Source organism: Paenibacillus bovis (genome assembly GCF_001421015.2).
Lineage (GTDB): Bacteria > Bacillota > Bacilli > Paenibacillales > Paenibacillaceae > Saccharibacillus > Saccharibacillus bovis.
This window is the reverse complement of the sequence record NZ_CP013023.1, coordinates 3,433,676-3,895,048: the sequence shown is the minus strand read 5'-3', so window position 1 is coordinate 3,895,048 and position 461,373 is coordinate 3,433,676. Positions and strand designations below refer to the sequence as shown.

The following is a 461,373-nucleotide window of genomic DNA, read 5'->3' as shown; positions in this document are numbered from 1 at the left end:
CGATGGCAGTGGATTTTATATTTTCTACCGTGGATCAGAACAAAATAGTCTTGTATATCTGAATGTCTATCAGGATGGCCGGGTGGATTGGATCCATGATGGACAAGAATATGTCTCGGATATGGATAAAGTACAGGAGTTGTTCGAAGACGGAACCTTTTTTACCGATTGTAAGCATTCGGTCCGAATCCAGATTGGCGGATTGGCCGAAGTTACACTGACAGGCAGCGCATCTGCTTCTGCCGCAGATAAGTATGCAGAACTACAGGAGATGCATATCCGCCTTCGGGGAGGCAAAACGGCGATGGAACACTGCAGGGCCTGTTATCACGCCTATCTGGAAGAACCATCGGAATATCACCGCGAACAGCTGCGGGAAGCTTATGAGAAAATACCTGAGCATAAACGCATGTTTCTGGGAGATATGGATAGCAGGGATAGCGACTATGTGCGTATTATTTATGATCCTGAGGATAAGCGGGAAGTGTAAAAAACCAGGACTAGACTGTAATGAACAAAAAAAGCAAAGAGAAGGCTGTCGCAAGACAGTCTTTTTGTCATGATTCGAAATAGGAAATGAACCAAATACTATGCTGGTGCATCTATATGTATACAGGAAAGGAATTATGATAAATAAACAAACAGATAACAGGGAGGGACAATCCGTGTGGAGTGGAATGAGGAAGTGATTCGGGCACAGCAGGGAGACCAGCAGGCTTTTACAAAGTTAATCCACAGGCTGGATATGAACCTGTACAGGCTCGCGCGCTCTATACTTAGAAATGATGAAGATTGTGCAGATGCTATACAGGAAACGATAGTAAAAGCGTATTTGTCGCTTGCGCAATTAAGACAGCCAAAAGCATTCAAGTCCTGGATATACCGCATTCTGATTAATGAATGTTATGCGACGTTGCGCAGACAGGAGCGGGTAGTCAGTACAGGAGAAGAAATCAGTATTGCCGATGTACATAATTATTATGAACGAGTCGATCTGCTGGAAGTAGTAGATCAATTAGATCAAGAGCTGCGTGCTGCAGTGATTTTATATTACTTTGAGGATATAGCAGTTCGCGATATTGCAAAACTGCTGGCTATCTCTCCCGGCACTGTAAAATCCCGTTTATATCGTGCCCGTGCAATACTGGCAGCCAAGCTTGAACTGGAAACGGATGGGGGGATTCGCTATGAATAATCATCTGGATCAGCAATTAAGAGAAAAAGCACAGCAGATTCACATGGAGCTACCTGAAGTGATCCGGCAGCGTATAGATCAGACGCTATCTAATTTGCCCGATCAATCGGATAGAAAAAATGATAATCGTCCTGCAAAATTCCCACATAAAAAGAAGTATAGCATATTAAAATGGGCGGTTAGTGCTGTCGTTATTATTAGTCTGATTGCTGGAGTTGCATGGTATAAGGTTCCCGCTTTTGCAGATATTATACGTTCTGTATTTACAGATAAAAGTGGACCGGACTATGGACTTCTGAATGCCAGAGAGCTTGGACTTGTTCAGCATCCTGATATTAAAGTTCAAAGTAACGGTTATACCATAAAAGTTGGCGAAGCTATTGCTGATCCGACTCGTGTAATTATGGCGCTTGAGGTCTATGGACCTGACGGCAAAATGGATCGAGATCTATTTTTCAATCATGATGCTATTTTAGTCAAAGATGAGACAGGAAAAGTAGTAGGTACAATGTATGATGTTGGCGTCACTACTGATTTTTACTATATGATTGTCTCATTCGCAGAACCCCTGCAGACCCAAAATATCACTATAGAATCGAATATTACCAGTATGAGACAATCAGGTGAACAGAATAAAATATATGGGAATTGGAAATTTAAATTTGCTATCGATCTCACGAAAGCAAATCAACAGACCCAAATTGTCCCATTAAAAGGCACCTATACTTCTCCAGATGGAATGACCATAAGCCTGAAACGGATAACACGGATGGTGCGGGGGTCAGGCTGGAAATCGATAGCCAATTATCAGCCAAAGCATTACGCCGCTCTCCAGGGGAATCATGGAAAAAGCAAGAACTGAGATTCCATGTGGAAGATGCAGCAGGCAACCCAATTATAGGAGCAGACTCTGCCTCTTATAATCCTAATATGTTAGCTTCTCAGCACATAGCAGATAAGAAAAGAGGAGAAATGCACTGGAGCTATACATTTAGCCAATTACCAGTTGATAAGCCATATTATCTGGTGATTGACGGATATCTGGTCAAAGAACGTGATGGACACCAGGTGACGTTTGATCCGGCTCATGCCGATTATCCAATCCATTTCGATTCTATGGGAGACTATCTGGAACTGGGAGCATATAGGATCAATCATGAAGGTGATGATCCTGCCAGACCGCTAGAAGGTACTTTCCCTGTTACGGGTACAGTCCGAAACGGGTTGGGCGATGATGAATATATCGCAGTAGATGAGCAAGGTAGAAGATATAAAGTAAATGGAAGGGGAGCATATACTCTTATGCCAGATAGCCATAGCGCAGGTATTGTATTATCTGAGGTAGCTTACGAAGATGACAGTGATATGGGTTACGAACTCAGAGTTCAGGAATTGGATAGAGTTCCTGAACAGCTGACTTTTATTCGTGCAAAAACAATGCGCTGGTATGGAAATACAGATGCGAAAATAAAAATACAAGAATTGAAAAGTAAAGGCGAAAATCGTCTGGAAAAGAAATAATCGGATTCACTGCACCAATTTTTTCCTTTGCATTTTGATAGAAATGCAGTATGATAAACTCAATTAAATGAAGTTACGAGGAAGCACCTCGCTTGCAGATACTTTGGTATCTACAGCGGGGTGCTTTTTTTGTTTTCGTGAAGGAGCGTTTATTGTGAAATCTTTTAGTAAATATACAGATCAGGAATCAAAACAAATTCTATGCCATGAATTACATCGTCTGGTATTCAATCGCAAATTGCTCCAGACCTCTTTGAGTATTTTGATTTTATCGTCGGTATTTGGCCCTCTTCCCAATGCTCATGCGGCCAATGTCACAGCAGATATTACATCGGTCAAAGCCGGAACCAATTCGGTATCATTGGACTTTTCGATTATTATGCCGGACAGCGAGGTCTTGTATAAGACCAATTTTGAATCGAACCCGTTCTCAACATACTACGGTGGGAGCCGCAGTGATGGTAATCAGTCGTATGTCTCTACGGATAAAGGTACTTCTTTACAAATCATGAATACCATCACAGACCGTAAAGGGAATGCCTTTAACTATCCACAGGTATCCAGTGATTCCAGTCTGGCCCGGACATCGATAGCAAGCTTGCAGCAGGGAGCACGACTACAAGCGCAATATGATATGCGCTCACTGTCAGGCTCGGTTAATCAGACTGCGGTTGGATTTGGAGATATTCGTGGTAAAAAAGGAATTCAATTAACAGACCATAGTGGCAAGGTTGTTCGCTTCAGAAATACGACATCGATTGTTCCCGGGAATTCGTCCAATACGCCTCGAACTATTCCTGTATATGTGGACGGAGGCTCTCCCAATTGGCCTGATGGAGAATTTCTTACCATACTCAGTTCGGCCAAGAGCGATTGGCACTGGGCAGTTGCTTATTATAAATATCAGGCTGCTACGCAGTCATTGGTTCTGGATTCTTCCAATTCTTCTTTCTGGTATACATCTATTGGGGCATCTGGCATGACCAGTGATGGAAGCTATGTTTTTCAGCCAGGCGATCCAGTTGTAACTTTCCCGTATGGGGATTTTGGTACCGGTATGCTGGATATTGGCTATCATCCCGAATGGACAACATATAGCCGGACTCTGGATGTCCCTACAGATACGACGCAATATGATCTGGGCAAGTACGGTGCTACTCTTAATTTTTCCTCCAATACCAACGGTCTTATGCAAGTAGATGAATTCAAAATTGGCTACGCCCAAAAAGCCATTATTTACCGCAATGGTCAGCAGATCTATGTCGGTTACGATTCAAATTATACCGATAATACTGCTGTAGATATAGATAAACCAAATAAGGTAGAGAATCTGGGCTACACCTTCTCTCCTACGCATAAAAATGTGATATTGACATGGGCAGCACCAGCAGATAATGGATCAGATTATACATACAGTATTCAGGGCCAACTAAGAGATGGATCGCTGGGTCCGGTTCAAGATCCTACCCACGCTGTAGTTACCTCCGGTATAGCAGGCTATATTGTAATTCAGGATAATAACGCAAATACAGTTATCTCTTCCGGATCTGTAACAACATCTGCGACTCAGTTGACGATATCTCCTGATGCTGCGAATCCATATATTCATGTGGCGGCAGTTGATCGGAACGGGAATATTAGCCCAACGCAAACGGTTACTCTAAGCAATAACAGCAAGCCGGACCTAAGTCTGTCGCTTGCATCCAGTGAATGGAGCCGATATGGAAATACGATTCACGTAGCTGCATCAGATCCGGATACATGGATTACCAGCATATTGCTTCCCAATGGAAATAGCGTAGCATCGGGAGTTACTTCATATGAGGTCACAGAGAATGGCGATTATACCTTTACTGCATATGATGTAATGGGCAATCAGTCTTCGAAAACAATCACTGTTGCCAATATCGATAAAGAAGGTCCGGTTATTTCATTTACACCGGATGGCACAGATTGGCAGGCGAATCTGGTAGATGTGCATATTCTGGCTACAGATCAATCATTAAAATCAGTGCGTTATATTGTAAGTCAGCAGAGTACTCGCCCGGATATCCATGCGGAGTGGACGGAGAGCAGCGGTAATTTTTCTGCTGTACTGCCTGCGGAAAAACAGGGCATTTGGTACGTTCATGTGCTGGCTATGGATTCAGCCGGCAATGAGTCCTATGGACGTTCAAAAGAAATCAAAATCAAAGCATTGCCGGAAAAAATTGCAGCTGATGATGTTCATTTGAGTTCTTCGTCAGCAGGTAGCATTCAAGGTTTACTGCCATCCCGAACAGAAGAGACTTACGAGGTGATCAACCAGCAAACAGGCAGAATATTAACTGTACCTACCGGCAGCACTTCGTTTATCGATACTGATTTGACGCCGGGTACCGAATATACCTACATCATCACACCGATTAATGTATCGGGTAGAGGGGAGTCTATAAGCTGCAATTATCGTACAGTTCCTGCTGCTACAAAAGTGAATAATGTCTGTCCACGATCTGAGACTGCTGTCCGTGTAGAGTTGGAATCTGTCCAATCTGCTACGTACTACCTGTATGAACTTGTGGATAAGAATGGAACCATAGTCTCAAAAGGAACTATGAATACGAGTCGTACATTCGAGCAGCTTACTCCCAACAATAACTATACATTGAGTATTAAGGCAGTAAACGAATCCGGATCAAGTCTGGAGAGTCGTTATACATTTTTGACATTGCCTTCACTTGGCCATCTCAATGTAGTTGCGGTTGGAACTGATTTTGCCCAGCTCTCGTGGGATAGCGTGACAGGAGACGTTTATTACGATGTAAAACGCGATGATCAGCATATAGTCACCGTTACCAAAGAAACATATACAACAGTTACTGATACCACATACAATGCCTACAATGTGACTTATTCCGATTCAAGCGTTCTTTTCACTGATCATAATCTTGCTTCGTGTACTCCATACCATTACTCTATTGCAGTAACGAATACGTCGGGGCAGAGTGATTTTAAAAATATATCGTTATGGACATTACCAGCAGCAACAGAATTAACCTCAAAAAGTATAACTGCCGAGGCAGCAGCCTATGCATGGAGAAATGTACGAGGTGCCAAAGGGTACGATATCTATCTGGATGGTATCAAAGTAGCCACGACAGAGCACACAAGCTATGAATTTGCCGGACTAAATCCGGGCAGTGTACATGTGATCTCGATCGTACCTTTTAACGATTCTGGTACAGGAGAAGCTGCCAATGCTCATTTCGTCACCCTGCCTGAGCCGGTCAAGCAGGATTTGCGCGTAGAGGATATTGCTTATACGTCGGCTAAAATAAAGTTTGCACCTGTTCAGGGAGCCAGCACTTATGTTGCGACTATTCATGGACAAGAATATACGAGTTCAACTTCAACTATTGAGTTAAGCGATCTAAGCCCCGGTGAGATGTATTCAGTAAATGTGTATGCTGTCAACGAAAGCGGCAAATCTGCTGTGAACACTCTTCAATTTCAGACGGTACCACTCGCGCCGGAGTCGGGCAAAGTATCTTCGAATACAAACAATGATCTGCATTTAACTTTTTCACCTTCCACGGGTGCTTTGTATTATCGTATCTATAACACTCATGGAGAATGGATAAAAACAACCAGTGATTTGACTGTAAGCTTGCCCAGTCCTGGTGCGGGTGTGCTATCTTCTTTTGGAATCGCTGCTGTAGGTAACAATGGCGAGAGTCCGGAGCGGTTGTGGATAAAATATCAGGGAGCTCCTGTTCCGGCTGTTACAGATGTACTGAGCCTTCTGGAACTGCAACATAACGCGGCGACAATCGGGTGGAAGCCTTTCAGGGGAGCTGTGTCCTACAACATATATAATGGTGATCAACAAATTGGAACTGTCGAAGACAATCAGATGCGTATAGATCATCTATCCAGTAGTACAAAGTATAATGAGTTTGGAATTCGAGCAGTAAATTCAAGCGGCATAATGGGGGAATTGTACAAGCTCTCATTCGAGACACACCCATTTTCAGGATTCCAATTGGAAGTAGACGATATCACTGCATCTTCAGCCATTATCAAATCGCTCCATGGAAGTGATTCGGATACATTTGTATTCGCTGATGGGCACAATGTGATCAAGCGATCATTATCGCAAACAATCGAGTTGAACAATCTGTCGGATGCACATCGATACACTATACAGGTATGGACCGAGAATACAACGGGTGTCCAATCGGATATACAAAGTATTACGTTTAAAACCAAAGAAAAAGAGGTAGGCAATGTTCTTCCTGTTATATTGAATCCATTTATAAGCACAGAAAAACAGGATTTGAATACATCTACGGATGATCATCAATCATTGCCAGCGTCCCCATCTGCTAATGTTCATCCTTCTAATCGCTTTGTTGATGTGGAATCACGGTATTCGGAAAATGCGATCAATTATCTGGCTGATCGTGGCATTGTAAATGGAGATGAATCCGGTAAGTTTAATCCCAAAGCTGGAATTACAAGAGCAGAGTTTGTAAGTATGCTGCTTCGTTCCAATAATGAGCAGCTTGAAGATTCAGCTTCTACTCAGCCATTGTCCGGTAGGTTCAGCGATATCGATGGGAAATGGTACACATCCAATGTAGTGAAAGCAGCTGAAATGAATTATATCCAGGGATATCCCGACGGAACATTCAAGCCCGACCGAATTATCACAAGAGCAGAAGCAGCCAGCATTTTGCAAAGCTTTATCCAGGCAGAAAAAGGAGCTGCATACTCGTTCAGTGACGAAAAACTGATTCCTGAATGGGCGAAGACAGCGATTAACAAGCTGGGAGGAGAACTATTTATCGGCTATGAAAACGGACAGTTCAAGCCGCAACGAAAAATCACAAAAGAGGAAACAGCGGTTGTGATTTATAGACTACTGAATAAATGAATAAATGAATAAAAGGTATTGCACATTAGATGCAATACCTTTTACCTTTATACTTACATATATTGGAGAACAGCATATCAATCAATGATGCAGCTCCTCACGGAATCCTTCTCCGTGCACATCATTAACTTCATTAATGACTACGAAGGCGCGGGGATCGACTGATTTGACAATATTGTGTACGCGCCGGATCTCCTGACGAGAGACGACGCAGTAGGCGACTTCTTTGGCCTGTTTGGAATAAGCGCCAATCGCCGGGATGATCGTGACTCCGCGATCCATTTCTTTCATAATAATCTCGGCAATCTCGGATGCGTGATCACTGATAATCGTGAATGCTTTGCCGGAATAAGCACCTTCCTGGATAAAATCAATAATTTTGGTGGCAATAAATACAGTGACTAGCGTGTATAATACCAGTTCTTTGGAAATGAAAAACAGGGAGCCGCCGATAATCAGAATATCCAGCGCCAGCATAATCTGACCAATACTCCAGCCAAATGCCCGGTTCAGAATGGTCGCAATAATATCGGAGCCGCCAGTCGTCCCGCCAAACCGGAATACAATCCCGAGTCCTATTCCCAGCGTTACCCCTGCATACAGAACCGCCAGAATATAATCATGCTGCGTCTGAAAAGGAATAATCCAGCCCATATCAATCATGCGCTCGAACAGCCACAGGAAAAAGGTCAGCGCAGCAATTCCTACACCGGTATAAATCATCTGTCTGCGACCCAGCATTTTAAGACCAATCAGGAACAGGGGAATATTGATAATCAGAGTAGATAGCGAGGGAGAAATACCAAACGCATAATTCAGCAGAATGGTAATCCCTGTTACGCCACCTTCCATTAATTTATTGGGAATAATAAAATACAGCAGGCCGAATGCGTACACGCCTGCTCCAAACAGAATCGGCAGAATCACCCGGAATTGTCGCCAGAATTTAGGTAACATGTTATCAATACCTCCAATGGAATAGTAGAATGCAAGGACAATGTTTACAGTAAAAAGGATTTGTTTTCAAAATCGCTTTAGGATAACATGGTAATGACATATTCAATGGGAGTCATATCGCTGGATTGTACATAAAAATGATATGAAATCTCCGTTACAGTCCGGCCCATCCTTAACTATATGGGGGAGTCATGGATTCGGCAATAGGCAGTATGAGCAGCTCGATAGAGCCTATACATACCTATACATGGATTGTAATTTTTATACTATATATCTGGAATTTACGGAGGGATTGGAATGACAGAAAAATCACTTGCGGAAATGCAAAGAGAAGTAGATGCCTACATTTCCCAGTTTAAAGAAGGATATTTTTCACCGCTTGCCATGCTGGCGAGAATGTCGGAGGAAGTCGGTGAACTGGCGCGTGAAGTCAATCATTCCTATGGGGAGAAGCCCAAAAAGAACGACGAAGCCGATAATTCGATTGAGTTGGAGCTAGGAGATATCCTGTTTATTACGATCTGTTTTGCCAATTCGCTCGGGATTGATCTGGCAGAAGCGCATGACAAAGTTATGCATAAATTTAATACTCGTGACAAAGATCGCTGGACACGTATTGAAGCGCAATCCGGTGAGAACGATCAATAAATAGTGCCCAAGAAGATTGTACTGGCTCATTTGATGGATACACACTTATAATAACTATCTATATAATGATAATGAATAGAAGCGGTAAAGGAGATTAATCATGGACAAACCGATTCGTGTAATTGTAGCTGGCGCCGGTGGGCGTATGGGCAAAGAAGTCGTTAAGCTGGTACTGGGTGATGAGGAACTGGAGCTGGCAGCAGCTGTCGGTCGTTCGGATGCAGGCCGTGATGCCGGTGAAATGGTGGGAATGGGAACCGTCGGTGTATTGGTTACTGCCGAACTGCAGGAAGCACTGGCTGCTGGTCAAGCAGATGTACTGGTGGATTTTACACACCCTGAATTTGCATATGAGCATGCCAATCTGGCTATTGCAGCAGGGGTACGTCCGGTAATGGGCACCACCGGTTATACACCAGAGCAGATTGAAGAACTGAATACGAAATGCGAACAGGCTGGTATCGGTGGTTTGATCGCTCCGAACTTTTCGATCGGTGCTATTTTGCTGATGCGCTTCTCTGCTCTCGCTGCCAAGCATTTCCCGCATCTGGAAATTATCGAATACCATGGAGACCAGAAGCTGGATGCGCCTTCGGGTACAGCAGTAAAAACAGCAGAGATGATCTCCGAAGTGCGTGAATCCATGAAGCAGGGCAATCCGAAAGAGAAAGAAACGATTTCCGGATCGCGCGGTGGAGAATATGATGGATTCCGTATTCACAGCGTTCGTCTGCCAGGCGTATTTGCCCAGCAGGAAGTTATATTCGGCAGCTTTGGTCAATCTCTAAAAATTCGTCATGATTCCTATGAACGTGCAGGATACATGCCAGGTGTGAAGATCGGGGTACAAAAAGTAATGGAATACACCGGCATGGTATATGGATTTGAGCAGTTTGTCGACTAATCGGAATGTAAATTATGGATGATTTCCGGCTCTATCATAGAGACGGATAACCAGACCGCGCAAAAATATACCTAAATAAATAGATAAATGACAGGAGAGATGTCTGTGTTTCACATTGCTTTTATCGCGCATGATCGTAAAAAGGATGAAATGGTTAACTTTGTAACGGCTTATGAACATGTATTTCATGGACATCAACTGTATTCTACTGGTACAACCGGACTCCGGATTATGGAGCAAACCGAGCTGAATATTCACCGCTTTATGTCTGGTCCGCTGGGCGGTGATCAGCAGATCGGTGCGCTGGTAGCCCAGAACAAGCTGGATCTGATTATTTTCCTGCGTGATCCATTAATGGCACAGCCCCATGAGCCGGATATTACGGCACTGCTGCGAATTTGCGATGTGCAGGGCATTCCGGTGGCGACCAATATTGCAACTGCAGAGATTCTGGTCAAGGCACTGGATCGTGGAGATTTTGCATGGCGTGAACTGCCGGATAAATACAAGCCGGTGGAGGGTGTAGAATGAGTGAGCAGTTAGACATTCTGATCTTTGGAGCGCATGCGGATGATGCGGAGATTGGAATGGCAGGAACGATTATCAAGCATACTGCAGCGGGGCTGCGCGTGGGCATCTGTGAATTGACCGAAGCGGAGATGTCTTCTAATGGTACCGTGGAGCTGCGCAAACAGGAGGCTGCAGCAGCCGCTGAGGTGATGGGATTGTCGTACCGCAGCAATCTGCAGCTGCCGGACCGCGGACTGGAACGTTCGCAGGAGCAGCTGGATGCTATTACCGCAGAGATTCGCCGCTGCGCACCGAAAATTGTATTTGCCCCTTATTGGGAAGATCGTCATCCGGATCATATGATATGCAGCAGACTGGTAGAAGAAGCCGTTTTCAATGCCAAGCTGCGCCGCTATATGACCGAACTGCCGCCGGTTCAGGTACAGCAGACCTATTATTATTTTATCAATGATCCGGGGCCGGCTAATCTGATGGTCGATATTAGCGAACATTATGAACGCAAAATAGAAACCTTATCCTGTTATGCCTCTCAGTTCGGAGGTCTTGGCAGCGACAGCGATACCGTGGCTACCCCACTTAATCAAGGCTATGTAGAACGTGTACGCTACCGTGACTCGTTGGCTGGACAGCGCAGCATGACTCTTTATGCAGAAGGGTTTGTTACCAAAACGCCTTATGTAGTGGATCGGCTTTTGTAGTTTTGTGTTTTGCATCCGCATCGTACAGCCATTTGCCGGTTTAGGATAATGGTGCAATAGCAGTATTTTGAACCGACAGATGCATAATATTTTTCTTCAAACGATGTCAACTAATGAAGGATTAAAGGAAGGGAGACAGCCCTTATGGACAAGATGCTGAAAATTGGCATCACTTGTTATCCGTCACTTGGCGGATCCGGCGTCGTGGCGACCGAACTTGGCAAGCTGCTTGCCGAAAAAGGGCATGAAGTGCATTTTATTTCGCATAGTGTCCCTTTTCGTCTGGGAACTTTTCATAAAAATATTTTTTATCACGAAGTTGAGGTTAACGACTATTATGTATTCAAATATCCACCTTACGATCTGACACTGGCTAACAAAATGGCTCAGGTGGCCAAGATGCAGCAGCTGGATGTACTGCATGTACATTATGCGGTGCCGCATGCAGTATGTGCATTTCTGGCGAAGCAGATGATCGGTGACCATCTGAAGGTAGTCACAACACTGCATGGAACGGATATTACTGTACTGGCCCAGGATGAATCGCTCAAAGATCTGATTCGTCTGGCAATCAATGAAAGTGATGCAGTGACAGCGGTCTCCAAAGATCTGATCCGCGAGACGCATGAACTGCTCGATATAACGCGTGATATAGATCTGACCTACAACTTTGTCGACAAACGGGTCTATTATCCACGTGAAACCGCTCAGTTGTGTGAAGATTTTGGATTTGGCGATGATCGGATCATTATGCATATCTCCAATTTCCGTCCGGTAAAACGGGTAGGAGATGTAGTGGATACTTTTGCCCGTATCAATGCAGAGATTCCTTCACGCCTGCTGTTTGTGGGCGAAGGACCCGATCTTCCCAAAATCCAGTGGCAGATTCAGGAACTGGGACTAACCGATCGTGTACATTTCCTGGGCAAACAGGATGATATTCCGCAAGTAATCTCGCTCGCGGATATCCTCATGCTGCCTTCCGAAAAGGAAAGCTTTGGTCTGGTAGCACTCGAAGCCATGGCTTGTGGTGTGCCGACGATTGGCTCACAGGCAGGTGGAATTCCGGAACTGGTTATCCACGGAGAGACCGGTTATCTGGCACAGATTGGTGATACGGAAGCAATGGCAGGTTATGCGCTGCAGCTGCTGCGCGATCCGGTGCTGATGCAGCGGGTACGTGAACAGTGTATCCAGCGTGCGCAGACCGAATTCAGCAATGAAGCCATGCTGAATAAATATGAACAAATTTATTACCGGGTGCTGGGACGAGAAATGCCCAAGCCTTCTCCGGTACAGGGTTGAGAGGGATCGACAATGGATTGGAAATGGATAGATCCACAAATGGCGGAGCAGGGTATATCTCTGCTCCGCCGTCTGATTGAACAAGGATATGAAGGTTACTTTGTCGGCGGCTGTGTCCGGGATGAATTGATGGAACGGCCGGTCAACGATATGGATATTGCAACCAATGCTACACCGGAACAGGTCATGACGATATTCGAACATACGATTCCGACCGGGATTGCGCATGGAACGATTACCGTTATTATGAATGGAGAACAATTTGAGGTAACTACATACCGTACCGAGAGTGATTATACCGACCATCGGCATCCCGAGCAGGTACAGTTTGTCAGTGATCTGTATGAGGATCTGCGTCGCCGCGATTTTACAATGAATGCGATTGCCCGCGGTATCGATGGCAGTTATGTAGATCCATTTCATGGCAGGGAAGATCTGGAGCAGGGAATTATTCGCTGCGTAGGTGATCCTGAAGAACGCTTTGAAGAAGATGCCCTGCGGATGCTGCGTGGCATACGATTCTCGTCCGTATTTAATTTTACGATTGAACCGGCTACATGGCAGGCGCTGGTGCATCGGCGTTCACTAATCCGCTATATTGCCGCCGAACGTATTCGCGTCGAAATGGAAAAAATGATCGCTGGCCCGTATCCGTTCAAAGGTATTCAGCTGCTGCAGGAGAGTGAGCTGGTTTCCGATATGAAAATAAGTGTGCCTTGCCCACCGGAACAGCCAGAACTGCTGAATCGATTGGCGGATATCCCGGCAGTACCCGTTTCACTTCGCTGGACGCTGATTACTATGGCATTGGGCCTGGATAGTGAACAGATGAAACCTTATATGAAAGAATGGACGTTTTCGAATGCCTTTATGGATCAGGTATCCCGTCTTCTGCGAATGCATGAGCGTCTGCTGGCTGCCGCTGATCATAATGCTAATCGTGAAGTATATATATCTGCCGTTATCGATTATGGCCGCGAGACAGCCGGACAATGGCAGCAGCTGTATCCGGTTCTGACAGACAATGTACAGCAGCAGCTTGCGTCATTTGCAGCGCATGGGCAGCAATGGCTGGATGAAATGAATATATTCGGTATGGGTGATGTACAGATCAATGGACAGGATCTGCTCGCCGCGCTGCAGGCCAAGGGTGGCCCGTGGCTCGGGAAGCTGATGAACGAGATTCTGCTGGCGACAGCTGCAGGACAATTGGATAATACACGCGAAGCTATACTGGAATATGCCCATCAGCAGTATGAAAAGAGGGATAACTGATGCGTGATGAACAACTGCTGGCGCTCCTGACCGAGCGCCCGGGCGAATATATCTCGGGAGAAGAAATCAGCCGCCGGATGGCTGTCAGCCGTACAGCGATCTGGAAAGGAATCAACCGGCTCAAGGAGCAGGGCTACGAATTTGAATCGGTCACACGCAAAGGATACCGGCTAACCCGTTATCCCGACCGATTTGATGAGGTGTCTCTGCGTATGCGAATGAATGAAGTAACCTCCTGGGGACAGCCGCTGCATCTGTTCCCGTCGGTCGGTTCGACCCAGGACATTGCCCGTGCTCTGGCAGAAGAGGGAGCACCCGAAGGTACACTGGTTATCGCCGAGGAACAGACCAGCGGTCGCGGTCGTCAGGGACGACGCTGGCATTCACCTCCGGGGCGCGGTATATGGATGAGTCTGATTATGCGCCCTGTACAGCCGCTGCAGTATACACCGCAGCTCACTCTACTGGCTGCCGTTGCAGTCTGCCGGGCGCTGCGAAGTGTGAGCAATCTTGATATCGGGATCAAGTGGCCCAATGATCTATTGATCGACGGACGCAAAGTATGCGGTATTCTGGTTGAGTCTGCTGCCGAAGATGGTTATGTACGCCATGCGATTGCCGGGATTGGTATTGATGTGAATTTGGCAGCGGAGGATTTGCCGGAGGAATTGCAGACGATCGCTACCTCGCTGCGCATGGAGAGCGGCGGGGAGCCGCTTGACCGTACGCTGGTGGCAGCAGCGGTCGTGCAGGAGCTGGAGGCGATGTATCAGCTATACAGCGAACAGGGATTTGCAGCGATCGCTGCTTTATGGGAAGCACTGGCGTTTTCTATCGGCCAGCATTTGACGGTTCATACTCCGCAGGGAGTTATACATGGAACAGCAACAGGCTTGGGGAACAACGGAGAGCTGCTGCTCCAGCAGGAGGATGGTCGTATTTTGCCGGTCTATTCCGGTGAAATTCATTTATAAAAAGTGGGAAAAAATAGCCGATGCTGCTATATTTCTCCGGTAGGTAAGTAATAAAATGTAATTAACTTTAAATAGTGAAATTGTGGAACGACTCTGGTATACTAGCAGGGAAGACGGTATCGGCATGTCCGAACCGTACTTTATGATGTTAACTTGGTGTAAGCTGGCAGGCGAGCACCGTCAGGTCGTATATGGATGCAGCAGGTGTTTTCGGTTCGGATAGAGTATCTGATCGGCAGCCTGTATACCGCTTCCTTATGCAAAGGATCTATTCCTGTCTGATTCTATTCTGCCCTAACCAAACATGTATCCTGCGGGATACCCATACGAAGCGAGGTGTTGGCTAACTTCAATTCTGCTCTGAGCCGTAAACTGGACCGAGACAGAAGAGATGATCGCAAAGTGACTCTTTTTTGGACTCCGGACCTTTTTAGTGAACCACTAAAAGGTTTTTTATTTTGTCCAAATACTATATTGATTAGAAGGAGCTTGATGTCACATGGCAGCCAAAACGCCGCTGAATATTGTCAAAATGAAAAAAATGAAAAAAGAAGGCGATCCGATTACGATGGTGACCGCCTATGATTACCCGACAGCCCAGCTGGCTGAAGAAGCAGGTGTAGAAATGCTGCTGATCGGGGATTCACTGGGTAATGTGGTGCTGGGATACGATTCTACCATCCCGGTGACGGTGGATGATATTGTCTACCACTCCCGTGCAGTAGCACGTGGAGCACAGTCTACTTTTATCGTGGCGGATCTGCCGTTCATGACATATCACGGAAGTATAGATGAGACACTGCGCAGCGTGAAGCGCATTATGCAGGAAGGGCATGCCCACGCGGTGAAGCTGGAAGGCGGAGCAGAAATTGCCGATACCGTAGCAGCTATCACACGTGCCGGTGTACCGGTACTCGCGCATATCGGTCTGACACCGCAGTCGGTTCACCAGATCGGCGGATACCGTGTACAGGGTAAGGACGAGCAGGACGCCCAGCGTCTGCTGAATGATGCCAAGGCTCTCGAAGCTGCCGGTGCATTTGGCGTAGTACTGGAACTGGTGACCGAAGATACGGCAGCCATGATCACCGGTCAGCTGTCCATACCGACGATCGGTATCGGAGCAGGACGCGGATGCGATGGTCAGGTACTGGTATTCCACGATGTGGTCAAATACACATCCGCTTATCGTGAAAAGCGTTTTGTTAAAACGTATGCCGATATCGGAGCTACGATTCGTACAGCTCTGGAAGAGTATGTGAACGAGGTCAAAACACGTGCGTTTCCGGCAGAGCAGCATGCTTTTAATCCGGATCAGGAAGCACTCGACTCCTTATATGGAGCCAAACGGAAAGGAGAGGAACAAGCGTGAAGGTACTACACAGCATCGCAGAGATTCGTCAGGAAGTGAAAAGCCTTCGCAAACAGCGTTCTCTCGACAATCACGAAGCCACAGTGGGTCTGGTACCTACAATGGGATTTCTGCATGAAGGTCATGCCAGTCTGATGCGCAAAGCCCGCGAAATAAGCGATATCGTGGTAATCAGTATTTTCGTCAATCCGATCCAGTTTGGACCCAATGAAGATTTTGAACGTTATCCGCGTGATGAACAGCGCGATCTGGCACTTGCGGAAAAGGAAGGTGTGGATATCGTATTCCTGCCAACGGTAGACGTTATGTATCCTTCGCCGACCAAGACGCATGTCAGTGTAGCCGAGCTGACAGATACCCTTTGCGGCGCATCCCGTCCGGGTCATTTTGATGGTGTATCGACGGTAGTCACCAAGCTGTTCAATATCGTCAAACCGGATCATGCCTTTTTTGGAGCCAAGGATGCCCAGCAGGTAGCCGTTATTCGCCAAATGGTGGATGATCTGAATATGGATATCGAGATTGTTCCTTGCCCGATTATTCGTGAAGAAGATGGACTGGCACTTAGTTCACGCAATGTCTATCTTTCCGAAGAAGAGCGTACCCAGGCCCTCGTATTGTCTCGCTCCCTGCGCCTTGCTCGTGAAGAAATAAGCAGCAATCCACAGATGACAGCCGGTCAGGTACGTGCACTGCTGCGCCGGGAAATCGGTACTTCTTCTATTGCTGTGATCGACTATGCAGAGATTCTCTCATTTCCGCAGCTCGAAGTGCTTGCTGAAGATACCGTCCTGCAACAATTGAATGGAGAAGTCATTATGGCGCTGGCTGTCAAATTCGGCCCTACCCGTCTAATCGATAATGTAATTATGGAAACGAAAGGTGTGTCCCTTCATGTATAGAACAATGATGAAATCCAAAATCCACCGTGCCACGGTAACAGAGGCCAATCTGAATTATGTAGGCAGCATTACAATCGACGAAGATCTGATGGAAGCAGCAGACCTTCTTGAAAATGAAAAAGTACAGATCGTTAATAATAATAACGGCGCACGTCTGGAAACGTACGTGATTACTGGTCCGCGTGGTAGTGGTGTGGTCTGCCTGAACGGCGCAGCTGCCCGTCTGGTACAACCTGGCGATACAGTTATTATTATCTCCTATGCGATGATGAGCCACGAAGAACTTCAGGAGCATCGTCCAACTGTAGTATTCGTGGATGGTCAGAACAAGCCGGTAATGGAAGCTCATAAAGAGGTTCATGCTACCATTATGTAATTAAACTATACCAATGGAGCTATGAGCCGGATTTGCAGTCCGTTTAATCGATAATAGGCGTAGGCTAATTTGACGAAATCATGTATAATAAAAGAAACATAACGCCTAAGCAAGGTGATACTGCGTGCCTGTCAAACACGTCATGTATCACCTTTTTTTATGTATCTGCAGAATCAACAGGCGATTGGGGAGCGATTGCTGTGCAGCCGCAAAAGAGGGTATACAGAATGCAGCAGTTTCCGTCACCTCGCCACGTTTTCAAAACCGCCTCGTTCTGGTATGCTGATAGGTGAACATTTTGACATCAGGTGTGACGACTGCAAGGAAAGGATTTAGACATCCATGAAATTTGCCGTACTGGATTTTGAGACAACAGGAACCCAGTCCTCGGATGATATCATTCAGGTGGGTCTTGCTGTTATAGATCATGATTTAACGATTACCCAGGTATACAGCTCCATGGTCAAACCCGGAGGCAAGATTCCTCCGTTTATTACCGGACTAACCGGTATTCGCAACGAAGATGTAGCAGACGCTCCTGAACTGGATGACGTCATGCTGGAGATGATTCCACTGCTGGAAGACGCAGTGTTGGTCGGACATAATGTAGCTTTTGATCTGGGCTTTTTGCAGCGTGCACTGGACCGTACCGGTTATTTGCCGTTTACCGGCAGAGTGCTGGATACGATGGATTTTCTGCGTGTATTTTTCCCGAATCTGCCGAGTTATCAGCTCAGTATGGTCAGCAGCTCGCTTGGTTTTGAGCATGATCGTCCCCATCAGGCAGACAGTGATGCACTGGCGACAGCCTATGTCTTTCTAAAATGTCTGGAAGAATTGGATGGTCTGCCGCTGATCACCGTTCAGCGTCTGGCTGAGCTGTTCGATAATCAGGACAGTGATCTGGGCTGGTATTTTGATGGTGTGCGTATGCAGCGCGAAGCACAGCCGGCACAGGATCTTGATGAACATCGCTTTTATCGTCAGCTTGCGCTGAAAGTAGGCGACTGGATGGATATTCCTTCTGCCGAAGAAGCCAGAGAAGGCATGCCGCTGGCAGATGTATCCTTTGACGAGTTTCTGGAACAGGTTAAAGATAATCTGCGCAAACTGCTGCCGGATTATGAAGAGCGCGAGCCGCAGAATCAGATGTTTGATGAAGTGGTACGCGCCCTTACCGATGAGAAGCATTTACTGATTGAGGCAGGCACCGGCACAGGCAAATCGCTCGGTTATTTGCTGCCTTCCATTTATCATAGCGTCAAAAACAGCGAGAGAGTGATGGTCAGTACGCATACAATTAATTTGCAGGAACAGCTGCGCGAACGGGATGTTCCGCTGCTGACACAGGTGATTCCGTTTGCTTTTCGTGCTGCCGTGTTCAAAGGACGCCAGCATTATTTGTGTCTGCGCAAATTTGAGCATAAAATAAATACAAAGGAATTTCAGAGTCCCAAGGAAGATGTGCTGATCGCAGCCCAGATGATTGTCTGGCTGACAGCTACCGAGACCGGGGATGATGAAGAGCTCAATATGGGTAACCGTGGCGGCGATTTCTGGGAAACGGTCGCGAGTGATACCGATTCCTGTCTGGGACGCGCCTGTCCATGGTTCCGGCAGTGCTTTTATCACCGGGCCAAGCATGAAGCTGGTGCAGCCGATGTGGTCATTACCAATCATTCCAAGCTGTTTACGGATATCAAGGCAGGCCATCAGCTGCTGCCGGCCTACGAACATTTGGTTATCGACGAAGCCCATCATCTGGAAGATGTGGCTGGCAAGCATCTGGGTATGCACATGAAATATTTCACATTGGTTCATCCGATGCTGCGTCTGTTCAAGGACAGCAAGACCGGCCAGCTGGCGATTCTGCGTCAGCAGCTGGGATCGTCCGGCAGTGAACGCGGCATGGAGTGGGCGATAGCGATCGATAATCTATATCCGGAATTAACAGATGTCAAGGAAGACTGGGACAAGCTGAGTGAGCTGTTGTTCGCTCTGCTACCACAGCGCAGTGATGCCGCTCCAGGCGAGGCTGCGCAGTTCACATTGCGTCTGCTGCCGCAGAAAAAGCCTGACGAGTGGGCCGAGATTGCCGAATTGGAGAATCGGATTCATATTGGTCTGAGCCAGATCATCCGCAAAGGTGAACAGGTGATGAACAAAATCAAGGAATCGGATGAAGTGCTGGACAGTGATGGACTCGTGACAGATGTGTCGGGACTGTTCAAGGATCTGACCGGTGTCCGGGATGATCTGCGTCATTTCATCAAGCTGGACAGTGAAGATACGGTCTACTGGTATGAGGCCAACGGCAATTATCGCAGCAAGTCGCTCCAGATGTATGCGGTGCCGGTAGATGTCAGCCAGCAGCTCAAGGAGCATTTCTTTGACAAAAAGAAAAGTATCGTGCTGACCTCTGCCACGCTGTCGATCGACAAGAACTTCCAGTACATGATTGAACAGCTGGGACTCAAGGAAGCCGAGCAGCAAGGCAAGCTGAATACGTCGATGCTGGAATCGCCGTTTAATTACAGGGAACAGTCGCTTGTACTGATTCCAAGAGATTTCCCGAGTGTAAAGGGAAGTGTCGGTGACGAGCATTTTGTCAGTATGCTGGCTCGTTCACTTGCTGATGCTGCCGAAGCGACGCGTGGACGCATGTTGGTCTTATTTACTTCCTACCGGATGCTCAAGCAGGTGTATGAGCCTCTGAAGGAGAAATTATCACAGAGTGATATTGCCGTATTCGGACAGGGTGTAGATGGAGGCAGCCGGACCAAGCTGACCCGACGCTTCCAGGATCATCCGGCCTGTGTACTGCTGGGTACGAGCAGCTTCTGGGAAGGCGTGGATATTCCCGGAGAAGCACTGACCTGTCTGGCGATTGTGCGATTGCCGTTCCAGCCGCCGAATCATCCGCTGGTCGAAGCCAAAAGTGAACGGCTCAAAAAAGAAAAGAAAAACCCGTTTATGAAATTATCTGTACCACAGGCAGTTATCCGGTTCAAACAGGGCTTTGGCAGACTGGTCCGGACAGCGAATGACCGCGGTATTGTGCTTATCTATGATACCCGGGTCATTGAATCGTATTATGGCAAGCACTTCTTGTATTCGCTGCCCGGTCCCAAAATGGAACATATGCCTACGCAGCAAATGGTTCCCCGTATTGCGGAATGGCTGAGCCATCGTGAGAACGAAAAGGATGCTGCAAATCAAGAGGGGGAGCAAGCATGAAATCCGATAAAATATCAGAAGCGGTCGTGCGAAGATTACCTGTCTATTTAAGATACCTGAACGAGCTGCATACCCGTGAGGTACCCACTGTATCTTCGCAGGAACTGGGACAAAAACTGGACCTCAATCCGGCCCAGATTCGTAAGGACCTTGCCTATTTCGGTGATTTTGGCCGTAAAGGAATTGGCTACGATGTATCGTATCTGATTGAGAAAATACGTCATATCCTGAAGCTGGATCAGCAGATCAATGTTGCTCTGATCGGAGCAGGTAATCTGGGACATGCGCTTTCAAATTATAATGCCTATCTGCAGGAAACGATGAAGATTGTAGCCGTGTTTGATTCGTATACACCGAAAGTAGGCACCCAGATTAATACATTGACTGTGCAACCGATTGATGAACTGTCCGAGACTGTGCAGTCCAAGCATATCCGGGTTGGTATTATTACCGTACCCAATACCGAAGCACAGCGTGTTGCTGATCAGCTGATCGAAGCAGGTATCGAGGCGATTCTGAACTTTGCGCCGATTATCCTGAAAACACCACCGCATGTGCGTGTGCATACGGCAGATTTCACTACCGATCTGCTGAGTCTGGCCTACTACCTTGAAGATGGAAAGGAATTAGAGACGAATGAACAACTCACCGAGTAAATGGATGATCAAAAACGGGATCTTTGCAGCTTCCCATGGAGGAAAATCGGTACTGTACGGACATATGGTCATCGAGAACGATGTGATTACTTATCTGGGCGAAGAAGAGCCTGCTGACCAGGAAGGCATGACCATCGTGGATGGCAGACATCAGTTCTTTATCCCGGGTCTGGTTAACAGTCATGGTCATGCGGCGATGTCCCTGCTGCGCGGCTATGGAGATGATCTGGCTCTGCAGGTATGGCTGCAGGAGAAAATGTGGCCAATGGAAGCCAAATTTACAAGTGACGATGTCTACACCGGTACAGCATTGTCTGTTCTGGAAATGCTCAAAGGCGGTACAACGACATTCCTCGATATGTATGACCGTTCTGAACGTGTGGCCGAAGTGGTAGAGCAGTCGGGTATGCGTGCGGTACTGATGCGCGGCGTTATTGGTCTGTGCTCTGAAGAAGAACAGAACGAGAAGCTGAACCAAGCTGTACAATTCGTACGTGACTGGCATGGCAAGGCAAATGGCCGCATCACAACCATGATGTCTCCACATGCGCCGTATACTTGCCCGCCGGCATTTATCGAGAAATTCGTACAGGCTGCTCATGATCTGGATGTGCCTCTGCATACGCATATGTCCGAGACAGTGGCAGAGGTAGAACAGAACGTACGCGACTATGGTCTGCGTCCGGTAGATCATCTGGAGAAACTGGGTGTATTCACTCGTCCTACTTTGCTGGCTCATGCCGTTCATCTGACCGATGAAGAAATTCAGAAACTGGCTGCCCATAAAGCAACCATTTCCCATAATCCGGGCAGCAACCTGAAGCTGGCGAGTGGTGTAGCACGTGTACCTGATCTGCTGCGTGCAGGCGTGGTGGTATCTCTGGGTACAGACGGTCCAGCCAGTAACAACAATCTGGATATGTTTGAAGAAATGCGCCTTGCAGCATTGATCCACAAAGGAGTATCTGGTGATCCAACCGCTGTTCCTGCCCTGGAAGCTCTGCGCATGGGTACCGAATATGGTGCCAAATCCGTATTCCTGGATAATACAGGCGTATTTGCAGTAGGAATGAAAGCCGATATTACATCCCTGAATATTGATCAGCCGCATTTCCTGCCGTTTACGGACTTTATTTCTCATACGGTATATTCAGCCAGTGCCAAAGATGTACTGCATGTCTGGGTAGATGGCAAGCAGCTGATCAAGGATGGCGTATCGCTGACGCTGGATGAAGAAAAAATCCGCCGTGAAGCACAGCTTGCTTTTGAAGGTTTGCTCACACGCTAACCGCAAGTTGAACAGAAAGGATGGCGTGTCTTGCGAAATTTGGGAAGTGGCAAGTGGATAGCGATTATTATTACAGTAGTAGGTCTGATTGTACTTTGTGTGAACCAGTTCTATGTGCATGTTATGGCCAAGCCATGGAGCCATGAACAGGAAGCGCTCGAGATTGCCCAGAAGCAGGCTAACCTGACTTCGCTTACCCGTACCTACCAGTCGGTCTGGAACGACAAATCGATCTACTGGGTAGTGCAGGGACAGAACAATCAGCAGCAGGAAGTAATGGTCTGGGTCAAATTTAATAAAGACGGCACTCCAGTACAGGGAGCCAATGGTGTACATGTGGAGAAAACGGCTGGAACTATAAATGTACAGCAGGCCGAGCAATTGGTTCAGACCGATCTGCCAGGTGCCGAGGTTGTTCGTGCTGTACCAGGTTCATATAATGGCAAATATGCCTGGCAGGTGTTTTCCAAATCAGGAGATCATTATTACTATGTATTCTATAATTTCCGTGACGGCACCAAGCTGGGCGGACCGATGGAGCTGCCGAACACGTTGTCCGGTAATTAAGCCAGCAATAGGTGTGCCAGATAATAAATGATGAATGATTTATCAAGAAATGAAATATAAAAAGAGGCTGCATAGAGAGTAATCTCATGTGCAGCCTCTTTTATTTAACACGTTCGATAGCTTTTTGTTCGTGGGAGATACTGCTGATTTATACTGTTTCAGAGCGATATTGATCCCAGTCAGCTCTCGGATTACACTGTACAGCGTATCTATTGTACTGTCACCGGTAGCATTTCCGGTATGAACCGAGCTGCCTTTACGCAGCTGTACCTTAGCAGTAGGGTGCAGATTTCCTGTTATGACCCAAAAAGACTCCAGAGCATAGAGTTTATTTGATTTATTCCGATTGGAATATTCACTGCGCAAAAACAGCAGATCATGATTGTAGATTTCCTTAAAGCACAAGGAAGCCGATAGGATCATATTAATAGCATTAGTAGTAAAGGCGGTACAAAACGCATACATTATAAACAGCAGAAATAAAAGCAGTATTTGAACAGTACGATCTTGTCGGAATTTGCCAAAGTTGCAGCGACCTGTGTAAAAGCGATATGATAATAATAACCATTTGTACAAAGATAAAAGAACTTTGCTGACTCAACAGGTATGAGAGAAAAAGCGGGATAGGTTTTTGCAGCAAGTAGGATCATTTATTATTCCGATCCATCTATTATCTCATTTTAATCCATCTACTATCTGAAATAAGTATGAAAGATCAACAATTGCTTTATAGCCTATTTGATAAAATAAAAAAATCCGAAAGGGTTCGTCTGCTGGGGAGCAAACGTATCAATTTCGGATTTTGCCTTATCATTAATATGTAAAATAAAGTTCATAGAGTTGCCTTAAAATGGAGCAATTGGTTATGATATACTACAATTATCTACAATTTGTGTAAAATATTTTTAGAAAGCACAAAAAAACCTGTCGTTTTTGGGTTACCGAAAGGCCATTGTCTGCCGAAATAAAGTTATACAAAAAATAACTGCATCTTGTATATACACAGAGGAGGACATGTATGAAACTTCGGGCGCTGCCTGTTATGATTACCGTGGTCGTTTCAATTGCCGTACTGTTTGGGGGCTGGTTTACGTATCGACAACTTACCCTTCACAATCCGCTTATGAAAATTGTCCAATCTTATCCGGGTGTCAACTCCGCCCAGGTTACTATTAACCAGAAAGAGGTAGCTTTGAAACTCGATTTGAAACCAGAAGCAGATTTGGGAGCTCTTGTTCAACAAATCCACAAACAAAGCACTGATATTCTGGGTACACGTACTCTCAAATTAGAAGTGATTGACCATTCCGACGACAAGCTTAACAAGATATGGGAAAATGCAATGTTCCCTGTATCCCAGGCAATGGCCAATCGTGAATATACCGAAATCCCCAAGACTCTTGAAGAAATCGCCAAACTGAACACTGGTGTTCAGGCCAAAGCAGAGATGGATGATCGTAATGTCTATGTATCCCTAAGCAATGGTAAAGCCAGCAAGTTTCTGATTCTGCCGCGTACTGCTCAAGTTACAGGAGGGAATGCCTAATGCCTAAATGGACCAAAGAAATCGTTATCGGATTTGTACCTGTTCTGCTTATTTTCCTGCTATACGTAGGCTATAATATACTGCCTTTGCTGCTGCTTGCAGCTGTTGTCGGCGGCATCCTGTTCTTTATGCAAATGCGCGGTGGACTGGCTGTCGGTGCGAGTCAAGAACGCAATCGCAAAAAAAATGGTCCGGTCAAACTGACTTTTGAACAAATTGGTGGTCAGGACAATGCCAAGCGCGAACTGCGCGAAGCACTGGATTTCCTCGTGCGTCATGATGAAATCAATAAATTTGGTATTCGTCCACTGAAAGGGATCCTGCTGACAGGCCCTCCGGGAACCGGTAAAACGCTGATGGCCAAAGCGGCTGCACATTATACCAATTCCGTATTTGTTAGTGCTTCCGGTAGTGAATTTGTGGAAATGTATGTTGGTGTCGGTGCCGGTCGTATCCGTGACCTGTTCAAGGATGCACGTACCCGTGCTGCCAAAGAAAACAAACAAAGTGCGATTATCTTTATTGATGAAATTGATGTAATCGGTGGTAAGCGTGAAGGTGGACAACAGCGTGAGTATGATCAGACGCTGAACCAATTGCTTACCGAGATGGATGGTATCTATAGCAATGAAGCACCACGTATTCTGATTATCGCCGCAACCAACCGTAAAGAAATGCTGGACAGCGCTCTGCTGCGTCCAGGCCGTTTTGACCGTCATATTCAAGTGGATCTGCCGGACAAAAAAGGTCGCAAGCATATCCTGGAACTGCATGCTGCCAACAAACCGATGGCTGCAGAAGCCAATCTGGATAAACTGGCTGAAGAGGCTTATGGCTTCTCCGGTGCACAATTGGAAAGCGTCATGAACGAAGCAGCTATCTATGCTATGCGTCAGGATGAAGAAGTGATCAGCCAGCGTCATATGTCGATGGCGATCGATAAAGTAATGATGGGCGAGAAAACAGACCGCGAATCCAGCGCCGAAGAAAAACAGCGCGTCGCTATTCACGAACTCGGTCATGCGATTATGGCAGAGGTTGTCCGTCCGAATAGTGTGGGCCAGGTTGCTCTAAGTCCGCGCGGCCAGGCACTCGGTTATGTTCGTCATAATCCACAGCAAGAACAATATCTGTATACCAAGCCATTCCTGGAAGAGCAAATCATGATCGCTCTTGCCGGTGCAGCCGCTGAAGAAATGTATTATGAAGGCCGCAGTACAGGCTCCAGAGGTGACTTTGACCAAGCGCTGAATATCGTACAGAACATGGTAGAAGCCGGTCTCACCAAACTCGGTATCGTAACGATCAATATGGTTCCCAAAGAATTGCTGATGAAAGAAAGCAATGCGATTCTGGAAGATCTGGGTGAGCGTACCCGCAAGCTGCTGGAAGAACGCCGCCACATTTTTGACAGCTCCCTTGACATTTTATTACAGGAAGAAATCCTCTCGGGCGAGCAATTCCGTGAACAATTCAAGAAAAGTTCAAATGTACCAGCTTAATTCACTAAGCTGGTACTTTTTTTTTACTTTTTGCCTGTGCTACGGTATTATTAGATGTTGGAGATTATATAGAAGCCCGGCATTTTTCATCATTACATTTCTTATGCTTGGCATAATTAAAATAGACCAAAACAATCGTTTGTCTTGTTCTGTTTTGCTTTAAATAGAGCTTGAGAAGAATATGAAAGTGTGAAGGGCCAGATGGTGTCCGGCTAGATGGTTTAGCTTATACCATACTGAATATTGGAAGGGTGGAATAGAAAGCATGAATTTTAAAAAAGTCGGCGTTATCGGCGGCGGTACAATGGGTCAGGGCATTGCAGAAATGCTGGCCAAAAAAGGTATCGAGGTGCTGTTGGTTGAGAAGACTCCAGAGAAACTGGATAATGCGTGGAGCATGATCGAGACCAGTCTGGACAAGCAAATGGAAAAATGGGCACTGACCCAGGCAGAGAAAAAGCTAATTCTCGGCAAAATCCAGAAAGTGACTCATTTTGCGGAACTCGGTTCCTGTGATCTGGTTATCGAGACAATCAGCGAAGATCCAGAAGCGAAAAAAGAAGTGTTCGCGCAATTGGATCAGGTTTGCTCCAGCAGCGTTATTCTGGCGAGCAACACGTCTACGCTCAGTTTGACCGAGCTGGCTAGCTCGACCAAATATCCGGAGCGTGTAATCGGACTTCACTTTATCTATCCGGTATCCAAAATCGACCTGGTTGAAATTATCCGTGGCCTGCGTACTTCCGACAAGACTTTTGATCAAACCAAAAACTTTGTGGAAGAGACTGTGGAAAAAAGAGGAATCATGGTTTACGAATCTCCTGGTTTCGTAACAAGCCGTATTATCTGTCTGCTGATCAACGAAGCACTGCATGTGCTTGAAGAAGGCGTAGCTTCTGCTGAAGATATCGACGATGCTATGCGTGTCGGCTACCAGTTCCAATACGGACCACTGGAAATGGCAGACCGCTTTGGTCTGGATTCTGTCAATGCTGCTCTGGAGCGCATGTTCCGTGAGTATGGCGAGCTGAAATACCGTCCAGCGATCATTTTGAAAAAAATGGTGCGTGCAGGTAGTCTCGGCGTGAAAACAGGCGAAGGATTCTTCAAGTATGACAAGGATGGTGACCGGATATGAAAGTACTCGTAATCAACTCAGGTAGTTCTTCACTCAAATACCAGCTGTATGATATGACCGATGAATCCGTTCTGGCCAAAGGTCTGGTAGAGCGGATCGGGATGGACTCTTCCATTCTGACTCACAAGCCGACAGGCAAAGACGAAGTCACCGAAGTTAGCGAAATTCTGGAGCATAACACAGCGATCCGTAAAGTTATCGACAAGCTGACTGACAAAACGCATGGCGTTCTGGAAAGTGTAAGTGAAATCAATGCTGTCGGACACCGCGTTGTACACGGCGGTGAATTTTTCAAAGAGTCTGCTGTTGTTGACCAGCAGGCCAAAAAAGATATTCGTGCACTGATCGATCTGGCACCACTGCATAATCCGGCTGCAATCATGGGTATTGAAGCTTCCGAAATCAATATGCCGGGCGTACCGCAGGTTGTTGTATTTGATACAGCCTTCCACCAGACAATGCCTGAAAAAGCATATCTGTACGCAATTCCGCGGGTACTTTACAACAAATACAAAGTACGTCGCTATGGATTCCATGGCACGTCCCACTATTATGTAAGCCGTGCAGCAGCCGATTTCCTGGGCAAGCCGCTGGAAGATCTCAAAGTAATCACTGCCCATATCGGTAACGGCGGTAGTCTGACTGCTGTACAGGGTGGTATCTCCGTAGATACTTCCATGGGTATGACGCCTCTTGAAGGTCTGATGATGGGTACACGCAGTGGTGATCTTGATCCGGCGATCGTACCTTATGTCATGAACAAGGAAGAGCTGACAGTCAGCGAAGTGAATCTGATGCTGAACAAGCACAGTGGTCTGCAGGCGATTTCCGGAATCAGCAGTGATATGCGCGAAATCACTGATGGTCTGGAAAAAGGCGATCCTCATTCCACACTGGCATTCGAAATGTACGAATATCGTCTGCGTAAATACATCGGTTCTTATGCAGCAGCAATGAACGGTGTTGATGTACTCGTATTTACAGCCGGTGTAGGCGAGAACTCTGCAATCGTGCGTAAAGCCGTTTGTGAGAACCTGAGCTATCTGGGTGTAGAGATCGATGAGGAACTGAACAAAGTACGTTCCGGCGATCCACGCCGCATTTCCACACCAAATTCCAAAGTAGAAGTGCTGGTTGTACCTACCAATGAAGAGCTGGTTATCGCTCGCGATACCTACCAACTCATCAACAAGTAAAAACAACAGCATGGTATAGACAAGGGGAGAATGAAAGAATGTCCACTAAAACCGTTATTAAAAGAGTCAATGAGCATATTGGCGAAACCGTAACGATTGGAGCATGGATTAACAACAAACGTTCCAGCGGTAAAATCCAGTTTTTGCAGCTGCGTGATGGTACAGGCTACATCCAGGGCGTTGTTGTCAAAAGCGAAGTACCGGAAAGTGTCTGGAATGATGCGAAAAGCATGACCCAGGAGAGCTCCCTGTACGTAACAGGTATTATCCGTGAAGAGCCGCGCAGTAAATCCGGCTACGAAATGACGGTTACCGATATTGAAGTTATTCATATCACTTCCGAATATCCGATCACTCCAAAAGAACACGGTGTTGATTTCCTGATGGATCATCGCCACCTGTGGCTGCGTTCGAATCGTCAGCGTGCAGTGATGGTTATCCGCGCCGAGATTATTCGTGCGGTTCAGGAATTTTTCAACACGAATGGATTTACCAAAGTGGATCCGCCAATTCTGACGCCTTCCGCGGCCGAAGATACAACCGAGCTGTTCCATATTAAATATTTTGACGAGGATGCTTACCTGACACAAAGTGGTCAGCTGTATATGGAAGCTGCTGCAATGGCACTGGGTAAAGTTTATTCGTTCGGTCCGACATTCCGCGCCGAAAAATCCAAAACCCGTCGTCACCTGATCGAGTTCTGGATGATCGAGCCGGAAATGGCATTTACTACGCACGAGGAAAGTCTGGAAGTACAGGAGCAGTTTGTATCCCATGTGGTTCAGTCCGTACTGAAAAACTGTCGCGCCGAGCTGGAGACGCTGGAACGCGATGTAACCAAGCTGGAACATATCGTTGGTCCATTCCCGCGCATCACTTATGATGAAGCGATTGAGTTCCTCAAAGGCAAAGGATTCGATATCCCTTGGGGGGACGACTTTGGCGCACCGCACGAGACTGCGATTGCCGAAGCCTATGACAAACCAGTATTTATTACCCATTATCCAAAAGACATCAAAGCATTCTACATGAAGCCTGATCCAGAGCGTCCGGAAGTTGTTCTGTGTGCAGATATGATCGCTCCAGAAGGTTATGGAGAGATTATTGGCGGATCACAGCGTATCGACGATCCGGAATTGATGGAGCAGCGCTTCCAGGAGCACAATCTGGGCGAAGCTTATCAATGGTACATGGACCTTCGTACGTACGGAACCGTGCCTCACTCCGGATTCGGACTGGGTCTGGAGCGTACAGTAGCATGGATCTGTGGTCTGGATCATGTACGCGAAACTATTGCTTTCCCTCGTATGCTGTATCGTCTGTATCCATAATTTCTGTACGGACACATGACTCAGGGTGGACGTATAGAAAGGATGATTAAAACAATGGGCGGAGAACAATGGAAAGCATGGGCAAAAGGCGCTGCGTACACAATGGGCATGCAGACAGCCAATATTCCTTATGCACTGCTAAAGTATTATCAGGCGCTGGATCTGGATGATGCTGAAGCGATGCTGCTATTGCAGCTGCTGTCTTTCCGTCAGGTAGAGCATAATGAATTTCCGACGCTGGAAGAGCTGGAATGGAGAACGGGTGCAGCACCTGGCATAATCGCTGCCCGTATCCAGAAGCTGATGAAAGCCGGATTTATCGGGATCGAAGACGAACAGGACCCGATGACAGGCATTCGTTATGAACGTTATGATCTTAGCGGCCTGTATGAGAAGCTGGGCACGATTCTGGCGTCCGAGCAGCAGGAACGTATTACGGCGATCAATCAGCCGCCTGCAGCAGCTGTGAACCAGGCAAGCAAAGAAGAAGAGCGGGAGCGTAACCTTTTTATTATTTTTGAAAAGGAATTTGCCCGTCCTTTGTCGCCGATGGAGTGCGAAACGATCTCCGGCTGGCTGGATCAGGACCGGTACCCGGAAGAATTGATCCTGATGGCGCTCAAAGAGTCTGTATTCGCTGGTAAGCTCCATTTCCGATATATAGATCGTATTTTACTGGAATGGAACCGAAACCGTGTACGTACGGCTGAAGACGCCAGAGCATACACGCAAAAGTTCCGTCAGCGGTAAATGATCAATAATGGTAATGACAGCTTCTGGGCAATGTATTTCAGACAGGATGGCTGTCAGATAGTGCCAGAATAATTAGTATGCCAAAGGCTGCTTCCGCTATGTATTTGTGGAAGCAGCCTTTTTGGTATGTCTTTGTACAGATGGCAAGATAGATTCGTGTTTATCAGATACCTGGCGATTAATGCTGGAGCAAGCAAATTATAAATAGGAAATGAAATAATACGAATATAATAACAACATGAGCATGCGATAAATTACGATATGAAAACAGAAAATCCTTATTAAAATCAAAATAAAAAAGAAAATTGAAAAAAAATTTTAAGGGTATTTCCTGTTTTGGTAATTACATTAATTTACTTTTTAGGTTATTTAATATAATTTCTTTTGTGTGAATTTATATACTTATTTATGAATAAATATTTGTTAAATCGTATTTAACCTATATTGTCTAATTCTCGTTGTAAGATTATAAAGATGAAAATAATTCTATAAAGATTTTAAAATCAAAGTGCATATGTAAGTATATATCACATCATAAGTATGGAATTTAATTAATATGTTTCGTAAAAATTCAGAATACTATTGAAAATAGAGCAGGAATTTTCAATAGTAAACCTATATACAGCAAGCTATTTAGAATATGTATATAATTATACAATCTTTTGGATTGGCTAAATCTTTAAACTTATTGATTCAATTAGTAAGCAAATGTTCATAAAACAAGTATAAAAATTGTCAAAATAGCTAACATGTCCGAAAATATAAAACAAATTGTGAACAACGAGTGAAGTAGTCGGAATTATAAAATAAAAATGAAACAATATGCAGGAAAAAAATCACCTTGTAAAATCTATGTAAAATGTAAGCGTTCTAATAATTAGGTAAGTATATAGTCAATATTGAATTTAATTTTACAAAATCATATCCGTACTGATTTCATTAGGCTTGCAATTTATTTGAAATAGGAGTAAAGTAACTTGTGCCCGTAAGAAACAAGTACCGGTTGTTTGAAAAACGTATGTAATAGTTTATATTTATTCATTGGTCTACTTCATCACACCAGTAGTACAAAGCAAAATAAGCATCAGGATTGGTAACAGGAGTTTACTTAAATAACGATGTACAAAAACATAATTAGAGGAGAGTTAAAACCATGAACGCAAAAATTCAAAAAGTATTATTGTCCACAGTAGTAGCAGCAAGTGTTGGAGCTGTTGCAGTAGTAGCACCAGTAGGTGGAACTCACGCTTTTGCAGCTGAGAAATCCAGCCACGATAAAAGACAAGATAGAGAAGAAGCACGTGCTGATAACGCTGCATTCGTAGCAGCACAAACTGCACAATTCAATGCACTGTTTGGTACTAAAGAAGATACAACTACAAAAGAAGAAGCAGCTGCCCCAACTGAGACAACTGCTCCAACTAAAACAGAAGCTAAACAAGATATCGTTGTTGTTGTTCCACAAGGTGCCAGCCTGACTGAAATCGCTGCTCAATACGGTATCACTGTAGACCAACTGGTTGCTGCCAACAACCTGCTGCCTGCTGGTTACCAACTGACTGTTCCACAAAAATAAGAATTATCCACTGATCGGCCAAGAGCAGAGGGATGAATAGAGCATAGATGGAGCTCATTTGCTGCCACAAATGGGTTCCTGCTCTAGATCTTATTTTATGTAACATGCAATTCCAGATATGCAGAATCAATCGATACTGTATGTCTGTTTTTATAATTTAATTCAGTATACGGGTATTTGTTACAAAGGGCAATAATAAAATTAGTTTTTTATACAATAAAAGCTGACATTCCAGTGAATGTCAGCTTTTTTGTACGCTTTCATAGGAGTAAAACCGAACGAAAACCTATATAGATACTTTTAAGTTCGGTTTTATACAGATAGATTTTTAAAAGTGATCTGCTTACGATTTGCGCAGCAGCAGATCGCGATAAATATATTCAAAAATAAACTCAAAAGCTTCCAGATGACGTTTGGCTTCGAATGCGTTTTTCCCCCAGGCATAAATACCATGACCACGCAGCAGGATGCCCGGAATAGCAGGGTTCAGTACGCCGGATACCAGCTCGGCGATACGGGGAATCTCCGCATAGTTGGGCAGTACAGGAATAGTAATCGCCGCGTTTTCTTCCCAGATATTAAAAGCTTTGATTAGTTCCAGCCCTTGAATAGGCACAGCGCCTTTTTCACCAAAATATTCACTGACCAGATTGTTGAACACGGTGTGTACATGGAATACAGCACCGCAGCCTGTCTCCCGATAAATTTCGCAATGAATCAGTGTCTCTGCGCTTGGTTTCAGACCGGTAGCCTCGCATGGATGCCCTTCCTGATCGACAAACAGAAAATCCGAAGGGGTACTGACTGATTTGTCCTTGCCGCTGGCAGTAATAGCAAAATGGAAATTATCCGGGGTATAATCGCCTACACGCAGGGATAGATTGCCGCTTGTACCAGGGAACCAGTGACGTGCCGCAAACTGTTCCTTGATGCCGCCTAATTCTTGCAATACAGCCTGTTTTTGCTCAAGAGGTATAGTTACAAAGCTCATGAATGAATCGCTCCTATTCGTTGACGGAAGTCGTTAATAATATCATGGAAAGTTTGGAAAGCAACATGCGGTACATCCAGCTCTCTACATTTATCTGTTAATACAGATCGGGAGTAGACCAGATCGGCTATACGTGCACCTTCAAAATCAGTCAGACTGTCGCCGATCAGGATACGTTCATACTGCTCTGGTGGAAACTCGCGCATAACGGTCGTTTTACACATGCCGCAATCATTCTGGCAGTGTTCATCACAGGGGTGCGGCCACAATATTTCGATATGTTCACCGGAGAAATCGGCACTATTGCAGAAGATATGGTTTTCCGGGATCCCGAATGGTTCCAGCAGCGGTTTGAGAAAGAAATCAATACCGCCGCTCGTCACATAGTACGGGATCTGATGCTCTCGCACCAGATTCAGAAATTCCGGAAATCCTTCGCGGATACCCGCATGTGTCATCACAAACTCGATAATCTCGTTTTTGCTGGAGGATGGCATCAGCGCGAACATTGCACCTACTCCATCGCGGATCGATCGTTTCTGGGCAACCACTTCCTGCATGATCTCTTCATAACCGGCAGGAGAAAAGTGCTTCATAATAGCAACGATATTATCGGTGTTGGTAATCGTACCATCGAAATCACAGAAAATAACCGGCTGTCTGGATGTCATCGTTCTCCACCCCAGATCTCAATCGCCTGGGCGAGCTCCTGATGTCCCTGGACAGCATAATCCGCCAGCGATACACCGGACAGTGCAGCATCGATTGCCTGCTGAAAAGCTCTTCCGCCTGCGCTCGCGCCACCTGGATGCCCGTGAATACCTCCGCCTGCATTAATAATGACATCTGTACCAAAGTCCTTGAGAATCAAAGGAACAAGTCCTGGATGAATGCCTGCAGATGGCACCGGGAAGCTCTGCTTGTACGGGAGACTTCCAGTGATGAGCTGTTCGCGAATTGCCATGTTTTCCTCACGCGGCATTGTTACCGAGCCGTACGGAGAAGGGAATAAGACCAGATCCGCACCTGCCAGCCGCATCAGCTGACCAAGCAGTACGGAAGCCGAGATACCGTAATAAGGTGAAGGGTAGTAGGCGCCTGCAAGCGCTGGATGTGCCATGATCGGAATCGAAATATCCGGATCTGCACTCAGCTCGGACAATACATCATAGCCATAGGACAATACATTGAGCAGCAGTGCACTTGCGCCAGCATCGATTGCTTTTTTGGCCTGTTCCTTCAATTGGAAAGTATGACCGGTCAGGTTAGCGGCATACAGCACTTTTTTGCCTGTTTCTGCCTGGGCAGCTTCTGCAGCTTTACGGCAGGCAGCTACACGTTTCTCGATCGGTGTCAGTTCATTCTCAAACAGAATCTCGTCATCCTTGATCAGATCTACGCCCCCCAGTGCCTGTGCACTGAATTGACGGGTCAACTCGTCGAGATCATGACCGATAACCGATTTGAAAATGCTCATCAGCAGTGGACGCTCAGTTACACCGAGCAGCTGGCGAACACCGTGGATACCGAATTTTGGTCCTTTGAAATGGCTCAGGAAGGATTCGGAGAACTCCAGATGAGTCAATTTGATGCGTCCATCCATAGAGATTTTGCCAAATACGGTCACCAGCAGTGCGGGAATATCACTGCTGAAATTCGCATCCGGATAAGCAATACGTACATCGGCATAACGCTCACCACCAGCAGGTTCATGCACTTCTACCGAAATGACTTCGCCCAAATGCTTTTTCATAGACTCCTGCTTGGCAGCAGGAAGCTCTGTCCAGCTGCCTACAGTCATACCGACCGCGATCGATTGGGCTTTTTTGTGGAAATCTGCTTTGTCGTCATGAATGCGGTAAGAAGCGATACAGTAACTCATGAATTTTCCTCCTTTAATACGGCTCCCATTTCGCGGGAGCGCTCTGTACAGCGTTCGATCGCGCGGATAATGGTATCTTTCATATGTTCCTCTTCAAATACCTTTACAGCGGCTGCGGTAGCTCCATTGGGAGAAGTTACTTTGGCACGCAGATCAGCAGGATCTTCACCGGTCTGCTGTACCATATGAGCGGCACCGATAGCTGTCTGTATCGTCAGTTCGCGTGCCTGCTCCATGCTCAGTCCGCCCTGAATACCCGCTTCGATCATCGCTTCCATCATATAGTATATATAAGCCGGGCCACTTCCGGAAATACCGGTCAGCGTTTCCATCTGGTTTTCCTCGATTTCGGTCACGGTGCCCACAGCTTCAAACAGATAGCGTACCAATCTTCTCTGATCGGCAGATACTTCATCCGAGAAGACAATTCCTGTTGCACCAAGACCGATCGTGCTGGATGTATTCGGCATAGTACGGGCAACAGGCTGACGCTGTCCGAGCAGATGCTGAATACTTTCTACAGATAGACCTGCGATAACAGATACGAGCAGCTGATTCGGGCTGAGCAGAGGACCCAGGTGGCGCAATGCCTGTGCAGCATCTGCTGGTTTCATCGCCAAGACGATTACTTTGGAAGTACGAAGTACATTTTCGCGCTCCGATTCATGAGCGATAACGGATACGCCATAGCGCTGAATCAGATAATTGAGACGTTCCTGGTTGCCGCGGTTCAGCATAGTAACCTGACCGGGTACAACAACCGAGCGATGCACCAATCCTCGCAAAATGGCTTCCGCCATCGAACCTGCTCCATAAAAACATATTGGCTCCTCGATAAGTGTGTGCTGCTGTGTAGAGTGACTCATCATACATTCATCCTTTCTATTAAAACCTTCATGGAAGGTTGGCTTGCATAGAGTAAACAAGTACATCGTAATTTCATAAATGGCAGGATTCATCGCTTACGGCTTCTTAGTAAGAAGCTGCTCACTGCTTGAATGCAGGAGCAGCCGATAGACTGCTTACTGGCGAATCTGGCCGTTGCCATAGATGCGGTATTTGGTGGAAGTGAGTGCAGGCAGTCCCATTGGACCGCGTGCATGCAGTTTTTGTGTACTGATGCCGATCTCTGCACCGAATCCGAACTCGAATCCATCGGTGAAGCGAGTAGAGGCATTATGATATACAGCGGCTGCATCGACTTCCTGCATGAACCGGGCGGCATTTTCTTCATCACGTGTAACGATACACTCGGAATGTTTGGTACCATAAGTTGCAATATGCTGGAGCGCTTCATCCAGATTATTTACGAATTTAATATTCAAAATGTAGTCGTTGTACTCGGTAGCATAATCCTGCTCGGTGGCGCTCTCTGCCCATGGCAGCAACTCACGGGTATGTGAGCAGCCGCGAATCTCTACCTGATGCTGACGCAGTGCATCTGCCAGCTGCAAAAAAGCCGCCTGATCATAGCCGGTATGAACGAGCAGTGTCTCCATCGAATTGCACACCGAAGGGCGCTGTACTTTGGCATTGAGTACAATATCGCGGGCCATATCGCTATCTGCAGAAGCATCAATCCATGTATGACAGATGCCGGCACCTGTCTCAATTACAGGTACTGTAGAGTTCTGTACGACATTCTGGATCAGGGAACTGCCGCCCCGTGGAATAATTACATCAATAAGGCCGTTTAACTTCATTAGTTCATTGACCGAAGCACGATCCGCATCTTCGATCAGCTGGAGCGCTTCTTTGGGCATCGCCGAATGTTCCAGCGCTTCATGCAACACTTCAACAATCCGTCGGTTGGAAGACAAGGCTGCCGAACCGCCTCGCAGCACGACTGCATTGCCTGTTTTGAGTGATAATCCTGCAGCATCTACGGTCACATTGGGACGAGCTTCGTAGATAATACCGATCACACCGAGCGGTACGCGAATTTTCTCGATAATCAAGCCGTTGGGCCGCTCGATTGTCTCCAACAGCGTACCTACAGGATCATCCAGATCAGCAATTTGGCGCAATGCTGAGGCGATAGCTTCGATACGCATATAATCCAGACGCAGCCGATCCAGCATGGACTCGGAAGTTCCTTCGCGGCGCCCCCGTTCAATATCTTCATCATTCGCTGTAATAATAGAATCGGCCTGATGAACAAGTGCTTCGGCCATTAGCATCAACGCTTCATTTTTGGCAGATGTGCTCAGATTGGCCAGCTTGCCTGCTGCTTGATGGGCCAGTGTAGCTTTGTTAACTACTTCACTCATGGGAATACCTCCTGGATATAGTTTTTAATTCACTTTATGATTGATATCAAATTGTAAAATTTCTGGGTTGGTACAGTATTTGTTAATTATGCAATTTGTACTGTGTACCTATAGTGTAATCCATTCATCCCGGTGAATAGCTTCCAGATGCTGGATATCCTCAATGCCCAGCTTGGCAGCAATATCGGTACTAGGCAGACCGGCGATCTGCTGCAGCTGATCATGATCGTAATTGACAATGCCACGCCCCAGTATTTCTTTTTGCAGATTCTGTACTTCGACGACATCGCCAATATGAAATTGTCCTTCTACCTGACGTATACCTACTGGCAGCAGACTGCGACCTTGATGCAGCAATGCTTTTTCTGCGCCCTGGTCGACAATCAATGTACCGAGCGGGATGGAGAGGAAGCCGAGCCACTGCTTTTTCATCGGCAGGGAAGAGGTGTGGGTTGTAAAATAAGTCCCTTTCCCGGTTCCGTGGGCGGCATTCAGCAGATCGCCGATCTCGCGTACCTGACCGACAAATACCGGTACACCGCCACGGGTGGCGATTTTGGCAGCATCCACCTTGGAACGCATACCGCCTGTGCCTACTGCCGAACCGGCTCCACCGGCCATCGCATAGATTTCGTCTGTAATCTCTTCAATCTGTTCATAACGTACAGCAGACGGATCTTTGCGCGGATCGGCTGTATATAGACCATCCATATCGGTCAAAATGAGCAGATTGGATGCTTTGGCCAGATTGGCCACCAATGCGGATAATGTATCATTATCGCCAAACTTGAGTTCGTCCACGGAGACGGTATCATTCTCGTTAATAATCGGAATGACACCTTGTTTGAGCAGTTCCTCGATGGTCATACTGGCATTGGCCGCCCGCTTGCGATGGTTAAAATCACTTCGTGTCAGAAGGATCTGGGCGCTGACGATACCATGTTTGCCAAAAGCCTCCTGGTAATCACGCATCAGCAGGGCCTGACCGACCGAAGCAGCTGCCTGCTTTTCGTGCAGCAGCCGCGGACGCATGCTATATCCGATTTCCCGGAAGCCTGCTGCTACCGCTCCCGACGTTACCAGCAGTACCGAATATCCAGCCTGCTGAAGAGCAGCAATTTCCGCTGCAAAAAATTGGACGGCTTCATGATTTAGTCCACCCTGAGGACCTGTCAGCGAGCTGCTGCCGATTTTGACGACAATACGCTGTTGTACCATTAACTATTCACTCCTTTGATTCATACAAAAAAAGACTTTCATCCCCTGTATCGATTGATACAAAAGGACGAAAGTCTGTACTTCCGCGGTACCACCTTTGTTGACAGAAAAAGCTTCTGTCCGGCTCCATTCCCTTATAACGGAGGAAGACCGTTCAGCGTTTGGGCGCTGAAAGCTCGGGGGCAGGTTCGGCAAAGGCAGGCGGTGAATCCTTTCAGCCGGTGGGATTCACTCTCTATGCACGCCGCGGGGTTGCTTACTATTCCCGTCATTGCAATTATTTCATGCTATTATCAGGACAGCTGCTTAATCACAGGAATATAACCCCCTGCAAAAGAAGCTCTGTCCGACATCCACAATGTGATCATTGCTGGTATTGCACATTAGAATAGCACGTTACGTTACTTTTGCCAAGCACCGCATTGCTTGCTTCCAGCAAAAAGTTTGGTTAGCATGCTATATAAAAATCTGCGATCTATTCCTGATCCTATCGTCTGTTGAACACGTAGATCTATTCTCTGTCTCAGAACAGGTTCAGTTTACCGATGCGACGAACGGCTTCACGCAGACGTTCTTCCGATGTGAGCAGGCCAATACGCACGTAGCCTTCTCCATTCGTACCAAAACCGATGCCCGGGGCTACAGCGACATGCGCCTTTTCCAGCAGCAAAGTAGCAAATTCTCTGGAATTCATGCCGTCCGGTACAGGAAGCCAGCAGAAGAAAGAGCCTTTGGGAGCTTCTGCTTTCCAGCCGATCTGCTCCAGTTCTTCAAAGAAAGCATTCCGCCGGGACTCATACATGTGTACCAGATCTTTGACACATTGCTGATCATCGGTAAGTGCGCGTGCCGCTGCTGCCTGAATACCACCAAACAGACTGACATAGACATGATCCTGCATCAGATTGATCAGGCGGATAATTTCCTTGTTGCCCAGAGCAAACGCGACACGCCAGCCAGCCATATTGTAGGTTTTGGATAGAGTGTAGAATTCGACGCCCACTTCCTTGGCACCCGGCACCTGCAGAAAGCTGACCGGTTGTTCACCGTCAAATCCTATTGCACCATAGGCAAAGTCGCTGGCCACCACAATTTGATTTTCTTTTGCAAACTGTACGGTTTGTTCATAAAAAGAATATGGAGCCGTTGCGGAGGTTGGGTTATTCGGATAATTGAGAAACATGAGCTTGGCACGCTCCAGCACCTTGGGAGCAATCGCACTATAGTCCGGTAGATAGGCATGATCCTCGGTCAGCGGCATAAAAGCCATCTCTGCACCGGATAATGCTACGCCTGACCAGTAATCGGGATAACCCGGATCAGGTACGAGGCAGATATCGCCGGATTCCAGCATGATCTGGCTGATTTCGATCAGTCCTGTTTTGCCTCCGAATAATATAGCTACCTCCGTCTCCGGGTCCAGATCTACATTGTAATCTTCCTTGTAGCGCTGGGCCGCAGCTTCCTTGAGAAAAGCATAGCCGGAAAATGGAGAGTATTTGTGATACTGCGGGTTGCCTGCCGCTTCGCGCAGCTCCTCGACGATATGCGGAGGAGTCGGCTGGTCGGGATTCCCCTGTCCAAGATTGATAACATCATGTCCGGCAGCGACCTGCCGATTGACATCCTGAACGAGTTTGGCAAAAAACTGCTCGGGCAGCTGATTCATCACACCGGCAGGCTGGATAGCAAAAGCAGAGCCTGTTCCGTTGTTGTTATTTTGCATCGTATTCATCACTCCGGTAGGTTCATTTTGGGTAAAATCTACATAGTCTTCCTAATCTATCACGATTTATCCGATGCGTATAGATGTATTTTGTGCAAACCACAGGCAGGGCATTGATTTTACCGGAATACTAAGGATATGATGGAGGCAAGCTGGATAGCGCCGCAGTGTGCTACCGGAATTGAATAGTAAGGAGAGAATAATAATGACCACGCGCGCTTTACATATTAGTCTAATCCAGATGGATATTGAACTGGGCAATCCGGAAGTGAATCTGCAGCGAGCCGAAGAATGGATTACCCGGGCGATGGAAGCCCAGCCAAGACCGGATGTGATTGTCCTGCCCGAAATGTGGAATACAGGCTATGCGCTGGATCGGCTGGACGGACTGGCAGAGCCGGAAAATGGGCCGTATACATTCTGGATGAGCGAGACTGCCCGGCATTACAAGATTACTCTGGTAGGAGGATCAATCTCCGAGCAGCGGCAGTCGGGATTTTATAATACGCTGTATGTGTTTGGCCCGGATGGGGAACGGACAGCCCGCTATGACAAGATTCATTTATTCAAATTAATGAATGAGGAAAAGTTTATGCAACCAGGTGAAGAAACGGCACTGTTCCCTCTCGGCGATATTACCGCAGCCGCTTCGATCTGTTATGATATCCGGTTTCCCGAACTGGCGCGTACACTGGCACTGGCTGGAGCCAAAGTCTGGTTCGTACCGGCAGAGTGGCCGCATCCCCGTCTGAATCACTGGCGTACCTTGTTGACAGCCCGCGCAATCGAGAATCAGATGTATGTGATTGCCTGTAATCGGGTGGGACGGGACGAGAAAAGTCACTTCTTTGGTCATTCGATGGTTATTGATCCGTGGGGCGAAATTGTGGCAGAAAGTAATGATGAAGAAGGTATACTGACAGCAACGATAGATCTGGATTTATCCGAAGAGGTACGTGGACGAATTCCCGTATTTACCGATCGCCGTCCGGAGCTGTATCGGCACGAAGAGAAATAATAAATCCTCTATAATAAGATAGCTTATATAATGGAATAAGGCAGTCTAACCGTCCGCACTAAAGAAACCGTTCATTCGCTATATATAGCCTTGGGATGAACGTTTCTTTAGTGGGAATATAGATAACGCTTACATATTACTTTTGTTGATATAAAATGGAGGCCGATAGAATGAGTACAACATTTTTGCTGATCAGGCATGCACTGAAAGAGAAAACAAGGGGCGATGTAGGAATCACAGATGAAGGGAAAAGTCAGGCGCAGCTTACGGCTGCCTATTTACAGCAGTATTCAGTTACTGCCGTGATTGCCAGTCCACTGCGCAGAGTAGAGGAAACAGCTGCCTATATTGCTACTGCAGTTCAGAGTCCTTTGCAAAAGGAGCCTCGTCTAAGAGAGCGTGCCAATTGGGGAGATATGCCGGGTCAGACTTTTGAGCAGTTTGTGGAAATGTGGGAGCGCTGCACAGCGGATCGGAATTATATACCACCCGTAGGAGATTCTGCCGGACAAGCAGGCGAGAGGTTGGGTATGGTATTATCCGAATTGGCAGAACAATATCCAGTAGACAGCACGATCGTTATTGTAACGCATGGCGGACTGATTACGGATTGGCTGGTTGGTGCCATACCACAGCAGCAGCTAACACAGTGGCATCCGGAATTTATTGCAGTCCAGAGTACGCTGATTCCGGAATGTTCGATTACCGAATTAGTATATGACAAAGGAAAGTACAAGCTCATCTCTTTTGCATCCATTTCTCATTTAAATAAAGAAAGAATAGAACAGAAAGGAAAATAAAACAGATAATTTAACTTACTAAAAGTTAGTTAGTTGTACTTTCAAAACTGTTTTGCTTTACCCCCTTTCATTCTTGGACAAACTGGATATAATAAAGATATAGAAATTATCTATAAATTAAGATATTTAAAACAAGATTATTTCTTCACCAATAACACATCCATGAAATACTAAAAATATCCAACAATCCAATTAATAATGAAAAAGGAGCTGGCTATAATGACACTTCGTACAGCAGGAATTCACCACATTACTTCTTTTGTTACGGATCCACAGCGCAATGTAGATTTTTATGCAGGCATTCTTGGACTTCGCATGGTAAAACAGACGATCAACTTTGATGCTCCCGAGGTATATCACTTGTATTTTGGTAATGAAGGCGGCAGCCCGGGAACTATCGTTACCTTTTTCCCGCAGCCGGGTTCTCGTAAAGGGGTTATCGGTGCCGGCCAACTCGGCATTACTGTATTTGCCGTACCGCCGGGTGCTCTGCCTTTCTGGGAAGAGCGTCTGAACCGTCTGAATATTCATGTGGAAAAAGCAGAACGCTTTGGTGAGCAATTGCTTCGCTTTACCGACTATGACGGACTGCGTATTGAACTGGCAGAACGTGAAGAAGGAGCTGCCAGTACCTGGGAATGGGATGGAATTACTTCTGCACAGGCCATCAAAGGTTTTGGCGGTGGTGTATTATTCAGCGGACGTCCCGAACGCACACTGCATACTATCGAGCATGTACTTGGCTTGACCCGAATCGGTGAAGAAGACGGTTACGTACGCTTCAAAGCTGTCGGTGATATCGGTAATATTATCGATGTGAATTCCCGGGATCTGCCGCGTGGAATCGGTGGAGCAGGAACCGTTCACCATATTGCCTGGCGGGCAGCGGATTTTGCAGAGCATGAGCAGTGGCGCGAACAAGTATCTGCAGCAGGATTCCAGCCTACGCCAGTGATTGATCGTCAATACTTTAATGCCGTGTATTTCCGTGAAGATGGCGGCATATTGTTTGAGATTGCGACAGATCCTCCGGGATTTGCCAATGACGAGACGGCTGAACAGATGGGTAGTAAACTGATGCTGCCGGAGTGGTATGAGCCGCAGCGTGAATTGATCCAAAATAATTTGCTTCCTATTCAGGTACGCAAAGTGGAGGGCAAATAAGATGACACTGACTATGAAGCATATATTCAAACAGGGAACAAATCCCGATCTGCCTGTCCTGCTCCTGCTGCACGGCACGGGCGGTAACGAACATGATCTGCTGCCGCTTGCAGGGATGCTGGCACCGGAAGCTTCGGTGCTTGGTGTCAGAGGCAATGTATCGGAGAATGGTATGCCACGCTTTTTCCGCCGGCTGGCCGAAGGCGTATTTGACGAACCGGATCTGATTGCACGTACGCATGAACTGAATGCCTTTCTGGATGCAGCTGCAGAGGAATATGGATTTGACCGTCGTAAAATAATTGCAGTCGGTTATTCCAATGGAGCCAATATTGCAGCCAGTCTGCTGTTCCATGATGCGCAGTCTTTGCAAGGAGCGATTTTGCATCATGCCATGGTACCACTGCGCAGTATTCAGCTTCCAGATTTGAACGGTATTCCTGTATTTATGGGTTCTGGTACGAATGATCCTATTATTCCGCGTGCAGAGAGTGAAGAGCTGGGACGAATGCTGACAGATGCAGGAGCCGATGTGCAGATGCACTGGGAAAATAGTGGTCACCAACTGACGACCACCGAGGTACAGGCTGCTGCAGCATGGTACGCAGCCAAAGTTCGCTAAACGAATGTAATAAAGCAGCCTATATTGATTATGGAATCTGCACAAAAAACGGGACCGCGTTAACATAACGCGTTGTCCCGTTTTTTTGTAGTGAAAATAAAGATAGAAGATTAAAGGTTATTTCCGATCTTCCGGCATCGCACAGGAATCGTCTGTACACATGTCCCCATCAGCCGAATTGCCGAGCATTTGCAGTGGATGGTCTTCTGTCCAGATATCATTCAGCGCTTTGGTGAACATTTCGGTTGGCTGGGCACCGGATACAGCATATTTATCATTGATAACAAAGAAAGGTACACCAGTGATTCCGAGCTGGCTGCCGAGATGTTCCTGACGTCGTACCAGATCTCCATACTGCTCGCTTTCCAGCATAGCTGTAGTTTGCTGACGGTCAAGCCCAACGCTTTCGGCGATATCGATCAGCGTAGCATGGTCGCCAATATGACGGGATTCCGTAAAGTAGGCCCGGAACAGAGCTTCATTCATTTCTTCGGCTTTGCCTTGATCAGCTGCGTATTGCATCAGACGATGTGCATCAAAGCTGTTGGTCAGGATCATGCTGTCAAATTGGAAATCCAGTCCTTCCTGAGCCGCCTGTGCACCTATATTCACATTCATCTGACGTGCCTGTTCGATAGTTGTGCCGTATTTTTGAGCAAGACTTTCATAAATATTCAGTGGAATATCACGTTCTGCCGACGGATCAAGCTCAAAGCTTTTGTAATTGACGGTTACTTCGTCGGCATGTGGAAATTGCGCCAAAGCATTTTGCAGTCTTGTTTTGCCGATATAGCAGAAAGGACACTGATAGTCGGACCAGATATCGATTTTCATTGATAAAACCTCCAGATCATTAGTTGCTGCTTTGCCTGTGTATGTGTTCATGGCTATAAAGTGCGCGCATGCTTCTGACAGACGGTCAGTCACCAAGTATATAATTTTATCCTACAATAATTACTTTTAATAATCAACTAACAAATATACATATTTGAAAATCTACTAAATATCCGATTCTGTTATGAATCAATATTTATATTTTGAGAATATCATTATAGAAAATAAATACCTCTGTCATTGCAGGGTGAGCTTTACTATCTGGGACTTCCTTTGCTTATACCAATTAGATTCGTTCCTGGGTGACTACATTTGCCATCGTTTCCTTGAATGTCTCGATAAAAGCTTCTGCTGCTTTGGATAAATAACGTCCTTTGCGTCGGGCGATAACAAGTGTACGACTGGGGATAGGCTCTGCTAGAGGGAGATAGACCGGCAGAAATTCACCGCGGCGTGCCCGGGCAATATAATGCGGTACAAAAGTAACGCCCATACCTGTAGCAACCAGAGACTGGATCGTCTCGATATTGTTACTTTCAAATACAACCTGGGGTTCAAATCCGGCTTCTCCGCATACATCGAACACAATTTTGCGGAAGCCCTGTCCTTTTTTCAATACGATAAATGACTCGTCTTTTAGCTCGGACAGCTTGACCGGAGTATGATCACCTGCCAGAAAGCGCTGAGCAAGAGGATGCGTAGGCGGAACAGCCAGATCGATCAATTCCTCTGCTACCGGTTCGTAGGTAAGCGAGGATTCGGTCAGCGGCAGAGCGAGCAGACTGAGATCCGTCTGGCCGCTGGCGGTCAGCTTTTCCAGATTGAGTGAAGTGTCTTCCAGCAGAACGACATCGATCTGTGGATAGGCTGCACGAAAAGCAGGCAGTACATGCGGCAGCAGATGAGAGCCTGTAATTTGCATACTGCCTACGATGACACGTCCACTCTGCAGCTGGGAAATATCAGCCATCTCTTTGCGCAGTTGTTCGACAGAATCGATAATTTTTTGGGCATGCTCTACAAAGCTGGACCCGGCATGGGTAAGTTCTACTGTGCTGGTATTACGCTGGAACAGCAGCACACCCAATTCTTTTTCCAGCTTGGACAACTGCTGGCTAAGAGAAGGTTGTGCAATATGAAGCTTCTCGGCTGCTCTTGAAAAGTTGCGTTCCGCTGCAATTTGCAGTGCATATTGTAATTGTCTGAGTTCCATAAGATGTCCCCTTTATTCCTTGTTGTCTTATAAGATAAACCTATAACTTCTATAGATATAATATCTTAGACCTATCGTACACACAATGTTATATTGTAATCATTATAAAAAAGCCTGTTGAAACGATACAGGCCGCCGATAAAGTAACTAACAGTAATTTCCACATATTTCAAATTACTACGAGTAAAAGGACAGGCATTCAGCAGTAAAAAGCAGCAGTGCATTTTCAGGTCCGATCTGTACGGGAGACAGCCTAGCGCTATCCCACCGGAAATGCGGCAGCTTGGGATTACAATCCATGATGGGGTGAGAATAATGAGCAAAAAGACATTGTATGAGAAAATCTGGGATAACCACGTAATTCATCAGGAAGAAGGCAAGCCGAGCGTACTGTATATCGATCTGCATCTTGTTCACGAAGTAACTTCTCCGCAGGCATTTGAAGGTTTGCGCCTGAGCAATCGTCAGGTTCGCCGTCCGGAGCTTACGTTTGCCACGATGGATCATAATGTACCAACGTTTGATCGCTACAATATTACCGACCCGATCTCCAAGCAGCAAATAGATACGCTGACTCAGAACTGCCGTGACTTCGGCGTGAAGCTATTCGATCTCGATACGATCGACCAGGGCGTTGTTCACGTTATGGGACCTGAACTCGGCCTGACCCACCCTGGTAAAACGATTGTCTGTGGAGACAGCCATACATCGACTCATGGTGCATTTGGCGCTCTGGCATTCGGTATCGGTACGAGTGAAGTAGAGCACGTACTAGCTACCCAGTGCCTGCAGCAGTCCACTTCCAAAACTATGGAAATCCGCTTTGTAGGTTCACGCAAACCAGGTGTAACGGCCAAGGATATGATCCTCGGTGTAATTGCCAAATACGGAACCGACTTTGCGACAGGTTATGTTATCGAATATACAGGTGAAGCGATTCGCGACCTCTCGATGGAAGAGCGCATGACCGTATGTAATATGTCTATTGAAGGCGGAGCGCGTGCAGGATTGATTGCACCGGATGAGACGACTTTCTCTTATCTGCGTGGACGTCAGTATGTACCGCAGGGTGCAGCTTTTGACGAAGCGGTTGCCCGCTGGAAGGAACTGACTACTGATGAAGGTGCTGTTTATGACACGATACTGGAATTCGATGTAGATGCGTTGATTCCGCAGGTAACCTGGGGCACCAGTCCGGGAATGGGAACGGATATTACATCGGCTGTACCTAATCCGGCTGACTTCACCACTGAAAATGAACGCAGAGCGGCTGAAAAAGCGCTTGAATATATGGATCTCGTACCAGGTACGCCAATGTCCGAGATTCCGGTCGATTATGTATTTATCGGCTCCTGTACGAATGGACGGATCGAGGATCTGCGTGCTGCGGCCGAAGTCGCTCGCGGCTACACCGTATCCGACCGTCTGACAGCTATTGTCGTTCCAGGCTCCGGCCGCGTCAAAATCCAGGCGGAAAAAGAAGGACTCGATGTGATCTTCAAGGAAGCCGGTTTTGAATGGCGCGAAGCAGGATGCAGTATGTGTCTCGCGATGAATCCCGATGTACTGAAGCCGGGACAGCGCTGCGCATCCACATCCAACCGTAACTTTGAAGGACGTCAGGGCCGGGGCGGACGTACGCATCTGGTATCTCCGGCTATGGCGGCAGCTGCAGCGATTACAGGTCACTTTACCGATGTTCGTGACTGGGAATTCAAGTCCGAGCCGGTATTGAATTAATTCGTTGATAAGCATGCCGTGAAGATCGTATACCCAATCGTGCACCCGGCATCGCTTTGGCGATAATAATGGAGAGAATCGCAGACCTATGTACGGTATTTAGAGAGGAGTCTATATCAATGGAACCATTCAAACAGTTAAACGGTATTGTCGCACCGGTAGACCGGGTCAATGTAGATACAGATGCTATCATTCCCAAGCAATTTCTGAAACGGATCGAACGGACAGGTTTCGGCCAGTTCCTGTTCTATGAATGGCGCTGGGATGAAGAAGGGAATGTGAATGAGAATTTTGATATGAATCAGCCGCGTTACCAGGGAGCTTCTGTTCTGGTATCCCGAGCCAACTTTGGCTGTGGATCTTCCCGTGAGCATGCGCCATGGGCGATTATGGATTACGGATTCCGCTGTGTCATTGCCCCTTCTTTTGCAGATATCTTCTATAATAACTGTTTCAAAAACGGTATTCTGCCCATCAAGCTCTCTGAAGAGCAAGTACAGGATCTGTTTGAACGTACAGCTGCCCATGAAGGGTACCGTCTTAATGTAGACCTGGAAAACAAACAGCTTACCGATGAGTATGGACTGCATATTGATTTTGATCTGGATGAGCATCGCCGGCAGTTTCTGCTGCAGGGACTGGATGATATCGGTCTGACTCTTCAGCATGAATCCGAGATCACAGCCTATGAGCAATCCAGAGGTGCACACCTGTTTGCCTGAATGTTCAGTAGAGCAGCCGTGCACGGATAATTTATAATACTGTTTTACAAATCGTTATTATAAAAATGCATAACTCTGTCGATATTAGCTACGACAGAGTTATGCATTTTTTTTGGTGAATGATAATCCGGCGCAGACGGTGCAGGCTCTGCGATCTCGATCATTCCTTTTCAAAATGGACAGGAAATAATCGGGAAAAGCATGCGAAAATGAAAATTCACTCGCAACTTTTGGGAAGCACAAGCGTCTAATATGTCGTCTGGTAATAACATTTGCCGGTACAGCCGTGCTGGGTAGTTCGGTAATTAAAACGGGAATGGTAGGGGTGAAGAATGAAGAAATTAGGTTTTTTAGTCTTTTTGTTGGTGTTTATGTGGTCCTTTCCCCATATCGGCGAAGCTGCCACAGACACGAAAGTTGTACTGAACGGTCAACAACTCAGCATTCCGGAAGAAGTGCAGAATATCAAGGGTTCGGTGATGGTGCCGATTCGGGTGATTTCCCAGAATCTTGGCTATCAGGTGAAATGGGATCAATCTGCGGGTCAGGTCAATATTGATGGCGAAGGCAAGTCCATTCAACTGTATATTGGCAAGAATGCAGCTTCTGTAGACAACAAAACGTACAGCTTGAACACCGCACCGGTGATTCAAAATGGTACAACGATGGTACCGATCCGACTGGTAAGTGAACAGATGGGTATCGGAGTACACTGGAACAACAGCGACAAAATTGTCACATTGACATCGACGGGCACGAGCACCGGCGGAGGAACGACTTCGGACGCGGACAAGGCAACTTCCGAAAACGGTCTTGCACTGGTGAACGGCATCAGCTTCAGTGAAAGTCGCCTGCTGGTGACGCTGGATAAGAGCGTGACGCCAAAAGTATCCAAAATGGATTCACCAAACCGTATCGTAGTCGATCTGCCAAATGCTGATTTTGGCGGCGGATTCGAACAGGGAGCCAATGCGGAAGCAGGACAGATTGCTACGCTGGCTGTTCCAAATAACGAGAATGTATCACAGGTTCGTTATTCCCAATACAGTACAGACCCATCAAGCGTACGTATTGTTATCGATCTGAAAAAAGATCGGAACTACGAAGTATTTAACGAAGGTCAGGGTCTGCTGATTGTAGATCTGACAGCAAACAATGGTACAAACAAACAGCCGGATTCGACAACTGGCGCAACACAGCCAGGTTCCTCGGTAGGTCATTCCGGTAAAAAAGTTGTTGTTATTGATGCCGGTCATGGTTATCAGGATCCAGGTGCTATCGGCTCCCAGACAACCGAGAAAAAGCTCAACCTCGGACTGGCACTGAAAGTGGAAGCACTGCTCAAGGATGATCCGAATATCGATGTTATCCTGACACGCTCGGATGATACGTTCCTCGAACTCAAAGAACGTGTCAAAGTGGCCGAGAAGCTGAATGCCGATGTATTTGTCTCCATTCATGCAAACAGCAGCGGTTCATCAGCTGCCTCGGGTACAGAAACGTACTACCAGCGCAGCAGTAGCAAAAAGCTGGCACAGACGATCCACAAGTATTTTGTAGCCGCTACAGGCTTCAAGGACCGCGGTGTACAATACGGTAACTTCCATGTTATTCGTGAAACGACGATGCCTGCTGTACTGCTCGAAGTTGGTTTTATCAGCAACAAAGTGGAAGAATCCAAAATGATGGATTCCGCCAAACAGGATCAGATCGCTGCATCTGTCGTCAAAGGGATCAAAGAATATCTTGGCGTATCCTGATAGATAATGATCCAAAGTCATTCGTTTTAATCAGGCCAGCCGCTCCCATCCGCAGGGAGGGCTGGTCTTTTTTATTCCATTTTCTGTAATATAGTCGGCGGTTTAGCAATTGTCATCCGTGACAATAAAATTACTGAAATTTCATGTAAAGTATACGTGCAATTACAGTCAGAACATGTTAAGATACGAATTGTATTGTCATTGAAGATGGAGCAACAGAGTCCGACACGTAATCCAGCAATCCCATCATCAGGTACCGTGAGACGATACCGTCTGCATCACGATTCATATCGTGAACAGGCGGTTTTTTGCAGGAGGAATGAAAATGAATGCCGCTACCGTAAGACATATTCTGGACACGCTTGCCGGCATGTTTCCCGATGCCCACTGCGAGCTTAATCATAGCAACGCCTTTGAACTGACGATTGCCGTTCTGCTCTCCGCACAGTGTACAGACGCAACAGTCAACAAGGTAACGGTTGATTTATTTCAGAAATACCGTACACCGCAAGATTATCTGAACGTGCCGCTGGAAGAGCTGGAGCAGGATATACGGCGGATCGGGTTGTATCGCAGCAAAGCCAAGCATATCCAGAATTTATGCCGGATTCTGATCGAACAGTATGGCGGCGATGTACCGGGAGAGCACGATCTGCTCGTGCAGCTGCCGGGTGTGGGCCGCAAGACAGCCAACGTCGTAGTGTCCAATGCTTTCGGAGTGCCTGCTTTTGCCGTGGATACCCATGTGGAACGAGTATCCAAACGACTGGGTCTCGCCAATTGGAAAGACAATGTACTGGAAGTCGAGCGTAAATTGATGAAGCGTGTTCCACGTGAAGAGTGGACATTATCGCATCATCGATTTATCTTTTTCGGAAGGTACCATTGCAAGGCGCAAAATCCCGCCTGTCAGATCTGTCCATTGCTCGATATTTGCCGTGAAGGCAAAAAAAGAATGAAAACGTCTCTCGTAATCAAGGACAAGTCCGCCAAACCGCGTACGTCCAGAGCGAAGGGCAACCAATCTAATACTACAACATAAAAAGAGGTCGAACGTTATGAAATGCATTTCCGTCTACACTGATAACTTTGAACAATTCTCCGATATCTTCGAACAGATCGTCGCTGAGGAATTGGTTGAAAACGAAGAAAAAGTAGTTGAAGGAATTACTGTCAACTATTCTGGTGATGTACCGGAACATTACCTTGAGCGCATGGCACAAAAGCGCGATGTCGTGGTTATGAAAGATAAAGGCAGAGGGATCACCATTCTGCAGCATGGCAAATTGTTTGAAGTTCTGGTTCCGGTTGCGGAAGCAGAAGCAAGCGTAGTTTAAGACAAGATCCATACATGATGTTTATAGAGAAAGGCTGCTTGGCCATATTTTTTCTGTGAACAGCTCCAAAGCTTTTTATACTGCAGGGCCTGTACAGGTACCGATGTATAAAAAGCTTTTTTGCTATACTGCGATAGATTGCCTTTAAAATGAATCACTGGTTTCCGATACATCCTATACAGTGCTACAATACAGATAAGGATAAATTTTAAATTAATAATCCGGGAGGAGTACTGTGATCTCTACCGGATCATAAAAGAACACACCGATTGAACCATCATCAGAAAGTGACGGAGGACATACTGATGCAAGCGATTACAACGCAGAGAGAAGATTCATTTGAAACTATTCTGGAGCAGCTCGCCCAGGAACTGAACCGACAGGGAAATGATACAGCTGCACAAAAAGCACATGATCTGCAGCTAAAATACCGTTCACAAGAGCTGGTATTGGCTTTTTGCGGTCATTTCTCGGCTGGCAAATCCAGTCTGATGAACTGGCTGTGCGGCAAACAGGTACTGCCGACCAGTCCTGTACCGACCACTGCCAATATTGCCGCAATCCGCTGCGGAGAACCGCGCGCACTTGTTCATGTACATGCCGGCGACGATCTGGAGATTGGACTGGACGAACTGGATGAGTACTGCAAAAACGGTGGCGATTATGAATCTGTACAATTATGGGACCGGATTCCACTGCTGGGAGAGCATGGCGTACTGCTGGATACGCCGGGTGTGGATTCAACAGATGCCGCTCATGAAGCAGCTACCTATTCGGCGCTGCATCGAGCGGATGTAGTCTTTTATGTTATGGATTATAATCATGTGCAGTCCGAGACGAATCTTTCATTTGCACGCACACTGTATGAACGTGGCAAGCCACTGTATCTGATAGTGAACCAGATTGACAAGCATGAAGATCAGGAGTTGTCTTTTGCAGAATATCGCAAAGGAGTCGAGCAGGCATTTGCCAGAAGAGGAATTGAACCGGCAGGCGTATTATATGTGTCCCGCCAGGTACCCGATCATCCCTATGGCCGTCTGGAGCGCCTGCGGGAGATCATTGGCCAGCTGCTCGAAGATCATCTGCCACTGATGCGTTACAGCCTGTCACAGGCAGCCTGGGAACTGGCAGAGGAGCACAGCAAGTGGCTGAATGAACAAATGTCCAGCGATCATGAAGATCACGAGAATGAAAATACAAAAGATGATGGTTCCGATATAACTGCAGCATTTTCCATGGAAGAAGAGAACATGGACGATCTATCTGTAGAAGAAATCCCGGAAGATCTGCCAGCATTGAGCGGGAGAATCTCGCAATTACAGCAGCGCCAGGATGATCTGGTCAGCAATATAAAGAAACTTCGCGAAACATGGAGTTGGGAGATTGGCCGTCTCGTGGAGCAGGCGAATCTGACACCTGCTGCACTGCGTGATCTGGCCCAGCTCTATCTGGAAGGAGAACGTCCCGGCTTCAAAAAAGGTCTGTTCGCTTCCAGAGAAAAAACAATGCAGGAGCGTGAGCAGCGCAGACAGACTTTTTTGCAGGCGTATCAGGAGCAGGTAGCTGCCAATCTCGATGTGCATGTACGGGGACTGCTGCGCGGCTGGAGCCGGGAGTATGAGCTCTGGAACGAGGAACAGGAAACTGCGCTGACTGCATCGCTGCCGGAGATCACTGTAGCCGATATTGAAGCAGGCACAGGCAAGGATATGGCTATATCAGGAGAGTATGTGCTCAACTATACACGCGCATTGCGTGAGCAGACAGCTGCGCGTTATCGCCGTGCAGCCCTGGAAGCAGCAGATCGTCTATTGGAACAGCTCCAGCCGGACGTTGAACGCCAGATAGCTGCTGTGCAGTCTGAACAACAGCAGCTGCAATCGCGCTATGATGATCTTCTGCGCCAGCAGGAAGCAGAGCAGCAGCTTCAGCAGCAGGATCAGGCTGTGCGCAGTCTGCTGCCCAAGCGGGAGACTGAAGTACCTGATTGGCTGCCGCGTATCGAAGCCGGTAGCCAGATCGTGCAAAATGCAGCGGCGAATGCACATTCTTCGCTTCAGCCGAATGATCCCAATCCATTGAATCCTGGATCTGTACCAACCGCAGAGACATCCGTATCCAATCTGCAGTCAGCGGCTGGATCGTTTTTGGAATCAACTGAAAACGATACGTATTTGGCTGGTGTCAGCACAGGTGGCCTGGATAAGGATACAGCCCTATCATCGGCAGTGTCGGTACAGACAGGCTCTTCGGCACGTCAGCAGCGTCTGCTGGATACCGCTGAACGTCTGCGCAGAACAGCCGGCAAGATCAGTGAACTGCCGGGGATGTCTTCCCAGGCGGAGGAGCTGCGTCGTCGTGCAGGCATTATGGAAGATGGCAAATTTACACTGGCGCTGTTTGGAGCATTCAGTGCGGGCAAATCTTCTTTTGCCAATGCACTGTTGGGCGGATCGGTGCTGCCAGTGTCTCCGCATCCGATGACAGCAGCTATTACGCAGATCATGGGAGCGGACAGCAACCACGCTCATGGAACAGCCGTTGTCTTCTTGAAAGACGCGGAAGAAATGCAGGAGGATATCAGCGGAGCGCTGCGTCTGCTTGGATTGCCGGATCGCTCGCTGGAGCAAGATTGGCGTAAAGCGGTTGCTGGATTGTCGCCAGCACGTATTCATCCATCGGCAAGAGCGCATTACAACTTTATTATGGCTGCAGCAGCAGGCTGGGAACAGATGGCCGATAAGCTCGGGCAGCAAGTCGAAGTCGATATGGATGCTTTCCGCGGATATGTGTCGGAAGAGCAGCAGTCCTGTTTTGTTCGCCGAATTGATCTGTACTACGATTGTGAATTGACCCGTCAGGGGATGGTCCTGGTGGACACGCCGGGCGCCGATTCGGTCAATGCACGTCATACCGGGGTTACATTTGAATATATGAAATCTGCGGATGCACTCGTATTTGTAACGTATTACAACCATGCGTTTACAGCAGGCGATCGTCAACTGCTGGAACAGCTTGGACGGGTAAAAGGCAGTCTGGCACTGGACAATATGTTCTTTATCGTCAATGCCTCCGATCTGGCTTCGTCCGAAGAAGAGAAAAATGACGTTGTAGGACGAATCGTTCGTGAGCTGAATAGTGCGGGCATTCGTGAACCCAATATCCATGCGCTGTCGAGCCGTCGTGCACTGCATGGACAGGATGAGGGCTTCAGACAGTTCCAGCAAAGCTTTAACACCTTTGCGGACGAGACACTGGCAGGGCTGGCTGTACATGCTGCACTGGAAGAAGTCGGCCGTATCCGCGATATGATCCTGTCCTGGGAAGAAGCAGCCAGACAGGGGGAAGCCTATCGCCAGCAGCGCAGACAGCAGCTGATGACAGAGCAGCAGAGCGCCCGCGAAGCGGTCAGCAGGATTGCCCGTACAGAGCCGGATCGCAGAGTGCAGGAAGAAAGTGGAGAGCTGCTATTCCATGTGCGTCAGCGTGTACGTCTCAAAACACTGGAATGGATACCGGAAATCTTCAACCCGGCACAGCTAAACCAGGAATCTGCCGATCTGAAAGCCGACTTTGCCGCCTGCGGACGGGAATTGCAGCGTAGAGTCGGTATTGAGCTGGAGCAGGAAGTGCTGGCTACTACCCTGCGAATGGAGAAGGCTGCACGCCAGCTGATCAGCGAACGAATGAGAACCTATGGACGCGAGGCGGAAAACAGTACGACAGGACTGCGTCTGTCTGCCTATGATCCCTCTGCTTGGGAGACACCGCAGCTGCCATCACTCGCATTGTCTCAGGCGATAGACTGGAAATCTTTATGGTCCATGTTCCGGAATCCTCGTTATTTCTTTGAACAGGGAGGTCGTGAAAATCTGCGAACCGAGGTGACTGCACGCATCGACAATATGATCGGCCATCTGCTGGAAGAGCAGCGTGAACGGCTCGCGGCTTATTATATTGACGGTTTGAATATACGTTTCCGGGAGACGGTAGAGGAAATGCATCGCCAGATCGCAGAATGGGCAGAAGCTACAGAAGCTTCGCTCAGCATGTCCGATGGTCCTGACCGCTGGCATCACCTTGCTGCCGAACTGGATATATTGGCAGCCGAATCAGAAGTATCCCAGCTTCATTAATAACAATATAATTGTGCACTAAACTTATAGAAGGCTATTCCTTTCCGGGAGTAGTCTTCTATTTTTACATACTTAATACTTCCTTATTATTATGTTAGAATGCAGAAATTAGATGTTTCAAATTTAAAGTTATAACGCTTTTACTTTATAAAAGGAGACAATAGTTTACAAAAATCGGGACTGAGGAATAAACCGCTGGTATTGCGAGCATTTTGCATGATTTCATTATAATCAGTCCATTATATGTCGATTATGGCATTAATTTGACAACATCGCCTGTAAACGGTCTCTTATCCTCTTTGCGGGCAATTGGCGACGGTGGTAAGCTTCATTATGCTAATTAACCTGACAGGTGAATAAAGGAGGAACAACATGGACGTTCTCAGGCAACTGCAAGGCTTTTACCGCGAAAAAAAGAGCTATCTCTATCTCTCTATCTTTTGTCTTGCAACCGCTACCGCTCTCGGATTGGTCTATCCGAATCTGCTGAGGTACCTGATTGATGATATTATCAAGCTCAGGCGGTATGACCAGGTTCCCATGCTGGTAATCGGACTGTTCGTTGTTACCATTCTCAAAGCATGTATGCAGTTCCTGCACGGATTTTTCGGAGGGCGTCTCGGCAATTTCCTCGCCTACCGTCTTCGCAATGCCTGCTATGAAAAGCTTCAGTTTTTGTCCTTCCGTTATTATGATACTGCCAAAACAGGAGATCTGATGTCCCGTCTGACCGGAGACCTGGAGGCGATCCGTAACTTTATCGGATTTGGCTTTGCCCAGCTGCTCAATGTATTCCTTATGGTCATCTTCGGTTCCATAGTCATGTTCTCGCTGAACTGGCAGCTCACTCTGGTTACCCTGATTTCTATCCCTTTTCTGGTATATGTCGCTTTGCGTTTTGAATCACGCATTCATCCGGCTTTTCAGGAAATGCGTCTTGCGCTAAGTTCCCTGACTACTGCTGTACAGGAAAATATCACCGGTGTGCGTACAATCAAGTCATTCGCCCGCGAAGCACACGAAGTGGACAAGTTTTCGCTGCGCAATGAGCGTTACCGCACCAACCAGATTTTTGCTTCCTCCCTGTGGAGCCGCTATTTCCCGGTTATGGAACTGCTGGCTTCGGTATGTATCGTAATTTTGCTCGGATTTGGCGGTACACTGGTTATTCAGGGTTCTATGACACTTGGAGAACTGGTCGCTTTTTTCACCCTGATCTGGTACATAATCGGCCCGATGTGGGGACTCGGTTTTCATATTAACAACTACACCCAGTCCAAAGCATCTACCGAACGGATTCTGGAAATTCTGAATCAGCCGGTAGATATCAAGGATGAACATACCGCCAAGCCGATGCACGAAATCAAAGGACATGTCATGTTTGATCATGTGACTTTTGCTTACGGCAATAAATTGGCAGCTGTAGTAGATATCAATCTGAATGCGCCTCCGGGCTCGGTGATCGGGCTGCTGGGTGGAACAGGCTCCGGTAAATCCACGATTATTCAGCTGTTAATGCGTGCGTACAATGTCAACGAAGGACGGATTACACTGGATGGCACCGATATCCGGGATATTCGGATCGAGGATCTGCGTGCACAGATCGCCTCTGTATTCCAGGAGACATTTCTGTTCTCTTCCACGATCAAGAACAATATCGCTTATGGTATGGAAGAAGTGACCATGGAAGAGATTATCCGCGCAGCAACCCTGGCCAAAGCCCATGAGTTTATTATGGAGCTGCCCAAAGGATACGATACTATCGTAGGTGAACGTGGTCTCGGATTATCGGGTGGACAAAAGCAGCGTCTGGCGATTGCCCGCGCACTACTCAAAAACCCGAAAATACTGATCCTGGACGATGCGACGAGTGCGGTGGATATGGAGACCGAGCATGAGATACAATCTGGCTTCCAGGAAGTGATGCGAGGACGGACAACCTTTATTATTGCTCACCGGATTTCCTCCTTGCGTCATGCGGACGAGATTCTGGTACTTGAGGAAGGACGAGTGATTCAGCGCGGCAAGCACGAGCAGCTGATTCAGACTGCCGGTCCGTATCAGGATATCTATCAGGTACAATATGCCGATCATATCTCGCGTCAGCAGGAGATAGACGATCCGGATCAGCCGGAAGAATGGAACAGAGAGATGCCGCAGCCCGGCAGTGGAGAGCAGGTGAGATACCATGAGTAACCCGTCCATGAATAATATATCGGTGGATGACAAGCAAAAGGTGGCGGATACTTCCGCATCCGTACGGGTCGAAGAGCGGTTTATTTACCAGGATGACGAGCTGATCGACAAAGCGTTTAACTGGGGACAGTTCAGTCGCCTGTTCAGCTACATGAAGCCGTATGCGAGACAGCTGCTGCCCTTTATCCTGCTCATGATGGTACTGGGCACGGTGACCAAACTGGCGGTTCCACTTATTACCGGGATGGCGATCGACCGTGCTATTCAGCCAGCCAACGGTATACCCAGTCTGAAGCTGCTGTATGGGTTGACTGCGCTGGCACTTGTGCTGTACCTGATTCAGTGGGCAGCGAATGCGTACCGGATCAAGTACACCAATATTATCGGGCAAAGAGTCATTTATGATCTTCGCTCTGACCTGTTTAGCCATATCCAGCGTCTGTCCTTTTCTTTTTTTGACAAAAGACCAGCGGGTTCGGTACTCGTACGCGTCACGAATGATGTCAATTCCTTGCAGGATCTGTTTACCAATGGAGCGGTTAACGTCATGATTGACTGTGTACAGCTTCTGGGAATCGTTATTATTTTGCTGTTCATCAACTGGAAGCTGGGGTTGGCGGTTATGCTGACGGTGCCGATCATGTTCTTCGTTTCTACCAAGCTTCGTAAAGTGATCCGCCGTTCCTGGCAGGAAGTACGGATGAAAAATTCACGGATTAATTCCCATTTGAATGAATCTATTCAGGGAATCCGTGTCACCCAGGCCTATACTCAGGAAAAACAAAACATGAAGTATTTTGATAACATGAATCTGTCGAGCAAGCAGTCGTGGGATAAGGCATCTGCGATGAACCAGATGTTTGGACCGTTGATCGAAGTAACCGGTGGACTCGGCTCTGTTATCTTGTTCGGATTCGGTACGATGCTGATTGCGAGCGGGGAGATCGAGATCGGGATTCTGGTTGCGTTTGCCAACTACGTCAGCAACTTTTGGGACCCGATTAACCGGCTCGGCAATATGTATAATCAGCTGCTGGTCGCGATGGCATCCTCGGAGCGAATTTTTGAATTTATGGATGAAGAGCCGTCGGTAGCGGACAAGCCGGATGCACGGCCGATGCCTCGTATTCGCGGCGATATTGTATTCAAGGATGTTGTATTTGAATATGAACCCGGTCGTCCGGCGCTCAAGGGAATCAATCTGAATGTCCAGGCAGGACAATCGATCGCTCTGGTCGGTCATACTGGCTCGGGTAAATCCACCATCATCAATCTGATCAGCCGGTTCTATGATATCAAAAGCGGTCAAATCACGATCGATGGACAGGATCTGCGTGATGTGACGCTGGAAAGTCTGCGCAGTCAGATCAGTATCGTATTGCAGGATACCTTTATTTTCTCGGGAACCATTCGTGACAATATCCGGTTTGGCCGTCTGGATGCCACCGACGAAGAGGTAGAAGCTGCTGCCAAAGCCGTTCATGCCCATGTATTTATCGAGAAGCTGGCCAAAGGATATGATACCGAAGTCGAAGAGCGCGGCAATGTGCTGTCGATGGGGCAGCGTCAGCTGCTGTCTTTTGCCAGGGCGCTGCTGGCAGATCCGCGTATTCTGATACTGGATGAAGCAACCGCCAGTATCGATACGGAGACCGAGCTGCGGATTCAGGAAGCGCTCAAAGTACTGCTGCAAGGAAGAACATCCTTTATCGTTGCCCATCGGTTATCGACGATTCGTCATGCGGATCATATCGTCGTGCTTGATCATGGAGAGATCAAGGAAGAGGGAACGCATGAACAGTTGATTCAGCGCAAAGGAGTATACAACGGACTGATTGAAGCCCAATTCCGCTTTTTGTAAATTGATTGCCTAATCAACCTGATCGAAAAGCGATCGACAGATCGGCTGTATCTAAACATGTTCCTTTTGCAAATCATATTCAATATACAGCAAGTGAAATACCGGATTTTTAGACATATATAAAATAACAGACATAATCGAAATGTCGATATCAACATCCTTTTATTTCCATTCTCACCCTTTATCCGCTGAAGCAAAATCAGCGGATAAAGGGTGTTTTATTTAAAAAAAGACTTCCTGTAAAAAGCAGGGAACAAGCAAACATACAAATTGTGACAAAATTCGTGAATGAAAGCGATATCATTTTATAAATTTCGAGATTTGTTCAAAAATTTAAGTAAAGTGGGTTGCAATCTAACTTGGAAGGTAAGAAAATAAGAGTGTCAACACATTGTAAAGTTCATCATCAACATCGTCGGGAATTTTACAATGTGTTAATCACTTAACAGCCAAGAAAATAGACAAAGAGCACAATCTGTACCAACGGAGAGTTTTGCAGTTCGAGTCGTATGCAAGCTTGACGCAGTGTAAAAAAGTGGATAAGGGAGTGCTGTTTATTATGTGGGGGGCCCCAATGTCTCGCCAGGCGAAGAAAATTCTGATGCTTGGCAGTGGAGAACTTGGTAAAGAAGTAGTTATCGAAGCTCAGCGTCTCGGCGTGGAATGTATCGCTGTAGACCGCTATCCGGATGCACCTGCTATGCAGGTTGCTCACCGTTCTCATGTGATTGATATGCTGAACGGGCAACAGCTCAGAGAAGTGATTGCTCTGGAGCAGCCGGATCTGATCGTACCCGAAATTGAAGCGATTGCGACGGATGTGCTGGTAGAGCTGGAGCAGGAAGGCTATCATGTCGTTCCTACTGCTACAGCTGCGAGATTAACGATGGATCGTGAGGGGATACGCCGTCTGGCAGCCGAGACACTGGGCTTGCCAACAGCAGCGTACCGGTTCGCGGATAATCTCGAGCAGCTCAAAGCAGCCGTCGCCGAACTTGGAACACCCTGCGTAGTAAAACCTCTGATGAGCTCGTCCGGTAAAGGACAAAGCGTATGCCGTACTCCGCAGGATGCGGAGGAATGCTGGAACACGGCGCTTGAAGGAGCCAGAGGCAAGTCAGTACGGGTCATCGTCGAAGCCTTTGTCCATTTTGAAAGTGAAATTACACTGCTAACGGTGCGTTCAGCCTCAGGTACCCTGTATTGTCCGCCAATCGGACATATTCAGCGGGATGGAGATTATGTCGAGTCGTGGCAGCCGCATTACATGACTGCGGAACAGCTGGCAGAAGCACAGCATATCGCCGGCACTATTACCGGACATCTGGGAGGATACGGATTGTTCGGAGTAGAGCTGTTTCTTACGGCGGATGGTGTAGTCTTCAGCGAAGTATCGCCAAGGCCGCATGATACGGGTATGGTTACGATGGTAACCCAGGACTTGTCCGAATTTGCCCTGCATGTGCGGGCCATTCTCGGTTTTGAGATTCCTGGCGTCCATCTGCTTACCCCTGGCGCATCGGCAACACTCAAGGCAACACAGACTTCAAAAGATTTTGTTGTTGGCGGACTGGAAGAAGCATTGAAGCTGCCGCGTACGCAAGTACGGGTATTCGGCAAACCGGAGACCAAACCGGGACGCCGGATGGCAGTGGCACTCAGTGCGGACGAAAGTGTGGAAATCGCGCGGAAGCGTGCCGTTGAAGCGGCCGCTCTGCTAAAAGAGGAGTATGTACATGTCGACTAGTGTATTAATGCCTGTTGCGGAAGTCCGTAAATTCGAAAGTAAAGATGTTCAAGCTTTGACTGGCCTGATGCGTGAACTTTGTTATCCAATGACAGAGAGTGTACTGCGTGACCGGATGGCTGCCCTGGAAGGCAAGCCGCAATTTATGACCCTTGTCGCTGAGCGTGAAGGACAGGTAGTGGGTATGATTGCACTGTATCGCAAAACATCTTACGATACCGGTCATCAGACTTCCCAGATCACCGGCCTGGTGATTTCGGAAGCTTACCGCAACAAGGGGATTGGCCGTGAGTTGATTACGACAGCTGAGCGCCAGGCGCGTGAAGCCGGAGATCATTCCGTATTTGTCACCGGAATGAACCGTGACGAGCGTTTGTCTTCCTGCTCATTCTACCAGCATATGGGTTATGAGAAGATCGGCTGTAATTTTATCAAGCAAATGTAATCACAAACGGATACACAAGAACGGCTTCCCTGCATAAGGGAAGTCGTTTTTTATAAATCAATGTATTGTATGATATACGGGATATACTATAGCCGGATTACATAAAACACAGCAAAGGAACAGAAGTATGAACGATAAATACACGATTTATGACTGGAACGAACAAAATATCGGTTATTTTCAAGAACTGCGGCTAGAAAATGATGAGAGCTGCAGACAGCACTTATCGATCTATGGATTTCTTAAAAACCCGGACTATACTGCTGACCAATCACTGGATCATATCTACGTTGGCATTCTGGATACCCGTGGAGCGATGATTGGTCATTATGATTTCCCGTTGAAAAGAGTAATAAAACCTATAGAATCACTTCCTTTTTCACATGATGGTGACTGGGAAGTACTGGTTCATACGTATGAACAGGTAGCACGAACCCGGCGTATTTTTGAAATGTGGGATTTGCTTCGTGATCCGCTGCAGCTGAGAAGCGGTTTGTGGATTGATTTTACTCTGGAAGAACGCAAGATCTGGCAGAAAGTTGCCCAAAGCTATGCGCTGCAGACCAATTCCTGGAGAAATCAGGGACAGGAGGGGGTCACTATTCATCTGGACGGACGTCTGATTACAGATCAGTATGCTTTTTTCTTGATGCTGGGTGAACAACTAAATGGACCTGCAGGATACTATGGCAGCAGCCTGGATGCAATAGACGATTGTCTGTGCGGCGATTTTGGACCGGTACCGCCTTTTACAGTGATCTGGTCGGATTATCAATATATGGAGAATAATGAACTGCTGCAAAGAAAAAACGAGAATGGCTATACTATGCTGGAAGTCATTCAGACCAGTATTTCTATTTTGGAAGAAAGTGGAGTTACAATTATCAAAGAATAGAGAATAGAGAATAGAGAATAGAGAATAGAGAATAGAGAATAGAGAATAGAGAATAGAGAATAAAAGGTAAAAGTAAAAGTGAAAATGCTGTTGCTGTTTTAGTCGCAGATATAAAAGTACAATAAAGATAGGAGTTATTAGAGAAGCTGAACTACAAATCTGGAGATTGCTTCAGCTCATATAGCTGCATCCTGAGCTTTTGAAAGGACATCGGTATAGCGCCGATGTCTTTTTTGCATGCACATAATTTTCTATATAACTGCACACATTTCATGCAAAGTTGCCGATATATAGGAGTAAATGGTAAAATCTTAGGCGGATTTGAACACACTCATTTCACAGGAGGATTTGTACTTATTATGAAATTTACACAACTAAAACGTATCGCCGCATCGGCAGCAGCTGCAGGGCTTATCGCAGCCAGCCTGATCGCCCCAGCGAGTGCGCAGGCAGCAGCATCCAACCATTCACATTATACACACAAAGCTTATGTCAAATTATCTTCGGATCGTACGCTGACCGGGCAGAACACAGCAACCGCTACAGCTGATACGTACGCATTTGCCGCTCAGGTAGTGGACCTGGTCAATCAGGAGCGCAGCAAAGCCGGACTAAAAGCGCTGGCCGTAGATACCAACCTGCAGACCATGGGACAGGACAAAGCAATGGATATGTACAAAAACAATTATTTCAGTCACACTTCACCTACTTATGGTTCGCCGTTTGATATGATGAAAACGTACAAAATCAGCTTCCGCGCAGCTGGCGAGAATATTGCCAAAGGCCAGACTTCACCGGCACAGGTTATGAATTCGTGGATGAACAGCGCAGGACACAAAGCCAATATACTGAGCAAAAATTATACACATATCGGTGTAGGCTATGTGAATGGCATCTGGGTTCAGGAATTTATCGGTAAATAATTATAAATGTGTGTATATGCAGACGAATAGTTCCATAGAAATGGGAACGGGAAAGACCCCTGCAGGATGCCTCGCTTGTCGAGCATGCTGCAAGGGTCTTTTTTTGAATGCAGCAGATCTGGGCAACGGTGATCCTGCAGGATAATAAGCGGTTGATGCAATCGCTGCTTGTACATTCTATTGACAATCTACAGAGCACTCCCTACTATAAAGTTACATTTCAGCCGATGCATCACATCGCAAGATGGGGGAATTACAGTCATGGAGACGATCAAATATTGCAGTAAAAATGACAAGCTGGGTACCAAAAAAGTCTATCAGGATATCGGAGTACATTTTCCCGAGATCGAGCAGCAGCGCAAAGGCTGCCTGAGCGAGTGTAAAACCTGCCGCCGTCAGCCTTTTGCCAAAATCGGTAAAAAGCAGCTGGTCTGCAGCGATTCTCCGGAGCAGCTGTATAAGCAGCTAACAGCTATGATCAATCAATCTGCTGCTGATTCTGCAACCCAAAAGAAGCAAAAACCGGAAAAATCGATCGATTCTGCCAAGCTTCATTATGGATTCAATCCGCGCAGCAAAAATGAACTAACTATATCGCTGGATACTGTATCTGCTGCCAAACTATCCAAAAAACTAAGTGCACTACAGCGAGCGGGTGAGCCCCGTAAAATGAAAGCGATCCGGTTCAAAAAATCAGCTTCTCTCGAAGCCAGGGTTGTTCTGGCTATAGCCAAGGATGACAGTAACCAGCTGGAAGTGAAAAAGAATACACTCATTCTGCATCTGACAGCCCATACTTTACAGGAGCTGCAAGTGCTGCTCGCAACCTATATCGAAGAAGGCAAGCTGCCTGTAGTCGACCCATTCATATTCATGCGAACAAAATCCGATCAAAAAGTGCAGATGCATCTAACCCAATCGGAATCTATCCAACACGCGGTGACCGGTTAATCCTGTCCTGATCAGCGGCGTGCCAAACGATCCCTCAAAGATAACCAAAAAGCCACAGTGTCCAGAAAGCAGACGCTGTGGCTTTTGATTTGCGAGAAAAGGTTCCCGTTCTATATTGCATACCGGTAACCTGTAAATGGGACATGTGGGGATCGAACCCGCGACCTGCCGATTAAGAGTCGGATGCTCTACCAGCTGAGCTAATGTCCCGTAATAAAATGTTGTGCTTGGATACATACCAAGTAGCAAATTAATATGCATAACAACTATTACTTTGAATAGTATACACCTGTGCAATACGTTTGTCCAATGCATCGCTTTTTGTATATAACGAATGCGCAATGATTCCGCAGAAATAAAGATCAAGAATAGCAGGTTGTCGTATGAAGTTCACATCTTCTGCTGGGTCGCCTGCTTCATCTACAGACAGATGGGGAAATAATAAAGAAGTACATTCAAGCAGGAACAATTCTATCGGCGGAATCCATTACATACAGAGAGGTGGAAGCTTTATGAAAAAGACATGGTGGAAAGAAAGTGTCGTGTATCAGATCTATCCGCGCAGCTTTATGGACAGTAACGGGGATGGAATAGGTGATATTCCGGGTATTATCAGCAAGCTGGATTATCTTCAGTTGTTGGGAGTGCATGTGATCTGGCTCTGTCCGGTGTATGAGTCTCCCAATGATGATAACGGTTACGATATTAGCAATTACCAGAATATCATGGATGAATTCGGTACACTGGATGATTGGGAGCAGCTGCTGGATGGTCTGCATCAGCGTGGAATGAAGCTGATTATGGATCTGGTGGTCAATCATAGCTCTGATGAACATGCCTGGTTTATGGAATCACGCCAATCCAAAGATAATCCGTATCGTGACTATTATATATGGAGACCGGGCAAGGATGGACGTGAGCCCAACGACTGGAGCTCTTTTTTCAGCGGATCGGCGTGGCAGTATGATGAGACGACAGAAGAATACTATCTGCATCTATTTTCCAAAAAGCAGCCTGATCTGAACTGGGAAAACCCGACGGTACGGGAAGAAGTATACAAAATGATGACCTGGTGGCTGGATAAAGGGATCGATGGATTCCGAATGGATGTAATCAATCTGATCTCCAAAGACCCCAAGCTGCCCGATGCGCGAGAAGAAACGCCGGAACTTGGTACCGCAGAGCCGGATCAGAAGTTTCCGTATCACTTTGGCGGCAAATATTTTGTCAATGGTCCGCGTGTGCATGAATACCTGCAGGAGATGAACGAAAAGGTACTGTCCAAATACGATATTATGACGGTCGGCGAAGCGATCAATGTAACGCCGGAAGATGGTGCGTTGTATGTAGGCGAAGATCGCAATGAGCTGAATATGGTATTTCATTTTGAACTGATGCGGGTAGATGCCGGCAAGGGCGGTAAATGGGATATTCGTCCATGGAAGCTTTCCGAGATCAAAGCGATTATCAGCAAATGGCAGACGCTGCTGCATAATAAAGGCTGGAACAGCAATTATATGAACAATCATGATCAGGCGCGAATGGTATCACGGTTTGGTAATGATACCCGTTATCGCAAAGAATCTGCCAAAATGCTGGGAACGCTGCTGCATACTTTGCAGGGAACCCCTTATATTTATCAGGGTGAAGAGATTGGGATGACCAATATCCGTATGCCATCTATCGATGATTATCAGGATATTGAAACGTTAAACATGTACCAGGAGTATACAGCTGCCGGTATAGATCCTGATAAAGTGATGGAGTCCATCTATATCAAGAGCCGGGATAATGCGCGTACACCGATGCAGTGGGATGATTCGGAACATGCCGGATTTACAACAGGTCAGCCATGGATAACGGTTAATCCGAATCATGACAAAATCAATGTAGCCGAAGCATTAAAAGATCAGGAATCCATTTTCTATTATTATCAAAAGTTGATCGCTCTGCGTGGAGAGCATGATATTATCGTCTACGGAGATTACCATCTATTGCTGCCGGAAGATGAGCAGATCTACGCTTATGTACGCACATATGAAGGAAAGCAGCTGCTGGTTGTACTGAACTTCTGCGATCAGCCTGTCCATTTCCAACTGGAAAACAGTGTGCAATACGAGCAGTACCAGCTGTTGATCAGCAATTATACGGTAGATGAGCAGCAGGATATTCGCGAGATGGATCTGCAGCCCTACGAAGCCAGAGTATACAAGCTAAATCAATGATGTACCGGCAGTATTCAAGTTTGACTAGCATGCCAGGCCGCTGATTGGATTGAAGATCGCTATGTCAGATACCAAGTTGAACATTTATTTTTCTATGCCACAATTCCAGCAAATACCTGTAAATACCATATCGGGAAAGGGACGCTCCAATCGCCCAGCCAATCCAGCATCTTCTGCAGTTGGCTTCGGTCAGGTAGCGTCCTTTTCCATCTTGCTTTTATAATAAAGTCATTTCCAAATGATCGACATGCAATAGATAGCTGCTGATCATTTGGAAGTTGTATACATAGTGTATATAATAAAAAGTACTATTCATTTATTCACTATAATCTGATACTTGGAGGTCACAGGATGAAACCATCTTCATCATCAGCACGAATATGGAGAATTACCAGCATTGCTTCTATCATAGCAACGTTACTGCTGATCGGCGGTTTTGTATATGCGGTAAATGATGTTGTCAATCCGGTAGGCAGCTCCTACACGGCAGGCAATACTGCTAGCCCTGCAGAAAATGGATCGCAGCCAGCCGTTGATCCGGCGACAGAAGGAATACGCGTAGCCGCTCTCGGCGACTCACTCGCCAAAGGTACAGGTGACGATGATGGCAGCGGATTTGTGCGTCGTACCGTCAATTTGCTGCAGCAGCAAGGAGTCGATGCCAAGCTGGTTGCCAATCTGGGTATTAACGGACAGAAAACAGGACAGGTTATCAAATCACTGGAGGAATCCGGTGTCCAGCATACACTTCGTCAGGCGAATGTCATTATGCTGTCGATAGGAGCGAATGATCTGTTCAATGGGGGGGAAGCACTAGGTAATCTGGATGAAAAGGCACCTACTGCCAACCAGCTGCTGACCAATCAGCCGCAGGCTGCCGCACGCTTGCAAAAGATTCTGGATCGATTGGCAGAAATCAATCCGGATGCACAGATTATTTATCTGGGTTTGTATAATCCGTTTGGAGATCTCAAGGAGCTTCGTGTACCAGGTAATCAGGCAGTAAGTGCCTGGAACACGAAAGCTGCAAGTATCACCAATACCAATGAACATATGATGGTTATTCCTACATTTGACCTATTCCAGAATAATCTGGATCAGTATCTGTCTGCAGATCATTTTCATCCTAATGGTGACGGTTATGAGCAGATTGCCGCGCGTATCGTTCAAAGTATCCGTTGATCGTTTTATCATCTAATCATAAGTGCTGCGATGCAGAAGCCATTTGCCGGGACTCTGCTGTGATGCAGTATTTTCTCAATGTTATACGAGTACAGGCTATAGGAGGGAAGATCAACTGATGAATATATCCAATTCGGACATAAATGCTTCGTCTGCCCGTGAAGAGCAGACCGATTCAGAGATTGTACTATCCGCTATAAAAGTAAAGAAAAAGATCGGCAAGCGCTGGATTATCAAAGATGTGACTTTTAATGTACGGGCAGGCGAAATTTTTGGATTTCTCGGTCCCAATGGAGCAGGCAAAACGACCACGATCCGCATGCTGGTCAATCTGATCCGTCCGACCGAAGGGCAAATTACAATCTGCGGATACGATGTAACCCGTCAACCGGAAAAGGCACTGGCCTATGTAGGCTCAATTGTCGAGAATCCGGAGATGTATCCCTATCTGACCGGCTGGGAAAACCTGCAGCATTTTGCCCGCATGCAGCCTGGGGTAGACGAACAGCGTATTCAGGAAGTGACCGAAATCGTACGTCTCGATGAGCGGATTCACGATAAAGTAAGCAAATACTCACTGGGAATGCGTCAGCGTCTCGGAATAGCCCAGGCGCTGCTCGGCAGACCGAGACTGCTTATTCTGGATGAGCCTACCAATGGACTCGATCCCAAAGGAATCCGCGATATGCGCTTGTTTATCCGGGAGCTGGCTGCCCAGGGGATGGCTGTATTTGTATCCAGTCATTTACTCAGCGAGATTCAGCTACTGTGTGACCGTGTTGCTATTGTAGGCAATGGCAAGGTAATAGCAGTAGGCAGTGTAAACGAACTGGTAGAAGACAGGGAACATCTCGTTATCTGGGAACTGGAACCGGCTGAACAGGGAGCACGCATTCTCGAAGAATTGCCGGATGTTACGGTGCTGGATCTGGAATCTGCGCATCTGGACAACGATACAGCGGCATCGCTGAAGCTGAACAGTATGATTACCCGTACACCGGAAGAACATATATCGACGACTATACAGGCTCTGGTCAGCGCCAATATACAGATTCATAATGTACGCAAATTAAATCCTACCCTGGAGCAGCTGTTCCTCGGCATTACGGAGGGTGAGACGATTGAATAGCATCTGGCCGCTTGTACAGAATGAGACAATCAAAATTATCAAGAAAAAGCGGTTTTATGTCATCCTGCTCGTGCTGCTTGTACTGGTACCGATGTTTACTTATGCGCAGATGCGCCAGGCGCAGGAAAATCGCACCAAGTTTGGCGATGACTGGCGCACCGAGCTGCAGCAGGCGATTACCGATAACCAGAACTCGCTCGGCAGTGACCGGGTGCCGGAAGAATGGAAAAAATACCGCCGCATCTTTATCCAGCAGATGCAGTACTACTTACAAAATGATGTAAATCCGAATGAACCGGGCGGCGTTACCTTTACCCGCGAATTCCTAGACAACTCTAGCAGTCTGTTTATACCGCTGCTGATTATGACGATCGCTTCGGATCTGGTATCCGGGGAGCGAACCGGTGGTACCATCAAGATGCTGCTTACCAGACCGGTACGACGATGGAAAATCCTGCTCAGCAAGCTGATTACGCTGACCATGTTTGTCTCGCTGATCGTCGTATCCACCTTTATTATCTGCTATGTGATATCGGGACTTGCATTTGGCTACTCCGGCTTTACTATTCCTGTATTTACCGGCTTCCAGCCAAGCGAGGCAGGAGTGGATATGGCGACAGTACATGCAGTGGATCAATGGCAATTTATCCTGATGCAGATGGGATTGATCTGGTTTGTCGGTTTGACTGTCGGACTGCTTGCTTTTATGGTGTCTGTACTGGTACGCAGTACGGCAGCCAGTATTGTTATTATGATGGCGGCACTGATTGCCGGGACGATTCTGACCAACATGGCTTCTTCCTGGAGCAGCGCCAAGTATTTGTTTATGGTTAATCTGGGTCTGACCAATTACCTGTCAGGCAGTCCTGCGCCGATAGATGGCATGACCCTGCCGTTCTCATTGGCTGTGCTCGGTATTTGGGCAGCTGTTTCGCTGGTTGTATCATTTGCCGTATTTACAAAAAGGGATGTAATGAATTAGGATAGCTGTTGAACCTGTCTTTTTTGTTGAATGTCTTCATGTGTCCCTTTCCTGTATCATGCAAACGCTAGGGCTGATTAAGGGATAATCGGCGGCGTACTATTTTATAATCGATCCAATAAACAAGCCTGTCTCGATACGATGCCCACGCATCTGCGAGCAGGCTTGTGTCATATAGTGGTAATATCTATAGTGCTATTTTATAAAAGAAAGAGAGAAGATCATAATAATGACACACCTACAGGAAGAATGGGAGCATCTGATGTTGGCAAGGTTAGAAGACCGCTTCCCCGTGTTTGATCATGTATATGAACTGGATGATGATCTGGTCTATGTACGATATGGAGGATTCGGCTCCTTTGTACAGGCTGTTATTCATTTGGCAACACACGGATCAGAAATAGAGGACAGTCTCCATATACAGATAATCAAAAGTGCCTATACGGACAGAAGACGACTTGAGCAGGAGCTTCGGCGCATTTTTCAATTCGTGGAGGAGCTGTTTCAAGATTCCGATGAACGGACAAGAGATATACTGAACTGCTGTATTTTTGAAGCACTGATGGGTAGCAAGACAGCAGAAAAGGTGCTGTTCCAATATGTATCAGCTGAAATTGCTGCCTACTATAAAAGTATACACTGGTGATTATCATCCGTTTTATTTACAACATTTTCTTTACGAAAAGCATAGTTTGATTTAGAATAAATAAAGAAATGGAAACATGTGTTTGCATTATAAGCGAACAGCGTGTTTATAAATTACATTTAATGTAAAATGTAATCGGTGATAGACTTACGTAATAGGGTATAGTGATGGAGAGCGGCGGATTGACGGGAGTGGTATAATGATCCTTTCTGATACCGAAAACGATTGTTCGGCTGGCTATGGCGTAATGTTGGACAAACCATTATACTACTAAAGCGTAGGTTGAGCAGCACGAAGCATGATTGCAATAAATAAAGGGGGGCCATGAATGGTCGAACAGATCGATTCACTTACAAATTCATCCCGGGATGGCGTTAATCCGCCAGCTACAGGGTATGATGCTGACGACATTCAGGTGCTCGAAGGGCTTGTTGCCGTACGGAAGCGTCCGGGGATGTATATCGGTAGTACAAGTTCGTCTGGACTGCATCATCTTGTCTGGGAGATTGTGGACAATGCAGTCGACGAGCATCTTGCAAAGCATTGCGACAAAATTGAGATTAGCCTAAACAAAGACGGTTCCGTAACCGTATACGATAACGGCCGGGGAATTCCGACGGGAATGCACAAAAGCGGCATTCCAACGCCTCAGGTCGTATTTACCATTTTGCATGCCGGCGGTAAATTCGGCGGCGGGGGATACAAAAAATCCGGCGGTCTGCACGGTGTAGGTGCGTCGGTTACCAATGCACTGTCCGAATGGCTGGAAGTGGAAATCTACCGTGATGGCGCTATTCACCGCCAGCGGTTTGAATACTGGGTAGACAAAAAAGGCAAAGAGCATGTCGGAGAACCGGCAACCGGCCTTGAAGTGATCGGTAAAACCAAAATTACCGGCACCAAAGTGACCTTCAAGCCGGATATCCGGGTATTCCAAAACGGTATTGCCCTAAACTATGATACGCTGTCCGAGCGTCTGCAGGAGATCGCTTTCCTGAACTCGGGTCTGGAGATTCTACTGAGCGATGAGCGTAATGACAAAGCCGATCGTTTTTATTACGAAGGCGGCGCCAGCCAGTTTGTGGAATATCTGAACGAAGGCAAGGATGTACTGCATGATGTGATTCACTTCAATGCAGAACGTGATGATATCGAGGTAGAGATTGCGCTGCAGTATAATGCAGGTTATACCGAGACGATCGCATCCTTTGTCAATTCGATTCCTACACGCGGAGGCGGTACGCACGAGACCGGATTCAAGACAGCATACACGCGTGTGCTGAATGATTACGCCCGCAAAAACGCCATGCTCAAAGAAAAGGAAAAGAATCTGGAAGGCGGCGATCTGCGCGAAGGCATGATGGCTGTAATCAGCGTCAAGATGGCCGAAGTGGAATTTGTCGGTCAGACCAAGGATCAGCTCGGCAGTTCTTCTGCACGTGGAGCCGTGGATGCAGTCGTAGCAGAAAGCATGCAGCGTTTTCTTGAAGAGAACCCGCAGGTCAGCCAGAAACTGATCAAAAAGGCCATACAAGCTTCTAGAGCACGCGAAGCTGCACGCAAGGCACGTGATGATATGCGTACCGGCCGCAAACGCAGCGAGAGTTCTAACCTGAACGGCAAGCTGAGTCCGGCACAGTCCAAGGACTTTTCACGTAACGAGCTGTTTATCGTCGAAGGTGATTCTGCCGGTGGTTCAGCCAAGCAGGGACGGGACTCCAAGATTCAGGCGATTTTGCCGCTCAAGGGTAAACCGATGAATCCGGAGAAATCCAAGCTGGCAGACGTTATGAAGAATGAGGAATACCGGGCGATTACATCGGCGATTGGCGCCGGTATCGGCCCCGAATTTGCGATCGAAGACAGCAATTATTCCAAAATCATTATCATGACCGATGCCGATACGGACGGAGCGCATATTCAGGTGCTGCTGCTGACGTTCTTTTACCGGTACATGAAGCCGCTGATTGATCAGGGACGTATCTATATCGCTCAGCCGCCATTGTTCAAGATTACTCAGCGTTCCGGCAAAAAGACCAATGAACGTTATGCTTGGACCGATGAGCAATTGGAAAAATCGCTCAAGGAATTTGGACGCAATGTAGAGCTGCAGCGTTACAAAGGTCTGGGTGAGATGAATCCGGAGCAGCTGTGGGAAACGACCATGAATCCGGAGAGCCGTACACTGCTGCAGGTACAGATCGAAGATGCAGCGAAGGCAGAGCGCCGTGTATCGACGCTCATGGGTGACAAGGTAGATCCACGCAAACGCTGGATCGTCGAAAATGTCGATTTTACAGAATACGAAGAGTGATTAGTCAATAATCAGATTAAATTACATTAAAAAGTTATGCACAGAAGTACAGCAATAATAATTAATATTTATATATAAGATGCCAGAAAGGTGATTTATATGGAAAATATAATTGTCAAAAATTTTTTGCATCAATTTAAAGAAAAATTTGAACTTGAAGAAGAAAATGAAGACAATTTATTTGAACAATTTATAAATTATTGTGTTTTAAATAATCATGTCATTGATTCAGAAAGAAATTTTCAAGAAATGGAAACTGGGACTTCCAAAGGAATTGATGGAATAGCTATCCTTGTTAATAATAAACTTATATTAAATGAAGAAGACATCGAAGAAATTATTTTAAATAAAAATAAATTTTCAGTAGATTTTATATTTGTTCAGGCCAAAACTTCTTCGAGCTTTAATGATTCTAAAGTTAATTATTTTATAAATATAGTTGAAGAATTTATCACTGAGGAAAAATGTTCAATAAAAGAATTGGAAAAATTTTGGGAAATAAAGAATATTATTTATAAAAATTCAAAATTATTTAAAAAAGAAAATCCGAATTGTCTAATGTACTATGCAACCTCATCTACAACTACCGAATTAAGTAAAGATATACACGAGAGTATCAATCGAGGAAAAAAACGGTTAAATAATACCGGATATTTATCAGATGTAATCGAATTTTACCCTCTAGGAGTAAAGGAAATACAAAAGTTATATCGTAAGATAGATGCTGATTTAGAAGCTTCCTTTTTATTTCCTAAAAATGTAACTTTTTCTTATAAAGGCGAAAAAGTTACGTCTGCATACTTTGGATTAGTGGATATTCAACAATATATGAACTTACTTTATGATAGATCTACTGCGGGAATCAAAAATGTATTTGAAGACAATATTAGAGATTATTTAGGTGTGGATAATAATGATGTTAACAATAGTATGAAAGAAAGACTTTTGAATGAAGAATCTCAATTATTTGGTCTCTTAAACAATGGAGTTACTGTAGTAGCAGATGATATTAAACCAGTAGGAGAAACATTTAATCTTGTTAATTACCAAATTGTAAATGGCTGCCAAACTAGTAATGTTATTTTTGATAACTATAAAGAAATTGAGGAAAAGAACATCTCTATTCCTATTAGAATTATTGCTACAACAGATGAAGATACTAAAAACGAAATTGTTACTGCTACAAATAGTCAAACGGGCTTAAAACCTGAACAATTGGATTCCTTAAGTAGCTTTCATAAAATGCTTGAAGAATTCTACAATTCTAAAAACGATTTGGTAGAAAAATTGCCCAATATTAAAAGAGACATAAATATATATTATGAAAGAAGATCAAATCAATACAGGAATTCTCAATATCAACAATCTAAGATTATTAATATTCCTAAGCAAATAAAAGCTGTCACCTCCATGTTTATGGATAATCCTCATGGAGTTTCAGGACATTATGGTACAGTAGCAAGAAAAGTAAAAGGAAATATTTTCAAAAAAGAAGATTTTCCAGAACCATACTATGTTAGTGCATTAATGCTATACCGTGTGGAAACCTTCTTTAGAAAACAAAAAGACTACAAAAAGTTTTCTAGAGCAAAATGGCATATCTTGATGGCTGCTAAATATATGTTAGAAATAGATGAAAAATTAACTCATACTCATCATTCATTTAATTCAAGGGATATGAAAAAATTAGCACTTGAAGTTGAAAAGAGAATTAATACTGAAAATGAGTCTAATTCAGTTATTCTAGCGGCAATTGAACAGATAAATAATATGATCGTAATACAACAATTGGATTTAAATGATCGAAAATTATTTGAGAGAAAAGAGACTACAGATAAATTAAGACAGTATTTAATAGCAAGTAGTGGACAATAAATTTTAAATATATTTAGAGCACCTTCATTTTAGAATTTTACTATTAGGAATGAAAACTACCTATATACAATAAGGGTTTTCATTCCTTTTTGCACGAATGGCTATTTCTATTTGATTCAGGTTTGATAAAATAATCCGGCTGCGGCTGGAAGGTAAGGTGAACGGATGGCTACAAATGAACAGTACATGCCGGCGTTTCTTGAAGAAGTCGTCGGAGACCGATTTGGTCGTTATTCCAAATATATTATCCAGGATCGCGCGATTCCCGATGTACGGGATGGACTAAAACCGGTACAGCGCCGTATTCTCTATGCAATGTACGAATCCGGCAATACACCGGAAAAAGGCTATCGCAAATCCGCTAAAACCGTCGGTGATGTGATGGGTAACTATCACCCGCACGGTGATTCTTCTATCTATGATGGCATGGTACGTATGGCACAGCCATGGAAAATGGGACATACGCTGGTTGATGGTCATGGTAACTGGGGTTCTCCCGATGATGATCCAGCAGCAGCAATGCGTTATACTGAAGCACGTTTATCTTCTATTGCCATGGAGATTCTGCGTGATATAGACCGTAATACAGTACAGTTCAAAGATAATTTCGATAATACGACCAAGGAACCAACCGTTCTGCCGGCTCGTTATCCGAATCTGCTGGTTAATGGAGTCAGTGGTATTTCTTCCGGTTTTGCGACCGAGATTCCACCGCACAGCCTGCGTGAAGTAATCGAAGCTTGTATCGCTCTGATGGAGAATCCATCGATGGAGCTGGACGAACTGATGAATTATGTCAAAGGTCCGGATTTCCCGACCGGTGGCATTATTATGGGCGGCAGCGGTATTCGTGATGCCTACGAAACGGGTAAAGGACGTATCTATGTACGCTCCAAAACAGAAATCGAGACCATGCGCGGCGGCAAGCAGCAGATTGTTATTACCGAGATTCCATACCAGGTGGTCAAGGTACGTCTGGTAACAGCTATGGAAAATATCCGCCTGGAGAAAAAAGTAGAAGGTATCGCCGAAGTACGCGACGAGAGCGGACGGGATGGTCTGCGTATTGTAGTGGAACTGAAAAAAGATGCCGATGCCGAAGGCATACTGGCGTATCTGCTCAAAAAAACAGATCTGCAGGTAGCTTATAACTTTAATATGGTAGCTATCGTCAACAAGGCCCCGCAGCAGCTCGGTCTAAAAAGTATCTTGCAGGCGTATATCGCTCACCAGCGTGAAGTGGTAACCCGCCGTACACGCTATGATCTGGATAAACTGGAAGATCGTGCGCATGTACTGGAAGGTCTCGCCAAAGCACTGAATATTCTGGATGAAGTGATCTCAGCGATCAAAGCATCCAAAAACCGTCAGGATGCCCATCAGAATCTACAGTGGATGTTCGGGTTGACCGAGCGTCAGGCCGATGCGATTCTCAGCTTGCAATTGTATCGTCTAACCAATCTGGAAATTAATCAGGTCGAAAAAGAACTGAGTGATATCCAGAAAAAAATCAAAAATCTCCAATCGATTCTGGACAGCGACAAAAAGCTGATCGGTGTCATCAAAAAAGAATTGATGGAAAGCTATGATAAATACGGAATCGAGCGTCGCTCCGAAATCCGTTATGAAGTAGAAGAACTGAAAGTCAATCTGGAAGTTATGGTAAATTCGGAAGACGTGCTGGTTACGCTGTCCAATGGCGGTTACATCAAGCGTACGAGCATGATGTCATTCAACCGATCGGGAGCAGAGCGCAGCGGTTCGGGAGCGAGAGAAGATGACTTTATTCGTCAGGTGATCGATGTCAATACGCTGGACAGTTTGCTGATCTTCACGCAGCGCGGTCAGTATTTCTTGCTGCCGGTGCATCAGATTCCGGATTTCAAATGGAAAGAGACTGGTACAGCCATTGTCAATGTAATTTCGATGACCAGGGAAGATCGGATAGTTGATATTATTCCGGTACGCAATCTGGAAGAAGAGACAGGTAGTCTCGTATTTGTCACCAAGCGCGGACAGGTCAAACGTACCGAAGTGAAAGATTATGCAACCAAGCGCTCCGGCGCTGTAGCTGCCTGCAAGCTGGGTGAAGGCGACGAAGTAATATCGGTCAGCCGTGGCGATCAGGCACGTGATCTGATGCTGATTACACGTAACGGGATGAGTATCCGCTTCCGTGCGGAGGAAGTCAGTCCAATGGGCAGAGTATCTACCGGAGTACGTGGTATTCAACTGATGGACAATGATGAGGTAGCTATTTCACTGTGGGTAGATGGGGAAGAAGATGGGCAGCTGATGGTCATGACGGATCTAGGTTATGCCAAACGTACATCTATGCTGCAGTACCAGACACAGAGCCGCGGAGGCAAGGGAGTATCAACCTTTGAACTCAAAGAAGGCAAACGTGTGAAGCCGAATGGCAATCGGATTATTGCCGCCTTTGTCTGCAAAGATAATCGATCCTTTATAGCGATCGTACCGCCAAATCGTACAATTCCATTTAACAGCAAGCTTGCTTTGCAGACTGATGAACGCCGACATATCGGCAAATCGATTGTAACACTCGACAAAAATGATACGATTATTACTGTATTGGAAGACTTATCATCATCTGCTGCCAGTAAGTAATCGATCAAAATGACAGTAACCCATAACGAGCAATAAGCACTAAACGAGCAATAAGCACTAAATACTAAACATTAGATACTAAATACTAAATACTAAATACAAATAACCAAAAAAGCTTTTCCCTGTATTCTTTGACTACCCCGAGAATACATGTGGAAAAGCTTTTTTTAGATTGTTCTATAAACTTGTTTATTTTATAAACTCATTTATTATGTGAAATTTATCTCGATTCACCAGGCGGATTACTCACCAAGCTGAACTCGAATCTGTTCATATACCGCTTCATTCCATTGGGTCCATGGACGTGTACGCGGAGGCAGCGAGACAAATGTCATCATTTCTTTGGAGACCGGATGCGGTATACCTGTGCATACCGACCAGAGTGCCAGTTGCTCGCCTTTGCTGTTTACCTCGGCACCATATTTCTGATCACCATACAGCGGATGACCGCTATGGGCCATCTGTACACGAATCTGATGCGAACGTCCGGTATGCAGATGAATCAGTACAAGCGAGAGCTCTCCTGTACTGGCGATAACTTCATAATCCAGTACAGCCTCTTTGCCACCGGCTGTTCCCGGTTTCACGACCGCAACTGTATTGGTGCGTGAATCCTTGAGCAGCGTGTCTTTTAAAGTACCCTGTGTACGCGCAGGTACACCGCGTACAACAGCAGCATACTGCTTGATCATACTGCGGCTGCGTACCGTCTCGGACAAGCGGGAAGCGGCTTTGGACGTTTTGGCAAACACCATTGCGCCACCAACTGGACGATCCAGCCGATGAACCAGACCCAGAAATACATTGCCTGGTTTATTATGCCGCTGCTTGAGATCCGCTTTGAGCAGGGTCAGCATATCAGGGTCACCAGTGTTGTCTTCCTGAGAAGGTATATTCACCGGTTTGACTACAGCCAGTACATGATTATCCTCGAATAAAACTGGAATAGATGTGTTCGATGTGCTCATACCTGATCAGCTTTCCCAGCGGCCCAGAATACCGCATGGAAGAGTCATCCCCGAATTGGTAATCGGCAGACCGATCTCTCCGGAAGAAATGGTACCGCCGTAACGCTGCTTCATCGTCATGCTCAGGATATTGGACAATACGGTTGGAGCCAGACCTGTAGTATACGAGTTGATTAGCAGGAACAACGGTTGATCGGACATAATGCTCATGCAGGATTCGAGGAATGGATACAGGCTCTGTTCCAGCTTCCACATTTCTCCACCCGGTCCGCGTCCGTAGGAAGGAGGGTCCATAATAATAGCGTCATATTTGTTGCCGCGGCGTTGTTCACGCTGTACAAACTTGAATACGTCATCAGTAATAAAGCGTACAGGACGATCGCCGATACCGGATAATTGATGATTTTCTTTGGCCCACTGGACCATGCCTTTGGCTGCATCGACATGTACTACTTCCGCGCCTGCCGAAGAAGCGGCTACGGTTGCTCCGCCTGTATAGGCAAATAGGTTAAGCACAGAGATTGGACGTCCGGCATTGCGGATTTTGTCCATCATCCAGCTCCAGTTGGCTGCCTGCTCCGGGAACAGACCGGTATGCTTGAAGTTGGTTGGTTTGATATGGAATTTCAACTGCTGGTAACCAAGATCCCATTTTTCCGGAATTTTGCGTTTCCATTCCCATTCGCCACCACCGGAGGAACTGCGGTGATAATGACCGTGTACCTGATTCCAGCGTGGATCATCGGATTTTTTGGGCCAGATGATCTGTGGATCGGGACGACGCAGCAGAATTTCTCCCCAACGCTCCAGACGCTCTCCATCACCGGTATCGATTAATTCATAATCTTTCCATTGATCTGCAATATACATGTATAACCATCCTTATGATTTATTTCTTTCAGAGCCCGGGTAAGCTGTACAAAAAGCTGTTTATTCTGTAAACAGGAAACATCGTTTCTCGACAGCTGTGAATATTGGCTGCAGAAACACGAAAATAGACAATAATAACCCGCTCGTCAAATAGGTTTACCGCATTTTATTGTACAACAATAGCAGGATAGGCGCTACAGATGTTTCAGTTTGGACAGCCGGATAAGCAGATAAATACGAAGCAGAAAGAGACCGGTCCATGATGGAGATACCTGCATATTTTGCTCAGAACAGCGATATAATAAATATAAACAGGATTTATTATCCTTTAATGGATAATTCTGTTGGCAAGAAAAGAAGGAGGGATGGAGAGAAACAGAGAGACATCGAAGATCAATGCATAGATCTTAGCATCATTTACAGAGCGATCATCCATTCATAATCAAGAGTATCGGTTCGGATGCTTTCGCTGTTTGTGGACATGCTTATATTCTGTTTCCCTGAAAATGATACGAGGGAGGAGCGTTACAATGAAATCAGCCAACGTTGGATCGGCACTGCATTGCAAAACAAAACAAAATCAGCGTTCACAGAAGAAATACGCAGACATTCCTGTCATACCGCATGCAGCGATAGACGAACAGACCATTCCGCTTGGTTTGTCTGCTTCTTCGCACAGTTTCCCTAATAAACAGGCAGATTTTCATTATTGTACATCTCCAGTGCAATATCCTAGCACATTATTGACTGAGCAATGGATCACCGAGCAGCTGCTAACCGAAGAACGACGTCGCATTGCAAGGGATATTCATAATGTTGTCAGTCATACACTGACTATTTCCGTGATCCAGCTGGACATAGCCCAAAAGCTGCTGGATATCAATCCAACTGTGACACGCGAAAAGCTCGAATCTTCTCAGGAACTGATCCGGCACGGAATCGAGGAGATTCGGCGATTTATTCATCATATGGCCAGTCAGACTCCCTCGATGAATCTAACCTCCGAAATTGCCCTCATTATTAATAATATTTATAAACACACTTCTATTGAGATTGATTGTGCCGTCGGATCTCTCCCGGAGCTTGCTTATTCCCAGCAGAAATTGATCTGTCAGGCGCTGCAGGAAGGAATTACGAACGGAATCCGGCATGGACGCAGCGGCTGTTTCCGGTTTTGGCTGCATCAGCAGAACGAGCAGATCGTATTCAAACTTGCCAATAAAGGCAGCTGCCCATCTAAGGTTCATTTTGGGTTTGGATTAAGTACATTACAGCAGCGGGTCGAAGATGGAGGGGGGACGCTTAATTTGTGTTCGAACACTCCCGACTGGACCCAACTGTTTATTCAGATGCCGATATGTAATGCAGCGGGAGAAGCTTATGAATGAGCTGAAATTGCTGGTGGCGGATGATCAGACGCTGATGAGGGAAGGGCTAAAGACCATACTGGAATTGGAAGAAGACATCATCGTCGTGAATACAGCTGCGAACGGCCAGGAAGCCTGGGAAATGGTACACCGGAACGAGCCTGATATTGTGCTGCTGGATATTCAGATGCCGGTTATGGATGGAATATGCTGCGCCCGTAAAATCAAACAGCATCATCCCGATGTGATTGTGCTGCTGCTCTCCACCTTTATGGATGAGCAATATATTATGGAAGGTATGAGAAGCGGAGCCAATGGTTATCTACTCAAGGATATGGACAGCCGTCTATTGATTCAGACGATTCGCAGTGTGACAGCCGGACAGTTTACGATGCCGGCAGCTGTCGCTATTCAGCTGGCAGAAATGATAAATCGGCAATTAATAGAGACTGACCGAACCGCTTTCGGTCAGTTCGCTGATTTTACAAGGCGGGAACAGGAGATTATCACGCTTATGAGAAAGGGGCTTACCAATAAGCAGATTGCCCAGCAGCTGTATATTCATAGTGGAACTGTGCGTAACTACATCAGTATTATTTATGCCAAAATGGGCGTGAATGATCGCATGAGTGCACTCATGTATCTGCAGGCCAAATAACTTCAGACTTCCTGACGCCACTTGACCGGTCTCTATAGACCGGTTTTGCACAGCGTTTGATGACATGACAGTCATGGAATTATATTACATAACGAATGACAGCAATCACTATAAGAATGACTCTACCATCCTGTATAAAAGAGATACAGCCAATCCCGGGCACCCTGGCTGCTGGTATTTATAAAATCATGCATAAAAAAGGCCACCTAGTAAAAAGGCGGCCCCATCATAAGCAGCAGTGTGTAATACGGTAATTACTCGGTTGGACTAAGAGTCCAGGAATTGTCTGCATTCAGTGTTGCCGTCATGGAATACACATTAGCCGGGAAATCAATCTGCTGTGTGTGTGTAATCCCTTCTATATTCATGACCTGACCCTGAGTGTAGTTGCCGAAAGTGATCCAGTATTCCGGATGGGGAGTGAAAATTTCTTCATAATTGGGCTGGGTGGGAATAATAAAGGTTCCCGCTCCGGACATGCCTACTCCTGCCGCACCGAGAGAGGAAGGGACGGTTTCATCAAAAGCCATCGTCAGTTGACCGGCTACCCCTTTTACAGGAGCCTGAAAAAAGAAGCCATATTGATCACGGGAAAGAGTAATGCTGTTGCTGCTTTGCAGGGAAGGAACATCAATCGTCTGAGAAGCATCAAAGATAACGCCGGGCTTCAACGTACCTGTCTCCGACCAGACAAAGCAATAATCAACCGACCAGTCGAAGCGGACTTTGGTGTTGCTGTGAGCACCTTCGGTCAACCAGGCAAGTGATTGAATCGAAGAGGAGCTGCTTTGCTTTGGCAGCGTCTGATACAAACAGGCATGTCCCGCGTTGGATGAATTATTGATAAAAACCACTTCATATTGCTGTCCCATAGATATTCCTCCCGGATATGTTTTTTTGGAATAGCGGCCGCTATCACTGTTCAGAAGCGATTTGTCGCTCCTATATAGAATGGAATCGACAGACCTTGATTTACAAACGATTTCCAAAAATAAATTGGTTGAATATGGAAATTTCGCTTCGTATAATTGGAGCTAATCTATACTGCAAGTAAATGGCAGCAAAGGAGGTGATATCAAATGAATCCTGTGTTGTGTACTTATGAGGAATGTCTGGTCGAGCTCAAACGAAGTGCATGGCGTCTGCAGAGCAAGACAAGAGCACATATCAAGCGAGAGTGCGAGTGGGCAGAGGATTACAACGAAGTCGATAGTGCGTGCAGTCAATTGCAGCAGTTATGCGAAGATGAGTTTATTCAGTATGCACTCAGCCATATTTCCTCATCAAAAGCCAGGCTAATTATTCAAAAGCTGTATGTGCAAGATCTGTCGGAGAAACAGGTGGCAGAGCAACTCAATCTGACCCAGCAGGCGGTGAACAGGTGGAAAAACAAAGCGCTGCAGGAACTAAGGAGCAAAAAGAATTTGCTGAAATATGCGCAGCTATAGTACAGGCAGAGGAAGGAAGCCAGGAGCGGTTGATCGCCTATTTTCAGCAGGATATGCAAAAACTCAGCCGGTATATTCGGCTGCCCGAAGAGGAGATCATGCAGGCCTTGCAGACTGATTTGCTGGAATATGTAATTCGTAAAATAAAAAGCACAGAGTCCCAATCCTAAGATTGAGTATCTGTACTCTTTGAGACAGACTTAACAAGCGGCAACTTGTTAGGTACACTCCTCTTTGGTAGAGAGGAGATCTATCCGGTACCTGTTCATATTATTCTTGATAGGGCGGCGAACTCCTGTTTAATTTTACAAAAAACAAAGGAGCTGAATAACATGAGTGTCGAACAAACAGTAAAAGGACTGGATACCACACAATCCTGCATCCATGAAGTGGATAATTTTCACAAGCAAGGATATGCTTTTGTAGGCAGATATTATAATGTTAATCGTCCCGAGAAAAATCTGACATTGGAAGAAGCTGAGGTACTAAGCAGGGGAGGAATAAAAATAGTCGCGGTATGGGAAAATGGATATCCGACTACATCCGGTTATTTTACGGAATTATCAGGCCGTGAGGATGCTAAAAGTGCTTATGACTATGCCAGAAATGTAATTCATCAGCCAGTGGGATCAGCGATTTATTTCACTATCGATTATGATGCATCTGTAGCGGATCTCAGCCACGGTATTCATCAATATATGCAAACTCTGGTAAGTACATTCAAGGCACGAGGCGATGCGTACAAGATAGGTATCTACGGTTCGGGCCTTACATGTGAGTATGCGATTCAGCATATCCCCGGTATTCATTACACCTGGCTGGCAGAATCATCAGGTTGGACGCATTCCCGGACATTTACAGGCTGGAATATTAGACAGACGGGCAGCGGCAGCTTTCATGGTCTTTCGATCGATCTGGATGAAGCTGTCGGCAGCTACGGATCTTTTAGTATTCCTTTGTAAATAATGGCTCCTCGATTCCATTATAAGTAGACAGCATAATCAGCAAAATGTCTCCGTACAGGCTGTCAATCATAATGAGTTGAGGAGGAAAAGAAGATGCATGAGAAAAACCCGGAAACCATTCCCGATCAAAATTGTACACTCTGTACCATTGCCGGCCTTCACATCCCAGCGCTTACTCCCTATCAGGTTTTCGAGCAAACCGGTTATATGGATGGTCCCCCACATGATAGCGAAGCGATCTCCGCCATGCTGGTGACGATGAAAATGTCGGATGGCAGCTATGAGCGGTTTGCAACTCTGGAAGAAGCTGAACGAGCGATGCTGCAGTTTGGTGATAATCAGAAATTTTGTGTGGGTTATGCAAGTGATCAGGACGTTGGACATATGGTCGCTGCCCAGAAAGCGATGGGTGGGATGTACTATTATGATTTTCAGAATAGTACACATGCACAGCTGCCGACCAGCACGGGGTATAAATTTTATGTGTGGCCTATATACTCCTAACAACGGTTTATTACAACAATATTATGGAAAGGTGGTCTATGCGGATGCCCTATACGTTGATATATGCCGATGAAAATCAATTTGATGCAGACTTTGAATCTCTTCAGAAAGCAGAACAGGATAAATGTGATCGCTGGCGCAAACAGGTAGTTGAATATGGAGCGATCCAGGCAGCCAGATTAGAGCATATTGAAATCAAAAAAATACGAGGTGCCGCTGAAAATCAATGGGAACTCGTGATTGGCAGAAAAGAGAGAGTGCAGATGTTCCTTGAGGGAGAGAACGTAACTATCTTGGGAATCGGACATTTGTAAATCATTCACTCATTGAGATTCATATCCATCCAATTGAGAAACGCCGGAGCATATTTCGGCGTTTCTTGTTATATATACATGGCTTAACTATATAATCCGCAGCACGATAAATGGCCAAAAAACCGCGTAGTAAAAGGAATTATGGAGTCGATCAGATAGGAAAATCAAAAAAATAAAAAACAAATTTAAATAAAAAGTTGACAATGATAATCATTATCAATTATGATGTTGTCAGAGAAAAGAAGTGAGAGAAACAACGCACAACAGGAGGATATATATGCCAAAAATATTAATCGTTTTTGCCAGTATGACAGGCAATACCGAAGAGATGGCAGACCTTATTGCAGAGGGCATTACATCCGCAGGTGGAGTTGCGGAACTGAAGCAGTCCATGGATGTGGATGCAGACATTCTGCTTGAATATGATGCTGTAATGCTTGGTGCTTATACATGGGGAGATGGCGAGCTGCCGGATGAATTCCTCGATTTCTATGAAGATATGGACAATCTGGATCTGAATGGTAAAAAAGCAGCTGTATTTGGCAGTGGAGATACTGCCTACGATCAATATGCAGCGGCAGTAGATCTGCTGACCGACAAGCTCAGAGAACGCGGAGCCGAGATTGTGCAGGAGAGCCTGAAGATCGAACTTAATCCTTCTGCTGAAGACAAAGAAACATGCCGCAGCTTCGGCAAACAATTTGCCAGCACGGCGGTTAGCCTTGTATAAGTGAAGTGTACGGAAGATGGTGAACACATAATGACTGACCCTGCGACATTGACCGACGATAATGCCGTAATTCGGGACTATCAGCTGGAAGATTGGCTGAGAAGAACCTATACCACTGAGATTCGCACAGAACGAACACCGCGCCATCGGCAGCAAAAGCCAAACTGGAAACAGCAGGCACAATATGCTGTAGGACATGCGATCAATCGCTACTACAGTCTGCAGCCGGAACTGCGCGAAATCGCCCATATGGGAGAACTGCTGGATTACCGCTGGCCCAGGCGCCCTCAATACTTTGAGAGCGAGCAGCATTACTGGGATCTAAAGGATCTGCTCACACAGCGTCTTACCGAAATGCTGCCGCTCAATCATTCGGCTGCTCACCCGGTAATACTGTACGAGCAGCATCAGGTTATGGTGCCGGAATTAGGTACAGAGCTGTCCCTGATTTTGCAGGCGGCCTGGCAGGTTCCCTGGACAACAGCGCAACCGGATGCAGAACCATCCGGACACAAGAGCCTGATTGTCCAGAAGTTCTTTCTTGAGCATGAGCCTCAGCTGGCAGAAGCGTTTATTCATCTGTCTTCCGTGTTTTGCCAAGCGGCTTTCGGTGTTATGCCGGAGCGGATAGAATTGTTCAACCTTATGGAAGGCACAGTCAGACAGCATGTACCTCATGCCGATCAGTATCGTGCTTCCATCGATTATCTTCATTTGCTCCGCCATGCCGTACCGGGCGGAAATCGTTCTTGCACCAGCTGCGGGACGAACGCTGGTATGGCATACCTTGCTCCACATTGGAGCCTGATGTAGGTGAAAAAGGAGACGTATCAAAATCCCCCATCATTTTGATGCTGTTATCTTTTCACATAAATGCACTACAGGAACATACGGCTTCCCTGTTACAGGGGAAACAGGACGGTTGAGCCTTCTGTCCCAGTCATGTACGGAATGTTCAGCCGTTCTGAGAAAAAGCGTTGATCCTGTTATGGACCGGACCTCCATAACAGCGATCAACGCTTTTTCGTATATCCAGATAAGACATAACCTAATAAACAACAGTCTATCCATAAGGAATACAGTCATTCTATATCTTTATCGGAATTTGTGATGAGTAGAGAATGGAGTCTTGTGCACAGGGAAGGATCAGACGGAAAACAAAAAAGACAGCGGCAGTTATCCGCTGTCTATATCTGGTTATACCTGCGCTGCAGATCGCATAGGGATTCCCTGATATTCATAATAATCCTGAATATCCTGATGCACAAATCCGCAGGATTCGTACAAATGAAGCGCCCGGTTATTATCTGCGACTACATTAAGCCATACTTCCTGTCCGAGTCTTTTTTCTTCAGCAGCGATCTGGCGCAGCGCACTGCGTCCGAGGCCATGCCCGCGAAGAGCAGGATCAATCGCAAATCCGTATATCCAGCTCTGTTTATCCTCGCGACTGACTTCGATTTTGCCGGCTGCCAACCCCTGGTGTTCAATGACATGCATAATTTTGGATAGGGGACCATGAGGGTTCGATAGGGCAGTCATCGTGGAGGATTCCGGAATATCGAATGCATCGGCATCAAGACGTGCCCATAGGGGAGCATCTTCCTCTCGGAATAGCCGCAGGGAAGCAATCTCATGCACAACAGGATCAAGCAGCGACCCATGTTCGTCCAGTTTCATCGTATATTCTACGCTTTTGAGCGATGTGCGGATGGTATGAATCCAGTTCTGTCCGGAAGCAGAAGCACGGGGGACATTCAGCAGTACGTGATGGGCTCCGGAAAAGACACCACTGTCTGCAGCCTGCTGCCAGAGCTTCGTGAATAGGCCCTGACGACGATAATCAGGATGTGTCATACCGCATACTTCAATATTGGGACCAAATTGGTAAACAGCCAAATAAGCTACCAGCCGGTCCTGATCATAATGGAAAAAGTCTTCCGTGCTGCCTGGAGTACGATTTTTGAGCATGTCCCAATTAAGCTTCAGCATGATCTGTTCATATTTCTCGCATACTACCTGAAGCTCGGAAATATCTGATAATTGACGAAGTTTTAGCATGATTTGGATGTCCCCTCTTTTGAGCCAGACAGATTACCGGAGGTTGGATCATGTATTCAATTCCCAATTCCTTATAAAAATGAACACCGATCATCTGTCTTTCACTGGATATGTATACGTAGGTATACCCTGTTAATTAGCCGCTGTACAAACGGATAGTAATTCAATTATATAAAGAAAGGACTAGGTAAAGCTACATTTCTTTCCAATTTATTCATCAAACTATACTATTCATCTTCTTAACTACTGCACCTTCCAAAGCTCATACCTATCCATAAATAGCAAAAAATCCGCAGCCTGATCAATCAGTACCACGGATTTTTCCGGTTAATAAAAGCAGGATAAAAGAAATCAAAATTGTAATGATGGTCAGGCTCCAGGCGAGCTCCATATGACCGGCATCCACCGCGAAATAAATAGCTGTCGGCAGCGTCTGTGTCTTGCCCGGAATATTGCCCGCAACCATTAATGTAGCTCCAAACTCCCCGAGTGCCCTTGCAAAGCCGAGTACAAATCCCGTCACAAGTGAACGCCAGGAGAGAGGCAGTACCATATACCAGAGCACCTGCAATTCACTCGCCCCCTGGGAGCGGGAAGATTCCAGTACATCCCGATCAACCAGCGCGAATCCGGTCTTGAGCGTCTGATACACAAGAGGAAAAGCGACCACAGCCGAGGCGATAACAGCTCCGGTAACGCTGAAAACAATAGGCTGCCGGGTAATCCACTCGGCAGCCTGTCCAATCCAGCTACGTCTGCCGAGTATCGTCAGCAGCAGCAGACCAACGACAGAGGGAGGCAGTACAAGCGGCAGCATAAACACTGTCTCCACCAGGATTTTCCCGCGAAAGGTATAACGATTCATCCAGGTTGCCACCCACACCGCTGCTGCAAAAGAAACAATACCCGAGATGCAGGCGATCCGCAGCGACAGCATAACCGGAAAACCTATCGCCTCCCAGGACCAGATATCACTCATGAGCCGCTGACTACTCTGCTGAAACCATATTTCTCAAATACAGCCTGGGCTTCATCTGTCTGCAGATAGGCGTAGAACTGGGCAGCTTCCTCACGATGAGTGGTACCGGCCAGCACGCCTGCCGGATATACAATAGGATCGTGGCTGTTGGGATCGGCTGTAAAAGCGATCTTCACACCATCGGATTCCAGAGCATCCGTTTTGTAGACAAAGCCTGCATCTGCATTGCCGGTCTCTACATACGAGAGTACCTGCTTCACATCCTTGGTCTGTACGATACGGGATTGCAGCGTGTCCCACAGTTTGGCTGCCTGCAGGGACTGCTGGGCATACATGCCGGCAGGTACCGATTCAGGTGTACCGATCGCCAGGCGTTTGACCGTAGACTTTTGCAAATCCTGTATAGAAGCTGGAATATCCGTACTATCTTTAGGTACAACCAGCACCAGCTCGTTGGTCAACAGATTGGTCTGATGATCGGGATCGATCAGTTTCTGTTTGACAAGAGCCTGCATCTGCTTGCTGCCTGCTGACAGGAACAGGTCTGCCGGTGCTCCCTGTTCAATTTGCTTTTGCAGTGTACCGGAAGCGGCAAAGTTAAAAGTCAATTTGACATTGGGGAATTTCTGTTCGTACCTGTTTTGAATCTCCTGCAGACTGTCTGTGAGGCTGGCTGCTGCCGAGACTGTCAATTCGGTTGTACCACTGGAAGCCCAGCCGCCCTGCTGTTTGCTGCTGTTTGAGTCTGCCGGGCTGCCGGAAGAGCAGGCAGTCAGGGCGGCAACAAGCAGAATCATCAGGATAGGCAGATGATATTTCATCATGCGCGGCTTATCAGCCTTATTCTTATGTAGGAATGACATTACAGTTCCTCCTTGGGGAAAATAGATAGTTATGATCCATATTTTATCTTATCGTAATACAATCAATATAAACTAAACTGTACTAAATATCACTACTTATATCTAAATATAACGAATGATATCGAAAAATCGAAGAATATATCGTTTTTCCGAATTGCAATCTGCAGTCTCCGCAGGTAAGATGAACGTATCTTGTAAGCGATACAGGGAGGAACCACCTATGGATGAACAGGTGTCATATACCACGGAAGAGATTGCCAGACTGTTAAAAGTATCCAAATTAACGGTCTATGATCTGATCAAAAAAGGAGATTTGCCTGCCTACCGGGTTGGCAAGCAGATGCGTGTAGATCATTATGATCTGGAGACCTACAAACAACGTGCCAAAAATGGCATGATACGAGAAAATAATAACGCAATCAATATCCGGGATCTTCAAAGCGGCGTGCAGCCGGGACCTGCTTCATCGGATCGGGCTTTGCAGCCTGGCAAAAGTGGGGTAATGCCAGCTGCCAATCCACTTCATACGGACCCTTCCGCAGTATCTCCGGAATTTGTCCATGCCGCTTATGCACGTCCCGAAGAGATTCTTCGCAATACCGGTACCATGCAACCGGTAACCCAGGAAGCTGTGCCTCCACCGATCAATAATCAGACGATTGTTATTACAGGGCAGGATACAAGCCTGGATCTACTGGCGCGTTACATGGAAAAAGATAACCGCTACCGTCCGCTCCGATCTTTTGCCGGAAGTATGGACAGTCTGGTCTCGATGTATATGGGCAATTCGGATATTGTCAGTACGCACTTGTTTGATGGAGACAGTGGAGAATACAATCTGCCCTATATACGCAAAATATTGGTGTCCTGTCCGTTTACCCTGATCAATCTGGCTTCTCGGCAGGCCGGAATCTATGTACAGCGGGGCAACCCTCGCCGTATTCAGGGCTGGAGTGATCTGAGCCAGCCGGGATTGACTGTCGTGAATCGGGAAAAGGGAGCAGGGGCGCGCGTGCTGCTGGATGAGCAGCTGCGGCTGCACAAGATTCGTCCGTCTACAGTAAGAGGGTACAATAATGAAGAGACTTCCCATATTGCCGTAGCTGCGCGAATTGCTGCAGGGCAGGCGGATGCAGGCGTAGGCAGTGAACGGGCAGCCACTATGGTAGGCGTAGAATTTATTCCACTCGTAACAGAGCGCTACGATCTCGTCGTACTCAACAAGCCGGATAATGCAGAATGGATCGCGCTGCTTAAGCGTATTTTGCAATCTGTGGAGTTCAAGCAGGAGCTGCAGGCGATAGGCGGGTATGATTTGTCTCGTACTGGAGAGATTTTGTATGAGAGCGTATTTTAAGCAAGCTAAAAATAGTAGGCTAACCTTCATTTGTGTTGACAATGATAATCTTTATCATTTAAAATGAATCTATTCTGTTCAGTGTTCATGGATTTGTTGATAAGCAGTGAGCCGGGATTAGATTCGTTTTAGCCAAATGAGGAGGTATACAATATGTTCGTTATTCTTCGTACGATGACTGTTACGGAAGGCAACTCCGACAAAATCGTTGAACGTTTTAGCAAGCCGGGATCGCTCGTCGAGCAGCAGCCAGGTTTTATAAATATTGAAATTATGGTAAAACAGACTCGCCGTGGAGAAGAAGAAGTAGTTATTCTGTTCCGTTGGGAATCCGAGGAAGCCTGGAAAAACTGGGAGAAAAGCGATGCCCATATTCAGGGACACCGTCAAAATGCCGGTCAACCCAAACCAGAATACGTACTGAATGTTACTCATGCACGGTATGATGTAAAAGCAGTCAAAGGCGCGGCAGAGCCTACTGTCTAATCGGATAATACCAAACAATGCAGCATGCAAAAAGCACCTTTCCCGGTTTTTCGGAAAAGGTGCTTTTTGTATTATCTCCTGTTATTGTTCAGAGGGCTGGACTTAGGCGCGTGAATCAAACGGTTCGATTGTGGTCATATTTTGGTCGATCATAGATAATTCATACGCTTTTTGGGCACTGGACAACCTCTGCGAAGAAGCCGTTGACGCTTCTGCAGTAAATGCCGGCACTTTGAATCCGATCGGTTCGGGACGGTTTATCTGCTGTACGTAACCAGGTTTGACTGGCTGAACTGCCGGTACTTTTTCCAGAAATTGATCAAAGTTGATTGCTTTATCCTGAGTCTGCGTGATCTGCTGTTCGGAGCGCTCCGTCTGTTTCTGTTCGCGACGAACCAGAATCTGACGGGTATAGGCTGCCACTTCGGCTGTAATACGTCGTACAGCCTCAATAGGGTTAACTCTCATTTCATCTCTCCTTATCCGGGAATTGCTTGATGTCTCTATCCGATCTGCTAACTGGCTGTCTTGCACTATTTATATCGGCAAAAGCGTCAGGTTATATTACTCTTTAGTCATAACCGAGCCTACTAAAAATTGGAAAGTATAATTGGGTTTGAAATCTGATTCTGATGCTTGTCTTTACTCACAGGCAGGCCTAATAACATTTCCTTCTTCTATTATCTCTCTTCTAACGGCTATATTTCAAGCTTTATCCACAAATCGTTGACATTTAAATTCGTTGTTTGATATATTAACTTTATGTTAATAACAATTTGTTAAATAGTTATATAGATAAGAAAGTTAATTCTGAATGTGTGATTATTTTTAATATAAATGGAGGTATACGGATGAGTGATCGTTATTCACTGGATCATCAGGGGCTTACCGAACAGCAGTTTCTCGACCAATACGATGCAGGTATATATGAACGCCCTTCGGTTACTGCGGATATGCTGATTTTTACGATTACAGATCAGGAACAGGATAACTACCGCAAGCTCCCGGATAAGTCGCTTCAACTGCTGCTTATCCAGCGCGGTGAACATCCTTTTATGGGACAGTGGGCATTACCCGGAGGATTTGTTGGCATGAAAGAGAGCCTGGACGAGGCGGCAGCGCGTGAACTGCGAAGCGAAACAGGGCTGAACGAGATTTATATGGAACAATTGTATACGTGGGGAGAGGTGGAACGGGACCCTCGTACACGGGTGATCAGCACTTCGTATATGGCATTGGTCGATTCCTCGACACAGCAGGTACGTGCTGGAGAAGATGCCCAGGATGCACGTTGGTTCGAGCTGAATTATCGGATTATGCAGGAGACCAAGACGCATCTGCCGGATGGCTGCCGTCTGGAAAAGGAAGTGCATATTCATCTCCGTCATCAGGATATCGAGCTGTCCGGAGTAGTGAAGGTAACCCGTACATATTGTGGCACTATTACCGGTGTGGAATGGGAAGTGCTGCAAAGTGAAGGGATTGGTTTTGACCATGCCAAAATGATTGCTTATGGAGTAGAACGGCTGCGCAGTAAAATAGAATATACGGATATCGTATTTAATCTGATGCCGCCGCTATTTACCCTGTCAGCATTACAACAGGTATACGAGACCATTCTGGATCGTGAGCTACTGGCACCGGCTTTCCGGCGCAAAATCGCTCCGCGTGTAATGGCTACCAATGAATATACCCGTGACGCAGGACATCGACCTTCCCAGCTGTATCGTTTCCGCCCGGAATGGGAAGACGCATAAGATCGTTCAAGGGTGAGCGACAGAACAGGAATATTTACAGAACATATATAGAAGATAGAAGACAGATGAATGTAGGAAAGAGGGATAAGAATGAGCAAACCAAAGGAGAAATTTACGTTTTTTTACCGGAGTGAGTCACCATTCTCGCAGTGGTATCCGGCTGTTTTTGTAGTGGGAGAGTATACATTTGATAGTGCCGAGCAGTATATGATGTACGGTAAAGCAATGCTGTTTGGGGATAAGGAAATAGCAGACAAAATTCGGTCTGCCAAACATCCAAGGCAGCAAAAGCAGCTGGGCCGTCAGGTACAGCATTTTGATAAAAAGGTATGGGATGAGCATGCCAGACAGATCGTATACGAAGGCAACCATGCCAAATTCACACAAAATAAAGAACTGCTGGAGGCTCTACTGGCGACTAAGGGAACCACATTAGTAGAAGCTAGCCCTACCGATCGCATCTGGGGAATTGGACTGGCTGAAGAAGACCCCCGTGTCCATAATCGCAGCACCTGGCGAGGCACCAACTGGCTGGGAGAAGTGCTTACCGAGCTAAGGGAACAATTGCTGTCTGATCACCAAAAATAACAATAGCTCCAGGCACAAAGCTTTAACATAATAGTTGTAAAAGTAAAAGTAAAAGTAAAAGTAAAAGTAAAAGTAAGGAATGATAAGGATGACCAAACATATAAATTCCGCTACACAGGGAGTTAAAAACACCCAGGGAGCCAGAGAGATTCGTTCCAGATGGGCGCAGGAAACCCTGGATATTCTGGACAACGGGCAATATATTAATGCAATGGGAGAAACAATAACGATCCATAATCAGATAAAGTATACTATCGATCATTCACGACTGTATCGTCCATCTGAGCTGCCCGATATTCAGCATGCAGTCGAAGCACGTATTCGCGAACAGGCAGATACACTGGATACAGCAGCTATTTATCAGGAGATCCGCAACCGGATCGAATGTACGAATGAATCCACACTCGCAGCCGCGCAGCGTCTGGCGGTTAATGAAGAGAAGCAGCATGTACTGGCGCTTAACTTTGCTTCTGCTCGCAATCCGGGTGGTGGATTCCTCGGAGGCAGTCAGGCGCAGGAAGAGAGTCTGGCACGTTCTTCTTCCTTGTACCCGGCTATCGTACAAATGGAAGAGATGTACAAGCATAACCGTCAGGAAAAGAGCTGTCTCTATTCCGATTACATGATCTATTCGCCCGATGTAACCATATTCCGCGAAGATCAGGGACAGCTGCGTGATCAGCCTTACCAAGTATCGATGATAACTGCCCCGGCGGTGAACGCTGGTGTAGTACGTGAACGTGAGCCAGAGCGGGAGCATGAGATTGAGCTGGTAATGAAGCAGCGTATTCGCTATATTCTGGCGACAGCGAATGAACAGGGAGAAGAAAACCTGATTCTCGGAGCCTATGGCTGCGGTGTATTCCGTAACCGTCCAGAAGAGGTCGCCCGCTGGTTCCATGATATTCTGTTCAAAGAAGGATATGGTCTGCTATTTTACAAAATCGTATTTGCTATCCTGGATCGATCCAAAACAGGTGGAGTGATGACTGCTTTTCAGACTGTATTTGAATAAAAAAGGTTTATGACAGGATAAGATAAGCTGGATAAGTATCAGAACTATCTACAACGGCAGTGCGATAGGTAGTAGAAAAACAATTAAAGGGTAAGCAACTATAATGATTTTTGATAAATAAAATAATATATTAAAAAGCCTTATAGCTGTAGAACAAAGCCTGAATATTCAGGATCTATAGCTACGAGGCTTTTTGTTGTAATCTTATTATGCGATTACAATACATGAAAAATTCATAATAGAGAATTGATTGTTTAGAGTGTTTTAGTACTTTTTAATTTGTCACTTCATTAGTAAGTACTTATTAAATTTTAATTTTGAAAAAAAGGTAAAATAAAACATAAATATATGATATGATACAATTCGTAAGATAACTAAATAAGTAATCTTTCTGTGCAATTATGATCTGACTATTCAAACACAAAGGGGATATTACGATGAAAATGATGAACAAAGTATGCACCGGATTATTGACTGCAGCCTTGCTCGCAGGTACAGGTATTGCAGTATCTACTACAGTAGAAGCCAAGCCTTCGCAGCAGGCATCTGCTTATACTGCGGTCAAAGGAAAAACCGTATACTACAAAAACTGTACAGCCGTGCGCAAAGCCGGTAAAGCTCCACTTTACAAAGGTGATCCAGGATACCGTATCCGTCTGGATCGTGATAAGGACGGAATTGCCTGCGAATAGCATGCAATTACCGAGCAAAAGATATTCGCAGTACAATCATAGATAAACATAGAACATAATGATGGATAAGATAATAAATAGACCGCAAAGCGCTGCAGAATATGCATAGAGGCTTTGCGGTCTATTTGTTGGGCGGATATATTGATCGGAGATTCGGAGATTCAGAGATTCAGAGATTTTGCATTATTTTATCGATACATGCAGATAGTCTTCACACGAGCCAACAGCTTGCGATACCCTGATTATCAACCTGTCCTTGCGCAGTGTATCTCCTGTTGAACAGGACGATGCTATTCAATACTTTTTGGACAGGGCTTCCATGGTAAAAGAAGGTTTGGCTGTATAGGCAGCTGTCTGAATAGATAGAGTATCAGCGGACAGTGGCATCTGTAATATAAAGGTCGTACCCGCAGAAGAACTGTGCTTTAACAGAAGCTCTCCCTGCTGGGCGTGTGCCAGAAGCTGACTGTAAGTAAGACCCAGACCGAGACCCCGGACTGCCCGCTTTTTGTGTTCACCACGATAAAAGCGCTCGAAAACATAATCCTGTTCTTCCGGAGCAACGCCGGTTCCATTATCGGTCACTTCGATCTGGATCTGCTGCTGCTTGGTATACATCCGGATATGCAGCTCCAGCCTCTGTTCTGGAGCAGCTGCCTGCAGACTGTTATTTAGCAGATTAACCATAATCTGTTGAATACGCAGTGCATCACCTATAGTATACAGAGAAGTCGCAGGCAGATCGGTCGTAACATGAACGCGAGTAGTATCATGCAACAGATTCCACTGGTAGACGACTTCAGATATCAGCACAGGAAGATCGATATGATCCTGGCGAACCTCCACACTGCCCGAAGCAAATGCATTATAATCCAGCAGATCGGCGACCATACGTTCCATCCGGTCGGATTCCTTGAGTGCGATATCGAGAAATTCCTGGGCTTCTTCCTGTACGACCACTTCATCCCGTACAGCCATAACCAGTCCCTTGATCGAAGTAACCGGTGTCTTCAGCTCATGGGTTACACCGGCGAGCGAGAGAGCACGCCACTCCTCCAGATGCTTGAGTCGTTTGGCCATGTCTTCAAAGGAAGAAACCAGCTGCTGAATCTCCCTTTCGGGTGTATGAATATTAAGCTGTACATCATAATTGCCCTGACGGATCTGCTGCGCGGCATCGGCTACGCTGCCGAGCGGACGAGCCAGTTTGCGAGACAGCAGGTAAAGGGTCAGCCAGCCAGACAGTATCAGAAGAGCCAGCAGCAGAATAGATACCATCATTTCCTGGGGGCTGTACGTAAGTGCTCTTTTGGATTGCAAAATAATAACTTTGCCAAGCTGTTCATTGTTACTGTCGATCGGCGTCGTAATGGCTACATAACGATCATCCCGGGGCTGACTCAGATCATCGGTCAGTTTATCGTGCATTTGCTGCTCGGTCATAGCGGGACGAGAGAATTTCAGATCGCCTTTTTGATCGGTAATCATGAGGCAGATATATTCATCGATATTGAAGAAAAAGAGCCTGTTTTTGACAATATAATCAAGCTTGGGCGGGATCGTGAGCTGACCTTCCGGAGACGTCACACGATCAGCGACTTCCTGACCGAGCAATCCGGCTGTCTGGAGCCGGCTCTCCATGGTCGCATCGCGCATCCAGTAGATTGCTGCTGCGGCAATAATAGTGAACCCAATACATAGAATAATGAAGTATCGTATCGTCCAGTAAGACAGGAGCGATGTGGAACGCGTGCGTTTTACTCGTTTACCCAAAATTGATACCCCATTCCTCGTAATGTACGGATCTCTCCGGTATCTGCAGACCAGTGGGAGAGGGATTGGCGAAGCCGTTTGATCGATAGATCAACCGCCCGGTCACTGCCTTCATAATCCATGCCCCATACCTGTTCAATTAGATGATCCCGGGTAAAGGTGCGATTGGGATATTCGGAAAGGAACAGCAGCAGCGACAGATCGCGCGGACTGAGCGGCACTTCTGCACCATTGAGATAGACCTGCTTGGCTGCCAAATCAATCACCAGATTGCCAAAATGACGCTTGCTCGCACCATCGGTCAAATAAGGGCGACGGCGCAGCACCGCGTTCACCCGTGCCACTACTTCTTCCGGTGTAAAAGGCTTGGTCATATAATCATCGGCGCCACTGTCCAGTCCGTTCAGCCGGTCTTCCATCCGGTCTCGCGCAGTCAGCATAATTACCGGACAAGCGCCCTGCGCGCGGATAAGCTGCAGCAGCTCCCAGCCATCCATGCCCGGAAGCATAATATCAAGCACGACGAGAGAAGGAGAGCAGGACTGGAATTTTTCCATGGCCGTATGACCGTCTGCGGCATGTTCCACTTCAAAGCCTGCTTTTTTTAAATAAGCGGACAATACACGGGCAATCGCCGGTTCGTCCTCGATAATCAGAATCAGACTCATAGGGGTGAAACTCCTTGTTGAGCAGTATCATGTCTGTACAGAATACTTACTTTTTTATATCTATTGTATATGAGCAGGAAATTGAGCTGCAAGCTTTATCATTGCAGCTTTTTTCATTTTTACCTGGAAACCATTGTATAATGCTCTCCATCTTAAATATCATATCCAAATGCAATCGAAAATAAAAAGAATCACCGACATATTCCCGACACATTCACCAACTATACTTACGTCATGATCTAACCAAAGGAGAGAATAATAATGACGAAAAAAACAAGAAACTGGATAATTGCTTCTGCAGTTGTAGTGGTACTGCTGGCTGTTGGTGGTTATACATTTATGCAGAGTTATATGGGGAACAAAGTAGAAATCCAGCAGGTTATCCCGACAGAAGCTGCAGCCGCCGAAGGCCAGACAGCTACCAGTGGAACAAGTGTAACCGGCAAAGAGCTGAATGGAGACTGGGCGATCAGCACTGGCTCCAAAGTATACTTCTCCGTAACGACTTCACAGGAAACAGTGAACTTTGTAGATGAAAAAGTAACAGGAAACTGGAAAGTAAACGTAGACGATCCTGCGCAGATGTCGGCTGAAGGACAAATCGATATGAGTGCTATTGATTCCGGAACCGCGCAGCGTGACGAGCATGTCAAAGAAGCAGACTTTTTTGATGTAAGTAAATTCCCGAATGCTACATTCAAAGCGACTTCTTTTGAGGGACTGCCAGCCGAGTGGGCATCAGGCGCTACCAATGAGTTCAAAATGAAAGGTACGCTTACCGTCAAAGGTGTAGAAAAAGAAGTAACATTTGATGCCAAAGGAGTCTATCAGGATGGCAAGATTCTGTTATCCGGGACTACAGTGGTTACTTTCCAGGACTTTGGCATGAGCAATCCACACTCGGTCGTTATGAGTACCGAGAATGATATCAATGTACAGCTGGAACTGGTCCTGAATAAAGGCTGATCCAGATCAAACAGTAGGGCTCTAGTATAAACTAGGGTACATGCAGCAGAAACAGCAAAAAGCCTATAGAACGACTGGTTCTATAGGCTTTTTGCTATGTATTTACATAAGATTTGTCAAACAATCATGCAACTTAATTAGCAAGACTGAGTCGGAATGTGCAAATAAGGGTAATTTGCCATTGACCAATAGGAGCACCGGTTTTACCGAGCACTATCTATTCAAAAACAAACATTTAACTCTACATTATACTTTGGTTAGGAGAGGAGATTCAATGAGTAAAATAATTTTCGTATCCAATCGTCTACCAGTAACAGTGAAAAAAAATGAGTCCGATCTTCAATATAGTAAAAGTATCGGTGGCCTGGCTACCGGACTAAAAAGTTATCATGAGCAGGGGGATAGCCTGTGGGCCGGTTGGCCTGGTATTTCCAGCAATGATCTGAATGAACAGGACGAGAAAGAGATTGATCAGGAGCTGCGTGAAGAGTACAATTGCCTGCCGATCTTCCTGTCCGAAGAAGAAATCGAACAGTATTACCATGGATTCTGTAATGAAACCATCTGGCCGCTGTTCCATTATTTCACCAATGCGACCGAGTACAATACCGATACGTGGGAAGCTTACAAAAAGGTCAACCAGAAATTCTTTGACTCCATTGATCCGGTGATCGAACCCAATGACACGATCTGGATTCACGATTATCAGCTGATGCTGCTGCCGCAGATGATTCGTGAGAAATATCCGGATACCAAAATCGGATTTTTCCTGCATATTCCGTTTCCTTCATTCGAAATTTATCGTTTACTTATCTGGCGTGAAGAGATCCTTAGAGGACTCATGGGCGCCAATCTGATCGGATTCCATACTTATGATTATGTACGTCATTTCCTGAGCAGTGTACGCCGTTTGCTAGGCAAAGAACATAACCTCTACAAAGTGAATTATGAAACATACAGTGTGCAGGTAGAAGCATTCCCGATGGGCATTGACTATGAATACTTCTCCAAATCTTCGGGACAGGATGGTCTGTCCAATGAAGCACTGGAATTTATCGAAAGCACCAAATCCGTACAAAATATTATCTCGGTCGACCGTCTGGATTATACGAAAGGACTGCCTGAGCGTATTAAGGCATTCAAGCAGTTCCTGATCAAATATCCGGAATATCATGAAAAGGTTCGCTTAAACCTGATCGTGGCTCCTTCCCGTGTAGGTGTGGAAGCTTACGATAATCTCAAGCGTGAGATTGAAGAGCTGGTCAGCGCGGTGAATGGACAGTTCGGTACACTGAGCTGGATGCCGGTCTGGTTCTTCTTCCGTACTTTTACACAGGACGATCTGATTGCGTTCTATCGTAACAGCGATGTGCTGCTGGTTACTCCGCTGCGCGATGGAATGAACCTGGTAGCCAAAGAGTATATTGCTGCTCGCAATGACTATAAAGGCATGCTCGTGATGAGTGAGACTGCCGGTGCAGCGAGTGAGCTGGGTGAGGCGGTTATCGTCAATGCCAATGATTACGGTGCGATTGCTGCCGGTATCAAAACGGCTCTGGATATGCCGGATCATGAGAAAATCGAGCGCAACAAAATGCTGCATCGCCGGATTTCCCGTTACAATGTGAAATTCTGGGCAGACGAGTTCCTCGAAGCACTCAAAAATACAACAGATTCCCAGGTGGAAACCAAGGATGTAATCGACATCAAATCCGAACCTTCCAATGTGGAAAAAGCATATGTAGATTCCAACAAACGCGTGCTGTTCCTGGACTATGATGGTACGCTGGTAGGATTCAAGCCAACACCGGATCAGGCCAAGCCGGACGAGGAACTGCGTCAGATCCTGAGTGATCTGTGTGCCGACAAGCGTAACACTGTTGTTATTATTACCGGCCGCGACCGCGATGTAATTGAGAAATGGCTGGGCGATCTGGATCTGCATATTATTGCTTCCCATGGTCTATGGCTGCGTGAGCCAGGCGGCGAGTGGAGAATGACCATGAGTGTGGATAATGATTGGAAAGAATCGATCCGTCATGTACTGGAAATGTATACTGACCGCACACCAGGTTCCCTGATCGAGGAAAAAGAATACTCTCTCGCTTGGCACTACAGACAGTGTGAGCCGGAAATCGGTGCGCTGAAACGCAATGAATTGCGTGAAGCACTGCTCTCGATCACACAGTCGATGAGTCTTGGTATTCTGGAAGGCAACAAAGTACTGGAGATCAAGGATACCCGCATGAACAAAGGTCATGGCGCCCATCAGATGATGCAGGGCAAAGATTATGACTTTATCTTCGGTGTAGGCGATGACCATACCGATGAGGATCTGTTTGATGCGTTGCCGGAAGATGCATTCTCTATCAAGGTGGGAGCAGGTAGTACACACGCCAACTACCGACTGCAATCTTTCCGTAATATTCGTCAGCTGCTCAAACGTTTTGTAGATATGAGTAACAAATAATAGAAAAGACTTTACTGTGCAAACCAAGGTATCGTCTATTCAAGGTATCTTCTATTATAGAAATGATCCAAGGCACCCGATAAGTAATACGGGTGCCTTTTACTGTATAAAAAAGGAATTTTGTTATCCTTCTGGGATGGATAATGAGACGGCTATAGACATGGATTAGCAAATTGTCGTGAATATTGGAATTTTATCCTGTCCCTGCGGAGAAGACACGATTATACTTAGACAAGTGAAGATACATATTTACAAAAGTGGAGGGTACATCATGGATACATTAGAACAGATCCAGCAATATATGAGTCAGACAGGGATGCAGCAGCTGCTGACCGGATTATACGGACAGGGCGAACTGGAGATGCAGCAGTCCCGTTATGAGCAGCTGATCGGGAATTTCCTGAATCATTACGGCGCGGATATGAGCGGATTGCAGCTGTTTAGCGCATCGGGCCGCGTAGAGATTGGTGGTAATCATACCGATCATAACCATGGCAAAGTGCTTGCAGGCAGTATTCATCTGGATACCATTGCGGCAGCGGTGCCTACATCTGAACCCATTATTGTTCTCGTCTCCGAAGGATATGAGGGAGAGTTCAAAATAAATCTAAAGGAATCTTCAGCAGCCGATTCTGAGAGCGCTACCACCAAGCTGCTGAGAGGAATTGTATCCGGTTTCCTGGAAAAAGGACTGGAAGTTGGCGGATTCCGTGCCTATGTAACGACCAATGTACTGGCAGCTTCGGGACTGAGCTCCTCGGCTTCTTTTGAAATGCTGATCTGTACGATTCTGAATCATTTCTATAATCAGGGTACGCTAAGTGCTGCCGATATCTCCAAAATCGGCCAATATGCCGAGAATCAATACTGGAACAAACCATCCGGTCTTCTGGATCAGATGGCCTGTGCCTATGGCGGTATGGTCGCGATGGACTTCGCTGATCCTTCCCAGCCTCAGGTAGAGCAGCTGCAGTATGATTTCCAGGCAGCAGGCTATTCCATGATAGTAGTAAATACCGGTGGTAATCATGCCGATCTGACAGAGGATTATGCGAGTGTACCGAATGAAATGTTCGCTGTGGCTCGTGCGCTGGGTGCCGAGTTCTGCCGGGATATTACGCTGGATCAGATCTATGCAGATCTGCCTCGCCTGCGCCGGGAGACAGGGGATCGTGCAATCCTGAGAGCAATGCATTTTCTGGAAGAGAATCGCCGTGTAGATCATCAGGTTGAAGCGCTGCGCCAGAATGATATGCCGGCATTCCTTAGCCTGCTGACCGCTTCCGGTAATTCTTCCTGGAAATGGCTGCAAAACTGCTACCGCGATTCGGATCATCACGATCAGAGTATGGCGATTGCGCTGGCTATTACAGAAATCTATTTGCAGGATATCGGCGGTGGTGCCTGTCGTCTGCATGGCGGCGGCTTTGCCGGTGTTATTCTGGCTGTAGTTCCGAATGAACATGCAGCAGGTTATAGAGCATTGATCGAGAAGACGCTGGGTACATCCATTTACGATATCCGTATTCGTGAAAAAGGGGCTTTCTGTCTGAACGCTCTGCTGTAAGCTGTTCGTATAGAATTTGGAGTGCGATATAGAGGCGAGATAGCTATTATTCGGTGATAATGCCTGTTTATTTTTGATACAACCATTTTTATCTGAACAATCAAACAAGACCCTGATCGGGGATCACTTTCTTGGAGACTTTCCATGCAGGCATACATGGAAGCTCCACAGAAATGATCCTGGAATCAGGGTCTTGTTTATTTTTTGTTATTCATAGTGTATTCAGGACTGCTGAAAAGCCTGCTCCAGTTTCTGCTCATACAGTGCCAGATTCTCTGCATCATAGCAGACGAACCGGATACGCTGCATATGTCCTTTACCACTGAGCTGCACATATTCCTTTATAGCCTGAATCGCTACATCGGCAGCCTGGGATTTGGGATAGCCATAGATGCCTGTACTGATATTGGGAAAAGAAATGCTGGTCGCTCCATGGTCATTAGCCAGTGCCAGAGAATTCAGGTAGCAGTTATGCAGCAAATTATCTTCCCCATTGCTGCCACCATTCCATACCGGACCTACCGTATGCACTACATAACGAGCCGGCAGTCTGCCTGCGGTTGTAATGACAGCTTCACCGGTTGCGCATCCGCCCTGACGAGCGCGAATCTTTTGACACTCCTCCAGAATCTCCGGTCCGCCAGCACGATGAATCGCTCCATCGACACCGCCACCGCCCAGCAGGCTGGAATTGGCGGCATTGACGATAACATCTGTAGTCTCTCTGGTAATATCACCCTGCACGGCTTCGATCACTGTATTCTTAAATTGTATTTCCATAATGAGTATCCTCCTTCAGCGGAGTGTCTGAACAGATCGGATAAATGCTGATCATGCTGTATATTCATTGATCTGATCATGCGCTGCAGTCATCATGTAATGAAATATCCATTCTGACCAATTGCCACGGGGTGATCAGCGCATAGGCGCAAAATCTTTGATTTTCAGCATGATCTGATCGATCTGTTCCAGCACTTCGGTATTCAAAGATATATTTACCGCTTCCACATTCTCCTGAATCTGGTGCGGCTTGGTTGCCCCGATAATGGCGGAGCTAACACCCGGTTGACGCAGTACCCAGGCAAGAGCTAGCTGGGACAAAGTGATATCCATACTGCCAGCCAATTCATTCAGCTCTGCCACAACGCCGAGTACATCCTCACGCAGATAGCTGTTAATCACCTGATTCACAGAATCGTCGGCAGCGCGCGTACCTGCCGCCGGAGCCTGTCCCGGTTTGTATTTACCGGTCAGTACACCCTGTGCGAGAGGAGAGAAGACGACCTGACCCAGCCCATGCTGCATGGATACCGGCAGTACTTCATCTTCGATATACCGCTCAAACAGATTATAGATTGGCTGATTGGAAGCGAGTGGACGCAGACGAAGGCGATCGCTGATCGCAGCAGCACCGGCAATCTGGGCGGCACTCCATTCACTGACACCGGCATATAGAATCTTGCCCTGTGCGGTCAGATCATCCAGCGCGCGCAGCGTTTCTTCGACCGGTGTCTCCTGATCAAACCGGTGACAGAAATAAATATCAATATAGTCGGTACCCAGACGCTTCAGACTGGCGTCGCATTGTTCGATAATATGCTTACGTGACAAACCGCGATCATTGGGGCCCTCGCCCATTGGGAAAAAGACCTTGGTGCTCAGTACATAACTGGAACGTTCATAAGCAGACAGGGCGGCACCGATGGCTTTTTCACCCTCGCCACGGTTGTAAGCGTTTGCTGTATCGAAAAAGTTAATACCATATTCAAAAGCTGTACGAATACACTGATCAGCGGCTTGCTGCTCGGCGGCAGTACCGTAGGTAAGCCAGCTGCCAAGCGCAATTTCACTTACTTTGAGGCCGGTATGGCCAAGATTACGGTATTTCATGGGGAACACTCCTTATGTAAGACAGAATAGAGGCAATCATATTGCCGTCTTATCCATCATTGAACAAAAATCAAGATTCGTCAATCTGCTGGATTACTCATCTTGCGCCAAAGAAGGAAAATAAGTACCCGCCTGCAGCTCATTCACAAAATGCTGCAGCCATTCATAATACTGCTGTGCATGCTGCAATTTGTGCAGATCACGCAGGCAACTCTCCCGCTCCTCGGCTGTGGTATGCCGGGACAGAATAATCTCGGACAACTGGGGAATAACTTCATTCATCGAAGCTGTCATAACATCAATCTCGCGCTGCAGTCGTGTACCGAAGAAGTTCTGGAACGTACGGAAATAATTGGTTTCTGCCTGATATTGATCTTTGCGATCGCGCTTTTCGTCGAGCTTGTTGATCATACGCGATTCCATCAGGGAGCGAACAGCATAGCTCATATTGCTTTTGCTCATATTCATATCATTTTTCATTTCTTCAAGAGTCATGGGGCGATCTTCAAAATACATCACACCATATAACTGACCGAATGAATGATTTACGCCGTACAGATCCATCGTCTGTGCAATCGCTTCGATCATTTCGGTACGCAATTCCTGCTGGCGGGAACGTTGGTCTTCATTAGGAATCTCATTTATTTCCTTTTCCATCCTGTCACCTCATGATATGTGATTTATTTCCAGCTAAAGCTATAAATTTTACACGAATCACCAATGTTTTTACATGGAGATAACTCATATCTTCCCGTTTGAATGTACAATATTTTTTGTACAGAACACATAATAACATGAAAATGCATGAATGAAGCACACAATTAAATAAAAATTGAACGTAGGAGTGGATGCTTTGAAAACGAAAATATTCCGGGAAGGTGAGGCACTGCTATTCACCATGCCGGCGGTCATTCCGCTGCTGGTATTCTGGCTGGGACCTCTTGGATACATATTTTATCTGAGCTTTACGGATTGGGACTTTATGAGTCCGGACAAGCTGTTTGTCGGCTGGGACAATTATCGTTATCTGCTGGGCAATCCCGAGTTCTATCAGGCGCTGAAAGTAACAGGTTTGTTCGGACTGGGAAGTGTAATTCCAATTATGGTGGGCGGACTGCTGCTGGCGCTGCTGATGAACAGCAAGCTGCGGACTTCGGGTATATACCGGGCTTTTATTTTCTCGCCCTGGGTAACGCCGACAGTAGCCGTATCCATTGTCTGGTCGTGGATTTTCCAGCCGGATGTGGGTTATGCGAACCATGTACTAAGCTGGTTCGGTGTGGCAGGGATCGGCTGGCTGCAGGATTCAAACTGGGCGCTGATCGCGGTACTGATCGTGACCTTGTGGAAATCGGTAGGTTGGGCAATGATCTTCTATCTGGTGGCGCTGCGCAATCTGCCCTCGGATCTGTTGGAAGCTGCTTCAATAGACGGAGCCAACGCATGGAGTAAGTTTCGCCATATTACCCTGCCACTGATCTCACCGACTACTTTTTTCCTGGCTGTTATCCTGACGATCCAGTCCTTGCAGGCGTATGATCAGATCAATGTCATGACACAGGGCGGTCCGGCAGGCTCAACACGTACGCTGCTGTATCTGTATTATCAATCCGCCTTTGAGGCATTCAATGTAGGGGAGGCTTCGTCAGTGGCAGTCGTTATTATTCTAATTTGTGTCTTGTTATCAGGGTGCTCCTTCCTGATCGGACGAAAGATGGTGCATTACCAGTGAATATGACAGGAGCAGACAAGGAGACAGCGTCGTACCCATCGTCCAATTCCCGGCCAGGCCAATCACAATCAGGCAGCAAGGGAGCAGCAGAGAGGAGAAACGGGACTATCACCCGTTATTCATGGAAAGCAGGAACTATGCTGCGCTATGTAATGCTAACGATAATCAGCCTGATGATGGCTTTTCCATTCTATTGGATGGTAATGAGCGGATTCAAGACCAATGATGAGATTTTCCGTTTCCCACCGACTTTCTGGCCGGAGACTTTTCTGTGGAGCAATTATGTGGATGCATGGCATGCCGCTCCATTTGCCCGCTATATTCTGAACAGTATCGGTGTAGGGGCAGCGATTTCCTTGCTGCAGATTATCAACTCCAGCATGATGGCGTATGCCTTGACCCATATGCGTTTTCGGCTCAAAGGGTTATTCACCGGCGTAGTGCTGCTGGGTTATATGATCCCGAGTACCGCTGTCTATCTGCCCAGCTACCTCGTACTGAGCAAGCTGCAGCTGCTGGATAGTTATACGGGGCTGATTCTTTCCAACTGTGTCAGTGTGTTCTCGATTTTCCTGATTCGACAGGCATTTATGCAGATTTCGCATGAATTGGTAGAAGCCGGACAACTGGATGGAGCTTCCCATTTCCGGATTTTGTGGACGATCATCACGCCTCTGGCACGTTCGACGTTTGCAGTGATGGTACTGATTACCTTTATCGAGCAGTACAACAACTATTTCTGGCCTATGCTCATTACCAAGAGCCCCGATCTGCAGCTGGTATCGGCGGGGCTGCGCAGCTTTTTTGTGGAAGGGGGAGCCTACGGTCTGAAATGGCCGCAGATTATGGCTGCCAGTGCGTTCACGATTGCACCGCTGCTGATTCTGTTTTTATTTACCCAGAAAACGATTATGCAAAGTGTAAATATGTCGGCAGGTGTGAACAAAAACTAGCCAAATGTTGCAAAAGATATAGCAGCATAATGTACGGATGACTACTGTACACATACGTATCCTAACGTAATAGGCTGGTTTGCCGGAGTACTTGAACCGATTACATTTTAAAATGAGAAGAGGCTGCTATTGATGAAAACATTTCGTTTATTTGGAAAAGAGATCGGTAAACAACGTATTCACAATATTATAAAGAATGAAGAAATGAATAATATGACAGGGATGAATACGGCTAAAGTAAATACTTTTTCAACAATAAATGCCGCTGGAAAAGGAAATCCTGTTATGGATTACAACAATGATTCCTCTCATACGGATCTGGGCTTCCATACGCTGGTCGAGCATCGTCGTACACCCAAGCGCCGTTCACTGTTGAAATGGAAATCAGCTATGTCGCTTATGGTAATCGCCAGCTTCCTGATGATTACAGCCTGCGGTTCACCGGGAAACAGCGCTACCAGTGCAGCAGGCACTACTACAGCGTCCCAGGGTCCGGTAGAAATCGAGTTCTGGTATGGACTGGGTGGCAAGCTCGGCGACAATATGAAGAAAACGATCGATGCATTTAACGCTTCCCAAAAAGAAGTGGTTGTCAAAGGCATCGTACAGGCAGATTATGACGAGACCGGGCAAAAGTTGCAGGCAGCTATCGCTTCCGGCCAGGTGCCGGCTGCTGTACTGAGCTCTAATGTAGATTGGGCGAAAAAAGGCTACTATGCACCGATGGATTCCTTTATTGCCGCTGATCCCGATTTCAAAAAAGAAGATTTTGTACAGACATTCCTCACTCAGGGACAGGTAGATGGCAAGCAGTATTTCCTGCCGATGTACGGTACCACCCAAGTAATGTATTACCGCAAGGATACGCTCAAAGCCAATGGAATTGACCCGGCGAGCCTCACAACCTGGGAAGCACTGGCGGCAGCTGCTGCCAAAATGACCAAAAAGGAAAATGGAAAAACAACATTTTATGGCTGGGAGCCGATGTGGGGCAGTGACAATATGATTGATGCTGTACTGGGGAAAGGCGGCAGTATTCTGAGCCCGGATGGCAAAACAGTCACGATCGATTCTCCGGAGTGGGTTGAGACATGGGAGATGTTCCGCAAATGGATTCATGAAGATCAGATTATGGGCATTCATTCTGGCGGACAAGGCTGGGAATACTGGTATAAAACGATAGATGATGTAATGAAAAATAAAGCAGCTGGATACACGGGTTCCAGCGGCGATCAGGGCGATCTGGACTTCAAGATTGTAGGTGCAATGGAACAGCCGGGCTGGGAAGGAAAAGGCGAAGGCAAACCGGTCGCCAATGCCATCATGGCAGGTATTCCGGCCAAAGCCAATCCCGAACAACAGCAAGCTGCATTCAAATGGCTGACTTACTTTTCCCAAGCATCCAACACGGCACAATGGTCGATGAATACCGGTTATATCGCGGTGCGTCAATCCGCACTGGAAGATCCGGGGTTCAAAGCATTCAGCAAGAAAAATCCACAGATCGAAGTACCGCTCAAGCAGGCTGCCCATGCCTCTGCACCATTCCAGGACCCGACAGGCGGTAAAATTACCGATGCGCTCAAAGTGGCAGCGGATCAAGTACAGATCAACAATGTGCCAGCTGCACAGGCACTGCAGGAAGCCAAGGTCAAAGCCCAGCAGGAGCTGGATCGTGCCAACAGCCGCTAAGATTGCACAAATAAACATTTCTGCTCCCGGCAGATGATCGAACAGGCGGACTGATCGGCAGATGTTATATTCATGCAGCAAAGGAATGCAATGATCCTTTTGGCAGTCTGATATTTGCCAGAGAAGAATGACTCTACAGTTCTCAATCAATGAACAAAACAGTGTGCAGCTGCATCGCGCTGTGCATTGTTTTTATGTAAACGCAGGAAAGGAACATGCACAGATGACAGAAATCATGGCAAACCAATCGAAACTGCTCGATCAGATAAATAAGCAATTATGGAACCGGCAATCTATCCAGGCAGTACTGCTGGACAAAGATGGGACACTGCTTGATTTTAACCGGATGTGGGGATTCTGGACGGATGAAGTGATGCAGCATATCAACCTGCATTTGGCAGCACATAACTATATGCTGGAGCCCGGAGATATTCCTGCGATCTGGGGAACGGTCCATAACGAACAGGGCAAGATGATTGACTATGACGCACAGGGACCACTGGCGATGGGAACGATGGATGAAGTGTATGCTGTACTGATCTGGCATGTATACCGTACCGGCTTATCCTGGGCGGTATCCAAATCGATCGTGCATGACTGTATCCGGCAAGCGGATCTGTCTATGGAGCGCTCCAGACCTGCTTATCCGCTGCCCGGAGTGCGCGGATTTCTGGATCGCTGCAGACAGCAGGGAATACGTCTGGCTGTTGTCACTGCAGACCAGACAGATAACGCCCGCAGGCATCTGGAATGGATGGGCATGACAGATGATTTCGATATTATCATTGGCAATGACAGGGTGCGCCAGGGCAAGCCTTTTCCCGATATGGTCTTGCTGGCTTGTGAAGAGCTGGGTATAGCGCCCGGACAGACAGTCGTTATCGGGGATACCAACGGAGATATGCAGATGGGCAGAGCGGCAGGCTGTCTGCTCACGATTGGTATCGGTGCAGGCGTAGATGCATCGTCTGCGGATGCTGTTATTACTTCCTTTGCCCAGCTGCAGGATGGAACAGGAGAATGACAGGTAGCACAGGCTGGCTGCTGCTCCTGCTGGCGATTGTACTGGAGCTGACCGGTACGATTATGATGAGAATGTCGGATGGATTCAGCCGGTTACTGCCCTCGGTGCTGATGTTTGTCTGTTATGGAGCCAGCTTCACCATGCTGAATTATGCGGTGCGGTATATGCCGATCAGTATCGCTTATGCGATCTGGTCAGGTGTCGGTATTACACTAATTAGTATTGCCGGGTATTACCTGTTCGGGGAACGGCTCCGAACAGCATCGATCTGCTGGATGGTACTGATTATCGTCGGAATTATCGGATTGAAATGGAGCGATGTACAATGAACGAATATAAATGGACTCCTGCCACTCAGCCAGAGCAAATCGAGCATCCTAACCGGAAAAGGCCGCTGGCAAGCTTCCAGGTGATAACGGATACCCATGTGACCGCTGATCCGCAGCATATTCATAATCTTCACTGGGAAAAGGCGCTGGCGGATATAGCCTCATACGGTCAGCCCAGTCTCGGCGTGATGCATGTCGGGGACGTGACCGATCATGGTCTGGAAGCGGAATACCAGGAAATGCACCGGATATGGAAAAAGTATCGTGATCAACTCCCACCTTTCTTTTTTACTATGGGCAATCATGATGTGGGTGATTTTATCTGGGAAGAAGCTCCGCAGGAGCTCACGGGACTGACTGGACAGCAGCTACTGGAATTGTGGGAGCAGTATCAGTCACAGATGACAGCCGAATCCGATCCGGCAAATAAGGATAATGCTGCTACCCAGGAGCTATGGCAGCGGCGAATAGGCAACTTTAATGAAGCAACAGGCACATCCGGTTCCTATCACGATCACTGGCTTGGCGGGTATCATTTTATTTTTATCGGTACCGAGCAGTCGCTATCCAAAGACTGTCATCTATCCACTGTACAGCTGGAATGGCTTGATAGCACACTGGCAACCTCTGGTGACCGGACACGTCCCATATTCCTGTTCCTGCATCAGCCACTTATGAATACGGTATCCGGCTCGCTGGAAGAGCAGGGCTGGTATGGAGTTCATCAGGATGAAGCGCTGCGTCATATTCTGTCTGGCTACCCTCAGGTCATCCTGTTTACCGGACATACGCACTGGCAGCTGGGATCACCGCATACGATGTATGACGGGCAGGGACAGATGGCTACGATGTTCAATGCTTCTTCGGTCAGTTATCTGTGGACGGATGAAGATGAGTATCTGGAAGGCAGTGAATGCTACTATGTAGATATCTACGAGCATGGTGTGCATATACGGGGACGGAATCTGATCAATGGAACCTGGATAGAACAAGCCGACTATACAGTTACCTATCCGTCCGGTGTCGCAGTAACCGAATAAGACAGAAATCTATCGATCTCTTCCTGTCGGAAGCAGGATTGCCGACTGCTATCAGAGCTTCTGATCCCTTGGGTCAGGATTAGGCTCATGGCAGCAAATATGGTATTCTTACTTCTGGTTCTGCTTTTAAGGCAGTCATTCTGTTTATAGTATAGAGAAAATAGAATTGGAGAGATGATCGGATGAAACTGGTTCCGCCTCAGTCATTTACCTATCGCGGAGGAGCGAAGGCTGCCCTGCTGCTGCATGGATATACCGGCAATACGCTGCATGTCCGCAAACTGGGACGTTTCCTGAATGATAGAGGGTATACCTGTCATGGACCGCTGTACAAAGGACATGGGAGTACCCCGGAAGAACTGCTGCACACCAAGCCCTCGGAATGGTGGAAAAGTGCTGTGGAAGGCTATGAATATCTGGAGCAGGAAGGGTACGAAGAGGTTGCTGTAGTCGGTGTCTCGCTCGGCGGTGTATTTTCGCTGCGTCTGGGTACCTTGTTTCCCGCCAAAGCGATTGTCTCCATGTGCGCACCTGTACGCGAGAAAGGCAATGAAGATATTCTCAGACGGGTACTGGAATACGCCCGCTGGTTCAAGTCGATTGAAGGCAAAGAAGAGATGCAGATCGAGCGTGAGCTGGAACAGCTGGCGGAAGAGCCGCTGCACAGTCTGGATCAGCTGCGCGAGCTGATTGCTTCGACTGCCCGTCAGGTCAAGCGGATCTCTGCACCGACACTGATTATGCAGGGAGAGCTGGATGAAGAGCTTTATCTGGAAAGTGCACAGATCATCTATGACGAGCTGACCGTACCGGTGAAGGAACTGAAATGGTATGATCAGTCCGGTCATATTTTGACGATGGACAAGCAGCATGACCTGGTATTTGAAGATGTATACCGATTCCTGGAGAGTGTGTATCAGGATTAGATTATCAATATAGAAGTAAAAAGAACAAAACACCGTCATGATACAGGTAAGAGACGGTGTTTTGTTCTTTTTTGTACATGCTTCATTAAGATCAAGAACAGAGAACAGGCCAAAGTAGTAACAGAATACTATAGAGGGAGCAAAAGCATAAATAGAAATAAGGATAAAGAATTGAAAGTAGAAGTAAAAACAGAAACAGAAACAGAAATAGAAACAGAAACAGAAACAGAAACAGAAACAGAAACAGAGATAAAATGTCCCGGCTATGCAGTGTAGCTATCTATCGCATCTATTCAGCAATATACGAAGTTGCCCTGTATTCTGGAAATGGTGCACAGCCTAATGTTTGCCAATCCAACCTTGTTACCATACAATCAATCTCATAGCTATTGGTTTCCGGAAGCGTCATGCTGGAAATGAGTACAAAGCATAAGGATAAAAGAATTAAGCAAACTACAATTCACACAGCAGATCATGAAGATCTGCCCGACTTGTATGGTTTTGACTACTTCATAATAAAAGGAGAGACAACAGCATGGATGAAATGACACAAATGATGAAGGAACTCACCGAAACAGATGGAGTATCCGGTTTTGAACGTAGCGTTCGGGATAAGATGGCAGGTTATCTGGAACCGTTATCCGATGAACTCCTCAAGGATCGCCTGGGCAGTATAGCTGGTAAAAAAACAGGCCGCGAAGGCGGACCCAAAGTGCTGATCGCCGGTCATCTGGATGAAATCGGATTTCTGGTTACCAGCATTACCTCCAAAGGATTTTTGAAATTCCAGCAGCTGGGTGGATGGTGGCCGCATTCGGTTATGTCCCAGCGTGTCAAAGTCAAAACGCGCAAAGGTGATTATATCGGGATTGTCGGCTCCAAACCGCCGCATATTCTGGAAGCGTCCGAACGTGAGAAAGTCGTTCCGCTTAAAAACATGTATATCGATATCGGAGCAAAAGATGCCGAGGATGCCAAAGCCATGGGTGTACGTCCGGGCGACTGGGTCGTACCGGTATCCGAATTTACCACGATGCGCGACGATGAGCTATGGGTCGGCAAAGCGATTGATAACCGTGCCGGTTGCGCACTCGCTGTTGAAGTGATGAAGCGTCTGCAGGAACAGGAGCATCCGAATGTATTGTATGCCGGAGCAACGGTACAGGAGGAAGTCGGTCTGCGCGGTGCAATCACCCTTGCCAATCTGGTAGAGCCGGATATTGCTTTTGCGCTGGATGTCGGTGTAGCCAGCGATATGCCGGGCCTGGAATCCCAGCCGACACAGACCAGCGTGGGAGATGGTCCGCTGATTCTGCTGTTCGATGCCAGCATGATTCCGCATAATGGCCTGCGTGATCTGGTGATGGATACAGCAGAAGAGCTTCATATTCCGCTTCAGGTAGATTCTATTCCTGGCGGCGGAACCGATGGCGGCAAGTTCCACCTCAGCGGCAAAGGCTGTCCTACCCTGTCGGTCGGTTTCCCGACACGCTATATCCATACTCATAACGCGATTATGGCGAAAAAGGATTTTGATCAGGCAGCTACCTTGCTTACCGCAGTGATTCAGAAGCTGGATTGGGACCTGGTGAACGAGCTGTTTGGCTGATTAATAAGCTGACTCTGCAGGCAAGTAGGCAGGAACCGGCAAGTTTGATTTGGAAGCATTGTATAAAATTAAAAGAAGAACATTCCACTTTGCACCATATGGAATGTTCTTCTTTTTTTGTGCGGATGATCCGTACACATTACAGATTCAGCACAATCCAGACATTCCAAGTGTAAAACAACCTTATTGTATTTATTATTCTATTCTGTTACCTACAGCTGCTGCATAAATTGCTGCATCCGTTCCAATGCCTGTTCCAGCTTGGGAACGGAAGTGGCATAGGAGCAGCGGATAAATCCTTCGCCACCCTGACCAAAAGCGGTACCCGGTACAGCCAGCACGTTCATTTCCTTGAGCAGCCGCTCGGCGAATAGATCGGATGTCAGCCCGGTATGCGCGATAGAAGGGAAGGCATAAAATGCACCCTGAGGTTCATGACAAGGCAGCCCAATCTGGCGCAGGCCAGTTACAAACATTCGGCGGCGTTCATTGTACGATTCCATCATCCGGTCTTTGGCTTCGAGACCGTGCGGTTTTAGCGATTCAAGAGCGGCGATCTGACCCAGAATAGGCGCGCACATCACCGTATACTGGTGAATTTTGAGCATAGGTTCAATTAGCTCCTCGGGACCGCATACATAGCCGATACGCCATCCGGTCATCGCAAATGCTTTGGAGAATCCGCTGATCAGCAGGGTACGATCTTTCATACCCGGCATCGATGCAAAGCTGACATGCTTGGCGCCATAGGTCAGTTCAGCGTAGATTTCGTCGGAAATAACGACTAGATCATGCTTTTCCACCAGCTGTGCGATCGGCAGCCAATCGTCATAGCTCATAATGCCGCCGGTCGGATTGCTCGGATAGCTGAGAATCAGCAGCTTGGAGCGCAGCGTAATCTTGGACTCTAGTTCGGCTGCAGTCAATTTGAATCCGTTCTGCGCAGAGGTCTCAATCTCTACTGTGGTGCCGCTGCATAGTCCGGTAATCGGAGAATACGATACATAACAGGGGGAAGGAACCAGAATCTCGTCTCCCGGATTAATCAGTACCCGCAGTGCCAGATCCAGCGCTTCGCTGCTGCCGATCGTCACCATCATCTCGTGTACAGGATCATAATCCAGCTGGTAGCTGGTGTGCAGATAGCCAGCGATACTTTCGCGAAGTTCAAGCAGTCCGGCGTTGGGCGTATACTCGGTACGGCCTTCTTCCAGCGCGCGGATACAAGCTTCTCGTACTGCCCGTGGTGTTGTGAAGTCCGGTTCTCCGATCCCTAGAGAAATGATATTATCCTGTCCGGAAGCATAGTCAAAAAATTTGCGTATCCCCGATGGGGGCATTTCCTGTACCAGCGAAGTAATCAGGTTGCTTTTGGTCATTGAACTCATTGTAGTTCCTCCTCGGTGAGGCGTATCCGTCAGGGAACGCCTTTTTTTATTGTTATCCTGGGTTGGATCATATCAAGTCATGGATGATTGAGTTGGGATTATCATGTACAGCCTGTATTTTCTTAATTCCGGAAAACAAAAAAAGCCCGCCCCTGAAAAGGGACGAGCTCTGCCCGTGTTACCACCCTGGTTCCGCTTTATGACAAAGCGGCACTCTGCAACGTATCTATCAATACGTGTTCCCGTTAACGCTGGAAATGCGGCAGCACCTACTGTAATGTTCAGCCTGCTTCTCGGGGATGGCTTCGGCTATATCCTGAACGTTGGCTTGCACCTTATCCAACTCTCTGTAGATCAGAATCATAACGTACTCTTTCCCGTCACGGAATGTATATATGCATCTATAAAACCAAAAGGTTTATGTTCAATCATGTATATTCAGAAACACCGGAGATTGCTCCGGGAGGTCTGTTTATTTCGACCGGTCAAAATCGTAGGCTCATTATAATCCGGTTTTTGGCGGATTGCAATAGGCTAATTTTGGCGAAGTATAACCGGCAGAGGATAAAACGACCGGAAAATATGGTTACACAGCATGTTTGATATTTGTTCAAGTATTTCTTTATTTTGTTCAATGATACTCAAAAACGCGTGTTGGTATTTCTGTATATTATTCAATATATTCTGTGGATTCTTCAATTTGTAAGCGCTATCTTTAACCTATGATGAAGAAGTATTCAGTTCTATTGTTACCCGGTTGTTGCGGCATGGCAAAGTAGTATAACTGCTCCCATAACATAACCAACATCACAGAGTAGCTATTCCGTTACACGATGCCAAAACAAGGACGTACTTAATATCCTTATACGAAAAGGAGAGGAAGGAATGAACAAAAAAGCGAGGTCGGCATTCAGCATTATGGGCACGTCCATTTTATTGCTTTCGCTTATTCTGCCTTCAGTAAGTGCACCATCCCAAGCAAAGGCGGCGGAGCCAACGGCAGCGACTGCAGTGACACGTACGATCAGTATTGATCCGGACAAGGTTACGCATTCGGATTTTCTGGGAGTTGGAGTCAATATCATTCCGACAAACACAATGGATCTGGGGGCCCGATACGGATACAACGATGCTTACTGGGCTATGGATGTGAATCGGATTCAGAAGATTCAGCCCAAGGTAGCCAGAGTATGGTTCCAGATCGACTGGATGGAGCCGGAAAAAGGGCAGTATACATTTGACAGTCCGAAAATGAAAGAATTCTACAGATACATGGATGCTTTGCAAAGCGCCGGTACAGAAGTGGAATTGAACTTTGGCTGGAAAGTCGGAAAGACGGTTCAGGACTGGTTTAACTTTCCTAACCTGAAAGATCCATATGTAAGCGCCCCAACCGACCTCAACGCTTATGCAGCTTCTGCCTCGGCTGCGCTAAATGAATTGATTAACAAACGTGGTTACGACAATGTAAAATACATGACCTTTTATAACGAATCTAACGGCAGTTGGGACTTTGAAGGTCCGGCAGATCAGAAAGCCTATTTTGCCGAAATGAGCCGCAAAGTAAGTGATCGTCTCAAAGCAGACGGTTTGCGAGACCGTATCGAAATCTGGGGCCCGGAAGAATCCGGTGCGCTAGACTGGATCAGCTACATGAAGCAGAATGCCGATAGCGTTTTTGATGCATATACTTTTCACGTATATGGCACCAGCTATGATGGCCTGAAAAGTGTAGTCGATCAGCGAACAAGTATAGCCGGGAGCAAGCCGGTTGTTATGACCGAATTTGGCTGGTCTGCCGACGATGCCAGTGGCTGGGATGCCGGTTTTGCCAACTCCATTATACGCGCAGCGAATGATGGCCTGAAAGGTGCACTGATGTGGCAAATGAACGGAGCTTGGACATCCGATCCCGATGGAGACACGAACGGCACCTACACAATGTGGAGTTCGCTGCCACTCGACCGGATGCCGCGCAAAACTTATTATTCCGCCGGTTTCCTGAACCGCTATATTCCGGAACACAGTGATGTACTTGCTGTAGACACCGGCGGTGCAAGCGATGTACGTGCTGCTGCCTTCAAAGGGCAGGATGGCAATTATACAGTGTTGGTAGAATCCAAAGGCGGCGAAGCCAGAAATCTGAATATTGATTTTGGCGACAATACAATCAACAAAACCTTTTACAAAATGACGTATCGTGACAATGTAAATATTGACGCAAATGCGATACTTCCGCAGGTTGAAAAAGCATTTGCAGCTACACGTTCTTTTACAGATAACGATAGTGATACAGCCTATCATTTCTCTATCTACACTACAGCCAAGCCTCAGACCCAGGTGGAAGTAACGCCGGTAGAGAAGACCGTCACAGGTGCTGGTACGCTGCAGCTGCAGGCTCGTGTAATTGATGCAACCTACAACGGTCAGGCAGCTGTCACCGAAGATACGTATGCGACAGAAAACACGGCCAATACAGATGCTTCCACTACACGGTCGACAGACACAGATGCATCAGAAGCAGCAGCTTTGGGTGAAGTCACAACCCTTGCAGATCAAGCGGACAGTGCAGCGTCACAAGCTTCTGATCGAACGGATTCCGGCGATAGCAGCGTACAAGTAGCAGGTCAATCTGCCGCAATTGCAGATTCTACAGATGTACAAGCCGCTTCATCCGAAAATACCGTTAATGCAGATACCTATGCAGCAGACGACACGCAGCAGTCGCTGGCAGCCGCAGGTGGAGTAACCTGGACGGTACTGGGAACAAATAATGGAACGATCGATGCGAATGGTCTGTACACAGCACCGGATCTGGCTTCCGAGCGAATGATAGCGATCAAGGCCAGCAGCAGTCAGGCGACAGGTGCTTATGGAATAGCACTTATAAAAGTAATTCCTCGCTCTGTTCCAAATCGTGTGGATGCGCCGACATTCAGCCTGAAACCAGGAACTTATGATTCGGCAGAAGCTGTATTTATCGAGACCAAGACACCGGGTGCACAAATCTACTATACGATGGATGGCAGTACACCAACTGCATCATCCAGTTTGTATAAATACGGTGCAATTCTGCCAAATGGCGGCAACCGGATGCTCAAGGCGATAGCGATCAAGCCGGGACTTGATAACTCCGGTATTACCGCTGCCCTGTATAAAACAAAAGATGTAGCTATGGGACCGGATGGTTACGAGTTCTGTATGTACGAAGGCAAAGTGTGCGACTTCAAAGGTAAAGCAATGGTGGCTTATGGAGCCGATGGTATCTTCAAATATAAAACATTTACAGATGGTATAGAGTGTACGGATGAGTCTTTTGGCGGTGATCCTGCGCCAGGCTCTGCCAAACGCTGCTTCTTCACCAATACGATTCCGGATGAGACACCGGTCGTGACTATTTTTAATGCAGGCTTTGAAAAGCCGGGCACAGAAACGACACGTACCGGACCCTTTACAAATGGGTGGACATTCGATTCCCGTTCAGGAGTATCTGCCAACGGCAGCCAGCTGGTGAGCAAAGATATCAAAGCACCGCAGGGACTGCAGGTCGGTTATCTGAAAACAGATGGCGGCGTGAACGGAACGATCAGTCAACAGATGAATTTTCCGGCAGGTACGTACGAATTGAGCTTTGATCTGGCGACACGTTCCGGTTATGGCATACAGACGTTCGATGTGTACATGGATAACCAGAAAATCAGCTCGCACACAGCCGATTCAGTTAATTTTCAGAAAGTGACGACCCGTCCATTCACGGTTACCAGCGGCAAGCATACTGTCAAATTTATTGCGACTTCGGCAGATCCTGCACTGCCCAAGCTGGATCGTACCGCATTTTTGGACAGTCTCTTTATCCGCCCGGCCAATAGTCTGCCCGCTCAATTGAAAAATGGTGGCTTTGAGACTCCGGTCATTGCAGCCGACAGCAAAGCCAAAACCAAGCCTGGACCCTTCACCAGTGACTGGGTATTTGACAGCCGCTCCGGTGTGCAGGGCAACAACAGCGTACTGGGCAGTGTGACTATACCGGAAGGGGCACAAAGTGCCTATCTGAAAACCGATAATGGCGTCAACGGAACGATTACACAAAAGCTGAAATTCCCGCAAGGTTCCTATACACTCAGCTTCAAGGCAGCCCAGCGCACCAATCTGCGGGGAACCCAGAAGTTCAATGTGATGCTGGATAATCAGGTACTCGGCAGTTATACACCGGCTTCTGGCGCATACGAAGCCTTTACAATCAGTCCGTTCACCGTGACAGCAGGCGAGCATACGATCCAATTTGTAGCAACGTCTACAACCGGCGATAATACGGCATTTATTGATGACGTGAAGCTGGCTCCTGTTCAATAAATATTCTGAAAATAAGGCAAAACAGAGCCGACGCATCTATGGATCGGCTCTGTTTTGCTGAAAGGAGGATACTAGCCTATTTACACGCTCTGTACAGAAATAAAAGCAAAAAATGATAATGTCTATACCCTGATGTACCCAAATACTTACATGTAGAAGGAGAGGATCTGATGAATACCAGACAGCTGCTCAGCAAGGATAGACTGGATCGGCAAAGCTTTGAAGCACGATATACACCGTGGGATCAGCCGGTACAGCAGCTGGAGACACATACTGCGGATATACGGCAAAGTACCAATCATTGGCAAAAAGTAACCGGTTCACTAAATACTGCGCCGCACATGCTGCTGGATGGTGTATGGGAAATGATAGAAGGCGGAGCAGATGAGCTGCGTTTACAGGAGAACTGGGGAGAGACTATTCCTGTTCATGTACCCGGTAGTATTCATCAGGCGCTGGTAGATGCGGGTATTATGGATGATCCGGCTTTTGGCGAGAATGCAGATATTGCCAAAGAGTACAGTCACAAGACCTGGTGGTATCGCTGCACATTCATACTGGACCCCGCCCGGAACTGGCAGCAACCCAAGCTGAATTTTGCCGGAGTATCGCCAGCCTGTGAGGTGTGGCTGAACGGTCATTCGCTTGGTTATCATAATGGTGCATTTGGCGGGCCTGCCTACGATATAAGCTCTCTGGTTCAGGAGCAAAATACATTGATTGTCAAAGTCCATCCGGCACCGCTTGGCAATGAATGGAATGTCTGGCATTCCACTGTCGTCTTCAATTGCAATTATGGCTGGCACTATGTAAATTTGCCGGCAGTTGGCATCTGGCAAAGTGTCCGGATTGAAGGTGAACCGACAGTGTCCATTGGTGATCCCTATATTGCGGCCCTGAATGAAGAAAATGCAGCGGCAGGCAGACTCAATCTGTCGCTGACCCTGACCAGTTCATCAGCAGACGGATCGGGTACGCTGCATGGTGTGATCGAACCGGATAATTTTGCAGGTGAAGGGGTAGTATTCAGTCGGGAGATTTCGGCAGATGAAGTGGCTGCTGGCGAAGGACATCTGCATTTTCAGCTGCAGATGCCGAATCACCGGCTGTGGTGGCCTATAGATATGGGAGAGCAGTCTCTCTACCGGCTGAAGCTGGTATATATTCCAGGGCCTACCGAACAGGCAGAAGCGTTACAGACGGGTACCGATCCGGTCAAGACTACCGCAGCACTGGCGGATATAAGGGAGCTGACATTTGGCATTCGTGATATCCGCATGGACCCACTGCCTCAGGGACAGCAGCCCGAGATGTATAACTGGACATTTACAGTAAACGGACAGCCGTTTTTTGCCAAGGGAACCGGTTGGTGCACGATGGATGCGTTAATGGATTTTCGCCGGGAAAAGTATGAGCACTTCCTTTCTCTGACGGCGGAGCAGCATGTGAACTTTATGCGTGCATGGGGAGGCGGAATTCCGGAGACAGATGACTTCTATGATCTGTGTGATCGTCTGGGTATTCTCATTATGCAGGAATGGCCGACCTGCTGGGGCAGTCATGCCAACCAGCCCTATGATGCGCTGGAGGAGACAGTGATTGTGAATACACTGCGTCTGCGTAATCATCCGTCGCTGATCATGTGGGGCGGAGGCAATGAGACGAGCAGTGAGCTGGAGCATGAATCTATGCAGATGATGGGACGCTGCAGTGTGGAACTGGATAGTACACGTCCGTTTCACCGTACCGATCCGCTCGGTGGCAGTACACATGATCATATTGTCTGGAATGGCTGGACTCCCGCTTATAGCTTTGACTATTATGCAGGACTGGATGATATTATGCTAAGCGAATTTGGTCTGGCATCATCGCCTAATATGGAGTCGGTGAAGCGATATTTGCCGGAAGCAGAACGCACAGTATGGCCACCGGAACCGGGCAAAAGCTTTTATCACCATTTGCCGGCATTTGATACCCGGGATGAGATGCGGATTCTGTCGGAGTTCGCGGATTCGTTTGTGCCATGCGATTCGCTGGAGAACTTTGTAATCGGTACCCAGATGGCCCAGGTCGTATCGCTGCGACATAAGATGGAGCGTTCACGCTGCCACTGGCCCGAGCAAATTGGTGTCGTGACATACAAGCTGAATGATGTATATCCAGGTGTATCCTGGGCAACCATTGACTGGTATGGTGCACCCAAGATGTCGCATTATTTTACAGCAGATGCGTATGCACCACTGATGCTTTCCGTTGTGTTCGACAAGCTGAACAGTCCGGATCAGCAGCAGTCGCTGCCGGTGTATCTACTGGACGACCAAGAGCAGCTGACCGGAGAATGGACAGCAGGCGTACGAATGTATGATGCGAATCTGGAAGTGATGCTGTCGGAGTCCTGGCAGGACAGTGATGCTCATGGGCAGGTGCGCAGACTGGGACAAATCGATGTTCCGGCGTATCCACTGGAACAGGCACCGCTGCTGGTAGTCGCAGAGATTGTGCAGGCAGGCCATGTGCTGAATCGTACCTTTTACTGGATAAATTTCGATGCCCGGCAGGGTGTATTGATGCATCTGCCCAAGACAGAGCTGGAGCTGCATATTCAGACGGATCGGAAAAAGAATCAGATGGAGCAGGCGGAAGCGGGATTACAAGACATGAAGCAGCAAATAGAAGCAGAACCGCATAAATTGAAGCATCAGGTGCAGCAGATTGGATCTGAACCAATCGTCATTCCCAATGAACAAAGTGATCGAATCGGAAGTCAGAATCGCTATCCGTATCAGGTGACAATTACCAATCCGGGCAATTATCCGGCTGTCGCGGTAGAGCTGTATCAGGCTGTAGATTATCATTCAGTCTTACAGCAAGACGAGTATCGTAATCAATCTTCATTTATGGCGGAGGATAATTTTATCTGGCTGGACAGCGGTGAGAGTCGTACATTACAGGTCAGCAGTATCCGGGATATAGCTATACGGGCATGGAACAGCCGTTAACCATCAATCGATCAGGCTATTTGCCAAATGATTCGTACAGGAAAGGCGGGGATATTCATGAATCAATCCAGACAACAATCGATGAGCAGCACTTTCGGCCATAATCAAGATACCGATCCGGGGCGGCTGCATCAGCCTATTCAGCAGCCGTTATCCAATGTATACTCCGCTGCAGATGATCAGAGTATAGACAGATCGCGGCAGGAACAGCCTGCGGAACGATCCGCGGAATCGATTTTTAGCCAGCTGGTTGATCCGCCAGCCGTGTACAGGGCTATTCCATTCTGGTCCTGGAATGGCCGACTTGATCCGCAGGAGATTCGCCGACAGGTGCGTGAGATGAAACAGGCAGGCCTAGGCGGATTCATCATGCATGCCCGTGCTGGACTGGAGACACCTTATCTGGGTGAGGAATGGATGGACTGTATTGCTGCCGGTATTGAGGAAGGGCAGCAGCTGGGGATGCAGGTCTGGTGCTATGACGAGAATGGTTGGCCAAGCGGATTTGCTGATGGAGTAGTGCCCCGACTGGGACTGGATTACCAGCAGAAGTGGCTTCGAATAGAAAAAATCGACCGTAACCTGGTACATCCTATCGATCCGGACAAAGCTATATACCAAACAGACGATCCGGAAAGTAGCGGCTCTGAACGGCTCGGACTTAGAGAACAGCAGGCAGCAGAGGACGACTGTCATACGATTGCTTTTTACAGGTATCAGAATGGACGTTATGTACAGGTACCGCATGACCAGCAGGATATAGCCGAACTGCGTTTGTATTATGAAGTGAATCCGTATTATATCGATACGCTGGATGCCAAGGTCGTAGAAGCATTTATCGAATCCACCTATGAGCAATATGCCGACCGGTTTGCAGCACATTTTGGCCAGTCGGTATACGGTATATTTACCGATGAACCACAGTATGGTCGTAATCAGATACCATGGTCTTTTACGCTGGAAGAGCAGTTCCGTCAGACATATGACGCTGAGCTGCTCGATATACTGCCGCTGCTGTTTCTGGAAAAGGAAGATTATCCAGCGGCACGATACCATTTCTGGGAGCTGGTTACCCGATTATTCTCGGAGTCGTTTATGAAGCAGATTGGCGACTGGTGCGAAAAACACCAGCTGCGGCTGACCGGACATGTAGTAAGTGAAGATCATCTGACTGCGCAGACCGGAGCGGTAGGTGATGCCATGGCCTCCTATGCGTATATGCAGACACCAGGAATCGATTGGCTGGGCAGATTCACCAGCAATCCGCTTACGCCAAAACAGGCCGGCTCGGTCGCCCGGCAGCTGGGACAAAAGTTCGTTCTGTCCGAGACATTTGGCTGTAGCGGCTGGAATGTATCTTTTGCCGATCTGAAATGGATTGCCGAATGGCAGTATGTGCATGGTATTAATCTGATGTGTCAGCATCTGGAAGGATACAGTCTGCGCGGTATCCGCAAGCGTGATTATCCGCCGTCCCTTTATTATCAGCAGCCCTGGTGGGAGCAGTACAGCCGATTCAATGATTATTTTGGACGGTTATCGATGTTATTGGCAGAGAGCCGGCAGCATGCGGATCTGTTACTGCTGCATCCGATTCGTTCTTCGTGGATTGCCTACAACAATCGTACGTATGACTGGGGGGAGCAGATTCATCAGGATTTTGTGCAGATCAGTGAATGGCTGGGCGCTATGCAGTACAGTCATGATTATGGATCAGAGAGTATTATTGCGAATCATGGACAAGTGCGGGGAGACCGGTTCGTGATTGGTCAGGCGGCTTATTCGGTCGTTATCCTGCCACCCATGCTGACAATAGCAGCGCATACGCTGGAACTGCTGCTGGAATTGCTTCGCCAGGGAGGTCGGATCATTGCTCTGGGTACACTGCCGACCCTGGTAAATGGACATCATGATAAACGATTGGCCGAACTGGAAGCCGGTATCTCCTGTCTGGACTTGAACCGTGAATCTCTGGCAGCATATCTGGATCATAACCTCCAGCCAGGCATCACTATTCGTCATCTTGATCGTGTATCGCATAGTCAGCCTGCTCATCTGCAGTTGGCTCCGGAATCGGTCGCAGCAGATGATATACCGATTCGGAGCCAGGTAAGTGCACTGGGACAATACACGCTGTATTATCTGGTCAATACAGACCGGATATGCAGCTATAATACCGAGATGATCCTGTCCGGATCTGGAAAATGGGAGCAGATCAATCTGGAAAATGGACAAATGATACCGCTCACCGATTATTCTGAATATGACAATGTCCAAGCAGACAGAGAGAGCAAGTTCCGCGGTGTCAAAGGAACACTCATCCAGCTTTCTTTTGCCCCGGCACAGTCCTATATGCTGCGGCTATGTACAGAGTACAGGGAGAATGCAGATGAGCTTCCAGCAGTCACTCGAACCACCGGAACCAATAGGACAACCGCTCATTCAATTATCCGTACAACCGATCAATGGCAACTGAGCCAGAGCGATCTGAACAGCCTGACACTGGATTATTGCCGACTGCGTCTAGAGGACGGCGAATGGTCGGAGAAGCAGCCGATCATTTTTCTGCAGGAGCAGCTGGTACGTCTCGGTTATCCGGTAGAGATTGAGCTGGAATTTATAGTGGAGGCGCAGCCGGGAGATTACCTGAACCGGGAGATGTATCTGATTGTCGAGCAGCCCGAACAGTACAGAATTACCATCAACGATCACATATTGGATCAGCAAGAACGAGGCTGGTGGCGGGATATTGCTTTTCGAAAACTGGATATTGCCGGGTATCTGGGCGCAGGATCGAACCGGATTGTACTGTCACGTCATTTTGCCAACTCTGCCGAGACTTATGCAGCCATAGCCCGGGCCCAGATATTTGAATCCGAGGGCAACAAGCTGTTTTATGACACGGAGATTGAGAGTATCTATCTGCTGGGCGATTTCCATGTGCATAGTGATACGGGATATGTACATGCAGGCAATGGTGAGATCTATACGGATGGGCATTTCCGGCTGCAGAAGCCGGTATCCGTGGTGCAGACAGGGGATTTGACGACGCAGGGGCTGAATTTTTATGCAGGTAATGTTCAGCTATCCCAGCAGGTGGTCATACCGAAGCTGGACGTCGGGCAGTGTGCCTGGTTCCGCTTGGAACGACCGGATGCGGTACTGTCGCGGCTGTGGCTGAATGGACAGGAAGTGCATACCTTTATGTGGGCGCCCTATAAAATAGAGGTTACTGATTATCTCCATGCTGGCGACAATGAATTGACGATTGAACTGCTGTCCAGCTGCCGCAATCTGCTCGGCCCCCATCATCATATTCGCGGCGAGCTGACCATGGTAGGACCCGACAGTTTTACAGATACACCGGGCTGGACCGATGGCGATCATGCGGAGCCGCATATTTATACCGACCGGTACTGCTTGACTTCGTTTGGATTAAACGGTCATGCGGAGATCGTTATATACACGGAGCGCCGATAGGCTGGATCAGGAATTTTGTACCCTACATGATAGTCAGTATCAGTCACAAATCATAAACCATCATGACAACATAAAAATGCTGAAAATAATCTGCATACCGCTATCGTGCCCCAAAATATCCTAATCCCGAAAGGATGATTCCCTATGACCGCCTATCCGTCTTTGCCACGTCTGCAGATTAGCGCCAATCAGCGATTTCTGATTACCGAGGAAGGGAAGCCTTTTTTCTGGCTGGCGGATACGGCTTGGGAACTGCTGCACCGGCTGGATCGGGCAGACACCGAATATTATCTGCGCACCCGTGCCGCTCAAGGATTCAATGTTATTCAGACTGTTGCACTGGCCGAGCTGAGTGGTCTGCACACGCCCAATGCTTATGGACGGCTGCCTTTGCAAAAAGATGCTGCTGGTCTGCCTGATCCATTGCAGCCGGATCTGGATGGAGAGTACTCCTACTGGCAGCATGTCGATGAAATGATCCGGACCGCTGCGTCACTGGGCATGTACACTGCCCTGCTGCCGACGTGGGGAGACAAATTTCATCAAATGTGGGGCAATGGACCGGAGATTTTTACGCCGGATAATGCTTTTATGTATGGCAAATGGCTGGGTGAACGTTATCGGGACGTTCCCTCGTTGATCTGGGTGCTGGGCGGAGATCGTCCGCTGCAGACACGCCGTCACTTCGAGATTATCCAGCAGATGGCGCTTGGTATCAGGGAAGGGGATGAGGGTGGACATCTAATGACCTTTCACCCCAAAGGCGGAGTCTCCTCATCGCTATATGTGCATGAAGAGACATGGCTGGACTTTAATATGGTTCAATCCAGTCATGGTGCCGGAATACGCAATAATTATCGTCTGATCCAGACCGATTATCAGCTTCATCCGGTCAAGCCGACACTGGATGCCGAGCCGTGTTACGAAGATATTCCGATTGATTTCAATCCCGATAATGGATACTTTGACGAAGTCGATGTGCGGCAGGCTGCTTATTATGCGGTATGTAGCGGCGCAGCAGGTCATACGTATGGTCATCATTCGGTCTGGGCAATGGCAGACGGGGTATACAGCTCGGTCGATATGGAGCAGTCGGGAGCTTTTTTTATTATGCCCTGGAAAGAAGCGCTGCATCGCCCGGGAGCAGGCCAGATGCAGCATCTTCGTCAGCTGATGACAGGTGTGGACAGTCTGACTGCGCAACCTGCCGGACATCTGCTGGAAGAGCCTTTGTCGGGAGCGAATACGCCAGCAGCCATTCAAGGCAAAAATTACATATTCATCTACTCCCCCAGGGTCTGTATGTTAAAGTAAGATTGGGAGCGCTTCCCGGCGCCGAGTTGACTGCCCGCTGGTATTGTCCACGTACCGGAAAATATCAGGATGTGCAGCAGATCGATAATACCGGTACCCGATTATTCAACGCCCCTTCCAGTGGCAGGGGCAGGGACTGGGTATTGTGCCTATACTCTGGAATCAAGGAGTGACCTATAGATGTATACAGTGATGATTGTAGAGGATGAGATGCTGGTACGGATCGGACTCAAAAATTCGGTCGACTGGAATAAATTCAATATGAAAGTGATTGCCGACCTGCCGGATGGACAGAGTGCATGGGACAGCTACAAGCAGGAGAAGCCTGACCTGATTATCACTGATATACGCATGCCCCGAATGGATGGTATGGAGCTGATTTCCCGGATCAGGGAAGAGGACAAGCAGACCCGGATTGTAGTACTGTCCTGTCTGGAAGAATTCGATCTGGCACGCCGGGCCATGTCGCTCGGTGTATCCGGTTATATTCTCAAACTGACGATGACCGAAGAAGAAATCGAGACGGTACTATCGGGTATTCAGCATGAATGGAATGAACAGCAGACAGCAACAAGTGAACGTACCGGCGGATCGCTGCTGCCCGCCAATCTGGAGCTGATCAAGGAGAAATTTCTCAAGGATTTTCTGCTGTACGGCATTTATTCCGCCGAGGAGTGGGAACGGTTTGTCGTACAAAGCGAGATGCGGCTGTCGCCGGTGAGAATCGTTGCCTGTACGATTGAAGTTGATAATTACTCACGACTCAAGCAGAAATTCAAGGATGAGCACGGACATCTGATCAAAATGACACTGCTTAATATTCTGAATGAGATTACATCGTCTGTAAAACGGGGCGAAGGTTTTTATGTGGATGAGACGCATTATTTGCTGCTGCTGAGCTTTGAGGATATATTGTCCGAGCAGGCGATTCGCCAGCAGATTGCCCATATTCTTCAGCGGCTGCAGGAAGTGATTCGTACGTATTTCAGCAGCTCGGTATCGGTTGGCATCAGCCAAATTGGTAGCGCATACAAAAGTCTGCCGGTATTATATCATGAGTCGTGCCAGGTGCTGAGCCACAAATTCTGGACCGGTACCGGACTCCATCATGTTCGCGGCGAGCAGATTAATCTGCTTGCTATCGAGAGCCAGCTGGAGCGTATCCGTCAGTATGCTCCTGTGAGAGAGCTGCTGTCTCCTTTGCGGCAGGAGCGGTACGAAGATTATATTCGTATTTTGCGCAGCCATCTGCAGGATGATCGAAAATCGATCCAGCATCTGCTGTTCCAGTTTATCCAGTGGGTCAGTACCAGTCTGTATGATCATCACCAGAATGAGAAGACGCTGCTGTTCAACATTACCGGTCAGTTGGAGCAGTGTGATACTCTGCCCGAGATGCTGGATCAGGTGACGGAATATCTGTCCGAAGTAGTGGAGTATTCCCGGAATCTGCTGTATATGAGTAATGAAATCGCTAGAGCACTTCAGTATATTAAGCAAAATTACGCGCAGAATATCAGTCTTCAGCAAGTCGCCGATCATGTGAATCTGAGCTTTGGTTATCTGAGTAATCTGTTCAAAAAGGAACTGCAGATTACGTTTATCGATTATTTGAACCGGTACCGAATCGAACGAGCCAAAGAGCTGCTGATCGGTACCAATCTCAAATCGTATGATATCGCTGTACAGGTAGGATTCTCTCCGGAGTATACGTATTTCAGCAAAGTATTCAAAAAGGTCACCGGACTGAATCCCAATGAATATCGCAGACAGTGGCTCAGCAGTGCAGGCGCAGGTGGTGGAACAGGAGCGAGTCAGAGCCTATGAGAGGATGGCGTCGTTCCGGCAAGACCGGCAAAATTCAGCATCTGGGTACCCAGCTGATCGTCTTTTTTATGGCGGTCAGCATTATTGTGTTTTCTCTGGCGACGTACCTGCTCTATACATTCATGCTTGGATTGATCAAAGAACAAAACGAGAAGCTGCTGTATCAGCAGTTCCAGCAGATTGATCATAATATTCACAATCTGATCAGTGATGTGGACCGGTTATCCAAGCTGTTCCTGCTCGATAACAATGTGCAGAGCTATATCCAGAGCAACGATACCCGTTCCCAGCTGGAGAATATTGATTTGAAAAAAGATATTTATGGACGTATCGCCAACTTTATTAGCAATTACAGCTATATTCACTCTATCTATATCATTTCGGATGCGAATGGCGCACTGGGTGGAGATGCCACGCGGACGCTCGTACATTCCGACCGTGCCTGGACAGACAGCTTTTTCCAGTCGGAGGGTTATGAACGGGCCAAGCAGTCTTTTCCCAATCTGACGGTAGAGGGCGGCATGACGGAGTCTTATTATAATCCGTATATTAACGGCGAACAGGATGGCAGGCTGATCAGCCTGATCCGGGGCGTACGTGCACTGTATGATTCACAGACCAGTGCAACGCTGATCTTCAATATGGATGAGCAGTATCTAGCGTCGACCTATTCGGCTTCGCTGGATATGGCGGAAGGCAATATGTATATCGTCAATGCAGACGGACAGATTATATCGGGCAGCAGCCCGGACAGTGTGGGTCAGCAGAGTCCTTATCTGCCTCCGGCTCATGAGACAGCTGCATTCGGTAGCTATGATGCGGTCAAGAATGGTGACCCGATTCAGATTGTCTATTACAAGCTGCAGGACAGCGATTGGTATATGATGCGCGAAGTGCCACTTGGTCTGTTTTCCCAGCAGATCTTCTCGGTACAGCGGATTATGCTGCTGGTATTCGGTCTCAGTATCCTGGTGATTTTCGGCGTATCGTATTTCTCGCTGCGCCGCATGATCCGTCCACTGCATCTGCTGGCCCACAAGATGCGCGATGTGAGCAAAGGCGATCTGGGAGTCACGTTTACCGATATTCCCAACAATGAGTTCGGCACCGTCATGCGCAGGTTCAACGAAATGTCGCTCAGTATCGTCGAGCTGCTGCGTCATAACAATGAGATTCAGGAGAACAAGCGCAAGCTGGAGATCGAAGCGCTGCAGTATCAGATTAATCCGCATTTCCTATATAACACACTCAATATGATCCGCTGGATGGCCTCCATGGTCAAAGCAGACAATATCGTCAACAGTGTGGTTGCTTTGGGCAATATACTGCGTCCGGTTTTTGCCAGCAAGGACAGCATGTGTACCCTGCGCGATGAACTGAATTATCTGGAAAATTATATCAAGATCATTAATTTCCGCTTCAATAGCACGATCCAATTCGAATTCGATGTGGAGCCGGATATGCTCAATTACCGGATTCCCCGCTTTATTTTGCAGCCGGTTATCGAGAATTCGATCAAGTTCGGCAGGGAAGAAGGGGAGGGGATCGAGATCAGTATCGAGGTGCATGAAGATGGACAGGATCTCTGGATTTCGGTAATCGATTCGGGCACAGGCTTTGATCCACAGAGGCGCGAGCAGCTCAATGCCCGGCTGGCTGCCGGTGAGAGCTATGAACCGACCCATCAGAGTCATCCTGATCGTCCGGAAGCGGATACCGGTACAGGAGTGGGACTGTATAATGTGAACAAGCGGATTCAGCTTTATTTTGGTCAGGATTACGGTCTACACGTGCCGCAGGTACCTATGGGCGCGGAAGTCACTATTCGACTACCGAAAATGGTAGAATCTCCTCAGCAGGACAGATTGGACGACTATCGTCCTGCCGAATAATTGACGATTAACAGCAATTGCTCGGCCATATAATCCGGTGAAGCTTCAAATTCATGCTGCGCCCAGTTCATAATCAATCCCCAGATTGCGTACGCCTGATAGCTGGCGAACAGTTCGGGATGGATCGAACTGGGCTGCTTATTGTCTGCATAAGGAGAAGAACTGACCTGATTCATTCCCTGGAGACAGAGACGCTGCAGCTGACTGCATATACGCTGCTGGAAGCCCGACATGGAATGCGAATGAATAATGAGCCGGTAAAAGCTGCGATGTGCAGCTACATGGTCAAAAATAGTAATAGCTGAAGATACCAGTTCACTCACATCCAGATAATTATTGCCTCCATAAGGTTCCATATAAGAATCAGTCAGATCCTGAAGTACCCCTTCGATCAATTCATCCAGCAGATCTTCCTTGTACATATAGTGTTTGTAAAAGGTACCACGGTTCACGTCTGCTGCGTTGACAATATCGGTGATCGTTATAGCACGAAAATCTTGCTGTTCCAGTAATTGCAGCAGGGCCTGGTGAAAAGCCTGCTTGGTTTTACGAATACGACGATCCATAAGGGATGCTCCTTTCAACAAATGCAAAGTTCGGTACAGCCTGAGGAGAACGAAAATATGGATTCATAATACACAACCAAAGAAAAGCTGCATAAAATAGTAAACAGATCGGCGCTGCTTTGTTGATTAACCAACAGGGAAGCGCCGTTTTACTGATTGAGGCGATACAGATGTGTTTGTATCATATTCATAAGGATGTTGGTTAGTCAACAATTGTTCATTTATAGGATTGGATTAACGAATGAGGAGGAAACATAATGAGACTGGAAAATAAAGTAGCTGTTATTACAGGTGCCGCTTCGGGAATGGGGAAAGCTTCCGCCATTCTGTTCGCCAAAGAAGGTGCCAAAGTGGTCGTATCCGATCTTCGTCAGGATACCGCCCAGCTAACCGTGGACGAGATTGAAGCAGCCGGAGGTACAGCGATTGCGCTTGCGGTAGATGTTACCCGGGAAGAAGATATCCAGCATATGATCGATACCGCAATCAGCACATATGGCACGGTTGATATCCTGGTGAATAATGCAGGCATTATGGATAATTTTGTACCTGCAGAAGATCTGACCGACGAATTGTGGTCGCGCATCTTCGATATCAATACGACCAGCGTTATGCGTTCCACCCGCAAAGTACTGCCTGTTTTCAAGGCAAAAAGCAGTGGCGTAATTATCAATATCGCTTCCAACGGCGGATTGAATGGTTCCCGCGCAGGCGCAGCTTACACTGCTTCCAAGCATGCAGTTGTCGGATTCACACGCAATGTGGGCTTCCAGTATGCGACGCTTGGTATCCGCTGCAATGCGATTGCTCCAGGAGCCGTGAAGACAAATATCAATACAAGTATCACTGCACCGAATCCATTCGGCCAGCAGCAGGCTATGCTGGGCATGGGGCTCAATCCCAAAATAGGTGAACCGGAAGAAGTTGCTGCCGCTGCATTATTCCTTGCTTCGGATGAAGCAAGCTTTATTAACGGTACGGTACTCGTAGCGGATGGTGGATGGAGCGCCTACTGATCATCCGTCTGTTCTGATCCGTATAGAAAAGGTATCCGAACGTACGCTGCATTACCTGAAGAGCACAAAGAAGCACCTTCACCCCTACCATACAGGCTGGAGTTACTCTTCCATTTCGGACGTGTTAAGATGAACGCATAAGCGACGTTTTATAATATGCTTTATCTCGCTATCTGGTGGTTGTATAGTAATCGAATTGGAAAAGGGAGGTTCTCTTATGCTGCTCTGGAACGGCAAGCTTGTTAATGAAGAAGATGTACGGGTATCCTATCATGATCGGGGTTATTACTTTGGTGATGGGATCTATGAAGTATTTCGCATTTACCAGGGACATCTGTTTGAAAAGGAAGCGCATCTGGATCGTCTGTATAACAGTCTCGCCGAGATCAAAATCCGGATTCCGTGGAGTCGTGAAGAACTGTCTGACCAGCTGGATCAGCTCCGGGATACGTTTGGTGAACAGGACGGGATGTTATATCTGCAATTCACCCGCGGCGAAGCCAAAAGAGCCCATGCTTTTCCCGCGAGCAGTACAGCAGTGATGCTGGGTTATTGTGAGCCGCTCGCTCGTCCGGTCGATGCGATTGAGAACGGTATAGCCACGATTACCTGTGAAGATGTCCGCTGGCTGCGCTGTAATATCAAATCGCTGAACCTGCTGCCGAATACACTGGCCAAGCAGGAAGCTGCCGAAGCCGGAGCGACCGAAGCTATTCTGATTCGTACGGACAATACCGTAACCGAGGGAAGCTCGTCCAATCTGCTGATCGTCAAGAACGGTACGATCTATACACATCCGGATGGTCCACTAATCCTGAGTGGGATTACCAAAAAAGTCATCGAACGTATCGCGTCCGAACTGCAGATTCCCTATGTACAGCGCAGCTTCACCCGCGAGGAATTAATGGCTGCCGATGAAGCGATGATTACCAGCACCACGATGGAAGCGGCGCCAGTCATCACGATTGATGGCCAGCCGGTAGGCACAGGTACGCCGGGTCCGGTTACCCGTCGTCTGCAGGAAGCCTATCTGCAGCAGGTACATGCCTTGTTAGCCGGTGCCAGCCCAGCTTCATAAGATGAAGCAACGGATGATGAATAGGGAGACCTGATATCATGTCTGATATGTTGATTATTGCTGTACAGTACGGCGAATAATCAAACCATACAACGAATCCTAATATTTATAGTGAAAACGGTCAGCGATATTGCTGATCGTTTTTTGTCGTTATTTCATATTCGAATGGTTTACCCTGTGTTGGTGCTTATTTTCTGATATGTTCTTGTACATTCTGCTTGGGCGTATTTCTTTTGTTCAACTTTATCTGTAGATACTTCAACTTGGTAGTCGCAGGAAGAGACAATCTGTAGATTATTCAGCTTTTTTTACAGATTGTTCATTTAGCGTGACTTCATTGCATATTAAGATAAGGACATGATAACGAATGATCAACCAGGCCAGTGACTGGAAGAACAGAGGAGGTTCCGCTGTGGAGATTACGTATAAAAAAGGAGAAGTCGCACACACGAAAAAGCGGAAGATTCATGCAGACGGGATCAAGCTGCTGTTAATGACCTTGCCATTCATTATTTTTGTAATCGCTTTCAGTTATGTGCCGCTATTTGGCTGGGTGTATGCCTTTTTTGACTACCGGCCGGGGATTCCGCTGAGCCAGACCGCTTTTGTCGGGATCGAACATTTCCGTGAGATGCTGCATGACCGGGATATGCTGCGGGTTATGATCAATACGCTTGCACTCAGCCTGCTGTCGATTCTGGCAGCTCCGCTGCCGCTAATCCTGGCGATCATGATCTCGGAAGTAAGAAACGGATTTTTTAAACGCCTAATTCAGACGACTACCACATTGCCCAACTATATTAGCTGGATTATCGTATTCTCGCTGGCATTTAGCATGTTCAGCTCAGAGGGGGCAATCAATACAATTATTGCCCGGCTGGGGCTGAGTGATACACCGCTCAATGTACTGGGCAATCCCGATCATGTATGGCTCGTCCAGACCCTGCTGCTGATCTGGAAAACGATTGGCTGGAATGCGATCATCTATCTGGCAGCGATTGTCGGCATTGACGGCGAACAGTACGATGCAGCCAAGATCGATGGAGCCGGACGATTCCACAGTATTGTGCATATTACGATACCCAATATTATGCCTACCTTTATCGTGCTGCTACTGCTGGCAGTGAGCAACCTGCTGTCCGCCGGATTCGAGCAATATCTAGTGTTCAACAATATTATGGTTGCGGACAAAATCGAAGTGCTGGATCTGTATGTATATCGCCTGGGACTTGTAACCAATGACTATCCATACTCCACAGCAGTCGGTATGTTCAAGTCGGTAATCAGTATTATCCTGCTGTTCATGATTAACAGCCTGTCCAAAAGAGTCAGAGGCGAAAGTATTATCTAACAGCAATTGTAATAGGCTGAAAGTTATGAGCGCCTAATCATAAAAATAAGTCATAGTGAATCCGTCAATGTATACGAATCTGGCTCGCTCTGTTCATCTCATTATTGCCATACTTGTATTTGGTACCATCGGTAACCGGGAGTATGGAATTACAGCCGGAAGGAAGGAATATGTATGGAAAAGACAGCCGGAGTGCGTACCCGCAAGCCGATCAACTGGTCGGATATGGCCTTTAGCGTGGTCAATTATACGCTACTGACCATTTTGCTGATCATCACGATTTATCCGTTTTATTATATTTTTATCTATTCGATCAGTGATTCATTTCAGGCACAGAGTGGTGTGTTTCTGTGGCCTGCCGGGTTCTCGCTGGAGAGTTACCGGGCGACCCTGCAGCTGAATGGATTGCAGGAGGCAGCTATCGTTTCCGTTCTGCGGACCATTATCGGTACGCTGCTCACCGTACTTTGCTGTTCCTTTTTTGCCTATTTGATTACCAAGCGGGAGATGCCCATGCGTAAGCTGATCTACCGCTTTGTACTTATTACGATGTACTTTAACGCCGGCTTTATCCCCTGGTATCTGACGATGAAAGCTTATGGTCTACAAAATAATTTCCTGTTATATGTACTGCCGACAGCACTCAGCGGATTCAATATTATTCTGATCAAGACATTTATCGAGCAACTGCCGCCAGCGCTGGAAGAATCTGCGAAGATTGACGGAGCAGGATACTTTACAATCTTCACCCGGGTAATCTTCCCGTTGTCGACGCCGATTATCGCGACAATCGCTGTATTTGCTGCCCTGGGGCAATGGAATACCTGGTTCGATAATTTCTTTCTGGTGGAAAATCCGAATCTGCAGACGCTTCAGCTGGTGCTGTACAATTTCCTCAATCAGTCCAACAGTATCTCCAGTATGAGTGCAGCGGAAATGACCAATTCGGCAGAAGTGCGAACGATGACGCCGCAGTCGATCCAGATGACGATTACCATGCTGGTTACTCTGCCGATCGTAGTCGTTTATCCGATGTTGCAGCGCTTTTTTGTCAAAGGTATTATGATGGGCGCAGTCAAAGGATAAGACTGGCGCACCTCTTTTAAGACAGGTAAGATAACTATATCAGGGGGTTGGAATATGAGAAGAACAGGTAAAGGCAGAGCAGCGGCAGCATTATTACTTTCTTTTATGGTAACGCTTACAGCTTGTTCGGGTGCAGCAGATAATACGGCCGGTAATGCCAGCCAGGCCGGTACAGCAGACCAAAATGGAATTGTAACGCTGCGTGTACTCGTCAACGAGACCGGCACGAACTGGAATACGTATCCGGATAGCGATATTGCCAAAGAAATCGAGAAAAAAGTCGGCGTGAAAATCGAATACGTCGAAGCCGATGCCAACAAAATGAATGTGCTGCTCGCTGGCGGTGATCTGCCGGATATTGTACGTGCCGATCCTACCCAGTATGGCAAGCAACTGATTGATGGCAAACTGATCATCCCGATGGATGATATGCTGGACAAGTACGGCAAAGATATTGAGAAGACGATTCCTACAGTAGTCGATTACAGCAGGGATAACTGGAGTGAAGGGCAGAAAAAGCTGTATTTCCTGCCACCGCAAATCCAGGCTGATCCAAGTCCCATTTATCCCAATCTGACAATCGGACCTACTATGCGTTGGGATTATTACAAGGAAGCAGGTACCCCGCCTATCAACAGTACCGATGACCTGCTGAATGTACTTCAGCAAATCTCTGCCAAGCATCCGACTACCGAAGAAGGCAAAAAAATCTACGGCGTATCCATGTGGCAGGATTGGGGATTGTGGCCTTATATTATTCCATTTACATGGATTACCCAGCAGAGTGCAATCGGCAGCTCCGATCTGTTCGCCAAGCCGCTCGGTGAGCACCGTCTGATCAATGTACTGACCGACGAGAACTCCAATTATTGGGTCGCGATGGACTTTTATAACAAGGCTTACCGGATGGGCTTGCTGGACCCGGATGCCCTGACGATGAAAAATAACGACTATATGGCCAAAGCAACAGCCGGACAATTCATTCTCGGACCGGCTACCTGGGCGATGGGCGATTACAATGCCAAGTATGCCAAAGACGGCAAAGGGTTCATGGTACTGCCGGTAGGCAAGCAGGCCTGGAGCGGTGGCGTTCGTCCGGTAGGCTGGGCCGACAAGAGCTATGCCATTTCCAAAAGCTCCAAATATCCGGAAAAAGCAATGGAATTCCTGAACTATATCCATTCCTATGAAGGTGCCCGGACCCTGTACAGCGGAATCGAAGGCAAGAACTGGAATATGGAAAATGGCAAGCCCCAGCTGACCAAAGAGACGATCGATATGAAAGTCAATGGCGGTGATGCATGGGAACGTACAGGTATCGCGCTTGATCAGAATCTGATCGGTCTCGGTGGCAGTGTGATTGATCCGAAGACCAAAACGCCGGTCAATCTGTTCTCTACCGAAGAAGCGATGGCAGCAAGTTCAACCACCCTGGAAAAAGACTTCAGCAAGCATTATGGAGCATCCTATCCAGGAGAAGTGGTATCCAAAATGGTGCAGGAAGGCAAGCTGCAGGATGAGAATACACCACTGCAAAATATGACCGCCGAAGACATTGTAAAAGAGAATACCGTGGTGCTGCCTGTATTAAACGACGATCTGCTCAAACTGGAGACGCAGCTCAAAGAACTGGCTGCACGTACCGCAGCAACGATGATCCTGTCCAAAACGGACGAAGATTTTTCTGCCAATAAGCAGGACGCTATTGCAGCATTCAAGGCAGCAGGAGCGGATCAACTGACCCAGTTCTTGACGACAGAATACAGCAAAGCGCTCCAGACCGCCGGTGTAAAACAGTGATGAGCCAGCATAACCCAGTTCGCTATTTTTGATCTCGACTTTTATTAAACGGTACCAAACAGGGTGCAAATAAAACAAATTAATCAAAAACCGTATCCCTAAAACACTAAAAGACCGGTATCCTGTAAAGGTACCGGTCTTTTGAATTGCGCTGGCTCGTTATTAGCGGCTGAATGGTGATTGAATGTGTGGAAAGAACGATTATACAGATCATAAGCACCCAGCATAACGATCATATGCACACTTAAGCACTACTGGTTATAAATTCTGTAAATAATCCGAAATCTATATTAGCGGCGGCTCGATCCTCTGGATGTGAACAGTGTTTTGTGACTGGTGCGAGTACCAGAAGTACGTGCTGCAGGAACCGTAGCGGCAGGTACAGGAAACGCTTCTTTGAAAGAACCGGTACAACTACTGCAGATTCGTCCTTGACGGATGGGCTGACGGCAGCATTCGCAAGGGAAGGTAAGTTTCGGATATGTGAAGGAGAATTTGCCTTCCTTGATAAACTGATACAGCTCCGTGATTTCCACGTCAGCGGCCTGACTCAGTTCTTCGGTAGTACTGTTCGGATATCTCCAGAGATGATCCATACAGCGTTTTATTGTCGAATCCAGTTCGTTACTGCATCCGTTACACATTTTGCGAAAATTCTTCTGATATACTGTGCCACAACGAGGGCAATAATCTACCATCAAAGTCATACGGATCACCTCTTTCTTTTTCGTCATTATAGTTAAGTGAATTGGATAATTAGTATCTAAATAGGTCTATGTGTTCATGGGTCTATAATACTATTTAAATAGGGATATAGCAATACAAATTATGTATAAAGACTCATACATTTTAGTTCCATAGACTTATATAACTATATTTACCAATTTAACATGACAATGGAATATATACATTGGAGCATTCTTGTGACTGTTTCAAAAATCAGCAAGCAAATATGCTTCCATCTCATTGTTAATATACACAATTATGCAAAAACGAATCAGGTATTAATTTCCAGATACTATTTCATAAATACAAACGCCAAACAGACGTACAGCGACAATAAGCCGTGTACGTCTGTTTGGGATCTGATCATTTAGTTGTGCTTATACCAATCCACAATCGGATTTCATCTGCAAACAAGAGAGAGTATCAGCCGTATACACAGGGCAGCTACGGAGTTCCCGGCTGTTAGCCAACAGCGGTGCAGATTTCGATAAAGTGCCCATCAGGATCTGTTATATAAGCTACAGTCTGCCCCCATGGCTTGGTCACCGGTTCGCGAACGATTGGAACCTGCTGCCCGCGCAATTCTTCAATTACGGCGGCTACGTCTTCTACGACAAATCCCACTTCAAATGAACTGGCGGCAGGCACATCAGCCGTCAATCCCAGACCAAGCAGTTCATTGACAGATTCACGTGTATTGATCGACAGCGTGGTTGCTCCCGTATCAAATTCCACATACGTTCCAGCTTCCATTTTGACAGGCAGACCGAGAATATCCCTGTAAAAACGCATAGATTGTTCAAAATCATTAACATACAAAATCACGTATTTCATAGCCAGTTTCATTGTACTGTCTCCTCTACAATTGTAGTTGATTGCAGGTAGTATCTATAGCCTGTAATCGTATAACACCAGCTATACGGCAGGAATAGAAAGCGAATAATCCTTGCCGTTTTCATGGGTGAAATTCTTGTCTTTCTTATGTAGGCAGCTAGTACATTCAGTATACTACCCTTTGCGCTTATCCGGCTTCCTTTTTCAACCAAGTTCTTCTATAGATAAAAAGAACGTCAAATATAATTATTATTTTGTTATTATCATATTGATATTAACAAAGGATCATGTTATTCTGTGTTCAACAACATATTAACAAATTGTTAATAACATTCGAAAGGGAGTATGTTTATGTTCGGTTTACGTTTTGCGAAGTTCCAGCCCAGTGACTATGTGATGAAAGTAAAGAACGGCAAGATTGTCAGAGAAGGCGTAGGATTGTCCTTTTATTATTATGAACCGACGACTTCAGTCGTTGTTGCTCCGGTATCTTCGATTGATGTACCGTTTATGTTCGAAGAGATTACGCATGATTATCAGATGGTCACTGTACAGGGCCAGCTAACGTACCGGATTACGGATTACCGGCAGACAACCCGAATTCTGAACTATACGTACAATCTTAAAAAGAACAAATATATCTCTGATGATCCGGGCAAACTGTCCCAGCGGGTAATCCATATTGTCAAAGTCCGCATGAAAAAGCGTATCGAGCAGATGCCGCTGAGGGAAGCGATCCAATCGAGTGAATATCTGGTTCAGAATATTACCAAAGAGATGCAGGCCAGTGAGGAGCTGCAAAAGCTGGGGATTGAGATAATGGGGTTGTCTGTACTCGCTATTTTGCCCAACAAAGAAACGATGCGTGCGCTGGAAGCCCGGACGAGAGAACAGATTCTGCGCGATGCTGATGATGCCCTGTATGAACGGCGCAATGCCTCGATTGAGCAGGAACGGCGGGTACGGGAGAACGAGCTAAGTACCGAGATTGCTGTAGAAACCAAAAAACGGCAGATCCGCGAGACCCAGCTGGAAGCCGAACGCTCGGTAAAAAGCAAGCAGAATGAAATGGAGCAGGAGCAGCTGCAGTTCAATACCGGTCTGGAAGAGCAGAAGCAGATGCTAATCGAGCTGAGCATTGCCAATGATAAAGCCCAGGCGGATGCGCGTGCCTATGAATTGTCGGCAGTAATGAAGTCGCTGGAAGATGTACAGCCCGGCGTGCTCCAGGCAATGGCCAATATGGGCATGAAGCCGGATCAGCTGATTGCAGTTGCTTTTCAGGGTCTGGCGGAGAATGCGAGCCGGATCGGTCAGCTCAATATTACACCGGATCTGCTGCAGGGCTTGCTGGGTGATTCCAGTAATAGCTCTGTGCATACCGGAACAGAACGGGGAGGACGGATCCGATGAATCAGCGGATGACCGAAAACAAAATCATTCTCGTGCAGCGTCGTACGCGGCTGCAGGAACTGATTGTTCGCTACAATACGATTCAGCAGGCGCAATTCTATATTGAGCGAATGGGAGCGGATTTTGATGATTATGTACAGGAGGATCAAAAGTATCATCAGGCACTGGAAGCGGCAATAGCAGAGCTGCAGCCGCTTGGACGGGTGCAGCGGCTGGACCGCGAGCATGTACCCAGCTTTATTTTCGGTCCGGAGGATGTGGTGGTAGTACTTGGGCAGGATGGACTGGTTGCCAATACGATGAAGTATGTGACCGACCAGCCGCTGATTGGAGTCAACCCGGACCCGCAGCGCTGGGATGGTGTACTGCTTCCTTTTACCGCCCGGGATCTGGGCAAAATTGTACCGGAAGTATTCCGGCGTCAGCGTCAGGTCAAGGAAGTGCGGCTGGCGAGAGCCGAGCTGAATGACGGACAGTCACTGACCGGCGTCAATGATCTGTTTATCGGGCGGCGCACCCATGTCTCGGCGCGATACGAGATTGCGGTTGGAGAACGACACGAGCAGCAGTCATCCAGCGGGATTATCGTCTCAACCGGAATGGGCTCTACCGGCTGGTTCAAAAGTGTAATGGCTGGCGCAGCAGGCATTATGAAATATGCCGGCCAGCAGGAGGTACAACTGAACAGTCAAGAGTCTTCCGCTTTCTCCTGGGATGCTCCTTATCTGTATTACAGCGTGCGTGAACCTTTTCCAAGCCGGACGACAGCCGCCGAACTGGTTTTTGGCCGGATCGATGGGGAGAAGCCGCTAAAAATTATATCGCAGATGCCCGAGAATGGAGTTATTTTCAGTGATGGAGTAGAGAGTGATTATCTAGAGTTCAATTCCGGGATTGAAGCAACCATAAGTGTCGCACAGCAAAAAGCGCATCTTGTTATCTGATGCGCTTTTTGCTGTATTTGTGCATGGTAGAGCGTGCAGGGACTGCGGTAGTCTATCTTATTTGATCCGGATAATCTGCGTATCTTCATACGTGGAAGTCCCGAGCGGCTTGACTACCACTTCGAGAGAGTCCGGTTCATCGAGTAGATTACTGTAATATACATGTTCGAATGTATAGGGGTCATGACTGACGATGCGGCTACCGAGGGGCTGCAGGGTAATAGATTGACCGTTCTTTTCGGAGATTACGCCTCTTGGACTAAGCCAGATCTCATCGCGTTTGGCATGTTCTGCTGGTGTATCTTTGTCAGCAGTAAAGCGTACACGCATCTCCAGCGGAGACAACTCGACACGGGATAAAAGTACCGTATGATTATTCCAGTGAATCACCTGATTGGGATAAATAATCTCGGTCTCCTGGGTGCGGAATTGTGGAGCTAGCGAGAAGTGGACAAGCAGTGTAGGTGAATAGCGGATACGTCCTGGCTCCGATGTCGAATCCGGCGTAATGGACATGATCCGGAACTGGGCAGCAATCTCGCGCGGGAAATTCTGACGGTGATCCAGGCGCATCGTTGCGGTACCGTAGTACTGCTGCCGATTCTCGTTACCAGTGGTGCCATTCATGCGTACACGGGAACTGCTGATCGGCTCGCCGGTGGCAATATTGAGCAGTTTGACACTGCTTACACGAGGAATCTGGCGACTGTCATTCATTTCCGCGGTATACAGCAGAATCAGACGATTCTCATCAGCGGTGACGGCATTGACAGTCAGTTTGTAGCCTTCCTGCTCGGCGGTTTTGTTGATCATCTGGATATAATTATGCTCCATCGCAGAAACCAGACTTTGATTATGCACATCCTCCGACTGATAGATACGGAAAGGCTCCAGCTCGCCCCAGCTCGCTGCATTGGTCTGCAGATCGGGTACCGGTCTCAGCCAGGTCGTCGTCAGCAGAATCAGCATTACAATAGTAGTGGCTATAATGACCACGAGAAGCCGGGCATCCCACCAAGTGCGTTGTACCGGCTGGTCTGCCGAATCGCTCTGCTGTGCAGGCTGGGATTCCGGGAGAGTGGATACCGGAGAGTGAACAGAAGGCTGTGTTATAGGCAGACGATCAGTCTCCACCGGCAGTATTCGTTTGTCATGATCGGTCATGCTGACACTCCTCCTGTTCGTCGGTAGTTGTCTGCTGTAGAGGATAAAGCAGAGCCGTTTGTTGTAGATTTCATTCTAATTTTACCTCGTTCTGCATCCATAGTTCCAGCTATTTCTGGTAATGTTATGCCAAATTCATGTCGTTCATTATGTAAAAGCGCCCTAACTGCTGCAGGTACACAGAAGATAGGACGCAAAAGAATGATAAAAGGTTACATTATACTTTAAATTCGTTGATTTGAGATTGGAGCTGCTCCGCTGTGTTGGCGAGTGAAGCAGAAGAAGTAGTGATCTCTTCCATCGAAGCCAGCTGCTCTTCGGTAGCTGCCGATACGTTCATCGTACCGGAAGCTGTCTCTTCGGTAATCAGTGTAATTTCTTTGGAGAAGCGTACGATCTCTTCGGTGCTGGCCGACATTTGCTCGGCGCCTGCAGATACTTCCTCGATATCACCGGCTACCTGATTGACAGCAGAGAGAATATCCTGGAAGGCATTGCCGGCGAGTGATACGGATTGAATACCTTTGCGTACTTCCTGGCTGTTTACATCGACAGCCTGAATAGCGCGGTAGGTTTCTCTCTGGATTGTACTTACCAGTTCGGTAATCTGACGTGCGGATTCAGCAGATTGCTCAGCCAGTTTGCGCACTTCATCAGCTACGACAGCGAATCCGCGACCCGCATCACCGGCACGTGCCGCTTCAATAGCAGCATTCAGGGCAAGCAGGTTGGTCTGGGAAGAAATACCGGTGATTACATCCGTAATATTACCAATGGTCTGCGAGCGTTCACCCAGTTCCTGCACGACATGCGCCAGGGAAGTCATGGAATTCTGGATCGAATCCATCTGGGCTACAGCATCACGAATAGCTGCGTCGCCATCTGCCGATTTGGAAGCTGCTTCGGCTGCAGATGTGGACACGGTCTGCGCACGGATAGCGATTTGTTCTACACCGATAGACATTTCCTGCATCGCCTGAGCGGATTTGGCGGTCAGATCGACCTGACGTGTTGTACCCTCGGCCACTTCCTGTGTGGTCTCGGCAATCTGGCGGGATGCCTGGGTATTCTGTTCACTGCTGGCAGTCAACTGTTCGGATGAAGCAGCGATCATCTCGGAAGTCGAAGCCACCGATTCGATCAGATTGCGCAGGTTCTGTGACATTTTATTAAAGGAATCAGCCAGCAAGCCAATCTCATCACGATTACGTATATCTATAGGTTCGCCGGACAGGTCACCACTGGCAATATGCTCGGCAGCCTGTTGCAGGGACTTGACCGGACGGGAAATCAGACGCGCGATAAAGATTGCAATCGCAAGTGCCAGTATTACCGATACAATAGTCAGAATAAAGATATTGCGGGAAGTCGATGTGGACAAATCTACAGCATCATTAGTCAGCAGTGCCGATTGCTGATTCTCCAGTGCAATCAGTTGACTAATTGCGTCATTGGCTGCATACCAGATTGGATAAGCTTGCTTGTGCAGATCCAGAGAAGCCTGGGTCTGGTTGGCATTACCGGCTTCAATCAATTGCGGCAGCATGGCAATGTATTTATCATAATTAGAAGTAAATTGCATAAACATCTGTTTTTCCTGATCGGTCTGGATCAATTTTTCATACTCGGTACGTTCTTTGGCGATTTTGTCGAGCAGAGCTGTATAGGACTCATTAAGGCTTTTCAGCTGGGAAGGGTCTGTTTCGAACAGGATATTCAGCACCAGACGTTCCACGTCGGATACATCACCATTCATGGTGCCGAGCAGGGTTACACTTGGCATCGATTTGGTATTTATCTGTTTGAGCTGGGTACCCAGTTTATTAATTCCCATTGTAGAGATTAATCCCGTAAGGGCAAGAAGTAAAACAACTACGATAAAACCGGTTAAAAGCTTTGTTTGAATATTAAACCTCATAAATTCACGCTCCAGCTGCAAAATATAATGTTGAGTACGTTAGTCATGTATATATATCGTCCTGTTCCCCTAAAAATTTATATATAAATTGGAATTCAGTAAGCTATTAAAAAAATAACCAAAAGTATTCAGAAAAAGGTATATAGCAGTTCAGTTAGAAAAGTATAAAGTATACATAAATATAATTTATTTATATAAATATATCCTTTATATTGAACTTCAATATAGTAAGCGTTATCATCAGTAAGAACAGGTAGTATAAATTTATCCGATGAAATGGAGTGTATACATATGCAGCATCATCAATGGGCACCTTATCCACCTCTGGGCTGGAATAGCTGGGATTGCTACGGAGCCGCTGTTCGCGAAGAAGAAGTTCGCGGTAATGCGGAATATATGGCAGAGCATCTGCAGTCTTTTGGCTGGGAATATGTCGTCGTTGATATCCAGTGGTATGAGCCGGGAGCTGTATCTTCTGCATACCGCTCCTTTGTTCCTCTGGAAATGGATACTTATTCGCGATTGATTCCAGCGGTGAATCGTTTCCCTTCTGCGGCTGATGGCCAAGGCTTCAAGCCGCTTGCTGATTATGTACACAGTCTAGGATTGCGATTCGGTATCCATATTATGCGGGGTATTCCTAGACAAGCAGTACATAAGGATACGCCGATCAAAGGGACATCGGTGACCGCTCGCCAGATCGCTCATCCCAATTCGATCTGTCCATGGAACACAGATATGTACGGGGTGGATGCTTCTCGGGAAGGTGCTCAGGAATATTATGATTCGCTGTTTGAACTATATGCGGAATGGGGCGTAGATTTTGTCAAAGTAGACGATATTGCGGCTTCCCGCTTGTATGATACGCATTTGCCGGAAATGGAACTGATTCGCCGGGCGATTGATCGCTGCGGACGTCCGATGGTACTCAGTCTGTCTCCAGGACCTGCGCCACTGGAGTATCACGAAGAATTTGCAGCCCATGCCAATATGTGGCGGGTAACCGATGATTTCTGGGATATCTGGCCGCTGCTATATGCCATGTTCGAGCGCTGCGAGAAATGGGCGCCCCATGTCGCAGAAGGGCAATGGCCGGACTGTGATATGCTGCCGCTCGGTCATATCGGGATTCGCTCGGTGGATGGAGGCGGAAGTGACCGCTGGACGCGGTTTACCCGCGATGAGCAGCTGACGATGATGACGCTGTGGTCCATTTTCCGTTCTCCGCTGATGTTCGGTGGGGAGCTGCGGGATAATGATGCCTGGACGCTATCACTGCTGACCAATGATGAAGTGCTGCAGGCTAATCGCAGCAGTCGTAATGCTCGCCAAATTTTCAGGGATGAGCAGGACCGGATTGTGTGGATGGCCGAGCAGGAGGGTAGTGAGGATCGGTATGTAGCGCTGTTCAATGCAGGCGAAGAAGAGACATTGGTGCGCGTGACACTGGCAGAAATGAATATCCAGGGAGCGGTGCAGCTGCGCAATCTGTGGGAACGATCGGATGCAGGCGTGGTGCAGGGAGATATTGAAGTGAAGCTTGCTCCGCATGCAGCGGCCTTTTACCGGTTGAGCCGGGTGTAAGCAAGTCAGGAAAGAATGGATAGGGATTAGAGTCTGACTGTAAAATATGCTATGATTCATGGATATGTGCAGCATAGAGACAGGAGGATGACGATGGCTTATCAGATTAGACTGGAGACCGATGATGATTTTCAGGATGCGATGGAGCGGCAGTCGGTTCTGCGTATTTTTCGCGGGGATGATTTAATAGAATCCTCGGTGAAAATTGTGCGTTTTGATGAGAACCGGATTGTAGTTCAAGCGGATATTAGCGATATGAAGTACTATGCCAGACAGGAATGCGAGTTTTTTGAGCAGCGTCAGCGGCGATAGCAGGAACGAACGAATATTGATGGCTGCGTCGTGGATGATATGATACTAGCAGGTATAGCAAAAAGGCGGTAGCCCTAAAAGGTAACCGCCTTTTTGCTATGGGCAGGGTGATTGAGACATTACCCGAACTGTATTATGGGGCTCAGTTATATTATAAGCTTCAGTTATTTATCAGATAGGATAGTACAGTATTTGTTCCAGAAAAAAATATCAGCATTTCGCCCGATTAAGCCTGAAGCCTTCAGATTAGGTGTTATAAATGAGGATCTTCAAAGTTAAATCCAAATATTTAGCAGTTTGTTTCTAGATCTTAATGAAGCTTCAACGTATGCTTTTGTCCATCTGCTAATGCGATTTGCAAAGTATCGGGTTGTGATAGTAGGTCACTTCCAAATTCATATTCTACTTCGAAACTGCCATCATCTGCTGTGCCTCCTGAATTTCCGCCAGAGCGATTGTTTAGAGGCGTGAGTTTTCCACCTTTTTGAGCTAATAAATAAAGGTTGGGGAAAACCGGGTAAGGGTCGGATTGAGCAGCTGTGGGATCAAGCACTATTTTGATCTTAATAGATAATGGTGATAGTTCTACTTTGGTTACTTTTAAAGTACCTTTACTCCATTTATAAACTAAATCCTTCGGATAATATATTTTAGGTTCTTGAAGACTGAATTGTGGAGCCAAATCAAAAGGGATTTTGAATATAGGCAAGATGTTTATATCACTCTTTTTTAGTTCCGATTTAGGATGATTCAAAAAGTCTACTTTTGTGGTTCGAAGCTGAAAACGTCCAATCATTTTGTAAGGAAAAGCTTGTCCTTCTTCTAGTTGAATCATACCCATTCCTTTATAGAGTCTGGGGTTTTCGGGAAAAGCGCCTCCCCACATGCCGCTGCCTTCACTAATTACATGACGATCATCTGGGCTGATAAACCGGGAGATACTGGGAGCCATAACAGTTAAATTTTCCTGACTCTCAATAGTGAAGAAATAGATGATTTTTTGGCGATCGGCGGTCAATGCATGCAGCGTAAACGTAAGCCCATTTTGTGTAACCGATGTGTTCGTTCGCTGAATATAATTATTTTTAATAGCTGAATTGAGTGAATCGTAAATATTCATATGGATTGATAACTTACGGAAAGGTTCCAGATCTCCCCAGTTATCATTCGCCTGCTGTTCTGCTTCCGATAGAGCTGCTGTTCTAAATAATGGATTCCACTGATTGATTCCTGCCAGAATAGCAATGACCGTTACAGTTGCTACTGCACTTACCCATACACGCGACCAGCGGCTCTTTGAGGTTCTGCCAAATGTATTGGTGCGTCTGGCAGGCTGCTGCATGCCTGCACGAATGGCCCGGATTTGCTCGAAGTCACCTGCAGGAGGCTGTTCGGTGCGCATTTGCTCTGCATCCTGCTTTAACATCTGTTCCACATCATGCTTCATCATACCAATCCTCCTGTTTATCCATATGCTTACGCAGCTGCTTGAGTGCCTGGTGCTGCCAGGTTTTGATTGTGCCTTCCGGTTTGTCCAGGATGCGGGCGATCTCGGGAACCGTCATGTCATTGTAGTAGCGGAGCAGCAGGATATGACGGTATTTAGGTTTGATTTTCTCCAGCACCGACAGCATCTGCAGGCGCCGATGATCCAGCTGCACAGATGGTTCTGGCATCTGCTGAGGCATGGGTGAGATTCGTTTGCGCCTGCGCTGTTCGTCAATACATATGTAGATCAGAATACGAATGATCCAGGGTTTAAAGGCTGCTGGATTTTTGAGTGTTTTACGCTTTTTCCATGCCCGGAAAGTCGCTTCCTGAATCGCTTCCAGCGCATCTTCATTATTGCGCAGATAGCTATAGGCAATCTGGTAGAGCTGGTTTCGGTGAGACAGCACCGTCTGGTAAAATCGTTCTTCTTCGCAGGCATAATCTGCATCTGCCGACAAAGTATGCAGTTCGGTGTCTGCTTTGGATACCGTCACGATGGTTCCTCCTTTTGGATATCTATATAGTATAGACGAAGCAGATAGGTCATAACGTTTTGATAAATGACATTTATTACATGGGCAAATGCAGAAATAGGATTATAATGAATATAGTTCCTAAGGACTAGATCGCATATTGAAGGAGAAGAATGTATTGAAAAGATGGACAGCATGTATCATTATACTGGCTCTGCTGCTAAGTGGATGCGGAGCACATACGTTTAACCGCCAGTCGGTTCCTAGTTTCAAAGGAGACCCATCGCGTGATTACGCCAAAGTGATCCGCGAAGCGGACACGATTGTATTAAAGACAGATCAGGATGGAAGATTTATTTACAGGGTATACGTACGTGATGAGCCTGTCGCACGAATAGATATGGTTCTATTGAAAAGGTCGGGAGACCGGTTTACCCTGTCAGATGCGAATGGAAAGAAATTGCTGGTAGAAAAGCATCTTCGACGTGGTACGCTGGGTCTTGCCCGTCTGGGTACAATGAAAGATGGCAGCGGGGCAACGGTCGGTTATATGAAAGAGAAGCTGAGAGGACCGTTGATCAAGTCAGGATATTCATTCCAGCTGCTGAATCGCAACAAGCAACAGATTGGCAGTACATCCCTAATTCGCATGCCCTTTAACACGAATATCGAATTCACGAATACTCGGCACGAGCAGGAATACAGTATTACCAAACAGTCGGGAATGAATAGTACATATACGATCAAGAAATTAAGCAAGCACCCGGCGATCCATCCATTACAGGTTATTATGATGATTTGTGTGCAGGAAAAGATTTATGTACAGGACAAAGATGAAAATTGGAAAAAGAAAAATCAGCGTGAGGAATACAAGCGAAAAAAAGAGGAGCGGCGACAGGCAAAAGTGAACAAGCAAGAAAGAAAAGTAGAGAAGAAAAAGAAAAAACGCAGCAGTTCCCATTACTAAAAGGCTCACCTAAATCATCAGCCGTATAGTAGTCTTACTATCTCGACTATGCTATGTTATTCTGGCAACCGCATATTCGAACAGCGGAGTTTGTTCATCATGTACAAAAGTCTATGAAAAGAGAAAAGGCTTCCATCCGATTAGGGTGGAAGCTTTTTATATATCAGACCGATAATTCTACCTCATTACTAACCATCTATTCTCATCTGCAGCTCGCAAGAAAATAAAGTGTTCGATAATGAGTGTAATAGTCACAACTCAACTATAGCAAATCATCCATTTATAACGCTGCCAAATCAACCATTCATTGATCAACAGTTATTATTCGTATTGCTTGCTGTCCAATCAGGCTGTTGTATGTGCAGCAGCTGACAGTGTGTTGCGCTGGATCGCACTCCAATTGTTTTTGATCCATGCCAGAGCAAGTGTACCTTCGCCGGCATGAATACCTGCCACCGGGATAAAGGAAGCAATCTCAATCTGCAGACGTGGTGCCAGATGCGCAATTTCTTCTTTGAGCTTAAAAGCACCCTCCAGATTGTTGGCGTGCATAATGCATACATCACGGATATGCTCTACATCTTTTTTCAGGATATCGAGCAGTCGCAGCTTCGCTTTTTTCATCGTACGGATTTTGTCTTCCACAATGACTTTACCTTCTTCAAAGCGCAGCAGCAGATGGATGGACAGCAGCTGACTGATCATCAGCTGGGTGCCGGATACACGACCACTACGATGCAGCTGACTCAGACTGGCCGGAATCATGTAAAAGGACATTTCCTGAATCATACCGTCAATCTGTTCCTTGATCTCGCCTGCTGCCATGCCCTGTTGCTGCATCTCAATGCCCTGCATAACCATCTCGCGCAGCGGGAATGCACCGACTTTGGAATCGATACCGATGACACGTACTTCGGCCATCTCGGCAGCCTGCAGGGAGGAGTTGTAGGTTCCACTTAGTTCGGATGAGCAGTGAATAGCAATAATATCATCGTATTGATCCTTGAGCTGTTCATATAATTCTATAAATTCGCCGATTGGCGGCTGAGAGCTGCCTACACGGTCATGGATGCGCATTTTCTCGTAAAATTGTTCAGCGGTAATATCGATATTCTCACGATATACTTCATCACCTGCAATCAGGCAAAGCGGAACGATATAAATATGGTTCTCGCTTGCAAATACAGGATCGATCATGGCGGTGCTGTCGGTTACCCAGGCGATTGTTCTCATAATAAATCACTACTTTCTCATAGAAGATTCAACAACTCCCTGAAAACCAGCTCAGCTAGCCGCTATTTTCCAAAGATTGTGAGCATATGCTTTGCAATAATTAAATGTGCAATATTGCAAAAAATACATATGTAGTGCAAAACTTTGTGATATAGTTATTATAACCATATGTAATGATGATTACAAACTTGATGCAAGTAGATTAGAATGATATCAGCTTACTGCAAGGCAGTATATCCGTTATAATAGAAAGAAAAACGTAGCGCTATAACAAAAGACACGTTATACGCTTCATTCGTGGCAGTCAGGTGAACAAGGTCATATACATAACGAACCTATATTCTGAATGACTTACGAGGAGGAGAATCCGATGGACCAACCGACGATGCACTACCCGCTTCTGGATGAGCTAAAGGAATGGGGCGAAGCCAAGATCAATTATCGGTTTCCCCGCTGGGAGCAGCTGCCCCAGATCGAACTATATATGGATCAGATGGTCGCGCTGTTGGAAGGGCAATTTCGCCAGTTCCCTGGAGATACAGGCAGCAAGCTGATTACCCCGTCGATGATTAATAATTATGTCAAACAAAAAGTTATCCCGCCCACTGTGAAAAAGCGTTATTCACGCACGCATATCGCTTATCTGATCATGATCTGCAATCTCAAACCGGTTCTGCCGATTGCCACCGTACAGGCGATGATCGAAGGGCAGCTGGAGATTCGTACGCTGGGTGAAATCTATAATCATTTCTGCGAGGAACAGGAGGATGCGTCCAGCTATACGATGGAGCTAGCTCGTCAGGAAGGACGCGCACTGCGCGATAACGCCGGTTCCCAGCAGGAGATGCTGTCCAGCTTCTCACTGAAAATGGCGACACTCGCCAATGCAGGCAAGATTCTGGCGGAGAAGATTACCGGGCTGGAGATGAGCGAACAGGCCGAGCACGAAGCAAAAGAAACAATAAATAATGAAGCTGTTGTTCATACAGCAGATATACACCCAGGACATCCATAAACAGGATGTCTTTTTATTTAATTAATCCAGGACTGCAACATCGGCTATATTACAATCGTTTACTAAATATGGAAAATAACCAGAAGTAAAGGAGAGTGATAGGGATGATGAATATGAATAACCGCTTTGTTCCCAAAGAGGAAGTGCTGATTATAGATGGCGAAGATATTATTTTACGGGAGTTCGCGGATGAAGATCTGGATGCTTTGCATATGCTTACCTGGCAGCCCGAGATTTACAGATATCTGCCTGGCTGGAACGTATCCAGAGAGGTACGTGCAGACTGGCTGGTGAACTACGAGATTCCGGAGAATCGGCAGTTTTTGAATGCCGTATTGAGAGGGGAAGATACTCAGGATCTGTATCTACGCCTGGCGATCTTTTCCAAAAAAACAGGAGAATTGATCGGCTGGTGCTGCACAGGAATCAAAAGTGAACTGCCGTCACCGAATCGCGAGATCGTATATGCCATTTCCAAAGATTACAGGGGAAAAGGATATGCGACACAGGCGGTACAGGGAATGATTATGTATCTGTTTGCCAATACCAATCTTCCGCTGCTGAATGCAGTTGCTCTTACCGAGAATACTGCCTCCTGTCAGGTTATCCGGAAATCGGGCTTTACCCTGCAGGACACGATACACATAGAAGGCGAAGAATACCACCATTATGTGCTGGATCGTCAATCCTGGGCAGAGCATATTCTGTAGTAGCCTAAAAAGAATTTGGTTTTACAGATTCTGTACCTTCTATAAAAGGTTAATAATGGAAAGTTAATATAATTCACATTATTAACTAAAACACTATAGGAGGTATGAATTGAATATGAACAAAAAATGGATTGCTGCCAGTATGGCATCACTGGGTCTGGGACTGACAACTGTAACAGGTACGATATCCGCGGCAGACATTGTCAATTATCAGGCGTCTGTGAACTACAGTTCCACCCAGGGTGTCAATCAGTGGCAATATGAGAAAGCATCGGGAACCATATACAGTAAGCTTACATATCAGACAGGAAGTAACCGTTGGGATAACGCAGGTACCTATCCATGGGTATCGGCGAACGCGCAGCATCCCGGGAATGATGCCGATGCTGTCCGTACCTGGATCGCACCAGCCAATGGAACGATCACAATCACCGGAGCTATAGAAAAAGGAAGCGCCGATGGAGATGGTATTCTCGCGAGTATCCGCAAGGACAATACAACTCTCTGGAGCCAAAAAGTGCAGTCTACTGCTGGCGTATCACCGACGGGTGTAAGCCAAATCCCTGTCCAAAAAGGAACAGGTATTCACTTTGTAATTAACAAAGTCGGCTCAATCAGCTTTGACCATACGCTCTGGAATCCAACAATAGCGTTTACCGAGGCAGCAGATGTACCGGATGATCAGAGCCTGTCGATTGTAGAATTTGGCGCTATAGCAAATGATGGCAAAGACGACTACGCTGCTGTGAATGCGGCTATCGCAGCTGCACGCGCGCAGGGGAAAAACGTATATGTGCCTGCTGGCACGTTCCAGCTGAGTGATATCGTGACAGTGAACGGTGTTACGCTAAAGGGTGCAAGCAAGGAAAATTCCATCCTGCTGTCTACCAATCCCGAGCGCGGTTCGATTGATCTCACAGGCACCAGTCCAGCGATCCGCAACCTGAAGCATGAGTATAAAAGCGTAGTGGAGCGTGGAAACGGTGCTAATGAGAAAAATAGCATCACCGTCAAGAATGCAACCGATTTTACAGTCGACAATATAATAGTGAATAAAGCCAGTACCGCCGGTATTTATGTGAGCGGATCTGCCGGAGGAACAATTACCAATAACACCGTACAAAATACGAATGCCGATGGTATCCATACGACAGGCGGCAGCCATAACATAACTGTGCAAAGTAATACGGTTCAAAATGTAGGCGATGATACGATTGCTGTAGTCAGCTACGGCGATGATCGGGATGCGACAGGCAATCTGGAAGCTACGTATGACGTTCGTATTTTGAATAATCAGGTTAGTGATGGTAAGGCACGGGGCATTTCTGTAGTTGGTGGTCATGATGTGCGGATTGAAGAGAATAATATTCAGCGTACACAGATGGCAGGAATCTATATTGCGACAGAAGCAGGTAAAGATAAGCAGTATATAACCCAGCCAGTAGATCGCGTTACGATTACTAATAATACACTGGATAGTGCAGCATTGAAGCCGGATGGTGGTCATGCGGATATGCTCGTGTATGGAGGGTATTCTGCTGATCCGAACAGTATAGTAATCGACAATATAACCTTCACTGGAAACACTAGCCGCAATTCTACCAAATTCCCGGCCGGTGTATGGGGTAGTGCCAAAATCGGCAAAGTTTCCTTTAGCAATACGACTATTGTCAATGCGCCATATGAAGAGAAGTACAAATTTGAAAATGGAACTGTCACATGGGAAGGCAAACAGGTGTATCCAAGATAACCAATTGTCGATAGGGATAGCTGTTAAAAAGAAAGATTCACAATAGCGGTCGTATGAGGGTTATGTATCTTCGATTGATTTGTGATAAGAAGCTATGAATGCCCTATCTAAAATACAACGTTATTATCAAAATTACTGTGTGCAGTTAAAACAAAAACACGCTAAAGCCAATGGCAGCAGCGTGTTTTTGTTTGTTAATAGTTGCTCTCTTTATAAAATTCTATCGACATCACGGCCAGGTACATACCCATTCCCATGGTCGATCATCATCCCCCCATCCACATACGGGCTGCGGATCAGGCTTGAAGTCTACCGAAAGGGCATAAGGGACAGTTGGATCGTATTTGGAAGGATTCGGTGCATAGACGCGTGTGTGGTAATTGTCGAGTGGCAATCGGAACGTCCTGGTCGTATTTTGATACACGGTTTCGATTACATTTTCTTTCATATCCAAAACTTCCAGTTTGTATACACTCTTCTTGGATGGATTATTAAGATTAATCGTAAAGGTTCCCTCTACATCAAAACTAAGCGAATCCCAGTCCTCGTCAAACGGATTGTCAATCGTATGCATCATGGGATTGGAATGGTCTGCGAGATAGGCTTCTGTAGTAGGGCCGTCATCCCAATATTTCTCGTAACTATCATATGTGTCCGTTAAGATCACTTTAAAATTGAATGGCAGGGTAAAACTGCCGTTCGACTTATTCGTGGTAATGAAAAAGTAATAAGTGCCGGGATTTACAACATGACTGACCTGCTGGTAAGGACCCTTGGTCCGGTAAGATACTGCGACTGCATCCACATCCGCTGGGCCGGAACGTTCATAATAGATATACAAGTTGTAATTCAGACTTGGTGGAGTCAGCAGTAATCCCGTGATTTTCTGGGGTTTGTCTACCTTCACTTTGTACCACACACCACCTGGCCAGAAAAAGCAGCCTGGCATATCCGGAGGCAGGTAGCCTTCTACCGGTGTGTTCGGTTTCACCTCAATCGCCAACTCTGAAGATATATTGGTAGGCATATGAGGAGGCGCCGTTCCCTTTTTGATGTTAGGATTAGCCAGGGACGGGTCAGCCGAATACGTATCTACGGATACGGTATCATCGCCGGGTGGATCTCCCGGGTTGGAATATGGCAGACAATCGGATACATCGCCCTGTGTTGTTACGCCATTCGTCTGGGCGGTACGCTGTAGTGCTGGTGCCGGAGAAGAACCCGCGGCATCAGCAGCCAGACTGCTCATAGGCATGCAGGCGGTCAGCAGCAGAGCTGTTATTGTTTTGAGCATTAACGGTCTGAATTTCATGGGGTGAGCTCCTTTGTAATTTGGGATAAAGACAGATGTGCTTATGATTCATAGCAGGTGTGATAGGATGCGTCATCTTTCTTTATTTAGGCCACGTGCATACCCAAACATCGCCTATTTCCCAGTCACAGACTGGTTTTGGAGGCGTCTTGAAATCCAGGCTTAGCGTGTAATACACATCCGGATCGTAAGAGCCCTTGGCAGAATAGACACGGGTGTAATATCCATTCATCGGAATATCGAATGTTTTGGGAGCATTCTGGTAGACAGTTCCGATCAGCCGGGAGCTTTGATCATACAATTCCGCTTTGTATACGCCTTTGGAGTTGGACGGATTATCTAGCGACAGCGTTAATTTACCATTTTCAGGAATATTCAATGCTTTCCAGTCTTCATCAAAAGGGTTATCGATCGTATGGCGGGTCGGGCCCCAGTCATACACTTCCGTGACAAAGGAATCGTCGGAATACTGCTCATAGTTATCGATTTTCGGACTGAGTATCAGTCTCAGATTAAATGGCACTGTAAGACTGCCGGATGTTCCGCCTTCGGTGATTTCCAGATAATAGGTTCCCGGTCCGCCCACATAGTTGAGCTGCTGGTAAGGGCCACTGCTGCGGAATCCGGCAGTGGATTCCATGAACATATGGTAATTAATTCCTGGCGGCATCAGCATCATGAACGTCATTTTTTGTCTTTCTGTCAAAGTAACTTTGTAATACAGAGCGCCGCCGCTGTAATTCCCCTGGCCATCAGATTGGCTCGGAGGCAGGTAAGATTCGATCGGAGTATCAGGCTTAATCTCAATCGCGGTTTCTCTGGTTGTATTGGTAGGTGGCGTCACCACAGCAGGCGGCAGAGTAGGCGTACTGCTTGCCAGATAGGTATTGGCAGTTGCTGTTGGTTGTTCAGATACAGGTACCGCCGCATTATTTGGCTGAAGCGAATTGGTAATCGAATCGGCAGGGATTGTAACGATCGTGCCCGTATCTGATCGATCCAGACCTGCGGCAGATGTGAGCGATCCCAGTGTCCCTGGAGCCCAGCTGACTACCAGCAGCGTAACCATGATTTTGGATAGAAATGGATTTGATTTCATTGAATAATCCCCTTTAGGAGTTGGAATACAGATCAGAACCTATTTGCTTTTAACGTTTTGGTTTTTACCATCTTTGTTTGTAGCAGCTTGGTTTCTATAGAGGCAGTTATTCGTTTCCTCTATTCAATCAAGGCCCTGTACATACCCATTTCCATGGTTCTTCCTCATCCCAGTCACAGACAGGCTGCGGATCATATTTGGTATCCATGGTCAATGTATAAGGCACATCCGGATCATACTTGGATGGAGCATAGACACGAACAAAGTACGAGGTAACTGGCAGCCGCAAGGTTTTGGTCTCATTTTGCTTTACGGTGGCAATCACATTGTCTGCCCAATCCCAGATTTCGACTTTATATACACCTTTGGCAGAAGGGTTATCCAGGCGAACCGTAGTGGTCCCCGGGTAGTCAATACCGAACATTTTCCAATCTTCATCATACAGATTGTCTATCGTCTGCACCGAAGTTCCCCGGTAATAGGCATCTGTCGCCGAACTGTCATCGGAATACCGTTCATAATCATCGAACTTGTCAGACAGCATGACTCTCAAATTGAACGGCTGAGTGAGACTACCGCGGGTATGTCCCTCAGAGACGCGCAGATAGTAGGTTCCTGGCTGGGCTACATAACTGAGCTGGTCATAAGGACCCTTATGTCGAAAAGAAGCCGTGCCTTCCAGATACATACTGTAATCCAGACCCGGCGGAACGAGCATCAGGGCAGTGATTTTTTGCGTCTTGGTGACGGTGATTTTGTAATAGAGTGCATCCTGGAACCAGACGCAGTCCTGATCATCCGGAGGGAGATAGCCTTCAATCGGTACACCCGGCGTCAGCTCGATAGCTGTTTCGTAGGAGGTGTTAACAGGCAGGGGAGCCTGGGTGGAACGAGAGAGAGGAAGAGAGGGAGCCGTATTCGGTGTTATATATGTATCTGCAGTAGTCGTTGCATTGTCTGAATTGGAGGTCAGATAAGGAAAACACATGCCACCTCCTCCGGTTGATCGTGTACCTGGCTGCGATGAGCTGTCTTCAGCGGGCTGAGGTGTACCGGCAGCATTCACAGAAGAACTGAGCTCCGGGGATACCCAGCTGAATAGCAAGAGCATGATCATCGTCCTCAAAAAAACATACGTTAACTTCATTGCATCGTCTCCTTTGTATTGAATTGCGAATAGGTGATTTCGAGTTGATTATAACTGATTTATGAACGTTTTCAACTTATATTTTACTTTAGTGTATAAATTATCCAATTATTAAAAAAGTGTGTGATTATAGTTTGCAAATACGCTTTAAAAGGCATTTTTAACGAGAATTTACCAGTTCATTTACAGTTTCTTTATACATGCTTATTTAATAAAAGATAGTTGCCTGCGAATCCTACAGAATGGGAGAAGAAGAGTAGTAGGAAGCGAAAAAGATAGGGAGATAATAGGCATCACATTTATGTAATTATTCCTATGCTAATTCCAAATACGTATATAAAAAAGCTGCCTACATCCTGCTCTGTGAGAGAGATGTAGGCAGCTTTTGTTGTATGAAAGAGTGTTTTAATACACAAATTAACAAAAAAGGTATTTCCAATATAGTTCAAAAGATGTATGATTAAAGCGGCTAACCTGCTTAATAGTGTCTATTTACACCAATCAATATACCTACAAATTTAAAATAAATCCCCGTCACCATTCCAGAAGCACTGGAATCCCTACTTACGGAATCGGCGACAGCAAGGAGCATACACCTATGGCATACATGATTCCGGAAACAATCCGAGGCAGCGCAACTGCTGGTGAACGTACCCTATTTAACACCTTCAAAAAACACCTGCCTGACGACTATGTCGTCTATTACGAACCTCATATCAATGGCAGACGACCCGACTATGTTATTATCGGTCCCGATCTTGGCCTGCTCGTACTGGAGGTCAAAGATTATACCGAGAATACCCTGTACCAGCTCACACCCGAAGAATGGCAGCTACATACACAAAAAGGAACCGGCACTCTGGAGACTATCATCAACCCGATCTCGCAGGCCCGTAATTATTCATTTCATATCCAGAAAAAACTCAAAAAAGACCGTAGTCTGCTCCAGCAGACAGGGATCTATTCCAATAATCTCAAGTTCCGTTATGGACATGGAGTCGTCTTCACCCGTATGAAAGAGACCCATATCATCCGTAATGAAATTCATCGCTGCATTGATATGCATCTTCTTCTGACCCGGGAAGAAATCGACGCGGAAGACGAACATTTTGACCGGGATCGTCTACTGGAAAGACTCAACGGTATGTTCCCGGTTGCTTTCCACCGTAATCAGATGCTCAGCGAAGAAGACATGAAAGCGATCCGCTATCATCTATTCCCCGAGGTACGGATAAGCGCAGATATACGAGATCGATCCTATTACCAGGACGATCTGCTGCTGTCGCTAAATAATATTCAAGCAATGGATCTGCATCAGGAATCACTCGCCCGGCAGATCGGTGACCGTCATCGACTCATTCGCGGTGTCGCTGGCAGCGGTAAGACACTTATTCTCGCGAGTCGCGCTCGTACATTGCTGCATGAACATCCGGATTGGCGCATTCTCGTCCTCTGCTACGGCAGTCCGCTATCCTGTAATATCCGCAGTATGATCATGCACAAGCTGAATGAACCGGAAGATCTGTTCGAATGGTCGGAGATGGAATCAGAATCATCCGGCGATACAAGAGATGACCGATGGCCCGAGCAAATGGAGATTACGACATTCCATGACTGGCTGTACAGACGCTTTCCTATTAAATTCTCCAAGGGTGAACTGGGAAATGAACGCCAGATTAACAATCTACTGGAGCAGATAAGCGCAGGAACGCTAACCGCGCCGCAGTATGACGCCATCCTCGTGGATGAAGGTCAGGATCTGGAGCCACAGTGGCTGGAGCTAATCAGCAAAGCGCTCAATCCCGAGACCCAGTCGCTGCTAATCGTCGAAGATAAAGCGCAAAAGATCTTCCGCCGCAAAGTCAGTTTGTCCCGCAACACCGGACTCGACTTCCGCGGACGCTCCAAAGTATTGAGCATCAACTACCGCAATACCGCGCAAATCGTGAATTACGCCTGGGATTTTTACCGCTCGCACTCCAAGCTGCGCGACAAGTTCCAGACGACAATCACCACCAGCGAACCCGCCGAGATCATACCGCCGCAGGGCACCAAGCGGAGAGGACCGGAACCGCTGTCCCGTCACTGTGCCTCCATTCAGGAAGAGATGCAGTGGGTAGTGGAGCAGATGCAACACTTGCATGAAACAAAGAAAGTCAACTACACCGACATGGCGATCCTGTACCGGGTCAAAGGCAGCTACAACAATAACTACATCATCGACGCGATCCGTCAGGGACTGGACCAGAGCCAGATTCCCTACAACTGGTTCACCGAGAACAAGCGAACCAAGGACAGCTTTGACCGCTATGAGGAGACGGTGAAGATCTCCACGATCGACAGTGCCAAAGGCATGGATTTCCGGACGGTGTTTATTGTGAATGTGGATGGTATGCCGAGAGAGAAGGCGAAGGAAGAAGAGTGGGATGAGGAAGTGTCGCGGTTCTATATCGGGATGACGAGAGCGATGGAGTATTTGTATTTGAGCTATAGCAGGGTGGAAGGATTTGCGAAGTGGGTGGAAGAGAAAGCTGATAGGGCAGCAGATCAAGGCGAGAATGCACAGTAAAGTATAAATACAACCAGAATAGAGATAAAGGGGAAGTACGAATGGCACGGAGAAAAAGCAAAAAGAAACAGCAGCAGGAGACAGTTAATGCAATAGGTAGCCTCGTTATATTGGGCGGACTCGGAATGCTGTATTACACCAAAAGCCTCATGATTGCCGCTATGGTAATCGTGATCGGGATCATCGCGGTAGCGCTGGTTAGTCGCCTGATCAATGAAGCGAGACTCAATCGACTGCGCCGCTCGGGCATTGCCGAGATCGACAAGATGGACGGCATCCAATTTGAAAAGTATCTGGAGCAGCTGTTCCGGCTGCAAGGATACAAAGCAAATGCTACACAGGCGCAAGGTGATTATGGCGCGGATCTGGTCATCAGCCGAAATGGCGAGAAGATCGTGGTGCAGGCCAAGCGGTATAGCAAGAATGTAGGGTTGAAGGCAGTGCAGGAAGCTTATGGAGCGGTAGCACATTATAAGGCTTCGGCGGCTTGGGTAGTGACGAACAGCGGGTATACGCAGCAAGCAGTTAATCTGGCACGGTCGAATAATGTGCGGCTGATTGGGCGAGATGAATTAGTTGAGATGATTTTAAGAGTGAAAAAGAAAGTGCAGGCTTAATTTAAATAACATTTAGGAGATAGAAAAATGAAAATAAAAAAGATTAAAGTTCAGAACTTTAGACTTTTAAAATCATTAGAATTAGATTTAGAAAATGATTTATCGCTAATAATAGGTAAAAATAATTGCGGTAAAACTTCATTATTATCTATACTGGAAAAATTTGTAGGAAGTAAAGCAGATCGAAATAGTTTTACATTTGATGACTTTAATATTGAGTTTCAACAAGAATTAAAAGATAAGATAGAAAATGAAATAGAACCTTACTCTAATGCAGAAATATCTTTGTATATTTATATAGAATATGAGGAGAATGATAACTTATCTAATCTGAGCAGCCTTATGCTTGATTTAGATCCAGACAATAAAATAATTGTTTTAAAATTTGAGTATGTTTTATTAGAAGAATATTATAAAAAATTAAAGGAAGACTATCAAAAATTTGATACAAAACATAGTTTGCAATTAAATATAGATAAAGATAATGATACAAATTTGGAATCACATAAAAAAACATTTTTTGATTTTTTAAGAAGTAATCATAAAAAGTACTTCGTTATACAAAAGAAGTCCTTAGAATATAGTTTTGATTTAAAGAAGGAAAAAGAGGAAGAATATATAGACCTGATCCAAAATGAAATAAAGTTAGATAAAATTCTTAATTTTCAATTAATAAGTGCAAAACGTAATGTCTCTAATTTAGATTCTAATAAAACTCTCTCTTTCCTATCTTCTAAATATTACGAATCAAAAGAAAGTAAAGAAAATGAAACTGATGAAGTTAGAAAGTTTAAAGAAGAACTGAGTAAGACGGATGTCCAATTAAATAAAGTTTACACTACATTATTCGATAACATAATACAAAAAGTAGGCAAATTTGGAGGAACCAAAGAAGGTGACTCCATAATAAAAATTATATCAACTTTGCAGCATAAAGAACTACTAAAAGATAATACAACGGTAATGTATAACTATAATGATCTTAATTTATTGCCTGAGAACTACAATGGTTTAGGATACCTAAACCTTATTAGTATGATTTTCGAGTTAGAGTTGTTATTGAGCAATTTTAAAAGGCAGAACAAAGAAAACCAATTACCAGCAGATATTAACTTATTATTTATCGAAGAGCCTGAAGCCCATACACATCCACAGATGCAATATATATTTATTAAAAATATCAAGAAAGTATTAAGTGAAAGTAGTACTGGGGAAGATGATGGAATTGATTTTAACCTTCAAACTATAATAACTACGCATTCCTGTCATATTACTGCAGAAAGTAATTTTGATGATATAAAGTATTTTATGAAAAATGATCATGGAGTTACAGCTAAAAATTTAAAGGATTTAGAAAAAGAATATAAGAATGATAGTAAAGAAGAACACTTTAAATTTTTAAAACAATATCTTACATTACATCGCTCAGAACTTTTCTTCGTTGATAAAGTTATTTTTGTAGAAGGAGATACAGAACGAATATTACTCCCTGAAATGATGCGTAAAATTGATTGCGAATCTATACAGAATCCTATGTTGTCTCAAAATATTTCTATAGTAGAAGTTGGAGCATATTCACATATTTTTGAAAAATTTATTAATTTTATTGGTGTTAAATCTTTAATTATAACTGATATTGATTCTGCAAAAAAAGGAAACAGAGAAAAGTGTAGAGTTGAAGAGGGGGAGATTACTACTAACTCATCTTTAGAGTATTTCTTTGGTAAATCTATTAATGAAGATTTTACAAAGTTTAAATCTTTTAATACATCTGAGCGAACTCTTAAAAGATGTCCTCAAACAAATGAGTGGTTATCAAATCAGATAGGACATGTCCTAATTGTTTTTCAAACAGAAGAACAAAACGCTGATAAGAAATATTATCATGCAAGAAGTTTCGAAGATTCTTTTTTTCATATAAACAAAAAATTTATAACCGATAATCTTGAATCATTTAAAAGCTTGAAAAATAAACGTAAATTTAAGGATACTAATGTTGACTCTTACGATTTAGCTGAATCATGTATTGATAAAAAACCTTCATTTGCTATGGAAATTTTATTAGTTGCAGCAGCAGAAAATACGACATGGGAAATTCCACACTATATAAAAGAGGGACTATTATGGTTGAAAGAAAATTAGATCCTGAGGTTGCACGGGTTATTTCTTTGGTAGATCAATGTAAAAATTTTTTGTTGAGTGGTGGGGCTGGCAGTGGCAAAACATACTCTTTAGTACAAGTTATAAAAGAAATAATAAATAAAAATCCAAACAAGAAAATCGCTTGTATGACTTATACCAATGCTGCAGTAAAAGAAATTCAAGAAAGAGTTAATCATGATAATTTATATGTATCCACAATACATGAATTTTTATGGGGAAATATAAAATCATTTCAAAAAAATATGAAAACCAGTATTGTGGACCTTTTGTTAGATGAAAATTCTAATTTTGTAGATCCTGAAGGAGTTATCAATAAAGATTATTTTAATTCTTTAGGAATATCAATTCAGTATGGTGAAATTTCAAGAATAAGGCAAGGGAAGATATCGCATGATGAAGTGATTGAGTTATCTGCTTATATGTTTGAAAAGCATACTTTATTGTGTGATATTGTGAAAGACAAATTTCCTTTTATACTAATAGACGAGTATCAAGATACTCATCCATTAGTAATTAACATTTTTTTGGAATCATTAAAAAAAAGCAATAAAAGAAGCACAATAGGTTTTTTTGGAGATTCTATGCAGTCCATTTATGATGCAGGTATAGGAGATTTGAATAAATACTTGGAAAATCAAGAAGTTATTGAAGTGAAAAAAGAACAGAATCGCAGAAATCCAGAATTAGTGATTGAATTAGCTAATAAATTAAGAACGGATGATCTAATACAGAAACCATCAGAAGATGATAAAGCACCTAATATGCAAAACGGAGAAATAAAAAAAGGGAAAATCACATTTTTGTACTCTTTAACAGAATCGGATTCCTATGATTTAAAGCAAATAAAAAATACAGAATATTTCTCTGGATGGAATTTTAATAATTCAATGCAGACAAAAGAGTTATATTTAACTCACAATTTAATAGCATACAAAGCAGGATTTACAACTTTGATGGATATTTACGGAAAAGATCCAATAATTAACTTTAAGAACGAACTTAATAACAAGATTAAAAAAGAAGAGAATCCTATTAATGAGAATCTAACTTTTGAGGAAGTAATTTCTTTATTTCCAATAAAGTTAAAAAGCAAACCCAATAAAGATAAATTGAAAATAGATGTTTTGATTGAAGATTATAAAAATAAAGAAAGCTATGAGGAGTTAAAGAATCAGCCATTTTCAAAAGTGAAAAAAATATATTTAGACCCTGCTTGCCTTATTGATGATAAGAAACAAGATAAAGATGATACTAGTAAAGGAAGCTCTAAAAGAGATAATCTAATTAAGCATCTTTTTAAGATCCAAAATCTGATCCAGTTATATAACAATAATTCTTTAAATGAATTTATAAGAAAGACACAGTTTTCTATACGTAATGTATCAGATAAAAAAAGGCTGAAAGATATTATTTCTAAAATAGAGTCAATGTCTGAATGTACTATAGAAGAAGTAATTAATTATGCTGATGAAAATAACTTATATAAGAAAGATGATGCATTTCAGTATTTTGTGAATGATAATTCTTATATATTTAATAAAGTAAAAGCGGTGAAATTTAAAGAGTTTCAAAACTTGTTTTCTTATTTAGAAGGTTATACTCCTTTTTCAACTCAACATAAAATTAAAGGGGCAGAATTTGATAATGTTTTTGTAGTACTAGACAATGGAAAATGGAATAATTTTAATTTTGAATCTTTATTTACTAATGAATGCCGAACACCTAGTGTACTCTTAAGAACACAGAAAATCTTCTATGTTTGTTGTACTAGAGCTAAGGAAAACTTAGTGATTTATTATCACAAACCTAATGTTAAAGTAGTAGAAAAAGCAAAAGCTTGGTTCGGAGAAGAAAATGTTAAATTGATAGATGATTTATAATTTAATAGAGAAAAAGTGATTATTAAAAACTAAATTGAATCAAAAATTTATATTAATTTAGAGATAAACTGTTTCCTTAAAGGAATATTATGCAAGGATTTGTTACTTCATGTTCCCACCGTACCAATTTTATACGATACTCCTCTCATAGCACTTAAGAGAGGAGTATTTTACATATGTGGATCATCAGTCAAAACGGAAAGGCTGTGTCAAAATCATCATCCCAACCACCGAAACTGTCTTGGCTGCCTATGCTGGAGACGACACGGTTGAATCCACCATCTTTCGAGCAGAGCAACGGGCGATAGAGGAGCTGCTGCGGTTTCGCTAATACCCGGTTCTGATCGCTATAGAGCCTTTTCACATCCAACCAGATCATTGAGGATGTACCAGTAGCTATGTAAAGGCAAAAAATAAATCTCAACATAAATACAAAAATGCCGGAACCCATACAGGGCTGCCGGCATTTTATTTATAAACTTTCATTTGCTATCGATATTCACTAACAGCAGCTTAATCTTTTCGATCGCTTCGAAATTATCCGGCTCCCGGCCTATCTGCTCCAGGTCAGCTATGAACTGCTGCAGCTGGCCATCCGTCATACTTCGATTCTCCGCGGTATAGTTGGCAAAGAAACTCTCCAGCAGTCCGGTCAGTGCATTGATCTGAGGCTGATTAATATAATAAGAGGTTAATCTGGAAAAGGCATTAGCTTTGGAAGCATGATTTTGCAGCATATACAGATTTTCTGTAATAGAATCTGCATGTGATCGCTCCAGCTGATGCTGTAGATAGCCAATTTGAGAAGTGAATTCCCGGTCTATTTTCTCCTGTAGATCGCTGCTTTGTTGTTGATAGTGATAAGCGATGCCTGATGCAACAAGTGTCAGAGCCATTAGTAAGATGATGTATATTAATTTGTTTTTTAATAAATAAATGGTGAGCACCACCTCGTTGTAATTCTACGGAATAGAGCCAATCCTCCGAAAAACGTAGTCATTTGAAAATAGCAGTAGCAAATAGAAATGTCAAAAAATATCTATAAAGAGGAAGAATGAAGATCAAGAGCCTTATTTCCATTTACCGCATTTATTTTACAAATTATGGATTATGTGATACGGTAGAAAGGATTTAATAATGAGAGGAGACATGTAGAATGAAAAAGAAAATAATTGCATCTGTTATGTCCCTGGCTTTATTACTACCAGCCACTTCCGGATTTGCTGCCGCTGATTGGTATTGGACCAACAGTGTTACTCGTTTGGTAGCCTCCAATCAGGCGTGTGGAACAATTGTACATGATGATGGTAAAGGTTACATCGGTACACTTACTTCATATCAATACTCTACCTACGGCAATGAAAGACAATGCTGGTATCAAGGCCGTATGGAATACCGTTATTAATTCATCTTCCTTATTAAATAAAACGATTCAAGAACAGAGTCTCTGGCGAAATTACAGCCAGAGGCTTTTTTATCGATACCATCAATTGGTAGGTTCTGCATTATAGGATAAAGCAGTATTTATTTCCCTATTATCGTATTCAGCAAACGAATAAAGTTTGTTATATTCCTCTTGTAAGCGCTCTATCTGTTTAAAAGATTAATCGTATAGCTTTCCATCGTTATGCAGATGTTCGGTTCGTTATACCTACATTATTCCAAGGAGCGATGTAAATGAGCAATCTTAGACCGTTTACGATTGGTATTCTCACCGCTATGCTGGCGTTCACACCTACTCTTTCCGCCATGGCAGAATCCGGCAGTACTTCATCCACACCAACCATCACCGAGAGCAGCAAGTCCAGGCAACCCACCGTCAACCTCGCAGATCACAATGCTACCCGTTCTACACGTTCACTATTCGCTTATCTGAATCAGCTGCAAGGCAAGGAAATCATCTTCGGTCACCAGCATGCGACGACCGAAGGCATCGCTATTACTGCCCATGACGGCAGCCAGTCGGAGGTGCAGAATTCGGTCGGTGATCTGCCGGGGATGTTTGGCTGGGATACGCTCAGTCTGGAGGGTAAAGAGAAGCCGGGCGTATACGGCGGTACGGCAGAGCAGAGTCGGGATGAGCTGGTACGGGTGATGAAGTCGGCTTACGAGCAGGGCGGCGTGCTGGCACTGAGTTCGCATATGCCGAACTTTGTGACTGGCGGCGACTTTTACGATACCAAGGGCAATGTGATCAGTCATATCCTGCCGGGTGGGGACAAACACGCAGAATACAATGCTTTTCTGGATAAAATCGCGGACTTTGCCCTGCATCTAAAAGATGATCGTGGCGAAGAGATTCCGGTTATCTTCCGTCCGTTCCATGAGCAGAATGGCGGCTGGTTCTGGTGGGGTGCGCCGTACCGGACGAACGAACAGTATATCGAGATCTATCGCTATACCGTCGAATACCTGCGCGATGTCAAAGGGGTACATAACTTCCTGTATGCCTTCTCGCCGAATGTTCCTTTTAACGATAGCCGGGAGACGTATCTGGCAACCTATCCGGGCGATGATTATGTAGATATTCTTGGCCTGGATGCTTACTATGATGGCAATACCTCTGTCTGGTATGACAATGTGGTAAAAGATGCACGACTGGTCGTCCAGCTGGCAGAGGAGAAAGGCAAAGTGCCGGCACTGACAGAGTTCGGCTATTCCAATGTGAAGCCGACAGGTACCAAAGACTTGCAGTTCTATACCCGGCTGCTGTCTGCACTCAAAAATGACCCCGAAGCGAGCAAGCTGACCTATATGCTGACCTGGGCGAACTTTGGTACCGATTCGATCTTCGTACCGTATCGCAATGCGCCGAATGGACTCAGTGACCATGAGCTGCTGCCGGATTTTACCGACTTTTACGCAGATCCGTATACAGCGTTTGACCGAGAAGTGCAGGCTGCACAGCCTTACGATCTACGGGTGAAAACAGAGCAGGAGCAGCCGTTCCTACATATTGTCTCTCCAACCAATAACGAGACAGTACGGCTAAGTGAGCCGTCGACACTTCGTGTGCGAATTCTGGATGCCAAAATAGACCGGGTGACTTACCAGACGCGTACCGATGCGACCGAGCATAAGCTTACCCGTGACCGTCAGGGAATGTATTACACTGCCAGCTGGCAGCCGGATGCTACACTTGCGGAAGATGGTACTCCACTGATCGTCAAAGCTTATCTCAAAAATGGACAGGTGCTCACGCAAACGATTCAGGTCTATGTAAGCGATAGTGACGGCAGCGTCGATCCACTGGTTGTGGATACCTTTGAGACATACAAAGGAAGCAATGAACTGCTGGATAATGCCTATACCCTGGCAGGCGATCCCAATACCATCTCGCTGGATACCGGGAACAAGCAGGATGGACGCTATGGTCTGAAATATGACTATACCCTGGCTGCTCAGGGCTATACCGGCGAATCGCTGAATATGCAGGGTGCCGATTGGTCCGGAACGGATGCGCTGCAGTTCTGGCTGAAGCCGGATGGAAGTGGCAACAAGCTGGTGATTCAGATCAATGCAGGAGGAACTTCTTTCGAAGCGTATCCGTCACTGCGTAGTACAGAATCAGGCGTGGTGAAGATCCCATTTAGCGAGTTCGAGCCTGCCCCATGGGATACAGCGAACGCCGGCAAGACGATGGATGCAGAGGCGCTACGGGATATCCGTATGTTCTCGATCTATGTCAATAAAGCGGAAGCTGTCGATGTGCCTGCGGGGACGCTTTATTTTGACGATATTCGTGCGTATACCAAGGAGCAGCAGTGAAGTAATCTGCAGTGACGATGAAGATTGGCTGTATGGTAGTCGCCATTCAAGTGTGACAGGATGCGCGGAATTTGACTTCCTTTTGCGGGGGCTTTTATAATATGAGGCATCCGCAAAGGGAACAGATGCTGAATAGTGGGTAATATACTTGCGTGAGACCAGCAGACTGTCACAAATCAACGGAGGTGCGAACATGAGCCAACCTATCGAACTATTCGCAGATTATGAGCAAATTATAGATTGTTATACGATTGTCGGAGAATGGGAGATCTGGCTGCAGCACGCCAAGCTGGGCAAGAGCCGGGTAGTGATCCGTGTGAAGCAGGACCGAAATGAGCAGTATTTCCATGAAGTCAGTCATTTCTACCAGCCTGGCAAGCAGTCGGCACCGGATGTACTGGAGCAGCAGGGACAGCATACGCCGGAAGCTGCTATCCGTCACGCCATGAATCAGCTGCTGACCCATTACCGCGCAGACGATGCCGAAGCGGAATGGATTGTGAATGAGAATTACTGAAACAGCCAAGCAGATAAAGTAACGATAGAGCAAACAAGATATCGTTCTGCAGCTCAATTAAAACGAAAATGCCGGGAGAAGGAATACCTTCTGCCCGGCATTTTCCTTTGAAATTGTCAATCGAGTTGCTTGATAGGTCGTTGGTTTAGCTTGGTAATATTACTGTATAGAGATGGGGTTGTTCGGCTTACTATAGTAGGTAGCCAACCGTTATGTCGTACAGTATGATTAGCTGCTACAAACGGCCAGCGTTGACAGCCCGATTCGCATATATGGTCGACAGCCAGCATCAGCAAAGGGGTCGGGCTAGGCGGCGAACAGTCAGCGTCAACGGCTCGGTCCGGATACGCGCCGAATCGTCAGCAGGTCGGCATCAACCTCGACTGTGATATCATAGAAATGGTCGCTGAAGCCATCCATCCAGTTCTCGGGACCCTCTTCGGAGTAGAACCAGAAGATCAGCGAGTGACCATGTTCGAGATGACATTGCTCCGCACAATCAATCGAACAGAGCGATAGATCCATAGATAATGGATGAGACCACGGAAGAGACCATTTCGAAGTTGTCGGTGCCAGTTCAGCAGCCTTCTTCTGCGCAGCTTCTACAGCCAGAATGAGATACAGCGCATAATCTTTCCCGGCAAGCTGCTCTGCAATCTCGTCCTGCAGATCTGTTCCTATAGCAGATAAGAGAGCGGGCATATGCTCGCGATCAATATGGAAGATACTGTTCGGGAATTTCAGATTGGATGGGGCCTGATAGTCAGATGCAGACATAGCGTTCACCTCCATGTGAGTGGGTTGTTTTTTTGATACAATACACATGAAGCTAATCTCAGCAGGAAAAGAGGATGTAATGTATGAAAGACAAAGTTAAAGGGTTAGTCATAGGTATAGCGATAGGCTCCCTGCTCACAGGCGCTACAGTGGTAGCGGCTCAGGATGTACACGTACAGGCGATCAAGGAGAAAATCAGTATGTTTGTTGACGGCAGTTCCAAAGGCAGTACGCAAGCACTGATCTATCAGGGAACCACCTATGTACCGGCACGAAGTATGAGCGAATCATTGGGCAAATCGATTGGTATGTACGACCAGAATCTATACATAGGCAAGCAGCCTGTTGTAAAAGTCACCGAACAGCAGGCTATTCAGCTGGTACGCAAAAAATACAAAATTGCTGAATCCTCTCATCTCTATGTAGAAGTCGATTCCGAAACGTCCACCAAATATACGGTACATGTATACGAAGTCGTCCAGGATGATGCAGAGACCAGCCATACGGCAACTTACGGCTGGTACGATGTGGACAAGTTCACCGGTAAAATCACATCCATGTTCTAAATAAGAAGAAATCGTTGCTTAATGAGGCTACTTTGTATCATATGGCATACCGATTTTATTGTTATTCGTGATACCGGAGAATATGGAATAGGCGCGGGTGCATACAGTTATTCCAGTCTATGCACACTGTGCAAATCCTGCATCAGCCGAATCATATCCCGGCACTGGATACCATTCTCGTAGATCGGTTCTTCATAATGACGGACGAAAAAATCCGGATCAACGCCGACAATTCGAAATCCGCATTTTTGATACAGAGCGAGCTGGGATACACCGGAATTGCCAGTGCCCAGCTCTATCGTATGGTAGTGTTGCTCTCGTGCCGTTTGGATCGCATGTTGAACCAGCTGCTTGCCGATCCCTTGCTTTTGATGAGATTCAGCAACCGCTACATTAACTAGCTCAACCGTCTTTGGACGCGTTGGGAGTAGTACATACACGCCAATGATGGTCTGATCCTGACGGGCAATATAGCACTGTCCGCGAGATAGATAGTCTTGAATAATAGCAGGTGAAGGATCGGCAGACAGCAGCAGTTCCATAGGCGGAAATTGTTCGGAGGATAGAATTTCAATAGATATCATATTATGCACCTCGTTTGCTATGTAAATGATAGGTCTTTTTAAGCTAAGACGCGATGAGTATTGTAATAAATATACTGCGTAAGTCATTAAACCGGCAAGACATACCTACTTAACGATTCAATAGACGAGGAGCCGATCGTATGGGATGTGATATCACACTTTTTTGTGAAGGGTATCTGTGGGGGAAGTGGATTAATATCGACTCTTACTATAGGAGCGATGGTTGGGCAGAATATATGGTTACAGAAGATCAGGGTTTTATTCGTAAAAGTCTGCTTTATGGCGTTCGTGATTATGGGCTTTTCTTTCTGTTAGCAGGAGTTCGAGGAGATGGGGACAACGAGAGCTATCTGCCTATTGATTTTACCGGGGGATTCCGGATGATATGGATCAGTTGATAAAAAGAAGATATGAAGATGACTACGATATCGATTTTAATAATGACTTCAATAAAGGAAGCGGAGATTTTCATCATGCCTCCCACTATACCCTTAAAGAATTAAAAGATAGTGGATATGGTGATATTATGCCGCTGCAAGGGTGGGTTCACCCTGAAGATTATGTCAGACATGAAGAATGGATGGCAGATGGAAAGAGATATGCGTTGCCTTTTATTGATGTAAGACGTGGCAAGCCGGACAATGAAGAACTGATCCTCAAAGAATGGAATGGCTATCTTAATTTGACTTTTACCAATCTGATAGAAGAACTGGAACAGATGAAAAAAGAACACTTGATTCGCAGCGATGAGGAAATAAGAATCATTTTCTGGTTTGATAATTAAATAACCAGGTAGCTTCCAATGTGAATGAAGCGGTACAGGTGCAATCCCAGATGCGCTCATCATTTGGCGGAGACTTTGTTCCAAAATCCTAATGATAACAAGTCTATTCATAGTAAATGAGAAAAACTGAAAACAGAAAAAAGCCGCTGTAGTGTATAGCGGCTTTTTCTTGTTTTTCGATAAGATTGCAACTACAATCCATTTTGAATATGAATACAAACACAAACACGTACTGTTCCGTTACCCTTTCACAGCCCCAGCCGTGACCCCGCCAATAATCCATTTCTGTGCAAACAGATAAAAGATCATAATCGGAATCATCGATAGAATAATCGCGGCAAACGCCATGTTCACCTGCGAAGTATATTCCCCGAAGAACTGGAACTGTACCAGCGGCAGTGTGGAGGCTTCTTTCTTTTGCACCAGAATCATGGATACAACAAAGTCATTCCATGCACCAAGCGCACTCAGCACCAGAATCGTCGAGTTAATCGGCTTGAGTAGCGGGAAGATAATGCTGTAGAACGTCCGATATCGTGACGCTCCGTCAAGCACAGCCGATTCCTCCAGCTCTTTGGGCACCGTTTTGATAAATCCTACATACAGAAATGCAAAATATCCAATCTGCACCCCGGTTAGCGCGATAATCAGTCCCGGAATCGTATTGAGCAGACTCAGCTCGCTCCATGTTTTGTACAGAGGGAACATCAGCACCTGGAACGGCAGCATGATACTGGACATGAACAGATAGTAGAAGAAATTATAAAATCTTGTATTATTCCGGGCAATGACATACGCCGCCATCGAGCAGACTGCAATTGTCAGCGCGACCGTACCGACGGTTGTCAGTACACTGTTACGCAGCGCGAGGAAGAAGTTCGAAGCTTCGATCGCTTCTGCATAGTTGGACCAGGCGATATGAGTCGGAAAGGCTAGTGGACTCTGCGCTGTCTCGACTGGTGTCTTGATCGAGTAGACCACAGCAATGTAAAAGGGAAACAGAAACAGAATCGCGATCAGATACAGCAGAGCGACACGCAGAATCTGCGACCATTTGCGGCGCGGACGAGGCTCTTGTACCTGTACGGTAGCAGCAGCTGGATGGGTTGTATTCAATATTCCACTTCCCTTCTGCGGAAATAGCTGGTGATAATTACGGTTACGATCAGAATAAATACAAACAGCACAAGGGCTGACATCTGTCCGTAGCCGGCTTTGAAATAAGGGAATTCATAGTTATAGACATACATGGCAAGCGTCTGGGACGATGTACCGGCCCCCCTTTGGTCGCGACCATCGGATAATCGAACTGCCGCAATCCAGTACCGATCCAGAGCGGAATACAATAGGTAAAAGCCGGCAGCAGCAGTGGTACCGTGATTTTGGTGAACTGCTTGTAGCTGGTCGCGCCATCGATGCGAGCCGATTCGTACATGTCTTTGGGAATCGTCTGCAATCCGGCATAGTAGATCACCATGGCAAGACCGATTTCTTTCCAGACACAGATAATAGCGATCCCGATCATGACAGTAGTCGGGTTACCGAGTAGTCCGCCATCGGTCTGGAATAGAATCGGGAAGATATCGCTGTAGATGTAGCGCCAGATAATCGCTGCCAGCACAAGGCTGATAACCATCGGCATAAAGATAAAGCTTTTGAGTAGGTTCACGCCGGGGAACTTGGTGTTCAGCGCTACCGCGAGCAGTAGGCCAAATACATTGATACAGATTGTGGTGATAACGGTGAACAGCAATGTATTCTTGATCGGATCGAGCAATTCGGTATCAGTGAATAGCAGCTGCAGATTGCGTAGCCCGACGTAGTCATACGTTGGCGCGATGCCATCCCAGTTGGTAAAAGCAATATTCAGGCCGCGTATAAACGGAAAGACCACGACGAGCACGAAGAACAGCAGGGCAGGGATAATAAAAGTAAACTTGACCCATTCATCCCGGATTCGATGCGTCATAACGCTCACCTCCATGGTTCATCAGGATTAAAATTCATTGCATCGTCTGACTTGTATGTAGTATCAGGCGGATACCGACAGAGAGCGGTACTCGCCTGACACCGTCGATTGAGAAGTTAATTCATTCTGTTGATTTTAACAAAGTCATCATCCAGTTTTTGCAGCAGTTGATCGACGCTGCGGGTAGCCGGATCGGAGACGAGGAAGAACGTCATATCCTGTCCGAAAGTAGTATCATACTGTCCATACCAGAGCGGCTTGACCTGGTTATTGACCACTTTACCTGATTTGAAAATTTCCTGGAATTCGCTTGCAATCGGGTCTTGTTCCTTGGGTTTGATATCGTCAGAGATTGTGCTGATTGTCTGTACGCCATCTGCCCAGATCTGTGCGCCTTCATCAGACGCCATAAATTCAAAGAACTGCTTGGCAGCATCCAGATGTTCGGAGTTGGCCCCGATCATCCAGGTGTCATCGGTAGAGTACGTCATTACATTCTCATTCGGGTTGTCAGTCGCGGGATACATGAAGACACCGAAGTTGCCTTCCGGATTATAGCTGCGGATCGTACCGATCGCAAAGCTGCCCATAATATCCATCGCTGCTTTGCCTTGCGCAAAATACTGCAGTGAACGGTCATAATCGATATCCTTGGCATCCTTGTTGGCATGGCTGCTCAGTTCGTTGAGGCGCTGCAGGAAATCGCGATAGCCCGGGATATCGGAGAATTTCTTGTCACCCGCCATAATTTGTCCAGGGTAATCCGGGTTATCCTTGAGCAGGTTGCCGAACATATCCGGGAACATAAAGCTCATATAGGAAGCGCCATCTTTCCAGGAAGCGGCAAAAGGGGTGATACCTTTGGCTTCCAGCTTTTTAGTAACATCGACCAGCTCGGAGTAGGTTTTGGGAACTTCCACGCCAGCTTTTTTGAACAGATCCTTATTGTAAATCACAGCATTGGTCATCAGGTCGATCGGCAGCCCGTAGACTTTGCCATCATAAGAGACATTGGGGAGGTAATCAGATTTGACCCGTTTCATAAAAGGTTCGTTGGTCAGATCGAGAAAGGCACCGGATTTGGTAATATCGACCATACCCTGTGGACGGCCAAAAATAATATCCGGCTGATCATCGGCAGCGACTTTCATTTTGATATTGTCGTTATACTTGTCGACAGGCATAACCTGAATATCGAAGTTGATATTCGGATGAAGTTCAGTGAACTTGTCGGTCAATTTTTTGAAGGTATCTACCTTGGGCTTCTCGACCATATAGTGTGTGACTGTGAGCGTTACTTTGCCATCTGAGTCACCGCTTGAGCCCGAAGAGGCTCCGGAATTGCCGCATCCCGCAAGACCAATCGAGCATACGAGCAGCAGGGAAAGAAAGAATCCGGTTTTTTTCATTATTCAACCTCCATAATGTATTATTGTAAGCGCTTTATTTGTGTATTATAAAATGCACTATGACTAATTTATATAATCAATTGGTTATAAATTTATAAAAAATATATTTTTATATTAACAATGAATTTAATATTGAAAGCGTTAACATTTTGTAAGATAATGTCAGCACGAATAGGAACGTGCATTAGAGAAGAAATTCATACATCAATAGAGAAATTTTATTAAAATACGTATAAACGTAAGTATGTATAAACAGATATGATTTCTATTTTGAGAAAAATGAGGTGGTCGGTAATGAAAAAGATTCCTCTCTACAAACAAATCAAGCAGCATATTCAGCAAAAAATCATATCTGGTGAGCTGCGATATCGTGACCGTGTACCTTCCGAGCAGGAGATGATGGAAGAATACCAGGTGAGCAAAATTACTGTCAAAAATGCGATGATCGAACTGGCAGAAGAAGGTTGGGTCAAGCGGATTCAGGGCAAAGGTACCTTTGTATCGCTGGAGCCGGGAGCGCGTCCTTTGACAGCGATCCAGACGGGGGCCGCTTATTACCCATACAGTCAGCATACCGTTCCGACTCCGGTTATCGGACTGATTATTCCTACGATGAAAACACGGGTGATCCAGAAGCTGATCGATTATACAGAGTATTATGCCAATCAGGCAGGCTATCAGCTAATCCTTCATATAACACGTGAATGCGCTACTAATGAGACAGAAGCGATTCGACAGCTGACCGATCGTCATGTGCAGGGGATTATTGTTTTTCCGACCGAAGATGAGAAATACAGTGAATCGCTGCTGCGACTATCGCTGGATAAATTCCCTTTTATCTTTATGGATCGATATTTGCGCAATATAGAGACCTACCGGGTTACCTCGGATAATTTTGCTGGTTCTTACCAAACTGTCTCCTATTTGCTGGAAAAAGGTCACCGGCATATTGCGCTGATTTCACCAGATAATACGAATACAGCGATTCAGGATCGTACGCTGGGACTGGAACATGCCTATATGGATCAGCATATCTCTATTGATAAAAACCTGCTGTGTCATGTTCCGCTGGATATTCTCAGAACAGCTGGAGCGCAGGAGTACGTCACTGATTTTCTACAGCGTTATCCGTATATTACAGCGGTATTTGCGCTAACAGCAGAAGCGGCGGATCTGACACTGGCTTCTTTGCATAGACTGGGCAGGGTAGAGCAGACCGAGATTATTTCCTTTGACGATCCCGGATTGCCAGGAGTGAGCTGTATTATGCAGGATGAGCAGACGATGGCGATGTGGGCCGTCAAACTGCTGCAATCCCAGATGGAAGGAGAATACAGTCCGCAAGAATATGTAGTTCCTGTGCGGCTGAATTTTCTAGAAAATAGGCTCTAAAAAATGAAGAAGCATAATATATTAATTAAATAAAGTGAAATAATTACAGTAAAGTAAGATTCAATAAGCAGTTATACAGGTGAATGATTGCTAACAGATCGGAATATCCAGATAGATGACAGGAAGAGAGGAGTGAGAAAAATGAGCTGGGCTGAAGTGATCTCCCAGAGATACCGACTGCACAAAGAATTCAAAGAAGAGATTGAGGAGGTATTAAAGGAATGTCTGCAAGAACTGGAGGACCTGAGTGTGCCTACCAGTCTTAGTCTTACCAGTCATTATCCACTGGAGTGGATGGTATGTATTGGTCTCAAAAAATTCATTCTCAAAGGCGATGATATTTACCGGGCCAAAGAGATGTATGATGGCAATGGCTTGATTCACAGTCACGATCGCAACACACAGGAAGTGCTGCAGGAGATACTGCTGGAGGAATTCTCCAAAAATTTTTAGATAATGAATATACAATAACCAGGCAGCTGTTTTGTTCGGTCGGCGTATAACTTCATACAGACTACATATAGCATCCATGAGGATGCTATTTTTTTGTCGTACCGTCCGGTTTGCTGGCGACAACCAGGGATTTATCGATTGCGGCTAGGCAGGAAGACACAGCCTGATTTATGCAGAAAGTCACGAAATTAAATAAAGCTGAAATAACCGTTTATCGGTTAAGGCCAAGGGTAATAATACACTGTGATATATTACATTATATGGAATATGTAATATCGCAAATAACTTCAAGGAGTGAGCAAAATGGCAAATGACAATGATAACAAAATGAGCAGAGAAGAAGCAGGACGTCTGGGTGGCGAAGCAACTTCGAATAATCATGACAAGGAATTTTATCAGGAAATTGGCCAAAAGGGTGGAGAATCCACTGCTGAATCTCACGACAAAGAGTTCTATCAGGAAATCGGTGAAGAAGGCGGCAAAGCCCGCAGTGATTCCGATGGTATGAGCCGCGAAGAAGCAGGACGCAAAGGCGGCCAGACACGCTCCAATAACAATAATACGAATAATAACGACTGATTACTTTTGTAGTTCAGATTACTCGAATATTTTAGAAAAAGGGAATAATACAGATGGATGTAAACGAACCGCCTACATAGACGGTTCGTTTTTTTTGTGTATAAACGCAGGATTTGTAAATATGAATACAGGCTTAGTATACATAAACGCAGAAGGCAGAGTATATCCATCTCTGCAAGTATATACGCTTCTTTAGAAAATACGTTCGTCCCCATAAGTCCGAATTACTGGGTTTGTACATTTAAGGTTTATGAAAGGTTGGCATTAATACCTTGTAAGGTTGCCTGTCTATAATCATCCTTGTGAGCACGAACAAGGAGGAATAGACATGACTACTATGCTAAAAGCAGTAAATATCCAAAAAACCTACGGCAGCCGGGGAAACTTGTATCCGGCGCTGAATGGCATTGATCTGGAGATTCAAAAAGGAGAATTTATCGGTGTAATGGGGCCTTCCGGAGCGGGCAAATCCACACTTCTTCATGTGTTATCTACGATTGACAGTCCCTCAGCCGGCGAGATTCAGATTGCCGGTCAGCAGATTCTAACCATGAATGACAGCCAGCTATCCGATTTCCGCCGTGAATCGCTCGGGTTTATTTTTCAGGATTATAATCTGCTGGATACGCTGACGGTGCAGGAGAATATTGCACTTCCGCTGGCATTGTCCCGTGTGCCGGCACGGGAGATCGAGCAGCGTGTGCAGCAGATGGCCAACACTTTTGGCATCAACGATTTGCTTGATAAATATCCGTACCAGATCTCTGGTGGGCAAAAGCAGCGGGCGGCAGCTTCCCGAGCAATGGTAAGCCAGCCGGAACTGATTTTTGCGGATGAGCCGACAGGAGCACTCGATTCCAAATCGGCTGCCAATCTGCTGGACAATCTGGCTCTCCTGAATGAACAAGAGCAAGCCACGATTATGATGGTAACCCATGATGCTTTTGCGGCAAGCTTTTGCAAACGGGTGCTGTTTATTGTAGATGGACGAATAGCTATGGAGCTGCATCGGATGGAGAGCCAGCGGCAGCTGTTTTTGCAGCGTATTCTGGATGTGCTTGCTTCCTTCGGAGGTGACCCGGCATGACGCTGCTACGGCTGGCGAGTCGCAATCTGCTGAATAATTTCCGCAGTTACTTTTTATATTTTGCTTCGATGGTTTTCAGTGTGCTGATTTATTTTACATTTGTTTCACTAAAATATGACTCCGCAATCCAGCAGCAGACTAGCGGATCGCTCAAGATTGATTCCGCATTTAACGGAGCATCGATTGTGCTTATTATTTTTGTAGCTATTTTTATCTGGTATTCGAACAGCTTTTTTACACGCAAGCGCAAAAAGGAAGTGGGTTTGTATTCGCTGCTCGGCGTGCGCAAAAAGCAGATTGGCTGGATGCTGTTTTATGAGAACTTTATGATGGGTGTGCTTGCACTGGCTGCAGGGATTATCCTGGGCGCTTTTTTATCGAAGTTCTTTGTCATGTTGCTTATGAAAGTGATGGGTTATGAAGCAATAGGGCATTTTGTTCTGTCCGCGCCCGCTGTAGTCAATACCGGTATCGTATTTCTGGTCCTGATCCTGCTTACTTCGCTGCATGGTTACCGGCTTATTTACCGATTCCGATTGATCGAACTGTTCCAGGCGGATCAGCTGGGAGAACTGGCACCGCGTGCTTCCCTGCTGCGAGCGTTATTGTCTCTGATCATGATCGGCACCGGATATGCACTAACGCTTCAGAATTATATGGAATCAGTCGTCTGGCGGCAGCTGGGCTTTCTGATGACACCTCTGTTGATCCTGATTCTGGTGATCTCCGGCACGTATCTGCTATTCAACACTCTTACGGTTTATCTGCTTCGTCTGATCCGCAGCCGCAAAAATTATTTCTGGCGCGGTATTCATCTGGTCAGCATCGCGCAGCTGCTCTACCGAATCAGGGGTAATGCAGTGATCCTGACGGTCATCACCGTGCTCAGTGCTACTACGCTGACCGCAGGAGGAACAGCGTACAGTCTTTATTATCAAAATGACAAAAATATCTCGCTTGCTGATCCCAACAGTCTGATGTATCTCTCGCAAGGCAGTGCTGCAGATACGACTATCGGGCGATTGATCGATAAAAGTCAGGGAATACATGTGCGATATCACGATACACTCTCTGCGCTTCAGCTGACTGTGGATATAAGCTCTCTTCCCAGCCTGACTACAGGTGCCAAGCAGGTATTTACAGTTATTCCTATGAGCAGTTATAACCGGCTGGCCGACTGGCAGGGGGACAAGGATCAGCTTGACCTTCAGAGTAAACAGGCAGTGGTGCTGGATGCAGGCTACTCGGAGCAATTTTCACCCCATTATCAAGGAGCTTCCCTTCGCCTGCATGCCGGCAAAATCAAACAGGACATTCAGGTGACCCGGTTGTATTCCTATAATGTACTGAATTCCGGAACATCAGGAACAACTATTGTACTGCCGGATACCGTGTTTACTGCGCTGGCTACCCAGACCGCTCCTGTACAGATGCAGATTTACGGTCTGGATGGAGATCGTCAGGCGGCTCGACAGCTTGCTGATACGCTGAAGCAGCATTTGCCTGAATCGTCCCGCCTGTCCAGTGAGGCAGCAGATTATTCGGCAGGCATGCAGGCATTTGGACTGCTGATCTTTATGAGTGGATTTTTGGGATTGGTATTTCTGGCGGCTACTGGCAGTATTCTTTATTTCAAGCAGCTGACCGAGGCCCATGCCGAAGTGGATCGTTATGCGGTACTGCTCAAGATCGGGGTCAAGCGTTCAGAGATTTGCAAGTCGGTCTATCAGCAGCTATCTTTTATTTTCGGACTGCCTTTGCTGGCAGGTATGGCACACTGCGCAGTTGCCCTGACCGGTCTGTTCCAGCTGTTGTCTGCCAACGTAGCGATTCCGGTAACGATCTGTATGGTGGTGTACAGTACGCTGTATCTCGTCTATTACCTGTTCACCGGGCATCAGTATTACCGGATTGTGACGCAATCTGCAGCTCATTAAATATATCAAGGGAGACTACAAATAATGAAAAAATGGATGATATCCGTAATAGTCGTGGTTATTATGCTTATAGCCGGTGTTGTTATTCTTCAAAATGTTAATTTTAATCGTCTGGGCACAGATCACTATTATGTACAGACGCAGGGACAAGGCAAAAAGCTGGAAGATCGAACCAGCAGCGGCGAGATTTATACCAGCTATGAATATACGCTGCCTGCATCCGATGCGAATGGAACTGGAATGACAATTACTTTCACCGCCGCCAAGCAGCTGCGACAGGGAGCCTGGCTGATGTTATATATCAAAGATGGCGAAGTGACTTCTTATGAGGAGGTTCAGCCGGCTGATGTGCCGGCTGCTGCACAGAGCAAGCTGGCGGCCGGTCAGGAGGGAGCGAAGTGATTCCTTCTATTCCGCAAAAGGAACGTATCGTAGCACTCGATATTATTCGTGGTATTGCCCTGTTTGGTATTTTGCTGGTGAATATTAAGGGTTATATTCTGTACACGGAAGAGATTCCGCCTTTCCATGGTATCAATCACTGGCTGGAAATAGGGTTTGATGTGCTGATTGAGAAAAAGTTTTTCTCTATATTTTCTTTTTTGTTTGGTGTCGGTTTTTATATTTTTGCTTCGCGGGCAGAGCAGCGGGGAGACCGTCCATTGTGGCGGTTTGCACGTCGCCTGATCGCGATGCTATTAATTGGTATTGTCCATGTGTTCTTTTTCTTTGGAAGTATTTTGCCAATCTATGCAGTAGCGGGCTGGATCTTGCTGCCTTTTTACCGTGCCCGTGTAGTGACACTGGTGCGCTGGCTGATCGGTCTGGTAATTGTATATGAGGCTGGGGCGCTGGCCGGATTGTTACTGCAGATGAACAGGTTTCCCGACCATCTGGTAGTATTTTTCCAGTACTTGAATAGTCTGAGTAGTGATCTTCTGCTGATCATTATTATGTTTATGGCCGGTTTTGCAGCAGCCAAATCAGGCATTATCCAGCATATGGATCGCTATCGCAGCAGTCTGCGCCGGCTCAGTCTTGGCGCGCTGGTGCTGTTTCTCCCGCTGGCAGTTGGCAGCCTGTATGCTGCTGTCGTATATGGATATGAGCTGGAACAGATGATGCTGTGCCTGGAAAGTATCCCGGGAACTGTCTTTTATCTGGCATCGCTATTTCTGGTCATGCAATCGGTACGGATGCAGCGTTTTTTTCGACCGGTAGCTCGTGTAGGGCAGATGGCACTGACGAATTATTTTACCCAGAATCTGCTCGGGAATGCTATGATTGCCCTGATGGGGATGACTGTAATTTCGCCGCTGGATTCGATTGTGATGGCGCTGGTCATCTATAGTATACAGATCGTATGGACGCTGGTATGGTTCCGCTACTTTACGATGGGACCGATGGAGAAGCTATGGCGGTGGATGACCTATGGTCGTCAGTCGCCGGTCAACAATAAGGTCTGATCTTATACAGATATATGAATGCTCAGGAGGGATGTCATGTCTGCAGCTGGCAAAAAAGTATTGGTTATTGACGACGAGGAAGATATTCGCAAATTACTCAAAACGGTTCTCGACAAGGAAGGCATCCCGCATGTGATTACGGCTGGAAGTGTAGCGGAAGGCATGCAGCAGTTCCGCGAGCAGCAGCCGGATCTGGTGCTGCTGGATATTATGCTGCCGGATGGAGAAGGCTATGAAGTCTGCCGCCAGATTCGCAGCATCTCGCGGGTACCGATTCTGTTCCTGTCCGCCCGTAATGAAGAAGTGGACAAGCTGCTCGGTCTGATGATCGGCGGTGATGATTATATTACCAAGCCATTCAGTCCGAGAGAGGTGGCTTACCGGGTCAAAGCACAGCTGCGTCGCTCTGAATATTTGCAGCCGGACGCCGAACAGGATTTTATTCTGGAGGCAGGTCCTTTTGTATTCAATGAGCAAAAAGCCGAACTCGCCAAAAACGGTCGCATTATCGAACTCAAACCCAAGGAACTGGGATTGATGAAGTATTTCATGCAAAATATCAACCGGGTAATCAGCAAGGAGCGACTGTATGATGTGGTCTGGGGAGAAGACTTTATCGGAATGGACAATACAGTCATGGTGCATATTCGCCGATTACGGGAAAAGATTGAAGATCAGCCTTCCCAGCCAGAATATCTGATTACCATCAAGGGACTCGGCTACAAGCTGATGATCGGAGATCGATAAATTATGAAATGGAAGCTGACCGGTCGCTATCTGCTGTCTGTGGTACTGGTCGTCATCGTCGTAGTAGGCATTAATCTGGTTCTGCTGATCGGCGGGCTGATTACGCGCAGTGCTGTACAATTTCCCCAGCTAATGTCCAGTTCAACAGCAGCAGAAGAGTTCACTCGTTCGTTTGGCAGACAGATTGAGAATAAGGCTGGCACACTGGGTATCACGGCAGAAGGCAAGCATCAGCTGGAGCAGCAGAATGCCTGGGTGCAGATTCTGGATGAGCAGGGTCGGCAAATCTATGCTTACCGGACTCCCGACAATTTGCCACATGCGTATACGCCAGCCGAGATTATCCAGATGTACAAGTACAAGGAAATCGATATGGAGACGACCCTGTTTATGGGCAGCCGCAGCGAGGGTACCCATCAGTACAGCTATTTTGTAGGGATTCGTGATCGTAATCTGAGCCGATATGTATTTTTTCTGGATGTAAGTGCTTTTCTGTCTATCGCTCATATTGGTACGTATATTATCTTGCTGGATATACTGATTGCGCTGCTGATTGGATACTTTTTCAGTAAGCAGCTAACCCGGCCGCTCTATGCATTGATCGATAAAATCAAGCGGCTGGCAAGTAATAATTATTATGTGGATGATACCCCAAAAGGAATCTATACCAGTGTATTCGCCAATCTGAACGATCTATCCAATCGGCTGCAAGCCAACGAAGCAGAACGCACCAAGCTGGACCGTATGCGGGAGGAATGGATCGCCAATGTATCCCACGATATCAAGACGCCGCTCGCGTCTATTCAGGGATTTGCCGAGATGCTCCGGGATGCCGATTATCAATTCACTCTGGATGAGATCCGTGAATATGCCGGGATTATCGAGAACAAATCGGTCTATATCAAAGAAGTGATCGAAGATCTCAATCTCACGACCCGCCTGCGCAACAAGGCATTGACACTGAATAAACAGGAAGTGAATCTGGTCGGTCTGCTGCGCAATATATTGATCGATATTATGAATGATCCGCAGTATGCTGCGCGTGATCTGGAGCTGGAGGCTGGAGAAGAACCGATCATGAAGCAGGTGGATGAGCTGCTGCTGCGCCGGGCGATCAGCAATCTGGTGTATAATTCTATCTTGCATAATGAAGCGGATGTACAGATTAGAGTAACCGCTTATCAGGCAGAGCAGACTCATATCATTATCGAAGACAATGGCAAAGGCATCAGTCCCGAAGAACTGGATCAGATCTTCAACCGATACTACCGCGGAACCAACAGCGGCGAAGCACACAAAGGCTCCGGGCTGGGCATGGCTATTGCCAAAGATATTATTCGGGAGCATAACGGCAGCATCTCGATTCAGAGTACGCCGGGGCAAGGAACACGGATCGAGATTGTTTTGTAAAAGATTCCTTGCCGGGCTGATCCGAAAAACGCCTGCTGTCCGTCAACGCATTATTCGATCAAATAGAGATAAATAGAAAATGGCTGCACCAGCTTCCTGCCGTAACATCAGAGGAAGCTAGTGCATCCTTTTTTTGTCATTTCACAACATACTAAAGTAACTATTTAAAGTAAAATTGCAATCATTCTGTATCCATGCTATATTTTGACCAGAAAACCAAAATAGTTTTTTGGTCAAAATGGATAGAAAAATAGAGCAGTAGAGTGAAGATAACGACGCAGAGAGTCATACCGTCTGACCACTGCTGACTGTCTGGCTGGAACAGGATTGGAGGGAATCATGCAAAAGATGGATGAGATGGATCATACAATCAAGTTATCGTTTATGCTGGATCATTTACCTGAGGGAGGATATGCACATATGACAGAACATCGTTCGGATGAGAGATATATCAAAATTATCAATACAGCACGAGAAGTATTCTCGCTGCTGGGTTATAAGGCAACTACAGTGGATCGTATAGCCAAAAGCGCAGGTATTAGCAAGGGAGCTATTTATCTGTTTTTTGAGACCAAGGAAGACATTCTGATTGCGGTTATGGACAATTATATCCATGAGATGATCGGCAGCGCCGAAGAAGCGATGAATGGAGAAGGAACACCGGAAGAACGGTTGTACCGGGCGATCTACGCTTGTATCATTTACCGCAAAAATCTGTGTATTGTCGACAAGCTGATCATGGAACAAGGACAGTTCGGGACGCCCGTATCCCAGAATGCTCTCAACAAATTCAACCATGCTACGATCCTGTCTGTGCAGCAGCTGCTGGACAAAGCCGTTACGCAGCAGCTGATCCGGGAGCAGAATACGCAAGTGACTGCTTTTGCACTGGCTCATTTGTATGAAGCGCTCACCTCCGAATGGGAGCTGCATCATGAACCACTGGAAGATGAGGTTATTTTTGAAATGCTGCGCAAAGTGCTGATGTAATAAAAATAAATAACGCTGGATGAGAAATCGTTATTGTACAGTGAAGGAGCCTATATACATGAGTAAAACATATCGTTCCATATGGATCAGCGGCGTGGTGCTGAGTATGATGCTGACAGGATGCTCGACCGCACCTGCTGCTGTTCCCCCGGCTAACACCGTATCATTGATCCAGGTGAAAGAAACACCGCTGACAGCTATTTATGATTTGTCGGGTACGCTGCAAGCCCGGACTTCCTCGCCGGTATCTTTTGAAATGGGGGGAACCGTGGATGCGCTCGGTGTTGATATCGGGGATACAGTCAGCAAGGGTACAGTACTGGCCCGACTTAATACCGACGATCTGGATCTCAAGGTAGCCGAGGCGCAGCAGGCTGTGCAGCAGGCAGCCGCCGGTCGTAATAGCGCCACCGCATCGCTCAGCAATGCAAAAGCTGTGCGCACCGCTGCCGAAGCCAGCGTGGCGGCAGCCCAGGCTCAGGTGGAAGGTGCACAGAGCAAGCAGCAGGGTGTCCTCGATGGAGCACGCAGTCAGGAGAAAGCACAGGCCCGTAATGCCGTGAGCAAAGCACAAGTTGCCTATAATCAAGCGGAATCCGCAGCCAAGCGGGCAGAAGCCTTGTATCAAAATGGGCTATTGTCCCAACAGGAAAACGAACAAGCCCAGACTGCGCTGTCCAATGCAGAGGCCGCGCTGAATGATGCCAAAGAGCAGCTGTCGCTCACTCTGGAAGGAGCCAGCACCTCCGATCGTGCCAGCGCAGCTGCTGCGGTCAAGCAGGCACAGGTTGATATAGAATCTGCACGTGCCAGCGTATCGCAGGCAGAAGCAGGTATCCAGCAGGCGCAAGCCGGTGTCGAACAAGCGCAGGCCAGCTATGATCAAGCCCGTGTTGCTCTTGATCAGGCCCGGCTCGCCCGGTCCAAATCTATACTGAAATCTCCTCTGAGCGGCGTTGTTCTGGACAAGACGCTTAGCGCAGGACAGGTTGCGGGTGCAGGAACAAGTGCATTTACAATCGGTGAGATCGATCACCTCAAAGTACTGCTGCCTGTACCGGATAACGAAATCAGCCGGTGGAAAAAAGGCCAGCAGGTAAGTATTACACTCTATGACGAACAGCGTACCGGTACTATTGCGACCATTTATCCCAAAACAAACGACAACACCGGATCGATCAGTGTAGAGGTACAGATTGCCAATCCCAAGCGGGACTGGAAACCGGGCCAGGTTGTAAAGGCTTCTCGCCAGACCGGAGCGCAAAAAGGGATTATGGTACCGATTGCTGCTGTAATCAGCACCGATAATGCACCGTATGTATTCAGAAATATCAAAGGCAAGGCAGTACGAACCCCGGTCAAAACAGGCAGTCTCTACAACAATCAGCTGGTGATCACGAGCGGCCTGAAACCCGGTGATCAGATCGTGACATCGGGCGCGGATCGTCTGTTTGACGGAGATGCGATTCAGGGACAGAGCCAGTCGTCCACACAGGAGGCTGGACAGCAATGATCAACTATATCGTCAAAAAGCGCAAAATCACACTGCTGTTCTTTGGTATGCTGATCCTGGTAGGTGCCGTAAGCGGATTCGGACTGCCCAAGCAGCTGATGCCTGATATTATCGTCAAGCAGGCTACGGTTACTACAACGTATGCAGGAGCCACACCGGAGCTGATGGAGACGACAGTGACCCGGGTACTGGAATCGAAGATCAAGGAAGTATCCAATCTGAAAACGGTAAGCTCGATCTCCGGAGCGGGTGTATCCGTTATTACGCTGGAGACACAGCCGACAGCAGATGCACCGTCTGTATGGAATGAGCTTCGCAAAAAGGTGGAAGATGCCGAATCCGATCTGCCGGATGCTGCCGACAAGCCGGTTATCAATGATAATCTGACCAAGTCATTCGTGCAGTCCTTTGCTATTTACAACAAGGATTATAACAGCCTGCTTGGACTGCAGGATCTAATGACCGACTGGAAAGACCAGCTGCGCTCGGTGGAAGGTGTTACGGATGTGACTGTCAATGGACTGCCGGAGCAGCAGGTACGTATCGAAGCGGATATGTCCAGACTTCAACAGTATGGTATCCCCTGGGAAGCTGTGATGAAAGCTGTCCAATCCGAGAATAACCGCGTACCCACGGGAACGCTGGACTACAAAGATCGCAGCTATCAGCTGAAAGTGCCGCTGAATTACCAGGTAGACAGTCTAAAGGATATCGTTGTGTTCCGGTCGTCCCAGGGAACACCTGTCTATCTCAAAGATGTAGCCACCGTCAAAATGACTACCGAAAAAGCCGAATATCTGAGCTATTATAACGGTCAACCGTCTATATCGATTCTGATTAACAGCGAAGTGGGCTCTGATGTACCGCAGGTCTATGAGCGCGTGAATGCCAAAATGGCAGAGCTGGAACCTACATTGCCTGCCACGATGAAGATCACTTCGTTATTTGCCCAAAAAGACGAGACAGATCGCATATTTAATAATTTGCTGCACGAGACCATGATTGCGATTGCTGTAGTTGTCATTGTATGTATGCTCGGTCTGAACTGGTTGACTTCATCCTTTGTCGCGCTGGCGATTCCGATATCGGTCGCGATTGCGATGATTCTGCTGCCGGTGATGGGGATCACGCTCAATCAGATTACAGTGGTAGGATTGATTATTGTACTGGGGATTCTGGTGGATGATGCGGTGGTCGTCAATGACAATATCGAGAGGCGGCTGTCCGTGCTGCGGGAGAATCCGCATGATGCCGCTATTCGAGGAACCAAAGAAGTAGCTATTTCGATTCTGACAGCGACTTTGTCCACGATCGCTGCCTTTGCACCGCTGATGTTCCTGAGTGGGGATGTGGGTGCATTTATCAAACCGATTCCGGTCGTTATCTCACTGGCGATGCTTGCTTCCATGGCAATGTCGCTGACCATTATTCCGATTTTCCGTGAATGGTATGAACGCCGTAATCTAATAAAAGGCAAAAAAAGTCGCAGCGACAAGCCGGTCGGACTGCTGGGCAAGCAGATTCAGATGGCTTCGGATGCCTATGCCCATCATTTGATGCCGCGTGTACTGAAGCGTCCGACCCTTATCGCACTGCTCGGATTGATTATCAGTACAGCCATTTATGGATTGGCGGTTCTGACGCCTGTGCAGCTGTTCCCGCGTTCAAGCAATGCGGAGCTGACGATGGATATTACCATGCCTACCGGTTCGTCTATTGAAGATACCAACAAGACCGTACAGCAGATCGCCGCCTGGGTCAAACAGCAGCCGGGTGTACAGAATATGTCCTATGCTGCTGGAGGAACAGCGGCGCCGCTATTTTATAACATTACGAATATTGCCAGTTTCTCGACCAACCATGCACAGATTCTGCTCAAAGGCGACAATAACCAGCTCGACAGCACGCAGGCAGTTACTGATTGGCCGCTGCTGCTCAAGCAGAAATTCCCTCAGGTCAGCACTGCCGTCAAGCAGACCGAACTGGGGATTCCGGTAGGCAAACCAGTCTCGATCCGGGTAACCGGTACTGATCTGGAAGAACTGCGCAAGCTGACCGAGCAGGTCAAAAATGCAGTCGCAGCAGCCAGTGGTACCAGCAATATTACAGATACGATGGGTATCCAGAATTACACGCTTGATTTTGAAGTCAACAAGCCTGCGCTGGATCGTTACAATGTGAGCTACGAGAATCTGACCCGTACACTGCTAATGATGGGCACGGGTGTCAGTGTAGGTGATTTTGATAATGGCAAGGATCTGGTCGATATCAAAATCTTTATGAAAGATGCCTCTACGGTCGATCCGTCCATTCTGTTCCAGCAGGTCAATGTGACCAATGCCGATAATGTGCAGGTGCCACTGTCGCAGCTGGTTGAGATTCGTCCGGCCTTTTCCATCAAGCAGATTAATCACTATAATCTGTCACGTGTCAATACGATTGAAGCCGATGTAACCGGTCGTACCGCTACAGAAGTGATGTCCGATGTAACTGCCGGACTGAACAAAATCCAGTTTCCGCAGGGATATTCCTGGCAAGTGGGCGGAGAGACATCCAAACAGTCGGATATCTTTATTGATCTCGCCAAGCTGTTCGCTGTCGTGGTTGTACTGATCCTGATCCTGATTACGATGCAGTTCTATTCACTGTGGATTCCGCTGATCGTGATGACGACTGTCTATCTGGCTGCGGCCGGCGGTGTGCTGGGACTATTTATCAGCCAGACGCCTATTGGGTTTATGTCGATTATGGGGATTATCTCGCTCGCCGGTATCGTAGTACGTAACGGTATCGTCCTGATCGAATTTATCGAGGATGCCCGGCATGAAGGGCTGGAGATGAAGGAAGCGATTATCCAGGCAGCTTCAGCCCGTTTTCGTCCGATTCTGCTTACTTCGCTCGCAGCGATTGTAGCGCTGCTGCCGATGGCGACGGTAGGGGAAGAGCTGTTCCGTCCGCTGGCAATCGCGATTGTATTTGGACTTGTGTTCTCGACGATCCTGACATTGTTCGTCGTGCCATCCCTGTATATGGTGCTCGCCAGACGCGATGACAAACGCAAAGCCCGTCGTGCACAGGAAGAAGCGTTGTATCAGAGCAGACTGGCAGGAGACGTCAGAGAGAAATAATCCAATTCTATTTATAAAAATCGGAAATGATTAAGCTGTTCCGATATAGTCAAATCATCATTAAGTATGGCTGTATAGCCAATAATTCAGCCAATATGTACCGGGCAACTATACAAAAAGCAATCGTTTGATCATCGGAATGACGGAATAACTGTCATTTCGCCGGATCAAGTGATTGCTTTTTTGCATGTTATTTATTTTTGGCAGTGTCAGCTGGAGATACCCACGATATGTGAGACCACCTTTTTATCTTCCGTATAAACGGAGATATGACGGCTGTCTGGACTCCAGCGGGTAGACTGGTTATACTCCTGAATCTCGCCGGTGAGCGGAATAGTCTTGCCTGTTCGCTGATCGAAAATATACAGCCCTTTGAGACCCTGCTGGCTCTCCTGATAGATGGTAAAAGCTAGCAGTTCGCCATCGGGTGACCAGGCTGGGCGTCCCAGCAATGTTCCTTCGCCAATCGTTCCTTTGACATTGCCCTTATCATCGATCACGAGAAGGCGAAACGGCTCCGAAGTATTCCATTTTACTTCCTGGATCACAATCGATTTCCCATCGGGAGCAACAGAAAAATCAGCAACATTCGAAGCGACCAGAGTAGACTTCAGATCCTGAGTCGTAAAGCTGTTTAGCGTAGTATATCCCTGACCATCGCTCGCCAGATAATAGATACGTTCGCCAACTTTCTCGACATGATGGATGGCTTCGGTCGGATGAGGTTCGTGAAATTGCAGCCGTGTAGACTTGCCCTGCAGATCAATCAGCCGAATTCCGGTTCCTGGCAATCCGGAGATCAGCTGCTCATTATCTGCCCACTTCACCTCATTTACCATATCCATATCGCCGAGTTTGACAATTTGGCCGGTAGCTCGTTCCAGAATATAACCATGAATAACATATTTGTCGTTCTCGCGTCCTTCTGTAAAATAGACATGCTTGCCGTCCGGAGAGGCTTCCGCCAGATATTGCGGAGCTTTGCGGTTCGGCGTTAAAGGCGTACTTTTTCCGGTAGAGAGATGATAGACGAGCAGCCGATCTTCTTTATTAATTAGCAGTTCATCAGGACTGAGCCAGGTACGGGCATATACATTATCCAATGCATCGACAGAAGTGAGCATGACGGTCGGCTGTTGTCCGGTAGACGAAGAGTCATCAGATACCACAGTCAGCTGCTGCCCCTTGCTGCCGTTAACTGCTGCATCATTGCCGCACCCGCCGAGCAGCAGTATCAATGCCAGCAGGCTACAGCCGATTGTCGATCTCCGAACGAACGGTGAGTGTGAAGCCATGGTATATTTGGCAAAGGATTGTCTGAAATTTCGCATAGGCATATCTCCTTTAGGATCGAACTGGAATTGCTATACGATACGAATGACTCTACGTACGACAGCATTACACCCATCATAGGGCTTAAAAGTTGCTAGAATATATCGGAATGTATCCAACTTGTAAATAAATCAAGCCACAAACTTTCGTACAGCAACATACAAATGGTTTACTTCATGCTATCATTAGATCATGCATGACGCTTACATATAGCCAGCTGCCTGCAAGGCACTCTGGCTTGAGATGAACGCTGCACTGGAGGTGAATATATCCATGACGATTGAAGAGAGAAAGCAATTGCGAATGAAGCTGCTCCAGGATCTGTATGATTACCATTTCGGCCCGGATGAAAAATCCTATAACCTGCCTGGACCGAAAAAGAACAGTGGTCCTCTTACCGACAAAGAGACCCGGCTTGCCTACGATTATCTCAGCAAAAAAGGGCTGATCGAAATCAAGGATGTTGTCGGCTTTATCCACTTTTCGATTACACCCTACGGGATTGATGTTATTGAAGAGGCTGCCGGATAATAATAACTATTTGATGCAATCCCCAAGTCGCTTCCGCTTTTGCCGGAACGGCTTTTTTCATATGCGCGTCAGTTCGAGTATTATCCGGTTGCCCTCGGGACCGGATGATGCAATATAGAGACGGCCGCCCATGCGCTGTGCCAGACGCCGGGCAAGCGGCAGACCGAGTCCCGTCCCGCTGCCTGTCCGGGAGCGATCACTGCTAAGGGTAGTATAAGGCTCAAATACCGTTTCCCACTTTTCCGGTGGAATCAGCGGTCCGGAATTGCTGATAGCCAGCACATAATGCGTATGAGTAGAAGCAGCAGAAGTATCGAAGGCTGTATCATCCACCGGGGCAATATGGATCCAGCCCTGCTCCGGCAAATTGTACTTAACCGCATTATCCAGCAGATTCAGCAAAATGTGCATCAAATGTCCATGATCGGCTTGAACCTCGGCATTGACCGGTTCAGCAGTGAGTGTGATTCCGGCTGCAGCAGCTTTGCCGCGTGTACGTTCGATCGCTTCCTGCAGTACAGTATCCAGCTGCAGCTGCTCGATATTCATTTCAAAATCATACTTTTCCAGCAAAGAGAGACGGATAGAATCTTCGATCAGACTGATAAGCCGCCGAATCTCCGATGAGATACTGGTACTTGCTTCATGAACCAGCTGGGGATCATCTCCATACATTTCCAGTAGATCGGCATACGCCTGGATTGAGGTTGCCGGTGTTTTCAGTTCATGACTGATATTGCCGATAAATGCTTTTTGCAGCTGCTCCAATTCACTGAGACGACTAACCGCCTGCTCCAGCTGCCGCTTCTCGCTCTGCAGCTCTTCGATACTGCGGCGAATCATGCCGCCCATATGCACGATGCCATCACCGAGCTGTCCCAATTCATCCCGGCGGCGGAGCAAATAGTGCTGCTCGTCTGGATAATGACCGCTGGCGATAGAGCGCGACTCGACCATCAGTGTCTGAATATCCGATGTCTGGCGGCGAATATAGATCCATCCGATAACAAAGCTCAGCACCAGAACGACTGCACCGGTCCAGATGCACAGCAGAAGGGTGCTACGATAGAACGTCTGCTGTTCAAGAATCGATAGATGCAGCTGCACAGCACCAAGCAGTCCATCCGGGCCGTGCATAGGAGCCAGATAAAGAATCGAAGAGCCCTGTGTAATATATGCTGTTTTGTCCTGCAGGGCATAGTGCAGCGCTGAGGTTACATCGGTTCGGCGGGCCAGCGGCAGCGAGTCGCCAACCAGCTGTCCGCGTGCATCATAGAGGATGACGCGCATATTGCTGGACAAGCCCAGATCGACTGCCAGTTCGGAGCCTCGAAGCTTCATAAATTCCTCAGGGGTCAGACGCTTTCCAGTCAGATACTCCTGATGAATCCGCATCTCCATATTCTGACTCTGATACTGCAGCTGGTACTCGGTCTGCTTTTGCTGGTTGGCACGAATACCGGAGAGAACAAGTGTACTGAGGATCACGATCGTAAATACAAGCAGTGCCCCGAGAAAAAGCGGGAATTTCCAGCGAAGACTAAGTCCCTGGCGAAGATTTGCTCGTCTACCGGGCGAAACTGACGGATGCCTATTTCGGAGTTGGTTATCCTGACGATCCGTAAGGGAATCGGGCAGGGGAGCAGAGTGAGAATGTTTGGTCATTAGACCGATTCCGCCTTGTAGCCGATTCCATAGACCGTCTGCAATATTCCCTGATCTTCACCGAGCTTTTTGCGCAGCCGCTGAATATGAATATCGACGGTTCGGGTCTCACCGGGAAAGTCGATTCCCCATACCAGCTCCAGCAGTTCCTCGCGGGTGTAGACGCGGCTTGGGTGCGTAACCAGCAGCGCCAGCAGATCGAATTCCTTGGGAGTGAGTTCGAGCGGCTGCTGTCCGGCTGTTGCCCGGCGGCTGGACAGCTGTACTTCTACCGCGCCTAGCCGCTGGGGCTCAGGCAGCGAATCAGGTGTACGTTCACGATCTACGCGACGAGCGAGTGCCTTGATCCGCGCGATCAGCTCGCGGATATCAAATGGCTTGGATACAAAATCGTCTGCTCCCAGCTCCAGGCCGATCACTTTATCCACGATATCCGATTTGGCAGTCAGCATCAGAATGCCCAATCCTTTACGATTATCCAGCTGTCGGCACACTTCATATCCATCCATACCGGGCATCATAATATCTAGCACCAGCACATCCGGGCGAAACGTAGCGACGCGAGCCAGCGCATCCCGTCCATCCTCGGCAGTTTCTACTGTAAAGTGTTCTCTTCGCAGTGCATAAGCAATCGAATTGCGAATGCTGACTTCATCATCCGCGACTAGTATTTTTTTGGACATATTCATCTTCCTTTGATCTGAATTTTAAAAAGTTAGGTAGTTTTTTTGTAAGATCGTATATATTATTTTTATGCCATAGCATCTATTGTCCATAGCATCTATCATCGATAGTCAATGATCGACTGCATATAATATATCCATATATCTCCTGATATGCCAAGAAGCCCTGCTGCAGAGCAGAGCTTCTGTATCATCGTATTCTCCGTCCAAGTACGATAACGGAGCGGGAATACGATCTGCTTATAGAGACGATCGCAGAGGTGTAGCCGCCTGGTGATCGTCGAGACGGAATGGTTAATCGGTAATATTATCGGTATAATAGGCGATGATATCCTTGCGCCGAATAATGCCGAGGAAGATACCCATACTGTCGACAACCGGTACAAAGTTCTGATCGGCAGCCAGTGTCAGCATATCCTCCATATTGGCAGTAATCTCTACGCTTTCATTATGTACACGCCGCTGCAGCTGACTGATCGGAATATCACGCATCGCTTCAAAATCGAGGTTGAACGAGTTTTTCAGTTTCCAGAGCAGATCGCCTTCGGACAGGGTGCCCACGTATTTACCCTCTTCATCGATGATCGGAATCGCTGTATAATGATGCCGTTCCAGATCTTCCATGGCCTCCATCATGGATATAGAGGAAGTTATATAGGCTACCTGCTCTTTGGGCAGCAGAAAGTAGGATATTTGCATGGGATGACACTCCTTTACATTGAATGTAATCAATAATAGTCTTATTAAACCACATTTTGGGGTTCGTGTGTAAAGGTTTACAGCTTTGTATCCACCATGTCATAGCCCATTCTATACATAATAGGCTGATTGCAGTTGGAAAATGAAATATATTTTTTACATATAAAAAGTCAGCCGCAAATCAAATCGTCAGTAGGCAACAAAGCATAGTAATGCAGAAAGAGCTGTATTCCATTCCCTATATCAATGATCCTGCTTAGCAAAAGGAGAATTCTTATGTCCTCAATGTATACCGAATCCCAGCTTATCGAACAAATTATAGCTCTGCTGCAGCAGACGGATATTTATCAGGACGATCATCATCGTATGGTAGCCAGTGCATTCAGCCATACATGGCGCGGTGATCTGGAGCCGCATATTAAGGTAGAGCCGGAGACGTACCGTATTCAGCTGTATGAGCGCGGCATACTCTCTGTAGATCGTCCAACTACTCATGCGGAAGATGTGATCTATTACGTACTGGAAGAGATCATATTTGCTACTGTTCATATCGGACTGCTGCGCAAATATGAGGTGAATAACCGGGATCGGCATCTGCAGTATACGGATGCCGTAATGGCAGAAATCAATCAGGGCGTGAATCAGGCTTTTCATCAGATTGGTGGAATCTATGAAGAGTGGCATCTGGCTGGCAGACGCAGTCAGCTGCATAATTTGTAAATAAGAATAAGGAGTACCCCGATGATTATTATGATTAATGGTGCTTTTGGAACAGGCAAGACGACAGTAGCTGCACAGCTGCATTCCCTGCTGCCGGGCAGTATGATTTATGATCCGGAACAGGTCGGTTATATGCTGCGTGAGATGATTCCGTCTTCGATGCAGCTGCCTTATGAGCAGACAGGTGATTTTCAGGATATGGACCTGTGGAAATTGCTTGTTGTACAAGTCGCAGCTCATTTGCAGCAGCAGTATCGCAGGCATCTAATCGTACCTATGACGATCTGCAATCGGGAGAAGTTCGAATTTATCCATCATGGTTTTATACAGCTCGATCCGGATACGTATCACTTTTGCCTGCTGGCTTCCCGAGCAGTTATTCATCAGCGGCTGCGCAAGCGGGGGGAGGTAGAGGGCAACTGGTGTTTCCAGCAGACAGACCGCTGCCTGAAAGCGTATCATGCAGGAGGTTTTGACGAATATATCCAGACCGATCAATTGAATATCATGGATATCGTACAGTACATAATGTCCAGAATAACAACCAGAAATACATAAAAAAGGCGACTGAGCACAGCCGCCTTTTTATATTTTTATTATCCTATATGATTATTACATCTAGAGTGACTACTTATTCACTTAGAGTGGCTAAGTATTTCCTTACTCACTTACAGTGACTACATATCGCTTTATTCACTTGCTCGCTATTTGGATCTCCAATCGTATGTGCCAATCAGAGACTTCAGCATATCTGTTAGAAATCACGCAGTTCATCAAAAATGGCTTCCAGCTGTTCGCGGTTCATTGCATGCGAATGATTCTGCTCAGTCAGACGCTGCTCTGCCTGATCCAGCAGCTGGTGCAATATCATATGGATTTCTTCGCGTTCAATCGTATCGATCCATCTTTTGCGTTGCTCCATTTTGTTAAAGGCTTCCGTATACATGGTTACCAGTGCAGTGAGCTGTTCCACGATAACCGATTGTTCAGCCTGTAGATCCAGTGTGCGGATCGAAGACAGCATTTTTTTGTAGAGCTGTGCTGCCTTGTTGACATTGGTTGCAGTAATATTCTCCCGGCCGTCCCAGTCACGAAAAGGATTATCCAAATTTTCTTCCAACCACTGCGGTTTGCGGGGCTGGGTAACTGACAGATCGAGTCCAAGTGGAATACGGGATTTGTATGCTTTTTTGATACTTTTCGCGGCATCGGCAGGTAGACTGCTGAGCCATAGCCAGGATAGCTGCGGCAGGTCATCCGGCAAAGGGAACTCTTCGCCGGTAAAGCCGAACAGATCATGTGTACTGAATCCTTGCAGCTTGTTCAGTCTGGTGAGTGCATTGATTCGGCCAAGATTGCCTGGCTTGCCCCAGAGACGTAATAGCTGCAAATGCGGAAACTGCTGGGTCAGTTGGTGTATATCCAGCTCCCGAATCTGATACACATAGAGACTATCCAGTTGCTGCAATCCATGGAAGCTGAACAGCAGCTCCGGATTACTGACTGATAGAGTCATTCTTGCTCCCTGGACCGGTGCCTGAATAGTCCAAGAAGCTGTAGCAGATCCAGACAGATGCAGCTGAGTTATTTGCTCGCCGGTGATCAGCTGCTTTATCCCATTAACGCGGATACTCAGCTCCCTGATATGAGTTTCCGAGAAATCCATCATAGCAGGACATTCACCGGACAGGGATAATTTGATCAGAAATGGATTACTGCGCAAATAGGAGATCAGATTCTCATCATAGCGGTCGGTATAAATTTCAGTTAGACAGGGCAGTTTGTGCAGTTCCGACCAGTCTGTTATTTTTGACAGCATGACTTCATCCAAGCGATGTGTCCGGCGGGGGATAGACATATCGCCAATCTGCACTTCACTGTAATCATCGGCAGCTTTTTTGAAATTGTGGCGCAGTACAGGATCAATCTGTTCCCATTGATGCTGTCGGTAGACACTATCTCCATTGCTCCACCCACCGCCATAACTGTTGGTCTTCCGGGTAGTGAGCGGCGGAATATTACCTACATACATATAACCTTTTGGCACCTGGGCTTTTACATAGCTGTGATCCAGCTTGTCATTCCAAAAATAATAATTACAGATCAGAGGCTGCATACGATACAGCTGATCGGTATCAGGAAGTTCGTTACCGGTCCAGTCCAGCGTCAATACCGCCGCGAGCAGACCGCCGCCTCCGGATTCGTCCTCCTGGTAATCAGTCACCTGACAAGCAGTATACTGCTTCATTTGCTCCGAATAGACACAATAAATATCTCCGATTTGTGGGATCATGACGATTTCCTTTCTTTTCAAGCTTACTGACACATTGCCTTACAGTATAGTATGTACCGCATTGCGATTCAATACGCCTGAGAAGCTGAGAATAGCTGTAGAGCCAGCAGATCACGTCCAGGCTTGAGTTATTACGAAGGGAAGAGCGTGATATATGACAGCACGAGCATAGGATTGTGCTGTCATATATCGCGCTCTTCAATAAAAAAGGCTGTGTCAGCAACTGAACAAATCAGCGTCTGACACAGCCTTTTTTTATCGCTTCGAAACTTTGGACATTGTTATTAAATATCGCGGTGAATAACCTGATTCTGTTCAGCCGCTTCAAATAATGTCTCGATCAGCACCAGTACACGGTGGACTTCGGTATTCGGTACTGCCGGTTTGGCTGTACCTTCGAGTACTGCAACGAAATTGCTGTAGAATTCTTCGGGAATCGTCTCCGCACGCTCAATCGGACCACGAATCGTGGATTCTTCCGAAGGCGGAGCCATCGTTTTGGTCAGGCCGCGTCCTGCCTGAATCGGCTTGGGTTCTACTTTCTCGACATCCGGGTTGCTGCGTACCACTTCACCGCTCAGATCCCAGTCGCGGATAACCGCGGTACCTTCAGAACCTTTTACATACCAGCGTGGCAGCTTGATATAGTTGGTCGTACCGACTTCAACGAGCGCGGTCAGTCCATCTTTGAAACGGATAAAGGCAGTGAATCCGTCGTCGACTTCGGTATCGAGAATAGTGCTCAGATGGGCAGAGACGCTGTCGATCTGACTGTCAGTGAGCAGCAGCAGCTGATCCAGCAGATGCACGCCCCAGTCCAGCAGCATACCGCCGCCATAGGCTTTGAGCTGGCGCCAGTCACCAGGAATACCGTTTGCGCCCTGTACACGGGATTCCACATGGAATACGTCGCCAACCGTATGTTTTTGGATCAATTCACGTACAATGAGGAAGTCCTCGTCCCAGCGGCGATTCTGGTGAACCATAAAGACGCGGCCGGTTTCTTCGGCTACTTTCATAATATCCAGCAGGTCGGCGCTGTAGATGGTAACCGGTTTTTCGCAAATCACATGCTTGCCGGCACGAAGAGCTTCGATCGCCAGATCTTTGTGTACATCATTCGGTGTAGCGATCAATACAATGTCAACGTTCTCATCAGATAGTACAGCCTGCATGCTGTCATAGGTCTCGTACCCTTTACCTTTGGCCAGTTCCAGACGATAGTCGGCAGTATCAAACACCCCGAAGACATTCAGACGATCTGTTTTCTCTATCAGTTGTCCATGGTAGCTGCCCATGCCGCCATATCCGACAATGACAAGATTATAAGCCGATTTGGTTTCCATAGTATATTGGACTTCCTCTCTGTATTTGATTAGATTCATTGTACTATTTTTCCAAATATTTCAAAAGAATGATTCTACAATTTGTAGATTGGCAGGTCTACAGGCTAATTGTGCGGGCAATCAGCTGCTGCAAGTCAGCGATACGAACAGGCATGGATGCTGTCGAGTGGCTCAGCATATCCAGCAGAGCGATCAATTCCTGCAATCTGGACAGTAGACGCCACTGTTCATCCAGCTGTCCACCAGCCTGACGATAAGCCTCGATAAAGTGCTGCTCGTACAGTGACTGTTCCTCTTCATAACGCAGCATATTGCCGATATCCACATACCGGCTGCCCGAAAAAGCAAACTCCCAGTCCAGTACAGCCGCTACCTGAATTCCATTCGAATCCTGTCTCATTAGTACATTAAGACCATTAAAATCCGAATGTACCAGTATAGGCGTCTCCACGGTATCGGAGAGTAGAAGAGCATGCAGCAAGCAGAAATCCCATAGCGCTTTCTGCTCCGCCTTGTCCAGCCATTGAACGGCTTGCTCGGTCTTCAGACTATCTGTAATAAAGGAAAGAAATCCGTCCGCACCCATTTCCAGAGTATGGGCAATATGCAGATCAGGTGCCAGAAATCCATGGCTCGCAAACTCGTATTGGTGGATGCGAGCCAGCACGGTACCTACCGCTGTCGCAGCATCAGCAATTATCTGATTGTCGGAAGATTGCAGCAGATCCCGTAGCAGAACACCTTCTTTCCATTCCAGAATAGCCCATGGTTGCGGGAAAATGCTGCCGCTTGTATCCAGATGAAGATAACGGGCTACCGGAATATTAGCGTCTATTCTCTCGGTAATTGCTCGTTCCATCAGGGCGACATCAGCATGACCGGCTGAGATACGCAGCAGATATGGAATGTCTGCATGTTCCAGCCTTATTTTGTAAGTTCCGCTGCTAAGCCCGGTACCCGTGCGTTCCGCCAGGAGCAGTTTTTGCTCGGGAAAAGCAGAAGCTATCATTTTTTCCAGCTGTGGCTTTGCAATTTCCCTCGCGCCGGAGGCATGTTCCCAGTTTGTTTTCATTGGATTCGCTCCTTTATTCAAACAATCGCACACCAGGCTCGATCTTCATTACATGTACCATCATGGCATGCAGTTGTCCGCGATGATGATACAGGTGGGCCTGCGTATCCAGCAGCCACTCAAACCGGGTATGAACACCTCCCCAGAACGCCGTAGTTCGCTGCATCAGCTGTTCGTCACTTAATGCAGCAATACCCCGGCGCAGAAAGTCATAATTATCAAGTAAAGCTTGTTCCAGCGAAGCCTTTTGCATAGACGGCTCGGCTTGCTCATAAAATAAATCTATTTCTTCTTCTTTACACCCGGCACCAATCAGGAAATCCGCTTTGCAAAGTACAGCAATATGCGCAATCAGCTCACCGATCGACATTTTGTCGGGCGTTGGCCGGAGCTCCAAATCCTGTTCATCCAGAACACGAATCAGCTCTACCATGGATTGAATAGCCATATCCATTTGCTCGAAAACGCTTTTGCAGTATGTATTCATCAATCAGACCTCATCTCGGTGGAAGTGGTATGTCTATAGCTTAATCGTTTTCCCTGCAAAGAGGAATGAACGATCTTGCTATTTATGAACAATCTGGCTAAGGATCGGACAGATCTTTTACTAATTGAAATTATAGTAATCATTTGCTTTATTTTGCTTTATAATGGTTAATATTGGTACCTTAGGATTTTAATTGATGTTGAAACAGTTATCATGCAGCAGTACAAGCAACTAACCAATAGATGCTGGAGGGTTCCTATGGAAAAGTTGAATCAGCAGGTCACGGATGAACTGGTCGTACGCACTTTGCAGGATAATCTGGCCATTATACGGTTTGATACGCATCACCGGATCGCTTACGTCAATTCGATTTTTGCCAAAGTTGTTGGTTATACCGTAGATGAAATGATAGGAATGTATCATAAAAATCTCTGCTTTCCCGAATTTTATAACAGCCCGGAGTATGCGCAGTTCTGGGATAATCTGCTCTCCGGCAAAACGTTTCATGACAAAATACAAAGACGCAACAGTCAGGGCAATGCTGTCTGGCTGGATGCTACCTATATGCCGGTCTGGGATCAGGGAAGACGCAATGTCATTGGCGTTACCAAAGTGGCAACCGATATTACTGCCCGGCATGTAGAGCTGTCCTCGGTAGTAGAAGGATTGCAAAAAACAGCGCAGGTGCTGAATATACGCTCTGCTGCAGGTATTGAGCACAGTGAGGGGCTGCTGCACAGCATGAATCGCATCGTCGAATCATCAGGCGTAAATACAGCGACTCTGAGTAATCTGCAGGAGCAGGCATACGAGATTCAGGATGTAGTGCAGACGATCCGCAAGATCGCTTCGCAGACTCACATGCTGGCGCTCAATGCAGCAATCGAAGCGACTCATGCCGGGGAGTTTGGCAGAGGCTTCAATGTGGTAGCACGGGAAGTGCGCAAACTGTCTTCCATGGTGGAAGATTCTATTATCCAGGTTAAGCAAAGCGTCGATTCCATGAGTGTGGAAGTACAGAAAATAGTTAATGGTACCAGCGATGTCCAGCAGAGTGTAGAATATGGACAACAGCAGGTACAGACCGCTATGGATGCTTTTAATGCGATTGCCACGTCGGCGCATGTGCTGGATGAACAGGCACAAAAAGTAGCGAACCGGATATAGCGAGAGATCGGGCATCTGATCTTATCAGACTCTATTGAATTATAGATCATTTGGATGATCAGTAATCATACAACAATATAGTGGTTTATCCGTATAAATTCAGCCGCAATTCCTTTGATCCTGATACTGTATCCGGTCAAAAAGGATTGCGGCGCTTGTGATTTCTCCAGCACTACAGCCAGTATCCGAAAATCTGCTGCAATTTGTCTGAATTGACTCGCAGTTCACCATGCCAGCCGGCCCAGGGCATCTGCATATCCGAGCGTCCTCTGGTATTATGCAGCTGCAGTTCTCCATTCAGAATAGTCTCCTGATTCGTCCAGTGTTCTGGAGATAGTTCTACGATGACATTGGGCAGAACACCTACGGTAGAGAGTGACTGCAAAATACCACGCCGTATCCCTTTTGTTCCCTTGATCAGTTTGAGCGAAGTGAGCCGCTTTTCCAATTGTCCAGGTGTTTCTTCCGGATCTGCTTCTTCCAGTAGTTGCAAAAGTCTGCGGAATACTTCAATATCTTCTGCAGAAGGATGTACAGGCTGTTGATCCTGAATCACAGTCAGTTCATTTAGATCAGTCCATGCGCCAACCGGATCACTGCCATAGGTATTGCCCAGATAAAGAACATAGCGTAAATAGGACAGATTTTTCCAGCCTCCACTATAGGTATGGAATCCACATACTTTGCAGCATACAAATCGTTCTGCTTGTTCATAGGGATGGGCATATGCATGAATCATGCGATGATAGCTTTCCAGGGAGGAAATGCCACGCGGGAAGCTCCCGCCTACCCCGGCGAGAAATGCAGCAGCGACGGACTCCCAGGACAGACCCGGATGAGATTGTAATTTAATGAGTTGTTCATGAATACTCTCATGGGTAAAGCTATCCAGCTCATTGGCTTCCCATTGGTGCTGCTCCAGCAGTTCCTGCTCGGCCGGGAGAAGTGTATCGGTCTGGTAAATACTGACCTTGCGATCGGCATCATACGTATAATTGGAATAGTTGTACAGTTTTTTGAGTGCTTTTAACAATTTGGCATCCATGAGTTACTCCTTTATGTAATAAAATGAGAATCGTGTATCATCTGGTTTTCTGAATATTGTACCATCCCAACCGATACTTTTATCAAAATAAAAAGAGCGAAGGAGATCAATCATGCGAGCAGTAATATGTACCCGCTACGGATCGGCCGATTTTCTGCAATTAGCGAATCTGGAAACTCCGGTTCCCGGTAAAAAGGATCTGATTATCCGGATTCATGCCACGACGGTATCGGCAGGAGATATACGAGTACGCAAGTTTCAAAGTCCTCCTCTGCTCTGGATTCCGATGCGATTGGTACTGGGGCTGCAAAGACCGAGAAATCCGGTACTTGGCGTAGAATTCGCTGGTGAAGTTGTCGACTGCGGCAGTGAAGTGACACAGTTTCAGCGGGGTGATCGCGTGTTTGCACTTACAGGTATGCGTTTCAGCGCTCATGCCGAGTACATACGTCTGCCTGAACATGCGCAGATTACACATATGCCGGCCGGTATGGAGTATGAGCAGGCGGCAGCGTTACCATATAGTGGTACATCCGCCTTGTGCTTTTTGCGACGCGCGCGTATTCAGCCCGGTCAGCGTGTATTAATCTACGGGGCATCAGGTGCAGTAGGAACGACTTCGGTTCAGTTGGCTGTTTATTATGGGGCGATAGTGACAGGAGTATGCGGTCCGGATCATGTATCCCTTGTACGTGAGATGGGAGCTTCAGAGGTACTCGATTATACACAGCCTTCATTTCGGGAACAGCTCAAGCGATATGATGTGGTCTTCGATGCGGTAGGGAAACTTCCGGAAAAGCAGGCGCTAAAAGTATTGGTTCCGGGCGGAACCTATATTACTGTCGATGGACAGGGAATGATCCGTACGACCAGAGAAGATCTGGTATATATTCGTGAGAGAGCGGAAGCAGGTGAGATCTGGCCGGTTATTGACCGTTTTTATACGCTGGATGAGATTCCCGAAGCACACCGTTATGTAGAGCAAGGGCATAAAAAGGGAAATGTAGTTATCCGCGTGCAACCTCCTTATTCAGAAGGATAATTCCAAAGTATAGATGACTTTATTAATAAGATCATATATTATTTTGATATTGGTAACTTATAATGATAATTATACCAATTTAAGGAATAATACCTGCTAGGAGGGATAAAAGGTGTTTATTTGTTCACAGGACAAGTTGTCACTTGTTGAGTTGAAGGAAGCGACAGTAGATATCTCGGAATCTCCATGTATTATACGAATCAACGGACAAGTGTACGGCAAATATAGTCAGGTTCATGCAGAGAAGATTATCGACGATATTGTCTATTACTTGCGAAGAGGCGAAGACGTTTATCATATGCCGGAGCAACGATAGGCAAGAGCAATAGGGAGAAAAAATAATGCACTCAACCTACTACAATAGTGAAGAATATGATCAACCTCAATTATATGATCAAGAAAATGGCAGTTATACCGAAGATATTGCTTTTCTTCGACAGCTGGCAGAACAGGTACAAGGACCGATTATCGATCTGGCCTGCGGTACAGGACGGGCTACGATTCCACTTGCACAGGCAGGTTATCCGATGATCGGGATCGATATTCATCAAGGTATGCTGGATCAGGCCAAAGCCAAGGCTGCTATTTTATTAAAAGATCATTATCAGAGTATACAGTGGCTTGAGCAGGACTGTACTTCTTTTCAACTGGATCAACGAAGTGATTTCATTTTCACAGTAGGGAATTCTTTTCAGCATTTTCTGACGAACGAAGAGCAGGATGGACTGCTTTATTCGGTAAATCATCATCTGAATTCCGGCGGATGGTTTGTATTCAATACACGATCCCCCTCGGCCGAAGAACTCCTTCAACCCGAGACGGAAGAATACTGGCGTAGTTATACAGATACAACTACCGGGCAAGATGTGGACGTGTACACAATCAGCCGGTATGATGCGCTGAATCAGATTCAGCATTATGAGACGATCCGGCGATTTAGAGAAACCGTAAATCAGAGTGCCGATGAACGAATTACTCATATCTATCTGCGTTATGTCTATCCGCAGGAGATGAAACGGTTGCTCAGTAGCCACAGATTCGAAGTTGTGGAATGTTACGGAGATTGGCAGAAGACACCACTTGGTTCGACCAGTGAAGAGATGATCTATGTATGCAGAAAAAGATAAATGCGTTTGCTGAGAGGGTTCAATAACTCTTTCAACCTATCTGTAGGAGGCATTTTGTTGGCGAATACCGTTTACCTGACCAGCCATAACCGAATCGATCAACCGGAACTTGAGATGAGCAATGTGTCAACACGTATATTTATCGATACTCTCGTACTTAGTGGTTCCTTGCTGGCAAGGGCAGACCGGGAGAAAGAATTCGTCATATGGCTGGCTCAACATGATCAGCATGTAATTGGTAATGGAACAGTGAGCTTTAGTCTGGATGAGATGCCCTGGGAACCGGACCATTTTGAAGAAAATCAATCTTTTCTGCTGCGGATGATCGAACTGGCGCTGCAGCGAGCAGGTTGGGAGAGGTTAAGTTATACGCCGATCGAGAAAGATATTCGTTATGCATTAACTGCATTCCGAGAACTGATATTGTTGTTTGGCCAAGACGATATTGACACGAGTCATTATGAATATTGGCGTACAATAGAGGAATATGATAACTGTCGCACTCTTCCTGAAGGATATCCCAAATGTGAAAAACATGAAGTATACTTGTCCTGTTTTGGGTGTGTTCTATGTAATGGTGAAAGCTAATCTGTATCTTCTGTGTTCTATGCTACCTCAAATCATGCAAAGCGTTGTACAGAACTTTTTATATAGATAATAATGAAACCTTGTCCAAAAGTCCGCAGCCTCTTTTCAGCAATTGAAGAAGCTACGGACTTTTTTGTATTTTGTTTAACTACGTTATAGAACCAATACAAGTCAAAAATACGTTTCATACAATGAACAGGGTTGGTTTGCAAGCCTGGCGGTTCTCATATATCAGCTGCAAAAACAGTCCTTTGCAGAAATTTGAAAGAGCCAGCTCTAAAACAACTTATAAATGATAAAAACGAATGAATAATGAATGAATTTAATGTATAGTTCGTGAATAAACGCAAAAAGATTGATAATTCGTTGACAATACCTATTAAATTCATTAAAATTCGAAAGGGACATCAGGTTACAAAATAATAAATGCCTTAATTTTATTCATACATTCCATTTTTAAATCCTATTGCCAATATACCAATGTGTGAATGCGGTCTTATGGAAGAATCAGGATTTTTAAGCTTTGATGAATAACCAATGGCGTGGAGGCTGGCTTTACATGGATAACTGGTTCAAGCTCAAAGAAAGAGGCACGACCGTTTCAACAGAGATCATCGCAGGACTGACTACCTTTTTCACGATGGTGTATATTGTTATCGTCAACCCGGGGATTCTGAGCAGTACGGGAATGGACTTTAATGGCGTATTTATTGCTACTATTCTAGCCAGTATTGTAGCGACCCTTATCATGGGATTATGGTCCAACTATCCGATCGTGCTGGCACCGGGAATGGGACTGAATGCATTTTTTGCCTATAGTGTGGTCAGTGGATATGGAGCATCCTGGCAGGTTGCGCTGGGTGCAGTATTTATTGCAGGTATTTTGTTTGTTATTTTATCAATTACGTCTTTCCGATATATGCTGCTGGATGCCATTCCAGCCAGTCTGAAACATGCGATTACAGCAGGGATTGGACTTTTTATTACTACGGTAGGATTGCAGAATTCCGGTATTATTATTGCTTCCGAATCCAACCTGATTACTATCGGTAATCTGGCATCACCAATGACGTATCTGACGATTATTGGACTGCTGATTACTGTTGTACTGATGGCGTATAATGTCAAAGGCTATCTGTTTATCGGTATGGTAATTACAGCGATTCTGGCATGGATACTGGGACTATTCCAAATGCCGGCATCGATCGTGTCCATGCCGCATGGTCTGGCGACAACCGCATTCCAGCTGGATCTATCTGGAGTATTTTCAAGCGGACTGTACACCATTATCTTTACCTTCCTGTTGATCACTTTGTTTGATACGACAGGAACGATGCTTGGCGTAGCAGAGCAGGCAGGCTTGCTTAACAAAGATGGCAAGTTCCCGCGCTCCCGTGGTGCGTTGCTTGCAGATGCAGTCGGAACAACAGTTGGTTCTCTGCTTGGTACGAGCCCGACATCAGCGTATATCGAGTCCAGTACAGGCGTAGCGGCAGGAGGAAGAACAGGACTGACAGCGGTAGTAGTGAGTGTATTGCTGGCGCTTACGTTGTTTTTCTCCCCGATTGTAAGTGTCATTTCCGGGATTCCGGCGATCACTTCACCGGCATTGATCATTGTAGGTTTCTTTATGATTAGCGCGATCAGCAAGATCGACTGGAAAGAACTCGAAGAAGCTTTTCCTGCTTTTCTGATTATTATTCTGGTACCACTGACGCACAGTATTGCGACAGGTATCGGCTTTGGATTTATTTTCTATCCGGTGCTTAAGCTGCTTCGCGGTAAAGGCAAAGATGTTCATCCGATCTTTTATATTTTCGCAGTATTGTTCCTGATTCAATTGGTCTTTCTGGATCACTAGAATAGAGTTTTATCAGAATTGAATTAGAAGGAGAACTATCTATAAAAGGTAGTTCTCCTTTTTGTATGTGATGCTCTTATATTTGCCGAGACTATTTATTAATAAGTGAAAGTTTTTTCTTTCTATCCACATTCGGTTATATTATCAATAATAACTTTAAGGAGGAATTAATGATGCGCGAATTCATCGAAGGAAGTCACAAACATACGAATAGCCTGATTCACGAAAAATCTCCTTATCTCCTGCAGCATGCTCACAATCCGGTTAACTGGATGGCTTGGGGCGCCGAAGCCTTTACCAAAGCCAAACGGGAAGGCAAGCCGGTATTTCTGTCTGTAGGTTATTCCTAGTGGAGATGTACATCTACTTGCCATTGGTGTCACGTCATGGAGCGCGAGAGCTTTGAAGATGAAGAAGTGGCTGCGCTGTTAAATGAATACTTTGTTCCCATCAAGGTTGACCGTGAGGAGCGACCGGATATCGACAATCTGTATATGGCTTACTGTCAGGCATTGACCGGACAGGGCGGCTGGCCGCTGACCGTCATGCTTACTCCGGAACAGAAGCCCTTTTTTGCCGGGACTTATTTTCCGAAAACGACACGTTACGGCCGGGTCGGTGTGATGGATATGCTCAATCAGATTCGTGAGAAATGGAGCGGAGACCGCGACCGTGTTCTGCAGGCGAGCAATGATATCGTCGAGCGAATGATGATGTATGCAAATGAGACCCAGCATGGAGAGTTCAGCGAAGATACCATTCATCGGGGGTACAAGTCGTTCGTCAGTTCCTTTGATGAAGTATATGGCGGCTTCGGTGCAGCGCCCAAGTTCCCTACACCCCACAATCTAATGTTCCTTAGCGCCTATTACCAGACGTATCAGGAACCGCAGGCACTGGAAATGGTGAAACATACGCTTGACAGTATGTACCGCGGCGGGATTTATGACCATATCGGATTTGGGTTTGCCCGTTATTCGACAGACGAGAAATGGCTGGTGCCGCATTTTGAGAAGATGCTGTACGATAACGCGCTGCTGGCGATTACGTATCTGGATGTGTACCAGCTGACCAATGAGCGGCAGTATGCCCAGATTGCCGAATCGGTCTTTACGTATGTACTGCGTGATATGACTTCACCGGAAGGTGCTTTCTACTGTGCAGAGGATGCCGACTCGGAAGGCGAAGAAGGCAAATTCTATGTATTCGACCGTGAAGAGATCGAGGAAGTATTGGGTCTTGAGGAAATGCACAAGTACTGCAATATCTACGATATTACGCCAGAAGGCAATTTTGAAGGGATGAGCATTCCCAACCTGATTCCTTTCACCGCTGCCGAGATCGCCGAGCAGCGCGATCTGAATGTGCTGGCGCTGCAGACCGATCTGGAAGAATCGCGTCAGAAGCTGTTTGATTACCGCGAACAGCGTATTCACCCGTCCAAGGACGACAAAGTACTCACCTCATGGAATGGCATGATGATCGCTGCTCTGGCACGTGGCAGCAAGCGTCTGCAGAAGCCTAAATATGCGCAGGCCGCCGTACAGGCAGCCGAGTTTATCTGGAATCAGATGCGCCGCGAAGACGGACGACTGCTCGCCCGCTACCGGGATGGACATGCCGCCTATCCGGCGTATCTGGATGATTATGCCTATCTGATCTGGGGATTACAGGAATTGTATGAAGCGACAGGCCAGACGGTGCAGCTGGAGCGTGCGCTGGTATTGAAAGATCAGCTGATTCAGCTGTTCTGGGATAGCGAGAATGGCGGGTTCTATTTTACAGGAACGGATAATGAACAGCTGCTGACCCGTACCAAAGAAACCTATGACGGCGCTATGCCATCCGGCAACTCGGTTGCAGCTTGGGCGCTGGCCCGTCTGGCGGCTGTAACCCAGGATGAAGAACTGCGTGAATACGCAGCGCGTACTGTGGATGCATTCGCCGGCACGGTCAAGCAGTATCCGCCAGGTTATTCCATGATGCTGCTGGCAGGCATGCAGCTGCTGCAGGGTACGGAAGAGATTGTCCTAGCTGGTAAAATAGAAGATCTGTCTTATCAGGAAATGGTGGCAGAGACGCAAAAAGCCTATCGTCCATTTGCTACACTGCTATTGAACAATGCAGGTGAGGACGGTATAGCGACCCGTGAATTGCTGCCACATCTGTCGGATATGAGCATGCAGGGGAATAGTGCGACAGCTTATATTTGTGAAGGATTTGTCTGTCATGAGCCGCTGACTACGGTGGAAGCATTGCGGGAAGCGTTAGTGAAAAGAGGATAATTGATGTCATAATTGGCGATGTGAAGTGGAATAGAACGATAATGTAGTATTCAATAAATAGGCAGTGCAGAAAGGGCAGCGATATGCTGCCTTTTCTTGTATATGATGATAGAAGTACAATACAGTAATATAAATTTAAATTTACCAAAATCATATAATGAACTATGCAAGTTCTGGACTTTACTTTTTAGAGCTGCTAGAATTTAAAACCTACTTCTAACTAATATGTCAACCAGTAAAGCGCTGTCTACCTCACATAATATGATCTAATTGAACAAACCTACATAGAATTACTTGTTTACTTGTAAAACAAACCTACAGGATGTGAATGAATTGAAATTAAATCGAATGTATACCGTCATTATTGCTATGGGATTGATTATAACAGGATGCCAAACTGAAACGTCTGCTGATCAGGCAGTTCAGAAGAATCCTCAAGAAAATACAGTTGGAACTGATGAGCAATCAGTCGATGATCCTCTGGCAGCACCTACCGCTGTATATGTAAACGTCCAAGAACAGGCATCATCTAATGAATCCGCTCAAGAGCCAACAGATATCGCACAAACAGCTGAAAAGGAATACATCCAAAAGCTTCTAAAATCTGGTGCGGCAAAACTGGATCAGCAAGGAAAATTTATGCCCGAACAACCTATTACGCGGACAGAATTTATTAATTGGATGTACAACTATAACAACAAGCATATCAAACCGCACAATGCCAAGACTCCGAGCTTTAATGATCTTACGCCAGAGAATGTCAACTATACATTAATTGAAGGTATGAAAGCGGCAGGCGTTATTATCGGCTTTCCAGATGGATCAATGCAGCTGGATAAAGCGCTAACTCGCCAGGAACTCACTTTGCTATGGGGATGGTACACCCCTGAATATCTGATTATCGACCCTGTATTAAATAAAAAGACAACCCGAACGTATGGTTTGCGTCCTTATCGGGATAGTAAACAGGTAGGCGAACCTTATGTAACTTCCATGAATTTTTATCTGAATGGAGAACACGATGTTTACTTTGATATTTTCCCTAAAGGAAAAGAATTAAAGCCGCAGGAGTCAGTGACTCGCGCTCAGGCCACTCATTGGATTGTAGCTAACAATAAAGTAAACGAGAAGCAAGAGAAACAGGATGAACGGCTTGCCAGAAACAACAATGAAGTTGCTCCGGCAGTTAGTCCCTCTTTATCCGACCAAATAACGGTTACCGATATTGCAGATAGTTCTGTAAAGGGACAGATCACCCGGCTGCTGCAGTCCGGAGCAGCTTCGGTAAATGAGCAGGGTGAGTTTCAACCCGATGATGTCGTGACACGGCGCGATTTTATTCGCTGGATGTACAAGTACGATTTCAAAAAATGGGATGCTGTTTCTTCCTCCAATCCAAGTTATGAGGATGTTCCTGTAACCGATCCTGATTATGCGATTGTTGAGACGATGAAAGCAGCAGATGCTATAATTCCATTGGATAACAATAAGCTGGAACTGGATCGTCCATTAACGCGTGAACAACTTGCTTTGTTATGGTATTGGTACCAGGACGAGGATCGGGTCAAAGATCCGATGTTAAATTTGAATACGATTAAAGCAGGAACGTCTACTATACCTGACTTTGACCGCATAGGCACAACCTATGCTGATCCAGAACCGTATATTCGTGCAGTAGCAGCTGCCGAAAACGGACTCTATCGTAATGTATTCGGCTATGTCAAAAGCTTGAATCCGCAGCAGGAAGTAACTCGTGCAGAAGCAGCTCAGTGGCTGGTAGACGGTAAAGACAATTAACAATCTTCTTCTACAGATTGGTTTGTAGATTTGTCGACAGAATAAAATATATTGTAAAAAGGAAGCAAGGTGCATTGTCGAAAGGACAACTGTATCCTTGCTTTTATTATTCAAACATCGAGAATCGTATATGTCTGTATTGGTATTCCTTTTTTTAAGTACTACCTCAATACCATAAATAGGCATACCGATATTTCAGCAATATGCACTATGCAAATCAAAATATAGGACCGGATGCGGACTGCGATCTATCCTAAAACATGGTAAAATAGAGATCAATTCCATGGTTAATTTGTATAAAATTATTGGAGTATAACCAGTATTGTAATAAAACGATAACATTTGTTATTTATCATAGAAAGTCCAGCTGCTACCGCTACTGGATGCACAGTATACATACGCAATCGGCGATCCAGCATATAGGCATAGACAGCATTTATCAACGAGTCAAGACCTCAATACGGTTCCAATTTCACTATGGAAATCACTTCCCATTTCATACAGTAACAACCTACAATAAACGACAATTCAATATCCATATGGTTCATTAGACTTACTAATCAGTAATTCGAACAAAGGGGGAACACCATGAAATACGATGATGAGAAAATTATGGAACTGCTGAACCAGGTCGAGCTGGCCCAGAAGAACAATGATATCCTTGCAGGGACGGTAGAAGCGGAAGGACAGGAGTACACTTTTGAGCAGAGGTCCTTTTTTGGTGATCAGCTGCATATACATATTCCTTCCAACTTTAAGCCGATGTCCAGGGACATGCAGCGGGTCAAATATCCGTATGAGGATCGTCCGGCAGTTATTCTCACCAATGCCAGAGGCGAAGTGGATATTACCCTCCAGCATGTAGACCAGCCACTGCAAGACAGCTGGGTGCAGGAGCTTACAGCCGGCATGAAGCAAATGATCAAAAACATGCAGCCGACCAACGTATTCTATGATGAGAAGATCATCAGCGTTCATGGCAAAACGATCGGCTATTTTGATTTCAAAAGTCCGGCACTGGATCAGCCTGCTTATCGGCTACAATTTTTCCTGGAGTTAAATGGGGAGACGATTATTGGCGGATTCACCTGTCCATACAAGAGTTACCAACAGTGGCGCGATCTTGTGCTGCAGATGATACATACTATTCAGAGCGGTTCCTTGAAAGGAGAATAATACGAATGACTTTTGCATCTACCCGTACGCAATCTATGTCGGATATCTTAGCCGGCCGTCCTCTGCTGCCGACGATCTTCACCAAGGCAGATATCCGTATCGAACCGTATCAATTCGAACGTGTACTCAAACTGGGAATCGTCAAAAAACTTAATGAACATGTGACCTTCACGCTTCAGGGAATTGTGCCGGAAGAGCTGATGGACCAGTATGTAGAACGTGCGGATGAAGACGAGCGCATCCGTGTATTTATCAGCAATCCGTATGAGGAAGTTCTGTTATTTCAGGGTGTAGTTACTGATATTTCGGTAAAAGCGATTAATGATGTGCGTGAACTTCATATCGAAGCGCAGAGCATGACTTTTCTGATGGATATCAAGAAAAAGCAGCGCTCTTTTCAAAAGATCGAGGAGACATACCGTGATCTGTTCAATCATCTGGCGAGCAGTTATCCCAAAGCAGAAATCCGTGATGAGGCTTCCCATGGTAAATATCTGGAAGAACTGTTTGTCCAGTACAACGAGACCGATTGGACATTTGCTAAACGTCTGGCTTCCAGACTGAATGAACCGCTGATCCCGACATCTACACAGGCAGGATTGAAGTTGATGGTAGGTGTACCCGAAGGCAACACCCCGATTATGCTGAACGAACATAACTATACCGTCAAAAAGGATCTGATGGAGCACAAGCTCAAAGCGAATAATGGCATACCTGATGATCGGGAAGAGTCCAGTATCAGCTACGAAGTGAGCAGTTATGAACTGTTGGAGCTGGGCAGCCTGGTTCGCTTTCAGGATAAAACACTATATATTGCCTCAGCCGAGATTGTAACCGAAGGTGAGCTTCTGGTAGGTCGCTATATTTTGCGTGATCGTGCAAGCTTCCGACTGCGTACAATCTGGGCACATGAGCTGTCCGGTGCTTCACTGTTCGGTAAAGTAACCGAAATCATGAAAGACCAGGTAAAAATCAAACTGGATATTGATCAGGGATCGGACGAGAGTGGTGCCAAGTGGTTCGCCTACTCCACTGTGTATTCCTCTCCGGATGGCAGCGGCTGGTACGCGATGCCCGAAGTGGGCGACCAGATTCGTCTGTATTTCCCGGATGAGCGCGAAAAGAATGCCTTTGTAGCAAGTTCAGTCGATCTAAAATCATCTGATCCAGTCAAACGCAGCGATCCGGCGATCAAAAGCATCAGTACCAAATACGGCAAACAGGTTGTCTTTAAACCTGGCGCAGTAGAGATTATCGCCAATGGACAGCTACTAATCCGCCTAACGGACGAAGGTGGTATCGAGATCAACAGCAATAAAAAGATCATCATGACTGCAGAAGAAGATATCCAGATTACCGGCAAAACCAAGATTACGATTGAAGGTCAGGAAGGTGTAGACTTCATCCAGGCCGGAGCTACCGTCAATATCAAGGACGATGTGAAATTGAGCGGGGGTAAGGTGAATATCGAATGAGGCTGCCGGATCGTGACAGCGCATTGGATGAATTTCTGCAGCAGTATGTGCTGGAAGGCTGGCTCGGCGATCTGCCCATCATTGAGAAAAATTACGAAGAGCACAAGGAGCATATTGAGCAGGGTCTGATCGACGCGCTGCGCGAAGCATGCCGACGTGCCGGGGAACTACAGTCTGCCGGACAAAAAGGTCCTATTCGCTATATGTATATTTCACTGCTGCGTACCGCCATTATGAATAACCAGCCCACTTACCGAATCGATTGTTATGATGAACGCTGGTTTCTGGATCACGTCGAATGTACTGTACACTGGGATGCTACTTTTACGTTCCAACCATTATTTGACCGGATGAAGCAACTGGATGAGCTTCGTCGTCCGTATGGCCGCCGGATTACAGTAATGGATATCGAGAAAATACAGCAGATCGAAGCGGTGAAGTATCATACGCTGACTGTGGAATTTATCAAATCGATGATGCCGGTCTGGGTAGAACATCCCGATTGGACTAGACTGACCAAAGCAGCTGGCTGTGCTATTCTGGCCGGGGAGTTCCGGGATGAGAGCGAGCTGCTTTGTCAGCTGGAGGATTCTACAGAAGCTCCTGATCATCAAGTATCAGCAGAGCAAAAGGAGGCGGCAGAGCAATGGACTATTTTCTCCTGAAGCAGGATATGCGTTATACCGATATTCCGCGGCTCGAGCCGATTACCCAGCAGATTCCGGTATGGAAGCTCCCGCATCTGCAGCCCGATGATATTAAGGAGCCGCTCGGATTATATATGCGTTCTGGCGAAGATACGGAATTTCTCGATTATATGGAAGAAGCGGTACCGCTGTTGTCTGACAGAATGATGAAGCTGTGGGCGTTATATGATCCGGCGATGACTTTTCGAATAACCGTGCTAATGGATCAGGAACGAATGCTTCAGGTTCCTTATTACATTCCTTTCCCCACTGCAGCGGATGTGCTGCATCCGGATAGTGAGTGGAATCAGGATCATAGTATGCTCAAGCAAATTGTACTGGATGCGGACAAGCTGCAGCAGCGCCGGATATTCCGGATTGCCGGCAGCTCCCGTCCCGAAATCGTGGTTCGATTGGATATGGCAGAAAGTATACTTCGCCGCGATATGACGGGGATACGCCTGGAACGTCTCGCTGTTCATGCTGTCCAGTACCGGTAACCGCACCCAAAGATGATAATTCCATACCTAATTGTACACAGAAAGCAGGAACAGACTACACATCAAATACAGACATACCTTCGGTTCATTGAACCCAATCGACTAATCTGAAACAGGATTTGCAGTAAAGGAGGGAATTTACGTGGCAGATGAATACTATGTTGTCCGTGGTGCTTCCATGCGTTGCAGTTATGGATCCCATCCGCGCAAGATTAACCTGCCGGCCAGCCACGGCTCTTTTGTTAAAACTCAGCCGATGATGAATGAAGATGATTATAAACCCGAGAATGTAGCCAGCTTTGGCGTATGCAGCAGCTCACTTAATCCAAGCTCCGAAACGATATACCTGGTAGCTGAAGGCGGCGGTCAGGTGCAGGGCAAGCCATGTCTGCCGCAATTGTGCCAGCCATGGATGATGACCAAGGAAAAGACACGGGTCGAGGGCAAGCCTGCATTGACCACATCTTCCTGCCATTTATGCATGTACAAGGGAAGCATCAAATTCGAAACGAGTGGACAGGAATGATGAGAGGAACCGAGATGATAGAGACGATTATGGATGCACTGGGAATAGGCAGTCCGGAAGTCATTGGCTACGACCAGCTCAAAGTAAAATGTCCGTATCCGCTTCAGCATATTCACGGGCTTGAGATTGAGTGGAAGCCGGGAGAACACGCCAAGCTGCAGCTGACCGGCTGGATGGATGAAGATATCCAGATGCAAATGCCGCTTGCCGCTTCGGTACAGGATGAAATCGAGGTTACATATGGTTCCTTTGGAGCCGAACAGCCGCTGTTCCGCGGTCTGGTCAATAAAGTAGAAGCGATTCGCCAAAATAACAGACATGAGATTATTATCGAAGGCATCAGTGCTTCCTCACTATGGGATATCCAGAAACGTAAGCGTACGTTCCCGGAACAGACCCAGACCTATGAAGAATTAATAAGTAAAATCAATACGGATTATCCGGGCAGCTCGATTGCTTTTCATAAAGGAAGCGATCAGGAAGTAGGCGAAGCGATTCTGCAATATGAAGAGACGGACTGGGCGTTAACCAAGCGTCTGGCCAGCCGGTTACAGACTGTTGTGGTCTGTGATATGCTAGAATCTGTAAAGCCGAGGCTGCATTTTGGATTGCCGGAAGGTAAAACCGTGACTGTACCCGATGATGTCCCTTATACGGCGCGTAAAGACCTCAAAGCCTATCAGCAGGCAGGCGGTTCGGAAGCCGGCCTGCATGATACGGATTTCTTTCGCTATGAGCTGCAGTATATTGAGCCATTTGCAATTGGAGACCGGGTAACCTTTCGGGACAAAAAGCTGGTGGTACGCGAAGTCCATGCCATTATGGAAAAAGGCCAGCTGCTGTTCAACTATGTGCTCTCCCGTGAGCCGGGTGTCCGCAGCCTGCTGATCACCAATCCCAAAGCGATCGGTGTATCGCTGGAAGGGACGGTACTCGCTGTACGCGGTGAAGAAGTAAAGCTCAAACTCGATGTAGATAAAGAAGACGGCAAAGCCGATCCACACTGGTATCCATTTGCACCGCCAACCGGCAGCCCGATGTATAGTATGCCTCAGGTTGGTACCAAAGCCAGTCTGTATCATCCGGATGGTACCGGAACAAGAGCGCAAATCATCGGCTCGGTGCGTACCAATGGAGCGAGTGCGCCCAAGACAAGTGACCCGAATATCCGATATTACGGTAGTGAGCATGGTAGCGAACTGAAGATGGCTCCGGATCATGTGCATATTTACGGCAATCCGGCTGGCACGATGGCGATCAGTCTGGAAGACGGCGTAGGCGTCACAATCCGTAGTGCCAAAAAGCTGACCATCACGGGTAAAGAAGATATTGTACTATTCAGCAAAAAGAAAGTGATTATCCAGGCCGGTGAGCAGATCATGGCCTACAAAACCGGCGGCACATCAGGGATTTCGGTAGAAGGGGAATATCATCTGCTCGGTGAAAAGGTGTGGGCAGATGGTAGCGACCGGACAGCCTATGCAGCCTATCAGGATGAACCGCAAAAAGGTACACCGCCACCACCACCCGATCCGCCGAAACCGTTCGATTGGGGTAAGCTCGGTCGCAACGTGCTGGGTGGACTGGCCATTGTGGTTGGTGTGGCTGCGCTGGCTGCATTTACCGTAGCGACGCTGGGAGCAGGACCGGTAATTGTAGGAGCGGTAGCTGTCGGAGCTATGGCTGCAGGTGGGATTGCAGTAGGTGTTCAGGCCGCTTCCGATATCGCTCGTGGGGAAGTGAGCGACTTCGTGGAATATGCGACGACTGCTTTGCGGGAGTCGTTGATTGGAGCCGTCACCGGAGCGATATTTGGCCCACTCGGGGTTGGAGGATCTATTGCTGGCAAAATGGCACTGGGCGGTGCCGAAAATGCTGTATCCGATATTGCCAGTCAGATGATGCAAGGGAAAAAGTTCTCCGAAATTGACTGGAAGTCGGTCGGAATGAGTGCAGGACTCGGTGTAGCGACTGTGGGCGTTGTTAATTCCAAAGCAGGCAAGGCGCTCGGAGGAGCCATAGCAGATGGCGTAGGCAAAGCAACACCGCAGTTTGTCAAAAATGGAGTCAAGGCTTCTGGCAAAGCGTTCCAGAACTCGCTCAGTAAGCTGAATGATACCGGTAGTAAGCTGGGTACTAAAATCGAGAATCTTAGTACTTACGCGAATCATAAAAATTATAAAGTTGAAATTGAACGAGTTCCTCAATTGCAAATGGCTGGTGGACCGAACGTAGGGTTCCCAAGTTATTCTATGTCGATTTCAAAAGAAGGGAATACTCCTTTATTTAATTTTAACTCCAAATCAGGAAAACTTGGGCCTAAAGCCAGTCAAGCGGAAATTAAAGCAAGAATCGACGAACTCAGCGAACAAATGTCTAAACTGGATAAAAACGCAAATGAAGAAGCTTATAAAAAATTAAATCGAGAAAAAAGTAAATTAACCAATCGATTGGATACTCCTGATGATATTAGTCAGCATTTTGACCTTGCCGATGCCAAAGCATATGAGCGAAAAATTGATAATTCTAAGTATTATCATCATGATAAAGGTGATTTTGGTGAGGAAGTGGCTAAGATCATTGCTGAAAAAAATCAGCTGGGAGATGATATATCAGATTTATTCCAGGCTGGAAGAAATGGGATTGATGGGACATTCTTGTCAAAAGGACCACCCCCTAAATTAACAATGATTGAGGCAAAAACATCCGAATATGCTAATTTTGGCTATTCTAGCCAACAAAAGCTAGGAGGAAAGAATTATTTTGAAGATATGCTTAAGAGCAAAGAGACAAGATACGCTGATTTTAAAGAGAAATATGATGATTTAAAAGATGAGAATCCAGGATTGATATTTGATTATATAAGAGTGGAAGTAGATATTAGTAAAACTAAAGTTGGGTTTGGAATAGATGAATTAAAAGTAAAAGATTGGAATAAAGGAATTGAACAATAAAGTGAGGAGTATGCATATGATAAATGAAAAAAAGCTAAGTCTAGCATATAAAAAATACAAAAAAAACTTTAGTGAAGGAATTACACCGGAATATGAACAAAAAAGATATATTCGAAGAGAAAATAAAGTTAAAAGTATTATTGAAACAAATGACACAGAAAAAGATCATATTTTGCTAAATAGCCTAGATAGTATTTTTGATTATAATATGTCTTTGTGGAAAGCTAATATTTTGATACAAGAAAAATATAACACTAATTCTTTTAAAAATATGCAAATGACAATATTTTATGAATGTATAGCTCAAGAAATCTATGAAACTCGTTATCCTGATATGCATGTACAGTATAATTTTAAAGAGGTCATTACAGCATTAATCCATTTTGTGATGTTTGGTTGGGAAAAAGAAGAAAAAATATTATTAACTTTTATCAAAAAAAACTTAGGTAAACATTTACTGGATGTTAATAGTCATTATAAGCATAGTTGGTATTTATTAAATTTATATCTACAATATCGAAATGAAAATATAATGGGGTGCAATAAAGATATTCATCAAGTAATAAAAGAAAAGCTTTTAAAAGCAGGCCAAGAGGTAGAGCTTATTCCAACTAATCTTGATATTTATGATGAAGTGCTTGCAAATTGGAATACAAATAATCTTGAAGAAATTTCAGTTTTGATTTCGAAATTATCTGACTATCACACGACATTGGCATCTGAATTAGGAAATTCTATCGAATTCGGCGATTATGTATATGCCTTTTATCCGTATGAAATTCTTTTCTTGCTTCATGTCAGAAAAAAACTAAACCTTTCTGTCCCCAACTCTTTTGAAGATTTTCTGATGAATACGCCTGAAGCCAAAATGCCATTTGAAGATCCTGAGCCGTATCCTGAGTGGGACCCTATGCTGCGCATGATTGATGAATTCTATCGAAAAAACTATCCAGAGTATATTCCTAATCAGTACGGCCCCCTTTTTGAATAAAAAACCTGATACGAAAGGAAATAATCAGTATGTCGCTGCAGGTTATTTTACCTTTCATCTTCGACCACTACGAAGATGTGAAAGCTATTATCGAGGAAGATCCAAACGATCTGTATCAGTATATACTGGACTATGGATTAGCTACCAAAAAAATATTATATCTGGATTATCGCGGAGAAGAAGGTCGGGAAATTGTAAATTATATTCTGGACTACGAATTTGAACGAGGGATCGAGCTAGCTTCGGAAGACGTTATGGAAGAGCTGGACGAAATGATGGACTATGCGTTTGTTCAGGACAAAGTGAAAGTCGTTAACCAGAGAATTGCTCCTGCGGGTTATGGGTTGTTTTTTTATCCAACAACTGGCGATTTCTATGCATTATTTCTTAGCAAATTGGAATACAAAGAACAACTGCTGCAAGTGGAAACACTGGATGATGAGAATATGCCTGAACAGGAACGTTATATCAAATATTATCTTTAATATACGTTTTAACTAGGAATATATAAAATGCAGTGAGCAAGATTATGCACATAGTATAGAAAGCAGGCCAACTAAATTTGTTATTTTGGTCTGCTTCTTCTTGTTTGTTTTTCTGATTAGGCAAATAGGTCTGTAAATGGTATGGCACATGTTCTTCATTTAAGTTGCTGATCTATTAGGTAAGAAAGGAGCGAATGTATTGAATGCCAGAGATTTTACTCAAGAGCAAGGAAATTTTGGTGAAGAACTGATTGGCATTATTGCACAAAAGAATAATCTAGGCGAAGATGTCTCCCACTTGTTCCAAACTGTGAAAGGTGGAATAGATGCCGCTTTCTTGGCTACCGATCCAGCTCCACGACTTACGATTGTTGAGTCAAAGACTTCTTGCTGGGGAACATATCCATATTCCCATTTAAAAAAGCAAGGTGGAAGTATTTATTTCAGGCATCTGCTGGAAAGTTTGGATTACCGACATCGAGATATCCAGCTTCATTTCCAAAAGCTGATTGGCACGTATCCTGAACTTACCTTACATTTCATTCGAGTTGAAACACTGATTGAATTAACTGAAGATCGCTTTGTAGTAGAAGATTTAAAGGTGAAAAGTTGGAAAGATTCAATAAGCAACTAATGGATAGTTTATTGTTGGCATGAAATTATACTGACATCAAGAAAGATTAAAATCATATGAGCGAGAATTATGCTCATATACATAGCTAGCACGCTTTGGCTGTTTATCCTACAATCACTCCGAAAAACAGCTTAGATGCTAAGATTTGCCTTCTCAAAAGTAGACGATTACCAGCAAAGAAGATATCGTCCTTTCAGTAAAAAGAAAGTAATCATCCAAGCTGGCGAGCGGATCATGGCCTACAAAACAGGAGACACATCAGGTATTGCTATAGAAGGGGAATGTCATCTGCTTGGTGAAAAGGTGTGGGCAGATGGTAGCGACCGTACAGCTTATTCCGCTTATCAGGATGAACCGCAAAAAGGTACACTGCCGCCTCCTGATCCGCCAAAGTCGTTTGACTAGGGTAAGCTCAGTCGTAATGTGCTGGGTGGACTGGCTATTGTAGTTGGTGTGGCTGCGCTGGCAGCATTTACGGCAGCGACGCTGGAAGCAGGAGCAGTAATTGTAGGTGCGGTAGCCGTTGTAGCCTATGGCTGCAGGCGAAATTGAAGGGGGTGTTCAGATCGCTTTCGATATTGCTCAAGGGGAAGTGAACGACTTCGGGGAATATGCGACGACTGCTTTGCGGGAGTCGTTGATTGGAGCCGTCACCGGAGCTATCTTCGGCCCACTCGGGGTTGGAGGATCTATTGCTGGCAAAATGGCACTGGGCGGTGCCGAAAATGCTGTATCCGATATTGCCAGTCAGATGATGCAAGGGAAAAAGTTCTCCGAAATTGACTGGAAGTCTGTCGGCATGAGTGCAGGACTCGGTGTAGCGACTGTAGGCGTTGTTAATTCCAAAGCAGGCAAGGCGCTAGGAAATGCAATTGTTACTGGAGCTAAAAAGACCCCCTACCTTTATTAAAAATGGAGCTAAGCTTCTGTAGAAGCTTTCCAAAATTCATTGAAAAAACTCAGTGAAACAGGAAGTAAACTGAGCCAGAAGATGAAAAGCGGATTAGACAATATGATGAGTCCTCAGATGATGACTGCTGAGGGTTTACCTATAAGATTAAATGAATCTGCTAATGTAAAAAATGTAGAAATACCAAAAACAGAAGTACAAAAAAATATCTTAAAGTTATGGAGAAAGCTGAAGGAACTAGTCTTTCTGTAAAGGAAAAACAGAGGCTAATTCCAGGTACTCCAGGTGAAATCGAAATTAGTGATTCAAAAAAATTAGGTAAAAATTTATTGGAAACTATGGGATTAAAGAGATCAGATAGTTGGAGTGGTTATCAAGCACAGCATATTATTCCAGGTGAATTATACAACCATCCTATAATAGAAAAAATTGGAATGGAGATCAATCATGCTTCTAACGGAATATTTTTACCAATTCCTTCTTCGAAAATAAGTCCGATGAGTAGACACACTGGATACCACAGTATCTACAATAGAGTAGTAAAGAAACAACTTGATAAAATGGATATTAATGCTAGTGTTGAAGTGCTTGAAAATCAAGTTTATGAATTACAACAGAAATTGAAAAAAGCAGTTGAGCAAGGGCTTCCTTTGTACAAATCTAAGGTTCCTAATCAAAGACAATTAAAACGTTTGTTGAAGAAACCAGTAGAAGATAGGATGGAAATATGGGACAGAGGCGGAGGAGCCACAGAAGAATTATGGGAAAGGTGGATAAATAAATGAAATATGGAGACAATACCATTTTAGTACAAGAGGTTATTGATTTTATAAGTAATAATCTCTTATTTGGTAATGAGGATAAAAGCAATTTAAATAGTTTGATAATTAAGGATTTTGAAAAAGCGAAAAATCTGGCTTGGTCTCAAAATTCAGAATCAGTAGATATACTCTGGCAAGATATTAAATCAAATGAAAGTTCTAAGATATTAAGTATCATATCTCGCAACGAAGATCTGAAGATGATGGAAGACGAACTATACGATATATTTTTGAACGAAGAAAATTATAATGAAGAATTTTTTCCTATGGAATTCTGGGATATTAATGAAGAAGTACAGTCAGATCTGTATAAATGTGCCTTGAATCGTTTGGTAAATGGACAGAAAGAAAGCTTTTATGAATATGTCTTTGAAATTTATCAAGCGGGTGGCTGGGCATGTGGCTGGGAAGGACAGTATCCTGAAGGTAAACCTATAATTTTTATTCCTAATGAAGGATTTGAAAGATGATTAATATGTAAAAAGGATAATTATTGAAATAGAATTTGTTTTCTACTAATGAGAAATTAAATTAAAAGATACTAATAAATTCATAAAAATATGTGCTCTTTATAATCTATAAAACGAGTAACGTGTGAAACATTGTTAATTTACTACAAAATAATTAGAATTAATTATTTTGTAGATATAAATTTAAAAAATAGAGTATGTTTAAGTATAGTTAAACATACTCTATTTTATTTAATAATTAGCTTATAATTATTAAATAAATAAACTTTGAAAATGAAAAAGCCAGCTGTACATAAAATTTATATCTTAGATGAATATGTTAATTTCCTTAAAAAATGGTGGGATTAAAAAATGTAGATAAAAAACATCTTGAAAAAGACCTGTTAGCTAATGAGGGAAATCTAAATACTTATAATATTTAAATGATACTAGTTCTGTAGCGATAATATGAGAACCTAACATATGTCGTCTAATCAATATCTACAATGAAAACTGGATAGGGATTCTAAAAGACAAACATTAAAGAAAATCTATCAACTATGAAACAACTTAAAATAGAAAGAAGATTAATGAAAATGAATATATTTTCTGAAGGATTATATAAATCGAAAAAATAATTTATATCATTCTACATGTAAGTAGAATGATATAATAATCACTACGGATTTTAATTGTCTATGTGGAGGTATTTATTTTGCAAAACGATATTCATATAAACCGTTTGTATGAAATAAGACTATTAAAAACTCAAGAAGAATGTGAAGAGTTTGATGAATTATTAGAAATATTAGATAATGAACAAAATATTAAATTGAAAAATCTATTTAAAGTTTTTGATGAAAATACAAATGAAGAAGAAGTGATGTTTGGATTAGTTCACTTTGTAGAATCTTTTGAAGCGGAAGAATATTTAAAGTCTTTGCTAAAATTTTTATCTAATATGCCTGTACATTCAGTTTATTGGATAGAAATACTGGTAAAACGTATTCTTAATAGTTCAGAATATAAAGCTAAACTGATTGATATGATTGGGAATCAAGATAAGAAAGTTAAACTTCAACTTGCAGATATACTTTACTCAATAGAACAAGATAATCCTGATCGTTTTAGTATGCCCGTCCGTGAATTTTCAACAAAATTAGATGAGGAAATTGCAGAAAGAGGATGAAGTTATCTATCCAGAATATATATTTAATGCCTAATATAAAACACTATTTACAAAATCCACACAACAAAAAAGGCTGCAGCAGAATATCACATTCTGCTGCAGCCTTTTTTATACTTTATATTACATCACAGCCACTTTATGACGATTAATAAATATACTGATTTTAAGGGAGCGGTCTTATGAGCGGCATACTGATTGTAGACGATTCCCGGTTGAATATTGCTTATCTAACAAATGTACTTCAGACAGCAGGATATGAGGACATCCAGACGGCTTATTCCGCACAGGAAGCCTACACGGTTCTTGGGATTCATAACGGTCAACCGCCGCGCAAGCCAGCTTCGGTAGATCTGGTTCTGCTGGATATTGTTATGCCGGAGATTGACGGAATAGAAGCTTGCACGCTGATCAAAAGCCTGACCGTATATCAGGATCTACCGGTTATATTCCTCACCGCGGATCGTGTCCATTTTCGGGAAGCCTTCAGTGCAGGCGGAATGGACTTTATCGAAAAAGGCGGACCGGATTATGAGCTGCTGACCCGCGTACAATCTGCACTAAAGCTCAAAAAGGAAATGGATGCCCGCAAAGCCTGGGAGGAAAAAGTACAAACCGATCTGCAGCTGGCCAAGCATCTGCAGCGAAGTGTATTGACTCCCCCACTAAAAGAGCCGGGTATCTGCATCCATAGCTGGTATATGCAGTCATCCGAAGTTTCCGGTGATATGTTTTACTGGAAAATGTTCAATCCCGGCCAATACGGCGTTCTGCTGATCGATGTTTCGGGACATGGCATCCCGGCTGCCCTGATCAGCATGTCGATTCGCTCCCTGCTGGATGGCATCGTCGGCTTGTACCGCAAACCGCGCGAAGTATGTGCAGAGCTCAACCGACAGATGCGGCATTTGTTTGGCAAAAGCAGGCGTACCGCCTACTTCACAGCGATCTATTTATATATAGACCGGAACAAGCAAGAAATTGAATATTTCAATGCCGGTCATCCACCAGGTCTGCTGCTGATGCAGCACAAGCCGCCGGTTAAACTGAGCGGAACTACGGTACCGGTGGGGATCAAGCAGGACATGAAGCTGGATACGGTTACCATTCCCTATGATACACCTGCACGCATCGTACTATATACAGACGGATTGGTAGAGCGGCCCGGACTGTCGATCCATACCGGGATTGAAAAGCTGGAGCAGTATGCGCAGAGTCTTCATTATCTGGACAATGAAGCCTTTGTTAGCAAGCTGGAACGTCTGAACCGTCAGCGTGATGATGATATTTGTATTCTATCGATAGAACTGGAGTAATACAGGAATGGAGGAGAAGCATATGGAACGAAGTGTAATTTCCAAAGGCAAAACGGTAGAACAGGCAGTAGACCGTGCGCTGGCTCTGCTGGAGGTCAGCAAAAAAGAGGTGAGTATTGAAATCATCGACAACGAAAGCCGTGGCTTCCTCGGTCTGAATGCCAGACCTGCTGTAGTCAGGGTCAGTCTGCTTGCTGCAAGCGTAGCGGAAATGGGTGCTCTCTCCTCCATGAATCTTCATACTGCAACACCTGTCTCAGTGGACAGACATACAGTGGGTATACTGGAGCAGGGCATGTCTGCAGAATCTGCTGCAGTAGTTACTTTGCCGCCTGTTGATCTCTATGCTGACCTTACGCTAGGCAGCAACAAGCTGGAAGAAGGAAAGATATGGATTGCCGATGGGCAAATTGCTATGCATATCCCGGATGGAGCCAATCTGCCTATGATTGATGCATTTAAAAGTGGAGATATACTGATCAATGGAACAGCACTGCTAGCCGGACAATCTGCAGCTGTAAGCAAGGAAGATGTGATCGAGATCCGGCTGAATGGCGAATCCAAAGATTCCACATGGGAGCTGGATATCGACGCGGAAGGTATGAATGCTGCTCTGCATATCGAGCCAGGATACCATATTACACGTTCTTTGATGGATACTGAACCCAATACCCGGCTGATGCTGCGGGTAGTACAAAATAAAAAGCCGGCAGCTATCGATCCGGAAGAAATATACCATCAGCTCCGTACCAAAGAAATCATTTTTGGTATTGATTCATCCATGATCAAGCAGGCCTGTCGTGCAGAGCGATCCGGTCCATTTATAATAGCAGCCGGCCAACTTCCTGTCGCTGGACAAGACGGTATCTTCCAGCTCCAGACAGATGCGGCTGCCCGCAAAGTACAGCCCAAGCTGCGGGATAATGGAACTATCGATTACCGGGAAACCCGAGAATTTCCTTCTATTCTGGAAGGGGAGCTGATCGGTACCGTTATTCCGTCGAAGCCAGGTATAGACGGCCGGGATATTTATGGCAAAGTGATCCTCGCACCGGCTGTACACGATATCCAGATGATACCGGGCAAGGATGTGCAGCTCTCCGAGGATGGACGCAATGCATTTGCACTTAAATCGGGTATGCCCAGCCAGACCCGGCAAGGACATTACGTCAAGCTCTCCATGATTCCAAAGCTGATGCATAGCGGAGATGTTAATCTGTCGACAGGCAATATTCATTTTCGCGGCGATGTCGAGATCAGCGGGGCAGTACAGGATACGATGGAAGTGGAAGCCGAGGGCAATATTCGTGTACGCGGTAATATCAATATGGCTCAGATTCTGGCAGGTGACTCGCTGATTGTCCATGCCAACGTGCTCAGCAGCCGCATTATTGTTGGCCAGCTGCAGCTGTTTTACGGACAGATCGCACCCATGCTGATTTATGTACGTGAACAGGTAGAACTGATGAAGCAGGCTGTGCATCAGGTCAGCAGCGCTTCGGCTTTTAAAATCAATGATATGAACCAGACCGGTCTTGCACCGTTGTTTCAGGTTTTATTCCAGGGGCGGTTCAAATGGATGCTGGAACAGCTGGAGCGCCTGCTTCGACTGGAAGAACAGTATAAAACAGCATTAAAAGAAGAATGGATTCGTTATTTTCAAGAAATTCGAAACGGGTTTATGAATAAGGAAAATAGTTCATTCCGTACTGCAGAAGATCTGGAAAGCTTTATCCGGCGAACCAATTACCTGTATACTCTCGCATCTGCTCCTGTAGTGGAACGTAATTTTGCCCGGCTGCATTTTGTTCAGAACAGTACAGTTCGCTGCGGCGGTGATGTAGTTGTGGAAAAAGGAGCCTACAATGCTCATCTGTATTGTGAAGGTGTACTGGAAGCTACCGGAACGCTGCGGGGCGGAACCTATTATGCTGCAGAAGGTATGGTTCTGCAGGAAGCCGGTTCTCCGGGTACAGGAACGACAAAGCTTCATGTGAATGCGACAGCAAGGATTAAGGCAGCACGTGTACTCGCAGGAACAACGATTCAGATCGGCGAACGGATTCATCAGTGTATGGAAGATGTCGAGCATGTAACTATTCGATTGGATAACAATGAACAGATCATATGGAAAGGGAGCGAGTAACATGTTTACGTATCGTCTCGAATTAATCGGTCAGCAGATTACCGTCTATTGTGAAGGAGACATTGATATTGATGCCGGGGATACGTTTGAAGAACAGCTCGAACCAGAACTGTCAGAAGCATCGAATATTATCCTGAACCTGGGAGCGGTACAATTTGTAGATTCATCGGGTATCGGACTGCTGATCAAGCTGGTACAGGATTTGCAGGAACAAGAACGTCAGGTATGGATCGAGCAGACACAGCCGGAAGTGATGGAGGTGTTCCAGCTACTCCAGCTGGATGAGATTCTGGGCAAGGATACATTTCGTTAAATGAAGGAGAAAAATGTTTATACGATCCCGCTTAGCCTGCTGGGGATCGCCAGTCTGCTGTATATGGGGCTGGAAGGCAGCAGCGATATTGTTCACATTCTGCCACTGCTGCTGCTGATTGCCATACTGGATCTGTTCCCGGTCCGTCTGCTGAGCGGGGAAGAATACAGCGGCAGTTTGGCAGGCTTTCTAATTTTACTGCTGGCCTATGGACCGGTACCGGCTCTTTACGGCATTTTATTGAGTAATGTGGTCAGCCATTGGCGCAGTGCCGATTTTGTCTGGCGGCGGTTTAATGTATTCCGGCTGCTGTCGGCTCAGGGAAAGTACAGTATATGCCTGTACGCTGCACATATCGTTATGGAGCGTCTGGATGGGATTTCCCTTTATGTTCAGGCTGGTGCAGGTGCACTGACGTTCAGCTTGCTGTATATGCTGCTCGCGTCGATAGTAAACAAGACAATCAGCGGGATTCCACTACGCAATAATCTGGTGATTAAATGCAAGGAGATAGCAGTGCCGGTAGTACTATGTACAATTATTGTTCCTCATTTTCTTTTGCATTTGTCGCTGCATTATATGATGTACGAGACTATTTATATTTTACTTTTTCTTATGCTGATTATTTTTTTCTCCTATGGATACATTCGTCAGGTTCGTCTTCGTCGCCGCGGTGCAGAAGAATTCATTCGTATTGGAGAAATGCGTATTTCCAATCGGATACAGGGACATGGGCATAATGTGGGTATTATATGCGAGCATATATTGGAATTGCTCGGATATCCCAAAAAAAGACGTGTCGATCTGATTAATATGGCAGCGATACATGATATCGGCAAAATGATGCTTCCCCTGGATATTCTGACCAAACGCGGTGCCAGATCGCTCAGCGAAGAACAGCAGTACCAATCCCATCCGGTACACAGCTCCAAAATTGTGCTGAATGTCAGTGGCGACAAAAAGATGGCAGACTGGATTCTGCATCATCATGAGCGTTACGATGGCAAAGGTTACCCTGATGGACTGAAGGAAAAACAGATCCCTTATGAATCCAGAATTATTCATATGTGTGATCAGCTCGAATATTTGATGCGGCATTATGATCAGGATGAGGAAGTGATCCGCCGGCTGGAAAACATGTCCCATAAGGAACTGGATCCCGAACTGGTGAGTCATATTCATACAGGCACGATTGCCTGGTTAAGGCAGCATATGGTATATACAGAGATATTGTCCAGCGCGATGGAGCTAACTTCTGTTATCGAACCTGACAAGCAGCAGCATCGCGAGCTCTCCAGCATCACGGGAGGAACACGTTTATTGAAATATAGAGGCACCGGCAGTCTGCAAACGCATGAGGATCTGCCGTCTGGTGTGCTGTATGATCTCGAGATATTGGCTGCACGTGCGCTGGTATTGTCGGAAAGTTTTTACGAAGTGCTGGTCAGTCAGGGGAGCACGTACGAAGCTCATTTTTATCCGGAGAGCGATTGGGTAGCGGTTGTACTTAACGATATCACGCCTGCGCTTCAGTATCGTGAAGATATGCATCTGCAGACGTTGCGTGCTTACAGAGACGTAATCCGAACCCTCTCCCATAGCAAGATCGATATCTGCCTGGAGCCGGGGGAGATTGTAGCGGAATTAGGCGAGTGGATCGATGAAATGGAAGTCAATACCCGCGCCGATGTCGCTTCCAGCCGGACGCTGGTCGTTCAGCACATCCCGGAAGATATCCGATTGCAAAATTCCAAAAAAGTCATGAGTATCAAGCTGGCTGTCTCGGAAGCGGTAACCAATCTGATCAAGCACGCCGAAGCAGGCAAAGTTACCGTGTATCGTAAAAATGGATGTTATCAGGTGTATATTACCGATCACGGATCAGGTATTCCTTTGCATGAATTGCCCAAAACCATTCTAATATCGGGATACAGCAGCAAAAGCTCGCTTGGTAAAGGTTTTGCTCTGATGTATGCTTCTGCGGACCGGATTATGCTGCATACCAGTCCGGATGGAACAGCCATTTTGCTGGAGTTCAATGAAATTCTGGAACAAGCCGTTTAATCATTCTGCTCGAGGGTGATTAGACGGCTTATTTGTAATAAGCAAAAAGCGACAATTCAAAAGACAGCATCTTTCTGGAATAGGGTCGGATGTTGCTAACCGGTCAAACTGGTCAAAATGTATATAATATTTAAGATTCTTACTTACTGGCTATTACATAATTAGTCTATTTTGACGAAAAATAAGTATACTGACTTCGGGGGAGAGCTAATGAGCAGCATACTAATTGTCGATGATTCCAAATTGAATGTAGCATTTATGGAGAATGTTCTGAGAACAGCCGGATATGAAGATGTACAAAAAGCAACATCTGCCCAGGAAGCCTATCAGATTCTGGGGATTTACGATAATCAGGCACCACGTAAAGCCGCATCAGTCGATCTGATTCTTCTTGATATTGTTATGCCGGAGATTGATGGCATCCAGGCGTGTACTTTTATCAAAAGTCTGCCGGTGTATCAGGATCTACCGATCATTTTCCTGACTGCAGACCGTGTTCACTTCAAAGAAGCATTCGGTGCAGGCGGAATGGACTTTATTGAAAAGGGCGGCCCGGATTACGAACTGCTGGCTCGTGTGCAATCCGCCCTTCGTCTAAAAAAAGAGATGGATTCCCGCAAAGCATGGGAAGAAAAAGTACAAAAAGATCTGCAGCTCGCCAAGCATCTGCAAAATAGTGTACTGACTCCTCCATTGACCGAGCCGGGCATTCAGATTCATAGCAGTTACTTCCAGTCTTCGGAAGTGTCTGGAGATATGTTTTACTGGAAAATGTTCAACAATCGCCAATGCGGCGTTCTGCTGATAGATGTACCTGGCAGTGGGATCGCAGCGGCACTGATCAGCATGTCGATCCGCTCCCTGCTGGACGGTATTGTCGGTATGTACCGCAAGCCCAAGGAAGTATGCGCCGAGTTAAACCGCCAGATGCGTATGCTGTTTGGCAAGACACGACGTACCGCGTATTTCACAGCTGTTTATGTATTAATCGATCTGGAGAAAAAGCAGCTGGAATACTTCAATGCCGGTCATACCCCGGGGCTCCTGCTCAATAGTGAAGGCCCTGCAGCCCGCCTCAATGTTACTACCGATCCAATTGGTATGAAAGAGAACACCAATGCCAATACAGAGACTCTGGAATATAACGACACTACACGAATCGTTCTGTATACAAATGGGTTGATTTCCCGTCCGGGCAGCAATCCCAAGGTGGTAATCGGCGAACTGGAACAATATGCGCATAGCCTGCTTGATATCGATAATGAAAAATTCCTGACCAAGCTGGCACGTCTGAGCCGCAATCAGGAAGATCTGTGCATTGTATCTGTCGATCTGGATCGCACTGCAGAATAATCACATGATATAACTCAAATACAAATCAAACGACTGCTCTCGATGATAACGAGGCAGTCGTTTTTTTACAATATAGTATGTGCAGTTTGGAAGTTCGTTTTTTGCTCCAGTACCCTTATATGCAAAATAAAGAAAAAATGAACTTTGCCGGTTTGTATGCAGATCATGGCTTTTGTTCAGGCAAGTACTTCTTTGCTGGTATCCGATAGGGGAGTTGATTCCTGCTCTGGAGAAGGGGAAGCGATAATATGGAGCAGTTCATCCTGTTCAGATACCTGTCCCTGCTGCAGCGGCAGCACATCTTCATAATCAAAAGTGTTGGTCACAATAATCGGTGTAACTGTAGCACAGCCAGCCGCACGAATCTGCTCCAAATCCATTTCCAGCAGCAATTGCCCTGCCGTCACTGTATCGCCTTCCTGTACATGAAGGGTAAAAGGCTGTCCTTCCAGCTTGACCGTATCAATACCCACATGAATCAGAATTTCTGCTCCATGATCAGACACAATAGCCAGTGCATGTTTCTTTTTGAAAGCAACAGTAATTGTACCGTTAAATGGAGCTACTACACGCCCGGTTGCAGGCTCAATCGCAATTCCTTTACCCATGGCTTCCGAAGCGAATGCTGGATCGGGAACGCCTGTAAGTGGCACAATCTGTCCATTTATCGGGCTGTATGCAATCTGTCTAGATATCTGTTTATGTACCATCTGTTCGGCTGCCGATTGATGCGCAGCTTGCCCGGTAATCATATTGGTAGCCATCTGCTCTACCAGCGGACTTTGCATATTCTGGCCTGCGATTATACGCTGCCCGGCAACTGTACCACCTATAGCACCATTAATCACCGGAGAGGCAGTTACATCATGGACAGTATTTGTTGTTGTTTTTTCTTCCGCAGGATCCTTGAAGCCCAAAATATAAGAAAGTACAGCGGAGATCAGGAATGAAGCCGTAATTCCCATAATCAGTCCCAGAAATCCCTGGCCGCCCGGACCGTAAAAGATAGGTAGTGTCAGCAGACCTGGAGCACCGGAAGCAAATGCCTGCGTTCCTGCCTGTCCGATAATAGCTCCGCCTACAGCGCCACCGATTAGACCGGCGATAAATGGACGCTTGAGTGGAAGCGTAACTCCATATATAGCTGGTTCCGTAATACCGAATAACGCAGATAAAGTCGCTGAACCGGCAAGCGTTTTCAGTTTTTTGTTTTTGGTGCGCAGCATAACGCCAAAAGCAGCACCGGTCTGGGCGAATACGGAAGCGGCTGCAGCCGGCTTGATTCCATCCCGTCCATGAACAGCAATATTATTAATAAATACCGGTACAAGCCCCCAATGTACACCGAAAATGACGAGTAGCTGCCAGCTGGCTCCCAGAATGGCTCCGGCGATCAACGGACTGAAGCCAAAAGCAGCCACCAGACCGGTAGCAATCCCATTACCGACATAGACACCAAACGGGCCAAAAATAATAAGTGTTAGAGGAACCATAACGACGAGCGAAATCAGTGGAGTCACAAAGTTTTTCACGCTTTCATGAATTACCCGGTTGCATAGTTTCTCCAGCTTGCTTATGACAATAACAGCCAGAATGATAGGAATAACGGTAGACGAATAACTCATCATAATAACCGGAATACCAAAAAAGGTCGTGTCTGTTCCAGCTGTTTTCAGTTCAATAATAGACGGATAGACGAGCGCACCCGCTATAGTCAGCGCGGTAAATGTATTACCACCAAATTTCCTTGCGGTAGTAACGGCCAGCAAAAGCGGCAGAAAATAAAAAAGACTGTCTGCGGTAGCCATTAAAATAGTGTAGGTCGTTTCCTTGGTATCCAGCCATCCGGTATTGCTGGCGATCAGCAATAGACCTTTCAGGATACCGGCACCAGCCATCACACCCAGTAATGGAGCGAAAATGCTGGAAATAATGTCTACAATACTGCCCAAGCCTTTTTTGCCTTTGGTAGACGATTCTTTTTCTTTGCCGGAATCATCCAGCAATCGGGTGATTCGTCCGATAGCTTCATAAACTTCAGGAACCGTATTGCCGATGACGACCTGAAATTGGCCACCGCTTTCTTTGACAGTAATAACGCCGTCTGTTTGTTCCAGCCGGAGTTTATCTGCTTGATTATTATCTTTTAGGGTAAAGCGCAGCCGGGTAGCACAGTGAACAAGAGAAATAACATTTTTCTCGCCACCAACTCCCTGAATGATCTCTTTGGCCAATTGTTCATAACTCATGGGAACACCTCCATTTTTGGGCAAACAAAAAACCTGAGCCATGTCAAACAGAAGACAGTAATGTCCTGCTGTTTGGCATGACCCAGGTTTTGCCTGCATAACCAGTAACAATCCGGGTACGGTTACATTCAGTTGTTATTGCTACAATATAACGCTTTCATTATTTTGTCAACGCATACATTTTGCGACTCTTTCAATATGAACAGTCAGATACAGCATTTCTTCATTGGTCAGAAAATGGCCGTATTCTTTACTTACAAATATCTTGATCTTTTCTGTGCAGGCCGCTGCTTCTCGATGCTGCTCCTTAATCATATTGTAGAGATGATCATAATTATCATCATAGTGAGTATTATGTATTACACGCTGTGCGAAAAATTTGAGGTGGGTAATAAAGCGGAAGTAACTGAGCGAATCTTCGTCAAAGTCCGTTTTGAAATGGTATTTGACGATATGGATAATACTATGCATAAACCGTGTAATATTGATTGTCGTATTTACTTCTTCATTCATTTCTGCGTTGACAATATGAATAGCGATAAAAGCAGCTTCGTCCTCCGGTAGTTCCAGATTCATTTTATGCCTGATTTGCTCCAGCATGCGAAGACCGATTTGGAATTCTTCTTTGTAGAGTTGCTTGATCTCCCAGAGCAGGGCATTTTTGATTTCGATTCCCTGCTGATGTCGTTCAATAGCAAAATTCACATGGTCGGTCAGTGAAATATAAATATTCTCATTCAGCTGTTTGCCGAGTGTCTGGCAGCTATAGCTGATAGTTTCCTCTACAATAACCATCAGCTCGATCGGGACTTCGCGCAGCAGCATTTTGAAATTATCGGAAGCTTTTTTATTTTTCAGTGCAAACACTTTTTGGATTTTATGCTGTTCCACATCTTCACCGGATTTTTTCTTGAAAGCAATCCCCCGGCCCATCACGACCAGTTCTGTGCCATCCGCCTGATAGACACTGACTACATTATTGTTAATAATCTTTGCTATTTTCATAAAGTTCCCCCGCTTCCTGCACCTGTATAAAAATAAAAAAACCTCAAGCACAGCAAAGCAGTTAAAAGGGTGTTCCCTTTAACACTTGCGGCCTAGGTTTTGCCTGGTGACCAGTAACAATCCTAATCGTGTATGTAATTATGCTTTTAGTGTAGCCGGAACTATCCGGAATGTCAACGCTATCATGACGTAAAAAAGAAGCCTGCATAAATCAGGCTTCTTTCTTCATAAATGATGGCTTGATAGATTAAAATTAGCAGATTGATAGATTTCGATAGAGGGATTTTGAACTTTATCCCAATAGTGCTGAACCCATAAAAATGATAAATAAATACGTTAAAAAGTCTGCTCTGGAATAGATACAATCCGAATAAGAAAAGTAAACAAAAGCCTGCCGGACTAAAAACGGCTGGATTACAACCCCAGATCAGCTCCGTTCGACGCAATCACTTGTTTGTACCAGTCAAAGCTCTTTTTACGGCTACGCTCCAACGAGCCATTGCCTTCATTATCACGATCGGTATAAATATAACCATACCGTTTGCGCATTTCGCCAGAGGAGGCACTAACAATATCTATCGGTCCCCAGCTGGTATAACCGATAATGTCTACGCCATCCTCAATCGCTTCGCGCATCTCGGCAAGATGACGCTGCAGATAATCAATCCGGTAATCATCCTGGATTGTACCGTCGGCAGCAGGTTCATCTGCAGCGCCCAGACCATTTTCCACTACAAACAATGGTTTCTGGTAGCGGTCGTGCAGCTGATTGGCAGTGATGCGGAAGCCTTTTGGATCGATAGTCCAGCCCCATTCGGAAGCTTGCAGATACGGATTCGCTACCGAACCAAATACATTGCCGGAGGTCATGTTTTTGATTACTTCCGGATCAGTACTGGTGGTACGGCTGGAGTAGTAACTGAATCCGATATAATCCACGGTGTTATTTTTCAGAATCTGGGCATCTTCCGGTTCCATTACAATGTCCAATTGATGATCGCGGAAGAATCGGCGTGCATAACCCGGATATTCTCCACGTGATTGTACATCGATAAAGAAGTAGGATTCGCGATCCTTTTCCATCCCCTGGTACACATCTTCAGGGTTGCATGTATATGGATAAAAGCTGCCTGCGGCCAACATACAGCCAATCTGTGCATCTGGAATCAGTTCATGACAGGCTTTGACAGCCAGCGCGCTGGCAACCAGCTGATGATGGGCAGCCTGATACTGAATCTGCTTTACATTGTCACCTTCCTGGAATACAAGACCAGCTCCCAGGAAAGGAAGATGGAGGAGCATATTGATTTCATTAAACGTCATCCAGTATTTGACCTTGTTCCGGTAGCGCTCCAGTACCGTACGTGCATACATCTCAAATAATCCAACCAACTTGCGATGGCGCCAGCTGCCATATTTCTCGATGAGATGTACAGGTACGTCGAAGTGGGCCAGCGTCACGACCGGCTGAATATTATGATTCAGCAGTTCGTCAAAAAGACGATCATAAAAAGCGAGACCTGCTTCGTTTGGTACAGCATCTTCTCCTGTCGGGAAAATACGTGCCCATGAAATGGATACTCGCAGCGCTTTGAATCCCATTTCGGCAAACAGTGCGATATCTTCTGCATAGCGGTGATAAAAATCAATTGCTTCATGTGCGGGATAGAATTCTTCTGGCAGGGGAGTGAGGGAAGAAATGTATCCTCTCATAATATCGAATCTTTTCTCGCCTGTAGGCAACAGGTCGACTACAGTCAGTCCTTTGCCATCTTCCAGGTAAGCGCCTTCAGCCTGATTCGCCGCAATAGCGCCACCCCACAAGAAGTTCTCGGGAAATTTCAGTGTTGTCATCGTCTTTCTCCTTCCGCGTATACATAGAGTAGAAGAGCCATAGGCAAATAAAAAACCTGAATTCTCCCGGCGGCTCATCAAAGCCGATAGGAGAATCCAGGTTATGCCCGATAGGTAACATTCCTGATCCATATTCATATTTCAATAAAACTCTAACAATCCTTATCCATAATGTCAATAAGAAAGCGTTTTATATTTTCGCAGCCTTTCTTATTTCGAAGAGTAAAATTCGCAAAAACCAAGAGGAACCAATCCTGCTTCTAGCTTTCTATATGATCTGTACTGCATAACAAAAGCCCCGCCTGCTACCAAAAGGCAGAAGGTGGGGCTAATGAAAAACAATATTATACTGGAAGTAATAAATTACTTAATTGTCGTGAATAATAGCCTGAATCTCTTCTACGTCATCGTTGATAATTAATTCAACCTGTTCCCGGAATACTCTCGCGTTGTATTCGGAAAACATATACCGCAGAATAGCTTCAATGAGATTACTTTCAATAAGGTACTGGCTACGACCCTGCGCCCAGACCTCTGCAGTATAGCCTGTATCTTCTTCCCAGGCCAGCTGAACTGTTACATCCGTAGGCTGAATGCCTTTACGTTCGGCGATGTTCAGACATACTGCATTAATAATCTCATCCATGCTAAGCCGCATTGCCATTAACGTCTGTTATAAGGGTCAGCGGATTTCTTACGCTGACGGATCATACGATAGATGCCGCGAGCTGCAATAAAGAGTACATAGATAGCAATCAGGTTAATCAGAAGACCCATGAAGTTACCCATAAAGCCCATGTTGGCAAACATGCTGCCGAACAACATACCGGCTAGACCGCCGACCATCATGCCTGTAAAGAAGTTACCGCCGCTGAAAAATCCGCGTTTGCCATTGGTAGCAGCTGTGCTGCGGTTATTGGTAGTGGAACGATTGGTGCTGTTAACGCTACCGCTGTTATTATCCGCACGGTTCGGTGTATTCGTGTACGATTTTGGCTGGGATTTGAATCCGCCGCCACCGCGTCTTGCATCCGCATCATTGGCAAAAATGCCCAGGGATGCAAAAACCACTGTAAATGCCATGAAGATCATAAGCACTTTTTTCATTATGTCCATTATCCCCCTAGTTGATAGTGTGTGTTAGGTCATTCTTACGGTAATACGCAATTACGATCGACCGGTTTCAGAATTTCCAGATAAATTTAAAATAAATTCGGTAGAGTAAATGAATACTAGTGATGCTGTGGTTCGGAAGACATTTCTGGTGGAGCCGCATTTTTCAGCATATCGATGACCCAGGTGGTCCATTCCATATTCGATCTTGCAGTTCCAAGTGCTTTTTGCCGCAAAATATACAATCCAAAATCCTGAGAACCGAACTGGTGGCTCTCGTCAGGCATTTTGTGAATTGCCTGTTCGAAATAATGAATCTGTTCCTGATAGAAAATAGATCTTTTGCGGAACAATGCGAGTGCGGTGTCCTTGTCCGTAATCCACAGACAGAACGCTTTGAGCACCAGCTCATCCCGTGTAACTGGTTCACTGGCAGGCATTTGCATCCATTCATGCAGACGCTGTTCACCCAGTGGAGTGATCGCATAGATTTTTTTGTCCGGTTTGTCGGTTTGTTTTACCCATTCTGCAGTCAACAACTGTTGTTCTTCCATCCGTGAGAGCAGTGGGTAAATCTGACTGTGTTTGGCTTGCCAGAAAGGCTGGATTCTGAGCATCAGGTCATATCCCGATGAACGTTTGCGTGCAAGCAGTGCAAGTAAACCATACGATAGCGTATTCATAAGCAGTCTCTCCTATCTCTAAAGCAGCAAAATCGGCCGATTTAAAATAAAGTGTACACTACAACTGTATGCTTTCGCAAGAAATCGACGAACAAAATAGAAGAAAGCATACAAAAGTAAGTACATATTAGACAAAAAATAGTCATATTTAAGCTTACGTATGAACAAGCAAAAGGATTCACTCTTTTTCAAACCAATACCTTCAGCGGATAAAAAAGAGCCCGGATGAATTCATCCGGGCTTTAGCAGTAAATCGGGTTGTGCTAATTCCTCATTATGTAAGGAGCCGGCTCACGATTTCTGCTACAATGATGTCTCTTGTTGGGAGTACCCATTCACAAGCAATTCCAGTTGACCTGTTGCGGGGTCAATGATCATGCCGTGTACTGGTACATGGGGGGGAAGTAATGGATGATTCTTAATAATCTCCACACTGTTTATTACCCCTTGCTTTTCATTACCAAACCCTTGCAGCCAACTTTTCAAATCAATTCCTGAATGTTCCAGAGTTGACAGTACAGTTGGAGAAACGCCGCGTTCCTTGATCTCGTTGATCATATGATCTGCATTAAGTGCAGCCATACCGCAGCCGTGGTGACCGACAACGATAACCTCTTCGGCTTGCAGTTCGTATAGACCAACCAGCACACTACGCATAACACTTCCATAAGGATGGGAAATAACGGCGCCCGCATTTTTGATGATTTTGGCATCGCCATTGCGGATATTCATTGCTTTGGGCAGCAGCTCGGTTAGACGCGTATCCATGCAGGTCAGAATAACCAGTTTTTTCTCTGGAAACGGACTAGAACGATAAGCTTCATATTCCTTGGTCTGCACGAATTGCTCGTTATACTTCATAATATTTGTAACTGAATCCATTGTAATTCCTCCTCATTAAGAACATTAGATAGTGAACACAGGTGATAGAATCTCAAATTATCTCCTATGATCGCATGATAATTTTTTTCATTACCTTGCTATGCAACGGTATGAGACTTTCTGCTGTAAACGAGTAAATTTTACATCAGTTTTCACAGGATGTAAATGTCTTGATTCCAAAATATTAAATTATGTAACATTGATTATACGGTTTGAAAAACGTATCATCAAGATGGATAAGGTTACAAAATACAAATGACGAGGTGGACCCGATCATGGAACAAAATGTAGAACAGGTATTAAGCTCATTCCGACAGCTGGTCCGCAAGATCAGCAGCTACCATGAAGCACTTGGCCTGCTGGGCTGGGATCTGCGTACAGGCGCTCCGCGCAAAGGAGCAGAGATGCGTGCAGATACGATCGGGATGCTCTCAACCGAAGTATTCAAACTCTCCATATCCGAAGAAATGGGCAGCTATATCGATTTCCTGTCCCGTTCGGAGATATTTGATCAGCTGAGCGATATAGATCAACGCTCGGTAACCGAATGCCGTAAGGAATACGAACGTAGCCAAAAAGTTCCACCCGAAAAGATTCAAAAGTACTCCAGTCTGACCACTCATGCCCAGACCGTATGGGAAGAGGCGAAGCATAATAATGACTTCCAGGGCTTTGAGCCGATGCTGGCCGAAATCGTGGACATGAATCGTGAATTTATTGATTACTGGGGAGTCAAGGATACCCGCTATGATACACTGCTCGATATGTATGAGCCGGATATGACCGTAGCCAAGCTGGATGCTGTTTTTGACCGGTTAAAATCACGGTTGGTTCCTCTTCTGCAAAAAATTCAGGAGTCCAGTGACAAACCCGATAATTCATTCCTCAAGCAGGAATATGATCTGAAGAAGCAAGAGGAGATCGGTCTGTTCCTGCTGGAGCAAATGGGCTATGATTTCCAGGCAGGACGTCTGGATGAAAGTGAGCATCCTTTTGCAACAGGACTTAATCCGGGAGATGTGCGTATTACAACGCATTATTATCCGGAAGATCTGATGAGCGCTATCTTCAGCTCGCTGCATGAAGGGGGTCATGCGCTGTACGAACAGAACATCTCGGCAGATCTGGTCGGTACACCGCTGGCTACCGGTACGTCGATGGGGATTCATGAATCCCAGTCTCGTTTCTGGGAAAATATTGTAGGACGCAGCCGTGTATTCTGGGATCATTATTATGATAAGCTGCAGTCTCTGTTCCCGGATCAACTGGCTGACGTAACCAAAGAGCAGTTTTATCGTGCTGCCAATATGGTAGAGAATTCATTGATTCGTATCGAAGCGGATGAGCTTACTTATAATCTGCACATCATTGTACGCTACGAAATCGAGAAAATGATTTTCAACGAGAATTTGGCTGTAGCCGATCTGCCAAAAGTGTGGAACAGCAAATATGAAGAGTATCTGGGCATTACACCACCAAATGATGCACAGGGCGTACTACAAGATGTACATTGGTCCGGCGGTGACTTTGGTTATTTTGCCTCCTATTCGCTCGGTAATATGTATGCTGCCCAAATTACACAGACGATGCGCAAGGAGCTGCCGGAGTTTGAACAATGGATTGCTGCAGGTGATTTGCTGCCGATCAAAGAATGGTTGAGCGATAAGATCTATCGTTACGGTAAAAGCAGAACACCATCCGAATTGATCATGGCTATTACCGGTGAAGAACTGAATCCGGATTATCTGGCTGACTATCTGGAAGAGAAATATACAGAGATTTATAAACTCTAATCATCCAGTTTTTAGGCGTAGATGTATTAATTTATAATAATTCTCTCTTATTATAGTAGAAAAAAATCAGTAGCATGAATTTGGCGCATAAAGTCAATAGGTCTGACTGTTGAGTATTCAAATAAGGTATATGTAACTAATTACCCAATAGTATTTGATTAAGGATGCCGAGGTAATCGGCCATATCTATTTTATGATCAAGCCTTTCTTTCACAGTATGTACCTGTGAGAGAAAGGCTTTTGCACCTATATTCACATTGTGGGATCAGACGAAATCAAGTAGGATAGATGTTATACGAATTTGGATAAATACCATCTGGGTAAAGCAGGTTATTCAGCTATAACACTATACCCTTTTAACAGATGGATTATAAATAAATAGAGAATACTACTAAGAGAAGAGTGTAAGGAGAGAACAACCGATGGGCTTTCGCGTGATCAAGACCGCCATTGCTGCACTGCTGGCTGTTGTAGCAGCGAGCACGCTGGGAATCAGCAGCGCAATGTCGGCAGCACTGCTCGCCATACTGGGAGTGGATGTTACACGCAAACGCAGTCTTCAGACCATATCTGCCCGTTTTTTTGCATCCTTGATCGGAATGGTATGTGCGTTTGTTTTATTTTCAATTTTTGGATTTCAGCACTGGGTATTTGCGCTGTACATTTTGCTTGCTTTTCCAATCATCACGCGTGCTGGCTTCAGCGGCGGAATTGTAACAAGTTCAGTAATTGTGGTGCACATTTATAACGGAGGACTGCTTACTGCGCATGCCATGTTCGTCGAAGTGGAACTGCTGTTGATCGGACTGGGCTCGGCTGCTATCGTCAATCTGGTATATATGCCAAATCCATATAAGCGGCTAAATGCTATTCGCCGGGAAGTGAATGATCTGCTATCCCAGATGTTTGACCAGATTGCTCGTACACTGCATGAGCCTGCCTACGTATGGGATGGGGAAGAAGTGATTCAGGCAACTGCCAAAGTAGAGCAGGGACACACAGCCGCCAAGCGTGAGCTGGAAAATCAGATGCTGCATCCGGATGAATCGTGGATCGTGTACTTTTACATGCGTAAGCAGCATCTGGATTCTATTCAGAATATGATGCAGCTGGTAGCACAGGTATACAGCAAGATGCCCCAGGGAGATCAGGCTGCCGAGATTTTCGAGCAGCTGGCACAGGATGTCAAAACGCCCTATTATACAGGGAAAACAGAAAAGCTGCTTTTACAATTCGAAGAAGATTTCAGTAAAACCAGACTGCCGGTGACACGCGAGGAGTTTGAAGTATATTCTGCTATTTTGCAGCTGTGCAGGGAGTTGGAACAGTATCTCAAAATTTCTAAGCGGGATAAAGCAAGAAACCCCTTGCTAACTCAGGATAATAAGGTAAAATAAGGATAACGCTATAGGCATAAGCTATCACCTTTATTACATTTGGTGATAGCTTTTTTACTAAAATCTTTCGTCCATTTTGGTAAAAAGTTAAATTTTATTGACCTGTGGAAGATTATGAATATAAAATGATAACAATCTTATGAGGAATGTTTACATTGCGTTAAAGTTTGAGATGAGGGGGCAACCAGAATTTTGAATACAGAACCGGTATTGCAAATCAAAGATCTGTCGGTGTCTTTCCGCATTAGGGATGAGTATTATCCGGCTGTCGACCAGCTTGATTTAACCATCAACAAAAACGAGGTTTTGGCTATCGTGGGTGAATCGGGTTGTGGTAAAAGTGCTTTGGCACTTTCCCTGACACGGCTGCATGATGTCAAAAATACACGAATTGATGGAGGACTCATTTTTAAGGGTCAGGATCTGAACAAGCTGTCACCTGGACAGATGAACAAAATTCGTGGCTCGGAAATTGGCATGATTTTTCAGGATCCGTTGACGGCATTGAATCCGTTAATGACAATCGGCAGACAGATTGAAGAGAATCTGGATTATCATACAACCCTGTCCAAAAAGGAAAAAACCAATCGTATTTATGAACTTCTGGAGCATGTAAACATTACAAATCCGCAGCGTGTATACAACCAGTATCCACATGAATTGTCTGGAGGTATGCGGCAACGTGTCATGATTGCTATCGCGATCGCCTGCCGGCCATCCTTGATTATTGCTGATGAGCCGACAACCGCGCTCGATGTAACGATTCAGTCGCAGATCCTGGATCTGCTGAAGCAGCTGCAGGCAGAGACAGAAGCCGGTATTGTATTAATCACTCATGATCTGGGCGTTGTTGCCGAGATGGCGGATCGGGTCGTTGTTATGTATGCGGGAGAGATTGTAGAGGTTGCCACTGTAATGGATCTGTTCAATAATCCGCTGCATCCCTATACACGCTCACTGCTGGCTTCGATGCCGGGCGCCAATGCCGGACAGGATCAGCTGCATGTTATTCATGGACGTGTTCCTTCCTTGCAGAACATTCCGCGCGGTTCCTGCCGATTCTCGGAACGTATTCCATGGATTCCGCAGACGGCCCATGCGCAGAATCCTCAGCTGGATGAAGTAGGCCCGGGACACTGGGTACGCTGTTCATGCTATCAGCATTTTCATTTCGAAGATGAAGGAAAGGGGCTCGTTATGGATGGCATTGCTGGAGCTAAATAACCTCAAAGTGCATTATCCGATTCGCGGCGGCTTTTTCCAGCGTGTCGTGGATCACGTCAAAGCAGTAGACGGTGTGTCTATCCGCATCGAACCTGGAACTACATATGGACTGGTCGGTGAATCGGGCTGTGGCAAAACGACAACCGGACGCGCCATTATCGGCTTAAACAAAATAACAGATGGAACCGTTACGTTTGAAGGTCAGGATCTGACACGCATGGCCCACAAAAATCAGCATCCGCTGCGCAGGGATATCCAGATGATTTTTCAGGATCCTTATTCTTCACTGAACAGCAGAAAGCGGGTTATGGATATTATTGCAGAACCCCTGCGTAACTTTGAAAAGCTTAGTCCTGAAGAAGAACGGCGCCGTGTGCAGAATCTGCTCGACCGAGTGGGTCTAAATCCCGAGGCGGCTTTCAAATATCCACATGAGTTTTCCGGTGGACAACGACAGCGGATCGGAATCGCACGAGCACTGACATTGAATCCCAAGCTGATTATTGCGGATGAACCGGTATCTGCACTGGATGTATCGGTACAGGCCCAGGTACTGAACTTTATGAAAGAAATTCAAAAAGAGTTCAATCTGACCTACCTGTTTATCAGTCATGATCTGGGTATTGTCCGTCATATGTGTGATGAGATCGGGATCATGTATCGCGGTCGTCTGGTCGAACAGGGCAATACGGACGATATTTATGAGAATCCACAGCATATTTATACCAAACGTCTGATTACAGCTATTCCAAACATAGACCCGGCGCAGCGCCAGGAAAGTGCACGTACAAGACAACAGATTATGGTGTCATATCAGCAGGACCTCAAAGAGCTTATGGATGCGGAGGGCAAGCCACTGGCTTTGAAAACAATTAGCCCATCTCATCAGGTAGCACTACCGTAACGTAAAGGGGATAACTATTATGTGGAAATTTACGCTTCGCCGTATCCTGATCATGATTCCCCAGCTGTTCGTGCTCAGTGTACTGATCTTTTTTGTAGCCAAAGCGATGCCGGGGGATGCACTCAGTGGAGCGATTGAAGCCAATCCAAAGGTTAGCGCACAGGTTCTGGAAGAACAGCGTGAGAAGCTGGGACTGAATGATCCTGCCTGGGTACAATACGGACGCTGGCTCGGTAATCTGTTCCAGGGTGATCTTGGTAAATCCTATGTACATAAAGTAGGGGTAACCGATCTTATCGGAAGCAGGCTGGCCAATACCTTTTATCTGGGTGTGGCTATTCTGATTCTAACTTATGTGATTTCGATTCCGCTCGGAATATTAAGCGGCAGGTATCAGAATACATTGCTTGATAAGACGATAACCGGTTATACCTATCTCAGTTTTGCTACTCCAATATTTATTTTCTCGCTACTCATGCTGTTCGTGTTCGGCTTCCGGCTCGGCTGGTTCCCAACAAGTGGAAGTGTGGATGTAGGCGTCCAGCCAGGAACATGGTCGTATTATGTAAATAAATTCTACCATCTGATCTTGCCGGCATGTGCAGGTGCGCTGGTTAGTACCACAGCAACTATTCAATATCTGCGTAACGAAGTCATTGATACAAGGCTCAAGGATTTTGTGAAAACAGCCCGTTCCAAAGGAGTACCGGAATCCAAAGTATATTCCCGTCATATCCTGCGTAACTCGCTGCTGCCAATTGCAGCTTTTCTGGGCTATGATCTGACGGCTGTACTGGCAGGCAATCTGTTTATCGAATCCATTTTCGGTTATCCGGGACTGGGCCAACTGTTCTTGCAATCTATCACACAACGCGATTTCTCCGTTGTTACAGCGCTGGTTATGTTGTCCGGCCTGCTCGCGTTAATCGGTACTTTGTTATCTGATCTTATTCTGAGCTGGGTGGATCCGCGTATTCGAATGGGTTAAGACGCATAGGCGAACTATAGCGAATCTAACCATTCAATATCTGAATAAGAACGGAGGAAGGTACACTTATGGGCATGCGTGTAGAGACTGTTGCACCTATCGAAACGATTCAAAAATCGCCTTCAAACTGGTCTATTCTGGGTCGTGAGCTACTCAAAGACAAACTGGCGATCGGTTCACTGATCTTTCTGGTATTGTTCCTGATCGGTATCTATGGCTCGATCACACTGATTAATCAGGATGAAGTAACCAAAATTGATCTAATGGCAATTCAGGCTGCTCCGAGTGCAGATCACTGGCTCGGAACTGATGATGCCGGACGTGATATTTTTGGTCAGCTGGTTATTGGAGCGCGTAACTCGTTTACGATTGGATTTATGATTACAATCCTGTCTGCGGCGATCGGGCTGACTATTGGTCTGATTGCAGGATTTTTTGGTGGACTGGTAGATAATATTATTATGCGTTTTATTGATTTTATTCTCGTGCTTCCTTTCCTGATGCTGGTTATCGTCTTCGTAACCATTATTCCCAAATATGGAGTCTGGGAATTTATCGCCATCATGACTGCATTTCTCTGGGTTGGCAAAGCAAGATTGATTCGTGCCAAGGTGCTGGCGGAACGTGAACTGGATTATGTCCAGGCTTCCAAAACACTCGGTACTCCCAATTGGAAAATCATCGCGTTTGGGATACTGCCTAACTTAAGCTCTATCGTTATTGTTAACCTTACTCTGAATCTGGCCGGTAATATCGGGATTGAGACAGGGTTGTCTTACTTGGGTTTTGGTCTGCCTGATGGAACACCGAGTTTGGGTACACTGGTAAGCAGTGCAACCAACCCGGTCGTGTTAGAGCAGTACTGGTGGAACTGGTTACCGGCATCGCTGCTGATTTTGATTCTGATTTTGGCAATCAACTTTATTGGACAGGCGCTCAAGCGTGCAACTGATGCCAAGCAGCGATTGGGATAATAAATTAGAGCTGTATATTCAAAGGAGGAAGGTTTATGTGGGGAAGTAAAAAGAAAAAATCTGTATCCATTCTGTTCATGTCTCTGGTACTGGTATTATCTGCGTGTAACAGTGGCGGCAATTCGGCTACACCAGCAGCAGACGCACCAAAAACAAATGAAAGTGTCAAGGAGACCGGCAAGTTTGTCAGCAAAACTTCGAACAGTGAAGCATCTATTCAGGGTGGTATTCTAAATTATGGATTGGCTTCGGATACTCCTTTTGAAGGGATTTTGAATCCTACATTTTATGAAGGGAATCCCGATGCGAATGTAATGCAATTTTTCTATCCTTCCCTATTCGCTATTGATAAAAACTTCGATATCACGGACGGTGGAGCAGCGAATATCAAACTGTCCAATGATAATAAAACCGTTACTGTCACAATCAATGACAAGCTGAACTGGACAGACGGTAATCCGGTTACAGCAGAAGATTATGCTTTTGCTTTTGAAGTAATCGGTAACAAAGATTATGAAGGTGTTCGTTATGATGCATTGATGATGAACATTGTGGGTATGGAAGATTACCATGCCGGTAAAGCTAAAACAATCTCTGGTATTAAAATCCTGAATGATAAAGAAGTACAGATCGACTTTATTACAGCTACTCCTTCGGTGAAATCCGGCCTATGGAGCTATCCATTGGAGAAAAAAGTATTCGGAGATATGAAGATTGCCGATATGTCTGCTTCTGACGCAGTACGCAAAGATCCAATTGGTTATGGACCTTTCAAAATCAAATCGATGGTTACAGGAGAGTCCGTTGAGTTCGAAGCCAACAAAGATTACTTCCTTGGTGCGCCAAAGCTGGATGGCGTACATCTGAAAGTAGTTAATCCGAATGTACTGATTGAATCCCTGAAAAAAGGCGACGTTGATTATGTAGATGGTTTCCCTGTCAGCCTGTATGACGAGAAAACAAATCCTACAAATATTCAATTCCTGGGTCGTCAGGAATTGGCTTATAACTATCTCGGATTCAAGCTGGGTAAATATGACAAAGCCAAAGGCGAAAGCGTAATGGACCCGAATGCCAAAATGGCAAACAAATCCCTGCGTCAAGCTATGGGTTACGCAATGAACAATGCTCAGGTAGGTGCACAGCTGTACAAAGGACTGCGTACACCGGCTACGTCATTGATTATCCCTGCATTTGCAAACTATTATGATTCTAGTCTGGCAGGGTACACCTACAATCCGGAAAAAGCAAAACAACTGCTGGATGCAGCAGGTTATGTGGATAAAGACGGCGATGGAATGCGTGAAGATCCAAAAGGTCAACCGCTGGTTATCAATTATGCAGCGATGAGTGGTGATACTGTCTCTGAGCCACTTGCCAAATTCTACATGCAAAACTGGAAAGATGTTGGTCTGAATGTTCAGCTGATGAACGGAAGACTGCAGGAGTTTAACTCTTTCTATGACAATGTTAAAGCAGATAACCCGGATATTGATATTTTCAGTGCTGCTTGGGGTACAGGTAGTGATATCGATCCATCCGGTCTGTATGGTCGTCAAGCACCATTCAACTATTCCCGTTTCACTAGTGAAGATGCAGATAAGTTCCTGAAAGAAGGAACTTCACCAGAAGCATTTGACATTGAATTCCGCAAAAATGCTTACAAACAATGGCAGCAGTTGATGTTTGATGAAGCTCCGGTTATTCCAACACTGTATCGTTATGAACTGCAGGCAGTGAACAAACGTGTCAAAAACCTCGATATCTCCTATGATGCTGGTTACGATACGCTTGCCAAAGTTGAGCTGTCCGCTGACAAGCCTGTCACTCAGTAATTCGGTACCTCGTATCCGGATAAATAAAGTAAAAGCAACAGTATAGCATTTAGACAAAAAGGATCGGGAGCCTAGGCTTACCGGTCCTTTTTGTATGTCTGCGCTGAGTCGGCTGTGTTGTTGAATATTATTGTATATAATCAATCTGATCATTTTTTGATATGAATTGCTAACAAAAAAATCGAATAAGAATAGCTGCTTTCTTGATTACGTCTTTAATGCAAATTATCAAGAATATGCAAATGCAATATAGATACCTGTAAAAAACCAAAGCACCTATAATATAAAATGTCCAAAAGGAGAGCGAATGCAGTAAAACAACAATACAAAAAGGAAAAGGATCGATGGATACTGTATGTTGACAGTCTATGTTTAACAAACCCGGGAAGCATAGAACTTTTCGGGTTCTTTCGTTATAATAGATAGACGAACACGCATTTGCATAGTCTGGCAGCAGGGCAACGGTGCAGTCTTACTATTTTAATAGTAGAAAAATATCAAAATGATAGTCCAGCATAGCACATAGGCAAGCAGATTAAATTCAGAGGTATACAGAAATACAGGTTGGTTTGGAGGGGCATAATGAGTCAATATACACCAATGATGCAGCAGTATCTGCAAATTAAGCAGCAGGCACAGGATGCATTTTTATTTTTCCGTCTGGGTGATTTTTATGAGCTGTTTTTTGATGATGCCATTCTGGCTGCCAAAGAACTGGAGATTACGTTAACAGGCAAAAATGCCGGCGTACCGGAACGGGTACCGATGTGTGGGGTACCTTATCATTCTGCAGAAAACTATATTCACCGTTTGATTGAAAAAGGCTATAAAGTCGCTATTTGTGAACAGGTCGAAGATCCGGCTACTGCCAAAGGAATTGTCAAACGTGAAATTATCCGCGTAGTAACGCCGGGTACCATGATGGAAAGCAAAGCGCTGAGCGATAAAGCGAATAACTATATGGTTTGTATCACCGAACAGGATGGCAAAATGTCGTTGGCTGCATGTGATTTGTCCACTGGAGAGCTGCATGTAACTTCAGCGTTGTCCTCACAGGAATGGCTGCGCGATGAGCTGGGACTGTATGAGCCTTCGGAAATTATTGGACGGATCGATCTGATCGATGAGGTATACAAGCAGGCTTCGCAGATGGGGCGCAAGGTATTGTATACCGAATGGGATAAATCCCGTGAAGAATTGGCACGACGCCAATTTGGCGAAGCAGTCTGGGCGAGGCTGGATGAAGAACGGCAGACCTGTATTGCGCTGTTGATTGCTTATCTGAGCGAGACACAGAAACGTTCACTGGGACAGCTGACGCATATTAATGCTTATGAACCGGAAAATTACATGATCCTCGATCCATTTACCCGCCGTAATCTGGAACTGGTAGAGACGGTGCGCGAACGTTCCCGTAAAGGAACGCTGTTATGGCTGCTGGATCGCACAGAGACACCGATGGGCGGTCGTCTGCTGCGCCGCTGGATCGATAAGCCGCTGTTGTCCCGTCGCCTGGTGGAAGAACGTCTGGAAGCAGTAGACAAGCTGCATCAAGGATTTATTTTACGGGATGACCTGAGAGGGCAGCTCAAAGGCATTTACGATCTGGAACGTCTGGTTGGGCGGATGGCTTTTGGTACGGCCAATGGGCGGGATATGCTGGCACTGCGGGACTCGTTGCTGCGTATTCCGGATCTTCGTCAGCTATGTGCAGATTCGCCTTCTACGACGCTGCAAGCTGTAGCAGCGCAAATGGACGCCTGCTCCGATCTGGCAGAAGCGATCGGGTCGGCGATTGTCGATGATCCTCCGATTTCGGTTCGTGACGGAGGACTGATCCGTCAGGGATACCATGAACATCTGGATGAGCTGCGTGAAGCGAGCGTGAATGGCAAACAGTGGATTGCCGAACTGGAAGCAGCAGAACGTCAGGCTACAGGCATCAAATCGCTCAAAATTGGCTATAATAAAGTATTCGGTTATTATATCGAAATTACACGTTCCAATCTGGGAACGCTGCCGGAAGGTCGCTACGAGCGCAAGCAGACACTGGCGAATGCCGAGCGATTCGTCACACCCGAACTCAAGGAAAAAGAAGCCCTTATTCTGGAAGCCCAGGAGAAAATGGTCGATATCGAATACGATCTGTTCACCGATCTTCGTACACGGGTATCCAACGAGATTGCTCGTCTAAAATTGCTAGCTGAGAAGGTAGCAGAGATCGATGTGTATCAGTCCTTTGCCACCGTTAGTGCCGAGCGTTCCTTTGTGAAGCCTGTATTGACTGATCGTTACGATCTGGTTATCGAGGATGGACGTCATCCGGTCGTAGAGGCGGTAATGGATCATGCGAGTTTTATTTCCAATAGTACAGACATTACCGAAGAAGAAGCCAATATTGTACTGATTACCGGACCAAATATGGCTGGTAAAAGCACCTATATGCGTCAGGTAGCGCTCTTGTCAATCATGGCACAGATTGGCTGCTTTGTACCTGCTCGTCAGGCAGAGATTCCGATGATCGACCGGATTTTCACCCGGATCGGGGCAGCAGATGATCTGATTGGAGGCCAGAGTACCTTTATGGTGGAAATGGCAGATATTCAGGTGATGACCGAGCGGGCTACCCGGCGCAGTCTGATTATTATAGATGAACTGGGCCGCGGAACATCGACCAGTGAAGGTATGGCAATTGCCCAGGCAGTCATTGAATATGTTCATCATGAGATTGGATGTAAAGCACTGGTATCCACGCATTTCCATGAGCTTGCTCATCTGGAGGAGACGCTGGAACATCTGCGCAATTTCTCGATGGCGGTCAAGGAAAGCGGCGATAAAGTACATTTCCTGCGCAAACTGGTACCTGGCGCGGCTGGCAGCAGCTATGGCATTTACTGTGCCCAGCTGGCAGGTTTGCCGGGCAGTATTATCGATCGTGCGAATCTGCTGCTGGATCGAATGGAACAGGCAGCTACGATTACTGTCGTAGCGGATGACAACAATGCTGAACATGCTGGTGCTAAACCAGCATCCCTGCAGAATACCAAAGAGCAGCCTTCAGGATCAGCCGAAAAAGGAGCCGCTTCGGAAAAGACGGATTCCGTACAAGAATCGGCGTCAAGCTATCATTATGAAGAACGTCGCTCCCCAGCTGAAGAAGGGGTACCTGTACTCGTTGTTGGTGGTTTCTCTCCGGAAGACACGGACGAATCTGCAGTCAGAGCCCAGCAGCGTACAGGGAGTCAGCAGGAGATTGTACAACTGTCTATTTTTGAAGAGGAAGAAATACCTCAGCCGGTGAAAGTCAAAGAAGATCCGGTAGCCCGCCAAATTGTAAATCAGATTCAGAGTGCGGATCTGATGAATATGACACCGCTGCAAGCGATGCAGCTGCTGAATGAACTGAAAATGAAAACGATGCGTTAATTCGTTTATAGATAACTAATGCAAGAGAAATATGATCATGGATAGAACATCCAGATAGCCGGGAGGAGGAGAAATCATGGGTCAGATTCGTGTACTGGATGAGCATATTGCCAATCAGATTGCAGCTGGTGAGGTTGTGGAGCGGCCTGCCTCTGTAGTCAAGGAACTCGTCGAGAATGCGATTGATGCGCGTTCCACTCGTATTGATGTTCATATCGGCGAAGGCGGATTGGAATCGATACGGGTACAGGACAATGGACAGGGGATTGCTGCTGATGATTGCGAGACGGCTTTCTATCGTCATGCTACAAGCAAACTCGCAGATGATCGGGATCTGTACCAGATTACAAGTCTGGGCTTTCGCGGTGAAGCGTTGCCGAGTATTGCAGCGGTCTCCAAAGTAGATTTGTTGACCAGTGCTACTGATGATGGAGCAGGCAGACGTCTGATTATTGAAGGCGGCACACTGAAAAGCAATGAAGACGATGCTGCTCCGCGCGGAACCGATTTTCGGGTTAACTCCCTATTTTACAATACACCGGCACGGCTGAAATACATGAAAACGGTCCAGACAGAGCTGGGGCATATCTCCGATATTATGTACCGGATGTCCCTCGCTCATCCTGAAATTGCTTTTACTCTGCGTCATAATGGCAATCTGCTGCTGCAGACGCCGGGGAATGGTGATATGCTGCAGGTGATTGCTGCAGTCTACGGTACGTCAGCTGCCAAAATGGTACTGCCGATTGAGCAGGATCATCTGGATTATCATATTAGCGGATATATCGGTCGACCGGAGATTGCAAGGGCCAATCGCAATGCCATGTCTGTCATTGTCAATGGACGCTATATCAAAAGTTACACGGTCAACCAGGCGATACTGAGAGCCTATCATACCCTGCTGCCGATCAATCGTTATCCGCTCACTGTACTGCGTCTGACGATGCATCCGTCACTTGTCGATGTGAATGTGCATCCTGCCAAAATGGAAGTGCGATTCAGCAAAGAAGCGGAACTGATGATGTTTGTGGAAGAATCGGTACGACAGACGCTGCGCAGAGAAATACTGATCCCTCATGCGACCAAGCAGACGATCAAACGGGGCAGCAGCGAGTCGATCATTCAGGAACAATTTAATTTCAATCGTACATCAGCTGGACAGTCCGATAACGAGCCGGCTGCAGAATTTCAACAAGCGGGTGCAACCTTATTCGCTCCTCGTGGACCGGAGCCTGTTATCCAGACAGAGCTGGGTGATTTGGATGCTCCATATGTGCCTCCTTTGACAGACCAGGATATACCGGGAACAGAGTGGCAAAGCAGCCCGGATCGCTCGGTTGCTTCTTATCAGAGTCAGCCGGTAGGCAAAAATGCAAATATGGAGCAGCCTGAGCATGCGACAGCAACGTCCGATTCGCTTCAATCTGCATCGGCATCTCAAGCAGATTCCCAGACATCCGAAAAAACAGCTTCTCCGGCAAAACAAGATGTAAATGTACCTGCGGAGGGAGAACAACAGGCTTCGAACCGTCAGATAACAGATTCCACAGAGCATTCACAGCAGGCAAATGCAAGTACCGTTAACAGGACTCCAAATTCTGGAGACACCGATAAACAACCCGTTGCCAAGTACGGCTTGGATTCAACAGAGACTATACCTGCAGACCTGCCTGGTCACGTTGGTAGCGGATCATCAGCCGGACAGTCAGCACCAGCTTCATTAGACGCTCCGGCTCACACACAGCCGCCTTATACAGCCGCACAGCAGGTCAGAGAGCCATCGTATGCACGCGAGTATAATCGTGCAGCTTCCAAAGCTGCATCCCGGCCGCCCCAGCGTGTCAGCGGGGCAAACCGCAGTATTCCGGCAGAGATGATTTATGGTACAGCCGAAGAACCGGGATTGCCGCAGTTCCCGGAAATGAATCTGATTGGTCAGCATCATGGCACCTATCTGATTGCGCAGAATGCGGAAGGACTTTTCCTGATCGATCAACATGCTGCCCATGAGCGGGTCAATTATGAATATTACTATGAGAAGTTTGGCCAGCCGGAGTCGGCATCCCAGGAGCTTCTGCTGCCGATCACACTGGAATTTACGCGTGCCGAAGCAGACAAGCTCAAAGATCGTTTGCACTGGTTCGAACGGGTAGGGGTATATCTGGAGCATTTTGGCGGTCAGACGTTCCGGGTGCGTGCTTATCCGTACTGGTTTCCCAAAGGAGAAGAGGCCCGCGTTATTGAAGAAATGGCAGAATGGGTACTCAGCGAACGCAAGATTGATCTGGCCCAGCTGAGAGAACAGGCTTCGACGCTTTGTTCGTGCAAAGCATCGATCAAAGCCAATCAGAGAATTACCGAAGCGGAAGCGCAGGCATTGCTGGATCGGCTGGCTGCCTGCAGACAGCCTTATACCTGTCCGCACGGTCGTCCGATCGTCGTTTCATTTTCCAGTTATGATCTGGAAAAAATGTTCAAACGGGTAATGTAAGCGAAGTGTAGAGAAGAATGGAGAATGAGCAATGATAATTACAACAGGCGATGATGCTTCACCGGCTACTTTGCATCGTGCACAGCAGCTGGCAGCAGAATTTGCCGTATCTTTTGTTCCGAGGCAGGGGCAGTCGATCGCCAAACTGGCTGCCCGCCATGGAGATCGGGATGTTATTGTACTGGTGGAAAATGAAGCCAGACTGGTTCGCCCGGGCGAATCGGCAATGTTTTTCCATCCCAGCATGGCTTTTGTACGAGCCAAGCGATTGCTGCGTAATGACGAAGACCCGATGATAACCCTTTCCCGTCTGGAACCGGGCGATACCGTACTGGATTGCACAGCCGGTCTGGGATCGGATTCGCTGGTCTTTTCGCTGGCTGCCGGTCCGGAAGGGCAAGTTACCGCATTGGAAAGTTCAGCGCCGTTAGCAGCGCTTTTAAAAGAAGGATTGCGTATTTATGCAAGCAATCTGGAGCCGGTAAATGCTGCTATGCGACGTATCCAGGTGGTGCAGCAGGACCATAAGACCTATCTAAGTCAGCTTCCGGATAACAGTGTGGATGTTGTGTATTTTGATCCCATGTTCCGCGAAGCACTGCATGAATCGGCGGCTATCGCTCCTCTGCGCGGATTTGCCAACGACCATGCACTGGATCCCGAGTCGATCCGTCATGCAATGCGTGTAGCTCGCAAAACTGTTATGCTCAAGGAAAAATGGGACAGCCCGGAATATGAGCGTCTTGGCTTTGAACGGATCCGGCGCAAAAATTCCAAAATTGAATACGGAGTGATTTATTTATGAACCCGGCAGCAGAAAAGCCGAAATTACTCGTTCTAGTCGGTCCTACAGCTGTAGGGAAAACAGCCATCAGCATCGAGATTGCCAGAAGATTCGGCGCAGAAATTATCTCCGGTGATTCTATGCAGGTATACCGTGGTATGAATATCGGTACGGCCAAAATCAGGCCCGAAGAAATGAAGGGAATTCCGCATCATCTGATCGATATCCATTCGCCGGATGAGCCTTTCTCTGTGGCTGAATTCCAGCAGCGTTGCAGAACGTTGATCCCGGATATTGCTTCACGCGGCAAGCTGCCCTTTATCGTGGGAGGCACCGGTCTCTATGTCGAATCGGTCAGCTACGAGTTCCAATTCAGCGAGAATGGGGCAGATGAAGCATTTCGTCAGGAGCAGAGCGATTATGCGCTTCAGAATGGTGCCCAGGCTCTTCATGACCGCCTGGCAGCTGTAGATCCAGAGTCTGCAGCCCGTCTTCATCCGAACGACCAGAGACGCATTATACGGGCGCTGGAAGTGTATCATATGACCGGAGTGAAACTTTCGGACCAGTTATCCCGGCAAATGAAGCAGTCTCCCTACCAGTTATGTATCGTCGGTTTGACAATGGATAGGGAAATGCTATATAAACGTATTGAAGCGCGGATTGATCAAATGCTGGAAGAAGGCCTGCTGGAAGAAGTACAGCATCTGCTCGATCAGGGATATACTCCCGGAATGGTAGCCATGCAGGGATTGGGGTACAAAGAGATTGCTGCGCATCTGTCAGGCGGTGTACCGCTGCAGGAAGCGATTGTTCTCCTGAAGCGTGATACGCGTCGTTTTGCAAAGCGCCAGCTATCCTGGTTCCGCCATATGCAGGATATCCACTGGGTCGATGTGTCGGATACGAATCATAGCGAACAGCATATCGACAAAGTATATGACATCGTAGCAGGAAATTTATACAGAGACAGGGAATATACTTCAACAACTTAATTTGACATTCAGCTTAGCCAGGTATCATATTCGTATTACAATTGAGCATTTGCTAATGCTGAATTAATAATCATTTGGGGGTACGGTCAATGAACAAGTCGATTAATATCCAGGATACTTTTTTAAATCAACTGCGCAAGGAAAATATTCCGGTAACTGTGTATCTGGTAAATGGTTTTCAAATCCGTGGTACAATCAAGGCTTTTGACAACTTTACCATTATGGTAGACAGTGAAGGACGCCAGCAAATGATCTACAAACATGCGGTTTCCACCTTCACACCATCGCGCAACGTATCCCTCATGCAGGATAACCAAAGCGAAGGCTGATGCAAAAAACGAAACCTTTATGCTTCATATAGCGTCTTAATGAAGAGAAAGAATCGGACAACCTCTCCAAAAGGGTTGTTCTTTTCTTTCCGTTAAAGGGGTTCAATTTGTTTTACCGAAAGGGAGTCAGAATAAGATATGCCTAGACAGAATCTATCCCGCAGTGACAAAAATCAACCACCTAAAAGAACGAGACCGGGACAATCCAAGCCCGCGCCCAAAACAAAAAAGAAAAAAATAACAGCCAAGCGCGTGTTCTGGACGTTGTTCGGTGTAACTGCTTTGGGTGTTTTTTGTGCACTGGCCGCCTATTTATTTATCATGGTAAGCGGGGAAAAAATCTACAAAGCAAATATCGATAAGCTTGTGATCAACGAACCAACCAAAATCTATGATCGCAACGGTACGCTGATTGTCGAGCGTTCTGCACGTCAGGGTGATCCGGTAAAGTATGAAGACCTGCCTCCAATGTTGGTGAATGCTTTTGTAGCTACAGAGGACCGGCGCTTTTTTGATCACCAGGGGGTAGACCTGTGGTCGGTCGGACGCGCCGCGGTAAAAGACGTAATTGCACGTTCCGCGGTAGAGGGTGGCAGTACCATTACCCAGCAGCTGGCCAAAAACGTATTTTTGAATGACGACAAAACGTTTTTCCGCAAAGCAACCGAATTGTCGATTGCACTGGCGATTGAACGTGACAAAACCAAACAAGACATTATTACGACTTATCTGAACCGGATCTTTTTCGGTCGGGGAGCTTATGGTATCAAAGAAGCTTCCGAAACGTATTTTGGTACAAGTGATCTAAACAAGCTGAAGCTATGGCAGATTGCCACGCTGGCAGGTTTGCCGAAGGCGCCTTCCCGTTACAATCCGCTGACCAATCCGGACTTGTCAACAGAGCGCAGAGCCGTCGTACTGCAGCTGATGGCAGACCAGGGTTACATTACCAAAGCCCAGGCTGAAGAAGCCAAAGCCGTAGTGTACAAAAGTCCTGCCAACAGCTCAACCAAAGAATCGCATTATCAGGCATTTGTAGAATATGCCATGCAGGAAGCGGAAGATGTTACCGGATTGTCTTCGGATGATCTGACACGTGGTGGATACAATATCTATACCACAATGGATGCCAAAGCCCAGCAAACGCTGGAAGACGCATTTAAAAATGAAGATTTGTTTGAGAAGAGTGCAGACGATGTGCCTGTACAAGGCTCTATGGTTATCGTGAATAACGATACTGGCGGTCTGGTAGCCTTGCTGGGTGGCCGTAATTACCGTGAAGGCGACTTTAGCCGTGTCAACAGCCGCAGACAGCCAGGATCGGCATTCAAACCGATTGTATCCTATGCTCCGGCGCTGGAATCGGGCAAGTTTACACCAACATCCCAGCTGAGTAATGAAAAGCAGTGCTTTGGCAGCTATTGTCCGAGCAACCTGCATGGTTATAGCGGTACGGTTACGATGGCCGCAGCGCTGGAAGATTCGATTAATATCCCGGCGGTCTGGACACTTAATCAGATTGGTGTAGAAACCGGAGTTAATTTTGCCAAGTCACTTGGTTTTAAATTTACCGATGCCGATCGCAATCTGGCAATTGCACTGGGCGGTCTGAGTAGCGGTACGAATACGCTGGAAATGGCTCAAGCCTACCGCAGCTTTGCTGATGGTGGTAATTACACGCAAGCTTATGCTGTCAAAAGCATTACCGATAATGCCGGTAAGGAAATATATAAAAATGCAGCAGAGGCGAGCAAAGTCATGAGCAAGCAAACTGCGGACGAAATGACTTCCATGATGGAAACAGTCGTTACCGATGGTACAGGTAAGCGGGCGCAAATCAATCGTCCGGTAGCCGGTAAAACAGGTACTACACAACATGGTATCGAAGGACTGCGCAGCAGTGCCAACCGTGATGCCTGGTTCGTGGGATATACCAAGGAATGGACAGCAGCGGTCTGGATGGGGTACGACAGACCGGATCGCAATCATTTGCTCAATGAGAGCAGCGGACGCGCAGCAGCGATGTTCGCCGCAGTAATGGGACCGGCCCTGGAAGGTTATCCCGTTCAGAACTTTGATGCACCGAAAGTGACCGAGCCTGTACAGCCGGTAGAACCGGTCGAAGAAGAACCGGAGGCTCCAAAAGTAGTAACAGGTCTCTCGGCCTCTTATGATCAGGATAATCAGGCAGTTGCTCTTTCCTGGTCTGGTGTAGAAGGAGCTTCGGGTTATACCGTATATCGCAAAGAAAGCTCGGAAAAGCAGTTTACTGCCATATCCAGTGGTTCATCAGGAACATCCCTGCAGGATGGTAGTATTACACCTGGTGCCACTTACGAATACTATGTAACGGCATCTACACCTGGTGGCGAATCGGATGCTTCGGATACGGTACAGATTACCGTAGATCAAGCGCAAGAAGAGCCTGTAGAGCCACCTGTTGATAATCCGGATGGCGTTGTTCCGCCAGAAGGAGATCCGGCGACTCCACCTACAGGTGAAGAAGGAACCGATAACGGTGAAGATGCAGGCGGCAATAACGGTAATGGGAATAATGAGAATGGAAATGGTAATGGCAACAACGGTAACGGTAATGGAAATGGTGGACCAAACGGTACACCTCAGACACCAACCGATAATGGAGCAACTACTCCTCCGGCAACGACGCCGGGAAGTGAAGGTACTTCGACCGATACGACTACGCCATCCACTGGCATTACCGATCCTGCTGCAGCTACAGGAGATACAGCGAACACCCAGGGGGATGCCACCGCACCGGCAGGTACCCAGTAAGATGTAATTTCAAAAGCCTCCAATCATATCGGTTGGAGGCTTTTTTGAGTGATACGCGCAAATATGCTATTCTGAAGTTACTTTGTAGGAAAGGGACACTTCCATGAAACGTAAATTTGCAGATAGAGCGAACTGGCGGCGTGTTATTCAGCGCAGCTATACACGTCGATACGTAAATAACAGTATTTTCACCGGATATGTGACACTGTACCATATGAATCGCCTGCGCGAGCCGCTGTATAAAATCTATGGCGGACGTCGATTCTGTATCGCAGCAGCGGAATATTCGTGGATGCAATATTATCCCGAGAATGCCAATTATGTGGTGACTGCGATGTTCGATGATAAGCAGGAAATTATTGAATGGTATATCGATATTTGCAAAACGCAAGGAGTGACCGATCAGGGGGTTCCCTGGTTTGATGATCTGTATCTGGATATTGTGGTAATGAAAGACGGACAGATCTTTTTGCTGGACGAAGATGAATTGGATGATGCACTGCGTCGCCGGGTTATTACCGAGCACGATTATGAGCTGGCCCATCGCACAGCACGCAAGCTGCTCAAACAAATCGACGCCCATGCTTTTCCGTTATTCTCGTTATCACTCAAGCACCGCCAGAGTCTGTTCAACAGAGATCATCGCTAGATTGTCCTGCGTCCAGACCATTCATTGGTAGATAAGATTTGGCATTGTAGATGAGCAGAGAGGGATAACTTAGATAAAGGGATACAAAGAACAACTACTTCTCAAGAAACGATTCATCTGCAGTAACAATGGTAAATATACAACAAGTATATCTTTCCCAATGAAACGGGTATTAACAAGCACACTAGAGGGATCATCCCCTTTTCCTGACAGACCATAGCTATTATATATTACAAGGAGCAGGATAATATGAAAAATGAAACGCACGATACACAGACTGAGCAGCAGGCGCGAGCCATACTGGTCAGTTTGTATACCCAGCTGGACAAAAGAAATGGAGTCAATGCGGAAGGATCGATGGAAGAGCTGGTCAGCCTGGCGGAGACCGCAGGTGTAGAAGTATTGGAGCAGCTGACCCAGAATAAAGAAAAGCCGGATTTTCGCTGGTTTATCGGTAAAGGAAAAGTGGAAGAACTCCGTATTCTGGTAGACTCTCTGGAAGCGAATACGGTCATTTTTGACCAGGAACTGTCCGGCGCACAGGTACGTAATCTGGAAGAACAGCTGGATGCCAAAATTATTGACCGTACCCAGCTTATCCTGGATATTTTTGCACAGCGTGCCAAAACACGCGAAGGTATTTTACAGGTAGAACTGGCACAGTACAATTATCTGCTGCCTCGTCTATCGGGACAGGGTAAAAATCTATCTCGTCTGGGTGGCGGTATTGGTACACGCGGTCCTGGTGAGAGCAAGCTGGAGATCGATCGTCGTCATATTCGCACCCGTGTGACCGAGCTTAAGCGTCAATTGGAAGAAATTATGCGTCATCGTACATTATATCGTGAACGTCGCAAAAAGACCGGAATCGTGCAGGTGGCACTGGTTGGTTATACCAACGCAGGTAAATCGACATTGCTCAAGCAGCTGACGGATGCAGATGTGTATATCCAGAATCAGTTGTTTGCCACACTGGACCCTACTTCACGCAATCTGGAGCTGCCGGGGGGCAAGGAAATTGTATTGACCGATACGGTTGGATTTATCCAGAATTTGCCCCATGATCTGATTGCTGCTTTTCGTGCGACACTGGAAGAAGTAAATGAAGCTGATCTGATTCTTCATGTAGTAGATGCTTCTTCGGAGCGCAGGGATGAGCAGATGCAGGTGGTTGACGAAATTTTGCAGGAGCTGGGTTCCGGGAATAAACCGCAGGTTATTTTATATAACAAAATTGATCTGTGTACTCCCCAGCAGCTAGAAATGCTACCTGTTGATCAGACCCATCTTCGTATCAGCGCCTACCATGAACCCGATCTGGAAGCTGTCAAAAACATCATTCAGGATCAGCTGGCCGGCGGAATAAAAACTTATCGCATTCCAGCAGAACGCGGCGACTTGATATCTCAGCTGTATACATTTAGCAGCATTATCAGTCAGGATTATGAAGACAATGATGCCCTGTTTACAGTGGAGATCAACCAGACTGATTATGATAAATTCGGATACAAGCTTCAGGAATATGAAATAAAGTGACAGAATAGCGACATTTTAAATAGTGACTTTCCTTCACTCTACCGTTCCGTGTAAAATATGAAGCGCGAAAGTTTACATTTGCGAAGTTATTCTTATGAATATGTCGTATTAATGGGATGAATCCGGCGCAAACTTAGCCAGCAGCGTAACTTTGTGGTAGAATGATGGAAGATGAATATGCTGATAGCCCGCCTTATTATGTATAAGGGCGGGCTATCATTATGGGGAGAGACAGAAATGGCAGTTTTTAATACACAGATAATGAACTGGTCCGAACAAGCTGAACAGATGATTGGTAAAGCTGTTAAAGGAATGGACCGGATTGTAGATACCAACCAATGGAAAGTAATCGAAGCTTTCCAGAAACACCGTGTGAGTGATTATCACTTCGCAGGTTCAACAGGTTATGCTTATAATGACAGGGGACGAGAAGTGCTTGAAGATGTATATGCTGAAGTATTTGGCAGTGAAGCTGCTCTTGTACGTCCGCATTTTGCCTCGGGTACGCATACGATTGCTACAGCTTTGTTTGGTATACTTCGTCCCGGCGATGAGCTACTTTATATTACAGGACGGCCTTATGATACGCTGCATAAAGTAATCGGCAAACCTGGCGATGGCAAAGGCTCGCTGGCTGACTTCGGCATCACGTATCAGGAAGCATCATTAACCGAGGATGGTCAGGTCGATTGGGAACAGGTTGCTTCGCTAATGAATGAAAAGACTCGTGTAATCGGTATCCAGCGTTCCCGGGGATATGACTGGCGTTCTTCCTTTACTATTGATCATATTGAAGAGATGGTACGACGGATTCGCGAATATCGCCAAGATCTGATTATCTTCGTCGATAACTGCTATGGTGAATTCACAGAGACGCGGGAACCGACAGAGGTAGGCGTAGATATAATGGCTGGCTCGCTGATCAAAAATCCCGGTGGCGGTATTGCCGAGACAGGCGGCTATATATGCGGCAAACGTGAATATGTAGAGCTCGCCTCCTATCGGCTGACAGCTCCCGGAATTGGCGGCGAAGTAGGGGCTATGCTGGGGACTACACGCGGTATCTATCAGGGGTTGTATATGGCACCTACTATTGTAGGACAGGCACTCAAAGGCAGTATTTATGCTGCAGCCATGTTCGAGGTGGCCGGATTCAATAGCAAGCCGGGTTGGAGTGAGCAGCGTACCGATCTGATTCAGGCTGTATCGTTCAAGGATGAACACCAGCTGATAGCATTTGTACAAGGAATTCAGCGAGCAGCGGCGGTGGATAGTCATGTAGTACCGGAGCCATGGGATATGCCTGGATACGAACATCCGGTTATTATGGCGGCAGGTACCTTTATCCAGGGCGGCAGCCTGGAATTATCGGCAGATGCGCCAATTCGTGAGCCATATATCGGTTATATGCAGGGTGGTCTGACTTTTTCTCATGTAAAGCTGGGTGTACTAATGGCTTTGCAGACGATGATGGAACGTAATTTATTATAAATATTGCTAATTTTATTTTCTGGCAGCATCGTATCTGAAGTCCAGCAATTCAAACAGATTTGGATAAAAGAGCTATGAATATGCACCGTTATTAAGCTGATAAATCAAGATCGGCAATATCGTATCTGGATATAATCGTACAATAACTTGCCAGGTACAGATCGTTTTATAGAGAATAGATGTCACAAAATATCCATAGAATGTATAAGAATAAAGCAATAATTCATCCTAAAATCAGGAAATATTAACTTCATGTTAACTGAATATAAAATTATTGTGAGTAAACTTAACATGTTATTGACGCTTGATATCAGGATATGTACAATAGGATACAGATAACTTAAAAGTGAATTGGAAGGTTGATGAATATATGGGCGATGAAATTCGGAGAAATATGGCGCTGTTCCCTATCGGGATCGTAATGAAGCTGACAGACCTGTCCGCGCGGCAGATCCGTTATTATGAGCAACACAATCTGATTGTACCGGCACGTACATCGGGAAATCAGCGATTGTTTTCCTTTAATGATGTAGAACGTCTGCTGGAAATTAAAGCATTAATCGAAAAAGGGGTAAATATTGCAGGTATCAAGCAAGTGATGAATCCGGTATCCAAAGAATCGGAAGAAGCTACAGTGATCACGGCAGATACGGAAGAGCGCCGCAGGGAATTGTCAGATTCGCAACTTCATCGTATGCTTAAGCAGCAGCTTGTCACAGGCAAACGTCCTGGACAGGTATCACTGATCCAAGGGGAATTATCCCGTTTCTTCAACAAAAAATAAAAAGAGCACAGAGGAGAGGGTAACGTGAGTTATACAAAAGACGATATTTTGCGTATTGCCAAGGAAGAAAACGTACGATTTATCCGCCTGCAATTTACTGACTTGCTGGGTACGATCAAGAACGTCGAAATTCCTTTGAGCCAGTTGACCAAAGCACTGGATAACAAAATGATGTTTGATGGTTCTTCTATTGAAGGTTATGTGCGTATCGAAGAATCCGATATGTATCTGTATCCGGATCTGGATACATGGGTTATTTTCCCGTGGGTAACAGAGAACCGGGTAGCACGTCTGATTTGTGACGTTTACATGCCAGACGGTACACCGTTCGCCGGTGATCCACGCGGTGTTCTGAAGCGTAACCTGAGAGAAGCCGAAGCAATGGGCTTTACAGAAATGATGGTTGGACCGGAGCCGGAATTCTTCCTGTTCCGTACCGATGCCAATGGCAATCCAACCGAAGAACTGAACGATCAGGGTGGTTACTTCGATCTGGCGCCAACCGATCTGGGCGAAAACTGTCGTCGTGAGATCGTTATTACTTTGGAAGAAATGGGCTTTGAAATCGAAGCTTCCCACCATGAAGTAGCACCGGGACAGCATGAGATTGACTTCAAATATGCAAATGCACTGCAAGCAGCTGACCAGATTCAGACATTCAAGCTGGTTGTTCGTACGATTGCCCGTCAGCATGGTCTGCATGCGACATTTATGCCAAAACCGCTATTTGGCATGAACGGTTCCGGTATGCACTGTCACCAATCCCTGTTCCAGGATGGCAGCAATGCATTCTATGATGAATCAGATGAACTGGGTCTGAGCCAGGTAGCCCGTCATTATATGGCAGGTATTCTGCGTCATGCACGTTCTATGGCAGCAGTAACCAACCCGACAGTGAACTCTTACAAGCGTCTTGTACCAGGTTATGAAGCTCCTGTATATGTGGCATGGTCTGCAAGTAACCGCAGTCCGATGGTACGTATCCCGGCTTCCCGTGGTCTGAGCACACGTATTGAAGTTCGTAACCCGGATCCGACAGCCAATCCGTATCTGGCACTGGCTGTTATGCTGAGAGCCGGTCTGGATGGTATTGACCGTCAACTGAATCTGCCAAAACCTATCGATCGTAACATCTACATAATGACCGAAGATGAGCGTATCGACGAAGGTATCCCAAGTCTGCCAGGCGATCTGAAAGAAGCTCTGCACGAACTGCTGCGTGACGATGTAATCGTTACTGCACTCGGAGAGCACGCTACAGCTCACTTCTATGAGCTGAAAGAGATCGAATGGGACATGTACCGTACTCAGGTTCACCAATGGGAGAGAGACCAGTACATGACACTGTACTAAAATGTAAATGGCCCTGGTACTGCTGGATTTTCCGGCAGCCAGGGCTTTTTTTGTATAGACTTGAATCCTGTTAATTAAATTAATACTAAAATAGCAAAAAGGCGGTGTGCTAAAATAACACCGCCTTTTTGCTGTGCTGCAAACAAGAGTAGACATTAATAAAACAGTAAAGAAGAAATGGAATATATTTCAATAAATTAATTCTTAATATTCCTTAAAATTGAAAATTCTAGGCGCTAAAATGATATAATGATATTAATACCTCAAATACCATTTTATTACATGTATTGGTATCGATTGTTCTTACTACCTAGAAGGAGGGTATCAGCTATGATCAATGTACTTGTTGCAGATGATAACAGGGAGTTTACGCAGATGCTATCGGACTACATCTCCAATCAGGAGGATATGTTTCTTGCAGGTATGACCTATAACGGAGAACAAACCTTGCAGTTAATTGAGGATTTGGCAGAGCCGCCGGATGTGGTATTACTGGATATTATTATGCCGCATCTGGATGGATTGGGTGTACTGGAGAAACTTCCGAAAATGCATATTGTTCCCAAACCCAAAGTGATTATGCTTACTGCGTTTGGACAGGAGCAGGTTACGCAGCGGGCACTGGATCTGGGCGCTTCTTATTTTATGCTGAAACCTTTTGATCTTCAGGTACTGGGCAGCCGTATTCGGCAGCTGGCGGAGGTGCCAGCCAATGAGAGAGCGATACGTACACCGTCCCCATCAACTGTACCGGCTTCTCGGCCTTTGACAACGATACCTGCTACGAATACAGCCAATACAGAACAGCGTCTGGAAGCTTCTATTACCAGAATATTAAATGAAATTGGTGTGCCTCCGCATATTAAAGGCTATCAGTACGTCAGAGAAGCTATTGCGGAAGTGTATCATAATATCGATATACTGGGGTCCGTAACCAAGGTGCTGTATCCCAGAATCGCCGAAAAATTCCATTCCAATCCCGCCCGGGTCGAACGAGCTATCCGGCATGCGATCGAAGTGACCTGGAATCGTGGAGATATGAGCCATATGAGTCATCTGTTTAATTATGAAATTAACGTAAGCAAAACCAAGCCAACCAATAGTTCCTTTATCGCGGCTATTGCTGACAAACTGAGGATAGAGCATAATATTTTTCCTTAGACGTTTAATTTGTTTATACATCTATGTATGTATCTATATGCGTACTGCTCAGTACGTAACGGTAACAAAGAGAGTAGTGTCAAGCCTACTGTATCGTTTAATATAATCAGTCTTTATATGTTCAAATAATTGCATAAACACATTATTGGCACCCTATGAATAAAAGTCCGCTATTTGAAATGTATGCTCCTATTTTACATCGCATAGATAACTACAGGATCAGTGCGGGTAATAAATGACTGACCACTTACTGCAGCATCAGTCGGACAAACAAAGGAGGCATTTCAATGGACAAGGAAGTCAGGCAGCGTCTGATTACTATTTGTGAGATGCATATCAGTAATCTGGAAGAACAGCTGCGCAAGCTGTACACGATCGAGAATCCACTACGTGGAAGCGATGTAGCAGGAGGAGAAATCATTGATGTCAGAGTAGAGCTGGAGATTTGCAGACGACTCGAAGAAATTTATCAGAGAATTGATATCGAAGGAACCAACGAAGGCGAAACGTATGATATGTATCATTCTTACTTTTTCCATACTACCAAGGCGAGAGAAGTATTCGAATCGCGAAAATTAAAGCTTGAATTGCAGCATGCTGCAGAGATTAAAAACATTAATTTACTGTTGGAAGGCTTTATTCAGGAAATGAGCAGGCTGCATAAAGAGTAAAAGATGGAATAAAGGACTACAAATCATAAATAGGCCAATAAAAAAGACTCCTGTCAGGAGTCTTTTTTATATTGCAGAGGCTTTTGAAAACAAAACCTGCAATCATCATATAAGTCAAAGTCATGTGATCTGCCGTGTAACTATAGCCGTTTTAGTGCAAGTTACGGAACAGACCGACTACTTTGCCTAGAATCGTTACACGAGTCAAACGAAGCGGCTCGTACATCGGATTCTCAGGCTGCAGACGAATATGATCTTTTTCTTTGTAAAACGTTTTGACAGTGGCTTCGTCTTCTTCGGTCATTGCAACTACGATATCGCCATTATCAGCAGTCTGTTGTTGACGAACAATAACGAAATCACCATTATGAATACCGGCTTCAACCATACTGTCTCCGACAACGGAAAGCATAAAGATCTGGTTGTCACCTGTAAATTGCTGTGGAAGAGGGAAATAATCCTCAATATGTTCAGTAGCAGTAATCGGTACGCCGGCGGTAACTTTGCCGATAATCGGTACACGAGACACTGTCTGCGCGAACAACAGATTATTTTCGGTTTCTTCCTGACCCAGCAGCTCGATAGCACGAGGTTTGGTAGGGTCGCGGCGGATCAATCCCTTTTTCTCAAGACGATCCAGATGACCATGTACAGTAGAGCTGGAAGCCAGACCTACAGCTTCACCAATCTCACGTACAGACGGCGGGTAACCTTTGAGTTTAACTTCATTCCGGATAAATTCCAGAATAGCCTGTTGGCGACTTGAAATCTTGGACATGCCGTATCAACCCCAATACTAGTAACGTTTGGAAAAAGTATAACATAGAACTTCCGTTCGTACAAACATAAGTTCTAAAATTCGTCAACTATTTCCCGATAAAGCAAAGCAGCTAATCAGGCGATAAAAGAAACCCAATTTATACCGCTATATTCATCATACACTTCATTTACAAAAAAGCGAACGAAAGTTCGCAAAAAGTTGTTGATCAAAACATATGTTCGTGTTATATTATTGACGAAGAAACAAGAACAAACGTTTGGGGTGTGGTATTCATGTTAAAATACAGTACATACAAAAGTATACACAATCAGCCGAAGCAGCAGGAAAAGCCTACTGTTTCCACTAAAAACGATACTCAACATACATCTGCGGCTGCATCGGAACCTCGCAAAACAGCGCGAATCGCATCTTCCTCCATTCCATCACCGTCAACTGAAAAAGGGCTGACCGTGGATACATGGACGTATGCTTCCGAACAGACGGAAGATACCCATTCACAACGCAGCACATCTGCCAAGCGCAAAGGTGTCAAAAAGACGCTTCGCCAAAAAACGCTTAATCTGATCGAAATGACAGTTCAAAAATCAAAATGGAAATCCAGTGGACGTCTTCTGATCTGCATTTTGTTTGCTTCTATTGTATTGTATGGAGGTTTTCAGCATCTGGTTATTGCCGATGAAGTGCCTGGCAATGAACAGCATGTTATCGTCAAGAGCGGAGATAGCCTATGGGCGATTGCTTCCCGCTACAAATCGGACGAAACCGATATTCGTGATTATGTAAATGAAATTCGTGATCATAACCAGCTGGTTTCTACTGAAATCCAGAGTGGCGATGTACTGGTAATCCCTCACGATTAACAAGTGTATATATAGGATATTTCTATATTGATATATAAAAGGCGAGTCAGGCTGTAATAGCCTTGACAAGCCTTTTTTTACATGTCAAAGTTAGTAAAGATAAGAATGGGAGGTTAGTCATGGACATCGATGTACTGATTGCACGTATTAATGAACTGGCACGCAAAAAAAAGGACACCGGTCTGACCGCAGAGGAAACCATTGAGCGGGATGAACTTCGTGCCGTCTATCTTGGTAATATCCGCCGCAACTTCCGTCAGCAGCTGGACACCATTGAATGGGTGGAAGATGCAGAGGATGGTACGCAGGGCAAACGCTGATTTGCAGCAAAGGCTCCGGATATTCCGCATAAACAGGATGGTATTGTTAGATCTTCATTTATAATAAGATGCAACAACCATACAGGGATGTCATAGCTGATCATGGCTGGGCATCCCCTTTAATTTCAGCACTCTTCAAAATGAAAGCGTATTGAGATCATTGAATCGTATATCCGGGATAGACAGATTGCGGTTCGATCAGTCTGAATATAGAGCAAGTATCTTTTATATTTTATTTAGGGGGAAATCGCATGTCCCGTTCATGGGAGAGGCAAGTCAAACGCAATACCAAGCAGGTTAATGCCCGCCGTAAAAAAGCCGGCCAGAGTGAAGTAGGCAGCAAGAGTCCAAAAGCTTCCGAGTATACTACTTACAAAGGCCGGAACTTTGTATTCCCGGCTACCCTGGTACTGCTCGGTCTGGCTTATGGAGCGATGGGTCTGATGTATCCTGCATCCATGGGCAGCACCGTACTATTTATTGTAACGGTAGTTATGTACCTGCTGCTGGGAGTTATTTTGTATCTGCGCAGACCGTATCTCAAAATCGGCAAAGATGCCGTAATCACAACCAAGTTCAATCGTGAACGTCTGGTAACGGCAGCACAGATCAAAAAGATCCGCTTGCAAAAAAACTACGTAATCATCGAACACAGCGGCAAAGGTGGAGCATGGGTATTCGCCCGCACGCTGAACCGTTATGATACGAATGCGATGGCTGCTCAGCTGAGAACTTTTGCAGCGGCTAACCAGGTTACTCTCGAAGATAAATTGTAATACAGACCAAGGGGGATTTGATGTTGAGTATTCAAGCTGTTTTATTCGACCTGGACGACACCTTATTATGGGATGAACGCAGTATACAGGAAGCTTTTGAGCAGACCTGTTTGACGGCGCAGCAAGCGGTGGGTGTAGATGCCTCTGCTCTTGAAGAAGCTGTGCGCCGTGAAGCCAGAGCACTGTATGAATCGTATGAGACTTTTGCTTTTACTCAACAGATCGGGATTAATCCGTTTGAAGGATTGTGGGCGCAATTCTCGGCAGGCGAGCAGCCTGAATTCCGTCAGCTGGAGCAGATTGCTCCTGTATACCGCCGGGATGCCTGGCGTCTTGGATTAAAAGCGCTGAATATCGAGAATGAGCAGTTGGCTGACCAGCTCGCTGAGCAGTTTGTGCAGGAGCGTCGCAGCCGCCCGCATATCTATGAAGAAACGCTGCAGATCCTGGGTGAACTGAAAGGCCAGGTCAAACTGCTGCTTCTCACCAATGGCTGTCCTGCTTTGCAGCAGGAGAAGCTGGATGGTGTACCGGAGCTGACTCCATTTTTTGACCATATTGTTGTATCCGGTGCATTTGGTAAAGGAAAACCGGATCCGGCGATTTTCCACCATGCGCTGGAACTGCTGGATGTACAGCCCGAGCATGCATTGATGGTAGGGGACAAGCTGACTACAGATATCAAAGGAGCACTGGCAGCAGGAATCAAGGCTGTCTGGGTGAACCGCAACCACAAGGTAAATGATAGCGAGATCTATCCGGATTACGAGATCGAGCGTCTGACAGATCTTCACGCAATTACAGCTCAATTGGTCTAATCTTCCCGCATAGCTAAGATATAACGAAAGAAAACCCCCTGCAGCTTAAATGCGCAGGGGGTTTTTGCGTGTGATTGTTACTTGTGATAAGTAATTGCTCTAAATCCATAACTTTTGCTGATAGTGAACCTTATCAAAGGTTTGGATTATCAATAATTATGCTTTTTGGAAGCTAGAGTCTGCAAAAGGATGTGCTACCCAGCCGTCAGTTTCCACAAACAGGCGTACAGCGACGATTTTGCGATTATCTACCAATGTAAAGAAGTGAGGGGTATTCTCTGGTACAGAGATAACATCACCCGGTTCCAGTTCAACATCAAAATAACCATGCTCCGGACTTTTAATAATGAAAATACCGTTACCCGATACGATCGCACGAATCTCGTCTTCGGTATGAGTATGAATTTCTTCGAATTTGGCAAGCTTGGCTTCGAGATCCGGTGTTGCTTCGGACAATGTGATTACATCCCAGGTACGGTAACCACGACGTGCTGAGAGATCTTTGATTTCGGCATCAAATGTATCCAGTACCGCCTGCTTTTGCTCGTCAGTCAGAGTGAAATTCTCGCTCAGTTCCGGAGCCAGCTTGGACACATCCCATTTTTCGTATACAACTTCATGCTTGTTCAGGAACTCCAGGACATTGTCATCTCCGGCAATTCGTTCATTGGTATTTCTAATTCTGATTTCAGCCATCGGATTACCCTTCTTTCATCATTTTTATGATGTATTATAAAAGAAAATGCTTTCTTTGTCGACACTTTCATCAAGAATTCATAAGGATCAGTCTTCCGGACGTTTCTACTGATCATAAAGCAAGATGCAGACAGGTTCAACCCGGCAGAAACAGGTTTTGATTTTACGCTTTTGAATAAGGGTATTAAAATAAATCGGATGCTTGTATCGAGTACTTTTGGATAAGTGATAAACGGCATACGATTTAGTGACTTTTGGAAGTATGGATATCATGGTATTATAATAAAGTTGAGCTTGAGTAATGCAATAGTCGTGATAGGTACCGGGATTATTTTCGGAGCTGAGACGGCAGGGATAACAAGTGCAATCCTCCGAAGCGATCGGAGGATTTTTATTAAATGGCAGCAAGCTCGTGATTGTGCGTCTTATATATGATGCTTATGAGACTGATAAGCTTGCTGCGCAACAGTACATTAACATCATGAAACGCTATATATAGAGAGAAGGTTGTTTTGGTATGGAACTATATTTTTTAGGAACCAATGCAGGTGTACCGACCCTGCAGCGTAATGTTACTTCGATTGGATTGCGCCTCTACGAAGAACGCAAAGCACTGTGGATGTTCGACTGTGGAGAAGGAACACAGCATCAGATTCTTCGTTCACAGCTCAAACTGAGCAAGCTGGAGAAAATTTTTATTACTCATCTACATGGTGATCATTTGTTTGGACTGCCGGGACTGCTATCGAGTCGTTCTAATCAGGGCGGAATCACGCCATTGATCGTATATGGACCTCCTGGTATCAAGCAATTTGTGGATGTAGCGCTCGGATTGAGTCAGTCTCGGATGGAGTATGAACTAATTGTAGAAGAGCATACAGGCGGAGTTGTTTTTGAAGATGAGACATTCCGAGTGGAATCTGCTCTGCTGGAGCATCGGATCGACAGCTATGGCTACCGGATTATTGAAAAGGATCGTCCGGGACAGCTGAATCAGGAACTGCTCAAGCAGTATGGTATTCAGCCAGGGCCTATCTACGGCAAGCTAAAAAATGGCGGCAGTGTACAATTGGAAAATGGAGATACTCTGCATTCCCATCAGGTAGTGGGAGAGCCCAAAAAAGGAAAAATCGTCACGATTCTGGGAGATACGCGTCCGTGTCCCAATGTAGAGGTATTGGCTCATGGTGCCAATCTGCTCGTACATGAAGCCACATTCCGCAATGATCTCAAAGATACAGCGCGCAAGTATTATCATAGTACGGCTGTGGAAGCGGCCGAAGCAGCCAAAGCTGCAGGAGTGGGCGAGCTCATTATGACTCATTTCAGCTCGCGCTACAAGGACGAGGATCAGCTTCATCCGTTGTTGGAAGAAGCGACAGCCATATTCGCTAACACACAGCTCGCAGAAGAACACAAGCTTTTCCCGGTGCATTAATCCGTAGATCTACCACGCAGGTTGCGGCAAGGTAAGCAAATCGTTTGCCTTATGCCGCAACTTTTTTTACAATGGGGATTGTGAGTAATAGAGAGGATGGCTTGAAGATGAGCAATCGCAAAGGATTACTGATTGATCTGGATGGTACATTGTATCATGGGGATCGTGTGATTCCAGGTGCAGCGGAATGGATCAGCAGCCTGGATCAGGCAGAAGTTCCTTATTTGTATGTAACCAATAATTCTTCCCGTACTGCGGAAGGAGTGGCAGCGCATCTGCGTCAACTTGGCATTGAGGCTTCTGCAGATCGCGTATGTACTTCTGCACTTGCGGCAGCAGCCTATATTGCTGCAGCATCACCTGCCGCATCGGTCTTTGTGATTGGTGAACCAGGGCTGCATGAAGCTGTGACAGAAGCAGGGTTGCATATAACCGGGGAAAAGCCGGATTATGTGCTTCAGGGCATAGATCGTTCTTTTACATATGAGAAGTTAACCAGTGCTTTACGGCTGATCGGACAGGGCGCGCGCTTTGTATTGACGAATCCTGATCTTCAGCTGCCTTCTCATGATGGATTGCTGCCTGGAGCCGGTACATTGGGCGCAGCAATTTCTGCAGCATCCGGCGTAGAGCCTGTTGTTATCGGCAAACCTTCATCCATTTTGATGGAATATGCAATGGAACGTCTCGGACTTCCTGCTGCCGATACAATTGTAGTAGGAGATAATATGATGACAGATATTGCAGCAGGAGCTGCCGCAGGCTGTTATACTGTGCTGGTAACGACTGGTGTAACGACCATGGACAATCTTGCCAGTCATCAGACACGTACAGGCGTAAAACCGGGCCGAATCTGTCATACACTAGCAGAAATTCAACCGGACGAGTTATAGGGACAGCGCGGATTTGCAATCTGTGCAGTCATGAAATATAGGAATGATACTTGGAGAGAGAGGGATACACCTATGCCAGAATTGCCAGAACTCGAAAATTATAAAATCCAACTGACAGGTTATATTTTGAATGTCGCTATTGAGAAAATGGTTGTACATCGTCCCAAAGCTACCAATATGGAAGCTGATCATGTCAACCTGATGCTGGCGGGTAACCGGGTTGCTTTTATCGAACGCCGTGGTAAATATCTGAATCTTCATCTTCACAGCGGACATCGTCTGCTGATCAGCATCGTACTGGGAAGTTCGCTGTATTATGGTATTCGCGAGCAAAATGCAGATCGCAAGTCGGATGTGGAGCTTCAATTTGAAGATGGAACGTCGCTGTATTATACAGCCGGACGTCAAGGATTGATGTATTTCTGCTCCGCCAAGGAGACACAGGCCTATTTCGCCGATCTGGGACCGGAAGCAACCGATCGCAAACTGACCAGAGAACAATTCATTACTTTGTTCAAAAGCCGCAGAGGCGCTCTCAAAACAGCGCTGATTAATCAATCTTTGATCGCTGGCATTGGCAGCTATTATGCAGATGAGATTGCTTTTACAGCGGGGCTACTGCCTTCAGCCAAAGTACAGGATCTGGACGAAGAAGCATTGTCCAAACTGTATGATGCAGTACACAGCGTTCTGGAAGAAGCGATCGAGACAGGCGGCCATATGGAAGGGCAGCCGCTCACAGCCAATGATGCGCTGACGGGTGGATTCCATGCGCTGCGCCGTGTGTATGAGCGTGAAGGTGAACCGTCTGTACGCTCTGCAACAGACAAAGTGGTAAAAACCGAAGTGGCAGGCAAAAAAACCTACTACTGTCCAGCATCCCAGTTTGAACAGTAACAGGGAGGAACAGGCTGATGATCAATCTGTATATGGATGATTATCGTCCTTGCCCTGGCGGGTTTGCGCTGGCAAGAGACGGAGAGGAATGCCTGATGATGCTTCGTGATTGCGAAGTGAACATCCTGTCGCTCGACCATGAGCTTGGTTTTGGCCAGATGGATGGAACCGATGTCGTCAAAGCCATGATCCATGAAGGATTGTATGCAAAAGAGATTTACCTGCATACATCCAGCATGTATGGCAAAAAAAGAATGTACGAGCTGTTGTATCAGGCGAAGCCGGCAGATGTTATTGTGCACAACGGACCGATGCCGGCAGAACTGCTGGAACAAATTGCCCGTAGTGCCGGACGCAGCGAATAATACAGGGAGTGATCGATATGATTCAGGAATTAACGGAGCAGCAGGCATTGGAACTCGCCTCACAATCGGGAGAGGCCGCTGCAATCTATATATACACTCCGTTATGCGGTACCTGCAGGATGGGCCGGCGGATGCTGGAGACCGCCCTGCCGCTGCTGCCGGATCATATGACTTATGCACTAAATATCAATTTTGCTCCCCGGTTTGTGCAGGCTTATGAAATAACAAGTGTGCCCTGTTTGATTGTATTTGAAGCTTGGCGTGTAAAAAGTCCGCGCATGCTCTACCGGATGGAATCGGTTCAGCGCATACTTGAGCATATACGGAGTGTTATTGTATAAACTATTGGAGGCTATAAGAATATTCATGAATGAAGAGAACATTGTACAGCAAGAGCAGGACATACAGGCGGAATCCCGCTGGATTGGCACAGCCAATCACGGATTTGCCGCTTACGCGCAGGAGGAACTGAAGCGTATTTTTGGTTCGGTCAAAAGTTCGGTTCTGATACACGGTGAAGTGCTCTTGCTGACACTTCCTGCAGCACCAGAAGATGTGATCGCCCGTCTGACATCGGAGCCACCGATGTTTCTGCGTCATATTCAGCCGGTGCGTTACGATCTGGTACTGGAACAAATAGAGCCTGAACAGCATCCATTGGACGCGCTGACAGAGTTGCTGCTCAAACGGGAAGAATTATACGGGATATCGCTGTCGGTACAGGTACGCAAGACAGGAGATGCCAACGTAGAAGAAAATATGTCCGAACTTCGTCATCTGCTGGAGGAACGACTGGCTTCGCTGCATTCCGAGTATACCGTGCAGAATCCGGATCTGATATTGTCTGTTTTCTGGACAGCCGATCGTCTGTATGCAGGCATCTCGCTTCCGCAGGATAATCTGTCTGACTGGAATGGAGGCGCTGTGCGTTTTCAGCGGGAAGAAGGTCAGATTTCCCGTGCCAAGTTCAAGTTGCTGGAAGCGGAAAAAGTGTTCGGTATTGATTTTACCAGCTTCCGCTCGGGACTGGATGTAGGTGCAGCTCCTGGAGGCTGGACTTCGTTCCTGTTGGAAAGAGGTATGAAAGTAACTGCAGTCGACCCTGCCAAAATGCATCCTTCCCTGCAAAATCATCCGAATCTCAAAGTGGTTCGGCGCAATGCATCGGAAGTGAAGCTGAGTGCAGGCGAATTTGATCTGCTCGTCTGTGATATGAGCTGGAGTCCCAAGCTGACTGCACGACTTGTTATTGATCTGCTGGATGCGGTAGTACCTGGCGGTACGGTTATTGTGACCGTCAAGCTGATGCACAAAAAACCGCTGGCACTGATCAAGGAAGTGATTCATACGTTTGAAGAAGCGCGTCTTCAGGTTCAACGTGCCAAACAGCTGTTCCACAATCGTGATGAAATTACCCTTTATATGGTAAAGTACTAATCTGTAATAGCTTGTATACCTTCGAGAAGGATGTGCGTTATGCAAAATGCAATCTATCGTTATTTACCGGATATGGAACGCTTTGTAGAACAGGTACGTTGTTTTTCCGAGGCCGAACTGCAGTTCAAGCCTGCTCCGACAGCATGGAGTATTCATGAGATCGTAGTTCATCTGTATGATGTGGAGATTGTACTTCAGCATCGCCTCAAAGCTATTCTGGCTGAAGATAATCCGGTTATAGTGGCTTTTGATCAGGATCGCTGGGCGCAGCGGCTTGGTTATGCTTCACTGGATCTGGAACATCATCTGCAGGCACTGCTGGCGATGCGCAAAGCTTTTGCCCCTGTGCTGGAGACCATTACGGAAGAAGATCAAAAACGTACAGGCCAGCATAACGTCGACGGCGAGATTACAGCCCGTGCGCTCGTAGAAAAGCTCTGCGTCACTCATCTGGAAGGTCATGTGAATCAGATCCAGCGTAATCGCGAAGCTTTTGCAGCACAAAAATAAACTCGTTATATCGGGTGGAATCGGATGACCCCGATTATCCTTTACAAACTCAGATGCAGTTACTATAATACAGGTATATGAATATACAACGGATAGGGAAAGCATCCCGTCTTTCGAACAGACAGTATTAGTCTGCTTGAATAGACGGAGGCTTTCCCTTTTTTTGTTGTTTGCAGAAGGGAGCTGTTCTATATGATTCATCCAACCCGGCTGTATCAGGGAATGGTACTGGCGGAGCGTTATTGTATCGAGGAGAAACTGGGAAGTGGAGGCATGAGTCATGTGTACCTGGCGCATGACCTGAGATTGCCCGGCAAGAAATGGGCAGTCAAGGAAAGTGTAGCCCAGCCATCTCAATATAGGGAAGTAGCAGCAGAAGCCAAAATGCTTACTTCGCTGAGCCATCCATTTTTACCGAGAATTGTGGATTTTATTACAGATGATCCTGATGGCTATACCTATATGGTCATGGATTATATTGAAGGAGAAACACTGGAACAAAAGTTCAAAAGACAACCTGCAGAGGTAGATGCGGCATTTATTATGCGCTGTGCCAATCAACTCTGCAATGTGCTGGAGTATCTGCATCAGCATGAACCTCCAATCGTATTTCGCGACATGAAACCATCCAATGTAATGATTACTCCGGAAATGGATATACGACTTATCGACTTCGGAATTGCCCGGACCTTCAAACCGCAGGAAAGTCAGGATACCGTAAAGCTGGGTACTATCGGCTTTGCGGCACCCGAGCAGTATGGAAGCGGGCAAACCGATCATCGTTCTGATCTGTATGGATTGGGAGCGCTTATCCTGTATTTGTCGACAGGAGGGCATTATAGCGAATGGATGCTCGGTATGGAGAAGTTTATCAGAAATGATATACCCCGGGCCATGATCCCTATTATCCGCAAGCTGCTGCATCATCAACCCGCAGAAAGATACCAGTCTGCTTCGGATACCAGGCAGGCACTGGGACAGGTCATAAATGACTATTACAATCGAACCCATAGAGGATCTGGTAACCTGGTCGGTGGATGGAACAAGATCACACAGGTGATCGCAGTAATGGGAGCTACATCAGGTACGGGAACTACCCATACGGCGGTAGCGATTGCCCATCATCTGGCGAGGAGTCAGCAAAAGGTCGCTCTTGTGGAAATGAATGATCATCCCGGAGCATTTGCCCGTATACAGCAGGTAGCCGTAAATGGTATGGCCGAACAGCAGATGCTGCTGGAGGAACGGAAGTTTACGCTGGAAGGAGTCGATTACTGGCGTGAATCTGCTCGCGCAGAAGTAGTCGGTTTGCTTGGCGGTAGCTACCGGTTTATTATTCTCGACCTGGGACGTTATCAGCAAAATGCCAGACTGGAAGAATTTCTGCGTGCAGATATCCCTATTGTAGTTGGATCAGGAGCCGAATGGCGTTACCAGGACGTGCTCAAAATGGCTGCTGATCTGCATCGATACCCGCGGGACAAATGGCATTATTATCTTCCTCTGGCTCCCGCAGATGCTGTATCACGATTACAGCATGAGCTGCATACGGAACAGATATACAGTATTCCATGGCATCCCGATCCATTTGATCATCAGCCTGCTACAGCCTCTATACTGAAAAAAATATTTGGTGAAGACCGTCCCTCTGCAGTAAGGAAACGCAAATTATGGTTTAATCTGCGCTAATCAAAAGGAAAGGAGCAGATCAATGACCACCGTAATGTTCTGGAGTCCCGATAAAGGGAATAGTAGAACATCGTCGCACGCGGCGATTACAGCGATTACTGCTTCTCTGCAATATCGTCTAAAATTATTGCTTTGTCATAATCAATATCGTTATCACAGTGTTGAAGCAGGTCTGCTGAGTACAAGTACAGATACAGATATTTCTGCCGACAATGCTGACAGACGCTCTATACCAGGCATTGATCGGCTGTATTATTCATACAAGTCGGGTATTCTGACTCGCAGTAATGTATCCAGTTATATGATTGCATTGCTCCAGAATCGGCTTGATCTTCTGGCAGGTACTGATAAGGCAGCACCCATTCCGGCAGATGATCTTTTCTGGAAATACATGCTTCATACTGCAGGTCTGTGCTATGATCTGATTCTGTTGGATGCCGGTTCGGGGTTAGAGCAGATGCCCCTGCTTGCAGAAGCTGATCTTGTCATTGTCAATCTGGGTCAGGATCTTGTACAGCTCAATACCTTTTTTCATGAATATGCTCATCATGAAGTAATGCGTTCCAGAGTATGGATTCCTGTATTGGGTGCCTATCAAACGGAATCAGCACTTACCGCTGCCTGGATAGCAAATCAATTTAAAGTAGAACAAGATATATACCGGCTCAATGCTTATCAGGATTTTGAAGATGCATGGAATGCGCAAAATCTGTTTTCTTTTATGAGACATCAATTGATGCTAGATGGTAGCCACGATACATCTGCTCAATCGGCTGAATTTTTGCGACAATCCTTCTTTCTTGCAGCAGCAATTCTCGAACAGCTGGGCGGCATTTCTGTAGTTTCAGGAGCTGTTATCAAATTTCCTGTGCATACATAGTATTTGCTTTATAAGAACAGTTTTGCTAAGATAAATATGCTTAAATTGAATAGCGACAACACACGGGGGAGCCTGTAATGGCTGAGATGGCAGAACTGATTGCCGAACCCTTTGTACCTGATCTGGATTATACCAGCGTAGGGAAGTGGCAGAAGAATAATCTTGGATAATATGGATATATCTACTCTGACAACGCAGGCTGTATAAAGTAATTAATAATAGTACAGCAATCTGCATATTGTATATACAAGGAATCATTATGTATTCCCTGTATATCATGGACGGGATCAGCATCCTTTTGGATCGCAATGTTCCGGAATGTACATGGAGATATAATGAATGATCCAACCAGATTATGCTTCGGCAGGCAGCGATGCAGATCGTCCTGTTATTGTTTATACCAAACAGCCACTTTCCTTTGGAAGGTGGTTTTTTTGCATTATTTTGCAATATACAATGCCAGCTGGCCGCCTTACCATTTGGGAAAACAGAGAAGGTGTTCGTTATTCCGTGATACAGATAGAGATTGGAGATCTGTGGGGGGTGCAAAATGGAGCTGCATGTGGTGAGTACAGGCAATCAGACAGCAGAGAAAATACTTTCAGTTAGCAGGCAGATTTACTCCCAGGTAACAGCGATCCATATCCGGGAAAAGCAGTGGTCGGATAAACAGGTATATGAACTGGTACAAGCCATGTTAAACGCAGGGATACCTGCTGCTGCTATTCGGCTAAATAGCAGGATACAGCTTGCTGCGGAGCTGAAGCTGGGAGGTGCTCATTTAACCGAGCTGCAAAGTTTTGTCCGATCTCTGCCAGAGAAACACGAGGTAAATGTAAATGCACTATCCGGTAATGATCAGACCGGGGCAAGTACCAGCAGACAGAGGAGACAGTATCATGCACCAGCAGCAGATTCAGAGTCTGTATTGGATTTTTGGCAAAAAGAATCTTTTCGGCTGGGGAGATCAGTACACACTGCTGCACAAGCGATTCAGGCAGAACGGGAAGGAATAGATTATGTTTTTTATGGACATATCTATGAGACAGCCTCCAAGCCAGGAGTTCCTGCCCGGGGAGTAGAGCAGCTGCGCCAAATATGTGCTGTCGTAGATATACCTGTTATTGCGATCGGAGGGATACAGCCTCATCATGCAGAGGAACTGATAAGTACGGGAGCAGCCGGTATAGCTGTAATGTCCGGAATCTTTGCTGCAAAGAATCCATTGGAACAGGCTTCAGCTTATGCAGCAGCGTTATCTGCTGCAGCTGCTCGTATCGGCAAGATCGAATCAGGAAGGCAGGAAACGGTATGAGAAGTAATGGTCATTACGATGCAATTGTAGTTGGAGCGGGTGTAATCGGTGCCTCGATCGCTTATGAATTATCGTTAAAAGGCATGAAAGTTGCCCTGATCGAGAAAAATCAGCCAGCTTCCGGTTCGTCCGGAGCGGCTGGAGGTATGCTGGCAGCAGAATCAGAGCATTTTGAAAGTAAAGATCTTCGCAAATGGGCATTGTACAGCCGCTCGCTCTATAACCAGCTCACAGAGCAGCTGTACGAACTAACCGGCATACACTGTGGACTTCGCAGTGAAGGATTTCTGTTACCGATCGATGAGCAGGATCTGAAGCAAAGCCATACTATTCATTCATTGCATACACCGAATCGAAACAATAATGGGAATGAAGAGCATTTGTCCAATACTTCACCACTGGAATGGTGGAACAGACAACGTCTGGCTCTGGAAGAGCCTTATATCCATGCGGAGCAAGGTATGCTCTACAATCCGGCAGAGCAGCAGCTTATCCCTGCATTGCTAAATGAAGCGTTGGTTATGGCTGCTATACGTCTGGGTGCAGTCCTATACCGACAGACCGAGGTGACGCGGTTGCTGCGCGAACACGGTAATCATGGCCGGGTTACAGGTGTAGTGACAGAGCAAGGGATAATGTATGGAGAACGCGTCATTCTGAGTTCCGGAATTGGAAGTGGCAGACTTCTTGAGACCGAAGGGTACCGACTTCCTTTTTTGCCAGTCAAAGGCGAACTGCTGGAAATTCGTACACCATCCTGCTGGCTGAATCATACCATTTATGGCAATCAGATTTATATTATTCCAAAGCAGGGCAATCGTATCTGGATAGGAGCAACCAGCAAGCCTGGCCGAACCGATACCATAGTAGAAGCAGGTGCAGTCCCCGAACTGCTTTTCAAGGCAAGGCAGTATATTCCGGCTATTACCAATGGGGAGCTGGTACGATGCTGGGCGGGCGTACGTCCGGGTACACCCGACGAGCTTCCCTACCTCGGACGACTCGAACCGATACCCGGTGTATGGATGGCTTGTGGACATTATCGCAACGGGATTCTGCTGGCAGCCGGCACCGGACGAATCATGGCTGATGCTGTAGCTGCGGACCAATCCAATATGATTCCGACAAGCTTTTCTCCAGAGCGGGCACTTCAGCCGCTATCTGGACTGCAGGAAAAAGAAGGAGGGACACCGGTATGGAATTGACGATCAATGGAACCAGCCGTACAGTATCACCGGATGTTCAGACCATAGAACAGCTGCTTGAATCGCTACAGCTCGCCGGAAAGCGGGTTATTGTCGAATGGAATGAACGCATTTTGCAAAAAGAAGAGCATGGTACGACGGTAATTGGCAATGGAGATACACTGGAGATTGTACATTTTGTAGGAGGTGGTTGATTTGTTAACTATAGGACAACATTCATTCAAATCAAGATTGCTGCTGGGAACAGGGAAATTCAGTGATTTACAAATACAGACACAGGCAGTGGAGGCTTCGGGAACAGAGGTGCTGACTTTTGCGGTACGAAGACTGAATCTGGATCAGCCGGATGAACCCAATTTTCTGGAACATCTGGATCTGACCCAGTATACATTGCTCCCTAATACGGCTGGTGCACGGACAGCGGAAGAGGCGGTACGTATCGCCAGACTCGCCAGAGCATCGGGATTATGTGATATGATAAAGGTCGAAGTGATCGGAGATGACCAGCTGATTTTGCCGGATCCGCTGGAAACAGTAAAAGCCTGTGAGATTCTGCTGGCAGAAGGCTTTACAGTACTGCCTTATATCTCCGACGATTATATGCTGGCCAAGCGGCTGCAGCAAATAGGCGTTCATGCCGTTATGCCGGGAGCTTCTCCTATAGGTTCCGGACGCGGCATTCTTAATCCTGCGATGCTGGAATGGATTATCGCTGATGCCCGTGTACCTGTTATCGTCGATGCCGGAATTCGCTCTCCGAAAGATGCCGCATATGCGATGGAACTCGGAGCAGATGCAGTTCTCCTCAACAGTGCTGTATCCGGAGCAGATGATCCGGTCAAGATGGCACTGGCAATGAAGCTGGCTGTAGAATCCGGACGACTGGGAAAGGAAGCGGGGATGATTCCGCTGCGCAATTATGCTGTAGCAAGCAGCCCTTCAGAAGGGATGATTACGACTTGAGTCTTGAACATACAAAAGAAGAGACTACTAGCAACACACCTATCAACAGTAACCATAATGCTCATACTGATCATACAGACCAGGTGCAGCATTTATCTGATGTCAATCAACAGGTCGATCCGCATCGTCGCTACTCCAGACAGGAACTGTTTACTCCACTTGGCAAAATAGGTCAGAATCAGCTATCTCAGGCGGCTGTTCTGATTATAGGTGCCGGAGCACTCGGTTCCAGTTCGGCAGAGACGCTAGTGCGAGCTGGTGTTGGCAAAGTCATTATTGCCGATCGGGACTATGTAGAATGGAGCAATTTGCAGCGGCAGCAACTGTTCACAGAAGAAGATGCAGCCAAACGGATGCCAAAAGCCATCGCTGCACGTGATCGGCTAATGCAGATCAATTCCTCTGTCCAAATTGAAGCACATATCGCGGATGTAACAGCAGACGAACTGGGGGAGCTGGCCAAAGGCGTGGACCTGATTATGGATGCTACAGATAATTTCGAGACACGGCTTATGATCAATGATATGTCGCAAAAGTACAATATTCCCTGGATCTACGGTGGATGCGTAGGAAGTTACGGGATTACTTTTACGATTCTGCCGGGTATTACGCCATGTCTGCAGTGTCTGATGGAATCTGCGCCGCTTGGAGGAGATACCTGTGATACATCCGGTATCATTCCACCTGCTGTGCAGATGGTTGTAGCGCATCAGACAACCGAAGCGATCAAGCTGCTCAGCGGTAACCAGGAGCAGCTGCGCGGTACATTATTATCTTTTGATTTGTGGAAAAATGAACAGGTCTCTATCAAAATGAGTGCGGCCCGCAAGCCGGATTGCCCATCCTGTGGAGCTCATCCTACCTATCCGCATCTTAGTCACGAAGGACAGAGCAAATCCGAAGTATTATGCGGCAGAGATACGGTACAGATTCGGCCGGCACATCGTCAAAAGCTGAATCTGCAGCAGACAGCGGAGCGCCTGCAAAAGCTGGATCACTATGAAGTCAGCGTTAATCCATTTTTGTTATCGATGACTATGGAGCAGGGACGACGGATGGTAGTATTTCAGGATGGACGAGTAATGGTACATGGCACCAAAGATATTGCGGAAGCCCGCAGCCTGTATCATCGATATTTCGGATAACTCTATTGAGCTGTTTATTCAAATAAGAGCAAATAAAAGCAAGCCCCATGCCAGCAGACTGGATAACATGGGGCTTGCTTTTTGATATTTATAAAAAATTTAATCGCGGCTCTGGATAATAAGCAATAATCCGCCTTCGATACTGACCGTACCCTGCTCCTCAGCCAGATGATTGCTCACACCGCGTGACTGTCCCATCCGAAGGGTAGCATTTTCCAGAGGATATTGAAAACCTTTGAGATGAATGCCTGTTACTTCCGAGGTCACAGGCAGCAAGGATACATAAGGATAACCCATATTGGAAATAACGGAGGTAGTGGAAGTCAGCGATATGTAATTGTTCATATCCTGGATTGCACAACGTACCTGATGCTGCAATGCACGTACCAGCAGCTGTACATTCGCCAGCGTATGATCAAATCGCGTACCTACCGCGCCAAAAATAAGAATATCATCCATATGTCGTTCCATCGCTGCTTCAAAAGCCGCTTCCGTATCGGACAGATCCTTGTCCACCGGATCAAACACAATCATTTCATCAGAATTTTCTTCAATCCTCCGCAGTTCGGTCATATGATCGGTTAACGAATCAAAGTCACCGATAGCCAGATGTGGACGAATACCATGTTCGATCAAAAACAATGCACCACGATCCGCACCAATAATCAGATCATCCTCGCGAATCTCATTTAAAAAATCAGGATGTAACAGACCGCCTGAGAAGATAAGAGCGCGTTTTGCAGCCATGAAATCTCCTTCTTTCTCTAAGTGAATGAATAATTTTCTCATAATTATTGTCCTATAAACGGTGAGCGGTAAAAATTTCAGTTGCACAATTTTTGCCTGCACCGATACAATAGACGTTGGGAGTCTGCTTACAAGAAGAACTCCCGAAAAGGAAAAAGAGAAGCAATGAATATTGTATGTTGTAAGCGTAAACATTGCCTTTATCCGTTTGAAGCTTCTCTTTTTAATGTAATAAGTAATGACAGATTATGCAGACAGATTACTGAAGGAAATATTTAAGCGCATCCGGAAGTTCCTTTTGCCAGAATCCCCACAAGTGTTTTCCGTCTTTTTCAGCATAACGGACGGTAGCGCCGCGTTCAAGCAGCAAATCGCGTGTTGCACGGTTTAGCTCGACAAAGTCATATACACCGGTGTCGCTCTGGAAATCTCTTTCCTGAAGACCGACGATCATAAATACGTCGAGTGCCGACAGATCCTTCTCGGCAGCAATGATTGTCCGGCTTTCTTCATAATAGGCACCCGATAGACTTATAATCCGGCTGAACATCTCCGGATAGAGCAGGGCGATATGCATGGAGACGCTGCCTCCGAGAGAATCGCCGGCCAGAATACGCTGATCCCGGGTACGTCGTACAGGGTACTTCTGTTCCACATAAGGAATAATTTCTTCGGCAAAACAAGCTGTATACGCTGCAAAACGACTGCCAAAAGGAGCATATTCCTGTGTACGTATTTTGGTATTGACTTCTACGCCTACTATAATGAAAGGCTCGATATTGTCATCGAGTATAAGTTCGTTGGCAAATGTAGCGATTCGGCCAAAATTGAAAAACTCTTCGCCATCCTGACAATATACAACAGGGTAGCTGAGCAGTTCATTATAACCGGGCGGCAGATAGATGCGCAAAGTGCGGGATTCGCCAAGATGGCGACTTTGTATTTCCTCTTTCAGGATCGTTCTTTTCAGGTAACGGGAATCTGTCATAGTGATCACCTTTTCATTAGAATTTTTGCAAAGAATCCAGCAATGGGTTAAGATTAGGTCGTGTGATTTTAAGACACTCTATTTTGAAATGGTTCAACTGTTATACAAAATTAAATAACCTGTTATACATACAACAACACTGCTGCTGCATTAATTTCAATGTATCCTTTGACGAACTCAGTAGAACAGGTGTATAATAATTCTATAACAGCGGAACATGATATTCAAATTTTTTATTGAGGTGAATAAAATGAGCAAGGTTCCATATGAAGTTTACACGGAAGAAGTGGAAGCACTTTCCGTTCTCTCCCCAGAAGGTAAAATTGTCAACCCTGACAAAGTACCTGATCTGACTGATGATCAATTGAAAGAAATTATGTACCGTATGGTATTTACACGTACTTGGGATGACCGTGCTGTTAACCTGGGCCGTCAAGGACGCCTTGGTTTCTATGCTCCGGTTTCCGGACAGGAAGCAACTATGGTTGGTAGCGTATACGCACTGGACAAAGAAGATTTCGTATGTCCTGGTTACCGTGACATGCCTCAGCTGGTATGGCATGGTCTGCCACTGTATCAAGCATTCCTGTATTCCCGTGGACATCAAGAAGGCGGACGCATCCCTGAGGGTGTTAACGTTCTGATGCCACAGATCATTATCGGTGCACAAATCCTGCACGCGATGGGTCTGGCAATGGGATACAAACTGAAAAAACAAAAACAGGTTGTTATCGCCTACACAGGTGATGGCGGTTCTTCCGAAGGTGACTTCTATGAAGGCATGAACTTCGCAGGCGCTTACAAACTGCCTGTTATCTTCTTTGTACAAAACAATGGTTATGCCATCACAACTCCATTTGCAAAACAAACAGCTGCACTGTCTATCGCTCACAAAGCAGTTTCCGCTGGTATCAAAGGTGTGCAAATCGATGGTATGGACGTATTTGCTGTTATCACAGCTGTTCGTGAAGCTGCTGAGCGCGCTCGCAATGGCGAAGGTGCTACACTGATCGAAGCTCTGACTTACCGTTTCCGTCCGCACTCCATGTCAGATGATACAAGCAAATACCGTACCAAAGATGAAGAAGGTATCTGGAGCGAGAAAGATCCTATTGCTCGTCTTGCAAAATACCTGGCTGAAAAAGGTCTGTGGTCTGACGAAGATACAGAGCGTGTAAGAGAAGAAGCCAAAGCAAAAGTAAACGAAGAGATCAAAAAAGCCGAGAAAACAGAGAAAATGACTGTAACTGGCCTGATCGACAGCATGTTCGAAACAACACCTCACGATCTGGAAGAGCAAAAAGCGGATTTCCAATAAGAGGTTTCTGAATAATATATAATCGCAGCACATCCTTGATGCGTGAACATGAACAGTGAAATGTTTAAGGAGGAAATGAAGCAAATGGCACAAATGAATATGAAAGAAGCGATTCGCGACGCAATCCGCGTTGAGATGAAAAATGACCCTAACGTGCTCATTTTTGGTGAAGACGTAGGTAAAGTTGGCGGTGTATTCCGTGCAACAGAAGGTCTGCAAGCAGAATTTGGCGAGGAACGTGTATTCGATACACCACTGGCCGAGTCCGCAATCGGTGGTCTGGCATTTGGTCTGGGTATCCAGGGCTTCCGTCCAATCGCTGAAATCCAGTTCGTAGGTTTTATCTTTGAAGCATTGGATCAAATGGCGATTCAGGCAGCACGTCTGCGTTACCGCTCCGGCGGTCGCTACAATGCACCAATCGTATTCCGTACACCTTATGGTGGCGGTGTTAAAGCGGCTGAGCTGCACACAGACGACCTGTCCGGTCTGCTGGCTCAAACACCGGGTATCAAAGTGGTTATCCCTTCGAACCCATACGATGCAAAAGGCCTGATGGTCGCTGCTATTCGTGAAAATGATCCAGTATTCTTCATGGAGCATCTTAACCTGTACCATGCATTCCGTGCAGAAGTACCGGAAGAAGCTTACACTGTAGAAATTGGTAAAGCGAATGTAGTACGTGAAGGTTCCGATGTGACTATTATCGGTTACGGTATGACTGTTCATACAGCTACCAAAGCTGCTGATCAGCTGGCTGAGCAAGGAATCAATGCCGAAATCATTGACCTGCGCACACTGAGCCCGATCGATATCGATACAATCGTAACTTCCGTTAAGAAAACCAACCGTGTTGTTATGGTTCAGGAAGCTCAAAAGAGCGCTGGTGTAGCTGCAGAAGTGATCGCTCAGATCAACGAAAAAGCGATTCTGCATCTGGAAGCTCCAGTACTGCGCGTATGCCCGCCGGATACAATTTATCCGTTCGCTCAAATCGAGGATGCGTGGCTGCCAACACCACAACGCGTTATCGATGCGGTTAACAAAGTAATGAACTTCTAAGATCCTGCTTATTAAGGATTTCATGAAGGAATGAATAAAACATTCAAGGCTCAAGAGGCGGTTTGCATGATAGTGTTCTATTTTTTAACAGCCGACCCGGGAGTGCTGTTGAAATGGAAATACTTTTCTACGGACGCCTTTTGGCTTTGATATATGTGTATACAGAAATACTTATCAGACGTTGTTGAAGGCATGACTGTTTCAAGTCTTATTCAACAATTTAATCAGGGAGGTTTTGCAAGTGGCAAGATTCGTATATAAATTTCCAGAGCTTGGTGAAGGTTTGCACGAAGGCGAAATCATCAAGATGCATATTAAACCAGGTGACAAAGTAACAGACGACAGCATTATCATGGAAGTACAAAATGATAAAGCGGTAGTTGAAGTACCTTGTCCGGTTGACGGAACAGTAGTAGAAGTACTGACTAAAGACGGTCAGGTTTGCCACGTAGGCGAAACAGTAGCAATCATCGAAGCAGAAGGCGACCTGCCGGATCAAGATGAAGAGCCAGCTGAAGAATCTGCTCCTGAGCAAAAGAGCGGTCAGGAAACTGACGCTGTTAAAGGAAACGTAGATACTAACTCTTCTCCTGCAGCTACAAGCCCAGCTGATGCAAAAGATGGTCAAGCGACTAATGCTTCTACACCAGCAGCACCTAACAAAGATGTACTGGCAACTCCAAGCGTACGTAAATTTGCTCGTGAGCAAGGTGTAGATCTGGCTCAAGTTACCGGTTCCGGCAGCAACGGCAAAATTACTCGCGAAGATGTTGAATCCTTCAAACAAGGTGGAGGCCAAGCTTCCGGTACAACTCAAGCGGCAGCAGCTGACGAAAAAGCAGCAGCACCAGTTGCATCTGCAGCAGCACCAACAGCTTCCGCAGCATCTGCTGGCGGCGACGAAGAGCGCGTACCATTCAAAGGTATCCGTAAAGTTATCGCTAATGCTATGGTTAAATCCGCATACACTGCTCCACACGTAACGATCATGGATGAAGTTGACGTTACTGAGCTGGTAGCTTTCCGTACTCGTATGAAACCACTGGCTGAAAAACGCGGTACTAAAGTAACTTATCTGCCATTCATCGTAAAAGCACTGGTGTCCGCGGCTCGTCAATTCCCGGCTCTGAACGCTTCTATCGACGAAAAAACAGAAGAAATTGTATACAAAAAACACTATGACATCGGTATTGCTACAGACACACCTAACGGTCTGATCGTACCAGTTGTTAAAGACGCTGATCGTAAGAGCATCTTCATGATCGCTGATACTATCAACGATCTGGCTGTTCGTGGTCGCGACGGCAAACTGGCAGCAAACGAGATGAGAGGCAGCACAATCTCGATCTCCAATATCGGTTCTGCAGGCGGTATGTTCTTTACTCCAATCATCAACTTCCCTGAAGTTGCGATCCTGGGTACTGGACGTATCAGCGAAAAAGCGGTAATCAAAAATGGCGAAGTGGTAGCAGCACCAGTAATGGCACTGTCCCTGAGCTTTGACCACCGTATCATCGACGGCGCTACAGCACAACACTTTATGAACCATATCAAATCACTGCTTGGTAACCCTGAGCTGTTAACTATGGAGGTGTAATTCAATGGTAGTAGGAGATGCTTCTATCGATATTGAAACGTTGGTAATTGGTGCGGGACCTGGTGGCTATGTAGCCGCTATCCGCGCTGCACAGCTGGGACAAAAAGTCCTGATCGTTGATAAATCCGAACTCGGTGGCGTGTGTCTGAACCGTGGTTGTATTCCTTCCAAAGCCCTGATCGCTGCAGCTCATCATTTTGAATCTGCACAGCACGGCGAAGGATTCGGCGTAACCGTTGGCGACGTAAAAGTTGACTTTGCCAAAACACAAGAGTTCAAAAATGGTGTTGTTAAAAAAATGACCAGTGGTGTTACTGGCCTGCTGAAAGGTAACAAAGTGGAAGTATTCCACGGCGAGTGCATGTTCATTAACCAGAATGAAGCGCGTCTGTTCAATGATCATGAATCTCCACGTTATCGTTTCAAAAACTGCATTATCGCTACCGGTTCACGTCCAATCGAACTGAAAGCATTCCCGTTTGGCGGTCGCATTCTGTCTTCTACAGAAGCACTGAACCTGCCGGAAATCCCTAAATCCATGATCGTTATCGGTGGTGGATATATCGGTGCCGAGCTGAGCCAAATGTACGCTAAATTTGGTACTAAAATTACAATTATTGAAGGTCTGGATACAATCCTGCCAGGCTTCGATAAAGATATGACTTCCCTGGTAGCAAAAAACATGAAGAAATCCGGTGCGGAAATCTTCACAAACGCGAAAGCGGAAAGTGCTACTCAAACAGATAACGACGTTACAGTGAAATTCACTGTAGACGGCAAAGAGCAAGAAGTAACTGCAGATTACCTGCTGGTTACTGTTGGACGTCGTCCAAACACTGACGGCGAACTGGGTCTGGATCTGATCGATCTGGAACTGACAGATCGCGGTCTGGTAAAAATCGACCATCAGGGACGTACAAATATCCCGCACATCTATGCAATCGGTGATATCGTTGAAGGTCCGGCACTGGCACACAAAGCTTCCTACGAAGCTAAAGTGGTAGCTGAAGTTATCTCCGGTATGCCTTCCGTGATCGATTACAAATGTGTACCAGCTGTAGCATTCACTGATCCTGAATGTGCAAGCGTTGGTCTGACTGAAACAGAAGCAAAAGCCAAAGGATACAAAGTATCCGCTGGTAAATTCCCTTACGCTGGTAACGGCCGTGCAACTTCCCTGAACAACACAGAAGGCTTCGTGAAAATCGTGGCTGATGAAGCAACAGGCGTTGTACTGGGCAGCCAGATCGTAGGTCTGGAATCTTCCAACATGATCGCTGAAATGGGTCTGGCTATCGAAATGGGCGCGACACTGGAAGATCTGGCACTGACTATCCATGCGCATCCAACACTGGGTGAGATCGTTATGGAAGCAGCTGAGCTGGTTATGGGTCATCCGATCCATGTTATCGCTCCGCGTAAAAAGTAAGTTATTCTTTAATGTATCAGTCTGCAGCAGCTACTATTCGCAGCTTATCTCTACTCGTCCCTGTATTTGATTTCATCGCTGTGGGCTGATTAAGATATCAAATGCTTATGTCAAAGCCGCCAGAGAGCTCCTGGCGGCTTTTGATATGCTATATGATCTGTATACAGGAAAGGATATGACAAGTTAATTATTTGACAACATGTGAATACATGTTCGCAAAAATAGCTTGGATTTCATTTTAGTATATGGTAAAATAGATAAGGCATTTCAATTAATGTTTACGGATTATTAACTGACTATACAGTTCCAATAAATCTCAGTTGAACATTTATTGTAATTAGGTTAAATTAGTATAGTTGAATAATTTCTGATTACCAATGAAGTGAGGTGAATTCACATGCGCGTTATCGTTACTTTGGCATGCACAGAGACTGGCGATCGTAACTACACTACGACCAAGAACAAACGGAACCATCCGGAACGTCTTGAGCTGAAAAAATATTGCCCACGTCTTAAGAAATACACGCTTCACCGCGAAACTCGTTAATCCTTGATTAGCGCGTGAAGAAAACACCCGACTATAATATAGTCGGGTGTTTATTTTTTTATACAATGGGATACTTGCTTTTTATATATTCGGATATGTGATTAGATCATAAGTTAATTTGTTTTTTATTTTAATGGATTTTATTTGGTTCTGTTTGGGTGTACAATGTATTTCTATTATCTGTCTTCTTACATAAGCATTTGTTTCTATAGGTTGCTAAGCTTTCCTAATTTTGATTTCTTCCCTGGCATTTATCTATGTTACAATATGGCAGGTGAAGTTAAACTGAATTTGATAGGGATTTTCTTTGTGGATAGAGGAATGACTATATCTTAACAACCATGTGGTTGTCTGAATAGCATTTGTATGTGATCCGACAAGCCTGTCAAATCAAGTCGTATAAATGAGGTGTAAAGATGAAAGCATATTTGGAATTATTGCAGGATATTATGGATCATGGAGTAGCCAAGGGAGACCGTACAGGCACAGGTACCATCTCCGTATTCGGACGGCAGATGCGTATTAATCTTCAGGAAGGATTCCCTTTGCTAACGACCAAGCGTCTGCATACACGGTCTATTATTCATGAATTGCTCTGGTTTCTCAGTGGCGATACGAATATTACGTATCTGCGGGAAAATGGCGTGACGATCTGGGACGAGTGGGCAGATGAAGAAGGGAATCTGGGGCGTGTATATGGCTCCCAGTGGAGAGAATGGCGTGGTCCCGGCGGCGAAGTGATAGACCAGATTTCTTCCGTAATCGAGCAGATTAAAAACAATCCGGATTCCCGTCGTCATATTGTTAATGCCTGGAATGCAGCCGAGGTGGATCATATGGCACTGCCGCCGTGTCACTACGCTTTTCAGTTCTATGTAGCAGAAGGCAAGTTGTCATGTATGTTCCAGATGCGTTCGGTCGATACATTCCTTGGGCTGCCATTTAATCTGGCTTCCTACGCGCTGCTAACGTATATGGTCGCACAGCAATGTGATCTGGAAGTGGGCGATCTGATCTGGACGGGCGGAGATGTACACATTTACAACAATCATATTGAGCAGGTGAAGCTACAGCTTACACGCGAGCCGTATTCGCTACCGCAGCTGCGCATCGAGCGCAAGCCGGATAGTATTTTCGATTACAAATTCGAAGACTTCCAGTTTGAAAATTATGAATATCATCCAGGAATCAAAGCACCGATTGCTATTTAATCGATGCGTCATATCAATTGAATACCGGTAATATTTATATTTATTCCGGAGACTGATTTGGGGAGAGACACAGCTACTGCTGCATAGCAGACAGTACATCTATATCCGGTAAATCGTCTCCGGATTTTTATTTGAATACGATGTGATCAAATTTCTGAATCGGTATAGATAAAACATTTGATAGCTTGCTTTTTAACGGATGATCGGTTAATAAGCTGGTTTAATATTCGTGTAATATTACAAGAAGTTGATGCAGAATGATAGGTTTTAATGATATGATATAGAATAAACCTATCTGGATGCACAAATCCGGATGATAGGAGGACAGCGATAATGACCATTACACTCATATGGGCACAGGGAAGACAGGGGATTATCGGCAAAAATAACGATATGCCGTGGAAGCTTCCCAAAGATATGGCCTACTTCAAACAGCAGACCCAGCATAAAACGATTGTGATGGGACGAAAAACATGGAACTCCTTTGGCTCCAAGCCGCTGCCGAATCGGCGAAATATTATTTTGACCCGGGATGCTTCCTTTGAGGCGGCAGAAGCGGAAGTACTGCATTCGGTAGAAGAAGCTATCCAGCTTGCCGGAACAGAAGAAGAATTAATGATTATTGGTGGCTCCCAAATTTACAAGGAATTTCTGAATCATGCAGATCGCCTGCTTGTTACGCAGATCGAACATGATTTTGAAGGAGATACGTATTTTCCAGAAGTGGACTGGTCAGAGTGGACATTGGTGAATGCGGTACCAGGTATTCGTGATGAAAAAAATGATTATGATTACCGGTTTGAAGAGTACAAGCGGAAGTAGATCGAACACCAATTATTCAAGCAGCGGTAGTATCAAAGCTACAAGCATGAATTTCTGTGCGGCTTTTCATACGTATTTCCATGTATAATGCGTAATAACAGAGCAGTCAAAAACTGAAGATTAACTTGAATTATGCGTAAAAATGCATAAATATAACAAAAAGTTTATAACTGCATGCTTGCTGTCTGCCTGTGCGAATAATACTATCACTCAAAATTATAAAAGCAGTATATAAATTATATGAATAATTAACAGCAGTTATCGGAATAAAGTAGCAATAACGCGTTGTTAACGTATCTTATACTGAATATTACTTAAACAAAATGTATACAAAAATAGTGAAAGTAACAGAAAAGTTATTGCAAGATGTTTCACCACGGTGTAATCTCTATGTAAAAAGTACAAATAATCATGCGCTTAATCCATTTGTGATTCAATTGTCTCAATGCTACTCTTGAAAATAAACTTACGGCAAGCTGGTGATCGAAAGAAACTCGGCATCGTATAGAACGGATGGGGGAACTGTTAATATGTCTACACCTACTGGATTTATGGAATACAAAAGACAAATTCCCGCGGATCGCGATCCGCTTGAACGCGTAAAAGACTGGGAAGAATTCCATAAGCATATGTCTGAAGACGAACTGCGTACGCAGGGTGCACGATGTATGGACTGCGGAACACCGTACTGTCATACAGGTATGAATATGGCAGGGTCCACCTTTGGCTGCCCTGTTCATAACCTGATTCCCGAGTGGAACAATTTGGTTTACCGTGGTCTGTGGAAAGAAGCGCTGGAGCGTCTCCACAAGACAAATAATTTTCCCGAGTTTACCGGACGGATCTGCCCGGCTCCTTGTGAAGGTTCCTGTACAGTGGGGCTTATCGGCCAGCCGGTAACCATCAAGACGATTGAAGAGTCTATTATTGAACGCGGATTCGCAGAAGGCTGGGTTGTTCCCGAGCCACCGGAAAAGCGTACAGGACGCCGTGTAGCTGTTATTGGCTCGGGTCCGGCAGGTCTGGCATGTGCTGCCCAGCTGAACAAAGCGGGACATTCAGTGACGGTATATGAGCGTTCCGATCGTGTAGGTGGACTGCTCACTTACGGTATCCCAAGTATGAAGCTGGATAAGCAAATTGTAGAACGTCGCGTAAATCTGCTGAGACAAGAAGGTATCGAATTCATCACCAGCACAGAGATCGGCAAAGATATCCCCGCTCAGCAGTTGGTGGATGATTATGACGCAGTTGTGCTTTGCGGCGGTGCAACCAAACCGCGTGAATTCAATATTGAAGGCAGTCAGCTGAATGGTGTAATCTACGCCATGGATTATCTGAATGGTACGATCAAAAGTTATCTGGACAGCAATCTGGAAGATGGCAATTATATCTCTTCCACAGACAAGAATGTTATCGTAATCGGTGGCGGAGATACCGGTTCCGACTGTGTAGCGACTTCGCTGCGTCACGGCTGCCGCAGTGTCACCCAGTTCGGTACGCATGACAAAGCTCCACTGGAACGTGATCCTATTGCCAATCCATGGCCGCAGTTCCCGAATGTATACACACTGGATTATGCGCAAGAAGAAGCCAAAGCAATATTTGGCAGTGATCCGCGTGAATTCTCTATCATGACAACCAAGTTTGTCGGTGATGAAAATGGTAATCTGAAAGAACTGCATACGATTCAGATTCAGCGTATTATCGATGAAACCGGACGCAAAATCTATCAACCTATTCCGGGAACAGAGCGTGTATTCCCGGCAGAGATTGCCCTGATCGCTATCGGATTTGACGGACCGGAACAGACGCTGGCTGAGCAGCTTGGCCTGGAAACGGATCGCTGGACCAACGTCAAAGCCCGCTACGGTAAATACACTACCAACGTAGACAAAGTATTTGCAGCTGGCGATATGCGCCGCGGACAAAGTCTGGTCGTATGGGCGATTAACGAAGGCCGCGAAGCAGCGCGCGAAGTGGATAAATATCTGATGGGTGCAACGGTACTTGTCTAAACCTAATTTGATCATTAAAATGTTAGACGTTAGACACTCTTATATATCCAATAACCCTGTTGTATATGCAAGCTGATTAGTAGTAATAAAATGTAGAAACGACATCATTGAACAGTATGGAAAAAAGACTGCACTCTCCAGTGTGGTCTTTTTGCTATACTACAGATGGAACTAATAGAAGTGTGTAGAAGTGTCTTTGTTGATGCCGATTCTTTCATCGAATTCTAAAACACAATATGCTATAATGTGAAGTGAGTAATAGGTACGTGAGAAAGGGGGCTGCACTCCAGAGTGTAGCTCCTTTTTTGCCGAAATACCAAGAGATTCAATTGCTGAAAGTATGAAAACCTGGATATGAAGTATTGTAGTGGTTACTGTCTACGCGCAATCACTATCTATACGCAATCACTGTCTTCAATATCCAGTTTCAGAAGTCACATCCAAGAATGTAACCAACCTTATGGTAGTCCATTCCCGGAAAGGAATGAAAGCATGAAAATTCTAGTCATTGCCGAGAAGCCGGATATGGGACGTAATATTGCGGCCGTTATCGAACCAAAAGCGCGCAATCAGCGCACGCATCTCGAAGGGGATCAATACATTATTACCTGGGCGATCGGCCATTTGATCGGATTGGCTGAACCGGATGCCTATGATCCCAAGTATAAAAAATGGAATTTCAGAGATCTGCCGATCATTCCCGACGAATTCAAAATTGTACCAAATCCGCGTACCAAGGATCAGCTAAAAGTAATTGGTGACTTGGCCAAGCGCTGTGACCGCATCGTGAACGCGTGTGATGCCGGGCGGGAGGGACAGCATATTTTCGCCCTGATTCAGCGTCAGCTCAAGCTGCGTCAGCCGGTTAAGCGGCTATGGATTTCGGATCTGACTCCGGAAAGTATACGCAAAGGGTTTGACCAGCTGCGGGATAGCAGCGAGTTTGAGAATCTGACGCGGGCTGCACGAGCGCGCAGCGAAGCGGATTGGCTGATCGGGATGAATGCTTCACGCGCATTTACGACCAAGCACAACAATCTGCTATCAGTAGGGCGAGTACAAACTCCTGTACTGGCGCTGATTTATGATCGGCAAAAAGAAATCGAGGCATTTGATTCCCAGACCTTCTACGAAGTAAGAGCCAGCTTCAAGCAGCACGATAAAACCTATGAAGGAGTATGGCAGGGAGACCGGATTACCGACAAAGCCAAAGGCGAAGCAATCGCAGACAAAGTCAAAGGCAAAGAAGGACAAATTACCAAGTACGATATTCGCGAAAGCAAAGAGTATCCGTATAAATTGTACGATTTAACTCTGCTTCAGCGGGATGCCAATGCCAAGTTTGGATATTCTGCCAAAAAAACACTGGATGTTGCCCAGGCGCTATATGAGCGTCATAAAGTGATTTCTTACCCGCGTACCAACTCCAACTATGTCACCGAGCAAAATATTGACGGGATGCATAAAGTGCTGGGAATGCTCAAAAATACGCCGTATGAAGAGCTCGCAGGAGGCGCAGATGGTAAACGGGTACATGTGAATAACAAAGCCGTCTGTAATCCTGCCAAAGTAGAAGATCACCATGCCATTTTACCAACTCTCAAAAAGCCGGGCACTCTTAGCAAGGAAGAACAGCAGCTGTATGATCTGATTGTGCGCCGTTTTCTGGCCCAATTTTATCCACCGGCAGAGTATAAGCATCATACCGTTATGACAGTGGTGGAACAGGAGACCTTCAAGACGGCAGTCAAAGAATTATTATTTCTGGGCTGGAAGGTAACGCTGCCCGATAAGGATAAATCCAAAAGCGGCGGCAAATCCTCTGCTCGCAAAAATTCGGATAAAGAAGAAGATCAGGAAGAAGAAGTACAGGAGCCTTTTGTTATCGACAGCAAGCTGCCTGTTTTATGCCGCAAAGTAGATGTAAAAGAAAAAGCGACACAGCCACCCAAACCGTATACCGAAGGTACACTGCTCAAAGCGATGGAAAGTGCCGGCAAGCAGATCGAGAACGAGGAGCTTCGGGATGCGATGAAAGAATCGGGTCTTGGCACACCTGCCACACGGGCGGCTACTATCGAGCGTCTTAAGCAGGTCGGTTATGTGACTGCCAGCGGTAAAAAAATCGAACTTACCCTGAAAGGAAGAGCGGCGATCGAACTGATTCGGGCAGCCGGAGTCGAGCTGCTCACCTCTCCCGAGATGACAGGGCAGTGGGAGCGTCGTCTGAACCAGATTTCACGTGGCGAAGCCGACCCGGATCGCTTTCTGGAAAGTGTCAAAAAGTTTGCTGTGTCTGTTATTGATAAAGTAAGCACACAGCTGCCAGCAGCAGCGGGAGCATTTGGTGATGAAGGCAGCCGTTCCAGGGGCAAAGGAAAATCCGGCGCCGGCAGTTCAACCGCACGTACACGTCCAAAAACCGCATCCTCCTCAGGCAAAAGTACGCCTGCACGCAGCGGTAGCAGCCGCGGAATTTCGTCAGCTGCGGCAACAGCGACCGTAGAGAAAAAGGTGTCGCTCGGAGCAGCTGGAGAACATGCTGCACTGGGTAGCTGTCCATGTCGTGGATGCGGTGGATTCATTATCGAAGGTCGCAAAGGATATGGATGTTCTCATTTCAAGCAGGGCTGCAAATTTGTGATCTGGAAAGAGTATGTGGGCAAAAATATCTCGGTCACCATGTTAAAATCACTGCTCGAAAAGGGAGAAACCCAGGTACTGTCTTTTAAAAAAGGCGGTCAAACGCACAAGGGAAGAATCAAGCTGGCTGAAAAAGAAACCGGCAAGCTGATGGTTGAAGCCGTTCATTCCTGAGCGATTGGAGTGCAGTCTGTCAAGTCCAAAAGCGGAATGAGCATTCCCAAGGTATGGTCTCTGAGAAGACCAAAACAGGAATATACCCGCAAAATGCAAAAAAACGCAATATGCAAAAAAAACACAACATGTGCGGAAATGAAAACAGGGTTCAGCCGGCAAGATAAGACAGAGGGACCTTACAGGAGATATACAGCGTCGATGAATTCATCTGACGCAAGATCAGGTATGATCCGCAAAAAAACGGACCCGGGATTATCCCGAAGTCCGTTTTTTCTCATGAATGCGGAGGCTCTGGTGGATCACATCAGGTACCTCTGTCAATTTGGATACAGTATGGAACGATTGCTCGGTTCCAGCCTGGAGCTCTATAATATCGTATGCCCATTCCAGTTCGTGTTTGATATAAATCGTATTTAGTGATGCCTGTAGAGCGGGCTGCACATCCGAGCGCAGGGAATTACCGATCATCCAGGTGTCCTGACGAGGCAATAGATGTGAAGTAATGATCTCTTCCAGCGCAGTTACATTTTTGTGCTGACGGATAAAGATACGCGAATCAAAATATGATGTGAGCTTCATTTGATCAATTTTGCGCTGTTGAATAGCATTTTCGCCGCCAGTGTACAGGTACAGTGTATGTCCAGCCTGCTGAAGCATCTCCAATGTCTCCACCATACCTGGATAAGCTTCTACTTCTTTTTCGTAGACACTGCTGCCGAGCAGACGCAATTGATGCTCCTCCAGCTCGGAGGTAGGACGGTTATACAATTGGCTGAAATGATGATAAGTCTCGACCAGGGAGCGAGGGAAATGTTCACTGGCAAATCCAACCTGGTGGACGCCGGCGACATCAATCTCGATCTGTTTTTGGCGAATATCATGCATTTGCAGTCCTTCGTCCGCAAACCAGCCGGACAGCAGGCTAATAAATTCATCGAGAATCAGATTAAAATACTTATTACAGTAAATCAGCGTATCATCCATATCGAAGATCAGATGCTGGTGCCGAATGTCTTTCATGGGGTTCACTCCTTAAATACGGATATACGATTCCAAAAATAGCTGCAGCTCGGATACTCCATCCTGCCGCAGACTGAAGCGGTCAATATCTTCCCGGCCCAGATGAATGCGCAGCAGTCCAGCTACGCGGAGCATCATCAGATGATGCATAAGTGTCTCCTGTGGCTGGAGCAGATCATGAGCCATCTCTTGCAGTGAGCGAGGTTCTCCGCCAATATAGCGTAGCATCCGCAGACGTTCAGGGTCCGACAGGGCCCGGGTCAGACGCAGCAGCATGTTGGGCGGATCTTCTTCGCCTTCTTCCGGTACCTCGACAGGATACTGGATCAACAGCACGCCATCATAAAAACAGTACGTATTGATAGGACGGTTATGCACAGTGGGGAACAGAATAACCGTATGCAGTCCAGGCATTGGAGAGACGACCAGACCGCCTGAAGCATACTCGATCAGTGCTTCTGGTTCCATTTTATCGAGCAGACCGATTTTTTCTTCGCCGTCTTCTGTAATAAGCGGCATGATCTGTCCTTCAATCTGGTGGAAATAATGCTCGTACCACAATTTGAGTAGTGGAGCATAACTTCGCTGAATACGAATACTATCATTTAGCGAGAGCGAAGGCATCATAGGATGAATCTCATCCCACATGCTATTTTCCGGAGTGTTCTCAAGATGCTCAAGAAAATGCTGCACCGAACCGTCAGGCTGACGACAGCTTGCCCAGGCATACAGTGCATCATAATCGTCGAACGGCCAGGAGGAGGCTTCCAGTATCGCGAGGCGTACTCCATGGCTTAATGTATTGTCAATTTCCCGAATCCACTCGGTGCCGAGATCGATATCCCGTATCCATTTCTTGGTGACATAGACCATGAAACTTCCGAGCAGATCATAAATGGGGGAAACGTCTATTTTCACTTGATAGCTCATGAAACGAGAACCTCCCAGAATATAATCATCAGTCAATGCATTCCTGTAACAGGCTTGATTCCTAACTTCCTGTTGTGCTTATTATGGCTTGTTTGCGTGCAGATTGTCCACTATAATGTTCGGGTAGCACAGGTGGACAGGAAGCTGTCGTATTTTGCCAAACCGGACAGGAATCGCAGTTTGTTGCATACTGTTCACTATACCAAATTACAGCATAGATACAGCGTTTTGTAAAATGCTGATACATAAAAATGGAGGAAATATCTTGTCTGACACAACATCATCTAATCGTTCATCTATTTATTCGAACCAGACATCTCATTTTGTGATTCTGATTATTGCGATTATTACCGCAGGGCTTAGTCAGGGTATGCTACTGCCGGTGCTGGCTATTTTTCTGGAGAAGATGGGTGTATCATCCACAGTCAACGGATTGAACGCTGCTGCTCTGTATGTCGGCTCTTTTGCCATGACACTGGCAGCAGAGCGTCTGCTCGGTGTACTCGGCTTCAAAAAGCTGATGCTCTGCGGATTGCTGCTGGTAGTCATCACCCTGCCGCTGTTCCCGCTTTACCCAAGTATAGCTTTCTGGTTTGTACTGCGTATGCTGGTTGGTATTGGAGACAGTGCTATTCATTACTCGGCACAGCTATGGGTATTGATGGCCGCGCCTGCCGAGAAAAGAGGACGCAACCTTTCTATTTATGGAATGTCCTACGGGATCGGATTCAGCATTGGTCCGCTCGGCATACAGCTGCTTGACTGGGGAATGATGGCTCCTTTCCTGATCATGACGCTTTTATTTATTATAGTAACCGTACTCGTATGGATGAAACTGCCGGATGGCAAGCCTGCCAAGGAAGAAGGCTCCGAACCGCAAAAAGGACGCTTTGGCCGCAGCTATCGCTGGGCTTGGTATGCGCTGATTCCGGCACTGCTGTACGGCTATATGGAAGCAGCAATGAACAGCAACTTCCCGGTCTATGGATTGCGGATTGGTCTGACTACAGATGCGATCGCTTTCCTTCTTCCTTTTATCGGTATAGGAGGTCTTGTACTTCAGCTGCCGCTTGGTATGCTGAGCGATCGGTTTGGACGTAAAAAGATACTTATGCTATCCGGCAGTATCGGGGGACTACTGTTTGTGCTGGTACCACTTGCCGGCACCAATATTTGGACGATGGCAGCACTATTTGCTGTAGCGGGTGGATTGATCGGTTCCTTTTTCTCATTGGGACTGGCATATGCGGCAGATATTCTGCCCAAAATGTACTTGCCTGCAGCCAACGTACTGGCTTCTTTTCATTTTAACTTCGGAAGTATTGTCGGCCCGGCAGTAGGCGGCAAGGGAATCGAGATGGGATCTGCGTCCAGTCTGTTCTGGGTACTGGGCGGCTGTTATATTCTTTTTGCAGCTATGGGGTTCGTATTCCGTGAAAAAGCAAAATAAAATCCAAGCGCAGATGGCATTTATCCGCTTTTTCCCCTAAACTATATAAATAAGAGCAATAATGTTGCTGATATGAAAGAGAGTTGCGATAGATAGCAAGTTCGCTGCTGCTCGATCAGTAGCATGATGACACCAAATGATCTGGAACCAGCAGATCAAGTTGGGATGAATAGTGCAGAAGGGCGGTCGCAACAATGTCTATGATTCACGTAGATCATCTGACAAAAATAGTCGGAGAAGATAGAACCAGAGTACTCGATGATATCAGCCTGGAAATTCAACATGGCGAAATGATTGCACTTGTAGGCCCAAGCGGCAGCGGTAAAAGTACGCTGCTGAAATGTCTGGCTATGCGGGAGACCTGGTCGGAGGGAAGCTTCCGGGTAGGAGATACCGATATTCTCAAATCCGGCTTCAGCGGCAAACGTAAAATTAGCCGGGAATGGTCCTTTTTGGAGCAGAGTCCACAGCTTCATCCAGAGCGTACAGCACTCAAAACGGTGCTGATCGGCCAGTCGGGGCAGACACCTGTCTGGCGGATGCTGACCGGCATGGTTCGTTCCGATGATTATATGGGAGCGATGGATATCCTGGAGACACTCGGTCTGCTGGATAAAGCGCATCAGAAAGCAGGTACGCTCAGCGGTGGTGAACGACAGCGGGTCGCGATTGCACGTGCTCTCGCCCATGGAGCCAAGGTAGTGCTGGCGGACGAACCGGTTACCGGTCTGGATCCAAAATCCGGCGAAGAGGTTATCAAGACATTGCGCGCGCTGTGTACAAGTGAGAGGCTGACAGTGATTGCTGTTATTCCACTGGAATTGGCCGAACGTTATGCCACCCGGATTATTGGCTTGCAGGATGGTCGGATTTCTTTTGACATTAATGGAAGAAGGTTGACGAGCGCGGAACGAAGATTGCTATAACCAAAATGGCCTGCAATCTATACGGCAGGCCGATGAAGAGAGTGATAATAATGAACCGAATGATATGGATCAGGATGCTGGCGGTAGCCGGCTTGCTCTTTTTGCTGAGCGGCTGCAGCTTTAACCCGCTGTCTGATCCAAAGACATTGATTCAGACACCGGAACTTCCATCGGACAAGCAGACACTGAGCAGTGTCATCAGTGCCGAGCTGCCTGAAGGAGCGAGTATCCAGAGTCCCAAAAACGGCAACACCAGCCGAATCCAGACCGTGGATCTGGATGGAGATGGAACGAGCGAGACCATTGTTTTTTATCAGACGACCAATGGCCGCATTAATGGAATGATCTTCGAGCAGTCGGGAGACACCTGGGTAAAGCAGCTGACCATCGAGGGTTCGGGTTTTACGCTGGAAAGTGTTGAGATTACGGATATCACCGGAGATGGGCGGCGCAATTTACTGGTCGGTTATTCCAATGATACAGCCAGCAATGATAATACACAGAAAACGCTCGATGTGTATGATTATGACAAAGGCAAGCTGACCAAGGAAGATCATATGCCTTACTCTTATTATGAAACGATCGATATGGATGGAGACGGGATTAACAATCTGACTACCATGACCATGAACAGCAATCCTGATTATGTAGCTGTGACAGTCTATGGATACGATAATGGATTTAAAAAGATAGATTCTATTGATCTCAACAATATCGTAAGTGCCTATAATGTAGTAGCCGGTAAGGTAGCCCCGGATCAGAATGGTATTATTATGGATCAGGCACTCGGGAAGTCGGGATTCTCGCACTTGTTTATTATGAGAGATGGCAAGCTGGAGGATGTATTCCAGCTCAGTCGTCAGGCAACCTGGAAAGACGTGCAGATTGTCAGCGAAGATATTAATAACGATGGTATCTTGGAAATTGGCATGGTCGAGATTCCGGCAGGCTGGGAAAATATCGCTCCGGTCGAAACGCCTTTGTTTACCAATTATTATCAATGGACAGGCGGCGTTACACTGGAAAAATTGGTCAGCCAGCAGTATAGGGATGAAGAAGGTCGTTTTGTAATTAAAATTGCCAGTGACTGGATGGAAAAGATTACACTGGATACCAAATCCAACAAAGATAAAGATTTGCGATTTGTATTAAAGGATACCGGTGAAAAGGTAGCCGAGGTTCGATTCTTTAGTGAAAATGAATGGAATAATCATAACGGGGATTGGGAAATCATCGCCGAGAATAGAGGGCAGGTTATCGCACTCTGGGAAAATGACAAAATTAATATTATTCAAAATTAAGCGCATGGGAAATAGGGAGGAACAGTTGCATGAGTAAAGTGCTAATTATGGAAGATGAAGAGTCTATCCGCAGTTTTATTATTATCAACCTGAAACGTAACGGATTTGAAGTACTGGAGACCGAAAATGGGGAACAGGCCCTGCATATGTTGGAAACGGTACCTGATATCGATATCGCACTGCTGGATGTAATGGTGCCGGGTATTGACGGGTTTGAGGTATGTCGCCGGATTCGCGAGAAAAATGAACGAATCGGTATCATTTTTCTGACAGCCAAAGTACAGGAGCAGGATAAGGTCTATGCACTGTCGGTGGGTGCGGACGATCATGTGAGCAAGCCGTTCAGCCCGACCGAACTAATCGCGCGTATCCAGTCTTTGCTGCGCCGCGTCAATGTACAGCGGGAATCGGATACCAAGGTATCTTTTGAATCCGGTCCGTTTACGCTGGATCTGATCTCCAAACAATTCAAGAAAAACGGCAAAATGATCGAGCTGACACCTACTGAATTCTCGCTGGTTCAGTTTTTCCTCGAAAAAGAAAATACACCGCTTAGCCGTGATCTGCTGCTGGATCATGTATGGGGCAAAGACTATATGGGTGATCCCAAAATCGTCGATGTAAATATCAGACGACTTCGCCAGAAAATCGAAAACAATCCGTCCGAGCCCGAATTCCTGCAGACCGTTTGGGGACATGGTTATAAATGGAGAGGCCGGGAGTCATAATGATTAAAAAGGGGATGACCCGGCAGATTGTTCTGCATTATTTTTTAGTCGTCTTTCTGACGATTCTTCTGGTTGAAATGGTATTTCTATTCGCTATTCGTACGTATTATTACGATGGTATTTCCAATTATCTGCAGTCTTCATTTGATAATACGAGTGCACCAACCAATTCCAGAGATCTAATCTCCACTTATACGCTGGACAAAGCCGAAGTACAGGTACTAGATCTCAAAGGAAATGTTATTCAGAACTCTACGCCGTTCCGTCTCGACAAGCCAATTCAGACTGGAGATATTCCGCAGGCACTGACAGGCTCAACAGGCCGCTGGATCGGCAAACAGGCCGGAACCGGTGAAGATGTAATGGCTGTCACCCGGATGATTCAGATTAATGGAGACAAGTCCTATCTGGTGCGGTATGTGACTTCTCTGGAACTGGTCAATCAAAAGCTGTTCTATATTACACTCGTCTCGACAGGTATTGGCATTATCATCCTGATTATCGTATTGATTGTCAGTGTTGGCCTGGCGAACTCGATTGTTAAGCCAATCAATAATATTATCAATGTGTCCACTCTGATGGCCAAAGGGGACTTCAATGTCAGGATCAAAGGCAATTATCCTCATGAAATCGGAGATTTGGCATCCACGCTGAATTATATGGCAGACGAGATTGTACAAAGCAACCAGGTTAAGGATGACTTTATCTCCTCGATCTCCCATGAGCTGCGTACACCGCTGACCGGTATCAAGGGCTGGAGTGAGACGCTTGTTTCCGGCGGATTTGATCCGGAAGAGACCAAACTGGGGATGAGCATCATTTCCAAAGAAACCGATCGTCTGATTGGACTGGTTGAGGAAATGCTCGATTTCTCCAAACTCCAGCAGAATCAGATGAAGCTGGTTATGGGCGAAGTGAATATGAAGGAACTGCTGCAGGAGACGATGCTGAATGTATGGGCCAAAGCCGAGCAAAAGCATATCAGTCTAAACTTGCAGCCGGGAGAACGACCGTTCCTTGTCTACGCAGACGGTAACCGCCTGAAGCAGGTGTTCCTGAATCTGGTCGACAATGCGATCAAGTTCTCACCGGATGGCTCGATTATTTCCTTAATGATTACCGAAATAGCGCCTGACAAAGTGCGTATCTCGGTCAAAGACCCCGGCATCGGAATCAGTCCGGAATTTTTGGAAAAAGTAAAAGACCGTTTCTTCCAGGTGAATCCGAATCAGGGCGGAACAGGACTGGGACTGGCTATTACCCAGCAGATCGTCAAGCTGCATCAAGGCGAAATGCATATTGAGAGTGAGCTGGATCAGGGAACAACCGTCAGTGTAGATCTGCCGCTGCTGGATAATCAGCAGCCATCCGGGTCTTTGGCGTAATACAGGAGGCTAAGCAATGAATCTGTCAGACACCAATAAGGCTGTGCATATTCGTAGAGCCGGGCTGGAAGAGCAGGAAATAGTCCGGCATTTTCTGATCGAAGCAGCAGATTGGATGGAAGCCAAAGGAATCGGTCAGTGGAGACGTGCTCTTTTTACACCCGAGTTGATCCATAGCTATTTTGTGGAACGTGAGGTTTATATTGCAGAAGTGGCAGGAGAGCCAGCAGGGATGTTTACCCTGCAAAAAGAAGATGCCGATTACTGGCAGCATCTAAACGATGAACAGTATATATATCTGCATCGCTTGACGGTATCGCCACGCTTTCGCTCTATCGGACTAGGAGCTGCAATGCTGGATTGGGCAGAGCAGTATGCAGAGCGGCAGGGAAACAAAGGACTGCGTCTGGATTGTATGTCTGATCTGCTGCCATTGAATCGCTTTTATCAACAGCATGATTTTCGTTATATGGCTACGCATGAGGTGAGCGGCAAGCTAGCCAACTTATATGAAAAGCTGCCGCGGGCTCATGATCATGAGCTTCGGCTGCAGTATTTTACAGACCGTGATTATAAACAGTTGATCAAGTGGTCAGGCGATGCTGAATTTCTCCTGCAATGGAGCGGTCCGCAGTGGCGGCACCCATTACAGGAGAGTGATCTGGATACGTATGTGCAGGATGCCAATCATCCATTGTATTCGGATCGCCTGATCTATACTGCGGTTGAACGTATCAGCAATAAGGTTATAGGACATATTGCGCTGACCCGCATTGATCGGGATAATCGATCTGCCCGTATTTCCCGTGTGCTCGTAGGAGCTCATGAAGCAAGAGGGAAAGGTTACGGCAGGCAGATGATCCGCGAAGCGCTGAGAATCGGATTTGATGCTCTGGGAATGCATCGTATAACGCTGGGAGTACTGGATTATAATCTGCAGGCCAAATCCCTGTACGAATCGACGGGATTCCAACAGGAAGGTTATATGCGCGATGCAGTAAAGCATAATAATCAATATTACAGTCTGTATGAGATGAGCATTCTGGAAGAAGAATGGCGTGTGCATCCGTTTTCCAAAACAACAGAAAATGGATAATTCGGTAGACTGCGTAAACGATGGATAGTATAAAGAATAGCCATGATGCACCAATAATCAGCAGTATGATTTGCTGTATTGAAATAGTATGTAGTCGCAGATAGCAAGGATTAACAAAAAGTGCGTACTCATAATAAAAAGGCGGAGCATAAGCTCCGCCTTTTTGTATGGTTGAAATTAAGAAGAAATACCGCCGGCGCGTACACGTCCGGATTTGTCATATACTTCTTTGAGCAGCATGGCAGGCTGCGTACGAACAGATGGTTTAGCATATACTGTTTCGTAAGGAGCAACGACTTTGATCTCGTCTTTGGTACCTTGAACAATCGCGTTGTCCTTGATAACTGCACCTTCAGCAATAATCGCATATTCGATATGAGCGTTTTTGCCGATAAAAGCTCCTGGCATAATCACACTCTCGATAACTTCAGCTTGTTTGCTGATCGTGGAATCATTAAATACAACCGAGCGCTGTACATTGCCTTCGAGAACCGCTTTGCTGCTGATCATAGAGCAATCAGGAGCTTCTGTATTCTGTGCATCGGATACGGTCTCCAGATCCGCTGAGAACATTGGCCAGTCTGTTCTTTTCAGTTCAAACTGCTTGCTGTGCTCCAGGATATCCATATGAGCTTCCCACAGGCTGTTGATTGTACCTACATCTCTCCAGTAGCCCAGGAATTCATAAGCTACCACTTTTTCACCGTCTGCCAGCATTTGTGGAATAATGTCTTTACCAAAGTCATGATTGGAATCCGCTTTGGCAGCATCCGCAACAAGATGCTGTCTCAGGTACTGCCAATCAAATACGTAAATTCCCATGGAAGCCAGATTGCTTTCCGGTTCTGCCGGTTTCTCGGAGAATTTGGTAATCATCATGCTGTCATCTACACTCATTACACCAAAGCGGCTCGCTTCTTCCCATGGTACTTCGACCACGGAGATGGTTGCTTTGGCATGATTGTCCTTGTGGGACTGCAACATTTCAGTGTAATCCATATGGTAAATATGATCGCCGGACAGAACCAGAATGTTTTCCGGGTTCAGGGCATCAATATATTCCAGGTTTTTGTAAATGGCATCTGCTGTGCCCATATATTCACCTGTTGTCTCGGAAGACAGAAGGGTAATGTTCATTTTTAGTGCATCTGTGGACCAGGAATCTCCCTGACCAATATGATCGTGCAACGATTCCGCTTCATATTGAGTCAGTACACCCACGGTATCAATTCCGGAGTTTACACAGTTGCTAAGAGGAAAATCGATAATTTTGTAGTCTCCGCCAAAAGGTACGGCAGGCTTCGCAACAATGGACGTCAGAGGTGCTAATCTACGTCCTTCACCTCCGGCCAGCAGCATAGCGACGCATTCTTTGTTTGTATTTTTCATGTCGTTTTCCCTCCCATTTTCATGACAACGCTCAGTTGACAATGTATTAGTTTTATAAACCTGCAACATAGCCCTTGAAACAACAGGATTGTAAAATATTATCAAAGCCGAAATTTTGTTCCCCTGTTTTACGCCATTAGATGAAGCAACATAATTTACAGTGACTGCCTATTTTCAATCGTGCTAAAATGGGGTAATAATCAAGGTTAAAAGCTGATAGCCATTTTGGTATCAGGCTTCGGCGGTGTTTACTACTAGTGGAGGTGATATTTTGGTACAAAAATATACAGAATATAAATTGCCTACTGAAGAAGAAATTTATCTTTTTCATGAGGGAACCAACTATCATGCGTATCGTCAATTTGGCTCTCATTTGACGTCTGAAAAAGGACAAAAGGGTGTCAGATTTACCGTATGGGCGCCTCATGCCAAACAGGTCAATGTGGCAGGAGACTGGAATAACTGGGATGGGCAGGAATATCCTTTACATAAGTTAGATGAATCGGGGGTATGGAGCGGCTTTGTCGCCGATATCTCCGAAGGAACAGTATACAAATATGTGATCACTTCATCGAGCAACGATGTTTTTTTCAAAGCGGATCCGTTTGCCGTTCATGCCGAAGTGCGTCCGGCTACAGCTTCGGTAGTCAAATCACTGGACGGTTACAAATGGAAAGATGCTGCCTGGAAGCGCAAGCGTCGTCTGCCATATCAGCGTCCGCTGAATATTTACGAAATGCATTTTGGCACCTGGCGTCAAAAAGAAGATGGAAGTCTGTACAGCTATACAGAGCTGGCAGAACTGCTGGTGCCGTATCTGGTCGATATGGGATATACGCATGTAGAGCTCATGCCGTTGACAGAGCATCCTTATGATCTGTCCTGGGGCTATCAGAGTACCGGCTATTTTGCGCCAACCAGCCGCTACGGAACGCCGCAGGAGCTAATGTATTTTGTGGATACCTGTCATCAGGCAGGTATTGGTGTGCTGCTGGATTGGGTACCGGGGCACTTTACCAAGGATGCACATGGTCTGCGTATGTTCGATGGTACGCCGCTGTATGAATATGCCGATCCTGACCGGGCAGAGAAGCGTGGCTGGGGAACATTATCGTTCGATTTTGGCAAACCGGAAGTTCGCAGCTTCCTGATCTCCAGTGCGCTGTACTGGATGGATATGTATCATTTTGATGGATTGCGGGTAGATGCGGTAACCAGTATGATCCGTCTTGATTTTGAACGTGAAGGTGGAGGATGGAAGCCCAATCAGCATGGCGGTGTAGAAAATCTGGAGGCGATCTCCTTTTTGCAGCAGCTGAACAAAACGATTTTCCAGTATCATCCGTATGCGCTGATGATGGCGGAAGAGTCTCATGCATGGCCGGGGGTGACCAAGCCTGCTCATGAAAATGGACTTGGATTTAACTATAAATGGAATATGGGCTGGATGAATGATACGCTGGATTATGTGGAAGCTTCGTTTGAAGCCAGACCATCCAAGCATAACAAACTGACTTTCCCGCTCGTCTACGCCTACTCGGAGAATTTCACCCTGCCGCTGTCACATGATGAAGTAGTGCATGGCAAAAAGTCATTGCTGGATAAAATGCCGGGTACGTATGAACAAAAGTTTGCCGGTCTTCGTCTGCTGCTTGCTTATCAGATGACCCATCCCGGCAAAAAGCTGCTGTTTATGGGCGGCGAATTCGGTCAGTTTATCGAATGGAAAGATCAGGATCAGCTGGACTGGCTGCTGCTTGACTATGAAATGCATCAAAAAGCACAAAATTATACCCGTGAGCTCAATCAGCTGTATCTGAACTCGCCTGCACTCTGGGAACGGGATCATGATTGGGAAGGCTATGAGTGGCTAAACGCGGACGATGCACAAAACAGTGTCATCACCTATATGCGTAAAGGCAAAAAGCCTGCGGATACGCTGCTGGTTGCTATCAATTTCCAGCCGGTACCGCGAGTCAATTATCGTATGGGCGTACCCAAGGCAGGAACCTACACCGAGATATGGAACAGCGACGAACCAAGATTCGGTGGAACAGGTGGCAGAACGGTGCAGACTGCTGCATCCGAGAAAGTCGAATGGAACAAGCAGGAAAACAGCATTACACTGAATCTGCCACCGCTCAGTGCGATCATCCTTAGACGAAGTACAGCCAGACGCAAGAAAGTATAGATACTTGATTGTTTCCCGTTTTACTGTACAGATTCACCATGCAGACCAATTCAAGTTAGGGAGGATATAAGGATGAATATTTTATTTGCAGCAGCCGAGGCCAACCCTTTTATCAAAACAGGAGGTCTGGCTGACGTTATTGGAGCGCTGCCGGCAGCTCTGAAAAAAGAAAAATGCGATGTTCGTGTCGTTATGCCCAATTACAAAAGTATCAGTGAATCCGTACGCAACCAGGCAACACTCGTAACCGTCATTCAGGTGCAGATTGGCTGGCGCAGCCAGTATTGCGGCATTAAGCAGTTCAAGCAGGACGGTATTACATTCTATCTGCTGGACAATGAATACTATTTTGGACGTGACGGCGTATATGGCTATGGAGATGACGCAGAGCGGTTTGCTTTCTTCAGCAGAGCAGTTCTGGATATACTGCCAGCCGTAGACTTCCAGCCTGATATTATTCATTCGCATGACTGGCATACGGGTATGATTCCGCTGCTGCTCAAAGCCCAGTATCATTCGGTTCCTTTCTATTCGAATATCCGTACTGTCTTTACTATTCATAATCTGCTTTATCAGGGAACTTTCCCTTATTCCGTATTATGGTCGCTGTTCGGTCTGGATGATCGTTATTTCCATGCAGAAGGAGTAGAGTATTACGGAAATGTGAGTTACATGAAAGCAGGAATTGTTTTTGCTGACAGGGTAACTACAGTAAGCCCTACATATGCGGAAGAGATTAAAATGCCGTATTACGGCTACGGCCTGGATGGCCTGCTTCGCTCGCTGGGTGGCAAGCTGCGTGGTATTGTAAACGGAATTGATACCAAAAGCTATAATCCGGCTACTGATCCGTATCTGTCTTCCCATTATCGCAGCGGTACCAGCAAACGGCTGGAAAATAAAAAAGCGCTGCAGGAAGAACTGGGTCTGCCGGTCGATCCCAAGGTTCCGGTTATTTCCATGGTAACCCGCCTGGTAGAATCCAAAGGACTGGATTTGATTACCCGTGTGCTGGATGAACTGCTGTACTATGATAATGTACAGTTCGTACTGCTGGGTACAGGAGAATCGGCTTATGAAGACTGGTTCCGTGAAGCCGTGTATCGTCATCCAAGCAATCTGGCAGCGGAAATCCGCTTCAGTGAAGGGGTGGCGCGCCGGATGTATGCCGGCAGTGATATGTTCCTGATGCCGTCCAAGTTCGAACCATGCGGGATCAGCCAGCTGCTCGCTCTGCGTTACGGCAGTATTCCGATCGTACGCGAGACTGGTGGACTGAATGATACTGTCCATTCCTATAACGAAATGACAGGCGAAGGGACAGGTTTTACTTTCCATTCGTATAATGCGCATGATATGCTATATACGATCCGCCGTGCGCTTTCCTTTTATCATCAGCCCAAGCATTGGAAGCAGGTTATGAAAAATGCCATGGGTGGAGATTACAGCTGGCAGACTTCTGCCAGAGAATACATGGACGTCTATCGCGAAGCACAGCAATAATCGAATAGCTTCGCCGGATCACGATTACTTTAACTGCATATGCTAATTATCTATATATAGCTATTTTGCTGACTAAACGACATACGGCTGTTTTTCTACAATGATTGATATGTAGGAAGCAGCCGTATTGTTGTATTTGGAGTAATTGCAGAGTGATTCGCAGATAGAGGATAATGGTGAAAATGAATAATACGTAGTGTCTATTGGTTTATAGGTGAAGTTAACAAGCTTTTAGTAATAAGTGATGGACCTATTGGTGCAAATTAATAGATACACAGACAATTGGAATCTACTACAGTCAAGCAATGATTTGCCCATCAAGAGGGAGAGTATATAGAGGATGAATGAAGTGATTATTAGCAGCCAGGAATACGCTGAACTCCGAAAAATCAAGCATCATTACCAGAGTATTATGAACTATACCAGTGATCTCATCAGCCGCCATTCATTGGATGAGAGCTCTACCTATTTGGATGTATCTCCTTCATGTGTAGAGTTAATGGGCTATACACCCGATGAGCTGCTTGGAACCAGCGGATTTGCCTACGTTCATCCGGATGATTTTCAGCAGGTCGTTCATCAGATTCAATCCGAGCTAATTGATAACCATTCAGTAACGGTAGTATACCGTAACCTGCGCAAAGACGGCTCTTATTTCTGGGCAGAAGCTGTCTGCCGTCTGGTCAAGGATGTCAATGGTAATGAAATTGAACTGCTGGCGATTATTCGGGATATCAGTATACGCAAAGTGATGGAAGAACAGCTGCAGGATCGGGAACGACAGCTTCTGCTTTTAACCAATCATACAACCGACTTTTTATCCCAGCATAAAGCAGATTATGGAGCTACCTATGTATATGCTTCACCGGCTTGTGAACCTTTGTTCGGCTATACAGTAGAAGAAGTAATGGGTACCGACGGACTGAGTTATATTCATCCGGACGATCTTCCCCATGTACGTGATTATCTGGAGAATATCGGTCACGGCAAGCTGACCAATGCGTCCGATGCAGTCAGTTACCGATACCTTCTGAAAAACGGATCGTATATCTGGGTCGAGAGTACCTGCCGATATATTTATAATGAGCAGGGTGAACGGGAATACATTATTGGAGTGACCCGGAATATTCACGAACGACGTGAACAGGCGCGCAGGCTAAAAGAAAGCGAAAGCCGGTACAAGTCCCTGTTCGAATTCAATCCATTGGGTATTCATGCACTCAGTCTGGAAGGGTACTATTTATCGGCAAATGCCAGTTTTCAGAAGATGCTCGGATATACAGAGGAAGAACTGAAGCGCAGTTCATTTGAAAAGCTCGTCTATGCGGAAGATCTGGAATGGACCAAGTCCAATTTTGAAAAAGCCAAGCAGGGGCAGACACGTCTGTATGAACTGCGAACGATTCACAAAGATGGACATCTGGTAGATGTCGAGGTCACTAATGTTCCGATATACGTGGGAGATGAACTGGTCGGTGTCTATGCGATTGTGCAGGATATTACCGAAAGTAAAAAGAACCTGAACCAAATTTACAAATTAAGTAATGAACAGAAGCTAATTTTGGGATCTGTGTCCGAAGGTATATTCGGTATTGATCTGAATGGACAAACGACCTTTGTCAATCCGGCAGCTGTAAAGATGTTCGGTTATGAAGAAGGGGAAATGCTGGGACTCAAACTGCTGCCTCATATGGAGCAGAGTGAACCCGATGGTAGCCCTATTTTGTCTGGAAGTACGCCTATTCTGGATGCGCTGCAACAGGGGGAAACTCGTCAGCGTGACGAAGCAGTCCTCTGGCGCAAAGATAATACCAGTTTTCTCGCTTCTTATCAGGTAACACCGATTATCGATCATGGGCAGCGGATAGGTGCTGTTATCGTGATTCGTGACCGCACTGAAGAGAACAAGATTATTCAGGCGCGCGAAGTAGCAGAACAGGCAGATCGCGCCAAATCGGAATTTCTGGCGATTATCAGTCACGAGCTCCGCACACCGATGAACGGTATGATCGGTATGATGGATCTGCTTCGCGATACCCTGGAGACTCAGGAGCAGCAGGAATATGCAGATATCGTTATGGATAGCAGTAATGCTCTGCTAAAAATAGTAAATGAGCTGCTTGATTTCAGCAAAATTGAAGCAGGCCGTATGGAGCTGGAATATGAGCCGGTTCATTTAGAAGAATTGCTGGAGCAGATTACGGAGCTATTCGATAAGCCTGCGTTGGATAAAAATATTACCCTGAATACAAGGCTGGACCCTACACTGCCCGAGTCTATTATCAGTGACGGCAACCGTCTGCGTCAGGTGCTGATTAACCTGGTGGGCAATGCGGTCAAGTTCACCGATGTGGGCGGTGTCATGTTGTCGGTACAGAGAAAGCCGCATCCCGATTGCAGCCTGATTATGATCGAGTTTGCTGTTCAGGATACCGGTATGGGTATTCCAGCCGATCAGCAAGCCAAGCTGTTCCAGCCTTTTTCCCAGATTGGAACAGCCAGACATGGAGGCACAGGACTGGGCTTATCTATCTGCAAAAAAATCATCGAGCTAATGGGTGGAGACGTTCAGATGGAGAGCAAGGAAGGGCAGGGGGCGACTTTCTCCTTTACCCTATTGCTGAATGTGGAAGATTATGCAGGACTAAGTACAGAGCTTCCGGAATCTCTCCCCCAACTGGAACAGGATAAAGGAAGTTATGGACCGCTGCGCATTCTGATTGCCGAAGACCATCTAATTAATCAAAAGCTACTGCGTACGATTCTGACCAAAAAAGGGTACCAGCCGGATATTGTTTATAATGGTCAGGAGGCCGTTACTGCAGTCAGCCAGCAGGATTATGATATTATTTTCATGGATGTAAATATGCCCCATATGGATGGGATTCAGGCGACGCGCCTTATCCGTCAAATGGACGGGCTGGATCATCAGCCGATTATTGTTGCGGTAACCGCTTTTGCCCGCAAGGAAGAGCGCCAGCTCTGTATGGAAAGCGGCATGGAAGATTTTATTCCCAAGCCGCTGCGGATCAGTGATGTGGAACAAAGCCTGGAGAGATGGGCAAAAGTGATCTATCAGCGCAAATCTAGAGGATAAGGATTTTATTTCAGATGATTTGAATGTTTATTTTGCAAGTATGTGAATAATATATTTATAGGTGCTGTTAAGCTAGAAAAGGATGTCTGGTACGTATACAGGCATCCTTTATTTTTATTGCACAGGAGAGATTGGATAAGTTGTAGATGGGATACACCATGTAAGAACACAGAGCATCCCGGTAAATGGTTTGTACTGGAGGTTTACTTTAAAGCGATAAACCGCTATACTATAAAAGTTGATAATAATTATCATTATCAATCAATCAAGTTTACATATGAAGGAGACTTACACTATGAAAGTACATCAATGGATTAAAAGCCTGTTGATCGCAGGTACATGTACAGCTATCCTCGCGGGCTGTGGAAATGCTGCAAAAAGCACAGGAACTTCATCAAACAGCGGTGCATCTGCTACTCCAGCAGTATCCGCGATTACGATAGAGCATGATATGGGCAGTACTACACTTCAAGCACCTGCCAAAAATGTAGTCGCGCTCGAATGGTCTTTTGCCGATGATTTGCTGGCACTGGGGATTACACCGGCAGGTATTGCCGACGATAACAAACCCGAAGCAATGAACAAGCTAGCTGGAAAATCGATTGAGTATATGCCAATGGGTGAACGGGAAACGCCAGATTTGGAGAAAATCGCCGGTGTTGCCCCCGATCTGATTATTGCAGATACCGATCGTCATTCCAAAATTAAGCAGCAGCTGGATCAGATTGCTCCTACCATTGTACTGAACAGCCGCAAAGGATCATACGAGGACAGTCTGAAAGATTTTGAAGTGATTGCCAAAGCCGTAGGCAAAGAAGAAGAAGCCAAGCAGCGTCTGCAGCAGCATGACCAGATCATGGCTGATCTCAAAAAACAGGCGGATGCTCTCAAAGAAAAAAGAGTACTGATCGGTGTAGCGCGTAAAGATGGCTTCAATGCTCATACTACTGCTTCCTATGCAGGCGCTGTTTTGCAGGATCTTGGTTTTGATAACGTAGTAAAAGGAACAAGCGCGGATCCGTATCCAGATACCAATCTGGAGACAATTACTTCACTGGACCCGGATATCATCTTTATCGCTACAGACGATTCCGAAGCGATTACGAATGAGTGGAAAAAGCTGCCGGTATGGAATAACCTCAAGGCTGTCAAAAACAATCAGGTATATATGGTAGACCGTGATATCTGGACCCGTTTCCGCGGAATCACACCCGCCGAGAAGATTGGGCAAAATGCAATAGATCTGCTTACCGGTAAGGCACAGTCCAAGTAAAACAGAATGGAGCCGAGACTTATCATCGGATACATGTGATATTTTCATATAAAAAGTGCGCAGTCGCCTGCTGAACAGGGAACTGCGCACTTTTTATGTATAAAGATCGATACTTTCTGATTTATGAAAAGAATGTGAATGATTTTATGAAAGACCATGATCCAGGTTTGATTATCTGAAGGAATTAAGTCACCATTTCATACTAGCCATACTAGCCATACTAGCCATACTAGCCATACTAGCCATACTAGCCATGGCGGATAGGGATTAGTTATACTGCCTGCCTTTTGGCTAACAGTCTGCTTTTATACAGCACTCTGCACATTGCGATTTTGGTAGCGCATAATTAATAGATACGCTGCTCCAAAAGCCAGAATAATCAGCCAAACCGGAATACGCGGATCAAAAGTATATGCCCAGCCGCCGATAATACCTGCTGGTGAAGTGATCAGCAGAATCAGTACGGACAACATGGAGAAAATTTTAGCCCGCTTCTCATCGTCTATCGCATTGGCAACAGCAGCCTCCAGATAAGGAGAACTGATCATCATGCCGACAGCGGCTATAATGGTACTAGCAGCGATCCAGCCCAGATTCGTAGTCGGCCCGATCACCAGCATCAGATTGGATAATACCGATAGCAGGAATCCAGCCATCATCGACTTGTAAATAGCCTGCTCCGGAATACGTGGCGTGAGCAGCCAGAGCACCAGCAGCATTACAACAGAAGATACCGCAGGTACGAGCGAGATCAGATCGCTGTCTACATTAAGATAATCGGCCATGTAGAGTGAGAGATAGGTCGTTTTGAGCGTCGTCTGAAAGTTAAACAATACATAGACACTGAAGATCAGCAGCAGGGTTTTGCTGGCGGTAATCTCCTTGATTGCTCCCGCGTAGTCGATCAGACTTTTGCCAAGACCAAGCTCGCGGGTTTCCTTCATTTTGCGGTAGCCCATCTCGGTCTCACGCGTAGTCAGATGCCTGCCAACGAATTGAAACGTCATCAGTAAAAATGCGAGCGCATACATAATTCTGGTGCCGGGGACCAGACCATAAGCGTAGACAAGCAGACCGCCAAGCGGAGCAAACAGACCCCCGATTACACTAATAATCTGCAGCAGTGTAAAAACATAAGTACGATCAGCCGGCTTGGTATCCTCGACGACCAGGCAATAAAAAGCAGTCGAAGGCACACGCTGAAATCCATTCACCAGCGCAGCAGCAACAAAAAACCAGACATTTTGCGAGACCGCCCACAGAATGGCAGCGATACTCCAGCTTAGTATATCAAAATACAATACGGCCTTTTTACGACCCATTCGGTCGGTCAGATACCCACTGATAAAAGAGGAGAATACCTGTACAATCAGGCTAAGTGTCGTGATCCAGCCGATAGCCGTCTCGCTTACACCAAGTTCATACATATACAGGGTGGCATAGGTCATCACCATGCTGTAAGGAATCAGAAAAAAAGGTTCAAAAGCAAGACAGCCGCGGCTATTGCCTTGCAAGCGTGGAAAAAAGGTGCGTGTCATAATGTGTTAGTTCCTCCGGTAGTAGGTAAGATAGTAGCAGGAAGGAGAATTATTAAATGTTATTGTACTTCTATTCTCCTTGTTTGAACAATTATTGAATCGGTATGTAAACTAATCTACTATTTTTAGCATAGTCGTTTCTAAAATCTCCTTTCGGTTTTAAATTTGTTCTTATTGTATCATAAGCTCTTTTTGCATGGTCTATCTTAATGTATTGGATAATTGGACAAGACGATCTTAATAGAATATCCTCGATGAATAGCAGGAGAATTTGGATATTAAAAGACTATAAATGGAATTACAATTGTAAATGTTTGTTTACTGTGAATAAAGCAATAGGAGAATAAGTGAATTGAGAATAGAAATCGAGAAAACAAATATAGTGCATGGTAACTGTAAGGTGCATTTTTCAACAGAGTATGGTAAAGCAGTAGCTTATTGGAACGGGGAATTACCTGAAGAAGGTAAAGCTTATATTGTTGAGATCGAAATTGAAGAAATACTCGTGTTGGGAGAGAATCTGGAAATATGCGATGAATATCAATTTCGGATAGGCATGGAAAAAGAAACAATCTATCTGACAGGTTATCTCGAATCGATTGAAGAGGATGGTTATGCCATTTTAAGGTTGGGAGAATCTATAATCTCTCTGGAAATAAAAAGCCCTGTTCCTTCTGGGAGTTTTGTAAAAATATTATTGGATAAAATAACTTTATTTGATGTAAAGTACTGAAGAATAGATGTAATATCCCTATTTGATTAGCAGTATGTATTTCGAAATTTTTGGTGCTTGGGAAGAGAGGGGCCTGCTAATGTTTTACTTTATTTATAAGGAATTTACCGAAGAATGGTACTATGAATCAGATGAGAACGGAATTGTATTGAGGCAAATCGTTAAACAAGAAGGGAAAAATTCTAAACTATCCAATCAAAGAGATTCTCAATTTTATATGGCTGAACATCCTATTGATTTGGCAGACTCTATGCTGGATCCATTACAAAAAGCAGATTTTGAAAATGAATGGGTCAAATTGAATGCTGATTATATGAGTGAATGGGAACAGACCAAAAAAGAAAATGTGGTAGGGCAAGAAGTAAAAGCTGTAATTGAAGTCATATATCCTCAAGGAATAATTGTACGATTAAATCACACCAAATATCCAGGATTGGCTTCTTATGATGAATTTGCTCAAAACGCTCAAGTTAAAAATATTTACCCTGATATAGAGATGATCGCTACGATCAGTGGTTATGATGACTCTAATGGTTGGATCAAGCTTAAAAATGCACGGTTACCAATCGAATAACAGGATAGCTTATGGAAAAAGGATACTGATGATCATATTGATCATCAGTGTCCTTTTGTTGTTGTTTTCATTTTGTCGAAGTGTCTCAAAGTAATAAATGATTACAAAGCACTAACGCAGTTATTCACCACCGCCGCCACCGCAAGAACTTCCGCCGCTGCTGCAGGAGCTGCCGCCACTGCACGAACTGCTGCTGCATGAACTTCCGGAAGAGTGATTATGTCCATCATGCGAGTGATGCCCGTACGTATCATTCGTTGCCGAATATCCGGTACCGCAGGAAGAGCCCGAGTTGTTTTGCTGCTGCTGTACATCTGAGGGGAGATGGGAATGCATCACCGAGCTGAAATTCCATGGATTATCATGGGAATAATATACGGCAGCAGCACTTGCTGTGCCGAGTCCATAGCGATCTGCATATGCAGGCATATCGTCACTGTCTGCATTACTATCCCGGCGCGAACGATCGATGCGTGTACCAGGCGGAGTATGGTTCAGTACCGCCTGACTGTGAGCGCGGAAGCGCTGAATCAGATAATCGATACCTTCCCGTGCCTCCGGAATATTCGTATAGGCAGCTCCATTAAATAGCGAATACTCTGCCTGATGCGGGTTAAACGCCAGCATATTGTTCATCATATCCTTATCCAGCGGATACTGGAAAAAGCCTCCCCATATATAGGCATTGGCTCTTGTAATCGGAAATAATTCCGCATAGGCCCAATCAAACAATGCCCGCTGATCGGGCTGGAACAGTGATCCGCCATGTGGGGAATGATGCAGCATATATCCATAGAACCGATCACAGAACTGTTGGTACTCTCTCGTAAACATCAGCATTTCATGCCAGATATCATCTACCCTTGAACTGAACATAGGCATCTGGCGAAACAGGGCGCATATCAGCAGATATCGCTTCATCTCCGTCCAGCGCCAGGCCCATTCTTCCTCGCTTAGTTCAGGATGCTCGGTCAATACACGTTGACGAAGTTGATGCTCATAATCGAATGGCAGCGACTGCTCCAGCCGCCGTGCCAGTGGTTCACATGGATGTCCTGCTGGCACCAGATTCGATGGCGGCATACCTACCTTTTGGAAAAAGCGTCCATTCACTCTGCCTGTACGACCATATCCCCGAAGATTTCTCGAACGTACAATGATAATGATCAGCACAGCAAGTAGTATAAAAAATACAATTGTCATACAAAACCTCCAGTCTTGTTGCACCCTGACTGTGAATAAAGCAAGCGTCAGGGTCATAGGGACGGATCGGTATTCAGTTAACATAGAACAAATCCTTGATCTGGCAGAAAAAATAATTGCTCTATGCAGAAGACAGCAGTTGAGTCACGGTTAACACAAGAGTCAACATAGTTCGTACACTCTATACCAAAATTAATACAATAGGGAATACATACAAAGGTTAATATTCAAATTAAAGCAGCGGTTTGAACAGAAAGTGATTGCTGTCAGGTGCTTGAGCATGCTTTTTACTATTGTTCCGGTGCAATCAATTCGAAGCATTTACTTTAGCGTCGAACTCTGCACGAATACGTGCCAGCAGATCCGGCTGGGTCATTACATCAAAAGCAGTCTCAGCGAGCAGGGTAGCGGTAAAGACCATGGCTTCCAGCGCTTGCGGCTCCTGAGCACGATCACGGAATCCGATGCTGTGCAGCTCATGCTTCTCATCTGTAATCTTCACATATGGGTGAATAGCCGGACAGCGTACCGATACATTGCCAAGATCCAGTGAACCGGCATCTTTACCCGAATGGATCTCTTCGCGACGGATGCCATGATTCAGCAGGTTATGGGTAAAAGTCTCCGACAGCATCTGGTTGGTGATCAGCTCGTCATAGGAATATTCGTAATTGGAGATTTCCAGTCGACAGCCTGTCTGCAGAGCAGCTCCCTGAGCGACCTGTTTGACCCGTTCTACCAGCTCATTTGTGTAGCTGCGGCTGCCAGAACGAACATAGAATTGGGCAGAAGCATAATCAGGAATCACATTGGCTGCAACGCCGCCGTGATTGATAATGCCATGAATACGTGTATCGCTGCGCGTCTGCTGACGCATCGCATTGATACCGTTAAATAATTGCAAAATAGCATCCAGTGCATTGATCCCGTGCTGCGGACTGGCAGCGGCATGAGCCGATTGACCAAAATATTCAAACTGCAGGGCATCCATAGCGAGCGAGATCCCTGATTCTTCATAAGCATAATAAGGATGGGCCATCATCGCAAAGTCGCAATCATCGAACATTCCAGCTGCTGCCATCGGAACCTTGGCACCGCGTGTTTCTTCGGCTGGTGTACCATAGACGCGAATCGTACCGCCAATCTCGTCGATAACCGATTTGAGACCAATTGCAGCACCGGCACTCATCATGCAGATCAGATGGTGACCGCACGCATGTCCAATCTCGGGCAGTGCATCATATTCACACATAAAGGCAGCAATAGGTCCAGGCTTGGCTGCTGTATAGGTAGCAATAAAAGCAGTCTCGATATCCAGCACAGGCGCTTCGATACGAAATCCGTGGGATTCTAGCTCTTGTTTGAGCCGGGCAGAAGCTTTGTATTCTTCATTACCCAATTCGGGATTTTGCCCGATATAGGTGGATACCGCTTTGAACGCTTCGGCATGCTGCTGAATATGCTCGCTTATTTTGGTTTTGAGTAGGGTAGGATTCATGGATGTATACTCCTTTTATGTATAATGGTATAAATAGTGCCAATAACAGTAAACCTATCCTGTCATTGAATAGTCTGACTCCGACTATACTTCATTATAACGGATTATTAGGCTACTTTGGATATAACCTGAGTATAGCATACAGGTACTTTACCGATGAAACCGTTCTCTTTGAAAAATGAATGAAATATATACAAAATGATTGAATAATCATACAATTTCATTTATAATAACCCGGTTGAGTGATATGCGAGCAAGTCATAAAATGTACAACAAAATGCAAATTATTTTAACAGAGTAAAGGAGATAGAAGGTTGAAAGCACTAAAACCATGGTTTGCATGCTGCCTGAGCATGCTCATGTTGTTCTTTACAGTAATTCCGCTGGCTTCTGCGGCACAGGACAACCAGAAAGTCATCACGGTCGGTCTGAGCGCAGACTTCCCGCCGTATGAATTCCACAAAAAAATTGACGGAACAGACCAGATTGTCGGTTCCGATGTAGAAATTGCCAAGCGGATTGCTGCTGATATGGGAGCGACCCTGCAAATTCAGGATATTCCGTTTGACAGTCTGCTGCCGGCGCTGAACAGCGGTCGGATCGATATGATTATTTCGGGGATGACCCCGACCGAAGAACGTCGTCAGAACGTGGACTTCTCCGAATCGTATTATATTTCCCGCCAGGTGATTATGACCCGTGTGGAAGACAAGGATAAATATACATCGGTAGACAGCCTGCAGGGTGCAGCGATCGGTGTACAAAAAGGTTCTATCCAGGAAGGCATCGCCAAAGATATCAAGGGTGCTAAGCTGACTTCTGTAGATCGCATCGCCGATATTGTATTATCTCTTGAATCCGGCCGCGTAGATGCTGCTGTCATGGAAGGCCCGGTTGCCGAGGGTCAGGTCGCGAATCATGACGATCTGGCAATTACATCCGCTACGATTCCGGACAGTGATACCGAGATGGCGATTGCCGTGAAAAAGGGCAATGCCGAGCTGCTCGGTCATATTAATGGCACTCTGGCTAAATTGAAGCAGGGTGATCAGGTCAAAAAGTTTGTTCAGGATGCTACAGCTCTGAACTCGGGCGAACAACAAAAGTCCAATAACATTTTCACTATTTTCTGGGACTACCGTCAGTACTATATCAAAGGTATCCAGTATACACTGCTGCTGTCGGCGGCAGGCGTACTGTTCGGTTTCCTGATTGGTCTGGTAGTTGCACTGTTCCGCTTGTCCAATGTAGGTATCCTGCGCTGGATCGCTGTAACGTATACCGAGATTCTGCGTGGTACGCCAATGCTGGTACAGCTCTTGATTATTCATTACGGAATTGCCCAGACATTCCATATTGAATTCAGTGTACTGGAATCGGGTATCATTACATTATCCATTAACAGCTCGGCTTATCTGGCAGAGATTTTCCGTGCCGGTATTCAGGGTGTGGATCGTGGACAGATGGAAGCGGCCCGTTCACTCGGTATGTCTCACGGAATGACGATGCGCAGCATTATTATTCCGCAGGCGGTTAAGAGTGTACTACCGGCAATCGGTAATGAATTTATCGTTATTATCAAGGAATCATCGATTGTTTCCTTTATCGGGGTAGCTGATCTGATGTTCCAGGCGCAGGCTGTTCGAAGCATTACCTATTCGGCGCTGAACCCGCTGCTGATTGCTGCAGCGATTTACTTTATCATGACGTTCGTGCTTTCCAAGCTGCTTGGAATGCTGGAAAGGAGATGGAGTGTAAGTGATAAACGTTAAAGGACTCAAAAAGTCATTTGGTAAAAATGAAGTACTGACCGGTATAGATGTGGAGATTGCCAAAGGTGAGGTTGTCGTAGTGATCGGGCCGAGTGGATCGGGTAAAAGTACGTTCCTGCGCTGTCTGAATCTGCTGGAACAGCCGACTGCCGGCGAGATTTATTTCGAGGATGAGCTGATCACCCAGCGTAAGTATGATATCGATAATGCCCGCAAAAAAATGGGCATGGTCTTCCAGCACTTCAATCTGTTTCCGCATAAGACGATTCTGCAAAATCTGACGCTCGCTCCGATCAAGGTCAAAAAGACCAATCCGGCAGAAGCGGAAAAAATCGCTATGGATCTGCTGCATACGGTCGGTCTGGAAGATAAAAGAGATACGTATCCCAACCAGCTGTCCGGTGGACAAAAGCAGCGGATCGCGATTGCACGCGCACTGGCGATGCAGCCGCATGTGATGCTGTTCGATGAGCCTACGTCTGCACTTGATCCCGAGATGGTCGGAGAAGTATTGGAAGTTATGCAGAAGCTGGCACACGAAGGAATGACCATGGTAATCGTCACGCACGAAATGGGCTTCGCCCGTGAAGTAGGCGACCGTATCATCTTCATGGATGGCGGACAGATCGTGGAACAGGGGCCACCAGAGCAGGTATTCGGTGCTCCGACCCATCCGCGTACCCAGGATTTCCTGAGCAAGGTACTATAAAAATGCAAAGTAAGATGCTATCAATTAAAATAGAAACGGCGAGCGGCTTTCAGCCTATCTGTGAATACCGTTTCTATGTATAAATGAATAGAGTATTGCATAAAATGGTTATTCCGTTTTATAAATTATCAACAAAAAGCATGCTGTATCACGGTCAAGAATTCTAGCCGGATACAGTATGCTTTTTACTTGCAAACAAATCAGCTAGTGATAAGCGATGATTTGGAGAATCTGCCGCGTGTTCGCTTGTTGTAGATATGCATCCTATTATAGATATGAACCCAATTATAGGTATGCGACCATTTACAGATATACGATTAGTTACAGATGTAAGTCCAATTACAGATATAAGACTATTAATTGTAGCCACTTCTAGAGGAACGTTTGTTATTAAGAACTTGGTATTAAAAAATATGATCAATTACGATGGAGCGATCCAATACATCATCGTATTTTAAAAATAAGGACAAACTGAATACCATCTTCAGCAGATGGGTACAGTAAAAGGGTGCAGCAAATAAAGATATGATGAAATCGTCAAATAATAGAAGAGAAGACTTTGTTATATTTCGTAATATGCTATATAATCATAACTGTTGATTTAATTGCATAACACATATCTTCTATTGGAGGAATTCAGGATGGCCAAATTATTTACTCCTTACAAACTCAAAAATATGGAACTCAAAAATCGTGTCGTCATGCCGCCAATGTGTCAATATTCGGTAGATACCAAAGATGGCATGCCAAATGATTGGCACCAAGTTCATTATATTAGCCGCGCTGTAGGTGGTACGGGCCTGATCATCGTAGAGATGACAGCTGTACATCCAGATGGACGCATTACCGATCAGGATACAGGAATCTGGGATGATCGTTTTATTCCTGCCTATCGTCAAATGGTGGATGCAGTACACAGCTATGGCACCAAGATCGGTATCCAGCTCGGTCATGCCGGTCGCAAAGCAGAAGACGCCAACCCGCCAGTAGCCCCATCTGCTGTACGTTATGATGGCGAAGGCTACAAAGAGCCTCGCGCCCTGACTACAGCAGAAGTGGAAGAGATGATCGAGGCATATGCTGAAGGTGCGCGCCGCGCTGTAGAAGCCGGATTCGATACGGTCGAAATTCATGGAGCACATGGTTATCTGATTCATCAATTCCATTCTCCGCTCGTGAATCAGCGTGAAGACGAATATGGACAGGATCTGCCACTGTTTGGCGAACGTGTCGTTCAGGCAGTGCGGAAAGTTGTACCTGCCGACATGCCGGTAATTATGCGTGTCTCTGCACGTGAATATGTAGACGGTGGTTATGATGTAGATTATATCACCGAGGTCTGCCGCCGTTACCGTGATGCTGGAGCGGATATCATGCATGTATCATCTGGTGGTGAAGGTCCGGTTGGAGCAGGCGGTATGCCAGTAGGCCCGGGTTATCAGGTCGAGATGGCTGCCCAGCTGAAACGCGCGCTGGATATGCCGGTAATTGCAGTAGGTATTCTGGATGAGTACGAAGATGCCGAGCAGGTACTGGAGAATGACCAGGCGGATCTGGTGGCTATTGGACGTGCAATGCTACGTGACCCTTACTGGGCTGTACATGCAGCCAAAGCATTGCAAGCAGAAGCAGATGTACCTGTACAATATGCGCGTGGATATCGTCATTAACTTGACGGGTACAATCTGATTTTCAGGGATGATGTCGAGGACTGGATACCTAACTTCATTCATCCCATATGATGAAGTTTAGAAGTGCAAGGCTGTATTTATGTTAGAAGTGTAAAGCTGTATGTATAGTTATCAACTAATCTTATTATCAAAAGCCATTATTTCTTAATAACTAGGAAATAATGGCTTTTTTTACTGCATTTTTTGCATCATTCGCAAATTGATTTATTAATCATTTTTTTTAAAAAAATTAGCTAGTTATCCTTACTGCCATCATGGTTTGAGGTCTCTTTTACAATGAAGCAGAACCAGAAATGAATAAAATTTTAACAACAAAGTGATCCATCTTTTATCCCGGCGCGTTGATAGGAGTAAGAATGATCAACACTAACCTGACTTACAAAGGAGACTATTTATGAAGATGAAAAAAATTATCGCACCTGTACTATCTTTATCCTTGCTCGTTCCGGCAGCAGGAGCTTTTGCAGCAGACAATACATCATCGACGCCGATGGCCCCTACCGTAAGTACCAAAGCAGCTGATTTACGTGCAGGACTGGATTATCTGTTATCCGAACATTTTGCACTTGCCGTGACTGCAATGACCAAAGCTTATGAAGGTGCACCAGATGCCAAGGAAGCCTATGATGCACTCGATCAGAATGCTGTCGATATGCAGCCGGCTATTGAATCAATCTACGGCAAACAAGCAGCTGCCGAGTTTGAACGCATTTTCCGGGCACACAACAAATACACAGATGACCTGGTCAAAGCGACCAAAATGAACAACCAGGAAGCTGTCAAACAGGCAGAAGCCAATGTACAGGGATTTGTCGATGAATTTGCGGATTTCCTGTCCAAAGCGACCGGCGGCAAGCTCCCCGAGCAGGCAGCTGAACAGGCAATCCGTCTTCATGAAGATGAAGTACAGGATGTATTTGAGAAATATGTAGCCGGTGATTATAAAGGCGCATATACCGAGTATCGTGAAGGTCTGAATACAATGTTTACGATCAGTAAAGCACTATCCGGTGCTATCGTATCCCAGAATCCGTCGATGTTTGATAACAGCACTGTCGATACACCTGCGGCAGATCTGCGTTCTGCCCTGAACCATCTGGCAGCGGAACACTTTGCCCTGTCTGTACTGCAAATGCAAAAGCAGTACGATGGCAAAGCGGATTCCCAGGCACTGATTGATGCCGAAGCAGGCAATACCGCTGATTTCAAAGCAGCGATTGCTTCTATCTATGGCAATGCAGGAGCCGATCAATTCGAGAAAATCTGGGTAACCAATCATATCAAAGCCCAGAGTGATTATGTAGATGCACTCAAAAAAGGCGATCAACCAGCGCTGGAAACAGTGAAAAATCGTATTACCGATTTCACCAAGGAATTTGCAGCATTCCTGGGTACAGCGACAGCCAATAACCTGCCTGCAGCCGCAGCCGAACAAGCACTGATGACGCATGAAGATCAGGTACAAAAAGTCATCGATAACTATGCTGCGAAAAACTACGCCGCAGCTTACCAGGCTGATCGTGAAGGCTATAAAACAATGTTTGGTATCGGTGAAGCACTGGGCGGTGCTATCGTCAAACAGAATCCCGACAAATTTATGACAGGTACCGCACAACCGACACCACAACAGCCTATGATGGAACAGCCAGCGCCACAGCAGCCAGCGATGGATCAACCTGCTGCAACCGAGCTTGCTGCTTCGAACAGCTCGATGATGACGATTTGGATGAAGCTGAACAGCAAATCACTGAAAATCAACGACAAAACAACCATGATGGATACAATGCCTATGGTGATGAATGGTACGACGTATATTCCGCTTCGCTATCTGGGTGAAGGAATCGGTGCCAAAGTAAGCTGGAATGCCAAAAAAGGCGAAGCTACGGTTATGGCAGGTTCTGATACAATGAAATTCTGGGTCGGCAAAGATACAGTGAGCGTGAATGGACAAAACAAACAGCTTGATGCAGCGGCTATGGTCAACAAAGATGGACGTACGGTTGTACCTCTGCGTTCGATTACAGAACTGCTAGGCTGGGATGTGAAATGGGACAAAAACGACGGTTCTATTACATTGACCAAATCGATGTAAGCAGCCCTTCCATTTTATATAGCTTCATTAAAGTGCTTTAAGATCAACAAAATGTTTTAAGATCAACAAAATGTTTTAAGATCAACTAAAATATCTCCAGTATCCCCATTATAATATCTCAATAGATTCAGGTAACATCTCGAATAGCAAAAGCCCTGCCATCATCACGGCAGGGCTTTTTTGTATATTTTTATACTTGGATAAATGAAGAAGCACAGCAAGCTGCGTATAAATCGCTCATATGGGTTATTGATACAATAACCAGATCAACATCGGAGGAAAATTATTTGCCGCCGCTGTGAAACCTTATGTATATTTCTTCGTAATATCTGTTAGTAACAACGCCTATGCATAGTAGCGGATGTACCGTATTACGATGATCATTTTATTATTCAAGTGGAGGGAACTAATTTATGTCTATTTTTAAACGTCTGCGTGATCTTACTTTGTCCAATGTGTATGCTTTGATCGAGAAAGCGGAAGATCCTATCAAAATGACAGACCAGTATATTCGTGATATGGCAGCCGATCTGGAGGATGCCGAGAAAGCGGTAGCTTCACAGATCGCTATTGAAAAACGCTTTAAGCAATTGTATGAAGAGCAGGATGCTCTGGTGAAAAAACGCGAAGAACAGGCGCATATTGCAGCCCAGAACCAAAACGTGGATCTGGCTCGTCGTGCACTGGAAGAAAAGAAAAATGCAGAAGCCAAGCGTGATGAATATAAAGCCAACTACGACCAGAATAAAGCAGCTGCCGATAACCTGCGTGGCAAGCTGGAAGAGATGCGCAAACAGCTGAGCGATATGAAAAATAAACGCGAAACGCTGGTGGCACGTTATAATGCAGCCAAAGCGCAAACTGAAATCAATAAAACAATGAACGGATTCAGTGCTGATTCTGCAACTGCCGGCCTCAGCCGTATGGAAGAGAAAATGCTGCAAATGGAAGCCAGAGCAGAAGCGAGCAACGAAATGAACAGCAAAGGCAAGTCGCTGGATGATGAGATCGACGCGCTGGGTGCCAACAAAGAAGTTGAAGATGAGCTGGCCGCTCTGATGAAGCAATACGAGAACAAATCCTGATCAGCATCTGTTTATAGAAAGACTCGATAGAGTGAGATAAAAGCAGGTCTGGAACGAAACGAAGGCAAGAACAGCACATTCCGTTCTTCCTTCGTTTTTATTTCGTGCAAATTAGTTATCGATGCCTTATCAATATAGTCGAAGTAACAGATTATGCTAAATAAGTGGAGGATGGCAAATGATGAGCTGGGATATTGTACTGCAGATTCTGGTATGGACAGGCGTAGGAGCGGTAGTGCTATTCGCGTTGATGTACCTGGATTCATTTTTTACCAAATATAAGGATATCGCCGAGATCAAGGCAGGCAATACGGCAGTAGCGATCAGACTGGCAATGAAGCTGTTTGCGCAAGGGTATATTTTATCCGTATCTATCAATACATCGTGGAGCCTGTGGGAGGCTGTACTTGTATCCGTAGTTTCGTTTGTTATTCTGCTTGTTCTGGAACAAATCGCCCGTCTGCTACTCAAAAAAATAGCAGGGCTTGATCTGGATGAAGGAACACGCCAGGGTATGGTCAGTCATGGATTGATTGGTGGTGCACTACAGCTGGTGGGTGCTTTTATTATTTCGGCTTCCCTGTAAGTGCAGCAGTATGCAGAAAAAAGATAAAGAAATTGTGGAGTATGCAGGTTTTCAGAACGATGATTAAATGCAGAGTCCTGAATACGGCTATAATGAATATCAATTAAATAAATACAGATATAGTAAATTACAAGTAATAGATTCGAAATCAGGAAAGGAAGTTACAGGTTATGGGATTATGGAAACGCCTTACGAATCTGGTCTCCAAACCGGAGCCTCCAAAACCGGAAAAGGGACCTCTGGATTTGCAGACGGGAGATATTTGTGAAGTATCACTGGTTACATACGAGGTCGTCGGAACGGCCCGTAATCGTGCACGCAATGCTGTCATGCTGACTTTGCAGGATGGAACTAATATTTCTTATTTGCATGTGGAACTGCAGGAAAAGCTGCGCTATGCACTTTATCAACCTATCGATGGTGGACTGGAAAATCCGAATGAGGTACCTACACATATTGAGATGGATGAAACGGATTATTATATGGATGAGCAATATCAGGGAAGTGTGCTGGCCAGTGGACGTACTCCGGTACTACCGGGGGTACAGAACGGAGAACAGCACGTATGGCAGTATCAATCAGACGATCGCAAACTGCTGCGAATTGAATGGCAGGGCGGGCGATTTACACTGTATGAAGGTGAGTTTGTACTTAACGGGGATGTTCGTGTCATCCGTGCCAGTTAGGAGCGAAACCCAATGAAATCACGCGCATCATGGCTTATCAAAATTGTGCTTGTGCTCAGTCTGGTGACTTCGCTGCTATCCGGCTGTGGTATAGGCTCGAATAATTCCAAACTCAATTATCCACTGGAGTCGGTTAGCCGGGATGGTGATTCGACTTCGTATGTATATCGGGCAGCCGGACAGACCGTACCTGTAGTGGCAGAGCAGCTGTCTGACCAGCGTACTCCGCAAAATATGTCAGTGGAAGACCCCAAGCGGATGTTCCTCGTCTATGAGAATGAACTGATTCAGGTACAGCAGGATCCGAACAAACCGGAAGATACGATTATAGAAGTGGATTCGCATGAATATGTGCGCCGCAACTATGATTCGAGCTTTCTGCAAGGGTATCTGACAGCAACGCTGATCAATCAGCTGTTTGGTGCGCTGGGCGGATTGGGTGGATACGGAGGTTATTATGGTGGCGGACACTACCGTGGTTATGCCAGCCAGAAAACCTATCCGCCGCAAACCCAGTACAAAAAACCGACTGTGCAGGATATCCAGCAAGCACCGCCAATGACGGTGAACAAGTCGGGTTCCATTTTCAAACGTGGTAATTCATCGACTTCCAAAAGATCGCAGTATGACAGCAATACACCAAGCCGCGGCTCGCCTTATTCTAGCGGAACAATCAATCGTGGCAATTCGTCCAATCGCTCGAATGGAGGATTCTTCTCTCCATCCGGCAGTAGCGCGCCCAAATCAAGCTTTGGCTCGGGCAAGATCCGCAAGCGTGGACGACGATAAAGATTTTCACTTATTGATGCCGTCGGTACCAGCAATGATGAAAAATGGAAAAATATTGTATGCTAATTACCAGCCAGCTGTCTATGCACAATGTGTGTATAGGCAGCTGGCTTTTTTTGTGCTTGCCGGAGATAATCAGCTGTGACAGGTGACAGGTGACAGGTGACAGGTGACAGGTGACAGGTGACAGGTGACAGGTGACAGGTGACAGGTGACAGGTGACAGGTGACAGGTGACAGGTATATCCGATGATTGTCTACCCTGGTACCGAACAGATTCACCTTATATAATGATAGCGTTTCCATTACACTGTGGATATTCAATAATCAGAGGAGGGACATAATGAAAAAGATTACTGCTTTGACCCTATCCATTATACTGCTGATTGTGCTGTCCGGCTGTGGAGGCGAAGAGAATGCGCAGGGAGCAGGTACGGCCGACGATCCAGTTAAGCTGACGGTATGGCATAATTGGACCGGACAAGATGCCAAATCGATTGCCATGCGCAAGTTGTTGGATGATTTCCGTACCGCTCACCCTGAGATCGAACTGGAAGACGAGCCATTGCCTACGGATGGGCTGAAGACCCGTTTGCGTACAGCAGCTGCTGCAGACGAGATGCCGGATCTGTTCGTCATGTGGCCCGATGCCATGACCAAGGAATTTGTGAAAGGCGATTTGATTCAGCCTATTAACGCATTTCTGGACAGCAAGCCGGAGTGGAAAAATAATTTTATCCCCAATGCACTGGATGGGTATACGGTTGATGAACAGATTTACTCTGTGCCGATGAATCTGGCGCCATCTTCGCTGCTGTTTTATAACAAGGCCCTTTTCGATCAATACAATGTAAAAGTCCCGGAGACCTGGGAAGAATTGATGAAAGCTATTGATACATTTAATCAGAATAAAGTCATTCCGATTGCGCTCGGTAACAAAGCCAATTGGGTTGCCCAGTCTACGATTTTCAGTACAATCGGGGATCGTGTTACCGGTACAGACTGGTTCCTCAAGGCTACCGAGCAGAATGGTGCTTCTTTTACCGACCCGCAATTTGTACAGGCATTAACTGTAATGCAAGATCTGGGCAAAGCAAATGCATTCCAGAGCGGATTCGACAGTATAGATGAGACCCAGATGATGCAACTTTATTTTCAGGGAAAAAGTGCTATGGTCATCAATGGCGGTTGGGCACTGGCGAATCTGGTCAATAATGCGCCTGCCGAAGTACTGGATCAAACACATGTAACGATTCTCCCGCCTGTACCCGGTGGCAAGGGAGAAGCCCAGTCTACAGCCGGTGTAGTCGGAACCGGTATGGGACTGAACAAAAAGCTGGAAGGCAAGTCCAAAGAAGCAGCGCTCGAACTGCTGTATGCACTCTCCGGTCCGGAAGGACAGCAGGCTACGCTGGATAGCAGTACGCTTGTCAGTTACAAACTGGAACTGGATAAAAGTAAGGCGCATCCGTTATTCGTGGAGCTGTATGATCTGATTCAAAAAACCAAAATCAGTCCGGTCTATGATTCCAAGCTCAGCTCGGCAGCGGTGGAAGTCACCAATAATGGTTTGCAGGAGCTGATGATGGGCGGCAGTCCGCAGGATATTGCAACCAAGATCCAAAATGCACAGGCCGGAGCCATCGGTAAATAGATGATTCAAGATCGCAAATAGTCGATCTAAAACCGTAAAGAGATGATCTAACATTATTGAATAAAATGACGGCTGAAGGATAAATGATTGTGGCAAAGTGAATGTTTTATCCTTCAGCCAGCAGTCAAGGATAACGTACAGCAGATGATCCAGCAGAAGAGGAGCCGGAACATCTGCTGTCTTATCCTTATGCAGTTTGGCGAACAACAGACAGTAATGAAGACTAATAATAAAACAGGATAAATCCATGGCAGGGAGTGAGCATATGAATGCTATGAGCAGCCGCAAATTTATTATGTTTGGCTTGGCACCGGCGCTGCTGATCTACGGTTTGTTTGTATTCGTACCAGTCGTCTGGTCGGCGTATTATGGATTTTTTAACTGGTCCGGATTTGGGGACAAGCAGTACATCGGTCTGGCCAACTACACGGAGATTATTCATGATTCTACGTTCTGGCGTTCCCTGAAAAACAATATTATTTTCGTGCTGGCTGCTGTATTTGGTCAGGTGCCGATAGCGCTGGCATTGGCAGTTATTTTGCATAAAAATACGTGGATGCAGCGGTTTCTGCGTTCGGCTATTTTCCTGCCGATGGTCATGTCAACTGTCGTGATCGGTATGGTCTGGCAATACATTTACCATCCGCAGATCGGGATACTGAACTTTCTGCTCGATGCTGTAGGATTATCCGCTTGGAAGCTGAACTGGCTGTCCGATTCGGGAATAGCAATCTATTCGCTGATCCCACCTCTGATCTGGAGCTTTGTTGGCTTGTATCTGATCATTTTCAGCTCGGCATTGCAAAACATACCGGGCGAGATTCATGATGCTGCCGAGCTGGATGGAGCTATTGGCTGGCGCCGCTTGGCATATATTTCACTGCCAATGATTTGGACAACTGTTCAGGTAGCGATAGTGCTGTGCATCTCCGGCAGCCTCAAATCGTTTGATCTGGTATATATTATGACTCGTGGTGGTCCGGCACATGCAACAGAACTGTTGGCTACTTATATGTACAATTCGACGTTCACCTCATATCGTTACGGCTATGGCAGTGCGATCTCGACGATGATTGTGCTGATCAGTCTGGTATTGATCGGAACAAGCCAGTGGCTGACCAGCCGTAAAAGCCGCAGCCAATAATATAAGTGCCGGATGATAAAGCATATCAACGCTAAAGGAGGACATATCATGAATCAAACAGCAGCAGCCGGTTCTCATCGTCAGACGTCAGGGATGTCTGGGCTGCTTGGCAGAAGCAAGCCTATTATTTTTTGGACGATCCTGATGGTTTATGGTATTTTTACCTTGTATCCGTTTTTTTGGCTGATTGTGAGTGCGTTCAAAACAAATGAAGACTTTTACAGTCATCCGTTTGGACTGCCGGCGCAGTGGAATATGGCTAATTTCAGCAGAGCCTGGGAGACGGCCAAGCTGGATACGGCATTTGCCAATTCATTGATCGTGTCGATTGGTTCACTGGTATTGACACTGTTTATCGGGGCACTGGCTTCTTTTATCCTGTCTCGCTTTCAGTTTCGGCTCAAAGCAGCGGTATTTGCTTTCTTTGTTGTCGGGATGCTGATTCCGATTCACAGTACGCTTGTACCGCTTTTTATTTTAATGAAGCAGATTTCGTTATTAAATACGTACTGGGCACTGATTTTGCCATATACGGCATTTGCGCTGCCTACAGCGATTTTTGTACTGTCTGCCTATTTGATGTCTTTTCCACGGGAAATTGAGGAAGCTTCCTTTATCGATGGTACCGGTCTATGGGGGTTATTTTTCCGTATTATCCTGCCTATGTCCCTGCCGGCCTTGTCGACGGTGACCATACTCAGTTTTTTACATGCATGGAACGACTTTTCGTTTGCGCTTGTATTTATAAGTAAAACAAGTCTGAAAACGCTTCCTCTGAGTATTGCCAACTTCTCGGATGGATATCAAACCGATTATGGACTGACACTTGCGGCGATGGTCCTGTCTGTGCTGCCGACTATTATTCTGTATCTGGTCTTTCAGGAACAGGTTATGAAAGGCATGACAGCAGGAGCGGTAAAAGGATAACAGACATAGAACAATAAGAGTGTTGTCTGTAGGCATGCCTACTCTGTATGAGAACGGTAAATACCCAAGCGTTAACAGCATTAATAAAAATAACAAATGTGCAAAATAGAATCGAACTGCGCATACCGAATAGAACTGCGTGTACCGAATGAATTAACTCATACTAACAGCCGGGCATCATCAGGCAGGGAGGAATCACAATGAGACGTTGGATGCAGTCATCACTGCAGCGCAAGCTGTCTGTCATCATCATACTGTCCATGATTGTGCCGCTGCTGCTGCTCGGCGTATTTGCATTTGCCATTTCCACTCATATTACCGAAGACAAAGCGCGCTTGTCAGGCATAGATACACTGACACAAATGAACAACAATCTGGATTTCGTGATCCAGGATGTAGAGAATGTGTCCATGTTTATGATTAGCCAGCAGGAAATTCAGCGGTATATGAGCAGTCCGAGTGAAGACAGTATCGCCCGCAGCGAGATTATTGGACTGCTCACCAACCTCGCTGCTTCCAAAAAGTATATCGCCGATATTACGATCTATGCTCCGCGGTTTGATACTTCTTTATCAACATCTGCATTATATCGTTCGGAACTGTCGAGTCAGGTAAAGATTAGTGAGGTGAGGCATAAGCAATGGACAGGAGTCTATGAGGTAGAGAATGCTTCCGGACTTCAGCCGGTGATTACCTTTATCCGGCCGCTGCGCAGTACGCATGATTATCGCCCGCTGGGTTGGCTGTCGATCAGTCTGAATGAAACAGTTCTGGCACAGTCTTGGTCTGTGCTGCCAAGGATCGGAGAGAGCCAGGGACAGGTGTGGCTGATTAATGATCAGGGACAGATACTGTCCACCGCTGACAAGTCCCGGCTCGCTGCACCGCTGGAGAGCAGTTACCCGGGGCTATTAACACAGATCGGCTTGTCCGGCACAGCCTATGACGGGTCCCTGTCCTATGGCAAAGGAGAAGCCAAGCAGACCGTGATGTATCAGCATAATCGCAATGCAGGCTGGACACTCGTCATGATGATTCCTTCCGATCAGTACACGGCGCAGAACCGCTTTATTTTGCAGCTTACCCTGATTGTAGTTTTGTTGTCTATGTTGATAAGTGCAGCGCTGATCTGGCTTGTAGTCAGCCGTGTGGTACAGCCGCTGCGCCATCTGACCCGGCTGTTGTACCACAGTGATCCTGCGTATCCGCTGCCTGCTTTTGCGATTGATTCTCACGATGAGATCGGCAGACTCAGCCGGAGCTATCACCGATTCGGCAATCATATCGCTCAGCTCAAACAGCAGCTGATCCGCAATGAAGCTCGCAAAAAAGAAGCGGATCTGCGTGCATTGGAAGCGCAAATCCACCCCCATTTTATGTACAACACATTATCTTCGATTCACTGGATCGCACTGATGTCGGGCGAGACAAAAATCGGGGCTATGGTACAGGGACTTAGTGACTTTTTGAGACTGAGTCTGAATCAAGGCAAAGACTACTGCTCTGTCGAGCAGGAACTGAATCATATCCGTAACTATATGCAAGTACAGGAAATCCGTTTTCCCGATAAAGTTCGAATGAGCTGGGCAGTAGATCAACGTCTCTATGAACATACGATGCTCAAGCTGCTACTGCAGCCGCTGGTGGAAAATGCACTGATCCATGGCATCCAGAAAAAGGATGGTCCCGGTACGATCACGATTCATCTGGAGCAGGAGGGCGGCTGGATTCGATTCATGGTATTGGACGATGGCATAGGCATGGAACCGGAACGACTGGAGCAGCTGCGATCCATGCTGAGTCAGACAGCACATTCTGCCGGAGAGGAACATCAACAAGTGAGAAATGCGCATTCGGATACAGGCTATGGACTACGCAATGTGAATGAACGATTGCTGCTGCACTATGGAGCCCAGGCTTGTCTGCGTATCGAGAGCAGGCCCCAGGCAGGCACGAAAATATCATTTGCGATTCCACTGGAGGAGGGATACCGTGAGAATCTTGATTGTGGATGACGAGGTGATTATCCGTACAGGGCTGGCTTCGGTGATCCAGTGGTCAGAGCTGGGACTGGAACTGCTGGAGCCTGCCGCATCGGCGGAGGAAGCGCTGGCACGAATATTAGAAGAGCAGCCTCATATTTTGCTGACCGATATTCGTATGACCGGCAAGACCGGATTGGAACTGGCAGAGGAAGCCCAGCAGCTTTTGCCGGATTTGAAAGTTATCATTTTGTCTGGATATGACAATTTTCATTATGCCCAGCAGGCGATCCGTCAGAATATTGCAGATTACCTGCTCAAAACAAGCCCGCCGGAAGAGATTATCAAAACGGTACTCGGTGTAAAGCACAGTATCGAGCAGCATATCAGTATGCGTCGACAGGAACAGGATGCCCATCGTCAGACAGCCGGGCAGCTGTTCCACCGCTGGATTATAGATGAACCGCCCAAGGAAACATTGGAAACGGAGAAGGACTGGTTCCGCCAGATGCTGCAGCTTCATGGTGGAAATGATAATTCTGCCGCTGCTGTCCTGCAGACCGCAGAATCGGAACGCTGGCAGATTGCGGTAGTGCAGGCCGAAGGGTGGGGGCAGGACAAAAACCATCATGCGCTGTTATTATTTGCTATTCATAATATGCTGCAGGATATACTGAGGCTGCCAGCATATATGTATCAGCAGTGCATTATAGTGTTGAGCAAAGGTCAAGGTGAAACGACGGAATGGCAGCATATTGCAATACACATCGAACAGCTGCTCAAATGCAGGCTTACCGCTGCCTTGGGAGAACCGGTCGACACCGCAGAGAAGCTGCATATGTCCTATCGGCAAGCGATGGAAGCGAGCAGCTATGCGCCTTTGCTGCCAGGGACTGCAGTATGGCAGTATAAGCAGATTGCCGGACGCCAGGGTGGGCAAAGTCTGTGCAGCTATGAGGAAGAGATGCAGCTGTCATCCATTTTGCTAAAGGAAGATACGATTGCGCTGCGCAGCTGGATTGATCACTGGGTCGACCAGCTGATGGCACATCCCGAAGCAACACCACAGTCGGTTCAGAGTGCACTACAGTCGGTAATGCTGGGTGCAAGCCGCTGGCTGGAGCGGGCAATAAGCACCGTTCATCATGGCATAACAGCAGCTCCTTATACAGCTGCCGGGCATATTGCCTGGCAGGCTGGTGAGTTAATCAAGGAAGAGCTGTTCCAGCAGTTATACCGGATCTCCAGATTGTATCATGCCAGCTGCGGAGAAGGACCACGCATTCATGTACAAAAAGCACTGATTTATATCGAAGAAAATCTGGGAGGAGATACCAGTCTGGTGGCCGCTGCCCGTCATATCCATCTGCATGCCAGTCATCTCAGTGAAATTTTCAAAAAGGAAACCGGTATGACCTACAGCGATATGGTACTGAAACGCAAAATGGTATATGCCGCTGAGCTGCTGACTATTTCTTCAGCTAAAGTAGCGGATATCGCTGGACAGATCGGCTACGAAGACGTGAAATATTTTAGCAAGCTGTTCAAAAAATACAGTGGTTGTACGCCAACCGAATATCGGGAATATTATCCGGTGCACCAGCACCAGCCGCCTGACTCTGCCCTCTATCCGCTTATCTAGCTCATCTATATTCCACTAATCTGTACAATAAATTGGATAAATAATGCCAATTTTTCGGTAATTTGTACAATTCCCATCCTACAGGAAGACGCGTAATATATATCGATGAATGTGACAGAATACCTGAACATACAGGAAGGAGCCTAATGTTATGGACAGCAGGAATGCATCATATCCGGACTTGTCGTGTCTCAGTCTGGATGGGACATGGAGAATTCAGCATTATCGGCCAGGAGAAATGAAAGCGGTTGAAGTAGCAGCACCCGGTCTGGATGATCGCTACTGGATCACGGGCCGCGTACCTGGCGATATACATACTTCGCTGATGAACCGTCAGCTGATTCCGCATCCGTACTACGGTCATCAGGATCAATTGAGCCGCTGGATCGAACAGGAAGAATGGTGGTACCGCACCACATTCGATTATGAGCTGTCTGATGATATCGCCGAGCGGCATGAACTGACTTTTGAGGGGCTGGATACATTTGCTACCGTCTATGTTAATGGACATGAGGTAGGCCGTACAGTTAATATGCATCGTACGTATCGATTTGATATCAGCCGTGTAGTTCGCAGTGGCTGGAACAGCGTCACTGTGCGATTCGATCCACTGTGGCCCCATCATCAGGAGAAAGAGCTGTTTGACTGGTCTTCATATACCAAGGAGCGACCATGGCTGCGCAAGGCGGCAATGAATTTTGGATGGGATTGGGGGCCGCGTATTATTACTGTGGGCATATGGGGCAGCGTAACGATACGCCGCAGCCGCATTGCCCGTTTGGATCAAGTGTATGCGTATACACGCAGTGCCCATCATGAAGAAGCGATACTGGAGGTAGAAGTATCGGTTAGTGCGGTTTCCCGTCTGCGCTATACCAGTTATAACCATCATAAGCAGGATGCCGCCAGTACATCAATGGAAGATAGATTGCGGGCAGAAGTGATACTGCTGGATCGCGAAGGCCGGGAGGTAGCCTGTCAGCAGACCAAGACAGCAGCTGCTCACAGTCGTACCGATACCTGGAAAGTACAGCTGCACATTCCTGATCCTCATTTGTGGTGGACGCATGATCTGGGTGAGCCTTATTTGTATCATTTGCAGGTGTTATTGTATGCCGGAGAAGAGCTGGTAGATCGTTATGAACACGAGGTGGGTCTGCGGACAGTCGAGCTGCAGCTGGAAGGGGAACAGGGAGAGCCGCTGTTTGCTTTTGTGCTTAATGGAGTGCGCATCTATGCCAAAGGAGCCAACTGGATTCCCGTCGATAATCTCATCGGCTCGGCAGAAGAAACGCGTTATATAGAATTAATTGAACTTGCTGCGGAAGCGCATATGAATATGCTGCGTGTATGGGCAGGCGGCATTTATGAAAAAGATATTTTCTATCAGCAATGTGATCGGCAGGGGATTCTGGTTTGGCAGGATTTTGCTTTTGCCAATGCACTTTTTCCTGATTTCAATCAGGACTTTATGGAAAATGTGCGGGCCGAAGTGGTGGATAATGTAAAGCGGCTGCGCAACCACGCTTCTCTGGCCTTGTGGTGCGGTAATAATGAGATCGACTGGCTGTACGATATGAAAAAAGCCGCGGGTGATATCCGTAGTTCTTTTTATGGAGAAGCGATCTATCATGAACTGATTCCCGATGTACTGGCAGACAGCGACCCGCATCGTCCTTACTGGCCATCCTCCCCGTATGGCGGTAACGATGTGAATGATCCGGATGCAGGTGACCGGCATAACTGGCAGGTCTGGCATGGGTCGGTGTATCCTCGTCAATATGGAGACAAACCCATTCTCGATTACAGTATCGAAGGAGTCAGCTTCCATCATTATAAGCAGGATCTGGCTTTGTTCAGCAGTGAATTTGGGATGCATGCGGCAGCCAGCCGGTATACGCTGTCCCGCTATATCCCGGAGGAATCCTTTTACTGGGGCAGTGAAGAGATGGATTATCGGAACAAGGATACCAATCATCGCAAAGGCATTTTGCTAATGGAAGGATATACAGGCATCCCGCAAAATATGGATCAGTATCTGGACTACTCCATGCTCACTCAGGCAGAAGGGTTAAAGTATGGAATAGAACATTATCGGCGTCTCAAGCATCGTAACAGCGGAAGCCTGATCTGGCAGCTCAATGACAGCTGGCCAGGAACCAGCTGGGCGATCGTCGATTATGAATTGCTGCCCAAGGCGGCATATTTCTATGCCCGAACCTACTATCATCCACTGCTGCTGTCACTGGATCATGATCCGGGACAGGATCTGAAGCTATGGGTGGTAAATGATACGCTCCAGGCGTTTACGACGCAGCTGGAGATGCGAGTAATGACCTGGGATGGCAAATTGATGTTCAGCCGTACCTTTGCGGTGGATGTACCAGCGAACGGGGCTATTCAGGTGGATCAGTTGAGTGAAGAAGAAATCCTGTCTGCTGCAAGTACTCAAATGGCATCGCAAAAAGAAATATCGATAGGGGGGCCAGCTGTATCGGACAAGCATACCGTACAAGCGCATGAGGTATTCGTTATTCTGAGCGCGGATCATCCGGATATTCCGGACAATCATTATTATCTGCGCTCACCAAAGCAGCTGAATCTTCCGGCTTCAGATTGGCAGATTCAGGTGGACGAACAGCAGCAGACAGTGACGTTGACTGGCGGCGCTGTATTGGCCCGAATGGTGAAACTGGAGATTGCTCAGGGAAGGCTGCGATTTAGTGCTAATTACTTTGACCTGCTGCCTGGACAGCAGAAAGTTGTTCATATCCGCCATGCAGGCGGAGAACCGATTGATTGGAGCAGCTTACAGGTGAGTGCGCTGAACCATTCCATATAAAAGTAAAAAGCAGGCTATCCAGACGGACAGTATGCTAACAAAAAAACGATTTTCTTGAAAAGGTGTCAGCCACTGGGCTGGCATCTCTTTTTTATGCAAATAAATATTAAACCCCTCTATTTTTATTATTTAAACATATGAAAAATTCATAATAGGAACACCGGATTCGCTCGTATCCTTCATACATGTTCCCTTCCTCAATTAACTGCCAATCCTCTACTTCGCTTTTCGTAGAAATGAAGGTTCACTCATTAATCCTCTTATACCATTTATTCCGCCAAACACTTATCCAATACTCGTTCCTGTTACTTTCCACCAAGATACTGTATATCAAGATTGGCATGGGATCATAATCCATATCACTGTACAATACTTGCATGAAAGGTAGGCTTGAGCTATAACTGTAAGGAAAGTAACGGACCAGGCTATCTGGCAGACGGCTACAGAAACAGGGAGGAATCACAATTATGACAGCACACAATCAACCAGAATCACAAGCGGCATCAGCAGCAGAACAAGATCGGGGCAAATTCCATCGCAGACCGATTACTCCAGCCGAAGCGCAGCGCCGCATCGCTGGTTATGTCCGTCCAGCGGAGACGGAACAGGTACGGCTGGAGGAAGCAGGAGGCCGGTTTCTCGCCCAGACCGTGACAGCGCCGCATCCTTATCCACATTTTCGGCGCTCGGGTATGGACGGCTATGCGATCATCGCTGACGATCTGCTGGAAGCTTCCAGTGATCATATGATTTGGCTCGAAGTAGTCGACAATATTCCATGCGGCTATACTCCGTCTGTCTCGATTCAGTCGGGTCAGGCATCGCGTATCATGACAGGAGCAATGGTACCGGATGGAGCGGATGTAGTGGTTATGCTGGAAATGACAGAAACCAGGGTCGAGCAGGAGCGTACGTGGGTAGGCATAAAGCGTCAGGTCGAAGCAGGCCGCAATATTACGCCGATTGGTCTGGAAGTCAAAGAAGGAGATACGCTGCTGGAACAGGGGGCATGTATCGGAGCTGGTGAAATATCTGTGTTGGCTACATTTGGCGTACATACAGTTACGGTATACCGTCGTCCACAGGTAGCGGTATTTTCTACAGGAACAGAACTTCTCTCGGTTGATGAGCCGATCGAACCCGGCAAAATTCGCAACAGCAACTCGCTGATGCTGGCAGAGCAGATCCGGGCGGCAGGCGGAGAACCGCATCTGCTTGGAGCAGTAGAAGATGATCTGGAGCTGGCGCGTACGATGATGATGAATGCATTGGCGAAATATGATCTGGTCGTATCCAGCGGCGGTGTATCTGTCGGCGATTATGATGTAATGGGTGATCTGGTACGCAGCGGCGAAGTAGAGATGCTGTTCAACAAAATCTCGATGCGTCCGGGCAGTGTGACTACCGGTGCAGTCAAAGATGGCAAGCTGCTATTTGCATTATCCGGCAATCCGGGAGCCTGCTTTGTCGGCTGTGAGCTGCTTGTACGTCCAACGATCCGTCAGATGATGAACAGCACACATGATTATTTGCCGGAATGGACAGCCCAGCTCGGACGGGATTACAGTAAAATCAACAGCTTTACCCGTTATGTGCGTGGTCATGTATCGGTAGAAAATGGCCAGGTAATCGCTTATCCGGCGCTGCTGGACGAATCCAATGTAATGGTCACGATCAAGGATAGCGATTGCCTGATTGTCATTCCGCCTACCACCGAACCGATGCCTGCCGGTACACCGGTATCTATACTGAAGCTGGCGGTGCAATAATGAACGGAGTTACGCAGAGCCTATCTACTGTACTGCCGCCGGTGATCCAGATCGTCGGCTACAAAAATTCGGGCAAAACAACGCTTATTACGGAACTTCTCCGGCTCTGGGCTGCAGACGGTAAGCGGGTAGCTGTGATCAAGCATGATGCCCATCAATTTCAAATGGATCATCCCGGTACAGACACATTTGCCCATACCGAAGCCGGTGCAGCTGCCGTAGCGATTACTTCGCCTACTCGAACGGCTATTATCCGTGAGCAGCCATCTACGCTGCAGCAGATTATAGCAGAGCTGGCAGCACAGTCTGCGGATAGCTACGATCTGATTCTGGTTGAAGGATTCAAGCAGGAGCCTTATCCCAAAGCAGCCTTGATCGCTCGCGAGGCAGATCTTCCTCTGCTGGATCATTTGACAGAACTGCACTGGATCTATACCCGATTGCAGCCGAATGAGCTGAACGCTTTGTTATTCGAGCAAGATCATAGTAGGGAGCCGGCTGTTCAGACGCTTCCAGAAACATTAAATTTAAAAGAAACGCCTATTATTCCAGCCGGAAAAGATGGTATTATGAAATTATTCATTGCACTGAATGCTTACATAATGTCATATGCCAAGCGCTGACAAGATCGTGTGAATGAAATTAGGCTGCTGCCAATCTACCATTCAGGAGGAACATCTATTTATGAAAGTTACACTTATCGCCGGGAGTACACGTCCGGATGCATCCACTACCAAGCTGTGCCACTATATTGCCAGACTGCTGACCGAACAGGGACATGAAGCTGAAGTGTTCAACCTGCAGGAGCATGTGCTGCCGCTCTATGGACCTGGGGAAGCTTATGGTCATGAAGAAGTACTCAAGCTGTCTGCTGCTGCCAAAAGTGCGGATGCACTGGTACTGGCAACGCCTGAATATCACGGTTCGCTGTCCGGTGTACTGAAAAATGCGCTGGATTTCCTGAACAGTGAATACTTTAATAACAAAGTAGTACTGTCTGCCAACTCGGCAGGCGGTCTGATCGGAACAGCCTCTTTGCTGCATCTGCAAAATATTGTGCGCAACCTGCACGGTATCAACTGCCCGGAATGGATTTCGATCGGCGGATCACTGCGTGAGTTTAACGAAAACGGCGAGCCCGTGGATGAAGGTACAGAGCTGCGTATTCGTACCGCAGTTGCTTCTTTTGTCACACTTGGTGAAAAGCTGAAAAACGCTTAAATCACACTAGTCATAATGAAGAAAAACCAAACAAAAGCTGCCTATCGAAAAGGCAGCTTTTTGTTATTCCAATATAATGGCTAACCTATACAAAATAAATGAATACAAGGCAAGAGTGAGGCCAGAGGAATCAATAACGGATCAGCGATATTATTTATGGTTAGTCATTGCGCTTCTCAATCGCTTCGGACATGGTCTTGTCGGTGAGATGGGCATAGATCTCGGTCGTCTCGGTAGACGCATGACCGAGCTGCTCCTTGGTTTTGTAGATATCATTTTGCAAGTAATAATCGGTGGCAAAAGAATGCCGCAGCTTGTGTACGGTTAAGTAAGGCTTGCCAAAGTATTTGGCATATTTGATAATCATCGCCTGAATGGCTCGCTTGGTCATCCGGTTGCCCGATGCCTGGCCATTTGGCTTGGCGACGAATAGCGCCTGTTCATTACGAGGTGTACGATAACGCGATTCACGCAGCTGTAAATATGTCTGCAGTTCGTCCCGGGCCTGCTCGCGGAAGTAGACCGGTGTCTTGAACGTCTCATCATTATTACCTTTGCGGGAGACATACAGCATTTTCTGGTTCAGGTCCAGATCATTCATATTCAGATTGACCACTTCGGATACACGGAGACCGGAGTTGAGGATCAGGCTGGCAATACAGGCATCCCGCTCACGATTCAGCTCATAGGAATAAAGCGCCTGCTTGTTGCCTGCAATCGTCTCGCGGTGACCTTCCAGAATATAGCCGACAAATTCCAGCAGCTCCTCGTCTTCGAGAATTTTGCCTTTGAGTTTGGCGGCGGTATCCTTGGGCTTGTGCAGCCGTTTGACTTCAATTTTGGCCATAATGTTGCGTTTCAGCAGGGGATAGAAATCTTCATCTTCGGCGATCTGGCTCAAATAGTGAAACAGCGAGCGCAGCGAAGACAGCTTGCGGGACACGGTTACACGTGTATTGGCGCTTTCTGCACGGGTTGTGAGATACAGCCGATAGCTGGTCACGTCTTCCATCCGCAGCGTTTCCAGTTCGATCAGCTGCACTTCTGCATAAGTGCTGGCAGCCGATAATCCTTCGGACATCATCCAGCCCAGAAAAGATTCGTAATCCCGTATGTATTCCAGCAATGTGGACGGAGACAAGTCCGGTAATTTGTAATTGATAAACTGTTCAATATACCATGGCATGGATGGCAGTTTCTCATCCAGCTTGCGGCGGTCGTGGATCTTTTGTATGGTCATGTCGTTAGCTCACCTCATGCCCCGATTGTATCATAAAATGACCAGAATATGATTTGCGTCACTATAGAGGAACGTTATATAGTGATAAGAAGGCATCAAAGTATATACCATTTTTTCCTGATACAGTATGTATAAATGACAACGATTAGATGAGACAACGGAGGGAACAGGATGGCGTTGGCGCTGGAATTGGTACCAAGAAGCAAAAAACGGGTGATCCGGGAAATGATGCAGCTCTATCTTTACGATTTTACATATTATCTGAATATTGAATTAAACGATAAAGGGCGCTTCCCCGAGTATCCGGGACTGGATGAATTCTGGAGTCGTCCGGGTCGCAAATTTCCATTTCTAATCTATTCGGGCTCTTATATTGCAGGTTTTGCACTGGTCGACCGTTATATCGACAGCAGTGAGAGCGACTACTATATGACCGAGTTTTTTATCCTGCACAAATACAGGCGTGCAGGTGTAGGTCGCTGGGCAGCGGAAGAATTGTTCAATCGCTATCCTGGACGATGGAAAGTCACCCAGGTGCATAACAATACCGCCGCCCAGGCTTTCTGGAGACGGGTGATTGGGGAATATACCGCCAATCACTATGAGGAGATTCTTCATCCGGAGCATGGGGGGCCGAGTCAATACTTTACGAGCTTCTGTCAGAACTAAGCAGACAGCAGGAAAGGGAGTCGTTACGATGTATTTACCATCATTTTCATTATCCAACAAAAAGGCGATTGTCACGGGAGCAGGTAAAGGAATCGGGCAGGCGCTCGCTATCGGTCTGGCCCAGGCTGGAGCAGACGTAGGACTAATCTCGCGTACTGGTTCTGATCTTGATGTGACCAGACAGCTGATCGAGAAACATAGTAGCCGCCAGGCGATCTGCATGGTGGCTGATGTGACAGATCGCCAGCAGATGAAAGAGGCTTTCGAGCGGTTCGAACTGGCTTTTGGTGCGCCAGATATTCTGGTCAATAACGCAGGCATGAATATACGCAGCAAAGCGCTCGATGTCACTGATGCGGAATGGAATACTATCGTACAGACCAATCTGCATTCTGCCCTGATTGCATCCCAGCTCGCAGCAGAACGAATGAAGGAAAATGGCGGCGGACGGATTATCAATATTGCTTCGGTAGCCGGACAGGTCGCACTGCGTACCGGCGTTGCGTATGGAGTAACCAAGGCAGGATTGATCCAGATGACCAAAATCCTCTCTATGGAATGGGCACAGTATGGTATCCAGGTAAATGCAGTGGGACCATGGTATTTCCGGACGCCGCTGACAGAGCAGATGCTGGCGAACGAGCAGTATATGCAGGAAATTCTGGATCGCACCCCAATGAAGCGGGTCGGCAATCTGGAAGAATTGGTTGGACCGGTTGTGTTCTTGTCCTCCGAAGCAGCCGGATATATTACCGGACAGACATTGATGGTCGATGGCGGAATGTCGGTATTCGGATTTTGATATCTGGATCATATCGCGTTTCCCGGCAGTAATGGATAGGATAAATCGTATCATAAGCAAAGCCCTTGTACATTATTTTGATCCCTATTGGAGATTGAGAGCGTGTACAGGGGCTTTTTTGTATGATTTGGATATCGGAGAGCAGTATGAAGAACTTATAAAAAATATAATATAACCGATAAAATAAATTATTTGCAAAAATTTAAGTTTTAAGCAAATTAATTGTTGACAATATATAACAGTGGCGGTACGATAATAGTAAATCACTGTGCTGCTTATGATGAACCAAACACAAAGAAATTAGGTGAGAAGAATGGAATCAACAAGTGTAACAGCTCTGGAACAGCATATCTGCTTCTCCCTTTATGCAGGTTCACGAGCCATTACGAGAATGTACTGGCCGATGCTCGAAGAAATGGGAATAACCTACCCCCAATATATTACGCTGGTTGTATTATGGGAAAAGCGGGAGTGTACGATTAAGGAACTCGGCAAAGAGATCTATCTCGATTCCGGTACCATGACCTCCATGCTCAAACGGATGGAAGAAAATGGACTGATTACCCGTCAACGTTCTACCGAAGACGAACGGGTTGTAAATATTAAGATTACCGAAAAAGGAATGGCTCTGCAGGAGCAATCCCGCTGTCTGCCCCAGTCACTATTGGATGCAACAGGATTATCGAGTGAAGAACTGCAGACGCTCAATCAACAGCTGCGTCAGCTGATCAGCAAGCTTCAAGCCTGATCGGTACGGATCGTTTACCATTGTTACTGAAATGAAAAAACTCTCTGGCTTAGATAGCAGAGAGTTTTTTGGTATATCGCTCCGGCGCTGCTGTACAGGTGGGCCTGGATGGAGCCGGTTCAGATCGATATGATATACTAAACCGGCGGACGAAATTCTTTTTTATTTATCCATATAAAAGGAAATTGTAGCCTATCTAATAGTCTGTAAAAGCAAGCATTACCAGGGAGCAAAATCATCGAAATACATACAAAGGGGCTGAAAGAAGTGAATCATACGAATAAGCGTGTGCTTGAAAGTGAACGTCTGTATCTGCGCGCATTTACAGCAGACGATCTGGATATGTATTATCCCAAATTGCTGAATGAAGAGATGCGCCGCTTGACCGGAACCCACGGATTGTTTACACGTGAAGGCGTAGCCCGGTTTATCGAAGAAAGCGCCGCTGATTCCAGCCGGATCGATCTGCTGATTATACTCAAGCCCGAAGAACAGCCGATTGGTGAAATCTCGCTGATGGATATTGATCGTATCAATCGCAATGCACATATCCGGATAGCGATCTTCGAATCAGCCAATTGCGGTCAGGGATACGGTACGGAAGCGATGGAAATCGTGCTGGATTACGCTTTTGGCAATATTAACCTGCATCGGGTGGAGTTGTCGGTATTTTCATTTAACGAACGGGCAATTCGATCTTATGAAAAGCTCGGATTTCGCAGGGAAGGCGTGCAGCGGGAAGTGCTGTATTATGATTACGAGTATCATGATGCGATCAGCATGAGTATTCTATCACACGAATTCCAGCAGATGCGGCAGCTGCGCAAAGATCTGCAGAGAAACCAGAATAGTGAACAAACTAGACAGATCATCGATAAACGGTTATAAACAGTGAGCTTAGAAGAAACAAATGTAAAACGGCTCTAACGAATATCTTCATTAAAAAAGATGAATCGTTTCTTTTGATCAGAGAAGCGATTCATCCTTTTTTAAAAGTGGTCATTATTTTTACACATTACACATTACACATTACACATTACACATTACGTAATAATTCTTATAACAACAGATTCATAATCTTAAACATATACTACATATTATCCACCATACAAATGCCATATTTACCCTCTGTCTATCCTTATCTACAATAAGCAGTATTCCATATGCCTGTTATCCTATGCAGGCGCAACAACCAACCCGGAGGAGGTTAATACAATGCGCAAATTATCCGCTGTCCCCGAGCCGCAGATTATCTTTAACCCCAAAATATACTCATGCAAGCGTGCATCAGGAAGCAGTGAATGGACAGGCCGTCTGGATCAAACTTTCTGGCAGAACGCGGAATGGACGGAAGATTTTGTGGATATTGAAGGCGATCGCAGACCGCTCCCTGCCAAAAGAACCCGGGTGAAAATGCTCTGGGATGATCAATACTTTTACATAGGAGCCGAGCTGGAAGAAAACGAGATCTGGGCCAATCAGCAGGAAAGGGATTCGGTGATTTTTCAGGATAATGATTTTGAGATTTTTATCGATCCGGATGGAGACACACATCAATATTATGAATTTGAAATCAACGCGCTGAATACGGTATGGGATCTGCTGCTGGTTAAGCCTTATCGTGATGAAGGCCCGGCTGTTAATGGCTGGGATATCAGTGGTCTGCGTACTGCCGTATATGTGGATGGTGAACTGAATAATCCTGAAGCCACTAACCGAATGTGGTCGGTCGAGATCGCGTTGCCCTGGCGAATTCTACAGGAATGTGCTGTTGAGAAACGTCCACCGCTGCCAGGGGAGTACTGGCGGGTGAATTTTTCTCGGGTGGAATGGCAGATCGATATCGTGAACGGCCAATATGTGAAGCGATGCGATCCTGTAACTGGCAAGCTGCTGCCGGAAGACAATTGGGTGTGGAGTCCGCAGGGAGTAGTGAATATGCATTATCCGGAATTGTGGGGATATGTGATTTTTGCCGGAGAGGATATAACGAGGCCTTCCGGATCAGAACAGGAGCTACGGACAGTAGCGGCACCGCATATACTGCTAATCGAACAGGAAAAGGAACAGATTAAATGGGATCTACGAGTGCTTTATTACAAACAGCGGATGTATGCTCTGGAACATCATCGCTACTGTACGAATCTGGAGGAGCTGCTGCAGATCGGAGATTTGAAGCTTCACTCGGTTCATACACGGCAATGGAATATCGAAGCGACAAGCAGTATGTTCCAGATCGCGACTGTACTACCAGATGGGAAGTCTCGAATCTGTATTCGTGAAGATGGATGGGTGTGGCAGGAGTAGATAGCAGAATGATGCGTGTTTATCATTTGACCGTATATTGTATGCGCTACAAATCCGATAGACCCAGCATATCCAGAGTATAATCACGTTTCTGAATATTAGGCAATCAGCTGCTCATGGAATAACTGACATGACATGATTATATCCATAGTACCTATTGATAAAGGAGGCTTATCTGCATGACGGTGACTGCATCTTATGGACTGGACCTAGACAAGGTAAATCGCAAGTTCGAATGGAAAAGACAGCAGGCTGCTCGGAGAGAACAGGACTTATTCAGTATATTCAAGCTGCCTCTGACCGAGGAAGAGCAGCTGCTGCTGCGATTTTTATATGCATATATGCCGCTGCATGATCTGGCTGATTATGAAGGGGAGTACTTTCTAAGACATGTACGGCATGTGCTGCATGTACGCAGTCAAATGCCCTGGGGTGCTTCGATTCCGGATGAGATTTTTGCACACTTTGTACTGCCTTATCGGGTAAATAACGAGAATATCGATAACAGTCGTCAAGTCATTTATAGTGAACTGGCGGATCGGGTCCGTGATCTGCCGATGGCGCAGGCCGTGCTGGAGACGAATTACTGGTGTCATGAACGAGCGACCTATGTAGGGACGGATATTCGTACGGTCTCACCGCTGACGATTATGCGCACAGCGCAGGGACGCTGCGGTGAGCAATCTACACTGGCCGTAACGGCGCTGCGGAGTATCGGTATTCCGGCACGCCAGTGTTATACACCACGCTGGGCACATTGCGATTCCAATCATGCATGGGTCGAAGCATGGGCAGACGGACAATGGCATTATCTTGGTGCTTGTGAACCGGAGCCTGTATTGGACGAAGGATGGTTCCGGCTGCCGGCACGCCGGGCGATGCTGGTCAATACACGGGTCACTGCAGACTATACCGGACCGGAAGAAGTCTGCTCCAGGCATCCTTGGTATACAGAGATCAATATGCTAGAGCGGTATGCGCCAGTTCATTCGCTTACCGTCTATACGGTAGATGAACAGGGAGAGCCTGTCTCTGCCGAAGTACAGTTTCAGCTATATAATGCCGCCGAATTCTCTCCGCTGGCGACGATGAAAAGTGACAGTAATGGTCTTGCGCAGCTGACGACAGGGTATGGAGATCTGCTTATTCATGCGCGTACAGGACAGCGCTGGGGCGAGACATGGTGTCATAAGGATCAATCCGAAGTTACCGTGAGACTGGGTTCAGCTTCCTTTACAGAAGGCAGTATAGACTGGAAAATGACAGCTCCTGCGGCTCCACCAGTCGATGAGGGTCCGATAGTCTCATTAGAGGATAAACAAAAACACGAACAGCTGGTACAGCAGGGTATTGCGACGCGTACTGCCTACGAAGCTGGATTTGTGAGCCGGGATCAGTCTGATAAGCTGGCGGCCCAATGGCAGCTGCCTGCCGACCGGATCTGGACAATACTGGAGACAGCGAGAGGGAACAGCCGGGAACTGGCTGCTTTTCTAGAAGAAACTGAACCGAAAAAACGACTGCTTGCTCTGCGTCTGCTGGAATCGATGCGTCCCAAAGATTGGCAGGATACATTTCGACCTGTTCTACGAGATCATCTGAATAGCAGTTATAGGTATGCCGCCGCACTGAACGAGGCAGAGACCGACCGTTTTAACCGTTATGTATTGTGTCCACGAATTCATTTTGAAATGCTGTCCGAATACCGGGCTTATTTTCAGTCATTATGGCCTGTAGCCAGGCAGGATGATTATCGCCGGAATCCGGAGCTGCTGGCAGCGGATCTGCAAACAGAATTGCGCATATATAATCAGATAGATCGTTATTCCGGTATGGCGACACCAGCGGGTGCTCATCGATTGGGAGTGATGGATGCGCTGAATCAGGATATCGTATTTGTCGCAGCTGCCCGCAGTCTCGGTATTCCATCACGACTGGAACCACGGCAGCTGCAGCCTCAATACTGGCAGCAGGGTGAATGGATAGAAGTACAGTTTGTCCTGTACCGTGAAGCAGAGGAGACGGACAGTTACCGTAATGCCGGTATTGCCGAAGACGCCGCTAATGATATCCAGACGATTCAATCGGAACATACTGCCGAATCGGTGTCTGCATCCGCTGGTAAAGGAAAAGTCGTGTTCCATCTCGCCGCAGCATCTATAGATGAAGAAGCAGGCTATTATCGTAATTTTACATTGGCGCGGTTGGAAGATGGAGCCTATCGCACAGTGCACTTTCCCTATGGGGAAAAGGAAATGTGTAACAAGCCATATGATGTATTACCGGGAGCCTATCGATTGACGACAGGAACACGGCTCAGCGATGGTAGTGTAGAAGGGCGATTTACGCATTTCTATGTGTATCCGGAGCAGACAGCGCAAGTGGAGCTACTGTTTCGCAGTGAACAGCATACGGTCCCATTGATCAGCATTCCTTTGCCCGATCAGGTGAAAAAGGAGCTGTCTGGCGACGAAGCCGAATCTGTCGCTCATCCGGCAGGCTGCATTATCGCCTGGCTGGAGCCGGAGCGTGAACCGACCAAGCATCTGCTGAGAGAACTGTCCGAACAGCAGCAGAAATGGATGGCATGGGCGGGACCCATATATGGTTGGACTTCAACCGGGGAAGAACAGGAGCGGATAGCAACCGATCTACTGCCTGAACAGATGCACCTGCTGGTGGATCAGGATTTGAATACCCTGTCCGGGTTGAAAACAGTCATGAAGCAGATCCGTGGTGAACAGCGTCCTATCGTACTGGTCGTGGATCAATACCAGAACATACGATATGTCCAGCAAGGATACAAACTGGGTACCGGCAGTGAACTGCTGCAGGTACTGGAACAGTTGGCTGGGCCGCAGGAATAACAGCAGTTGCACAGAGAAGCAAGGAAGTATAAACGCATCCTGTTTATTAACAAACTCACGGTACCACAGGCATTCAATAAAGCTCATACCTTTTTACTAAGGTATAGAGCTTTATTGCGTTTGTTTTGACATTGGAGAGGAAAAAATAAAGAACAAAAAATAAAGAGTAGAGCATGCGAGTAGAACGTAAGCAGTGGAGAACGAGATAAAGACCGGTTACAAAATATAGTTAAAAATATAATTCATAGTCGAGACCTTATTCGGTGAGCAATGGACAGTTTCGAATCAAATAGATACTTCCGCGCAAAAATGGAAACTATGTCTATAGTTATGGTACGCTAAAAAGAGAAGGCTTATCAACAGAGTTGCTCTTCTACAGGCAGTCCTGAAGCTGCGCCATCAGATAGACTACTATCGAAAAGAGCTAAATATGATCTTATCAGCATGATAACCCATCTACCACGACATAACGCATTCATCCTAACGGAGCTTGTATCATTGAGGGAGAGTACATAGCATTATGAAGCAAAAGAAAAGCAGATCCAGCCCGCCTCACAAGCTTCACCGATTGATGAAAATAGGGCGTACCTATCCGCGTACCAGATGGACGCTGATAATACTCGTCAGCCTGCTTTTGCTATCCTTTATAGTTGGCGAAGCTCTGGTATTGTCGCAGTTTGAGCGGGACGATAGCAAATCGGCTCATTCCCATTATATTATTATCCTCGGTTCCGGTCTCAAAAATGGAAATCAGCTGCCTGTCACTCTGCAAAAACGGGTAGAGACCGGCCTGATGTACTGGCAGCAGCACCGTAATAGCAAAATTATCGTCTCCGGTGGTCAGGGAGAGGATGAGACGATACCTGAAGCTGTAGCGATGCGTGATTACCTGTTAAAGCAGGGCGTTCCGTCGACAGCCATACTGATGGAAAGTCGCTCCACCAGCACATATGAGAATCTGCTATTCAGCCAGAAAGTAATGGATACAGATAGATACTATGCACCAGGCACTTATCATGCTATTATCGTGACCAGCAATTATCACATGTATCGTGCCCGTTATATTGCCGGGCAGATCGGCTATACCGAATATGCCGGTATTTCCTGTCCATCGCCGCTGAGAAAGCTTCCGGTCAGTATGCTGCGCGAGTATCTGGCTATGATAAAAACCGTGCTGACGGTATAACGCACAGTTATGAACTATATCTTTTAAAACACGATTAAATACAGATTGCAGACTACATAGAATCTATCATCTGCAAACAAGGAGGTACCTGCTATTATGAATACATTTCAAGCCAAACGTCCTTCGGGTTCAAGGGATTTTATCGGTATACTTTTAAATCTGGTGCTGCTGGTCTGTATATTGGGCAATCTGACATTTCCGGAATATCGTCTGTCTTGGTACTATATGGTGTGGACAATGCTTATCTTGCTGATCGTATACTTGGCGGTTATGGTTCGGCGCCGTCTGCAAAAGCCTTTTTCGGTACAATTGGACAAGGAAGCTATCCGGGTAGGTGATCGGAAGATTGGGAGTAACGGTATTCAGCAGATTTGGTTAAAAGGATATGAGCGTCCGGTAGTTGGCATTCAGTCACATGGACGCCGGATTTTAACGCCCAGTCATTGCTTTGTTTTTGTTGGGGAAGAAGATTTGTCTTTGGAGCAATTGAGTGAGTGGGCGAGCCAGCATGGCATCCAGGTTGTGAACAAACCTTTTATGCGCTGGATATGAAAATCGTCTGTTCATACGCAGGCTTGACGATACCATTTATCACAAAATAAGCAAACAGCTGTTATACAAAAAAAGGCATCAGCATAAAGGGAAGTTCCCTGATATGCCGATGCCTTTTATATTATAATAGATACTCGGTATTTCTTATTAACGAAGCGCACAGGAGTTGGAAGCTGTGCCGGCTGGAACTTCCATGCCGCGAAGATCTCTGATTTTGACATTACTGCTGTACAGCATGGAATCGCTGCGTAATTTGAAGGAAGTGAAGTTCGGTTCTGCATCCAGGTACATGGAGGCTTCAAAATAAATTTCATGCTGACGATCAATCAGAATCGGCAGAGAATTGGTCTCGATCACGGTATCATTGGCATCCTGCTGGTCTACAATGAGCAGCACCGGAATACCATCACATCCACATCCTTCACCAGTATCATACAGCAATTTGTACATCCCAGTTTGTTCGCCAAGACTTGCTTTTAGTTTCTGGTCTGCCAGTTCGGTTAATTGGATTCTCATAGTAATCACCGTTCCCTTTACATTTAATTTATTAAAATTAAATTGTTTACAATATTATTATAACATAAATATAAGTTGTATACAATATATTATCAAGCTTTTATTATCATCTATTTTCCTGTTTTTATATTACCCTTGCATATAAATATTTACACAGGATGATATACCCTGTTCCGTCTGTTTTGCAGTATAATGGAGCAGCTGACGCTTCTGATAAAGAGAATCAGGTTATTAATACTATTAGGATTACATAGCCATAATAAAAAAGGTGTCAGATCATTATTGTAATGGAACGGATGGACAGGAGAGGATATTGCCTATGAAGCTGACAATGGATTACATACGGGGCTACCTGCAGGGAGTCGCCCAACTGAATATGATGGATAATTGTGCGCTCGACTATGATCTGGACGAGATTCCAGCAACAGGTACGCTGGTAGAGAGCGTCTGCGCTTATATGCAGCTAACACCAGATCGGGTGAGTCTGGATCGGCTGCAGAATTGGCCAGATCACTTGCTGCAAATGCTGCCTGGCTGGCTTTATTATCGCTGGCGCAGTGCAGATGTAGACCAGCAGGGAGCCATGCCTTTTGATCAGGAGCACGGGAGCCGCCATTTTTTACATATTCTCAAAGAAGGGTTGTCCAATCAGGGCAATGTGGTAACCGTATTCAAAGTAACCAGTACCCCGGATTCCTTTTATGAACTGGAATGGGACGATTATCTGTTCTTCACAAATGGCAAGCTATATTTGCTGCATTTTGGCATGAGCGATTAATAAATAATTGATCAAAGGGAGTCCGGTAGCGGATTTCCTTTTTTTGCATAGGTCAAGCACCTGCCGTATACGTTCCGGCAGGTGCTTGATAGGCATGATCGGATCATAATCTGTATTTCAGGGCTTGACCAAAGAATGGATAGAGAGATTGTCCAGACTCAGATTGCCTTGATCCTGCTCGGGAGTCTGGGCGGTAAAGGTAGCAATAGTAGAGACTTTGTTCATAAATGGAGCTTTCTTGGCTACCAGCTGGTTGTTTATATAAATATCGGTTGTCTGGCTCGCAATATCGGCGGTAACGAATATATGGTACCACTGTCCCGGCTGAGGTATCTGATCGCCAAGCGGACGCACTTCTTTGGAAGAAGCATAGTAGGAAAAGCCCTCTGGACCGGCATTGATAGCGACAGCAGCATAACCGCCGGGTGTGTTCAGCAACTGCAGCATGCGGTCATAGGAAGCCGTTTCACTTAGCTGAATATAGGTATCAAGTATAACCGTACCGGTCTGTTCCTTAAAGCGCTTGGTGATCCTGGTCGTTTCTTTACCGGCATCGCTCAGGATCAGTCCCTGCCTTCCAGGCGCAGTTGTATTACCAGATGAATTGAGGAGATTACCTATCAGCACATGATACTCGTCTGTACCGGGATGTGCAGGTTCCAAAGTATAACCGCTTGGAGGAGAACCGGCCTTGTCCTGTTCAAAATCATCGAGTGCCCAGTAAGCGGTTATCGGTTCGTCGGAAGCTATCGCAGCAGAGACCGGTACAGAAGGCAGACTGCTGCTGGATGTATTCACAGCGGTCACCCGGTAATAATAGAGCTGTCCTACAGCAGCAGTCTGGTCTGTGTATTCTGTCTGTTTTACTTTGTCAGCCATAACTGTATAGCGGCCATTCTCGATCAAAGCGCGCTCGACAGTATACATATCTGCTTCAGCTGATGGTGCCCAGCGAATCTGAATTCCTTTATTGACGGCTGTACCGTACACATTATCCGGTACGGACGGCATATGCTCCAGCCTGCGAATCGAAATATCGGAAAACTGCGCGGTATTGTAATTGTGAATATCGTTATCGATAGCTGCTGCATCCGCAGCAAAGCCTGCATAGACAGTGTCCGGCATACCAGGCAGTTGCACCGACCCCGCCTGAATCCACTCTTTTCCGTATTGCGAGAGAAAAGCATAGACCGTATCACCGGTACGCACCAGTTTCATATAACCGGGTGCGAGGAAGTCCTCGGTCTGTTTGTCGATTGCTTTGTCTCCCGGGTGCAGACGATGGATAAATCGTCCGGCCTGACCATATTTGACAGTGGATTGGGTTAGTGCAGCCATTTGGGCATCAGGCTCCAGACTACTGCGGATCATCATGCCGGCTTGGGCATTGTTATCGATCCGTGACTGATTATCGATCCGCGAGATCATTTCAAAATCACCGTTCAGCTGTTGATAAGTAAGGGAGAAGTCATCTCGCCGCTGACTGGTACTCAGCGAATCGCCTTCGCCATAACGACCGCTGCCGCGTATGGTCATATGATCTGCCGCAGCAGTCGCAGTACCGTGAACACCAACTTTGCCAATATCGACGGTTGTCCATGGTTCTTCTGTATCCGGCCCCACTGCATGCAGGATAATCGTTGAACTGCTGGTGGCTGTGCCGGTGTCATCTGTTGCACGGGCAGTAATATAATGCGTACCTTCCGGTACGTTATGCCAGCGATATTCATAAGGTGCAGTCGTATCCCGGCCAAGCTGCTTATCGCCGGAATAGAAATCGACGCTGACAATACGGCTATCGGGATTATAGGCGTCTGCTGTTACTGTGAACGGTTGATCAGCCTGAATCAGCTGATTTGGCTCAGGGGTAAGTATATTGACTGCCGGGTTCACAGATGTGCCAGAGGCAGCCAGCTCGTTCAGGTAATTCTCCAGATGCGTATATCCATCTGCACCAATAAGCAAGCTGTCCGAGGCATCAACCGGATTCAGCCCGTGCTGGATCTCCCAGGTGTCCGGCATGCCGTCATGATCCCGATCCTCGGGAGCGGGTATGCTCAGCAGCTCAGGATAGCCGCCTGCCTCGACAGGCGAATTCAGCATTCTGCCGCTGCGCTGGGATACCTCGTTCATGAGACGGGCATCGATAGAATCACGCTTGGGCCGCGTAGCTCCGGCTTCTGCCAGCACCGATGTATAGGCCTGTTCTGCGCTCTCATCCGCAATTGGATAAGGCATAGCGACCGGTTCGCTCAATCGCGCGGCAGCAGGAGCATCCGGCATGGCAAGCCAGTTATCCGCGGTCATGTCCGGATAGCCGTCGACATGGTTGCCGTCAATATACCACTGACTGGTAGCGGACGGTGTATCACGGATCATGCCGCGTACACTGCGGGCGGTGTCCGGGCCGTATTTGTAATAATTGCCGACCATATTGGCTGCAATATTCTCGCCGCCATAGGTCGCCATGAACTGCCAGTTATAAATAATGTTATTGCGAAAATCGACCGTATCCCCTGCATCGCTGGCAAAGCGTGGATTGCGGCTGGCATTATGAGCAATCAGGTTATGATGAAAGGTTACATTGCGTCCACCCCATATTCCGCCGTAACCATGCCTTCCCTTGGAATGATGGGACATGAGCATACTCTCGGAGGCGATCGACCATTGCACGGTCAGATTCTCGTTCTGGTAAGGGGATAGTACTTCATCCACCGAATTGCTAAAGGAACAGTGATCGATCATGATATTTTTGTGCTTGCGCAGACCAAAAGCATCACTCTCGGTCGGGTGGGCATCACCCAGACGAAAGCGCATATAGCGGATAATTACATTATCGCTGTCGATTGTCGTATCATAATCCAGCACGGCAATTCCGTCTCCAGGGGCCGTCTGTCCGGCAATGGTCAGATTGGAACCCTTGATTTTGAGAGGGGATAGAAGATGGATATTGCCGGACACCCGGAAAATAATTGTACGATTGCCTGCGGATACAGCATCGCGCAGAGAACCGGGACCGGAATCATCAAGATTGGTAACTTCATATACGGTGCCGCCGCGTCCGCCTGTCGTATACATGCCACCACCTTCTGCGCCGGGAAAAGCAGGGATACGGTTTAGGGCTACAGATACAGAATCAGCTGGCGGACTGGTATCCGCGGCTTCGGCAGCGACGGGTATTATTAGCGGAATAGCTACAGCTGCTGCCAGCAGGGAACGTGTCCAGCATGAAATTATAGAATTCATTGGATTCTCCTCTCGCTTGATCAGTATGAACTGTATGGGATGATTCTCTGATCATTTTGCCGGGTTCCATCCATCGTTACCAGCGAGCACGGACGAGATGGTAATTGCTGATGCTTCACTGGAAGAAAGGAGCTTGGACCAGCCTACTCTTGTACCGCCGGCACCTGCTCCCTTGCTGTTATATTCCGAATAGCGTGCGGTCTGCTCATTGGCTGCATTCCCCCAGTTGTTCCAGCCTTCGGGCCGGATATGACTGTCCATCGTAGTGTTAATATAAGTGACCGAACTGTATGGACGCCATGGACGTCCCAAATACACCGAACTGTTAGCAACCGCTTCGCTTCGTGTCAGCCTGCAGTTCAGAAGGACATAGCCATAAGGCTGCTCGGCAGGTGTAGAAGCAGCAGTTATGTAGCCGTTGCCCAGACTTTTCAGCTCGCAATTGTTGAATACGGCGGTGGCACTGCCAAATACAAAATCCACCGTGCCTTCAATATAGCAGTTCTCATAGTACTGCCGTCCGCTGCCGGGAGTATAGAGCGTATCCTGATGACCCAGCATGCGTACATTTTTGAATACCGCCCGATCACCGCGTACATACAGGGCAACCGCTTGTCCGGCATCTTTGCCGGCTGTATTGGCAAAAGTGATATTTTGCGCGGTAAAATGGTCGGACATCACAAAAGTACTGGAGCTGTTGGTCGTCCCGCCAGCAGATGCGGCTGTATCGTTGTACGTCAGAATTGTACCGAAAGCACTTTCACCGGTTAGTGTAATATAGGGCTTATCTTTGGGAAAAGTAATCTTTTCCTTGTACGTTCCATTTTTGACGTAAATAGTCACAGGTGTATTGTTACCGCTTACAATAGAATCGATAGCAGCTTGTACACTGCTGTATTGACCGGACCCATCTTTGGCGACGGTAATCGTTTTGGTCTGGCTGGCTTCTGCGATCAGGCTGGATGAAAAAGGCTGATCCTGGGCTTGTGCAGGCTGTACCGGCAGTAGTGACAAGCCGACTGCACATGTACATATCATAATCATAGAGGTATTCAGATAGGATCGCTGACCAGCAGGGCGAGCGGAAGGCTGCCATAATTTCAATTTCATATACAATACAACTCCTTTGGAATAAAAGTATGCAAAACCGATTGTACCTGCCGGATTCCGGAGTGCCGGCAGATTACCAACAACAAAGATAACCATTAATTTACAAGTGATCACAGAGCCATTATAGTACAAGTAAAACAAACAAATTTTGTATTTCTTGTCTAGAATACGCTTACATTTTGCTTTTATTGTCTTCTGATAATGCTGAAAATATACAAACAGACCGTAAAATCCTAAGGAGGCAATGAAGATGGAGACTCTGGCAGCAGTCGGTTACAGTATCGATCCACAGGAGAGTATGCGTATTCATTATTTGCGGCAGACTGGCTACACTGCGATGCCTCGTTATCATTCCCATGCCAGCTACGAGATTTTTTATGTACAGGATGGGGGAAGGACTTACTTTATTAATGAAACAGCTGTTCATGCAGGTAAGGGCGATCTGGTTTTCATTTGTCCGACAGATCTGCACCGGACAGTCAGTACAGATGCGCTGTTATGTGAGCGGATTCTGGTTAATTTTACCGAAGAGTTTATTCGTCAGGGAGGAGGACTGTTGTTCCCGCTGCAGGAGTTGGGACGAGATCATCTCTATCGTCTGCCGCCCGAGGAACAGACCGCTATCGAACAATGTCTGCAGGAACTGCTAACCGAAATGGAGCGCCGGGAAGCCGGGTATATTGAATATAGCCGCTGTCTGCTGACAGGACTGCTGATTCGCTTATACCGGTTAAGACGGCGGGAACAGGGACAGCCAGCTGCTCCTCTGTCGACTACCCATCCGATGGAGACCAAAATTACCGAGATAGCCCGGTATATCAACGAACATTTTGATGAGCCGCTCACGCTGCAGGAGATCTCGGAACGATTTTATATTAGTCCTTCGTACCTGTGCCGGATTTTCCCGCAGATTACCGGTTTTCATTTCCGGGAATATTTGCAGACGATCCGGCTGCGTGCAGCCCGTGAGCTGCTGCGCAGTAGTACGCTCAGTATCGCCCTGATCGCTGAGCGAACGGGTTATGCACATACCGCCAATTTTAGCGTTATTTTCAAAAAAAAGACCGGATACACGCCCAGCCAGTACCGGATCATGAATCGGCAGAAGCATAATATACAGTAGCTGTCGGCAGTATTACTATGAGAATGACATGCTTGAATCGTCCGGCCGGAAAAAGAATATTTTGCAATTCTCAATAATTGTCATTGAGGCATTGGGCGGAGTGGGTTAAAATATAACCTTATGCGTGAGATATGCTTTAATCACATTGATTTGGAGGCGGCAAAAGGAACGGGGCAGCGGTCAATCATGCGTCAGTGTACATGTATACATCGGCGCGTTGAAGCGGAACAGCTGTATCATCCGTAAATGAAAAGAATTTCGAACGCATGGCATCCGGCACCTGGAGCACTGTAGGAGTGGAGAGATCGATCCGGACCGGATGACAAATAGAATTGCATAGCGATTTATCGGAGGTTCGTTCTTTGGAGAAAAAAATACCATTTTCATTCATCGTAGTTATTGGATTAATGCTGTTTGCGCTCTTTTTCGGTGCAGGGAATCTTATTTTCCCAACCATGCTGGGCCAGTCTGCCGGAACCAACTTTTGGCCGGCTAATATTGGCTTTCTGATTACGGGAGTAGGGCTGCCTACTCTGGGCGTTATTGCGCTGGGATTCTCCGGCAAGGATGATCTGCAGTCGCTGGCGAGCCGGGTACATCCTGTATTCGGTCTGGTATTCACTACAGTACTGTATCTGGCGATTGGGCCGCTGTTTGCTATTCCGCGGACCGGTAATGTTTCTTTCGAGATTGGCGTCAAGCCGTTCCTGTCTGCGGACGAGTACACGTTAGCTGCTGCTATTTTCTCGATTATCTTTTTCGGCATTACGTGTTTCTTCTCGCTGAATCCAGCGCGTATCGTCGATATTGTCGGTAAAGTGCTGACTCCGATCAAGCTGACCTTTATCAGTATACTGGTTATTGTCGGTCTGCTGTATCCGCTCGGAGGATTCCAGCAGCCACTGGAGAAATACAGTACACATGCACTGTTCAATGGTTTTCAGGAAGGTTATCTGACCATGGATGCGCTAGCTGCTTTTGTATTTGGCATTATTGTAATTAACGCGATTCGCAGCCGCGGCGCGACCAGCCGGAGACAGATCGTTACCGTCTGTGTCAAAGCAGCCTGTATTGCTGCCGTAATTTTGTCGGTGATTTATGTAGCACTTTCTTATATTAGTGCATCTACCGTTACGGCATTTGGCTATCTGGAGAATGGCGGTCAGATTCTGGCACGGATGTCCAGCTATTACTTTGGTACATCCGGCGGTATTTTCCTGGGGTTGATGATCACGATTGCCTGTCTAACCACAAGTATCGGTCTGATCACGTCCTGTGCTTCATACTTCCATAAGCTGCTGCCGCGCTTTTCGTATAAAAAGCTGGTTGTTGGTCTGTGTATTTTCAGTGCGGTTATTGCCAATATTGGTCTGAATGAGCTGATTACTATTTCGGTACCGGTTCTGACGATCATCTATCCGCTGGCGATTGTGCTGATGTTCCTGACCTTCTGTCATTCCTTGTTCAAAGGGGAACGACTCGTGTACCAGGGAAGTATGCTGCTCGTCTTCATTATCAGTTTGGCTGATGGTCTCAAAGCAACTCCATTCCATCTAGCTGCACTGGATGAATTCCTGGGCAGTTATCTGCCTATGTATACGATTGGTCTTGGATGGGTGCTGCCAGCCATTATCGGCGCACTCGGCGGATATGTAATCAGCAGAGTCCGCAAGGATTCATCGCTGGTTAATTCCTGATTGCACGCTGCCTTCAATGTATATCTCACTACCCGGACAGTTCCCCGAGCTGTCCGGGTTTTTTATAAGAATCAGAGTATGCTGGATAAGGATTGTAGTGCAGTGTATAGGGATTACTCGGGATATAACAAACAGGAACCATAGCGTATGTGCAGGTACCATCATTTCGGGTGGAAAATCACTTCTTATATATAAATTCGGCAAACATCCGCTATTTTTCCGTAAATCGGGTAATACATAACGTACAGCAGATTGGAACACATATGATGGCACCTGTCTGAGAGTCGGACAAAAGACTTCAGACCACATAACCGAAGGAGGCTATACATCATGGAAAAGCGTAAATATGGCAATACGGATATGCAAGTAAGTGTGCTTGGATTTGGCGGTTCGGAAATTGGAAGCGGTGTCTCACAAAGCGAGGTTGATCAGCTGCTGCACAGTGCAATGGATGCAGGGCTGAATATTATTGATACAGCCGAATGTTATGGAGACAGCGAAGAGCTTATCGGCAATGCGCTGGCAGATCGGCGAGATGACTATTACCTGTTTAGCAAATGCGGTCACGCAGCCGGATTCGATGCCCCCGACTGGGATCGCAATATGCTGGAACAGAGTATCGACCGCAGTCTTCGTCGCCTGCAGACCGATCATCTGGATATGATTCATCTACACAGCTGCTCGGAAGAGGTATTGCGCCGGGGAGAAGTGATCGAGGTACTTCAGCGTGCCAAGCAGCAGGGCAAAACACGTTATATCGGTTACAGCGGAGATAGCGCCGATGCATTGTACGCGATAGAGACAGGTGTGTTTGACAGTCTGGAGACATCGGTTAATATTGCCGATCAGGAAGCGATTTCCCTTACCATTCCTCGGGCACGTGAACGTGGTATGGGCATTACAGCCAAGCGTCCGATTGCGAACGCGGCGTGGACACGTGAGCAGGTAGAGCCGCAGGATTATGCTTTTGTCTATTGGAATCGGCTGCGTGACCTGAATTATACATTTTTACAGAACGACGATGTACAAAACAGTATCAAGCAGGCGCTGCGATTTACACTGAGTATTCCCGGTGTGGATACGATGATTGTTGGTACAACCAAGCCTAACCGCTGGTCTGAAAATGCAGCCCTGATCGCAGACGGAGTACTGTCCAAAGAAGAGTTCGACCATATTCGTCAGCGCTGGTTCGCTACTGCCGAATCGGAGTGGGTCGGACAGATCTGATGTAGGCGTATAACGTATAACCAGCCGCTGTATTCTATAACAAATCCGGTCATACTGCATGGTGGATGAGTCGGCAGGTAAGCCGTTTGCGTATACGACCATAGCACGTAGAAGCGATACTTTCCTGACCGAATAATTCTTAAATATCATCACAGCATTAATTATGTATAAATAACCGATAGATCTGCTGTTATCGCTGCAGACTATCGGTTATTTTGCGTGAGTATACATATGTAGAGGTAGGCATATTCAAAATTTGGGTAATGGCTTATGACCTTGTATAACTATAACGATCCTATCCTGAGCAGAGAATTATTTTGGCTCTGCCAACTCGAGGAGGTACAGCATGAATCCATTACTGCCTTATTGCAAAGCGATGTCGGACGATGTTAATCAGGTGCTGGAGCAGACTGCACCGATGAAGCATCCACTTATTGAGTTGATTCGCTATTCACTCCACGAACAACAAGAAGCACTGGAAAAGCTAATCCCTGTATTAACCGCTGACTCGGAGCAAATACATCATGAAGATCATAAAAATCATAAGCCGTCATCTCAGTCCGAGCAGCACTCCGATTCAGCTGCAGTGTCGCTTGATCAGATTCGTTCATATTTGTCGATTTTATATCAGAATAATGAAGTGGCAGAACCGACTATGCGTGCCTGGGTACGAGCTGTGCACTGGATGCCTTCATTTGAGACAGAGCATACCGATCAGGTTCATAGTCGGTATGAGCATATGCGTGAGCAGCTGGATGAGATCGCTGTACATCTGCGTGAAATGTATGGTCAGGCGGCAATCAAGTATGTCGTGCCGACCTTTTATCTGGAGGTGAGCCTATGAGCTGGCAAAAAGAACGTATTGATATGAACATATACAGTCAGGGTGAAGTCGATAAATGGGTGTATAGCACCTGCAATATTTGCTCAATCGGCTGCGGCTGTCATATTGCTGTCAAAGACGACAAAATCGTCGGTATCAAAGGGAATGGACAGCATCCGATCAACCGTGGACGACTCGGTCCCAAAGGGGAAAATCAATGGTATGCCAATAACAGTTCCGACCGGCTGCTGACACCGCTGATTCGCCGGGATAATGGGCAGCTGGAACCGGCGAGCTGGGAAGAAGCAATGGAGCTGATTGTCTCCAAAGCAAAAGAATCCCTGGAGCAGCAGGGCAGTAACAGTATCGCGATCTATTCCACTGGTCAGGGATACCTGGAAGACTACTATACAATTGCCAAAATCGGCCGTGCCGGCCTGCATACCCATTTGCTGGATGCCAATACCCGCCTCTGTACAGCAACTACAGAGTTCTGCCTGCTGCAGTCATTTGGCGCAGATGGAACACCGGCTTCCTTTGACGATGTCGATGTAACCGATACATTGATGCTGTTCGGTCATAATGTAGCGGAGACAGGAACAGTACTGCATGAGCGGATTATGCAGCGCAAACAGCGGGAAGGCAAGCCTTATATCATTGCCGTTGATCCTCGCCATACGTTAACTGCCCGTCATGCAGATCTGCATTTGCAGTTGATTCCGGGTACCAATGTAGCGCTGCTCAATGGACTTGTTCATCTGATGATCCAAAATGGACATATTGATCAGCAATTTGTCGAACAGTATACGATTGGTTTTGATGAAATGAAGCAATCGGTCGCAGATTGGACACCAGAGAAAACGTCGAAGATCACGGGTATTCCTGTAGAGCAGCTGCATGAAGCAGCCCGGGTGCTGGGAGAGACGCCATCCATGGTAACAACGACGCTGCAGGGAACGTTCCAGAGTGCAGACGCTACTACAGCCTGCGTAGCGATCAACAATATGCATCTGATCCGCGGTCAGATCGGCAAGCCGGGCTGCGGTCCGTTGCATATGGCAGGTCAGCCGAGCTCTTCTGCGAATCGTACAGCAGGTGGAGTAGGAACATACCCTGCCCAGCGTAATCCGATGAATCCGCAGCATCTGCAGGAAATGGCCGATCTGTGGAATGTAGAGGAAGAAACGCTGCCCGCCGGTCCGGAAAAAGGAATCGAGGAGCAGCTGGATATGATCGAGCAGGGAAAAGTTACTTTTTTCTGGAATATCGGTACCAACCCGATGGTATCTCTGCCGAACCGCCGCCGTGCACGCAAAGCGCTGGAAAGTATATTCGTTGTGGTGCAGGACCCTTTCCTCACCGAAACCGCCAAGGTGGCCGATGTGATCCTGCCTGTTGCATTATGGGGAGAAAAAGAAGGCACGATGGAGAATGCCGACCGTACGATCAATGTACTTCGCAAAGCGGTAGAAGCGCCTGAAGGTGTCAAAAGTGATCTGCAGATTCTGATTGATTTTGCCCGCCGTATGGGTCTCAAAGACAAAGATGGTCAGCCGTTGATCGGTTACTCGACACCGGAAGAATGTTTTGAAGAATGGAAAAAGGTATCACGCGGCAGACCTTGTGATATGACCGGTATGACGTATGACAAATTGGAACAACACAACGGCATGCGCTGGCCTGCCAATGAACAGCATCCAACAGGAACGCCTCGCTTATACAGCGATTACCAATTTCCGACCGATGCAGATTATTCCCAGAGCTATACCAAGGATCAATTCAGCGGCCGTGCACTGAGCCGGGATGAATTTGTCCGCAAGCAGGCCAACGGCAAAGCTATTTTACATGCGACCCGCTACCTGCCGCCGACCGAGCAGCCGAATGAAGAATATCCAATCTGGCTCACTACCGGCCGTCTGGTCTGGCACTGGCATACCCGGACCAAGACTGCCCGTTCACCTTATTTGCAAATGGCTGCGCCGAATGCCTATGTGGAGATTCACGAAGAAGATGCAGCGGCATTATCTATCGTGCAGGGAGAAGTGGTGCGGATTACCTCGCCGCGCGGCTGGATAGAAGTGCCGGCCCGTATCGGTACAGCAGTACAAAAAGGACTGGTATTTGTGCCATTCCATTATGGTAGCTGGGAAGGTCATGAGTCTGCCAATGATCTAACTGCCGATTTTACCGATCCGCTGTCCAAACAACCCACATTCAAGCAGGCGGCCTGCCGGATCGACAAGCTGCGCAAGCAGCATATTGTAGTCGGGGAAGAATCGGCGGATTATATTGCCGAGCAGTATCAGCTGACTGTCGAGCATCTGCTGCAGGCGAACCGGCTGGTCACGCCTTATGATATCCAGAGCGGCCAGACACTGGAAGTGCCTATTTCCGTCGTCAATGCACCGATTCCTCCTTATATTCCGCAGCGCGGATAGATTGTAATAACGCACATCAATACGGAGATATACTACTTCGGTGATATGATATACTAGAGCTTATATCCGTTATAAAGGAGAATCACTATGCTGATTATTTTGCTGCTGTGCTGCATGATTGTGGGGCTGGTCGCATTTAGTGCAAATAAAAATCTCTATGTCGCACCCACTGCAGCCGGCAGCATTGTTATGGCGCTCGGTATTTTCATCCAGGGAGTATGGCAGCATATGTCCGGACAGAGCCCGGATAGTCTGATGACCAGAACACTGGTGATCGGTACGACACTGGTCTGGCTGTATCTGCTGGTGAGCTATATTGCCTCGATCCGCCGATCCAGCTTTTATCGGGATCATCTGGCTGATCCGGTGCAGCGGTTCGGCATCGGCACCTGGGTGGCAGGTACATCGACGCTTTTGATTAATTTGTTCGCCTCATTCGGTGTCTACTGGGTGCAGGAGACCATTCATATTATGGCTGTGCTCAATGCAGGGCTATGGTTGTTTTTACTGTATTTTATGTGTCTGGGCTGGTACCAGATATTGCTGCAAAAGCAGTATGACCGCATCCACGGCGTATTGCTGCTGTCGACCGTGTCCACGCAGTCCATTGTGCTTCTTTTTCATCAGGTGTTCAGTAGTGGGTATGTAGCATTCTGGCTCAATCAATCCATGATAGCGCTTGGATTATTATTTTATCTGATCAGTGTCTCACTGATTCTGTATCGCTACAGCCGCAGACCCGATCGTCTGATCGCGGACTGGACGGATACAAACTGTATCTTGTATGGCGCGCTGGCGATTACTGGTGCAGTCGTTCAGGCGACCCATGCATGGAGCGATACCGCTATTCTGACCCTCTGGTGGATTACACTGCTTATTCTGATCGTCGTGGAATGTACAGAAGGAATACGAGCGATTCTGCGGATTCGTCAAAAAGGCTGGCGCCACGGCATTGGCATCTATAATACAGCCCAATGGACAAGACTGTTCACACTGGGGATGTTCTATTTCTTTACGATGCGTACCGAACCGCTCTATATCGAACATACCAGATCAGCTTTGGCTCAGGATATCCATCGCTGGATCCTGAATGGTGGCGCGTGGATCATCAGTATTCTGCTTATTATTGAGCTGATTCTGTGGATTCAGGCGATTATTGCCCGGCGTTCTGCCCGGATCGAAGGGGATAACCAACCTTCTTCCATGGCCGAATAATCTGCAGGAAGTCCATCCTGCCATAATAAACAGGTAAATGAAAAATAAATAAAAAGATCGTGCATACTCTTTTGAGCCGAAGGGCAGGGTGTTTTCAAAGCCCGCAGCATTGAACACAAGCTGCATACGAAGAGAGTAAAGCACGATCTTTTTATTATTTCTGCAAAAGGTTGCTTGACTTGGAGTGCACTCCAAGTAGTAGGCTTTCTATAGGCGGCCGCCCAACCATACTTTAATTATAAAGGAGACGGTATAGATGACGCAGGAACAGACAGTTTTGATTACAGGTGCCAATAAAGGGATCGGTTATGAAGCAGCTAGACAGTTAGGACAAAAAGGATATTACATTTATCTGGGAGCACGTCAACCTGCATATGGACAGCAGGCAGTAGAGAAGCTGCAGAGCGAAGGTATTCAGGCAGAGTATGTACAGATCGATGTAACCGATGTAGCAACGATCCATAGCGCGGCAGAGCAGATTCGCCAACGTTCGGGTTCACTGGATGTACTGATTAATAATGCAGGCATCGTAGCAGGTGGTAATGTTCCGAGCGAGGAGAAGATCGAAGACATTCGTACTGTCTACGAAGTTAATGTATTCGGTGCTATTCAGGTATTGCAGATCATGCTTCCTTTAATCAAAGAAGCGCCGCAGGGACGAATCGTCAATGTATCCAGTGGTCTTGGTTCGCTCGCATTCAATAGTGATCCGTCGCATGAACATTATAAAGCCAATTCGCTGTCTTATAATAGCTCCAAAACAGCACTCAATGCAGTGACTGTCATATTTTCCAAGGAATACAAAGAAACTCCGATCAAGATCAATTCAGTAGACCCCGGCTATACTGCAACTGATTTGAATGGAAACAGCGGTCCACGTACAGTGGAACATGCTGCGCAGACAGTAATTGGTTTGGCGCTTATCGACGAGAATGGTCCTACTGGGCAATTTTATGATGAGAATGGACCTATTCCTTGGTAAGCTATACATTTATAAGGTAACACTTATTTAGGAAAATATGGTCTGATGAGAGGATGAGCAGGATGATTGAGATACCGGATATGCCCATGACCATACGTGAGGCTGCTGAACTAACGGGACTCAGTGAAGATACACTGCGCTACTATGAACGCATTGATCTGCTGCCACCAGCAGAGCGCAAGTCAAACGGACACCGTTTTTATACGGCCGAGCAGGTACAGGGCATTATTTTCATGACCCGGCTCAAATCGACCGGAATGACATTGGAAGAAATGAAAGCATTCCGTGCGCTCATTAGCCAAGGAGAGAGTACGCTGGAACAGCGCAAGACGATACTTAGACAGCAGCATGAACATATTAGTAGTGAAATCCGGAGACTGAAGGATGTGCAGGAAGTGCTGGAGTACAAGCTTAACCACTATGATCGATTATCCACCAATCCACAGGTGGAAGATATGGGCTGTGAGCTTTCGGACCCTTATCGGGAACAATAAATAGGGTATGGCTGCTTATTCCTCTTCATCATACGAATAAAAGAAGGGGTTTACCTGAACTGCGTTTTTCGCGTGCAGTATCATACAAGCTCTTCCTATCGACTTGCATATCAAAAAAAGAAGCCGCTTCCGATTCCATCGGGGCGGCTTCTTTTTGGATAGTAGAGTATGAATGTCGGGAGTATTAGTTTACAGCTGCTCGCCATTGCTGGCGATAACTTGCTTGTACCATGCAAAGGAATCTTTGCGTGAACGAGCCAATGTACCATTACCGTCATCGTCCTGATCCACATAAATGAATCCGTAACGCTTGGACATTTCGGAGGTGGACATGCTCACCAGATCAATTGGTCCCCAGGCGGTATAGCCCATCAGATCGACACCGTCTTTGATCGCTTCTTTCATCTGTTCGATATGCTTGCGCAGATAGTCGATACGATAAGGATCATGCACAGAGCCGTCTGCTTCGACTTTATCATAAGCACCCAGACCGTTTTCCACGATAAACAGCGGTTTCTGATAACGATCATACATGGCATTCAGTGTGACACGCAGACCGATCGGGTCGATTTGCCAGCCCCAGTCCGATGTTTCCAGATAAGGGTTCATTACACTGCCAGCCACCAGATTACCGGCCGCTTCGTTGCCGCCTTCCGGGTTCTCGGCGACAGTGATACTCATGTAATAGCTAAAGGAGATATAGTCGACGGTGTATTGTTTCAGGAGCTCATCATCGCCATCTTCTTTGTGCAGGACAATATTATTTTCTTCAAAATAACGGTCCATGAACTTTGGATATTCGCCGCGTGCGTGAACATCGGTAAAGAACAGGTTCATCTGATTCGCCAGCTGTGCCTTGCGGATATCTTCAGGGTTACAGCTGTTTGGATACGTTTCCATCCGGGCGAGCATACATCCGATTTTGGCATCCGGAATAATTTCGTGGCACAGTTTGGTCGCGATCGAGCTGGCTACAAACTGGTGATGCAGCGCTTGATACATCCCCTGCAGTTTATTGTCCAGTCGGTCAACAACAACACCACCGCCGGTAAATGCACTTATGGTAATTACATTGATCTCATTGAACGTCAGCCAGTACTTCACTTTATCTTTGTAGCGTCTGAATACGGTCTCCGCATAACGGGTGTAGTGTTCAACAACTTCGCGGCTTACCCAGCCATTATACTTTTGGGTAAGGCCCAGTGGAGTCTCATAATGGGATAAAGTGACCAGCGGCTGGATACCGTGCTTGAGCAGCTCGTCAAATACATCATCATAGAATTGCAAACCTTCTTCATTGGGCTGCTCATCATAACCGTTCGGGAAAATACGTGACCAGTGAAGGGACATACGGAATACTTTAAACCCAAGCTCGGCAAACAGCGCGATATCTTCCTTGTAACGATGATAGAAGTCGATACCGTCACGTTTTGGGAAACGGGCTTCAAATTCGCCACTCAGAATTTTTTCGATGCGTTCGGAAGTAATCTCCATAGCATGGGAAATTTCTTTGCTGCGTTGTTCTTTGGGAATATAGGCGATCATATCCGCACTGGACAATCCTTTGCCGCCTTCATTATAACCACCTTCGAGCTGGTTGGCAGCCGTTGCGCCGCCCCAGAGGAAGTTTTTCGGAAAACCCTGGATTACACTGGACATAGATATAACCTCTTTCTGTTGGGAAGTAGTAAGACCGGTAAAGCAGACTATACCAGGATGATTAGAGCGCCAGGGCAATAAAAAAAACCTAAACCGGAACAAAAGCAGCATTATTCAATGCCGGTTTCGTTGCCAATTTAGGTTTTGCCTGCTTCACCAGTAACAATCCTGTTTTAGTTGTACATTCACATTGTATATCATTGAAAAAACGTTTTCAAGTTTTTGTGGATGTTCACTATTTTGACCATGTTCATGTCGATTTTTGTCTTATGCATTTGATTTGGATAGCGTATAATAGCTATATTATGACATAAGGAGGTGAAGACTTTGGCCGAGTTCCATGATTTGCTCCCGTATCTGCTATCCATCGGGCTGATTCTGACCGTGGGTTATGCGTACATCGCTCACCTGTACTGCGGCATTACCGAATTCTGGACAGTCGGCGGCAAATCGCGCCAGCATTATTTCTATCCGCTGATCCTGTCCATCAGCAGCCATCCTGCACCACTGCGCCTTTCGCGCATGATACGCAGGAAAGAAGCGCCTGATGATGATAGTTCCGATTGCATCGCCTCGTTGATCCCAGGTAGAACCCATCAACGAGGAGGAACAACATGGACACGATCAAAGGATTCACATTTACGGGCAAAAGAGGCCGTCTGCTTGGCCTGATATTGGCATTGATGATGGTAGTACTGCTGTCCGGCTGTGGTACGGGCGGGGCTACCGAGATTCATTCGGATACACCGGGATTTTTTAATCACTATGTAGTATTCCCGCTGTCTTACAGTATGCAGCATATTGCTTCATGGTTTGGCGGGAGTTACGGGTTGGCGATCATTGTACTGACGTTGACTGTACGCTTTGCGCTGATGCCGCTGATGATGAGACAGGCCAAATCCCAGCAGGCCATGAAGCAAAAGATGAATATTATGCAGCCGGAGCTGGACCAGCTCAAAAAGAAATATGAGAACAAAACCGATACAGCCTCCAAGCAGCAGCAACAGCAGGAAATGATGGAGATCTACAAAAAGCACAGCTTCAATCCGCTGAATATCGGCTGTCTGCCGATTCTGATCCAGTTGCCGATTCTGTCCGGTATGTATACTGCGATCCGGTTGACGCCAGAGCTGTCTACGCATTCGTTTCTCTGGTTCAAGTTGGGACATCCCGACTGGATTATGGCGATCATCGTGGCGATACTGTATCTGTTCCAGGCCAAGGTGTCCCAGGTCAATATGACACCCGAGCAGCGCAAGCAGTTTGCAATAATGGGATATGTATCGCCGATTATGATGGCATTTTTCTCATTTAGTGCACCCGCAGCGATGCCTTTGTACTGGATGGTCAGCGGAACGTTCCTGATTCTACAGACCCTGCTGTTCCAGCGGATGTATCCGGCTCAGCCGACAGCAGCTATTGCCGATGTGGCCGTACCTTCTGCGACACTGGATGCAGCTGCAGCCGCTTTGGATCATGAAGCCGATCGGATCGCTTCACCTGCCCGCAAGCAGGGAAAAGGAAAAAATAAATCGTCCCGTGCCAAAGGCAAATCCGGCAAAACAGCATCCAATACCAAATCTGCCCGCGTTTAGGTAAAAGCCTTTACCGGAAAGCAGGCAAAATCATACTATCAATGATTCGAGGATAGACTGCTTAAAGATATTTTGCATAGATCACATTTTTATCCTTATCTATTTCAAAATGATAGCCATCCTGTATTTACCGGGATGGCTTTTCTGTGGAAAAATATACATACCTATTCATCAATAACGGGTATATTTCTGGTAAGCTATACGTATATAGATACTCATACTGTTATAGAGAGAATACAAGAGTGAAGGGAAATGAATCATGAAAGCAATTCTGATTGTTGTCCAGATCATGCTGCTGTACGCTATTTATCTGGCAGGCAGCTATGTGCAGGAGTGGCTGAATCTGCCAATTCCCGGCAGTATTATCGGCCTGCTGCTGCTTTTTATTTTGCTGCTATGCCGGGTCATTCCGGTCTCCTGGATCGAGAAGGGGAGTACGACTATATTGTTTTATCTGCCGCTGTTTTTTATTCCGGCAACGGTAGGAGTGATGAATCATCTGGATCTGTTTGCAGGTAAAGGATTGCTGCTGGTTGTAGTAGTTATTGTCAGCACCATCCTCACTATTGCAGTCGCCGGACATGTAAGCCAGTGGTTGGCAGGAGGGCCGGGTACCCGTGCAGCCAGAACCAGCGACAGCTCCAGGAGTACGAATCTGACTCAGGAGCCTGGCGCCAGTAGAAATGGTGTCCAATACCGGGAAAAGGAGACACGGATATGAATATAATGCTGAGTGCGGGCATTGTCGTGTCGACCGTATTTATCTATGCGATTATGGCCATGATCTACAAAAAATTCCGCCTGCCGGTGCTGATGCCCGCACTAACAGGAACAGTGATTATTGTAGTCGTACTGCTTAATCTCAATATTCCATACAGTACTTATATGAAAGGGGGTCAATGGATCAACCAGCTGCTCGGACCTGCTGTAGTGGCACTGGCGTATCCGCTCTACAAGCAGCGTCATCAGCTGTTGAAAAATTGGCTGCCTATTATCGGCGGATCCCTGGCAGGCGTATTTGCAGGTATGCTCAGCGGGATGCTGCTTGCGCTGGCACTGGGATTCAGCAAACCATTCATTTTATCCATCGTACCGAAATCGGTGACAACGCCGGTAGCGATTCAGATCGTCAATCATCTGGGAGCAGACTCTTCGCTTACCTCGGTATTTGTCATGATTGCAGGATTTACAGGGGCGGTATGTGGCGTCTATCTACTGCGTCTGTTCCGGATTCACCATGTCATCGGCAGCGGTATTGCCCTAGGCAGCTCATCGCATGCTCTCGGAACCGCTAAAGCTATGGAGATCGGAGAGCAGGCATCTTCGATGAGCTCAATCGCTATGACCATTAGCGCAATCGTTGCATCTTTTATCGCTCCGCTGGTCGTATGGATTGTATTTCATTAATTTTAATTACTATTATTCTCCAATTCGATTGCTTGACTTTCTAAAAGAAAACCAGTCATTATCCAACGAAAACGGCAAGCTCTATAGTACATTAGAGCTTGCCGTTTTTTCGTATTCAGTATTTTGACATTGCATATACGGTGAGTTTGTACAACGGTTGGTGGTTTACTGCTTGTTGACGATTACCTACTATAATATTGGCCTTACAAGATATGATGAATAATAATGGTTGCACTACGAAATTATTATAATTGTGCTGCAAAATCATGATCATTGCGCTACCGATGTATCTGTTTGATCTACTGCCTACCGGCTGCAGCCGGATTGCTCCAACTTATTGCTTTTTGCTGTACACCAGTTTATCCCAGCGCCACATCCAGAATCATCATCACGGTAAAGCCAATCATCAGGCACATGGATGCAAAGTCCTTGTTGCCTTTTTCCTGCGAGCCGGGAATGACTTCTTCGGCGACGACAAAGATCATCGCACCGGCAGCAAAGCACAGTGCATACGGCAGCAGTGGATCGATCAGTGTAACTGCGAGCACACCTAGCACAGCAGCAACAGGCTCTACCATGCCGGACAGTTGTCCATAGAAAAAGGCTTTGCGCCGGCTCATGCCTTCTCCGCGCAGTGGCATGGATACAGCCAATCCTTCGGGAAAGTTCTGAATCCCGATCCCGATTGCCAGTGCTACTGCGCCTGCGAGCGACTCTGTGGACGTGCCGTTAGCTACCGCGCCAAAAGCAACCCCGACCGCGAGTCCTTCGGGAATATTATGGAGTGTAATAGCAAAAACGAGCAAGGTACTGCGGCGTTTATTTTTGCTGCCTATTCCTTCGGCCTGATTGCTGCTGGAAGAAGGGTGAATATGCGGAATAACCTTGTCTGCTCCCCACAGAAAAAGCCCCCCTAGCATAAAGCCTACCGCTGCCGGAATCCATGCAGGCAAAGAGCTATCTTCCGAAGCCATCTCCAGTGCCGGTGCGATCAGCGACCAGAAGCTGGCTGCAATCATAACTCCGCCAGCAAAGCCGAGCATACCGTCGTACACTTTCTGGTTCAGATTTTTGGAAGTGAACACCAGCGCTGCTCCAACCGCGGTCATGCCCCATGTAAATAATGTTGCCACTAGAGCCTGCATTACAGGTGTAAGCCCGGCAAAAAAATCAATCATATGTAGCTGTCACGCTCCTCGTCGTATGGTCTGTTCAGAGTAGATAAGCTGCTGCTATGTTTGATTACCCAAATCAGACAAGCACCCATCAAATGCCGCAGACAAGAAAAATAACATCCACAATAATATGTAGAAAAATGTCGTAAATGATCTAAAAAGTGAGTGAAGTTATATAACAAAATAAACCTATTCTCCGATATTAAGTAAAGAAGTTATTTACTCTAGTCAGGGGGCAAGCAGGTGAAAAGAAATTACTTATCCAGAATATTGGCTGCATTTCTGGCAGTTGTACTGATATGGACCGGAGCCGTTCCGGGTGCGAGCCAGGCTGCAGCACCGGTGATTCAGGCGATTAACAGCCCCGTTGCATCATGGCCAGCCAGCTTTACACCTTATGCGGATCGCCAGGGAAATGTATTTTACGACCCGGCCAATGAACCCGGTATCAGTCCGGATGATGTCGATTTTCAGAGTGGCGTATCCAAAGGATCGGGAGATAAACCTTCCTTTTATGCAGCTGGAGACGGGAGCAATCTGTTTTTCCGTATTCGTCTGCTCGGCGATCCGAGTGATAGCAAGGGAGGATTTCTGTCCTCGGTATGGATGGTGCAGGTTCTGCAAAATGGGGTACCGCGTGCCACTATAGGCCTGGACGGCAAATCACCACATGAAGACTATATTTATGTATCGAATGCGACAGGATCTGTTATTCATTATATTAATAAAACCGATTCTTCCGGCAGCAAGGTTCCCGGTACACGGGTAACTGAGGATACCAATGCAGATTATTTTTTGGATATTCAGGTGCCTGTAAGTGCACTGACGGATATCGACTCCAATATCAAGTCTTCATCAATTTTACAGTTTAACTTTGCTACCTCCAAAGCGGCCAATCTGGCTGTTATTAATAAGGATGGAATGCAGGGGGCAGGCGCTTATGCTGTGATGAGTCCGGCATTTGCTATGTATCGTCCGACTATTGCTATTACAGGACTTGGTGAGACCGCTACCACTTTCCCGGCTTCGATCAGTGGTACAACAACATCGGCGCGTGATCAAAGTTCGGTAGCAGTAACCATTAACTCTGTTACTCAATCCGGAATATCCAAAACGTACAATACAGTTGTAAATCAGGGCAGCTGGACGATCTCGGGGATATCGGGATTGCCTGCCGAAGACAGTTATCTGGTTACAGCCAAAGTAACTAACGAAAATCAGGATACTGCACAGGCAAGCCAGAAAATTGCTATATTCAGTGATCTGTCGAATGTGACCATTAATGGCAAGGAAGACTACTCTACTTATCAATTCCCGTCTTCTTTTGGTGGAGATTATATCCGTTCGACCGGCGGTGCCCGCAAAGTGGATCTGAACATCTACCAGTTGTCGAATTCTACACCTCCTGTACAAACATCGGTATTTACCAAAACAGGTATTGTTGTATCTGGCAATCCTGGCAGCTGGAACAGCGGAACGCTCACATATCCGTCTGGACTGACTGCAGGCAAAACGTATCAGATTGTGGCTGTAGCAGCCAATAATGCGCAGATTCTCGATACACAGACGATTCATTATCTGTCCAGCAATCTGGCGATTACGTCCCCGGCTAACTCTACTCGCGGAACGGCTACACCTGTTATTACAGGTAAAGCCAATCCGGGAGAAAAGGTGAAGCTGACGATCGATAATGCTGCTTATCAGGAAATACAAGCAGGCAGTGACGGCAATTGGTCTCTTACGATCGATCGTCCGTTGCCTCCCAACGCGAGCACCACAACCTACCATGTCATCAAAGCCAGCGTAGTGGATGAGGCAGGCAATACGCAGACAACAGGCGCTCTGAATTACGGAGTCGATGACGTATCCGTCAGTATCGAAAATGGCTCTCATGCCTATACGTACTATACCAATGTAAATCCTGTACTGCGGGGAAGATCGACAGATACATCCGTCAATCTGAAAATAACCAATGATCAGGACCCTACAGATAATCGTACGTTTAATGCTGTTCCTGTATCCAATGGCAAATGGACATTGGCAGTTCCGTCCGGGCACCCGCTGCTAGACCCGGCAGCCTATACGGTAGTGGTAACAGCAGGCAGTAATGCCAGCAAACAGGCTGTATTAAAACTTCGTGTAAAAACAAAAACCAATATCGCAATTCAGCGTCCTGCTTCGGGTGGAAGTGCCAGTGTGCAGGCCAATGTATACGGCACGACCGAGCCTAATGCTTCGGTCAATCTGGTGATTGATAATACGATTGTTACTGATGTCACTGCAGATTCAGCAGGACTGTGGAGTTATACTCCTACCTCTCCTTGGTCGCAGACTTCTCATACGGTCAGAGCTGTAACTGCAGATGAAGCAGGCAATTCGGCCGAAGATGTTACTTTATTTCAGGTAGGCCGTCCGCTTCCGGTACATGCGGTTGGAAGTATCAATGGAGAGGGAACAGTAACCGTTTCGGGTGCCGAACCTTTTGCATCTCTGATACTGTATAGCCCTGGGCGACAGCCGATAAGTAACGGCATAGCAGATCAGACAGGCCATTATACGTTTGTCGGTGTTCCTTTTGATCAGAAATATACAGTAACCCAGACAGTAGATAGTCTGGAAAGTGACTTCTCCAATGCTGTTGATGTAGAAGCCACGGTTATTATAAGCCCGAATGCTCCAGACCCTGTAACGGCGACCGGAGATGTATATGATGGGGAAGGCATGATTAATGTCACCGGAGCTGTCTACCGGGCCCAACTGCAGCTATACAATGCAGAAAATGTAGTTATCGCAAATGGTACAGCAGAGGAAAATGGAAAATATACTTTCCGTCATGTACCGTCAGCTGCAGGCTATACAGTTACTCAAACAGTTGACCAGCTGGAAAGTAGACACTCCAATATCGTCAATATTGGATCAACACCACCTGTTCAGACGGCGCCGGATCCTGTAATTGCAACAGGCAGCATCAATGACGCTCGTACGGTCAGCGTCTCTGGTGCACAACCGTCCGCATCGCTCAAGCTGTATCGTGAAGGCATGCTGATTGACAATGGCAGAGCAGACCCAGCAGGGATGTACACCTTTACTAGTGTTCCTATTGCCGATCATTATTACGTGATTCAGATTGTGGAAGAAATAGCTTCTAATCCATCCAATAAAGTCAATGTAGAAGCTGAACCAGAAGCAATTCAGGCTGTGCTCAAGCTGAGTGCCAATCCTGCCCGGATTCTGGCAGATGGTAAAGCAACTACCCAGCTTACAGCAGTTCTTACAGATCTGGATGGCAAAGCAATCGCCGGCGTACCGGTAGGATTCCGCTCCCTGTCCAACGTAGGCACACTGCTAAAAGATGGACAACCACTGCAAAACGGTGAAAAAATAGTGACAGATAATACCGGCAAAGCGGTAGTAACATACCGCTCGGCAGCTACCGAGACCGATCAGGAAATGCAATATATCGTCCAAGCTGCTGCCAACGATCCAGATCGTGGATTGGAAGCACAGGATCAGATTATGATTGCATTCCAGCCGCCTGCTATTAGCGGTATCGTCACACGTGGCACTGGTAATGTTCGTGTTAACGGAGCAACCGTCAAAGCATCTCTCGATCTCAATGGTAACGGAGTGATGGAGCCGGGTATCGATTTTATCAAGTCCGTTGTAACCGGTGCAGATGGCTCTTATAATATTACGGTTCCACGAGCAGATCAGCAGTATGCACTCGAGATTACCGAAATGATGGATATCGGAGGTGTATCTACTCCGATCAAATATAATCAAAAAGCAATTGTAGGTTCTGTCAAAGGGGATAATCAGCAGAACTTCAATTCTGAAAAAACCGTTACAGGCGTTCTGCTCATGAAAAAGCCTGATGGCTCGACCGGTATTTTGCAGGACAGCTTCCTGAATAAAACCAAAGCATATTTGATGAACAAGGCAACAGGAACTTATATTGCAGACAGCAGCGGACATCCCAAAGCATTTGCTATGCAGGACAATGGGGTATTCAGTGCGGAAGGTCTGGAGAATGGTTCCTATACGCTGGATATTCGGTATGATCTGGGCAGTGGTCAGGAAATCACGGTTACCCAGAGTAGTGTACAGGTAACAGCAGATGGTGAAATGAATATTTCCCAGGAGCTGGTCGATCCGTATGGTACAGTAACTGATCAGAACACAGGAGCCCTTATTCCTGGAGCGACGGTTACACTGTATTATGCCAAAACCGATCGTAATGGCAGCAAGGCAGATACAAAAGTAAGCCTGCCGGCTATTCCGGGATTTGAACCGAATAATAATGCGAGTCCGATCCAGCTAACAGATGCCAAAGGATTCTACGCGTATATGGTCTATCCATATACCGATTATTATCTGCTGGTTCACAAAGATGGTTACGCCGATTACAGAAGTGAGACGATTTCGGTAGAAACTGAGATTGTACGCAAAGATATTCAACTGGCGCCGCTGGTCTCCTCATCAGGTGGTCACTCTGGCGGAGGAACCTCCGTTTCTGTAGTATCAGGTACACCTCATGTCCGTGTCAGCGTTACAGCAGACAAGACACAGGTAGAAGAAGGCTCAGTCAGCACGCTTACTGTAGATTATCAGAATGACGGAACAGCTTCTCTGACCAGCGGTACTGTTAATCTGAAGCTGCCGGTCGGCACAGAAGTGATCGCAGCAGATGGAGGAGCAATCAATACGACCACTGAAGCAGTCATGGTGGGCTGGCCGTTATCTCAAGTGAAAACGGGGCAAAGCGGCAAGTTTACCATTCAGGTGAAATGGCCTCAGGCTCATGCAGCCAATGAGAACATGGTAGTTGCTGCTTCTGTCACCTCCGGAAGCAGTGCAGAAGAAACCGCAGATCAATTGTCATCCGTGATGATTCGGGTGTTCTCCCAGCGTTATGATCATCTGGGACACAAGCGGTATATGCAGGGTTATCCAGATAGAAATTTCTATCCGAATCGTTCTCTGACCAGAGCCGAACTCGCTGCCATGGTTGCACGTCTGACCGAGGATGCAGGCACAGCCACCAGAGCAGGCTTCAAAGATGTACCTGTCGGCTACTGGGCGGCAGATTATATTGATATTGCAGTGAATGAGGGGTATTTCCAAAAAGGAACGTACTTCCGTCCAGATGAGCCGGTTACCCGTTCAGAACTCGCAGCAGTAGTTACACGTTTTAAACAGCTTCCGATCAGTCCGCTATCGACGTATCATTTTAATGATATCAAAGACCACTGGGCAGCCAGTGCGATTGAGCAGCTGTATCAGAACCAATGGATCAAGGGCTATCCGGATGGAGCATTCCGTCCGAATGCCAAGATCAGCCGTGTAGAAGCTGCGACAATGATGAATGTAATGCTGAACCGGGGACCGCTGCGGAATCGTGAAGCCATGTTCCCTGATGTACAGCAGGGATACTGGGGATTCGGTAATATTCAGGAAGCAGCGATCTCGCATGAATCGATCATTAATGCAGAAGGCAGTGAAGACTGGATTCAGGATCTATCCCAGGAGATGCGCTAATTAATCGCAGGACTTTTTACAACAGAACCAGATATAAATCAAAGTGTGAATAGCAGTATATTCAAAAAGCCTTCTTTCCAGATCGTGGAGAGAAGGCTTTTTGTAGCGTCATCAATCTGCCGCCCGCTGTGTCGCTGGTAAAGATAATCGTTGGCTTCAGTATTGCCAGAAAAGGAAAGCTGGATTATAATCAACATATGAACAATTGCTCATATGTTATTTCTGATGATAAATCGTTTAATAGGTATTAAAGGAGCGGATAATTATGACATCTACAAACCCTATATCTGACAGTGAAAAGACCCTTCACACTAATCACTCCACAACCCATGATCATGCAGAACACGCTCATCATGGGCATTCGCATCACGGTCATTCGCATCATCATGGCCATGGGCACAATCATTCTCATGCACATAATGCGAACAAAAAGGCGCTGGGCCTGGCTTTTTTCCTGATCGCTGCTTTTATGATCGTGGAAGTGATCGGGGGGATAGTGACGAACAGTCTGGCATTGCTGTCAGATGCAGGGCATATGTTCAGCGATGCGGCTGCACTCGGACTCAGCTTTGTCGCCATGGTATGGGGGCAACGTCAGGCCAGCGGTACCAAAACATATGGCTACAAGCGTTTTGAAGTACTCGCGGCATTTTTGAACGGAATTGCTCTGGTCGTTATTTCACTTTATATTTTCTGGGAGGCTTTCCAGCGTTTTAGTGAGCCGCAGAATATTATGAGCTCGGGAATGCTGACGATTGCTATTATTGGACTGATCGTTAATATACTGGCAGCCTATATCCTCATGAAAGGCGATACTTCCGAGAATTTGAATATCCGTAGTGCCTTTTTGCATGTTATCGGTGATCTGCTCGGTTCGGTAGGGGCGATTGTGGCCGCGCTGCTGATTATGTTCTTTGGCTGGACATTGGCGGATCCGATCGCGAGTATTATTGTCGCTGTACTTGTACTAATCAGCGCCTATCGGGTGACCCGGGATTCTGTGCATATTCTGATGGAGGGCACGCCTGTTCATATTCACACCGAAGAGATTACCCGTGAATTGGCCGGTATCCCGCATGTACAGGGTGTTCATGATCTGCATGTATGGTCGCTGTCATCGGATTTGCCACTGCTGAGCTGCCATCTGATTATCGATGATACCGCCAACGGCAGTCAGATCATGAAGTCGGCACGCGAGCTGATCCAGCAGCATTATGGAATCGGTCATATTACCATTCAGCTGGATACGCCAGATATGAAATGTGAGGGCAACAAGCATTAAAATAAATGCCAAAAAGGAAGTCTCCGAATAGAGACTTCCTTTTTTTGTATGGTCATATGGAGCAGGCTGCACAGGCACAGCGATTATTTATGGGTCAAATGCTGGTGGGTCTGTCTGAAAATCTCTTCTACATGATAATCATCCAGTGAATAAAAAACTGTTTTGCCGACTTTGCGTGGTTTGACGATACGCATATTGCGCAAATAACGGAGCTGGTGGGATACCGCCGACTGGGTCATATCGAGCACTTCACAAATATCATGGACACAAAGCTCTTTCTGAAGAAGAGCATAGATCAACCGGACGCGGGTAGGATCGCCCAGCGCTTTGAAAATTTCGGCCATCGACAGCGCCGTATCATTATTAATCAGTTCCTGCTTCATACGAGCAAGTGCCTGCTGTGAAGCTTCCGTAGCATCGTTGCAATGGCTGCATTCTTCTATAATGGCTTCCTGCTTCACGTTTTTCACCTTCCTCGCAAATCATATATTCTCATTATAGCAAAAATCGTTGCGATTACGAATAGTGGAAATAAAAAAGCGTAAATCAATAACATAAGAGATGACAACCTATAGACGAGAGTGTAAAAGTTTGACGATGCAGTATTTCTTTATTAATATATAAGCATATTATTATATAGTGATTAACGCTGATGACTCTGGATATGGCATTATAGAATATATATATGGATTGACCTATGGACTTTCCATAATAGGAGGGATCAAGTTGGAGATGGAGCTTCATTTTAACAAGCTGGATCAAATGACAGAGTTGGCGGAACAGATCAAGTTGCTGGGTGATCGGACAAGGTTGATTATGGTAGCGCTGCTCAAGGAACGAGAATGGTGTGTATGTGATTTCGTGGATATTTTTGAAATCTCGCAGCCCGGTATCAGCCAGCATATGCGCAAGCTGAAATCCCACAAAATCGTTAAAGAAGAACGCAGGGGGCAATGGGTCTATTATTCGCTCAATATTGCCGACAAGCCACATATTCAGGCCATACTCGATCATCTGCCCGGCAGTAACGAGATTCTGCGTATGCTGAATAAAACAGAATCAAGCTGCAGCAGCCCGGACAATGACCGCTGCTGCTAATATAGCTATATCCCTTTTAAAAAGTAGCAGACTTCGGCTAATTACGGGTACAGGTGAGGATAAAGTGATTCAATAGGTGGCTTGCCTGTTTAACATTACGAATATTGTTATGCTGATCATGTGGAGGAAGTTATTGTGCTTAATGTAATTCTGGCGATTGTTATTTTTGTCATTACTCTTGTTTTTGTAATCTGGCAGCCGCGAAATCTCTCGATCGGCTGGACAGCATGCGGAGGTGCTGCTCTGGCTTTACTAGCGGGTGTAGTGAATCTGCAGGATGTATGGGATGTGACGCAGATTGTATGGAACGCAACATTGACATTTGTTGCGATTATTCTAATCTCGCTTATTCTCGACAAGATCGGATTTTTCGAATGGGCGGCGCTACATATGGCCCGTATCTCTCACGGTAACGGGCTGCGCATGTTTATCTATGTGTCCCTGCTGGGAGCCGTAGTATCGGCTTTGTTTGCGAATGACGGGGCTGCACTGATTCTGACGCCGATTGTTCTGGCAATGGTGCGTGCGCTGAAGCTGAGTGACAAGCATATTCTGCCGTTTATTATGGCGAGCGGTTTTATTGCCGATACTACTTCATTGCCGCTGGTAGTCAGCAATCTGGTGAATATTGTCTCGGCAGACTATTTCCATATTACTTTTATGGAATATGCGGGCCGGATGATAGTACCGAATCTGTTTGCCCTCGGAGCCAGTATTCTGGTGCTGTACATCTTTTTCCGCAAAAGTATTCCAGGTACATTTGACGAGAGCAATCTCAAGCCTCCGGTAGATGCGATCAAGGATATCCGTATGTTCCGACTGTCCTGGTGGGTACTGGGATTGCTGTTGGTAGGTTATTTTGTTAGTGAATTTTTTGATATTCCGGTCTCGCTCGTCGCGGGAGTGATTGCTGTCTTTTTCCTGATTATGGCGAACCGCAGTGAAGCAGTGCCGACACGTGAAGTAGTCAAAGGTGCCCCTTGGGCAATTGTATTTTTCTCGATCGGGATGTATGTGGTAGTATATGGTCTGCGTAATGCAGGTTTGACCGACATATTGGCAGGCATGATTCAGGTGACCGCGGATCATGGGCTGTTCACGGCTACCATGGGCATGGGCTTTCTCTCTGCCATACTGTCTTCTGTCATGAACAATCTCCCGACAGTGCTAATCAATGCGCTGGCTATTCATGGGACTACCGCTGCAGGAGTGATCAAGGAAGGGCTGATCTATGCCAATGTCATCGGATCCGATCTGGGCCCGAAGATGACGCCGATTGGATCACTCGCCACATTGCTCTGGCTGCATGTGCTGAATGGCAAAGGAATTCGTATCTCCTGGGGAACGTATTTCAAAACAGGTATTATCCTGACTATTCCGACCCTGTTCCTGACGCTGCTGGGATTGTACCTGTGGCTGCTGTTGATTGCATAGATGTAACTATTGTCAAATGCACTTCCGAATGATAGTATAGTTCCAATATTAAATGCGATGATGAGAAGAGTAGAATAAATCACTTTTTGTACAGAGAGCTCCAGCCGCTGAAAAGGAGTCAAAAAGTCTTATTTGAAACAAGCCTCTGAGCAGCGGATCGGACCGGATCAACCGGGTATGGTACGACAGGCGCTCCTGTTACAGAGCTAGGGTATAACCGTCAACCGTCTGCTGATCAAAGCAGATTGGCATAGCGGCGTACCTGATAAGGCGGATATAGTGATATATTCGCAAACTGGGGTGGCACCGCGATCAGAATCTCGTCCCCAAGACTATATGTCTTGGAGGTGGGATTTTTTTGTTGTGTCTGTAATCTCGTTCGTACAAGGAATATCTCCGGTATAACGAGCGCAATAAACGAGAAGAAGGATCTGGCAGTTGTAACAGCCGAACCCATATCAAGGAGGTCACCCCATGACGATAATGAACGAGAATCACTCCCATTTTATTCATAAAGTAATTGAAGAAGATATTCGTAACCATGTGTATAGTCGCCCTATAGCGACCCGTTTTCCACCGGAGCCGAACGGTTATCTGCATATCGGCAGTGCTTTTGCGATTATTACCAATGCAGAGCTGGCCCGGCAGTATGAAGGAGTATTCAAGCTGCGGATGGACGATACCAATCCACTCAAGGAAAGTATGGAGTACGTACATTCGATTGTTGAAGATATAGAGTGGCTGGGCTATCGTCCGCAATTGCATTTTGGCTCCGATTATGCGGAATATTATTATGAAGCAGCAATTCGGCTAATCCGTAAAAACAAAGCCTATGTCTGTGATCTGACACCGGAAGAAATGACGCTGTACCGTGGCACCCTGACCGAACCCGGAATCAATAGTCCTTATCGCAATCGCTCTGTCGAAGAAAATCTGGCATTGCTGGCCGATATGCGCGCCGGTCAAAATGATGCCGGAACCCGGGTGCTGCGGGCAAAGATCGATATGGCCTCTCCGAATATGACTTTGCGGGACCCCGTATTGTACCGGATTATTCACGCCCCGCATTACCGTACAGGAACAGAGTGGTGTATATATCCGATGTATGATTTTGCCCATCCGATCCAGGATATGCTGGAGGGAATTACTCATTCACTCTGTTCGATCGAGTTCAAAGAACATCGGCCGCTGTATGAATGGGTACTGCATGAACTGGAAGTGAAGGAGCCACCCAAACAACGCGAGTTCGGACGGCTCAATATTACAGGAGTTGTAACAAGCAAACGGTATCTGCGCGAATTGGTAGAAGGAGGTTACGTCGACGGATGGGATGATCCGCGACTGCCTACACTGCAAGGAATGCGACGTCGGGGATATACACCAGAGAGTATTCATTCCTTTTTCAGAGAGATTGGAATGATTCGTACCAGCAGTACTGTGGACATGTCCATGCTAGAGCATACTATTCGTCAGAACCTGAAGCCAGGCACACGCAGCGCCATGGTCGTAATGGACCCGATCAAGGTAGTCATTACCAACTATCCTGCAAATAAAACCGAGTGGCTGACCATAGAGAACAATGCGGAGAATGAAGAAATGGGTACACGGGAGCTTCCGTTTACGAGAGAGCTCTGGATAGAGCGGGAAGACTTTATGGAGGAACCGATTCGTGGATTCCACCGTCTGTCTCCGGGAGTGGAAGTGCGACTGAAAGGAGCTTATTTTATTCGCTGTGAGCATATCGTTCACGATCCTTTTTCAGGAGAGATCGTGGAACTGCACTGCACGTATGATCCGGCGACACGAAGCGGCAGCGGCTTTACAGACCGCAAAGTCAAAGCAACGCTGCACTGGGTATCGGCTGCCCACGGTGTTTCTATAGAGGCGCATCTGTACTCTTCACTGCTCCGCGAACCAGATGCGGTGTCTACAGGGACGGTTGATTGGCAGGAACGCATCAATCCGGAATCCCTGATCCGCATGATAGGCTGTATAGCGGAACCATCACTTCTTCAAGCATCGGCAGGAGATCGTTTCCAGTTTATCCGACACGGTTATTTCTGTGTAGACTCTAACTATACAACGGCTGAGCGTCCTGTCTTCAACCGAATTGTATCTCTCAAAGATTTCTGGAAAGGCAATAAACGATAAAATTTACGCAGACAGAGCTGTATCTATACCTGTTCGTTTTAACATATCGTAAACGTTTTGAATTATCATAAACTGCGACAAAAAGCGCCCTTCGGATAGCCGAGCGGCGCTTTTTGTGATTCTAATTCTCCTCGTCCCTGATCGCCTGCTCAATCCCGAGCAAAATCAGTTTTAAGCCAAATTCAAAAGACTGATGGGTACCCATCACCTCATACCCTTTATTATTGAACATTCGGCGGAAAAGACCGGCTTCGTCTTCGCTCATGGAATCTAGGAGGGACAACATTTTGTCACCCGGCAGGGTCTCCCCATTATCGGAGATAGCTTCAACACTGCGCTGATGCTGGTAGTCATCCATTACAAAATAAAAAATGTAATTCACAAAAGTAGTCACTACCTGAAATTTCTGATCGGATCGCAGCGGGGTCGATTCTACGCAAAGCAGCATCCGGTTGGTAAAACGGATAATATCCGGTTCATTGGGCAGTGTTATCATCATAATCTGGGTCGAGCAGGGATAACGCATAAGCACGCGGCGTATAACCGCAGCGATCTCGGTCATCTGCTGCTTCCAGTCTCCATCTGAATCAAATTCTTCCAGAATCATTTTGCATACCTGATTGGCAAGCCGCTGATAAAGATCCTGTTTGCTTTTGAAATACCAGTACAGGGAAGGCGCTTGTATATTCAACCGGGTAGCCAGACGTCTTAGACTGAACTTTTCGATATCGTCTTCACCGAGAAGTTCCCAGGAAGCTTCCAAAATACGCTCTTCCGAAATCTGTGGTTGCTGTTTTTTCATCATATCCGTCCTTTTTATCTAACAGTGTAAGTTTATACTTTACAGCTTCATATTCGTATGATAACATCTAACACTGTAAGGCACAATCTAACACTGTTAGATAAAATTAAAAGAAAGTAGGAATAGAGATGGATGCTGAAAATCTCCATTATTTTGAGAAAGCTCCTGTTGCCAAAGCGATTGCCCATTTTGCTGTACCGATGATGCTGGGGATGTCAATGAGTGTGATTTATTCGATTTTAAATGCTTATTTTCTCGGTACTCTGCACAATACAGCCATGCTGACAGCGCTGGCGCTCACATTGCCTTTATTTGCGGCTCTAATGGCACTCGGCAATCTGATTGGCATAGGTAGCGGTACTTTTATTTCCCGTTTGCTGGGAGAAAAAAGATATGATGATGTCAAACATGTATCGTCGTTTGCTTTTTACAGCAGTCTGATACTGGGGTTGCTTGTTATCGCTGCCGGCTTGCCGCTGATTAACTCTATCGTTTACGGTCTTGGAGCAGCAGCAAGTTCATTCGAATTTACCAAGGATTATGTTACAGTGATGCTGATCGGTTCGCCTGTGATCGTGTTATGTTTTACACTGGAAAATATTGTTCGTTCCGAAGGATCGGCGATTACATCCATGATCGGCATGATTATTAGTGTGGTAGTCAATATTGTACTAGATGTACTGGTTATTTTTGTGTTCCATTGGGGAGTCACCGGCGTGGCGTCAGCTACAGTTGTCTCGAATCTGGCTGCAAATGTATTTTACGCAGTTCATATAGGCTGGAGAACCCGGTTTCTGACGCTTTCTATCCGCTGGTTCAAAGTAACCCGAGAAATCCTGGGCAATGTGCTCAAAATCGGTGTACCTGTATTTATCATGAGTCTGTTTTTGGGAGCGATGTCGCTTATATTCAATTTATTTCTGACTGAATATGGAGATCAGGCTGTAGCGGCTTATGGCATTTCATCGCGGCTGCTGCAATTTCCCGAGTTTATTCTGATGGGATTATGCGAAGGTGTAGTGCCACTCATTGCTTTCTCTTATGCGGCCAACAGATTGCGGATGAAGCAGACGATTACGTTTACGATTCAGGGTATTGTAATATTGGCTGTGGCATTTGGTGCTGTTGTGTATCTGGTATCCGGTCATCTGATTGGTCTGTTCACCAATGATCCATTATTGATCGAAATGGGAAGTTATATTTTGCATGTTACTTTCCTGTCGTTATTTATTACTGGAATTACGACACTGTTTACCGGGATTTTTCAGGCTACCGGCCAGGGAACAGCTGCTTTTGTGATGTCGATCATCCAGGGAGTTACACTGATTCCTGTATTGTATATCGCGAACCGGATTAATGGATTCCATGGTGTCGTCTGGTCTCTTGTCATTTCGGATATCGCTGCTTTTGTAGTGGGAGCCGCCATGCTGTATATACTACGAAACCGTCTGCAGCCCGATATGGAGCAGCTGGCCGAGTAGAATATGGATGATACTGGGGCTGCAGCAGAAAAGATGCTAAAATGATAGGGGAGAAAGTAGAGCGGACAGGAGGGCAGGCCATGAACAAGCAGGAACAGGTCATGACAGAATTCAGGGAATTATTTAACAAAATGGCTTGGCTGAACAAATACAAAATGGAACACAGTCTAGAGGGGTACAAGCCTTCGGAAGTGCATTGTATCGATTACATTGGCAAACATGCAGAGTGCAATGTCACACGGCTCGCCGAATCCCTGTATATGACCCGTGGTGCGATCAGCAAAATAACCAAAAAACTGATCGATCGGCAATTGATCCAGAGCTATCAAAAACAGGATAACAAAAAAGAGATTTATTTTAGACTGACTGACCAGGGAGAATCTGTATTTGCGATTCACGACAGGCTTCATCGTGAATTCCAGCAGCGTGATCAGATCGTGTTTGATCAGATTACCGATGAACAGTTTGACAGTATGCTGAGATTTATAGAAAAGTACAGTCAACATCTCGACCAGGAAATACAAAAGCAGGGCATTAGTATCAATTAAAGAATAAGCAAAAATAGTACCATCTACTATCAGTATAGTTATAAAGACAGCCTGTCTGCATGACAATAAGGCTGTTTTTTATATTTAAATTTTTGTTGACTAGGAAACAAAAATATTATATTGTTGACATGGAAACAATAATAGAAAGAAGGTTACTTCTATGTCAACGTCTTCTCCCCAATCATTCGGACTACCCAAAAAGACACTGGGTGCTGCCTGGGCGATAGCTCTTGGTGCGATTGCTCCGATGTTGGACTCGACCATGATCAATATTGCTATCGACCCGCTTAACCAGGCATTCCATACTACGCTGGCTATCGTTCAATGGGCAATTACCGGCTATATCCTGGCACTGGCAGTCGCTGTACCGATCTCGGGCTGGCTGATGAACCGCTATAATGGCAAACGAATCTTTATCGGAGCAGTCATCGCTTTTGGTCTTCTGTCGATTCTGACAGGGATTAGCTGGAACATTTCCATCTTTGTCTTTTTCAGGCTGCTTCAGGGATTCAGCGCGGGGATTATTACGGCACTCATGTCTGCACTCCTCGTCAAAACAGCAGGGCCTGATCATCTCGGAAAAGTAATAGCTATCGTCAGTACACCCATGATCCTGGGACCTATTCTGGGGCCGGTGATAGGAGGCATGATTATTCAGATCGCTTCCTGGCACTGGATTTTCTTTATCAATGTATTTATCCTCTGCATCGCTGTTCCTCTCATGATAAAATATATTCCCGATTTTGAACCTTTTGATAAAAACAGCCGTCTCGATATGCCGGGTATTATTCTGTTGTCTACAATTAGTGCCGTATTGATCTATGGTATTACCCAAGCTTCCGGATATGCTTCGTTTCATAATCGGGAGACACTGCTGTGGGTAGGGATTGGTCTGGTGCTAATCGCCGTCTATATGGCTTATGATCATATGCGGGGACATCAGACTGTATTGCCGATGAATCTGTTTGCTCACCGGAGCTTTGCCGCTTCCAGCGCAGGATTGTTTCTTGCCAATATGGCGATTATAGGTCCGATGCTGATCTTGCCGCTCTTTTTTCAAAGTTTCCGTCATTTTACAGCTATTGAATCGGCGCTTGCGCTTATACCGCAGGGAGTAGGAATGCTGATTACCCGGCCGCTGATCGGGACGATGATAGACCGTATAGGTGCCAAATATGTAGTGATAGTCAGTCTTGGGCTTGCGCTGATCGGCTCGGTACCGCTCGTATTTATTACAGATCAGACGAGTATGATCTGGATTGCTTTCTTGTTATTCATTCGTGGTACCAGTGTAGGAGGCATTATGCTGCCGCTGACCAGTGATGCTTATACCGGGCTCGACAGCAGACAGATCCCCGAAGCCAGTATCGGTATCAACATTATTGAGAATCTGGGTTCCAGCTTTGGCTCTGCCGTTATGGCTACGGTTGTCGCCAGCTCGATTTCCCCAATCCAGTCAGCAATGGATCATCCAGAAGGATATCAGGCCGGATTCCTGGTATCGGCTATTGTGCTGGCACTGATCTTTTTTCCCGGCCTGCTGCTTACCCATAAGAAGAATATTCATCACCGGAATAACGTTCAGGAATGAATGATTCAGTCTATTTCAGTCAGAAAGTAGTGCAGATCATCTACTTTTCGCCAGAAGACAGGGAAGCTTTGACTTTGCTCTATAGAGGAACTATAATGAACCTAACATATGAACAATTACTCATGTATTGTTATTGAGAGGGGAGATTATCCTTGGAGCATACTCAGGATAAAGTCGTCCGGCGTGAACTGATTCTCGATGGTTTGCACTGTGCCAACTGTGCAATGAAAATTGAGAACAATGTACAGAAAATTCAAGGTGTATCCGCCTGTTCAGTCAACTTTGTAAGCAAGACGCTAATGCTGGAGACGGCAAATGGATATGAAAAAGCGGTAGTGGATGAAGCGACTCGTACAGTTAACCGGATTGAGCCGCAGGTAACCGTACGATTGAAACAGCCTGCTGCTATATCTGACATGGCGCAGCAGACAACGTCAGATTCGGAGACAGAACAGAAGCCGGGATTATCCCGGCGTCAGATCATGATAACACGGCTGGTTGTAGGGGCAGGCCTGACAGCAGCCGGTCTGTGGGTGCCGCTGCCGGGTTGGGCGGAATTTACGATTTTTCTGGTCGCTTATCTGATTGCCGGCGCGGATATTGTATGGCAGGCAGTGCGTAATATACTGCGTGGACAGGTGTTTGATGAGTATTTCCTGATGTCGGTAGCGACGATTGGTGCTTTTGCCGTACAACAGTATCCCGAAGGTGTAGCGGTTATGCTCTTTTACCAGGTAGGAGAGATGTTCCAGGGAATGGCGGTAGACCGCTCACGGCGATCGATTACGGCGCTGATGGATATTCGTCCGGATTATGCCAATATACAGACAGAAGACGGCACTATACAGGTATCACCCGAAGCCGTACAAATCGGCGATCATATGATAATCAAACCTGGGGAAAAGGTACCGCTGGACGGAATTGTTATTGAAGGCTCCTCTATGCTGGATACTTCGGCACTCACAGGTGAATCGGTACCTCGCGAAGTGGCACCCGGCAAAGAAGTATTAGGCGGCTGTATTAATAAAAATGGGCTATTGACCGTCAAAGTCACCCGAATGTTCAGTGAATCTTCGGTAGCCAAAATTCTCGAACTGGTCGAAAATGCCAGCAGCAAAAAGGCACCGACAGAGAAATTTATTACACGGTTTGCCCGTTACTATACACCGGAAGTCGTTATTATTGCGGCAATGCTGGCTGTTGTTCCGCCGCTGCTGATCAGTGGTGCGACGTTTTCGGACTGGATATACCGAGCACTGATTTTCCTCGTCATCTCGTGTCCGTGTGCACTGGTCGTCTCGATCCCACTTGGATTTTTTGGAGGGATTGGTGCTGCTTCAAAAGCGGGAATCCTGATCAAAGGCAGTAACTATCTGGAAGCGCTGAATGATGTGCGCTATGTGGTATTTGACAAGACAGGTACACTGACCCACGGGACTTTTGCCGTTACTGCAATTTACCCTGCTAATGGGTATTCGGAGAATCAGCTGCTGGAGTTGGCTGCATATGCAGAGCTGCATTCCAATCATCCGATTGCCGAATCGATCCGTACCGCTTATCAAGGTAAGATTAATACGAATCGAGTGGGCCACTATGACGAAATTGCTGGTCATGGTATCCAGGCGGAATTGGATGGACAGCAGATTCTGGCCGGTAATGCACGATTGATGGAGCGCGAACATATTCATTATATAGAACCCCAAGCTCCAGGCACGGTGATTCATCTTGCCTGCGAGGGACAATATGCCGGTAGTATCGTGATCGCCGATACAATCAAAACAGATGCAGCTGCAGCTATTCAGCAGCTCAAGCAGCAGGGCATCCGCCGTACCATAATGCTGACTGGTGATAGCTGGACTGTCGGCGAGGCAGTTGGCAGACAGCTCGGAATCGATGAAGTGCATGCCGAATTGCTGCCGCAGCATAAAGTAGAAGAAATAGAAAAACTGGAGCAGCAGCGCGGCAAACGGGAAAAAACGATCTTTGTCGGCGATGGCATTAATGATACACCGGTACTTGCCCGCGCCGATATTGGCGTAGCGATGGGCGGACTCGGGTCGGATGCTGCGATTGAAGCTGCCGATATCGTGATTATGACGGATGAACCTTCCAAGCTGGCGACGGCTGTTCGTATTGCCAGACGTACCCGCCGTATTGTATGGCAGAATATCGTATTTGCATTGGGAGTCAAAGCGGTATTTCTTATTCTGGGCACATTCGGTATTGCTACCATGTGGGAAGCCGTATTTTCGGATGTAGGTGTTACTTTGCTTGCCGTACTGAACGCGACTCGTGTACTGCGTGCCGAGACACCAGCTACAGGCGGAACTTTACCGGAGAGTCAGCCAGCCTAGGATATAGTGAATACCTGTATAGTCAGCTGGTAAAAGAATATAGCAGAGCGATAATCGATCCTTGTCTGTCTAATGATCATTCGGAGTAGACCGGGGAAGCCTACCGCGATTCAATAGCTTGTTATACAGTTAAAACGATAAAACCGTATGCGTTACAAACGCTGCGGTTTTTTTGTTATCTATTGATAAAATAGGTATATAGTACCTAACAGATGACTTCAAATGGATAATAATGATGTGTAAATGCTTTTATGGTACATATTAACTAATTTTTCGACAAAATTTGTTCTATTTATAGGTCTATTGTGTTATTATACTGATAAAAGGGTAACTAAATACCTGAATAAATCAACGAAAAGAACTTGCCTATGAAGCAGACAGGTTTCTATTCAGTTGTTAATTTTTATAGGTGATTATGACAACGGTACGACACCATAAAACAATTACAGTCACACCAGAATAAGCAGCTGGTCAATCGGATAGAAGGAGAATAGATGATGAAGATCACAAGTTATGTTTTTGTTAATCAATACCTGGATGTACAGGACAATGAAGGCAATATGATGGTAGGACGTGTAGAAACAGTCGACGAGCAGGCGATTGTACTGGGCGATATTACCCGCAAAGAAAAGCTGGTTCTAAGCGAAATGATCAAACGGGATGTATTTGTCTTCTTTGTTGGTCATGACAAGCTGAAGTATCAGTTCCAGACCCGGATGGAGCGGATAGAGGGCGAGCCGCTCAAACTGAAGCTGCAGGCTCCTGATCCTGCTGATATTATCAAAATTCAAAATCGTGACTATTTGCGGATCAGCTCTTCCGTACGCTGTGATCTGAAAGTCGAACAGGAACCGGAGCAGCAACTGGAGATTTATACTCACGATATCAGCGGTGGCGGCTTGTCCTTTTATACCCGCACACCTGTAGAATATGATAAATACTCTGGTACCATGTATCTCTATAAAGGAGAAAATGAAATATCGCTGCCTTTCAAAGCGGATCTGGTATATATGAACGAACTGGATGCCGGACGTTACAAAGTAGCGCTTCAATATAGTGATATCAAGGAACAGCATCGCAATCATATTATCCGTTATGCAATCCAGGAACAAGTGCGGGTACGGAAATAGCCCCTGCGCCTATCGCTTCTGCAGCGGCATTAACTACATCGATAAGTACCGATAAAAAGTAGTTTCTATAGAGTAGCCTCAGAATGGCATCGAAGATATATATATAAAGATATAAATAAACAGCAAGCCTGGTCTCTAAGACCGGGCTTTTTGTTTGTTGTATCGGCGGTAGAACGATATACAGCACATATGGTAACAAATAAAGACCAGGATACAGTGTATTGTCCCGGGTCTATAGATAGGGGAACTGCATCTTATGTATCATAAATGCGTCAACCCCTTTATAAATGAACAAATTGCGACGATATTTGACAAAAGACAGGTAAATGATTTATGGTGTTAAAGGTTACAAAAATTTAATAAATGTTTCTGATGTCGTTGATTGGTTTAAATTATTCAGTTTGCACCGCGGGTCCTTACTATAAAGGGAATTTGTTTACATAGATAGAGAGCTCAGATTACCCCTGGACAGAGGTTGAAGCAACTCCGCAAGCACCGAAGGGAGAAGTATTTGTTTGAAGAAAATGATATTGTCTCTGCTGGCTGCCTCCATTATTTGCACAGCAAATCCAGCCGGCGCGTCTGCAAGTTCGTCAACATTCAAAAGTGAAATCAAAACAGAAGCCAGCAAGGTGATCGGTACTCCTTATGTACTTGGAGGAACAAGTACACGGGGATTTGATTGTTCCGGATTCACACGTTATGTATATAAGAAATTAAACAAGACTCTGCCGCGTACAGCCAGACAGCAGGCGAGGATCGGCAAGCCTGTAGCCAAAGGCAATCTGTCTGTAGGCGATCTTGTCTTTTTTAACACAATGGGAAGAGGAATCTCCCATGTCGCTATCTATATTGGTCATAACAAGATTATTCATGCAGCCAGCAGCAGTGGCGTAACGATCAGCAGTCTGTCACAATCCTATTATGCCAAACGCTATGTGACTGCCAGGCGGGTCGTAAAATAAATCAAGAACAAGCACCAACCTATTTATAATAGACGCTTTATAAACCAAAACGTGGAATTCATTTCTGTATGATGTACAGAGAATGGATTCCACGTTTTTGCATGAGATAGAGTAGTATATTTAATTTGTTATAAAAAGGTATATCCCTATCGTTATTTTTTAAATAAATAGATTATGCGAAGCCTGATCAGCCTGACCGAGATAGTAGCCCACTCCACCAATTTTGACATTATCGATCAGTTCTTCATGCTGAATCCCCATGACATCCATCGACATCTGGCAGGCGACCATTTCTACGTCGAGCGAAGTAGCAGTCTGGATCAGTTCCTCCAGGGAAGGTACGTTTTTGTGCTGCATGATGCCACGGATCATGCGCGGACCCATACCAAGCATATTCATACGGGAAAGCCGCAGCTGTCGACTGCTTCCAGGCATCATCGTACCGAACATGCGGCTGATCAGATTTTTGCTTACCGGAGCAGCTGGTGGTTTGCGCAGTACGCTGAGCCCCCAAAAAGTAAAGAACATCGTCACTTTGCGTCCGCTGGCAGCAGCACCGGTAGCAATAATAAAGGAGGCTATCGCTTTGTCGAGATCTCCACTAAAAACGACCATCGTACTCGCAGCTGGGCTGGAAGTCTCTGCAGACAGGGTGTTCCGAGGCGCTGGATGATGATCTTGGTCAGTGAAAACGGGTTGCTCGGACTTGCGCAGCAGCGCGGTAATTGTGCCTCCATGACCACGGCTGATCTCAAGCAGCGGCTGATGAGACATGGACGCCCAGGCTTGTATGTCTTCATAAAATCCCGGATCGGATGCGGTTACCCTTAGACTCTGACCATTCTGCAACGTATCCATTTGTTGCTTGACCTGAATAAGCGGGCCGGGACAGCTCAAGCCACACACATCCAGTTCGATCGGAGCAGAAGGAGTATTTGCATCGCCGGTAGAATGAAGAGCCGCAGCGGTAGCAGCAACAGGTTCACCAACAGACTGATAAGGATTAACCGATAATTCGGCAGTGGATGCAGAAGGCTGAACAACTGCTGTCTTGGGCTTAGATGAATGATGATCTACTGGTACGGACAGATGATCCTGGGAACTTTGAGCAGGAGGAGACAGAGTAGCAGCCGGGTACATCAGCTTATATGTCTTGTATCCGCCGCTCAGATTTTTCACCCGATAACCATGCTGTGCCAGAATCCGTGCCGCTGTATATCCGCGCAGTCCAACCTGGCAATAGACCCAGATTTCTCTGGAAATATCCAATTCGCCTATCCGTGCCCGCAGCTCATCGACAGGAACCGAGATGGAGCCGGGAATATGACCATTCTGATGTTCGATAGAAGTCCGCACGTCTACGAGTAGTGATTGCCCGGTATCTATAGAAGCAATATCGCCGTAGGTGAAAGTCTGTACATGACCATTTATAATATTCTGCGCAGCATAGCCTGCCATATTCACCGGGTCTTTGGCAGAAGAATAGGGTGGGGCATAACTGAGCTCCAGTTCGGTCAGATCATGGATTGTTCCACTTAGCCGGATCACTACCGCAATATCGTCTATCCGTTTGTCCACTCCCTCATAACCGACAGCCTGCGCACCGAGAATACGGCCTTCCGGCGTAAATAACAGCTTGATCGTGAGCGCAGTGGCACCAGGGTAATAAGAAGCATGAGAGCTGGGGTGTACAATCGTAGTCTGATACGGTACACCCAGCCGCTGCAGGGTTTTCTCATTACTGCCGGTAGTGGCACCGGTCAGACCGAATACTTTGATAATAGAAGTCCCTTGTGTTCCTTTGTAGGTAGAATCGAGTCCACCCAGTCGGTCAGCAATAATCCGGCCTTGCTTGTTTGCCGGACCGGCCAGGGGGATCGAGACAGGAAGCTGGTGAATATAGTCCTGTACCTCAATCGCATCGCCTGCTGCATGAATATGCGGCACACTGGTCTCCAGCTTGTTATTGACTATAATATGCCCGCGTGTACCGAGTTCAATCCCGCTGTCTGCGAGAAATCCGGTATCCGGTACTACACCGACAGCGAGAATCACCAGATCGGTTTGCAGTTCCTGACCGCTACCCAGCTGTACGATAATTCCTTGTGCAGCTTCCCGAAAAGCGATGACCCGCTGCGAAAATAACAGCTGTACACCATGCTGCTGCATTTCCTGTGCGAGAGAGGCAGCGATCTCCGGATCAAATGGAGTCAGCAGCTGAGGATTGCCCTCGATGAGCGTAACATCAAGACCTGCTTCTCGCAGATTCTCGGCCATCTCTACACCTATAAATCCACCGCCTATGACGATCGACGATTGTTTGTTAGACGAATTTATTTGCTTTTTGATCCGATCAATATCAGGAATATTACGTACCGTATGAATCAGGGGATGATCGACTCCGGGGATAGCTGGAATAACAGGCTTGGCTCCGGGAGAGAGGATCAGCTCATCATAGCTTTCGCTGTATTCTCCACGTTCAATACTGTTAATCTGAACTATCTTCCGCTCCGGATCTACCGATATTACTTCGCTATCGGTTCGTACATCAATCCCAAAGCGGTCCGCCATGCCGCTGGGAGTCTGTACAAGCAGCCGTTCCCGATCGGCAATAGCACCACCGATGTAATAAGGCAGTCCACAGTTGGCAAAAGAAATATAAGGCCCTTTTTCCAGCATAATAATTTCTGCATGTTCATCCAGCCGGCGGAGCCGGGCAGCAGCAGAAGCACCGCCAGCTACCCCGCCAACAATAAGAACCTTGCGTTTTTGAGTTTTGTTTTCCATATTATTCTTCCTCTCCGAAAAAGACGGCAATCAGTTGTTCGATCCGCTCATCCGCGATAATATAATTGACTTCCAGACCGCTGCGTTCGGTCATGACGATACCGGCACTGCGCAGTTTTTGCAGATGCTGGGAGACGGTAGACTGCGGCAGATCAAGACATTCCTGCATATACGACACATTACATTTCTTTTTGCGCAGCAGCCCACGCACAATACAGAGCCGTACCGGGTGAGACAGTGCTTTGAGCACTTCGGCAGGTTCGTCGTACTTTTTCCAATCCTGTATATTAAAAGCAGAATTCATCTTGTATACCTCCCGGTTTTGATTTCAATAAATTACAGTACAAAGTCATAAAGTATATAGAATAAATACAGTATGATAGGGTAAATATTTTGTAAAAGATAAATATCATGAATCGTTATATCGTAATATTACGTTATATTGATTTAGTGGTCAATATTTATTTTTTACTGGAAAAAAGATACACTATCACTGGATAGATGGGAGGCATACGCAATCTATACCAGCAGGTATATGGTAAATACCAAGCAAACGAGCCACAAGAACAAATCAAGCTGTCTATAGATGTAAATAATTCATACCAGTCAGCTTGTATAGATGGGAAGGAGGAAGTCCAAAATGGGAAAATGGATTGATTATGCACTTGGATTTTGTATTCTGGGTGGGTCACTTCGTTTGTATAGCAGCACAGGGAATATTCATTATCTTTGGCTGGCACTTACGCTGGGTCTGTTTGCAGTACATATCATTTTCTATAATAGACGGGAGAATAACGACTCCGATCAGGACACATCGACGGAGTCATCTCCGCAAGTCTCCAGTACCAAGCAAAAATGGGGAATAAACCAGACGCTGCTCATTGTTAGCTTGTTTATGATGATGCTCAGTGTCAGCGTTATCTATATAAGTGAAACGTATCAACTGTCGCCAGCATTTGCATGGAGTACACTGGCTGTTCAACTGGTCGTAACCTGTGCAGCCAGCGGGTCTTTGCTACGACAAAGAAGCCGATCACTGAGTCAGTAAACCTACAACAAGATATACAAAATAAACTCGTTACCATCGGAAAATGATACTCGACAACATAGAAAAGCAACAAAAGGAAAGGGTGTTGCATTTATAAAAATATGTGTTATACTAAAAATATCTTAAATATGAGATATACAATTTAAGATCAATTATCAAAGTTTTTGCAGCAGCATAAAAAGTCAGTAAACACAAAATCAAACTAAAATAATGCCAGCAAACAGCTGCCATAACAACGGAGGTATAATTATGATCCAAAGCTTAACTCGTATTAATGAACTTGCCCAAAAACAGCGCGAACACGGCCTGAACGATGTAGAAAAAGAAGAACAGCGTGTACTGCGTCAGGAGTATCTGCGTGAGATTCGTGGACAGGTACTTGGCACATTTTCCCGGTTGACTGTAGTCGATGCTATGGGTAATGATGTTACTCCTGACAAACTGCGCGCTGAAAAAGAAAAAGGATTTATTATTGATTAAACGATGACTTCTCATTTAGCCAATCTGCTAACTGATCCAGGTCATTGGTATACTCGGCATCCCTGAAAACCCGTATGTATAAACCGCAAGGTGGAATCCATACGGGTACGGGGATGCTTTTTTTGTTGCAGCCTGCACGGCTACCCTAAGCAGCAACCCAATCTACATAGCAAGTGAACGAAATAGAAATTTTCAAAAAATTATAATTTGCATAGACAGATTCCGCGAGAACGCCTGGCTCTATGGAAGGATGAGATTTTATGTATGGATATATTCAGGCTTGGATTTGGAATTACCGGTTTAGGTGTCTTAACAGAAGGTTATAAAAACACAGTCGGACTTTTTGGTTATCAGACCAAATGCTGTCAGGACGATGTTATCCAAATTACACATCATGCCATAGATTGCCGTACTGATTTGTGAGAATTTTGATATCCCTAATTAAATTAAAAAGAGTGTAACGTGAACAGAGCACAACAGAGTGCACATGGAATAATCGATTTAAAAGAGGTGAATACATGAATAAGACGCTGGATAAGCGGGCACAGATTGTTGAAGCATCACTCGCGCTTTTTGCCGAGAGAGGTTTTGATGGTACAACTGTACCCGAGATCGCTGAACGGGCGAGTGTAGGAGCAGGCACTATTTACCGCTACTTCTCTAGCAAGGAAGCGCTGGTCAACGCGTTATTCCAGGATCGGCTGGCGAGATTGCATGAGGGATTTGAACAGGCTTTTCCGCAGACAGGCGATCCACGAGCCCAGTTTCGCCATATTATTATGCGGTTGACCGAGTTTGCCGGTACCGATCTGAATGCGCTGCATTTTATTGATACGCATTATTATTTCAGATTGCTAAATGAGCAGAGTCTGAACGTATATTACGAACTGATGGATTTTTTTGATCGGTTTATTCGTAACGGTCAGCAGCAGGGTATGATCAAAAATCTGCCTTCGCATACACTGATTCTGATGGTATTCGGCGCATTTCTCGGGATATGCAAGCAGAAAATGGCATCTGGCTTTACTATTACGGATGACGCGCTGCTTCAGCAGGCGGATCAATGCTGCTGGGACATGATTGCTGTCCACAATTGAAAAAGCAACTGGTTTTGATATATCATAATTGTCATATCTTTTTTTATTGCATTATAAACGGAATGAATATTCATTCCTTATCACTTATTCCTTTCTCAACTGTTGATTGTCGCTATAGCCACGTATCCAGACAGGAGGAGATTTATAATGTCAACAATTCCACAGCCCAAAACATTTGGACCACTCGGCAACCTGCCTTTGATTGATGCAGAGCATCCGTTAGAAAGCGTAATGAAACTGCTTGATGAACATGGACCACTGATTAAGCTCGAATTTCCGGACCGTGAAGAAATCTATACATCTGACCCCCATCTGGTCAAAGAGCTGTCCGACGAATCCAAATTTGATAAAAATGTATGGAGTCCTTTGCAACGGGTACGTCCTTTTGCCGGAGACGGTCTGTTCACCAGCTGGACGAATGAACCAAACTGGGGTAAAGCGCATCGTCTGCTCATGCCCAGCTTCAGTCAGCGTGCTATGCAGGACTATCATGACAAAATGGTCGATATCGCTGTTCAGCTGGTACAAAAATGGTCACGTTTGAACCGCGACGAGCCGGTCGAAGTGCCGGATGATATGACCCGGCTGACACTGGATACAATTGGACTGTGTGCGTTCAATTACCGATTTAACAGCTTTTACAGTCAGGAACCTCATCCTTTTGTAGAGAGTATGGTCGAGGCATTGGATGAAGCGATGAACCAGGGGCATCGGCTGGAGATTCAGAACAAGCTGGCACTTCACAAAAAGCGCGAATTCCAGAAAAATATCGACTATATGTTCGAAGTGGCGGACGGCCTTATTGAGCAGCGCAAGGAAAATGGAGATCATGGAGAAAATGATTTGCTCAGTCGGATGCTAAACGGCGTTGATCCGGAGACCGGAGATAAGCTGCCGGATGAGAATATCCGCTATCAGATGATTACCTTTCTGATCGCCGGTCATGAGACGACGAGTGGACTATTGTCTTTTGCCCTGTATTTCCTGCTCAACAATCCCGACAAGCTGGAAAAGGCACGTGCCGAAGTGGATCGTGTACTGGCTGACCCTATACCGGGCTACAAACAGGTACGTGATCTGAAATATATCCGCATGATTCTGCGAGAAGCGCTGCGTCTGTGGCCGACGGCACCAGCCTTTTCCCGGATGGCCAAGGAAGATACGATACTGGCAGGCCAGTATCCGCTGCAAAAAGGGCAAAGCGTCAACATCATCAGTCCTTCTCTGCATCGTAACCGGGAAGTTTGGGGTGACAATGCAGAAGCCTTTGAACCGGAACGATTTGAAGACGAATCTCAGATTCCGGAGTATGCGTACAAGCCATTTGGACATGGGATGCGTGCTTGTATTGGTCAGCAGTTCGCCATGTATGAAGCGACACTGGTGCTCGGTATGCTGGTCAAGCATTTTGAATTCGAGGATGCCGAGCAGTATCAGCTCAAGATCCGTGAGGCCCTGACGCTGAAGCCGGACGGATTCCGTATGAAGGTACATCCGCGTACTGCCCGCGTCGCCGTAGCGATTCCTGGTACCGAAGGTACAGAACAGCAGAACGAGCCCGAAGTGTCCCAAGCGGTTCAAAAGCATGATACTCCGCTGCTCGCTCTGTACGGCTCCAATCTGGGTACCTCCGAAGCGGTAGCGAGAGAACTGGAAGAAGGCGGAAAAACGTACGGATTCGAGACATCTGCTGCACCTTTGGATGATTATGCGGGCAATCTGCCGCAGGAAGGCGTACTGATGATCGTGGCTTCTTCGTACAATGGTCAGCCGACCAGCAATGCGGAGAAATTCGTCAACTGGCTGCAAAATGCTGATAGCAGCAGCTGCAAAGGTGTAAAATACGTGGTCTTCGGTTGCGGCGACCATAACTGGGCGAGTACGTATCAGCGTATTCCCAAGCTGATTGATGAGCTGCTGGAGCAAAAAGGCGCCGAGCGTATTTTCCGCCGTGGTGAAGGTGATGCGAGCGGAGATTTTGAAATGCAGCTGGACGAGTGGAGAAGTGAACTGTGGCCGGAGCTGTTCAAGATTTTCAATGTAGAGATCAATGAACAGGAATTGAAAAAAGAAAATGCTATTCAGGTACAGTTCGTTAATTCGCCGGTCGGCAGTCCGCTCGTGCGTAATTATAATGCAGTAGAATGCGAGATTGCGGAAGCCTATGAGCTGCAGCAGCCGGACAGCGGGCGCAGCACACTGCATCTGGAGATTGCCCTGCCACCGGGTGAGACGTACCACGAAGGCGATCATATGGGGATTATCCCGCGCAATCCGCAATCGCTCGTACAGCGTGTACTTCGCCGATTCCGCATGGATGGCGGAGAGCGTATCCGCATTACCGGCCAGGGCAGCAGCGCGGCTTATCTGCCGCTGGATCGTCCGGTATCGATTATGGAACTGCTCACACTCAGCGTTGAGCTGCAGGATGTAGCGACCCGCGCCCAGATTCGGGCAATGGCCGACAATAACCAGTGTCCGCCGCATCGCAAAGAGCTGGAGGCGCTGCTGGATAACGAGACGTATCATCGCGAGATTTTACAAAAACGGGTGACTCTGCTTGATCTGATGGATGAATATATGTCCTGTGAAATGTCGTTTGAGCAGTTCCTTGGACTGCTGCCGGCATTGAAGCCTCGGTATTATTCCATCTCCAGCTCGCCAGCTGTACAGCCGGATCGTGCCAGCATTACGGTTAGTGTAATCGCCGGTCCTGCACGTAGCGGCAAAGGAGAATACTATGGCATAGCGACCAGCTATCTGTCCGAATTGAAAAAGGGAGACACGGTATTGATGTTTATCCGTTCTCCGCGTTCCGGCTTTGATCTGCCAGAAGATCCGCAATCGCCTATGATTATGGTTGGACCGGGTACCGGAGTAGCGCCATTCCGCGGCTTCCTGCAGGCACGTCATCATATGCAGCAGCAGGGAACAGCACTTGGCGAAGCCAGATTATACTTTGGCTGCCGCACACCCGACAAGGATTATCTGTACCGGGATGAACTGCAGCGTTATGCGAATGAGGGTATTGTAAAGCTATATACGGCCTTTTCCCGTCAGGAGCCAAATCACAAGCAGTATGTGCAGGATATGATGCGTGAACATGCAGAGGAATTGATCGGTCTGCTCGATGAGAGTGCCAAACTCTACATTTGCGGTGACGGCAATAAGATGGCACCGGATGTGGAAAAGGCGCTGCAGGAGATGTATAGCGATGTACATCAGGCGAGTGCCGAGCAGGCGGAACAGTGGCTCGGGGAGCTTCAGCAGAATGGGCGTTATGTGAAAGATGTATGGACGGGTATTTAATATGGGGATAAGAATAAATACAAGTATAAAATAATCGAGTCTGGGATCATCTGTATCAGCTATCTAAACTAGCTATCCAGGCTATCAAAAAGAACAAGTAAATAGAATTATCGAAAAGATTATCAAAAAGTGCTATCGCACTCCCAAACTGTCAGTGTCCTGTGAGGCTATCTAATTGACAGACGGGAGTGCTTTTTGCCTTGTTTTAATCCGTCTTCAATTACACATCATGTATTCATAAATGCTGTCGTTCAAGCGATAATAAGAAGGTACACTATTCTTTTACATATAAGGCAGGATGCCGGAGACCTGGGATGTACATAAGCCGGTCACTATAGAAAAAGGGGAACAATACATTTATGACAGAGAGAAAAAGAATGATTCATCATCTGGCGGTCTCTTCCGCTCTGAGCCTGACACTGGTGGCAGGTTCTGTTGTGCTGCCATGGATGCCGGTCTTATCCGTTGCGGCGGCGGATACCACATCTTCCAATCTGAGCATTGTAGCCGTGATAGACGGAGACAATTATCTGCTGTCCGACGGCTCCATATGGGCCAAATCAATCAAGGGACCATGGCATTCCCAGTACAATTTTAAAGGTATTACCAAAGGGACCAATAACCATTTCTACGGCTGGACCGAAGGCGGACAGGTAATGAGCTGGGATACCGTTACCGGAAAAACAGAGATCGTCGACGGAGTAAACAATGCTGCACAGGTAGCCGGCAACGGTATCATCCTCGGACGCGATGGAAAAATCAGGCTGGCGGATTCCCATCGACTGGATACTCCGCCGAATAATATCAAGTTGATCGACGGGTTCGAAGATTCCTATGCGGCGCTGAAAAATTCGGGAGATGTCTTTTACTACAAATCTTCCGAAAGCGGACTTGGCCGCAGAATCGGCAATTATCCTGATGCCGTCTCGATCAGGCAGGATGGAGTTGCACTCGCCGTACTGCGCAGCGATGGCAGTGTAACATTACATGATCTGCTAGCCGAAGAGTCGCCAAAAGTAATTGCGCAGGATGCTGTCTCTATGGCCTGGCAGGGCAGTAGCCGTACCCTGCTGGTAGTGAAAAAGGACGGAACTGTCTGGTCCTGCAGCCGGGCATCCGGATTTGCTCCCGAGCAGCTGACCGAGCTGAGTGATATCCGTGAAGTCACCTATGGACCGGAAGGCATTTATGCCCGGCGCAACGACGGCTCCTGGGTACTGGATAACCGGCAAAATGTAACTGCATTTAATGTACCTTCTATCATGGAATTGAAGTTAGTACTCTCTAAAACCGATGCTGCTGTAGGAGACAAAATTGAAGCACAGGTACAGGAAGTATATTCCAATGGCTATATAAGCAGCCGCCCGGCACAGTCAGAAGAACTCAAGGTGGACCCGCCACAGATCGCCGAAGTGCTGTCCGATGGCAGTCTGAAAGTAAAAGCGATCGGCGGCGCTGCAGTTACCCTGAACGCAGACGGGCGTACTGCGCAGGCTACACTAAATGGCGCATCCGAAGAAGCATTGACCGGTGCTTTGCTCATTGATGGTATCGTCTATCTGCCGGTACAGAGCGTATTCAAGGCACTCGGTGCCTCCGTAGCCGTTAATGGTAATCAATTTGCAATCACATGGGGCAAAGACCGGATCGTCCTGAACAAAAATAGTGCAGCAGCCAAAATCAACGATCAACCTGTTACCATGAAAGGCAAAGTACAGATCGCTGATGGACAGACCGTGTTCCCAGCAGCGCTGCTGACGAGCATTGCTTCATCAGCCAAGGTCAGCTGGGATGCCCGTTACAAACAGGCGGTACTAAATGTAAATGGCTCCAAAGTGACCGTACAATCAGCAGATACACAGCGTCTGATCAAACAGGGAGAGATTGGTAATCTGACACGACTGCTTGGTAAATCATATTGGATTAATGGCTATAGCGGAGCGGGTGACCGATTCAGCAAAGTAACGATTGCAGACATTAACGCAGAGAAAGATCCGTATAACCGCACCCGATTTGTTGTTCATTTCCGCGGTGCCAATGGCAAGGACTATCCAAGCGATCAGATGACTGCCAATGAGATTACCGAGCTACTGTCCGATTCCAGCCAGTTCTTTACGTACAGTCCGTCCAGTAAATACAACTGGTCCGCGTCGACCTGGACACATATCCAGAATGGAGAAGTAGTCCGTGGAATGACCAAGCAGCAGGTATTATTTGCGTGGGGCGAACCGGATCGTAAGGAAGTATCCAGACAGGATGGTCATGTTATCGAAGTCTGGTCTTATATTAGCGGCAATTCGCTGGATATGCTGGGCTTTGGTGACGGTGTGGTATACGAAATATTCAGTATTTAGGAATGTGTATGAGTCACTGGATAAATGAATACAATTAGCCTGATTTGTGAAAATAATTAATGGACTATACCGACTGTGAAATAGAGAGTGCTGAGATGTAGACTATTCTCAGCACTCTTTTTATGCTATATCTCTTGCCAATCCAGTTTGTTCAGACAAGACAAAACATTGTTTGCAATCAAAAGTAGTCGGAATATTTGTTAGCGTATACAATGGAAATAAATAACGATGGAGGTGGGGGTATGGCAAATTTCTATTGCAAAAATCATAAGGAACGTATAGCTACACATCAGTGCTCGCGCTGCAGCAAGCCACTGTGCGAGGAATGCTATAATCCGCAGATGGATGCCTGCCAGGTCAACTGTGATGCGGATATTCCGGTGAATCCACGTTTTCAGCGTCCGAATCCCGATGGACCACAGCCTCGCAAATTCAATTGGTTCCTGCAAGTGATTGTACCGATTCTCGCAGCTATAGGAGGACTTACCCTGCTGCTGCTTGCGATGTGTGGAGCCATGCTAATGGGCATGTAACAGAAAGCAAAAGGAGGAGAAGCATGGAGTTCCCGGTTTATCTACATATCGGTTCATGGCGGATTCATCCGCATGTACTGTTTGAGACGCTGTCCTATTTTATCGGATTCCGTGTATATCTATGGACACGGCGTCCAAGCGACATGAGCAAGCTGGTGAGTCTGCAGATTCTCGCCGGAACGATTCTGGGTGCAGCGCTGGGTGCCAAGCTGTTGTTCTGGCTGGAAGATCCGACAGCGACCTGGGCGCAGCTGAGTCAGGGACATTTTCTCTGGGGAGGCAAAACAATTGTCGGCGGCCTGCTGGGCGGTCTGATCGGGGTAGAGCTGACCAAACGACTGGTCGGCTGGAAAAATTCCACCGGAGATGATTTTGTGTATCCGCTGATTCTGGGAATCGCGATTGGCCGCATTGGATGTTTTCTGACCGGGCTCGATGACCATACCTACGGAATCGCTACTACATGGGCGACCGGGGTTGATTTTGGAGATGGTATTCTGCGACACCCGACGCAGCTGTATGAGATGGGATTTCTGATGATGCTTGCGATTTTGCTGGTTCCATTATACCGTCAGAGTCGCGGACAGACGGGGGTCGCAGGCAGAGGCTATGTATCCGGACGTATGTTCCAGTGGTTTATGACTGGCTATTTGTTGTTCCGGTTCATGATCGAATTTATCAAGCCAACGCTTCATCCGTACCTGGGACTGAACAATATCCAGCTCGCCTGCCTGGCGGGATTAATCTATTATGGCTGGTTATTATTCGGCAAAGGACCGCAGCAGCGAAGAGCAGTGACTGCAGACTATTCGGGCTGACATCGATGACCAAGCTAACTACGTTACAGCATTCACCGACCTTATTATGAATGTATACATATTTTATTCAGACAAAAGGAGCAATCACATGCCCAAAAATCGGCCTTACCTCTATCATGAGTTGACCAACAGTATCTGTTCGACCTGCTATCGCAAGGCAGAAGCCAAGATTATTGAGGAAAATGGCCGCATTTATATGGTCAAGCGCTGCCTTGTACATGGACCGGAAAAGGTACTGATCTCGACCGATGTAGAGTATTATCACCGTACTCGTGAATTTGTTAAACCTTCTGAAATGCCGCAGGTCTGGAATACACCGATCAAATACGGCTGTCCCTACGATTGTGGACTTTGCCCGGATCACGAGCAGCATAGCTGTCTGACTCTGCTGGAGATCACAGATCATTGTAATATGAAATGCCCGATCTGTTTTGCCGAATCTTCACCGCATCGTACATCGTATCGCTCACTGGAACAGATCGCTTTTATGCTCGACCGGATTGTAGAGAATGAAGGCGAGCCTGATATTGTACAGATTAGCGGCGGAGAGCCGACGACGCATCCGGACTTTTTCGAAATTCTGGAGATGTGCAAAAGCCGTCCGATCAAGCATATTATGCTGAATACCAATGGTGTTCGAATAGCCCAGGATCGGGAATTTACCAGACGGTTAGCGAGTTATATGCCGGGATTCGAGATTTATTTGCAATTCGACAGCTTTGAAGCATCGGTACTGAAAGAGCTGCGCGGTGCGGATGTGCGCCGGATTCGCGAAGATGCAATTCGTCACCTGAATGAATTTAATCTGTCGACTACACTGGTCGTCACCCTGAAAAAAGGACTGAATGATCAGGAAATCGGCAAAATCATTCAATATGGACTGAAGCAGCGCGCAGTACGCGGTGTCACGATTCAACCTATTCAGGCAGCAGGCCGGCTGGAAGGTTATGATCCATCCACAGATCGTCTGACCGTGAGTGAAGTACGTCAGATGATTATCGACCAGTCCGGTGTATTTAACGAAAATGATATTCTGCCGGTACCCTGCCATCCCGATTGTCTGGCAATGGGCTATGCATTAAAACTGGGTAAGCAGGTACTGCCGCTGACCCGCATGATCGAGCCGGAAGTGCTGCTGGAAGGAGATAGCAATACGATTGTGTTCGAGAATGATCCGGTGATCCGGGGCAAACTGTTCGAACTGCTGTCTACCGGACATTCGCCGATCTCCTCGGCACTGTCTCTAAAAAGCCTGCTCTGCTGCCTGCCGCTGGCCGCTGTACCCAAGCAGATTAACTATGATAATGTTTTCCGCGTGATTATTATGCAGTTCCTCGACGCATATAATTTCGATGTGCGTTCGGTGAAAAAGTCCTGTGTACATATCGTGCATCCGGACGGACGCATAATTCCTTTTGACACGTATAATCTGTTCTACCGCGATGACAAGGAGCAGCTGCTGGAAGAACGCAAGCGCGAGATCGTGACCGCATGGGAGTAAGTGTGAGTGAATAGAGCAACAAGAAAGTAAATAAAATAGAGCAACAAATGGAATTACAACAAAACCGGGCAAACAAATAAACACTAGCCATAATTAGTAAGGATTAGCAAGAAACAAAGAGGATGAGTAGTAACGATTAACAAGAATAAGAAGCTATTCAAAAAGGAGCCTAGCGCTATTACGGCGCAGGCTCCTTTTTGAGTAAGTGTTGTAGGTTTATGTTTAACTTCTATAACTGCTGTCCCTGGTAAGCAGCACGGTTAGTACCAGAGACAAGATCACAACAACTACCATGGCTACAAGCTGAACTACATTTTCAATTCCATTGGATAGACTAATATGGGCAAAAATCAGATCCCGTAGTATGTAGTAGAATATTTGCAATAATGCCATAAAAACCAGAATTCTGACGATCCAAGATTTGATTGTAGATCGAATAATATCACCTTCTTGCTGTTCATTTTCGATTCTAAATAGATGCCATATAGCTATTTTAACATAGCTGTATGGCAGTAATCATGTCACATAAGAATGGAGACGGAAACGGGATTTTGAGGGGAAAATGCCGTTAACGGAGATAAAACAGAACAAATTTACACAAAACTATAAAATTATAAACATTCATATGTTATATAAAATCATTATATGAAAAATTCATAACAATAAAAACAAACCTGTAAAAAAGAAATTCTAAATCCTTTTACTCCCAGCGTCAACATTATTTTCGCAGAGACTTGCTGATCAGGAAGCGATTATATTACGATACAAAAATAAAGCGATCCGGCTAAATGAAAGGAGTATAACAACCGTTATGACACAGGCAGCGCAACTATGGCAGAACCTTATTACATCAGCAATTGTCAGAGAAGGAGGTACCGAAGAAAGCCTTGAACTTTTGCCTGGCGTGGCGGAGCAGGCATGGAATAGACTCGCAGAGCGTATACAGGCAGACGTCCCTGCCGAGATCAAGGCATTCTATCAGATATATGGTGGTCAAAGGGATGAGAGCGGTGTACCTCCCTTGATACGTAATCTGACACTGCTGCCGGTAGAGTCGATTATGGAGCAATGGCAGTTTCTGAATGAAGAGGTAGAATTGGATGGGATGGAGGTAGACAATGGTCCGGGAGTCAAACCGACAATATGGAGTCCGGCCTGGATTCCGATAGCGACCAATGGAGCAGGTGACTATCTATGTGTCGATACCGACCCGGATGTTGGAGGTACCTATGGACAGGTGTTGTACTACTGGCATGACTGGGAGAACCGTTCGGTAGAAGCGGAGAGCTGGTTTGCTTTTATCGAGTTGTGTTTGGCAGAAGAGGATTAAGCTAGGAGAATGAACCTCAGAAACGTTAGAATGAATCGAGGAAGCAATCCATGTGATTACATGTATTGCTGCAGTATAATAGAATCTATTTCAAAAAATACAATTCCTATAAGGTCATGAATGACCAGGTGAGCAAAGATGAGTATAGAAAGCGTTTTGGTAGAAATCCAACAGTTATATACCGAAGAATACGAGATACTGCCACTGTATGAAGAATGGGTTGAGCTGCAAGAAAGTTTTGTAGAGGAATTCCGACGATATGCAGCTGATGATATTATTAGTGCGGACTTTGATACCTACGAGTCACTGATTGTAGGGCTGGCGAGCCGCCGTACAATAGAACGCCTGGAGGATGCACTGGAACGGTACAAGTACAAGCCTTGGCTGGAAAAGTCGTTTTATGATAGATATCCGCAGTATCGTTTTTTGGAGAGATATGATTTGTCAGAGTATCCGAAGATGTACAGGACGATGATTGTATTGGAGCGAATGCGGATAAAGCTCCTTGAGCTGATCTGTCTGCTAGATTTTACAGAAAAGAAGTAGATGGATATAAGGAAAATAAGATCGCATAACTTATATATACTTATATAGATATAGTTCTACAAATAAACAGTCAATGGGTCAACGATGACGAGCAATCATCATTTAATAACATTAATATCCATACCAAAGATAATTACTCATCAAAATCAACTACCAACAAATTACGGTTGTCGAATCTTAAATTAAAAAAAGCCTTTAACTTGTCCGTTATCACAATATAACGAGCAGATTAAAGGCTTTTGTCTGTATTATTGTACAACCTTATAGATGACTATTCTGCAGATATATACTCATTTCATAGAATCGCATAGTTGACAAATATATTAAACCAGCATATATTGTTACATGTTAATCGTAATTATTACTATTAAATAATTATAGATCCAAGCAAGTAAATGACTAATGTTATACGATCATGCCAATTGTAATAAAGCACCTATACGACCTCCAGAACAATAAGCGTAGTGTAGTGTAATGGAACCCCGTAATTCTATCCCATCTATCCAAACATTAAGGAGACTCAACATGACTATAAAACCATTACCCGTAACAGTACTCAGTGGCTATCTGGGTGCAGGCAAGACGACGGTACTGAATCACGTACTGAATAACCGTCAAGGACTGAAAGTAGCTGTTATCGTTAACGATATGAGCGAGATCAATATTGATGCAGCTCTGGTCAAAGAGCAGGGAACACTATCACGTACCGAAGAAAAACTGGTCGAAATGTCCAACGGCTGCATCTGCTGTACCTTGCGTGATGATCTGCTGCAGGAAGTGCAGAAATTGGCACTCGAAGGACGTTTTGATTATATCCTGATCGAATCAACAGGCATCAGTGAACCAGTACCTGTCGCACAGACTTTTACGTACGCCAATGAAGAATTGGGAATTGACCTGACCGAGCTGGCAACGCTGGATTGTATGGTGACGGTCGTGGACGCTAACCGATTCTGGCATGATTATGAATCCGGAGAGACACTGCTGGAGCGCAATCAGGCAACAGATAACGAAGATACACGCGATGTGGTCGATTTGCTGATCGATCAGATTGAGACTTGTGATGTACTGCTACTAAACAAATGCGATCTTATCGATCCGCAGGAGCTGGAGCAATTGGAGCAGGTTATTCGCCAGCTGCAGCCAGGAGCGCGTATTATCCGTACAACACATGGGCAGGTTGATCCATCCGCTATCCTGAATACCGGCTTGTTCGATTTTGAGAAGACGAGTCAATCGGCAGGCTGGATTCGTGAATTGGAGCTGGACGAACATAAGCCGGAGACGGAAGAGTATGGAATCAGCTCGTTTGTCTACCGCCGACGGGCACCATTTCATCCGGAGCGTCTGGCGGAATACATGAGTTACTGGCCCGAACAGGTGGTACGTGCCAAAGGTCTGGTCTGGCTCGCAGCCCAAGGCGATCTCGCAGCCAGTCTCAGTCAAGCCGGACCCTCTATCCAATTCGGACCGGCAGGTCAATGGGTTGCTGCGCTGCCGGCAGAGGAGCAGCAGATCATTCTGGAGGAAGAACCGGATGTACGAGAGCGCTGGGATGAGCGGTGGGGCGATCGATTGACTGAACTGGTCATGATTGGAATTGGTATGAACCTGATAGAATTGGAAGCAGAACTGGATGAATGTCTGCTGAATAAAGAGGAACTGGAGCAGGACTGGAGCACTTTTACCAATCCATTACCATGGCCAGTGGAGATTCAACAGTAGACAGCAGGAAGCGCTAAGACCAGATCACAGGTATAGAGCGAATAGGGGGAGTCCGGCATAGGAGCAGACATTCCGGAATAACTGATCATCCAATGCCGCTGTTGTGTTGTTCGATTTAGTAATGAAGCACAGAAGTATATTACTTTCCGAATAGGAAAAGTCTTTTAAAACATAGGCTTAAATCGTAATAATTACGTATAAAGGTGGTCGAAAATATGGCAGTATCAACAACGACAAATAGGGATCACAACGTAGACGAGCGAATTCCGGTAACGGTACTCAGTGGTTATCTGGGCGCAGGCAAGACAACGATTATGAATCATGTGCTCAACAATCGGGAAGGACTACGAGTTGCTGTTATCGTCAATGATCTGGGTGAAGTGAATATCGATGCGGATCTGATCCGGGACGGCGGAGGATTATCACGTACCGACGAGAAGCTGGTAGAGATGTCCAACGGCTGCATTTGCTGCACGCTGCGCGAGGATCTGCTTGTTGAAGTCGAGAGACTTGCCCGGGAAAAGCGATTTGATTACATCCTGATCGAATCGACAGGGATTGGTGAACCGGTACCTGTCGCGCAGACCTTCACTTATGTAGATGAGGAGAATGGGATCGATCTTACCCGACTGACCCGATTGGATACAATGGTGACCGTGGTCGATGCTCCGCAGTTCTGGCAAGATTACTATTCCCGTGAGACACTGCTTGATCGCGGTCAGGCTGTCGGTGAAGAAGACACGCGTGGTATCGTGCATCTATTGACCGATCAGGTGGAATTCTGTGATGTGCTGATCATTAACAAAGTCGATCTGGTCAGCGAAGCCGAGCTGGCACGTCTGGAAAAGGCACTTCGTGCATTGCAACCGGATGCCCGGTTGATCCATTCGACATACGGACAGGTGAATCCGGCAGATATTCTGAATACCGGCCGTTTTGATTTTGAAAAGGCCAGCCAATCGGCAGGCTGGATTCAGGAGCTGCTCAAAGAAGAGCATACTCCGGAGACAGAAGAATACGGAATCAGCTCGTTTGTGTACCGCCGCAAGGTTCCTTTCCATCCGGAACGTCTGCTGCGCTGGATCATGAATTATCCCGACGCTATTGTTCGTTCCAAAGGGCTAATCTGGCTGGCGACTCGCAATCATATGGCGATCAGCTTCAGCCATGCGGGTACATCCAAGCAGCTGTCACCGGCAGGACTATGGGTGGCTGCACTCAGCCAGGAAGAGCTGGATTATCATTTTGGCGGAGAAGTGCCGAGAACGCCCGATTGGGACGAGCAGTGGGGAGATCGGGTGACCAAGCTGGTCTTTATCGGAGTGGAGATGGATCGCGCAGAGATTGAACGCAGCCTGGATCAAGCATTACTTACTCCCGAAGAGATGACATCCAGCTGGCGCAATCTGAACGATCCACTGCCTTCATTTGGCTAATCCTGTTGTACGTCGACGTAGGGCGATATTACTCTTTCCATATATAAACAATCAGTAAATCAATAATTATTTCCACACTGTATAAGGAGTGCATGATCTATGAGCAAAAACAGACGTAACTATGGCAAAATGCCGCTGACCAAAGGTATCGAGATGGCATCGGTCTACAGTGTCAAAGAATGCGGACATCGTGCCAGACATATTGTTCTATCGCCCGAAAACAAAATGATTACTGGTGAATTTCTGAGGATTATCGATATGAAAGACCAATTCGCGGTTCATGATGTACCCGTACCCAACAAAATGATGATGTTCGGTCCGCCAGGAACCGGCAAGACACTGACCGCTTTTCATCTGGCTCATCAGCTGGAGCTGCCGCTGGTAACGGTGCGGCTGGATGCGCTGATACATGCCCATCTCGGAGAAACAGGCAGCAATGTACGCAGAATCTTCGAGTATGCGCGAATAGAACCCTGTGTACTGTTTATGGATGAATTTGATGCCGTAGCCCGGACAAGGGATAATAATGATGAAGTAAAAGAAATGGCTCGTGTGGTGAATACGCTGCTGCAATGCCTCGACGAGTTTCCGGAACATTGCATTTTCATCGCAGCGACCAATCTGGAGACCGAACTGGATAATGCGATCTGGCGGCGATTTGATACGAAGATGGTCTATAGCAATCCGGCGGCCGAACTGCGGCTGGAGTATATCAGACGGTTATGCGGTGATTTTCCAAGCGAGCCAGGGCTGCAGGAGTGGGCGAGCGAAAAAATGGAAGGATGCAGTTACGCGGATCTGGAGCAGATTATTCTAAAAGCCAAGCGCAAAGCGATTATTGATAATATACCGCTCTCCCGTCTGCTGATCGATCTATCTATTCAGGAGTATCGTCCGTATCATCTGATTGCTGCACAGGGCTAGACAAATATATTCATAACATGGGCTATTAAAAGTATCATGGACGATCCAAAATAAAATCGAGGCGGTATGCGGATTCCATTTATCCGTATACCGCCTCGATTTATTCTATAGGCTGAGCTCTGAAATTGGTACTATTAATCTGTGTCAGCAGATTCTGCTCCGTCATATATTCGAAAAGATGAACAATGACCATAAAATCAGCAGGTTTAATCAGGTGTACCAACACCTGTGCTGCCGGAAGATGATGCAGAAAATCACTGAAAAAAGAAGCGTCCAATAGACTGCTGTCATACATATTTACTTCGATAGGCAATCCGCTATCACTGGCGAACCGGCAGTGTTCTCCGTGCAAATGTATATTCCAGTATTGACCTTTGTACCAGATCGGTTTCAAGCTATCCACTTCATAGACTCGCTCAATAGCATCTTCAATATGGACAGGTTCCTGTCCGCCCTCAGGCATATGGATATATTCTGCTGTCAGCAGAGACGCCAGTAACTGCTGTCCCATGCGTGTATAAAGTTCTGTAAACCGGATCGTCTCCTGGACAATTTCCGGTGTATATGGATCGGTAATCATGCGGTAGTGCCTCCTGTAGGTTCAACTATACTTGTGACTGATCCATCATTATACCACGGGATGCTATAATAAGGGGATAAGGATATGAAAATGGGAGTTGTGACACCGATGGACTATAACCAATACCGGACAAAAGTGAAAAACGAAATAGAGCGCCGCGGCTTGACCTCCATACTCAATAATACACGCTGGAACCGGTTGCTGCATGGCGTATATGAACGCCTGCCTTTTCCACCGCCTTTTCAAATGAAAAGTGTTTTGTCCGAGCAACCGTATCCGGAACCATTCGAACAGGATGTGAATTATAACGGCGACTGGCACACCGCAATCGGCGATATGTCGGATGGTGCACGCTTTGCTGCGTGGCAGAGTCCTGCTTTTGATATTGAATGGCTGCGTGTCAAGCCGAGACGCCTTCAGTATCAGGGAAGACTGGTCGAGCCGCTGCTACTTGATATTGAACAGGAATTTGCCGCTTTACTCCGGGAAGAGCGTATTCCTCATACCAAAAAGGGAAATGATTACTGGATCTATGGATACGCTGCTGCCGAGCAACTCGCCTGGATTCATCTCTAATACTCGATTGAAATAGTGTGCAGGGTAGTTTCTGATAGCCTGAATCAACAAGAAAAAATGGCAGATCCTCATAAGAGAATCTGCCGTTTTGATTTGTAGCTGGAGTTTCGGGAATCAATGATTATTTCGTGAGGATTTTTACTTCTTTTGGTCCCAGAGTTACGTTGATCGAGCCACCGTTAACTGTTACAGAATCAGTACCCATTTGGTTTTTCAGCACCGTTCCGTTGCCGAAGTTATCGAGGTTCGGAATTGTACGTGTTTCATTACTCCAGGAGTTGTTGATCAGGACAACGACTTCATCGGTACCGCTGGAACGTTGGTACGCGTAGAACGTGTTATCCACCCATTTTTCTTTTTGCGAACCGTTTTGCAGCGCCGGATGACTGTTACGGATCGCGTTGACTTTGGCGATATATTTGTACAGCTCATTGTTGGTATCGAACTTCATGTCTTCACGGTTGGCTGGATCGTCACCGCCGTTGAAGCCCTGTTCGGTACCTTGATACACAATCGGAATACCACGGGAAGTCAGCAGGAAACCAAGAGCAGCTTTCAGCTGAGGCCATTTATCGGAGTTGGCACCCGGTTTGCCTGTTGCTTCATTCAGGAAACGTTTCACATCATGGTTATCCAGGAATGTACCATTCAGATTAGGATTTTTGTAACGGGAATCCTGGGCATAACGTTCTTTGATCAGGTTCATGGAGCCGTCTTTGGCAAATACATCACGCATGGTGTAGTACATCGGGAAGTCGAGTACAGCATCCAGATAATTGCTGTAGTCACCGACATAGACAGGGTCACCATGGAATACTTCACCGATAGTGAATGTATTTACAGCCGTGTCAAAGTCTTTCAGGAACCATTTTGGTACATGCTTGGCTGTATCGACACGCAGGCCATCTACATTGGATTGTTGGATAATCCATTTGCCCCAGTTTTTCAGTTCGGTTGCAACTGCCGGGTTTTCCTGCTTCAGATCGTCGAGGTTAGCGACATCGCCATTCTCGATACGGGATTGGTTATTGGAGTTGTAGTCATTCTGGGTAATCTCACCGGCATTATGGTACCAGTCTGTTTTGTCAAATGGAGCTTTGGCTGTACCGTTGCCCGGCATGAAATCGCCGGTATGGTTAACCACGACATCCAGCATAACTGCGATATTTTTGCTGTGAGCCGTTTTGACAAGCTCCTGGAATTTGGCCATATTACCGAGATGACCATCTACAGAGTAGAAGTCATACGTATGATAGCCATGATACGCAGCTACGCTTTTTTGCATCGTTACTGGAGTGATCCAGATCGCGGTGAAGCCCATGTTTTTGATGTAATCCAGGCGGTTGATAATCCCCTGGAAGTCGCCGCCATGCCACTGGATCGGCTGGCTTTTATTGGAGTTGAAGCCACCATAGTTATCATTGCTGGTATCACCATTGTCAAAGCGATCCGTCATGATAAAGTAGATGCTGCGCTTGCTCCAGTCCACCGGACCAAAATTATCGGATGGTGGCGGAGTAGTTGGATCCGGTGTTGGTGTTATAGTGTCGCTTGGTGCACCGGAAGTGATAGTACCTGGAGCATTATTGGCACCCGGGACATAAGTAGAAGTACCGGTTTTGAAGAAATAGTTTTTGGATCCGTTGTTATCCCATGTGCCAGTGCCATTGTTGAATACAGCTTCTAGCTGGGAAGAAGATCCGATATTAATTGTTGTTTTCGCATAGCCGCTAACCTCGGCATCGGCCATTTTCACGCCGGGAGCTGCCGTCCAGTTACCATCAGCCTGACGGTAATGTATGTACGGATTCGCGAAGCCTTTTTTGTAATACAGGGTAACCGAATTATCTGCCGCTTGAGTCGTAGGACCACCGACAGCAGACAGCAGCGATACCAGCAGCATCATCGCAAATAGAATAGATGCCCACTTTTTGAAATTCATTTTACCAGGTAACAAATAAATCAATCCTCCTTGATATGATGTTGTGCAAACGTTTACGCAACTCATTATAAGATAACGCTTACAAAAATGGAATAAGGAATATATATAAAGATTTGGATGGATATTGCTTTTGAAATAAGGATAAAATCCTATTATTCAATATCGTATGATTACTTTTTAGTAGGGTGATATGCAGCATGTCAAAACATTTGAACTTGGAGTAAAGACAGAATAAAAATACAGACTTTTCAATTCGTAAAGTGTGTTTAATTCATTCCAGTATACTTTGGTATATAAGTCGTTTGATAGCGAGATATACTATTTCTATTCCGCAGCGTTTATGTATTTGTTGATCCTTCAATAAGATCGTTAGTAACAAAATGATAGCAGGCAGTAGGGTGATTAGTATTCTTCTATTTTCTGTTTTTCGTTGGCGTGCAAGAAAACTCTATATAACATTAGCGAGATAAAGAGTGAAAAAATGGATCGAATATGTTTAATTTGAAATAAAATAAAAGAGGCTATTTTGTGAAATGGTTTGCACACAAATCAAAAAAATCATACTCCAACGTAATATATAGTAAAAAATGTACTCATTTAATAATATATATTTCATAGTTCGCAGCTGTATTCCAGAGAAAGTAACAAAGCAAAATGAAAAAAGCCAGTAGAGATCGATTATTACGGTCTCTACTGGCTTTTTGCTTCATTTCCAATCACTCTAAAGTTGATTTTAGAATTGTGGATACTCGGCGTGATAGTAACCGGATACCGGTTTTTCGCTGGAGGTGCTGATTGCGATGCGGAATGTACCGGACTCATATCCGGATTGCAGTGTGCCGTAGTATCCTTTTACCGGACCATGGACAAGGCGTACATCGCGCGGTTCCCATTTGTTTTTGCTTTCATTGAAATACTCGTAGGAGACAACCAGCATTTCATCTTTTTTGAGCGGCAGGTTCAGTGCCAGTTTCGTTTCGGAAGTGGCTTTGATTCCTTCAATAAATACAACATCTGTTGGTCCACTCAGAGAGATAGAGCCATTCAGGTAAACAGAATCGGAAGACGCAGCGCTAGCCGATCCCTGGAAAACAGGCAAAAAGCCCAGCATAAGTACAAATGCAATTACAACAGATAGTGATTTTTTCATAGTCATCAGTTAATCTCCTTTTTATTGGGGAATAGGGTGCGTACCAATACCAAAGCGTTGACCTTTCTCAATTAAAAGATAACGTTCACCATCCCACCCTCCTGAATTGCGCTTTGTGATTAGCGTGTTACTGGAATGCCGCCAATCGCGGCCACCTATAATCTACCATTAATTAGGTTTAAAAGGTAGATTATTCTATAATAAGGTTTTTTAGTAAGTGAGAACAGGAATAGAATACCGAATTCTACTTTTTTATATCCTCTAATATAATCTATGCAGCCATTTATGATAGATAAGGACATTCCCGGACATGCAAAGGGGATTCCCTAATGGGCATGGATGCTGAACAATTCCATAATAAAAGGACCGAATGATTATACAGCCGGATTCCGCTGTCCGTTCTGTATAACAAATAAGGAGTGTTCATCATTCATGAAACGTAAATACAAGCTGAATTTTTTCAAGCCGATTGAGAGCTACTCAAATAACTGGTCTGTTCTGGAAGAGAAAAACCGTGAGTGGGAAAATATGTACCGGCAGCGCTGGTCTCATGATAAAGTCGTGCGCACTACACACGGCGTCAACTGTACCGGCTCCTGCAGTTGGAAAGTGTTTGTGAAAAATGGAATTATCACCTGGGAAAATCAGCAGATTGATTATCCATCCTGTGGTGCGGATATGCCGGAATTTGAACCCCGCGGCTGTCCGCGTGGTGCGACATTCTCCTGGTATGAATACAGCCCGCTACGTATCAAATATCCTTATATGCGCGGAAAGTTGGTACGTCTCTGGCAGGCAGCACTGGCAGAGCACAGCAATCCGGTCGATGCATGGGCAAGTATTGTAGAAAATCCTGCCAAAGCCGACATTTACAAAAAAGCCCGCGGTAAAGGCGGTCATGTACGTGTCAGCTGGGAAGATGCGATGTATCTGATCTCTGCACAGCTAATCTATACGATCCGTAAATACGGGCCGGACCGGATCGCTGGATTTACACCGATTCCGGCGATGTCGATGATCAGTTACGCGTCGGGAGCGCGGTTTATCTCCTTGCTGGGTGGACAAATGCTCAGCTTTTATGACTGGTATGCGGATCTGCCGCCGGCTTCCCCGCAAATCTGGGGTGAACAGACAGATGTACCGGAATCCTCGGACTGGTACAATGCCGGCTATCTGATGATGTGGGGTTCCAATGTACCGCTGACCCGTACGCCGGATGCCCACTTTATGACCGAAGTTCGTTATAAAGGAACCAAAGTCGTCTCGGTTGCACCCGATCTGGCAGAGAACGTGAAGTTCGCCGATAACTGGCTGGCTCCTCATCCGGGAACAGATGCTGCACTCGCACAGGCGATGACTCATGTGATTTTGGATGAATTTTACCAGCAGCGTCAGGAGCCGATGTTCCTGAACTATGCCAAGCAGTATACCGATATGCCGTTTATGATCCTTTTGGACCCTCATGAAGATTCACTCAAAGGAGGCCGTTTCCTGCGTGCCAGCGATCTGGGTAACACATCTGAACATGCGGATTGGAAGCCGGTGATTTACGACCAAAACGCTGGCGAACTGATCGTACCGAACGGAACGATGGGACAGCGCTGGGAAAAAGACGCCAAATGGAATCTGATCCTGGAACGCGAAGATGGAACCGTTATTGAACCGGCGCTCAGTGTAGATGGACCGGATGCCGAGTGGCTGGAAGTGGTATTCCCTTACTTTGATAATAGCGGTAACGGAATCTTCAAGCGTGTCATTCCCGCGCAGAAAATTACATTAGCCGATGGAACACAGCGATATATAGCGACAGTCTACGATCTGATGATGAGTCAGTATGGTGTAGCACGCACAGACAGTGAACATAATGCACGAGGCTATGACGATGCTGATTCGTACTACACACCGGCATGGCAGGAAAAGATTACAAGTGTCAAAGCGTCGGTCGTCGTACAGATCGCCCGTGAATTTGCCCAGAATTCAATCGATACTGGTGGTCGTTCGATGATCATCATGGGCGCCGGCATCAACCACTGGTTCAATAGCGATACGATTTACCGGGCTATATTGAATCTGGTTGTACTGACTGCTTCACAGGGTGTGAACGGCGGCGGCTGGGCGCATTATGTCGGTCAGGAGAAATGTCGTCCGATCGAAGGATGGTCCACGGTTGCTTTTGCCAAAGACTGGCAGGGTCCGGCACGTCTGCAGAACGCGACTTCCTTTTTCTACTTTGCCACCGATCAGTGGAAATATGAAGAGAGCGGTGTAGATTCGCTCAAATCACCGGTAGGCGGAGAAGTCAATTATCAGCATCCAGCGGATTACAATGTGCTGGCTGCACGTCTGGGCTGGCTGCCATCCTATCCGCAGTTTAACAAAAACAGCCTGCTGTTCGCGGAAGAGGCGGCACAGGAAGGTCTGAAGACCAACGAAGAAATTATTAAGCGTTCGGTGGAGCAGATTACTTCACGTCAGACACGCTTTGCTGTAGAAGATCCGGATGCACCGGAGAACTTCCCGCGTTCGCTGTTTATCTGGCGTTCCAATCTGATCTCCAGTTCTGCCAAAGGCCAGGAGTACTTTATGAAGCATCTTCTGGGCGCATCCGATGATCTGCTGGCTACGCCAAATGAAGAGGATAAGCCGGAAGAAATCGTATGGCGCGAAGATACACAGGGCAAGCTGGATCTGATGGTTGCACTGGACTTCCGGATGACGACTACACCGCTGTATGCGGATATCGTACTGCCCGCAGCGACCTGGTATGAGAAGACCGATTTGTCTTCCACCGATATGCATCCGTTCGTACACCCATTTAATCCGGCGGTTAATCCGCTGTGGGAGTCGCGGTCTGACTGGGATATTTATCGTGGACTGGCAGAGACGTTCTCCGATATGGCAAAGACACATTTACCAGGAGTATACAAAGATCTGGTAACTGCACCACTGGGTCATGATTCTATGGGAGAAATTTCACAACCTATGGGAATGGTCAAAGACTGGGCCAAAGGCGAAGTAGCTGCCCAGCCAGGCAAGACAATGCCAAGCTTTAGCATTGTAGAACGGGATTACACTAAAATTCATGATAAATATGTATCGCTTGGACCGAATCTGGCGATCGGCAAAACCGGTGCGCACGGAGTCAGCTTCTCGGTAGCCGAAGAATATGAGGAACTAAAACGGCTCAATGGGGTGTATTACGACGAGACAGTCAAAGATGGACTGCCCAAGCTGCAAACTGCTCGGCAGGTAGCCGACACGATCCTGCATCTGTCCTCTGCCACCAACGGCCGTGTATCCCAAAAAGCCTATGCACAGGCTGAACTGGATTCAGGTGTAGAGCTGCGAGACATCTCCGCTGACCGGGCGGCCGAGAAGATCACGTTCCAGAGCATTACCGCTCAGCCGCGTGAAGTTATTCCGACGCCGGTATTCAGCGGTTCGAACAAGCAGGGACGCCGTTATTCACCATTTACAACCAATATTGAACGTCTGGTGCCTTTCCGCACATTGACCGGACGTCAGCATTTCTATATTGATCATGAGATTTTCCAGCAATTTGGCGAAGCGATGCCAGTCTACAAGCCAACTCTTCCGCCAATGGTATTCGGTCCCCGCGATAAGGAAATCCGCGGTGGACAGGATGCACTGGTGCTGCGCTATCTGACACCGCATGGTAAATGGAATATTCACTCCACCTACCAGGATAACCAGCATATGCTGACTCTGTTCCGCGGTGGTCCGACCGTATGGATCAATAATGAAGATGCAGCTGCCCATGATCTGAATGATAATGATTGGCTCGAAGTATACAACCGCAACGGTGTTGTAACCGCACGCGCTGTAGTCAGTCACCGGATGCCGCGTGGCACCATGTTTATGTATCATGCGCAGGACAAGCATATTAACGTACCGGGATCGGAAATTACAGATACACGCGGCGGTAGCCATAACGCACCGACACGCATTCATATGAAACCGACACAGATGGTCGGAGGTTATGCACAGCTCAGCTACGGATTTAACTATTACGGCCCAATCGGTAATCAGCGGGACGTGTACGTGGCTGTTCGCAAAATGAAGGAGGTTAACTGGCTTGAAGATTAAAGCGCAAGTCGCCATGGTCATGAACCTGGATAAATGTATCGGCTGCCATACGTGCAGCGTGACCTGTAAAACAACCTGGACCAACCGCAAAGGTGCAGAATATATGTGGTTCAACAATGTCGAAACCAAGCCGGGTATCGGTTATCCGAAGCGCTGGGAAGATCAGGAGATCTACCGCGGCGGCTGGCAGCTGCGCAAAGGCAAGCTGGAACTGAAGTCCGGCAGCAAGCTGTCCAAAGTCGCACTTGGTAAAATCTTTTATAATCCGGATATGCCGGAGATGCGCGATTATTATGAGCCATGGACGTATAACTACGAGAATCTCACCAATGCCAAAGATCAAAAACATTCACCGGTTGCCCGTCCACATTCGGCGGTTACCGGTGAGAAAATAGATCTGAACTGGGGCCCCAACTGGGAGGATGATCTGGCCGGCGCGCATATTACCGGCCCACTCGATCCCAATATCGAGAAGATCGAAGAGGAGATCAAGTTCAACTTTGAAAAATCATTCATGGTCTATCTGCCACGTCTATGCGAACACTGTCTGAATCCGAGCTGTGTCGCTTCCTGCCCGTCAGGAGCGATGTACAAACGGGATGAAGACGGGATTGTACTGGTCGATCAGGAAGCCTGCCGTGGCTGGCGTTACTGCATGACCGGCTGTCCTTACAAAAAAGTATACTTCAACTGGCAGACCAACAAAGCCGAGAAATGCACGTTCTGCTTCCCCCGCGTAGAAGCCGGACTGCCAACCGTCTGCTCGGAGACCTGTACCGGTCGTATCCGTTATCTGGGTGTACTGCTGTATGATGCGGATCGTGTCAGTGAAGCAGCATCTCTGGAAAATGAGCAGGATCTGTACAAGGCACAATGTGATCTGTTCCTCGATCCGAACGATCCGGCGATTATTGCCCAGGCACGCAAAGATGGTATTACCGAAGACTGGATCGAAGCCGCCAAAAATTCGCCGGTGTACAAGCTGGCGATTGAATATAAACTGGCTTTCCCGCTACATCCGGAATACCGTACGATGCCAATGGTCTGGTATGTACCACCACTGAGCCCGATCATGAACTATTTTGAAGGCAAGGATTCGATCGAGAATCCGGATATGATTTTCCCGGCGATTGAAGAGATGCGTACACCGATTCAATTCCTGGCGAATATGCTGACAGCTGGAGACACGGTCACTGTCAAGGAATCGCTGCAGCGTATGGCAATGATGCGTGCTTATATGCGTGCCAAATCCACCGGTCAGGAATTCGACGAGAGCCGACTGGAACGGGTGGGATTGACTGTACGCCAGATCGAGCAGATGTATCGTTTACTGGCAATTGCCAAGTATGAAGACCGATTCGTTATTCCGACATCGCACAAGGAAGGTCATATGGACCCTTACCGTGCACAGGGTCTGGCCGGTTACAGCGATATGATGGGCAATACCAGTATGGGCAGCGGCTGCAATGGCTGCAGCGCGATTGATTCCATGAGTACGAATCAGGTCGATGAAGATGGCCGTCCGGTTCATGACGAGAACTTCTACGGGGGGATCTGGCGTGATTGATCTGATACAGCTGTATACGTATAAACCTTCCTTTCACTTTTTTGCCCGTCAGCTGATGTATCCGGAGAAATTGGATTTTCATCCGGATCTGCTGGCCGAGTCTTTTGAAGAAAACCATCCGGGGCGCGAACATGCGCACCGGTACTGGGAACTTATGCATAACCTGAGCATGGAACAGATTCAGGAGATGTACACAGAGACATTTGATTTTCAAAAAGACTGTGCACTGTACATGACCTATTTCAAATTCGAAGAAGCCAAGGAGCGCGGTCAGATGCTGGCCAAGCTCAAGATTCTGTACGAGATGTTCGGTCTGGAAATGCCGGAAGGCGAGCTGCCGGACTTCCTGCCCCTGATGTGCGAATTCCTGTATGCGGCAGAGTGGAAGCATGATCCGCGCGCCGGAGAGAATTTCAAAATGCTGCTGGCGATTCTGGAAGATGGAACCTATCATCTGGTTCGTGCGCTGGAGAAGCTGAACAGTCCTTATTACTATCTGGTCAAAGGACTGCGTGAGACACTGAAAGCTTGTGTGAGACAGGAGGCGCCAGCTCATGAACATGAGTGAGCAGTTTTTGTGGGTGATATTCCCTTATATGTGTATTGTCGTTTTTATCGTTGGACATATTTTCCGTTACCGGACCGATCAGTTTAGCTGGACAGCCAAATCCAGTGAATTTATCGAGAAAAAGCAGCTTATGCTCGGCAGTCTGCTGTTCCATCTGGGTGTAATCCCGGTTATTCTCGGCCATGTGGCGGGTCTGGGGATTCCCAAGACCTGGATGAACTCGCTTGGAGTCAGCGAGCATCTGTATCATATGGGTGCTGTGTATGGCGGCGGATTCTTCGGTGTAGTGACACTGGCAGGTATGTTCCTGCTGACTTCACGGCGCTTTACGATCCGGAGTGTACGTCGTCTGAGCACAGCGTCCGATCTGATCGTCAATGTGCTGTTGCTGTTTATTGTTTTCATGGGGCTGTATGCGACACTGTTCACCAATTTTGCCCGTCCGGAGTTTGATTACCGGGAGACGATCTCGATCTGGTTCCGCGGACTGTTTATGCTGCGTCCGGATCCTGCGTTGATGCGGGACGTGCCTGTTTCTTTCAAAATTCATGCGTTGACCGGCTTTGCGATTTTTGCATTCTGGCCATTTACCCGTCTGGTGCATGTGTGGAGTGTTCCATTGAATTATGTAGGCAGAAGTTATATCCTGTATAGAAGACATAAATCGAGCTGAGGAGAGAGGGCGCTGCCTTCTTTCCCTGTTCCATGAGGAGACCATGCGATGAATAACAAGGTGGATTATCAGCTGGAACTGGATCAGATCCGAGCGATCTGTGGGTATGATTTGATGGCGCTCGCGCTCGTGGAACCAGCCGAATACCACTATGTAATCAAGTGGAAATATGCTTCCGGCAATCTCAATGAACGGTTCAGAGGCATTGTGCTTCAGAGCGGACGCGGCGTGGCTGGTATGGTATTCAAAACAGGCAAGCCCTTTATGTTCTCGTCCGTCCACGAAGACGTACCGCAGGATGCGCTGTTTAACTATCCGATTATCCGCACAGAGCAGCTGACAAGTATCGGGGCGGTGCCCGTCTGGAATGATACGAGAGTAGCCGGTGTGCTGCTGGGCGGATTCCGGGATGAGCAGCGTGTCACGCGCCAGAGTGTACAGCAGCTGCTCGAATTGACGCGCCGCGGTATTGGGGAGCTGAACGGAAAGGAGTTTCTGCTGAATTGAATCAATCAGGAGATACAGAACAGTTGGATACCTTGATGCAAAAGTTGTATGACAACAGCATGGAAGCGATGTTTTTCTTTAACCGTCAGGGCAAGGTGCTGGCAATGAATCCGGCTGCCGAGCAGATTGTCAATGAAGATGTGCTGCAGCAGCTTTATCAGGGCAAAGCCCAGGCGATCTGTGGGGTCTGCCGTGGATATATGAGCGATACGGAGCTGCGTACCTGTCTAGCATGTTATTTTACCAGTCCGGAATCGGAGGAATTCTCTTCGTTCCAGGTATATCTGGATACCAAGGACAAAGGTATGGTTCCTTATGCGGCGACATATCATACGATCGACCGGGAGAATGGCATCTATGTGTTTATGCTGCGCGATCTGACCCGTCAGTTCAAGACGCAGGAGAAGTTCTACCAGAACAAAATGATGAAGCATGTGATCGAAGCACAGGAAAATGAACGTAAACGCATATCCCGGGAACTGCACGATAGTGTGGCTCAGGAACTGATGAGCGCCGTAATTGATCTGCGCGTGCTCAAGTACATGACAGCAGACGAAGAACTGCTCAAAAAAATGAAGCAGACCGAAGCTTCCATGACACGGCTGCTGGATGATATACGTAATCTGGCGGTCGAACTACGCCCGGCTGCGCTGGATGATTTTGGACTGGAAGCTGCTTTTCGCTCTCATTTCAAAAAAATTAATGAAAGCTACGGCTTCACCATTGTATTCGATTCCGGTTTGGAGCAGCGGCGTTACAGTAATGAGCTGGAGACCGTCATCTACCGCATCGGTCAGGAAGCGATCCTGAATGCACTCAAATATGCACAGGTCGATATGATCCATGTCTCCCTGCAGGATAATGATAATCTGCTGCAGCTGATTGTTGAAGATGATGGAGCAGGATTCAATCCAGGCGATGCACCGACAGGCACTGGCCTTGGTCTCTATGGAATGCAGGAACGCGCCGAGCTGGTCGGCGGGCATGTGAATATATTTTCTGCGGCAGGCAGGGGAACCCGGATTGTCGTGGAGATTCCTGTACAGCCCCAGCCGCAGGAGCAGTGAGGAGATAACATAGATGAAAATTGTAATCGCGGATGATCATGCGATTGTCCGGAGCGGCTTTGCAATGATATTGAATTTCCAGCCGGATATGGAAGTGGTCGGCACGGCAGCAGACGGGATCGAAGCGTATACTATGGTTGCCAAGTACCAGCCTGATATTCTCCTGATGGATCTCAGTATGCCGCCAGGAGAAAGCGGACTGATCGCCACCGGTAAAATCAAGGACGATTACCCGGATACCCGAATACTCATCCTGACTATGCATGATGACGAGGAATATCTGTTTCATGTGCTGCGTAACGGAGCTTCCGGCTATGTACTCAAAAATGCGCCGGATGAGGAACTACTGCTCGCGATTCGTACGATACACGAGGGAGGCACCTATATCCATCCCAAGCTGGCAACTTCACTCGTACGCGAGTTTGTCAAAAATGACACCAGTGCAGGCAGCGAGGATGTCTACGAACTGCTTTCCCGCCGAGAACTGGAGATTCTGCCGCTGATCGCCAAAGGATACGGCAACAAGGAAATCGCCGAAAAGCTGTTCATTTCTGTCAAAACGGTAGAAGCGCACAAGGCGAAGATCATGGAAAAGCTGAATCTCAAAAGCCGTCCTGAGCTGGTGGAGTATGCATTGAAAAAGAAGATTCTGGATTTCTAAAAAGTTACTATAGTTTCTGTAGATAAAGCTGTCTCCCTGTGAGACGGCTTTTTTTGTATGCGACTGTTTATGTTTTGTTGTGCTGTGGTGCTGTGTAGCTCATGCACTCTGAAATTGGATTATTCTTCTGCCCTCCGTTAAGAACGGATATCCTGAATTTCCGCTTGCAGCGGAAGATATCCAATCTTAAATGAGGCCGCTTCGCTGCTGAAGTATAATTCCAATTCCCTCGCTCCGTGCTTGTAGCTGATTTGGCTGCTGTTTAGGACGGTTTTAGAATCTTGAAGAGGTTTGAATAGGCATTTTAATGCTGGACAGTCAGAAGGAAGGATAGGGCCATTTGAGCAAAAGCAAAAGCAGAAGTAGAAGCAAAAGCAGAAGGTGGTTAAGTAGGCTTTCTAGCTATATAAGCTGCTTTCATTATAATGATCTCGCATCCTAATGGTCAGGATCTTGTCTCTAGCACTCTAGCAGTCGGCGAGCAGCACGAAGCGGAGGGAATAGAATCGTTCTGAAGCCATCCTTTAAGATCGGATATCCACCGCTACAAGCGGAATTTCAAGGATATCCGATCTTAACAGAGGGCGGAAGAATGATCTATTCCCGAAGCGCTTGATGCGCCCGCCTACTCCTGCGGACAGCCAACCACTCATTCATTTTCAGCCAAACATCGGCATACATTATGCCAACACCCCAACCAATTCGCTGACACAGCAGCAATCCTATTCGCCTAATGCTTCACTCAGGGATTCCCTTATGATGTACAGGGGACTCCCCTATATCCTGTTGATCACCGCAGGTCATACAATGAAGAAGCATACAGAGCAGCAATATAGCTCCTATCAATGTAACGAAACACAAGTGAAAGGTGAGTTGGATGATCAAAAAATTACAGCTATCCTTACAAACAATGAATCTGGTGCTCGGATTTATGGTATGGGTAATCATTTCGTCCCTGATGCCCTTTATTCGGGAGGATATCAACATTCCGGCTGGAAGTCTGGCCATGGTCACTGCAGTACCGGTTGTACTGGGTTCGATTTTGCGGATACCGCTGGGATACTATGCGAATATTGTAGGTGCGCGGATTATCTTTATGGTCAGCTTTATCCTGCTGTTATTCCCGGTATTCTATATCAGTCGGGCAGATTCCATGACCGATCTGATTATCGGTGGATTGTTCCTGGGTATCGGCGGCGCTGTCTTCTCGGTAGGGGTTACATCACTGCCAAAGTATTATCCCAAAGAAAAGCATGGACTGGTTAACGGGGTCTATGGAATGGGAAATATTGGTACAGCGATCACGACATTCTCTGCTCCGGTTGTTGCGACCCAGATCGGCTGGCAATCTACGGTGCAGCTGTATATGATCCTGCTGGCTGTTTTTATCGTACTGAACTTTTTCCTTGGCGATCGCCGTGAAGTGAAGGTGAAGACACCGATTATCGAGCAGATCAAGGGTGTCTACAAAAATGAAAAACTCTGGTTTTTCTCATTGTTCTACTTTATTACGTTTGGTTCCTTTGTCGCTTTTACAGTCTATCTACCCAATTTTCTGGTCGCGAACTTTGATCTTTCCAAAGTCGACGCAGGAATACGTACCGCAGGATTTATCGCGCTGGCAACTTTCCTTCGTCCAGTAGGCGGCTGGCTGGCTGACCGTTTTCAGCCTTTGTTCCTGTTGGTAGGTACATTCGCTATGTATACGATCGCTGCGATTGTACTGGCATTCTCTCCGTCGATTGGATTATATACGATTGGCAGTCTGGCGATTGCTGTCAGTGCAGGTATTGGTAACGGGGTTATTTTCAAATTAGTACCGTTCTATTTCAACAAGCAGGCAGGGATTGCCAATGGTATTGTCTCCATGATGGGTGGTCTAGGTGGATTCTTCCCGCCGCTGATGCTGTCGGCGATTCATGGTATCACCGGTCAATATTCGATCGGATTCATGCTGCTGTCCCAGGTAGCATTGGCGAGTCTGATTATCGTGGTCTGGATGTATTATCAAGACAAGCTTGCTCTGGTATCCGAAGTGTTTGATTCTACTGCGCAGGGGATACTGGTTACCGATCCAGCGGGATATATTAAAACAGTCAATCCGGCATTTACCCGGTTGACTGGCTATGAAGCCGACGAGGTTCTTGGACAGCGACCAAGTATTCTCAAATCGGGCCGCCAATCCGAGGACTTCTATAGCAAAATGTGGTCCGAGATCAAGCAGCATGGGATCTGGCAGGGAGCAATCTGGAACAAACGCAAAAATGGTGAAGAATATGTACAATGGCTGAATATCAGCGCAGTCAAAGATGAGACTGGCGAAGATGTACGTTATGTTGGTACATTTAGCGAATTGAATCAGCAGCAGCTCAAGGCATAATGTAGACGTTACTATCCATATGGACAAATAAGTTCCATTATTCACATTTACTTTTAACCCGGTACACAAGTATATCTATGAACTATAACCTATTCACTATGAAAAGAGGGAGAGCCCTGTGAGTGTCCGCCAACTGACTGATACGCTGAGTCGCCCGGTGCGCGATCTGCGTCTGTCGGTGACCGATCGTTGTAACTTTCGGTGTGCTTATTGCATGCCGAGAGAATTGTTCGGAGACGACTATGCGTTTATGCCGCGTACTGAACTATTGACTTTTGAAGAAATGAGCCGGTTGGTGAGATTGTTCACAGGGCTGGGTGTCCAGAAGGTGCGTTTGACCGGCGGAGAACCGCTGCTGCGCAAAAATCTGAACGAACTGGTCCAAGAATTGCGTACAATTCCCGGTGTGCAGGATATGGGATTGACGACTAATGGACTGCTGCTCGGACAGCACGCAGAAGCCCTTTATCAGGCAGGTTTGCGGCGGCTGAATATTAGTCTGGATGCACTGACCCCGTCTATATTCGGTCAACTTAACGGAAGAGGTGTACAGCCGCAGCATATCCTGAAGCAGATTGATTATGCCCAATCCTTGGGATTCCGGATCAAAATCAATATGGTTGTACAAAAGGGAATTAACGACGAAGAAATCCTGCGAATGGCTGAATATTTCCGTGATAAGGGAATTACCCTGCGATTTATCGAGTTCATGGATGCCGGAAGCGGTAATGGGTGGAGCTATGACAAAGTAGTGACTCAGGCAGAGATTCTGCAGCAGCTGCAAAGTCGCTATGATCTGGTGCCTGCCGAGCATAATATCTACGGTGAAGTCGCCACTTACTACAGATATCGTGGTACTCGTACAGAGGTGGGCTTTATCACGTCGGTCTCGCGTTCCTTTTGCTCTTCATGCACCAGAGCACGTCTGTCATCCGATGGCAAATTGTATACCTGTCTGTTCGCCTCCAGCGGCTACGATTTGCGTCAGCTGGTACGCGGCGGGGCAACGGACGAGGAATTGCAGGATATCATCGCCGATATCTGGGAGCACCGGACCGACCGTTATTCGGATCTGCGAACCGCACAGACGGCAGCTTCCTGCCGCAGAATCGGCATGTCCTATATTGGAGGTTAACGAATAGACAGGAGGCTTAAAAAGATGAACCGGTATATTCCCAATCAGCACGGGGCATGGGCGATGCTGGTATTGCCTTTTTTATTCGGTCTCAGCATCTCGGGAGGACGCTGGGTCCATCTGCCGCTGTTCCTCTGCTGGCTGGTCATGTATCTGTTCAGCTATCCGGTACTGCAGTGGATCAAGACAGGACGCAAAGACAGTTATTTGCGCCCCGCAGCACTATATGGAGTATTATTGGTTCCGCTGGTTGCCGTCGTTGTTGCCCAGCAGCCTCAAATGCTGATGTACGGTGCACTGCTGCTGATCTTTTTTGCCGTGCCTGCTTATTATGCCAAACGCCGTAATGAGCGTGCATTGTTCAATGATATTGTAGCGATTGTGCTGTTCAGTTCTTTCATTTATCCGGTTGTCTATATGAGTGGTACACCGGACTGGATAGCGGCAAGTAAACTATTTTTGCTATCGGTTTTGTATTTTACAGGTACCGCTTTATATGTAAAGACCATGATTCGCGAGAAAAAGAACCGGCGTTATTATTATATTTCCTGTCTGTATCATCTACTGCTAGTCGTGCTGGCAGCTGGCTGGAATGTATGGTTATGCATTCCTTTTGCCGTACTGTTGATCCGGGCGATATGGCTGCCCAGGCAGAAACTGCGTACCATGCAGATAGGGATTGCCGAGATCAGATTTGCAGTTATGATGTATGTGTCGGTTTTATGGATTATTTAATCGTATTTGCAGAAAGGAAGGATTGCCATGATGCCATCCATCAAGCAGCGGGACTATAGTCAGAATCCATTTATCGTGATCTGGGAGGTTACCCGTGCCTGTGCTCTGAAATGCCTGCACTGTCGTGCAGAAGCGCAGTATCATCCGGACCCGCAGCAGCTCAGTCTAGAAGAGGGTAAACAGCTAATTGATCAGATCAGCGAGTTTGACGAGCCGCTGTTTGTATTTACGGGTGGTGATCCGTTGATGCGTCCGGATCTATACGAGCTAGCACGATATGCTATTCAGGATAAAGGGCTATCGCTGTCTATGACACCAAGTGCGACTCCGCGTGTGACCCGCAGTGCAGTAGAGAAAGCTGGTGAGGCCGGATTATCGCGTTGGGCATTCAGTCTTGATGGTTCATGTGCAAAAATTCACGATCATTTCCGCGGAACAGCAGGTTCTTATGAACGTACGATGCAAGGGATACGCTATCTGCAGGAATTGCATATCCCGATTCAGATCAATACGACCGTATCGCGTTACAATCTGGAAGATTTGCCGCAAATCGCAGAACTTGTCGCACAGATGGGGGCGGTACTATGGAGTGTATTTTTCCTGATTCCGACAGGCCGCGGTATGGAAAAGGATATGATTACCCCACAACAGCATGAAGAAGTAATGCAGTGGATGTATGAGTTGCAGCAGCGAATGCCGTTTGGTGTCAAAGCAACCGAAGCACCACACTATCGACGAGTAGTGCTTCAGCAGCAGCGTAGTATAGTTCAATCTTCTGAAAATGGAGTCTCCCGTCCATCCGCCAGTAAACGTAGGGATATGCTGGGGCGTGCGCCGCAGGGTGTAAATGATGGGGATGGGTTTGTATTTATCAGCCATACCGGAGAGGTATATCCCAGCGGATTCCTGCCGCTTAGCTGTGGCAATGTACGGGAACAGCATCTCGCCGATATTTACCGGTCTGCTCCGGTGATGCAGCAGCTGCGGGACAAATCACTGCTCAAAGGTAAATGCGGAGTCTGTGAGTACCGGCAGCTCTGCGGTGGATCACGCGCAAGGGCGTATGCATTGACCGGCGATTATCTGGAAAGCGATCCGTACTGCGCGTATCAACCTGCAGCGTGGACAGGAGGAGACATACTATGACACCATCATCTATACGCAAAATTGTCGTGCTGGGCGGAGGGATCACGGGTCTGAGTGCGGCTTATTATGCCCGCAAGGCTGCTGATCAGCAGGGTATACCGGTAGAAATAACTCTTATCGAAAGCAGCAACCGGCTTGGCGGCAAAATTCATTCGGTTCAGACAGATGGATTCCTGATCGAAAAAGGCCCAGACTCTTTCCTCGCCCGCAAACAACCGATTATCGATTTGACTCATGATCTGGGTATGAATGAACAGCTGGTACCCACCAATCCCAAAGCAGGTTCGGCTTATATTTTACATAAGAAAAAGCTGCATCAGATGCCAATGGGATTGGTGCTGGGGATTCCAACGAAGATCAGTCCGTTTATTCGTACAGGCCTGATCTCACCCCTCGGCAAAGCCAGAGCGATACTCGATATGGTGCTACCTGCGCGCAAGGCTGATGAAGACGAGGCGCTGGGCGACTTTATTGAACGAAGACTGGGTCGTGAAGTTCTGGAACAGATGACCGAACCTCTACTGGCAGGTATCTATGCCGGAGACACCCGTTCACTCAGTTTGCTGTCTACTTTTCCCCAGTTCAGACAAATGGAGAAAAAGCATCATAGCCTGATTATTGGCATGGCCAGAGGGATGCTGCGCCGACCTGCCGGACACAAGACCATACAGCAGAAAAACGGAACACATGCAGGAGCAACCAGCCCAATGTCCAGTACCTCCTCTCCAGTCGAGCCGGCTGCTCCTCGCAAATCGAAAAGTATGTTTTTGTCCTATCAGTATGGATTGTCTGCTATGATTCGGAGACTGCAGGAGCAGCTCACTATGGATCAGGTGCAATTCCGTATGGAGGAGTCTGTGACACAGATAGCGGCATCTGATTCATCCACTTTGTCAAAGCGAGGAAAGGATGGGAGCAGCAGCACAGAGCATACCTCTCGTTATACTCTTACACTGAGCAGTGGAGAGCATATGAATGCTGACAGTATTATTTGCACTATTCCGGCTTATGCAGCAGCAGAGCTGCTCGGAGATATTCCGGAGATTCAGCAGCTTAACCGGATTCATTATGTATCGGTAGCCAATATTGCGCTTGGGTACAAGCATCATCAGCTGCAGCATGAATTCGAAGGCACCGGATTTCTCGTTCCACGAAAGGAAAATCGCATGATCACCGCCTGCACATGGTCCTCCACCAAATGGAAACATACCGCTCCATCCGGTCAGACCCTGCTTCGCACCTATATTGGTCGTGCCGGTGCAGAAGAATGGACAAGCTTGTCCAATGAAGAATTGGTGCAGGCGGTACGCCGTGATCTACGGGATCTGATCGGATTCGATGCAGAGCCGGATCTGGTGGAAATTAGCCGTTGCTATCGTTCAATGCCACAGTATCCAGTAGGACACGGAGAACTAATGGACAGAGTGAGAGCTTCTCTCGCAGCGCATTTACCCGATGTATGGTTATGCGGTGCAGGCTATGGAGGAATCGGTATTCCCGATTGTGTACAGCATGGCCGGGAAGCCGCAGAAGAGCTCATCAGCAGGTGGGCAGTGAATTGAATATAGTAATCTAAGCTTAATTTATGAATAAAATAACTATTTATACTGTTATATTAAGAAATTTCTAATTTGAAAATACGTTTTATAATTCATAAAATAGTAAAACAAGAGATAAGCGTAACAACATGTAGGTTGTTACGCTTATCTTCTGATTATAGGTTATAAAAAAATTAAAAATTAGTATCTCCGCTGTATGCCTCAATTTGAGAACCTTTATTAATATAAGTAGCAGAGATGCCGACTTCTGTGTTGCTTACACCAAAAGTAATAGTATCTAATGAAGTTTTATTAAAAGTATGGAAATAATAAGTTGTAGCTGTTCCAGAATATTTCTCGAAGTTTTCATCATAACGTGCCAAACCAGCGAAATGTTTTCCTACATAAGTAAAAGTATCAGTATAGCCTTGTTTTCTTAAAATATAATCTTGTAAACGAAAACCAAATCCAAATCGCCCATTTCCATCGCTTCTTACTTGAGACTCTTTAGTTGTTCCACTACCATTTGATAGAGTTGCATATGTTTTTTTCAGAGAAGTCGTATAAGTTGTTCCTTTGTTAGTAAAGCTTACCCCAAAAGCATCTGGTCCGCCAATATTAATAATTTCACCACCAGAGGTTACAAAGGGTTTATGTGAAAGCCAATTATCGGTTTTCCAATACCCGGCTCCAACTATAACCCATTGTTTTTTACTGCTATCATAATAAATATCAGGCCGTGAAACGGCTATATCAGATTGATCTGCAGTAATACTATTTAAATTCTCACTAGTTTGTGGAACATCAAGATGATAAATCCCATAAGGCTTTAATTGCTCTTCAATTTCATTTGCAGGTAGACCTTCACTGCTTAGCTTTGTTAGTAAAGAATCTACATTTATATTTTCATTGGTTTGTAAACTTGTTGCGCGGTTCGCCCATTCACTATCTGCTTGATCAGCTAATTGCTGTTTTGCCTCTACAATATTATACTCAGAATCGTTTAATGAATTTTCACTGGCATAAGATAAGTTACAAGGGCTACTTAAAAATAGACTGAGAGTCACAGCAAAAGGTAATGTTTTTCGTAATTTCATTAAATCACTCCTAAAAATAATTTACCTTTTAAAAATAGGTATTTTATTAAATTAACCTTAAATGTATTTTATAAACATATAAAGTATATTATTCAAATTGAAAAATGAAATTGGCAAAAAACTGTGTAAAGTAGCTAAACGAAAATGGGAATGTCAAATCCATTAAAAAAACACTTCTTTAGCTGTATAATCCTGTATAAGCGATTCATTGGCAGAAGAAGTGTTTTTAATTAATACCTATAATTTAAATTTATTTTAATAATCAACTATTAATTGAGCCGGTCTGACCATCGTTTTTGGCGGCTTCAAAATTGCCTGGACCTACGCGTTCGCGAATCTCGTCTTCTGTCAGCTCTTTGGCTACCGGGCCGGTTGGGATATCGGTAGCTCCATCGGCTATTTCTGCACGTTCTACGCGGGCGAACCCTGCATTGGCATTGCGTCCAATCGCTTCACGTTCTTCACGACTTGTAATTTCTACTTTTTCCGGATCATTGGGCATGATTGTACCTCCTCTGAATTGTAAACAGGTCTCTTTATCATTACCCGCTGACCTCAGGCGAAAATCAAGCTTCCATAAACATCTGCATATCGTCTTCCACTGTCGTAATACCGGCAATACCGAAATTCTCGACCAGTACATTTACTACATTTGGCGAAAGGAAAGCCGGCAGCGTAGGGCCTAAATGAATATTTTTGACACCGAGATATAGCAGGGACAGCAGAACAATAACCGCTTTTTGTTCATACCAGGCAATATTGTAGGAGATCGGCAGATCATTGATATCATCCAGACCGAATGCTTCTTTTAGCTTCATTGCGATCACAACCAGTGAATACGAATCATTACACTGCCCGGCGTCCAATACCCGCGGAATGCCTCCGATATCACCGAGATTTAGTTTGTTGTACTTATACTTGGCACAGCCTGCGGTCAGGATAACAGTATCCTGGGGCAGTTCTTCGGCAAAACGGGTATAGTAGCTGCGGGATTTCATCCGTCCATCACAGCCAGCCATAACGAAGAATCGCTTGATTGCGCCAGTCTGTACAGCATCTACCACCTGATTAGCCACATTCATGACTGCATTATGAGCGAATCCACCGATAATTTCACCAGTCTCGATTTCGGTTGGTGCCTGACACTGAAGAGCCTGCTCGATAAGAGGTGAAAAATCTTTGGGTTGTCCATCCATGCCATCCGGAATATGCTGCACACCGGGATAGCCGGTATTGCCTGTTGTGTAGATACGATCCATATAGCTGGCTTTGGGAGGTACAATACAGTTCGTCGTCATCAGAATCGGTCCGTTAAAGGATTCGAATTCGCTGGTCTGTTTCCACCAGGCATTGCCGTAATTGCCGACGAAGTGATCATATTTTTGAAAAGCAGGATAATAGTGCGCAGGCAGCATCTCGCTATGAGTATACACGTCGACGCCGGTTCCGGCAGTCTGTTTGAGCAGTTCTTCCATATCATGCAGATCATGTCCACTGATCAGAATACCGGGACGCTGACCGACACCGATATTTACTTTGGTCACCTGCGGATGACCGTAAGTCGTTGTATTGGCCTGATCAAGCAGCGCCATCGCATCCACGCCATATTTACCGGCTTCCATCGCAAGAGCAAGCAGCTCGGATACGCCCTGTGTATCGTCCAGCGTAGCAGCCAGCGCCCGAAGCATGAATTGATCGATGCCATGATCCACATACCCCAGATGGTCTGCATGGTACGTATAGGCAGCCATGCCTTTGAGTCCATAAGTCAGCAGCTCGCGAAGGGAACGGATGTCTTCATCGGTAGTACGGAGAACACCGATATGACGTGCTTTCTCATCCAGCTCTTCAGCGGTATAACCATTCCATACCGCTGCATCTGGCAGAGGGATAGACTCTGATAAAGTAGCACCCACACAGGTCTGCCAGAATAAATACACTTCATTACGCAGCGCCAAGGCTTCACGAATTTTATCGATAAAAAATTCCCGGTCAAAGTTGGCATTGGTAATTGTTGTGAACAGTCCATCGGTAATCATGAGGGAAATGCGGCGATTTATATCATTGCTTAGTTGAATATCTTTGCTAAGGTAAGCGATACCCTTGATTGTATAAATGAGCAAATCCTGCAGATTCGCTACGTCATGTGGTTTGCCGCAAACGCCTTTGATAGTACAGCCGGTACCTTTGGAAGCTTCCTGGCATTGAAAGCAGAACATGGATGGTTGGGGTTCAAGTGTAGCCGTAGATTGAGTTGTCATTGGTATACCCTCCTGAGATGAATTTTTTCGCTGCAATTCAAGTTTATATATTCAGCATAGCCGCTTGTTGGAGGTTACCTTGTGATTACAATCACTTATTCAAAATCAGGTAAGTGAAATTTGGAATATGTGACAGATCGTTTACAACACAGAATAAAACCGCCTATGTAACAAGGCGGTTTTGTTTTGATCAATATAATCATTTCAATCTACCTTTAGGTTATCCTGCACCATCCGGATAAATTCCTTGGCAGCTACTCCGAGAAATTTATCGGTTCGATAAATGATCCCGATCTGTCTTGTCGGTGGATAATCGCTGATCTTGATCAATCGCAGCGTCGGATCATTAAGTGAATTGGACAGGGAATAGGGCTGCAGACAGGCACCTACATCGGATTTGACGAATCCGTAAAGGGAAGAGGCGGTTGATGTCTCTACGATAATATTCAGGTTTAATCCTTTTTCCCGGCAATGGGTCTCGATCAGTTCCCGGGCTTTGAATCCTTTGGGATAAGCGATTAGCGGCAGGGCGGATACCGTCTCCAGTGATACAGATTCCTGATCAGCCAGATCGTGCTCTTCGGAGACAACCAGAACAAATTCCTCTGTATACAGCGGGGTGATAATCAATCTGGGATCCGTAAATTCAATCAGTGTAATCCCGATATCAACAACATTATTAATGACCATATCGGCGACTTCGATCGCAGAAGAGATTTTGAGATGAATATTGGGAAATTGATGATGAAAGTCGATCAGTATAGGAGTAATCCGGTAATCCAGCTCGGCAGCCATCACACCGACGACCAGATTCCCGCCATTATATTCACGCAGTCCATTGATCTCGTCATAAGCATCCTGCAATTTGAGCAGAATACTACGAGCCTGCCGCAGCAAAATAAAGCCCGCCTCGGTAATTGTGATTTTTTTGCCGATACGATCGAACAGCAGTGTGCCCAGTTCTTCTTCCATGGTACGAATCTGAATACTCAGCGTCGGTTGGGTAATGCCCAGCCGCTCGGCAGCTTTGGTAAAATGAAGCTCTTCACACACCGCCACAAAGTATTCCAATTGTCTAATCTCCATATGTAGCACTCCTTGAACATGATTTAAATGAAAACTTCTGATCCGTTTATCATTGCTTGTAACTATGATGATAATAGATAGCATTAATTTGAACAATACAACAAATATATCACTTTTGCCTGCTGTATAGCTAATGGAAGCGTTATGATAAATAATATTTTGTTTCTGAAATATAAGTAAATATTTGAATATATAAATTAATGATAGTTTTTAACAATGATAAAATAATTAATGATAGAAAATATTCGCAAAAACTCTTTACAATATGTCAAAATGATACTATTATTAAACATGTGATCAACGAAGCTTACTAAAAGTAATAATAAAAAGAAAAGTAAGAAAGAAGGCATTTAACCATGAACGCTTTTTACCTTGACCGTGATGGATCGATCCGAACTCTTTTGAAAGGAAAAGATATCCTCTCTAATCCAATTCTTAACAAAGGCGTGGCTTTTACCGCTGAAGAGAGAAATGAACTGGATTTGAACGGAATTCTGCCTCCTATGATTCTGACCATCGAAGAGCAAGTGAGCCGCGTATATGAGCAGTTAAACAGCGAGCCTAACAATCTTCGCAAAAATATCATGCTGAACGATCTCTACAACCGTAACGTTGTATTGTACTATCGTCTGCTGAGCGAGCATCTGAGCGAGATGCTGCCTATCGTGTATACACCAACGGTAGGTCAGTCTATTCAGGAGTACAGCCAGCAGTATCACAAACCGGGTGGCGTATATCTGTCCATTGACAATATGGACGGTATCGAAGAAGCATTCCGCAACAGCGGTGTACAGCCTGGCGATATAGACTTGATCGTTGCTACAGACTCCGAGAGTATCCTCGGGATCGGTGACTGGGGTGTAGGTGGTATCAATATCGCGATCGGTAAACTGGCTGTATACACTGCAGCTGTAGGTATCGATCCGAGCCGTGTACTGCCGGTTGTACTGGATGCAGGTACCAATAACGAGAAGCTGCTGAATGATCCACTGTATATCGGTAACCGCCATGAACGGGTTCGCGGTGACCGTTATGATGAATTCGTAGATCGTTATGTGCAGACTGCACTCAAACTGTTCCCTGATGTGCTGCTGCACTGGGAGGATCTCGGTAACGTCAATGCACGTAATATTATTAATAAATACGGCGACAAACTCCTTACTTTTAACGATGATATTCAGGGTACCGGAGCAGTTACACTGGCTGCGATCATGTCCGGCGTACAGGTGAGCGGTACACCGCTGCGTGAACATCGTGTACTCGTATTCGGTCCTGGCGCTGCCGGTATCGGTAACGCCGATCAGATTCGTGATGCGATGATGAAAGAAGGACTGTCCCAGGAAGAAGCAGAAGGACGCTTCTGGGCATATGACTATCGTGGACTGCTGACCGATGCGACCGAAGGCGTACTGGAATTCCAGAAACCTTATGTCCGTCAGACATCCGAAGTGGAAGGATGGGCGGTAGAAGCAGACGGCAAGATCAGTCTGCTGGAAGTAGTTAAACAGGTTAAACCAACGATTCTGCTCGGTACTTCTGGTGTAACCGGAGCATTTAGCGAAGAGATTATCAAGGAAATGGCCAAGCATGTAGAGCGTCCAATCATCATGCCAATGTCTAATCCGACTTCGCTGGCCGAAGCGGTTCCGGCGGATCTGCTGGAATGGACAGATGGCAAAGCATTGATCGCTACAGGCAGCCCGTTTGCACCGGTAGCTTACAAAGGTGTAACGTATGAGATCGGACAATCCAATAATGCGTTCGTATTCCCTGGACTGGGACTGGGCGCTATTGTAGCCAAAGCAAGCGTATTTACCAAAGGCATGTTCACAGCTGCAGCAGATGCTGTTGCCAGTGCGGTAGATTCTTCCGAGCCAGGTGCACCACTGTTGCCGCGTGTAAATGAATTGCAAAAAGTATCCTTTGCCGTAGCTATCGCTGTAGCCAATGCAGCTATCCAGGATGGAGTTGCCCGCAATACTCCCGAAGATGTAGAACAGGCTGTCAAAGATGCCATGTGGCATCCTGTATACAGAACTCTCAAATCGGTTGCTGTTACACAAGCTGTCTAATCCCCAATGTCTGAGTAGGTCGGGTTCGCCGCATTTCCGTACAGATAGGATGTTATACACGGTATGGAAATCGGGCAGAGCTCATGTATAAATCAGGTTGCCTATCCGCTCTGGATAGGCAGTCTGCCCTTATGGGGATAGGTTGTAACAATAAGATGGAGGTCCTGTATCATGTCAGTCGGTCATATTTTTGTGATATTAATTCCAATTTTCTTTGTTATTATACTCGGTTTTCTGGGTGGACATTTCAAAGTATTCAGTCCTGCTTCATCCAAAGGACTGAACACCCTGGTGACCAAGTTTGCGCTGCCGGCGCATCTGTTCATCGGTATTACGACTACCAGCAAGCAGACATTGATCGATAAATGGCCGTTCTTTATGACCATGTTTCTCGGTATTATCGGTTTTTATGTGATTCTGCTGCTCGTTATGCGTCTTCTTTTCAAAAAAGATCTGAACACATCGTCGATTTTCTCGCTGAATTCTACACAACCTTCTTTTGCCTTTATGGGGATTCCTGTACTGGGCAGCCTGTTCGGGCCAGCAGAAGTCGCTATCCCGATCGCTATTACCGGTGTGGTAGTCAATGCACTGCTTGACCCGATCGCTACCATTGTCAGCTCCGTTGGCAAAAAAACACAGGCCGGTCATGATAGCGGACATCAGGAGAACCTGTTCAAGCTGACAATTCATTCTATCCTGCATGGTCTGAGAGAGCCACTGGCTTGTGTACCGTTGATCGGTGTTATATTAACACTGTTCGGATTCCATTCTCCGCAGCTGCTCCAGGATTCACTGGATCAGATCGGTGATATTACATCCGGCGCGGCTCTGTTCGCTATCGGTGTAACGATTGGTCTGAATCAGATCAAATTCAGTGCCAATGCAATCAGCATTTCGCTGCTCAAAGTTATTGCACTGCCTATTCTGACGTATCTGATCGCTCTGATGTTCGGGCTGTCAGCTACCGATATTACGATGGCGGTTCTGCTCGTATCCTTCCCGGGTTCTGCTGTAGCAGCCATGATCGCGACACGCTTTGAGACACTTGAAGTCGAGACGGCTTCGTCCTTTGTGATCAGCTCGGTATTGTCACTGATTTCACTGCCAATACTGATTTCTATACTTTTGTAATATAGTTTTAATTTTAACTAAAATTTGATAAGGCCATCCGCTGCATAACCTGGTTACGGCGGATGGCCTTTTTGTATATTTTATCGTGTTTTCTTGCAGTAGCCTGCCAAGAATCAATGCCTGAATTTCGGCGATATGGCTGTATAGCATCCTTTATAATAAGAGCATGACATTGCAAATAAGGAGAATAGCCATGATATCTACCGAGCATCATCAGGAATACTATCAGGCACTGTTGGACAAAAAGACAGAGTATGAAGGTCTATTCTATGTCGGGGTAAAAACGACCGGTGTATTCTGCCGACCGACTTGTCCGGCACGCAAACCCAAATTCGAGAATTGTGAATTTTACCGGACAGCGCAGGAAGCTCTACTGGCTTCATATCGTCCCTGTCAACGCTGTCGACCGCTGTCTCATCCCAATCAGGTATCCGATATCGTTCGGATGCTGGTAGAAGAAGTGGAGAAGCATCCTGAAAAAAGATGGAGCCAAGCGGACTTTCGTGCATTAGCAGTAGATGAATCAACCGCCCGCAGGCAGTTCAAAAAACGCTTTGGTATGACCTTCGTGGAATATGCCCGTGCCCGCCGTATGGGACTCGCCCTCAAAAATATCCGCTCGGGGCAGTCGGTTATCGATACCCAGTTATCGGCCGGTTACGAATCCAGCAGCGGTTTTCGTGATGCTTTTGCCCGCATTATGGGCGCTGCTCCAACTTTGGTGAATGAAAATCATGTGCTAAAAGCTTCCTGGATCGATACGATGCTGGGACCCATGATTGCAATTGCCAGCGAAGAAGCCTTGTACCTGCTGGAATTTGTAGATCGGCGCGGATTGGAGCGCGAGGTAGAGCGTTTACGGCAAAAGCTGCGCTGTGCTATCGTGCCGGGAATAACCGCTCCGATTCGCCAGATCGAGCAGGAATTGCACGAATATTTTGAAGGACGACTTACTGTGTTTACTACACCGCTTGCATTGCTGGGGTCGCCTTTTCAGCAGCAGGTCTGGAAGCAGCTCATGCAGATTCCACCAGGAGAGACGCGTTCATATGGTCAGATTGCTATAGCATTGGAACATCCTTCGGCTTTTCGCGCAGTTGCCCGGACAAATGGTGCCAATCAGCTGGCGATTGTGATTCCTTGTCATCGTGTGATTAATGCCCGTACGGATATTTTCCTGCAATTGAATCAAGTGATGTCTGGAAATGATCTGGATCAAGCGATAACAGCGGTACTGCATAGAGCTGCCGCTTACGCCAAAGCCGGAGCAAATGGTCTATTCGTCCCAGGTTTAACGCTGCCTGATGTGGTCTTGACATTATGTGATCGTTCAGAGCTTCCGGTCAATATTATGGTGACAGATCCGCTAGCTTCCCTGCAGGAATGGGCATAACTCGGTGTATCGCGGATCAGCTATGGTCCTGCTCCCTATCAGGAAGTAATATCTCATTTACACAAATATGCAAGCGATCTTCTCAGCAAAGTATAACGTTTGATCGCAGCTATACAATGCCTTACTATAGAAAAAATGGCATTACTTCAACAAAGCAGCTTGGTCAGACTTCATATTCTGATCTTCTTCTGATCTGTGGTGACAGTACGAATAGATGAAAGAATCGTAGGAGAGGAGATAGGCTATGGATAATAAAGTAATTGTTATGCCCTATCAGGATACATACCAGGAGCAGATTGTAGAGCTGATCGTAGATATTCAGCGCAATGAATACCAGATTCCTATTACTCGTGCCGATCAGCCGGATCTGGCTAATATTCACGAATTTTATCAGCAGGGGAAAGGGAACTTCTGGGTAGCGCTATATGGAGACAAAGTGGTCGGAACGATTGCCCTGCTGGATATCGGCGACAGACAGACGGCGCTGCGCAAAATGTTTGTCGCTGCTGATTATCGTGGCAGTACCTATCGAACGGCTCAGCTGCTGCTGGAACAGGCATCGCAGTGGGCGGAAGAACATGAGGTACGGCAGATTTATCTGGGTACAACCGAGCAGTTCAAGGCGGCACACCGATTTTATGAGAAAAATAAATTCGTGCAGATTGCGATAGATCAGCTGCCGACGCGTTTTCCGGTGATGAAGGTAGACACCCGATTCTATTGCCGTGATTATAATGGTCCGACTGCATAATGAGATGGTACATGATATACTATCCTTTTGGCTTATCGGGATTCATAAAATCCCATCATTATGTAGATTATGAGGTGCAACAATGCAATTTCAGGAATTTCATATTGGACAGACCTTCCGGACCAAGTCACTGCTGGTGACGAACGAGAATATCAAGGAATTTGCTTCGGAATTCGATCCGCAGTATATGCATCTGGATGAAGAGAAAGCTGGGAAGGGAAGATTTAACGGTATTATTGCTTCGGGGATTCAGACGCTGGCGATTTCGTTTAAGCTGTGGGTAGAAACTGGCAGCTACGGTGAGGATGTTATCGCCGGAACCGCCATGAACAATATCCGGTTTCTCAAACCGGTTCTTCCGGGCGATGAACTGCATACTATAGTAGAAGTTATTGATTTGCAGGAAAAGCGCAACCAGACAGGCGTAGTGACGGTCACCATGTCTACTTTTAATAACAAGCAGGAAAAGGTATTTGTGGGCGATCTGTCTGTATTGGTGAAATACGAAGTATAAATATCCGTACGGCAACCTATACCCACACAGTGATGTTATATAAAGGAGATGCATATTGTTGAATCGAAGTAAGTTGGCCTCGGCATTTACATTGACATTGGCTCTGACTATAGGCTCGTCCGCAAGTATTGGATATGCCGCTCTACCTTCAACAGCGGCTTCCGCCACGACGACTATGGTCAAGGCTCCGACCGGCAGAGTCGTGTCCGACCTCAAAGCAGGCAGTAGCAGGATCGAATATACTGCTGTACCTGCACAAAGCGATGGTATGTTCCATGAGGGGCTGCTTTTGGCTTCCAAAGCGGATGGCAGCTCGGTATTCTATAATGCCCAGGGCAAAGAAGCTTTTGCACTGCCGGATCATCTGGTGCCGCTGACCGATTTTCATAATCAACGTGCTTTGGTGCAGGATACATCGACCAAGTTGGCTGGTTATATCAATACACAGGGGAAATTGGTGATTCCCTGTATATACACAGCGACAAGCGGATTTACGGATGGTATTGCATTTGTGAAAAAAGGAGCCAACGATAAAGGCGCTTTTATCAATCCAGCAGGAAAACAAGTAACCACGTTAACACAATCGTATGATTCTGATTATTATTTTTCGGAAGGATTGGCTTTGGCTTCTTCACCCAATGGCGATAAAATCGGCTATCTGAATAAAAGTGGATCTCTCGCTATTCCTTACAAATATAATTATGGGCGGCCTTTCTTCGAAAATGCTGCGGTTGTACAAGACAATAAAGGAAACTATGGTTTTATTAATACCAAAGGAAAAGCGATTACTGCGTTTCAGTACAAAGCAGCAGGAGACTTTTCCGAAGGATTGGCTCCTGTACAAAATCAATCAGGGTTATGGGGCTACATCAATACAAAAGGTAAAGTGATCATTCCTTTTCAATATGCTTCTGCAGAACGCTTTGGTAATGGACTCGGAGCAGTCTACAATGAACAAGGCAAAGCAGGCTATATCAATACACAGGGCAAAGTAATGATTGGATATCAGTATGCCAAAGCGTCTCCGTTTAATAACGGTGTGGCTGTTGTAGGCATAAAGAACAAATCCACCAGTAAATTTGGCTATATTAATACGCAGGGGAGATTGTTAACTCCGCTGCAGTACCGACAAGCTCTTTCGTTTAACGAAGGTGTGGCTGTAGCATCTACTTCCGATCGCTCCGCAGTTTTATTGAGTGAATAAGTGAACCAAATAAAAAGAACCGGCTCTGTGTCGGTTCTTTTTATTTGGTTATCAGTCAGAAGCTACAGTTAGCGTCGTAGTCCTGTGCATCATAACATCCAAGATCCAAAAAGGGGCATGCCCGAAAGTACAGTATCCTTGCTCGATTTCTTGATATAATAAAAGGACTATTGGAAAGGGTGAGACCATGCAAAGCAGTCACCATCTATCTGGCATCGCCCAGCATTCCCGCAAACTGATGATCCTGTGGACGATTATTGTTCATGTCGCCATGATTCTTATACAGACACTTGCTCATGAAGATGCTTTTCATATTGTAATGCTCAGTCTGTTATTGTTGGTATTTATGATTTTGAACTGGTATTTCGTGCGCTTAACCCGTAATCATGCGATGGCCTGGATATACTTTGCTATTCAGTTGCTTATTCTCTGTCAGGCATGTTATCTGGCGAATTATGTATACGGACTAATGACGATCGGGTTGTTTCCGCTGCTGGTAGGGCAGTTTGCCTATGTGTATTATGAGAAGTTCAAGATAGGCCTTTTTATGACTATTATGTATATCATTATTGTCTGGTTCGCCGTACATCTGGGCGGTATGCCGGGAGTAGTTATACCACTCGCCTTATTTACATTAATGAGTATTATTGTGCTCGGTATCGTCAATCTAATGCTGCAGCAGTACTATGCCCGTATGCGTACACAGAATTTTCTGGATGAACTGGAGATCGCTCATCGGCAGGTGGAAGAACTGACAGTTGCCAATGAACGGCAGCGGATGGCCCGTGATCTGCATGATACACTGGCTCAGGGACTGGTTGGTATTATTATGCAGCTCGAAGCAATTGATGTACATCTGTCCAAAGGCAATCATGAACGAGCCCAACAGATTGTATTGTCTTCGATGGAAGGCGCCCGTCATACGCTTGCCGAAGCCCGTGAAGTTATCGATAATCTGCGCCTTCAATCTGCGGATAATATTAGCTTTACCGATGCGGTTCGGCAGGAGATCGAGCGTTTCACACTGGCGACAAATATTCCGGTAGCCAGCAGAATCGATGATTTCCGGAATCTGCCGCAGCTGCTTACCGAACACAGTCTGTATATGATCCGGGAGAGCTTGACCAATATTACGCGTCATGCACAGGCGCAGCATGTACAGGTCAATGTGCTGTCGGTACAGGGCAGGCTGATGATTGAAATCACCGATGACGGCAGAGGATTTGATCCGGAGCAGATCGGTAGACAGCCGGGTCATTACGGGCTGCTCGGTATGCAGGAACGTGTACGCATTATGGGCGGCAAGCTGGCAATCACCAATTATTTGCCGCATGGAACCCATATCAAAATCGAGATTCCTTTCTACACAGGAGGTTATAATGAAATATAAAGTACTGATTGTCGATGACCACTTTGTTGTAAGGGAAGGACTCAAGCTTATTCTGGAGACGAGTGAACATTATCATGTAGCAGGCGAAGCAGAGAATGGGCAGGTGGCTATCCAACTGGCCGAAGAGCTGCAGCCGGATGTCATTCTAATGGATCTGAATATGCCGGTGATGGGCGGGCTGGAGGCGATCGAGCAGCTGCAGGCACGCCAGTCAACGATTCCGGTTGTTATTTTAACAACATATAATGAAGATGATCTGATGGTCAAAGGACTGGCAATGGGAGCCAAAGGTTATTTGCTCAAGGATGCCAAGCGCGAGAATATGTTCCGTACACTGGACTCGGCGATTCGTGGAGAGACGCTGCTGCAACCCGAGATCATGCAGACTGTTTTTCAGGCGAGAAGCAGATCGGCAGTTCCTTCGACCTCTTCTATACCGTCTGCAGCGTCCGGATATATTCCGGCATTATCGGATAAGGAAAAGATTGTGCTGCAGGCTATTGCCTATGGTCATCGCAGCAAGGATATTGCTTTTGATATGGGTATATCCGAGCGTACTGTCAAAGCACATCTCACCAATATTTATAATAAACTAGGTGTCGATTCACGTGCGCAGGCGGTAGCTATTGCGATTGAACGGGGCATTGTGCATATTTAGCATAAATTTGTATAAATATCGGATAGAAGCTTCGATCGTCCGTGTATATCCAAACATCGTTCATGGCGTTGTTCCAAAGCATCTGTTTCTTTTGAGACAGGTGCTTTTTTGCTTTGTTTGCCCATAGTACATCAGGTGTCTGCCCAAAAGGGCAAAGGGCAAATGTACCTATGGACGATTTCAGAATTTGTCGATTCTGCTATCCTGAATGCAGGAGTACAGAGAACGATATACAAAATACAAAAGCAAGAGGTTTAGGGGAGGATACTGTAATGATGAGGAAAAATTGGCCTATGGCTTTTACAGCGCTTGTGTTGGCGGTGAGTCTAACGGCCTGTTCGACAGATGAACCTGCCGCAAAATCGGCAAGCAATTCAGTCGAAGTAACAGCAGCCAAGGAGCAGCCGCTGAATGCGTCCTATGATCTGTCCGGTACACTGACAGCCTATGATGAGACACCGGCAGCCTTTCAGACCGGAGGAACCGTTATCGCGGTCAATGGAGATATTGGTGATTCTGTAATCAAAGGCTCTGTACTAGCGAAATTGGATACCGCCGATCTGCAGCTAACGCTGGATACAGCCAACGAGGATGTAGCAGCCGCGCAGGCCGCACTGGCAAGCTCGCGTGCTTCGCTCAGTGATGCAAGAGCCGGACAGAAATCTGCTGCTGCCGGTGTATCTTCTGCCCGTGCCAAAGTAGAGAGTGCCCGGATCAGTCAGCAGGATGTGCTGGCAGGTGCCCGCTCACAGGAGAAAGCACAGGCGCAAAATGCAGTAAATACTGCGCAGACTGCCTATAATCAGGCCAAAACCGAGGAAGCTCGTTCCAAAACACTGCTGGATAACGGACTACTGACCCAGCAGGAATATGAGAAAGCGCAAACGGCATTGGCTGATGCACAAACTGCACTTCAGGATGCGCAGTCCAAGCTGTCTCTTCAGCAGGAAGGGGCTACCGAATCCGAACGTGCCCAGGCTGCAGCTGCAGTAAAAGAAGCACAGGTTGGTATCGAAAACGCCCAGGCCAGTGTCGCCAAAGCCAATGCAGGTGTAGAACAGGCACAGGCGAGTGTGCAGCAATCCCAGGCTGGTTACGAACAAAAACGAGTTGCCCAAAAAACAGCACAACTCAATCTGTCACGCGCCAGTCTCAAAGCGCCCGCATCCGGCGTGATTCTGACCAAAAGTATTACCGTTGGACAAACAGTAAGTGCCGGTGGAGGTACATCTGCACAGGGTGGCAGCAGCCCGCTATTTACAATTGGCGAGATTGATCGACTCAAGGTGCAGCTGCCAATTGCCGACAGTGATATCAGTCAATGGAAAGTCGGTCAGCAGGTCAGCATCAATCTGTATGATCAAGTGCGAACCGGTAAAGTGACCAAATTGAATCCGCAAACCAATGAAAGCACCGGCTCCATCAATGTGGAAGTAGTGATCAGTAATCCCAAACGGGACTGGAAACCCGGTCAGGTCGTCAAAGCTTCCCGTCAGGTATCTGCCCAGCAAGGAATCCTATTGCCGACCGAGGCAGTGATCAGCTCCGGTAGTGAGCCTTATGTATTCAAGGCTGTCAATGGCAAAGCCGTCAAAACACCGGTTGTACTGGGCAAAATATACAATAACAACTATCAGATTACCGGTGGAATCAAAGTAGGCGATAAAGTGGTAACACGCGGCGCAGACCGTTTATTTAACGGAGACGAACTGACAGTTAGCCCGGCAGCAGCGACCTCATCCAGCGGCAAGGGCAACACAGCAGCTTCATCCGGAACGGCAGAAGAGGCCAACGCCAATGATTAAATATTTCGTCAAAAAGCGCAAAATCACATTATTGTTCTTCGTTATGCTTATTATTGTAGGAATCGCCCAGCTGACACAGCTTCCGAGACAGCTGCAGCCGGATGTTGTTGTCAAAACAGCCATGGTCACGACAACCTATGCAGGAGCGACTCCCGAGCTGATGGAGCAGACTGTCACGGAAGTACTGGAGCAGAAAATCAAGGAAGTATCCAATCTCAAGAAAATTACGTCCACTTCCAGCAATGGTGTCTCTACCATAACAGTACAGGCCAACGAAGACGCCGACACGACAGATACTTGGAATGAACTGCGCCGCAAAGTGGAAGATGCTCAATCTCAGCTGCCCAAGGATGCAGATACACCTGTGGTCAATGACAATCTGACTCAATCCTTTATCAAGTCTTATATTATCTATGGCAAAACCAAACAGGATATTTACCAATTAAGTGAACTGATGAATACCTGGCAGGATCAGCTGCGCTCTGTACCGGGAATTACCGAGGTCAATATCAAAGGGATTCCGGATCAGGAAGTTCGCATCAATATTGATCCGGCTAAACTGCAGCAGTACAAAATCTCATGGGAGACGGTACAGCAGGCGATCCAATCGGCGAACAACCGTGTACCTACAGGTAATCTGACTCATGATGATCGAATCTATCAACTTACGGTAGACAAGTCTGTGGATTATACAACATTGAATGATATTGTCGTCCAGCAGACCGAAACAGGTATTCCGGTCTATCTCAAAGACGTTGCCAAAGTAGAGCTGACCCAGGCCAAAGAATCCCAGCTCAGCTATTATAATGGTACACCGGCTATCTCGCTGGATATTAGCAGCCAGACCGGTTCGGATGTACCGAATATGGACGCAGGATTAAGCGCCAAGATCAATTCACTGGAAAAAACACTGCCTGCCAATGTCAAACTGGCACCACTGTTCGCCCAGAATGATCAGGTAACCAAAAACTTTAACTCCTTAATCAAGGAAATGATTATAGCTATTATCGCTGTTATCGTTATTTGTACACTCGGCATGAATCTGCTGACAGCCGGATTTGTAGCACTTGCGATACCGATCTCGATAGCACTCGGTTTGATTTTCCTGCCGGGTCTCGGAATTACGCTCAATCAGATTACGATTGTTGGTCTGATTATCGTACTCGGTATACTCGTAGATGATGCGGTCGTCGTCAATGACAATATTGAGCGCCGACTGTCTCATATGGGCGAGAGTCCGACAGATGCATCGATTAAAGGAACCAAGGAAGTCGCCGTTTCCATTATTACAGCGACACTTGCGACCATTTCGGCATTTCTACCGCTGATGTTCCTGCCGGGCGATATGGGAGCATTTATCTTGCCGATTCCGGCTGTAATTTCTCTCTGTATGCTGGCGTCCATGATTATGTCTTTGACTATTATTCCTATTTTCCGTCAATGGTATGAAGAACGTCAGATGGAAAGAGGCAAGCGACGTGTGAATCGCCCTGCCGGTCTGCTGGGCAAGCAAATCCAGACTGTTACCGACAGTTATGCACATCGTCTGATGCCCAAAGTTTTACAAAAGCCTTTACTCGTAGCACTTGTCGGTCTGATTATTAGTACAGCGGTATATGGACTGGCTGCATTTACCCCTGTTGAACTGTTTCCGACTTCGGAAGAAAAACAGGTGACGGTCAATATAAGTATGTCTTCCGGTACAGCACTGGAAGAAACAGATCGCGTTGTACAAAGCATTGCTGGCTGGGTAAAAAAACAGCCAAATGTAGAAAATATCGCCTATGCTGCAGGCGGCGGAGCTCCTTTGCTATTTAGCAATCTGGGTGGAAGCGGAGGAAGTGGAAGCAGCAACGGACAAATTCTTGTTATTGGTGATGAGAATATGGATATTGAGTCCGTAACCAGCCAGTGGTCCGCCACTTTGAAGAAAGACTATCCCGGTATAGAGACTTCAGTCGAAGGGAGTGCTGTGGGTATCCCGGTAGGTAAGCCGGTATCGATACGTATTACTGGCGATAATCTGGATGAAATTCGTCAGTTGACCAATCAGATCAAGCAGGTTATTGGAGATACGCCAGGCACTTATGGCATTACCGATACGATGGGCAATGACAACTATGGACTGAATTTCTCTGTGAATAAGCAAGCTATGGATCGTTATGGAGTAACCTATAGCACATTGACCCAGACGCTACTTATGATGGGTAGCGGTATAAGCCTGGGGGACTTTGATAATGGAGAGAATCTGATTGATATGAAACTGTATCTGGATGGTTCCGATAAAGAAAGTCCGGAATCCCTAATCCAGAAAACGAATATTACCAATTTGTCCAAGGAACAAATTCCCTTATCACAGATTGTCAGTATGAAGCCGTCTTTCTCGATTCAACAGATTGATCGTTATGATCTGCAGCGAGTAAACACAGTTGAGGCCGAAGTGAATGGTCGTACAGCAACTGAAGTAATGGCAGAGATCAAGCCTAAACTGGATCAGGTCAAACTTCCGGAAGGATATACGCTCGAAGTTGGCGGCGAGACATCAGATCAGGCAGATACGTTTGGAGATATGGGGCAATTGTTTGTTGTCGCTATCTTTATCATCTTTGTGTTGATTGTTATTCAGTTCTATTCGTTGTCGATTCCGCTAATCATTATGACGACAGTATATCTTGCAGCAGCAGGAGCCGTGCTTGGTTTGTTTATTACCCGTACTCCAATTGGTTTTATGGCGATCATGGGTATTATTGCACTCGCCGGTATCGTTGTCCGAAACGGGATTGTATTTATCGAATTTATCGAAGATGCCAGACATGAAGGTATGGAACTGAAAGAAGCCGTCATTCAGGCAGCATCTGCACGTTTCCGTCCTATTATTCTGACTTCATTGACGGCAATCGTAGGTATGATTCCGATCGCTACAATTGGTGAACTGCTATTCCGTCCGCTGGGCGTAGTTATTATTTTCGGTCTCATTTTCTCTACTATCCTGACATTGTTCGTTGTGCCATCTCTCTATATGGTAACCGCACGTGCCAAAGACAAACGGCAGGCACGCAAAGCGGAACGCAAGCAAAAAAGAATGGAAAAACATGGCTCGATGCCATCCGATTCCACGCTATAAATGAAACGATAATAAACAAGCACATGAAATAGACCGATTCAGGCAAAACAGAATTGTTGTTGCAAGACCTATGAAATGAATACAAGCGCTTCTCCGCTGACTGAATAGACAGACACATGGAGTGGTGCTTTCGTAGAAACAGACACCCCCCGTCTGTTTCTGTCTATATCCTGTATTCGAGAGGAGAACCGATATGGATAGCAAACCAGATGTGATGGATATTACAGATCAGATGTTTTCGGGCCGGAGCTGCAGCGCAGATATTCAACAAGGTATATTTCGTATGTATAGTGACTATAGGCTGGATGCTAAACGCAAGTTGGCCTGGTACATTGAGATGTATATGAGTACCATGTCCCAGCAGGAATCGAATCGTACGACAGATCGAAGTCTGCGACAGCAGCAGAGTGAAGCAGTAGAGATCACGCCAACTTTGCAAGAAACAGAATATCAACTCAGCATACTGTTGATTGAGATGATGAATATCGTTATTTATGAAATGAAAGATGAGAACGGTGATCCGCTCTGGAATTGGGACCGGCTCAAGCGTAAAATCCGGATCTCCAATAACAAAGTACTGCTCGAGGCCATTCAGGCTCAGGAGAATTTGTATCGCTCCAAGCGGCTGCTGCACCAGATGAAGATATCCGAAGAGTTTCGCAGGGAATGCTGGCAGTCCTTTCAGCAGATGGAAAAAGAGGTGCTAGGAGAGCAGCATCGATTATATCTGGTGAAGGCCTGGCTTGATTTTATCGAGCAGCAGCCCGAATTAATAGAAGAATGCATGCAGCTATCCGATCGTACTCACATACTGCTGCAATAGATTATGCTTCTTCCGACGAATTGTATCCAGCAGTCAATCTATGGTCAACACAAAAAAAGGAAGTACCGATATTGTAACCGGTACTTCCTTTTTATTTATCTATTCGGCATCTACTAATCATTGATTACTTCCTACTTATACAAAACAAAGTAGATGATCAGTTTTCCTGAAAAGTACATTCACTATTACTTGAGCAGCTGTGCGATCAGAGAGTAAGCGATAATGATCAGGAACAGCAGCGTGATATGGTTTAGCGAGAAGATAAACATTTTCTTCGCCCAGTCCTTAATATCATCCTTGCGATAGCTGCGTACGCTGAACACCAGCCAGAACAGGCTCAGCAGGAACGCGACACCTGCAATATAAGGACTCAACGGCCAGAACATTACGCTGGATACGATCAGCAGTACCAGATAGAAGTTGGATTGTACATACGTGCGTTTGATACCTTTGACAACTGGCAGCATCGGTACTTCAGCAGCTTTGTATTCGTCGAACCGGCGAATCGCAATCGCATAGAAGTGAGGCATTTGCCAGATTAGCATGGTAGCTACGAGTGCCCAGATTTCAAAATGTCCCAGATCGCTGGAAATAGCAGCCCAGCCGATCAGCGGGGGTACGGCGCCCGAGACACTGCCGACTTCGGTGTTGTAGATTGTTCTGCGCTTGGTCCACATGGTATAAGGAACTACATACAGGAACAGTCCCAGGAACCCGAAGAAAGCAGCGAGCGGTGAGCTCAGGTATAGCAGAATCACACCGGAGATACTCATCGTAATACCGATCGTCAGGCCGGTACGAGTATCCATTTTGCCGGTTACGGTCGGCCGTGTCTTGGTCCGCTCCATAATGGCATCAATATCCCGATCATACAGATTGTTAAAGGCTCCGGCAGAACCGATAACAAGAGAAGATCCGACAAAGGCAAGAATGATTGCCCCGATATGATCTATAAAAGATACGTTAAAGATGTACAGCGCCATACTTAACCCGGCGAACATCGCTATAAGATTGGACTTGATAATACCCGTTTTGATCGTAGCAAAAAAGATCGCGGGCATGGAATTGACTTGTGCACTTGCACCTTGGCTTGGTTGATTATTCATCTCTGTATTTGTCACCCGTTTCGATTGTTGTGACTTTATCATAACATTTTAATTTTGAAGAATGGAAATGAAATGACTTTTTTTAAAATTACGTCATTAAATTGTGAATAATTTATTAATTTTTGTCTGGATGGATAGGAATTTAAGCAAAAGTATGCTCAAACATTAGTCAGACATCAAGATAAATTTCTTCCCATTTTCATTATAAAATCAACAATTATTCCAACTATTTCTAGCTGGAGTATGATAAGGCCGGATATACATCATATCACCGGAATCAGATATACAGAAGCATCTATTCGATTGGAAAAAATAACCTGACACATCAAAGCCCGGCTTCCCAGAAAAGGCAGTGCCGGGCGGATAAAGCAGTCGGATGCGTAAATAGCGAGAATGCTAATAGGTCAGTACGTGATATGTAATCATTACTCGATCAGGCAGAATCTGCAGATGATCGGACAACAGGTGTTTCGTTCTGCTCTTTGATCGTTAGCCGCTTGTGTGCTGCTAGTAGAAATGGGATACCGACCGCGGTGAGCAGTGCAAGTGGAGCAAAGACAGCAATACCGCTCTGCAGGGCAAACCGGTCAATCAGCAATCCGCCGACCACAGGTGCAACAACATTACCGATATTGTTGAATCCGATTGTGCCAAAGTAGGTTCCTTTCCACTCGGGATGAGCGATCCTGTCGATCAGGATATCCATCATTGTGAACAGAAGTACCTCGCCTACGGTAAAAATAAACACACCGATCATAAAAGCAATCAAACTATGTGCCATCCCGAACAGCAGCAGGGAGACAGAGACGAGAATATTGCCAAGAATCAGCGGAACGACCGGACGGAAGCGGCTGACCGTACGTACGACCGGATACTGTACTACCAGCACAACAGCAGCATTCATCGCCAGCATATAGGAGAAGATACGGCTGCCATTTTCCAGATCCGGAGTGAGCGATAAGTACTGGGCGAGCGTCGAACTGAAATGACCGTAGCCAAGTACGCAAAAGGTCGTACCGATCAGTACAGGCAAAAATATACGATCCCTGCTGGTAATTCGAAAAGCTTCGCGAATCTTAGGTGCTGCAGCGGTGGAGACAGCAGGCAGAGCAGCCCGGTGAACCGCAAATTGCAATACCAGCACCAGTCCATACACAATATACACAAATCCTGCAATCACAAATGGAAAAGTGGATTGGGCCGATCCTAGCTGCAGGCCGAGAATAGGACCGAACACAACACCGATATTAATAGCCGCATAGCGCAAATTGAAGACAAGCAGCTTGTGATCCGGCGGTGTGGTATCCGACAGCAGCGCGCGGGAAGCTGGCTCAAATACCGAACGGCACAATCCATTCAGCACATTCATGACAAAGAACATCCAGATTTCATGCGCACCGGCAAAGCCAAAAAATACGGCAGCCCAGCAAAATACCGAGACCAGCATCACCTTTTTGCGTCCGATCCGGTCCGAGATATAACCGCCATAAAAGCTGATCGATACACCGGCCAGTGAGCTGGCTGCGACGATAATACCTGTCAGTGTAGCGGATACGCCCATCGTAGAGGTGAGATAGATAGCGAGGAACGGAATACTCATGGAGGTGACGAGTCGTCCAAACATCGTCCCGACAATAATGGTCCAGGCCAGAGGATGAATCATTTTGAGATTTTTTGCGATCATAAGCTACACTCCTATGTTTTACAAAGCTTTTACGGAACTGTTATTATTGTAAGAAGAAAAAAGGCGAAGAAAAAGAGTAAGCTTTTGCCTCTGCCTTTCACCTTTTATAGGAGCGCATGAAATAGAAGGAGGAAGAGAGGATTGGATAACGATGCAATTCAATATTTGCAGCTGTACGACAAATTAAATCCGCAGCGACTGCATCATACACCGCTATCTGTTACGGTAGCCATGCTGGCCGAGATGCTATGCTGTACACCGCGCAATGTCAAATTCATTTTGCGGCGGCTGGAGAGTCGTAACTGGATCATCTGGCAGCCGGGACGTGGCAGGGGGAATACTTCACAGCTGCAATTTCTGTATCCGGGTACAGATATAATGGAGATACGGGTACGACAGTTGCTGGATAAAGATCGGGTGAAGGAAGCGCTGGAGCTGATCGGTACACTGGATACAGACGAGCACAGCCGGGAAAGGCTATGGAATATACTTCATGTCTATCTTGGCATGCACAGCGAGCAGGAAGAAAGCAGTGTGCAGGATGTGCTGCGGATGATTCGTTATCGTCCGTTGGAAAAGCTCAATACAGCGAGTGTATTTACAGCATTCGAGGTATTTATACTGCGGCAGATCACAGATACATTGCTGGCATATGATGCGGGCTCAGGTCAATTTTTGCCGAGAGTGGCGCATCGCTGGGAACATAATGAAGATCATACGATATGGACCTTTTATTTGCGTAAAGGAGTTCGTTTTCATGATGGGACCCTGCTGACTGCCCGGGATGTGCAGTACACCTGGGAAAGACTGTGTCGGCAGCAGAGCAGCGCGCTATGGCTGTATCGTGATATCCGGGAAGTGGAGCATAAGGGAGATCATGTAGTGACTTTTCATTTGCAGCGCAGCAATCTGTTTTTCCTGCATCTGATCACCAATGTCTATATGGCTATTCTGCCTGCCCATATAGAGCAGGAGGAATGCCGGATCGGCAGTGGGCCTTTCCGAATCTCGGAACTGACTGCGAACAAGCTGTCGCTGCTGGCTTTTGACGATTATTATGGTCTGCGTCCGGTACTGGATCGGGTAGATGTCTGGTTTATGCCGGAACAGGGTCACAATGGTCGCCTTTATCAGATTACTGAGCGGGATGATCA

382 protein-coding genes, 1 tRNA gene, 4 pseudogenes, 1 riboswitch and 3 other annotated features (2 of these 391 only partly in view) are annotated in these 461,373 nt (G+C 46.3%); of the genes and pseudogenes, 298 read left to right on the top strand and 89 right to left on the bottom strand.

Annotation, left to right across the window (positions count from 1 at the left end):
• The 5 genes from AR543_RS16520 to AR543_RS16500 all read left to right on the top strand — a co-directional run.
• Window positions 1-490, top strand: the 3' portion of a protein-coding gene (locus AR543_RS16520; RefSeq protein WP_060535543.1) for a DUF7638 domain-containing protein. It extends 428 nt beyond the left edge of the window; only the last 490 of its 918 coding nucleotides appear in the window; its start codon lies off the left edge, out of view; it ends in the stop codon at window positions 488-490.
• 177 nt (window positions 491-667) lie between these two features.
• Window positions 668-1,195, top strand: coding sequence for a sigma-70 family RNA polymerase sigma factor (locus AR543_RS16515; RefSeq protein WP_060535542.1), 528 nt, complete (start codon window positions 668-670; stop codon window positions 1,193-1,195).
• Window positions 1,188-2,057 carry a DUF4179 domain-containing protein gene (locus AR543_RS16510; protein ID WP_060535541.1) on the top strand — a complete coding sequence of 290 codons (870 nt, stop codon included), beginning with the start codon at window positions 1,188-1,190 and terminating at the stop codon, window positions 2,055-2,057. Before AR543_RS16515 ends, AR543_RS16510 begins: the two co-directional genes overlap by 8 nt.
• Window positions 2,058-2,065: 8 nt before the next feature.
• Window positions 2,066-2,716 carry a hypothetical protein gene (locus tag AR543_RS16505; protein ID WP_145953928.1) on the top strand — a complete coding sequence of 217 codons (651 nt, stop codon included), beginning with the start codon at window positions 2,066-2,068 and terminating at the stop codon, window positions 2,714-2,716.
• A gap of 154 nt (window positions 2,717-2,870) precedes the next feature.
• The gene (locus AR543_RS16500) at window positions 2,871-7,631 is read left to right on the top strand and encodes an S-layer homology domain-containing protein (RefSeq protein ID WP_060535539.1); all 4,761 of its coding nucleotides are present in this window, start codon (window positions 2,871-2,873) and stop codon (window positions 7,629-7,631) included.
• Between the two features lie 81 nt (window positions 7,632-7,712).
• On the opposite strand, the gene AR543_RS16495 is transcribed toward AR543_RS16500, so the two are convergent.
• Entirely contained in the window at window positions 7,713-8,588 is an 876-nt protein-coding gene (locus AR543_RS16495; protein WP_060535538.1) for a YitT family protein, read from the bottom strand.
• A gap of 297 nt (window positions 8,589-8,885) precedes the next feature.
• On the opposite strand from AR543_RS16495, the gene AR543_RS16490 reads away from it, so the two are divergent.
• From AR543_RS16490 to AR543_RS16425, 14 genes are all read left to right on the top strand, one after another.
• The gene (locus AR543_RS16490; RefSeq protein ID WP_060535537.1) at window positions 8,886-9,236 is read left to right on the top strand and encodes a nucleotide pyrophosphohydrolase; all 351 of its coding nucleotides are present in this window, start codon (window positions 8,886-8,888) and stop codon (window positions 9,234-9,236) included.
• A 100-nt stretch (window positions 9,237-9,336) separates the two neighbouring features.
• Window positions 9,337-10,140, top strand: coding sequence for a 4-hydroxy-tetrahydrodipicolinate reductase (gene dapB / locus AR543_RS16485; protein ID WP_060535536.1), 804 nt, complete (start codon window positions 9,337-9,339; stop codon window positions 10,138-10,140).
• Window positions 10,141-10,245: 105 nt separating this feature from the next.
• Window positions 10,246-10,671: a methylglyoxal synthase gene (gene mgsA / locus AR543_RS16480; protein WP_087071280.1), complete on the top strand. Its 426-nt coding sequence runs from the start codon at window positions 10,246-10,248 to the stop codon at window positions 10,669-10,671.
• Entirely contained in the window at window positions 10,668-11,369 is a 702-nt protein-coding gene (bshB1, locus tag AR543_RS16475; protein ID WP_060535534.1) for a bacillithiol biosynthesis deacetylase BshB1, read from the top strand. The genes mgsA and bshB1 overlap by 4 nt, the downstream gene beginning before the upstream one ends.
• Window positions 11,370-11,513: 144 nt before the next feature.
• Window positions 11,514-12,674: an N-acetyl-alpha-D-glucosaminyl L-malate synthase BshA gene (gene bshA, locus AR543_RS16470; RefSeq protein ID WP_060535533.1), complete on the top strand. Its 1,161-nt coding sequence runs from the start codon at window positions 11,514-11,516 to the stop codon at window positions 12,672-12,674.
• Between the two features lie 12 nt (window positions 12,675-12,686).
• Window positions 12,687-13,949: a CCA tRNA nucleotidyltransferase gene (locus AR543_RS16465; RefSeq protein WP_060535532.1), complete on the top strand. Its 1,263-nt coding sequence runs from the start codon at window positions 12,687-12,689 to the stop codon at window positions 13,947-13,949.
• On the top strand, window positions 13,949-14,923 hold the full coding sequence (locus tag AR543_RS16460) for a biotin--[acetyl-CoA-carboxylase] ligase (RefSeq protein ID WP_060535531.1): 975 nt from the start codon (window positions 13,949-13,951) through the stop codon (window positions 14,921-14,923). Before AR543_RS16465 ends, AR543_RS16460 begins: the two co-directional genes overlap by 1 nt.
• A gap of 499 nt (window positions 14,924-15,422) precedes the next feature.
• Entirely contained in the window at window positions 15,423-16,295 is an 873-nt protein-coding gene (gene panB / locus AR543_RS16455; RefSeq protein ID WP_060535530.1) for a 3-methyl-2-oxobutanoate hydroxymethyltransferase, read from the top strand.
• Entirely contained in the window at window positions 16,292-17,197 is a 906-nt protein-coding gene (gene panC, locus AR543_RS16450) for a pantoate--beta-alanine ligase (RefSeq protein ID WP_060535529.1), read from the top strand. Before panB ends, panC begins: the two co-directional genes overlap by 4 nt.
• Window positions 17,190-17,573: an aspartate 1-decarboxylase gene (panD, locus tag AR543_RS16445; RefSeq protein ID WP_060535528.1), complete on the top strand. Its 384-nt coding sequence runs from the start codon at window positions 17,190-17,192 to the stop codon at window positions 17,571-17,573. Before panC ends, panD begins: the two co-directional genes overlap by 8 nt.
• A 342-nt stretch (window positions 17,574-17,915) precedes the next feature.
• Window positions 17,916-20,810: an ATP-dependent DNA helicase DinG gene (gene dinG, locus AR543_RS16440; protein WP_060535527.1), complete on the top strand. Its 2,895-nt coding sequence runs from the start codon at window positions 17,916-17,918 to the stop codon at window positions 20,808-20,810.
• Window positions 20,807-21,466: a redox-sensing transcriptional repressor Rex gene (locus AR543_RS16435; protein WP_060535526.1), complete on the top strand. Its 660-nt coding sequence runs from the start codon at window positions 20,807-20,809 to the stop codon at window positions 21,464-21,466. The genes dinG and AR543_RS16435 overlap by 4 nt, the downstream gene beginning before the upstream one ends.
• Entirely contained in the window at window positions 21,447-22,754 is a 1,308-nt protein-coding gene (locus AR543_RS16430) for an amidohydrolase (protein ID WP_060535525.1), read from the top strand. The genes AR543_RS16435 and AR543_RS16430 overlap by 20 nt, the downstream gene beginning before the upstream one ends.
• 30 nt (window positions 22,755-22,784) lie before the next feature.
• Window positions 22,785-23,321, top strand: a complete 537-nt coding sequence (locus AR543_RS16425) for a cell wall elongation regulator TseB-like domain-containing protein (protein WP_060535524.1) — start codon at window positions 22,785-22,787, stop codon at window positions 23,319-23,321.
• Window positions 23,322-23,405: 84 nt separating this feature from the next.
• Here AR543_RS16425 and AR543_RS16420 read toward each other — a convergent pair whose 3' ends face one another.
• The gene (locus AR543_RS16420) at window positions 23,406-23,744 is read right to left on the bottom strand and encodes an alpha-isopropylmalate synthase regulatory domain-containing protein (protein ID WP_227871902.1); all 339 of its coding nucleotides are present in this window, start codon (window positions 23,742-23,744) and stop codon (window positions 23,406-23,408) included.
• 595 nt (window positions 23,745-24,339) lie between these two features.
• Between AR543_RS16420 and AR543_RS16415 the strand changes: the two genes are divergently transcribed.
• The 7 genes from AR543_RS16415 (at window position 24,340) to AR543_RS16385 (ending at window position 32,363) form a co-directional block, all read left to right on the top strand.
• On the top strand, window positions 24,340-24,867 hold the full coding sequence (locus AR543_RS16415; protein ID WP_060535522.1) for a hypothetical protein: 528 nt from the start codon (window positions 24,340-24,342) through the stop codon (window positions 24,865-24,867).
• On the top strand, window positions 24,867-26,369 hold the full coding sequence (locus AR543_RS16410) for an AAA family ATPase (protein ID WP_060535521.1): 1,503 nt from the start codon (window positions 24,867-24,869) through the stop codon (window positions 26,367-26,369). The genes AR543_RS16415 and AR543_RS16410 overlap by 1 nt, the downstream gene beginning before the upstream one ends.
• Before the next feature lie 265 nt (window positions 26,370-26,634).
• Complete coding sequence (locus AR543_RS16405; RefSeq protein WP_060535520.1) at window positions 26,635-27,507, top strand: 3-hydroxyacyl-CoA dehydrogenase family protein; 873 nt, start codon at window positions 26,635-26,637, stop codon at window positions 27,505-27,507.
• Window positions 27,504-28,703, top strand: a complete 1,200-nt coding sequence (locus AR543_RS16400) for an acetate/propionate family kinase (RefSeq protein ID WP_060535519.1) — start codon at window positions 27,504-27,506, stop codon at window positions 28,701-28,703. Before AR543_RS16405 ends, AR543_RS16400 begins: the two co-directional genes overlap by 4 nt.
• A gap of 38 nt (window positions 28,704-28,741) precedes the next feature.
• Window positions 28,742-30,034, top strand: a complete 1,293-nt coding sequence (gene asnS / locus AR543_RS16395; RefSeq protein WP_046226690.1) for an asparagine--tRNA ligase — start codon at window positions 28,742-28,744, stop codon at window positions 30,032-30,034.
• 54 nt (window positions 30,035-30,088) lie between these two features.
• On the top strand, window positions 30,089-30,784 hold the full coding sequence (locus AR543_RS16390) for a DnaD domain-containing protein (RefSeq protein ID WP_060535518.1): 696 nt from the start codon (window positions 30,089-30,091) through the stop codon (window positions 30,782-30,784).
• A gap of 1,156 nt (window positions 30,785-31,940) precedes the next feature.
• Entirely contained in the window at window positions 31,941-32,363 is a 423-nt protein-coding gene (locus tag AR543_RS16385) for a LysM peptidoglycan-binding domain-containing protein (RefSeq protein ID WP_060535517.1), read from the top strand.
• Window positions 32,364-32,706: 343 nt separating this feature from the next.
• Here the strand turns inward: AR543_RS16385 and mtnB are convergent, their stop codons facing one another.
• The 7 genes from mtnB to AR543_RS16350 form a co-directional block, all read right to left on the bottom strand.
• Window positions 32,707-33,354 carry a methylthioribulose 1-phosphate dehydratase gene (gene mtnB, locus AR543_RS16380; RefSeq protein WP_060535516.1) on the bottom strand — a complete coding sequence of 216 codons (648 nt, stop codon included), beginning with the start codon at window positions 33,352-33,354 and terminating at the stop codon, window positions 32,707-32,709.
• Entirely contained in the window at window positions 33,351-34,025 is a 675-nt protein-coding gene (locus AR543_RS16375; RefSeq protein ID WP_060535515.1) for a 2-hydroxy-3-keto-5-methylthiopentenyl-1-phosphate phosphatase, read from the bottom strand. The genes mtnB and AR543_RS16375 overlap by 4 nt, the downstream gene beginning before the upstream one ends.
• The gene (locus tag AR543_RS16370; RefSeq protein ID WP_060535514.1) at window positions 34,022-35,236 is read right to left on the bottom strand and encodes a 2,3-diketo-5-methylthiopentyl-1-phosphate enolase; all 1,215 of its coding nucleotides are present in this window, start codon (window positions 35,234-35,236) and stop codon (window positions 34,022-34,024) included. The genes AR543_RS16375 and AR543_RS16370 overlap by 4 nt, the downstream gene beginning before the upstream one ends.
• A complete protein-coding gene (gene proC, locus AR543_RS16365) occupies window positions 35,233-36,102 on the bottom strand; it encodes a pyrroline-5-carboxylate reductase (protein WP_060535513.1) in 870 nt (289 codons plus the stop codon). The genes AR543_RS16370 and proC overlap by 4 nt, the downstream gene beginning before the upstream one ends.
• Window positions 36,103-36,258: 156 nt before the next feature.
• Window positions 36,259-37,506 carry a glutamate-5-semialdehyde dehydrogenase gene (locus AR543_RS16360; RefSeq protein ID WP_060535512.1) on the bottom strand — a complete coding sequence of 416 codons (1,248 nt, stop codon included), beginning with the start codon at window positions 37,504-37,506 and terminating at the stop codon, window positions 36,259-36,261.
• A 108-nt stretch (window positions 37,507-37,614) separates the two neighbouring features.
• Window positions 37,615-38,724, bottom strand: coding sequence for a glutamate 5-kinase (gene proB / locus AR543_RS16355; protein ID WP_060535511.1), 1,110 nt, complete (start codon window positions 38,722-38,724; stop codon window positions 37,615-37,617).
• A gap of 60 nt (window positions 38,725-38,784) precedes the next feature.
• Window positions 38,785-39,005 (bottom strand) — a binding site (T-box leader).
• Between the two features lie 242 nt (window positions 39,006-39,247).
• Window positions 39,248-40,459: a pyridoxal phosphate-dependent aminotransferase gene (locus AR543_RS16350; protein WP_418304228.1), complete on the bottom strand. Its 1,212-nt coding sequence runs from the start codon at window positions 40,457-40,459 to the stop codon at window positions 39,248-39,250.
• Between the two features lie 196 nt (window positions 40,460-40,655).
• Between AR543_RS16350 and AR543_RS16345 the strand changes: the two genes are divergently transcribed.
• The 4 genes from AR543_RS16345 (at window position 40,656) to AR543_RS16330 (ending at window position 44,054) form a co-directional block, all read left to right on the top strand.
• Window positions 40,656-41,468, top strand: coding sequence for a carbon-nitrogen family hydrolase (locus AR543_RS16345; RefSeq protein ID WP_060535509.1), 813 nt, complete (start codon window positions 40,656-40,658; stop codon window positions 41,466-41,468).
• A 170-nt stretch (window positions 41,469-41,638) separates the two neighbouring features.
• Complete coding sequence (locus AR543_RS16340; protein WP_060535508.1) at window positions 41,639-42,268, top strand: histidine phosphatase family protein; 630 nt, start codon at window positions 41,639-41,641, stop codon at window positions 42,266-42,268.
• Window positions 42,269-42,487: 219 nt separating this feature from the next.
• Window positions 42,488-43,432 carry a ring-cleaving dioxygenase gene (locus AR543_RS16335; protein ID WP_060535507.1) on the top strand — a complete coding sequence of 315 codons (945 nt, stop codon included), beginning with the start codon at window positions 42,488-42,490 and terminating at the stop codon, window positions 43,430-43,432.
• Between the two features lie 13 nt (window positions 43,433-43,445).
• Window positions 43,446-44,054: an alpha/beta hydrolase gene (locus tag AR543_RS16330; protein ID WP_060536821.1), complete on the top strand. Its 609-nt coding sequence runs from the start codon at window positions 43,446-43,448 to the stop codon at window positions 44,052-44,054.
• A gap of 117 nt (window positions 44,055-44,171) precedes the next feature.
• Here the strand turns inward: AR543_RS16330 and AR543_RS16325 are convergent, their stop codons facing one another.
• Window positions 44,172-44,888 (bottom strand): DsbA family oxidoreductase, encoded by a 717-nt coding sequence (locus tag AR543_RS16325; protein ID WP_060535506.1) that lies wholly within the window; start codon window positions 44,886-44,888, stop codon window positions 44,172-44,174.
• Between the two features lie 286 nt (window positions 44,889-45,174).
• Window positions 45,175-46,101 (bottom strand): LysR family transcriptional regulator, encoded by a 927-nt coding sequence (locus AR543_RS16320; RefSeq protein WP_060535505.1) that lies wholly within the window; start codon window positions 46,099-46,101, stop codon window positions 45,175-45,177.
• Between the two features lie 315 nt (window positions 46,102-46,416).
• Between AR543_RS16320 and leuC the strand changes: the two genes are divergently transcribed.
• The 13 genes from leuC (at window position 46,417) to AR543_RS16255 (ending at window position 64,817) form a co-directional block, all read left to right on the top strand.
• Window positions 46,417-47,841, top strand: a complete 1,425-nt coding sequence (gene leuC, locus AR543_RS16315; protein ID WP_060535504.1) for a 3-isopropylmalate dehydratase large subunit — start codon at window positions 46,417-46,419, stop codon at window positions 47,839-47,841.
• 119 nt (window positions 47,842-47,960) lie between these two features.
• Window positions 47,961-48,563, top strand: a complete 603-nt coding sequence (leuD, locus tag AR543_RS16310) for a 3-isopropylmalate dehydratase small subunit (RefSeq protein WP_060535503.1) — start codon at window positions 47,961-47,963, stop codon at window positions 48,561-48,563.
• Between the two features lie 371 nt (window positions 48,564-48,934).
• Window positions 48,935-50,323, top strand: a complete 1,389-nt coding sequence (locus AR543_RS16305) for an N-acetylmuramoyl-L-alanine amidase family protein (RefSeq protein ID WP_335582715.1) — start codon at window positions 48,935-48,937, stop codon at window positions 50,321-50,323.
• A gap of 325 nt (window positions 50,324-50,648) precedes the next feature.
• Window positions 50,649-51,365 carry an endonuclease III gene (nth, locus tag AR543_RS16300; protein ID WP_060535501.1) on the top strand — a complete coding sequence of 239 codons (717 nt, stop codon included), beginning with the start codon at window positions 50,649-50,651 and terminating at the stop codon, window positions 51,363-51,365.
• Window positions 51,366-51,381: 16 nt separating this feature from the next.
• The gene (locus AR543_RS16295; protein WP_060535500.1) at window positions 51,382-51,660 is read left to right on the top strand and encodes a hypothetical protein; all 279 of its coding nucleotides are present in this window, start codon (window positions 51,382-51,384) and stop codon (window positions 51,658-51,660) included.
• 305 nt (window positions 51,661-51,965) lie between these two features.
• Window positions 51,966-55,799: a dynamin family protein gene (locus tag AR543_RS16290; protein WP_060535499.1), complete on the top strand. Its 3,834-nt coding sequence runs from the start codon at window positions 51,966-51,968 to the stop codon at window positions 55,797-55,799.
• A 372-nt stretch (window positions 55,800-56,171) separates the two neighbouring features.
• A complete protein-coding gene (locus AR543_RS16285) occupies window positions 56,172-57,995 on the top strand; it encodes an ABC transporter ATP-binding protein (protein ID WP_060535498.1) in 1,824 nt (607 codons plus the stop codon).
• 7 nt (window positions 57,996-58,002) lie between these two features.
• Window positions 58,003-59,856, top strand: coding sequence for an ABC transporter ATP-binding protein (locus AR543_RS16280; RefSeq protein ID WP_418304227.1), 1,854 nt, complete (start codon window positions 58,003-58,005; stop codon window positions 59,854-59,856).
• Window positions 59,857-60,415: 559 nt separating this feature from the next.
• Entirely contained in the window at window positions 60,416-61,603 is a 1,188-nt protein-coding gene (purT, locus tag AR543_RS16275; RefSeq protein WP_060535497.1) for a formate-dependent phosphoribosylglycinamide formyltransferase, read from the top strand.
• Entirely contained in the window at window positions 61,593-62,048 is a 456-nt protein-coding gene (locus tag AR543_RS16270) for a GNAT family N-acetyltransferase (protein WP_046215078.1), read from the top strand. The genes purT and AR543_RS16270 overlap by 11 nt, the downstream gene beginning before the upstream one ends.
• Before the next feature lie 127 nt (window positions 62,049-62,175).
• On the top strand, window positions 62,176-62,943 hold the full coding sequence (locus AR543_RS16265; RefSeq protein WP_060535496.1) for a barstar family protein: 768 nt from the start codon (window positions 62,176-62,178) through the stop codon (window positions 62,941-62,943).
• Window positions 62,944-63,302: 359 nt separating this feature from the next.
• The gene (locus AR543_RS25065; RefSeq protein WP_060535495.1) at window positions 63,303-63,866 is read left to right on the top strand and encodes a CAP domain-containing protein; all 564 of its coding nucleotides are present in this window, start codon (window positions 63,303-63,305) and stop codon (window positions 63,864-63,866) included.
• A 261-nt stretch (window positions 63,867-64,127) separates the two neighbouring features.
• Window positions 64,128-64,817, top strand: coding sequence for a DUF1450 domain-containing protein (locus AR543_RS16255; RefSeq protein WP_060535494.1), 690 nt, complete (start codon window positions 64,128-64,130; stop codon window positions 64,815-64,817).
• Between the two features lie 137 nt (window positions 64,818-64,954).
• On the opposite strand, the gene AR543_RS16250 is transcribed toward AR543_RS16255, so the two are convergent.
• Window positions 64,955-65,027: transfer RNA gene (locus AR543_RS16250), tRNA-Lys, on the bottom strand.
• A 302-nt stretch (window positions 65,028-65,329) separates the two neighbouring features.
• Here AR543_RS16250 and AR543_RS16245 point away from each other — a divergent pair.
• The 8 genes from AR543_RS16245 (at window position 65,330) to gyrA (ending at window position 77,798) form a co-directional block, all read left to right on the top strand.
• A complete protein-coding gene (locus AR543_RS16245) occupies window positions 65,330-67,042 on the top strand; it encodes a glycoside hydrolase family 13 protein (protein WP_060535493.1) in 1,713 nt (570 codons plus the stop codon).
• A gap of 351 nt (window positions 67,043-67,393) precedes the next feature.
• Window positions 67,394-68,224: a GDSL-type esterase/lipase family protein gene (locus AR543_RS16240; RefSeq protein ID WP_060535492.1), complete on the top strand. Its 831-nt coding sequence runs from the start codon at window positions 67,394-67,396 to the stop codon at window positions 68,222-68,224.
• Window positions 68,225-68,342: 118 nt separating this feature from the next.
• The gene (locus tag AR543_RS16235; RefSeq protein ID WP_060535491.1) at window positions 68,343-69,353 is read left to right on the top strand and encodes an ABC transporter ATP-binding protein; all 1,011 of its coding nucleotides are present in this window, start codon (window positions 68,343-68,345) and stop codon (window positions 69,351-69,353) included.
• Window positions 69,346-70,335, top strand: a complete 990-nt coding sequence (locus tag AR543_RS16230) for an ABC transporter permease (protein ID WP_060535490.1) — start codon at window positions 69,346-69,348, stop codon at window positions 70,333-70,335. The genes AR543_RS16235 and AR543_RS16230 overlap by 8 nt, the downstream gene beginning before the upstream one ends.
• Window positions 70,336-70,564: 229 nt before the next feature.
• Complete coding sequence (locus tag AR543_RS16225) at window positions 70,565-70,981, top strand: DUF7674 family protein (protein WP_060535489.1); 417 nt, start codon at window positions 70,565-70,567, stop codon at window positions 70,979-70,981.
• Window positions 70,982-71,309: 328 nt separating this feature from the next.
• Window positions 71,310-73,295, top strand: coding sequence for a DNA topoisomerase IV subunit B (parE, locus tag AR543_RS16220; RefSeq protein WP_060535488.1), 1,986 nt, complete (start codon window positions 71,310-71,312; stop codon window positions 73,293-73,295).
• Between the two features lie 99 nt (window positions 73,296-73,394).
• Window positions 73,395-75,170 (top strand): AIPR family protein, encoded by a 1,776-nt coding sequence (locus AR543_RS16215; protein WP_060535487.1) that lies wholly within the window; start codon window positions 73,395-73,397, stop codon window positions 75,168-75,170.
• Between the two features lie 165 nt (window positions 75,171-75,335).
• On the top strand, window positions 75,336-77,798 hold the full coding sequence (gene gyrA / locus AR543_RS16210; protein ID WP_060535486.1) for a DNA gyrase subunit A: 2,463 nt from the start codon (window positions 75,336-75,338) through the stop codon (window positions 77,796-77,798).
• A 242-nt stretch (window positions 77,799-78,040) separates the two neighbouring features.
• Here gyrA and AR543_RS16205 read toward each other — a convergent pair whose 3' ends face one another.
• Window positions 78,041-78,766 carry an RluA family pseudouridine synthase gene (locus AR543_RS16205; protein ID WP_060535485.1) on the bottom strand — a complete coding sequence of 242 codons (726 nt, stop codon included), beginning with the start codon at window positions 78,764-78,766 and terminating at the stop codon, window positions 78,041-78,043.
• A 6-nt stretch (window positions 78,767-78,772) separates the two neighbouring features.
• On the bottom strand, window positions 78,773-79,636 hold the full coding sequence (locus tag AR543_RS16200; RefSeq protein WP_060535484.1) for a class I SAM-dependent methyltransferase: 864 nt from the start codon (window positions 79,634-79,636) through the stop codon (window positions 78,773-78,775).
• A 530-nt stretch (window positions 79,637-80,166) separates the two neighbouring features.
• Here AR543_RS16200 and AR543_RS16190 point away from each other — a divergent pair.
• Both AR543_RS16190 and AR543_RS16185 read left to right on the top strand, forming a co-directional pair.
• Window positions 80,167-81,024: a sensor histidine kinase gene (locus AR543_RS16190; protein WP_060535482.1), complete on the top strand. Its 858-nt coding sequence runs from the start codon at window positions 80,167-80,169 to the stop codon at window positions 81,022-81,024.
• Window positions 81,017-81,661, top strand: a complete 645-nt coding sequence (locus AR543_RS16185) for a response regulator transcription factor (RefSeq protein WP_060535481.1) — start codon at window positions 81,017-81,019, stop codon at window positions 81,659-81,661. Before AR543_RS16190 ends, AR543_RS16185 begins: the two co-directional genes overlap by 8 nt.
• 254 nt (window positions 81,662-81,915) lie before the next feature.
• On the opposite strand, the gene AR543_RS16180 is transcribed toward AR543_RS16185, so the two are convergent.
• Complete coding sequence (locus AR543_RS16180) at window positions 81,916-82,533, bottom strand: hypothetical protein (RefSeq protein ID WP_060535480.1); 618 nt, start codon at window positions 82,531-82,533, stop codon at window positions 81,916-81,918.
• A gap of 207 nt (window positions 82,534-82,740) precedes the next feature.
• Between AR543_RS16180 and AR543_RS16175 the strand changes: the two genes are divergently transcribed.
• From AR543_RS16175 to AR543_RS16150, 7 genes are all read left to right on the top strand, one after another.
• Complete coding sequence (locus AR543_RS16175; RefSeq protein ID WP_060535479.1) at window positions 82,741-83,109, top strand: sigma factor-like helix-turn-helix DNA-binding protein; 369 nt, start codon at window positions 82,741-82,743, stop codon at window positions 83,107-83,109.
• Between the two features lie 29 nt (window positions 83,110-83,138).
• Window positions 83,139-83,279 carry a hypothetical protein gene (locus AR543_RS24740; RefSeq protein ID WP_227871764.1) on the top strand — a complete coding sequence of 47 codons (141 nt, stop codon included), beginning with the start codon at window positions 83,139-83,141 and terminating at the stop codon, window positions 83,277-83,279.
• 162 nt (window positions 83,280-83,441) lie between these two features.
• Window positions 83,442-84,071, top strand: coding sequence for a DUF1906 domain-containing protein (locus AR543_RS16170; protein WP_060535478.1), 630 nt, complete (start codon window positions 83,442-83,444; stop codon window positions 84,069-84,071).
• A 96-nt stretch (window positions 84,072-84,167) separates the two neighbouring features.
• The gene (locus tag AR543_RS16165; protein ID WP_060535477.1) at window positions 84,168-84,578 is read left to right on the top strand and encodes a hypothetical protein; all 411 of its coding nucleotides are present in this window, start codon (window positions 84,168-84,170) and stop codon (window positions 84,576-84,578) included.
• Between the two features lie 44 nt (window positions 84,579-84,622).
• On the top strand, window positions 84,623-84,892 hold the full coding sequence (locus AR543_RS16160) for a hypothetical protein (protein WP_060535476.1): 270 nt from the start codon (window positions 84,623-84,625) through the stop codon (window positions 84,890-84,892).
• A 277-nt stretch (window positions 84,893-85,169) separates the two neighbouring features.
• The gene (locus AR543_RS16155; RefSeq protein ID WP_060535475.1) at window positions 85,170-85,622 is read left to right on the top strand and encodes a flavodoxin; all 453 of its coding nucleotides are present in this window, start codon (window positions 85,170-85,172) and stop codon (window positions 85,620-85,622) included.
• A 30-nt stretch (window positions 85,623-85,652) separates the two neighbouring features.
• Window positions 85,653-86,435 (top strand): hypothetical protein, encoded by a 783-nt coding sequence (locus AR543_RS16150; RefSeq protein ID WP_060535474.1) that lies wholly within the window; start codon window positions 85,653-85,655, stop codon window positions 86,433-86,435.
• Between the two features lie 384 nt (window positions 86,436-86,819).
• On the opposite strand, the gene AR543_RS16145 is transcribed toward AR543_RS16150, so the two are convergent.
• From AR543_RS16145 to modA, 3 genes are all read right to left on the bottom strand, one after another.
• Window positions 86,820-87,683 (bottom strand): GNAT family N-acetyltransferase, encoded by an 864-nt coding sequence (locus AR543_RS16145; protein ID WP_060535473.1) that lies wholly within the window; start codon window positions 87,681-87,683, stop codon window positions 86,820-86,822.
• Between the two features lie 301 nt (window positions 87,684-87,984).
• Complete coding sequence (gene modB / locus AR543_RS16140) at window positions 87,985-88,662, bottom strand: molybdate ABC transporter permease subunit (protein ID WP_060535472.1); 678 nt, start codon at window positions 88,660-88,662, stop codon at window positions 87,985-87,987.
• The gene (gene modA, locus AR543_RS16135) at window positions 88,659-89,525 is read right to left on the bottom strand and encodes a molybdate ABC transporter substrate-binding protein (protein ID WP_082472257.1); all 867 of its coding nucleotides are present in this window, start codon (window positions 89,523-89,525) and stop codon (window positions 88,659-88,661) included. Before modA ends, modB begins: the two co-directional genes overlap by 4 nt.
• A 220-nt stretch (window positions 89,526-89,745) precedes the next feature.
• Between modA and AR543_RS16130 the strand changes: the two genes are divergently transcribed.
• Window positions 89,746-90,882, top strand: coding sequence for a substrate-binding domain-containing protein (locus tag AR543_RS16130; RefSeq protein WP_060535471.1), 1,137 nt, complete (start codon window positions 89,746-89,748; stop codon window positions 90,880-90,882).
• A 153-nt stretch (window positions 90,883-91,035) separates the two neighbouring features.
• On the top strand, window positions 91,036-91,368 hold the full coding sequence (locus tag AR543_RS16125; RefSeq protein ID WP_060535470.1) for an antibiotic biosynthesis monooxygenase family protein: 333 nt from the start codon (window positions 91,036-91,038) through the stop codon (window positions 91,366-91,368).
• Window positions 91,369-91,470: 102 nt separating this feature from the next.
• On the opposite strand, the gene AR543_RS16120 is transcribed toward AR543_RS16125, so the two are convergent.
• Window positions 91,471-91,836, bottom strand: a complete 366-nt coding sequence (locus AR543_RS16120) for a hypothetical protein (RefSeq protein ID WP_060535469.1) — start codon at window positions 91,834-91,836, stop codon at window positions 91,471-91,473.
• A 383-nt stretch (window positions 91,837-92,219) separates the two neighbouring features.
• On the opposite strand from AR543_RS16120, the gene AR543_RS16115 reads away from it, so the two are divergent.
• The 4 genes and pseudogenes from AR543_RS16115 to AR543_RS24735 all read left to right on the top strand — a co-directional run.
• On the top strand, window positions 92,220-93,125 hold the full coding sequence (locus tag AR543_RS16115; protein ID WP_060535468.1) for an NUDIX hydrolase: 906 nt from the start codon (window positions 92,220-92,222) through the stop codon (window positions 93,123-93,125).
• A 90-nt stretch (window positions 93,126-93,215) separates the two neighbouring features.
• Window positions 93,216-93,713, top strand: a complete 498-nt coding sequence (locus AR543_RS16110; protein WP_060535467.1) for a riboflavin biosynthesis intermediates N-glycosidase — start codon at window positions 93,216-93,218, stop codon at window positions 93,711-93,713.
• 88 nt (window positions 93,714-93,801) lie between these two features.
• The gene (locus AR543_RS16105; RefSeq protein WP_060535466.1) at window positions 93,802-94,728 is read left to right on the top strand and encodes a TIGR02452 family protein; all 927 of its coding nucleotides are present in this window, start codon (window positions 93,802-93,804) and stop codon (window positions 94,726-94,728) included.
• 521 nt (window positions 94,729-95,249) lie between these two features.
• Window positions 95,250-95,420 (top strand): annotated as a pseudogene (locus AR543_RS24735) (excalibur calcium-binding domain-containing protein); the annotation flags it as partial.
• Between the two features lie 294 nt (window positions 95,421-95,714).
• On the opposite strand, the gene AR543_RS16095 reads toward AR543_RS24735, so the two are convergent.
• Together AR543_RS16095 and AR543_RS16090 are read right to left on the bottom strand one after the other, a co-directional pair.
• On the bottom strand, window positions 95,715-97,193 hold the full coding sequence (locus AR543_RS16095) for a HAMP domain-containing sensor histidine kinase (RefSeq protein WP_227871763.1): 1,479 nt from the start codon (window positions 97,191-97,193) through the stop codon (window positions 95,715-95,717).
• Window positions 97,178-97,861 (bottom strand): response regulator transcription factor, encoded by a 684-nt coding sequence (locus AR543_RS16090; RefSeq protein ID WP_060535464.1) that lies wholly within the window; start codon window positions 97,859-97,861, stop codon window positions 97,178-97,180. Before AR543_RS16090 ends, AR543_RS16095 begins: the two co-directional genes overlap by 16 nt.
• Window positions 97,862-98,122: 261 nt before the next feature.
• Between AR543_RS16090 and AR543_RS16085 the strand changes: the two genes are divergently transcribed.
• The 3 genes from AR543_RS16085 to AR543_RS16075 all read left to right on the top strand — a co-directional run bounded on the left by AR543_RS16085 (window position 98,123) and on the right by AR543_RS16075 (window position 102,864).
• Entirely contained in the window at window positions 98,123-98,827 is a 705-nt protein-coding gene (locus AR543_RS16085) for a YceI family protein (protein WP_060535463.1), read from the top strand.
• A gap of 274 nt (window positions 98,828-99,101) precedes the next feature.
• Window positions 99,102-101,297 carry a bifunctional alpha,alpha-trehalose-phosphate synthase (UDP-forming)/trehalose-phosphatase gene (locus AR543_RS16080; RefSeq protein ID WP_060535462.1) on the top strand — a complete coding sequence of 732 codons (2,196 nt, stop codon included), beginning with the start codon at window positions 99,102-99,104 and terminating at the stop codon, window positions 101,295-101,297.
• Window positions 101,298-101,568: 271 nt separating this feature from the next.
• Window positions 101,569-102,864 (top strand): galactokinase, encoded by a 1,296-nt coding sequence (locus AR543_RS16075; RefSeq protein WP_060535461.1) that lies wholly within the window; start codon window positions 101,569-101,571, stop codon window positions 102,862-102,864.
• Between the two features lie 222 nt (window positions 102,865-103,086).
• Here the strand turns inward: AR543_RS16075 and AR543_RS16070 are convergent, their stop codons facing one another.
• From AR543_RS16070 to AR543_RS16060, 3 genes are all read right to left on the bottom strand, one after another.
• Window positions 103,087-103,644 carry an O-acetyl-ADP-ribose deacetylase gene (locus AR543_RS16070; RefSeq protein WP_060535460.1) on the bottom strand — a complete coding sequence of 186 codons (558 nt, stop codon included), beginning with the start codon at window positions 103,642-103,644 and terminating at the stop codon, window positions 103,087-103,089.
• 135 nt (window positions 103,645-103,779) lie between these two features.
• Window positions 103,780-104,754 (bottom strand): aldo/keto reductase family protein, encoded by a 975-nt coding sequence (locus tag AR543_RS16065; protein WP_060535459.1) that lies wholly within the window; start codon window positions 104,752-104,754, stop codon window positions 103,780-103,782.
• A gap of 93 nt (window positions 104,755-104,847) precedes the next feature.
• A complete protein-coding gene (locus tag AR543_RS16060) occupies window positions 104,848-105,411 on the bottom strand; it encodes a GbsR/MarR family transcriptional regulator (protein WP_060535458.1) in 564 nt (187 codons plus the stop codon).
• Between the two features lie 241 nt (window positions 105,412-105,652).
• Between AR543_RS16060 and AR543_RS16055 the strand changes: the two genes are divergently transcribed.
• The 8 genes from AR543_RS16055 to AR543_RS16020 all read left to right on the top strand — a co-directional run bounded on the left by AR543_RS16055 (window position 105,653) and on the right by AR543_RS16020 (window position 114,059).
• Window positions 105,653-106,486, top strand: coding sequence for a carbohydrate ABC transporter permease (locus tag AR543_RS16055; protein WP_060536818.1), 834 nt, complete (start codon window positions 105,653-105,655; stop codon window positions 106,484-106,486).
• A 137-nt stretch (window positions 106,487-106,623) separates the two neighbouring features.
• Complete coding sequence (locus AR543_RS16050; protein ID WP_060535457.1) at window positions 106,624-107,439, top strand: carbohydrate ABC transporter permease; 816 nt, start codon at window positions 106,624-106,626, stop codon at window positions 107,437-107,439.
• Between the two features lie 390 nt (window positions 107,440-107,829).
• Window positions 107,830-109,131, top strand: coding sequence for an ABC transporter substrate-binding protein (locus AR543_RS16045; protein ID WP_227871901.1), 1,302 nt, complete (start codon window positions 107,830-107,832; stop codon window positions 109,129-109,131).
• A 235-nt stretch (window positions 109,132-109,366) separates the two neighbouring features.
• Window positions 109,367-110,155: an HAD family hydrolase gene (locus AR543_RS16040; protein WP_060536816.1), complete on the top strand. Its 789-nt coding sequence runs from the start codon at window positions 109,367-109,369 to the stop codon at window positions 110,153-110,155.
• Window positions 110,152-110,484, top strand: a complete 333-nt coding sequence (locus tag AR543_RS16035) for a DMT family transporter (protein WP_060535456.1) — start codon at window positions 110,152-110,154, stop codon at window positions 110,482-110,484. Before AR543_RS16040 ends, AR543_RS16035 begins: the two co-directional genes overlap by 4 nt.
• On the top strand, window positions 110,481-111,524 hold the full coding sequence (locus AR543_RS16030; protein WP_060535455.1) for a metallophosphoesterase family protein: 1,044 nt from the start codon (window positions 110,481-110,483) through the stop codon (window positions 111,522-111,524). The genes AR543_RS16035 and AR543_RS16030 overlap by 4 nt, the downstream gene beginning before the upstream one ends.
• A 182-nt stretch (window positions 111,525-111,706) precedes the next feature.
• Window positions 111,707-112,450 carry an alpha/beta hydrolase gene (locus AR543_RS16025; protein ID WP_060535454.1) on the top strand — a complete coding sequence of 248 codons (744 nt, stop codon included), beginning with the start codon at window positions 111,707-111,709 and terminating at the stop codon, window positions 112,448-112,450.
• Between the two features lie 535 nt (window positions 112,451-112,985).
• On the top strand, window positions 112,986-114,059 hold the full coding sequence (locus tag AR543_RS16020) for a M42 family metallopeptidase (RefSeq protein ID WP_060535453.1): 1,074 nt from the start codon (window positions 112,986-112,988) through the stop codon (window positions 114,057-114,059).
• A 212-nt stretch (window positions 114,060-114,271) separates the two neighbouring features.
• Here the strand turns inward: AR543_RS16020 and AR543_RS16015 are convergent, their stop codons facing one another.
• Window positions 114,272-115,447, bottom strand: a complete 1,176-nt coding sequence (locus AR543_RS16015) for an aminotransferase class I/II-fold pyridoxal phosphate-dependent enzyme (protein WP_060535452.1) — start codon at window positions 115,445-115,447, stop codon at window positions 114,272-114,274.
• 155 nt (window positions 115,448-115,602) lie between these two features.
• Window positions 115,603-115,840: a binding site (T-box leader), on the bottom strand.
• A 492-nt stretch (window positions 115,841-116,332) separates the two neighbouring features.
• Here AR543_RS16015 and AR543_RS16010 point away from each other — a divergent pair.
• The 7 genes from AR543_RS16010 to AR543_RS15985 all read left to right on the top strand — a co-directional run bounded on the left by AR543_RS16010 (window position 116,333) and on the right by AR543_RS15985 (window position 131,312).
• Window positions 116,333-119,800: a chitobiase/beta-hexosaminidase C-terminal domain-containing protein gene (locus tag AR543_RS16010; RefSeq protein WP_060535451.1), complete on the top strand. Its 3,468-nt coding sequence runs from the start codon at window positions 116,333-116,335 to the stop codon at window positions 119,798-119,800.
• A 170-nt stretch (window positions 119,801-119,970) separates the two neighbouring features.
• Window positions 119,971-122,799, top strand: a complete 2,829-nt coding sequence (locus AR543_RS16005; RefSeq protein ID WP_060535450.1) for a glycoside hydrolase family 2 protein — start codon at window positions 119,971-119,973, stop codon at window positions 122,797-122,799.
• 57 nt (window positions 122,800-122,856) lie between these two features.
• Complete coding sequence (locus tag AR543_RS16000; protein ID WP_060535449.1) at window positions 122,857-126,279, top strand: glycosyl hydrolase; 3,423 nt, start codon at window positions 122,857-122,859, stop codon at window positions 126,277-126,279.
• Window positions 126,280-126,423: 144 nt separating this feature from the next.
• Entirely contained in the window at window positions 126,424-127,593 is a 1,170-nt protein-coding gene (locus AR543_RS15995; protein WP_227871762.1) for a glycoside hydrolase family 140 protein, read from the top strand.
• 2 nt (window positions 127,594-127,595) lie between these two features.
• Window positions 127,596-127,766, top strand: a complete 171-nt coding sequence (locus AR543_RS24730) for a putative collagen-binding domain-containing protein (protein WP_335582697.1) — start codon at window positions 127,596-127,598, stop codon at window positions 127,764-127,766.
• A 7-nt stretch (window positions 127,767-127,773) separates the two neighbouring features.
• Entirely contained in the window at window positions 127,774-129,420 is a 1,647-nt protein-coding gene (locus AR543_RS15990; protein WP_060535448.1) for a response regulator transcription factor, read from the top strand.
• Window positions 129,417-131,312 carry a cache domain-containing sensor histidine kinase gene (locus AR543_RS15985; protein WP_060535447.1) on the top strand — a complete coding sequence of 632 codons (1,896 nt, stop codon included), beginning with the start codon at window positions 129,417-129,419 and terminating at the stop codon, window positions 131,310-131,312. The genes AR543_RS15990 and AR543_RS15985 overlap by 4 nt, the downstream gene beginning before the upstream one ends.
• On the opposite strand, the gene AR543_RS15980 is transcribed toward AR543_RS15985, so the two are convergent.
• On the bottom strand, window positions 131,294-131,878 hold the full coding sequence (locus AR543_RS15980; protein ID WP_060535446.1) for a TetR/AcrR family transcriptional regulator: 585 nt from the start codon (window positions 131,876-131,878) through the stop codon (window positions 131,294-131,296). The genes AR543_RS15985 and AR543_RS15980 overlap by 19 nt on opposite strands.
• A gap of 254 nt (window positions 131,879-132,132) precedes the next feature.
• Between AR543_RS15980 and AR543_RS15975 the strand changes: the two genes are divergently transcribed.
• The 5 genes from AR543_RS15975 (at window position 132,133) to AR543_RS15955 (ending at window position 138,209) form a co-directional block, all read left to right on the top strand.
• Window positions 132,133-132,894, top strand: a complete 762-nt coding sequence (locus AR543_RS15975) for an SDR family oxidoreductase (protein ID WP_227871899.1) — start codon at window positions 132,133-132,135, stop codon at window positions 132,892-132,894.
• Between the two features lie 217 nt (window positions 132,895-133,111).
• A complete protein-coding gene (dat, locus tag AR543_RS15970) occupies window positions 133,112-133,972 on the top strand; it encodes a D-amino-acid transaminase (RefSeq protein WP_060535444.1) in 861 nt (286 codons plus the stop codon).
• A gap of 412 nt (window positions 133,973-134,384) precedes the next feature.
• Complete coding sequence (locus tag AR543_RS15965; RefSeq protein ID WP_060535443.1) at window positions 134,385-135,323, top strand: ABC transporter permease subunit; 939 nt, start codon at window positions 134,385-134,387, stop codon at window positions 135,321-135,323.
• Window positions 135,324-135,497: 174 nt separating this feature from the next.
• Window positions 135,498-136,409 carry a carbohydrate ABC transporter permease gene (locus AR543_RS15960; protein WP_060535442.1) on the top strand — a complete coding sequence of 304 codons (912 nt, stop codon included), beginning with the start codon at window positions 135,498-135,500 and terminating at the stop codon, window positions 136,407-136,409.
• A 54-nt stretch (window positions 136,410-136,463) separates the two neighbouring features.
• A complete protein-coding gene (locus AR543_RS15955) occupies window positions 136,464-138,209 on the top strand; it encodes a type 2 periplasmic-binding domain-containing protein (RefSeq protein ID WP_060535441.1) in 1,746 nt (581 codons plus the stop codon).
• A gap of 290 nt (window positions 138,210-138,499) precedes the next feature.
• Here AR543_RS15955 and AR543_RS15950 read toward each other — a convergent pair whose 3' ends face one another.
• Both AR543_RS15950 and AR543_RS15945 read right to left on the bottom strand, forming a co-directional pair.
• Window positions 138,500-138,805 carry a hypothetical protein gene (locus tag AR543_RS15950; RefSeq protein WP_158523985.1) on the bottom strand — a complete coding sequence of 102 codons (306 nt, stop codon included), beginning with the start codon at window positions 138,803-138,805 and terminating at the stop codon, window positions 138,500-138,502.
• 592 nt (window positions 138,806-139,397) lie between these two features.
• On the bottom strand, window positions 139,398-139,781 hold the full coding sequence (locus AR543_RS15945; RefSeq protein ID WP_060535439.1) for a VOC family protein: 384 nt from the start codon (window positions 139,779-139,781) through the stop codon (window positions 139,398-139,400).
• Between the two features lie 339 nt (window positions 139,782-140,120).
• On the opposite strand from AR543_RS15945, the gene AR543_RS15940 reads away from it, so the two are divergent.
• Window positions 140,121-141,182, top strand: a complete 1,062-nt coding sequence (locus AR543_RS15940; RefSeq protein ID WP_060535438.1) for an SPFH domain-containing protein — start codon at window positions 140,121-140,123, stop codon at window positions 141,180-141,182.
• Window positions 141,179-142,126, top strand: coding sequence for a diacylglycerol kinase catalytic domain-containing protein (locus AR543_RS15935; RefSeq protein ID WP_060535437.1), 948 nt, complete (start codon window positions 141,179-141,181; stop codon window positions 142,124-142,126). The genes AR543_RS15940 and AR543_RS15935 overlap by 4 nt, the downstream gene beginning before the upstream one ends.
• A gap of 57 nt (window positions 142,127-142,183) precedes the next feature.
• Here the strand turns inward: AR543_RS15935 and AR543_RS15930 are convergent, their stop codons facing one another.
• On the bottom strand, window positions 142,184-143,290 hold the full coding sequence (locus tag AR543_RS15930) for a DUF4179 domain-containing protein (protein ID WP_060535436.1): 1,107 nt from the start codon (window positions 143,288-143,290) through the stop codon (window positions 142,184-142,186).
• Between the two features lie 217 nt (window positions 143,291-143,507).
• Window positions 143,508-145,208: a methyl-accepting chemotaxis protein gene (locus AR543_RS15925; RefSeq protein ID WP_060535435.1), complete on the bottom strand. Its 1,701-nt coding sequence runs from the start codon at window positions 145,206-145,208 to the stop codon at window positions 143,508-143,510.
• 291 nt (window positions 145,209-145,499) lie between these two features.
• On the opposite strand from AR543_RS15925, the gene AR543_RS15920 reads away from it, so the two are divergent.
• Both AR543_RS15920 and AR543_RS15915 read left to right on the top strand, forming a co-directional pair.
• Window positions 145,500-146,792: a glycoside hydrolase family 27 protein gene (locus AR543_RS15920; RefSeq protein WP_060535434.1), complete on the top strand. Its 1,293-nt coding sequence runs from the start codon at window positions 145,500-145,502 to the stop codon at window positions 146,790-146,792.
• Window positions 146,793-146,885: 93 nt separating this feature from the next.
• Window positions 146,886-147,104 (top strand): hypothetical protein, encoded by a 219-nt coding sequence (locus AR543_RS15915; RefSeq protein WP_060535433.1) that lies wholly within the window; start codon window positions 146,886-146,888, stop codon window positions 147,102-147,104.
• 310 nt (window positions 147,105-147,414) lie between these two features.
• Here the strand turns inward: AR543_RS15915 and AR543_RS15910 are convergent, their stop codons facing one another.
• Together AR543_RS15910 and AR543_RS15905 are read right to left on the bottom strand one after the other, a co-directional pair.
• Window positions 147,415-148,554 (bottom strand): DUF4179 domain-containing protein, encoded by a 1,140-nt coding sequence (locus AR543_RS15910; protein ID WP_060535432.1) that lies wholly within the window; start codon window positions 148,552-148,554, stop codon window positions 147,415-147,417.
• Window positions 148,541-149,089, bottom strand: a complete 549-nt coding sequence (locus tag AR543_RS15905) for a sigma-70 family RNA polymerase sigma factor (RefSeq protein ID WP_082472254.1) — start codon at window positions 149,087-149,089, stop codon at window positions 148,541-148,543. Before AR543_RS15905 ends, AR543_RS15910 begins: the two co-directional genes overlap by 14 nt.
• Window positions 149,090-149,246: 157 nt before the next feature.
• On the opposite strand from AR543_RS15905, the gene AR543_RS15900 reads away from it, so the two are divergent.
• Window positions 149,247-150,035: a hypothetical protein gene (locus AR543_RS15900; protein WP_060535431.1), complete on the top strand. Its 789-nt coding sequence runs from the start codon at window positions 149,247-149,249 to the stop codon at window positions 150,033-150,035.
• Between the two features lie 345 nt (window positions 150,036-150,380).
• Here AR543_RS15900 and AR543_RS15895 read toward each other — a convergent pair whose 3' ends face one another.
• Entirely contained in the window at window positions 150,381-151,268 is an 888-nt protein-coding gene (locus AR543_RS15895) for a DegV family protein (RefSeq protein ID WP_060535430.1), read from the bottom strand.
• A 346-nt stretch (window positions 151,269-151,614) separates the two neighbouring features.
• On the opposite strand from AR543_RS15895, the gene AR543_RS15890 reads away from it, so the two are divergent.
• The 3 genes from AR543_RS15890 to AR543_RS15880 all read left to right on the top strand — a co-directional run bounded on the left by AR543_RS15890 (window position 151,615) and on the right by AR543_RS15880 (window position 154,743).
• Window positions 151,615-152,283, top strand: a complete 669-nt coding sequence (locus AR543_RS15890; protein WP_082472253.1) for a DUF1836 domain-containing protein — start codon at window positions 151,615-151,617, stop codon at window positions 152,281-152,283.
• Window positions 152,284-152,387: 104 nt separating this feature from the next.
• Window positions 152,388-152,993 carry a GNAT family N-acetyltransferase gene (locus AR543_RS15885; RefSeq protein ID WP_060535428.1) on the top strand — a complete coding sequence of 202 codons (606 nt, stop codon included), beginning with the start codon at window positions 152,388-152,390 and terminating at the stop codon, window positions 152,991-152,993.
• Window positions 152,994-153,108: 115 nt separating this feature from the next.
• Entirely contained in the window at window positions 153,109-154,743 is a 1,635-nt protein-coding gene (locus AR543_RS15880; protein ID WP_060535427.1) for a right-handed parallel beta-helix repeat-containing protein, read from the top strand.
• Between the two features lie 229 nt (window positions 154,744-154,972).
• On the opposite strand, the gene AR543_RS15875 is transcribed toward AR543_RS15880, so the two are convergent.
• The 3 genes from AR543_RS15875 to AR543_RS15865 all read right to left on the bottom strand — a co-directional run bounded on the left by AR543_RS15875 (window position 154,973) and on the right by AR543_RS15865 (window position 158,301).
• The gene (locus AR543_RS15875) at window positions 154,973-156,055 is read right to left on the bottom strand and encodes a hypothetical protein (protein ID WP_060535426.1); all 1,083 of its coding nucleotides are present in this window, start codon (window positions 156,053-156,055) and stop codon (window positions 154,973-154,975) included.
• An 82-nt stretch (window positions 156,056-156,137) separates the two neighbouring features.
• A complete protein-coding gene (locus tag AR543_RS15870; RefSeq protein ID WP_060535425.1) occupies window positions 156,138-157,154 on the bottom strand; it encodes a hypothetical protein in 1,017 nt (338 codons plus the stop codon).
• Between the two features lie 127 nt (window positions 157,155-157,281).
• The gene (locus AR543_RS15865) at window positions 157,282-158,301 is read right to left on the bottom strand and encodes a hypothetical protein (RefSeq protein ID WP_060535424.1); all 1,020 of its coding nucleotides are present in this window, start codon (window positions 158,299-158,301) and stop codon (window positions 157,282-157,284) included.
• Window positions 158,302-158,899: 598 nt separating this feature from the next.
• Here AR543_RS15865 and AR543_RS15860 point away from each other — a divergent pair.
• Genes AR543_RS15860 through AR543_RS15845 form a run of 4 tightly spaced genes read left to right on the top strand, consistent with a single transcriptional unit; the run spans window position 158,900 to window position 165,530 of the window.
• A complete protein-coding gene (locus tag AR543_RS15860) occupies window positions 158,900-160,870 on the top strand; it encodes a 3'-5' exonuclease (protein WP_060535423.1) in 1,971 nt (656 codons plus the stop codon).
• A gap of 41 nt (window positions 160,871-160,911) precedes the next feature.
• Window positions 160,912-161,487 (top strand): restriction endonuclease, encoded by a 576-nt coding sequence (locus AR543_RS15855; RefSeq protein ID WP_064505595.1) that lies wholly within the window; start codon window positions 160,912-160,914, stop codon window positions 161,485-161,487.
• 27 nt (window positions 161,488-161,514) lie between these two features.
• Entirely contained in the window at window positions 161,515-163,629 is a 2,115-nt protein-coding gene (locus tag AR543_RS15850; protein ID WP_060535422.1) for an AAA family ATPase, read from the top strand.
• Entirely contained in the window at window positions 163,611-165,530 is a 1,920-nt protein-coding gene (locus tag AR543_RS15845) for a UvrD-helicase domain-containing protein (RefSeq protein WP_060535421.1), read from the top strand. Before AR543_RS15850 ends, AR543_RS15845 begins: the two co-directional genes overlap by 19 nt.
• A 190-nt stretch (window positions 165,531-165,720) precedes the next feature.
• Here the strand turns inward: AR543_RS15845 and AR543_RS24345 are convergent, their stop codons facing one another.
• Together AR543_RS24345 and AR543_RS15840 are read right to left on the bottom strand one after the other, a co-directional pair.
• The gene (locus AR543_RS24345; protein ID WP_158523984.1) at window positions 165,721-165,981 is read right to left on the bottom strand and encodes a hypothetical protein; all 261 of its coding nucleotides are present in this window, start codon (window positions 165,979-165,981) and stop codon (window positions 165,721-165,723) included.
• 31 nt (window positions 165,982-166,012) lie between these two features.
• Window positions 166,013-166,426: a hypothetical protein gene (locus AR543_RS15840; RefSeq protein ID WP_060535420.1), complete on the bottom strand. Its 414-nt coding sequence runs from the start codon at window positions 166,424-166,426 to the stop codon at window positions 166,013-166,015.
• Window positions 166,427-166,686: 260 nt separating this feature from the next.
• Here AR543_RS15840 and AR543_RS15835 point away from each other — a divergent pair, with 260 nt between their 5' ends.
• From AR543_RS15835 to AR543_RS15825, 3 genes are all read left to right on the top strand, one after another.
• Complete coding sequence (locus tag AR543_RS15835; RefSeq protein WP_017813025.1) at window positions 166,687-166,935, top strand: hypothetical protein; 249 nt, start codon at window positions 166,687-166,689, stop codon at window positions 166,933-166,935.
• Between the two features lie 272 nt (window positions 166,936-167,207).
• Window positions 167,208-169,298 carry a glycosyl hydrolase gene (locus AR543_RS15830; RefSeq protein WP_060535419.1) on the top strand — a complete coding sequence of 697 codons (2,091 nt, stop codon included), beginning with the start codon at window positions 167,208-167,210 and terminating at the stop codon, window positions 169,296-169,298.
• A 193-nt stretch (window positions 169,299-169,491) separates the two neighbouring features.
• Window positions 169,492-169,815 (top strand): hypothetical protein, encoded by a 324-nt coding sequence (locus tag AR543_RS15825; RefSeq protein WP_060535418.1) that lies wholly within the window; start codon window positions 169,492-169,494, stop codon window positions 169,813-169,815.
• Between the two features lie 327 nt (window positions 169,816-170,142).
• On the opposite strand, the gene AR543_RS15820 is transcribed toward AR543_RS15825, so the two are convergent.
• Window positions 170,143-170,592: a hypothetical protein gene (locus tag AR543_RS15820; protein WP_060535417.1), complete on the bottom strand. Its 450-nt coding sequence runs from the start codon at window positions 170,590-170,592 to the stop codon at window positions 170,143-170,145.
• 83 nt (window positions 170,593-170,675) lie between these two features.
• Here AR543_RS15820 and AR543_RS15815 point away from each other — a divergent pair, with 83 nt between their 5' ends.
• Window positions 170,676-171,158: a hypothetical protein gene (locus AR543_RS15815; protein WP_060535416.1), complete on the top strand. Its 483-nt coding sequence runs from the start codon at window positions 170,676-170,678 to the stop codon at window positions 171,156-171,158.
• 107 nt (window positions 171,159-171,265) lie between these two features.
• Here AR543_RS15815 and AR543_RS15810 read toward each other — a convergent pair whose 3' ends face one another.
• Window positions 171,266-171,742, bottom strand: coding sequence for a GNAT family N-acetyltransferase (locus AR543_RS15810; RefSeq protein WP_418304199.1), 477 nt, complete (start codon window positions 171,740-171,742; stop codon window positions 171,266-171,268).
• 140 nt (window positions 171,743-171,882) lie between these two features.
• Between AR543_RS15810 and AR543_RS15805 the strand changes: the two genes are divergently transcribed.
• Window positions 171,883-172,140, top strand: coding sequence for a hypothetical protein (locus AR543_RS15805; RefSeq protein ID WP_060535415.1), 258 nt, complete (start codon window positions 171,883-171,885; stop codon window positions 172,138-172,140).
• A complete protein-coding gene (locus tag AR543_RS15800; RefSeq protein WP_060535414.1) occupies window positions 172,128-172,526 on the top strand; it encodes a hypothetical protein in 399 nt (132 codons plus the stop codon). Before AR543_RS15805 ends, AR543_RS15800 begins: the two co-directional genes overlap by 13 nt.
• 240 nt (window positions 172,527-172,766) lie before the next feature.
• On the opposite strand, the gene AR543_RS15795 is transcribed toward AR543_RS15800, so the two are convergent.
• From AR543_RS15795 to AR543_RS15785, 3 genes are all read right to left on the bottom strand, one after another.
• Entirely contained in the window at window positions 172,767-173,642 is an 876-nt protein-coding gene (locus tag AR543_RS15795) for a carbohydrate ABC transporter permease (protein ID WP_060535413.1), read from the bottom strand.
• 49 nt (window positions 173,643-173,691) lie between these two features.
• Window positions 173,692-174,495 (bottom strand): carbohydrate ABC transporter permease, encoded by an 804-nt coding sequence (locus AR543_RS15790; RefSeq protein ID WP_060535412.1) that lies wholly within the window; start codon window positions 174,493-174,495, stop codon window positions 173,692-173,694.
• Between the two features lie 116 nt (window positions 174,496-174,611).
• A complete protein-coding gene (locus tag AR543_RS15785; RefSeq protein ID WP_060535411.1) occupies window positions 174,612-175,904 on the bottom strand; it encodes an ABC transporter substrate-binding protein in 1,293 nt (430 codons plus the stop codon).
• A gap of 294 nt (window positions 175,905-176,198) precedes the next feature.
• Between AR543_RS15785 and AR543_RS15780 the strand changes: the two genes are divergently transcribed.
• From AR543_RS15780 to AR543_RS15725, 12 genes are all read left to right on the top strand, one after another.
• Entirely contained in the window at window positions 176,199-177,296 is a 1,098-nt protein-coding gene (locus tag AR543_RS15780; RefSeq protein WP_060535410.1) for a GntR family transcriptional regulator, read from the top strand.
• 141 nt (window positions 177,297-177,437) lie between these two features.
• Window positions 177,438-177,749, top strand: a complete 312-nt coding sequence (locus AR543_RS15775; RefSeq protein ID WP_060535409.1) for a hypothetical protein — start codon at window positions 177,438-177,440, stop codon at window positions 177,747-177,749.
• Window positions 177,750-178,052: 303 nt separating this feature from the next.
• Complete coding sequence (locus AR543_RS15770) at window positions 178,053-178,328, top strand: KGG domain-containing protein (protein WP_060535408.1); 276 nt, start codon at window positions 178,053-178,055, stop codon at window positions 178,326-178,328.
• A gap of 328 nt (window positions 178,329-178,656) precedes the next feature.
• Window positions 178,657-179,415 carry an ABC transporter ATP-binding protein gene (locus AR543_RS15765; RefSeq protein WP_060535407.1) on the top strand — a complete coding sequence of 253 codons (759 nt, stop codon included), beginning with the start codon at window positions 178,657-178,659 and terminating at the stop codon, window positions 179,413-179,415.
• Entirely contained in the window at window positions 179,412-181,352 is a 1,941-nt protein-coding gene (locus AR543_RS15760) for an ABC transporter permease (protein WP_060535406.1), read from the top strand. The genes AR543_RS15765 and AR543_RS15760 overlap by 4 nt, the downstream gene beginning before the upstream one ends.
• A 24-nt stretch (window positions 181,353-181,376) precedes the next feature.
• Complete coding sequence (locus tag AR543_RS15755; protein ID WP_060535405.1) at window positions 181,377-181,754, top strand: YxeA family protein; 378 nt, start codon at window positions 181,377-181,379, stop codon at window positions 181,752-181,754.
• Window positions 181,751-182,818, top strand: a complete 1,068-nt coding sequence (locus AR543_RS15750; RefSeq protein WP_060535404.1) for a DUF418 domain-containing protein — start codon at window positions 181,751-181,753, stop codon at window positions 182,816-182,818. Before AR543_RS15755 ends, AR543_RS15750 begins: the two co-directional genes overlap by 4 nt.
• Window positions 182,819-182,854: 36 nt before the next feature.
• A complete protein-coding gene (locus tag AR543_RS15745; RefSeq protein ID WP_060535403.1) occupies window positions 182,855-183,565 on the top strand; it encodes a response regulator transcription factor in 711 nt (236 codons plus the stop codon).
• A 3-nt stretch (window positions 183,566-183,568) separates the two neighbouring features.
• Window positions 183,569-184,975 carry a sensor histidine kinase gene (locus AR543_RS15740; RefSeq protein ID WP_060535402.1) on the top strand — a complete coding sequence of 469 codons (1,407 nt, stop codon included), beginning with the start codon at window positions 183,569-183,571 and terminating at the stop codon, window positions 184,973-184,975.
• A 339-nt stretch (window positions 184,976-185,314) separates the two neighbouring features.
• Complete coding sequence (locus AR543_RS15735) at window positions 185,315-185,965, top strand: TetR/AcrR family transcriptional regulator (protein WP_060535401.1); 651 nt, start codon at window positions 185,315-185,317, stop codon at window positions 185,963-185,965.
• 58 nt (window positions 185,966-186,023) lie between these two features.
• Window positions 186,024-187,478 (top strand): efflux RND transporter periplasmic adaptor subunit, encoded by a 1,455-nt coding sequence (locus AR543_RS15730; protein ID WP_060535400.1) that lies wholly within the window; start codon window positions 186,024-186,026, stop codon window positions 187,476-187,478.
• Window positions 187,475-190,606: an efflux RND transporter permease subunit gene (locus AR543_RS15725; protein WP_060535399.1), complete on the top strand. Its 3,132-nt coding sequence runs from the start codon at window positions 187,475-187,477 to the stop codon at window positions 190,604-190,606. The genes AR543_RS15730 and AR543_RS15725 overlap by 4 nt, the downstream gene beginning before the upstream one ends.
• A 209-nt stretch (window positions 190,607-190,815) precedes the next feature.
• On the opposite strand, the gene AR543_RS15720 is transcribed toward AR543_RS15725, so the two are convergent.
• Window positions 190,816-191,937 carry a WD40 repeat domain-containing protein gene (locus AR543_RS15720; RefSeq protein WP_227871761.1) on the bottom strand — a complete coding sequence of 374 codons (1,122 nt, stop codon included), beginning with the start codon at window positions 191,935-191,937 and terminating at the stop codon, window positions 190,816-190,818.
• 244 nt (window positions 191,938-192,181) lie between these two features.
• Between AR543_RS15720 and AR543_RS15715 the strand changes: the two genes are divergently transcribed.
• Entirely contained in the window at window positions 192,182-192,469 is a 288-nt protein-coding gene (locus tag AR543_RS15715; RefSeq protein ID WP_158523983.1) for a hypothetical protein, read from the top strand.
• 57 nt (window positions 192,470-192,526) lie between these two features.
• Here AR543_RS15715 and AR543_RS15710 read toward each other — a convergent pair whose 3' ends face one another.
• From AR543_RS15710 to AR543_RS15700, 3 genes are all read right to left on the bottom strand, one after another.
• A complete protein-coding gene (locus AR543_RS15710) occupies window positions 192,527-194,134 on the bottom strand; it encodes a sensor histidine kinase (protein ID WP_060535397.1) in 1,608 nt (535 codons plus the stop codon).
• Entirely contained in the window at window positions 194,134-194,817 is a 684-nt protein-coding gene (locus AR543_RS15705) for a response regulator transcription factor (protein ID WP_060535396.1), read from the bottom strand. The genes AR543_RS15710 and AR543_RS15705 overlap by 1 nt, the downstream gene beginning before the upstream one ends.
• Window positions 194,818-195,111: 294 nt before the next feature.
• A complete protein-coding gene (locus tag AR543_RS15700; protein WP_060535395.1) occupies window positions 195,112-195,516 on the bottom strand; it encodes a CBS domain-containing protein in 405 nt (134 codons plus the stop codon).
• A 276-nt stretch (window positions 195,517-195,792) separates the two neighbouring features.
• Here AR543_RS15700 and AR543_RS15695 point away from each other — a divergent pair, with 276 nt between their 5' ends.
• Window positions 195,793-196,236: an Imm63 family immunity protein gene (locus AR543_RS15695; protein ID WP_060535394.1), complete on the top strand. Its 444-nt coding sequence runs from the start codon at window positions 195,793-195,795 to the stop codon at window positions 196,234-196,236.
• 21 nt (window positions 196,237-196,257) lie between these two features.
• On the top strand, window positions 196,258-196,794 hold the full coding sequence (locus tag AR543_RS15690) for an AAA family ATPase (protein ID WP_060535393.1): 537 nt from the start codon (window positions 196,258-196,260) through the stop codon (window positions 196,792-196,794).
• 196 nt (window positions 196,795-196,990) lie between these two features.
• Here AR543_RS15690 and AR543_RS15685 read toward each other — a convergent pair whose 3' ends face one another.
• From AR543_RS15685 to AR543_RS15670, 4 genes are all read right to left on the bottom strand, one after another.
• Window positions 196,991-198,529, bottom strand: coding sequence for a hypothetical protein (locus AR543_RS15685; RefSeq protein WP_060535392.1), 1,539 nt, complete (start codon window positions 198,527-198,529; stop codon window positions 196,991-196,993).
• Window positions 198,530-198,813: 284 nt separating this feature from the next.
• Window positions 198,814-199,875, bottom strand: a complete 1,062-nt coding sequence (locus tag AR543_RS15680; protein ID WP_060535391.1) for a Gfo/Idh/MocA family protein — start codon at window positions 199,873-199,875, stop codon at window positions 198,814-198,816.
• Between the two features lie 97 nt (window positions 199,876-199,972).
• Entirely contained in the window at window positions 199,973-200,947 is a 975-nt protein-coding gene (locus AR543_RS15675; protein WP_060535390.1) for a phosphotransferase family protein, read from the bottom strand.
• 13 nt (window positions 200,948-200,960) lie between these two features.
• Window positions 200,961-201,395, bottom strand: coding sequence for a DinB family protein (locus AR543_RS15670; protein WP_227871760.1), 435 nt, complete (start codon window positions 201,393-201,395; stop codon window positions 200,961-200,963).
• Between the two features lie 297 nt (window positions 201,396-201,692).
• Here AR543_RS15670 and AR543_RS15665 point away from each other — a divergent pair, with 297 nt between their 5' ends.
• Window positions 201,693-202,601 carry a methyl-accepting chemotaxis protein gene (locus tag AR543_RS15665; protein WP_060535388.1) on the top strand — a complete coding sequence of 303 codons (909 nt, stop codon included), beginning with the start codon at window positions 201,693-201,695 and terminating at the stop codon, window positions 202,599-202,601.
• A gap of 172 nt (window positions 202,602-202,773) precedes the next feature.
• On the opposite strand, the gene AR543_RS15660 is transcribed toward AR543_RS15665, so the two are convergent.
• The gene (locus AR543_RS15660; RefSeq protein ID WP_060535387.1) at window positions 202,774-203,646 is read right to left on the bottom strand and encodes a hypothetical protein; all 873 of its coding nucleotides are present in this window, start codon (window positions 203,644-203,646) and stop codon (window positions 202,774-202,776) included.
• A 112-nt stretch (window positions 203,647-203,758) separates the two neighbouring features.
• On the opposite strand from AR543_RS15660, the gene AR543_RS15655 reads away from it, so the two are divergent.
• From AR543_RS15655 to AR543_RS15525, 28 genes and pseudogenes are all read left to right on the top strand, one after another.
• Window positions 203,759-204,688, top strand: a complete 930-nt coding sequence (locus tag AR543_RS15655; protein ID WP_060535386.1) for an NAD(P)-dependent alcohol dehydrogenase — start codon at window positions 203,759-203,761, stop codon at window positions 204,686-204,688.
• Between the two features lie 112 nt (window positions 204,689-204,800).
• Entirely contained in the window at window positions 204,801-205,004 is a 204-nt protein-coding gene (locus AR543_RS15650) for a hypothetical protein (protein ID WP_060535385.1), read from the top strand.
• A gap of 25 nt (window positions 205,005-205,029) precedes the next feature.
• On the top strand, window positions 205,030-205,815 hold the full coding sequence (locus AR543_RS15645; protein ID WP_060535384.1) for a class I SAM-dependent DNA methyltransferase: 786 nt from the start codon (window positions 205,030-205,032) through the stop codon (window positions 205,813-205,815).
• A 57-nt stretch (window positions 205,816-205,872) separates the two neighbouring features.
• Window positions 205,873-206,403, top strand: a complete 531-nt coding sequence (locus AR543_RS15640; RefSeq protein ID WP_060535383.1) for a hypothetical protein — start codon at window positions 205,873-205,875, stop codon at window positions 206,401-206,403.
• 559 nt (window positions 206,404-206,962) lie between these two features.
• On the top strand, window positions 206,963-208,264 hold the full coding sequence (locus AR543_RS15635; protein WP_060535382.1) for an NCS2 family permease: 1,302 nt from the start codon (window positions 206,963-206,965) through the stop codon (window positions 208,262-208,264).
• 170 nt (window positions 208,265-208,434) lie between these two features.
• Window positions 208,435-210,549: pseudogene (locus tag AR543_RS15625) on the top strand (thioredoxin domain-containing protein).
• Window positions 210,550-210,882: 333 nt separating this feature from the next.
• Complete coding sequence (locus tag AR543_RS15620) at window positions 210,883-212,346, top strand: S-layer homology domain-containing protein (protein ID WP_145953926.1); 1,464 nt, start codon at window positions 210,883-210,885, stop codon at window positions 212,344-212,346.
• A 588-nt stretch (window positions 212,347-212,934) separates the two neighbouring features.
• Window positions 212,935-213,522 (top strand): hypothetical protein, encoded by a 588-nt coding sequence (locus AR543_RS15615; protein ID WP_060535379.1) that lies wholly within the window; start codon window positions 212,935-212,937, stop codon window positions 213,520-213,522.
• A 5-nt stretch (window positions 213,523-213,527) separates the two neighbouring features.
• Window positions 213,528-214,997 carry a phage baseplate assembly protein V gene (locus AR543_RS15610; RefSeq protein WP_174703749.1) on the top strand — a complete coding sequence of 490 codons (1,470 nt, stop codon included), beginning with the start codon at window positions 213,528-213,530 and terminating at the stop codon, window positions 214,995-214,997.
• On the top strand, window positions 214,994-215,662 hold the full coding sequence (locus tag AR543_RS15605; RefSeq protein WP_060535378.1) for a hypothetical protein: 669 nt from the start codon (window positions 214,994-214,996) through the stop codon (window positions 215,660-215,662). Before AR543_RS15610 ends, AR543_RS15605 begins: the two co-directional genes overlap by 4 nt.
• Window positions 215,644-216,183, top strand: coding sequence for a hypothetical protein (locus AR543_RS15600; protein WP_060535377.1), 540 nt, complete (start codon window positions 215,644-215,646; stop codon window positions 216,181-216,183). Before AR543_RS15605 ends, AR543_RS15600 begins: the two co-directional genes overlap by 19 nt.
• 142 nt (window positions 216,184-216,325) lie before the next feature.
• Window positions 216,326-216,709: a DUF4280 domain-containing protein gene (locus tag AR543_RS15595; protein ID WP_082208365.1), complete on the top strand. Its 384-nt coding sequence runs from the start codon at window positions 216,326-216,328 to the stop codon at window positions 216,707-216,709.
• Window positions 216,706-219,663 (top strand): PCRF domain-containing protein, encoded by a 2,958-nt coding sequence (locus tag AR543_RS15590; protein ID WP_227871759.1) that lies wholly within the window; start codon window positions 216,706-216,708, stop codon window positions 219,661-219,663. Before AR543_RS15595 ends, AR543_RS15590 begins: the two co-directional genes overlap by 4 nt.
• Window positions 219,664-219,679: 16 nt before the next feature.
• The gene (locus AR543_RS15580; RefSeq protein WP_060535376.1) at window positions 219,680-220,654 is read left to right on the top strand and encodes a hypothetical protein; all 975 of its coding nucleotides are present in this window, start codon (window positions 219,680-219,682) and stop codon (window positions 220,652-220,654) included.
• A gap of 29 nt (window positions 220,655-220,683) precedes the next feature.
• The gene (locus tag AR543_RS15575; protein ID WP_060535375.1) at window positions 220,684-221,139 is read left to right on the top strand and encodes a DUF6630 family protein; all 456 of its coding nucleotides are present in this window, start codon (window positions 220,684-220,686) and stop codon (window positions 221,137-221,139) included.
• 199 nt (window positions 221,140-221,338) lie between these two features.
• On the top strand, window positions 221,339-221,773 hold the full coding sequence (locus AR543_RS15570) for a hypothetical protein (protein WP_060535374.1): 435 nt from the start codon (window positions 221,339-221,341) through the stop codon (window positions 221,771-221,773).
• A gap of 234 nt (window positions 221,774-222,007) precedes the next feature.
• Window positions 222,008-222,178, top strand: a complete 171-nt coding sequence (locus AR543_RS24340) for a hypothetical protein (RefSeq protein ID WP_158523982.1) — start codon at window positions 222,008-222,010, stop codon at window positions 222,176-222,178.
• Between the two features lie 18 nt (window positions 222,179-222,196).
• Window positions 222,197-222,325, top strand: a complete 129-nt coding sequence (locus AR543_RS24895) for a hypothetical protein (RefSeq protein ID WP_257790504.1) — start codon at window positions 222,197-222,199, stop codon at window positions 222,323-222,325.
• A complete protein-coding gene (locus tag AR543_RS15565) occupies window positions 222,306-222,683 on the top strand; it encodes a hypothetical protein (RefSeq protein ID WP_060535373.1) in 378 nt (125 codons plus the stop codon). Before AR543_RS24895 ends, AR543_RS15565 begins: the two co-directional genes overlap by 20 nt.
• Before the next feature lie 39 nt (window positions 222,684-222,722).
• Window positions 222,723-222,935, top strand: a complete 213-nt coding sequence (locus AR543_RS24335) for a hypothetical protein (RefSeq protein WP_158523981.1) — start codon at window positions 222,723-222,725, stop codon at window positions 222,933-222,935.
• Window positions 222,902-223,468 carry an AHH domain-containing protein gene (locus AR543_RS15560; RefSeq protein ID WP_060535372.1) on the top strand — a complete coding sequence of 189 codons (567 nt, stop codon included), beginning with the start codon at window positions 222,902-222,904 and terminating at the stop codon, window positions 223,466-223,468. The genes AR543_RS24335 and AR543_RS15560 overlap by 34 nt, the downstream gene beginning before the upstream one ends.
• Window positions 223,465-223,974 carry a hypothetical protein gene (locus tag AR543_RS15555; protein ID WP_060535371.1) on the top strand — a complete coding sequence of 170 codons (510 nt, stop codon included), beginning with the start codon at window positions 223,465-223,467 and terminating at the stop codon, window positions 223,972-223,974. The genes AR543_RS15560 and AR543_RS15555 overlap by 4 nt, the downstream gene beginning before the upstream one ends.
• A 694-nt stretch (window positions 223,975-224,668) precedes the next feature.
• On the top strand, window positions 224,669-225,142 hold the full coding sequence (locus AR543_RS15550) for an Imm30 family immunity protein (RefSeq protein ID WP_060535370.1): 474 nt from the start codon (window positions 224,669-224,671) through the stop codon (window positions 225,140-225,142).
• A 179-nt stretch (window positions 225,143-225,321) separates the two neighbouring features.
• On the top strand, window positions 225,322-226,455 hold the full coding sequence (locus tag AR543_RS15545; protein ID WP_060535369.1) for a PP2C family protein-serine/threonine phosphatase: 1,134 nt from the start codon (window positions 225,322-225,324) through the stop codon (window positions 226,453-226,455).
• Between the two features lie 22 nt (window positions 226,456-226,477).
• Complete coding sequence (locus AR543_RS15540; RefSeq protein WP_158523980.1) at window positions 226,478-228,601, top strand: FapA family protein; 2,124 nt, start codon at window positions 226,478-226,480, stop codon at window positions 228,599-228,601.
• 1 nt (window position 228,602) lies between these two features.
• Complete coding sequence (locus tag AR543_RS15535) at window positions 228,603-228,914, top strand: STAS domain-containing protein (RefSeq protein ID WP_060535367.1); 312 nt, start codon at window positions 228,603-228,605, stop codon at window positions 228,912-228,914.
• Window positions 228,915-230,978 (top strand): HD domain-containing phosphohydrolase, encoded by a 2,064-nt coding sequence (locus tag AR543_RS15530; protein ID WP_060535366.1) that lies wholly within the window; start codon window positions 228,915-228,917, stop codon window positions 230,976-230,978. It abuts the gene before it with no gap.
• 210 nt (window positions 230,979-231,188) lie between these two features.
• On the top strand, window positions 231,189-232,331 hold the full coding sequence (locus tag AR543_RS15525; protein ID WP_060535365.1) for a PP2C family protein-serine/threonine phosphatase: 1,143 nt from the start codon (window positions 231,189-231,191) through the stop codon (window positions 232,329-232,331).
• 176 nt (window positions 232,332-232,507) lie between these two features.
• Here the strand turns inward: AR543_RS15525 and AR543_RS15520 are convergent, their stop codons facing one another.
• The 7 genes from AR543_RS15520 to AR543_RS15490 all read right to left on the bottom strand — a co-directional run bounded on the left by AR543_RS15520 (window position 232,508) and on the right by AR543_RS15490 (window position 240,117).
• On the bottom strand, window positions 232,508-234,580 hold the full coding sequence (locus tag AR543_RS15520; RefSeq protein WP_060535364.1) for a glucose PTS transporter subunit IIA: 2,073 nt from the start codon (window positions 234,578-234,580) through the stop codon (window positions 232,508-232,510).
• A 168-nt stretch (window positions 234,581-234,748) separates the two neighbouring features.
• Window positions 234,749-235,585, bottom strand: coding sequence for a BglG family transcription antiterminator LicT (licT, locus tag AR543_RS15515; protein ID WP_060535363.1), 837 nt, complete (start codon window positions 235,583-235,585; stop codon window positions 234,749-234,751).
• A 414-nt stretch (window positions 235,586-235,999) separates the two neighbouring features.
• On the bottom strand, window positions 236,000-237,439 hold the full coding sequence (locus AR543_RS15510) for a 6-phospho-beta-glucosidase (RefSeq protein ID WP_060535362.1): 1,440 nt from the start codon (window positions 237,437-237,439) through the stop codon (window positions 236,000-236,002).
• Between the two features lie 367 nt (window positions 237,440-237,806).
• Window positions 237,807-238,097 carry a YxcD family protein gene (locus AR543_RS15505; RefSeq protein WP_026136098.1) on the bottom strand — a complete coding sequence of 97 codons (291 nt, stop codon included), beginning with the start codon at window positions 238,095-238,097 and terminating at the stop codon, window positions 237,807-237,809.
• Window positions 238,098-238,102: 5 nt separating this feature from the next.
• Window positions 238,103-238,546 (bottom strand): hypothetical protein, encoded by a 444-nt coding sequence (locus AR543_RS15500; RefSeq protein WP_060535361.1) that lies wholly within the window; start codon window positions 238,544-238,546, stop codon window positions 238,103-238,105.
• 125 nt (window positions 238,547-238,671) lie between these two features.
• Window positions 238,672-239,235 (bottom strand): PadR family transcriptional regulator, encoded by a 564-nt coding sequence (locus AR543_RS15495; protein WP_060535360.1) that lies wholly within the window; start codon window positions 239,233-239,235, stop codon window positions 238,672-238,674.
• A gap of 303 nt (window positions 239,236-239,538) precedes the next feature.
• The gene (locus tag AR543_RS15490) at window positions 239,539-240,117 is read right to left on the bottom strand and encodes a beta-class carbonic anhydrase (RefSeq protein ID WP_060535359.1); all 579 of its coding nucleotides are present in this window, start codon (window positions 240,115-240,117) and stop codon (window positions 239,539-239,541) included.
• Window positions 240,118-240,392: 275 nt separating this feature from the next.
• Between AR543_RS15490 and AR543_RS15485 the strand changes: the two genes are divergently transcribed.
• From AR543_RS15485 to AR543_RS15390, 20 genes are all read left to right on the top strand, one after another.
• Entirely contained in the window at window positions 240,393-241,910 is a 1,518-nt protein-coding gene (locus AR543_RS15485) for a carboxypeptidase M32 (protein WP_060535358.1), read from the top strand.
• Between the two features lie 422 nt (window positions 241,911-242,332).
• Window positions 242,333-243,307 carry an aromatic acid exporter family protein gene (locus AR543_RS15480; protein ID WP_060535357.1) on the top strand — a complete coding sequence of 325 codons (975 nt, stop codon included), beginning with the start codon at window positions 242,333-242,335 and terminating at the stop codon, window positions 243,305-243,307.
• 192 nt (window positions 243,308-243,499) lie between these two features.
• Window positions 243,500-244,531: an ABC transporter ATP-binding protein gene (locus tag AR543_RS15475; RefSeq protein WP_060535356.1), complete on the top strand. Its 1,032-nt coding sequence runs from the start codon at window positions 243,500-243,502 to the stop codon at window positions 244,529-244,531.
• Complete coding sequence (locus AR543_RS15470; RefSeq protein ID WP_060535355.1) at window positions 244,509-245,435, top strand: ABC transporter ATP-binding protein; 927 nt, start codon at window positions 244,509-244,511, stop codon at window positions 245,433-245,435. The genes AR543_RS15475 and AR543_RS15470 overlap by 23 nt, the downstream gene beginning before the upstream one ends.
• A 19-nt stretch (window positions 245,436-245,454) precedes the next feature.
• Complete coding sequence (opp4B, locus tag AR543_RS15465) at window positions 245,455-246,423, top strand: oligopeptide ABC transporter permease (protein WP_060535354.1); 969 nt, start codon at window positions 245,455-245,457, stop codon at window positions 246,421-246,423.
• A gap of 74 nt (window positions 246,424-246,497) precedes the next feature.
• The gene (locus AR543_RS15460) at window positions 246,498-247,397 is read left to right on the top strand and encodes an ABC transporter permease (RefSeq protein WP_060536810.1); all 900 of its coding nucleotides are present in this window, start codon (window positions 246,498-246,500) and stop codon (window positions 247,395-247,397) included.
• A 35-nt stretch (window positions 247,398-247,432) separates the two neighbouring features.
• Entirely contained in the window at window positions 247,433-249,232 is a 1,800-nt protein-coding gene (opp4A, locus tag AR543_RS15455; RefSeq protein WP_060535353.1) for an oligopeptide ABC transporter substrate-binding protein, read from the top strand.
• Window positions 249,233-249,814: 582 nt separating this feature from the next.
• Window positions 249,815-252,658 (top strand): DNA mismatch repair protein MutS, encoded by a 2,844-nt coding sequence (gene mutS, locus AR543_RS15450; protein WP_082472250.1) that lies wholly within the window; start codon window positions 249,815-249,817, stop codon window positions 252,656-252,658.
• Window positions 252,659-252,734: 76 nt separating this feature from the next.
• A complete protein-coding gene (gene mutL / locus AR543_RS15445; protein WP_060535351.1) occupies window positions 252,735-255,149 on the top strand; it encodes a DNA mismatch repair endonuclease MutL in 2,415 nt (804 codons plus the stop codon).
• 31 nt (window positions 255,150-255,180) lie between these two features.
• Complete coding sequence (locus tag AR543_RS15440) at window positions 255,181-255,954, top strand: class I SAM-dependent methyltransferase (protein ID WP_060535350.1); 774 nt, start codon at window positions 255,181-255,183, stop codon at window positions 255,952-255,954.
• The gene (miaA, locus tag AR543_RS15435; protein ID WP_060535349.1) at window positions 255,951-256,928 is read left to right on the top strand and encodes a tRNA (adenosine(37)-N6)-dimethylallyltransferase MiaA; all 978 of its coding nucleotides are present in this window, start codon (window positions 255,951-255,953) and stop codon (window positions 256,926-256,928) included. Before AR543_RS15440 ends, miaA begins: the two co-directional genes overlap by 4 nt.
• Before the next feature lie 89 nt (window positions 256,929-257,017).
• Window positions 257,018-257,257 carry an RNA chaperone Hfq gene (hfq, locus tag AR543_RS15430; protein ID WP_017812464.1) on the top strand — a complete coding sequence of 80 codons (240 nt, stop codon included), beginning with the start codon at window positions 257,018-257,020 and terminating at the stop codon, window positions 257,255-257,257.
• Window positions 257,258-257,395: 138 nt separating this feature from the next.
• Window positions 257,396-260,050: a penicillin-binding protein 1A gene (locus AR543_RS15425; protein ID WP_060535348.1), complete on the top strand. Its 2,655-nt coding sequence runs from the start codon at window positions 257,396-257,398 to the stop codon at window positions 260,048-260,050.
• 103 nt (window positions 260,051-260,153) lie between these two features.
• Window positions 260,154-260,699: a ribonuclease FAU-1 family protein gene (locus tag AR543_RS15420; RefSeq protein ID WP_060535347.1), complete on the top strand. Its 546-nt coding sequence runs from the start codon at window positions 260,154-260,156 to the stop codon at window positions 260,697-260,699.
• A 249-nt stretch (window positions 260,700-260,948) separates the two neighbouring features.
• On the top strand, window positions 260,949-262,235 hold the full coding sequence (gene hflX, locus AR543_RS15415; protein ID WP_060535346.1) for a GTPase HflX: 1,287 nt from the start codon (window positions 260,949-260,951) through the stop codon (window positions 262,233-262,235).
• 261 nt (window positions 262,236-262,496) lie between these two features.
• Window positions 262,497-263,726 (top strand): methionine gamma-lyase family protein, encoded by a 1,230-nt coding sequence (locus tag AR543_RS15410; protein WP_418304226.1) that lies wholly within the window; start codon window positions 262,497-262,499, stop codon window positions 263,724-263,726.
• A 370-nt stretch (window positions 263,727-264,096) separates the two neighbouring features.
• Window positions 264,097-264,510, top strand: coding sequence for a MerR family transcriptional regulator (locus AR543_RS15405; protein WP_017812459.1), 414 nt, complete (start codon window positions 264,097-264,099; stop codon window positions 264,508-264,510).
• A gap of 24 nt (window positions 264,511-264,534) precedes the next feature.
• The gene (gene glnA, locus AR543_RS15400) at window positions 264,535-265,863 is read left to right on the top strand and encodes a type I glutamate--ammonia ligase (RefSeq protein ID WP_060535344.1); all 1,329 of its coding nucleotides are present in this window, start codon (window positions 264,535-264,537) and stop codon (window positions 265,861-265,863) included.
• Between the two features lie 330 nt (window positions 265,864-266,193).
• Window positions 266,194-267,024: a sporulation transcription factor Spo0A gene (gene spo0A / locus AR543_RS15395; protein ID WP_060535343.1), complete on the top strand. Its 831-nt coding sequence runs from the start codon at window positions 266,194-266,196 to the stop codon at window positions 267,022-267,024.
• Window positions 267,025-267,311: 287 nt separating this feature from the next.
• A complete protein-coding gene (locus AR543_RS15390; RefSeq protein ID WP_060535342.1) occupies window positions 267,312-267,695 on the top strand; it encodes a hypothetical protein in 384 nt (127 codons plus the stop codon).
• 151 nt (window positions 267,696-267,846) lie between these two features.
• Here the strand turns inward: AR543_RS15390 and lexA are convergent, their stop codons facing one another.
• A complete protein-coding gene (gene lexA, locus AR543_RS15385) occupies window positions 267,847-268,473 on the bottom strand; it encodes a transcriptional repressor LexA (RefSeq protein WP_060535341.1) in 627 nt (208 codons plus the stop codon).
• Window positions 268,474-268,748: 275 nt separating this feature from the next.
• On the opposite strand from lexA, the gene AR543_RS15380 reads away from it, so the two are divergent.
• The 4 genes from AR543_RS15380 (at window position 268,749) to AR543_RS15365 (ending at window position 271,250) form a co-directional block, all read left to right on the top strand.
• A complete protein-coding gene (locus tag AR543_RS15380; RefSeq protein WP_087071278.1) occupies window positions 268,749-269,336 on the top strand; it encodes a LysM peptidoglycan-binding domain-containing protein in 588 nt (195 codons plus the stop codon).
• Window positions 269,337-269,455: 119 nt separating this feature from the next.
• Complete coding sequence (locus tag AR543_RS15375) at window positions 269,456-269,656, top strand: DUF896 domain-containing protein (protein WP_017812453.1); 201 nt, start codon at window positions 269,456-269,458, stop codon at window positions 269,654-269,656.
• Window positions 269,657-269,907: 251 nt separating this feature from the next.
• Window positions 269,908-270,432 (top strand): hypothetical protein, encoded by a 525-nt coding sequence (locus AR543_RS15370; protein ID WP_060535340.1) that lies wholly within the window; start codon window positions 269,908-269,910, stop codon window positions 270,430-270,432.
• 20 nt (window positions 270,433-270,452) lie between these two features.
• The gene (locus tag AR543_RS15365; protein WP_174703748.1) at window positions 270,453-271,250 is read left to right on the top strand and encodes an HAD family hydrolase; all 798 of its coding nucleotides are present in this window, start codon (window positions 270,453-270,455) and stop codon (window positions 271,248-271,250) included.
• A 156-nt stretch (window positions 271,251-271,406) separates the two neighbouring features.
• Here AR543_RS15365 and AR543_RS15360 read toward each other — a convergent pair whose 3' ends face one another.
• Window positions 271,407-271,946 (bottom strand): cupin domain-containing protein, encoded by a 540-nt coding sequence (locus AR543_RS15360; protein ID WP_046213967.1) that lies wholly within the window; start codon window positions 271,944-271,946, stop codon window positions 271,407-271,409.
• 517 nt (window positions 271,947-272,463) lie between these two features.
• Between AR543_RS15360 and rnz the strand changes: the two genes are divergently transcribed.
• From rnz to AR543_RS15290, 15 genes are all read left to right on the top strand, one after another.
• Window positions 272,464-273,384: a ribonuclease Z gene (gene rnz / locus AR543_RS15355; protein ID WP_060535338.1), complete on the top strand. Its 921-nt coding sequence runs from the start codon at window positions 272,464-272,466 to the stop codon at window positions 273,382-273,384.
• A gap of 107 nt (window positions 273,385-273,491) precedes the next feature.
• The gene (locus tag AR543_RS15350) at window positions 273,492-274,277 is read left to right on the top strand and encodes a TIGR01457 family HAD-type hydrolase (RefSeq protein WP_060535337.1); all 786 of its coding nucleotides are present in this window, start codon (window positions 273,492-273,494) and stop codon (window positions 274,275-274,277) included.
• A 72-nt stretch (window positions 274,278-274,349) separates the two neighbouring features.
• On the top strand, window positions 274,350-275,174 hold the full coding sequence (locus AR543_RS15345) for an Fpg/Nei family DNA glycosylase (RefSeq protein ID WP_060535336.1): 825 nt from the start codon (window positions 274,350-274,352) through the stop codon (window positions 275,172-275,174).
• Between the two features lie 17 nt (window positions 275,175-275,191).
• Window positions 275,192-275,539 carry a cyclic-phosphate processing receiver domain-containing protein gene (locus tag AR543_RS15340; protein ID WP_060535335.1) on the top strand — a complete coding sequence of 116 codons (348 nt, stop codon included), beginning with the start codon at window positions 275,192-275,194 and terminating at the stop codon, window positions 275,537-275,539.
• Between the two features lie 17 nt (window positions 275,540-275,556).
• Window positions 275,557-275,880 (top strand): YbbN family protein, encoded by a 324-nt coding sequence (locus tag AR543_RS15335; RefSeq protein WP_060535334.1) that lies wholly within the window; start codon window positions 275,557-275,559, stop codon window positions 275,878-275,880.
• A gap of 25 nt (window positions 275,881-275,905) precedes the next feature.
• Entirely contained in the window at window positions 275,906-276,976 is a 1,071-nt protein-coding gene (locus tag AR543_RS15330) for an SAM-dependent methyltransferase (RefSeq protein ID WP_060535333.1), read from the top strand.
• A gap of 39 nt (window positions 276,977-277,015) precedes the next feature.
• A complete protein-coding gene (locus tag AR543_RS15325) occupies window positions 277,016-277,486 on the top strand; it encodes a DinB family protein (protein WP_060535332.1) in 471 nt (156 codons plus the stop codon).
• Window positions 277,487-277,678: 192 nt separating this feature from the next.
• The gene (locus tag AR543_RS15320) at window positions 277,679-279,175 is read left to right on the top strand and encodes a serine/threonine protein kinase (protein ID WP_060535331.1); all 1,497 of its coding nucleotides are present in this window, start codon (window positions 277,679-277,681) and stop codon (window positions 279,173-279,175) included.
• 301 nt (window positions 279,176-279,476) lie between these two features.
• A complete protein-coding gene (locus AR543_RS15315) occupies window positions 279,477-280,055 on the top strand; it encodes a CpaE/TadZ family protein (RefSeq protein ID WP_145953925.1) in 579 nt (192 codons plus the stop codon).
• Between the two features lie 54 nt (window positions 280,056-280,109).
• Window positions 280,110-280,217: riboswitch (TPP riboswitch) on the top strand.
• 177 nt (window positions 280,218-280,394) lie between these two features.
• Entirely contained in the window at window positions 280,395-280,664 is a 270-nt protein-coding gene (locus AR543_RS24330; protein WP_158523979.1) for a hypothetical protein, read from the top strand.
• Entirely contained in the window at window positions 280,606-281,370 is a 765-nt protein-coding gene (locus AR543_RS15310) for a thiamine phosphate synthase (protein WP_060535329.1), read from the top strand. The genes AR543_RS24330 and AR543_RS15310 overlap by 59 nt, the downstream gene beginning before the upstream one ends.
• Complete coding sequence (gene thiO, locus AR543_RS15305) at window positions 281,367-282,575, top strand: glycine oxidase ThiO (protein ID WP_060535328.1); 1,209 nt, start codon at window positions 281,367-281,369, stop codon at window positions 282,573-282,575. The genes AR543_RS15310 and thiO overlap by 4 nt, the downstream gene beginning before the upstream one ends.
• On the top strand, window positions 282,566-282,769 hold the full coding sequence (gene thiS / locus AR543_RS15300; RefSeq protein ID WP_060535327.1) for a sulfur carrier protein ThiS: 204 nt from the start codon (window positions 282,566-282,568) through the stop codon (window positions 282,767-282,769). Before thiO ends, thiS begins: the two co-directional genes overlap by 10 nt.
• 1 nt (window position 282,770) lies before the next feature.
• Window positions 282,771-283,538, top strand: coding sequence for a thiazole synthase (locus tag AR543_RS15295; protein WP_060535326.1), 768 nt, complete (start codon window positions 282,771-282,773; stop codon window positions 283,536-283,538).
• A gap of 83 nt (window positions 283,539-283,621) precedes the next feature.
• Entirely contained in the window at window positions 283,622-284,683 is a 1,062-nt protein-coding gene (locus AR543_RS15290) for a MoeB/ThiF family adenylyltransferase (RefSeq protein ID WP_060536808.1), read from the top strand.
• Between the two features lie 99 nt (window positions 284,684-284,782).
• Here the strand turns inward: AR543_RS15290 and AR543_RS15285 are convergent, their stop codons facing one another.
• Together AR543_RS15285 and AR543_RS15280 are read right to left on the bottom strand one after the other, a co-directional pair.
• The gene (locus AR543_RS15285) at window positions 284,783-285,430 is read right to left on the bottom strand and encodes a thiamine diphosphokinase (RefSeq protein ID WP_060535325.1); all 648 of its coding nucleotides are present in this window, start codon (window positions 285,428-285,430) and stop codon (window positions 284,783-284,785) included.
• Between the two features lie 259 nt (window positions 285,431-285,689).
• Entirely contained in the window at window positions 285,690-286,418 is a 729-nt protein-coding gene (locus AR543_RS15280) for an alpha/beta hydrolase (RefSeq protein ID WP_060535324.1), read from the bottom strand.
• A gap of 250 nt (window positions 286,419-286,668) precedes the next feature.
• Between AR543_RS15280 and pdhA the strand changes: the two genes are divergently transcribed.
• The 9 genes from pdhA (at window position 286,669) to AR543_RS15235 (ending at window position 299,239) form a co-directional block, all read left to right on the top strand.
• Complete coding sequence (pdhA, locus tag AR543_RS15275; RefSeq protein WP_060535323.1) at window positions 286,669-287,736, top strand: pyruvate dehydrogenase (acetyl-transferring) E1 component subunit alpha; 1,068 nt, start codon at window positions 286,669-286,671, stop codon at window positions 287,734-287,736.
• Between the two features lie 84 nt (window positions 287,737-287,820).
• Window positions 287,821-288,798 carry an alpha-ketoacid dehydrogenase subunit beta gene (locus AR543_RS15270; protein ID WP_060535322.1) on the top strand — a complete coding sequence of 326 codons (978 nt, stop codon included), beginning with the start codon at window positions 287,821-287,823 and terminating at the stop codon, window positions 288,796-288,798.
• A 241-nt stretch (window positions 288,799-289,039) separates the two neighbouring features.
• Entirely contained in the window at window positions 289,040-290,395 is a 1,356-nt protein-coding gene (locus AR543_RS15265; RefSeq protein ID WP_060535321.1) for a dihydrolipoamide acetyltransferase family protein, read from the top strand.
• 4 nt (window positions 290,396-290,399) lie between these two features.
• Window positions 290,400-291,824 (top strand): dihydrolipoyl dehydrogenase, encoded by a 1,425-nt coding sequence (lpdA, locus tag AR543_RS15260; protein ID WP_060535320.1) that lies wholly within the window; start codon window positions 290,400-290,402, stop codon window positions 291,822-291,824.
• A gap of 397 nt (window positions 291,825-292,221) precedes the next feature.
• Window positions 292,222-292,371 (top strand): 50S ribosomal protein L33, encoded by a 150-nt coding sequence (rpmG, locus tag AR543_RS15255; RefSeq protein WP_082472246.1) that lies wholly within the window; start codon window positions 292,222-292,224, stop codon window positions 292,369-292,371.
• A 416-nt stretch (window positions 292,372-292,787) separates the two neighbouring features.
• Window positions 292,788-293,582, top strand: coding sequence for a thymidylate synthase (gene thyA / locus AR543_RS15250; RefSeq protein WP_060535319.1), 795 nt, complete (start codon window positions 292,788-292,790; stop codon window positions 293,580-293,582).
• 333 nt (window positions 293,583-293,915) lie between these two features.
• A complete protein-coding gene (locus tag AR543_RS15245; RefSeq protein ID WP_060535318.1) occupies window positions 293,916-294,404 on the top strand; it encodes a dihydrofolate reductase in 489 nt (162 codons plus the stop codon).
• A 530-nt stretch (window positions 294,405-294,934) separates the two neighbouring features.
• Entirely contained in the window at window positions 294,935-296,422 is a 1,488-nt protein-coding gene (locus tag AR543_RS15240) for a glutamate synthase subunit beta (RefSeq protein WP_060535317.1), read from the top strand.
• Window positions 296,423-296,914: 492 nt separating this feature from the next.
• The gene (locus tag AR543_RS15235; RefSeq protein ID WP_060535316.1) at window positions 296,915-299,239 is read left to right on the top strand and encodes a type IA DNA topoisomerase; all 2,325 of its coding nucleotides are present in this window, start codon (window positions 296,915-296,917) and stop codon (window positions 299,237-299,239) included.
• 255 nt (window positions 299,240-299,494) lie between these two features.
• Here the strand turns inward: AR543_RS15235 and AR543_RS15230 are convergent, their stop codons facing one another.
• Window positions 299,495-300,262, bottom strand: coding sequence for an HAD family hydrolase (locus AR543_RS15230; RefSeq protein WP_060535315.1), 768 nt, complete (start codon window positions 300,260-300,262; stop codon window positions 299,495-299,497).
• Window positions 300,263-300,274: 12 nt separating this feature from the next.
• A complete protein-coding gene (locus tag AR543_RS15225) occupies window positions 300,275-301,192 on the bottom strand; it encodes an ArsR/SmtB family transcription factor (RefSeq protein ID WP_060535314.1) in 918 nt (305 codons plus the stop codon).
• 154 nt (window positions 301,193-301,346) lie between these two features.
• Here AR543_RS15225 and AR543_RS15220 point away from each other — a divergent pair, with 154 nt between their 5' ends.
• From AR543_RS15220 to AR543_RS24325, 6 genes are all read left to right on the top strand, one after another.
• Window positions 301,347-302,642 (top strand): MFS transporter, encoded by a 1,296-nt coding sequence (locus AR543_RS15220; RefSeq protein WP_335582696.1) that lies wholly within the window; start codon window positions 301,347-301,349, stop codon window positions 302,640-302,642.
• A 200-nt stretch (window positions 302,643-302,842) separates the two neighbouring features.
• Window positions 302,843-303,568, top strand: coding sequence for a phosphonate ABC transporter ATP-binding protein (locus AR543_RS15215; RefSeq protein WP_060536806.1), 726 nt, complete (start codon window positions 302,843-302,845; stop codon window positions 303,566-303,568).
• A gap of 50 nt (window positions 303,569-303,618) precedes the next feature.
• Window positions 303,619-304,869, top strand: a complete 1,251-nt coding sequence (locus tag AR543_RS15210; protein ID WP_060535313.1) for a putative periplasmic lipoprotein — start codon at window positions 303,619-303,621, stop codon at window positions 304,867-304,869.
• A gap of 29 nt (window positions 304,870-304,898) precedes the next feature.
• On the top strand, window positions 304,899-305,597 hold the full coding sequence (locus AR543_RS15205) for a response regulator transcription factor (protein ID WP_017812419.1): 699 nt from the start codon (window positions 304,899-304,901) through the stop codon (window positions 305,595-305,597).
• On the top strand, window positions 305,597-306,982 hold the full coding sequence (locus tag AR543_RS15200) for a HAMP domain-containing sensor histidine kinase (protein ID WP_060535312.1): 1,386 nt from the start codon (window positions 305,597-305,599) through the stop codon (window positions 306,980-306,982). The genes AR543_RS15205 and AR543_RS15200 overlap by 1 nt, the downstream gene beginning before the upstream one ends.
• A gap of 16 nt (window positions 306,983-306,998) precedes the next feature.
• Window positions 306,999-308,078, top strand: a complete 1,080-nt coding sequence (locus AR543_RS24325) for a GNAT family N-acetyltransferase (protein ID WP_158523978.1) — start codon at window positions 306,999-307,001, stop codon at window positions 308,076-308,078.
• A 177-nt stretch (window positions 308,079-308,255) separates the two neighbouring features.
• Here the strand turns inward: AR543_RS24325 and AR543_RS15190 are convergent, their stop codons facing one another.
• A complete protein-coding gene (locus AR543_RS15190; protein ID WP_060535311.1) occupies window positions 308,256-309,467 on the bottom strand; it encodes a glucose-1-phosphate adenylyltransferase in 1,212 nt (403 codons plus the stop codon).
• Between the two features lie 271 nt (window positions 309,468-309,738).
• On the opposite strand from AR543_RS15190, the gene glgB reads away from it, so the two are divergent.
• From glgB to AR543_RS15170, 4 genes are all read left to right on the top strand, one after another.
• Window positions 309,739-311,658: a 1,4-alpha-glucan branching protein GlgB gene (gene glgB / locus AR543_RS15185; protein ID WP_060535310.1), complete on the top strand. Its 1,920-nt coding sequence runs from the start codon at window positions 309,739-309,741 to the stop codon at window positions 311,656-311,658.
• A gap of 72 nt (window positions 311,659-311,730) precedes the next feature.
• On the top strand, window positions 311,731-313,161 hold the full coding sequence (gene glgA / locus AR543_RS15180; RefSeq protein ID WP_060535309.1) for a glycogen synthase GlgA: 1,431 nt from the start codon (window positions 311,731-311,733) through the stop codon (window positions 313,159-313,161).
• A 340-nt stretch (window positions 313,162-313,501) separates the two neighbouring features.
• Window positions 313,502-316,258 (top strand): PAS domain S-box protein, encoded by a 2,757-nt coding sequence (locus AR543_RS15175; RefSeq protein WP_060535308.1) that lies wholly within the window; start codon window positions 313,502-313,504, stop codon window positions 316,256-316,258.
• Window positions 316,259-316,553: 295 nt separating this feature from the next.
• Entirely contained in the window at window positions 316,554-317,531 is a 978-nt protein-coding gene (locus tag AR543_RS15170) for an ABC transporter substrate-binding protein (protein ID WP_060535307.1), read from the top strand.
• Window positions 317,532-317,836: 305 nt separating this feature from the next.
• Here the strand turns inward: AR543_RS15170 and AR543_RS15165 are convergent, their stop codons facing one another.
• Window positions 317,837-319,069: an MFS transporter gene (locus AR543_RS15165; protein WP_060535306.1), complete on the bottom strand. Its 1,233-nt coding sequence runs from the start codon at window positions 319,067-319,069 to the stop codon at window positions 317,837-317,839.
• A gap of 352 nt (window positions 319,070-319,421) precedes the next feature.
• On the opposite strand from AR543_RS15165, the gene AR543_RS15160 reads away from it, so the two are divergent.
• Complete coding sequence (locus tag AR543_RS15160; protein ID WP_060535305.1) at window positions 319,422-319,802, top strand: hypothetical protein; 381 nt, start codon at window positions 319,422-319,424, stop codon at window positions 319,800-319,802.
• Between the two features lie 34 nt (window positions 319,803-319,836).
• Window positions 319,837-320,376: a hypothetical protein gene (locus AR543_RS15155; RefSeq protein ID WP_158523977.1), complete on the top strand. Its 540-nt coding sequence runs from the start codon at window positions 319,837-319,839 to the stop codon at window positions 320,374-320,376.
• 120 nt (window positions 320,377-320,496) lie between these two features.
• On the opposite strand, the gene AR543_RS15150 is transcribed toward AR543_RS15155, so the two are convergent.
• Together AR543_RS15150 and AR543_RS15145 are read right to left on the bottom strand one after the other, a co-directional pair.
• Window positions 320,497-321,579, bottom strand: coding sequence for a glycine-rich domain-containing protein (locus AR543_RS15150; protein WP_060535303.1), 1,083 nt, complete (start codon window positions 321,577-321,579; stop codon window positions 320,497-320,499).
• A gap of 307 nt (window positions 321,580-321,886) precedes the next feature.
• A complete protein-coding gene (locus tag AR543_RS15145) occupies window positions 321,887-323,077 on the bottom strand; it encodes a M20 family metallopeptidase (RefSeq protein WP_060535302.1) in 1,191 nt (396 codons plus the stop codon).
• A gap of 314 nt (window positions 323,078-323,391) precedes the next feature.
• On the opposite strand from AR543_RS15145, the gene AR543_RS15140 reads away from it, so the two are divergent.
• The 17 genes from AR543_RS15140 to AR543_RS15060 all read left to right on the top strand — a co-directional run bounded on the left by AR543_RS15140 (window position 323,392) and on the right by AR543_RS15060 (window position 345,667).
• Window positions 323,392-324,849: an ABC transporter substrate-binding protein/permease gene (locus AR543_RS15140; protein WP_418304198.1), complete on the top strand. Its 1,458-nt coding sequence runs from the start codon at window positions 323,392-323,394 to the stop codon at window positions 324,847-324,849.
• On the top strand, window positions 324,836-325,558 hold the full coding sequence (locus AR543_RS15135) for an amino acid ABC transporter ATP-binding protein (protein WP_060535301.1): 723 nt from the start codon (window positions 324,836-324,838) through the stop codon (window positions 325,556-325,558). Before AR543_RS15140 ends, AR543_RS15135 begins: the two co-directional genes overlap by 14 nt.
• 641 nt (window positions 325,559-326,199) lie before the next feature.
• Window positions 326,200-327,228 (top strand): NADH:flavin oxidoreductase/NADH oxidase, encoded by a 1,029-nt coding sequence (locus AR543_RS15130; protein WP_060535300.1) that lies wholly within the window; start codon window positions 326,200-326,202, stop codon window positions 327,226-327,228.
• 415 nt (window positions 327,229-327,643) lie between these two features.
• Entirely contained in the window at window positions 327,644-329,341 is a 1,698-nt protein-coding gene (locus AR543_RS15125; protein ID WP_060535299.1) for a copper amine oxidase N-terminal domain-containing protein, read from the top strand.
• Window positions 329,342-329,754: 413 nt separating this feature from the next.
• Complete coding sequence (locus AR543_RS15120) at window positions 329,755-330,426, top strand: PspA/IM30 family protein (RefSeq protein WP_017812400.1); 672 nt, start codon at window positions 329,755-329,757, stop codon at window positions 330,424-330,426.
• Between the two features lie 181 nt (window positions 330,427-330,607).
• The gene (locus AR543_RS15115) at window positions 330,608-331,012 is read left to right on the top strand and encodes a DUF350 domain-containing protein (RefSeq protein ID WP_060536803.1); all 405 of its coding nucleotides are present in this window, start codon (window positions 330,608-330,610) and stop codon (window positions 331,010-331,012) included.
• Between the two features lie 170 nt (window positions 331,013-331,182).
• Entirely contained in the window at window positions 331,183-331,698 is a 516-nt protein-coding gene (locus AR543_RS15110) for a DUF4178 domain-containing protein (protein ID WP_060535298.1), read from the top strand.
• 12 nt (window positions 331,699-331,710) lie between these two features.
• Window positions 331,711-332,487: a DUF4247 domain-containing protein gene (locus AR543_RS15105; protein WP_060535297.1), complete on the top strand. Its 777-nt coding sequence runs from the start codon at window positions 331,711-331,713 to the stop codon at window positions 332,485-332,487.
• Between the two features lie 342 nt (window positions 332,488-332,829).
• Complete coding sequence (locus AR543_RS15100) at window positions 332,830-334,140, top strand: extracellular solute-binding protein (protein ID WP_060535296.1); 1,311 nt, start codon at window positions 332,830-332,832, stop codon at window positions 334,138-334,140.
• A 265-nt stretch (window positions 334,141-334,405) separates the two neighbouring features.
• Window positions 334,406-335,284: a carbohydrate ABC transporter permease gene (locus tag AR543_RS15095; protein WP_060535295.1), complete on the top strand. Its 879-nt coding sequence runs from the start codon at window positions 334,406-334,408 to the stop codon at window positions 335,282-335,284.
• A gap of 93 nt (window positions 335,285-335,377) precedes the next feature.
• Window positions 335,378-336,211, top strand: a complete 834-nt coding sequence (locus AR543_RS15090) for a carbohydrate ABC transporter permease (protein ID WP_060536802.1) — start codon at window positions 335,378-335,380, stop codon at window positions 336,209-336,211.
• A 200-nt stretch (window positions 336,212-336,411) separates the two neighbouring features.
• Window positions 336,412-338,226, top strand: a complete 1,815-nt coding sequence (locus tag AR543_RS15085; protein WP_060535294.1) for a cache domain-containing sensor histidine kinase — start codon at window positions 336,412-336,414, stop codon at window positions 338,224-338,226.
• Window positions 338,204-339,835, top strand: a complete 1,632-nt coding sequence (locus AR543_RS15080) for a response regulator (RefSeq protein ID WP_060535293.1) — start codon at window positions 338,204-338,206, stop codon at window positions 339,833-339,835. Before AR543_RS15085 ends, AR543_RS15080 begins: the two co-directional genes overlap by 23 nt.
• Window positions 339,836-339,986: 151 nt before the next feature.
• Window positions 339,987-342,677: a beta-mannosidase gene (locus tag AR543_RS15075; RefSeq protein ID WP_060535292.1), complete on the top strand. Its 2,691-nt coding sequence runs from the start codon at window positions 339,987-339,989 to the stop codon at window positions 342,675-342,677.
• A gap of 467 nt (window positions 342,678-343,144) precedes the next feature.
• Window positions 343,145-344,446, top strand: a complete 1,302-nt coding sequence (locus tag AR543_RS15070) for a molybdopterin molybdotransferase MoeA (protein ID WP_060535291.1) — start codon at window positions 343,145-343,147, stop codon at window positions 344,444-344,446.
• Window positions 344,446-345,069: a molybdopterin-guanine dinucleotide biosynthesis protein B gene (gene mobB, locus AR543_RS15065; protein ID WP_060535290.1), complete on the top strand. Its 624-nt coding sequence runs from the start codon at window positions 344,446-344,448 to the stop codon at window positions 345,067-345,069. Before AR543_RS15070 ends, mobB begins: the two co-directional genes overlap by 1 nt.
• 61 nt (window positions 345,070-345,130) lie before the next feature.
• A complete protein-coding gene (locus tag AR543_RS15060) occupies window positions 345,131-345,667 on the top strand; it encodes an NADPH-dependent FMN reductase (protein ID WP_060535289.1) in 537 nt (178 codons plus the stop codon).
• A 160-nt stretch (window positions 345,668-345,827) separates the two neighbouring features.
• On the opposite strand, the gene xerS is transcribed toward AR543_RS15060, so the two are convergent.
• Window positions 345,828-346,907, bottom strand: coding sequence for a tyrosine recombinase XerS (gene xerS / locus AR543_RS15055; protein WP_060535288.1), 1,080 nt, complete (start codon window positions 346,905-346,907; stop codon window positions 345,828-345,830).
• 171 nt (window positions 346,908-347,078) lie between these two features.
• On the opposite strand from xerS, the gene AR543_RS15050 reads away from it, so the two are divergent.
• The 8 genes from AR543_RS15050 (at window position 347,079) to AR543_RS15015 (ending at window position 356,038) form a co-directional block, all read left to right on the top strand.
• The gene (locus tag AR543_RS15050; protein ID WP_060535287.1) at window positions 347,079-347,576 is read left to right on the top strand and encodes a GNAT family N-acetyltransferase; all 498 of its coding nucleotides are present in this window, start codon (window positions 347,079-347,081) and stop codon (window positions 347,574-347,576) included.
• Between the two features lie 28 nt (window positions 347,577-347,604).
• Window positions 347,605-348,378, top strand: coding sequence for an SDR family NAD(P)-dependent oxidoreductase (locus AR543_RS15045; RefSeq protein WP_060535286.1), 774 nt, complete (start codon window positions 347,605-347,607; stop codon window positions 348,376-348,378).
• A gap of 313 nt (window positions 348,379-348,691) precedes the next feature.
• A complete protein-coding gene (locus AR543_RS15040; RefSeq protein WP_060535285.1) occupies window positions 348,692-349,126 on the top strand; it encodes a MarR family winged helix-turn-helix transcriptional regulator in 435 nt (144 codons plus the stop codon).
• A gap of 267 nt (window positions 349,127-349,393) precedes the next feature.
• Window positions 349,394-350,014, top strand: coding sequence for a GNAT family N-acetyltransferase (locus tag AR543_RS15035; RefSeq protein WP_060535284.1), 621 nt, complete (start codon window positions 349,394-349,396; stop codon window positions 350,012-350,014).
• A 327-nt stretch (window positions 350,015-350,341) separates the two neighbouring features.
• Window positions 350,342-351,433, top strand: a complete 1,092-nt coding sequence (locus AR543_RS15030) for a carbohydrate-binding family 9-like protein (protein ID WP_060535283.1) — start codon at window positions 350,342-350,344, stop codon at window positions 351,431-351,433.
• Window positions 351,434-351,612: 179 nt separating this feature from the next.
• Entirely contained in the window at window positions 351,613-354,300 is a 2,688-nt protein-coding gene (locus AR543_RS15025; RefSeq protein ID WP_060535282.1) for a transglutaminase-like domain-containing protein, read from the top strand.
• Between the two features lie 520 nt (window positions 354,301-354,820).
• Complete coding sequence (locus AR543_RS15020; protein WP_060535281.1) at window positions 354,821-355,486, top strand: YdcF family protein; 666 nt, start codon at window positions 354,821-354,823, stop codon at window positions 355,484-355,486.
• 96 nt (window positions 355,487-355,582) lie between these two features.
• Window positions 355,583-356,038: a hypothetical protein gene (locus AR543_RS15015; protein ID WP_060535280.1), complete on the top strand. Its 456-nt coding sequence runs from the start codon at window positions 355,583-355,585 to the stop codon at window positions 356,036-356,038.
• 147 nt (window positions 356,039-356,185) lie between these two features.
• On the opposite strand, the gene AR543_RS15010 is transcribed toward AR543_RS15015, so the two are convergent.
• A complete protein-coding gene (locus AR543_RS15010) occupies window positions 356,186-356,554 on the bottom strand; it encodes an iron-sulfur cluster biosynthesis family protein (protein ID WP_060535279.1) in 369 nt (122 codons plus the stop codon).
• 319 nt (window positions 356,555-356,873) lie between these two features.
• On the opposite strand from AR543_RS15010, the gene AR543_RS15005 reads away from it, so the two are divergent.
• Window positions 356,874-357,332 (top strand): hypothetical protein, encoded by a 459-nt coding sequence (locus tag AR543_RS15005; RefSeq protein WP_060535278.1) that lies wholly within the window; start codon window positions 356,874-356,876, stop codon window positions 357,330-357,332.
• A 117-nt stretch (window positions 357,333-357,449) separates the two neighbouring features.
• On the opposite strand, the gene AR543_RS15000 is transcribed toward AR543_RS15005, so the two are convergent.
• Together AR543_RS15000 and AR543_RS14995 are read right to left on the bottom strand one after the other, a co-directional pair.
• Window positions 357,450-360,578: an Ig-like domain-containing protein gene (locus tag AR543_RS15000; protein ID WP_060535277.1), complete on the bottom strand. Its 3,129-nt coding sequence runs from the start codon at window positions 360,576-360,578 to the stop codon at window positions 357,450-357,452.
• Between the two features lie 51 nt (window positions 360,579-360,629).
• Entirely contained in the window at window positions 360,630-361,688 is a 1,059-nt protein-coding gene (locus AR543_RS14995) for a pectinesterase family protein (protein ID WP_082472245.1), read from the bottom strand.
• A 250-nt stretch (window positions 361,689-361,938) separates the two neighbouring features.
• On the opposite strand from AR543_RS14995, the gene AR543_RS14990 reads away from it, so the two are divergent.
• From AR543_RS14990 to AR543_RS14955, 8 genes are all read left to right on the top strand, one after another.
• Complete coding sequence (locus AR543_RS14990; RefSeq protein ID WP_060535276.1) at window positions 361,939-362,811, top strand: helix-turn-helix transcriptional regulator; 873 nt, start codon at window positions 361,939-361,941, stop codon at window positions 362,809-362,811.
• Between the two features lie 362 nt (window positions 362,812-363,173).
• The gene (gene brnQ, locus AR543_RS14985) at window positions 363,174-364,508 is read left to right on the top strand and encodes a branched-chain amino acid transport system II carrier protein (RefSeq protein ID WP_082472243.1); all 1,335 of its coding nucleotides are present in this window, start codon (window positions 363,174-363,176) and stop codon (window positions 364,506-364,508) included.
• Window positions 364,509-364,838: 330 nt separating this feature from the next.
• Window positions 364,839-365,735, top strand: a complete 897-nt coding sequence (locus tag AR543_RS14980) for an aldo/keto reductase (RefSeq protein WP_060535275.1) — start codon at window positions 364,839-364,841, stop codon at window positions 365,733-365,735.
• A gap of 346 nt (window positions 365,736-366,081) precedes the next feature.
• On the top strand, window positions 366,082-366,579 hold the full coding sequence (locus tag AR543_RS14975) for a hypothetical protein (protein WP_060535274.1): 498 nt from the start codon (window positions 366,082-366,084) through the stop codon (window positions 366,577-366,579).
• On the top strand, window positions 366,576-368,996 hold the full coding sequence (locus AR543_RS14970) for a molybdopterin-dependent oxidoreductase (RefSeq protein ID WP_060535273.1): 2,421 nt from the start codon (window positions 366,576-366,578) through the stop codon (window positions 368,994-368,996). The genes AR543_RS14975 and AR543_RS14970 overlap by 4 nt, the downstream gene beginning before the upstream one ends.
• An 87-nt stretch (window positions 368,997-369,083) precedes the next feature.
• Window positions 369,084-370,211: a TDT family transporter gene (locus AR543_RS14965; RefSeq protein ID WP_060535272.1), complete on the top strand. Its 1,128-nt coding sequence runs from the start codon at window positions 369,084-369,086 to the stop codon at window positions 370,209-370,211.
• A 256-nt stretch (window positions 370,212-370,467) separates the two neighbouring features.
• Window positions 370,468-371,193, top strand: coding sequence for an SDR family oxidoreductase (locus AR543_RS14960; protein ID WP_060535271.1), 726 nt, complete (start codon window positions 370,468-370,470; stop codon window positions 371,191-371,193).
• A gap of 62 nt (window positions 371,194-371,255) precedes the next feature.
• Window positions 371,256-371,687 carry a MerR family transcriptional regulator gene (locus AR543_RS14955; protein ID WP_060535270.1) on the top strand — a complete coding sequence of 144 codons (432 nt, stop codon included), beginning with the start codon at window positions 371,256-371,258 and terminating at the stop codon, window positions 371,685-371,687.
• A 189-nt stretch (window positions 371,688-371,876) separates the two neighbouring features.
• Here the strand turns inward: AR543_RS14955 and AR543_RS14950 are convergent, their stop codons facing one another.
• Entirely contained in the window at window positions 371,877-373,346 is a 1,470-nt protein-coding gene (locus AR543_RS14950) for a glycoside hydrolase family 1 protein (RefSeq protein ID WP_060535269.1), read from the bottom strand.
• A gap of 327 nt (window positions 373,347-373,673) precedes the next feature.
• On the opposite strand from AR543_RS14950, the gene AR543_RS24445 reads away from it, so the two are divergent.
• The 4 genes and pseudogenes from AR543_RS24445 (at window position 373,674) to AR543_RS14935 (ending at window position 376,348) form a co-directional block, all read left to right on the top strand.
• Window positions 373,674-374,018 (top strand): hypothetical protein, encoded by a 345-nt coding sequence (locus AR543_RS24445; protein WP_162495392.1) that lies wholly within the window; start codon window positions 373,674-373,676, stop codon window positions 374,016-374,018.
• Window positions 373,961-374,732 (top strand): annotated as a pseudogene (yidC, locus tag AR543_RS14945) (membrane protein insertase YidC); the annotation flags it as partial. The gene AR543_RS24445 and the pseudogene yidC, both read left to right, overlap by 58 nt.
• 468 nt (window positions 374,733-375,200) lie before the next feature.
• On the top strand, window positions 375,201-375,662 hold the full coding sequence (locus AR543_RS14940) for a CidA/LrgA family holin-like protein (RefSeq protein WP_060535267.1): 462 nt from the start codon (window positions 375,201-375,203) through the stop codon (window positions 375,660-375,662).
• On the top strand, window positions 375,659-376,348 hold the full coding sequence (locus tag AR543_RS14935; RefSeq protein WP_060535266.1) for an LrgB family protein: 690 nt from the start codon (window positions 375,659-375,661) through the stop codon (window positions 376,346-376,348). Before AR543_RS14940 ends, AR543_RS14935 begins: the two co-directional genes overlap by 4 nt.
• A gap of 359 nt (window positions 376,349-376,707) precedes the next feature.
• Here the strand turns inward: AR543_RS14935 and AR543_RS14930 are convergent, their stop codons facing one another.
• Window positions 376,708-377,526, bottom strand: coding sequence for a ZIP family metal transporter (locus AR543_RS14930; RefSeq protein ID WP_060535265.1), 819 nt, complete (start codon window positions 377,524-377,526; stop codon window positions 376,708-376,710).
• 240 nt (window positions 377,527-377,766) lie between these two features.
• Here AR543_RS14930 and AR543_RS14925 point away from each other — a divergent pair, with 240 nt between their 5' ends.
• Together AR543_RS14925 and AR543_RS14920 are read left to right on the top strand one after the other, a co-directional pair.
• Window positions 377,767-383,061 carry an S-layer homology domain-containing protein gene (locus AR543_RS14925; protein ID WP_145953922.1) on the top strand — a complete coding sequence of 1,765 codons (5,295 nt, stop codon included), beginning with the start codon at window positions 377,767-377,769 and terminating at the stop codon, window positions 383,059-383,061.
• Window positions 383,062-383,326: 265 nt separating this feature from the next.
• Window positions 383,327-384,343: a cation diffusion facilitator family transporter gene (locus AR543_RS14920; RefSeq protein ID WP_060535263.1), complete on the top strand. Its 1,017-nt coding sequence runs from the start codon at window positions 383,327-383,329 to the stop codon at window positions 384,341-384,343.
• An 83-nt stretch (window positions 384,344-384,426) separates the two neighbouring features.
• On the opposite strand, the gene AR543_RS14915 is transcribed toward AR543_RS14920, so the two are convergent.
• Window positions 384,427-384,804 carry an ArsR/SmtB family transcription factor gene (locus tag AR543_RS14915; protein ID WP_087071275.1) on the bottom strand — a complete coding sequence of 126 codons (378 nt, stop codon included), beginning with the start codon at window positions 384,802-384,804 and terminating at the stop codon, window positions 384,427-384,429.
• Window positions 384,805-385,096: 292 nt separating this feature from the next.
• Here AR543_RS14915 and AR543_RS14910 point away from each other — a divergent pair, with 292 nt between their 5' ends.
• From AR543_RS14910 to AR543_RS14900, 3 genes are all read left to right on the top strand, one after another.
• Complete coding sequence (locus AR543_RS14910) at window positions 385,097-385,441, top strand: ArsR/SmtB family transcription factor (RefSeq protein ID WP_060536798.1); 345 nt, start codon at window positions 385,097-385,099, stop codon at window positions 385,439-385,441.
• A 135-nt stretch (window positions 385,442-385,576) separates the two neighbouring features.
• Window positions 385,577-386,875: an arsenic transporter gene (locus tag AR543_RS14905; protein WP_060535262.1), complete on the top strand. Its 1,299-nt coding sequence runs from the start codon at window positions 385,577-385,579 to the stop codon at window positions 386,873-386,875.
• A gap of 48 nt (window positions 386,876-386,923) precedes the next feature.
• Window positions 386,924-387,206 (top strand) — a binding site (T-box leader).
• Between the two features lie 143 nt (window positions 387,207-387,349).
• Window positions 387,350-389,026, top strand: coding sequence for a glutamine--tRNA ligase/YqeY domain fusion protein (locus AR543_RS14900; RefSeq protein WP_082472242.1), 1,677 nt, complete (start codon window positions 387,350-387,352; stop codon window positions 389,024-389,026).
• Between the two features lie 121 nt (window positions 389,027-389,147).
• Here the strand turns inward: AR543_RS14900 and AR543_RS14895 are convergent, their stop codons facing one another.
• Complete coding sequence (locus tag AR543_RS14895) at window positions 389,148-389,828, bottom strand: TetR/AcrR family transcriptional regulator (RefSeq protein WP_060536796.1); 681 nt, start codon at window positions 389,826-389,828, stop codon at window positions 389,148-389,150.
• Between the two features lie 128 nt (window positions 389,829-389,956).
• On the opposite strand from AR543_RS14895, the gene AR543_RS14890 reads away from it, so the two are divergent.
• The 6 genes from AR543_RS14890 to AR543_RS14865 all read left to right on the top strand — a co-directional run bounded on the left by AR543_RS14890 (window position 389,957) and on the right by AR543_RS14865 (window position 397,897).
• Window positions 389,957-391,309: an MATE family efflux transporter gene (locus AR543_RS14890; RefSeq protein ID WP_060535261.1), complete on the top strand. Its 1,353-nt coding sequence runs from the start codon at window positions 389,957-389,959 to the stop codon at window positions 391,307-391,309.
• A gap of 80 nt (window positions 391,310-391,389) precedes the next feature.
• Window positions 391,390-391,857, top strand: a complete 468-nt coding sequence (locus tag AR543_RS14885) for a MarR family transcriptional regulator (protein WP_060535260.1) — start codon at window positions 391,390-391,392, stop codon at window positions 391,855-391,857.
• 160 nt (window positions 391,858-392,017) lie between these two features.
• A complete protein-coding gene (locus AR543_RS14880) occupies window positions 392,018-393,448 on the top strand; it encodes a DHA2 family efflux MFS transporter permease subunit (protein ID WP_060535259.1) in 1,431 nt (476 codons plus the stop codon).
• A gap of 152 nt (window positions 393,449-393,600) precedes the next feature.
• A complete protein-coding gene (locus tag AR543_RS14875) occupies window positions 393,601-395,802 on the top strand; it encodes a heavy metal translocating P-type ATPase (protein ID WP_060535258.1) in 2,202 nt (733 codons plus the stop codon).
• A gap of 494 nt (window positions 395,803-396,296) precedes the next feature.
• The gene (locus AR543_RS14870; RefSeq protein WP_082472241.1) at window positions 396,297-396,932 is read left to right on the top strand and encodes a flagellar brake protein; all 636 of its coding nucleotides are present in this window, start codon (window positions 396,297-396,299) and stop codon (window positions 396,930-396,932) included.
• A 515-nt stretch (window positions 396,933-397,447) separates the two neighbouring features.
• The gene (locus tag AR543_RS14865) at window positions 397,448-397,897 is read left to right on the top strand and encodes a C40 family peptidase (protein ID WP_060535256.1); all 450 of its coding nucleotides are present in this window, start codon (window positions 397,448-397,450) and stop codon (window positions 397,895-397,897) included.
• Between the two features lie 159 nt (window positions 397,898-398,056).
• On the opposite strand, the gene AR543_RS14860 is transcribed toward AR543_RS14865, so the two are convergent.
• Window positions 398,057-400,684, bottom strand: a complete 2,628-nt coding sequence (locus AR543_RS14860; RefSeq protein WP_060535255.1) for an FAD-dependent oxidoreductase — start codon at window positions 400,682-400,684, stop codon at window positions 398,057-398,059.
• A gap of 1 nt (window position 400,685) precedes the next feature.
• Window positions 400,686-400,988: an ArsR/SmtB family transcription factor gene (locus tag AR543_RS14855; protein WP_060535254.1), complete on the bottom strand. Its 303-nt coding sequence runs from the start codon at window positions 400,986-400,988 to the stop codon at window positions 400,686-400,688.
• Window positions 400,989-401,324: 336 nt separating this feature from the next.
• On the opposite strand from AR543_RS14855, the gene AR543_RS14850 reads away from it, so the two are divergent.
• The 8 genes from AR543_RS14850 (at window position 401,325) to AR543_RS14815 (ending at window position 411,824) form a co-directional block, all read left to right on the top strand.
• On the top strand, window positions 401,325-401,732 hold the full coding sequence (locus AR543_RS14850; protein WP_060535253.1) for a hypothetical protein: 408 nt from the start codon (window positions 401,325-401,327) through the stop codon (window positions 401,730-401,732).
• A 249-nt stretch (window positions 401,733-401,981) separates the two neighbouring features.
• Window positions 401,982-402,212 carry a DUF896 domain-containing protein gene (locus AR543_RS14845; RefSeq protein ID WP_060535252.1) on the top strand — a complete coding sequence of 77 codons (231 nt, stop codon included), beginning with the start codon at window positions 401,982-401,984 and terminating at the stop codon, window positions 402,210-402,212.
• A gap of 518 nt (window positions 402,213-402,730) precedes the next feature.
• A complete protein-coding gene (locus AR543_RS14840) occupies window positions 402,731-403,309 on the top strand; it encodes a TetR/AcrR family transcriptional regulator (RefSeq protein WP_060535251.1) in 579 nt (192 codons plus the stop codon).
• A gap of 147 nt (window positions 403,310-403,456) precedes the next feature.
• Entirely contained in the window at window positions 403,457-406,618 is a 3,162-nt protein-coding gene (locus tag AR543_RS14835; protein ID WP_082472240.1) for a bifunctional cytochrome P450/NADPH--P450 reductase, read from the top strand.
• Window positions 406,619-406,977: 359 nt separating this feature from the next.
• Window positions 406,978-408,972, top strand: coding sequence for a stalk domain-containing protein (locus AR543_RS14830; protein WP_060535250.1), 1,995 nt, complete (start codon window positions 406,978-406,980; stop codon window positions 408,970-408,972).
• Between the two features lie 242 nt (window positions 408,973-409,214).
• Window positions 409,215-409,505, top strand: coding sequence for a hypothetical protein (locus AR543_RS14825; protein WP_060535249.1), 291 nt, complete (start codon window positions 409,215-409,217; stop codon window positions 409,503-409,505).
• A 23-nt stretch (window positions 409,506-409,528) separates the two neighbouring features.
• Complete coding sequence (locus AR543_RS14820) at window positions 409,529-410,323, top strand: prolipoprotein diacylglyceryl transferase (RefSeq protein ID WP_060535248.1); 795 nt, start codon at window positions 409,529-409,531, stop codon at window positions 410,321-410,323.
• 88 nt (window positions 410,324-410,411) lie between these two features.
• Window positions 410,412-411,824, top strand: a complete 1,413-nt coding sequence (locus AR543_RS14815; protein WP_060535247.1) for a radical SAM protein — start codon at window positions 410,412-410,414, stop codon at window positions 411,822-411,824.
• A 222-nt stretch (window positions 411,825-412,046) separates the two neighbouring features.
• Here the strand turns inward: AR543_RS14815 and AR543_RS24320 are convergent, their stop codons facing one another.
• The gene (locus AR543_RS24320) at window positions 412,047-412,217 is read right to left on the bottom strand and encodes a hypothetical protein (RefSeq protein ID WP_158523976.1); all 171 of its coding nucleotides are present in this window, start codon (window positions 412,215-412,217) and stop codon (window positions 412,047-412,049) included.
• A gap of 418 nt (window positions 412,218-412,635) precedes the next feature.
• On the opposite strand from AR543_RS24320, the gene AR543_RS14810 reads away from it, so the two are divergent.
• The 5 genes from AR543_RS14810 (at window position 412,636) to AR543_RS14790 (ending at window position 417,785) form a co-directional block, all read left to right on the top strand.
• Window positions 412,636-413,154, top strand: coding sequence for an SMI1/KNR4 family protein (locus AR543_RS14810; protein ID WP_060535246.1), 519 nt, complete (start codon window positions 412,636-412,638; stop codon window positions 413,152-413,154).
• Window positions 413,155-413,292: 138 nt separating this feature from the next.
• Window positions 413,293-413,700, top strand: coding sequence for a YxiJ family protein (locus tag AR543_RS14805; protein ID WP_060535245.1), 408 nt, complete (start codon window positions 413,293-413,295; stop codon window positions 413,698-413,700).
• Between the two features lie 525 nt (window positions 413,701-414,225).
• Window positions 414,226-415,425: a GTP-binding protein gene (locus tag AR543_RS14800; protein ID WP_060535244.1), complete on the top strand. Its 1,200-nt coding sequence runs from the start codon at window positions 414,226-414,228 to the stop codon at window positions 415,423-415,425.
• A gap of 215 nt (window positions 415,426-415,640) precedes the next feature.
• The gene (locus tag AR543_RS14795; RefSeq protein WP_060535243.1) at window positions 415,641-416,861 is read left to right on the top strand and encodes a GTP-binding protein; all 1,221 of its coding nucleotides are present in this window, start codon (window positions 415,641-415,643) and stop codon (window positions 416,859-416,861) included.
• Window positions 416,862-416,960: 99 nt separating this feature from the next.
• The gene (locus tag AR543_RS14790; RefSeq protein WP_060535242.1) at window positions 416,961-417,785 is read left to right on the top strand and encodes an AAA family ATPase; all 825 of its coding nucleotides are present in this window, start codon (window positions 416,961-416,963) and stop codon (window positions 417,783-417,785) included.
• A gap of 100 nt (window positions 417,786-417,885) precedes the next feature.
• Here AR543_RS14790 and AR543_RS14785 read toward each other — a convergent pair whose 3' ends face one another.
• Complete coding sequence (locus AR543_RS14785) at window positions 417,886-418,365, bottom strand: hypothetical protein (RefSeq protein WP_060535241.1); 480 nt, start codon at window positions 418,363-418,365, stop codon at window positions 417,886-417,888.
• Between the two features lie 84 nt (window positions 418,366-418,449).
• Here AR543_RS14785 and AR543_RS14780 point away from each other — a divergent pair, with 84 nt between their 5' ends.
• Window positions 418,450-418,941: a DUF6678 family protein gene (locus AR543_RS14780; protein WP_060535240.1), complete on the top strand. Its 492-nt coding sequence runs from the start codon at window positions 418,450-418,452 to the stop codon at window positions 418,939-418,941.
• Between the two features lie 121 nt (window positions 418,942-419,062).
• On the opposite strand, the pseudogene AR543_RS14775 reads toward AR543_RS14780, so the two are convergent.
• Both AR543_RS14775 and AR543_RS14770 read right to left on the bottom strand, forming a co-directional pair.
• A pseudogene (locus AR543_RS14775) lies at window positions 419,063-420,790 on the bottom strand (alpha-amylase family glycosyl hydrolase); the annotation flags it as partial.
• A gap of 826 nt (window positions 420,791-421,616) precedes the next feature.
• Window positions 421,617-422,039: a hypothetical protein gene (locus tag AR543_RS14770; RefSeq protein WP_060535238.1), complete on the bottom strand. Its 423-nt coding sequence runs from the start codon at window positions 422,037-422,039 to the stop codon at window positions 421,617-421,619.
• Window positions 422,040-422,465: 426 nt separating this feature from the next.
• Between AR543_RS14770 and AR543_RS14765 the strand changes: the two genes are divergently transcribed.
• From AR543_RS14765 to hemG, 12 genes are all read left to right on the top strand, one after another.
• Window positions 422,466-426,140, top strand: coding sequence for a nitrate reductase subunit alpha (locus AR543_RS14765; RefSeq protein ID WP_060535237.1), 3,675 nt, complete (start codon window positions 422,466-422,468; stop codon window positions 426,138-426,140).
• Complete coding sequence (gene narH, locus AR543_RS14760) at window positions 426,130-427,707, top strand: nitrate reductase subunit beta (RefSeq protein ID WP_060535236.1); 1,578 nt, start codon at window positions 426,130-426,132, stop codon at window positions 427,705-427,707. Before AR543_RS14765 ends, narH begins: the two co-directional genes overlap by 11 nt.
• The gene (gene narJ / locus AR543_RS14755; RefSeq protein ID WP_060535235.1) at window positions 427,700-428,275 is read left to right on the top strand and encodes a nitrate reductase molybdenum cofactor assembly chaperone; all 576 of its coding nucleotides are present in this window, start codon (window positions 427,700-427,702) and stop codon (window positions 428,273-428,275) included. The genes narH and narJ overlap by 8 nt, the downstream gene beginning before the upstream one ends.
• Window positions 428,262-428,948, top strand: coding sequence for a respiratory nitrate reductase subunit gamma (gene narI, locus AR543_RS14750; RefSeq protein WP_060535234.1), 687 nt, complete (start codon window positions 428,262-428,264; stop codon window positions 428,946-428,948). Before narJ ends, narI begins: the two co-directional genes overlap by 14 nt.
• 48 nt (window positions 428,949-428,996) lie before the next feature.
• Window positions 428,997-429,455, top strand: a complete 459-nt coding sequence (locus tag AR543_RS14745) for a GAF domain-containing protein (RefSeq protein ID WP_060535233.1) — start codon at window positions 428,997-428,999, stop codon at window positions 429,453-429,455.
• Window positions 429,452-430,522, top strand: coding sequence for a sensor histidine kinase (locus tag AR543_RS14740; RefSeq protein WP_418304197.1), 1,071 nt, complete (start codon window positions 429,452-429,454; stop codon window positions 430,520-430,522). The genes AR543_RS14745 and AR543_RS14740 overlap by 4 nt, the downstream gene beginning before the upstream one ends.
• A 13-nt stretch (window positions 430,523-430,535) precedes the next feature.
• Window positions 430,536-431,183 (top strand): response regulator, encoded by a 648-nt coding sequence (locus AR543_RS14735; protein ID WP_060535232.1) that lies wholly within the window; start codon window positions 430,536-430,538, stop codon window positions 431,181-431,183.
• A gap of 877 nt (window positions 431,184-432,060) precedes the next feature.
• Complete coding sequence (locus tag AR543_RS14730; protein ID WP_060535231.1) at window positions 432,061-433,563, top strand: nitrate/nitrite transporter; 1,503 nt, start codon at window positions 432,061-432,063, stop codon at window positions 433,561-433,563.
• A 118-nt stretch (window positions 433,564-433,681) separates the two neighbouring features.
• A complete protein-coding gene (moaA, locus tag AR543_RS14725) occupies window positions 433,682-434,698 on the top strand; it encodes a GTP 3',8-cyclase MoaA (protein ID WP_060535230.1) in 1,017 nt (338 codons plus the stop codon).
• A gap of 24 nt (window positions 434,699-434,722) precedes the next feature.
• Window positions 434,723-435,433, top strand: a complete 711-nt coding sequence (locus AR543_RS14720) for a YwiC-like family protein (protein WP_082472239.1) — start codon at window positions 434,723-434,725, stop codon at window positions 435,431-435,433.
• A 27-nt stretch (window positions 435,434-435,460) separates the two neighbouring features.
• Window positions 435,461-436,579 (top strand): TIGR04053 family radical SAM/SPASM domain-containing protein, encoded by a 1,119-nt coding sequence (locus AR543_RS14715; protein WP_060535228.1) that lies wholly within the window; start codon window positions 435,461-435,463, stop codon window positions 436,577-436,579.
• Window positions 436,576-438,141: a protoporphyrinogen oxidase gene (gene hemG / locus AR543_RS14710; protein WP_060535227.1), complete on the top strand. Its 1,566-nt coding sequence runs from the start codon at window positions 436,576-436,578 to the stop codon at window positions 438,139-438,141. Before AR543_RS14715 ends, hemG begins: the two co-directional genes overlap by 4 nt.
• A gap of 170 nt (window positions 438,142-438,311) precedes the next feature.
• On the opposite strand, the gene AR543_RS14705 is transcribed toward hemG, so the two are convergent.
• The 4 genes from AR543_RS14705 to AR543_RS14690 form a co-directional block, all read right to left on the bottom strand.
• Window positions 438,312-439,214, bottom strand: a complete 903-nt coding sequence (locus AR543_RS14705; protein WP_060535226.1) for a hypothetical protein — start codon at window positions 439,212-439,214, stop codon at window positions 438,312-438,314.
• 262 nt (window positions 439,215-439,476) lie between these two features.
• Window positions 439,477-439,716, bottom strand: coding sequence for a hypothetical protein (locus AR543_RS14700; protein ID WP_060535225.1), 240 nt, complete (start codon window positions 439,714-439,716; stop codon window positions 439,477-439,479).
• A gap of 64 nt (window positions 439,717-439,780) precedes the next feature.
• Window positions 439,781-441,475, bottom strand: a complete 1,695-nt coding sequence (gene hcp, locus AR543_RS14695; RefSeq protein WP_060535224.1) for a hydroxylamine reductase — start codon at window positions 441,473-441,475, stop codon at window positions 439,781-439,783.
• Between the two features lie 204 nt (window positions 441,476-441,679).
• Window positions 441,680-442,561 (bottom strand): LysR family transcriptional regulator, encoded by an 882-nt coding sequence (locus AR543_RS14690; protein ID WP_060535223.1) that lies wholly within the window; start codon window positions 442,559-442,561, stop codon window positions 441,680-441,682.
• Between the two features lie 356 nt (window positions 442,562-442,917).
• Here AR543_RS14690 and AR543_RS14685 point away from each other — a divergent pair, with 356 nt between their 5' ends.
• The 11 genes from AR543_RS14685 (at window position 442,918) to AR543_RS14635 (ending at window position 457,429) form a co-directional block, all read left to right on the top strand.
• On the top strand, window positions 442,918-444,633 hold the full coding sequence (locus tag AR543_RS14685) for an NAD-dependent malic enzyme (protein ID WP_060535222.1): 1,716 nt from the start codon (window positions 442,918-442,920) through the stop codon (window positions 444,631-444,633).
• Between the two features lie 171 nt (window positions 444,634-444,804).
• Window positions 444,805-445,767 (top strand): AEC family transporter, encoded by a 963-nt coding sequence (locus tag AR543_RS14680; RefSeq protein WP_060535221.1) that lies wholly within the window; start codon window positions 444,805-444,807, stop codon window positions 445,765-445,767.
• Window positions 445,768-445,960: 193 nt separating this feature from the next.
• Window positions 445,961-447,160, top strand: coding sequence for a methylated-DNA--[protein]-cysteine S-methyltransferase (locus AR543_RS14675; RefSeq protein WP_082472238.1), 1,200 nt, complete (start codon window positions 445,961-445,963; stop codon window positions 447,158-447,160).
• Window positions 447,161-447,404: 244 nt separating this feature from the next.
• Window positions 447,405-447,911 carry a GNAT family N-acetyltransferase gene (locus AR543_RS14670; RefSeq protein ID WP_060535220.1) on the top strand — a complete coding sequence of 169 codons (507 nt, stop codon included), beginning with the start codon at window positions 447,405-447,407 and terminating at the stop codon, window positions 447,909-447,911.
• Window positions 447,912-447,993: 82 nt separating this feature from the next.
• Complete coding sequence (locus tag AR543_RS14665) at window positions 447,994-448,425, top strand: MaoC family dehydratase (protein ID WP_060535219.1); 432 nt, start codon at window positions 447,994-447,996, stop codon at window positions 448,423-448,425.
• Window positions 448,426-448,483: 58 nt separating this feature from the next.
• Window positions 448,484-449,629: a WG repeat-containing protein gene (locus tag AR543_RS14660; protein WP_060535218.1), complete on the top strand. Its 1,146-nt coding sequence runs from the start codon at window positions 448,484-448,486 to the stop codon at window positions 449,627-449,629.
• A 187-nt stretch (window positions 449,630-449,816) separates the two neighbouring features.
• The gene (locus AR543_RS14655; protein ID WP_060535217.1) at window positions 449,817-451,019 is read left to right on the top strand and encodes a sensor histidine kinase; all 1,203 of its coding nucleotides are present in this window, start codon (window positions 449,817-449,819) and stop codon (window positions 451,017-451,019) included.
• Window positions 451,009-451,677, top strand: coding sequence for a response regulator (locus AR543_RS14650; RefSeq protein WP_060535216.1), 669 nt, complete (start codon window positions 451,009-451,011; stop codon window positions 451,675-451,677). The genes AR543_RS14655 and AR543_RS14650 overlap by 11 nt, the downstream gene beginning before the upstream one ends.
• A gap of 272 nt (window positions 451,678-451,949) precedes the next feature.
• On the top strand, window positions 451,950-453,482 hold the full coding sequence (locus AR543_RS14645) for an efflux RND transporter periplasmic adaptor subunit (protein ID WP_227871757.1): 1,533 nt from the start codon (window positions 451,950-451,952) through the stop codon (window positions 453,480-453,482).
• Entirely contained in the window at window positions 453,475-456,606 is a 3,132-nt protein-coding gene (locus tag AR543_RS14640) for an efflux RND transporter permease subunit (RefSeq protein WP_060535214.1), read from the top strand. The genes AR543_RS14645 and AR543_RS14640 overlap by 8 nt, the downstream gene beginning before the upstream one ends.
• Window positions 456,607-456,799: 193 nt before the next feature.
• Window positions 456,800-457,429: a hypothetical protein gene (locus tag AR543_RS14635; protein ID WP_060535213.1), complete on the top strand. Its 630-nt coding sequence runs from the start codon at window positions 456,800-456,802 to the stop codon at window positions 457,427-457,429.
• Window positions 457,430-457,614: 185 nt separating this feature from the next.
• Here the strand turns inward: AR543_RS14635 and cyoE are convergent, their stop codons facing one another.
• Window positions 457,615-458,535: a heme o synthase gene (gene cyoE, locus AR543_RS14630; protein WP_082472237.1), complete on the bottom strand. Its 921-nt coding sequence runs from the start codon at window positions 458,533-458,535 to the stop codon at window positions 457,615-457,617.
• A gap of 433 nt (window positions 458,536-458,968) precedes the next feature.
• Window positions 458,969-460,219: an MDR family MFS transporter gene (locus tag AR543_RS14625; RefSeq protein ID WP_082472236.1), complete on the bottom strand. Its 1,251-nt coding sequence runs from the start codon at window positions 460,217-460,219 to the stop codon at window positions 458,969-458,971.
• A gap of 141 nt (window positions 460,220-460,360) precedes the next feature.
• Between AR543_RS14625 and AR543_RS14620 the strand changes: the two genes are divergently transcribed.
• Window positions 460,361-461,373, top strand: the 5' portion of a protein-coding gene (locus AR543_RS14620; RefSeq protein WP_060535212.1) for an ABC transporter substrate-binding protein. It continues 748 nt past the right edge of the window; the window shows 1,013 of its 1,761 coding nt (coding positions 1-1,013); the start codon lies at window positions 460,361-460,363; its stop codon lies off the right edge, out of view.

What these genes read in the sequence shown, in the direction of transcription:
- AR543_RS14705 (WP_060535226.1), bottom strand. Translation starts at nt 439,214, where the DNA reads ATGAAATTACGAAAAACATTACCTTTTGCTGTGACTCTCAGTCTATTT.
- AR543_RS14935 (WP_060535266.1), top strand. Translation starts at nt 375,659, where the DNA reads ATGAATATAATGCTGAGTGCGGGCATTGTCGTGTCGACCGTATTTATC.
- AR543_RS15335 (WP_060535334.1), top strand. Translation starts at nt 275,557, where the DNA reads ATGATTCAGGAATTAACGGAGCAGCAGGCATTGGAACTCGCCTCACAA.
- xerS (WP_060535288.1), bottom strand. Translation starts at nt 346,907, where the DNA reads ATGACCATACAAAAGATCCACGACCGCCGCAAGCTGGATGAGAAACTG.
- AR543_RS15505 (WP_026136098.1), bottom strand. Translation starts at nt 238,097, where the DNA reads ATGCGGCTTAGCATGGATGAGATTATTAATGCAGTATGTCTGAACATC.
- AR543_RS16340 (WP_060535508.1), top strand. Translation starts at nt 41,639, where the DNA reads ATGAGTACAACATTTTTGCTGATCAGGCATGCACTGAAAGAGAAAACA.
- lexA (WP_060535341.1), bottom strand. Translation starts at nt 268,473, where the DNA reads ATGTCCAAGATTTCAAGTCGCCAACAGGCTATTCTGGAATTTATCCGG.
- pdhA (WP_060535323.1), top strand. Translation starts at nt 286,669, where the DNA reads ATGAGCAAGGTTCCATATGAAGTTTACACGGAAGAAGTGGAAGCACTT.
- AR543_RS16370 (WP_060535514.1), bottom strand. Translation starts at nt 35,236, where the DNA reads ATGAGTTACTGTATCGCTTCTTACCGCATTCATGACGACAAAGCAGAT.
- AR543_RS15925 (WP_060535435.1), bottom strand. Translation starts at nt 145,208, where the DNA reads ATGAGGTTTAATATTCAAACAAAGCTTTTAACCGGTTTTATCGTAGTT.
- AR543_RS14930 (WP_060535265.1), bottom strand. Translation starts at nt 377,526, where the DNA reads ATGATTGATTTTTTTGCCGGGCTTACACCTGTAATGCAGGCTCTAGTG.
- AR543_RS16190 (WP_060535482.1), top strand. Translation starts at nt 80,167, where the DNA reads ATGAAATCAGCCAACGTTGGATCGGCACTGCATTGCAAAACAAAACAA.
- AR543_RS15760 (WP_060535406.1), top strand. Translation starts at nt 179,412, where the DNA reads ATGACGCTGCTACGGCTGGCGAGTCGCAATCTGCTGAATAATTTCCGC.
- AR543_RS15840 (WP_060535420.1), bottom strand. Translation starts at nt 166,426, where the DNA reads ATGGCTCTGACACTTGTTGCATCAGGCATCGCTTATCACTATCAACAA.
- AR543_RS16165 (WP_060535477.1), top strand. Translation starts at nt 84,168, where the DNA reads ATGCATGAGAAAAACCCGGAAACCATTCCCGATCAAAATTGTACACTC.
- AR543_RS14735 (WP_060535232.1), top strand. Translation starts at nt 430,536, where the DNA reads ATGAAAATTGTAATCGCGGATGATCATGCGATTGTCCGGAGCGGCTTT.
- AR543_RS15200 (WP_060535312.1), top strand. Translation starts at nt 305,597, where the DNA reads ATGATTAAAAAGGGGATGACCCGGCAGATTGTTCTGCATTATTTTTTA.
- AR543_RS15025 (WP_060535282.1), top strand. Translation starts at nt 351,613, where the DNA reads ATGACGGTGACTGCATCTTATGGACTGGACCTAGACAAGGTAAATCGC.
- AR543_RS14860 (WP_060535255.1), bottom strand. Translation starts at nt 400,684, where the DNA reads ATGGAAAACAAAACTCAAAAACGCAAGGTTCTTATTGTTGGCGGGGTA.
- AR543_RS15350 (WP_060535337.1), top strand. Translation starts at nt 273,492, where the DNA reads ATGAGCAATCGCAAAGGATTACTGATTGATCTGGATGGTACATTGTAT.
- AR543_RS15820 (WP_060535417.1), bottom strand. Translation starts at nt 170,592, where the DNA reads ATGTCTGCATCTGACTATCAGGCCCCATCCAATCTGAAATTCCCGAAC.
- AR543_RS15520 (WP_060535364.1), bottom strand. Translation starts at nt 234,580, where the DNA reads ATGAGTTATGAACAATTGGCCAAAGAGATCATTCAGGGAGTTGGTGGC.
- AR543_RS24340 (WP_158523982.1), top strand. Translation starts at nt 222,008, where the DNA reads ATGGCCTACAAAACAGGAGACACATCAGGTATTGCTATAGAAGGGGAA.
- AR543_RS14780 (WP_060535240.1), top strand. Translation starts at nt 418,450, where the DNA reads ATGAAAATGGGAGTTGTGACACCGATGGACTATAACCAATACCGGACA.
- AR543_RS14825 (WP_060535249.1), top strand. Translation starts at nt 409,215, where the DNA reads ATGGCAAATTTCTATTGCAAAAATCATAAGGAACGTATAGCTACACAT.
- AR543_RS16240 (WP_060535492.1), top strand. Translation starts at nt 67,394, where the DNA reads ATGAAACCATCTTCATCATCAGCACGAATATGGAGAATTACCAGCATT.
- AR543_RS16155 (WP_060535475.1), top strand. Translation starts at nt 85,170, where the DNA reads ATGCCAAAAATATTAATCGTTTTTGCCAGTATGACAGGCAATACCGAA.
- AR543_RS14980 (WP_060535275.1), top strand. Translation starts at nt 364,839, where the DNA reads ATGGAAAAGCGTAAATATGGCAATACGGATATGCAAGTAAGTGTGCTT.
- AR543_RS15190 (WP_060535311.1), bottom strand. Translation starts at nt 309,467, where the DNA reads ATGAAAAATACAAACAAAGAATGCGTCGCTATGCTGCTGGCCGGAGGT.
- AR543_RS16185 (WP_060535481.1), top strand. Translation starts at nt 81,017, where the DNA reads ATGAATGAGCTGAAATTGCTGGTGGCGGATGATCAGACGCTGATGAGG.
- AR543_RS15345 (WP_060535336.1), top strand. Translation starts at nt 274,350, where the DNA reads ATGCCAGAATTGCCAGAACTCGAAAATTATAAAATCCAACTGACAGGT.
- AR543_RS15855 (WP_064505595.1), top strand. Translation starts at nt 160,912, where the DNA reads ATGGCACGGAGAAAAAGCAAAAAGAAACAGCAGCAGGAGACAGTTAAT.
- AR543_RS14965 (WP_060535272.1), top strand. Translation starts at nt 369,084, where the DNA reads ATGCTGATTATTTTGCTGCTGTGCTGCATGATTGTGGGGCTGGTCGCA.
- AR543_RS14720 (WP_082472239.1), top strand. Translation starts at nt 434,723, where the DNA reads ATGAACCGGTATATTCCCAATCAGCACGGGGCATGGGCGATGCTGGTA.
- AR543_RS15825 (WP_060535418.1), top strand. Translation starts at nt 169,492, where the DNA reads ATGAGCCAACCTATCGAACTATTCGCAGATTATGAGCAAATTATAGAT.
- AR543_RS16390 (WP_060535518.1), top strand. Translation starts at nt 30,089, where the DNA reads ATGGGCGGAGAACAATGGAAAGCATGGGCAAAAGGCGCTGCGTACACA.
- AR543_RS16085 (WP_060535463.1), top strand. Translation starts at nt 98,123, where the DNA reads ATGACGAAAAAAACAAGAAACTGGATAATTGCTTCTGCAGTTGTAGTG.
- nth (WP_060535501.1), top strand. Translation starts at nt 50,649, where the DNA reads ATGAATGCCGCTACCGTAAGACATATTCTGGACACGCTTGCCGGCATG.
- AR543_RS15865 (WP_060535424.1), bottom strand. Translation starts at nt 158,301, where the DNA reads ATGAAGTTAACGTATGTTTTTTTGAGGACGATGATCATGCTCTTGCTA.
- AR543_RS15075 (WP_060535292.1), top strand. Translation starts at nt 339,987, where the DNA reads ATGGACAGCAGGAATGCATCATATCCGGACTTGTCGTGTCTCAGTCTG.
- AR543_RS15525 (WP_060535365.1), top strand. Translation starts at nt 231,189, where the DNA reads ATGAGCAGCATACTAATTGTCGATGATTCCAAATTGAATGTAGCATTT.
- AR543_RS16035 (WP_060535456.1), top strand. Translation starts at nt 110,152, where the DNA reads ATGACAGGTAGCACAGGCTGGCTGCTGCTCCTGCTGGCGATTGTACTG.
- AR543_RS14960 (WP_060535271.1), top strand. Translation starts at nt 370,468, where the DNA reads ATGACGCAGGAACAGACAGTTTTGATTACAGGTGCCAATAAAGGGATC.
- AR543_RS14665 (WP_060535219.1), top strand. Translation starts at nt 447,994, where the DNA reads ATGCAATTTCAGGAATTTCATATTGGACAGACCTTCCGGACCAAGTCA.
- AR543_RS16205 (WP_060535485.1), bottom strand. Translation starts at nt 78,766, where the DNA reads ATGAGCACATCGAACACATCTATTCCAGTTTTATTCGAGGATAATCAT.
- AR543_RS15940 (WP_060535438.1), top strand. Translation starts at nt 140,121, where the DNA reads ATGTTCGGTTTACGTTTTGCGAAGTTCCAGCCCAGTGACTATGTGATG.
- AR543_RS16415 (WP_060535522.1), top strand. Translation starts at nt 24,340, where the DNA reads ATGAAACTTCGGGCGCTGCCTGTTATGATTACCGTGGTCGTTTCAATT.
- AR543_RS14835 (WP_082472240.1), top strand. Translation starts at nt 403,457, where the DNA reads ATGTCAACAATTCCACAGCCCAAAACATTTGGACCACTCGGCAACCTG.
- AR543_RS15565 (WP_060535373.1), top strand. Translation starts at nt 222,306, where the DNA reads ATGGCTGCAGGCGAAATTGAAGGGGGTGTTCAGATCGCTTTCGATATT.
- AR543_RS14970 (WP_060535273.1), top strand. Translation starts at nt 366,576, where the DNA reads ATGAGCTGGCAAAAAGAACGTATTGATATGAACATATACAGTCAGGGT.
- AR543_RS15230 (WP_060535315.1), bottom strand. Translation starts at nt 300,262, where the DNA reads ATGAAAGACATTCGGCACCAGCATCTGATCTTCGATATGGATGATACG.
- AR543_RS16180 (WP_060535480.1), bottom strand. Translation starts at nt 82,533, where the DNA reads ATGGGACAGCAATATGAAGTGGTTTTTATCAATAATTCATCCAACGCG.
- AR543_RS14990 (WP_060535276.1), top strand. Translation starts at nt 361,939, where the DNA reads ATGGAGACTCTGGCAGCAGTCGGTTACAGTATCGATCCACAGGAGAGT.
- AR543_RS16495 (WP_060535538.1), bottom strand. Translation starts at nt 8,588, where the DNA reads ATGTTACCTAAATTCTGGCGACAATTCCGGGTGATTCTGCCGATTCTG.
- AR543_RS15720 (WP_227871761.1), bottom strand. Translation starts at nt 191,937, where the DNA reads ATGCGAAATTTCAGACAATCCTTTGCCAAATATACCATGGCTTCACAC.
- AR543_RS15695 (WP_060535394.1), top strand. Translation starts at nt 195,793, where the DNA reads ATGTCCTCAATGTATACCGAATCCCAGCTTATCGAACAAATTATAGCT.
- dat (WP_060535444.1), top strand. Translation starts at nt 133,112, where the DNA reads ATGCTGCTCTGGAACGGCAAGCTTGTTAATGAAGAAGATGTACGGGTA.
- hemG (WP_060535227.1), top strand. Translation starts at nt 436,576, where the DNA reads ATGACACCATCATCTATACGCAAAATTGTCGTGCTGGGCGGAGGGATC.
- AR543_RS16410 (WP_060535521.1), top strand. Translation starts at nt 24,867, where the DNA reads ATGCCTAAATGGACCAAAGAAATCGTTATCGGATTTGTACCTGTTCTG.
- AR543_RS16420 (WP_227871902.1), bottom strand. Translation starts at nt 23,744, where the DNA reads ATGATCCTATCGGCTTCCTTGTGCTTTAAGGAAATCTACAATCATGAT.
- AR543_RS14745 (WP_060535233.1), top strand. Translation starts at nt 428,997, where the DNA reads ATGAATAACAAGGTGGATTATCAGCTGGAACTGGATCAGATCCGAGCG.
- AR543_RS16285 (WP_060535498.1), top strand. Translation starts at nt 56,172, where the DNA reads ATGGACGTTCTCAGGCAACTGCAAGGCTTTTACCGCGAAAAAAAGAGC.
- AR543_RS16055 (WP_060536818.1), top strand. Translation starts at nt 105,653, where the DNA reads ATGCCGGCGGTCATTCCGCTGCTGGTATTCTGGCTGGGACCTCTTGGA.
- AR543_RS14785 (WP_060535241.1), bottom strand. Translation starts at nt 418,365, where the DNA reads ATGATTACCGATCCATATACACCGGAAATTGTCCAGGAGACGATCCGG.
- AR543_RS15555 (WP_060535371.1), top strand. Translation starts at nt 223,465, where the DNA reads ATGAAATATGGAGACAATACCATTTTAGTACAAGAGGTTATTGATTTT.
- AR543_RS14840 (WP_060535251.1), top strand. Translation starts at nt 402,731, where the DNA reads ATGAATAAGACGCTGGATAAGCGGGCACAGATTGTTGAAGCATCACTC.
- panB (WP_060535530.1), top strand. Translation starts at nt 15,423, where the DNA reads ATGGCAGCCAAAACGCCGCTGAATATTGTCAAAATGAAAAAAATGAAA.
- AR543_RS14685 (WP_060535222.1), top strand. Translation starts at nt 442,918, where the DNA reads ATGAACGCTTTTTACCTTGACCGTGATGGATCGATCCGAACTCTTTTG.
- AR543_RS16385 (WP_060535517.1), top strand. Translation starts at nt 31,941, where the DNA reads ATGAACGCAAAAATTCAAAAAGTATTATTGTCCACAGTAGTAGCAGCA.
- gyrA (WP_060535486.1), top strand. Translation starts at nt 75,336, where the DNA reads ATGGCTACAAATGAACAGTACATGCCGGCGTTTCTTGAAGAAGTCGTC.
- rpmG (WP_082472246.1), top strand. Translation starts at nt 292,222, where the DNA reads ATGCGCGTTATCGTTACTTTGGCATGCACAGAGACTGGCGATCGTAAC.
- AR543_RS15245 (WP_060535318.1), top strand. Translation starts at nt 293,916, where the DNA reads ATGACCATTACACTCATATGGGCACAGGGAAGACAGGGGATTATCGGC.
- AR543_RS15910 (WP_060535432.1), bottom strand. Translation starts at nt 148,554, where the DNA reads ATGATGAAGCATGATGTGGAACAGATGTTAAAGCAGGATGCAGAGCAA.
- AR543_RS15125 (WP_060535299.1), top strand. Translation starts at nt 327,644, where the DNA reads ATGAAGATGAAAAAAATTATCGCACCTGTACTATCTTTATCCTTGCTC.
- AR543_RS15045 (WP_060535286.1), top strand. Translation starts at nt 347,605, where the DNA reads ATGTATTTACCATCATTTTCATTATCCAACAAAAAGGCGATTGTCACG.
- AR543_RS14640 (WP_060535214.1), top strand. Translation starts at nt 453,475, where the DNA reads ATGATTAAATATTTCGTCAAAAAGCGCAAAATCACATTATTGTTCTTC.
- AR543_RS15420 (WP_060535347.1), top strand. Translation starts at nt 260,154, where the DNA reads ATGAAACGTAAATTTGCAGATAGAGCGAACTGGCGGCGTGTTATTCAG.
- AR543_RS16225 (WP_060535489.1), top strand. Translation starts at nt 70,565, where the DNA reads ATGACACACCTACAGGAAGAATGGGAGCATCTGATGTTGGCAAGGTTA.
- dapB (WP_060535536.1), top strand. Translation starts at nt 9,337, where the DNA reads ATGGACAAACCGATTCGTGTAATTGTAGCTGGCGCCGGTGGGCGTATG.
- AR543_RS15330 (WP_060535333.1), top strand. Translation starts at nt 275,906, where the DNA reads ATGAATGAAGAGAACATTGTACAGCAAGAGCAGGACATACAGGCGGAA.
- AR543_RS24320 (WP_158523976.1), bottom strand. Translation starts at nt 412,217, where the DNA reads ATGGCATTATTGCAAATATTCTACTACATACTACGGGATCTGATTTTT.
- AR543_RS15710 (WP_060535397.1), bottom strand. Translation starts at nt 194,134, where the DNA reads ATGACCAAACATTCTCACTCTGCTCCCCTGCCCGATTCCCTTACGGAT.
- AR543_RS14635 (WP_060535213.1), top strand. Translation starts at nt 456,800, where the DNA reads ATGGATAGCAAACCAGATGTGATGGATATTACAGATCAGATGTTTTCG.
- AR543_RS15170 (WP_060535307.1), top strand. Translation starts at nt 316,554, where the DNA reads ATGAAAGTACATCAATGGATTAAAAGCCTGTTGATCGCAGGTACATGT.
- AR543_RS14830 (WP_060535250.1), top strand. Translation starts at nt 406,978, where the DNA reads ATGACAGAGAGAAAAAGAATGATTCATCATCTGGCGGTCTCTTCCGCT.
- AR543_RS15765 (WP_060535407.1), top strand. Translation starts at nt 178,657, where the DNA reads ATGACTACTATGCTAAAAGCAGTAAATATCCAAAAAACCTACGGCAGC.
- AR543_RS14790 (WP_060535242.1), top strand. Translation starts at nt 416,961, where the DNA reads ATGAGCAAAAACAGACGTAACTATGGCAAAATGCCGCTGACCAAAGGT.
- hfq (WP_017812464.1), top strand. Translation starts at nt 257,018, where the DNA reads ATGAACAAGTCGATTAATATCCAGGATACTTTTTTAAATCAACTGCGC.
- AR543_RS15315 (WP_145953925.1), top strand. Translation starts at nt 279,477, where the DNA reads ATGATTGCATTGCTCCAGAATCGGCTTGATCTTCTGGCAGGTACTGAT.
- AR543_RS15205 (WP_017812419.1), top strand. Translation starts at nt 304,899, where the DNA reads ATGAGTAAAGTGCTAATTATGGAAGATGAAGAGTCTATCCGCAGTTTT.
- AR543_RS15610 (WP_174703749.1), top strand. Translation starts at nt 213,528, where the DNA reads ATGACTTTTGCATCTACCCGTACGCAATCTATGTCGGATATCTTAGCC.
- AR543_RS15370 (WP_060535340.1), top strand. Translation starts at nt 269,908, where the DNA reads ATGTCCCGTTCATGGGAGAGGCAAGTCAAACGCAATACCAAGCAGGTT.
- AR543_RS15560 (WP_060535372.1), top strand. Translation starts at nt 222,902, where the DNA reads ATGGAGAAAGCTGAAGGAACTAGTCTTTCTGTAAAGGAAAAACAGAGG.
- AR543_RS14900 (WP_082472242.1), top strand. Translation starts at nt 387,350, where the DNA reads ATGACGATAATGAACGAGAATCACTCCCATTTTATTCATAAAGTAATT.
- AR543_RS15955 (WP_060535441.1), top strand. Translation starts at nt 136,464, where the DNA reads ATGAGAAGAACAGGTAAAGGCAGAGCAGCGGCAGCATTATTACTTTCT.
- hflX (WP_060535346.1), top strand. Translation starts at nt 260,949, where the DNA reads ATGAAAAATGAAACGCACGATACACAGACTGAGCAGCAGGCGCGAGCC.
- AR543_RS16460 (WP_060535531.1), top strand. Translation starts at nt 13,949, where the DNA reads ATGCGTGATGAACAACTGCTGGCGCTCCTGACCGAGCGCCCGGGCGAA.
- AR543_RS16265 (WP_060535496.1), top strand. Translation starts at nt 62,176, where the DNA reads ATGAACGATAAATACACGATTTATGACTGGAACGAACAAAATATCGGT.
- AR543_RS15665 (WP_060535388.1), top strand. Translation starts at nt 201,693, where the DNA reads ATGGAAAAGTTGAATCAGCAGGTCACGGATGAACTGGTCGTACGCACT.
- AR543_RS15210 (WP_060535313.1), top strand. Translation starts at nt 303,619, where the DNA reads ATGAACCGAATGATATGGATCAGGATGCTGGCGGTAGCCGGCTTGCTC.
- AR543_RS14895 (WP_060536796.1), bottom strand. Translation starts at nt 389,828, where the DNA reads ATGAAAAAACAGCAACCACAGATTTCGGAAGAGCGTATTTTGGAAGCT.
- AR543_RS15095 (WP_060535295.1), top strand. Translation starts at nt 334,406, where the DNA reads ATGAATGCTATGAGCAGCCGCAAATTTATTATGTTTGGCTTGGCACCG.
- AR543_RS16375 (WP_060535515.1), bottom strand. Translation starts at nt 34,025, where the DNA reads ATGACATCCAGACAGCCGGTTATTTTCTGTGATTTCGATGGTACGATT.
- AR543_RS15895 (WP_060535430.1), bottom strand. Translation starts at nt 151,268, where the DNA reads ATGAGAACAATCGCCTGGGTAACCGACAGCACCGCCATGATCGATCCT.
- miaA (WP_060535349.1), top strand. Translation starts at nt 255,951, where the DNA reads ATGAACCCGGCAGCAGAAAAGCCGAAATTACTCGTTCTAGTCGGTCCT.
- licT (WP_060535363.1), bottom strand. Translation starts at nt 235,585, where the DNA reads ATGAAAATAGCAAAGATTATTAACAATAATGTAGTCAGTGTCTATCAG.
- AR543_RS15020 (WP_060535281.1), top strand. Translation starts at nt 354,821, where the DNA reads ATGAAGCAAAAGAAAAGCAGATCCAGCCCGCCTCACAAGCTTCACCGA.
- AR543_RS15980 (WP_060535446.1), bottom strand. Translation starts at nt 131,878, where the DNA reads ATGGATCGTCGTATTCGTAAAACCAAGCAGGCTTTTCACCAGGCCCTG.
- AR543_RS15660 (WP_060535387.1), bottom strand. Translation starts at nt 203,646, where the DNA reads ATGGATGCCAAATTGTTAAAAGCACTCAAAAAACTGTACAACTATTCC.
- AR543_RS15280 (WP_060535324.1), bottom strand. Translation starts at nt 286,418, where the DNA reads ATGACAGATTCCCGTTACCTGAAAAGAACGATCCTGAAAGAGGAAATA.
- AR543_RS24330 (WP_158523979.1), top strand. Translation starts at nt 280,395, where the DNA reads ATGATCCAACCAGATTATGCTTCGGCAGGCAGCGATGCAGATCGTCCT.
- AR543_RS16245 (WP_060535493.1), top strand. Translation starts at nt 65,330, where the DNA reads ATGAAAAAGACATGGTGGAAAGAAAGTGTCGTGTATCAGATCTATCCG.
- AR543_RS15425 (WP_060535348.1), top strand. Translation starts at nt 257,396, where the DNA reads ATGCCTAGACAGAATCTATCCCGCAGTGACAAAAATCAACCACCTAAA.
- AR543_RS14770 (WP_060535238.1), bottom strand. Translation starts at nt 422,039, where the DNA reads ATGACTATGAAAAAATCACTATCTGTTGTAATTGCATTTGTACTTATG.
- AR543_RS15010 (WP_060535279.1), bottom strand. Translation starts at nt 356,554, where the DNA reads ATGAGAATCCAATTAACCGAACTGGCAGACCAGAAACTAAAAGCAAGT.
- cyoE (WP_082472237.1), bottom strand. Translation starts at nt 458,535, where the DNA reads ATGAATAATCAACCAAGCCAAGGTGCAAGTGCACAAGTCAATTCCATG.
- AR543_RS16020 (WP_060535453.1), top strand. Translation starts at nt 112,986, where the DNA reads ATGGATGAAATGACACAAATGATGAAGGAACTCACCGAAACAGATGGA.
- AR543_RS14645 (WP_227871757.1), top strand. Translation starts at nt 451,950, where the DNA reads ATGATGAGGAAAAATTGGCCTATGGCTTTTACAGCGCTTGTGTTGGCG.
- AR543_RS16215 (WP_060535487.1), top strand. Translation starts at nt 73,395, where the DNA reads ATGGAAAATATAATTGTCAAAAATTTTTTGCATCAATTTAAAGAAAAA.
- AR543_RS15120 (WP_017812400.1), top strand. Translation starts at nt 329,755, where the DNA reads ATGTCTATTTTTAAACGTCTGCGTGATCTTACTTTGTCCAATGTGTAT.
- AR543_RS15775 (WP_060535409.1), top strand. Translation starts at nt 177,438, where the DNA reads ATGAGCTGGGCTGAAGTGATCTCCCAGAGATACCGACTGCACAAAGAA.
- AR543_RS15015 (WP_060535280.1), top strand. Translation starts at nt 355,583, where the DNA reads ATGAATACATTTCAAGCCAAACGTCCTTCGGGTTCAAGGGATTTTATC.
- AR543_RS15575 (WP_060535375.1), top strand. Translation starts at nt 220,684, where the DNA reads ATGTCGCTGCAGGTTATTTTACCTTTCATCTTCGACCACTACGAAGAT.
- AR543_RS15130 (WP_060535300.1), top strand. Translation starts at nt 326,200, where the DNA reads ATGGCCAAATTATTTACTCCTTACAAACTCAAAAATATGGAACTCAAA.
- AR543_RS15655 (WP_060535386.1), top strand. Translation starts at nt 203,759, where the DNA reads ATGCGAGCAGTAATATGTACCCGCTACGGATCGGCCGATTTTCTGCAA.
- AR543_RS15490 (WP_060535359.1), bottom strand. Translation starts at nt 240,117, where the DNA reads ATGGATTCAGTTACAAATATTATGAAGTATAACGAGCAATTCGTGCAG.
- AR543_RS16015 (WP_060535452.1), bottom strand. Translation starts at nt 115,447, where the DNA reads ATGAGTTCAATGACCAAAAGCAACCTGATTACTTCGCTGGTACAGGAA.
- AR543_RS15105 (WP_060535297.1), top strand. Translation starts at nt 331,711, where the DNA reads ATGAAATCACGCGCATCATGGCTTATCAAAATTGTGCTTGTGCTCAGT.
- AR543_RS16010 (WP_060535451.1), top strand. Translation starts at nt 116,333, where the DNA reads ATGAACAAAAAAGCGAGGTCGGCATTCAGCATTATGGGCACGTCCATT.
- AR543_RS16345 (WP_060535509.1), top strand. Translation starts at nt 40,656, where the DNA reads ATGACCACGCGCGCTTTACATATTAGTCTAATCCAGATGGATATTGAA.
- AR543_RS15700 (WP_060535395.1), bottom strand. Translation starts at nt 195,516, where the DNA reads ATGCAAATATCCTACTTTCTGCTGCCCAAAGAGCAGGTAGCCTATATA.
- AR543_RS15030 (WP_060535283.1), top strand. Translation starts at nt 350,342, where the DNA reads ATGCGCAAATTATCCGCTGTCCCCGAGCCGCAGATTATCTTTAACCCC.
- AR543_RS16065 (WP_060535459.1), bottom strand. Translation starts at nt 104,754, where the DNA reads ATGAAATACCGTAATCTTGGCCATACCGGCCTCAAAGTAAGTGAAATT.
- AR543_RS16160 (WP_060535476.1), top strand. Translation starts at nt 84,623, where the DNA reads ATGCCCTATACGTTGATATATGCCGATGAAAATCAATTTGATGCAGAC.
- AR543_RS15085 (WP_060535294.1), top strand. Translation starts at nt 336,412, where the DNA reads ATGAGACGTTGGATGCAGTCATCACTGCAGCGCAAGCTGTCTGTCATC.
- AR543_RS16120 (WP_060535469.1), bottom strand. Translation starts at nt 91,836, where the DNA reads ATGAGAGTTAACCCTATTGAGGCTGTACGACGTATTACAGCCGAAGTG.
- mobB (WP_060535290.1), top strand. Translation starts at nt 344,446, where the DNA reads ATGAACGGAGTTACGCAGAGCCTATCTACTGTACTGCCGCCGGTGATC.
- AR543_RS15810 (WP_418304199.1), bottom strand. Translation starts at nt 171,742, where the DNA reads ATGATATCTATTGAAATTCTATCCTCCGAACAATTTCCGCCTATGGAA.
- AR543_RS15885 (WP_060535428.1), top strand. Translation starts at nt 152,388, where the DNA reads ATGATGAATATGAATAACCGCTTTGTTCCCAAAGAGGAAGTGCTGATT.
- AR543_RS14880 (WP_060535259.1), top strand. Translation starts at nt 392,018, where the DNA reads ATGTCAACGTCTTCTCCCCAATCATTCGGACTACCCAAAAAGACACTG.
- AR543_RS15000 (WP_060535277.1), bottom strand. Translation starts at nt 360,578, where the DNA reads ATGAATTCTATAATTTCATGCTGGACACGTTCCCTGCTGGCAGCAGCT.
- AR543_RS15605 (WP_060535378.1), top strand. Translation starts at nt 214,994, where the DNA reads ATGAGGCTGCCGGATCGTGACAGCGCATTGGATGAATTTCTGCAGCAG.
- AR543_RS16145 (WP_060535473.1), bottom strand. Translation starts at nt 87,683, where the DNA reads ATGCTAAAACTTCGTCAATTATCAGATATTTCCGAGCTTCAGGTAGTA.
- AR543_RS16080 (WP_060535462.1), top strand. Translation starts at nt 99,102, where the DNA reads ATGAGTAAAATAATTTTCGTATCCAATCGTCTACCAGTAACAGTGAAA.
- AR543_RS15050 (WP_060535287.1), top strand. Translation starts at nt 347,079, where the DNA reads ATGGCGTTGGCGCTGGAATTGGTACCAAGAAGCAAAAAACGGGTGATC.
- AR543_RS15005 (WP_060535278.1), top strand. Translation starts at nt 356,874, where the DNA reads ATGAAGCTGACAATGGATTACATACGGGGCTACCTGCAGGGAGTCGCC.
- thiO (WP_060535328.1), top strand. Translation starts at nt 281,367, where the DNA reads ATGAGAAGTAATGGTCATTACGATGCAATTGTAGTTGGAGCGGGTGTA.
- AR543_RS16335 (WP_060535507.1), top strand. Translation starts at nt 42,488, where the DNA reads ATGACACTTCGTACAGCAGGAATTCACCACATTACTTCTTTTGTTACG.
- AR543_RS15920 (WP_060535434.1), top strand. Translation starts at nt 145,500, where the DNA reads ATGCAGCATCATCAATGGGCACCTTATCCACCTCTGGGCTGGAATAGC.
- AR543_RS15850 (WP_060535422.1), top strand. Translation starts at nt 161,515, where the DNA reads ATGAAAATAAAAAAGATTAAAGTTCAGAACTTTAGACTTTTAAAATCA.
- AR543_RS16125 (WP_060535470.1), top strand. Translation starts at nt 91,036, where the DNA reads ATGTTCGTTATTCTTCGTACGATGACTGTTACGGAAGGCAACTCCGAC.
- AR543_RS14680 (WP_060535221.1), top strand. Translation starts at nt 444,805, where the DNA reads ATGTCAGTCGGTCATATTTTTGTGATATTAATTCCAATTTTCTTTGTT.
- AR543_RS14845 (WP_060535252.1), top strand. Translation starts at nt 401,982, where the DNA reads ATGATCCAAAGCTTAACTCGTATTAATGAACTTGCCCAAAAACAGCGC.
- AR543_RS15155 (WP_158523977.1), top strand. Translation starts at nt 319,837, where the DNA reads ATGTATTTCGAAATTTTTGGTGCTTGGGAAGAGAGGGGCCTGCTAATG.
- AR543_RS14890 (WP_060535261.1), top strand. Translation starts at nt 389,957, where the DNA reads ATGGATGCTGAAAATCTCCATTATTTTGAGAAAGCTCCTGTTGCCAAA.
- AR543_RS16510 (WP_060535541.1), top strand. Translation starts at nt 1,188, where the DNA reads ATGAATAATCATCTGGATCAGCAATTAAGAGAAAAAGCACAGCAGATT.
- AR543_RS15285 (WP_060535325.1), bottom strand. Translation starts at nt 285,430, where the DNA reads ATGGCTGCAAAACGCGCTCTTATCTTCTCAGGCGGTCTGTTACATCCT.
- AR543_RS15215 (WP_060536806.1), top strand. Translation starts at nt 302,843, where the DNA reads ATGATTCACGTAGATCATCTGACAAAAATAGTCGGAGAAGATAGAACC.
- mutS (WP_082472250.1), top strand. Translation starts at nt 249,815, where the DNA reads ATGAGTCAATATACACCAATGATGCAGCAGTATCTGCAAATTAAGCAG.
- AR543_RS16330 (WP_060536821.1), top strand. Translation starts at nt 43,446, where the DNA reads ATGAAGCATATATTCAAACAGGGAACAAATCCCGATCTGCCTGTCCTG.
- AR543_RS15705 (WP_060535396.1), bottom strand. Translation starts at nt 194,817, where the DNA reads ATGTCCAAAAAAATACTAGTCGCGGATGATGAAGTCAGCATTCGCAAT.
- AR543_RS15535 (WP_060535367.1), top strand. Translation starts at nt 228,603, where the DNA reads ATGTTTACGTATCGTCTCGAATTAATCGGTCAGCAGATTACCGTCTAT.
- AR543_RS15360 (WP_046213967.1), bottom strand. Translation starts at nt 271,946, where the DNA reads ATGGCTGAAATCAGAATTAGAAATACCAATGAACGAATTGCCGGAGAT.
- AR543_RS15390 (WP_060535342.1), top strand. Translation starts at nt 267,312, where the DNA reads ATGGACAAGGAAGTCAGGCAGCGTCTGATTACTATTTGTGAGATGCAT.
- thyA (WP_060535319.1), top strand. Translation starts at nt 292,788, where the DNA reads ATGAAAGCATATTTGGAATTATTGCAGGATATTATGGATCATGGAGTA.
- AR543_RS15985 (WP_060535447.1), top strand. Translation starts at nt 129,417, where the DNA reads ATGAGAGGATGGCGTCGTTCCGGCAAGACCGGCAAAATTCAGCATCTG.
- AR543_RS14815 (WP_060535247.1), top strand. Translation starts at nt 410,412, where the DNA reads ATGCCCAAAAATCGGCCTTACCTCTATCATGAGTTGACCAACAGTATC.
- AR543_RS15745 (WP_060535403.1), top strand. Translation starts at nt 182,855, where the DNA reads ATGTCTGCAGCTGGCAAAAAAGTATTGGTTATTGACGACGAGGAAGAT.
- AR543_RS15325 (WP_060535332.1), top strand. Translation starts at nt 277,016, where the DNA reads ATGCAAAATGCAATCTATCGTTATTTACCGGATATGGAACGCTTTGTA.
- AR543_RS14795 (WP_060535243.1), top strand. Translation starts at nt 415,641, where the DNA reads ATGGCAGTATCAACAACGACAAATAGGGATCACAACGTAGACGAGCGA.
- AR543_RS16060 (WP_060535458.1), bottom strand. Translation starts at nt 105,411, where the DNA reads ATGGAAAAGGAAATAAATGAGATTCCTAATGAAGACCAACGTTCCCGC.
- AR543_RS15915 (WP_060535433.1), top strand. Translation starts at nt 146,886, where the DNA reads ATGGCTTATCAGATTAGACTGGAGACCGATGATGATTTTCAGGATGCG.
- AR543_RS15990 (WP_060535448.1), top strand. Translation starts at nt 127,774, where the DNA reads ATGTATACAGTGATGATTGTAGAGGATGAGATGCTGGTACGGATCGGA.
- AR543_RS16435 (WP_060535526.1), top strand. Translation starts at nt 20,807, where the DNA reads ATGAAATCCGATAAAATATCAGAAGCGGTCGTGCGAAGATTACCTGTC.
- leuC (WP_060535504.1), top strand. Translation starts at nt 46,417, where the DNA reads ATGAGCAAAAAGACATTGTATGAGAAAATCTGGGATAACCACGTAATT.
- AR543_RS14700 (WP_060535225.1), bottom strand. Translation starts at nt 439,716, where the DNA reads ATGCCCAATGATCCGGAAAAAGTAGAAATTACAAGTCGTGAAGAACGT.
- AR543_RS15950 (WP_158523985.1), bottom strand. Translation starts at nt 138,805, where the DNA reads ATGGATCATCTCTGGAGATATCCGAACAGTACTACCGAAGAACTGAGT.
- narI (WP_060535234.1), top strand. Translation starts at nt 428,262, where the DNA reads ATGAACATGAGTGAGCAGTTTTTGTGGGTGATATTCCCTTATATGTGT.
- AR543_RS15645 (WP_060535384.1), top strand. Translation starts at nt 205,030, where the DNA reads ATGCACTCAACCTACTACAATAGTGAAGAATATGATCAACCTCAATTA.
- panD (WP_060535528.1), top strand. Translation starts at nt 17,190, where the DNA reads ATGTATAGAACAATGATGAAATCCAAAATCCACCGTGCCACGGTAACA.
- AR543_RS15725 (WP_060535399.1), top strand. Translation starts at nt 187,475, where the DNA reads ATGATCAACTATATCGTCAAAAAGCGCAAAATCACACTGCTGTTCTTT.
- AR543_RS16110 (WP_060535467.1), top strand. Translation starts at nt 93,216, where the DNA reads ATGAGCAAACCAAAGGAGAAATTTACGTTTTTTTACCGGAGTGAGTCA.
- AR543_RS14820 (WP_060535248.1), top strand. Translation starts at nt 409,529, where the DNA reads ATGGAGTTCCCGGTTTATCTACATATCGGTTCATGGCGGATTCATCCG.
- AR543_RS15410 (WP_418304226.1), top strand. Translation starts at nt 262,497, where the DNA reads ATGAACTGGTCCGAACAAGCTGAACAGATGATTGGTAAAGCTGTTAAA.
- AR543_RS15310 (WP_060535329.1), top strand. Translation starts at nt 280,606, where the DNA reads ATGGAGCTGCATGTGGTGAGTACAGGCAATCAGACAGCAGAGAAAATA.
- AR543_RS16320 (WP_060535505.1), bottom strand. Translation starts at nt 46,101, where the DNA reads ATGGAACTCAGACAATTACAATATGCACTGCAAATTGCAGCGGAACGC.
- AR543_RS15375 (WP_017812453.1), top strand. Translation starts at nt 269,456, where the DNA reads ATGGACATCGATGTACTGATTGCACGTATTAATGAACTGGCACGCAAA.
- AR543_RS15380 (WP_087071278.1), top strand. Translation starts at nt 268,749, where the DNA reads ATGTTAAAATACAGTACATACAAAAGTATACACAATCAGCCGAAGCAG.
- opp4A (WP_060535353.1), top strand. Translation starts at nt 247,433, where the DNA reads ATGTGGGGAAGTAAAAAGAAAAAATCTGTATCCATTCTGTTCATGTCT.
- AR543_RS16045 (WP_227871901.1), top strand. Translation starts at nt 107,830, where the DNA reads ATGTCGCTTATGGTAATCGCCAGCTTCCTGATGATTACAGCCTGCGGT.
- AR543_RS15785 (WP_060535411.1), bottom strand. Translation starts at nt 175,904, where the DNA reads ATGAAAAAAACCGGATTCTTTCTTTCCCTGCTGCTCGTATGCTCGATT.
- AR543_RS15815 (WP_060535416.1), top strand. Translation starts at nt 170,676, where the DNA reads ATGAAAGACAAAGTTAAAGGGTTAGTCATAGGTATAGCGATAGGCTCC.
- AR543_RS15540 (WP_158523980.1), top strand. Translation starts at nt 226,478, where the DNA reads ATGGAACGAAGTGTAATTTCCAAAGGCAAAACGGTAGAACAGGCAGTA.
- bshB1 (WP_060535534.1), top strand. Translation starts at nt 10,668, where the DNA reads ATGAGTGAGCAGTTAGACATTCTGATCTTTGGAGCGCATGCGGATGAT.
- AR543_RS15090 (WP_060536802.1), top strand. Translation starts at nt 335,378, where the DNA reads ATGTCTGGGCTGCTTGGCAGAAGCAAGCCTATTATTTTTTGGACGATC.
- AR543_RS15580 (WP_060535376.1), top strand. Translation starts at nt 219,680, where the DNA reads ATGATAAATGAAAAAAAGCTAAGTCTAGCATATAAAAAATACAAAAAA.
- AR543_RS16465 (WP_060535532.1), top strand. Translation starts at nt 12,687, where the DNA reads ATGGATTGGAAATGGATAGATCCACAAATGGCGGAGCAGGGTATATCT.
- AR543_RS14675 (WP_082472238.1), top strand. Translation starts at nt 445,961, where the DNA reads ATGATATCTACCGAGCATCATCAGGAATACTATCAGGCACTGTTGGAC.
- AR543_RS14995 (WP_082472245.1), bottom strand. Translation starts at nt 361,688, where the DNA reads ATGAAATTGAAATTATGGCAGCCTTCCGCTCGCCCTGCTGGTCAGCGA.
- AR543_RS15460 (WP_060536810.1), top strand. Translation starts at nt 246,498, where the DNA reads ATGCGTGTAGAGACTGTTGCACCTATCGAAACGATTCAAAAATCGCCT.
- AR543_RS15800 (WP_060535414.1), top strand. Translation starts at nt 172,128, where the DNA reads ATGGATCAGTTGATAAAAAGAAGATATGAAGATGACTACGATATCGAT.
- AR543_RS16350 (WP_418304228.1), bottom strand. Translation starts at nt 40,459, where the DNA reads ATGAATACGATGCAAAATAACAACAACGGAACAGGCTCTGCTTTTGCT.
- AR543_RS14670 (WP_060535220.1), top strand. Translation starts at nt 447,405, where the DNA reads ATGGATAATAAAGTAATTGTTATGCCCTATCAGGATACATACCAGGAG.
- AR543_RS14940 (WP_060535267.1), top strand. Translation starts at nt 375,201, where the DNA reads ATGAAAGCAATTCTGATTGTTGTCCAGATCATGCTGCTGTACGCTATT.
- AR543_RS15340 (WP_060535335.1), top strand. Translation starts at nt 275,192, where the DNA reads ATGATCAATCTGTATATGGATGATTATCGTCCTTGCCCTGGCGGGTTT.
- purT (WP_060535497.1), top strand. Translation starts at nt 60,416, where the DNA reads ATGTGGGGGGCCCCAATGTCTCGCCAGGCGAAGAAAATTCTGATGCTT.
- AR543_RS16405 (WP_060535520.1), top strand. Translation starts at nt 26,635, where the DNA reads ATGAATTTTAAAAAAGTCGGCGTTATCGGCGGCGGTACAATGGGTCAG.
- asnS (WP_046226690.1), top strand. Translation starts at nt 28,742, where the DNA reads ATGTCCACTAAAACCGTTATTAAAAGAGTCAATGAGCATATTGGCGAA.
- AR543_RS14955 (WP_060535270.1), top strand. Translation starts at nt 371,256, where the DNA reads ATGATTGAGATACCGGATATGCCCATGACCATACGTGAGGCTGCTGAA.
- AR543_RS16305 (WP_335582715.1), top strand. Translation starts at nt 48,935, where the DNA reads ATGTGGTCCTTTCCCCATATCGGCGAAGCTGCCACAGACACGAAAGTT.
- dinG (WP_060535527.1), top strand. Translation starts at nt 17,916, where the DNA reads ATGAAATTTGCCGTACTGGATTTTGAGACAACAGGAACCCAGTCCTCG.
- AR543_RS15115 (WP_060536803.1), top strand. Translation starts at nt 330,608, where the DNA reads ATGAGCTGGGATATTGTACTGCAGATTCTGGTATGGACAGGCGTAGGA.
- AR543_RS15530 (WP_060535366.1), top strand. Translation starts at nt 228,915, where the DNA reads ATGAAGGAGAAAAATGTTTATACGATCCCGCTTAGCCTGCTGGGGATC.
- AR543_RS14870 (WP_082472241.1), top strand. Translation starts at nt 396,297, where the DNA reads ATGATGAAGATCACAAGTTATGTTTTTGTTAATCAATACCTGGATGTA.
- AR543_RS14765 (WP_060535237.1), top strand. Translation starts at nt 422,466, where the DNA reads ATGAAACGTAAATACAAGCTGAATTTTTTCAAGCCGATTGAGAGCTAC.
- AR543_RS16175 (WP_060535479.1), top strand. Translation starts at nt 82,741, where the DNA reads ATGAATCCTGTGTTGTGTACTTATGAGGAATGTCTGGTCGAGCTCAAA.
- AR543_RS15830 (WP_060535419.1), top strand. Translation starts at nt 167,208, where the DNA reads ATGAGCAATCTTAGACCGTTTACGATTGGTATTCTCACCGCTATGCTG.
- AR543_RS14625 (WP_082472236.1), bottom strand. Translation starts at nt 460,219, where the DNA reads ATGATCGCAAAAAATCTCAAAATGATTCATCCTCTGGCCTGGACCATT.
- AR543_RS15240 (WP_060535317.1), top strand. Translation starts at nt 294,935, where the DNA reads ATGTCTACACCTACTGGATTTATGGAATACAAAAGACAAATTCCCGCG.
- AR543_RS15995 (WP_227871762.1), top strand. Translation starts at nt 126,424, where the DNA reads ATGACCGCCTATCCGTCTTTGCCACGTCTGCAGATTAGCGCCAATCAG.
- bshA (WP_060535533.1), top strand. Translation starts at nt 11,514, where the DNA reads ATGGACAAGATGCTGAAAATTGGCATCACTTGTTATCCGTCACTTGGC.
- AR543_RS16360 (WP_060535512.1), bottom strand. Translation starts at nt 37,506, where the DNA reads ATGAGTGAAGTAGTTAACAAAGCTACACTGGCCCATCAAGCAGCAGGC.
- AR543_RS15440 (WP_060535350.1), top strand. Translation starts at nt 255,181, where the DNA reads ATGATAATTACAACAGGCGATGATGCTTCACCGGCTACTTTGCATCGT.
- AR543_RS16170 (WP_060535478.1), top strand. Translation starts at nt 83,442, where the DNA reads ATGAGTGTCGAACAAACAGTAAAAGGACTGGATACCACACAATCCTGC.
- modB (WP_060535472.1), bottom strand. Translation starts at nt 88,662, where the DNA reads ATGAGTGATATCTGGTCCTGGGAGGCGATAGGTTTTCCGGTTATGCTG.
- AR543_RS15365 (WP_174703748.1), top strand. Translation starts at nt 270,453, where the DNA reads ATGTTGAGTATTCAAGCTGTTTTATTCGACCTGGACGACACCTTATTA.
- AR543_RS16115 (WP_060535468.1), top strand. Translation starts at nt 92,220, where the DNA reads ATGAGTGATCGTTATTCACTGGATCATCAGGGGCTTACCGAACAGCAG.
- AR543_RS15880 (WP_060535427.1), top strand. Translation starts at nt 153,109, where the DNA reads ATGAACAAAAAATGGATTGCTGCCAGTATGGCATCACTGGGTCTGGGA.
- AR543_RS16050 (WP_060535457.1), top strand. Translation starts at nt 106,624, where the DNA reads ATGCTGCGCTATGTAATGCTAACGATAATCAGCCTGATGATGGCTTTT.
- AR543_RS16000 (WP_060535449.1), top strand. Translation starts at nt 122,857, where the DNA reads ATGAATCAATCCAGACAACAATCGATGAGCAGCACTTTCGGCCATAAT.
- AR543_RS15735 (WP_060535401.1), top strand. Translation starts at nt 185,315, where the DNA reads ATGCAAAAGATGGATGAGATGGATCATACAATCAAGTTATCGTTTATG.
- AR543_RS15165 (WP_060535306.1), bottom strand. Translation starts at nt 319,069, where the DNA reads ATGACACGCACCTTTTTTCCACGCTTGCAAGGCAATAGCCGCGGCTGT.
- AR543_RS15685 (WP_060535392.1), bottom strand. Translation starts at nt 198,529, where the DNA reads ATGATCCCACAAATCGGAGATATTTATTGTGTCTATTCGGAGCAAATG.
- AR543_RS16025 (WP_060535454.1), top strand. Translation starts at nt 111,707, where the DNA reads ATGAAACTGGTTCCGCCTCAGTCATTTACCTATCGCGGAGGAGCGAAG.
- opp4B (WP_060535354.1), top strand. Translation starts at nt 245,455, where the DNA reads ATGTGGAAATTTACGCTTCGCCGTATCCTGATCATGATTCCCCAGCTG.
- parE (WP_060535488.1), top strand. Translation starts at nt 71,310, where the DNA reads ATGGTCGAACAGATCGATTCACTTACAAATTCATCCCGGGATGGCGTT.
- AR543_RS15690 (WP_060535393.1), top strand. Translation starts at nt 196,258, where the DNA reads ATGATTATTATGATTAATGGTGCTTTTGGAACAGGCAAGACGACAGTA.
- AR543_RS15405 (WP_017812459.1), top strand. Translation starts at nt 264,097, where the DNA reads ATGGGCGATGAAATTCGGAGAAATATGGCGCTGTTCCCTATCGGGATC.
- thiS (WP_060535327.1), top strand. Translation starts at nt 282,566, where the DNA reads ATGGAATTGACGATCAATGGAACCAGCCGTACAGTATCACCGGATGTT.
- AR543_RS15470 (WP_060535355.1), top strand. Translation starts at nt 244,509, where the DNA reads ATGGCATTGCTGGAGCTAAATAACCTCAAAGTGCATTATCCGATTCGC.
- AR543_RS15780 (WP_060535410.1), top strand. Translation starts at nt 176,199, where the DNA reads ATGAAAAAGATTCCTCTCTACAAACAAATCAAGCAGCATATTCAGCAA.
- lpdA (WP_060535320.1), top strand. Translation starts at nt 290,400, where the DNA reads ATGGTAGTAGGAGATGCTTCTATCGATATTGAAACGTTGGTAATTGGT.
- AR543_RS14950 (WP_060535269.1), bottom strand. Translation starts at nt 373,346, where the DNA reads ATGTCCAGTGTAATCCAGGGTTTTCCGAAAAACTTCCTCTGGGGCGGC.
- proB (WP_060535511.1), bottom strand. Translation starts at nt 38,724, where the DNA reads ATGGTACAACAGCGTATTGTCGTCAAAATCGGCAGCAGCTCGCTGACA.
- AR543_RS15225 (WP_060535314.1), bottom strand. Translation starts at nt 301,192, where the DNA reads ATGAGCTATCAAGTGAAAATAGACGTTTCCCCCATTTATGATCTGCTC.
- AR543_RS14800 (WP_060535244.1), top strand. Translation starts at nt 414,226, where the DNA reads ATGACTATAAAACCATTACCCGTAACAGTACTCAGTGGCTATCTGGGT.
- AR543_RS25065 (WP_060535495.1), top strand. Translation starts at nt 63,303, where the DNA reads ATGAAATTTACACAACTAAAACGTATCGCCGCATCGGCAGCAGCTGCA.
- AR543_RS16130 (WP_060535471.1), top strand. Translation starts at nt 89,746, where the DNA reads ATGGATGAACAGGTGTCATATACCACGGAAGAGATTGCCAGACTGTTA.
- AR543_RS14920 (WP_060535263.1), top strand. Translation starts at nt 383,327, where the DNA reads ATGACATCTACAAACCCTATATCTGACAGTGAAAAGACCCTTCACACT.
- AR543_RS14805 (WP_060535245.1), top strand. Translation starts at nt 413,293, where the DNA reads ATGAGTATAGAAAGCGTTTTGGTAGAAATCCAACAGTTATATACCGAA.
- AR543_RS15680 (WP_060535391.1), bottom strand. Translation starts at nt 199,875, where the DNA reads ATGGAAACCAAATCGGCTTATAATCTTGTCATTGTCGGATATGGCGGC.
- AR543_RS14810 (WP_060535246.1), top strand. Translation starts at nt 412,636, where the DNA reads ATGACACAGGCAGCGCAACTATGGCAGAACCTTATTACATCAGCAATT.
- hcp (WP_060535224.1), bottom strand. Translation starts at nt 441,475, where the DNA reads ATGACAACTCAATCTACGGCTACACTTGAACCCCAACCATCCATGTTC.
- AR543_RS14885 (WP_060535260.1), top strand. Translation starts at nt 391,390, where the DNA reads ATGAACAAGCAGGAACAGGTCATGACAGAATTCAGGGAATTATTTAAC.
- AR543_RS15270 (WP_060535322.1), top strand. Translation starts at nt 287,821, where the DNA reads ATGGCACAAATGAATATGAAAGAAGCGATTCGCGACGCAATCCGCGTT.
- AR543_RS16430 (WP_060535525.1), top strand. Translation starts at nt 21,447, where the DNA reads ATGAACAACTCACCGAGTAAATGGATGATCAAAAACGGGATCTTTGCA.
- mutL (WP_060535351.1), top strand. Translation starts at nt 252,735, where the DNA reads ATGGGTCAGATTCGTGTACTGGATGAGCATATTGCCAATCAGATTGCA.
- AR543_RS14850 (WP_060535253.1), top strand. Translation starts at nt 401,325, where the DNA reads ATGGGAAAATGGATTGATTATGCACTTGGATTTTGTATTCTGGGTGGG.
- AR543_RS15945 (WP_060535439.1), bottom strand. Translation starts at nt 139,781, where the DNA reads ATGAAACTGGCTATGAAATACGTGATTTTGTATGTTAATGATTTTGAA.
- AR543_RS15495 (WP_060535360.1), bottom strand. Translation starts at nt 239,235, where the DNA reads ATGAATACGCTATCGTATGGTTTACTTGCACTGCTTGCACGCAAACGT.
- AR543_RS16040 (WP_060536816.1), top strand. Translation starts at nt 109,367, where the DNA reads ATGGCAAACCAATCGAAACTGCTCGATCAGATAAATAAGCAATTATGG.
- AR543_RS15935 (WP_060535437.1), top strand. Translation starts at nt 141,179, where the DNA reads ATGAATCAGCGGATGACCGAAAACAAAATCATTCTCGTGCAGCGTCGT.
- proC (WP_060535513.1), bottom strand. Translation starts at nt 36,102, where the DNA reads ATGAGTCACTCTACACAGCAGCACACACTTATCGAGGAGCCAATATGT.
- AR543_RS16005 (WP_060535450.1), top strand. Translation starts at nt 119,971, where the DNA reads ATGAATACCAGACAGCTGCTCAGCAAGGATAGACTGGATCGGCAAAGC.
- glgA (WP_060535309.1), top strand. Translation starts at nt 311,731, where the DNA reads ATGAATATTTTATTTGCAGCAGCCGAGGCCAACCCTTTTATCAAAACA.
- AR543_RS16030 (WP_060535455.1), top strand. Translation starts at nt 110,481, where the DNA reads ATGAACGAATATAAATGGACTCCTGCCACTCAGCCAGAGCAAATCGAG.
- mtnB (WP_060535516.1), bottom strand. Translation starts at nt 33,354, where the DNA reads ATGAGCTTTGTAACTATACCTCTTGAGCAAAAACAGGCTGTATTGCAA.
- AR543_RS15510 (WP_060535362.1), bottom strand. Translation starts at nt 237,439, where the DNA reads ATGACAACACTGAAATTTCCCGAGAACTTCTTGTGGGGTGGCGCTATT.
- AR543_RS16295 (WP_060535500.1), top strand. Translation starts at nt 51,382, where the DNA reads ATGAAATGCATTTCCGTCTACACTGATAACTTTGAACAATTCTCCGAT.
- AR543_RS15150 (WP_060535303.1), bottom strand. Translation starts at nt 321,579, where the DNA reads ATGACAATTGTATTTTTTATACTACTTGCTGTGCTGATCATTATCATT.
- AR543_RS16290 (WP_060535499.1), top strand. Translation starts at nt 51,966, where the DNA reads ATGCAAGCGATTACAACGCAGAGAGAAGATTCATTTGAAACTATTCTG.
- AR543_RS24325 (WP_158523978.1), top strand. Translation starts at nt 306,999, where the DNA reads ATGAATCTGTCAGACACCAATAAGGCTGTGCATATTCGTAGAGCCGGG.
- AR543_RS24345 (WP_158523984.1), bottom strand. Translation starts at nt 165,981, where the DNA reads ATGGGTTCCGGCATTTTTGTATTTATGTTGAGATTTATTTTTTGCCTT.
- AR543_RS15730 (WP_060535400.1), top strand. Translation starts at nt 186,024, where the DNA reads ATGAGTAAAACATATCGTTCCATATGGATCAGCGGCGTGGTGCTGAGT.
- AR543_RS15755 (WP_060535405.1), top strand. Translation starts at nt 181,377, where the DNA reads ATGAAAAAATGGATGATATCCGTAATAGTCGTGGTTATTATGCTTATA.
- AR543_RS15615 (WP_060535379.1), top strand. Translation starts at nt 212,935, where the DNA reads ATGAAATACGATGATGAGAAAATTATGGAACTGCTGAACCAGGTCGAG.
- AR543_RS14715 (WP_060535228.1), top strand. Translation starts at nt 435,461, where the DNA reads ATGATGCCATCCATCAAGCAGCGGGACTATAGTCAGAATCCATTTATC.
- AR543_RS15320 (WP_060535331.1), top strand. Translation starts at nt 277,679, where the DNA reads ATGATTCATCCAACCCGGCTGTATCAGGGAATGGTACTGGCGGAGCGT.
- AR543_RS15110 (WP_060535298.1), top strand. Translation starts at nt 331,183, where the DNA reads ATGGGATTATGGAAACGCCTTACGAATCTGGTCTCCAAACCGGAGCCT.
- AR543_RS15675 (WP_060535390.1), bottom strand. Translation starts at nt 200,947, where the DNA reads ATGAAAACAAACTGGGAACATGCCTCCGGCGCGAGGGAAATTGCAAAG.
- AR543_RS15060 (WP_060535289.1), top strand. Translation starts at nt 345,131, where the DNA reads ATGAAAGTTACACTTATCGCCGGGAGTACACGTCCGGATGCATCCACT.
- AR543_RS14655 (WP_060535217.1), top strand. Translation starts at nt 449,817, where the DNA reads ATGCAAAGCAGTCACCATCTATCTGGCATCGCCCAGCATTCCCGCAAA.
- AR543_RS15960 (WP_060535442.1), top strand. Translation starts at nt 135,498, where the DNA reads ATGGAAAAGACAGCCGGAGTGCGTACCCGCAAGCCGATCAACTGGTCG.
- AR543_RS16070 (WP_060535460.1), bottom strand. Translation starts at nt 103,644, where the DNA reads ATGGAAATACAATTTAAGAATACAGTGATCGAAGCCGTGCAGGGTGAT.
- AR543_RS15670 (WP_227871760.1), bottom strand. Translation starts at nt 201,395, where the DNA reads ATGGCTATTCAATCCATGGTAGAGCTGATTCGTGTTCTGGATGAACAG.
- AR543_RS16200 (WP_060535484.1), bottom strand. Translation starts at nt 79,636, where the DNA reads ATGTATATTGCAGATCAATGGAAAGATTATGAATTAATCGATACCGGT.
- AR543_RS14855 (WP_060535254.1), bottom strand. Translation starts at nt 400,988, where the DNA reads ATGAATTCTGCTTTTAATATACAGGATTGGAAAAAGTACGACGAACCT.
- AR543_RS15845 (WP_060535421.1), top strand. Translation starts at nt 163,611, where the DNA reads ATGGTTGAAAGAAAATTAGATCCTGAGGTTGCACGGGTTATTTCTTTG.
- AR543_RS15890 (WP_082472253.1), top strand. Translation starts at nt 151,615, where the DNA reads ATGACTTACGAGGAGGAGAATCCGATGGACCAACCGACGATGCACTAC.
- spo0A (WP_060535343.1), top strand. Translation starts at nt 266,194, where the DNA reads ATGATCAATGTACTTGTTGCAGATGATAACAGGGAGTTTACGCAGATG.
- AR543_RS15790 (WP_060535412.1), bottom strand. Translation starts at nt 174,495, where the DNA reads ATGACGCATCGAATCCGGGATGAATGGGTCAAGTTTACTTTTATTATC.
- AR543_RS15600 (WP_060535377.1), top strand. Translation starts at nt 215,644, where the DNA reads ATGGACTATTTTCTCCTGAAGCAGGATATGCGTTATACCGATATTCCG.
- AR543_RS15805 (WP_060535415.1), top strand. Translation starts at nt 171,883, where the DNA reads ATGGGATGTGATATCACACTTTTTTGTGAAGGGTATCTGTGGGGGAAG.
- AR543_RS15930 (WP_060535436.1), bottom strand. Translation starts at nt 143,290, where the DNA reads ATGACCGATCATGACAAACGAATACTGCCGGTGGAGACTGATCGTCTG.
- AR543_RS16400 (WP_060535519.1), top strand. Translation starts at nt 27,504, where the DNA reads ATGAAAGTACTCGTAATCAACTCAGGTAGTTCTTCACTCAAATACCAG.
- AR543_RS14730 (WP_060535231.1), top strand. Translation starts at nt 432,061, where the DNA reads ATGATCAAAAAATTACAGCTATCCTTACAAACAATGAATCTGGTGCTC.
- AR543_RS15715 (WP_158523983.1), top strand. Translation starts at nt 192,182, where the DNA reads ATGAACGCTGCACTGGAGGTGAATATATCCATGACGATTGAAGAGAGA.
- AR543_RS16490 (WP_060535537.1), top strand. Translation starts at nt 8,886, where the DNA reads ATGACAGAAAAATCACTTGCGGAAATGCAAAGAGAAGTAGATGCCTAC.
- AR543_RS15040 (WP_060535285.1), top strand. Translation starts at nt 348,692, where the DNA reads ATGGAATCAACAAGTGTAACAGCTCTGGAACAGCATATCTGCTTCTCC.
- AR543_RS15835 (WP_017813025.1), top strand. Translation starts at nt 166,687, where the DNA reads ATGAAAAAGAAAATAATTGCATCTGTTATGTCCCTGGCTTTATTACTA.
- AR543_RS15480 (WP_060535357.1), top strand. Translation starts at nt 242,333, where the DNA reads ATGGGCTTTCGCGTGATCAAGACCGCCATTGCTGCACTGCTGGCTGTT.
- AR543_RS15100 (WP_060535296.1), top strand. Translation starts at nt 332,830, where the DNA reads ATGAAAAAGATTACTGCTTTGACCCTATCCATTATACTGCTGATTGTG.
- AR543_RS15590 (WP_227871759.1), top strand. Translation starts at nt 216,706, where the DNA reads ATGATGAGAGGAACCGAGATGATAGAGACGATTATGGATGCACTGGGA.
- AR543_RS15635 (WP_060535382.1), top strand. Translation starts at nt 206,963, where the DNA reads ATGGATAACTGGTTCAAGCTCAAAGAAAGAGGCACGACCGTTTCAACA.
- AR543_RS14975 (WP_060535274.1), top strand. Translation starts at nt 366,082, where the DNA reads ATGAATCCATTACTGCCTTATTGCAAAGCGATGTCGGACGATGTTAAT.
- AR543_RS15485 (WP_060535358.1), top strand. Translation starts at nt 240,393, where the DNA reads ATGGAACAAAATGTAGAACAGGTATTAAGCTCATTCCGACAGCTGGTC.
- AR543_RS15870 (WP_060535425.1), bottom strand. Translation starts at nt 157,154, where the DNA reads ATGAAATCAAATCCATTTCTATCCAAAATCATGGTTACGCTGCTGGTA.
- AR543_RS16280 (WP_418304227.1), top strand. Translation starts at nt 58,003, where the DNA reads ATGAATAATATATCGGTGGATGACAAGCAAAAGGTGGCGGATACTTCC.
- modA (WP_082472257.1), bottom strand. Translation starts at nt 89,525, where the DNA reads ATGTCATTCCTACATAAGAATAAGGCTGATAAGCCGCGCATGATGAAA.
- leuD (WP_060535503.1), top strand. Translation starts at nt 47,961, where the DNA reads ATGGAACCATTCAAACAGTTAAACGGTATTGTCGCACCGGTAGACCGG.
- AR543_RS15175 (WP_060535308.1), top strand. Translation starts at nt 313,502, where the DNA reads ATGAATGAAGTGATTATTAGCAGCCAGGAATACGCTGAACTCCGAAAA.
- AR543_RS15770 (WP_060535408.1), top strand. Translation starts at nt 178,053, where the DNA reads ATGGCAAATGACAATGATAACAAAATGAGCAGAGAAGAAGCAGGACGT.
- AR543_RS16105 (WP_060535466.1), top strand. Translation starts at nt 93,802, where the DNA reads ATGACCAAACATATAAATTCCGCTACACAGGGAGTTAAAAACACCCAG.
- AR543_RS14650 (WP_060535216.1), top strand. Translation starts at nt 451,009, where the DNA reads ATGAAATATAAAGTACTGATTGTCGATGACCACTTTGTTGTAAGGGAA.
- AR543_RS16150 (WP_060535474.1), top strand. Translation starts at nt 85,653, where the DNA reads ATGACTGACCCTGCGACATTGACCGACGATAATGCCGTAATTCGGGAC.
- AR543_RS15235 (WP_060535316.1), top strand. Translation starts at nt 296,915, where the DNA reads ATGAAAATTCTAGTCATTGCCGAGAAGCCGGATATGGGACGTAATATT.
- AR543_RS15740 (WP_060535402.1), top strand. Translation starts at nt 183,569, where the DNA reads ATGAAATGGAAGCTGACCGGTCGCTATCTGCTGTCTGTGGTACTGGTC.
- AR543_RS16090 (WP_060535464.1), bottom strand. Translation starts at nt 97,861, where the DNA reads ATGAGTCTGATTCTGATTATCGAGGACGAACCGGCGATTGCCCGTGTA.
- rnz (WP_060535338.1), top strand. Translation starts at nt 272,464, where the DNA reads ATGGAACTATATTTTTTAGGAACCAATGCAGGTGTACCGACCCTGCAG.
- AR543_RS16325 (WP_060535506.1), bottom strand. Translation starts at nt 44,888, where the DNA reads ATGAAAATCGATATCTGGTCCGACTATCAGTGTCCTTTCTGCTATATC.
- AR543_RS15500 (WP_060535361.1), bottom strand. Translation starts at nt 238,546, where the DNA reads ATGAAAAAAGTGCTTATGATCTTCATGGCATTTACAGTGGTTTTTGCA.
- AR543_RS15875 (WP_060535426.1), bottom strand. Translation starts at nt 156,055, where the DNA reads ATGAAATTCAGACCGTTAATGCTCAAAACAATAACAGCTCTGCTGCTG.
- AR543_RS14690 (WP_060535223.1), bottom strand. Translation starts at nt 442,561, where the DNA reads ATGGAGATTAGACAATTGGAATACTTTGTGGCGGTGTGTGAAGAGCTT.
- AR543_RS16235 (WP_060535491.1), top strand. Translation starts at nt 68,343, where the DNA reads ATGAATATATCCAATTCGGACATAAATGCTTCGTCTGCCCGTGAAGAG.
- AR543_RS16075 (WP_060535461.1), top strand. Translation starts at nt 101,569, where the DNA reads ATGGATACATTAGAACAGATCCAGCAATATATGAGTCAGACAGGGATG.
- AR543_RS15070 (WP_060535291.1), top strand. Translation starts at nt 343,145, where the DNA reads ATGACAGCACACAATCAACCAGAATCACAAGCGGCATCAGCAGCAGAA.
- AR543_RS15860 (WP_060535423.1), top strand. Translation starts at nt 158,900, where the DNA reads ATGGCATACATGATTCCGGAAACAATCCGAGGCAGCGCAACTGCTGGT.
- AR543_RS16255 (WP_060535494.1), top strand. Translation starts at nt 64,128, where the DNA reads ATGGAGACGATCAAATATTGCAGTAAAAATGACAAGCTGGGTACCAAA.
- AR543_RS15545 (WP_060535369.1), top strand. Translation starts at nt 225,322, where the DNA reads ATGAGCGGCATACTGATTGTAGACGATTCCCGGTTGAATATTGCTTAT.
- AR543_RS15145 (WP_060535302.1), bottom strand. Translation starts at nt 323,077, where the DNA reads ATGAATCCTACCCTACTCAAAACCAAAATAAGCGAGCATATTCAGCAG.
- AR543_RS16270 (WP_046215078.1), top strand. Translation starts at nt 61,593, where the DNA reads ATGTCGACTAGTGTATTAATGCCTGTTGCGGAAGTCCGTAAATTCGAA.